The organism is Polyangium spumosum (assembly GCF_009649845.1).
In the GTDB taxonomy this organism is placed as follows: Bacteria; Myxococcota_A; Polyangia; order Polyangiales; family Polyangiaceae; genus Polyangium; species Polyangium spumosum.
Genome location: NZ_WJIE01000001.1, coordinates 846877 through 1308249, shown reverse-complemented (window position 1 = coordinate 1308249; position 461373 = coordinate 846877). Strand labels below are relative to the sequence as shown.

Here is a 461373-nt window from a genome sequence, read left to right as displayed (position 1 = left end):
ATCGTGGCGCACCCGAACTACGACGAGTTCTGGAAGGCGAGGAACATCCTGCCCCACCTGCGCAACATCGAGGCCGCCGTGCTCGTCGTCGGAGGTTTCTTCGATACGGAGGACCTCTACGGCCCGCTCGCGATGTACCAGGCGATCGAGGCGCAAAACCCGAAGGCGAAGAACTCGATCGTCATGGGCCCGTGGAGCCACGGCGGCTGGCACCACGGCAGGGGGGACAGCCTCGGCGACGCGGAGTTCGGGTTCGCCACGAATGACGCGTTCAAGGAGCTCGAGCTCGCGTTCTTCAAGCACCACCTGAAGGACGGGCCGGACCCGGAGCTCGCGGAGGCGCTCGTCTTCGAGACGGGCGCGAACCGCTTCCGGAGGTTCTCCGCCTGGCCCCCGCGCGCGGCGAAAAAAGGGCGGCTCTACCTGCACGAGAGCGGCGCGCTCTCGTTCGAGCCGCCGCAAAACACGGAGGCCGCGAGCGACGAATACCTGAGCGACCCCGACAAACCCGTCCCCTATACCCAGGACATCGGCAACGACTGGTCGTCGAGCTACATGGCGGAGGACCAGCGCTTCGCCTCGCGGAGGCCGGACGTGCTCGAATATCGCTCCGAGCCGCTCGAGCGGGACGTGACGCTCGCGGGCCCGCTCGAGGCCGAGCTCTGGGTGAGCACGACCGGGACCGACGCCGACTGGGTGGTGAAGCTCATCGACGAGAACCCGGGCAAGATGCCGGATTTCAGCAAGAGCGACCTGCGCGCGGGCAAAAGAGACCGCGGCGGCCAGCAGATCCTCGTGCGCGGCGAGCCCTTCCGCGGGCGCTTCCGCGAGAGCTACGAGGCGCCGAAGCCCTTCGTCCCGGGCGAGCCCACGAAGGTGAAATTCGCGGTGAACGACGTCTTCCACACGTGGAAACGAGGGCACCGGATCGTGATCCAGGTGCAATCGAGCTGGTTCCCGTTCATCGATCGAAACCCGCAGAAATTCGTGCCCAGCATCTTCGCGGCCAAGCCGAGCGATTACACGAAAGCCACGCACCGGGTCTATCGGTCGCAGGCGATGCCGAGCGCGCTCGAAGTGACGATCCTCCCGGGTCTCGACGAGTAGGTTTTTCTTCGCGCGGGGGGCGTTTCTCCGGTACGCTCGCGGCCGAGCCGCGATGACGACGATGAACCACGCCCCGCCCGCCGATCCCGCTGTGCCGACGGAGAACGCCCCCGCGAAGGATCCCGAGCAACAATGGCTCGAGACCATCTATCGAAAAGGGGAAAAACAGCTCACGGTGCGCGCCATCATCGCCGGCATGCTCATCGGCGGCGTGATGTGTTTGAGCAACCTCTACGTCTTTTTCAAGACGGGCTGGAGCCTCGGCGTCACGCTGACCGCCTGCATCCTCGCGTTTGCGGTCTTCGAGCTCTTCCGGGCGATGAGGCTGACGAAGAGCGAGTTCACGATCCTCGAGAACAACGCGATGGGCTCGGTCGCCTCGGCGGCGGGCTACATGACGGGCGGCGGCAACATGGCCGCGTTCGGCGCGCTGCTCATGGTCACGACGATGCGCCCCGACCCGCTCTGGATGATGCTCTGGTTCGGCGCGATCGCGGCCCTCGGCGTCTTCGCCGCCATCCCGATCAAGCGCCAGCTCATCAACCGCGAGGCGCTCGCCTTCCCGACGGGCACGGCGACGGCCGAGACGCTGCGCTCGATGCACGACGCGGCACACGCGGGAGCGCCCGGCGCGGAGAAGGCCGTGGGCGGCGGCAAAGACAAGGCGCGGCTGCTCGGGCTCGCGGGGCTCGTCGGCGCGCTGCTCACCTTCCTGCGCGACGCGAAGGCTGCGTGGATGCCCTTCAACATCCCCGGCGCGATCCCGCTGCCGTTCGCGATCGCCGGGCGCGCCGCGAAGGACTGGACGATCACGCTGAAGAGCGAGCTCGTGCTCGTCGGCGCGGGCGCGCTCATGAGCTTCCGGACGGGCTGGTCGCTGCTGCTCTCGGGGCTCGGCTGTTACGTGATCCTCGCGCCGAGGCTCTTCGAGGAGCACGCGATCAAGGAGGTCAGCTACAAGGCGATCGTCGGCTGGACGCTCTGGCCCGGCGCCGCGATCCTCGTCGCCTCGGGCCTGACGAGCTTCGTGCTCGATTACAAGAGCGTCGCGCGTTCGTTCCGCGGTTTGTCGGGGCTATTTTCGCGTGGCGCGTCCGCCGAGAAGAGGGAGCCGATCGCGGAGGTGGAGTGCCCCGAGTGGTGGTTCCCCGCGGGCTTCGCCGTCCTCGCGCCCGTGGTGATCACGCTCATGGCGTTCCTGTTCAAGATCCCGCTCTGGGCGGGGATCGTCGCCGTGCCGCTCGCGGTGATCATGGGCTTCGTCGCGGCGCGCGTGACGGGCGAGACCGACGTGACGCCGACGAAGGCGCTCGGGCCGGTGACGCAGGCGGTGTATGGCGTGATCACGCCGGGCAACCTCACGGGCAACATCATGAGCGCGAACGTGACGGGCGGGATCGGCCTGCACGCGGCGGATCTGCTGACGGACCTGAAGAGCGGCTGGCTCCTCGGCGCGAGCCCACGTCAGCAGCTCAAGGGCCAGCTCTTCGGCGTGATCGCGGGCGCGCTCGTGGTGGTGCCGGCCTTCTGGCTCATCATCCCGGACCCGACGGTGCTCGGCAGCGAGGAGTGGCCTGCGCCCTCGTGCCTCGTGTGGGCCGGCGTGTCGCAAGCCTTCGCGGGTGGTCTCGGCGGCCTTCCGCCCGGCGCGTTACGCGCGATCGGCGTGGGCTTCGCGCTGGGCCTCGTGCTCGCGCTCGCCGAACGTTTCGCGCCGAAGAAGCTCTTGCCGTACATCCCGTCGCCGGCGGGGATCGGGATCGCGCTCGTGATCCCGGCGAGTAACGCGATCGCGATGTTCATCGGCTCGCTCATCGCGCACGTGCTGCGCAAGGTGAAGCCGGCGATGGCCGAGCGTCTCACGGTGCCCGTGTCGTCCGGGTTCATCGCGGGCGAGAGCTTGATGGGAATCGTGATCGCGCTGCTCGTGGTGATGGGGCTGCTCGACAAGTGAGGCGCGTGGGTGGAGGCGTCACGCCTCCGCCGCGCCCGCCTTCTTCTTCGTCCGCCGCGAGAACAGCCGCCGCGTCGAGTTCGGGAGCAGCCGCGGGATCGTCGGCTCGAGATCGTTCGCCGCATCAAAAGCGCGCACGATCTGCCCGAGCAGGAGGATCGCCACGCCGTCTTCGCGATCGAGCCCGGCCTGCGCGGCGGCGCGCGCGGCGTTGCGCTCGCCGGCTTGCGCTGCGGTCGTTCGCACGGCGTTTGCCGTTGCGTGGAGCTCCTCCGCGTACGCTGCGTCGAGGCTCGCGAGCGTGAGCCGCGCGTGGATCGACGAGCCCGCCGGCGACTTTAGCCACGTATCGAGGACATCGGCGAGCCCGCTGAGCCCACGCGCGAGCGTGTCCGTCGTCTCGGCCGTGCCCACGGCCTCGTCGACCTCCGCGCGCAAGGCCGGGTCGAGGCCTGCGGCGTCGCGCAGCGCCGACGCGGCCTGATCACGCATCGCGACCGCATGCGACGCGGTCCGGCTCGCCTCGGTCGTGCGTTTCGCGCGCGACTTCCCTTCGTCCGACGCGTCATCCGCCATCTTCTGCGCTCGCACGTGCAGCGCGAGGAGCTGATGCACGGCCACGCCGAGCAGGGGCAACGAGAAGCCCTTGAGGCGCTTCTTCTGCTCGTCGGAGGCCTCTTGCCAGAAGTTGTACGCCTCCTGATAAAGCCGCACTCCGTCGACGACGAGCCGGCTCGTGGCGATCTCCCGTCCCTTGTCGGTGAGCTGCTCGTTGTCGGTGCCGGCGAGTAACGCGTCGAGCAATCCCGGCGGGGGCGCGCCGACCTTCGCGGCGAGGATTTCGAGGGTGTGCGTCGGATCGTCGCTGGGGAGCACCGGCATGCCGGGAGAATCGGGCGATGCAGCGAGGAGTGTCAAGTGGGGAACGGCTCCAGGGCACCGTCCTCCGGAGAGGGCCCGCCGTCACCCGCCCCCGGCCCGTCGTCACCCGGACCGAGGCCCCCGGCAAATCGCGTCGTCATCACGCTGGAGGCCCTCGTCACGCAAGAAAGCGCCCTCGTCACGCAAGAAAGCGCCCTCGTCACGCGAGATCGCGCCCTCGTCACGCAAGAAAGCGCCCTCGTCACGCAAGAAAGCGCCCTCGTCCTGCCGCCGAGCGCCCTCGTCACCGCGAAGGCACGAGGTCGATCCGGCCGAGCTCTTCGTGCACCGCCGCCACCGTCGCGGTGATCCGATCCCCCACCGCATACCGCACGCCCGCGCCGATGAGCGCTTGCGCCGCGGGGTCGGTGCGTAGCGGCCCGCCGGGCAACGCGTCCGTCGTGATCGAGCCCATCGCGCCCGTGCCGGCGATCTGCACGAGCAAACCGAACGGCTTGATCGCGACGACGTTGCCCGTGACCTCCTCGCCGAGTCGGCCCGCGTAGAGGCGCGCGACGAGCATGCGGTGGCGCTCGGCCTCGGCCTTGCCCGCGTTCGTCGAGGCGCGATCACAGTCGGCCGCGAGCACCACGAGCCCGGCGCGGATGTCGTCGTAGTCGCGGTGGCCCTCGAGGTAACGCTTCAAGATGCGGTGCACGACGAGGTCGGCGTACCTGCGGATCGGCGAGGTGAAGTGCAAGTAGAGCGGCGCGCCGAGGCCGAAGTGCGCGCCAGGCTCGGGCGTGTATCGCGCAGGGCCGAGGGCCTGGCCGAGCACGGTGCGGATCGCAGGCTCGAAGCGCGCGCCCGCGATCTGCGCCTCGAACGCCGCGAGCGAGCGCGAAGAGAGGCGAGGGCCGAAGCCTGCCTCGATGCCGAAGTTGTGCGCGAGCTGGGAGAGCGTGCGGACGCGGTCGGGCGAAGGTTCGTCGTGCACGCGGAAGATGCCAGGCAAGCCACGCGCGACGAGCCACTCCGCGACGGCCTCGTTCGCCGCGACCATGAGGCGCTCGACGAGGCGATGCGCGGGCGTCTCGCGGCGCGCCTCGATCGCGGTGGGCTCACCCGTGATCGCGTCGAGCTCGATACGCGCCTCCTCGCGCGCGAGGTTGACGCCACCACGCGCGGCGCGGACGGCCGAGAGGCGCGCGACCGCGGTGCGCAACCAGCGCAGCGTGCCCTCGACCGCGCGAGGCACGCCGTCGGCCTGGCCCTCGGCGAGGAAGGTGTCCACGGCGTCGTACGTGAGGCGCGCGCGCGAGCGGATGAGGCTCTCGTAGACGTCGGTCGAGGTGATACGTCCCTCGGGATCGATGCGGAGCTCGGCCGTGAGGGCAGGCCGATCTTCGCCCTCGACGAGGCTCGCGGCGCGCGAGGAGATGGCCTCGGGCAGCATCGGCAGGACGCGGCCCGCGAGGTAGACGCTCGTGCCACGAAGGCGCGCCTCGCGATCGAGCAGCGAGCGCTCCGGGACGAAGACGTCGACGTCGGCGATGGAGACGAGCACGCGCAGCGCGCCGCTCGTATCGGCGGGGTACGCCGCGAGCGCGTCGTCGATGTCCCGCGTGGAGGCCGCGTCGATGGTGACGGTCGGGACGTTGCGGAGATCGCGCCGCCGCTCCATGGGCACGGGCCGCGTGGTCGCCTCCTCCGCGGCGCGATCGAGGGACTCGGCGAAGACGGCGCGCAGGCCGTGCCGCGCGATGCAACGCTCGACGCCGAGATCGGCGCCCTCAGGGACGACACGCGCGACGACGAGGCGATCACCCGAGACCTCGGCCACGACGTGTGTGCCTTCGGCGAGCTCGATCGTGGTGTCGAGGGGCCAGTCGGTGTTCGCGACGGAGCGATCGATCCGCAGGTATCGCTTGCCGCCGCGCAGGACGACGCTGCCGAAGACCTCGGCGCGCGGGCGGCTGACGAGCGCGAGCTCGGTCGCGACGAGGCGGCCGCTGCCCTCGGGGGTGATACGCGCGCTGACGATGTCGCCGTCGAGGAAGGGGTTCAGGTCCGGAGGCGCGATGAAGGCGCTCGCCGCATTCGGCGCGTCGACGCCGAGGAAGCCGAACCCACGCGGGTGAACGGAGATGCGCCCGCGCGCCGTGCTGTCGTTCACGTCTCTTCGTCGCCCGTGGTCTGCGCGCGGCGCCAGCGGAGCTGCATCTCGATCTCCTCGGCGTCGCCTTCGGCCTCGTGTTCGACCGAGAGCTCGGCGTCGTACGGGACCGTGACCCGCACGCCGCCGACCTGGACGCGGAACGGCTCACCCCGCTCGACCGCGTCGGCGACGCGGCGAAGCAGCGCGACGAACTCGTCCCTGGTGCGGATGCGCGTGACGTCTCTCGCCATGCGCGGAGGATAATCGGCCCCTCGCCGCCGTGTCCACGGCGCATGTGCTAGTGTCCGGCCCCCTTCAGGAAGACCGGAATGGAAGCGAAATCCGAGGTGATCCAGCGGCTCGAGGCGAAGGCGGACCGCGCCTTCCCCCACGTGCACGCCGCGCGTGACCTCTCCGCGCAGACGCTCGGCCGGCTGCGCGAGCTCTTGCAGGGGCAGGATCCCGAGGACGCGAGCATCGTCGTCTTCGGGTCGTTCGCCCGCGGCGAGTACACGGCCGGCAGCGACATCGACTGGACGCTGCTCGTCGACGGCCGCGCGGATCGGGACCACTTCGAGAAGGCCGTCGCGATCACGCGGATCCTCGACGAGGCGAGGTTCCAGCCGCCGAGCCCGTTCGGCGTCTTCGACAACGTGTCCTTCAGCCACCCGCTGCTGCACCTGATCGGCGGCCACGACGACACGAACCGCAACACCACGCAGCGCATCCTGCTGCTGCTCGAGTCGATCGCGATCGGCGAGAGCGAGGCGCACGAGCGGGTGACGGACCTCGTGCTGCACCGCTACGTCTCCGATGATCGGGGGCTCTTGTTCTCGAAGCGTTCGAAGTTCGTGACGCGTGTTTTGTTGAACGACATCATCCGTTACTGGCGCACGATCACCGTCGACTTCGTGAACAAGCAGGGCTTCAAGGGCGGCTGGGCGCTACGCAACGTCAAGCTCCGCATGAGCCGCAAGCTGCTCTTCGCGAGCGGGATGCTGGTGTGTTTCTCGCTCGAGCTCTTCGGCAAGGGCGAGTTCCGGCGCGGCGAGGGCAGCGTGGATGCGGCGCGCGTGGTGCGGTTCCTCCGCGAGCGGCTGCGCCTCTCGCCGCTCGAGCAGATGTGCGAGGTGCTGCTGCGGCCGTCGATCTCCGCCGAGACCACGCAGAAGGTGATCGGCTCGTACGACGCGTTCATGGCCATCGTCTCGGACGAGGACAAACGCCGGCACCTCTCGAACCTGCCGTTTGACGCCTTCGATCAAGACGCGCTCTGGAAGGAGGCGACGAACCTGACCTACACGTTCCAGGACGGGCTCGATCAGGTCTTCTTCCTGGAGGACCCGGAGATCGCGGGGCTCGTGCGTCAGTTCGGCGTGTTTTGATGGTCGCCGTGTCGGCCCCGCACGAGCGGCACACGCGCCGAGGCCTCACGCTCGCGGGCCTCGTGCTGGCGCTCGCGATGGCCGCGCTCGAGGCGACCGTCGTGGCGACCGCGATGCCCACGGTCACGGGGGATCTCGGCGGGATCCAGTACTACTCGTGGGTCACGAACGCGTACCTGATCACGTCGGCGATCACGGTGCCCATGTTCGGCAAGCTCGCGGATCTGCACGGGCGAAAGCCCGTGCTGCTCGCGGGGATCGCGATCTTCCTCCTGGGATCGGCGGCGAGCGGCGCGGCGACGTCGATGCCGGCGCTGATCGCCTTCCGCGCGATCCAGGGGCTCGGCGCCGGGGCGATGCAGCCGATGCCGCTCACGATCATCGGCGACATCTACGGCATCGAGGAGCGATCGCGGCTGCAGGGGCTGTTCGGCGCGGCGTGGGGGTTCTTCGGGCTCGTCGGGCCGATCATCGGCGGCGTGATCGTCGAGAACGTGTCGTGGCGCTGGGTCTTCTACATGAACCTGCCGTTCGGCGTGGCCGCGGCGGCGCTCGTCATGACGGCGCTACACGAGCGCGTGGAGAAGCAGAAGCGCCGCCTCGATCTCGTCGGGGCCTTCCTGCTCGCGGCCTTCGTGACGGCGCTCTTGCTCGCGAGCTCCGGGGTGCACGACGCCGCGGAGTGGGCGTACGTGCTCGCGACGGTGCTCTTGCTCGGGGCGTTCCTCTTCGTCGAGCGGCGCGCCGAGGAGCCGCTCCTGCCGCTCTCGCTCTTCACGCGCCGGGTGATCGCGCTGTCGTCGGCGATCGGCGCGGTCATCGGCGGCGCGATGATCGCGATCCTCACGTACGTGCCGCTGTACATCCAGGGCGTGCGCGGCGGGACGCCGACGCAGGCGGGCAGCTCGATCACGCCGATGCTCATCACGTGGCCGATCGCGAGCACGCTCAGCGGGAGGATCCTGCCCAGGGTCGGCTTTCGCGCGCTCGTCCGCTTCGGGATGGGTTGCACGGCGGTGGCCGCGGTCGCGCTTCCGTTCGTGGCCGAGCAAGGGCCGCTCGCGCTGCGCGTCGTGACGGGGATCTTCGGGCTCGGGATGGGCGCGGCGAACACGGCGCTCATCATCTCGGTGCAGACCGCGGTGCGCTGGGAGCAGCGCGGGGTGGCGACCGCGAGCACGATGTTCTTCCGCACGATCGGCGGGGCCGTCGCGGTGGGGGTCATGGGCGGCGTGATCGTGTCGGCGCTCGCGAAGGACACGTCGCTGCCGAAGGACGCGGCGAGCCGAGCGCTCTCGCGGGAGGGGATGTCGGCGATCGGGCCGGACGTCGTGCAGCGTATCTCGGGCCTGCTCGCCGAGGGCCTCGGGACGGCGTTCTGGATGATCGCCGGGCTCGGCGTCACGGCGTTCGTGGCGGCGCTGTTTTTCCCCGACGTGCCTCTCGCGAAGCCGGCCGCGAAGGAAGCGCCCGCTTCCTCGGCTGGATCTTCGTGACCCTCGGGTTGGGCGTGAGATCGAGCCCGAACGTGAGGCCGAGGCTCGCCCGCGCGTCGTGCGTCGCGGCGAGCTCGAGCGCGGGGGGGACGAGGCGGTAGCTCGCGTCGAAGAAGGCGGCGATGGGCTCGTCGTTGATGGCGAGGATCGTGCGCTCGACGCGGCCGTAGCCGAGCGCGCCGACCTTCCACGTGCCCTCGCTGGTCCAGTGCGGAGCGACCTCGGCGCGCGTGTCGAGCGCGAGGAGGCCGTCCTCGGTCTCGAAGCGGAAGCGGAGCGAGCCGACGGTGCCAGGCGCGACGCGGTGCACGAGGCGAGGCTGCGTGATCGCGTCCGCAGGGCCGGCGCCGCGGCGCGGGCCGTAGACGTCGAGGTCGTAACGCACGCCGACGCCGATCTCGAGGCTGCGGCCGGGATGGTTGGAGCGCAAAGGATCGAGGTAGGCCGTCGCGCGCGCGACGGAGACACGCAGGAAGGGGACGGCCGCGCCGTCGGCGACGCCCGTGGGCAAGGCCCGGGGGACGATGACGCGGCCGATCTCGCCGTCGAAGCCGACGTCGAAGGGGAAAGGGATGCTGAGGGGAGGCGAGGACGGAAGGACGATCCGCGGCGCGAGGTCGTGGCGATGCGCGGCGGCGCCGTAGAGCGTGGCGTCGAAGGAGGGCATGTCCCCGAACGGACGAGCGAAGGGCGCGACGAAGCCGGAGAGGATTTTCTGGTCGAATTGCCATTCGACCCGCGCGGGGCCCTCGTGGAAGGCATAACGGCGGCGGACGGAGATGCCCGCGTGGACATCGAGCGCAGGGGTGATCCGGCCATTCTCTTTGCGCGCGCCGGAGGCGGCGGCGCCGAGGCGGATGCGGCTCTCGGGGTCGAAGCGGACGCGGAAGGTGCGGCCCTTGGGTGAATGAACAAAGTCCCCCTCGTCCGCCGCGGCGATGGGCGCGGTGGAGACGGCGATCGCGGCGATCGCGGCGGTGAGGGAGCGTCGGATCACGGATCCTCGAAGGCGGGCATCGGCTCGAAGACACGCGGCGGGGCCCCGAAGGACATACGCAGGCCCGCGAAGAAGCGGAGCTCGACCGCCCGCAGGTCACGCACGAAATCGTTCTGCGTGCGGCCCTCGGCCGCGAGGCGGACCGAGATGGGCTGATCGTTGATCGCGACGAGCACACCTTCGTAGGCGAGCGAGCCCGCGAGGCGATTGACCGTCTGGCCGAGGAGCTCGCCGGAGACGATGGTGGGCCTGCGGAACGTGAGGTCGCTGAAGAGATAATGCAGGCCGCCCTTGCCCAGGCTGATACGCGACTCGATGGCGGCGGTGGGGCCGATGAAATAATTGCCCGATTTGCCGGAGACGAGCTTCCGATCCTGCCAGTGTGCGCCGAAATCGCCGCCGATCTCGACGCGGAGGTGGCTGTACATGTCGTCGGATTGCCAGGGGTTGTAGGCGACGTGGAACTCGCCGAACTCCATGTCGAGGGCGTCGCGGAAGGAGGGCTGGCGATCGAGGACGGAGAGGACGCGGAAGCCGAAGCCCATACGCGGCAGGATCGGGTGGACGTCGGGCTCGCCGAAGAAGGTGCTGAGCCAGAAGAGCGGGCGCCTGCGCTCGTGCTGGTAATCGTAGGAGAGGAGCGTGCCGCGCAGCTCGAGGTCGGCGAAGGTGGCGCTGCCCTCGAGGAGCCGGAGGTCGTGCCGGGCGCGCCTGCGCGGCGAGAGGATGCTGAGGTGAATGCCCATCTCGGCGTTCGCCCGGGCAAACGGGAAGCCCGGGGGGACGGCGAAGCCGCGGCTCGATTGCAAGGTGGGGGCCCAGCCGACGCCGATGTAGAAGCGGTTCAAGAGGTCGAATTTGACCTGGAAGGCCCGGCCGCTCTCGCCGCGCGCATAACCGGGCGGCGCCTCGGCGATCGCCGGGACGATGCGGGCGCGGCGCGCGAGTTCTCGATAAGCGCTGTCGCTCGAGGGCGTGCAAGACTGGACCTTGTCGAGCGGATCGCCGATGCCGACCATCTCGCCGGGGGCGGCGAGGCACGTCTCTCCTTTGGCGTCCCGCGTGCACTGGACGCGGAGGACCTTCCCGTCGTTCAAATGGTAACAGGTGACGGGCCGGTCCCAGCGGAGCGTGGGCGTGTCGTCCGCCGCGGCGGGCGCCGCGAAAACGAGCGAGGCGGTGAGCAGCGCGGAGGAGAGGAGGCGTCGGGGAGGTGATCGCACGGTGTTACCTCGTGGCGAAGGCGCCGGCGCGCGAAAAGGAGATCGCGGTATCCAGCAAGCTACCACGATAGAGGCACGGGCCGTGCCGGCAAGGGGGCGCACGTCGGTTCGCGTCCTGTCCGTTTCGAAAGTGCAGAACATCGACACCAGCCGCCCGAATTTCGACAGGTGACCGCGAAGCGACGGACGCGGACGCGCGCAGGCTCCTGGCGAAGCGGCTGCGCACGTGGCGCGCCGCGCCTCGGCCGACGTTGTGCAGCGCAACATCTCCTTGCTAGATTCACTCGATGATCAAGGTCTTCCCATCCTTTGCCCGACGGGCGAATACCATCCAGGCTGCCGTGGTCCTCGCGGCGGTATCCCTCGCGGGGTGCAGCGACGATCCGGCGCAGAACCCGCCGCCTTCCTGCGTGGGCGACGCGTGTAATCCCCCGCCGCCGACGTGCGAGCCGAAGGCGGACCTCGCGGGGCTCGAGGACGGGCTCACGGGAGCCACGCGCGCGACGTATGACGGCGGCGGGGACGGGGGACTCGCGCACATCACCTACTGGGGGCTCAAGGCCGGGATGGCCGAATTCGACGGCCTCGCGCCCGCGGAGCAGGACAAGGTGAAGAAGATGCAGGCGAGCCTCCTGCATTCGCTGAAGCTCGCGCCGAAGGACGACGTCCCGGGAACGGAGATCACGGGCACGCTCGTGGTGTCCGAGGGCGGCGTCACGCGGACGCAGGAGATCGTGCTGAAGGTGCCGAAGGACTGGAACGGCAAGCTCGTGGTGGCAGGGACGCCCGGCACGCGCAGCGAATTCGCGAACGAGGGGACGATCGTGCCCTGGGTGCTGCGGCGCGGGTATGCCTACGTGGCCGGCAACAAGGGTATGACGAACGGCGGCGCGGACGGGAACGCGACGCTGCTCTCGAAGGCGCACCCGACCGAGCACTGGGGCGCGATGATGCTGGATCTCGCGCGCTGGGCGGCCGAGCGGCTCGAGGAGGTGACGTGCGCCGCGCCGAGCGAGGTGTACGCGGTGGGCCTGTCGAACGGCGGATACCAGGTGCGGCGCGCGCTGGAGCTCGATCACGAGAGGCAGAAGGCCGGCGAGGAGCCGCTCTTCGCCGGCGGGCTCGACTGGTCGGGCGCCTACTGGCCCGACGCGCGGGTGCTCGACGAGGACAAGGACGGGACGGTGTCGACGGCCGAGTACGCCGCGGCGAACCACCTCGTGAGCACGAACGAGCGGGCGGCGCTCGCCATGAAATGGGCCTACGATCCGGCGACGCTCTCGACGCCGGCCGCATTCGCGGAGACGCCGCCGTTCTCGGGCGCAGAGGATGCGATGATCGCGGCGGGCTTCGGCGCGCCGTCGGCGACGATCTGGGGCGCGTACAACACGGCCTTCGATTCTCTCAAGGCGGCGCTCCCGCAATTCAAGGGGATCGGGTACTACAACTTCACGGCCTATTACTTCAAGGCAGAGCTGCTCGGCCACGACCTGACGGAGAGCGCGGCGTATAGCTGCTTCCCGCCGAACGACATGGATCCGCCGCCGTTCTACGCGTTCCTGGCCTCGGCGCCGGACGCCGGCTGGACGGACGAGAGCGTGTCGTATGCCCTGAAAAACGCGAACACGGGCGAGTTCTCGGCGCCGCTCGTGAGCGTGCACGGCGACGCGGACGGGCTGCTCGGGGTGATCGCGAACGCGGAGGCTTATCGCGACGCGGTGACCGCGTACGGGGATCCGAGCCTGTACCGGCTCTACGTCGTGGCCGGCGGCGGCCACGTGGATCTGCATTCGGACGGGGTGCTCGATTTCGATTTCGACGGGACGCCGGCCGAGGAGGGCGCGCAGGATGCCTTCACGATCCTGCAGCCCTACGCCGAACGCGCGTTCGACGCCCTCGTGGACTGGGCCGAGAAGGGCACGGCGCCGCCGCCGAGCAAGACCGTGGCGGCGGATCCGAAAAACGACGTGCTCGACGCGTCGAAGATCGAGCTGTGAAGTAACAAGGCCGCCCGGGGGCGCATGCCCCCCGGGGGCTACTTCTCCTCGGGCTCGCCTTCGCCCTCGGAGTACTTCGGCGCGAGCGGAGCGCTCTGACCCTTGGGCTGGAGCAGCTCGAAGGTGTTGACGCAGAGCCCCAAGGGGACGACCCACGCGTCCCACACGTCGAGCGGCGCCATTCCGGTGAGCACGAAGAGGCGGTTGCCGTCCTCGAACATCGTGACGCGCAGCTTCATCTTGCCGAAATCACTCGCGTGCAGCGCGACCGCCTCCGCCGCCCAGCCGAACGGGAACTTGTTGAGCTTCATGCGCAGGAGCGCGAATTGCTGCAGATAACATTGCCGCTCCAGCCACTCGGCCACGTTGCCCTTCTTCGGCGCGGGGCGGACGCCGACCATGAAGAGGATCGGCGGGAGCATCTCCTTCGCCGCGCTGAAGAGCGCGAGCGGCATGAACTCGGACTCCTTCGAGAAGTTGATCTTGTCCACCGGCGCCGGCTGCTGGTACCAGCCGTCGGGCAAGAGAACGCTGAAATCGAGATCCGAGCGAGGCTGCCGGACCGTGACGGTGATGCAATCCTTCAGCTCTTCCGCGTTCGGGAAGACACCAGAGGTCGGGAGATCCGGATCGTCGAGCGCCATGTCGAGCTCTTCCTTGCTGGAATCGAGTCTAGCACCATCGTCAGAGCGGATCGTCGAATACGAAGAGGTGCGCTTGCCCCTCGCCGTCCACGGCGATCGTGTGGTCATCGAACAACCGAGGCGTGCCCGAGACCTCGTCCACCTCGGTCAGCGCCGCGAAGGTCTCGCGCTTGACGTCGAGCAGGACGAGGCGGGTCTCGCCCGGGCGCTCCTCGTGATCCGGCTTCTCCGCACGGAAAAAGGCGATGGAGCGGGCGGAGGGCGTGAACGTGGGCGTCCCCGGCGGATCGAGCAGGCCGCTCTCGTAGAGCACGTGCCCCTCGCCCTCGAGGCGCGGGACGACGATGAGCGCGCTCTTCTCCTGGTCCTCGTGCACGCAGAAGAGGCCAAGCGTCGCGCCCTTCGGGGACCAGAAAGGCCGGATGTGCACGTTCGCCCCCGGGATCTCGGTGAGGATCGACGTCACGACCACGCCCTTGTCGCGCTTGACGAGCCAGACCTCGGAGATCTCCTCGCCGTCGCGACCGGCCGTGTACACGATGTGCGCGCCGTCGGGCGAGACCGCGATCTGCGCGGGAAATGAGGGATCGGCGTCGTCCTCGAAGGGGCCGAGCTCGCGCGGCTCGGCCTCGTCGAGGCCATAACGGAGCAGCGATTTGCGGTAGGGGTCGGCGACGAGGATGGCGCCGCCGCCGGGCGTGAAGCCGTACCCGGTCCCTTCCACGCGCCGGATCTCGCCCGGCGTCTCCGCGCTCGCCCAGCCGACGGTGGCGCGGGCGCCGAGCAGGGGCGCGACGCGATAGGCGATACGCGCGCCGTCGGGGGAAAACGCGAGATCCTCGACGTCGCCCGGCTTCATGGGGACGAGGAGCCGGGCCGTGTGGGCATTTCCGATCTCCGCGATCCAGATCCCGCTCTGGTCCTCGCCTTCGTCCTCGCGGACGAACGCGATGCGGTGGCCGCCGGGCGCGAGCCGGCAGAGCCGAACGGCGGCGTCGCTCGGCACGGGCGCGTGGAGTGTGCGTTGCTGGTAGCGGATTGCGGCGCGTTGGCTGGCCATTCCCTGAAATACTCGTTCAGCTCGTGCAGGAGGCCGCTCGTGGCTCAGAGCAGGCCCGGCGGGACGAAGGGCGGGGTCTGGATGGAGGCGCTGATGAGCTTCGGCAGGCCCTTCTCCACGATGCTCTGCACCGGCTTCTTCAGGTCGATGCCCTGCACCTGGCTCAGGATCTCGCTCGCCTCGGACGGCAAGAAGTCGCGCAGCCCGCCGAGGGCCTGGTCGAATTTCTTGCCGAAGTTCTTCAAGAAATCGAGTGCGACCTTCGCGCGCGCGTGCACCTGCGCGATCGCTTGTCCCGGCAACCCCGCCATGAAGACCTGCTTCGGCGTGGGGGGCCGGTACGTGATGATCTGGCGCTGCATCGCGAGGCGCACGGCCCTCGGCTTCGGCTGGCCGAAGACCTCGCGCACCGCGCCGAGCGTGCGGCCCTCGGGCCTGCGCGCGCCGTCGCTCGCGCTGCCCTCCACCTTGGGCGCCTGGCCGGGCACGCTCTTCGTGTTGATGTAGACGTGTTTGCCCTCGATGATGACTTCTTTGCCCGATTTCAGGACGACATTACGATCGGCGAGCAGGTTGATGTCCGCGTCGTCGATGAGGCTCGTGCCCTTGCCCGTGGTGAGCGAGATCTTCGGGTGGATCGTCTCGATCATCGTCTCCTTGAGCACCATCGTCGGGGGCTTGTTCGGCTCCGTCTCCTTCCACTCGACCATGGCCGCGACGCTGCGCTGGCCGACGAGGACGTTGTCGACGGCGCCGATGAAGGAGCTGCGGTTCGCGCCGACGAAGATCGAGCGGTTCGCGCCCGTGCGCTCGTTCTCGTTCGCCTTGACGAGCTTGGAGAGGTTTCTCTGGGCCTGCACGTAGAGCACCTCCTTGCCCGCGGCGTCGTCGAAGGTGATCTCGTTCCAGCCCTCGGATTTCGGCGAGGACTGCGATTTCCAGGTGCTCACCGTCCGCTGTTCGGGGAGGTTGAAGGGCACGGGCGCGACCTTGTTGTACGCGCGGCCGATGAGGACGGGCTGATCGGGATCCCCTTCGAGGAAGCCGATCAAGACCTCCTGGCTCACGCGCGGCAGCACGATCATGCCAAACGCGCCGCCGGCCCAGGCCTGGCTCACGCGGATCCAGCAGGACGATTGATCGTCGTACTGGCCGTCGCGATCCCAGTGGAACTGCACGCGGACGCGGCCGTGCTCGTCGGTGTGGATCTCCTCGCCCTTCGGGCCCACGACGATCGCGCTCTCGACGCCCTCGACGACGGGCTTCGGCGTGACCTTCACGGGCCGGAACCGCGTCTTCTCCTCGACGAACGCGGCCGCGCCGGAGAGGCTCCACTCGCCGTCGTGCGTGCCCTCGACGCTGATCTCGGTGCAGAGGTAGCGGCCCGCCGTGACGTCGCCGCGCGGGTGGCCGGAGACGGTGAAGAGGACGCCCGGCGCGAGGTCGTAGGCATTCGAATCGAACTCGATCTCGCGCTTGCCGCGGCGCGCGGCCGCGAGATCGATGTCGGCCGCGAGCTTGCCCTCGATGTCGCCGGGGACGCGCGGCTTCTCGCGCCGATCCTTGACGAGCGCGGCCGGCGCGTAGCGATAGAGCTCGTAGAAATCCTCGGGTTTGTCCGACTTCGTCGCGTCGCCGAGCAGGTGGAAATCGGGGCGCACGAAGTCGTAGTCGCGGAAGCTCGCCGCGCCGGGGCGAATGCGGTGCGCGACCTTGAGGTTGCGGACGAACTCCTGGCGCGCGTCCTGGTTCGGCGCATAGACGAACGGCAGCACGGGGCGCTCCTCGCCCGCCTCGGGTTTGTCCGCCAGGATGAGCTCGGTCGTGTACGAGCCGGCCTTGCCGCCGCCGACCTGCTTGAAATGGTAGGAGATGCCCTCCTCCTCGAGCAGGCGGCTCACGAAATCGAAATCGCTCTCCTCGTACTGGACGCGATACTCGTGCTCCTGGTGATCGTCGGTCGTCTTCATCTGGTGGACGATCGAGTATTCACCGAGGATCTTCTGCACGATCTGCGGGATCGTCATGTGCTGGAAGATGCGGTTCCGCTTGCGGAGCCGGAGCAGGAACATCTGCGGGACGATCCGCACGAAATAGGTGGACAGGCCCGTCAGCTCGGCCTGCACCATCTGGATGTGGCTCGCGACGCCGGACCAGGCGCGCGGGGACGCGAGCGGACCGCCCATCATGAGGAACGCCGCCGGGCGACCGACGAAGCTCTCGAGATCGAGCCCGGCGAGGCGGGAGCGCGCGAGCACGCCCACGTCGAACGAGCCCGAGATCACCTCCCGCACGGAGAAATGCCGGACGTCGAGGGAGTCCTCGTTGTTTTCGAAAGCAAGCTCGAGCTCTGCCATGGTCGGCCTCGTCGATTCCGTCAGATCTGTTCGTCGGGATCGTCCCGCTTCACGGGGCGCAGCGGCGGGAGCGCGCGGCCGTGCGTGATGTCCGCGACGCGCGCGAACCAGCGCGTCGTCCACACGGCCGCGAGCTCCCGGAGCTCCTCCATGCCCTCGTCGAGGCCCTCCCGCGTCGTCGTGGCGAGAGGGAAATCCTTCTTCAGGAAATACATGCGTTTGTCCGGGTCGAGGTGGAAATACCCCCCGCCCTGCTCGAAGAGCCCGCCGATCGCCGGATCGTTGAGCGCGCGGCCGACCTTCATGAAATTGTCGATCTGCGCCTCGGGCGCGCCCTGGCGCCACGCCTTCGCCACGAAGACGCGGCCCGTGAGGGCGTCCTTGTCGGCGTCGTGCCGGAAGCCGAACTCGCCGAACGAGACGTCCCCGCCCGCGTCGAGCTCCGCGTCGTAGCGGCCCTCCTTGCGCGCGTAGAACTGCATGAGGGCCTCGGCCCTGTCCCGCCCCGGCGGCCTGTCTCCGTGCGTCGCCATATTCGTCCCTAGCGCCTCTCTCCGAGCGAGATCACTTGTTCTTGCCGCAGCCGCAGGTGTCGCCGGTCTTGTCGGCCTTCTGCTTCTGGTTGTACGCCTTGAAGTACAGGTCGTCGTCGATGCCGTGGTATTCGGTCATGCCCGGCAGCCAGTTCTTGTCGAGCTTCTGCCCATCCATCGCGAAATCGGCCTTCTGGCCGCGCTCGCCCGAGAAGAGGACGACGTCTCCGTTCGCGTACTTGTCATGGTCGCTCTTCTTGTCGCCGAGGCCGAAGACCATCGGCGTCGCGTCGTTCACGTGGACGTAATGCTCGTAGTCCGGGCCCTGCACCCATTGCGGCGCCGCAGAGCCGAAGCTCGTGACCTTCACGTTCCCGTCGAGCCCGGCGTTCGGCGCGGACGAGCCCGCCTTGAGCTCGTTGTTCGCGTCGAAGAGCGCGAGGCTCGTCACGGCGCCGCCCTGGCTGTGGGCGAAGATCTCGACGGGCCTGCCCGCCTCGCGCTCCTGCACGACGAGATCGCTCAGCGTGTTCACCGCGGGGTTGCGGCCGTCCGTGGTGAGGTCCTTCTTGCCCGCCGCGGCCTCGCGGATCAAGCGGCGATCCTTCGACGTCTGCTGCGCGTCACGCGCGAACCCCTCGGTCGCGTTGTACACGCCGATGACCGTCGCGCACGTCATGTCGCCGATCTGCTTCAGCGTCTTGCAATGCGCGTCGCGGTCCGTGTTGATGCCATTGACGTAGAAGATGGTCCGCGGCGGTTTGCCCGCGTTGCATTTCTTGCAGCACTCGGACGTCTCCGCCGAGGTGTTGTAATCCCCCTCGTCGGCCGCGCCTTTCTTGTCCGCGCGGTCGCCCTTGTTCGTGACCGGGTTGTATCCGGCCTGCTTCGCCTTCGCGACGTCGTCGGGCGTGACTGGCTGGCCCTTGTCCGTGAGCGGCTTGCATTGACCGTTCACGTAGCCGAAGAGCGAGCCGTCGTGATCGACGTCCTTCCCGGTGCAAGCAATACAGGGCTGCGCGGGCGGCTGGCCCGTGAAGAACTCTTTGGCCTTGCCGTAGGCGTCGCTGACCTTCTTCGCCCCGGAGTCGAGCGCGTCCTTGCCCGCGCCGAGGGCGTTGTAGCCGGCGTCGGCGACGGCGCGTGTCCCGCTGCGGACGCCCTCCTTGATGCCGTCCTTGATCGCGACCGCGGCATTGCCCACGGCCTTCGCGCCGCTGACGATGCCGTCGCCGATCGCCTTCGCGCCGCCGGTGATCGCGCCGGCCGTCTTCTTGGCGGCGTTCGAGGCCGTGCTCCAAGCTCTCTGCAGAAGATTGCCACCCGGCATGACTCAGGTCTCCTCGAGCGTACGAAGAAGCTTGCGCGTGAACTCCGAGATCCACGCGGCCTTGTCACCGGACGAGAGGTGCTTGGCCGCGAGCGTCTCCGCCACGGCAGGCATCGCCGTGTCGAAATCACCGCCGAGCGCCCAGGCCGTGATGACGTATGTCACGAGCTCGAGCTCGGTCGAGAACCCGTGCATCGAGCGCGCCCTGTCGATCTGGTCCGCGACGAAGAACTTGAGCTGGGGCCTCGGCTCCTCCCGCGCGTCCGGGAACTGCGCCTGGAGGAAATTCACCGTGCGATCGGTGAAGCGCTCCTCGGTCGCCTTCGAGAAGGCGCGCATCTGCGCGGGGCGGAGCTTGTAGAGCACGTCCTCGCGCCGCCGCGGCGCGCCCTCGATGACGCGCTTCCAGAAGAGCGCGCCGAGGCCGTCCTCCGTGGGGATGCCGAACTCGCTCACCGGGCCGTAGAAATCGTCGAGCTCGAGCGCCGTGCAGCAGTCGAGCCACGTGACGAGCACGCGCGGATCGTAGAAGCGGAAGTTCATCTTCGTGCCCGCCGGCGACTGGACCACGAGGTAGCGGCGAAAATGCCGCCGCACGCCCTCGAGGTTCGTGTCGGCGATCACGAAGACGCAGAGGCTCGGATCCTCTGCGAGGCCCTCGCGCAGCCACGTCCACGCCGCAGAATCGACCTGGAAGAGGTACGGCGCCGCGTCAGCCCACTCGGCCGCGTCCCGCGGTTTGTAGAGACAGACGGCGCCGAGGGGGCCGGCTTCGGCGGCCTTCTCCGCGACGTACGGCGCGTCGGCCGCGTCGACCGCGGCGAAGAGGCGACCCGAAGCCGCGAGGCGCTCGATCCCGTCGGCGAAGGCCGCGGTCGTGACGAGGGGAGACTCGCGCTCGTGTATGCCGGTGTCCATCGAGCCTCGTTCCCCCTCAGAAATCACACTTGATCGGCGTGAACGGCGAGGCCGCGCGCTTCGCGGCCTTGAGCGTCATCGCCTGGGATTTGTTGCGGATGCCGATCGCGTCGACGATGACGCCGGGCGCCTTGTCCGGCGCGGGCGCGCCGGGGCGGTACGCGGGCGGGTTGCCGCCGATGAGCACGGTCATGCAGCCGATCGCGATCGTGTCGATGCCGATCACGCCGGGCATGCCGGGGATCTCCTTCGGCTCTTTTTTCTCCTCCTCGGCCCGCTCGATCGTGATGTTGAGCTTGAAGCCGAGGCCCGCGAGCAACGCGCCGACCTTCGCGCCGAACCCCATCTGGAACTTGCCGTCGCGGTAACCCGCGAACGCGCTCGCGCGCGCCTCCGCCGTGAGCAGCGCCCCCGAGCCCTCGCCCTCCGCGCTGATCTTGAGGCCGAAGAGCGTCACGGACTTCTTCCCCGAGACCTTGCCCTCGACGACCGACGCGCCCGCGCCTGCGCCCGCTTCGACGTACGCCGCCTCGACCCTCCCGTCCTTGACCTCGAACTGCCCGCCCGCGTTTGCGTCGGCCTTCGCCGTGAGGACCTTCGCCTCGCCCGAGACCTCGCCCCACCCGTCCGCGTCGCCGGCCTTGCCCGCCGCGCGGAAGAGCGAGCCCTCGATCTCGGCCTTGCCGCCGGCGTTCGCCTTCATGTCGCGAACGCTCTCGAACTCGGCGTTTGCCCCGATGGAACCCTGCGTCGAGCCCGAGAACCAGTCCGTGTAGTTGTCGAGGGGTTTGCCGTCGTGGCCCTTGGGGATGGTCGTCGCGCTCCAGAGCTCGCGGTTGGCGCCGACCGCGACCTTGGGTTGCCACTGGTTGGCCTTCGGATCGGGGCTCATCGCGTTGCCGAGCGCGTCGTCGGCCGCGTTGTCGACCGCCTCTCTGAGCGACTTGCCCGTGCCCTCGCCCTCGACCTTGCTCTCTCGCGTGGCGACGCCGTCCGCGTTGAGCTTCCACGATCCCTGGTCGGGTTTTTCGGCGTTGCCCCCGCCGAGGGCCGTGGAGGGCGCCATGCACGTGCACGCGTCGCCCACGCGCGCGACGCCGACCTTGTTGATGAAGACCGTCTCCGAGGTCTTCGTGACGGGCCCGGGTCCGTGCAGCGGGCAGATGTGTTTGTCGATCAGGCGCGCGGCGGGCATCCCGCCGATCGTGACGTCGGGCGAACCCTCGGCGATCACGCCGCCGTGGACCGTCAGATCGCCTTTGCGTGCGGCTTGCGGCATGGCGGGCTCCTAGCAGTTGATCTTCACGAACGGGCCGCCGTGGATGACGACCTCGCCGCCCGCGTTCAGCTTGATGTTGCCGTCGGCCTTGAGCGTGATCGTGGGTCCGTCGAGCACGATCGTGGCCTTGCCCGTGGTCAGCGTGATCTTGCCGTCGACCATCTCGATCATGGTCTCCTGCTTCTCGACGTCGGGGTTGCCCATGGCCTCGACCTTGAGGTCCTTGGGCTTGGCCATGAGGAGCGTGTACTTCGAGCCGACGAGCGTGGTGTCGACGGCGCCGACGACGCTCGACCGGTTCGCGCCCACGACCATCGTGCGGTTCGCGCCGGTGCGCTCGGTCTCGTTGCGCTTCACGAGCTTCGAGAGATCACGCTGCGCCTGGACGAACAAGAGCTCCTTGCCCGCCTTGTCCTCGAACATGATCTCGTTGAAGCCGCCGTTCGTCGGCGAGCTGTTCGTCTTCCAGGTGCTCTTCGTCCTCTCGTCGGGCAGCTTGTACGGGACGCGGTTCTTGCCGTTGTAGAGGCGGCCGACGATGACGGGTTCGTCCGGGTTCCCCTCCCAGAAGCCGACGAGCACCTCCTGCCCGACGCGCGGGATCGTCATCATGCCGTACGCGGCGCCGGCCCAGCCCTGGCTCACGCGGATCCAGCAGGTCGAGTTCTCGTCGTACTTGCCGTCGCGATCCCAGTGGAACTGCACGCGCACGCGGCCGTACTCGTCGGTGTAGATCTCCTCGCCCTTCGGCCCGACGACGAACGCGCTCTGCAGGCCGTTGATCTTGGGGCGCGGCGTGCGCTGCGCGGGCCTGTGCAACACGTCGGTGAACGTGGCCTCGCCGGAGAGCGTCCACTCGCCGTCGGGCGTGCCCTCGTGCAGCGCCTCGAGCACGAGCAGCTTCTTGCTCGGGTCGAGGTCCTCGCGCGGGTGGTTGTCGATGCTGAAGATCACGCCGGGCGCGAGATCGAACGCGTTCGCCTCGTAGGAGACGACGCGCTTCGTGCGGCGCTCGGCCTCGAGGAGGATGTCCGCGCGGCGCTTGCCCTCCTTGTCGTCGGTGAAGGCGCCGTGCTCGTAGACGTATTGCTCGAAGAAGTCCTCCTTCTTCGTCTTCTCGGCCTCGCCGCGGAGGAGGAACTTGGGTTTTTCGAAGTCGTAGTCGCGGATCATCGCGGCGCCGGGGCGGACCTGGTGGGCGAGGTGGACGCGGCACATCCACTCGTTGTTGCCCGGCTGGTTCGGGTTCTCCGCGTGGCGGATGGGCGGGCGCGCCTCGCCGCGCGTGGGCGCGTCGCAGACGTGCAGCTCGGTGAGCAGCGTGTTGCCGCGGAGCGCCTGGCCGAACCAGTACGAGATGCCCTCTTCCTCGAGCAGGCGGCTCACGAAGGCGAAATCGGTCTCGCCGTACTGGACGCGGTACTCGTGCTCGGGGTGCGGCTCGGAGAGCTTCATCTTCGGCTCGATGCCGTACTCGCCGAGGATCTTCTTCACGATGTCGGGGATCGACATCTTCTGGAAGATGCGGTTGCCCTTGCGCTGCGTGAGCAGCCACATCGTGGGCACGATGCGGATGAGGTAGGTCGAGAGTCCGAGCGAGGTGCCCGTCGGCGGCTCGACGTCGATCTGCTCGGCGTGGCTGACGACGCCGGTCCACGCGCGCGGCACGTTGAGGTTGCCGATCGCGAGCAGGCCTCCGGCCTTGCCGACGAGCGATTCGAGGTCGATGTCCTCCTTCGGCGAGCGCGCCACGACGCTGGCGCTGAAGAGCGTGGAGATGCCCTCGTGCACCGAGAAGTGCCGCACCGAGAGGCTCTGCTCGCCGGACTCGAAGGAGAGATCGAGGATCGCCATTGGCCCAGCCTACGAAAAGGCAGGCGAGGCACGCAAGGGGGCCGAGCCCTGCGATCAAAAAGACGACACCACGCGTCATCGCCGCGGAGGAGCTATTCGTGAAAAATCACGCCGGAGGTGTAGATTGGCGGTGAGGGCGGGGGATCGCGTGGTCGAGCACGCGTCGTGGGGGGGTCGGTGATCTCGCCTGCAGGAGGCGGGATCAGCGGGCGGCTTTGAGGAGCTGCTTCTTGAAGGTGAGGCGGACGATGGGGACGATGGTGGGGTCGTCCTGGATCTCGCGTTCGAATTGGAGGACCTCGTAGTAGCCGCAGCGGCTCTTTCCGGGGTATTCGCGGCAGGCCTGGGGGCGGCCTTCGTAGATGGTGCAGCCGCGGGTCTCGGGGTGCAGGAATTTGCAGGCCTTGCCGAAGAACGGGTCCCTCTTGCGGCGGAGGATGCGGCCGCCGAATCGGTGCACGGTGAAGCGTTTTTCGGCGACCTCGGGGGTGACGCCAAAATGGGCGGCGAGCCGCTTGACGTCCTTGGTCGTCACCTCGACGCGCTCGTAGATGGAGCAGCAAAATGCCACGCACTTGTTGCAATCGTATTGAACGCGCGTTCGTCCGGCGGCCACGGCTGACTCCAGGGAGAGGGGGAAATGGATGGATGGGATGCCGCGTCCCGTGACGAGGCGGCGCGAGTCTAGGCGCATCACGCGCGCGGGTCGAGGGGGTGTTCGGGGAGGTTCGTCCAGGCAGGCGAGGTGCGCTCGGGTACGCGCTTCGGACGAACCCGCCCCGCCGTGGACGGTCTCCTCCGCGTCCCGGACGGCAGGTTTGTATGTTGTCTCGCGTTTTATCGTGACGGTGCCGATGACGGCGCTACCTTTCACGCCACGCGGAGGTGCTGTGATGCGTGTTCTCTTGGGCGCCGCTCCGCTTGTCTTGCTCCTTGCGTGCTCGCGCTCGGCCTCGCCCGGCGACCACGACGCGGGGACGTCGACCGAGGCCCACGCGGGGCCGCCGCGAATGCAGAACCTCGCGGCGGTGGGGCCCGCGAAGGACAGGTCCGTGCCGCCCTCGGGCGGGAGGCGATTCCGGGTTTCCCCGCTCGGCAACGACGTCAACGATTGCTCGGATGCCCACCCTTGCCGGCAAATCCAGCGCGGCGTGAAGCTCGCGACGGCGCCGGGCGACGTGCTGCTCGTGGAAGACGGGGAATACGAGCGCTTCACCGTGGACGGGCTCCGCGGCGAGCCGGGGCGGCCGATCACGATATTCGCCATCGGCAGGCGCGCCATGGTGAACCCGGATCGCGATTGCAAGAACAAGTACCATTGCCGGGACAACATCATCCTCCGGAACGCGCGCCACGTCGTCCTCGACGGGATCGCGTCGCAGGGCGCGCCCCGGGCCGCGGTCGCGGTGTTTTACGGGAAGAACGTCACGATCCGGAACGGGTCGTATTTCGACAACGGGCGCTGGGGGATCTTCTCGTCGTTCGCGGACGACCTGACCATCGAGCACAACGAGACCCGCAGGAGCCGGCGCGAGCACGGGATCTACGTGTCGAACAGCGGCGACAGGCCCGTCATCCGGGCGAACGTGGTACGCGACAACGACGGCTGCGGCATCCAGATCAACGCCGACATGCGGGAGAAGCCCGAGGTCGACAAGTACGGCAAGCCCTTGTACGACGGCGTGGCCGACGGGCTCGTGACCGGGGCGTCGATCGAGCGCAACCTGATCATCGGCAATGGCAGCGGCGCGCTCGCCAACCAGAACAAACGGCGCGGCGCGGCCATCAACCTCGACGGCGTGCACGACTCGATCGTCCAGGGGAACGTGCTCTACGACAACGCCGCGTCGGGGATCGCGGCGTTCGGGGACGAAGACGGGACGGAGGTGGACAAGGACGCGGACGGGGACGGCCGTTTTGGTCCGAAGGGGCTGACGATCGCGCACAACACGGTGGTGATGCCGAGCGGGGCGCGGCACGCGCTGCAGCTCCGGCTGAGCGTGGGGCCGAACGTGGTGCGCAACAACATCCTGCTCCATCAGGACAAGCGGCGCGCGGGGCTCGAGCTCGTGACGGAGAAAGACGCGAAGCTCGTCGAGAGCGACGGGAACGTCCTCGACCGCGTGGCCCTGGGCGACGACGTGCGGCCGCTCGCGCACTGGCGCAAGAAGCTCGGCCAGGACAAGCATTCGCTCTCCCTGTCGATGTCGCAGCTCTTCAGGGATCCGGCGAGGGGCGATTTCACGCTCCTGCCGGCGTCGCCGGCGGCCCGGGGCGCGATGGACGATCCGGTCGACGAGCGCCAGGATTTCTTGGGGAAATCACGCCGGAGGCGGGGGAAGGGTCAGCACAGCATCGGGGCCTGCGAGGTGGCGCCCGCGGAGGATTCGATCTTCAAGGCATCACCAGTCGGACCACGCGCTCGCCAGCGATGAGGACGAGGTCCGTGCCATCCACGCTGATGGCACGGACGCCCCGCGGGGCGACGGCGAGGGCCGGCGCGCCGCTCGTGATGCGGCCCGGCGCGCCGCTGCCGAAGACGTGCGCGAAGCGGCTCGTCGGGCCGATCATGCCGCTCGCGTCGGGCTCGACGGCGATCAGCGTGTTGCCGAAATCGTTGGCGATGACGAGCTCGCCCGTCGGCAGGAACGTGATGTCGCTCGGGCGGTTCAGGCGCAGGTCGGCGGCGACGCCGGGCTTGGCGAGGCCGTAGCGCTGGCTGTCGCCGGCGAGCACGGTCTCCGCGGTGAAGGGGCCCGCGGCGGGGACGCGGCGCACCGCGTTCGAATCGTACGACGCGACGTAGAGATCGCCGTTCGAAGCGAAGGCGATGCCGCTGATGTTCGGCCCGAGGCTGAGCGGGATGTCGTCGATGTGGCCGGGCTCGAGCGTGACGCCGAAGGTGGTGAGGGCCTGGTTCGTGACGTTGACGACGCGCAGCACGCTCGCGTCGGCGAAGTAGAGCGCGCCGCTCGGGCCGACGACGGCCTTGCCGGCGCCCGTGTTGATGGCGACACGCGCGGCGGCGGCGAGGCCCGCCGCCTGCTGCTCGGCGGTCGTGGCGGCGCGGCCGTCGCCCGCGACGACTTCGATCAAGCCCGTCGTGAGGTCGATCTTCGACAGGCGCGGCAGCGTCGCCTCCATGAGGTAGACCGCGCCGCCCGCGAGCTCGAAGCCGCGCAGGGCGGCCAGATCGGAGGACGTGGCGAGGCCATCCGGGCCGATGGTGTTGCCGGTGTAGCCCGTGCCGGCGAGGGTCGTGAGCAGGTTCGTCGTGCGATCCTGCGCCACGACGAGCGCGCCCGAGGTGTAGATGTAGCGGTCGTTCGCTGCGTCGACGCGGATGGCGCTCAGGCTGTTCAGCGCGCGGAGCGAGAGCGCGGGCATGTTGTCGAGCTTCGCCGGGCCCGTGCCGGCGATGGTCTCGACGAGGCCCGGATCCCCCGCGGCGTCGAAGAGGACGCGGCGCAGGCGGCCCTCGCTGAGCACGAGGAGCGAGCCGCTCCGATCGACGAAGGGGCGCGAGAAGAGCGCGAACGTGGCGCTCTTCGCGGGGCCGCCGTCGCCCGCGTAGCCGGCGTTGGGGATGGCCGCGCCCATGTCCCAGCTCCCGGCGACGAAGTCGACGCAGTCGCCCTCGTCGAGCGCCGCGGGCAGGCTCCCGCCGGCCGGGCGGATGCGGCGGATGAGGCCATGGCGGCTGCCGATGAGCAGATCCCCGCGGACCGGATCGACCACGGCGCCGTCGTTGATGCCGAGGGGCATGGAGAGCGCAGGGCAACCCTCCGCGGGCAGGCTCGAGAAGTTGCCCCCGCCCGCGAGGGCCACGCTCTCGACGTACATCGGATCGCCGATCGGCGGTCTGTCCGCGGGGATCTTGCGGACCTGGATCGCGGACGCCGTGTAGAGGTTGCCCTCGGCGTCGAGGGTCACGGTGAGCGGGTTGGAGACGCCGATGTTGGCGATCGGCTGGACCGCGTCGGCCGCGATGTTCACGCCCCACGCGGCGGTGGCCGTGCCCGTCGTGTTGATCGCGCGGATCGTGCCGTTGTTGTTGTCGGCGATGAGCAGGATCGAGCCATCGGCCGTGAAGGCGAGGTCGCTGATGCCGTTGAAGCTCGCGGCGAGGCGATTGCCGCCATCGCCGCCGTTGCCGGACGACTGCGTGCCGGCGTATTGCGTGACGGAGCCGTCGGTGCGCTTCGCGTGGAAGATGCGGAAGTTGCTCGCGAAGTACGCGTCCCCGGTGACGGGGTGGATCACGACCGTGCCGACGCCTTCGGGTCCCGTGGCGATCGTCTGGATCGTCTTCGGCTGGATGGTCTTGCCGAACATCGTGAGGGGCGCGGCGCCGTTGTTGATGACGCGCACGCGCTTGCGGTCGGCGATGTAGTAGTTGTTCGCGGCGTCCGTCGTGACGAACGAGCCCTCGATCGAGGCGAGCAGGGGATCCTGACCGTCGCCGATCTCGTCCTCCTCGGGCCCGCCGCCCGCGAGGATCTCGAAGCCACCCGTGACGCCGAAGACGGCCGCGACCGTGGTTTGTCCGTCCGCTTCGACGAGGACCTCGGCCGGGCCGAAGTCGACGGCGGGGACCTCGACGACGAGGCGATCGGGCTCGGCGGAGAGGACCTCGGCCTCCATGCCGTCGAAGGTGACCTTGTTCATCGCGGGATCGGCGGCGAAGCCCGTGCCGCGCAGGACGAGCGCGCTGCCGGGGGCGCCGCCGGCCGGGGTCGTGTCGAGCACGCTGAGCGCGGGCGTGGTGCCGGTGATCGTGGCCGCGACGTAGCTCCGCGCGGGCAAACGCATGGGCGCCGCGAGGGTGATCGGGCCGGTGACGGCGTCCGCGGGGACGGTGACGACGACCTGGGTGCCGGCGGCGTTGATCGAGGTGACGGGCGCAGGCGCGGCCGAGCCGGCGAAGGTGACGGTGAGCTCCGCGGGCTGTACGCCGAGGAAGCCGGCGCCGAGCAGGGTCATGTTCTCGCCGGGCGCGTGGGGCGCGTCGACGGCCGTGACCGTGAGCTCGGCGGGGATCGAGGCGTCGGTGATCGTGAGCGGGAGCCAGTTCGAACGGAGGCCGTTCACCTCGATGGCCACGGCGCCGGTGGCGAGCGTGGACTCGGAGTTGCCGACGCCGAGCGCGAAGGCGAGATCGCCGGGCATCGCCTGGTTCGTGACGATCTTGCGGCGCGTGCCGCTGCGGCCCGGGATGGCGAGCTGGTTCGCCTCGACGGACGCGGGGTCGAAGCCGAGGCCCTGGACCTTCAACGTGGAGGAGAGTTTTGCTTGCGTGACGTCGGTGGACGCGGCGACGGGCAGGTGGGTGAAGCCCGGCGAGAACGTCGCGAGCGGCTGGCCGTCGATGGTGAGGGTGACGATGCGGGTGCGGGCGATGGCGGCGGGCGTGGTGACGCTGATCGTGGCGTCGTCGAGGACGATGACGTCGGCCGCGGGCGTGTCGCCGAAGAGCACGCCGACGGCGCCGACGAAGCCGTAGCCGCTGATCGTGACGAGCTCGCCGCCCGCGGAGCTGCCGGCCGCCGGGTGGATGCCGAGGATGTTGACGGCGGGCTCGACCTCGATGGTGAAGTCCTGCTTCGCGTTTTGCCCGTCGGGGCCGGTCGCGACGAGGGAGACGGCCTGCGGCCCTTCCTGGCCCGTGACGGGTGTCCACGTGACCTCGCCGGTCGTGGGATCGACTTGCATGCCGTCGGGCTTGGCCTCGAGCGAATAGGTGATCGTGTCGCCGGGCTGCGCGTTCTCCTGCACGGCCTCTGCCGGGTACACGTACGCCTCGCCGACGCGCGCGGTGAGGACGGGCATCGTGGTGAACGAGACCGGGCCACGCATGACCTCCTGTCCGCCGGAGCCGCCGTCGCCGCCCATGCCGCCGGTCGCGCCCGCGCCGCCCGAGCCGCCGGAGCCGCCCATGCCGCCGGAGCCGCCGCTGCCCGACGGGTTCGTCGTGCCGGTGGTGGCTGTCGAGTCGTCCCCGCAGCCCGTCGCAAAGGCGGCGAGCGGGAGGCTCATCATGAACGCGAGCGAGAGTCGACTGAACGAACGGGAACGCATGGCGGGCTCCTCCTGTGACGGAAGGGAAGATCGAGGAGGATAGATGGGCGAGCGGCATGGCAGGAAGAGGAGAGACGCGGCCCTTGGTGCGAGCGACGGTGCCCTCGGCGCGAGCGACGGTGCCCTTGGCGCGAGCGACGGTGCCCTTGGCGCGAGCGATGGTGCCCTTGGCGCGAGCGACGGTGCCCTTGGCGCGAGCGATGGCGCCCTTTGTGCGAGCGACTCCGCCCTTTGTGCGAGCGACTCCGCCCTTGGCGCGAGCGATGGTGCCCTTTGTGCGAGCGACTCCGCCCTTGGCGCGAGCGACTCCGCCCTTGGCGCGAGCGACTCCGCCCTTGGCGCGAGCGACTCCGCCCTTGGCGCGAGCGACTCCGCCCTTGGCGCGAGCGACTCCGCCCTTCGTGCGAGCGACCCGGCCGTTGTGGAACACGACTCGGCCGTCGCGGAACACGACCCGGCCGTCGCGGAACACGACCCGGCCGTCGCGGAACACGACTCGGCCGTCGCGGAACACGACTCGGCCGTCGCGGAACACGACTCGGCCGTCGCGGAACACGACCCGGCCGTCGCGGAACACGACCCGGCCGTCGCGGAACACGACTCGGCCGTCGCGGAACACGACCCGGCCGTCGCGGAACACGACCCGGCCCTTCACGCGATCCGGTGGAGCAGCGCCTCCTCGCCCAAGAGCCTCTGGACGTTGCCCGCCACGATGTCCGCGATCCGCGCGAACGCCTCCTCCGTCGAGCCCGCCACGTGCGGCAGGACGACGACGTCTTCGCGCTGGTAGGGAGGATCCGCCGGATCCCACGGCACCTCCCAGAACACGTCGAGCGCCAATGCCAGCGGCGACGTCGAGCGACGGCACGACGTTCCTTCGACGTCCTTGTATCCTCGCCGAAGAGCGACTACCTGCCGTCATCGATGTCGGGGCTCTTCTTCATTCGTAAAAGTGGCAAGGTCGCCTGCTACTTCGGCCGCTGGATGGGAGAGCGCGCCACGGCCGTCTTCATGCGTGGCCCCGGCTATGCCTTCGATATCGTGACGGACCTCGAGCGCCTCGAGCGCCCGAATGCCGCCACTGCGGGCTTCCTGCTCGATTTCGACACGAAGCGGGCGGTCTTGTTCGACGCCGCGATTCGCTGGTCCGCCGAGGACGCGGAGGACCCGAGCGCTCCGGGGCCGCTGGGCATCGCACTGCGCGTGCCCGAGGTCGAACGACTCGATCTCCGCCCCGAGGAGCAGGCGCTGGTGGACGTCGCCAGGCGAGGCACGACGTGGGCGGCGTTCGTCGATGCGCTCCAAGCGGTCGAGCTACGGGATTCCTATCGCGATTGGTCGATCGAGTGGGTCGGGACCAGCGCAGCGCTCGCCCACCTCGGGGGCACCCTCGCCCCGTGACGCGGTCGACCGGTCTCGCCTTCGTGGACGACAAGCTCGCGCGAAATGACCTCGTCCTCTGCCGCGTGGTCGCGACCTCCAGCGCGCAGACGCTCCGCGCGATCGCCGAGCGCGTTCGCTCGAATGGACACGGCTGCTCCGTGCGTGACGGCGAGCCCTTCGAATTCGTTCATGCACCTGGCAGTTGGGGTGCCGTCCCTCTCGCCGTCGGGGATCGTGCGCTCGTCTTCGTTCGCGTCATCTCGGGGCGGCTCTACGAGGAGGCCTGGAACGGGCATTGGAACGTCGAAACCGTTGCGGGCGATGACGTCGCGATCCTCCCGGTTCCTTCGTTGTGGTGCTCCCCCGAACTCCCGGACGAGCTCCGCTCCGTCGTGCGCCCGGCACCAGGCCGGCCTTCCTCCTCCGCGATCGTGCTCGAACCGCTCCTCGGTTTCCTCGGTTTCCTCGGTCTCGCGTGAGCCGGAGGCGGATCCGAGCTCGTCCTCACGCAATCCGATGGAGTAATGGCTCGCCGCGGACGAGCCGAAACACATTGCCCGCGACGATGTCGGCGATCCGCGCGAACGCCTCCTCCGTCGAGCCCGCCACGTGCGGCAGGACGACGACGTCCTCGCGCCGGTAGAGCGGATCCGCCGGATCCCACGGCTCCTCCCAGAACACGTCGAGCCCCGCGCCGCCGAGCCTGCCCGATTCGAGCGCGTGAACCAGCGCCTCCCGCTCGACGATCGGGCCCCGCGCCACGTTGACCAGCAGCGCGCCGGGCTTCACGCGCGAGAGGAACGCCTCGCCGACGAGGCCACGCGTCGCCGGCGTGAGCGGGCAGTGGACGCTGATCACGTCGGAGCGGGCAGCGAGATCGAGGACATCTTCGCGCGAGGTCGTGCTGCGGGCGGCGAGGACACGCATGCCGACGGCCTCGGCGAAGCGGGCCAGCGCCATGCCGGAGCGGCCGAGGCCGAGGATCCCGAGGGTGCGGCCCGCGAGCTCGACGCCGAGCGGCGCGCCGATGGAGCGCTCGGCGAAGGCGCGCGTGGCGCGAGGCAAGCGGCGCGCGAGGGCGAGGATCAAGAAGAGGGCCGCCTCCGCCACCGCTTGCCCGTTCGTGCCAGGGGCGTTGCACACGGGGACGCCCCGGGCGCGCGCGGCCGAAAGGTCGATGCCCTCGGTGCCCACCGCGGGCTGCTGGATGAGGCGGAGATTACGCGGCGCGGCAATGACGGCGGCGTCGAAGCGCGCGTTGGACGGCAAGAGGACGTCGGCGTCCTCGATCTGCGTCGCGAGCGGAAGCTGCCCGTCCCACGAGCGGATCACGACGCCCGAGGGCAGACGCGCGCGGATGGCGTCGACGATCGGAAACCAGCCCGTGCCACAGAAGACGATCTGCACGGAACGACCGTTACCGCCGTCGCGCCGTGAACGCACGCGCCCCGGCGAGGTCCGGCGTTTGTGGCGAAAGACACACGTTAACCTTTTGCCGTTTCGCCGTCTGTTTCCGTTAGCATGGCCGTTCGTATGGATCTGGCTCCGGGCTCAATCATCGCGGGACGGTACCGTGTCGACGCGCGTGTCGGCGCGGGCGGCATGGGCGAGGTGTGGGCCGGCGAGCACCTCGCGATCGGCATGAAAGTGGCGATCAAGACGCTGCTCGCCGCCGCTGCCTACGACCGCGAGGTGGTCGCGCGTTTCCGGCGCGAGGCGAACCTGCTCGGCCGCATCCGCAGCGATCACGTCGCGCGCGTGGTCGACTTCGTGGAGGACCCGAGCGTCGGGCTCGTGCTCGTCATGGAGTACATCGAGGGCCAGCCGCTCTCGAAGGTGCTGCACCAGCGCAGGCTCTCCGTCGAGGAGGCGATCGACGTCGGCTGCGACGTGGTGGACGCGCTCCGCGATCTGCACCGCGCGCACGTCATCCACCGCGACATGAAGCCCGGCAACATCATCATGGAGCCGCAGCCGAACGGGAAATACCGCGCGATCATCGTCGACTTCGGCATGGGCCGCATCGAGAGCGGCGCGGGCGAGGACCTCGAGCAGACGAACCTCACGCGCGCGGACATGGCGCTCGGGACGCTCGAGTACATGGCGCCCGAGCAGATCCTGAACTCGCGCGACGTGACGGCGGGCTCCGACCTCTACGCCGTCGGCGCGATGCTCTACCGCGCGATCGCGGGCAGGCACATCTTCGGCGACGCGCAGGACGCGGAGCTCGCGCGCGCCAAGCTGATGCAGGACGCGGCGGTGCTGCAGACCGGGCGAAACGATCGGCTCTCGCAGGGGTTCGTCAACGTGGTGATGCGCGCGGTGCAGCGCAGGCCGCAGATGCGTTACCAGAAGGCCGAGGAGATGCTGACCGAGCTCCGCGCGCTGCAGGACGCGGTGCGCGCGGCGGCCTTCGAGCACAGCGCGGCGAAGCAACTGCTCGCGCCCGCGAGCGTGCCGCAGGCGAGGCCGTCGCAGACCTCGTATCCCGGCTACCCCCCGCCCACGCAGACGCCCTTGCCGTACCCGCAGCAGCAGGCCGCGCAGGCGCAGTCCGCGATGATGCAGGCGCAGGATCGGCCGTCCCTCCCGCACGGGCCGACGTCGGGGCCGAGCGCGAGCACGAGCATCGCCGCGCCCGTCTCGCTCCCCGCGTCCTCGCAGCGACGTGGCATGTCGACGGCGACCGTCGTGGGCCTCGTCTTCATCGCGCTCGCGGCGGGCGTGGGCGGCGCGGCCGCGTTTTTCCTGTACGCCAGGCCCGCCGAGCCTGCCGCGACGCCGACGGCGACGCCGGCCGCGCCCCCGCCCACGGCGGCCCCTGCGCCGACGCCGCGACCTGCCGCCGCGCCTGCGCCCACGGCCTCGGCCGCGCCGGCGCAGGGCGAGGAGGACGACGGCCTCGAGGTCGAGACGGCGACGGCGCCGCAACCGACGCCGAGCCAGAAGCCGGCCGGGGCGCTCGGGACGTCGTCGGCCAAGCCGTTCGGCGCCGCGGGCACGGGCGGCGCCAAACCCCCCGCGACGACGACGGCGCCGAACGTCGGCAAGATCAACTTCTAGTTCCCGTCGTTCGAGCAGGCGAAGAACTGCATGCCGCAGCCTTGTGACGAGGTGTCGAGCAAGCAGTTGTCGCAGTCGGCCGCGGGCGCCCCGCTCGACATGCACGCGTCGCCGCAGACGTCGGCGCAGGCGCCGAGGCATTTGCAGTCGGTGAAGGCCTCGTAGAGCGGCACGGACGCGGGGCAGAGCTCGGGCGGGTTGTCCTCGAGCAGGAACTGCTTGCACGAGGCGCACGTCGGTTCGACGCCGCCGACGCCGCCCGCGCCGCCCGCGCCTGCCGAGCCGCCGGCTCCGCCGAAGCCGCCCGTTCCGCCGAAGCCGCCGACGCCGACGGAGGTCCCGGGCGGGAAGGGGCCGGGCTCGGGGACGCAGTTGGCGAAGCTCGAGCTGTCCTCGGTCACGTCGTAGCAGCACGTGTCGCCTTCGAACGAGGGCTCGCTGTCGACGGAGGTGATGCTGCCCGAGCAGAATTCGCCCTGGAAGAAGTCGAGCGCCTCGGATTGCGAGGGGCAAGCGCCTTCGACTTCGGTCCAGTAGAAGCAGGCGCGATCGGTCCCGCAGCCGGAGCTCGACACCGTGAGGAGCAGTCCCGTCGCGAGCGCGAGCGAGAGCAGGGGGAGCGGCAGGGAAGAAGAAGACAAGAAGGGGTGACGTCGCATGGACGAAGCGTGCCGTCACGCGCGTGGAAATTCAATCAGAGGCGGCGCGATACCCCTTCACGTCGTCGAGGACGGCGCGCGTCAGGTCGGCGCCGTCGAGGTTCGCGTCCGTCAGGTTCGCCTCCGTCAGGATGGCGTCGACGAGGATCGCTCCGCTCAGGTTGGCGCCTGCGAGGTATGCGCCTTCGAGATCGGCGCGGGTGAGGTTCGCGCCTCGGAGGTTCGCGCCCTTCAGGTTCGCGCCGAAGAGGTTCGCCATGAGGAGGTTCGCGCCGCTCAGGTTGGCGCGGGCGAGGTTGGCGCGGTGGAGCGCGAGGCCCGAGAGATCGAGCCCCGACAGATCGACGCCCATGAGCCGCGGGTTGTCGCCTGCGGAGATGAGGGCGAGGATCAGCTCTTTGCGGGTGATCTCAGCCATGGGTCGTTTCCTTCTCGGAGCTTCGGCCCTCGGGCGAGGCGAAGAAGCGCAGCAGGCGCTCGGCGAGCGCCTCGGGCGCGGTCCAGTGCATCATGTGGCCGGCGTCGGGCAGGTCGACGTGCAGCGCCCGCGGGATGCAGGCGAGCCGCTCCGCCTCGTCGGGCAGGCGCAGGCCCGTGACGCCGCCGCTCACGTAGAGCGTGGGGGCCGTGATGCGGCGGAGGAAGCACTTGAACGCGTCGAGGTGGAAGGGGATCGGCGCCGTCGTGCGGTGCATCGGGTCGTAGGCCCAGGACAGCCGGCCCGAGTGCATGCGCGTGAGCAGCCGGGCGCGGCTCTCCAGGATCTCGCGCGGCACACGCGGGTGCCTGCGGGCGAGGCGATTCGTGGCCTCCTCGAACGAGCCGACGGGCCGCGGGGTGCGATCGAGCGAGCGCAGGTCGTCGAGCCAGGTGCGCATGCGATCGACGGCGGCGCCGGGATCGGAGCCGGGCAGGCCGAGGCCCTCGAGCACCGCGAGGTGATCGACGCGCTGGGGGCTCGCGCCTGCGAAGAGCGCGGCGATGGCGCCGCCCATCGAGTGGCCCACGAGGGCGAGGCGCTTCGGCGCGAGGATGTCGAGCAGCCCCGAGATATCTCCGACGTAATCGGGAAAGTGGTAGTAGCCGCCTTTGCCCACGGAGTCGCTCTCGCCGAAGCCGCGGAGGTCGGGCGCGAGCACGTCGTGGCCCGCGCGCGCGAGGGGCTCGGCGACGAGGTCCCACGTGGCGCCCGAGTCGAGGAATCCGTGGAGGAGCAGGACCGTCAGGCCGCTCGGGCGGGCGCTGGCTGGCTGGAAGCGGTGGATGTAGAGGCGGATTCCATTGACGAAGACGAGGCCAGACCCGCTCTGCACCCCGTCACCCTTAGCAGGGATGTCCCGGCGCGGGTAGGATCTGGTAGGGTCCGCGGTCTCTCGATTGGGGGCTCGCCCGGACGAGCCGAGCTCTGCCCCCAAACCCCCGGAGGCTCTCCGATGGCTGCAGAAGGCGGCAATGGCAAGGGCGCGGCGGGGCCGAGCGGGGTGCGGACGTACCCCGATTTCTCGGCGCCCACCGTGGACAAGGTGATGGTCGAGGAGCGCGCGGCGGCCCTCGGCAAGCGCAGCATCAAGAAGGAGGCGAAGGTCTTCGGGCTCCGGCTCTCCATCGCGATGATGGACCTCACGACCCTCGAGGGGAAGGACTCGCCGGGCAAGGTGACGCAGCTCTGCCAGAAGGCGATGCGGCCGCACGCCTCGCCCGAGGTGCCGCCTTGCGCTGCGATCTGCGTGTACCCGAAGCTCGTCCCCGTGGCGAAGCGCGCGCTCGCGGGATCCCGCGTGAAGGTCGCGAGCGTGGCGACCGCGTTCCCGAGCGGGCTCTCGGCGCTCGACGTGAAGCTCGAGGACGTGCGGCGCGCCGTCGCGTGGGGCGCGGACGAGATCGACATGGTGATCGATCGTGGCGCCTTGCTCGCGGGCGAGAAGACGCGTGTCTTCGACGAGATCGCGGCGACGAAAGAGGCGTGCGGGCCGGCGCACCTCAAGGTGATCCTCGAGACGGGGGAGCTCGGCACGTACGATCTCGTGCGCGAGGCGAGCCAGATCGCGATGCTCGCGGGCGCGGACTTCATCAAGACGTCGACGGGCAAGGTCACGCCGGCCGCGACGCCCGCGGTCACGCTCGTGATGCTCGAGGCGATCCGCGATTTCTTCTACGCGACGGGCAAGCGGATCGGGATGAAGCCGGCGGGCGGGATCCGCACGGCGAAGCAGGCGCTCCATTACCTCGTGCTCGTCAAGGAGACGCTCGGGGACGCCTGGCTCACGCCGGATCTCTTCCGCCTCGGCGCGTCCACGTTGCTCAACGACGTGCTCATGCAGCTCGAGACGCAGCGCACGGGCGCCTACCAGTCGGGCGATTACTTCAGCAAGGACTGAGGAGACACGATGACCGCCAAGGAAACGATCCTCGCAGGTACGAACGGCGAGCCCCACGCGGCGCCGTCGTCGCCCGGCAAGCGCGCAGCGCTCGACTTCGGCAAGGCGTGGTCGTACGCGCCCGCGCCCGAGGCCGCCGATCACGTCCGCATCGAGCCACGTTACGAGCTCTTCATCGGCGGCAAGTGGACCGCGCCGTCGTCGGGCAAATACTTCGACACGGTGAGCCCCTCGACCGAGCAGAAGCTCGCCGAGGTCGCGGAGGCCAACGAGCGCGACGTGGACCTCGCGGTGAAGGCCGCGAGAGTCGGGTACGAAAAATACTGGTCGAAGCTCTCCGGGATCGAGCGCGGCAAGTACATCTACCGCATCGCGCGGGTGATCCAGGAGAAGGCGCGCGAGCTCGCGATCGTCGAGACGATGGACGGGGGCAAGCCCATCAAGGAGTCGCGCGACGTCGATCTGCCGCTCGTGGCGGCGCATTTCTTTTATTACGCGGGCTGGGCGGACAAGCTCGCGTACGCCTTCCCGGGTCGCTCGCCGCGGCCGCTCGGCGTGGCGGGGCAGGTGATCCCCTGGAACTTCCCGCTGCTCATGGCCGCGTGGAAGCTCGCGCCCGCGCTCGCGGCGGGCAACACGTGCGTGCTCAAGCCCGCGGAGACGACGCCGCTCACGGCGCTCCTGCTCGCGAAGATCATCGAGGAGTGTGATCTGCCGCCGGGCGTGGTGAACGTCGTGACGGGCGCGGGCGCGACGGGCGCGGCGGTCGTCGCGCATCCGGACGTGGACAAGGTCGCGTTCACGGGATCGACGGACGTCGGCAAGCGGATCCAGAAGGCGCTCTCGGGCACGAGGAAGAAGCTGACGCTGGAGCTCGGCGGCAAAGCGGCGAACATCGTCTTCGCGGACGCGCCGCTCGATCAGGCCGTCGAGGGCATCATCTCGGGCATCTTCTTCAACCAGGGCCACGTCTGCTGCGCGGGCTCGCGCCTCCTCGTGGAGGAGGGCGCGTACGAGCCGCTGATGCAGAAGCTCCGCGATCGCATGCAGACGCTGCGCGTGGGTGATCCGCTCGACAAGAACACGGACGTCGGCGCGATCAACTCGAAGATGCAGCTCGACAAGATCCGCGAGCTCGTCCTCGCCGGCGAGCGTGAAGGCGCGACGCGCTTCTCGACGCCGTGCGAGCTGCCCGAGCGCGGCTACTGGTTCGCGCCGACGCTCTTCACGGGTGTGTCGCAGTCGCACAGGATCGCGCGGGAAGAGATCTTCGGGCCGGTGCTGGCGGTGATGACGTTCCGCACGCCCGAGGAGGCGATCGAGAAGGCGAACAACACGATGTACGGCCTCAGCGCGGGCGTCTGGACGGACAAGGGCTCGAAGAGCTTCTGGGTCTCGCAGCGGCTACGCGCGGGCGTCGTCTGGGCGAACACGTACAACAAGTTCGATCCGAGCTCTCCGTTCGGCGGTTACAAGGAGAGCGGCTTCGGCCGCGAGGGCGGCCGGCAGGGGCTCCTGCCGTATCTCGAGGTGGACTGATGGCGCGCGCGAAAGAAAAAGACACGGCCGGGGCGCCCGCCCGCGCGGACGAGCGCGAGAACGGGTTCGTCGCGCCGGCCCGTTTGTCGGTGCGGAAGGCCTACAAGATGCTGGTCGGCGGGCAGTTCGTCCGCTCGGAGTCGGGCAGGTACATCCAGGTGGCGGATCCGATGAGCCTCGGAGGGACGAAGGAGAACGTGCCCTGGGCGTCCCGCAAGGACGTGCGCGACGCGGTCGTCGTGGCGCGCGGCGCGTGGGAGGGCTGGTCGAGCCGAACGGCCTACAACCGTGGGCAGATCCTCTACCGGCTCGCGGAGATGCTCGAGGCGCGGCAAGGCGAGCTCTCGCGCGCGCTCGAGCGTGGCGGGCTCGAGGCGTCACGCGCGGCGAGCGAGACGGCGGCGGCGATCGATCGCGTAGTCTCGTACGCGGGCTGGGCGGACAAGTACCAGAGCCTGTTTTCGAGCCTGAACCCGGTCTCGGGGCCTCATTTCAACTTCACGGTGCCCGAGTCGATGGGCGTGGTCGGCGTCGTCGCGCCCGCGCGTCCTGCGCTGCTCGGCCTGCTCGGCGCGGTGCTGCCGATCATCACGGCGGGCAACACGGCCGTCGTGCTGGCGAGCGAGGCGGATCCGCGCACGGCGCTCGTGCTCGGCGAGGCGCTCGCGACGAGTGATCTGCCGGGCGGCGTGATCAACGTGCTGACGGGCCGCGCGGCGGAGCTCGTCCCGCACCTCGCGAAGCACATGGAGGTGGCGGCGCTCGATCTGCACGACGTGACGCCCGAGCTCGCGCGCAAGGCAGAGGAGGCGGGCATCGTGAACGTGAAGCGCGTGCGGACACGATCGATCGACGAGGCAGCCTGGTTCGACGCGGACGGCGCGACGAGCCCGCGGTGGATCGAGCGGTTCGTCGAGATGAAGACGATCTGGCACCCTTCGGGGGCGTGAGGCGCACGCAGGAGGGCGACGTATGTTCCAGTCGATCGAGATCGAACGGTTTCGCGGGTTTTCCCGGCTCGCGTTGAGCGATCTCGGTCGCGTGAACCTCGTCGTTGGGGAGAACAACACGGGGAAGACGTCGCTGCTGGAGGCGATCACGCTGCTGGCGAACCCCGGCATGATCAAGGGCCTGCCAGGGCTCTTTCGTGCCAACGCAGGCGACGTCGACGAGCGGTTCTATCGCTGGTTGCCGAAGCACGGCGCAGAAGTCGAACAATCCGAGCTCAGGGCGCAGACATCCGATCCATCGGAGAGGCGCGTCCTCTTGGTCAAGGGAGGCTCGACGTCTGCTGCTGGATCCGAGTCCATGGAGCATGCCTGGCAGCAAGGCGACATCCACCTCTTTCACGACAAGGCGTTCACCCGGCTCTTCGTTCACGCGGTATCCGTGCAGCACCGGTCGCCGGACTCGATGGTCGATGCCTTCGCGGCGACCGTCCGCGCATACGACGACGAACAACTTCTGGTCTCGTTGCTCAATCAGGTCGATGGCCGCATCCGGTCCGTGCGTCTCGACGCGATCGAGTCGAAGCCGTTCATCGCCGTCGACGTCGGCCTACGCGAGCGCATCCCGCTCTCGCAGGCGGGCCAGGGCATCTATCGGCTGGTCGCGATCGTCTCGGCGCTGATCGGCCGCAAGCCGGACATCTGCTTCATCGACGAGCTCGAGAACGGGATCCACTACACCGCGCTCGCGACGGTCTGGAAAGGCGTCGCGGAGATCGCTGAGCGGCTCGGCATCCAGGTCTTCGCGACGACCCACTCCCGCGAGTGCCTCGTCGCCGCGCACGAGTGTTTTTCCGAGCGCGAGAGCTACGACTTGCGGGTGATCCAGCTCTACCGCATCGGCGATGCAGCCGAAGGGCGCACGCTGGATCGCAAGCACATCGAAGCGGCCATCGCCGGAGACATCGAGCTTCGTTGAGGGTGTGGATGGGCGACAAGAAGCCGAAGCTCAAGGCGTGCGACCGTGTCTTGATCGTCGAGGGGTACAGCGATCTCTTGTTCTATGCCGAGGCGCTCGAGAAGGGGAGCCGCAACCACGCGGGGGTCTTCATCGAACCCTTCAACGGCAAGGCCGATCTGGTCGCGCAGCTAGAGACATTTCTGAACCCCAAGCTACTCGCCGAGAAGAAGGCCATCGGCGTGATCGTCGACGCGGACGAGAGTTTTTCCGCCACGTGCACATCGCTGGAAACCGAGCTGACGCGGATCACGAAGCAGGCCATCCGTCACGGCCAATGGACGAAGAAGGCAGAAGGAAAGGCCAGCATTGGCCTCTTCGTCGTATCCGGCGACGGCAACACCGGAGAGATCGAGTCCCTCGTCTGGCGAGCGTGGGCGAACGATCCGAAGAACGTCGATCCGAAGTCATGCGTGGAGGGGTTCCTCGCCTGCATGGACGGTCAGGGCCACCGCGCGAAGAGCCCCGACAAGGGACGGATCGGCGCGCTCCTGTCGGTCCTCAGCGACGAGGACCCCCGACTGGGCCCTGGAGCTAGGGATCGCGTCTTCGACTTCTCCCGTCCCGAGTTCAAGCCCCTCATCGACTTCCTTCGTCAGCTCTGAAGCGCTACACCCCGCCCGTGCGCGCCCTCTTCTTCGGCACCCCCGCCATCGCCGTCCCTGCGCTCGAAGCGCTCCACGAGATCGCCGAGATCCCGCTCGTCATCTGCCAGCCCGATCGTCCTGCGGGTCGCGGCCTCGAGGTACGCGCGCCGCCCGTCAAGCAACGCGCGCTCGAGCTCGGGCTGCGCGTCGAGCAGCCGCTCAAGGTGAAGACCCCCGACTTCGCCTCCCTCATCGCGGAGCAGAACGCCGACGTCGCGCTCGTCATCGCGTACGGCCGCATCTTGACGAAGGCCGTGCTCGACGCGCCTCGCCGCGGCTGCATGAACCTCCACGCCTCGATCCTCCCGAAGTATCGCGGCGCCGCTCCGATCACCTGGGCCATCGTGGGCGGCGAGCGCGAGACCGGCGTCTGCCTCATGCAGATGGACGAGGGCATGGACACGGGCCCGGTGTTCTCGACGCACCGGATCCCGATCGGAGAGGACACCACCGCCGACGAGCTCTACGTCGAGCTCGGCAAGCTCGCGGCGCAGGTCGTGCGCGACGATCTGGCCCGCGCGGTCTCGGGAGAGCTCGTCGCCACGCCGCAAGATCACGCGGCGGCGACGATGGCGCCGATGCTGGAGAAGGAGCACGGGCGCATCGATTGGTCGAAGCCCGCTCGCGTGGTGCACGATCACGTCCGCGGCATGACCTCGTGGCCCGGCGCGTTCACGACGTGCGCGGGCAAGGGGCTCAAGGTTCTCGCCACGCGCGTGGCCACCGAGCAAGGCGTGCTCAGCGCGCCCGGTACGATCACCGCCGCGGACAAATGGGGCGTGGAGGTCGCGTGTGGCGCGGGCTCGATCACGCTCGTGCGCGGGCAACTCGAAGGACGGAAGCCTCTGTCCGCGCAGGAGCTCGTCGCTGGTCGCGCCCTCGCGAAGGGGATGATCCTCGGCGGTTAGTCCTCACTCTTTTTCGGATCCGCGCAGCAGCGGAAGCCCGTCTCGTAGAACTCGAACGTCGGCTCGTGCGCGTCGTTCGTCCCGCGGCAGCCCGTCCACGGCTTCGCCCAGAAGCCGCCCATCAGCGCGCCGGGGTATTTGCGTCCTGGCCGCGTCGCCACCCACTCCTCGACGTTGCCCATCATGTCGTAGATGCCGAACGGCGAGACGCAGCCGAGGTACGAGCCGCTCGTCGCGCCTTGCCAGAGCTTCGCGAGCTCCTTCCTCTCCGATTCGCCGCCCGCAGCGAGCGCCCGCGCGTCGAACGGGCGCCACGCTTTGTCACTGTTGCATTGCGTCCGGTTCACCGCCCAGCCGTACGCGAGTGGCCTGCGCTCTCCGCCCTCGCAGGCGAGCTCCCACTCCTGCTCGGTGCAGACACGCTTGCCCCGCTCACCACACCAGCGCTCGGCCATGCGGAACGACTGCATCACGAGCGGACGCGCGCCGCGCCGGTTCGGCGCCTCGAATTGATCCATGCAGACGCGGATGTCCGTCCGCGTCCCTTCCTCCGCCGTCAGGTCCTCGAAGTACGCGAAGCAATGCGTGGTCTTCGCGTCCTTGCGGGGATCGGTGCAGAGGTGCTGGACCTCGTCGAAATGTGCCCCGACGACGAGGCGCATGTCGCTCGGGCACGCGGGGCTCGGGCCGGGATCGAGGGAAGGCGCTGCGGGGACGTGCAGCAGGAGAGCAGCGAGGGACAACGTCGCGACGACCGGATCGAGCAAGCGGAAGGCCTCCAGCAGGGGCGAATGGTACCCGCCCGGGGCGTGGAAGCGAGCCGAGGCGAGCTCTTCGTTGACCTCGGAGAAAGCCCTACGGCACCCCCGTGGCCCCCGAGGGCGGATGAAATCTCGGCGAGAGGCCTGGCATGGGCCGTGCGTCGTGTCTACGTTGACCGCCGCCTCCGAGACCCGGTCCGAGCTTTCCTTGCTCCACCGGCCTCGCGAGGGCATCAAACCGATTGACGCTGTTCGTGAGCTGGCCTCTGTAGGGTCCAGCAAATTGCCGCCGATGCCGGTCGGAGCTGCTCGACGTCCCGGGTAGCTTCGTAGAGGAGATCGTCTCATGTCGGAAAAGAAAAACCCGCCGAGTCAGCCGCGTTCCGAGGAGGAGGTGGTCTTCGGCGACGAGCTCCCGGTCCTCCCCATTCGCAACGCCGTGCTGTTCCCGGGAGCCGTCGCGCCGTTCGACGTGGGCCGTGAGAAGTCCGTCGCGCTCGTCGAAGACGTCGACAACCTGCCCGGGCCGGTGATCGCGATCTTCGCGCAGCGTGATCCGTCGACGGACGATCCCGCGGCCGAGGATCTCTACCCGGTCGGTTGTGCCGCGCGTGTCCTCAAGGCGCTCAAGCACAGCTCGGGCAACTACTCGCTCATCCTGCAGGGGCTGACGCGGATCCGTCTCGAGGGCGTCGTGACGATGTCGCCGTACATGAAGGCGAAGATCCGCCGCATCGACGAGCCCGCGACGGAGGACGTCGAGGCCGAGGCGCTGGCGATGAGCCTGCGCGACATCGCCAAGCAGGTCATCCAGCTCATGCCGGAGCTGCCGCGCGAGGCGGGCTCGCTCATCGACTCGATCCAGGCGCCCGGCGCGCTCGCGGATCTCGTGGCGGCGAACCTCGACGCGCCCGTCGAGGAGAAGGCGCAGCTCATCGAGACCGTGGACGTGAAGGAGCGCATCCGCAAGGTCCTGCGCCTGCTCACGCGCCAGCTCGAGATCCTCAAGATGCGCGAGCGCATCAACTCCCAGATCAAGGAGGAGATGGGCAAGAACCAGCGCGAGTACGTGCTCCGCCAGCAGCTCAAGGCGATCAAGGAGGAGCTCGGCGAGGACGACGGCGATCAGGGCGATCTCGACGGCCTTGAGGACCGCATCGCGAAGGCGAACCTGCCGACCGAGGCGGAGACCGTCGCGAAGAAGCAGCTCAAGCGCCTGCGCACGATGCAGGTCGGCTCGGCCGAGTACACGGTGGTCCGGACGTACCTCGACTGGATCCTCGACATCCCGTGGACGCAGTCGACGACGGACAACCTCGACATCTCCGCGGTGCGCAAGGTCCTCGACGAGGATCACTACGGCCTCGAGAAGGTGAAGAAGCGCATCCTCGAGTACCTCGCGGTGCGCAAGCTGAAGCAGGACAAGAAGGGACCGATCCTCTGCCTGCTCGGGCCTCCCGGCGTCGGCAAGACCTCGCTCGGGCGCAGCATCGCGCGCGCGCTGGGTCGGAAGTTCCACCGCGTCTCGCTCGGCGGCGTGCACGACGAGGCGGCGATCCGCGGCCACCGGCGCACCTACGTCGGCGCGCTGCCGGGGCAAATCATCCAGGGCATGAAGAAGGCGGGGACCGTGAACCCGGTCTTCATGATGGATGAGGTCGACAAGATCGGGCACGACTTCCGCGGCGACCCGTCCGCGGCGCTGCTCGAGGTGCTCGACCCGGAGCAGAACAACACGTTCGCCGATCACTACCTCGAGATCCCGTACGACCTGTCGCACGTGATGTTCGTGGCCACGGCGAACACGGCCGACCCCATCCCGCCGCCTCTGCGTGATCGTATGGAGATCCTCGAGATCCCCGGCTACACGCGCCGTGAAAAACTCGCGATCGCGCGGCAGCACCTCCTGCCGAAGCAGCTCTCGGATCACGGGCTCTCGCAGGAGCAGCTCGAGGTCACCGATCGCGCGCTCGAGGAGATCATCGATCGTTACACGCGCGAGGCGGGCGTCCGCTCCCTCGAGCGCCAGATCGCGAGCGTCATCCGCGGCGTCGCGGTGAAGGTCGCCGAGGGCGAGACGCAGAAGCGCCGCGTCGACAACGAGGACGACCTGCACGAGTTCCTCGGCGCCCCGAAGTACACGAGCGAGGTCGCCGAGCGCACGGCGGACACGGGCGTGGCCACGGGCCTCGCGTGGACGAGCGTGGGCGGCGAGATCCTCTTCATCGAGGCGACGCGCATGTACGGCACGGGCAAGCTCCAGCTCACGGGGCAGCTCGGCGACGTCATGAAGGAGAGCGCGCAGGCGGCGCTGTCGTTCGTCCGGACGAATGCCCTGAAGTACGGCATCCCGAAGGACTTCCTCGACAAGAGCGACCTGCACATCCACATCCCCGCGGGCGCGATGCCGAAGGACGGCCCGAGCGCGGGCGTGACGATGTTCACCGCCCTCGTCTCGCTCCTGACGGGCCTCAAGGTCCGGCACGACGTGGCGATGACGGGCGAGATCACGCTGCGTGGTCGTGTCCTGCCGATCGGCGGCCTCAAGGAGAAGGTGCTCGCGGCGCACCGCGCGGGGATCAAGCGCATCATCGTCCCCGAGCGCAACCGCGCGGACCTCGAGGAGGTGCCGAAGGAGGTCGTCGACGAGCTGCAGTTCTTCTTCGTGAGCCGCATGGAGCAGGTGCTCGAGGCGGCCCTCGAGTCGATGCCGCAGCCGACGCCGGAGGGGACCGAAGAGGCCCGCGACGGCGAGAAGAAGGACGCCGAGAAGCAACCCACGGCCAGCAGCAACTGACCCTGGTTTGTCGGTCCTGAACGTCGGGGGTGGTGCTCCAAGCATCACCCCCGATGTCTTTTGTGGCCGATCGCGCGGCTCTTCCGGTCCCTTCGGAGCGGGCGCTCCCCCGGCGGCCAAAAATGTTAATGTGGCGGGCGGATGAAGCCCTGTCCTAGCTGTCAGTGGATGCTCAAGGACACGGACACGGTCTGCAACATGTGCGGAGCGTCCGTGGGAGGAGGGGCGGGAGCGCCGGCGCCGCCGCCTCCGATGGGTGGATCGGGGGCCTACGCGCCTCCGGGGCCGCCGGGGATGGGCGGCGGCTACCCCGCGCCTCCGCCGAAGATCAACCCCGGCGGGATGGCGGCGCCGCCGCCCGTCACGCCCGGGGCCTATCCGCCGCCGCCCATGGCAGGAGGCGGGATGGGCGCGGCGAGCGCGTTCTCGTCGGGCGACGTCGACGACAGCCCGATGCGCTCGCCCTGGGCGCGTGAGGCCCCGAAGCCCGCGCCGCAGCAGCCGATGGGCGCGCCGCCCGGGATGCCCGCGGCCCCGTCGTTCGGGACGCCGCCGCCCGGCGGCGGGATGCCGTTCGGCAACGCGCCGCTCGCAGCGCCGCCGATGGGTCCGCCGCAGGTGCCCTCGTTCGCCAATCCGCCGATGGCGCAGCCGATGGCGCAGCCGATGGCGCAACCGATGGCGCAGCCGATGGCGCAACCGATGGCGCAGCCCGCGCCGACGTTCAACCAGGGCATGGCCGCGCCGCCGATGGCGCAGATGGCCGCGCCGCAGATGGCCGCGCCGCAGATGGCGGTGCCGCAGATGGGCCCGCCGCCGATGGTCGCGCCGGCGATGATGCCGCAGGCCGTGGGCGGCATGCCGGCCGCGCCGCCGCGCCTGACGGGGCCGGGTCAGCTCGGCGGGGTCGCGCCGCCGCCGATGGTCGCGCCGCCGCCGATGGTGACGCCGGGCGGGCTCGGTGGCGGGGTCGCGCCGCCGCCGGTGGTCGCGCCGCAGATGGTCTCGCCGGGCTCGCTCTCGGGCCCCGCGGCCGCGCCGCCGGTGGTGACGCCGTCGGGGCAACGCGTGCTCGTGGGTTTTCTGGTGACGTTCCAGAACGACCCGAGCGGCAGCTTCTGGCCGATCCACAGCGGCCGCACGCAGCTCGGCCGGAGCGGCGGCGACAGCGGCGTGGACATCGCGGTCTCCGACGGCAGCACGTCGTCGAGGCACGCCACGATCCACGCGGATCCCGCGACGGGCCAGGCGTTCGTCGAGGACGACAACTCGCGCAACGGCACCTTCCTGAACGAGCAGAAGCTCGTGCCCGGCGATCGCCGCCAGCTCCGCGACAACGATCGGCTGCGCCTCGGCAGCACGACGTTTGTCGTCAAACTACTCGTGTCCTGAAGATTGAATCCGAGCGACGCGCGCGTGAGGGTGGGTTCGCCTCACGCGCGTGCTCCGTCGAATCAGCCGCCGTCCGTGCCCGCGTCCGGGGCCGGGGCGGGCGGCGTGCAGATCGGTCCATCGCCGATGCAGCGGCGAATGCCCATGCCGCCGTCGACCGCGGAGCAGACGCCCGATTCGCAGTCGGAGTTGATGTAGCAGGGGTCGCTGTTGCAGCAGCCCTTGCCGCAGAGCACGCCGCAGTCGATCGCGGGCTCGCCTTCGTCCTGCACGCCGTTGGCGCAGGTGTTCGGCGCGCTCGGGATGCGGCAGCGGAAGTACTCGACGACCTCGGGCTGGGCGCCCTCGAGCTCACCCGTCGCCGGCGGGAAGAAGACGCGGAAGAGCACGTACCCCTCGAGGGCGACGCCGCCCGGGTTCGACTCGAACTCCGCGCGCGGGAAGAGCGCGGCGACGTTCGCCTCGTCGGGCGCGTTGTCCTTGGTGCCGTCGCACTTGGCGAGCTGCAGGCGGTTGAAGCGGTGCGACTCCTTGCGCGTGGCCGTGCTGCACGTGACGTCGACGATCTCGCGCTCGGTCACGGGTTTGACCGAGAAGCTGCCGCCGCAGATGGGATCGGTGCTGTCGACGCAGCTCGTTCCGCTGTCCGGCAGTCCGCCGTCGCCGAGGGGCGTGACGATGCCGTTCTCGTCGACGCTCACGGCCTCGACCGAGAGGGCCATGGCGCCGTCCGATCCGAACGCCGCCGCGCCGCAGATGGTGCCGTCGCCGCGGATCATCGCGAAGGACGCGGTCGTGACGGGGAAGTCGGTGGCGATGTCGAGGGGCGGATCGAAGACGACCTGCCCGCCTTCTGCGCCGTCGAGCACGCACGTGTCGAGTTTGTCCCGCTTGAGGAACGAGCCATCCCGCGCGGAGTTGGGACCCTTGGTGCCGCAGGTCGTGGTGATGTCGGCGTAGAACTGGCGGTAGCAGTTGTTCTCGTCGCCGAGCCAGCCGCAGAGATCCTCGATGTTGTCTTCGGAGCTGCAGGCGGCGAGGTACGCGCCGAGGGCGGTCGTGAGGGCGGTGAGGGCGAAGGCGAGCCGAAAGCGCATGCCTGGAGTCTACGTGAACGACACGCGTCCGGACCACATCCGCGCGCGTCGTCCGCGTCGGCTGTCTGCGGCGCTCAGAGCTCGGTGTACGGACCGGGGACCGCGTACACGTCGTCGGTGCCCGTGTACGCGAACATGCCCCAGCAAACGAGCTTGTGCTTCAGCGCGAAGGCGACCGACTCCGAGAGGCTCGTCTTCGGCGCCAGGACCGCGAGGTTCGAGCGGCGCAGCCCCCACCAGCCCGGGCCGTGATCGAGGAGCGACTCCTGCAGGTCGCGGGTGGCCGCGAAGTGGTCGTCGAGGACCGCGAGGCGGAGGCGCAAGAACGGCTGCGGCTCGCCCTCCTTCTTCTCGCCCGTGGGGAAGTCGAACCAGTAGAGGTTGTCGCGCGCCTTCTGGGGCTCGAGCTTGATCCCCTGGGTCTCCAGGTAACGCGCGAAGTCCTCCGGGCCGAGCTTCTGCGTGATCGGGTGGGTGTCGACCCCCTTGCAGACCTCGTCTTTGATGACGAAGCCGTTCAGCGAGACGCTCGGATCGGCCTCGCCCTCGGGGGAGGTGAGGTGCTCGTCCGGCGCCGGCAGGTCGCTCGGATAGTCGATGCCAGCCTCGAGCCCGACACAGCCGAGGCCGCTCAGCGCGAGAGCGAGGGATAGAAGGACACTACGTTCTGCGAGATACGTCACGGTGTACTCCCCAGGCGTCGCGCGGGCGACGTCGGATCCTGGCATCATCTTGTCCACAGCCGGGTCGATCATTCAACGGTCTCGGCGAGATGGCCAAACTCATGAGCGATCATTTGGCCCGGCGACCAGGGTATCCTAAGTTAACCGTGATGAGGCCCGTCGACCTCTCTTGTCCCTCGCTCCGTTCTGTCACCCGCCTGGCCCTCGCGCTGGGCGCGCTGACCCTGCCTATCGTCTCGTTCGGCTGCGGCGGCTCGCCCACCGCGCCGCAACGAGACGACGTGTTCTACCTGCACGGCAGCGGGGTCATCGACAAGAACCAGAGCTACGAAGTCTACTTCCCGAAGCTGAACGCCGACGAAAACGAGCGCCTCCCGCGCCGCGTCGGCGTGGGCGTCCTCGACGGCGACGTGCGCCTCGCGCGCCCGATCGACTGGTACGTGCGCGACGCCGACTACTCGCCAGGTCAGCGCTTCATCTCGTACCAGTCGCCGCGCCAGTTCCTCTTCTCGATCTACGAGCGGATCGATCACCCCGAGGACACGTGGCCCGACGTGATGAAGCGTTACGAGCGCGACTGCGAGGAGCAAGGCGCGCAGATCCTCGCGGGGCGCATGCCCGTGGCGACGGCGAACGCGCAGGCGCGCAGCTACATCGTGAAGACGCGTGTCCCCGCGAAGCCGGCGTACCATTCGTACGCGCACGAAATATTGATCCGCAGCGGCAACCGGCTCTTGCTGGTGCAGGTGGTGCACGGCGAGAACATCGAGTCGGTCGCCGACGAGATGGCGACGGCGCTGCGCAGCATGCTCGTGTACTGAGCGATTCCCTCACCCCCAACCCCCTCTCCCTCGCGGGACCCTCGCGGGAGAGGGGGCAAGAAGCGCGTTCCAGAAGGATCTGCACGAGGCGTCAGGCCGAAGCGCTCGGGGCAGCGGAACGAAGTGAAGCTGAAACGAGCGCGCGGGGGGTTAGGGGGGCAGAGGAAGGCCCGGCGATTTTTCGCATCGCGAAAAATCGCTTTTTGGTCGGGCCGACCGGAGCCCCCCTAGTAGGGAAGCGGCGGCGGGTCGAGGCGTTCTTCCTCTTCGTCGTCGCCCTGGCCGGTCTTCTGCGGTTTGTCGTTCAGCGGTACTTCGATCACGAAGTTTTGACCGACCGGCCCGCCGAGCCACGTCGTGCGCGCGAGCGTGGAGGCGCGGGGAGACGCGAGCTGGAAGCGGGGCGCGTCCTCCGTCGCCACGTGCAGCTCCAGCATCGCGTCGCATGCGCCGCGCGTGAGCGTGTCGACCGTGGCCTTGAGGATCGCTCGGTTCGAGCCGCCGGGCAAAAACGAGATGTACTCGTCGTACTTCAGCGGCCCGAGCTTGATCTTGAAGCGCCCCGTCCCGTCGTAGACCCAGCGGCCGATCGTCAGGCTCTCGCCGAGCTGATGGTTCGCCACGCCCATCTTGTTGCGCAGCGGCTTCTCGAGCAGCGTCCAGTGACCGACGAACTGCTCGATGTCCACGCCCATGCTGCCGAAGATGTCCTTCAGCACCACCTCGAGCCCACGCGCGCTGCGGCTCTTCGTCGCGAGCAGCGGCGCGTAACGAAGGTACAAGAACCGATGCAGCGGGCTCTTGTGCTCGCGGAATCCATCGACGCCCGCCGCGCAGAGCAGGCGCCGCGTGAACGGATCGTCGCCCTTCCTCCGGTAACCGACCGAGTGCCGGTACTTCGTGAACGCTCGATAAAAGAGCGACAGCAGGCGATGGTTGAAGACGTCGAGGAACTCGCGCTTCGGCTGCGGACCACCCTGGTAGTCGTCCTGCGCGAGGTCCTCGACGTAATACGTCGGCAGCGGCGAGACCGAGCCGTAGAGCCCGAGGAAGCCCGCGGTGATACGCGCGCGATCGACCTCGTCGGGGTACTTCGTGCTCTTGAGCTCGCTCACGTCCGTCGACGCGAAGATCAAGCTCGTGTCCGCGCGCAGGCGGATGCGCTCGTTCGCGACGGGCCCGAGCTGGCCCACGGGCGCGCTGCCCGGGAAGAGGCGCTCGAGGATGTAGACCAGCCGGAAGAACGAGTAGCGACGGGCGCTGTGCTCGAGCTCGGCCATCTTGGCCGCGATCGCCGCCTTCGCCTGCCGCTCCGGATCGGGCGACGGCGCGAACGCTGCGTCGGGGGCCGCCCCGCCGCTCAGATCAGGTTCAGGCTGCCGCTCTTCGGGTCCCATCGATAAACCACGCGCGTGTTGGTCCCGGTGACGCTGAGCTGCGTGAAGGAGTTGAGCGAGACGTACGACGCCAGCATCTCGTTGAGGATGCTCGCGAAGAGGTACATCTCGCCTTCACCCGCGAAGCCCCCCTCGTCGAGCTCGATCTCCGTCGCCACGCCGCGCACGGGCGCGCCGCGGTAGAGCCGATCCGTGGGGCGGACGCGGATCGACTTGATCGCCTGCATGCGGAGCTGGTTCGCCCGCGCCGCCTGACGATCGACGAGCGCGGGGAAGTTGTAGATCTCCAGCATCGACCGGAGCACGTCGAGCTCCGTGATCGATCGATAACTCATCGCCATGTGCGAGAGCACGCGCCACTGCAGCTCGCGGCCCATCGGCGGAGGCAAGGGCGCGGTCACGCCCGTGACGTTCGTGAAGCTCGCGACCGCAGGCGACGTCGCCGTCGGCACGCGCAGATCGCCGACCTTGAGCTGCGCGGGCAGGCGCCGGTTCGTGCACGTCGCCTCGATGCTGATGACGTCGAACTCCGGGATCGCCGCGCCGTCCTGCGCCGAGCCGAACGAGACGTAGATGTCGATGCCGTCGCCGACCGACGCAGGCTTGATGTGCGTCTGGTAGAAGACGCCGCGCGCCGAGGCCTCGGGATCGAGCTCGTGCTCGAACGAGAAGAACGGCGGGATCTTCACGCGCTGGCTCGTGCGTCGCGCGATGCCGATCACGCTCTCGATGCTGTAGAGCTCGTAGGCCACCGGCGTCGAGCCCGCGGGCCGAGCGAGGTACTCGTACTTGCTCGGATCCGGCTTGATCGGATCACTCGAGTGCTCGAAAAGGTTCACGACCGGCGAGCAGAAGAGCCGGAAGTTGTCCTTCGAGAGCCGCGTCCCCGCGGGCAGACCGTCCTTGAACTGGATCAGGATCGCGAACCTGTCCGTGAGTTTGTCCGCGGGCATCACCTCGAGGCCCTGGACCTCGAAGAAGGCGAACTTCTGCGGGAGCGTGAAGTACTCCTGCAAGAGGCGGAAGCCCGGGTAAACCGTGGGCGGGTAGGGGATCAGCGCCTCGTCCTCGTCGAACCCGACGAGCTTCACGTTGCGCGCGGGGAGCGTCGCGAGCGTGGTGTCGCGGCCCGCGGCGTCGACCGAGCAGAGCGCGATGGAGTCGACGTGCGCGCCGAGCCAGACGCGGACGTCGTCCTGGAGCCTGCGCTCGCCGTGGATGTAGAAGCGGATCTTCGAGAGCGCGAGCGCCGCCAGGGCCGCGCCGCCCGTCACCTTCACCTCGATGCGCAGCGACTGCGCGAGCTGCGCGCCCGTCTCGACGCGCACGTCCTCCACGGTGAGCGGCAAGAGCTCCACGTCCTGCGTCGTGCGGAATCGACACGAGACCCCGTCGACCGGCACCGACCCGACCTCGGCGTGCCTCGCGACGATGAGCTTCTCGCGCACCACGTTCGGCAGCGGCGTGAACTCCACGATCGACGTCGACGGGATCTGCCGCAGGTAGTGCGGGAAGAGCAGCGACGCGACCGAGTGGATGACCTCGGGCAGCTCGTCATCGAGCTTCTGCCGGATCTTCCCCGTCAGGAACGCGACGCCCTCGAGCAGCCGCTCGACGTCTGGGTCCGCCCCGCGCTCGGCGAGCATCGGCGCGATCGCGGGGTACGCCTGCGCGAACTCGCGCCCGAGCTCGCGCAGGTAGGATAGCTCGTCCTGGTAGTACTTGTTGAACATGGGGCCCGACGCCGAACAGTCGACCGTTCCGCGGAGGTAGTGTCAACGTTCGTGAAGAGTTTCGCGCCTCCGCGAACCGCTCAGCCGATCTTGACGTTGCCGCTCCCATCCACCGAGGTGCTGAACCGAAGCCCCGAACGTCGTCCGTCCGGGTAGTGCAGCTGCCCCGTGATCTCGAACTCGAGGTACATGGTCCCCAAGACCTCGTTCTTGATGTGCCGGACCTGCACGTTCTTCAGGCGCGGCTCGTACTGCTGGATGCTGTTCTTGATGGCGCGCTGCACGATCCCGATGGCGTCCGGGAAGTCGTGCAGCATCTCCGACACCTCGATCAGCCCATAATCCGGGCAGGTGAGGGAGCTGCCCTGCCGCGTGTTCAGCATCCGCGAGAGGTGCGCGATCACGGCCTGCTCGAGATCCTGATCCTTCCACGTATGCCTCTCCAGCGAGTGCGGATTGGCCGCGTGGGCGATGCGCGTGAGCAGCGATGCTGCCATGCGTCCATTCTACCCCTCGCCCCGCTCGACCAGAAGCCCAAACCCCGCGCGACGCGCTCTCTGCCAAAAGGGATCGCCGGCCTTGTATCAAAGGTCACTTCATGTCGGGACCGGGGGCGTTGTCGGCGTTCGGTCGGCTGGATCGTATCGGAGGGGGTCACAGGGAATTTTCGTGGCAGGCGCCTTGCGTGATACGAAATGAGGCGTGAAGCCGTCTCTTCAAGACCGCCGGGACCAAGCGAAAACGGCGCGCCGCGGGAGCCTCGCCGCGCTCTGGATGGGCATCGCGTCCGCCATGTTGGGCTGCGGCGCCGCGCCCGAGCAGCCGCACCTCGAGGCCAGGACGCGCGAGCAGACACCGATCGCCGTCTGCACGCAGAAGCTCTCGCCGCTCCGCGGTGGCCGAGGCAAGGCCGTGGTTCGCACGCTCGAGCCCGACCAATGGGCCGAGGTCGCGATCCCCGGGTTCAACGCAGAGAAGGGGTTGAACCCGACGGACGTCGACTGCACGGGCCACTACGCCTTCGCGAACGAGTCGCTCCGCGGCGGCATCTCCGAGAAGGGCTGGCCGCGCAAGCTCGACGTGGAGGAGGTCGACGTGCGCTCCGGCCCGAACGGCCTGCGCACGCTCTGGTACCGCGTGCTCAAGTTCGAAAACGGTGACGAGGGCGGCCCGATCATCCTCGCCCGCGCGACCGACGATCGCGCCGAGATCTTCGCGATCGGCAGCTTCCGCGGGCCCGCGAAGTCGCAGATCACGCCCGTCCGTCTCGGCGACGACAACCTCGTCGTGGCCGAGGCGAAGCGTTGCCCCGACCCGGATGACTGTCGCAAACAGGCGCACATGTTCCTCGCGCGCCGCGGCCGCTTGATCGAGGCGGCGAAGGTCGACATCGAGCGCGTGCAGGTGCTCCCGTCGGTCACGGAGCGTGGCCTCTACGCGCGTTACCAGCTCCGCACGGACGTCAGCTACAAGCCGAACGGGATCCAGCTCCTCGAGCAGGTGAAGGTCAGCATCATCCACTACGAGGATCCGAACCGGGACAGCGACCGCCAGCTCCGCAAGGTCGAGTTCTCGCGTTTCCTCAAGGTCGAGCGCGACGCCCTCTTCTCCTCGAACGATCCGCTCTGGGAGCGCGTGGTCGGTCAGGACTGATCAAGAGGGTGCGGCCTCGATGGGCCGCACCCTACGTCCCTCACTCCGCTTCGCTTCGTTCGGGACTACCCGGCGTGGGTGCCGCTGGCTCGCTGGGCTGGCGTAGGGGCAGGACAAAAGACGTTGGTGCTCCGAAGGTTGGAGCACCAACGTCTTGACTTCTACCAGCAGAAGATCGCGTTGCCGTACCCGCAGGACGGGCGCTGCAGGAGCGCGTAGGCGCCGCCGACGAGCAGGCCGCTGAAGAAGCCCGCGAAGGTGCCGGCGATGATCTGGTTCGAGGTCTCGTAGGGCAGCGCGGCCGTGCCGAACTCGTCCGTCGCGCCAGACTCGACGCCTCGACCCACCGAGGTGAGGACAGAGGCGATGAGCGGGACGCCGATGTTCCCGATGAACGAGCCGGCGTTGAAGCGGCCCTTCGAGTACTTGATCGTGTCCACGAGGAAGATGCCCGTGCCCACGCCCGTCGCGCCCCACGAGGCGAAGGCGTGCGTCGACGGGCCGCCGAACGTCTCGCAGCCCGAGTCCGTGTTGGCGACGAGCGTCTGATCGACGGTGCAGCCAGGGCGCGGCATCTGGAGCGCGTTGCGGATGGGGCCGTCGACGAGGAAGGTCGCGGCGGCCATCGTCATCGCGGGGGCGAACATCGAGAAGTGCCATCGGCCCTTCCAGCCGACGGTCGACTCCGGGTCGCTGTAGTAGACGCGCGGCATGAGAAAGACCGTGCCGGCGCCGACGCCGAGGCCGATGTGGCTCACCGTGCCCCACGTCTCATCACGCGGGGCGATGGCCGGGACGGTCTGTGCAGAGGCCTCCGTGGAGTAAATCCAGGAGGCTGAGACGAGGCCAAGCGTGGCCAGTACGATCTCCCTGATACGCATCCGGATGAGCCTTCCGTATCCGCGCGCCGCGATGCGGGCGCGGCTCATCGTTTGAGCTGGTTCGCCGAGAGGGTGAAGCGGCTGCGGTTCTTCGCACCCGCGTCGCCGGTGGTTTTCTCGTCATCCCCGGCAGTTGCAGCGTACGCGCGAGAGAACTGTGGGCCAAAAATAATCAGGAAGGTCTCTTTCTGTTCTCCAGCGTAGTCGCCGTGGACGACCTCGTAGAGCTTCCAGAGAGCTTCGAATTTGTTGGAGAATAACCCGCCCTTCTTGCCGCGCCGCTCGAGCTCCTCCTCGATCGACTTCGGGGACAGCTTCGTGAGCAGCGTACGCACGCCCTCCATCACGCCGTTGATGAGGGCCACCTGGTGGCTCATCACGTCGACGAAGATGTCCTGGAGCTGCCTCGGCGCGTCCGGGTTGCCTTGGGGGCCGAGCAGCACGTTGCCGAGCTCCTTCTCGTCCTTCGCCGAGGCCACGCGATCGTTCTCGTCGGGCGTCACCTCGCGGGCCAGCATCTCGGCCTCGAACTCCTGGTAGCCGTTCCGCAGGCTCACGAAGCACTTGAGGAACACCTCCATCGCGTCGCGCAGCTTCCGGCCGAACGTCAGGACACTCTCGACGTCCTCGATCGGCTTGGCGCCGGGCGCGAGCGTCCGCGAGAGCTCGATCATCGCGGCGTGCGCGGCCTGCGCGGGGCTCGGCTCGCCGAGCATCCGCGGGTCCACGCCGTAGTACTGCGAGAGCTTCTGGAAGTCCTGCTCGGCCGCGATGGTCGGCTGCTCCATCGCGACGCGCTTCAGGTAGTTCTGCCGCACCTCGGGCGACAGGCGCGGCAGGTGATCGTAGATCACGCGGTACACACCACCCCAGGCCGCACGGTAGGCCTCGACGTAAGGGTGGAGCTGCCGCACGTAGCCGTCCTCGGCGCCGGGCGTGATCGGCTTCTGCTGCTGCTTCCACGACGCCGCGGCGTTGCCGGACTGCTCGTGGGCGAAGTCGAGCACCGTCCCGTCCTTCGGCGCCTCGCGTTTCTTCGGCGCCGCGTCGATGAGCTGCATGCGCATCACGATCGGGCCGATCGTGAGCTCCGGCGTGCTCGTGACGTCGGTCGGCGTGTCGCGCGTCAGGCGGCGGCCCGCGAACACGGTGCCGTTCGTCGAGCCGAGATCCTTGACGATGATCTGCCGGTTGTCGCGGACGTCGATGGCCAGGTGGAACTGCGAGACGTACGGCCGATCGATGTGCAGATCGTTGAGCTGGTTGCGACCGATGCGGATGGGGAAGCGCTCGAATGTGACGTCGAAGCTTTGATTGGCCTGGGTATCGATGACCCGGGCCACGAGCGCCAGCGGCATGGCTGCGAGACTAGCAGACAGTGTCCCAGGACCAGAAGTAGAGGGCGACGATCCCAGACCGCTCTTCGATCCAGCCGGGGGGCCGGATCGCCAGGGTGCGTCGCCCCGTTCGCGGGCCCCCGGTCAGCCCCACCCGTTTTTTGACACCTTTGCCTACATCATGCGACCCTGGCCGACATGAGCCTCCTGCACAGGATTCCGCCCCTCGTTTCGGCCCTTGCCTTCGGGTACGGCGTGGGGATGAGCGCGCCGGACGCGGCGCTCGCTCCGGTTCAGGCCGCCGTGGTGGCGGTCGCGCCGCAGGCGCCGGGGGCGCCGCGGGCCGAGGGCGCGCCGATGCCGCTCGTCGTGGATCCGTCGCGGGCGCGTCTCGTGGGCGAGCCTGCGCGAGGCGGGATCCGAGCGGCGCAGATGGGCGGGCCCGAGTCGGATCGCCTCGGCAGGTTGCGGGAGGTCGAGGCGCGGGCCGTGATGCGTGGGGAGTCGTCGCCCTACGATCGGCCGACGTACTCGCGTCCGCCGCGGCTCGCCTCGGACGCGCGGGAAGGGGAGGGGGCCGAGGTCGACGATCTCGACACGGCGGGCGCAGAGGCGCTCTCGCGGCTGCAACTGCCGGACCTGAAGGTGTCGATCACGCGGCGCACGTTGAAGTACGTCCGCTTCTTCACGCGCACCGATCGGGGACGCGGGATGTTCGAGACCTGGCTCAAGCGGAGCGGCCGGTACCAGGACCTCATCCAGGCGGAGCTGCGCGAGTGGCGTTTGCCCGAGGATCTGATCTGGGTCTCGATGATCGAGAGCGGGTTCGACGCGCGGGCGAAGTCGCCGGCGGGGGCGATGGGGCTCTGGCAGTTCATGCCGGCGACGGGCGCGGTGTACGGGCTCGAGCAGAACAAGCACGTCGACCAGCGGAAGAACCCGAAGCTCGCGACGCGCGCGGCCGCGCACCACCTGCGCGATCTCTACCTGCGCTTCGGGAGCTGGGACCTCGCGCTCGCGGCGTACAACATGGGCTACGAGCAGCTCCTCGACCGGATCGATCGTTACGGCACGGCCGACTTCAACGAGCTCGCGCGGCAGGAGGCGCTGCCCTCGGAGACGGCGTCGTACGTCCCGAAGATCGCGGCGGCGGCGCTCGTCGCGAACAACCTCGAGCGGTTCGGCTTCGATCAGGTCGAGCTCGTGCGTCCCTTCGACGCCGCCGAGATCGCGGCGCCGCCCGGTTTGTCGCTCAAGACCCTGGCGAAGGCGGCCGGCGTGCCGCTGAAGACCGTGAAGCAGCTCAACCCCGATCTGCTCGGGGACAAACTCCCGCCGGGGCGCGGTGACTTCCTCGTGAACGTCCCGGCCGAGTCGCTCTCGCGCGCGCACACGATGTTGCCCGTGCTCTTGCAGACCGAGCCGATCGTGACGGAGGACGCGGCCGTGCTCGATCCGGTCGATCTGCTCGGCGGTCGCGATTTCGTGCGGCGTCGCGCGGCGAGGCGGGACAACGACAGCCTGCTCTCGCTCTTGCCTGCGTGGAAGAAGCGGCGCGCGCTCCGGGATCCGGTCGAGGAGCTCGCGGCGCAGGCGGGCGTGTCGCCCGCGGACGACGACGAGGGCGACGAGGAGCCGTTCAAGCCGCGCAAGAAGCGCGCGGGGCGCAAGACGGTGCTTTACAAGGTTGGTCAGGGCGACACGCTCATCGGAGTCGCGCGGCAATTCGCGATGGATGTGGAGGACGTGGCGCGGGACAACAAGCTCGGCGAAGAGGACAAACTCCGCGCAGGATCCATTTTGAGGCTCCGCGTCAAGCCCGGCGTGCTCGGCGCGCTCGATCTCAACGCGGCCGAGGGGGGTGAGGCGGGCGCCAAGGCCGAGGAGGCGCAACGTCGGATCATCGAGCCGGGGGCGAGCGCGAGCGCGAGCAAAGACAAAGAAAAGGGCAAGGCCAAGGCCTCCTCCGACGCGGCGCGTTCGAGCGAGAAGACGGGACCGCAAAAGGACCGCGCCGCTGGACGGAAAGGATCGCGGGGCCGATCGCGCGGATGACGGAGCGCCCGGAGTCCTTGTAGGATGCCCGGGCCATGATGCTCGTCGAAGCCAAATCCATCATCAAGCGGCTCACCAAAGTCTGCACTGCTGCGCTCGAGGCGGCGGTCGTCCAATGCGTCAATGCTCGGCATTACGAGGTGACGGTCGAGCACTTGCTGCTCGCGCTCCTCGACGACGCGAACTCCGACATCGCGTTCATCGTGATGCACTACGACCTCGATCCCGCGCGCCTGCGGCAGGCCCTTCAGAGGAGCCTCTCGGATTTGCGCACGGGCAACGCGGGCAAGCCCGTCTTCTCCCCGACGATGCTCGAGTGGATGCAGGACGCGTTCGTCGTCGGGTCGATGGAGTACGGCTGGACGAAGGTGCGCAGCGGCGCGCTCTTCGCCCGCCTCGTCAACCAGCCGACGCGTTACTCGATGAGCGGCATCGGCGCGCTGCTCGAGGGTGTCTCCCGCGAGGACGTCAAGAACAACCTCCCGAAGATCATCTCGGGCTCGAAGGAGGACGGCGAGACGGCCCCTGTCGCGGCAGGCGGGGCGGGCGGCGGAGCGGGCCCGGGCGGGCTGCCGCAGGGCGCGGCGAGCGCCTCGGCGGACTCGGCGCTGGCGAAGTACTGCGTGGACTACACGGGCCGCGCGCGCGCCGGCCAGATCGATCCGATCTTCGGCCGTGAGGGCGAGATCCGGCAGATGATCGACATCCTCGGTCGTCGGCGGAAGAACAACCCGATCATCGTCGGCGACAGCGGCGTCGGCAAGACGGCGCTCGTCGAGGGCATGGCGCTCATGATCGTGAACAACCAGGTCCCGCCGCTCATGCAGGGCGTGGAGATCATGGGCCTCGATCTCGGCCTGCTCCAGGCCGGCGCGGGCGTGAAGGGCGAGTTCGAGAACCGGATGAAGCAGGTCATCTCGGAGATCAAGGGTTCGCCGAAGCCGATCATCCTCTTCATCGACGAGGCGCACACGATCATCGGCGCCGGCAACCAGCAGGGCGCGGGCGACGCGGCGAACTTGCTCAAGCCCGCCCTCGCGCGCGGCGAGCTGCGCACGATCGCGGCCACGACGTGGGCCGAGTACAAGAAGTACTTCGAGAAGGACGCGGCGCTCGCGCGGCGCTTCCAGCCCGTGAAGGTGGACGAGCCGAGCGAGGCCGTCGCCATCACCATGATCCGCGGCCTCCGGCCGAAGTTCGAGGAGGCGCACAACGTCATCGTCTCGGACGAGGCGGTCGTCGCGGCGGTCAAGCTCTCGGCGCGTTACATCTCGGGTCGCCTCCTGCCGGACAAGGCGGTCGATCTGCTCGACACGTGCTCGGCGCGCGTGAAGATCGCGCTCCAGCAGAAGCCCGCGCAGGTCGAGGACATCGAGGTCCGCATCGACACGATGACCCGCGAGCTCGAGGCGCTGCGGCGTGACCGCGACGCGGGCCTCACGATCGAGCAGGAGCGCGTCGAGTACCTCGAGGACCGGATCGCGAAGTCGAAGGTCGAGCTCGAGAACACGCGCGTCGCCTACGACAACGAGTCGGCGGGCGCGAAGAAGATCCTCGAGGCGCGCACGCGCATGAACGAGGCGAAGACGACGGAGGAGAAGGACGCGATCCGTCGTGAGGTCGTGGCGGCGATCGACGAGCTGCACAAGAGCCAGGGCGAGGTGCCGCTGCTCCGGCCCGACGTCGACGAGGCGATGGTCGCGGCCGTCGTCAGCGCCTGGACGGGCATCCCCGTCGGCAAGATGGTCTCGGACAGCGTCAAGGCGCTCGTCGAGATGGAGTCGCGCCTGAACACCCGCATCAAGGGCCAGAAGTACGCCCTCGAGACGGTGGCGAAGGAGCTCCGCGCGGCGCGCGCGGGCCTCAAGCCGCAGAACACGCCGATGGGGGTCTTCCTCTTCGTCGGCCCGTCCGGCGTCGGCAAGACGGAGACGGCGCTCGCGCTCGCCGACATGCTCTTCGGCGGCGAGCGCATGATGGTCACGATCAACATGTCCGAGTTCCAGGAGAAGCACACGACCTCCCGGCTCATCGGCTCGCCGCCCGGCTACGTCGGCTACGGCGAGGGCGGCATGTTGACCGAGGGCGTTCGCCAGCGTCCGTATACGGTCGTCTTGCTCGACGAGTGCGAGAAGGCGGATCCGGACGTGATGAACCTGTTCTACCAGGTGTTCGACAAGGGCATGCTCACGGACGGCACGGGCCTGCTCGTCGACTTCAAGAACACGGTCATCATCATGACCTCGAACCTCGCGACGGATAAGATCACGAACCACGTGGTCTCGGCGTGGGAGGAGAACCGCGAGCCGGTCATCCGCGAGATTTACGAGGAGATCAAGCCGACGCTCTCCGCGCACTTCAAGCCCGCGCTGCTCGCGCGTATGACCGTCGTGCCGTACATCCCGATCTCGCCCGCCGCGCTCGGCGAGATCACGCGGCTCAAGCTGAACGGCCTCGTCGATCGCCTGAAGAAGAGCCAGAAGATCGACGCGACGTACTCGGATCGCATGGTCGATCTCATCGCGAGCCGCTGCACCGAGGTCGACACGGGCGCCCGCAACATCGACCACATCATGCGCGCGTCGCTCTTGCCGATGCTGTCGCAGGAGATCCTCACGAAGATGGCCGAGGGCGTGATGCCGAAGAAGCTCTTCATCGACATCGACGATCAGAAGAACTTCACGGCGACGTTCCCGGAGTGATCGGGTAGGCGCGGTTGATGCGTCGAGAAGCCCCTCTCGCCTTCGGGCGAGGGGGGTTTTTCGTTTTGTGGTTCGAGGAAGGGGAGGGGGAGCCTGGGCGGCGTCCGGGCGCGCTGGGTTCGCGCGCGGGGGCGGTCCCCCCGAACTCGGGGTCGCTGCGCGACCCCTCGAACAGCAGGACCCCCCGCCCCCGCGCGCGAACCCAGCGCGCCCAGACGCCTCGCGCCTCGCTTCAATTTCGTTGGAGGTGCAATGAACGAGTGCCGGATGCGAGGGAGATCGCTAGGATTGCCGGGCGAAGGAGAGGTTATGGCGAGGTATGGATACAGCTCCGTGACGGACAAGGGGTTCTCCGCGTTCGCGAAGGAGCTTCACGCAGGGGCATGGAAGGGGATCGAGATCGAGGCGTACGACGTGCCGGATCGGATGCCGAAGGCGTCCTTGATCGAGGCTTCACGGCCCGTGACCTTGAAGCTCAGGCTGGCGTGGGGGATCCGGGATCTGGATGAGGCGCTCGGCGTGTCAGGTGACGTGATCGGGCAGCTCGATACGGAGTGGGACGCGGCGCAGCGGGCGCTGCATCTGTATCTCGGGTCGGAGGCAGAGCAGAAGGATCCGGAGCGAAAGGCGGCGGCGGAGCGGCTGCGCGGATCGTTGCTCGCAGGCGCGGGGACGGAGCAGACGACGTACGGGTACGAGGAAGAGGTGGACTTCGGCTACCAGCAGATCACGAGGGCCAAGAAGGCGCCGCTCGAAGCAGACGTGCAGAAGGTGGGGCTCGGGCCCTATCTCGCGCGGGTGGAAGAGGCGACGAACGCGCTGGCGAAGGGGATCGGGCGGGAAGGAGGGAAGAAGCGGACGGCGCCGTCGAAGCGGCTGCGCGAGGCGATGGGCGCGAGCTCGACGGCGTTCAACGCGGTGCACGAGGATCTCGATTTTCTGATCGAGCACACGCGTGCAGGGAAGGAGCGGTCGATGCTGGAGGGGCTGCGGGCTCCGTTGATCGCGCTGCTGGAGCGCTACCCAGCCAAGGCAAAGGGGGAGGGCGTGGCTGCCGAGACGGGGGAGGGGGAAGCGACGGGCTGATCAGGAGGTGGCAGGCGCGTGGGCAGGCGCTGCCGGGTAGCGGCAGCGCTTGCGGGGGTGGTTGCCAGATAGTGGCAGCGAGCGTGCGGGGGGCGCGCGGGATGCGTGAGAGGCGCGGAGAGGGGTTCGCAACTAGGGGAAGCGCTGATTGCCGCCGGGGGAGCATCGTGGTTAGTTCGGCCCCACCATGAGCGCAGGCCGTGTAGTGCTGCCCAAAAGCGAAGCTGAGATCGAGGCGCTGGATGATGAAACAGCTTCGGGTCTCGAAGGCTACCCACTCGACACCGTGCTTATCCGGACGGAGCCACGCACGATCCAGGACGTGCTTCGGCGGATCGACAAAGGCTTCATCAAGCTCGACCCTGACTTTCAGCGTGATTTCCTTTGGGACGAAGGACGGCAAAGCCGACTCATCGAGTCCGTTCTCATGCGGATCCCCTTACCCGTCTTCTACGTCGCTGAGGATGCCGAGGGGAAGTTGGTGGTCGTCGATGGGCTACAGCGTCTGACGACATTCAAGCAGTTCAACGAGGGGAAGCTGAAGCTAACGCTCAAGAATCCGGACTTGGATGCGAAAAACGTTGAGGGCCTTCCCCCCAAGCTGCGCAACCGCTTCGAGGACGGACAGCTACTCTTCTACGTCATCGATGCGAAGGCGCCGGAAAAGGTGCGCCTGGATATCTTTGATCGGGTGAACTCGGGCGTCGCACTGACCCGGCAGCAGATGCGCAACGCCCTTTACAGCGGACCTGCCACGAGGCTCCTACGAGAACTCGCGGGGTCCGCTGAGTTCAAAGAGGCATCGGCAGAGGCGCTCGACAAGAGGAAGTATCGAGAGGAACAGCGAGACCGAGAGGTTATCAACCGCTTTCTCGCTTTCCACGTGCTCGGGTGGAAGTCGTACGGAACCAAGGGTGCGGCCGACATGGACGAGTTCCTCGGGCGCGCGCTACGCCTCGTCAACAAGATGTCCACCGTCGAACGTGAGGATGTCCGATCCGCCTTCTTGCGCAGCATGGAGAGGAACCGACGAATCTTCGGGCGACACGCATTTTGCAAGCATGAGAGCGCGGACGATCGGAAGCATCCGTTCAACGTCGCGCTGTTCGAGGTGTTCTCCGTCTTGCTCGCGCTCTATGCCGAGGGGGAGGGCGAGGCAGGCGATACGGCGTTGCGATCGGCGTTCTACAAGCTCATGCGGGACTCCCGGTTCGCACGGTCGATCAGCGCAGCCACCACCGCTGTTGAGACCGTACACACGCGCTTCGAACGCGCCGAGAAGATGGTGCGGGGGGTGCTCGGTGATCCGTGAGCTTCACCTGCGGGCGTTCAAGCGCTTTCAGGACGAGCGGCTGCGCCTCGCGCCACTCACCTTGCTCACGGGGTTCAACAGCGGTGGCAAGTCGAGCGCGATGCAGGCGCTGCTCCTCCTGCGGCACGCGACGATCATGGCCGGCGACGGCGATGCGCCCAAACGCGCGGTGCCTCTCAACGCGCCCGGGTTGACCCTCGGCAATCTGAAGGCCGTGGTCAACGAGATCACGGGGCGAGGCGAGTTCTCCGCGGGCGTCGACACGGGCTCGGTCCGCGTCGAGTGGACGTTCGGTTCCCCGGAGTGCCCAACCGACAGCCTCGCCATCCCTACCACGTCCTCGACCTCGCCGCCGGGCAGCACGGAGGCTGCGACGATCAGGCGCGCGCTTCGAACGCTCCGGTTCGTCCCGGCCGACCGACATGGGCCCGCGGAGACGTATCCTCTCGACGACCCTGCCCGTCACGAGATGCCGGGCGCGCGCGCGGAACTCTCGTTCGGCAACCTGTGGTGGCTCCTGAACCAGGACTCGAGGAATGGAGCGCTTCGGCATCCAGACCCGTCGGTGCCCGCGACGTTTGATCATCAGGTCAAAGCATGGCTGACAGACCTGTTTCCCGGCGTGGAGCTGGAGGCGCGCCCCGTCGACCACGCGAACCTGATGACGCTTGGTGTTCGAACGAACGCCGAGCTTCGGTTCCATCGGCCGAGCAACGTGGGCTTCGGCATCACGTACGTTCTTCCCGTGATCATCTCGCTCCTCATGGCTGAACCGGGAGACATCGTGATGCTCGAGAACCCAGAGGCACATCTGCACCCGCGTGCCCAGTCGCGCGTCGCGCGCCTCTGCGCGAAGGCTGCGGCGGCGGGCGTGCAGGTGATCGTGGAGTCACATAGTGACCACGTGCTCAACGGGGTGCGCGTCGCCGTGCATGGAGGTGAGATCGCTCCGGATGACGTCTCGGTCTTGTTCTTCGCGGCTCCGTCCAAAGAGCCCAAGGCGAGCGTCGAGCACATCCGCGTCGATCGTAGAGGTCGGCTCGACGGCTGGCCGGAAGGGTTCTTCGACGAAGGAGACCGTCTGCTTGACCGTCTGCTCGAGCCGGTGGGATCGGGGGGACCGTGACCGCGTGCGTTGTTCTGAACGATGAGAGTCTACGCGGTAGGTTCACGGGTGTGGACGATGCGAGCCTCGTTGGGCGGCTCGCGCGTGCCCTCCAGGATCTCGTCGGCAACGTGGCTGAGTACCGCAAGAACGACGTTGAGGTCTGCTTGCCCATCGCAGGCTTACCGGCGCGTATGCACGCGGCACTGAGGGCGCTGGAGAAGCGCGACATGGACCTTGCGAAACGCACGCGGCAGGTGCTGACGAAGAGCAGCGCGATGTTCGACGAGCGCGGGCGCGTGGAGGGGCAACGCGTCCCTGCCGACGATGTCGCGATGAAGGGCGGTCAGAAGGTCGCGGCTCTTTCGGCCGCATGGAATTTGCAGGCCATCTGCTGGAGCGCGGAGCACCCTGACTGGCGGGAGCATGTGATCCACGTGGATGTCGTCGCTCCCTCTCATGCGATGGGAGCACCCTCAGTCACGAACCTGTGGAACGAGGTGACGAACGAACACCGAAAGGCGCTCTCTCTGCATGTTCGGGAAGTCTTGCCGCGGTACGAGAACCCCGGTCATCACGATCCCGAATCACCAACGCCGGAGCAGCAAGCCAACTACGGCAAGTTCAGAGGCAAGAAGTCCGAGATTCCGAGGAACGCCGTGAGGCTTCTGCGACACGCGATACGCGATGAGCGCGGCGGTGCGACGTGGTGGGCGCTCTGTGAGCACAAGTTCTTCCACCGGTTCCAAGGGAGCACCAACATCGATGGCTGGCCCCTCGTGCACTGGAACGGCACCACCGACGAGAGGGCGTACGGTAACAAGGTCCCCGAGGAGCGGACGACGGTGCAGGACATTCCGCCGAAGGTACGCGCGGAACTCGAGACGCGCGGGCCCGTGGACGGTTGCGGATGTCGATAGCTGACGTCCCATGCGAAACGCGCGTTGAACGAGGCCCCCTGGCGAGGCCCCACGGGGCGCGGGCGGTGGGTCCTGTGTCTGAGGCCCGGAGGGCCGAGTTCGGGGGGACCGCTCGCGCCCCGTGGGGCCTCACCGGGGGGCCGATCTTTCCACCCAGCACGAGCTCCGCCCCGCCCAGCAGCGCGCTCCAGCACACCCTTTCGGCAAAAAGCTGGGCCACTCGTCGCGCCTTCCGATAAAAAGGAGGGCCATGGCGGCCTCAGCGTCCACCACCTCCTGGAAACGCAAGCGCACGGCCCTGGCCCTCGCCTCACTCTCGTTGGTGGGTCTTGGCCTCGGCACTGCGTTCGGCTCGTTCGCGATCGGCTGCGGCCCCGCGGCACCGCCGCCGGAAGCGGCGAAGCCGTGTGACGTCCAGATCGTCACCCTCCGCATCTACGCCGCGGACAACGTCAACCCCAACGAGAACCAGAACCCGCGCCCCGTCGTCATCCGGCTGTATCAGCTCAAGGACGAGATGCGCATGCAGAACGCGACCTACGACGAGGTCCTCCTCTCCGACAAGGAGGTCCTCGCCGACGACATCGTCAAGGTGGACGAAGTCAGCGTTTTCCCGAACGATCTCGTGGAGGTGAAGTTCGAGCGTGCCAAGGAGGCGAGCACGCTCGGAGGCGTCGCGCTCTTCCACAGCCCGAAGGGGCAGAGCTGGAAGACGTTTTATGCGTTCCCCTTGATGCCGGGCGAGGCCCAGTGCGGCGGGCGCGAGAGCGACGCCGGTGCGCAGGCCGACCCCAAGACTGCCTTCTTCGTCGAGTCCACGAAGATCGACAACGGCAGCGAGTTCGACGAATCGATGTTCCCGAACGCGACATCGATTCGCAGGGTCAACCTCCCGAAGGCGTCGGGCGGCAACGCTCCGCCGAAGGCCGCTGCCCCGGCCCCCTAGGGCCCGGCGGCGAGTTCTGATAAGACTGACCGGGCGATATGATCCACCCGCGCAAGCCCGTCTGGACCGAGGGGCTCTTCATGACCCCTCAGCATCTTCAGCAAGGGGACCAGTACCACGAGGCGCTGCTCCAGGCGCGTACGAACGCGCTCTTGAGTTACCCGTGGGGCGTGATGGGCGTGCAGTTCGACGAGCGCGCCCTCTCCGCGGGTCAGCTCAAGCTCGTCAAGTGCCACGGCTTCTTCCCCGACGGCACGCCGTTCTTCGTTGGTGATCGCGGCGAGGACGTGGTCGAGGCGCGGCCGCTCGAGGGCGTGTTCCCGGCGGCGCTCGAGGCGCTCGACGTGTTCATCGCGATCCCGAACGTGCGTGAGACGCACCCGAACGTCGCGCTCGATCCGGCGAAGGCGAACCCTGCGATCCGGTTCGTCGCGTCGACGACGACCGTGCCGGACTTGACGACGGGGCGCAGCGACACCTCGATCGTCTGGGCTCGTTACAACCTTCGCATCCTCTTCGGCACCGAGCCGCGCGACGCGTACCAGACCGTGCGCATCGGCCAGCTCGTGCGGGATCGGACGGGCGCGATCGTCCTCAAGAAGAGCTTCATCCCGCCGATCCCGCACATCGGCAGCTCCGATCACATCATGTCGGGGATGCGCCGCATCCTCTCGGCGATGGTGGGCAAGCAGAAATCGCTCGCCGAGGGGCGCAGGTTGCGCACGGCGGCGTCGGTGGACTTCCAGTTCTCCGACACGGCGAAGTTCTGGATGCTGCACACGTTGAACGCGTTCATCCCGGCCGTCTCGCACATGGTCGATCATGGCAACGCGCACCCCGAGGATTGTTACGTGCTCATCGGCTCGCTGATCGGCGAGCTCTGCACGTTCGCGGCCGACGGGGATCCGACGACGCTCCCGAAGTTCAACTACCTCGACCTCGAGGGTGTCTTCGAGCCGCTCTTCGATCGTGCGCTCACGCTCGTCTCGAGCGTGCTCGCGGAGAACTACACCGTGGTTCCGCTCGAGAAGCGCGAGGATGGCATGTACCTCGGCAAGTTCGAGGATCCGAAGCTCCCGCGCACGCACGAGCTCTTCCTCGAGGCGAAGGGCGCGGACGAGGCGACCTTGCGCGAGCGCCTGCCGCGGCTGCTCAAGATGGGGTCGTGGACGCAGATTGGTTACATCCTGAACGCCGCCATGCCGGGCGTTCGGGTCGCGGTCGAGTACCGGCCGCCGGGGGCGATCCCGGTCAAGCCGGGCGTCATCTACCTGCGCGTCGACCAGGCTGGCGATTACTGGAACGACATTCTCGGCTCTGGCACGATCGCCATCTACCAGCCGATCGATCCGCAGAAGGTCGATCTCCGGCTGATCGCGGTCCAGGGCGGCAAGTGAATGAAGCGCGCGGCTTCTGAGATCATGGGGAGCGCATGAGCCTGTCGCAGTCGATGTATTGGGTCTGCTCGGATGTCCTGTCCTTGATCCTGCAGCTCAGGAACTCGCGGGATCTGCCTGCGCCGGACATCCTCCAGCGCCGCGTTCTGCAGCTCTTCGACACGATGATGCAGAACGGCCGCGAGGCTCGGATCCCCGAGCAGGACATGATCGACGCGAAGTTCGCGCTCGCCGCGTTCGCCGACGAGGTCATCTACCACTCGAGCTGGCCGGGCAAGACGCAGTGGCTGTCGAACCCCCTGCAGCTTCAGTTCTTCCAGCTCAACACGGCGGGTGATCAGTTCTTCGTGAACCTGGACAACCTGCACGGCCAGCGCAACCGCGCGCACGTCGCGCAAATTTACTTCCTCTGCTTGGCCCTTGGCTTTCAGGGGAAATATCGTCTCCGGCACCAGGAGGGACTCCAGGCGGTGGTGGAGGGGCTCGGCAATTACGTGGCGCTGGCGGAGGGCGGGGGTGATCAGCTCGCGCCGAACGCGGAGCGCAAGGACGGCGGTGGTGGGGCCGTCCGTCGCGAGCTGCCGTATCTCTTCATCGCGATCGGGTTCCTCATCCTGGCGCTGATCGTGATCTTCATCCTTTGGCTCATCATCGGCTCGAACGCCGACTCGACTGCCGAAGCCATCAAGAAGCTGCTGGGCGGCGGCAAGTAGAGCGCCGGGGGGTTTGCCCCGGACCGAGGGAGACGTTCCATGTGGCTGTGGATCTTGAGCGCCTTGTTCCTCGCCCTGGTCTGGGGCGTGTGGTTCATCCTGAGACCCACGGGGCCGGGGCCGAGCGCCGAGGTGTTCCCGACGTGGATCCCGATCGCCATCACGGCCGTCGTGGTCCTCGGGTTGGTTGGTCTCATCGTGTATCGCCGGATCCGCGCGGCGCGTGCGGCGCGCGCGCTGGAGAAGGCGATCGCGCAGCAGGCGCAGGAGCAAGCGCTCAACGCGAAGCCCGAGCGGCGCGCCGAGATCCAGGAGCTGCACCGCCAGCTCCAGGAGGGCATCAACGCGCTGAAGTCCTCGAAGCTCGGGGGCGGAACGAACGCGCTGTATTCGCTGCCCTGGTACGTGATGGTCGGCCCGCCCGGCGCGGGTAAGACCACCGCGCTCCGGCACTCGGGGCTCGTGTTCCCGTACCTCGATCCTGCGGGTGGTGGCGTCCGCGGCGTCGGCGGCACGCGCAACTGCGACTGGTGGTTCACGAACGAGGCGATCCTCCTCGACACCGCTGGCCGTTACACGACCGAGGCCGACGACCACGACGAGTGGATGGCCTTCCTCGAGCAGCTCCTCAAGTACCGCCCGGACAAGCCCGTGAACGGCGTCGTGTGCGCGGTGAGCATCTCGGAGCTCGTCGACGCGACGGAGGAGCAGGTCGAGTCGATCGCCAAGAAGGTCCGCGCGCGTATCGACGAGATGCAGTCGACCTTGAAGATGGTCCTGCCCGTCTACGTGATGTTCACGAAGGTGGACCTCGTCTCCGGGTTCGTCGAGTTCTTCGGCGATCTGAAGAAGAGCGAGCGCGGCCAGGGCTTCGGCGCGACGGTGAAGCTCGACGCCAACAAGAGCGAGCCCGGCAAGATCTTCGACGCCGAGTTCGACGCGCTCGTCGAGCGTGTGCACGACCGCGCGCTGCGCCGCATGGTGACGGAGCGCAACCGCGGGACCAAGGAGAAGGTCTTCCAGTTCCCGCTCGAGTTCGCGGCGATCAAGAGCAACATGTCGCTCTTCCTGAACACCGCGTTCCAGCCTTCGAAGACGGCGGGCCTCGCCACGCCGATCATGCGCGGCTTCTACATGACGAGCGGCGTGCAGGAGGGCAAGCCCCTCGATCGCGTCCTCGGCACGATGATGAGCGCGTTCGGCCTGCGGCCGGCGGTCGCGGACGAGCCCTCGACGGCGGGCTCGACGGAGGCGAAGAGCTACTTCCTCAAAGACGTCTTCATGAACGTCATCTTCCCGGACCAGGACATCGCGGCGCGCACCGCGGCCGAGGTCCGGAGGCAGAGGATCCAGCGCTTCGCGGCGGCGTTCGCGGCGGCGTCGCTCGCGCTCCTCTTGCTCGTGCCGGCGGTGATGTCGTTCGTCAACAACCGCGCGCTCGTCGCCGAGACCTCCCGGATCTCGAACGAGGCGGCGGCCGTGAAGTGGACCGACAGCACCTCGCCCGTCGAGAAGATCGAGAAGCTCGACAATCTGCGCTCGCACGCCCAGCTCCTCGATCAGTACCGCGAGGAAGGCGCGCCCGTCAGCTACCGCTGGGGGATGTACCAGGGCGACAAACTCTTCGAGCCGACGAAGGACCAGTACATCGCGTCCTTGCGTGAGGGCTTCGTCAAGCCCGTGCGCGCGCGGCTCGAGGAGCGCCTCGGCGCGGCGACCGGCGGCAAGTACCTCGAGGAGTACGACGACCTCAAGACGTACCTCCTGCTCGCCGACGAGAACAAGATCCACCTGCTCCCCGAGTCCGAGATGGCGTGGGAGACGGGCAAGCTCCTGCAGCACTGGGTCGACATCTTGCGCCCGACGACGGACATCCCCGAGCCGGATCTCCGGATGAAGCTCGCGCCGCACGTGAAGTACTACGTCGACCTGCTCCGCCGCGGCGCGATCCGGGGCGAGGAGCTCGACAAGCGGACCGTGGAGCGCACGCGCGACATCCTCGCGCGCGTCGGCCCGACGCAGCGCTACTACGACAAGTTCGTCACCAAGCTCGAGTACGAGAAGTACGACGAGAACGGCCCGAACACGCGCGAGAACCTCAAGTATCCGCCGATCTCGCTCGACGAGCTCTTCTCGGATCGCCCCGAGGTCCTGAGCAAGATCCGCAGCTCCCAGAAGGAGCGCACGAGCAAGTGGTTCCCCGTGCGTGGCCCGTACACGGCGAAGGGCCACGCGCAGGTCGTCGCGAGCCTCGAGGAGGGCGTGAAGGTCCTCGAGCGCGAGCGCTGGGTCGTGCCGCCGACGCAAGAAGAGGAGCGCCAGGGCGACAAGATCGCGCAGGCCCTCGCGCGCGTGCGCCAGGACTACGACACGCAGTACATCCGCGAGTGGCTCGAGTTCTTCCGGGACATCCAGGTCGAGATCCCGCCGAACAACAAAGAGGCCATCGAGGAGTTCCGCGTCCTCTCCACGCCGGACTGGCCCTACCAGCGCCTGCTCCGCGCGCTCGAGGACAACACGCAGTTCGACACCGCGGACAACCAGGCCGAGCAGCAGGTCATGCAGGACGGCGGCGTGCTCGATCAGGTCAAGGAGCGCGTGAAGCGCCGCATCGACTCGTCGTTCAGCACGCGCACCGGCACGAGCGGACGCCTGTCGCAGATCGTCAACTTCGGCGGCCCCGGCGGCGCGGTCGCGTACGATCCGATCCCGGACAAGTTCCGCTCGATGGTCCGCTTCGGCGTGCCCGAGCAGCCCCAGAAGACGGCGGAGGGCGTACCTCCGCCGCCTCCGACGCCGGCCGAGCTCTCGAAGTACATCGGCCACCTGGAGCAGCTCGCGGCGGAGATGGGCGGCATCGAAGACGCGCCGCCCGGCGCGACCACGCAGGCCGCGCGGGAGAAGTTCTCCGAGGCCGTGCGCGAGACGGAAAAGCTCCTGCTCAAGATGGACGAGACGGGTCAGGAGCTCATGACGCCGCTGCTCATGAACCCGCTGCGCCAGGCCTACAAGGCCGTCATGCGTAGCGCCGGCGGTTCCGCGAGCGGGCTCTGGGAGGTCGTGGTTTGGCCGCCCTTCCGCGAGAACATCAAGGATCGGTATCCCTTCGATCTCGCGGCCTCGCGTGACGCTTCGTTCGACGACACGATCGCCTTCTTCAAGCCGAAGGAGGGCATCCTCTGGGGCTTCTACGAGCAGTACCTCAACGACTTCCACATCCGCGTGGGCCACGACTTCATCCCGAAGGGTGGCCTCGAGGGTCGTCCGAAGCCGGCGAAGCCGTTCACGCCCTTCAATTCGATGCTCTATCCCTGCCTGCACCGGGCCCACGAGATCACCGAGGCGCTTTTTGCGGCCGGCGACGGGGAAAAACCCAAGGTGACGTTCCACGTCAACCTGAAGACCGTGAGCCCGATCGTCAGCGAGGTGCTCTTCGAGATCGACGGCCAGAAGCGCCTGTATCGCAACGAGAAGGAGTTCTGGCACACGTTCACCTGGCCGGGCGAGAAGCAGACCGGCGCGCGCCTCCGCGTGCGTGGCGCCGGCGGGCTCGACGAGGAGCTCGTGCGTGAAGGGCCCTGGGGCATCTTCCGCCTCTTCGAGGCCGGCACGACGACGGCCGAGAAGGACAAGGACAGCGTCTTCACGGTGACGTGGCAGATGACCGCGCCGCCCGTGACCGTGACGATGGAAGTGCGCCCCACCCGCACCAACCATCCCTTCGTCAATAGCTTCTTCCGCGCGACGAACTGCCCGTCCAGCATTGGCGACAGCTTCGGCGGCGGGAAGAAGGGATCCTGAGACGGTGTTCCACAGGCGCGCCACGTCCGCCTGTGGAATGCCCTCCGAGGGTTCGCCCGAGGCAGCACGCCCCCTTGTAAAAAGAGGGGGTTCGTGTATTTGTGGGCCGGGCCGGTGATGTTCTGGCGAAAGAAGAAGGCTCCCGCGAGCCCCCCGCAGATCGGCTGCTTCGGCAAGCTGCCTGCGACGGGTGATTTCATCCGCTTCAATGCAGGTGGAGACGAGCTCGCGGCGTTCGATCGCTGGCTCGGCGGAGGCCTCGATTTCGCGCGCCGCGCGCTCGGCCCCTCGTTCGAGGCCGCGTACCAGCCCTCCGTCGGCCTCTTCATCTTCCACGGCGAAGGCAAAGGCGACGAGCCACCCACGCGCGGCATGGTCGGCGCCTGGGCCGCGAGCGGCGACAACGCGGGTCGCACGTACCCGATGGTCGTCTTTGCTTCGTACGATTACGGGCAGCTCGTCTCCGCGGGCGCGTCGCTCCCGATCGCGCTCTGGTCGCTGCTCGCTGCGTCGTACGAGCTCGCCACGAGCGGGCGAACACTCCCGGTCGACGCGTTCGTCGATCGCGTGTCGCGCATTGCGGTCCCTTCGCTCGAGGACGCGGACGCCGCGGGAGCGGGGTATCGCTCGTGGCTCACCACGCAGTCGATGAAGGCGCTCTGGGAGACGGGCTTCGGCACCGACGCGAGCCGCTACTGGGTCTTGCAGAACGTCTTCGCCTCCGTCGAGCCCTTCCGCGGCCAGGAGAACCCGAAGACGGGGCTTTGTATTCGTCTCCCGCTCGGCGCGGGCGACGCCTACGCGGCGGCGGTGTGGATGGATATGACGCTCCGCCTCGCGCGCTGGAAGAACACGCTGCTCAATTGCTTCTGGGTTCCGCAGCAGACGATGCTCCTCCACCTCGGACCGCCGCACGTGGCCTCGTTCCGTGAGCTCATCGCGCCGACGGGATACGCCGACCACGTCGTGGAGCTCTGCCGTCCTCCGACGGTCGACGAGCCCACCTCGCGCCGCGCCCTCGGCGTGCAGCTCGACGCCCTCGTGGCCCGCTCGGAGCTGACGATCTCGGGCTTCCTCGAAGGCCTCGGCCAGTAACGATCCCGCCGCCCGCCTGGGCCCCGCGCTTTCGTTCGAGGCGCGCACACGTGGTGCGATCGTGCGCCGCCCGTGGGTATGATGCCGTCCATGGCGGCGAGTGACGCGGTAGAAGCGGCAAAGACCCGAGTGTCGGCGATGATCGAGCTGATCTCGGGAGGTGTTGGTCAGGACGTCTCGTACGACGAGCTCTTCGAAGCGATCAAGGCCGAGGTCGACAAGGCGCAGTCCCTCGAGGGCGGCAAGATCGACTGGTCGAAGATCGCGATGAACGCCGAGGAGCTGCTCACCGAGAAGTCGAAGGACTTCCGCCTCGCGGTGTATTACGGCGCGGCGAAGGCACACACGGACGGGATGCAGGGCGCGGTCGATGGGCTCGTGCTCATCAACGAGCTCTGCACCGCGGTCTGGGACAAGATGTATCCGCCCATCAAGCGCCCGCGGACGCGCGGCAACTTGATGAGCTGGTACGGAGATCAGGTCGCGGCCGCGATCGGGACCTTCAACCCGACCGCGGGGGACGCGGACATCGTCGGCGCGCTCGAGCAACAGACCCGCCAGCTCGACGGAGAGCTCCGGGACAAACTCGGCGACGCGTACCCCGGCATGGGGTCTCTGCGCGAGTCGTCGCGGCGCATGCTCGCGAGTGTCCCGAAGGCACCTCCGCCGCCGCCACCTCCGCCGCCTCCACCTCCGCCGCCACCTCCGCCGCCGCCGCCCGAGGTCGCAGCGCCGCCGCCTGCGCCCGTGGCCGTCGCGCGCCCTGCGGCGCCTGCGCCCGTGGCCACGTATGCGCCTGCGCCCGTGGAGAGCGCGGAGATCCAGGTCTCGCTCCCCGACGCGACGAGCATCACGGACGCGGACTCGGCGAACGTGGTGCTCGATCAGGTGAGCACCTTGCTCATGCGCGCGGGGGAGGCGCTTCGCGCGGCCGATCCGTCGAGCGCGTTTGCGTATCGCATGAGCCGCACCGGGCTCTGGCTCTTCATGCAGCAGGATCCGCCGGCCGAGGGAGGACAAACCTACCTGCCGTCGCCGCCCGATCACGTGCGCGGCGCGTTCGACGGCATGGCCGAGGCGGGCAACTGGGATGGGATCCTCGCGTCGGTCGACGAGGTCGCCTCGGAGTATCGGTTCTGGCTCGATCCGCACCGGCACGTCTCGAACGCGCTCGAGAACCTCGGCTACGCGGACGCGAAGCTCGCACACCTGCGCGAGGTGGCGCTCCTGATCTCGCGCGCGCCGACGCTCCCGGATCTCACGTTCAACGACGGCGTCCCGCTCGCGGATGAACAGACGAAGGCGTGGATCGACGCCGAGGTTCGTCCGGTGCTCGGCTCGGGCGGCGGCGGCGGCGGCGCTGCTGCGGGCGGAGGCGCGCCGGGAGGCAAGGGGTTCCGCGCGCTCGACAAGGCGATCGGCGAGGCGCGAAACCTCATCGAAAATGGGGATCCGCTCGCGGCCATCCAGTGCGTATCGAAGGTCGCGGGTCAGGCCGTGACGCCGGTCGACAAGTTCCGGAGCAAGCTCGCGATCGCGCAGATCTGCTTGCAGATCGGTCAGCTCGCGATCGCGCGGGCGCAGCTCGACGGGCTCGAGCGCATGGCCAAGCAGCACCGGCTCGACGAGTGGGATCCGGAGCTCTGCGCCGAGCTTTATGGGGCGCTGTACACGGCGCTTCGTGGCTTGAACCAGGGATACGAGGTGAGTGAGGAGGCGCGTAAGCGCGAGAACGAGGCGTTCGAGCGCCTCTGCGAGCTGGACGCCGCGGCGGCCTTCCGCATCTCGATCACCTGAGCGCCCGCGTAGTAAAAGAGCGGGCTGGTTCGGAAAGATAACGATGGACGAAGTCGGGGTAGTTTGCGGTATTCTCTGGCCGCCTGTCGAGGTGGGCCCCGACCTGACGGCAATCTCGTTTCAACGTAGGGCGGCTCGGAAAGGCCGCTCGGAGCAAGTAGCTCTCCAAGCGTAGGGGAAAGGAGCCTTCCGCGATGAAAGAAGGATCGGTCGCGCCGAAAGAGCGCGTCAACATCACGTACAAGCCAGCGACGGGGAACGCGAAGGAAGAGGTCGAGCTCCCGCTGAAGCTCCTCATGCTTGGCGACTACACCATGCGCCCCGATCCGACGCCGCTCGAGGATCGGAAGCCCATCAACGTCGACAAGGACAACTTCCAGAAGGTGATGGCGGAGCAGAAGCTGTCGCTCAACCTTGCGGTCAAGGATCGGCTGTCGGAGAACGAGGACAACGAGCTCAACGTCAACCTCAAGTTCCGCCGTTTGTCGGACATGGAGCCGGCGGCGATCGCGAACCAGGTGCCGGAGCTGAAGAAGCTGCTCGAGCTGCGCGCGGCCCTCACGGCGCTGAAGGGCCCGCTCGGCAACGAGAAGGCCTTCCGCAACAAGATCCAGACGATCCTGAACGATCCCGCCCAGCGCAACCGGCTGATCAACGAGCTCGGCCTGAAGCAGGGGGAGGAATAAGCGATGGCTTCCGAGACCCAATCGCAAGGCGGCGCGGGCGCACAGACGCTCGAAGGTGGCAGCCTTCTCGACGACATCCTCTCGGAGACCAAGATGGCTCCGGGCGACGAGGGCTACGAGGTCGCCAAGCGCGGCGTCCAGGCCTTCATCGCGGAGCTCATCGCGCCGAAGCGCGAGGGCGAGAAGGTCGACAAGGCCCTCGTCGACGCGCTGATCGCGGAGATCGACGCGAAGCTCTCGCGCCAGATCGACGAGATCCTCCACCACCCGACGTTCCAGAAGCTGGAGTCGGCGTGGCGCGGCCTGAAGTTCGTCGTGGACCGCACGGACTTCCGCGAGAACGTCAAGGTCGAGCTCCTGAACTGCTCGAAGGAAGACCTGCTCGCCGATTTCGAGGACGCCCCCGAGGTGCCCAAGAGCGGCCTGTACAAGCTGGTCTACTCGGCGGAGTTCGGTCAGTTCGGCGGTCGTCCCTACGGCGCGATCATCGCGAACTACGAGTTCGGCCCCGGCCCGCAGGACATCATGCTCCTGCAGAAGTGCGCCTCCGTCGCGACGATGTCGCACGCGCCCTTCATCGCCGCCGCCGGCCCGCAGTTCTTCGGCCTGAAGGACTACCTCAACCTGCCGAACCTGAAGGACCTCAAGGCGCTCTTCGAAGGCCCGCAGTACACGAAGTACAACGCCTTCCGCGAGACCGAGGACTCCCGCTACGTCGGCCTCGTGATGCCGCGCTTCCTCCTCCGGCTCCCCTACGGCGCGAACACCGTGCCCGTGAAGGAGTTCAACTACGACGAGAACGTCATCGGCCAGCACGATTCGTACTGCTGGGGCAACGCCGTCTTCGCGTTCGCGACGCGCCTGGCGGACAGCTTCGCCAAGTACCGCTGGTGCCCGAACATCATCGGCCCGCAGGCGGGCGGCTCGGTCGAGAACCTGCCGCTCCACCAGTACGAGGCGATGGGCGAGATCCAGACGAAGATCCCCACCGAGATCATGCTCACGGAGCGCCGCGAGTACGAGCTCTCGGAGGAGGGCTTCATCGGCCTCACCTACCGCAAGGACTCGGACAACGCGTGCTTCTTCTCGGCGAACAGCGTGCAGAAGCCGAAGTACTTCGGCCAGAGCGAGGAGGGCCGCGCGGCCGAGCTCAACTATCGCCTCGGCACGCAGCTCCCGTACATGTTCATCATGGCCCGCATCGCGCACTACCTGAAGGTGCTGCAGCGCGAGCAGATCGGTACGTGGAAGGAGCGCGCCGATCTCGAGAAGGAGCTCAACGACTGGATCTCGCAGTTCGTCGCCGATCAGGACGTCGTCTCGGCGAGCATCCGCGGCCGTCGCCCCCTCCGCAAGGCGCGTATCATCGTGACCGAGGTCGAGGGCAACGCCGGCTGGTACAAGGTCGACATGCAGGTGCGCCCGCACTTCAAGTACATGGGCGCATTCTTCACGCTCAGCCTCGTCGGCAAGCTCGACAAGGAATGAGCCGTTTCGGCTGACCGAGACAAACGCAGGAAGGCCGGCTCCGAAAAGAGCCGGCCTTCTTGTTTTTGTGCGGCAACTCAAACCCCTCACCCCCGGCCCCTCTCACGCCTGCGGGAGAGGGGAGGGGAGGGCGCCTTCAGCTAGCCGACGAGGAACTCGAGGGAGAACTCTTCGAGCGTGACGCCGAGGAAGCGGCGCGGGCGGATCGTCACGGCGACGGCCGTGCCATCGGAGGTCGCGTGCGCGTTGACCACGATCTCGACGCTGCCAGGCTTCGCGTCCTCGAAGAGCGCCCAGAGCGAGCGATCCACGAGCGACTTCGCCCCGGAGGGCGCGACGTTCCCGGGCAAACGGCCGGCGATCACGCGCAAGGACTGGACGATCCGGGCCACGAAGAGCTGATCGACCAAGGAGACGCGCTCGAGCCGCGCCTCGGGCTCCGTCGACGCGCTGTCGTAGGTGCGCTTCGGCGGCGGCACGTAGGACGTGGGGGCCGAGAGCACGTAGACCGAGTCGCTGTTCGGCGCCGACGCGAGCAGGAGCACGCCCGCTTTGGAGAGCTCGCGCTGCGAGTCGGTCGAGACAAACGCCTGCGTGGGGATCGCCACGACCTCGGCGTCGTCCACGTGCCCGCGCACCTCGTGGATCGGCAGGTCCCCGAGCGTGCCGCCGTTCCGAGCGCCCACGATGCGGCACGGCCAGCGCGTCTCGCGGAAGCTCGTCGTGATGAGCGCGCCCACGCCGTAGGCCGGCGCGATCCAGACCGTCGCGCCCTCGTCGGCCGGCTCCTCCTTCACGACCATCTCACGCACGCGCGAGGTCGCCTTGTCGTACGCGGCGCGGGCCAGGATCCCGTTCATCGCCATCGTCACCCAGCGCATCGCGGGCTTCTGCGCCGTCGACTGCCAGCGGACCTGATCGGGCGTGGAGAAGAGGGCGATCTTGTTGTCGAGCCTCTCGAGGTCCGCGAGGCGATCGATGCCGAGCAGCGTGTGCGAGGCGTTCACCACGACGGGCACGGTCTGGGCCTCGGCGACGCGGGCGATCTCTTCGAGCTGCGAGAGCGTCGCCGACGTGCCGGTGATGGTGACGTCCACGATCGCGCAGGAGACCGGCGTCTTGCCGCCGCTCTGGCGGGCCGCTCGTTCGAGGGCCGTGGCCGCGAGCTCGGGGCGCGCGCAGACGACGTCGATCTCGAGGCCCTTCGTCCCCTTCGAGCGATCGACGAAGAGCGCAACGCCGCGCCAGGCCTCCTCCAGGCGGCGCACCTCGGGGTGCTGGAGGATCGCGCCGATCTGCGCGCCGATGGCCTTCTCGACGCGCTGGATGGCCTCCTGCGGGCTGAAGCGGGCCGAGCTCGACTTGCCGGCGTTGGCGACGGCCGAGATGAGCGCGCCGAAGCGGCTGTCTCCGGCAGGGGCAGGGCGCGCAGGCACGGCGGGCGCGGGCGCCGACGCGGACGCAGACGGGCTCGCGCCGGTGTCGACCATGTCGAGGATCGAGGCGACCGAGGCGTCGGCCGAGGTGTCGCGCGGCGGTGCCACGAGGCCGCCCGTGCGCGCTCCGACGTTCGCCTCCGCGACGAGGCGCAGGACGTCACGCACGAAGGGCGACGAGCTCCAGATCCGGTCGAGCTCGACGCGGGCCTGGTCGCGATCGATGGTGCCGTCGCGGAGTTTTTCCAGGGTGAGTTTGCCGTCGAGCAGCGAGCGGAGGAGCGGGACCTCCGCGAGCAGCCCATCGGGTCGGAAGCTCTTGAGGCTCGTCGGCGCGAGGTCGATGCGCGTGGTGCGTCCCTCGGCGAGCACGCTCGGCACCTCGATGGCGACGCGTGGGCGCAGCCGCGTGAAGAGGTCGTCGAAGGCGAGCGGATCGACCCGCACGGCGAGCTCGGGCGCGCTGGCGCCGGCGTTGTGCTCGTCGCGCGGCAAGAGATCCGCGACGACGAGCACGCGGAGCGGCAAGAGCGGCCCCTCCGTTTGCTCGAGCTCTGCGGGGCTCTCCTCGCCCACGTTGAAGTTCATCCCACCCTTCATGAAGCCCTTCGTTTCGGAGGCCATGGCAGGGGAGTGTAGGAGCAGCGCGCGCGCGGGAGAAGCGGCAAACGCGGCGGCGGAAATCACGGCTCTGCGGCTTTTTTTGACGTGGGCCGGGCCCTCACTAAGCTCCGCGCCCATGCGTGGCCCTGCGAACGCCCTGGACCCCGACGCGCCGCTCGGCGTCTTCGACTCGGGCCTCGGCGGCCTGACCGTCGTGCGCGCGCTCCGCGAGCGTTGCCCCGCGGAGGACATCGTCTACCTCGGCGACACGGCGCGCGTGCCGTACGGGACGCGCTCCGCGGAGACGGTCGTGCGGTACGCGCTCGGCTGCGCGCGGGTGCTCTTGAGCCGCGGGGTGAAGGCGATCGTCGTCGCGTGCAACACGGTGAGCGCCGTGGCGCTCGACGTCATGCGCGTGGAGCTCGACAGGCCCGTGCTCGGCGTGATCGTGCCCGGCGCGCGCGCGGCGGTCGCGGCGGCGAAGGGCGGGGCGGTGGGCGTGCTCGGCACGACGGGCACGATCACCTCGGGCGCGTATCCGCGCGCCGTCGCGTCGCTCTCCACGCGGACGGAGGTGTTTGGTCAGCCCGCGCCGCTGCTCGTCTCGCTCGCGGAGGAGGGGTGGCTCGAAGGGGAGGTGCCGCGGCTCGTCTCGCGGCGTTACCTCGAGCCGCTGGTGCGCGCCGGGGCGCGCTGCGTGGTGCTCGGATGCACGCACTTCCCCCTGCTCGAGCGGGTGATCGAGGCCGAGGCGGCCTCGATCGCGGGTGAGCCGATCCCGATCGTGGACAGCGCGTCGGCGACGGCGGACGACGTCTCGGCGTTCCTCGGGGAGCGCGGGCAACGGACGACGCGGGTAGAGCGAGGGAAGCTCGAGCTCTTCGTGACGGATCTGCCGAAGAGCTTCTCCACGGTCGCCGAGCGGTTCCTGGGGGAGCCGCTCGGCGACGTGCATCAGATCGATCTGTAGGGAGTTTGTCTCTCAGAACTGGTGCGCCTCGGTCGACTCGTTCAGCGCGAGCGTCGAGGCACAACCACCCGAGACGACCTGCGCGACCTGATCGAAATAACCCGTGCCCACCTCGCGCTGGTGGCGCGTGGCCGTGTAGCCGCTCTTCTCCGCGGAGAACTCGGCCTGCTGCAGCTCCGAGTAGGCGCTCATGCCGCGCACCTTGTACTCGCGGGCGAGCTCGTACATCCCGTGGTTCAGCGCGTGGAAGCCGGCCAGCGTGACGAACTGGAACTTGTAGCCCATGGCCCCGAGCTCGCGCTGGAACTTGGCGATCGTGAGATCGTCGAGGTTCTTCTTCCAGTTGAACGACGGCGAGCAGTTGTACGCGAGCAGCTTGCCCGGGTATTTCGCGTGCACGCCCTCGGCGAACTTGCGCGCGTCGTCGAGGTCCGGCGTGCTCGTCTCGCACCAGAGCATGTCCGCGTACGGCGCGTAGGCGAGCGCGCGCGCGATCGCCGCGTCGAGGCCGCCCTTGAACTGGAAGAAGCCCTCGGGCGTGCGCTGACCCGTGAGGAACGGGCGATCACGCGGGTCGACGTCGCTCGTCAGGAGCTTCGCGCTGTCGGCGTCCGTGCGGGCCACGAGGAGCGTCGGCACGCCCATCACGTCCGAGGCGAGACGCGCCGCCACGAGCGTCCGGATGAACTGGCTCGTCGGCACGAGCACCTTGCCGCCCATGTGGCCACACTTCTTCTCCGACGCGAGCTGGTCCTCGAAGTGCACGCCCGAGGCGCCGGCCTCGATCATCGCCTTCATCAGCTCGAAGGCGTTCAGCGGTCCGCCGAAGCCGGCCTCGGCGTCGGCCATGATCGGCGCGAGCCAGTGCCGCTCCCGTTTGCCCTCGGCGTGCTCGATCTGGTCGGCGCGCAGGAGCGCCTGGTTGATCCGGCGCACCACCATCGGGACGCTGTTCGCCGGGTAGAGGCTCTGATCCGGGTACATCTCGCCCGCGAGGTTCGCGTCGGCCGCGACCTGCCAGCCGCTCAGGTAGATCGCCTTCAGGCCCGCGCGCACCTGCTGCATCGCCTGGTTGCCCGTCAGGGCGCCGAGCGCCGCGACGTAGTCCTCGGTGTGCAAGAGCTCCCAGAGCCGCTGCGCGCCGAGCTTCGCGATCGTGTGCTCGATGTGGAACGAGCCGCGCAGGCGCTCGACGTCGGCCTCCGTGTAGGGGCGGACGATGCCTTGCCAGCGGTTCGGCACGAGGCCGTTTCCTTCGGCGGCAGACGGGCGAATGGGCAGCGGATACGCGACGGACATGGGACTCACTCCTTCAGAGGTTCATGCGGCGGCTTCGGGCGCCTTCTTGGTGTCCCCCGCCGACGTGGATGAAAGGGCGAGGAGACGTTCGTACGCAGGCAACGTGAGGAACTCCTCGAGCTCGTCCGACGTGGCGAGCGTGGTGAAGAGCTCGCGCGCCTCGTCGAAGCGCCCGTGGGCGAACGCCTCGGCGCCGCGCTCTTTCGCGAGCTCTTCCATCGTCTCCTCGATCGTCCGGACGAGCCGCTTGGGATCGAGCGGCGCGCCCTCGACGGACACGCCGTGGTGTTGCCACTGCCAGACCTGCGCGCGGCAGATCTCGGCCGTCGCGGCGTCCTCCATGAGGTCGTAGAGCGGCACGCAGCCGACGCCGCGCAGCCAGGCCTCGATGTAGAGGATGCCGACCTTGATGTTGTGCCGCAGGCCCGCCTCGGTGCGCGGGCCGTCGGGGACACGCAGGAGATCCCCCGCGTGTACGTCCACGTCCTCGCGCTTCACGTGGAGCTGGTTCGGGCCGTCCATGTGTGCGTCGAACATGGCGCGCGCGATCGGCACGAGCCCCGGGTGTGCGACCCACGTGCCATCGTGGCCTGCGTGCACTTCGCGGAGTTTGTCCGCCCGCACCTTGTCCAGGGCGGCGCGGCTCCGCTCCTCGTCGCCCTTGATCGGGATCTGCGCCGCCATTCCGCCCATCGCGTGCGCGCCTCGGCGGTGGCAGGTCTTCACGACGAGGTCCGTGTAGGCCTTCAAGAACGGCCGATCCATCGTGATCAGGCCGCGGTCGGGCAGGATGAACGCGGGGTCGGCGCCGAGCTTCTTGATGAAGCTGAAGATGTAGTCCCAGCGCCCGCAGTTCAGGCCGGCCGAGTGCTCGCGTAGCTCGTAGAGGATCTCGTCCATCTCGAACGCGGCGGGCAGCGTCTCGACGAGCACGGTGGCGCGGATGGTGCCGGGCGGCAGATCCAGCTCGGCCTGCGCGCGCAGGAAGACGTCGTTCCAGAGGCGCGCCTCGAGGTGGCTCTCGAGCTTCGGCAGGTAGAAATAGGGGCGCTTGCCGCGCTCCACGAGGGCGCGGGCGTTGTGGAAGAAGTAGAGGCCGAAATCGAAGAGCGAGCCGGGGACGGGCTCTCCGTCCACGAGCACGTGTCTCTCCGGCAGGTGCAGGCCACGCGGGCGAACGAAGAGCACGGCCGTGCGCTCGCCGAGCGTGTACGACTTGCCCGACGTGGGATCGACGTAGCCGATCGATCCACGCGCCGCGTCCGCGAGATTTTTTTGCCCTTCGACGAGGTTTGCGAACGTCGGCGACGTCGCGTCCTCGAAGTCGGCCATGAACACGTTCGCGCCGGAGTTCAGCGCGTTGATGATCATCTTCCGGTCGACGGGCCCGGTGATCTCCACGCGCCGGTCCTGGATGTCGTCGGGGATGGCCGCGACGGACCAATCGTCATTGCGGAGCTCGGCCGTCTCCTCGAGGAAATCGGGGCGCTCGCCTGCCAGAAAACGAGCGCTCCGCTCCCTGCGCCGGGCGAGCAGCGCGTCGATGCGCCCTCGAAAAGCGCGCGTGAGATCGGCCACGAACTGGAGCGCTTCGGGCGTGAGCACGTCGCTCTGCGAGGGGGTCCTGGAACCGAGGATGGCAACGGGAGACGACATTCCGTGCATGGTCAACGCTCCGCGTCCAACGCTACGCGTCGTGACATCCGAACTATTTGGGGTTTGCCGCCGGTCGTCAATGAACGAAAGAAATTCATGGTGTTACGTATGTGTGGTCGCCACGTTTGACTTGCAGTCACGGTTGTAAAGATTGTAAACTACCGTTGACGGTCACCAAACCAACCGCAAGAGCTCCGCTGCTTTGCGCCATGGCTGAAAATACAATGCTGGGTGGAAAGGTGAGGGCGCTGCGTCGACGCGAAAGCATGACGCAAGGGCAACTCGCCGAGCGGCTGGGGATCTCCCCGAGCTACCTCAACCTGATCGAGAACAACCGGCGCCCGCTCACGGCGCCGATGCTCATCAAGCTGGCGCAGCTCTTCGAGCTGGATCTGTCCACGTTCGGCACCGGCGGAGACGCCTCGATCGTCTCGGATCTGCGCGAGGCCTTCGGCGATCCGCTCTTCGACAACCACGGCGTGACGACGGGTGATCTGAAGGAGCTCGCCGCGAGCTCACCCGTGCTCGCGAAGGCCGTCCTCGCGCTTTATCGCGCCTATCGCGACACCCGAGAGTCGGCCGAGACATTGTCGGAGCGGCTCGAGGGCGGAGGCGGCGTGGAGGCCACGCGCTTGCCGACCGAGGAGGTCAGCGACCTCATCCAGCGGCACATGAACCACTTCCCCACGCTCGAGGACGCGGCCGACGAGGTGCGCGCCGGCGGCAGGCTCGACACGGACGACGTCTACCGATCGCTCGTCCGATACCTCGAAAAGGAGCACGGGGTCGAGGTGCGGCTGCTCCACGTCGCCGACGAACGCAAGGCGATGCGCCGCTACGATCGCGAGGCGCGGCGCCTCAGCCTGTCGGAGCTCTTACCCCCGCGCAGCCGGCGCTTCCAGCTCGCCCACCAGATCGGCCTGCTCTCGGCGAGCGACACGATCGACAGGCTGCTCGAAGGCGAGAGCGGCCTGTCCACGCCGGAGTCGCGCGCGCTCGCCCGCGTGGCGATGGCGAACTATTTCGCCGCCGCGCTGCTCATGCCGTACGGGCCTTTTTTCGAGGCCGCCCGCGCCGAGCGGTACGACATCGAGCTCCTGGCGCACCGCTTCGGCACGAGCTTCGAGCAGGTCTGTCACCGCCTCACGACGCTGCGCCGGCCCGGCGCCGAGGGCGTGCCGTTCCATTTTTTGCGGATCGACATCGCCGGCAACATCTCCAAGCGCTTCAGCGGCTCGGGGATCCGCTTCGCGCGCTTCAACGGCGCCTGCCCGCGCTGGGCCGTGCACACGGCGTTCCTGACGCCGGGGATGATCCGGGTGCAGCTCTCCCGCATGACCGACGGGACCAGGTATTTCTGCGTCGCGCGGACCGTGCGCAACGATCGCGGCGGATACCACGCGCCGCACTCGATGCTCTCGGTGAGCATCGGCTGCGAGGCGAGGTTCGCGAGAGAGCTCGTCTACTCGGACGGCGTGGACGTGGAGAGCAACGAGGCGCTCGTCCCCGTGGGCGTGACGTGCAGGCTCTGCGAGCACCACGACTGCGAGCAGCGCGTCTTCCCGCCGATGCAGCACCCGCTCCGGATCGATGAGAACATGCGCGGCGTGAGCTTCTTCGGGCCCACGCCGAAGCGGTGAGGGGAGCGCTTCGTGAAGCGCTTCCTGAAGTGCGTCAAACCCCGACGACTGCGGAGAGCGCTTCTTCGAGCTCGGCCAAACGCGCCTTCGCCCGCGCCTCGGCCGCCGAGACGGCCTCGCCCGGCGTGATGGGCTCGCGGATGTCGAAGTAGAACTTGATCTTCGGCTCCGTCCCGCTCGGCCGCGCGATGATGCGGCTGCCGCCCTCGAGATCGAGCGCGATCATGTTGCTCTTCGGGAGCGTGAGCGGCTCGGCGCGGCCGTCCGGGTATGTCCGGACCTGCGCCTGGAAATCCGATTGTGCGAGCACGGAGAGCGCGCCGATGCGTGAAGGCCGCGACGCGCGCAGCCGATCCATCGCGGCCTGGATCTGCGCGAGCCCCTCGGTGCCGGGCAAGGTCACCGAGCGCTGGCCGCTCGCGTAGAGGCCATACCGACGCGAGAGGGCCTCGAGCTCGTCGAGCACGCTCTTGCCGCCGGCCGCGAGCACGCTCGCGAGCTCGGCGAAGAGCAGGGCCGCGCCGATGCCGTCCTTGTCGCGCACGAGCGTGCCGACGGTGTACCCGAGCGCCTCCTCGTACCCGAAGACGAACGAGAGGCCCTCGGCGCGCTCGAGATCCATCGCGCGGTTGGCGATCCACTTGAAGCCCGTCAGCGTCTCCTCGTACCGGACCCCGAGAGCGCGCGCGATCGCGCCGAGCATCGGCGACGAGACGATCGACGCGATCACGAGTTTTTTCCCCGCGTCCTCGACGGGGACGTCCTCGGAAAGGCAGGCCGGCGTGCGCGTGAGCAGGTAATGGCCGAGCAGCGTGCCCACCTGGTTGCCCGTGAGCTGCACGTAACCGCCCTCGGGGCGGCGCAACGCGACGGCGAGTCTGTCGACGTCGGGATCGTTGGCGAGGATGAGCGACGCGGCCTCGCGTTCGGCGAGCGCGAAGGAGAGATCCATCGCGCCCTTCTCCTCGGGGTTCGGGAAGGCGACGGTCGGGAACGCGCCGTCCGGCTCGGCTTGCTCGGGCACGCTCGTGACCCGGGAGAACCCCGCGGCCGCGAGCGCCGCCCGCACGTGCCGGTTCCCCACGCCGTGCAGCGGCGTGTACACGATCGAGAGGGAACGATCGCCGTCACCTCGCACGGAGAGCGCGGCGATCGCGGCGAGGTATTTTTCGTCGAGATCGTTCGGGAACGAACGAACGAGGTCCTTTCCGCGCGCCGCGTCGAGGTCCATCCGCGGCACGTCTTTCGCCGCCGGCGAGGCGTCGATCGCGGCCGCGATGCCCTTGTCGTGCGGCGGGATGATCTGCGCGCCGTTGCCCCAGTAGACCTTGTAGCCGTTGTACTCGGGCGGGTTGTGGCTGGCCGTGATCATGACGCCCGCGACCGCGCCGAGCTCCTTCACCGCGTACGCCGTGACGGGCGTGGGGCAGGGGACCGGCGAGAGGATCGCCCGGACGCCGGCCGCGGCGAGCACGCACGCGGTGTCCTCGGCGAAGGCGCGGCTCATCCGTCGGCCGTCGTAGCCGATCACCACGCCCCGCGCGCGCGCGGAAGCCTCGTCGGTCGAGAGGAGGTAACGCGCGAGCCCGATCGTCGTGCGCAAGACGACCGCGCGGTTCATGCGGGTCTCGCCCGCGCCGATGACGCCTCGCAGCCCCGCGGTGCCGAACTCGAGCGGGCCCGCGAAGCGCTCGCCGAGCTCACCCAGCGCCCTCGCCTGCTGCGACGGATCCTCGTCGGACGAGGCGAGATCGAGGAGGCGGCCGAGCTCTTTGCGGGTGTCGGGATCGGGGTCGGCTTCGAGCCAGCGCTTCGCGCGTTCGAGGAGGTCGGTCATCGTGACCGGAGTTGTATCACCGCTTCTCTTTCGCGAGCGCCTCCGCGAAGAGCGTGTCGTACCGTCCACTCTCGAAGGCCTCGGCGGCGAGGACCCGGCGCAGGAAGGGCAGGTTGGTCGCGGCCGGACCGGCGGGCCCCACGAGCTCGAGCTGGGTCAGGGCGAGCGCCTCGTCGAGCCTCGCGATCGCCTCGGCGCGGCTGCGCCCGGACGCGACGACCTTCGCGATCATCGGATCGTAGAAGGGCGTGACCTCCGAGCCCTGCTCGACCCCGGTCTCGATCCGCAGATCCCCGCCCGACGGGGCCCAGACGAGCTTCTCGATGCGGCCGGGCTGCGGGGCGAACTTCTTCGCGGGATCCTCGGCGTAGACGCGGGCCTCGATCGAATGACCACGCGGCTCGGCCGCGAGCACCTCGGGCGCGAGTCGCTCGCCCGCGGCGACGCGGATCTGCTGCTCCACGAGGTCGATCCCCCACACCATCTCGGTCACGCAGTGCTCGACCTGGAGCCGCGCGTTGACCTCGAGGAAGAAGATGTCGCCGTCGCCCGAGGCGACGAACTCGACCGTGCCGGCGCCGACGTAGCCCACGCTCTGCACGATGCGCTTGGCTTGCTCGAAGAGGTCCCTCCGCTTGGCCTCGCCCGCTTCGCCCTGGAAAAACGGGGCCGGCGATGGGCTCTCCTCGACGATCTTCTGGTGGCGGCGCTGCACGCTGCACTCGCGCTCGCCGAGCGCGACCACGTTGCCGTGCGTGTCGGCCAGGACCTGCACCTCGATGTGCTTGGGCGCGCGCAGGTACCGCTCGAGGTAGACGCGCGCGTCGCCGAACGCGCTCTTGCCACGATCCGAGCATGCCTGGAGCGCGCGCGGCAGCTTCGCCAGATCCTCGACGATCTGCATGCCGATGCCGCCGCCGCCGCCCGCGGCCTTCACCAGGATCGGCAGGCCGATCCGCTCGGCCTCGCGCGTGGCGAGCTCGACGTCGTCGGCCGTGATGGGCCCGTCGGTGCCGGGGGGTGGCGAGACAGAGGCGCGCTTGGCCACCTCGCGCGCCTTGATCTTGTCGCCGAAGGCGTCGAGCGCCTCGGGGCGCGGGCCGATGAAGACGATACCGGCGTCGTTCACCGCGCGGCAAAACGCCTCCTTCTCGCTGAGCAGGCCGTATCCCGGGTGGATCGCGCGCGCGCCGGTCTGCCTGGCCGCCGCGATGATCGCGTCCATCACGAGGTAGCTGTCCTTGACGGGCGGCGGCCCGATCCGCACGGCCTCGTCGGCCATGCGGACGTGCGGGGCGTTCGCGTCGGCGTCCGAGTAGACGGCGACGACGGGGATCCCGAGGCGTTTGCAGGTGCGGGCGATGCGGCAGGCGATCTCGCCGCGGTTGGCGATGAGGATCTTGTCGAACACGGTCCCAGCGATGTGCGCGTGTCGTCGCGGGACGTCAAGAGCCGGAAATCACGACGCGGATGTCCTGAATCCTTTGACCTTCGGTTTCGCCCCCAGCAGCACGAGCTGACCACACGCGGCCGAGACGTCGTCGCCGCGCCTTCGCCGGATGAAGCACGAGTAGCCCGAGCCCACGAGCGCCTGCTGGAACGCGAAGACACGCGTCATGTCGGGTGGACCGAGCGTCGAGGCCTCGATGGGGTTCATCGGGATCAGGTTGATCTTCACGGGCATGCCCCGGAGCAGACGGGCGAGCTTCCTGGCCTCGTCGACGTCGTCGTTCTTGCCGGAGACGAGCGTGTACTCGATGGTGATGCGCCGGCGCCGCTGCATCGGGTAGGCCCGGAGCGCCGCGAGCAGCTCCGCGATCGGGTACTTCTTGTTGATGGGCATCAGCGCCGAGCGGCTCTCGTCGTCGGCGGCGTGCAGCGAGATCGCCAGCGCGATCTGCCCGTTGAAATCGCGACCGAGCCGCTCGATCTCCGGGACGAGGCCGGACGTCGAGACGGTCACGCGGCGCGTGGAGAGGGCGATGCCGTCGGGGTGCGTGAGCAGGCGGAGCGCGCGGGCCGTGCCGTCGTAGTTGTGCAGCGGCTCGCCCATGCCCATGAACACGACGTTGCGCAGCGCCTCACCCTCGTCGAGCAGCGCGCGGCCGAGCAGGACCTGCGCGACGATCTCCTCGGGCCCGAGGTGCCGCTTCCACCCGGCCACGCCGCTCGCGCAGAACACACAGCCCATCGCGCAGCCGACCTGCGTGGAGATGCACTGCGTGACGCGGATCTTGCCGCGGAAGGCCTCCTCCGCGGCCGCGTCGTCCTCGTCCTCGTCGTCGTCCGCGGCGGCCGCGTCGGCGTCCATCTCGGGCTCCGGTCGCGCGCCGGGGCCGCTGACCGCAGGGAGAAGGACGGTCTCGATCGTGGCGCCGTCCTTCAAGCGCACGACGAGCTTGCGGGTGCCGTCGGCGGAGCGATGCACGTGCACGATCTCGGCGAGCGAGCCGAGCCCCTCCTCGGCGAGCGAGGCGCGCAGGCGCGCCGAGACGTTGGTCATCGCCGCGGGATCGACGACGCCGTGCCGGTGGATCCAGTTGAAGATTTGCTTGGCCGCGAAGGCCCGCTCGCCGCGCTGGACGAGCGCGTCGCGCCATTCCTCGGGGAGACGCGCGATCGGATGAAGAGGTAGAGCGGGCTTCACGATGCCGACGTGGTTAGTGCGCGCGAGACGTAGCGGCAAGGGAGCGAACAAGAGATGCCGTCAGGACATCGTCGAAGGCCCTGGATCGGCCGCCGAAACGGCCACGACGGACCCACGGGGCCGTTTGCTTTACGGTCGGTGGAAAGTGTCGTAACGTCGATGAATCCCGAATAGAACGGACCTAGGGAGTGCACCATGGGTGTGAGCTTTTCCCAGGCGGCGCGGCGAGTAGCGACGAAGTACGTCGATGGTTCGTCCCTCGATGCCGCGGTGGAGGTACTGGGAGCGCGTGCCGACAAGGACGTCGACGCGCTGGATTCCGAAGGCAAGGCGAGCCTGATCAGCTTCCTCGTGCGTAACCTCCGGGAGCTCAGCGTGGAAGAGGCCACCGAGCTCGAGCGCAAGCTGCTCCGCGAGATGGGCGCGGTGCCCAAGCCGATGAAGACGATCGTCGTGAAGGACGACATCTCGGTGATCACGCTGCGCAACTACGTCCGCTACCTCTGCGTCTACCTCGGGATGGAGTGGAACCGGGGGATGCTCTTGCAGTCGGCCGTCTCGGACCTGGCCCGCTTCGCGCTCACGCGCGGCGCCGGGACGTTCGAGATCTCGGCCGCGCGCGAGAAGGTGAGCTTCCGCGTGCACATCGATGGTCAGGTCGCGATCGGGGGCGCGTGGCTGTCGACGTCGAACGAGCCGCTGCTCGCCGGCGTCCGCAACCTCGCGCGAGGGCTCCGCAGCACTTCGGGGGCGCAGGGATCGCAGCTCGAGTTCGACGTCGAGTGGGCAGCCGTCGCCTGAACGTCGGGCTCGGGTCGCGAACAAGGGGAAGAGAAAAACGTCATGGGGATCGTGCTGGACTTGTTCGCGCTTCCGCGGGCCGAGCGCTCGCGGACGCGCAAGCTTCGTAACGCGTTTTTCAGCGCATATCTCGAGAAGAACCCCGACGCGTCCCGCATCGAGGTCGATCTCGTGCGAGACGCGGAGAAGCTGCCGGCCTGGGACGAGTGGGACGTCCAGACCAAGTTCGAGATGCTCTACGGCGAGGGCAACCTCGACGAGGAGATGGCCGCGCGCTGGAACGCGCTCAGCCGGTGGACCGATCAGCTCCACCAGGCGAACCTCGTCGTGATCTCCACGCCCATGTGGAACCTGTCGATCCCCTGGCAAATGAAGCGGTGGATCGACGCCGTCGTGCAGGCGCGCCTCACGTTCGAGCTCAGCAAGGGCGAGTTCAAGGGCCTGCTCGGCGGGCGCCCGGTCGTCCTGCTCGTCTCGCGTGATGGCGCGTATCCGCCGGGGTCTCCCACGGCGGCCTGGGATTTCCAGGTGCCCTACCTGAAGACGATCCTCGGGCTCATGGGCCTCGGGCCGTTCCACGAGGTCATCGCCGAGCCGATGGGCCTCGCGGGCCCGCAGGTCGCGAAAGAGGCGCTCGACGCGGCCGTGATCAAGGCGGCCGAGCTCGCCAAGACGCTCTGAGCCGATCCCGAGACCGGCGTCACTCCTCGAAAGGCAGCGGCGCCGGAGGGCTCTTCGGCACCTTCCTCAAGCGCGCCTCGTCCCTCGTCTCGAAGTAGACGCTCGTCGCGTCGATCGCGATGCGGCACGGCGTCGACAGCTCACGCGCGAGGACGACGCTCGCGCCCTCCTTGCGCGAGGTCTTCACGATACGGCCGCGCGAGGAGGGCGCCGACCCGGTCCCATGAGGATCGCTCCAGTAGATCGCCTCCTCGTCGAGGGCCATGTCGCAGATGCCGTGTTTCGCTTCGAGCACGTCGAGCCCGGGGCCCCCGGTCACGGGCGCCTTGCGGATCACGGCGCCGTTGCCGATGAAATCGCGCGCGGAGACCCAGTAGACCTCCTGCCCCACGACGATGATCCGCCGGATGTTCCCCTGGCCCGGCGAGAGCACCTCGACGCGGCCCCCGGCGAGCGGCATGCGTACGAGCTCGCCCATGCCCTGGCGCAGGTTTCTCCCCCAGTACACGTGCGTCGCGTCGAGCGTGATCGCCGTGGGCATGCGCTCGCCCGCCGCGAGGAGCGTGGAGGGGCCACCTCCCACGGGCGCCCGCGCGACGAGCCCGTCCGCGTAGTCGCGATCGAGGCTCCCGTGATCGAGCCAGTAGACGTGCGTGTCGGAGGCCGCGAGCGCGCCGGCCCAGACGATCTTCGTCGCGAGGGTGCGCGCCTCCGCGCCCGGCTCCTTCGGGAGCGCGAGGATCGCGCCGAGCCCTTCGCGCATCGAATCCCCTTTGTCGAGGACGAAGAGCGCGTCCTTGCCGAGCGCGAGGTCGAGCGGAAACGAGGCCTCGCCGAGGATCACCTCGGCACCACCCGTGACGGGCACCGAGAGGACGCGCTTGCCGTACGTTTGTCCGAAGTAGACACGTTCGCCGTCGGTCGCGAGGGCCGAGACGTGGTTCTCGCCGCGCCAGAGGACGAGCTCGCCGGGCCGCGACGGCGCGTGATCGCCGCGCGGGGCCGCGTCCTCGATGGGCTGAAGATCGGCGGGTGTCTTCGCCGCGTCGAGCATGGCACGAGCGCGCGCTTCCTCCTTGCTCGATCGGTAGAAGAGAAACGCGGCCTGGCCGGCGACGACGACGGCGAGGACGGCCCAGCGCCACAGGCGCGTCGGCGCAGGCGGGAGTCGTTGCGAGGCGTTCACGCGCGGCATGCTAACCGGCATGCTAGGCATCCGTCATGGCCCGGCCTTTTGATCCCGTCGTCGTCCCGCCGCTCGAGGAGCAGCGCGGTCAGACCTTCCCCCGCCTCGTCGAGCTCATGCAACGTTTGCTCGCGCCGGACGGCTGCCCCTGGGACAGAAAGCAGTCGTTCGAGACGCTGCGCAAGTACGTGCTCGAGGAGGCGTGCGAGGTGATCGACGCGATCGACGCGGGTGATCGCCAGGAGCTCCGCGGCGAGCTCGGGGACCTGCTTTTGCAGGTCGTGTTCCAGGCGGAGCTCGGGCGCGCGGAGGGGGCGTTCGGGCCGGACGACGTGGTCGCGGCGATCTGCGAGAAGCTCGTGCGGCGTCACCCGCACGTCTTCGCGGACATGACCGTGGAGGGCGCGGACGAGGTGCTGCGCAACTGGGAGCTCATCAAGGCGAAGGAGCGCGAAGGCAAGCCGAAGCAGGGCATCCTCTCGGGTGTTCCGCGCAGCCTGCCGGCGCTCGTGCGGGCGCAGCGGATCGGCGAGAAGGTGGCGCGCGTGGGCTTCGACTGGCCGGACGTCGCGGGATCGCGGGCCAAGGTGGCCGAGGAGATCGGCGAGCTCGACGAGGCGATCGCGACAGGCGACACGGCGGCGATCGAGGCGGAGCTCGGCGACGCGCTCTTCGCGCTGGTGAACCTCGCGCGGCACGTGAACGTCGACGCCGAGAGCGCGCTGCGCCGCACGATCGACAAGTTCACGCGCCGCTTCGACCACGTCGAGGCCCGCGTCCGCGAGCGCCACGGCGGCTGGCCCGATCCCGGCGGGGAGGATCACCTCACGCTGGAGGAGCTCGACGTCTACTGGGAGGAATCCAAGAAATCGGGTAGGTAGAGCGGCATGTCCGAACAGGTCCTTTTGGTCGAGCACGAAGGCCCCGTCGCCGTCGTCACGTTGAACAGGCCCCGGGCGAAGAACGCGCTCGACGCCGAGCTCCTCGGCGCGCTGCTCGAGACCTTGCCGCGGCTCGGCGCGGACGCGTCGGTGCGCTCGGTGGTGCTCACGGGCGCGGGCGGCGCGTTTTGCGCGGGCGCGGATCTCAAGAGCGCCATGGGCAGCCTGCAGGCCGCGGGCGGCTTCGAGGCGATCATGGATCGGTACCACGGGATCATCCGCGCGATCGTCGACGCGCCGAAGCCCTTCATCGCGATGGTCGAGGGCCCCGCGGTGGGCTTCGGTTGTGATCTCGCGCTGGCCTGCGATCTGCGGATGCTCGGCCAGGACGCCTACATGGAGGAGCGCTTCGTGAAGATCGGGCTGATGCCCGACGGCGGCGGATCCTTCTGGCTGCCGCGCCTCGTGGGGCTCGGGCGGGCGATGGAGATCATGCTGACGGGGGATCGCATCACGGCCGATCGCGCCCTCTCGCTCGGCCTCGCCAACCACGTGCTCGCTGCGGCCGAGCTCCGCGCCGAGACGATGAAGCTCGCCGGGCGCCTCGCGAAGGGCCCGCCGCTCGCGTACGCCGAGATCAAGCGCGCCGTCCGCAAGAGCCTCGGCAGCACCATCGACGAGGCGCTCGATCGCGAGAAGGCCGGGCAGGTGAAGCTCCTGCAGTCGGCCGACTGCATGGAGGGCGTGATGGCCTGGATGGAGAAGCGCGAGCCTTCGTTTCAGGGCAAATGATCGGAGCCGAGGCCCGCGCGGCGCTCACGAGAGGCGCTTGCCGATCTCGCGGACGTTGATCTCCGCGAAGACGCCGTAGTGATCGGAGGGCGCGACGCCGTCCACGATCTCGGTCAGGACGACGCTGGCGGAGAGCGGCTTGCCGCGGCCCGTGCCGAGCTCGGGCCCGCGCACGAGGATGTAGTCGATGCGGCGCGGGAACTCGTGCGTCAGCGCGGCGTACGGGTTCTCCACCGAGTCGAACGTGTGGCCCGGCGGCTCCCCGAGGTGCTCGAAGCAGTCGGTGAAGTGCACGCTCTTGCCGTCGAGCGACTGGAGGCCGAGGAGGAAACGCATCTCGGCCGAGTGCGCCACCGCGTTGAAGTCGCCGACGAGCACGGCGGGCAGGTCCGCGCCGATCGGGGCCTCGCGCATCACGTGCTCGGCGATGGAGACGACCTGCGCCTCGCGGGCCACGCCGTCGTGGAACTTCCAGTTGAGGTGCGTCACGAAAAACGGCAGCGCCCCTGCGGGCGTGCGGATCCGTGCGTGGAGGAGCGCGCGTCGCTCCTCGTCGCCCGCCGTCGGCAGCGGGAACACCGAGCGCCGCTCGATCGGGAAGCGCGAGAGGACGGCGTTGCCGAAGTGCATGCCCTCGCCGAGCTCGTGGGCCATGCCGAAGGCGGCGTCGTAGCCGAGCCCCTCGCGGATCTCGTCGGCCTGCGTGCGCTCGTTGTCGAGGATGACCTCTTGCAGCCCGATGACGTCCGGCGAGAGGCGCTGGATCGCGTCGCGGATGAGCTCGAGCCGCCGCTCCCAGGGGCCCTTTTTGTTCCAGATGTTGAGGGTGAGGACGCGGAGCCGTTCCATGCGCCTCTCGGGCTACGCCACGATGGCGGCTCAGGCGAGCGGCCGGGGGGCATCGGACGGCGAAATTTTTTCGGACTCGGGGCGCGCGCGCGGGCTCGGGACTCCGTGGCCGACCGAGACGTGCGCGCCGAGCCGTGGTAGCAAGGCGTCGGAACGGAAAGGACGGAGGCGATGAAACGCGTCGTGACCCTGGGAGCCCTGGCCTTCTTGGCCCTGTTCTCGTCGCTCGGGTGCTCGAGCAAGATGGACCCGAAGGAGTGCGACAAGATCCGCGGGGAGGCGTTCGACCTCCTCAACAAGGCGCAGCACTGCAACACGGACGCCGACTGCAAGCAGAGCGAGTGGCCCGGCTGCGCGAAGCCCGTGAACGGTCAGACGCTCGATACGATCAAGCCGATGGCCGACAACTACAAGAAGGGCCAGTGCGAGGAGCCCCAGACCAAGTGTGCCTCGCCGACGCCCGAGAGTTACTGCAAGCAGGGCCTCTGCGTGCACCGCGAGAAGGGCACGACCGAGGGCGCGGGCGCGCCGGCCGGCGACATCATCGTCAAGTGACGGACGTCAGGATCCCGTGATGGATGCGAGCTCGGTTTACGCAGGCAAGCGCGTCGTCGTGACCGGCGCGGGTGGCTTCATCGGCAGCCACCTCGTGGAGGCGCTCGTGCGCGAGGGGGCGAACGTCCGCGCGCTCGTCCGCTACACGTCGAGCTCGCAGCGCGGCCACCTCGATCGCGTCCCGCAGGGCGTGCTCGGGCACGTGGAGATCGTCCTCGGCAACGTCGAGGACGCCGCGTGCGTGCGCAAGCTCGTGCGGGGCGCGGACGTGGTCTTCCACCTCGCCGCGCTGATCGGGATCCCCTACTCGTACGTCGCCCCGCACCAGTACGTCGCGACGAACATCTCGGGGACCTTGAACGTGCTCGAGGCGGCGCGCGAATACGGCGCTCGCGTGGTGCACACGTCCACGAGCGAGACGTACGGATCGGCGCGGTACGCGCCGATCGACGAGGCGCACCCGCTCACGGGGCAGTCGCCCTACTCGGCGACGAAGATCGCCGCGGACAAACTCGCCGAGAGTTATTTCCTCTCGTTCGGCACGCCCGTCGCGACGATCCGCCCCTTCAACACGTACGGCCCGCGCCAGTCGTCGCGCGCGTTCATCCCGAGCGTGATGAAGCAGCTCGCGGCCGGTCGCGAGGTCGTGCGGGTGGGCAGCACGCGGCCGAAGCGCGACCTCAACTTCGTGGACGACACCGTGGCTGGTTTCCTCGCCGTCGGCGCGAGTGATCGGGCCCTCGGCCAGGTGATCAACGTGGGCAGCGGCCGGACGATCTCCATGGGGGAGCTCGCCGAGCTGATCTTCACGATCTCGGGCAAACCTGCGCGCCTCGAGACGGACGACGCGCGCGTGCGGCCCGACGCGAGCGAGGTCGAGCTCCTGCTCGCCGATGGCCGCAAGGCCAAGGAGCTCGTCGGATACGAGCCGCGCGTGACCCTCGAAGAAGGGCTCGCGAGGACGTGGGCGTACGTCCTCGAGCGCATCGCCGACTACCGCCCCGACGAGTACGCGATTTGACGCTTGGGGGCTCGCTCGGCGGAGCCGAGCTCTGCCCCCGAACCCCCGGTCTGCTCATGTGGAAGATCCCCCTCTGCGACCTTCATTTCGGCCCTGAAGAGACCGAAGCCGCGGCGCGCGTCGTCGCCTCCGGCTGGCTCACGATGGGCGAACGCACGCAGGCCTTCGAGCGCGCGCTCGGCGAGGCGTTCGGCACGACGGGCGTGCTCGCCATGACGAACTGCACGGCGGCGCTGCACCTCGCGTACCTCGCCGTGGGCGTGGGCCCCGGCGACGAGGTGATCTGCCCGAGCCTGACCTTCGTGGCGACCGCGAACGCCGCGCTCACGACGGGCGCGGACGTGGTGCTCGCCGACGTCACGGGGCCGGACGATCTCACGATCGATCCGGCGGACGTCGAGCGGAAGATCACGCCACGCACGAAGGCGATCACGGTCGTGCATTACGCCGGCTACCCGTGCGACATGGACGCGATCCTCGCGATCGCCGAGCGGCACGGGATCGCGGTGATCGAGGACGCGGCGCACGCGCCGCTCGCCACGTGGAAGGGCCGCGCGCTCGGCACGATCGGCGACGTCGGCTGCTACAGCTTCTTCTCGAACAAGAACCTCTCGACGGGCGAAGGCGGCGCGATCGCCGCGCGCACGGACGAGCTCCGGCAGCGCCTCAAGCTCATGCGATCACACGGCATGACCACGCTGACGCTCGATCGCCACAAGGGGCACGCGTTCTCCTACGACGTGGTCCTCGCGGGGCAGAACTACCGCATCGACGAGATCCGCAGCGCGATCGGCCTCGTGCAGCTCGGGCGCCTCGCGGAGGGCAACCGCATGCGACGCGTGGTGGTCTCGCGGTATCGCGAGCGGCTCGCCGCGATCGGCCGCGTGGGGATCCCGTTCCGCGACTTCGAGGCTCGTGGGGTGGGGGAGAGCGCGTACCACATCATGCCCGTGCTCCTGCCCGAGGGCGCGCCGCGCGAGGCCGTGATGGCCGCGATGAAGGCGCGCGGGATCCAGACGAGCGTGCATTACCCGCCGATCCACGCCTTCTCGTTCCACGGAGCCACCAACCGCGTGCGCCGGAGCGACCTCGACCGCACGGACGCGCTCGCCCCGCGCGAGCTCACGCTCCCGCTCTACCCGCGCATGACGGAGGCGCAGGTCGACGAGGTGTGCGCGGCGCTCGAGGCGTCGCTCGGGGAAGTTTTTCCGGGGGTGAACGAGGCACGTCCGTAGACGTCACGGGGCTACCCTTCGCCTCGGGTCGAGGTTATAAGGGCGCCCTTCCGAGGGAGCCATGGCGAGCATGAATAAGAAATACCGGTGCCTCGTGTGCGCGCACGTCTACGACCCGGCGATCGGGGATCCAGACACCGGCATCGCGCCCGGCACGGCGTTCGAGGACATCCCCGACGACTGGTATTGCCCCGAATGTGGCGCGTCGAAGGCCGATTTCGAGGCGATGGCTGATTGACCACCGATTTGCGCCTCCATGCCGGCAGGATCCCGGCGAGGTGGCGGCGAGGCGGAGCTTGACGCCCCTTTCGCGCGTCGGCTAGGATGGGCTCGTTTCTTACCATCAAAAAGGTTGTAGAGGATACGCTGACCGACGTGTTTCGTCGGCGCTGCCGGAGAAGGTCCAGCCGAGGCTGGACGTTCGTCGAGCGGGCAGGCGGCCCCTTGAAGCGGGCCGTGAAACGGAAGGGAACGGGCGCATTCGAATGGACGTATCGATCCGGCCTGGTTGCGCGTGTTCTGATCGGAGGTTCGTGGCGCATGCCCGTTCGTCCGGGAAGACGCGGAAGAAGTCGTGGTTTGTCCCCGTACCGGATCGTGCTGCTCGTGGTACCCTCGTGACCGATTGCCGGAAAGGGAGGTTTGCGTGAAAAAGTCCAGCTGGGCTTCGAGCTTCTCGCTCGCGATCTCGGCGCTCCTCGCCGCCACCGCGTACGCCGCGTGCACCGATTCGTACCGGGACCCGGAGGCGTCGGGCGCCGGCACGGGGCCCGGAGGGCCGGGTGGCGGGGGCGACGGCGGCTCCGGCGGCGTCATCATCGACACCGACAGCGGTGTCGGCTGCGACGATACGTGCTCGAACGACCTCACGGCGGTCGTCGATTGTTATGGTCAGATCGTCGACCAATGCGAGCCGACGGAGGGTTGCGCGAATGCGAAGTGCATCAACAACCCGTGCCAGGCCGCCGAGGAGTCGAGGAGCTCGTACGGCTGCGATTACTGGGCGCTGAAGACGGCGCTCCGCCCGCAGGCCGACGGCGCGTGCTTCGCTGCATTCGTGGCGAATACCTGGGCGCTGCCGGTGCACCTCGAGGTCTCGCGGAAGGGCTCGACGCTCAATCCGGCCACGTTCGCGTACATCCCGAGCATCGGCGCGAACGGCGCGATCCAGTACACCCCTTACGACCCGGCGAAGGGCATCGACGTGGGGCAGGTGGCGATCCTGTTCCTGTCGCGCAGGTCGCAAGGAGGGAACGTCGTCGACTGCCCGGAGCCCGCGGCGCTCGACCTCGAGACCGGCGTGGTCGACACGGGCATCGGCGACGCCTTCCACATCACGACCGACTACCCGGTGGTGGCTTACCAGATCGTGCCGTACGGTGGCGGTCAGGCGTCGGTCTCGTCCGCCACGTTGCTCTTGCCGACGAGCGCTTGGGACACCAACTACCTCGCGATCAACGCGTACAAGGCGAGCGACGTCTTCGCCGACGCCTGGCCGTCCTTGGCGATCCTCGCGCACCAGGACAACACGAAGGTCACGCTCTTGCCGAACCAGGCGATCGTGGGCGGCGGCGGCGTCCCGGCCTCCGAGGTGAACAAGCCCGTCGACTACATGCTGAACGCGGGCCAGTTCCTGCAGATCACGCAGGCGGACGAGCTCACGGGCAGCCCGATCGCCTCGGACAAACCCATCGCCGTCTTCGGCGCGTCGAAATGCATGAACGTGCCGTCCATGCAGGACGATTGTGATTCGGGGCAGCAGCAGCTCGCGCCGGTGCGGGCGCTCGGCAACGAATACGTGGCCGTGCGGTACAAGAGCCGGTCTGCGGGGGAGGAGGAGTCGTCGCGGTGGCGCCTCGTCGGCGCCGTGGACGGGACGACCCTCACCTGGAGTCCCACGAAGCCCGCGGGCGCGCCCACGACGATCGGCCAGGGCCAGGTGCTCGAGTTCGAGGATCCGGGGCCCTTCGTGGTGCGCAGCCAGGACGCGCAGCACCCGTTTTACCTCGGCGCCTACATGACGGGCGGCGCGCCCTTCGCCAACGTGGGGGATCCGGACTGGGTGAACGTGGTCCCGCCCCAGCAGTTCCTGAAGCGTTACGTGCTCTTCACGGACCCGACGTACCCCGAGACGAGCCTCGTCGTGGTGCGCGTGAAATCGAAGACGACCGGCGAGTTTGCCCCCGTCACCCTCAAATGCAAGGGCGAGCTCGGCGGCTGGCAGGCCGTCGGCGACTACGAGTTCACCCGCGTGGACCTCGTGAAGGGCGATTTCCAGGGCGTCGACGGCTGCACGAACGGCCCTCAGGAGATGTCGAGCACGCAGCCCTTCGGCGCCACCGTGTGGGGCTGGGGCACGACGCAGCAGACGCTCCGCGTCTCGTACGCCTATCCGGCCGGCGCCGGATTCTTGCCGATCAACGAGATCGTCGTTCCGCCGACGCCGAAGTGAGCGTCCCATGACGGGTGGCCGTGACGCGCAAGGGTGCGCGTCGGCCACCCGGTCTGGCCGGGACAGTGGTACAGAGGACACGCGTGATGGTTCGACGAACTTCGGGACCCGCGAGGTGGGCAAAGCGGGCGGCCAAGACTCTCCTGCCCGGGGCTACGCTCGCTTCGACCTTGCTCCTGCCCGCGTATGCGCGCGCGCAGGACAAGACGTTTTACCTCGACAGGCTGCAGATCGGCGGCGCGCCCGCGGACGGGCTCGGCGTCTGGCGCCCCGAGATCGGCCAGACGCGCCTCTACGGTCAGTTCGGCCTCGGCTTCTCGCTGAACCCGCTGCGCGTCGACAACCACGTCGACAACCTCGACAAGGCCGATCGCCTGCAAGGCCCGCCCGTCGCCAGCCAGCTCACGGGTTACCTCACGGCGGGCGCGGAGATCCTCGAGCGCGGCGCGGTCCAGGTCTCCCTCCCGCTCGCGCTCTACCAGGGCGGCAACCCCACCGGGAACGCGGCCGTCGGGCTCGACCAGAACGTCAACATGCAGGCCTTCGCGCCGATGGATCTCCGGCTCGACGGTCGCTTCCTCGTGTTCCGCACCGAGGATCGATCCTTCAAGCTCGGCGTCCGCGGCTCGGTCTTCCTGCCGACCGGCGACGAGTTCTCGTTCGCGGGTGACAAGGAGACGTGGGCCAACATCGGCATCGCCACCGAGTACGACGCGAAGAAGTTCGTCGTGGCGCTGAACGCGGGCTTCTCCATCCGGCCCACGGCGAAGCTGCACGAGCTCACGGTCGGCCGCGAGCTCACCTACGGCCTCGGCGGCTACGTGCCCCTCATGCAGGATCGCCTCCGGATCGGGGCCGAAATCTTCGGCTCCGTCGGCATGCTCCCCGAGACGCTCGGCGAGCTCGACGCTGCGCCGCTCGAGTGGTCGGTCTCGGGTCGGATGTCGCTCGACGCGAAAAAAGTCTCGTGGGCGGGCCTCTCGGTCGGCTCGCGCCTGACGGGCGGATACGCGCCCGATCTGCGCATCGTGGCCGTCGTCGGCGGCGCCTTCGGGCTCAAGGACACCGAGGTCGGCGCGGGCGCAGCGCGTTACCAGTTCCGCGACGACGTCGACACGGACAAGGACGGCTTCCCCGACCTCGTCGACATGTGCCCCGTCGACAAGGAAGACAAGGCCCCGCCGAACCCGGACGACGGCTGCCCGACGATGGCCGATCGGGACCGCGACGGCATCCCCGACAACGTCGACAAGTGCCCCGACGTCCCCGAGGACAAGGACGGCATCGACGATCGCGACGGCTGCCCCGAGGACGACGCCGATCAGGACACCGTCCCCGACGCCGAGGACAAGTGCCCGAAGGAGCCGGGCATGCGCGGCGACGATCCCGAGAAGGAAGGTTGTCCGCAGTTCGTCCGACGCATCACGGGATCGAGCGAGATTCAGATCACGAAGCAGGTCGAGTTCGAGTTCGACAGCAACGTGATCCTGCCGAAGAGCTACCCGATCCTCGACGAGGTCGTGCGCCTGCTCAGGGCGAACCCCGAGATCAAGCTCGTCAGCGTCGAGGGCCACACCGACGACGTCGGCAAACCCGAGTACAACGACAAGCTCTCGGCGGCCCGCGCCGCGGCCGTGCGTGATTACCTGATCAACAAGGGTGGCATCGCGGCGAATCGCCTCGAGTCGAAGGGCTTCGGCGCGCGCAAGCCGATCGCGCCCAACACGACACCCGAGGGGCAGGCGCGCAACCGCCGCGTCGAGTTCCACATCGTCACGCAGGCGATCGAGGGTCGGTGATCGTCTCCGGGGGCGGGCGCGGAAGGCCCCTGGGGCGCGCGCTCGCCCTCGGGGTCGTCCTCGCCGCCGCGGGGCAGGGGAGCACGCAGGACATCCCCGCCGCAGAGGCCGACGATCGGATCGTGCTCGGCGTCGATCGCGACGACGACGACGTCGATGGTCGGCCCGACGCGGAGCAAGACGTCGTCGCGCCGTCGACGGACCTCTTCGATCTCGTGATCCCCAAAGGCAAGGATCGAACGATCGAGGTCCGCGGCGACGTGGCGCGCCTGCTCGTGGACGGGCGCCCGTTCGCGGGGACGGTCGTGCCCGCGGGCGCGAAGCGCGCCGCGCTGCAGGCGGTGCGGCCGGGGCGAGGTGAGGTGAAGGCGTTCGGACGAACGCGTACGATCACGGCGATCGACGTGCGGCCGGTCGACGGGCAGGGAAGACTCGTGGATCCGGCGCGCTCGCACGCCTCGCTCGAGCGTACGCCGCCGGAGCGTCTGCCCGTCGATCCGTATGCGAACAGCAGCAACCCCGACGCGCTGCGGTTCGTCGTGGTGGCCCTGCCCGACGATCTGCCGCCCGTCGTGCGCGTGACGGGCCGCGCGCCGTCGGGCGCGCTCGTCGATCGGCTGGAGCCCGTGATCCTCGGCTCGGTCCCTTGCCCGGATGGCGTGAGCGCGCCCCTCGCGTGTGGCTCGACCGCGCCGATCCGCGTGGTGCCGGACGAGATCGATCGGAACCACCCCACGGTGCGAGATCGATCGGTGCGCGCGGAGCTCGGCGGCGCCGTGGAGATCGCGCTGCTCAGCGAGGCGCGCAAGCTCGGAGGCTTGCGCGTCGCGGGCCCACGCGCCTCGCCGCTCGGGCCGCTCGTGCGGTATCGAGGCGCCTTGCGGGTCTTTCTGGTGCGCCCGCGGCCGGGCGGGCCGCCGCCCGTGGGCGGGGACGACGCGGGCGCGATCGCGCGGGCGCGCGCGGACGTCGCGCAGGCGAGCGCGCTCTGGGGCGCGTGTGGGGTGAGCTTCGGGCCACCCGCGGAGACGACGATCACGATCGTGGATCCGCCGCGCCCGCACCTCGTGGCGCTCGGCTGTGATCACGGCTTGCCCGCGGCGGGCGGCGGCAAGCTACGCGTGCGCGTGGACGGGCGCGAGATCGTGGTGACGATCGAAAAAGGCACGACCCCCGCGGGCGCGGCGCGGGTGCTCTCGGCGGCGATCACCTCGGCGGGTTTTTCGGCGCGGGTCTCGGACAACGCGTCGATCGCGGCGGGCGCGCGTGGCAGCTCGGACGTGCTCGTGCGGCGCAAGAGCGGCGAGCTCGCGCTCGTGGAGCCGCCCGCGTCGGGGCCGCTGAGCTCCGACGCGCTTCTCACGGCGTGTATCGGGCGCGTCGAGCTCGAGGACGGGCTCTCGCACTTCAACGACATCGACGCGATCGCGGGGACCGTGGAGGAGCGCGCGCTCATCAAGGCCTTCGATGACGGGGATCCATCGACCATCGAGGTGTTCGTGATCCCGAGCTTCGCCGGCAGCGGCCGGATCGGCGAGAGCTTCATCGGCGCCGACGGCGGCGCGGTGCGCAACGTGCTCATCACGGATCGCGCCGCGCTCCGGGCCGACCGCGCGAGCTTCGCCCTCGCGCACGAGCTCGGGCACGTGCTGCTCGACGATCCAGGCCACCCCGACGACTTCGGCCGCGACACGCCCACGCGGCTCATGGACGCCGACGCCGCCAACGGCACGGCGTTCGGGCCGCGGCGCCTGCTCGTCGACGAGTGCGCGCGCGCGCTCCGTCAGAGCGGGCCCGCCGCGGCCGTGCCCCTGCTGCGCCCGTGGCCGCTCGCTCCGCTCGGCAAAGAGCGCTGAGCCTCCCGACCTGCCGGTCGCGCGCACTTCCGCGGGTCAACGCGCGCGGAGCCGTGCTAGACGATGTGCCTCGCATGTCGGTCAGCCAGTCGAGGGCCCTCGCCGGGGGGATCGCGCTTTACCTCGCCGCGTTCGTGGTGCTCTCGATCGCGCTCGTGCGGCTGTTTTCCGCCTCGCTCGGGGCGCACTTCGAGCTCGTGTGGCTCGCGCTCCTGCCGCTCGGGCTCGGCCTCGGTGCGCTGCTCGGCGCGGGGGTGCGGGGCATCGGCAAGGCGCCACGCAGCATCGCGCCGGTCGCGCATCTGGCCGCGCTCTCCGCGGGCGCGGTGGCCGTCTCGGTCGTGGTCGGCGTGCGCGCGCGTTCGGTCGACACCTTCGATCGCGCGGCGCTCGGTCAGCTCGCGATCTACCTCGGCACCTCGCTCCTGCCTTTTTTGCTCGGCGGCGTGACGATCACGGGTGTCCTCGGCGTGGCGCGGCGGCGCGTGGCCGACGTGGGGAAGAGCGGCCTGCTCGGCGCGGCTTGCGGCGTCGTCGTGGCGGCGTTCGTCCTGCGCTTCGGGCCTGCGCGGGTGGGGCTCGGCGCGGCGATCGCGGTGAGCCTCGCGGCGGCGCTCTTCGCGATCGCCGGGCGGCACGAGCTCGGCGAGGCCGGGGGCGCGGGTTCACCTTCGGAGGCCGAGCCTCCGCGGGTGCACCTCGGGATCATCGCGACGTTCGTGCTCGGCTGCTCCGTGCTCCTCGCCGGGGAGATCGGCGCGCCGTACCTCAAGCTCGCGGCCATCCGGTGGATCCAGATCGAGCGGGTCGCCTTCCAGCGCTGGACGAACCGCGGCCTGCTCACCGTGGACAAACCCTCGGCCGGCGCGGCCTGGTTGCGCACGGACGGCACGTTCGGCACGCCGATCTACGAGGCGAAGCAGTTGCCGCCGGCCTCGCCGGGCGAGCTCGGGTACGTCCTCCACAAGGACCAGGGGCCCGCGCTCGTCGTGGGGTCGGCGGGCGGGCGCGAGCTCCGGGTCGCGCTGCGGCAGAACGTGAAGGAGATCCACGCGGTCGAGGCGGAGCCGACCGTCGTGCACGAGGTGATGCGCAGCCAGTCGTACGCCTTCAGCGGCGAGCTCTACGACAAACCCGAGATCCGGCTCGTGGTCGAGGGGCCCCGCAGCTTCATCCGCCGCCCGCCTTCGCCGTATCGCCACGTGGTCGTCGCGTACGTCGACTCCCTCGCGCCTACGCCGACGGGCGCCGTGGCCGCCACGCCGAGCCCGCTCTTCACGACGCAGGCGGTGCGCGAGATGCTCCTCACGGTCGTGCCCGAGGGCACGGTGACGCTCACGCGGCCCGAGGCGGATGCGGATCGGCTCGTCGCGCTCGCGACCCGCGCGCTCCGCGAGACGGGCGCCGAGGCGCCGGCGAAGCACCTCTTCGGCTGCACGAAGGACAAGATCTCGACCCTGCTCGTCAAGCGCACGCCCCTCCGCGCCGAGGAGATCACGAACCTCCGCTCGTACTGCCGAAGGCACAGGTTCGCCGAGCTCCTCATGGCGGAGGCGCCCAAAAACAACGTCCGCCGGTTGCTCGTCGAGGGCGCCGATCCGGCCGAGCTCACGGCCGAGCAGGGCGCGGATCTGACGCCGACGACGGACGATCGTCCCTTCTGGTTCTCCACGGTCGCGCCGGGCCACCTGAAGAAGACGCTGCTCGACGTGCGCGCGCTGAAGGAGAAGCACCGCGGGCTCTTGACGATCGCGGCCGGCCTCGTGGTGACGGCGCTCGCGGCGTTCGTCGCGCTCCTCGGCGCGCTCCTCGTGTCGCGGCGGGCGCTCGAGGGGGCGACGCGCGGGTCGGTCCTGCGCGCCGCGCTCGCGCTTGGCTTCTCGGCGGCGGGCGTCTCGCTCCTCGGCGCCGCGCTCGCGCCGCGGCTCGCCCTGGTCGTCGGCAGGACGGATCTCGTGGCCCTCGTGCTGCCGCTCGTCTTGTTGCTCGCGCTCGGCGTGGGCTTCGGGGTCGGGCATCGCCCGCGCGACGTGGGCGCGCGTGGCGCCGCGCAGCGCTGGTCGCTCGCCCTCGTCTTCGTCCTCGCGCCCCTCGTGATGGGGCTCGAGCCGGCGCTCGGCGCGGCCCTCGGGCTCACGTTGCCTGCGCGGCTCGGCGTCGCCGCGGTGATCCTCGGCGCCGTCGGCGTGGGCCTCGGCGCGCTCCTCGCGCTCGGCGTGCGGATCGCGTCGTCCCTCGCGGATCGCGCGCTCCCGCTGGCGATGGCCGTCGCGGGCTCGTTCGCCGCGTTCGCGCTCTTCGGAGGCGCCCTGCTCGCGCTCCAGATCGGCTACAGCGCCGCCGTGCTCTGCGGAGGAATCTCCGTTCTCCTCGCGGCTGCGTTCGTCCCTGCGGCGAGGCATCCGACCCGGCTCGCGGAGCCTCGCCCGGAGCCCCTGCCGTTCGACCGCGTCACGCCGATCAGCGAACGCCCGACCGTGCCGGAGATCGAGCTGTCGTACGAAGAGCTTCCGGTCTACGCTCAGGGGCTCCGCTCGGACGAGCCGAGCTCCGCCCCCGAACCCCCGCCGGACACATCCGCCCATTCTGGTTGAGCTTTTGTCTGCCCCAAAACCGACATCCCCACAGTCGATTGCTCCTCGGACGTGGGGACTTTCGGCGCGCGCGGGGTAGGATCGGGCAGGAGAGCAGGCGGCGGCTCGGGGGGGACGCTGCTGCTCTCGCGAGCGAGGGGCGCGTCCACACGTGCCTCTCGCTCGTTTTCCGTTTGTCGGGACACCCTCGTCCTGGGACCCCCGAGGAGCCAGCTTTGCCGAAAGCGACACGTCCTGGTTGCAGTTCAACGCGGCAGGATCTTGGCGCAGAGGCGCGCGAAGGCCGTCCGACGCGCATGCCGCGACGCGACAAATAACGCCCCGGATGGCCGAAAGGAATTCCTCCGCTATCCTGGACCTCATCCTCATGTCCAGCGTGATACCCAGAGGCGGGCGAGACACACTCCGGCAGTCGCTCGTCGAGCTTCTCCCCGTCGCCGACGCCCTCGACGCGTGTGATCTCCGGGATGCGGCCGAGGCGTGTATCGTGCTCCTCGATGCCCCGATGCGGGTCGATCAGAAGAGCCTCGCGCCCTTGCTCAAGCTCACCCACGAGCGCGCGGCCGAGGTCTTTCGCCGAGGCGCCCGGGACGCCGACGGCCCCCTGCGCGCACGCCTCGAGGCCTGCCGAGCACGCGCCGAGGCCCAGGCCAAGCAAATGCAGCAGTTCCTGCCGACTTTGTTTTCGTGATTTTCTGCCCGCCGCCTCTCCTCGCTTCGAGGCGCGGCGCGATTTTTTTTGGCGAAATCACTATTTTACGCGAAATAATCAACGACAGCAGTATTTGACGGGTCCCTCGAGCAGGACCGAGCCGCTCGGCGCGCCGCCGCTCGCCTGGCAGGCGCCCGTGACGACGCTGGTCGAAATGGCGCGCACCGAAAAGGTGTTCAGATCGGAGAGCATCGTGAGGTCGAAGCAGGCGTCCCCCGTGATGTCGATCGGCGGGTCCACGACCGACCCGGGCTCCGCGTCCTCCTTGCAGCCCTGCAGATCGAAGGCCCGGTAGACGCCACCCTCGCAAGCGGCGCCCTGGAGCTGGCAGGTGCAAGCCTCGCAGGCCCGCGCGTCCTGCCCGCTCGAATACGCGTCCATCGTATCGGCGGTCCATCCGCTCGGGCAGGCGTCGTCGCCGCTCTTCCGGATGCAGAGCTTCGCTCCGTCTTCGAGCGGCGGCGCGCAGGACGAGCCCTCCTCGCACCCGGCCTCGCGCAGCTCGCAGGCCGAGAGCATCTCCTGGAACGGCTTCGCGTCCGCGAGCCCCCCGCCGCTCGGCGGCGCGCACGTGCCGTTCGATTGCATGTTGCCCGGCGCGATGATCCGGCAGCTCGCGGTCGACGGGCTCCCCAGGAAGCCGAAGGGATTGCCGCATTGCCCCACGTCGTCGATCGTCGCGTTGACGGCTTCGCCGGAGCAGCTCTTGGACGCCCAGCAACGGAGCCTCGGCGTGCCGCAGGCGCCGCCCTCGACGCCGCCGCACGCGCACGGCGTACACGCCGCCGGCGTGGGGGTCATGTAATGGGCGGAGGCCTCGAGGCCGAGGGGGCATGAAGGCCCCGACGCGCCGTCCCAGGCAGAGCGCCACACCCAGAAGGGCCCTTCCCAGCCGGGAGGTGCGCCCGAGACGCAGGTGCTCGTGGCGCAATCGGGGTCGGCGCAATCGGCGAGGCCGTCTTCGTCGTCGTCGAGCCCGTCGCCGCAGACTTCGTCCCCGGACGAAAGGACGAGCTCGGGCTCGAGGCTGCCAATGATCTGGCAGCCGCCCACGAGCGCGACGAGCCCCGCGAATGGGAAGGTCCACTTACGGCCGTTCATGTCTCTCCTCGGTTGAGGGATCACCCTACCCGATCTCGCGACGAGTGCGTTGCCAGAGCGAGTTCCTTCGGCCTACAATCGATCCGGGGCGCCTTTATTCGAAGGGCTCCCTCCGTGGGCGGTGGGCGGCGTGCAGCGCCTCGCCGTGATGCGGGAGATGCACTCCTTGGATGGTTGCTTGGGAGCACGAGCATGAAGAAGGCAAACGAGCTGGATCGTCCGCGTAGACCTCGGCAGATTCCCGCGGCGGCGCCGCTGTCCGCAGCGGCGAGCCCGGCCTCGCTCGCGCTGCGCCGCCGCTCCTTCATGATGGGGCTCCTCGGCGGCATCGGGGCGCTCACGGCGGTCGGGTGCACGCCGGATCTGCCGGAGCAGCCGCCGACGCCGCGGTCTTGCAACGTCGGGATCGACGACATTTGCGAGGGGGAGGACGTCATCACCTACGTCACCCGCGTCAAGGGCCAGTACGACCACGAGTTCTACAAGGCCGTGATCGGCTTCGCGAACGAATACAAGGAGGGCGACGAGGCCCTCGGCGTCGCGGCCAAGGACGAAACGACGCGGCAGAACGCGCGCACGCTGCTCGGCAACACGAAGATCGGCGATCTCGCGGAGCGCCCGATGCTCGAGGACGCCGTCTACGACCTCGTCATGAAGACGACGGACGCGGCCGCGCTCGAGTCCGTGCGCGGCTGGAAGATGTCGGAGCTCAAGGCATTCTTGCTCGAAAAGACCGAGGCCGAGATCAAGGCCGTCATGGTCGGCCTCCCGAGCGACATCATCGGCATGGTCGTGAAGCTCATGAACAACGACGAGCTCACGAAGGTGGGACAGACCGTGTTCAACCCCCTGCCGGGCTCGAACATCGGCGCGAAGGGCTACATGGGCGCGCGTATCCAGCCGAACTCGCCCACGGACGACCCGACCGACATCCTCTGGCAGGTCATGAACGGCTTCGCCTTCGCGGTCGGCGACGTCGTGCTCGGCAACAACCCGGTCTCGAGCGAGGTCGCGAGCGTACACAAGATCGAGGAGGTGCTGAAGGACATCCTCGTGACGTTCAAGCTCGAGGACACGCTGCCGCACTGCTGCCTCGCGCACATCGACGTGCAGGCCGAGGTCGAGAAGCAGTTCCCGGGCTCGACGGCGCTCTGGTTCCAGAGCCTCGGCAGCACCGTGGACGCGAACGCGACGTTCGACGTCACGGTGGAGAAGATGCTGAACCACGCGGCCGCGCGGCCCGGCAAGTATGGCCTCTATTTCGAGACGGGGCAGGGCGCGGACGCGACGAACGGCCACGGCGCGGGCTTCGACATGGTCGTGCACGAGGCGCGCAAGTACGGCTTCGCGCGGGCCCTCACGCACAAGGTCGCCGAGGCGCAGAAGGCCGCGGGCAACACCGAGGCGCCGTGGGTGCACCTGAACGACGTGGCGGGCTTCATCGGCCCCGAGGTCTTCCGCACGAAGGAGCAGCTCGTCCGCTGCTGCCTGGAGGACATCGTGATGGGCAAGCTGCACGGCCTGCCGATCGGCCTCGATATCTGCTCGACGTTGCACATGTCGGTCGGCCTCGACGATCTCGACTGGTGCATCGACCAGATCATGCCGGCCAACCCGGCTTACCTCATGGCCCTGCCCACGAAGAACGACCCGATGCTGTCGTACCTGACGACCGCGTTCCAGGACCACGTCCGGATCCGCGACAAGTTCGGCTACAAGGTCGAGGACAAGATGTGGGCGTTTTTCCAGGAGCTCGGCGTCATCGACGCGCAGGGGCAGCCCACGCAGTACTTCGGCAACGTGAAGTACGTCTACGCCAAGTACATGAAGGCGAAGAACCCGGCGGATCCGCGCACGATCGAGCAGATCATGGCGGCGTCGGAGACGCAGACCGAGCTCGACGCCGTGAAGAAGCGCGGCGTGTTCATCGCCGAGGGCCGCGGGGCGAAGCCGTGGGACCTGAACCCCGACCTCGACCAGTACATCCGCGACCTCGTCGACGACGGCAAGAAGAGCATCATCGCCGAGCTCGATCCGGCGTTCGTCGCGACGATCCCGAGCGCGGTGAAGGTCTGGACGGGATCGAAGGACCGCGACGATTACATCCTGCACCCGCCGACGGGCGAGCAGATCAAGGCCGACGCGATCCCCGAGCTCGAGAAGCTCCGGGACGCGCACGCGGGCCAGTATGACGTGCAGATCATGATCTCGGAGGGCCTGAACGCCTATTCGATCTCGGATGCGGGGCACGTGGACGTGTTCCTCCCGGCGCTCCGCACGGCGCTCGAGAATGCGGGCTACAAGGTCGCGCCCGAGAACATCGTGTGCACCTCGGGCCGCGTGCGCGCGGGGTATCACGTCGGCGAGGTCCTTTACGGAAAGCTCGCCGACGCGCAGAGCCGGCGCGCCATCGTGCACATCATCGGCGAGCGGCCCGGCAGCGAGCACCGCGCGTTCTCGGTGTACATGACGATACCGACGGTCGCGTACTGGGCCCAGGCGGGCAAGGTCGATCACGACGTGACGAGCGTCGTCGCCGGCCTCGCCGACACGACGTACGTCCTCGGGATGGCGAGCGCGTCCGCGAATCAGGTCGTGACGCAGCTCGACAACCTCAAGGCGAAGCCGCTCCCCTGAGCGCTCACTCCGGCAGCGCGATCGCCCGCAGCTCCGTGCCCGCCGCGTACGAATAACTCACGTACGAATCGAACCCGCCCACCGTCACGACGACCGGCACGCCGGCGACGACCCGGTGGACGCCGTCATTCTGTTTGCCCGGAAAGACGTACACGAAATTCCCGAGCGAATCGATGAACGGGAAGCTGAGCTGGCATCGATACGCGATCCACGCCGGCGGGCCCCCGCGCTCCTCGTCCGTGAGGCCGTCGGCCGCGGTGACCTCGCAGAGATCGGGGCCGAGGAGCTGCTCGTCGAGCAGCACACCCTGGCCCGCGGGCGCGACGATCGAGGCGTAATCGAATGCGTATTTGTCGGGCGTGAGGAAGACGTAATCGGGCCGGGCCTGCTCGATCGGCGGGACGATGAGCAGGCTCGGATCCCCGCCCGGCAGGCCGCGCCGCACGCCGGCCGCGTCCTGGCTGCCCATGACCTGGGCCACGATGATGGGCTCCGTGCTCTCGGCCATGAAATCGCGGTACGCCGTGACCTCGGCCGAGTCGCCGAGCCACCCGAGGTGGATCTCGTCGTAGGGCGGCGGCAGCGTCGTGGTGATCGTCGCGCCGGCCTTCGAGGCCGCGACGAACCGCACATAATCGGGCTCGGGGACCTCCTCGATGAGCGCGCCCGCCTGCCTGACCATCCGCGTCCGGCTCGGCGTGTGGGCGACGGCGAACGATTTGCCCGCCGTGCGGACCGGATCGAGCTGGTCCTCCAGGTGATCGGCGCAGCAGCGGCGATACGCGAGGGTCGGGAAATGGGGCGCGTCCGAGGCCTCGCCGCCCGTGAAGACCGCGATGGGCCCGTTCGACTCGATGGTGGTGCCCGTGAAGTCGGCGTTGAAATCGCCCGTCTCCAGGTTCAGCACGTCGAAGGCGTCGAGGCGCGCCTCGATGACGCCGTTCGCGGGCGTCTCGGCCACGGGCCCGCCCCCCACGACCTTCGCCTTCGTCTTGACGCGAACGGTGGTCTCCGGCTGCGTGCCCACGACCGTGAGGAACGAGCGGAGGTGGATCGGGTCATTCGGGTTGAAGTTCGTGTCCGGATCGTCGGTCGTGGCGATCGTCTGCGGCCAGCCGACCACGACGTACGACGTGATGAGGCTGTCCTCGACGCCGAACGAGAGCGCCTCGGTCGGCTTGAGCAGCGACGCGTCGTTCGAGAAGACGTTCACGTTCTCGAGCGGGTTGAACTGATACGCGACGACCGGGAAATCCGAGCGGATGCGGTACGCGTGCCGCGTGAGCGCCGTGTGCGAGCCGGTGTCGTATTCGCCCTCGGGGCTGCCGTCGACCTCACGCGGGCCGAGCTTGAACACCTGGAGGTTCAACGGCGCGATGACCGCGGTCGCGATGTCGTACGGCGCAGGCGCGGAGCCCGGCAGGCCGTCGTCCTGCGCGATTCGCACGGAGACGGGGACGTCCGGGTGCGGGTTCGAAACGACGACGGCGAACTGCTGCGCGGCCGCGTTGCTCGTCGCGTCGATCCTCGCGTTGTCGAGGTCGACGGCCCAGTATTCGCAGCCGACGTTGCTCTTCTCGACGATCGCGCGCCCGCAGAGGTCCACGCAGCTCCCGCGGCGGCAAGCGATGCCCTTCGACATGTCGCACGTGGCGACGAAGTTCTCGACGGTGCCGTCTTCGTTGCAGCTATAGGCGTCCTGTCCCTTGCAGCTCCCGGTCTTCGGGACGCACGGCGTGCAGCGGAGCAAGGTCGGCGCGCAGACGAGGCCCTCGGCCGCGCAGTCCTCGACGAGGGTCCACGCGGGGCCGTCGGCCGTGTCGGTGCAGCGCTCGAGCGCGGTCGTGCATCGCTCGAGGCCGACCTCGCACACGGGCGGCGGCGGAGGCGTGGGCTCGACCTCGACGAGCTCCCAGCGGGTCGATTTGTCGAAGCAACTGGCGAGCAGGGCCGCCGCGAGGAACACGAGGGCGCCGCGGCCGAGGCGCTTCGGGCCCCTTCTTCGCTCGTTCATGCGTGTCTCCGTTCAGAGGAACGCGTTGAAATAATCGAGGGCGTAGGCGCTCATCCCGCTCGGCCGGATGTCCCGGTAGCGGAGCGCGCCGTAATCGAACTTGTCCACCCGCGCGCCGTACACGCCGATCGTGATGGGTCCGCTCGGCAGCCCGCCTTCGGGGAAGGGGAAGACCGAGAGATCGGGCACCTCGACGGCGTGGGAGCCCTTGGGCACGACCACGGTCCAGCGGATGAGGCCGCCGCCGCTCGTGACGTCGTAGACCGAAAGATCGATCGCCGAGCCGCCGGCGCCGAACGTGGTGGCGAGGTGACGGCCGTCCCAGGCCGCGCCGCTCGCCGGCGTGGTCAGCGTCGGTACGCCGACGAAGCCGTCCACGGCGAGGCCCTCGGCGGTGCTCGTGGAGAGCAGCCGGCCGACGACGGACATCGGCGCCGAGGCCTGCGGACCGGTGACCGCGCGGGCCGTGGAGACGTACGTCGCGCCGAGCAGCGAGCCATCGAGCGCGGGCAGGCCAACGAACGGGATGGGCCCGGCGAGCGGCAAGAGCGGCGTCTTCACGCCGGCGGGCAGGAGCGCGTAGCCGTCGTTGCCGAGCATGACGGAGACCGTGGCGCGCACGCGGTCCGGCCCTTTGGGCCCCGGCGCGGGCGGCGTGACGTCCATCGTGAGGGCTTGATCGAGCGTCCGATCCATCACGAGGTAGACCTGCTCGGTGAACTGGCCCGGCAGCACGCTCACGCCTTGCACCATGCCCATCGCGTACGCGGTGAACTTTACCGGCGGCGTGGTGGTCTCGACGCCGGCGAGCGCGTAGAGGGCGCGGTTGCCGGCGCTGCTGCCGAGCTGGAACTGGTAGCCGATCTCCCCGGGCGTGTCGGGCAGGATCGCGGTCGAGGGGTGCGGGAGCTGGAAGGTACCGGTCGGATCCTGCGACGCGTGGAAGACGTACGCGACCTGCCGTTCGCCCGGCGCCGGCGCGGGCACGTTGATCCAGGGGGACTTCTTGAACTCGACGTTGCCCTGCCAGACGAGCTCGCCGCGGATGCCGCCGCCCGCGCCGGGTTTGCCGCCGACGGGCGGAGGATCGCCGTCGGCCGCGCACGCGGGGCTGAGGACGGGGTCGAGGTAGACGGTGGCGGTGTCGACGGGGACGTCGACGAAGGTGATCGGGCTATGGCACTTGGCCGCGATGGTCACGGTGCGCGGGCCGTCGAGCGAAGGATCGTCGAAGAGCGTCACGCCCGTCGCGTCGACCTGCTTCACGAGCGCCGACGGCAGAGCGTTGCCCACGATCACGTGCGCGCCGGCGATCGGATCGCCGGTGAAGTTGTTGTAGACGAGCACCTTGAGCTTGCCTGCGAGCGGCGCGCCGGAGAGGCCTCCCTTGAAGCCGTTCGTGCTGTCCTCGTAGGTGTACGCGTCGAGCACGACGATCGGCTGACCGTCGCCCGCGTCGACCGAGACGGGCTTCGCGCCGGGCGTGCCCTTGGGGACCGTGCACGTGATCGAGGTCGGCCCGTTGATGGTCTGCGTCGTGCAGGGTTTGCCGCCGATCCTGGCGATCGCGGAGGACGTCCAGCTCGTGCCGTCGCCGATGATCTCGATGACCGTGCCTCCGGCGACGGGCCCGCTCGAGGGGGCCGCGTAGAGCGCGTCGTAGGCGTATCCGCCGGGGAGCGAGCGGCGCGTGGATTCATCGTCGCCCTTCTGCACGGTGAGCGTGACCGCGCCGGCCGTGCCCTTCGGCGCGGTGATCTGCAGGCGCGTCGGATCGATCGGCACCATCGTCGACGCGTCGGCCTCGATCTCGCCGAACCAGACGCGCGTCGCGGCGGCGAAGCCGTTGCCGCGGATGAGCACGCGCTGGCCGCCGGTGAAAGGTCCGTGCGTGGGATCGGCGCCGACCACGGCGTAGGGATCCAGGGCCGCGATGTCGGGCGCGGCGTCGATGGGCGGCAAGGTGCCGCCGTCGAAGTTGATGAGCGGCTCTTCCCCGTCGTCGCCGTCGGTTTGTCGGCGGATGCCCTCGGGCGCGCCGGCGATGCAGGCGGAGGCCGTCAGCGCGAACAGCAAAAAGCCGCGCAGGGCGAGCTTCGTCGGGCTGGCTTCTCGATCACGCACACGCCGAGTGTACGCGATGCAGGAGGGTACGGGCGAGCAGGCTCGCGCTCAGGTTTCCTTGGGGGTGAGCCCGAGGTTCGCTTGCTTCTCGGCGAGCGCCTTCACGTCCGGCTCGATGGCCTCGAAGGGCTCGTTGAACCGGATGGCGACGGCGTAAGGCCAGATGTCCGAGACCTCGACGCTGCGCCGCTCGTCCCGAACGACGCGCCCCTTCACCTCCTGAGCCTGGTTCGGATCCCCCGTGAGGTAGAGCGAGAGCGTGACCTCGTCGCCGATCTTCACGCGCGCGCGGGTGAGCAAGAGGGCGCCCGACACGCTGAGGTCGCGGATCACGGCGGTGCGCTTGTTGCCGTTGCCCGTGTCGACGTGGGCGGGGAAGACGGCCGAGTGTCGCAGCGCAGTTCGGCGATCGGACGCGGGGCCCGACAGGGGGCCCTCGGAGAGCGGTCCTTCTTCTTCACGATCTTGGTTGCTCATGGGCGTACCTCGGCGCGCTCCTTGGGCGGTCATCTTCCCGCGGGAGCGCCGCTCGTGACAAGGCCCGACCGCCCGAGGCGAACGCCCGCTAGCTCCGCGCGACCTCTTCGCGATCGCCCCTACCAGCGAGCCGCGCGACCGTGTCGAGCAACGTACCGAGGTCGAACGGCTTCTTGAGGAACGCCGCGCAGCCGAGCTCCTGCGAGAGCCTCCGCCCCTCGGCCGCGCTCATCATGACGACCGGGATCCCGCCGAGCGACGCGTCCTCGCGCATCAGCCGCAGCATCTCGGCCCCGTCCACGACCGGCATCATCCGGTCGAGCAGCACCAGATCCGGCCGCGATTCGGCGAGCCGCGTGAGCCCTTCGCGCCCGTTCGAGGCCGTGATCACGCGGTAGCCCTCCGCGGTCAGGAGGTCGCTCAGCACGTCGACGATATCGAGTTCGTCGTCCACGACGAGGATCGTCTTCACGCGCTCCCCCGGAGGCGACTGCGCACGCCTGGCTGCTCCACCTCGATGCCCTTGCTCGAGATGCGGAGCCTCCGCAGCGAGGGATCGTGCTTGCCCCCCGCGACCTTTCGTGTCGCGACGTACCGGCGCAGCCTTCGACCCCTCTCTTCTTCCTCGAGGACGATCACATTGTCGACGAACGCGGGCTGCGACACCACGCTCGTGGTCCTCGCGTGCTCCCACGTGGAGACGGTCTCCGTGAGGATCGTCGTCGCGCCGCGCCTCGCGAGCGCGGCCCAGAGCGCCGCGTGGAAGCGATCGAGGCGCTCGACGTCCGTCGTCATGTTGCGGAAGCCGCGGAGCTCGTCGATGAACACGCGCTTCTGCCCCTCCTCGCTGACCTCCTCGAGCAGGCGCCACGCGACCGCGTCCGCCGTACCCTCGGTAGGCGGATACCATAGCATCGTCAGCTCCGTGCGATCGAGCGCGCCCTGGGCGTCGAGCCCGATGCCGCTTGCGGCCTGGACGATACGCTCGGGCCCCTCCCCGAAGCCGAGGTAGATCCCGCGCTCGCCTCGCCGCACGCCCTCGAGGAGGAAGCTCATCCCGAGCAGCGTCTTGCCCGTCCCGGGGCCCCCCAGGATCACCGTGGACGATCCTCCGAGCACGCCGCCGCCGAGCATGGCGTCGAGCCCCTGCACGCCGAAGCCGAGCCGCCGCTTCGGGGCCGCCGGGGCCGGCTGCGGGAAGGGCCACGCCTCGAGCCGCGGGTAGACGTGGATGCCCTTCTCGTCGATGTCGATCGCGTGCGCGCCGAGCGCGTACTTGGTGGCCCGCATCTTCTCGACCACGAGCTCGCGCACCGAGCGCGCGCCGACGCGGCGTTTGTCGAGCGTGAGGAGCCCGTCCACCGTCGCCTGCTCGGGCCGAGGCGCGTCCGACGCGCTCCGCGTGGCGAGCAGGAGCATCGTGCAGCCGGTCAAGCTCGCCGAGGTCGAGAGCGTCAGCAAGAACCGCTTGAACACGCTCGTCGTCGGGGCGAACTCCTCCGCCGTGCCGAGCCCGTCGAGCACCAGGAACATCGCGCCGTGCTCGCGGATCGTGCGGCCGAGCAGCTCGAGCAGGCCGTCGAGCCCGCTCTGCTCGAGCACGCCGTAGCCGCTCATGTAGACGATCCGGTGCGGCACGAAGCTCGGGTCGAAGAACTCGAAGCCCCCGAGGTGCGCGAGCATGCGGGCGTGCGCCTCGGCGAGCAGCGTTACGTACACGGCCGTCTGGCCCGTCGCTGCGCGGCGGAAGGTGATCTGGTTGGCGAGGATCGTCTTGCCGCTGCCAGGAGGGCCGACGACGAGGTGGACGCTGCCGGCCAGGAAACCTCCGCCGAGGACGGTGTCGAGACCTGCGATCCCCGTGGGGATCCGGTCGAGGTTGGGTCGCTCGGCGTCATCCTGTTTCATGGCGTGCCCCTCGGATGCCGGAGGTCCGTCCGCCGTCGCGGTTTTCCCGGCGCTGCGAGCGAGTGCGTCGCCTCACTGCGACGGACCGAACGAAAGGCCCGCTCCTTCCGTTGACAAGCCCCGGATCGCGGGGCAGGATGCGCGCCCCGTTTGCCCCTGCTTTTGGCGAGGCAAACGGAATCCACACGCTCCCCCGGCACACGCCCAGAAGGTGGGACCTGCGACCGGTGCCCCCAGGGATCCTCGGATCCCGGGGGGTTGTTCGCGGGATGGGGAGCGGAGGTCCAACCGAACCCGAGAAGGAATACGTGCCATGACCGACGTTTCGATGTCCACCGCCGAGTCCGCCGGCGCCTTCGTGCCCCCGGCGCCCGGTGAGTTCCCGCTGCCCCTTCGCTCGCTGCTCGACGCGGGCGTGCACTTCGGCCACCAGACGAAGCGCTGGAACCCGAAGATGCGCCCGTTCATCTACGGCGCGCGCAACGGCATTCACATCGTCGATCTCGACCAGACGGTGCGCCTCTTCAAGCGCGCGTACGACTTCGTCGTCGACGCGGTCGGCCGCGGCGGCAGCATCCTGTTCGTGGGGACGAAGCGCCAGGCCCAGGACATCGTCCAGGAAGAGGCCCGCCGCTCCGGGATGTACTTCGTCACGAACCGCTGGCTCGGCGGCACGTTGACGAACTTCCGCACGATCAAGCAGGGCCTCGACCGCCTCCGCACGCTCGAGCGCATGAAGGAGGACGGGACGTACGAGCAGTTCGTCAAGAAGGAGGTCGCGCGCATGGAGAAAGAGCGCGATCGCCTGGAGAAGTACCTCGGCGGCCTGAAGGGCATGGGCGGGGTCCCGGCGGCGATCTTCGTTATCGACCCCCACCAGGAGTCGATCGCGGTGAACGAGGCGCGCAAGCTCGGCGTCCAGGTCATCGCGATCACGGACACGAACTGCGATCCGGACCTCATCGACTACGTGATCCCGGGCAACGACGACGCGATCCGGTCGATCCGCCTCATCACGGCGCGTATCGCCGACGCCGCGCTCGAGGGCTCGCAGCGCCGCAAGGACGTGGAGCGCGAGCAGGACCGTCCGCAGCAGGGTGGCCCGCAGCAGGGTGGCGGCCGTCGCGACGAGATCAACGTGTACCAGGGCGGCCGTGGTGGTCGCGGCGGCCGTGGTGGTCGCGGCGGCGGCGATCAGCCCCAGCAGTAAATCACGCGCCCGGCCTGCGGGCTCCGGTCGAGAGGGCGCCGCTGCGCTCGAGGCGTGCTGCCTCGCGCGGGCGCCCTCCTTGCTTCCCCGAAGCCCCGTCCGGGCAAACTCCCGATTTCACACAAGCACAACGATCCCACTTTCTGGAGGAATACGAGCCATGGCCGGCATCAATCCGCAGGCGATCAAGGAGCTCCGCGAGCGTACGCAGGCGGGCATGAGCGACTGCAAGAACGCCCTCGTCGAGGCCGACGGCGACATGGAAAAGGCCGTCGAGATCATCCTGAAGAAGGGCCTCGCGAAGAGCGCCAAGCGGGCCGGCGCGGTCGCCAGCGAGGGCGAGGTCCGCGCCTCCGTCTCGCCGGACAAGCGCGCCGCCACGCTCGTCGAGGTCAACATCCAGACGGACTTCTCCGCCCGCAGCGACGAGTTCAAGAACTTCGTCGGCGACGTGCTCTGCCTCGCCGAGGCCGCGCCCCTCGGCGCCGACCTCAAGAACAGCGAGCTGCGCGGCAAGAAGGTGAGCGACGTGATCGTCGACCTCACCGCGCGTATCGGCGAGAAGGTCGACATTCGCCGCTGGGATCGCGCCGAGGTCCCCGCTGGCAAGTCGGGCCTCGCGCACGCGTACGTGCACCTCGGCGGCAAGATCGGCGTCGTGCTCGCGCTCGAGACCGAGAACGACGCGGTCGCGCAGCACGCCGAGGTCCTGAAGTTCGCCGACGAGACGGCGATGCAGATCGCGGCGATGAACCCCGTCGCGCTCGTCCGCGAGGACATCAGCGACGAGGCGAAGGCCAAGCAGAAGGAGATCTTCGAGGGCCAGCTCCGCGAGGACCCGAAGCCGAAGCCCGAGAGCGCGTGGCCTAAGATCATCGAGGGCAAGTTCAACAAGTGGTTCAGCGAGGTCACGCTGACCGAGCAGGAGTCGGTCGTGGTCCCCGGCAACACGATCGACAAGCTCCGCCAGGCCGCCGAGAAGGCCGCGGGCGGCAGCGTGAAGATCGTGCGCTTCGTGCGCTTCGAGCGCGGCGAGGGCATCGAGAAGCCGCAGGGCCCCGACTTCGCTTCGGAAGTTGCGAAGATGGCCGGTGGCTGAGAGGCCGCTGCTCGCGGCCGTCTCCGTCGACCTCGACGGCATCTCGCACTACCACCACATCCACGGCCTCGCTCCGCTCGCGGACGGGGCCGTGGCCCTCCATGCCGTCTACGACGTCGCCCTCGCCCGCATGGCGGATTTCGCGCGGGCGCACGACCTGCCCCTGACCCTCTTCGCCATCGGCGCGGACCTCGCCCGTCCCGAGAGCGCCGCGACGCTCGCGGGTTTGTCCCGACGAGGCCACGTCGTCGAGAACCACTCGTTCTCGCACCGCTACGACCTCACGCGCGCCTCCGCCGAGGAGATCGAGCGCGACATCGCGGCCGGGCAGGAGGCCATCGAGCGCGCCACGGGCCGCCGCCCCGCGGGCTTTCGCGCGCCGGGGTACACCGTCACCGACGCCGTCTTCGACGCGCTCGAGGCGCTCGGCGTGCGCTTCGACTCGTCGGTCTTCCCGTGCCCCGCGTATTACGGCGCGAAGGCGATCGTGATGGGGGCCATGCGCATGCGCGGCCGCACGAGCGCCTCGGTGCTCGACACGCCGCGCGTGCTCGCCGCGCCGACACGCCCGTATCGCCCGGGCAAACCCTGGTTCCGCCGAGGGAGCCGCGCCCTCGTCGAGCTCCCGGTCCAGGTCACGAAGGGCCTGCGCCTGCCCTTCATCGGCACCTCGATCGCGCTCGGCGGGCCTCGCGTAGCGCGCGCGCTCGCCGAGCAATGCGCGGACGAGCCGCTCGTGAACCTCGAGCTGCACGGCATCGATTTCCTCGACGCGGCGGACGGCCTCGCGCACCTCGTCCCGTACCAGCGCGAGCTCCGCATCCCGCTCGGGCGGAGGCTCGACGCGCTCTCCGTGGCCCTCGAGGTGCTCGCGAGGCGTGGCGCGCGCTTCGTCACGCTCGAGGAAGCGGCGAACGAGTTCGCCTAGCTCGAAGGGTGATATCGCACGGCGGCGCCGCCCTCGGGCGCCTGCTTGAAGTTCTCGACGCGGCCCACGCGATCGGGCGCGACGCCGGAGGCCGCGATGAACTCGCGCGCGATCTCGCTCTCGCCGTACGCGAGCTCGTCGGGCGTGCCCGAGGCGACGACCTGGCCCTGGATCACGAGGAACGCCTGGTGCGCGATGCGGAAGGTGCTCGCCATGTCGTGCGAGATCACCACGCTCGTCACGCCGAACCTGTCGCGCGTCTCCTCGATGAGATCGTCGACCATGCGGCTCGTCTGCGGATCGAGGCCGCTCGTGGGCTCGTCGTAGATCAGGATCTTCGGCTCGAGCATGAGCGCTCGCGCGAGGCCCACGCGCTTGCGTTGGCCACCCGAGAGCTCGCTCGGCATGCGCTTCTCTTTGTTCTCGAGCCCGAGCAGGTTGAGCATGCTCACGACCTTGTCGCGGATGTCCTTCTCGGACATGTGCTTGCGGTGCTCGCGCAAGGGGAACGCGACGTTGTCGAAGATGTTCAGCGAGTCGAGCAGCGCCGCGTACTGGAAGACCATGCCGAACTTCTGGCGAACGCGGTTCATCGGCCGCTCGCCGAGCGGGCCGATGTCCTCGCCGTCGACCCAGATGTGGCCACTCGTGGGTTTCTCCAGGCCGATGAGCAGCCGGAGCAGCGTCGTCTTGCCCGCGCCCGAGCCGCCGATGATCACCGCCGTCTCCTTGCGGCGGAGGTGCATCGTTACGCCCTTCAGGACCTGCGTCGTCCCGAACGATTTTTTCACGTCGTCGACGAAGACGTGATCCTCCGGCGGGATCCGAGGTGCTTGGCGCGCGGCTCCGGCGGACATCGCGCGCCGAGGCTACCACGCGGTCTCGTCCGAGGGGCCTCTCGCGCTTGACGCGTGGGGCTCCCGGCGGGAAATGTGCCGCATGACCGAGGACATGTTCCGCACCGTGCTCGACACCGTTGGCGTCACGACCGACAAGGAGGGCTGGCTCCGCCTGCCGGAGGGCCAGCTCATGACGCTGTACGCCTCGCACGACGGCGTGGCGCTCAACATCGCGAAGGTCGAGTGTTTGCGGATGGTCCACGGCGTCATCCGGGCGCGCTCGAGCAAAGGCGAGACGTTTTTCGTGGCGCGCGAGGATCTCTTCGCCCTGAGCCTCGACGGCGGCACGAGCGTCGCCGCGGGCCGCAAGGCGGGCTTCTTGGGTTGAACGCGCGAGGCCGAGCGGACGACTCGCTCGGCGCTCGCGCGGAGGGCGCGCCCGAGGCGCTCGCAGTGGGGCCGAGAGGTCCGCTGTGGATGTGGCTCGTGGCGCGCCTCGTCGGCCTCTTGCCGTACCACGCGCTCCGCTCGTTCGGCGCGGCGCTGGGCGCGCTCGTCGGCGGGCTCTTGCGGGTGCGTCGTCGCCACGTCGAGGCCGCGATGACACGCGCGGGCGTGGACGCGCCTCGTCGCGCGGCGGCCGGGATGTACCGCTCGCTCGGCGCGGGGTTGTTCGAGCTCTTGTGGACAGCGGGCAGGCCGGCCGAGCCGCTCGACGCGCGGCTCGTGGTGTCTGCGCGGGCAGCCGAGCTCTTCGAGCGGGCGCTCTCGCGGGGGCGCGGCGTGGTGGTCGCGACGGCGCACACGGGCAACTGGGATCTCGCGGCCTGCGCGGCGGCGGCGTGGCTCCGCGGGCGCGTGGGGAGCGAGGGGCGCGCGCCTTCGCTGCACGTGATCACGAAGCGTTTGTCCTGGCGCGCGCTCGATCGTACGTGGCAGCGCTTGCGGGCCGAGCGTGGTGTCCTGCTCGTCGACGCCCGCGGCGCATCGGCGCGGGTTCGTGAGGCGCTCGCGCGTGGCGACGTGGTCGCGATGATGATCGATCAAGCCCCCGAGCGCGCGGCGGGCGTGGCGGAGCTCCCGTTCCTCGGCGCGCCTGCGTGGTGTGACCTCGCGCCCGTCCTGCTCGCGTCGCGCGCGCGTGCGCCGATCGTCGTGGCCTTCGGGCGCCGCCGGGACGATGGGCTGCACGAGCTCGACGCCTTCGATCTGATCGAGCCGGAGGCGCTCGCCTCGCGGGCCGACGTCGTGCGCGTGGCGGCGCGGATCACGGACGCGCTCGCGGAGTTCGTCAAGGAAAACCCAGCGCAGTGGTTGTGGTTGCACCGGCGGTGGAAGGGTCTTTCGAGGGAGAAGCGGCGACGATCCTGATCGGCGTCAGAACGTGCCGATCGCGCCGACGGCCGGGATCGTGTTGCCGCGGAGATCGTACGAGACCGTGGGGCCGAGGCCGTGGAGTTCGAAGCCGCCTGCGGCTCGTTGCTTCTTCGCTTCGAGTTGCTCGCGGTGCGGCGTCGTCGCGAGGTCCACGATGCCGAGGGTGAGCGGCGCGAGGAACGCGAACGTGACGGGGACGAGGTGGCTCTTGTCGTCCCAGTCGATCATCGTGCCCGCGGCGAACGAGCCGCCGCGCAGCGCCGTGAACAGGAGCCCCTTGCCCCAGTCGCCCACGACGAGGCGCGGGACGCTCGGCGTGATCGTCAGGATCGCGCCCATCGCGTAGAGCGCCGATTTCGAGGGCTCGACGTTGCAGGCCTCGGAGGCGTCGCAGGCCGCGCTCGCCCCGAGCGAGATGATGTACGCGGCGCCGGTGGTGGCCGTGCCGAGGCCGAAGATGATGCTCGACGCGATGAGCGCGCCCTTGCGGCCCGGATCGGGCGCGTATTTGGGCTTCTGCTTGCGCAAACCGGGCAGCCCCGGCGCGGCCGGGGGCGGCGGAGGAGGCGGCGGATAGACGTACGTGGGCGGCGGCGCGTAGGGGTACGGGGAAGCGTGGGGGAGGGGGCACGGGCCGCGCTGGGCCGCGGAGGGGGACGGGGGCGTCGCGCGGGGGTCGACGTCGACGCGCCCGCAGCCGTAGGCGTGGACCGCGCCGTCGGGCGTCTGCGCGTGGACGTCGACGCCTTGCTCGGGCGTGCGTGTGACGGTCGTTCGGCCGTCGGGGTGCTGGACGATGTTCGGCGGGAGGGGCGCTCCGGGCGGAAGCGGCTCGAGCGGCGGGGGGGGCACCTGGGCAGAGGCGGCCCCGGCGGCGAGGAAACAAGCGAGCGCCGCGGCCGAGGAGGACATCGTCTTGCGCATGGCGAGGCAGGTAGGGAGCAAGTTCCAAGCCATCCGTGCTTTCCGTGGTTGCATCGTGGGACCTCGGGGGACCGGTCGTGTCCTTCGCGGGCAGTGTATCGCGCCGGGCGAGCGGGGGCGTGGACGTGGGTTCACGCCCGGGTGGGTCGGAAAGGTGAATGTTTGGCCTGGATGGCCGGGCCTTGGTGATAAATTGGCGGCGCGATGGAAGCGGGAAGCCAGTCGACCGGCGACATGCACTACGCGCGCCACGAGGACGGCGCGCGCCGAGGAGGGCATGCGTCGTGGCACGCGTGGTGTGTGCTTCTCGGCGGCGAGATCGGTCTTCTTCTTCCTCTTCACGCCACGCGCGGGGGGCACATCCGTGTCTGGACCTGACTCGGGCGATCGCGCCGTCGACGTCGCGCTGAAGCTCGCCGAGGAGCTCTTCGGCTTCGGCTCCAGCGGCGCCACGCCCGGCTGGGTGCGTGATCGCGTGCGCCGCTACCTGGAGCATCAGTCGTACAAGAGCGGCTTCACGATGAACGAGGTCGCGCGGGAGCTCATCAAGGACAAGGCCGCGGTCGAGCGGATCGTCACCTCGCTGCGCGTCGGCGAGACGCGGTTCTACCGCGACGGCGCGCAGTGGGAGGCGATCGAGCGTCACCTCGAGAAGCTCTTCCCCGCGGACGTGGAGCTCCAGGTCCTCTCGGCCGGCTGCAGCACGGGCGAAGAGGCCTACACGATGGGCATGTTGCTCACGGCGGCGCGGCGGCGCTTCCGCGTGCTCGGCGTCGATCGCTCCGCCGAGGCGATCGCGGTCGCGCGCGAGGCGACGTACGGGCGCGAGGCGGCGCGCGACATCCCGCCCGCGTGGGTCGAGCGGTTCTGCGACGAGCAGAACGGGCGGCTGCGTGTCGGCCTGCTCGTGCGCAACGCGGTCGAGTTCGAGGAGTACGACCTCGTCAAACGCGTGCCGCAGGGGCCGTTTCACCTCATCCTGTTCAAGAACGTGCTGCTCTACCTGACGCCGCAGGCCGGCGAGCAGGTCGCCACGCGGCTCGCGAACGAGCTCGAGGACGGAGGCGTGCTCTTCTCGGCCGCGAGCGAGGTCTTGCGCCTGCGCAGCATGGGCCTCGAGACCGTCCGGCTGACCCCGTCCGTCACCGCGTTCCGCCCCGCGAAGCGTCGCCCATGACCACCGAGGTGAAAGATCCGACGGGCGCGCTCGTGGATCTTCGCCGCGAATGGTCCGCGCGACGCGCCGAGCTCGAGGCGCTCGTGCCCTCGCAGAGCAGGCCCGCGCCGCTCGACGGGTGCGGGCTCGCGCTCGGGAGGCGGCACGCGCGCCTCTGCGACGACCTGCTCGCGCGGCTCTTCGAGCTCCTGCGGAGCGAGGCGCGCGAGGGGCGCCTGCGTTTGCCCGGCGGCGAGCTCTTGCCGAAGGAGGTCGCCGAGGCGTTCGAGGAGGTCGCGCTCGGCGGCGTCGGTGGATACGGGCGCGGCGCGCTCGCGCTCGGCAGCGACCTCGACGTGCGCCTGCTCGCGCGGGACCTCGGCGCGGCCGCGGCCGTGGCCGAGGCGCTGCTCTACCCGCTCTGGGACATGGGCGTCCCGATCGGCCATCAGGTCGGCAAGGTCGAGGCGCTCGTGGAGGCGGCCCGCGCGGACCTGCCGACGGCGACGAGCCTGCTCGACTACCGGCACATCACGGGCAACCGCGCGCTCTCGGACGAGCTGAAGACGCGGTGCGACGCGGGCCTCTTCGCGCACGCGGAGCTGCCTCGGTTCCTCGCGCAGCTCGAGGACGAGGTGCGCGTGCGGCACGCGCGCTTCGGCGGATCGGTCTACCTGCTCGAGCCCGACGTGAAGAACGGCGCGGGCGGCCTGCGCGACCTCGACATCGCAGGCTGGGCGGGCAAGGCGCGCTTCGGCGTGCACGAGCTCGACGATCTCGTGCGCGTGGGCGCGCTCCTGCAGCGCGAGTCGGCGGACATCGCCGCCGCGCGCGAGCTGCTCTTCCGCATCCGGAACCTCCTCCACGCGCACGCGGGGAGGCGCAGCGACAGGCTCACGTTCGACGAGCAGGAGTCGATCGCGTCGCTGCTCGGCTACGGCGAGGGCGGCGAGGCCGTCGAGAAGATGATGAGCGCGTACTACCGCAGCGCGCGCATCATCTCGAGCGCGCGGGAGACCATGCTCTCGCGCGCGGCGCCGCTCCTCGGCAAGAAGAAGCCCCGCGAGGAGGACCTCGGCGGCGGCGTGCGCATGTTCGACGGCTGCGTGACGATGAGCGAGCTCGAGCTCGTCACGAAGGAGCCCGCGCTCGCGCTGCGGATGCTCTCGGCGGCCGTCGAGCGCCGCGCGCCGCTGCTCCCGTGGGCGCGCGACGCCATCGCGCGGGCCGCCGCGGATCCTTCCTGGACCGAGAGCCTGCGCGAGAGCCCCGAGGCCGCGCGCCTCTTCTGCGCGCTCGTCTCGACCACCGAGGAGACCCGGCTCAAGCGCGGATCCACGCTCGCGGAGATGCACGACCTCGGGCTCTTGCTCGCGATGATCCCCGAGTTCTTGCCCGTCGTCGGGCGCGTGCACCACGACGTTTACCACGTGTACACGGTCGACGTTCACTCGGTGGCCGCCGTCGACAGGCTCGCGGCGCTCGTGCGCGGCGAGCTCACGGCCGAGCACCCGCTCGCGTGCCGCCTCGCCGCCGAGGCGACGCGCAAGACGATGCTGTTCTTCGCGACGCTCTTGCACGACGTGGGCAAGGCGATCGGCGGCAAGGATCACAGCGTGCGCGGCGCCGACATGGCCGACGTCATCCTGAAGCGCCTCGGCTTCCCGCCCGAAGACGTCGCGGCCGCGTGCCACCTCGTGCGCCAGCACCTCGTCATGTACCACGTCGCGACGCGAAGGGACCTCGACGATCCCGCGACGATCGAGGAGTTCTTGCGCGTGATCCCCGACCGGGACTCGCTCTCCGAGCTCTACCTGCTCACCGTCGCCGACCTCTCCACGACGAGCCCGACGTCGATGACCTCGTGGAAGGCGCGTATGCTCGACGAGCTCTACCTCGCCGCCGATCGCGCGCTCGCGGGCAACCCCGGCGAGGACGAGCGCCTCGCGCGCGCCCAGTCGGCCGTGCTCGAGGCCGCGCGCGCGCTGCTCGTGTCCTCGGAGGAGGAGCGGGCGGCGCGGGAGGCGTTCGTCCCGACGTACCTCGCGTCGATGCCGGAGCGTTACCTGCTCTCGAACGCACCCGCGGCGATCGCCTCGCACGCCGAGCTCGCGCGCAAGCACGGGGGCCGGACGGTCAGCGTCGCGCTCGTCCCGTCGCGGCACCCGCAGGCCGCGGAGATCTGCGTCATCGCCTCCGATCGTCCGGGCCTGCTCGCGTCGATCACCGCGGCGCTCGCGGCCTCGCGCCTCGAGGTGCACGCCGCGCAGATCCACTCGCGCCACCTGCCGGACGGTACGGTCGAGGCCGTCGACCTCTTCTGGGTGCGTGATCGCGCCGAGGGCGTGGAGGGCGTCGCGCGGGCGCTCCCGGGCCTCGTGCGGGACCTCGACGCCGTGCTCGAAGGCCACACGACCACGGCCGAACTCGCGAGCAAGCGCGGCAAGAGCGCGCTTCCGGGCCGCGCCACGCCGCGCGTGCGCACCCAGGTCTCGATCGACGACCGCGCCTCGCCGCGGCACACCGTCATCGAGGTCATGACCCGGGATCGGCCGGGCCTCTTGCATGCCATCTCCGACGCGCTCTACCGCCTCGGCCTCAGCATCGCCGTGGCCAAGATCAACACCGAAGGCATGCGCGCCGCCGACGTGTTCTACGTCAGCGAGGCGGACGGCGCTAAAGTGGCGCCGGGCAAACGCGCGGCCGAGGTGCGGCAACGAATCGAGTCGGTGCTCGAGTCGCTCGAACAAGAAGGAAACAGCGGGCCATGCTCTTCTTACCCTCCTCCTCGCGCAGAGCGATGAGAGCTCTCCTCCCTTGCATCACGGCGCTCGTGCTCGCCGCGTGTGGCAGCACGCCGCCCCCGAAGGATCCCGACCTCGTCGCCGATCCGCCGCTCGGCGGCACGGAAGGCATGACCGGGGGCGCCGCGCAGACCGACTTCCAGCGCGCCGTCGCGTTCATCGAGAAGGAGCAATACGCGGCCGGAAAGGTCCACCTGAAGCGCGCGCTCGAGGCGTCGCCGGACAACGCCGAGGCGCACGCGTACATGGGCCTCGTGCTGGAGAAGGAGAACGACCTCGCCGGCGCCGAGAAGTCCTACCTCGCCGCGCTCGAGCGCAAGCCGGGCCTCGCCGCCGCCGCGCAGAACCTCGCGGCGATCTACCTCTCGACGAGCCCTCCGCGCACCGACGACGCCATCAAGCACCTGCGCGCGGCGCTCGAGAAGACGCCCGGCGACGTCGGCATGCTGCGGAACCTCGGTTATGCGCTCGGCCTGAAGGGCGACGTCGAGGGCGCGTCGAAGGCCTACGAGACGGCCATCACGAAGGGCGACTCGGTCGAGGTGCGCTTCGAGTACGCCGCGATGCTCGCGGAGGCGAAGCAACACGAGAAGGCCGTGCCGCACCTGAAGAAGGTCCTCGAAGGCACGAAGGACGACCCCGCGATGCTCGTGACGGTCGGCCGCATGCTCGGCTACGGCAAGGCGTTCGGCGACTGCGTGGCCGCGTTCGACCGCGCGCTCGAGCTCGAAGCCAAAGATCCCGAGTGGTTCGTCCGTCGCGGCACCTGCAAGCACGAGCTCGGCGACGAGGCGGGCGCGCTCGCGGACTACCAGGAGTCCACCAAGGTGAAGCCCGACTATGCCGCGGGCTACTACTACATGGGCCTCGCGCAGCTCGCGCTGAAGAAGCCGCAGAGCGCGGAGTTTTCCATGGGCAAGGCCGCGGAGTTCGGCAAGGACACGCCGATCGGCAAGGCCGCGAAGGACAAACTCCGCGAGCTCAAGTCGACGAACAAGCGCTGATCACGCGCGGCGCCGCTGCTGCACGTACGCGGCGAGCGAGACGATCGCGCCGAGCACGATCGCCCCGACGAGCAGCTCCGTCGGGATGTCGAACTCCTTGCCCACCACCGCGATCACGTAGATGCGCGGCGCCCGCCCGAGCCCCACGGCCGCGGCGTACCGCAGCGCCGAGTAGCCCGTGAGCGGCATCAAGATCCGCACGATGATGAAGGGCAGCGGCAGCGCCGCGAAGGCCGCCGTCGTCAGGAACGGGGCGACCTTCGCGTACCCCTCCGCGCGCTGAAAGATCGGCTTTTGCCGGAGCTCCGCGAGCTTCCGGATCTGGAACGTCGTGCGAACGAGCCGGTGATCCAGAAGCGCGGCGAGCGCCGCCGCCGCGGCCGCGACGAGCGCGAGCGACCACGGCGGGGCCGTCTTCGCGGCGAGCAGCGTCGCCGGCGTGAGCGGCTGCGGCACGAAGCCCGCGAGCACCACCAGCCCAAAGAACATCGCGAGCGCGGGCACGACGTTCGGCACAGAGGCATCGTGCGGCGACCGGGCAGGCGCCGCAAGCGGTCGACCTTACGCGTGTGTCACGCGCCGAGCTGCGCGAGGATCCGATCGAGCTCGTCGAGCGAGCCGTAGGCGACCACGATCTCGCCCTTGCCGTCCTTGTCGCGCACCTCGACCTTCGCGCCGAGCTTGCGCATGAGCCGCGCCTCGAGGTCCTTGAGCCCCGGCGACTTCGCCGCGGGCCCCTCGGCCTTCGGACCCTTGCCGCCGCCGTCCTTCGGGCCGCGCGTGCTCCGCACGAGCTCCTCGACCTTGCGCACCGGCAGCCGACCGCGCACCGCCTTGTCGGCGATCTCCTCCATCGCCTTGTCGTCCGGCGCGCCGAGCAACGCGCGCGCGTGGCCCTCGCTGAGATCGCCGCCGATCACCATCGACCGTACACGCGCCGGCAGCTTCAGGAGCCGCAGGCTGTTCGTCACCGTCGTGCGGTTCTTGCCCACGCGCTCCGCGAGCGACTCCTGCGTGTAGCCGTGCTCCCGCAAGAGCCGGTCGAAGGCCTCGGCGAGCTCGATGGGGTTCAGGTCCTCGCGCTGCACGTTCTCCACGAGCGCGAGCTCGAACGCGTCCTTCGGCGAGACGTCCTTCACCACGACGAGCACGTCCTTCAGGCCCGCGCGTTGCGCCGCGCGCCACCTCCGCTCGCCGGCGATGATCTCGTACTTGTCGGCGCCCGCCTGCGCGCGGCGGACCACGATCGGCTCGAGGATCCCGTGCTCGCGGATCGACGCGGCGAGCTCCTCGAGCGCCTCGTCGTCGAAGTGCTGCCGCGGCTGACCCGGCTGCGGGCCGATGCGCTCGATCGGACAGGTGAACACGCTCTTGTCGCCGTACGACGCGCCGGACGGCGACGGGGGCGCGGCGGCGGGCAGGAGCGCGTCGAGCCCGCGGCCGAGGGCGCGGCGCGGCGCGTTCTTCGGGTCCGTGCTCATGGCCTCGGCCTCGCGGCTTTGCCTTTCGGCCGGTTCACCTCGAGGATCTCGCGCGCCAGGCTCAGGTAACCCTGCGCGCCCTTCGAGGAGATGTCGTAGAGCAGCACGGGCTTGCCGTGCGACGGCGCCTCGGAGAGCTTCACGTTGCGCGGGATGATCGAGTCGAAGACCTTGAAGTGACCCTTCACCTCGTCGGCGACCTGGTGCGTCAGCGAGGTCCTCCCGTCGTACATCGTCAGCACGATCCCCTCGACGCCGAGCTCCGGGTTGAAGGCGCCCTTCACGCGGTCGATCGTCGCCATCAGGTACGTCAGCCCCTCCAGCGCGTAGTACTCGCACTGCAGCGGCACGAGCACCCGGTGCGCGGCCACGAGCGCGTTCAGCGTGAGCAGCCCCAGGCTCGGCGGGCAGTCGAGGATCACGTACTCGTAGTCCGATGCGTGTGGCCGGATCGCGTCACGCAGCTTCGTCGCGCGGTCGGGCGCGTCGACGAGCTCGATCTCTGCGGCCACGAGGTCCTGCGTCGCCGGCACCACGTCGAGCCTGGGCACCGACGTCGAGATCACCGTCTCGCGCAGGGTCGAGCGGCCGATGAGCACGTCGTAGAGCGAGCGCTCGATGTTGGGCCGGCGCACGCCGACCCCGCTCGAGGCGTTGCCTTGCGGATCGCAGTCGACGAGCAGCGTCCGCTTCTCCGCGGCGGCGAGGCTCGCGGCCAGGTTCACCGAGGTCGTCGTTTTGCCGACGCCGCCCTTCTGGTTGGCGACGGCATAGATGAGGGGCGAAGGGGCCATGAAATCTGCCGGGAACGCCGCGCCCGGAGGCGCGGTGTGGGTCGTCCGTCCCGGGGGACGATCCCGTGGGTAGCGGCTGCTTACACGACCCTCGCCCCCCCGTCGAGGGCGCGTCGTTCACGTTTTTTTGGCCCTTGACTCACTGGTCGTTACAGTGGCGCACATGTCGCTCGTTGTGGGTGCATGTAGGACAAAAGCGCTCCGGGGGAACCGAAGGAGCGCCCGGGGGCGCGGGCTGTCGCTCGCGAGCGCCCTCGCCACCCACCACGAGCCTTCCGCGTGTGATCGCGTGCTCGCCCGGTCCTTCTGGGCTGCGCCGAGCCCGTCCGCGTCTGCGCGTGTCCTCGTCCTGTTCCCGAACCCCGACCGCCGAACGACCTGAGCCGGATCCGTTTCGCGCGGGTCGCCGATCGACCTGCGCGTGCCGAGTGGAGAGAGCCATGCCGCTGCCGAAGAGCTTCCAGAACTTCGCCGAGTTCGAGCGCGAGATCATCCGCGCGGGCACCCGCGTCAACCTGAGCCTCGAGGACATCGTCGAGGACACCTCCTTCGAGGAGGAGATCGAGCTCGACCAGGACGACGATCCCTTCGCTTCCATGCGCGACTTCTGAGGCCGGGGGCCCGCCGCGAGCGGGCCTCCGTCCCCCGAAACGCCCGAACCGCGCCTCGTGGCATCGGACGTTTCGGGGGGCCGAGCCCTACGTCTCGCCAGGACCTCCTGGGTGCTCGACCTCGACCGAGCCTCGACGGCGCCTCTCCGTCGGGGCTCTTTTTTTGCCTCCAAACCCGCCCTCGCTTGACCCCTCTCGCCGTGCGTGGCATGGCGCCGTTCCTTCCAACGGACGCCCATGCAAGTCACCGTCGAAAAGCTTTCTCCGGTCCTCGTCGAGCTCAAGGTCGAGATCCCTGCCGAGCAGGTCCGCACCGAGGTGGACAAGGCCTACGCCAACCTCCAGCGCTCCGCTCGCGTCAGGGGTTTCCGCCAGGGTAAGGCGCCGCGCCACGTGCTCGCCCATCTTTATTCGGGCAGCATCCACGCGGACGTCGCTCGCCGTCTGGTCGACACCACGCTGAACCGCGCCCTCGCGTCGCAGCAGGTCCAGCCCCTCTCGCAGCCCGACATCGCCCCCGTCGAGCTCCGCCCGGAGGAGTCGTTCTCCTACAAGGCGCGCTTCGAGGTTCGCCCCGACATCGCCGAGGTGAAGTGGGAGGGCTTCGAGGTCACGCGGCCGAAGACCGAGGTCACGGCCGACATGATCGACGCCGAGGTGGCGCGCCTCCGCCGCGAGCACGCGACGCTCTCGGCGCCCGAGCCCGAGCGTCCGGCGAAGGCCGGCGACCTCGCGCGTATCGCCTTCACCCTCGACGTCGACGGCAAGGTCCGTGAGGACAAGCCGCAGGAGATCGAGACCGAGATCGGCAGCGGCCAGGTCTTCAAGGAGATCGAGGACGTCCTCACCGGCATGAACGTCGGCGAGACCAAGGACGCCACGGTCGAGTTCTCCGAGCGCCACACGAACGAGGTGCTGCGCGGCAAGACGGGCACGTTCCACGTCACGCTGAAGGAGGTCCGCGAGCGGAACTTCCCCGAGGTCGACGACGAGTTCGCGAAGGACGTGGGCCACGAGAACCTCGAGGCCATGCGCGCCGCGCTCTCGGCGAAGATCGAGAAGGAGCTCAAGCAGAAGGCGACGGACTCCGTCGCGGAGAAGCTCGTCTTCGAGCTCTGCAAGGCGAACCCGATCCCGGTGCCTCCGTCGCTCGTCGAGCAGCAGGCGCAGCTCACGGAGCGTGAGCTCGTCACGGCTGCGCGCCGCCAGGGCCAGCGCCTCGAGATGACGCCCGAGCTCCGCGCCCGCGTGCACGCCGACGCCGAGACCAAGGTCCGCGCGGGCCTGATCATGGCCGAGATCGCGAAGGCGAAGACCGTGCAGGTCACGCCGCAGGACATCGAGAAGGGTTACGAGGAGCTCGCCGAGCAGACGGGCAAGAACGTCGCCAAGGTCAAGGCCGAGTATCGTGATCCGAAGAAGCAGGAGATGCTGATCGGCATGATCCTGGAGGACAAGATCCTCGACCTCATCGAGGCGGCCTCGAAGATCACGGAAGCCTGACGGCCTCCGCGCGCGATCTGCGGGTTCACGAGCGGGCGTGCTGGTGTCACCAGCGCGCCCGTTTTCGTCTTCACGTCCGGCGGCCTTTCTCCAGGCTCGCCGCGCTCTCGCAACACGAACGAAATTCCCGCTGCGAAGCGCGAAAACGCGTCACGCTCGGCCGGCGCATTTCTTCACACGCGCACCTCGGTTCGGGCTTGCGAACGGCAGGCTTCTGGCTCACGACTAGGGCCTCCCGGCACCCTTTTGCCGAACCACAGCGGAGCCCTGGATGATCCGACGAGTCGAGACACGTAAGCAGGCGATGGAGTTTCTCGAGCGGGACCACGATGCCGTGGAACGCGACCGGGCGTCGGGCCTCACCACGCTTCGGGAGCAGGGCTACGTCCTGCCCACGGTCACGGAGGTGACCCACCGCGGCGAGCGCGAGTGGAACATCTTCAGCCGCTTGCTGAAGGACCGGATCGTCTTCATCGGGACCGAGATCGACGACTTCGTGGCGAACGCCGTCATCGCGCAGTTCCTCTTCCTCGAGAGCGAGGATCCGGACAAGGACATCCAGGTCTACATCAACAGCCCTGGCGGCATCGTGACGAGCGGCCTCGCGATGTACGACACGATGCAGTACGTCCGTTGCCCGGTGTCGACGATGTGCATCGGCCAGGCGGCGTCGATGGGCGCGGTGCTTCTCGCGGCGGGCCACAAGGGCCGTCGTTACGCGCTGCCGCACGCGCGCATGATGATCCATCAGCCCCTCGGCGGCGCGCGTGGCCAGGCGACGGACATCGAGATTCAGGCGCGCGAGATCAAGAAGATGAAAGAGACCTTGATCGACATCCTCGCCGACGCGACGAGCAAGAATCGCGAGGAGCTCGCCAAGGACATCGAGCGCGACTTCTACCTCAGCGCGCCGCAGGCCAAGGAGTACGGCCTGATCGACGAGGTGCTGCCGAAGCGCATCAAGGGCACGCCCCAGGCGCTGTGAAGCAGGGGGAAGGCGCCCGTCGACGTTTGGCGGGCGCCCGGGCTGGGAGCACGCGGCCCGGGCTGTTCTGGGGGCTCGTGGATGTGGACGCGCCTTGGACGAAACCAATCCGTCCCTACGCGTCCCGCGCCGCCGCGGGTAGGACTTGCGGTCAGATGCATGCGCCCCGAGGTGCATGAATTGCACGCCTCGCGCCGACCCGAGCCGTAGGGACGGGCGGCGACCGAGCGCGCGAAGCACGAGCGTTAACTTGCGGGTCACAGGGTAGGGGACTAGAATCCGCTCACGGCGATACGCTGGAAAAACGCGGATTTTCAGCATCGTTTTCGTCGTCGAGCGCGCTCCGGTGGGACACTGGGAGCGCTCGAAGGAAAGGGCCCGGGAGCTACGGCGAAGGGGCCACGGCGAGGCGAGAGAGGCGAGAGGCGAAGTGGAGCGAAGGCGGGACGATCACTCGAACGGCAATCTGAGCTGCTCCTTCTGCGGCAAATCGCAGAAGGAGGTGAAGAAGCTCATCGCTGGGCCGACGGTGTACATCTGCGACGAGTGCATCGGGCTCTGCAACGACATCATTGCCGAGGAGGTCGAGAAGGACGAGCCGTACGCCGGCTCTGCCCCGATCCCCAAGCCGGCCGACATCAAGGCCATCCTCGACGAGTACGTGGTTGGGCAGCACCGAGCGAAGAAGGTCCTCTCGGTCGCGGTGCACAACCACTACAAGCGCATCGACAGCCGCGTCCACTCGGACGACGTCGAGCTGCAGAAGTCGAACATCCTCCTGCTCGGCCCGACGGGCTCGGGCAAGACGCTGCTCGCGCAGACGCTCGCGAAGATCATCAACGTTCCCTTCGCGATCGCCGACGCCACGACGTTGACCGAGGCGGGGTACGTCGGTGAGGACGTCGAGAACATCATCGTCCAGCTCCTCCAGAACGCCGATCACGACGTGGAGCGCGCGCAGCGCGGCATCGTCTACATCGACGAGATCGACAAGATCAGCCGGAAGAGCGACAACCCGAGCATCACGCGTGACGTCTCGGGCGAGGGCGTGCAGCAGGCGCTCCTGAAGATCATCGAGGGCACCATCGCGAACGTGCCTCCGAAGGGCGGCCGCAAGCATCCGCAGCAGGATTTCCTGCAGGTGGACACGACGAACATCCTGTTCATCTGCGGCGGCGCGTTCGTCGGCCTCGATCAGATCATCCAGCGCCGCGTCGGGCAGAACACGCTCGGCTTCGGGGCCGACATCAAGTCGAAGAAGGAGTTCAAGCTCGGCGACGTGCTCTCGCAGGTCCAGCCCGAGGATCTCCTCAAGTTCGGCCTGATCCCGGAGTTCATCGGCCGCTTGCCCGTCATCGCGACGCTGCACGAGCTGAACGAGGACGCGCTCATCGACATCCTCACGAAGCCGAAAAACAGCCTCGTGAAGCAGTACCAGAAGCTGCTCGAGATGGATGGCGTGAAGCTCAAGTTCACGAAGGGCGCGCTCACGGCGGTCGCGCGGCAGGCGCTCGAGCGCAACAGCGGCGCGCGTGGCCTTCGGGCCATCCTCGAGGCGGCGATGCTCGACATCATGTACGACGTGCCCTCGCGCCAGGGCGTGAAAGAGGTCGTCGTCAGCGAGGACGTCATCCTCAAGCACGAGGCCCCGCTGATCGTTTACCAGAAAGAAGCGGAGCTCGCTTAGCGCCGGGGGAGGCGGTCCTCCCCCCACTGCCATTCCTCTTCCTCGCGTCGCCTCCCTCGTCTTCACGAGCGAGCGATCACCCGTAGGCCCGTTTGCCCCGGCCGCGCGCCGGGGCGAGAAAGACGTCGGATGTTCTTCAAGAACGACAGTGATCGCGGCAAGTCCGCCCCGGAGCGCGGGGTCGCACCCCTCCTGCCGCTCAGGGACATCATCGTCTTTCCTTACATGGTCTCCCAGCTCTTCGTCGGCCGCGAGCGCTCGATCGCCGCGCTCGACGAGGCGATGAACCGCGGCAAGGAGATCTTCCTCGCGGCGCAACGTAACGCCAAGACGAACGACCCGACGGCCGAGGACATCTTCGCCGTTGGCTCGGTCGGCGTGATCATGCAGCTCCTCCGCCTGCCCGACGGGACGGTGAAGGTGCTCATCGAGGGCAAGCGCCGCGCGAAGATCAAGAAGTTCGTCCCGTCGGACGCCTTCTTCCTGGTCGAGTACGAGGAGATCCCCGAGAAGGCTGCTTCGAGCGTCGAGGTCGAGGCGCTCATGCGCAGCGTGCAGAGCACCTTCGAGGTCTACGTAAAGCTCAACAAGAAGATCCAGCCCGAGGTCTTGATGGCCGTGCAGGCCATCGACGACGCCTCGCGCCTCGCCGACGCCATCGTCGCGAACCTGCCGACGATCAAGCTCGCCGATCGTCAGAGCCTGCTCGAGACGGACGATCCGAAGCAGCGGCTCGAGCGCCTCATCGAGCTGATGCAGGCCGAAATCGAGATCCTTCAGGTAGAGAAGAAGATCCGCTCCCGCGTCAAGAAGCAGATGGAGAAGACGCAGAAGGAGTACTACCTGAACGAGCAGATGCAGGCCATCCAGAAGGAGCTGGGCGGCGGCGAGCGCGACGAGTTCAAGAACGAGATCCAGGAGATCGAAGAGGCGCTCAAGACCAAGCGGATGAGCAAAGAGGCCACCGCGAAGGTCAAGAAGGAGCTCAAGAAGCTCAAGATGATGCACCCGACGAGCGCGGAAGCGACCGTCGTGCGCAACTACATCGACTGGATCCTCGACCTGCCCTGGTACGAGAAGAGCGAGGAGCGCTTCGACCTCGGCGAGGCCGAGAAGATCCTCGACGAGGACCACTACGGCCTGCGCAAGATCAAGGAGCGCATCCTCGAGTACCTCGCGGTTCAGGCGCTCACGAAGAAGCTCAAGGGCCCGGTGCTCTGCTTCGTTGGTCCGCCCGGCGTCGGCAAGACGAGCCTCGCGAAGAGCATCGCGCGCGCGACGAACCGCAAGTTCGTGCGCCTGTCCCTCGGCGGTGTCCGCGACGAGGCCGAGATCCGCGGCCACCGCCGCACGTACATCGGCGCGCTGCCGGGCAAGCTCATCCAGAGCCTCAAGAAGGCCGGGACGAACAACCCCGTCTTCCTGCTCGACGAGGTCGACAAGATGTCGACCGACTTCCGCGGCGACCCCGCGGCGGCGCTGCTCGAGGTCCTCGATCCCGAGCAGAACCACGCGTTCAACGATCACTACCTCGACCTCGATTACGACCTCTCCGACGTCATGTTCATCACGACGGCGAACACCCTCGGCGGCATCCCGGTGCCGCTGCAGGATCGCATGGAGATCATCCAGCTCTCCGGTTACACCGAGTTCGAGAAGCTCAACATCTCGCTGAAGTACCTCGTCCCGCGCCAGCGCAAGGAGTGCGGGCTCGAGGACGTGAACATGAACTTCAACGAGGGCGCGGTCCGCACGATCATCCACCACTACACGAAGGAGAGCGGCGTGCGCTCCCTCGAGCGCGAGATCGCCAGCGTCTGCCGCAAGGTCGCGCGCAAGGTGGTGAACGAGGGCAAGGACAAACCCATCGAGATCACCGCGAAGAGCATCCCGAAGTTCCTCGGCGTGCCCAAGTACCGGCTCGGCAAGCGCGCCGAGAAGGACGAGGTCGGCCTCGTGAACGGCCTCGCGGTGACCAGCGTCGGCGGCGATCTCCTGCCCGCCGAGGCCGTGGTCCTGCCCGGCAAGGGCAAGCTCGTGGTGACGGGCCTGATCGAGAAGGGCATGGAGGAGAGCGCGCAGGCCGCGATGAGCTACGTGCGCTCGCACCTCGAGCGGCTCGGGCTCTCGAGCGACGCGTACCAGAAGGTGGACGTGCACGTGCACTTCCCCGACTTCGTGCGCAAGGACGGGCCGAGCGCGGGCGTCACCATGGTCACGGCCGTGTGCAGCGCGCTCATGAAGGTCTCCGTCCGTCAGGACCTCGCCATGACCGGCGAGGTCACGCTGCGGGGCCGCGTGCTCGCGATCGGCGGCCTCAAGGAGAAGCTGCTCGCGGCGCACCGGAGCGGCATCTCGACCGTCGTCCTGCCCAAGGAGAACCGCAAGGATCTACGCGACGTCCCGCGCCGCGTGCTCCGCGCGCTCCGGCTCGTGCTCGTCGACCACGTGGACGACGTCTTGCGCGAGGCGCTCATCGTCAAGGACCCGGAGGCGACGTTCGGCCCGCCGCACGCCCGCCTGGAGTACCGCGACGGCGAGCTCGTCACGCCGAACGGATCGCCGGCTCCGTCCTTGCCGTCCCTGCCGCCGGATTCGCCCGCCGAACAGCCTGGCGCTTAGGCGTCTCTCGTATCCCACCTGGCAATCATCGCGGCGGCGCGCTAGTCGCTCGCCGCCATGATCCGACAAGCGCTGATCTCGGTCTACGACAAGACGGGCCTTCTCCCATTCGCGCGTTCGCTCGTGAAGGCGGGGGTGAAAATCCTCTCGACCGGCGGCACGCTCAAAGCGCTCGCAGACGCGGGGATTGCCGTCACCAGCGTGGAGTCCTTCACGGGCTCGCCCGAGGTCATGGGCGGGCGCGTGAAGACGCTGCACCCGCGCGTGCACGGCGGCATCTTGATGCGCGGCGACATCGATCAGGCCGACCTCGAGCGCCTCGGCGGCGCGCCGATCGACCTCGTCGCCGTGAACCTCTATCCCTTCACGCAGACCGTCGCGAAGCCGGGCGTGCTGCTCGCCGAGGTGATCGAGCAGATCGACATCGGCGGGCCCGCGATGGTGCGCAGCGCCGCGAAGAACCACGGGCGCGTCGCCGTCGTGTGTGATCCGGCGGATTACGAGGCCGTGCTCGCCGAGATCGAGGCGAGCTCCGGCGAGGTGTCGGCGGCGACGCGACGCAAGCTCGCGGCGAAGGCGTTCGCGCATACGGCCGCGTACGACGGCGCGGTGTCGGCGTACCTGTCGTCGCTCGGGGATCCGGATCCGGCCGAGGAGAAGGCGCAGCCGATGCGGGAGGCGTATCCGCGGTACCTGACGCTCACGTTCGAGCGGGCGTACGGCCTCCGGTACGGCGAGAACCCGCATCAATCGGGCGCGTTCTACCGCGAGCGCGTGGCGCCCGAGGGCTCGCTGTCGCTCGCCGATTCGCTCGGCGCCGGCGGCAAGGAGCTCTCGTTCAACAACCTCGTCGACGTGGACGCGGCGCTCGAGGCCGTGCGCGAGCACGAGCGGCCCGCGGCCGTCGTGGTGAAACACGCGAACCCCTCGGGCGTGGCCGTCGCGGATTCGCTCGAGCGCGCGTATCGGCTCGCGCGGGACGCCGACGCGCTGAGCGCGTTCGGCGGCATCGTGGCGCTGAACCGTCCCGTGGACAAAGCGACGGCCGCGGCCCTCGCCGAGACGTTCCTCGAGTGCGTCGTGGCGCCCTCGTTCGCGGACGACGCGCTCCCGATCCTGCGCGCGAAGAAGAACCTGCGCCTGCTCGCCACGCGGGTCCTCCTGCCGGCCGAGCAGGGCGAGCTCACGTGGAAACGCGTGGGCGGCGGGCTCGTCGTGCAGGGGCGTGACGCGACCGGGGGCGACGAGGTCGTGAAGGCGCGGATCGTCACGAAACGCGCGCCCACGGAGGCGGAGCTCGCCGCGCTCGATCTCGCGTGGAAGGTCTGCAAGCACGTGAAGTCGAACGCCATCGTGCTCGCCCACGAAGGCCGCACGGTGGGCGTGGGCGCGGGGCAGATGTCGCGCGTCGAGAGCGTGCGTATCGCCTGCCGCAAGGCCGGGGACGAGGCGAAGGGCGCCGTGCTCGCCTCCGACGCGTTTTTCCCGTTCCCCGACGGCGTCGAGCTCGCCCTCGAGCATGGCGTGACCGCCTTCGTGCAGCCGGGCGGGAGCGTGAAGGACGCCGACGTGATCGCGGCCGCCGACAAGGCCGGCGCGGCGATGATCTTCACGGGCGTCCGGCATTTCCGGCACTGATCGCGGCATCTCCGCGCTCACGGCCGCGCCGCCCGCGCCTCGCCAAACGCCCTGCCCTCCGCCCCTCGGGGCGTCCTCCCGCCGCGCCGATGGATCCAGCCTCACGGATCCTGGCAAAAAAACGCGCACAAAAAATTTGGCCACCCCGATCTAGCTGTGCTGTTGGTGGCTGACAGCGTCGCGGCGGGGCGCCGCGGCGAGCTTCAAGGAGCATGGCGGTGGCTGGGATCAGGGAGTCGTGCAGCGTTTGCAGGTCGGAGTTCGACGTCCAGTTCCGCTACCAGATGGAGGAGCGGGACGGTGGGTTCTCGTTTTATTGCTCCCAGAAGTGCCTCGAGAAGAGCCAGCTCGGCGGCGAAGGGCAGGGGGACAAGCTCGCGACGTGTGACGCGTGCGCGAAGCGGTTCCAGCCCGAGCTCGCCTCGCAGGTGATGTACCTCCAGGGCCGTCGCACCTACGCGTGCTCGATGCCTTGCCGGACCCAGCTCCAGCGCGAGGCGAGCGGCGTCCGGCTCGGCGAGATCGCCGCCGAGGTCACGCCGCCCTCCGTCGCGCCCTCGCCGCCGCCGCAGACGGCGCCGCGAACCACGGCGACGCGTGCTTCGGGGCCCGCGAGCAGCGCGGCGCCTTCGAAGCGGAGCTCCTCGGCGACCTCGCCGGCCGTGGCCGTGCCCGTGGTGCCGCAGATCCCGAACAAGCGGGCGGCCGCGACCGCGCAGGCCCCGCAGGCCGCGCCCGAGGCGCCGAAAGAGCAAGCCGCGGACGCGGCCGTGCCGCGTTACCTCGCCGTGTTCAACCACAAGGGCGGCACGGGCAAGACGACGACGGCCGTGAGCGTCGCGGCCGGCCTCGCCTCGCGTGGCAAGAAGGTCCTGCTCGTCGACACGGACGCGCAGGGCAACGTGTCCGTCTCGCTCGGCGCGAACGTCGAGCGCTCGCTCTATCACGTGCTCGTGATGGGCCTGCGGGTCTCGGACGCGACGCGTGTCGTTCGTCCGAACCTGGACCTTTTGGGCTCCAACGAGACGCTCGCCGCTGCGGAGCTCTACCTCGCGGGCCGGCAGAACCGCGACCGCGTGCTCTGCGACCGCCTGAGCGCCGCCGCCGCGGGTTACGACTACGTGGTGCTCGACTGCTCGCCGAGCCTGTCCTTGATGAACCAGAACGCGCTCGTCTTCGCCGACAGCGTGCTCGTGCCCGTCGCTTGCGACTACCTGTCGCTCGTCGGCGTGCGTCAGGTCATCAAGACCGTGAAGAACGTGAACGCGCTGCTGCACCACCCGGTCCAGATCTGGGGCGTGCTCCCCACGTTCTTCGATTCGCGCGCGAAGATCTGCCGCGAGGCCGTCACCACGCTGAAGCAACACTTCGGCGAGAGGTGCCTGCCGCCGGTGCGCGCGGCGATCAAGGTGAAGGAAGCGCCGGCGCAGGGGCAGACGATCTTCGAGTACGCCGCCGGCACGCCCGCCGCGGAGGACTACGGCGTGGTCGTGGACCGCATCATCCAGAGCCGCGAGGGCACGACGAAGGGCGCGAAGGACACGAAGGAAACGAAGCCCGCGCGCACGGCGGCAGCGACCGCTTGAGGAGAGGACGATGAAGCACGAGGGCGAGTTCTCGGATGCCGCGCACGCGCTGCTCGATCGAGACGAGGTCGAAGGGGTCCTCTCCGGGGCGTTCTACACGCCGGCCGGGAGACCGAGCGCGCGAGCGCAGAAGCCCGCCGCCGAGCGCCCCACGCATTACAAGGTCATCTGCATCTCGATGTACACGGATGACCTCGAGCGCCTCGACGAGATGGTCGATGCCCTGAAGGCGCGTGGCCTGACGAAGGCGAACCGCAGCGCGCTCATCCGTCACGCGCTCGAGCAGGTCGATCTGGAAAAGGTGCCGAAAGGGCTCTGATCCGTCCGCGGCGCGGCGCTTGCACCGCGCCGGATCGATGTCGAACGCGCCGATAGAACCTCCTCCGAGGGACCTCCGCGAGGTCCCTGCGACAGCAACGATCGACGAGCAGATGCCGCCTTCGGGCGTGCGGAAGATGCTCGACGCCTTCGAGGAGCGTGACCTCCAGCGCGTCCGGTGGAGCTCCGTGCTCGCGGGGCTCTTCCTCGCGCTGGGCACGCTCGTGCTCCTCGGGCTGCTCGGCTTCGCCACGGGCGTGACCGTCCTCGAGCCGGCCGGCCGCGCGTCGCTCGAGCGCCTCGGGGCGGGCATGGGCCTGTGGATGGCCTTCGCGTCGCTCGTCGCCCTCTTCGTGGGTGGCTACGCGGCGGCCAAGCTCGGCGGGGCGATCCGCCGCGGCGACGGCGCGCTCGCGGGTGTGCTCACCTGGGCCGTCTCGCTTGCGCTGCTCGTGTTCGTCGTGGGCAGCGGGGCGCCTCCGTTCTGGGACACGCAGGAGTTCGGTCGCCCGACGAGCTACGAGCCTGCGTTCACGGTCGCGCAACCAACCGAGCCGTTTGGACAGGTGTTCCGGTTCGATCGTGGTGAGGCCATCCGCGCCGCGTGGTTCAGCTTCGGCGGCGCCGTGATCTCGCTGCTCGCGGCGACGTTCGGCGGCGCGCTCGGCGCCGTCGGGCGTCGTCGAGGCGGCGCGCTGCCTCCTTCACCTCGGTCCTCGGCGGGTGATCAAGTCCCGCTTTACTGAGGCGCTTCTGCAGCAGGGGAAGGCGAGATTTCCTCCAGGTTCGCCCAGAAGTCCTCGAGATCCGGCGGCAGCGGCGCCTCCACGCGGAGCCTGCGCCCTTCGTCCGCCGGATGATCGAGCTCCAGCATCGCCGCGTGCAGCGCGTGCCGATCGAGCTCGAGCACGACGCGGTCCTCCTCCGTGAGCAGGCCGTCCGCGCCGCGGCCGAAGAGCTCGTCGTCCGGCCCGTAGAGTTTGTCCCCGACGACGGGCGTGCCGCGCGACGCGAGGTGCACGCGGATCTGGTGCTGCCGGCCCGTCTCGAGGGTGCATCGTACGAGGGCGTAGAGGTTCCCCGTCGCGGGGTTTCTCCGCCGCCCGATCACGGCGCAACGCGTGGCCGAGGGCAGGCCCTCGCCGGGCCGGGCGACGCGCATCTTCACGCCGTAGCGGCTCGTCGGGTCGAGCTCGAGCGGCGCGTCCACGCGGAACGTGTCCTCCTCGTCTGCGCCCCAGGTGATCGCCAGGTACTCCTTGTGCACGGTGCGCTCTTCTGCGCCGGGCTTCATCGCGCCGCGGGCGAACTGCCATTTCACGTGCCTGTCGGCCTGGCTCGTCCGGGCGAGCAGGAGCACGCCCGAGGTCTCCCGGTCGAGGCGATGCGAGAGCATGAGCCGCTCGCCGTCGCGGGCGTTCTCGAGCAGCTTCACCACCGTGCTCTGGTGATAACGCGCCGTCGGGTGCACCGGGATCCCCGCGGGTTTGTCGACCGCGAGCAGGTGGTCGTCCTCGTGCAGGATGCGCAGCGTGACGTCGGGCGCCTTCTCGTCCCAGGGCGGGCGCCAGAGCAGGATGAGCTGCTCGGCCTGCACGCGGTCGTTGCCGCGCAGGCGGCGCGCATCGGGGGCGTACGCGCCGTGCGCGATGATCTTCTGGGCGCGTGTCCGGCTCGTCCGCTTGAGCTGGGATTGCACGAAGCGGTCGAGCCGCATGCCCTTGGCCTCCGGGGGCACGCGGAGGATGGAGACGACGGACCCTTCGGGCACCTCGGCCGGGCGTACGACCTTCATCCCGCGGCCGAAGGGGCCTTCCGTGGCGCCGAGCTCGCGCGCGCTGATGCGCGTCATGGTCGCCATCCTAGCCTGCCTGCCGCTCGGGGCTACCGCCCGCGCGGCAGCCGGCCGCGAGGTCGCGCAGCGAGCTCGCCTCTAGGGGGTGAATCGGCCGGGCTTTGCCTGGACGACGGGGTTCGGGGCGAAGCATGGCTTGTCCATGCGAAGCCTCGAGCGGAAACCACGGACGCGAGGCGTCCCCCTCGGGACGAGACTCGTGCTACACCCGCCCGCGCATGGACATCCTCTTCGTCGCTTCCGAGATCGCGCCGATGGTGAAGGTCACCGGCCTCGCCGACGTCGTCGCGTCGCTCTCGAAGGCGCTCCGGCTCCTCGGGCACAAGGTCACCCTCGCGCTGCCGCGTTACCCTGGGATCGAAGCTTCCGGCGTCATGATCGCGCGGAGGCTGACCCCGCTCGTCCTGACGATCGGCGGCGAGCGCGTCGAGGTCACGGTCTTCGACGGGCGGCTCGGATCGGGCGTGGAGCTCGTGCTCTTCGATGTCCCGGGGCTCTTCGCCGAAGGCCCGTCACGCCTCGCCGACGAGGACGAGGGGGATCTCGCGGCCGCGCGTCGGTACGGCGTGTTCGCGCTCTCCGTCGTCGAGCTCGTCCGCCAGCGCGCGCTCGCGGGCACGCCGTTCGAGGTCGTGCACGCGCACGACTGGCCCTCGGCGCTGGTCCCGTACCTCCTGCGCGACCGCGAGGGCGACGCGCGCCCCGCCTCGGTGTTGACGATCCACGATCTCGCGCGCCAGGGCCTCTTCCCGCGCGAGGCGCTGCGGCTCATCGGCCTCGGCGACGAGCATTTCCAGCCCTCGCTCCTCGAGTTTTACGGCAAGGTGAGCTTCCTCAAGGCGGGCCTGCTCGCCGCCGACGCCATCACCACGGTGTCGCCGACGTACGCGCGCGAGATCCTCACGCCCGAGCACGGCGAGCGGCTCGACGGCGTCCTGGCCACGCGCGCGAAGGAGCACGAGATCGTCGGCATCGTGAACGGCATCGATTACGCCGTGTACAACCCGATGACCGATCCGGCGCTGCCCGCGCGGTACGACGCCGAGGACACGACGAACAAGGCGCGCTGCAAGAGCGCGTTGCTCGCCGAGCTCGGGCTCCCGATCGACATCGAGCGCCCGCTCGTCGTCTCGGTTGGCCGCATTTCGCCGCAGAAGGGCGGCGATCTGCTCGCCACCGCGTTGCCCAAGATCCTGAAGAGTGACGCCTGCGTGGTCGTGGCAGGCGCGGGAGATCGCGCGATCCTCACGAAGATCGAAGCGGCGGTCGCGAAGGCGCCCGAGCGCGCGCGTCTCCTCGGCGACGCCGCCGAACCCCTGGTGCACCGCCTCTTCGCCGCCGCCGACATCGTCGTCGTCCCCTCGCGGTACGAGCCCTGCGGCCTCGTGCAGCTCTACGCGCAGCGGTACGGCGCCTTGCCCGTCGCCTACCGGACGGGCGGCCTGCTCGACACCATCGTCGACTGCGACGCGGCCCTCGAGACCGGCACGGGGTTCCTGTACGACAAACCCACGTCGACGAGCCTGCTCGGCGCCGTGCAGCGCGCCCTCGCGGCCATGACCTCGCCCCGCTGGCCGGGGCTCCGTCGTCGCGTGATGCGCCTCGACCTCGGCTGGGATCGCCCGGCGCGCCGCTACGTGCACGTCTATCGTTCGGCCATCACGAAGCGGACCGCGTAATGCGTCGAAGGGTTTGGCGCTCAACGAAATCGCGCAGCGATTTCGCCTCGAGGGGGTGAATCGGCCGGGCTCCGCCTGGCCGAGAGGGGGACGCGAGGCGTCCCCCTTGGGACTGATGCGGCGGACGGACGCTTCGTAGTACAGTGCATGCGCCCTTCTGGGCGCCTGTGTCCCCGAACGCCGAATTCTTCGTCTCCGAACAGGGCAACATCCGCGGACCCTTGCGGCTGGAGGCGATCCGCCGCGAGATCGGATCGGGCTCGCTCAAGGACCCGCTCTTCCGCATGGAGGGGTGCAAGCGGTTCCTCCCCGGCGCCGCGTGGGATCCGCTCTCGGATCTCTTCTCCTCCCCGAGCCCGCCCGATCCGCCCGAGGGCGTGGTCGCCGAGGCGCTCCCGCGTGACCTCGCCAAGCTCGAGCCCCAGGCCCGGGACAAACTCCTCTGGTTCGTCGAGGACACCGACGGCGTCATGGGCCCCGTGACGGGCGCGTTCGTGGCGCGTGGCCTGATGACGGGCCGGATCCCCATGTCCTCGGGTGTCTCGCTCGTCAGCGTCCCCGGCTGGATCCGCGGGACGGCCGTGTTCCCGGCCGCGCTCGAAGGCGCGACCGCGATCCGCAAGCGCCCGCTCTCCACGTTCACCTGCCCCTATTGCCTCGAGCCCGTCATGGTCGGCAGCACGAGTTGCCTCATGTGCGGCGAGTTCGTGGGTATCGCGGAGCCGCGGCTCGGCGTGTCGCGCGCCTCGGGCCTCGTGCTCGGCGGGCTCGCGCTCGTGCTCGCGCCGCTGCTCGGAGGTGCGCTCTCCGTGCGGGGCGAGGGGCGCTCCGCGGGAGGCGCGATCCCCACGGCGAACGCCGCGCCCGCGCCGGCCTCGGCGAGCGCATCTGCCAGCACGAGCGCCGAGCGCGCTCCGGACGAGCCTGCGCCGCCTGCGCAGAGGCGGCTCGAAGGCAAGGTCGCGGCGCAGATCGACGTCGCGGTCGACGCCGAGGCCGTGATGCTCCTGCCGCAAGGTCACGTCGCGGTCGCGCGCCGTACGGCCTTCGACGTCGTCGATCCGAAGAGCGGCGTGGTCGTGACGAGCTCGCGCGAGGCGCAGGGCGCGCGCGTGATCGAGCGTGTCGGCGGCGCCCTCTACGCGCTCGGCCAGACGCGTATCGGCGCGCTCGAGCCCGAGAGCCTCCGCGTCTTGCGCTGGATCGAGCCCCGCGCCCCGCTCCTCCCGGGCGCCGCCGCTCCCTCGGCTGGGCTCGCGGTTTTTCCTTCGGCCGTCGATCGCAGCGTCGTCGTCGTCGGCACCGAGCATCACGTCGAGATCGCGCGTTTCCGCTTCGGGGGCGCCATCCCCTCCGCCGTCGCCCTCGACGCGGAGGGCGCCTTTGCCGTCGTTGCCGTCGCCGATCCTCGACCGCGCGCCTATCCCGACGCGATCGAGGTCTTCGCGCCTCGTGTCGCGCCGAGCGCGCAGCTCGTGCGGCGCCTCTCGCTCGTGGATCCTGTCGCGGCCGTCGCCGTCAGGTCGGGGTTTGCGTTCGTCGCGCTTGGCTCCTCGCGGCTCGCGCGTGTCGCGCTCGAAGGCAAGGGGCTGCTCGCCGCGCCCGACGTTTCTCGCGAGACCTGCGCCGATCCCGTGTTCGTCCGGGCCGCGCCTCGTACACTCGTCGTGGGTTGCAGGGCGGGCCGCGCGCTCTCGCTGCATGCGCCGGCCACGCTTGCTCAGGACACGCGCCTCGAGCTCGGCAGCCCCGTGATCGCGCTCGAGGTCTCGCCCTCCGGCGACCAGGCGCTCGTCGTCACCGGCGCGCCGTCGCCTGCGGTGTACGTCGTCGACCTCGCGACCGGCGAGCCCGTGCGTGTGGACGTCACCGACCAGGTCACGAGTGTTCGGTTCGGCAAGGACGCGGGCAGCGCGGCGGCCTTTTCGGCGCGCGCGCGGCGCGTCTGGGTGCTGCGGTGAGCAAGACCAAGTGCCCGAGGTGCGGCGCCCTCTCGATCCGGCAGGGCGCGGCGAAGTGCCCCTCCTGCCGCGCCTGGGTGAGCTCGCCCAAGCTCGCGCGCAGCCGCATGCGGCTCGGACCGCTCGGCGTCGTGCTCCTCGCGGCTGGGCTCGGCGGCTTCGGCATGCTCGCCGGCGGCGCGGCCGTCCTCGTCTCGCAAGGCCGCCTCGGCGCCTCACGCGCGCCTGCGTCGGCGTCGCCTGCGTCGTCCGCGGCCTCGCCCGCCGCGCCGACCTCGGCGAACGCCGCGCCCCCTCCTCGGGCCTCTGCGGCGCCTGGCCCGGACACCGCGCCGCCGCCGTCGTCCGAGGCGCCTCGTGCGTTCGAGGTGGCCAGGATCGTTCGTCTCGATGCACCCCCCGTGGATGTCGCCCTCGCGGACGACGCGTCGAGGCTCTTCGTGCTTTGCGAGGACGGCACGCTCCGGGCGTATGCGCTCGACTCCGGCGTGGAGAAGGCGCGGGCGCGCATTCCGGGCAAGGGCACGGCGCTCCGGCGGCTCTCGTCGGGCCGGCTCGTGGTCCTTGGTATTGCCGCGGGGCTGCCGCTCGTGGACACGGCGTCGTGGCTCTCGGGCGCGGCGCCTTCGGCGTACCTGAAGACGATCGCCGTGAAGGGCGCGCTCGACGTCGCGGCGAGCGGCGATCCACCGGTCCTCGTCGTCGCGACCTCGCAGGGGGGCCGCGTCGTCCGGCTCGCGGGGCCCTCGCTCGTGGCGGACGGCGAGCTCGTCTTCTCGACCCCGATTCGTGGCCTCGCGCCTCTGCCTTCTGCGGGCGGCGATCGGCTCCTCGTGTTGCTCGACGGGCGCGTGCCGACCGAGCCGGGGTCCGTGATCGTGCTCGATCCTGCGGCGCGACCGTTCGGCGGCGCGCGGGCTGCGTGGTCGTCGCTCCTCGAGCCGCGCGCCTCTGTGGCGCCTCGGTCTGCTTCTTCCGAGCGCGCCTTGCTCTTCGATCGGGCGACGGCGCAGGTCGTGGGTTTTTCCGTGGGCGACGAGCCGCGCCTCGCGCCGGCGGGACCGCAGCCGATCGCGGCGTTCCCGTGGTCCGGGGATCGGGCCGTGGTGATCGGGGCGGCGGGGGAGGGGACGCTCGTGTCGCTCGATCGCCGGGAGGTCCTGGCGACCGTGGCGCTCGGCGGGGTGCCCTCGTCGGCGGCGCTCTCACCGGATGGGGCGACGATCCTCGTGGCGCTCGGGGGTGGACCGCGTGGCAAGGGGGCGACGACGGTGGAGCTCGGGGGCGAGCCGCTCCGTATCGTTTCGACGCTGCAAACGGGGGAGGGATCCCACGTGGTATCCGTGGCTTCCAGTGGTCGACTCGTGGTCGTGGCGGCGTCATCGGCGCGTATCGTGACGGTCTTGCGACGTCCCTGAGGGGCGCCGATTTTTTGCGCCCAAGGCGAGCGAGATCGGCGAAACTGGCAGCGGCGTCCCGTCTCGGCGCCTTACCTTGGAGTTTTCCATGATCATGCCCGACACTTCTCTTTGCAGGAGCAAAGCTCGCTCGTACGGCCTGGCGTCGATCCTCGCGCTCGGCTTCGCGATGGTGGCGTCCGTTCCCGCGTGTCTGGACTCGCAGGGGAGCGGCCCGTCGGGGAGGCCGGACGGCGGCGCGGCGTGCACGCCGGGCGACGAGACGGACGGGAGCAGCGGCGATTGCGTGAAGATGGCGTGCGTCGACGGCGTGCTCCAGACGGTCGCCGATGACGACGACATGCCCGACGACGGCAAGGATTGCACCGTGGATAGCTGCGAGGGCACCACGCCGACGCATGTGAACAAGCCGGCGGGCGAGTCGTGCGGGATGGGCTCGAGCTGCGACGGCGTGGGCAATTGCACGTGCGCCAGCGACGCCGATTGTGGTGAGAACACCGAGTGTCGGACGTTCACCTGCGACAAGGTGTGTAAATCGACGAACGCGCCTGCGGGGACGAAGCTCACGGCCGGGCAGACCGACGGGGATTGCAAGGTCCTGCAATGTAATTCGAGCGGCGGCATCGAGGAGGTGCTCGACGCGAAGGATCCGCAGAGCGACGGCAATGATTGCACCGTGGATACCTGCGTCAACGGCGCGCCCGTGTACACGCCGGACCCTGCCGTGAAGGTGTGCGTCACGCAGGACAACCCGACGGGCACGGGCAAGTGTGACGCGGAGGGCAAGTGCCTCGGGTGCACGCAGACGTCCGAGTGTGGGAGCGGGCCCCCGTGGTACACGTGCGACGAGACCGTCAACGTGTGTTTCCGCTGCGATGACGGCGTGAAGAATGGCACCGAGACCGACGTGGATTGCGGCGGCGAGTGCATCGACAGGTGCGGGCTCGGCAAGGCATGCAAGGTCACGGCGGATTGCGCCGAGGCATGTGACAACGGTGTCTGCGTGAGTTGCTTCGACGGTGTGAAGAACGGCGGCGAAGGCGACGTCGATTGTGGTGGAATCTGCGCCGACAAGTGTGGGACGAATCAATCGTGCAACGTGCCAGCCGACTGTACGAGCGGCGTCTGCACGGGGAACAAGTGCATCGCTCCGAGCTGCAGCGATGGCGTGGCGAACGGCACGGAGACCGACGTGGATTGCGGAGGCGGCGGCGGCTGCCCGAAGTGCGGCCCCGGAAAGAAATGCAACGGCGGCGGCGATTGTCTGAATTCGTGCGTCGAAGGTACCTGTAACTGACGTCATCTGGTCGAAGGAAACTCGCCATGCCCCGCCCCCGCCTCTTTTCCACCCTCCTCGCCGCGGCCTTCGTGGCCTCTGCCCTCGTGCAGGCCACCTCCTGCGCGCTCCAGACCGACGGCTCGAAGCCCGTGGTAGACACGGTTCCTTGCGAGACCGCCGCCAATTGCAACGACAACAACGCCTGCACCGTCGACACCTGCGGCGACGCGAAAATCTGCGTCTTCACGCCGACGATGGACGGGCCGAACCCGGCCCAGACCGCGGGTGATTGCAAGCGGCTGGATTGCGCGGGCGGCGAGGAGGTCCTCGTCAACGACGCCGACGACATCCCCGACGACAACGAGCCCTGCACGGTCGACGCCTGCGTGTCCGGCGCGGCGAGTAATATACCCGTGGCCGACGGCGACGCGTGCCAGCGTGGCAACCAGACCGGCAGGTGCGAGGCGGGCGTCTGTCAGATTGCGTGCGACGCGCAGACCCCTTGCGACGACGACAACCCCTGCACGGACGACTTCTGCAACTTCGGCACGAGCACGTGCGTCTTCACGAACCTCGACGGCCTGCCCACCCCGGGCGTCACGCAGAGCCCGGGCGATTGCAAGCAGAAGCTCTGCGTGAACGGCAAGGACACGGACGTCACGGACGACACGGACGTGCCCGTCGACGTGAACCCCTGCACGGACAACGTCTGCACGAGCGGCGTGCCGTCGAACCCGAGCACGGCCTCCGGCACGTATTGCGCGCCGGGCATGCCCGAGGTCTGCGACGGCGGCGGATCGTGCGTCCAGTGCACGTTGCCCGAGCATTGCACCGGCATCGTCGAGACCGATTGCGCGAAGCGAGCCTGCGTGAACAACCAGTGCGTCGTGACGTACCTCGGCAACGAGACGACCGCAGGGCCGGCGTCGCAGATGCCGGGGGATTGCAAGCGGGCCGTCTGCAACGGGGTCGACGGCGGCACCGTGCTGGTCAACGACGACAACGACAAGCCGAACGACAACAACCCCTGCACGATCGATTTCTGCACGAACGGCCAGGCCGACTCCGATCCTGCCGCCCTGAACACGAATTGCGGCGGCTCGAACGTGTGCAACGGGGAGGGGCAATGCGTCGGGTGCACCAGCGCGGGCCAGTGCCCTGGCACCGACGATTTCTGCAAGACGCGCACCTGCAACGGTGGGGTCTGCGGGTTCAACTACAAGGCCGACGGCACGGAGACGCCGGGGCAGACGTCGGGTGATTGCAAGGTCGAGGTCTGCGACGGCGCGGGCCAGTTCGTGATCCGGCCCGATACGATGGACTTCGGCGACGACGGCAACCCGTGCACGAAGAACCAGTGCACGGCGCAGGGCAACAACTCGTATCCGAACGAGAGCTTCGGCTTCACCTGCAACGTGAACGGCGGCGACATCTGCAACGGCAATGGCCAGTGCAAGAAGTCGAGCGGCAAGAACTGCTCGGCGAACGGCGAGTGCGCGAATAGCATCTGCGCCGACGCGGTCTGCTGCAACAGCACGTGCGGCAACTCGTGCCAGGCTTGCAACGTGTCCGGCAGCCTCGGGACGTGCACGAACGTGCCGACGGGGCAGGACGATGCGCCGACATGCACGGGCGATGCGAACTCCTGCAACGGCAGTGGCCAGTGCAGGAAGGAGCAGGGCGTCAGTTGCTCGGCGAACAACGACTGCCTGTCCGGGAGCTGCGTCGACGGCGTCTGCTGCGAGAATGCGTGCACGGGCACGTGCAAGGCGTGCAACGTGGCGGAGAACGTCGGGAAATGCGTGAATGTGCCCGGTGGACAGACGGATAATGTCCCGGCGAACGCGTGCACGGGCGCGAACCAGTGCGACGGAAGCGGCAACTGCAGGAAGGTCACCGGCCAGGGGTGCGGCAACAACAACGAATGCGTGAGCGGGTTCTGCGTCGACGGCGTCTGCTGCGCCGACGGTTGTGCCGGCACGTGTATGGCGTGTAATATCGCGCCGAACCTCGGGATGTGCGTGAACGTCCCGACGGGGCAGGAGGATGGCGCTTGCTCGGGCACGCAGGCGTGTGCTGGTGGGGTTTGCAAGACCAAGAACGGCGAGACCTGCCCGGCGATGGAGTCGGATTGCCTGAGCGGGGTCTGCGCCGACAATGTCTGCTGCGAGAATGCATGCACGGGCACTTGCATGGCCTGCAACGTGTCCGGAGACGAAGGCAAGTGCATCAACGTGCCCGCGGGCCAGGACGACGATAACGGTGCGATGATGTGCACCGGACCCACGCAGTCCTGCGATGGCAATGGCGCATGCAAGCAGGACGACGGCACCGTGTGCTCCGCGGACTCCCAATGCGAGAGCAACCACTGCGTCGACAGCGTCTGCTGCGAGAGCGCGTGCGACACGGCCTGCTACCAGTGCAACAATTCGAGCAGCCTAGGCCAATGCGTGGCGATCGCGCAGATGTCGGATGACACCTTCCCCGCGAACATCTGCACGGGCACCATGACCTGCGACGGGTCGGGGACGTGCAAGCTCGACAATGGTGAGGACTGCGCCACGAACAGCGACTGCGCGAGCAACAAGTGCCCGGGTGGCATGACCTGCCAACCATGACCCGAGGCAGCCGTCGTTCGGGGGAGATGGCTGCCTCGTTCCTCTCCTACGTTTGATTTCGGAACGAAACAGAATACCCGACCGATGCCACACCGCCCCCGCGTCCTCTCCGTCCTCCTCACCACGCTCCTCTCCGCCGCCGCCATCGCCCAGATCGCCTCGTGTGGGCTCGACACCAGCGGGTCCCGACCGCCCGAGGACACGGAGGCGTGTGTCGCCGACGCGAACTGCGAGGACCAGAACCCTTGCACCATCGACGCCTGCGCCGCGGACGGGGTCTGCTCCCACGTGGCGCTCGGAGACGGTCCATTGCCGGGACAAACCGCCGGCGATTGTCAGCGGATCGACTGCGTGGCCGGCGCCGTCGTCACGATGAACGACGACGTCGACGTCGAGGACGACGGCGAGAGCTGCACGAACGACGCGTGTTCGATGGGCGCGCCGGTCCACCCTCCGGAGCCGAACGGGACGAGCTGCCTCGTCGGCGGAGCGCAGGGGACGTGCCAGGGCGGGGCGTGTCAGGTCTCGTGCGACGCGCAAACCCCCTGCGATGACGGCAATGCGTGCACGGAGGACGTCTGCAATGTGGGCATCGGCGCTTGCCTCTTCACGGACCTCGACGGCCTGCCGACGCCCGGGTACGAGTCCGTGCCCGGGGATTGCGTGCAGCGCATCTGCGTCGCGGGCGAGGACACGGCCGTCGTCGACGACACGGACGTGCCCGTCGACGTGAATCCCTGCACGCTCGACGTGTGCACGATGGGCGCCCCGACGAACCCGCCCGTGACCGCCGGCGAGCCCTGCGAGCCCGGGGAGCCCGAGGTCTGCGACGGCGCGTCGAGTTGCGTTCAATGCAACGAGCCCGCCGATTGCGTGCACCTGCCGCCGGACGACGTCTGCCAGCAGCGCACCTGCGTGAACCACGTCTGCGGGCAGACGTTCGCGGACGAGGGCACCCCGTTCTCCACCCAGACGACCGGCGATTGCAAACGTGTCGTCTGCGACGGCCTGGGCCTCACGCAAGAGGTCGCCGACGACGTGGATCTGCCGAACGACAACAACGCCTGCACGAAGAACGTCTGCACGGATGGCGCTCCGTCGTTCCCGCCCGAGGCCATCAACACGGGCTGCGGGCAGGATCTCTACTGCGACGGCGACGGGACGTGCGTCGGCTGCAACGTCGCCTCGCAATGCCAGGGCACGGACGATTTCTGCAAGGTCCGCACGTGCATCAACAACGAGTGCGGCGTGAGCCTCACCGCGGCGGGCACGGACCTGCCGGACGGCCAGACGGCCATGGATTGTAGGGTCGTCGAGTGTGACGCCCAGGGCAACATCGTTACGTCGGTCGACACGAGCGACATCCCCATCGACGGCAATGAATGCACCGACGACGTGTGCAGCGCGGCCGGCGTCCCGTCGAACCCGGACCGGCCTCTCGAGGCCGCCTGCAGCCAGGACGGGGGCACGGTCTGCGACGGCTCGGGGTCGTGCAAGAAGGCCGACGCCGAGGCGTGCGGCGGGGCCGTGGAGTGCCTGAGCGGCCATTGCGTGGACGGCGTCTGCTGCAATGTGGCCTGCGGCGACACGTGCACCGCGTGTGACGTGCCCGGCAGCGTCGGGACGTGCGTGAACGTGCCCGCCGCCGTCGAGGACGATCCCTTCTGCACGGGCGCGAACGCCTGCGACGGCGATGGCGCGTGCAAGAAGGACGACGCCGAGGCGTGCGTGAACGCCGACGAATGCGTGAGCGGCTCCTGCGCGGACGGCGTTTGCTGCGACATTGCCTGCGATACCGCGTGCGAGCATTGCAACCTGCCGGGCACCATCGGCATTTGCACGATGATCACCTCCGTGGAGGACACGAGCCCCGCGGACATCTGCGCGGGGACGCGGTCGTGCGACGCGACGGGCGTTTGCCGATCGAAGGACGGTGACGGTTGCCTCGTCCCTGACGATTGCCTCGGCGGGTTCTGCGTCGATGGGGTCTGCTGCGACACGGCGTGCGTGGGCACGTGCCAGGCGTGCTCGGCGGTGAAGACGGGCGGCCCCAACGGCATCTGCGCCCCGATCCCCCCGGGCGTGGACCCGGACACGGAGTGCCCGGCGAACAATGTGTGCAGCGGCGCGGGTACGTGCGTCGCCAACCCCGGCGAGAGTTGCCTGAGCGACGCCGTATGCGCGAGCGGCCATTGCGTGGACGGCGTCTGCTGCGACAGCGCTTGCATGGGCACGTGCGAGGCGTGCTCGACCGACAAGAAGGGCAGCGGCGACGACGGCGTCTGCGGGCCGATCGCGAAGGGCGCCGATCCGGACATGGAGTGCACGATGCCGGGCGTGTGCGACGGCGCGGGGATGTGCATCGCCGATATCGGCGAGGCGTGCGCGAACGACGCCGCGTGCGGCAACGGCACCTGCGTGGATGGCTTCTGCTGCGCCACGGCCTGCGACGTCGATTGTTACTCCTGCGGCCTCGACGGGACGGAGGGCCAATGTTTGCCGGTCCCGGCGAACGAGAACGACGGCACCTGCGCCGCAGCGGATTTCAAGATTTGCGACGGCGCGGGGACGTGCCTCGGCGCCGCGGGCTTCACGTGCAAAGTCAACGAGAATTGCCTGTCCGGCAAATGCGTGGACGAGGTGTGCGAGCCGTGAGCCAGGTTCTTTAGAGCCCCCCCGCCCGCCTCCCCGTAACCCGACCCACCTCCCCTACATATCCCCTCGTCAAGACGTTGCCCGAGACGCGCGTTCGTCCTAAGCAGCGGCGAACCTCCCTGATGTCCCTCTGCGCGCGTCCCTCTCGAAGGCCTGCGCTCCTCGCCCTGCTGCTCGCTCTCCCGGGCTGCGGCAACGTCGAGGATCCGCCGGGGCGCGTCCTCGATCGGCCCCCCGCCGCCCCGACGCTCGAGCTCCCCGGCGCGCCCGCGCCGATCGTCGAAGAGGACAAACGCGCTGGGGAAGACCTCGAGCCGGGCCGCGGCGCCAAGATCGGCAGCATCGCGATGCGGACCTGGATCTACGTCGCGCCCGACGACCGATCGACCAAGCTCGGCTACCTCCGCGCAGGCGCCGTCGTCGATCGCGCCGAAACATCCGCCGGCACCCGGCGCTGCGAGGGCGGCTGGTACCGCATCGCGCCGCGCGGCTACGTCTGCGTCGGCAAAGGCGCGACGCTCTCGCTCGACCATCAGGTCATCCAGGCCGCCCTGCGTGGACCCGACCGCGACGCCACGTTGCCCTACGCCTATGTGATGTCGCGCTCCCGCGCGCCGCATCTCTACTTCCGCCTGCCCACCGAGAAGGATCAGCGCCGCGTCGAGGGCCCCACCGTGCGCGAGCACGTCCGCCTCGCCATCCCGCCCAAGGTCCCGCTCGACGCCGTGCCCGCGTTCCTCGCCGAGGGCCGCGACTTGCCGAAGCCCTACGGCGCCGTCGAGCCGCTCCGCTACTCCGTTCACGCCGGCCGCGCGAAGCAGGAGTCCGCCTTCGGGCTCGTCACGGCCTTCGAGTGGACCGACCGCAAGTTCGGCCTCACGACCGAGCTCGACCTCATCCCGCTCGATCGCACGAAGCCCGCGAAGATCAGCTCGCTCCACGGCGCGGTCGTGGACAACCCCGGCGGCCTGCCCGCCATCGTGACGAGCCACGGCGCGGCGAAGCTCGTCCCGGACGCGGACGGCCGGATGCACGAGAAGGGCGTCGTGCCGTGGCGATCCGGCGTCGTCCTCACGGGCAACACGAAGGGCGGCGAGCGCGGACTGTGGGAGACGACCGAGGGGTTCTGGTTACCCGCCGCGACGATGTTGATCGCGACGCCGCGCGAGGATCCGATCGGGCACGCGCGCGCGGGCAAGAAGTGGATCGACGTCTCGATCAAGAAGCAGCTCCTCGTGGCGTACGAGGGGACGCAGCCGGTGTTCGCGACGCTCGTGTCCACGGGGCGCGGCGGGATGAGTGATCCCGAGAAGACGACAGCGACGGTGCGGGGCGTGTTTTACGTACACGCGAAGCACGTCTCCGGGACGATGGACGGCGAGGAAGGCTCGGACTCGTTCGACCTGCGCGACGTGCCCTACATCCAGTACTTCCACGAGGGCTACGCGCTGCACGGCGCCTACTGGCACGACGAGTTCGGCAAGCCGCGGAGCCACGGCTGCGTGAACCTCGCCCCGGCCGACGCGAAATGGCTCTTCGACTGGACCGATCCCCCCGTCCCGCCGGAATGGCACGGCGCTGTCAACCTCGAAGGGGGTACGTTGGTCTGGACCCACGCCGGATGAAGCGGCGCCCTAGAACGTGAAGTGGGCCGACGCGCCAAACGGGCCGAGGGAGACCACCGCGCGGCTACGTTCGACCTGTCCGACGATGAACACCGGGATGCCCGCGACGAACATGGCGCCGCCGACGCCCATGAGGACGGTCGGAAAGACCCAGGACGACTTGGCGCAGGGGACACACGCGGCGCGGTCGGCGTTCTCGTTCGCGACGTAGAGGCCCGCGCCGAGGCCACCGACGACCGCGCCGCTCACCATCAAGGCGATCCCGCCCGTGATCTTGGAGCGGCCCGGGTTCGGCGGGGGCTCGAGCGCGCTCGCGTCGCGCGCCCCGAGCCAGGAGACGACGAGCCCGAGCCCCGCCGCGAGCGAGAGGCGACGCGCGCGCCGCCCTCTCATTTACATTGCGCGGGCGCGCCGGCGCCCTTCAGCATGGCGCGGACCGCGCTGAGCGCCTGCCGGCCCTGCGGCGAGTTGACCAGGCCGTCACACACACCGGCGGCGGCCAGGTACGTGCCCTTCTGGTCGAGCGGGGCCGAGTTCGCGTTGCTCCGGAGCGCAGAGCAGCAGGCGCGGATGCCCGTCGGGTCGAAGCTGCCGCCGGTGACCTTCTTGCCCGCGTCCGCGTCCGCGTCGTCCGCGGCGTCCGAGCCCGCGTCCTCTTCGACGACGAGCTTCTCCGGCGTGGGGGCCGGCGTCGGCGTGGGGGCCGGCGTCGCGACGGGCGCGGGCGGGGTTTCTTCTTCCTTGTTGCCGCAGCCGTTGGCCACGAGGGCCAGCGCGATCGGAAGCACGGCAGCGCAGAGGGCGGTGATGTAACGCGATTGGTTCATGATGATCCTGGAAGTATCCCGGTTCGCTCGGACCTGGCGAACTTTTGTTGCGTCCGTCCGCCGAACGATGTTTGGACGAAACCCAAGGGGACCGCAAGAGGCAGGTGAGCCCCGAACGTGCCCGCTACGCCGTCGGCAGGGGCGCGGGGGGGAAGGTCTTCTCCCCGGTCCCCGGCCGATCGGACCTCGGAGGCGTCGCCTTCCCTTGGAAACCCGCGCGATCGGTGATGGTCCAGGGCGCCGACCCCCTCGACGCACGGCGGACCGCTCGTCCGAGGCATGGCCGTCCTCCCCGGACCACGCCCGGACGGACCCGGCCCATGACGAAGACCACCCCCGAGGCGTGATCTCCGGAGCGTCGGGGGGAAGGCGACCACGCCGAGGTGCGATCGTTCGGGCGTGAGGGTGATCGGGATGCCCCCGAGGTCCGATCGGTCGGACCTGGAGGTGAGGGTCAAGGGGTCATCGGCGCGATGGGCGCGGGGGCAGAGGCCTTCTTGGCCGCGAGGGCGTCGGCGCGCATCTGGGCGAGCTCGTCGAAGAGCCCGAAGACCTGCGCGTCGAGGTCCCTCGGTAGGGCCTTGTTCATGGTGATCTCGTCGCCGAGCGCCGCGCGGAAGCGGCCCAGGACTGCCAGGATCCCGGTCCGGAGCTTGCCAGCCTGGCTGCGTGATCCCGTGTCCGCGTCGGCTCGTTGGCCGAGGAGGAAGCCGATCTGCTCGCCCGCGCCGACATACCCCGCCGCCCAATCGAGCAGCGTGAGCCCCTCCGCGATGGGGATGAGCTGGAGGTCGGACTTCAGGGTATCGAGCTGCTTTCGATGATCGATCGCGGCGTGGACCTCTTGCACGTACGTCGCCTGGAGGTCGTCGAGCTGCGGAATGAACGCGGCCCGGATACGCGCGGCCGCGGCGCGCACGGGCGCAGAGACATTCGGGCATCGTACGTATGCCTCGGTGAGGTGCCAGATGGCCGCGCCAAAGCCGTCGTGATCGTCGTCGACCTCCGCAATCGTTTCGGCGAGCGGCTTGCCCCCCGTGAGGGCGGCGGGGAGCGCGTCGAGTTGTTGCTTCTTCTCCAGGAGAATGGGCTCGTACATCTTGCCAGCGCTGGAGAGGACCAGCACCGGATGACGTTCGCCGAAGAGGTTGGCGAGCGCGACCTTGAGGGCCGCGAGGGAGAGGTATTTCATGCGAGCGGACGCTACACCGGACGAAGCGGAAGCGGAAGCGGAAGCGGGAGCGGGAGCGGGAGCGGGAGCGGGGAAAAACGCGAATGCGTCGCCGTCGGCGCTGACGCGCGGGCCGGGGCAGGCTAGGGTCACGGGGCCGTGACCATCGTCCAGATTCGCAAAAGCGCCCACGCGTCGGGTCGTGACCTCCGCCGTTTCCTGCCCACGACCCGCGCCGAGATGGAGGCCCGCGGCTGGGACGAGCTCGACGTCCTGCTCGTGAACGGCGACGCCTACGTCGACCACCCCGCGTTCGGCGCGGCCCTGATCGGCCGCTTCCTCGAGGCGCGGGGCTTCCGCGTGGGGATCGTCTCGCAGCCGGACTGGCGCACGACGGACGACCTCCTGCGGATGGGCGCGCCGCGGCTCTTCGTGGGCATCACGGCGGGCAACATGGACAGCATGTTGAACAAGCTCACGGCGCAGAAGAAGGTCCGGAGCGAGGATCAGTACTCGCCGGGCGGGCGCACGGGGCTCCGGCCGAACCGGGCGACGATCGTCTACGGCAACCTCTGCCGCCGCGCCTTCCCGGGCGTGCCGCTCGTGCTCGGCGGGATCGAGGCCTCGCTCCGGCGGATCGCGCACTACGATTACTGGTCGGACCAGGTGCGCAGGAGCGTGCTGCTCGACGCGAAGGCAGACCTGCTCATCTTCGGGATGGGCGAGCGGCCGGTCTGGGAGGTCGCCGACAGGTTACGCAAGGGCGAGAGCATCCGCGATCTGCGGGACGTGCGGGGGACGGCGTACGTGCTCCGCAAGGGCGAGTGGGAGGACGTCGAGCCGAGCCGGTTCGTCGGCGACGGCAAGGCCGTGATCCTGCCGAGTTACGAGGAGGTCCTGCGGGACAAGGAGGCGTTCGCCGAGATGAGCCGGCGCTTCCAGTACGAGACGAACCCGGGCAACGGGCGGCCGATCGTGCAGCCCCACGGCGAGGAGGCGGTCTACTTCAATCCGCCCGCGATCCCGCTCGAGACGAAGGACATGGACGCGCTCTACGACCTGCCCTTCGCGCGCGCGGCCCATTACACGTATTCGGAGAAGATCCCCGCGTTCGAGACGGTGAAGCATTCGATCGTGACGATGCGCGGCTGCTTCGGGGGCTGCACGTTCTGCTCGATCACGGAGCACGAGGGGCGCGTCATTCAATCACGCTCGGCCGAGAGCGTCCTGAAGGAGATCCGCGCGCTGCGCCGGATGGACGATTTCCGCGGCTCCATCTCCGACCTCGGCGGCCCCACGGCCAACATGTACATGATGAAATGCAAGGACCCGGCGATCGAGAGCAAATGCCGGCGGCTCTCGTGCGTGCACCCCGGGGTCTGCGAGAACCTCGAGACGGATCACGGTCCGCTGCTCGATCTGATGCGCGCCGTGCGCGAGAGCGAGGGCGTGAAGAAGGTCTTCATCGCCTCGGGGATCCGGTACGACCTCGCCGAGCGCTCGCCGGAGTTCATCGAGGAGCTCGCGCAATGGCACACGGGCGGCCAGCTCTCGGTCGCGCCCGAGCACTCGAAGAAGGACGTGCTCGACAGGATGAAGAAGCCGGGCATCGAGAGCTACGAGCGCTTCGCCGAGCAGTTCCAGTGCGCCAGCGAGGAGGCGGGGAAGAACCAGTTCCTCGTGCCCTACTTCATCTCGGGGCACCCGGGCTCGTCGCTCCGGGACATGGTGGACCTCGCGCTCTGGCTGAAGAAGAAGGGGATGCGGCCGCGGCAGGTGCAGGACTTCATCCCGACGCCGATGTCGATGGCGACGTGTATGTACCACGCGGGCGTCGATCCCTTCACGAAGAAGCCCGTGTACACGGCCAAGGACATGCACGAGAAGCGGCTCCAGAAGGCGCTCCTGCTCTACTGGGATCCGGCCCACCACGACGAGGCGCGGGAGGCGTTGATCAAGGCGGGGCGGGCGGATCTCATCGGATCGAAGCCGTTTTGCCTGGTCCCGCCCGCGACGGGGAAGGGCTCGATGCCGATCGCGATGCGGCGCGCGCGGGCCGAGCGCTCCTGCAAGCCAAAGGGACGGAAGGCGCCCGAGGTTCGTCGCTGACTTCGCGGGAGGCTCTTTGCAGATTCGCTCGTTCAAGCTGCGCGCCCGGGACCACCACGTGCGCGTGGTGCCCGCGACGGATCACGAGGGGTGCCCGTTCTCGGGGCCCGGGGTCGATCTGCGCGGGGAGCGGGCCGAACAGGCCCTCGAAGCGGCCGGCCCGCTCTTCGCGGCGCTCGCCGCCTTCGAGCCCGGCGTCGTGATCCGTTCGCTCTCGTTTGATCTCGAGCGAGGCCGGCTCCTCGCGACGCTCGAGCCGACCACGCCCGAGAGAGACGCGCGTCCCCGCGTGGTGCGCATCGACGGCGGCCCCGCGCTGCAAACCCTCTTGCCACTCATCGCGTCGCTCGCGACATCCCTCTCCGCGATCGCGACGCCGGTGCTGGCGGCGCGCCCGAAGGATCACGAGCAGAGGGAGGACCGATGACGGAGGCGCTGGCGACGACGCCCGGGAAGACCGCCGCGGAGGGGAGCGATCTCGGGCGGCTCCTGCATCGCCGCCTGATCCTCATCTACCTCTACGCCTCGCTCGCGGCGACGGGCACGGGCGCGCTCTTCTACCTGTTCGGCCTCGACTTCAGCACCTACCAGAAGCAGCTCGTCCTCGGCTTGCTCGCGCCGCTCGCCGCGCTGCCGCAGCTCATCGCCGACATCTCGCTCATCGGGCGGCACGTCGCGCCGATCCGCGCGTTCTTCGTGGCGCTCGGTGGTCCTCGGGTGAAGGAGCTCGCGGCGCCGGCGCTCGCGCGGGCCTTGAACCTGCCGCTCTACACGGCGGCGCGCGTGCTCTTCGTGCACGCGCCGATCCTCGCCGTGTCCATGACGGTGCTCTGCCTGCTCGCGAACCGCTGGCTCGCGCTCGGCCTCGCGCCCTGGCAGTTCGCCCTCGTCTACGCGACGATCGTGGTCTTCGCCGCGGGCCACGCGATCTACGAGTACTTCGCCGTGAAGACGGCGGTGCGGCCCGTGCTCTCGCACATCCGCGCGCACGTGGACGAGGCGACACGCGACGCGGTCCCGCACGTGCGGCCGCTCGAGATTCGCACGCAGCTCCTCTTCGTGTTCGCGTTCGTCGCGTGTGTGCCGCTCGCCGCGCTCGGGTTCACGGTGATGCTGAAGCTCGATCGCCTGCTCGAGCAGATCGGGATGCTCGATGCCTCGTGGATCGAGACGCCGCTCGGGCTCTGGGTGCTGCTGCTCGTGGTCGGCGGATCGAGCGTGGCGCTTTTCCTCGCGACCATGCTCTCGCGTGACCTCGCGTCCTCGGCCGAGGGGCTCGTCGAGGCCATGCGGCGCGTCGAGCGAGGCGAGGTGTCGGCGGAGCTCGTGGTGGCCTCGACGGACGAGTTCGCCGAGGCGTACCGCGGCTTCAACCGGATGACGCACGGGCTCGTTGAGCGCGAGCGGCTGCGCGACGCGTTCGGGAGGTACGTGGCGCCCGAGCTCGCCGAGCAGGTGATGAAGCACGGCGTCTCCATGGGCGGGAGCCTCGTGCGCGCGACGGTGATCTTCGCCGACATCCGCGGGTTCACCTCGCTCTCGGAGCAGATGCCGCCCGTGGAGGTCGTGAGCCTCCTGAACCGGTACTTCGCCGCGGTGAGCCCGCCGATCCGCGCCGAGGGCGGGTTCATCAACAAGTTCGGCGGCGACAGCCTGCTCGCGGTCTTCGGCGCGCCCGTGCCAGCGCCGGACCACGCCGAACGCGCGGCCCGCGCGGCGCTCGGGGTGCGCGCGGCGCTCGCCCGGTTCAACGAGCAAGAGGTGGCCGAGGGGCGCAAGGCGCTCGGGATCGGGATCGGCGTACACACGGGCGAGATGGTGGCCGGCAGCGTGGGCAGCCCCGATCGGATGGAGTACACGGTGATCGGCGACGTCGTGAACGTGGCGGCGCGGATCCAGGGCCTCACCAAGGAGCTCGGGACGGACATCCTGCTCAGCGAAGCGGCCTACGAGCGCGTGAAGGACATCGTGACGGCGCGGCCGATGCCGCCGGTGTCGGTGCGAGGCAAGGCGGCGCCGATCGTGGTGTACGCGGCCGTCGATCCGAGCTGAGCTCCGAAACGGAGCGCCGCGCTCCGGAATGGAGCACGCGCGCGCGACAGGGCGCGTCACAAAGGGCTAAAAGCGCCGCATGTTGGCGCTGGCGCGGCGGTTGCTCTCACGGGGTGGCATGCGAACGATCCCGAACTTCGGCCGTGTCACCGCAGAGCCGCACGAGTTTCTGATCCTGATCCGCGACGGGAAGGTCAAGCGCTCGGGCCAGGGCGTGAGCGTCTTCAAGTGGCCCTCGGACAGCGTCACGTTGATCCCCACCACCATCCAGAAGCTCCAGTTCCGCGCCGATCAGGTGACGCTGGAGAAGGCGGGCGTGGAGGTGACGGGCCTCGCGGTCTACCGCATCGTCGAGCCGCTGCTCGCGTACCGGATGATCGATCGAGATCGCGACGGGCTCACCGACATCCTGCGCGAGATGTTCGTCGGCGCCACGCGGCGCATCGTCGCGGGCCTCGGCCTCGAGGAGTGCCTCACGCACCGGAAGGAGCGCGTGGCCGCCGCGCTGATGGCCGAGATCGCGCCCGTGCTCGCGGGCGAGGGCAGCCAGGAGGACGGGACGAGCACGGGCTGGGGCGTGGTGATCGACACGATCGAGATCCAGGACGTGAAGGTGCTCTCGCAGGAGGTCTTCACGCGGCTGCAGGCTCCGTACCGGGAAAAACTCGCGCTCGAGGCGCTACGCGCGAAGGAGGAGGTCGCGGTGGAGGAGAACAGGCTCGCGTTCGAGCGCAAGCGCGCGGCGGAGGACGCGCGGCGCGCGATCATGGCCGAGGAGGAGGCGCGTATCGCGGCCGAGCGGAGGCGGGAGATGCAAGCGCTCGAGCACAAGCAGGCGCTCGTGCGGCGGGCCCACGAGGAGGAGCTCCTGCGCGCGCGCGAGCGAGCGGAGGCCGAGCAAGCGGAGGCGCGTATCGCGCTCGAGACGCGTCGCGCCGCGGCCGAGCTCGAGGCCGAGATCGAGGCGAAGAAGCGCAGCGTGCCGGAGCTCGGTGAGGCGCGGCTGCAAGAGATCATGCTGACCGAGACGCTCCCGTCGATCGCGAACGCGTTCCGCGCCTCGTTCGATCGCGTGAACGTGACCACGACGGACGGGAGCTTGTTGTCGTTCCTGTCGGCGGGCCTCGATCAGGTGATGGATGTGGCCCGCGCGCGCGGCGCGCCGCTCCCGGGCCTCGGCAAGAGCGAGGCGCGCGAGGGCCAGAACGATTGACCGCCGTGGTCCTGTTCTGCTCCCTTGAGATCGCGCGCGCGTGCTGCCCGTTCGCCCGCGCGCTCGCCGCTCATGCCGATCTCCCCTGATGACGTACGCCGCGCCCTCCTCGGTTTGCCCGCGAAGGACAGCCCGTGGATCTCGATGTTGCAGGCGGAAGCGCGCTCCGCGGCGGTCGCGATCCCGATCCGCTTCGAGCCCGAGCCCGTGGTGATCGCGATCCTGCGGTCGGCGGTTCTACGCGAGCACCCGAGCCAGGTGGCGTTCCCCGGCGGCAAACGAGAGCCGGACGACGTGGATCTCTACGCGACGGCGCTGCGCGAGATGGACGAGGAGGTGGGGCTCGCAGGCGAGGGGATCACGCGGCTCGGTGAGCTCACGGCGACGCCGACGTACAACGGTCGTTACTTGATCCACCCGTACGTCGTGGCCGTCGACGCGGCGCTCGCGCCGGTGGCGTGTTCGTCGGAGATCGCGCGGATCCTCGAGCTGCCGCTCGGCGCGTACCTGCGCGGCGAGGAGCCCATCCGGGGCGTGATGGTGCCGTGGCGGGGAGGGGAGATCCTGATGCCGCACTTCGCGCTCGGGTCGTGTGTGCTCTACGGCGCGAGCGCGGTGATCTTCCACGAGCTCGTCGCGCAGATCGCGGACGGGATCGGGGCGACGCTGCCGCCGCCGATCCTGCAACGCGAGATGCCCTGGGGGGATCGAGAACCCGTTTGAGGACAAACGGGTCGTTCGTCAGAACGAGCTCGTCAGAACGAACCGTGCACGAAGACGCCGCTCATGCCGGGGCCGACGGTGGGCGTGACGCGAACGCCGCTCGACTTCTGCTCGTCCTGCGGCTTGGGCTTGTTGAAGAGCAGCTCCCACACGAGGCCACCCGCGACCGCCGCGCCGCCGACGCCGAGCGCGATCTTGCCGATGAGCGCCTGCGACTGCCCGCGCGTGGCCTGGTTGTACGCCGTCGCGTTGTCCCCGCACCACCACTGGCCCGAGCCTGTTTTTTCCACGAGGTTCAGCGAGCCGGCCTTGTTGTTCTCGACCTCGTAGCACTTGCCGTCGCCCTTCGCGCCGCTCACGTTGCCGAGGCCGATCGGCAAGAGGATCGCGCCAGCGATGAGGGCCGCGCCGCCGACGCCGACCGTCACCCACGGGGCGATCCCGTAAGGCTTCACGGGCGGAGGCGGCGGGAGCTCGGGGCGCACCGTAGACGTGACCGTCGGGGCCGCAGAGGCCGTCGCGCTCGCCGTCGGCGCCTGGCTCTGCTGAAGGTCCTTCAGGTTCTTGATGCGGGTCTCGATCTTCGCCGCGTCCGACGCGTTCGGCGAGCGCTGGAGGTAGGCCTCGAGCGCGAAGATCGCGTTCTGACGATCGCCGAGTTTTTCGTAGGCGTTGGCGATGTTCTGCAGCGTGCCGACTGCGTTGCAGTCGAGGTTGAAGACATCCCGCCAGTACTGGATCGCTCGAGCGTACTCACCACGCTCGTAGAACTGCCGTGCGGCCTTGTGTGCGCCTTTGGCGCCTTCGATGTCCTCTTCGGTCGCCGTTCGGTTGCACTGGCCGGCGAACGGATTCTGCGGGCCATCGGCCATGGCCATGCCCGTCGCCAGGGTCACCCCGACGACCAGCCCGACCAGAGATACCCCCTGCGCGCGCGTTCCCCACATGCGGTATTCGTCCTTCGTACCGAGCATAATGGCATGTGCCGCCGTCCGCGAAAAAAAGCGCGAACACGGTGAGCAAGATGCCGTCGATCCCGCATCTTCGGGCCCCCCCGGCTCCCGCCCGCCCCCCCGGCGCCGCCGACCCGCCCCCTCCAGCGCCGGCGGCTCCCGGGGCCCGAGCCGCGGCTCCCCTCGCGCCCGGGCTCTGGTAACCTCGCCGCGTGCTACCCGAAAAGAAGCAGATCCTGGTCGTGGACGACGAGGCCAACCTGCGCCGCGTGCTCAGCGCGCAGCTCGGTCGGGACGGCTACGAGGTGCACACCGCCGAGGACGGGGAGGAAGCCCTCGCCTTCCTCAAGGAGCACCACATCGACCTCGTGATCACCGACCTCCGGATGCCCAAGGTGGATGGGATGGATCTGCTCCGCGCCGCCATGCGGGACGATCCGACGCGCCCCGTGGTCATGTTGACGGCGCACGGGACGGTCGACAACGCCGTCGAGGCCCTGAAGACCGGCGCCTTCGACTACATCACGAAGCCCTTCGACCAGCACGAGGTGCGCCTCGTGGTCCGCAAGGCGCTGCGCACGCGTGACCTCGCGAGCGCCGACGCGTCGCGCGACGTCGCCGTGTCGGCCTTGCCGCGCGAGGGCACGGCGCGCTTCGGGATCATCGGCGAGAGCCAGCCGATCCACGAGCTCTACTCGATCATCGAGCGCGTCGCGGACACGCCCACGACGGTGCTCATCACGGGCGAGAGCGGGACGGGCAAGGAGCTCGTGGCGCGGGCGCTGCACGAGAACTCGAGCCGCCGCGACAGGCCGTTCATCAAGGTGAACTGCGCCGCGATCCCGAAGGACCTGATGGAGTCGGAGCTCTTCGGCTACGAGCGAGGCGCGTTCACGGGCGCGGTCGCGTCGAAGCCGGGCCGCTTCGAGCTCGCGTCGGGCGGGACGCTCTTCCTCGACGAGATCGGCGAGATCCCGAACGAGATGCAGGTGAAGCTCCTGCGCGTGCTCCAGGAGAGCGAGTTCGAGCGCGTGGGCGGCATCAAGACGATCCGCGTCGACGTGCGGCTCGTCGCCGCGACGAACCGCGACCTCAAGCGCGAGATCGGCGCAGGATCGTTCCGCGAGGATCTCTTCTACCGGCTCAACGTGGTGTCGATCGCGCTGCCCGCGCTGCGCGAGCGCAGGACCGACATCCCGCCGCTCGTGTCGTACTTCATCGCGAAGTTCAACGCGCGCCTGCGCAAGAACATCGAGGGCGTCGAGCCGGACGCGCTCGAGCGTCTCTCGGCCTACGGCTGGCCGGGGAACATCCGCGAGCTCGAGAACGTGATCGAGCGGGCCGTGCTCTTCGCGGACGGCGCCCGCATCCGGCTCGAGGATCTCTCGGAGGAGGTGCGTTCGAACGCCTCGCAAGCGAGCGCCCTCTCGGCGAGCGCGCCCTCCGCCGCGGAGGGAGCGCGCGCGCCGTCGCCGTCGTCGCCCGATCCGCAACAAGGCGACGCGGCAGCGCTCTCCGACGGCCTGAAGGAGCAGGTCAAGGCGGCGATGAGCCGGCTCGAGCGAGACCTCATCGTGCGCGCGCTCAAGCAGACGCAGGGCAACGTGACGCACGCGGCGCGGCTGCTCAAAATCTCGCGCAAGGGCCTGCAGCTCAAGATGAAGGAGCTGGGGCTCCGGGAGCGCGAGCACGAGCCGACGTGAAGAAGGTCCTCGTCGCCGTCGCCGCGCTCGCGATCGGATGCCAAGGCAAGAGGCTCGCCCCCGAGCCGACCGACGCGGGCGACGAGGCCGAGCCCCCGTGGGTGACGGCGGATCGAGAGCCCGATCCCCGCCCGGGGATGGCCTGGATCCCGCCCGGCTCGCTCATCGCGGGCACGCCGCCCGAGAAGCTGCCGCGTGTCCCCGACGAGGAGATGGCGGGCGAGCAGGTCGTGATGACGGGCTTCTACATCGACCTGTTCCCGTACCCGAACGAGCCCGGCGCGATCCCCACGACGAACGTGACGCAGGCCGAGGCCGAAGGGCTCTGCGCGGCGCAGCAGAAGCGGCTCTGCACGGAGCTCGAGTGGGAGCGCGCCTGCAAGGGGCCGCAGAATACGGCGTACCCGTACGGCGACGCGTACAAGGCCGCGACGTGCACGACGGGCTCGATGCGTACGCTCGTGCCGAACGGCGTGAACGCGGGCTGCAAGAGCGCGTTCGGCGTCCACGATCTGCACGGAGGCGTGTGGCAGTGGACGTCGAGCCAGTGGAAGCGCGATGCGAGCAAGGCGAACCTCGGGACGACCCGCGGCGGGAACGCGCCACAAGGTGAGCTCGTCGGCAGGTGCGCGAATGGCCGCGGCATGAAGGTCGACGTGCGCCGCGCCGACGTGGGCTTCCGCTGCTGCGCGGGCGAGCCCAACAGCTTCGAGGTGGTGCTCAACGTGAGCCGAGGCGCGCCGCTCACGTTCCAGCCCGCGGACGCGAAGGCCGATCTCGCGCAGGCGCTCGAGCCGCTCGTGCCGGAGGAGATCCGCGAGGCGGTGACGCGCAAGGCCGACCATCCCTTCAAGGTCGAACGAATCTGGACGTGGCACCCGCTCGGCAACGAGGAGCTCGTGCTCGGCGGCGGCTGCGCGAAGGCCTCGGGTCGCGCGAGGTGCGGGGTCGTCGTGGCGCGCATGCGCTTCGACGCGCCGGTCTCGATGGCCTTCGTGCCCACGGAGCGCTGGCAGCCGACGGTGGGCGAGACCGAGACGGCGCGCGAGCTCTTCGTCTACGGAGGCGACGACAACGGCGCGTTCCGCAAGCGCGTCTCGTACGAGTGGGGGAAGATCGGGATCGGGAACAAGGAGCGCAAGAAGAAGCGCAAGGGCAAGAAGGAGCCCACCTGGTGACCGTCACTGCGGCGCGGGCGGGACGAGGAAGAGGATCTCGCGCGGCGCGCCGAGCAAGAGCTCCGAGGGCGCGATGCCGTTCTGCGCCTTGACCGTGAGCGTGGCCTTGAAGATCTGCGCGGAGGCGTTCTGCGGGAACGTCGTGTTCGGCTTGGGCACGATCTTGAAGCAGATCTTCTGACCAGGGATGATCCCGAGGGCGGTCTCGTTGACGCCGTCCTGCGCCTTCACGAGGCCCTTCGCGCCCGACCAGACGTCCTTGAGCTGCTGGACGGCGTTCAGCGAGAAGCACGGGACGCCGGGCTCGGCCGCGTCGTCGCCGCCCGGCGCGTTGACGGAGATCTGCGCGATGAACGTGTCCACGGCGTCGATGGGATCGGCGAGGTTCGGCGCGGCGAGGGCGCGGATGTCGAAGCGGATCGCCTTGAGGAGGGCCGTGATCCCCTTGTCGAGCGTGGCGTCGTTGAGCCCGGTGCCGTCGGTGCTGATGTCGAAGATCAGGCGGCACGTCCCGCCGGGGTTGTCGGCGTTGGCGGGGCCGTCCGGCGTGATGAAGCCGCCCGCGATCGCCGTCCCGCATTGAAGCCCGCCGAACGCGGAGGGCGGGACGAGCGAGCCGGTCTGATCGACGAGGTACGCGAGGTCTTCGTAAGGATCGCCGCCGGTGCGGACGCCGTCCGACGCGGAGATGCCGATGATCCTTGCGCCCTTCTCCTTCATCGTGGTGACGAGCGTGTCGACCGTGGGCGTGGGGAAGGGGGCCTGTCCGTTGAAGTCGTAGGGATCGTGGAGGATGCTCGGGTCGAGGGCGCGCCTGCCGTTGTGGAACGGAGCGTCGGTGATCGGCACGAGGATCGGCAGCGCGCCTTCGCGGAAGCGGAGCGTTCCATAACGCCCGCTCGGCGCGCCCGCGGGCGCGAGCTGACCGGTGGGCCAGAGGAGGTAGGCGTCGGTGAGCGCGCGGTACATGGCGGCGACGTGCGACTCGGGTTTGTCGCCGCCGTCGTGCACGTTGAGGGCGAACACGGCGCCGAGGTTGTCGGCGAGGGTGGTGCTCACGTAGCCGGTGGTGCCTGCGACGTAGAAGGGCTGATCGACGCCCACGGTGCCGTACGTGCCCGTCGGGAAGTCGTCGAAGCCGGCGATGCCCACGGCGAGATCGGGGATCGACGCCTTCAGCTTGGTGATGATCGCGGGGAGGTTGTTCTTGAGGTTCTGGATCTCGCCGCCCATCGTCGCGGTCGTGTCGACGAGGAAGGCGACGTCGCCCTGGTTCAAGTTCGTACGAAGCGGAACGATGTTCTCGGCCGGCGAGGGCGCGCCGAGGTAGGGCAACACGAAGTAGAACTTGCCGAGCGTGCCGGGCGTGACGAACGGATCGCGCGGGTCCGAGCCGAGCTCGCGCTCGATCAGATCGGTGGTGCCGTCGCCGTCCGTGTCGGCCTTCGTGCGATCGGTCTCGAGCGGGTCGAGTACGCAGTCGAGGTTCTGGTCCTCGTCCTTGTCCAGGATGCCGTCTGCGTCGGTGTCGAGGTCGAGGAAGTCGTACTTGCCATCGCTGTCGGCGTCGGGCGGCGGCTGCGAGACCATGTGCATGGGCCCGGCCTCGCACAGGTCGGAGAGCCCATCCGCGTCGCTGTCGTCGTCACGGAACGCGGGCACGTTGTCTCCGTCGGGATCCGCGAGCCCTTCGAAGGCGTCGCCGAGCGTGTCGCCGTCGCTGTCGGCGTCGGACAGATCCGGCAGACCGTCGCCGTCCGTGTCGGTGGCGACGCCCATGGTGAGCTCGACGGTGTCCGGCAACGAGTCGTCGTCGTTGTCCGGGTCTGCGTAGTCGGGGATGTTGTCGCCGTCGGTGTCCGCGGGGTTCGGCGCGGGCTTCTGCGGATCGTAGGGCGTCTGGTCGGGGTAGATCTCGAGCGCGTCGGGCAGGCCGTTGTCGTCGCTGTCCGTGTCGCGGAAATCGGGGGGCCCGGTGCCGTCGGAGTTCTGCGGGTTCGCGCAGCCGACGGAGGCCGTCTGTCCTTCGAGGGCGTCGGGCAACGAGTCGTCGTCGCTGTCCGTGTCGAGGTAGTCGGGCGTGCCGTCGCCGTCCGTGTCGATGCCCTGGGCTTTGCCCTCGACGTCGTCGGAGATGCCGTCGAGATCCGCGTCGGGTGGGCAGTTGCTCACCGGGCCGCCGCCTGCGCCGCCTGCGCCACCTTCGCCGCCGGCACCACCTGCGCCCCCCGCGCCGCCGTCGCCGCCCGCGCCGCCGCTCCCGCTGGACGAGGCGGACGACGCGCTGCTCGAGCTGCTCGCCGTGCCCGTGCTGGAAGAGGCGCCGCCGTCGCCGCCCGCGCCGCCCGCGCCGCTACCGGACCCGCTCGTGATCCGATCGATGTCGGAGTCCGGCGTGCAGGCGACGCCGAGCGCACCCCCCGCTAGCAAGAGCCCGAGAACAGAAGCCCATCGCCCCCGGCGGATTTTCAGGTCAAGCACTGGACTGCGCACAGGATATCCTTGCCGCCGCCCGCGCGAAAGGGCAGCGGGCATGATGCCTGCGCGCGAACGTCGCCGCTCCTCGTGTCCACCCTGAAGCCGCCGTGACGATGTCGACTTCTCCGAGCCTCACCGGTGTGTCCTCCGCGCGCCGCACTCCCGGGCCGCCTCGTGGGCGTCGCAGGAGGCGCTTGTTCGCCGCGGTGGCCCTGTCCCGCGCGCGCCTCGGGCGTACGACCCTCTCGCGCGCCGGGCTCGCGTGCGGCGCGCTGCTCGGCGCGGTGTTCGCGACCCTCGCGATCGTGCTCCGCGCGACGGAAGGAACGAGCGCGCCGCTCGAAGGGCTCGTCGGCCTCGGGGCCGCGTCGATCACGCTCCTGGCCGCGGCCCCGACGACGCTCGCCGCTGCGAGCGATCGGACGGCGGAGGATCGCGAGGCCGGGATCGAGGCGCTCGCTGCGACGAGGGGCTTGCGCGCGCGGAGCCTCCACGTGGTGCGGTGGGTCGCGTCGATGCTCCAGATCGGGAGGGCGATCGCGCTGCCGCTCGTCGGGCTCGCGCTCGTCACGGTCGCGCTCTCGAGCTCCGGATCGATGGCGCTGCGCAGGGTCGTGTTCGCGCTCGGCTTGCTCGCGTTCTCGGCCGTCGCCGGCATCACCCTCGGGACGCTCGCCGCGTTCTCGGCGCGCCTGGGCGGTCGTCGAGGCAGGGTCTTGCTCGTGGCGATCGTGGTCGTTCCCTGGATGCTCGCGGAGCTCGCAGGCCGCGGCTCGTACTCGATCCCGGGCGCGCTCTCCGCGCTGCTCTCGATCCTCGTCGCCGCAGGCCGCGGCGGAGCTCCCGCATGACGACGCCGCGTCCGCCCATGGCCGCGCCGCCGCGCCTCTTGCTCGAAGCGGTTCACGCGCGTGACGCCGCGGCGCCGCGTGGCGCATCTCGAGGGAGCCTCTCGGGCGTGAGCCTCGCGCTCGGCGCGGGGGTCTTCGCCTTCGTGGGTGCGCCCGAGGACGGCACGCTCGCGCTCTCCGAGGTGATCACGGGGGCGCGCGCGCCCTTGCAGGGCCGCGTCTCGATCGGAGGGCAGTCGCCTGCACGTGTGTCTCCGCTGCGCGCGAGGATCGGCGCGCTCGCCGCGGAGCCCACGTTACCGGAGGCTCGTACGGTCGAGGCGTCCGTGGCGCTCGCGCGGCGGGCGCGTGGTGAGTCGACGACGCGCGCGAGCGACGTGCTCGATCCGTTCGGCCTCGGCCATCTCGCGCGCCGCGAGCCGGGCTCCCTCTCGTTCGCCGAGGCGCGCGCGGTGGAGCTCGCCCTCGCGCTCTCCACGCCGTCGCCGCTGCTCGTGGCGCTGCACGAGCCGCTCTCCGACGTCGCGCTCAACCTGCTCGGCCTCGTGCGCGAGCGAATCCGGGAGCTCTCGCTCGGCGGCGCGTGCGTCGTCGTGACGACGTCCTCGCCTGCGGACGCGCGCGCGCTCGGGGATCGTGTGCTCGTCCTGCACAAGGGGCTCGTGCTCGGCGAGGCCGACGCCGCGGAGCCGCTCCCCGGGAGCGAGCCCGCGCTCGTCGCGTGGGTTCGGCCCGCGGACGACGCGGGCGAGCGCGGGCCGGTGCGCGCGCTCGCCCGCTTGCTCGCCGATCGAACGGAGGTGCGATCGGTCGCTTGGAGCGAGGCCCCGGGCTCGCTCCCCCGGGCCGCGGAGCTGCGTTTGTCCGGGGACGATCTCGACGCGTGTGCGCTCGCGCTCGTCGACGCAGCGGTGGAGGCAGGCGTCGTGATCGAAGCCGTCGCGCCGGCGTCGCCTGGGCTCGTGCAGGTGCGCGCCGCGGCCGAGGCGCTGCAGACGTTCCGCCGCGCGGCTGGGCTCGCGCAGAGGCCGCTCGTCGCGCTCCCTGCGGCGAGGAGCGCGCGGGTGCCGGGAGCCGTCGCGCCCGTCGCGCCGCCGACGCTGGAGGCCGTACCTGGCGAACCTGCAGCGGCGCCTGCGCCTTCCGCGCCCGCCGACGTCGCCGAGGAGCCGGGCGAGCCACGGGGAGGAGCATGACGTCGCAACATCGATCACACGCCGCGTCACCTCGCGGCGCGGGCGCGTTCGTGGGTCTCTCGCTCGGGGCCGCGATGGGCGCGCGCAGGCTCGCGGGTCGAGGCGTCGTGCTCACCGCCCTGCTCGCGCTCGCGCTCGCGCTCGCAGGTGGGCTCATCGAGCGTCGCGTGACCACCGCGGGCGCGGTCGATCGTTCGCTCGCCGCGACGTTCCGCCTCGTCGTCCCGCTCTTCTGTTTTGCCCTCGCCGCCCGCGCCTGCGATCGCTCGTCGTTGCGCGACGCCGCCTGGCCCGTCGCGCGGTATGGCGCTGCGCGGCGCGACGTCGCGCTCGGGATCGGCGTGGCGCTCGTGCTCGTTTCGGCCGTGAGTGGCGCGCTGCTCGCGCTCGTCGCCGTCGCTTCCGCGCAGTCGCCCTCGGCGCCGCCGTTCGCCCGCGATGCCTTCACGAGCGGCTGGATCGGCGCCCTCGTCGGCGCCGCATACGCAGGCTGGTTCTCGTTTGGCGCGACTTTCTTCGAGCGCGGTCGCGGGCGCGTCGTGCCGCTCGTCCTCGACTTCCTCTTCGGCAGCGGCGCGGGCCTCTTCGCTGCGCTCTTGCCTCGCGCGCACGGGCGCGGGCTGCTCGGCGGAGAGGGCCCGCTCGGCCTCTCGCAGCCACATGGCTCCATCGCTCTGCTGCTCATGGCGACGCTGCTCCCCGTGGCGGCGGCGCTAAGATGTCGCGAGTGAGCGAGGCGCATTCATGAGTGGACAGGTCATGCCCGGCGCCGCGCTGGTCGTCGAGCGCTCGTCATCGAAGCTCTTCGTCCGGACCCGCGCGAGCGGGGTGCTGGCGCGCTTGGCGCACGATCTCGAGCTTGTGGCCACCGAGCTCTCCGGTCGCGCCACGCTCGACGGCGAGAGGTACGTGGGCGAGCTCGTCGTGCCGGTCTCGGCGCTCTCGGTCGTGGGGACCTTGCATGGAGAGCGCGTCGACACGTCCGCGCTCTCGACCTCGGATCGGTCGGACATCGAGCGGAAGATCCGCGAGGAGGTGTTCCCGGGGACGAGGGAGGTTCGCGTGCGCGCGGCGAGCGTGTCGCGTGATCGCGCGGAGGTCACGGTCGAGGTGTCGAGCGGTCGTTCGACCTTGCCGGTCGCGTTGCGCGTGACCGAGGACGCGGGACGTACGCGTGTCTCCGGCCGCGTCGAGCTCTCGATGAAGCGGCTCGGCCTTCGTGAGGTGAAGGGGCCGCTCGGCGCGTTTCGGGTTCGCGACGAGGTCGAGGTGCTGTTCGAGATTACTCTGCGTCCGGAGCCGGCGGCGCCGTGATCTCGGGCGCGGCCTCTCCGCGCTCGCAGGGGCCGTGGATCTGGTACGGCTTGCCCGAGATGCGCTTCATGAGCGCCTTGCCCTGCCAGCCGAGGTAACCCTTGCTGAAGCGCACGGCCTCCGAGGGCGACAGGTAGGGGTTCTTCGTCTTGCCGAGCTCGACGAGCGTGAGCACCTGCTCGGCCACGCTGACGGGGCAGCCCTCGAGGCGCAGCGGCTCGCTCGGATCGCTGGTCGCGAACTTGCGCATCACGTGGACCATCTTCGCGAAGATGTCGTCGTGCTTGGCGTGGTACGGGTCCTTCTGCGCGCGGTCCTTGTAGAGGCTCTCGACGTTCACGAGGCGGCCGTGCAGCTTGCCCGACCACTTCGCGCAGTCGCCGATGAACACGACACGTTCACCCGGCGCCGCGTCGATCGGGCCGTCGTAGGCGCCGAACACGATGTGCATACGCGGCATCTTCTCGTCGCACTGCTCGTCGTAGAGCCGCAGGATCTCGATGGCCTCCTCCATCGCGCCCGGGCAACCGCCCCAGCAGTAGTCGGTCCGCTCGGGCTCCGGCGGCGGGCCGGCGTACGCGGTGATGTGCGAGCCCTCGAAGTATTTCTCGACGCGGACGAGGCCGACCTTGAAGCCCCTGGCCAGCGCCTGCGCCTCCTCGAGCGTCACGTCGCCGCTGATGTCCATCGAGCCGAGATCGAGCGAGCCGAACCCGCGCTCGGAGGCGAGGCGGAGGTGATCGACCGTGTACGGATCGACCCCGATGATGTGGCAGCAGAGGGCGTCGAACGCGGCCTGCGAGTTGCCCATGATGACGAGCCCGAGCTTGCGCGGGATGGGCGTGAGCATCCGGCCCTCGCCGGCCACGATGGCGTCGATCGCGATGAACTGCGGCTGAACGATGTACTGCAGGTCCGCGATCTTCTCGTCGAGCCGGTGGTCGTGATCGATGAGGCGATGCCGATCGTCCTGGATGCCGATGTAGTTCTTCATGGAGAACGTCACGGTGGTCCAGGGGTGGCTCTTGAACTTGGGGCAGTTGACGAAGAAGTCGGCCTTCGCGACGGGCTCCGGCGTGAACACGTAGTCGCGCAGCCGCTTCTCGTGTTTCAGCCGGATCTCGACCTGCGGCTCCTCCTCGAAGTGGTAGTGCTTCACGCCCGTGCGCTTGAGCATCGGGTAGTACTCGGCGCCCTCGAACGTCGTGCGCGTGGGGAGCGTGATGCCGCAGCGCTCGCCCAAGGCGAGCTCCCGGACGCGGCCGTCGTCCCGGTCCTGCAAGGCGCGAAGCACGCCCTCCAGGAACTCCGGCCGCGTATACGCATGCGGAAAGGACGGCCCCGACGCCACGCAGTTCGGCTTGACGAGCGTGCGGCCATGCGGCCGCAAATCCAGCTCCTCGAGCCCCTCACGAACGATGCGTCGGATCTGCTCGACGTCGTAGGTGGGACAGCGGCGGATGATCACCCGGGGGCGCGACGCGATCTTCATGTCCTGGCAGCCTAGGAGGCTGCACCGGATCCGGCAATGCCGCCAGCCGCGTCAGCAGCAGCGCATCCCGCTCCAGAGCTCGGCTCGGTTCGCCTGCGGTCGCCAGAGGGCTTTACATTTGTTCATGGGTCTGGGATACCTACCGCGGTCGACGCACGGCACTCCGGACCAGGAAGAATGGCGACATATTCGGTCAAGGAAGAGGTCGCGAAGCTTCGGTACCTCAGCGTACACCCCGCGGGCATGGAGCCCATGCGCTGGCGACCTCCGCGCGCCCCAGGGCGGAAGAACGCTCGCCTGCCGCCCGCGCCCGAGCTCGGACCGAGCGCCCCGAAAGAGGCTGCGCCGCACGTGGACACCGGCGCCTTCTCGGACGCCGCCTTGCTCGCCGCCGTGCTCGGTTGCACCGAGGATCGTGCGGCGGGGATCTTGGCGCGCGCAGGCTCTCTGGCCCGGCTCGCGCGTTTCGGCGTCAACGACATCGTGGAGCTCACTCGCGTCTCCCGGGAGGAGGCGGAGCGTATCGCCGTCGCCTGCGAGCTCGGGCGACGCAGCCTGGTGCTCGAGTCGCGTCCCGCGGGCCCGATCGTCGGGGTCGCTCCGCTCGCGCGATGGTTCCGCCTGCACATCGGCGGCATGTTCGTCCAGGAGATCTGGGCGGCCGGCCTCGATGACGCAGGCGTGCTTCGTGGCGCGTGGCGCGTGGCGCGAGGCGACGTTCACCGCGGGGAAATCGACACCACCGCGGTCGTGCGCGGGGCCTCCCGGCTCCAGGTGAAACACGTCATCCTCGCGCACAACCATCCGAGCGGCAGCCTCGTCACGACGCCCGACGATCTACGTTTCGTGTTGCGTGTCCACCGCGCCGCCCTCGCGGCGGGGATCAAGCTCGTCGACTGCCTGATCGTCGGCCCAACGGCCGGGTACACCTCGCTCGCGGAGGAAGGTGTGCTGCCGGGGAGCTCATGACGCGGGTTCGTTCGAGCCGTCGTCCCCCGAGGGGGCGAGCAGCGCGGAGAGCTCCTCGCGAAGGCGTCGCGTCGCATCGACGAGGCGGCCTTCGACCAGGAACGCGTCGCCTTGTCGCCGGCAGCGGTGCACCTTCACGCGCACGAGCGAGCTCGTCTCGAGGTTGCCCGCGAGCGGAGCGCCGGGCGCGAACGCCTCGGTGGATCGAAGGCTCACCCGATCGCCGTCGAGGGCCACGAGATCGGCCGAACCACCCTTCTGGAGCCTCATGTGGGGCATGCTCACTCCGCCCTGCGGCCCCGCCCCATCGCGGCGCGGGCTTCTCGCTCGGCCTCGCGTTGCTTGACCGTCTCGCGTTTGTCCGCCTGCTTCTTGCCCTTCGCCAGGGCGAGCTCGACCTTCGCGCGTCCCTTCTTGAAATAGAGCCGCGTGGCGGCGACCGTCATGCCCTCGCGCTCCACGGCCTTGCGGATCTGATCGATCTCCGCGCCGTGCAGGAGGAGCTTGCGCGGCCGCTTCGCGACGTGCCCGAACGCGGCGCCCGGCATCTCCGGGACGAGCATGCCGTGGAGGAAGGCCTCGCCGTTGGTGATCGAGCACCACGCGTCGGAGAGGTCGGCCTTTCCATCACGCAGCATCTTGACCTCGCTGCCGATGAGCACGAGGCCTGCTTCGAAGCGCTCGCCGAGCTCGTACTCGAACCCGGCCCTCCGGTTTCGGACGATGAGCTTCTCGTCGCTCGCTTCTTTCCCGCTCACGTGGTTGACACCCTCGGTCGCTGTCGCTACGGCCTCGCGCCGCCCGAAGATCCGCTCTCCAGGCAGGCGCCCGCGTAGGGCTAGCGCGCCGCGCGTCGTGCGTCCATAGCCCGACGAGCATCCGTTCCGAGACAAACCCGCGCGCCGTGCTAGTACGCCCGCGCCCTTGTCCGAGCTTCATCGCCTCCACCCCTCACCGCCGAGAGCGAAGACATGCAACCGATCCGCATCCGCGGCGCGCGGACCCACAACCTGAAGGGCGTCGACCTCGAGCTCGTGCCCGGGCAGCTCGTCTGCTTCACGGGCGTCTCCGGGGCCGGAAAGTCCTCCCTCGCGCTCGATACGCTCTACTCCGAGGGGCAACGTCGCTTCGTCGAGAGCTTCAGCCCCTACGCTCGGCAGTTCCTGGAGCGGCTCGAGCGGCCGCCCATCGACGAGCTCGATCCGGTCGCCGCGGGCGTGGCCGTCGATCGCCGCGCCCCCGTGAAGAGCTCGCGCTCCACGGTGGCCACGATGGCCGACCTCGAGCCGTATCTGTCGGCCCTGTTCGCCCGCGAGGCCACGCCCGTGTGCCCCACGTGCCAGATCCCGGCGGCCCGCGTCGATGCGGTGACGGCTGCGTCGAAGGCCGTCGAGAGCCACGGCGGGGCGACCGCGCTCGTCACGTACCGCGTCCCCGTGGCCGGCACGGAGGAGCTGCTCGACGTGCGCGAGACGCTGCTCGAAGCGGGCTACCGGCGGCTGCTCGTGCGCGGCGAGGTGCGCGACATCGACGAGGTCGGTCCGGGTGACGCGCTGGGCTCGGGCGGCGGCGTCGAGGTGATCGTCGACCGCGTGAAGATCGGCACGCGCGACGCGCGGCGCCTCGGCTCCGCGATCGAGGAGGCGTGGCAACGGGCCGAGGGAGGCGTCGCCCTTTACGTCGGTGGATCGGGCACGGACGGGGCTGGCCGGCGCGTGCTCGTGCCGCGAGGGCTCGCGTGCCCGTCGTGCGCGCGGAGCTTCGACGCCGCGCGGCCAGGCCTGTTCTCGTACCAGTCGCCCCTCGGCGCGTGCCCGTCGTGCCGCGGGTTTGGCAGGACGATCGGTATCGACTGGGGCAAGGTCGTCCCCGACGAGGACAAGACCCTCGAGGGCGGCGCGATCCGACCGTGGACCGGGTCGAGCACGTCGTGGGAGCGCAAGGTCCTGCGCAAGTTCTGCGAGAAGAAGGGCGTCCCGCTCGACGTGCCGTGGAAGGAGCTCACTGAGGCGCAGCGCGAACAGGTGCTCGACGGCGAGGGGAGCTTCCACGGCGGCAAGTACCCCGGCGTGCGCGCGTGGTTCAAGTGGATGGAGACGCGCACGTACAAGATGCACGTGCGCGTGCTGCTCGCGCGCTACCGGTCCTACGATCCGTGCGGCACCTGCGACGGCAAGCGCCTCTCGCCCGAGTCGCTGCTCTACCGCGTCGGCGGGCTCGATCTCGCGAGCTGGCACGGCCTCGAGCTGCGCGAGGCGCGGGCGCTGCTCTCGCGGCTCGAGGCGACGACGGGGCAGGGCGAGATCGCGCGGAAGGAGCTCGAGCAGCGGCTCTCGTACCTCGAGCGCGTGGGCCTCGGGTACCTGACGCTCGATCGGCAAGCGCGTACGCTCTCGGGCGGCGAAGCGCAACGCGTCACGTTGACGGGCGCGCTCGGGACGTCGCTCACGGGCGCGCTCTTCGTGCTCGACGAGCCGACGGTGGGGCTGCACCCGAGCGACATCCCGCCGCTCATCGAGGCGATGCGCGAGCTCTCGGCGCGCGGCAACGTGGTGGTCGTCATCGAGCACGAGCCGCTCGTGATCCGCGCCGCGGATCGCGTCGTCGAGCTCGGGCCCGGCGCGGGCAAGCAAGGCGGGCGCGTGGTGTTCGACGGCGCGCCGCCGGAGCTCGCGAGGCGGACCGATCTGCCGACGGGGCGCGCCCTCGCGCGAGGCGCGGCGAGCGTCGCCGCGGCGGACGAGCGACCCGCGCCGCGTGGATCGATCTCCATCGTGGGGGCGCGCGCGAACAACCTGCGAGGCGTCAGCGTGCGCCTGCCGCTCGGGCAGGTCGTGTGCGTGACGGGCGCGAGCGGCTCCGGCAAGAGCACGCTCGTGGAGGACGTGCTCTACCGCTCCCTCGCGCGGGCCCGCGGCTACAAGGACATCGAGCCCGCGGGGGTCCACAAGAAGATCGAAGGTACGAGCGGGATCAAGGTCGTCACGCTCGTCGATCAAGCGCCGCTCGGGCGCACCTCGCGTGGCAACCCCGCGACGTACACGGGCGCGTGGAACCGCATCCGCCAGAAGTTCGCCGCGCAGCCCGAGGCGGCCGCGCGACAGCTCACGGCGGGGCATTTCTCGTTCAACGTCGCGCTCGGTCGCTGCGAGTCGTGCGCGGGGGAGGGCGCCGAGACGATCGAGATGCAGTTCCTCGCCGACGTCTCGCTCACCTGCCCGGTTTGTCAAGGCCGACGCTTCCGCGACGAGGTGCTCGAGGTGAAGGTGGACGGCCGCTCCGTGGCTGACGTCCTCGCGCTCTCCATCGACGAGGCGCTCGAGGTCTTCGCGCGGGAGCCCGCGATCGTGCGCGCGCTCGGCCCGCTCGCGCGCCTCGGCCTCGGGTACCTCGCGCTTGGCCAGCCGCTCTCGACGCTCTCCGGCGGCGAGGCGCAGCGGCTCAAGCTCGCGCGCGCGCTCGGCGAACGAACGGCGGGTGGGCTCTTCTTGCTCGACGAGCCGAGCGCGGGCCTGCACGCCGAGGAGGTGCTCCTGCTCAACCAGGCCCTGCGTGACCTCGTGCGCGGCGGCGGGAGCGTCATCGTCGTGGATCACGATCTCGACGTGATCGCAGCCTCCGACTGGGTCGTGGATCTCGGCCCGGGGGCGGGCAGCGAGGGCGGGCAGATCGTCGCCGAGGGCACGCCCGAGGCGGTCGCGCAGACGGACACGCGCACGGGGCGAGCGCTCGCGGCGCACCTCGCCAGAGCATCGTCTCCGCCCTCGTCCTCGCGCAAAAAGAGCAAGGCAAACGGCGATGGGGCGCGTCGATCGTCCTACCCGCCCGCGCCTTCCGCGATCGAGATCGTCCACGCGCGTGAGCACAACCTCGCGGAGGTCTGCACCTCGATCCCGCACGGCCAGATCGTCGTCGTCACGGGCCCGAGCGGATCGGGCAAGAGCACGCTCGCGTTCGACGTCGTCTTCGCCGAGGGACAGCGGCGCTTCCTGGAGACGCTCACCCCGTACGCGCGTCAGTTCCTCCCCTCGATGCCGCGCCCCGACGTCGACCGCGTCACGGGCGTGCCCCCCGCGATCGCGCTCGAGCAGCGCACGACGCGATCGGGGTCGAACTCCACGGTCGCGACCGTCACCGAGATCGCGCACTACCTGCGGCTCCTCTTCGCCAAGGTGGGCGAGCCGCACTGCCCCACCTGCGACGTCCCCATCACCGCGCGCGCGCCCGACGAGGTGTATCGCGCGCTCGTCGCCACGCGCGGCGCGCGCACCTTGCTCGCGCCCGCGGTCGTCGCGCGCAAGGGCACGTACCTCGACGTCTTCACGGCGGCGGCGCGCGCGGGCATCACGGAGGCGATCGTCGACGGCGCGCGCGCGAGCACCGATGATCCGCCGCGCCTCGCCAAGCGGCGCGAGCACTCGATCGATCTCGTGATGTACGAAGGCAAGCTCGACGCCCTCGATCGCGCCACCTTCGACCGCGCGCTCACCTTCGGCAAGGGCTCGGTCAAGCTCCTGAACACGCGTGGCCAGGAGGAGCTCCTCTCCACCACGCGCACCTGTCCTCGTTGCGGCGTCGGCGTCCCCGAGCTCGATCCGCGCTGGTTCTCCTTCAACACGAAGCAAGGCCGCTGCGAGGACTGCGAGGGGACGGGCGTGCTCGGCGGGAGCGAGGGGGCCGACGTCTCCGCGTCCTCGAGCGAGCCGTGCACGGCGTGCGGCGGCTCTCGCCTCGCGCCGGTCCCACGCTCGGTGCGCCTCGCGGGCGATCGGTATCACGAGGCCACGGCGCGCTCCGTGTCGGAGGCCGTGCGGTGGGCGAAGTCGCTCCGCTTCGACGGAGATCGCGCGCTCGTCGCGGAGGCTCCGCATCGGGAGCTCGCGCGGCGCCTCGCGTTCGTCGAGGAGGTCGGACTCGGGTATCTCGCGCTCGATCGCCGCGCGGCCACCCTCTCCGGCGGCGAGATGCAGAGGCTCCGCCTCGCCGCGCAGCTCGGCAGCGGGCTCACCGGCGCGCTCTACGTGCTCGACGAGCCCACGATCGGCCTGCATCCGCGCGACACCCACCGGCTCCTCGACAACCTCCGCAAGCTCGCGAACATGGGCAGCACCGTCCTCATGGTCGAGCACGACGCGGACACCATCCGCGCGGCCGACTACCTCATCGATCTCGGCCCCTCCGGCGGCCGCAACGGCGGCAGGATCGTGGCCCAGGGTGCTCCTTCCGAGGTGCTGCGCAAGCCGAGCTCACCCACCGCGAAGGCCCTCTCCGGCGAGCGCGCGCTCGCCTCGGCCCGCGCGCGGCTCGGCCCTGCTGACGAGCAGCTCGTGATCGAGGGCGCGCGCGCCCACAACCTCCGCGTCGACGCGCTGCGCGTGCCCCTCGGGCGTATGACCGTCGTCGCTGGCGTCTCCGGCTCCGGCAAGAGCACGCTCGTCCGTCACGTCCTCTACCCCGCCGTGCGACGCGCCCTCGGCCTCGCGGGTCCCGATCCCGGTCCGCACGACGCGCTCCACGTGCCGCCCGCGCTCGCGCGCGCCGTCGCCGTGGATCAATCCCCCATCGGCCGCACGCCTCGGTCCATCCCCGCCACCTTCCTCGGCGTCTGGGACGAGGTTCGCAAGCTCTTCGCGGCGACCCCCGACGCGAAGATGCGCGGCTACGACCCCGCGCGTTTCTCCTTCAACACCGCCAAGGGCGGTCGCTGCGAGGTTTGTGAAGGGCAGGGCGTCATCTCGCACGAGATGTCGTTCTTGCCCGACGTCGTCACGACCTGCGAGGCTTGTGGCGGGACGCGCTTCGAGCCTGCCACGCTCGACGTGCGTTACCTCGGTATGTCGATCGGCGATGTCCTGCTCCGTACGGCTGAAGAGGCGGCCGAGCTCTTCGCTGCGCACCCGAAGATCCGGGAGCCCCTCGCGACGATGTGTGATCTCGGCGTCGGGTACCTCCGGCTCGGCCAGGGCTCGCACACGCTCTCGGGCGGCGAGGCGCAGCGCCTCAAGCTGGCCGACGAGCTCTGCAGCGGCACGCGCGCCAAGCCCACGCTCTACGTCCTCGACGAGCCCACCACGGGGCTGCACCTCTCCGACGTCGCGCGCCTCGTGAACGTGCTCGATCGCCTCGTCCAGCGTGGTCACTCGCTCCTGATCATCGAGCACCACCCTGCGGTCATCGCCGCCGCCGATCACGTGATCGAGCTCGGGCCCGAGGGCGGCAAGGGCGGCGGTCGTGTCGTGGCCGAAGGATCTCCCGAGGTCGTGGCGCGTCGCGCGACCGCGACGGGCCGCGTCCTGCGCGCGCTCTTCGAACGCCCCACCTCCGACATCCCTCTCGCGGCGGAGGTTTGACCACGTGGCGGGCACCTTCACCGTCGGAGCCTTGGCCCTCGCGGCCGAGGGAGCGAACGCGGTGGGCGCCGTCCGCCTCACGCTCCTGCCCGACGTCCTCGAGATCGAGCTCGTGCGCGCGGCCGGCTTTCGTAGCGGCTTCGTGCCGGGCAGCGTGGCGGAGTCCGTCGAGATGCGCGTGCCGTACACGGCCGTGCGTGGGCTCGTTCGACGCGGCCGCGCCCTCTGCCTCGCGCTCGATCCCTCGATCGCCTCGCCTTACACGCGCTTCACGCTCGCGCGCTTCACCTACGATCCTCGCGAGGCCCTCGCTCGCGCGTACGAGGCGCGTAGGCGCGCGGCGCTCTCCGTCGTGATCCTGCCCGCGCCGCTTGGCCTCCTCGCGGCGCTCGCTTCGCCGGCTTCGCTCGTGAGTGGCCTCGTCGGTCGGCTCGCGGTGGGCCTCGTCGTCGCGGCCTCGCTCTGGCTCCTCCTTCGTGAGATCCTGCGCTTCGCCACCTGGGGCGGCCCTGGCTCCGATCGCCTCGCCGACGCCTTCGAAGTCGCGCTTTGCCAGCGCCTCGGCTTCGTCCCCGTCGCCACCGCGCCTTTCGCGCCGCCGCCGCCGCCGCCGCCCGTCCCCGAGGCCTCGCTCCCTGCGTGGGCGCGCGCGCCGCTGCTCGTCGCGCTCGTGGCCGCCCTCTCCGTGCTCGGCATCTCGTTCTTCCAGCGTTACGGCAAGCCGCCTGAGCCCTCGGCCCTCGCGCCCCACGTGCCCCTCCTCGTCCCGGGCCTCGGCGCTGCGATCCGCGCTCCTTCGCCCGCGGACGTTTCACCCGGCGAATCTCGCCTCCCGCGTTGCGTGTGCGCGCGCGCGGCCTCGCCGCTCTGGAACGACGGCCTCCCCGTGCTCGAGGTCTTGCTCGCGTCGCGGCCGGAGGATGGCTCGGGCCGCGTGGTCCCCTCGGAGCGGCGCGGGTACGACTTCGACCTCTCGGTCGTGAACAACGGCGCGACGCGTCTGCCCGACGTCAGCGTCCTCGTCACGTTCGCCCGCCGCGACGGACAGAACCGCCGCGTCGGCGTCACCGAGCGTGGGCTCTACTGGGGCAGGCCGCTCTACCCGGGCCGCGCGATCAAGTGGAACGTCAAGGCGCCGGGCACCGAGATGCGCATCGATCCGCCGCGCCTCGGCCTCCTCGAGGCGGGACGCGAGCCTGCGACTCCGGACGCCTTCTTCGAGCTCTCGCGCGCGCGCCAGCGCGTCGTTCGGATCCACGCGGCCAAGATGCTCGCTTATCACCGCGATCCGCGCGCCCTCGACGTCCTCACCTCGCTCGGCCCGTCGACCCCCGACGAGGAGAAGGTCCTCGCGCGGATCACGCGCGCCGCGCGACCGGTCATCGCGTGTGACTTCGCGCCTTCGGGAGGCGCGCTCGAGGTTTGTCTCTTCAACGGCTCGTTGTCGCCGCAGCGCGTCGTCGCTGCGCGCACCCTCGCCGAGGGGGAGACGCCTGCGCAACGCGCGCCCTTGCCGGTCGTCGTCCCGGTGCACGACGGCGTGCGTGTCGCGGTCCCGCTGCCCCAGCGACCCACCCCGAGCGAGCTCGAGCTCGAGCTCGACGCTGCGCCGTGAAGGGCGTCGGAAAGTTGCGCGTCAAGAACCTGCGCGCGCGCGTTTGCCCACGATGAACGCGAAGCTCATCGAGTCCTCGCACTGCGCCACGCTCACCACGCCGCGCGAATGCCAGGCCACGAGATACTCGCCCGGCTCGACGAGCGTCGCGGCGATCCTCGCGCGTGCGCTGTAGGTGTTGCACACGTCGAGCGCGGAGAACGCCCATCGCCCGAGCGACATCACCTGGCGCAGCGTGAAGTAGGCGCCGGGGGATCGGTAGATCGGCACGGGCGTGTTCGCGCCCGGGGCGCGCGCGTAGGACACCGCGTACACGCCCGACCGGAGGAGCCCGTCGAAGTCGAGCCGCGCGCGGCCGGAGAGGTCCGGGTGGAAGACGCCGCCCACGCTGACGATGAGCTCGCACGGGTCGAACGTGAACTTCGCGTCGTAGCCCTGATGCTTGTGCGGCGCCCAGCTCGGCGCCTCCCGCAGAGGCTCGCGCGTGAGGGCGATCAGCGCCTCCGACGTGTGCTGCCGGATCACCTCTTTCAGCCCGTCCATCGACACGAGACCGCTGTCCACGAGGGCCCGGAAGACAGGTATCGAGTCGCGCTTGCAGCGCTTGTAGACGTCCTCGATCCGCTTCGACTCCGGGGGTTCGTCGGCGTAGGCTCGGAGCAGCTCCGCGAGGCGCCGCTCCATGCCGGAGGCCGCGGCCCAGCAGATCCGACCGTTCTCGACGAGCACCGTGCCCTGCGTCGGGGCGCCAAAGACGAGCGCGCCGGTGGCGCTCTCGGGCAGCGCTTCGATCTCCTCCAGCAGAGGGATCACCGCAGCGGGATCGCCGGAGATGCCTGCCGGGTCGGGCATCAAGCGCAAGCTCTTTCCACTCTGCATGGCTCGTTCCTGGGCTCCTCGAGATGGCGGCGTCCGCGAGGCTCCGTGGTCCACCGGTCGCCGCCGCGTCCTAGGATATCCCCGTTCGTCGCACGGCGCGAGCGTCGCGGGTTTGTCCCGTGAACACGCGCGCGGGGGGGCCGACGCGGGAGCCTCTTGCCTGACGTGCATGACAGCGCACGTTCCGGCATGTGCGATGTTTCCATACTCCGGAGCGCGTCGGCCCGTACCGTGGGCCGGTTCAGAGGCGGCAGATCTGGTAGCCGTCCGGGAGGATCGTGCTCGGCTCGCAGTTCGTCTGGACGGGCCCGTTCTGGGTCTGGACCACGGGGCAGTCCGAGTCGGGGGCCTGCGGGTCGCAGACGACGCGCTGGGGGCCGTACGTGCACGTGTCCGCGCAGCGGGTGAGGGAATACCAGTTGCCGCCTTGGGACTGATTGAGGTCGGCGCAGCAGACGGTGCCGGCGGGGCAGTCCTGGGGGAGCTGGCATTCGATGCGCGTCTCGCGACCGGAGGAGCTCGTGTTGCAGCCGTCGTTGTTTTCCGGGCCGTTCACGCATTCGCCCTGGCTCTGCGCGTCGTGCCAGCAGCAGGCGCCCTCGTTCTCCACCGGACAGGTCACGGCTCCACACGCGACCATGACGGGCGGAGGCATCATCCCCGACGACGAGCTCTGCGCGCTGCTGCTCGACGCGCTGCTGCTCGACGCGCTCGAAGAGCTCGGCCCCGCGCCGCCTTGGCCTGCGCCGCCGTTGTTGCCCGCGCCGCCTTGGCCTGCGCCGCCGTTGTTGCCCGCGCCGCCTTGGCCTGCGCCGCCTTGGCCCGCGCCGCCTTGACCGCCGCCGCCCGGCCCTGCTCCGCCCGAGGCGCCGCTCCCTTGCCCGCCGGAGGCAAACAGTCCCGTGGTATCCGTCCCGCAAGCGGCCATCGCGGTGCCCAAGACGAAGAGCGAGGCGAGGCCGAACGATCGCAACGAAGCTCGTTCCATGGATGACTCCTGAGGTGCCCGAAGGTACACGCCCGGGGTAGCCTGCGGGGATCGAAACGCCACCATTTTCTTCCGCGCCGGGGGCGCGTGGGCCGCCTGGCTTCCAGCAGGCAATCAAAATTGGGTCGTCGCTGGACGTGGATGCGGTCGGGTAGGGGTCGCTTTACACGCCGGTCGGCGCTTGGCATGGTGGATCGAAAGGCCGAAGCGGCCCGGATCGAGGAGGCACCTCATGAGCTTCAGAAAGTTATTGGCCGTGCTCGCGGCCATCGTCCTGCTCGGCGTGAGCGCCGCGGCGGACGCGACCACCATGCTCTTCCTCTCGCGCGAAGAGCTCGTAAAACGCTCGGATCTCGTGGTCCGCGTGCGCGTCGGGAAGGCCGTCACGACCGAATCCGAGGACGGACGGGCCCTCGTGACCCGCACCGAGCTCGACGTGGTGCAGCTCCTCAAGGGCAAAGCCGACGGCCGCGTCGTGGTCCAGCAGCGCGGCGGGACGTACCGCGGCAAGACGCAGAAGGTCCTCGGTGACGCGGCGCTCAAGCCCGGCGAGGACGCCGTGGTATTCCTGCGTCGCGACGAGAAAGGAAAAGTGTATTTCACGGCGCTCGCGCTCTCCGTCTACCACGTGGACGACAAAGGAATGGCGAGGCGCATGCTCGATGGGCTCGAGCTCGCCCGTTACAACGGCGGCAAGCTCGAGCCCTCGGGGCACGTCGAGCGGCCCGAGCCGGTCGAGTCCCTCATGACGGACGTCGTCCGCCTCGCTGGAGGGAAGTGAAATGGTCACCCTCCGAAAAACCGCCCTCCTCGCTGCATTCGCGGCGTCCTTTGGGATCCTCTCCGCGCCGACCGAGGCGCGCGCCTGGACGGGCCTCGAAGGCCCGCCTTATCCGGTCTGGGGCCTGCTCCCGGTCAAATACTACGTCAACGAGGCCACGTTCCCGCCCGAGATCGCCTCGACCGCGAAGCAGCGGCTCGTCGACGGGTTCGGCGTCTGGTCGACCCCCGAATGCACCGATTTCTCGACGGAGCTGCTCGGGGACCTCCCCGACGGCACCTGGAACGCGAACGACAACAAAAACGTCCTGATGTGGGTCAACAAGCCCGACCCGTGGCCCTCCGATCTCGGCCCCGTGGACGCGGTCATCGGCGTGACGCTCCCGGTATGGTCCCAGGACGGAGAGGGCAACCAGATCATCTACGACGCCGATATCGTGTTCAACAACGTCGGCTTCTGCTGGTACGACTCCGCCGTCAACCCCGGCGGCAATTGCTCGGGCGGCAGCCCCGTCGATACCCTCTCCATCGCCGCGCACGAGCAGGGCCATTTCCTCGGCCTCGGCCACACGAACGCCCCCGGCTCGACCATGCTGCCGAACTACCCCGGCGGCAATGAAATGGCCACCATCGAGCAGGACGACGTCGACGGCGTCTGCAACCTGTACCCGCCCGGCTCCGGCGTCCCGAGCTGCGGCGCGTGCACCACGAACGCCGCCAAGACCGAATGCAACGCCCTCGCCCAGGGTTGCAATGGCGCCTGCGTCGGCCTCTACAATTGCGAAGCCCAGTGCCCCACCGGCTCCGCAGCCGAATACGACTCCTGCCTCACGGCCTGCAAGGACCAGTACCCGGCCGGCGTCGAGACCTACGAGGCGTACACCAATTGTATCTGCAACCTCTGCGCGAACTCGTGCCCCATCGAGTGCGCCGGGAGCGCCGGCGCCGGCGTGGGCGGCGGAGGCGCGACCGGCGCCTGGAACGAGGAGGATCCCGAAGGCCCGCAGATCGAGGACTCCGGCGGCTGCGGCTGCGCCGTCGAAGGAAAACGAGGCAAGCTCGGCGCCTTCATCGCCCTCGGCCTCGCGCTCGCCGCCCTCGGCCGCAGGCGCCGGCGGCGCTGAGCGGGCTCCCCGAACGTCACCGATTCCAGCACTTTACGCCTCTCCGGATCCCTGGCATGGCTCGCCCGCCATGCCGCTCTGCCCTCGCACGGAGCTCGATGCGGACGTGTCGCGCGCGCTGTCCGCCCTCGGCGCCGCGACGTCGGAGCCCGCCCTCGACGCCCTCGCGGCCCCCGACGCGGTCGCCGCCGCCCTCACGCGACTCCCACCCTCGGCCCCCTTCCTCCTCCGCGCAGCGCCGCCCCTCGACGGCGCGTCGAGCGGCCACGGGCCCGAACCCAAGGCGCCCGTCTGGATCCGCGGCACCCTCGGCGGCGCCGACGTCCGCATCGCCCCCTGCCGCCTCCCCGAAGGACAGCGCCCGAGCACCACGCGTGTGGTCCGGCTGGTCGTCACGTCGGAAAAACGTCCCTGCTGTGACGCCGCCTCGTGCACGAACCAACGCACGCTCGCCGTGGCCTGGGCCGAGCTCGAGCAGGCCGAGCCGGGCGAGGTCCCGAGGCGCCTGCTCGTCGCGGCCGCGGCCGATCTCGACGAAGGCCGCGCCCGCGCCCGCGTCGCTCGCGCCGCGGCGCCCCTCGCTCGCGCCTTCGCCGCGCCGCTCGAGGCCGCCGAGGGCTTGCTCGCCGTGCCCCAGGAGCCCGAGCCGAGCCCCGAGGCGCCCCTGCTGCCCGCGGGCAAACTCGCGCGCTTCGAGCTACGTCCCGAGGGCGAGCGCCTCGTCCTGCGCGACCACGAGAGCCTCGGCCCGCGGCAAACCACCCGCCGCAACACCGTCCTCGGCGCGATCCTGCTTGCCCTCGCGCTCGGCCTGTGGATCCAGGCCGCGCGCGCCCTGCGCGCAGGCGATCGCAACCTCACGATCGGTTTCGGCGCGGCCGCGCTCCTCGTGACGTTGACCGGGTACGCGTTCGTCAGCGTCGCGCGCTTCGGCGCTCGGTACCACGCGCCCTCGGCGCCGCTCTTCTGGGTCGGCCGCGATCGGTTCGTCATCGCCCCGTGGGTGAGCCGCACCGGGGCCGTGGACCTCCTGCCCGAAGGTCGCCTCGGCGCGGCCATCGCGCTCGAGGAGCTCCGCGACGTCTCGACGCCTCGGCGGGATGATCACGTGGCCGTGGAGATCAACAGCGACCACGGGCCGATGGACGTCTTCCTCACGGACGACGAGGAGCTCGCCTCGTTCTGGGCCGCGGCCCTTCGCCGCGCGCTCGGAGACATGGCGCACCCGAAGGCACGCGCCTCCGCCCGCAAGCGCGCCCGGGAGCGCGCGGCGAGCGGCGAAGCCGCGTAGAGCGCGAAGGATTCACTCGAGGAACGGGTTCGCCGAGAGCGTGTTCGACCAATCCGACGCGTCCTCGCCGCGCAGGCAACGCACGCGATACGTGTACGCCTGATCCTCGTTCGCGCCCTCGTCGACGTGATCGGTGTCCGTGCCCTCCGCGGTGAAGGCGAGCGCGAACGTCTCCGCGTCGGTGCGCCGCTCGCCCTCGACCGCCTCGCAGGGCGTGACCAGGCTCCAGCGCACGCGGAGCACCTTCGACGTCGGGATCACGTCTTCGAGCACGGGCGCCTCGAGCGGGCCGCTCGGCGAGGGGCTCCCCCCGCCGGTGGGCGCCGTGTCCACGGAGTCCACCTCGCCCCCGCAGGCGCCGGTGAAGAGGAACAAGACACACGAGATCGAGCAAGCAAAGCGTTTCATCGGTCCCCTCGTGATCCGCGGGCCCGGCCGGCCCGCGGGCGTCAGGCGTCGTCCTTGCCCGCGCCGACGAACCAGTCCTCGCGTTCCGCGAAGAGCGCGTTGAACGTCGTGAGCGAGCCGTAACAAGCCGTGATGTAGGCCTGGAGCTGCACCTTGTCCGCGTCGGGCAGCCCCTCGTGCGCGTTGAGCTTCGCCTCGAGCAGCCGCAGTTTGTCGCGGACCATCACGACCTTGTGAAAGAAGGTGTCGAGCGGGATGCGCTTCTCGGCCGTGCCGGGCTTGCCGGGCTTGAGCACGAGCTCGCCCCCTTGCCAGCGCGCCCCCATCTCCGAGCGGCCGAGGCCGAGCTCCTCCGAAAGCACCTCGCGCAAGACCCGCCTGAACTCGTCGATGTCCATGTCGATGTCGATCTCCCTGGGCAAGCTCGGGCCCGAAATCGTCGGCCGCGTGGCGTCTGCCTCGCGTCGCCGCGGCTCGATCGCCGAAGAGCGCGCCCTCCGTGGCTCACCCGCCGCGCGTGGCGCCGGCGGCGGGGCCGCGGCGCCCTTCGGTCGATACCGCGCGCACGTCGACGTCTGCCGCACCGGCGGCGGGTACACCTCGAGCGCGCAGTCGCCCACGCGCCCGAGCCGCGTATCGTCGCGCGGACGCGTGAACGCCGCACAGCTCCCGCAGCGCCCCTCGAGGTCGCTCATGCCGGTCCACCCTAACGCAAATCTCGTTCGACGCTTGGGGCTTCGGATCGCCTGCGGCGTCCTGCGCCCCAAACCCCGGGCCGACGCGAGCGCGCTCTCGTTCGGGCGAACACGCCTGCTCGGCGGTACACTCGGCGCCATGGCCCGCCCTCGACGCCTGCTCGCCGCGCTCCTCTTCGCCGCCGGATGCGGCGGAGCCCCTCCGCCCGCCCCCAACACGCCAAACACGACCGAAGGTGGCCCCACGAACGGCGCCGCCGCGACGAGCGCCGCCGCGACGTCGAGTGATCTCTCGGGGCCTTCGAGCGCCGCCGGCGGGAAGGACACCTCGGCTCCGCCGCTCGTCTTCATCGAGGATGATCTCGACGGCGCCATGGCGCGCGCGCGCGCCGAGAAGAAGGCCCTCTTCGTCGATGCGTGGGCCCCGTGGTGCCACACGTGCCTCAGCATGAAGAACTACGTGCTCGTCGATCCCGCGCTCCGCCCGCTCGCCGATCGCGTGATCTTCGCGGCGCTCGACACCGATCGCCCGTCGAGCGCCGCGTTCCTCGAGCGCTACAAGATGAGCTTCTGGCCGACGTTTTTCATGATCGATCCCGCGAAGGGTGACGTCGTCGCCTACTGGCCCGGCGCGGCTTCGGTGCGCGAGATGCGCGGCTTCATCGAGGACGCGGTGCGCGTGCTGGATGCCTCCGCGCCTCCCTCGGATCCGCTCTACACGCTCTCGCGAGCGAGCGCCGCGCGCGCGGCGGGTGATCATCACAAGGCGCTCGCGCTCTACGACGAGCTCTTCGCGAAGGTCGATGCGCGCTGGCCTCGCCGCGACGACGCGCTCGCCGGGAAGCTCTCCGCGCTCGCGGGCAGCGGCGACGTGGATGGATGCGCGCGCTTCGGCGCGGCTCACGTCGACGAGATCCGCGGCGCCGCGGCCCCGGCGGATTTCGCGTCCGTGCTCTTGAGCTGCGCGAGCCGGCTCGCGAAGAGCTCCACGCAGGAGCTCGCGCGTCGCAAGGCGATGGCGAGGCTCGAGGCGCTCGTCGCTTCGCCGCCGCCCGAGTCCACGGTCGACGATCGCGCCGACGCGCTCGCGATCCTCGCGGACGTGAAGAGCGAGCTCGGGGACGCCGAGGGCGCGCGCGCGGCGCACGAGAAGCGCCTCGTGCTCATGGAGAAGGCCGCGGCCGAGGCGAAGACGCCCGAGATCGCGGCGACCTACGATTACGGCCGCGCAGTCTCGTACATGGCCCTCGGTCGCAACGAGCAGGCCGTGCGGATGCTCGAGCAACGCGAGCGCGAGATGCCGAAGTCCTACGACGCACCGGCGCGCCTCTCGAGTGTGCTCGCTCGGATGGGGCGCATGGAGGCCGCGCTCGCGGCGAACGGCCGCGCCGTCGCGCTCTCGTACGGGCCGCGGCGGCTCGCGTACCTCAAGCAACGCGCCGGTCTGCAGGCCAAGATGGGCGACAAGCCGGGGCAGATCGCGACGCTCCGCGAGGAGGTCGCGGGGCACGAGGCGCTCGGCCCTGGGCAACGGAACGAAGCGGCGCTCATGGACGCGCGTCGTCGCCTCGCCGAGGCCCTCGGCGCGGCGCCCAAGCGCTGAGAACACACGAAGGCCACCCGCCGCGTTTTGCGCAGCGGGTGGCTCGTGATGGGTTGCTGGAGGGGAGGGAAGGGAGCGGTTACGGCCGGCCCGTGAGCGGGTCGGTCGTGAGCACGCAGTGCAGGAGCTGCGGGTCGCAGGTCGTCTCGAAGTCCGGGTTGATGCCCGAACCGAAGACGCGGCCCTTGGCCGGATCGGCCACCGGCGAGCAGGCGTCGTTGTCCGGCTCGTAGTCGTCCGGCTCGCCGTCGCCGTCCGTATCGACTTCCCGGCCGCAGAACACGGACGGGAAGAGCGCGACGAACTTGTACGAGGCTTCGCAGCCGGCATCCACGTTCCGGAACACCATTTCGCCGACGGCCTGCGTGCCGGGCACGCCCGCCGTCACGTACGTGCGGATGTTCCGCCACTCCTGCTGGTAGTGCATGGCGGGGAGGATGACGGGGTTGCCCATGTCATCCACTTCGCCCGTGTCGAACTCCTCGATGTTCATGTCTGCCATCGAGAGGGCCGTGGCCGTGCCGTTGGCGCCGCCCGTGTAGCAGATGTTGTTCGCGTCCGGGCGCGTCGAGTACTTGCCGAAGCCGTACGGTTTGTCCTCCCCGAACGTGAAGCCGGCGCCTTCGCGGTCGCGCGCCAGTTGACCGAGGGTGGTCGACTGGATCGCGATGCTGCGATCGTCGTAGTCGGCGAGGCTGCGGTCCTCGTTCGGCGCGAGGAACGTCGACATGCCGATGTCCTCGCCGAGCGCGCCGTCGTTGTAGCAGCTGGCGTCGCCGCTGATGAGCTCGTACTTCGCGAAGAACGGGCCGTGGCCGACGACGCACTGGATGGTGGGTTGTTCGCAAGAGGCCCCGGCGAACACGAAGAACGCCGCGCTGGCGAGCCCCATCGCGCCGACCAGGACTTTTTGGATTCGGTGCTTCATGGTGAGCTTCCTTTCCCGTCCATCCATCAGAAGGTCACACGCGCGTTGATGCGGATCTGCCGCGGCGTCTGATAAGCGGTCGGGTTTTGCCAGTTGGGGTTGATGTCTCCCGCCTGGAACTCGGTGCCGTCGGAGTAGAGCAACTTCTTGCTCGTGTCCGTCGGCGCTTCGCCCTTCTTGCCGAAGAGGTTCGCCGTGCTCCCGTCCGCGACAGGCAGGACGTCGGCCAGGGTGTAGTTCTGGTCGAAGCCCGTCGCCTGCTGGAAGTTGAACAGGTTGAAGATGTCGACGCCCACGCTCAGCGTGCTGTCCTTCGAGAAGCGGTAGCCGAACGTGACGTTCGAGTCGATGCTGTGGACCCACGGCGTACGGCCGCCGGCGCCACGGGGCAGGATGAACACCTCGGAGCCGCCGTAGAGCGGGTGGGAGCCGAGGACGTTCAGCGGGGCGCCGCTGCGGCCGAGGTAGCCGAGGCCGACGTTGATCGTGACGTTCGCCGGGAGCTGGAACTCCTTGGCGCCGAACACCTTGATCACGTGGCGACGATCGCCGGGCAGGTCACCCGTCCGGTTCGGCAGGAGCGAGATCAGGTCGAAGTCCGAGTTGATGTTCGGATCGAGCTGGCCCGTCTCCGGCCGGAACAGACCCGCGAGGTTACCGCGGTTCCACGACACGGTGTAGTTGACCTGCGCGAGCCACTGGTTCGAGAAGGCCTTCTGGAAGTACACCATGAAGGAGTCGTAGTCGCGCGTGGCCTTCGGGAAGTCCTTCGCGATGCCGTACCCCGGGTTTCCGATGAAGTACGTCGACGCCTCGTCGCGGCTCATGTCCTCGACGGCGTAGTTCAGCCACTGGCGTGTGTAGGCGCCGCCGATGCGTGCGTCCGTGATGAGCTCGTACTCGCCGGCGAGGACGAACTGGTCCGACGACTGCGGCTTGAGATCGGGGTCGACAGGCACGCGATCCGAGCCCGTCGTGAAGTACTTCATGTTCGGTTCGTACGGCAGGGCGCCCGTCAGCGTGGTCAGGTTGTCCACGCTGTTGCACTCGGGGCCGCGCGCCTGCACGGGGTCGAGCGGGTTGCAGACACCGTTGAGGGCCGGGCTCGAGCCCGGGATGCCCATCGAGCGGTTCTTCTGAACGCCGAGCTCGCCGGGGAACGTGCGATCGGCCATGTTCAGCGTGATCGCCTGGTAGAACCGCGCGAAGTTCGCCGAGATCTTGGCCCGGCCCTCGCGGGTCGGATCCCAGATCGCGCCGATACGCGGCGACCACTGGTTCGGCAGCGCGACGCCGATGTTGCCGTCGTTGCCCGTCACGATCTGCGCGTCGTAACGAACGCCGAGGTTCACCGTGACGCGGTCCATGATGCTCCACGAGTCCTGCAGGAAGCCGCCGATCGTCGTCGAGGTCGAGGTCGCCTGGAAGACGTCGAGGTTGACGACGTCGTCCGGCCCCTGGAGGAACGCGTAGCGGCGGAAGTCCGCCACGAACTGGCCGTTGGTGCTCTCGCGGAAGAACACGCCGCCGCCGAAGCCCTTCGTGTTCGTGTAGTTCAGGATCTCGAAGTCCACGCCGGCCTTGATGACGTGTTGCCCGAGCGCGTTGAGCAGCGCCGTCGCGATCACGCGGCCCTGGTAACGGTTGCTCGTGGCGATGTTCATCAGGCCCGGACCGCCGGTGCGGTACGTGTTGACGGGGCAGTTGATGTTCGCGAACTGCGCGCCACCCGTGTTGCAGTCGGCGAGCGCGTCGGCCGGGAGCGTCTCGAAGTCGGTGAGCGGGTGCGGGTTGCGGCCCATGATCCCCGGGATGCTCGAGCGACGCCAGTTCATGCCCGGCTGGTACGCGAGCTTCGTGGGGTCGTTGATGTCGTTGACGTTCGAACCGTCCGCGGCGCCCGTCGCGATGCTGTTGTAGACCCAGCCGAGGGTCGCATCGACGAGGAACTTCTTGTTCGCGAACGCCGACGAGCTCTTGATGACGATGCTGTTGTTGAACGCGTCGACCGTCTGCGCGAGCGAGTTGTACGTGCCGACCAGGTTGCCGACCGCAATGCCGCCGTCCTGCGCATCCATGCCGTACGTGCCGTTGCCGCCCGACGTCGACGGCGCGCCGAACACGGTGATGCTGACGTTGTGGTCCTGGTTGATGTTCCAGGTCAGCTTGCCGATGTACTGCATCGTCTGCTGATCGGCGTAGTACGTCTGCGGCGCGATGCCCCGGAGCGGCGTCGCCGTCTGGAAGCCCGTCGCCGAGTCGATGACCGGGACCGCCGTGTCCGCCACGCCGTCGCCGTCCGAGTCCTCGTACGTGTGGTTCAGGCGGCTGAGGACGCGCTGAAGGTTGTAGCGCTGCAGCGCCACGCTGAAGCCCGCGAAGAACCAGAGCTTGTCCTTCATGATCGGGCCGCCGATCTCGAAGCCGAAGTCACGAACCGAGCCGAGCGACGGATTCGTGTTGACCGTGCTCCCCGCGCGGGGAATCAGCGTACGCTGACCCTCGAACGCGCCCGGCGTGATCGCGCCGAAGACCGAGCCATGGAACTCGTTCGAACCACTCTTCGTGACGACGTCCATGACGCCGCCGATGCTGCGGCCGTACTCCGGCAGGTAGCCGGCCGTGATGATGTTGACCTCCTTCACGAACTCCGCCGAGAGCGGCACCGCGAGGATGCCGAACGCCGGGTCGTTCGCGGAGACGCCATCGATGATGAAGCCGTTCTCGGGCGACGACGTGCCGTTGACGGACACGCCGTACGCGTCGGCATTCGCGCCAGGGGCGACGGCAGCGAGGCTCTCGAACGAGCGCGTCGCGCCACCCTTGGCGGCAGGGGGGTTCACGGCCACGCGGCGCGTGAACTCGCTGTCGAGCGTCACGGAGACGCGCGAAGAGCCGACGTCGATCACCGGCGGCTTGCCGACGACGACGATCTCTTCACCCGCCTGAATGTTTTCGGGCAAAAGCTCCAGGTTGACGCGGACCGTCGAGCCGCTGGTGAGCTTGATACCGCCGCGCGAGAAGGGCTTGTACTGCTCCTTGTCTGCGCGGACGGTAAAACCCTCACCAGGGGGCAACTGCGGAATGCGGAAGTTACCTCCGCCATCCGTCACGACGATCTGCTCACCCTGCAGCGCGGGGGACGTCACCGTGATGACGACGTCCGCAACGGGTTGCTTCGTGGCCGCGTTACGCACCTGGCCGGTGATCACGCCGTCGGCTGCATACGCCGACCCGGCGACCATGACGACTGACGGCACAATCGTGGCCAACAGGCCTAGTCTGTCTCTGAATATCACGAGCCCTCCATCCCTCCAGAAGTGGGCCAAGTGTCGAAAAGGCGGCCGACTATACTCATGTTCCGTGACCGTCAACAACACTTTCTGCGGCCTTCCCGTAACTCTTTCTGAGGGACGCCCGGACACACCCTCCCGGTAACTCGTCCTGTCGGCGTTCCCCGACGTACCCCCGGAGCGCGCGGAGGCGCCGCTCGTCACGCGCGCCGAGGTGGTCGACGTGGCCAAACCCGTGAGGCGCGCCCCGACAGACCTGCGTCCTCGTCGTGACTCAATCTCACTCACGCACACGCGCCCTCGCGCGCGTGATGCCCCCGCAGCCCGACCTTCGGGTGCGGTACCCCCGCGCGGGGGGTGTTCGGATCCGGGAAGGCCCCGAACCAACCCAACCCTGGACGCGGGCCGGGTGATCTCTCTAGAATTCGTTGGCCCCCCAACCGCAATATCTGCGGGCCCGCGTCGTCTTTGGCTCGCGCCGGCAGACGATTTCGACTATCAGGCTTCGAGGCTCATGTTCGACTCGGTTCTAGGCCGCGACAACATCCCCAAGAGCCGCCTCGGCACGGGCGCCGTGCTGTCGGTGGTAGTCCACGCCCTCATCTTCGCCCTCGTCCTGTACATCACGACGAGACCGGTGGAGAAGAAGACGGATCTTCCGGAGGTGACGTTCATGGCGGCAGCCCCGCCACCGCCGCCGCCTCCTCCTCCTCCCCCACCCCCCGCGGGTGGGAAAAAAGTCAAGCCGATCGAGAAACCGAAGCCGGTGAAAAAACCGGACACGATCGTCGAGACGAAAGAGGAGCCCAAGCCGGAAGAGAAACCGGCGGAGGAGCCCGCGCCCGCCGAAGAGCCCGACGAGGGCGAAGGCGAAGAGGGCGGCGTTCCTGGCGGCGTGCCGGGCGGCGTGCCCGGTGGCGTGGTCGGTGGTGTGGTCGGTGGGGTGCTCGGCAACCCTGCGCCGCCGCCGCCGCCGCCGCAGAACGTGACGATCCCCTTCGGCGCGGGCATGACCCGACCCTCGCAGCCGAATGTGAACTCCTTCTACACGCAGGCGGCCCGCGCCGCTCGCGTCGAGGGGCTGATGATCGTGCGCTGCACGATCACCGAGAGCGGCGCGCTCGAGGGTTGCAGCGTCATCAAGGGTCTGCCGCACCTGAATGAGTCGGTGCTGGCCGGTCTGGCGCGGCATCGCGTGACCCCGGTCATGTTCAACGGCAAGCCCGCGCGGGTGAGCTACACGTACAACTTCCGCTTCAAGATGCAGTAGGGTCCACGCGACCCGCTTGTTGGGACATCTGGCCCAGGAAAGTTCGTTCGGCGTGTAATCGTCTGTTCAAACGGTTATCGCTGGCATTGAGCGCGCGAGGGAGGCGCGACCGAGACCATGGATTTTTCACTGAGTGGACTCTGGCATGAAATGGGCCTTTTCGCCCGGTTGGTCGTGATCGTGATGGGCATCATGAGCGTCACGTCCCTCCTAGTCGTCGGCGAGAGGCTTCTCGTGTCGTTCAAGGGCATGTCCGACTCGAAGGTGTTCGCCTCGAAGCTCGCCTCGCTCCTCGCGGACGGTCCGGGCCGGCTCGATGCCGCGGCCGACACGAAGTTCGGCAAGGACATCGGGTACCTCGGTCGCACGCTCCGCGCGGGCCTCGTCGCGTACAAGGGATCGGTCCACGGTGACAAGGACCTCTGCTTCGAGTCCGTCGCGCGCGCGCTCGAGCGTCAGCAGGCGCGTGAGCTCGCGGTCCTGAAGCGTGGCCACGGCTGGCTGGCGACGGTCGGCTCGACGGCTCCCTTCGTTGGTCTGCTCGGTACGACCATGGGCATCATCACCGCCTTCGAGAAGATGGCGGCGAGCGGCTCCGGCGGTCTCGGCACGGTCTCCGCCGGTATCGCCGAGGCCCTCCTGACGACGGCCTTTGGTCTCCTCACGGCGATCCCGGCCGTCATGGCGTTCAACTACCTCGCGGGGTGGGTCGACGCGCGTGCGGTCGACATCTCGGAGGCCTCGAACGAGTTCCTCGATCTGGTCGCGCGTCGCCTCGCCGATGGGCCGAGCGAGGAGGAGGAAGAGGGCGAGGAGAGCGAGGCCGCGGCCTAAAAAGCCGGCCCTCGCTCGAGGGTGCGCCGCGATCGTGGCGCACCCGGTGGCAGCGGGGGCGACCCTTGAGAGGGAGTAGGTGTTCTCATGGGAATGGCAGTAGGCGGCAAGAAGGGCAGCGTAAAGAACGACATCAACGTCACGCCGCTCGTCGACGTGGTGCTCGTTCTGCTGATCATCTTCATGGTCATCACGCCCATGCTCCAGCGTGGCAAGGACGTGAAGTTGCCCCAGTCCAAATCGATCGACGAGGAGAACAAGGACGCTGATCCGATCATCCTCTCGGTCACGAAAGACCGGCACATCTACATCGAGAGCGACGAGTACGACAAGGAGGGCTTCTCGCCCGCCTTGAAGGCCGTGCTCGATGAGAAGCCGGGCCGAAAGCTCCTGCTGAAGGGCGACGATGCGCTGACCGTCGGCGATGTGCGTGAGGTCATGGAGCTGGCGCGGAAGGCGGGCGCGAAGAGCGTGGCCCTCGGCGTCGAAGAGCAGAAGTAGAGCGAGCGGAGCGGAAGCGAGATGAGCAGAAAGACGAGAAGGGTGGCCATCAAGCCGGCCAATCCTCCGAACTCCGACATCAACGTCACGCCGCTCGTCGACGTCGTGCTCGTGTTGTTGATCATCTTCATGGTCGTCACGCCGTTGCTCGAGAAGAACCTCGACGTGCGCGTGCCCGACACGGAGAAGGTCGAGACGGTCACGGAAGTGCCGCCCGATCAGCTCGTCGTTCGTATCGGGACCGAGGGTGATTTCCGGATCAACTTCGACAAGGTCACGAACGAAGAGTACGTCGACAAGCTGAAGACGAAGCTCGAGCGGCGCAAAGAGGACGACAAGATCGTCTTCTTCATCGCCGACGACAAGGCGAACTACGCGCGGCTGATCACCGCGCTGGACGGGGCCAAGCAGGCCGGCGCGAAGGTCCTCGGCATGATGACCACGCCTCCCGACGAAGAAGAAGAAAAGAAAGAGTAAAACGTCGTCTTCCGGCGGATCGAAGAGCCCCGGCGTGCCCGTGCACGTCGGGGCTTTCGCGTTTTTCCGTCCACGTCAGCCCATTTCCACCGTCGAGAGATGGTCATTGCGGAGACCACCGCCGGCCTCATCAATCATTGAAGGATATTTCCGGGCACGCTGGTCTTTCCCGTGACCAGCGATGACCCGCGAGGAGGGCTGGCAGGACGAACACGCGCGCCTTCGCGGGCGGAAAAGGATTGACACACAGCCGTCACGCGTGGTTGACGCGCGCGTCACGGAAGGCCGAGCAGCGATCTGCAGCTCTCGGTCGCGTTCGTGCAGCCATCGGCCGCGCTGCAGGTCTCGCATTGCGCGACGCAGATGTTCAGGGCCGTGTCGTGCGTGGATTCGCACGTCGAGCAATCCGCGCTCAAGCCCATATCGACCGGCCCCTTCTGGCACTGCGACATGCACATCGTGCGTTGCCCCTCGGCCTGCTTCGCGCAGGTGTCGATGTCGCTCGCGCATTTGGGCGTCGTCACGCACGGGGCCTCGGCGGCCACCTCCTGCTCGACGTAATCGATCGTCGGGAACGTGCACGCGACGAGACCCGGACCGAGCCCGAGGAGCCACAAGCCGAGACAGAACACAGGTGAGCGCTCGCGCCTCGTTTTCCGCATCAAAACCTCCCTTCGATCGACACGAACCCGACGCCCGGAGCGAGCACGGGTTGCAGACGCAAGCCCGCGCTCGGGGTGCTCGTGGCGGGCGCGGTCAGCAAGAGCGCGACGCCCGCGGCCGCCGCCGCGCCCGAGAGCCCGGCGAACACGTTCACGAGCGTCGCGTACGTGGCCCCCTCCTCCGCGAGCGGCGCGACCGAGCGATCGCAGCCGGTGAGCGTGGGGCAGGCGGCCTCGACGTCCGAGAGCCTGTCCGCGCGGAGCCCGATGAACACGCCCATCGTCACGAGCGACGCCGCCGAGAGGCCAAGCGCCGCGAAGCCGAGCGTGCGCTGCGTCGAGGAGGGCCCGGGCCTGGGCTTGCCCACGTCGGCCGTCGTCGCGAGCTCGACCCGCAAGGTCTGGCCCTCCTCGACGGTGACGTGTTGCTCGCGCGTGACCTCGCCGTCGCGCCGCAACACGAGGGTGTACGCCCCTGGGTCCACGCGGTTCGCCGACCCGGCCGTCACCGGCCGACCCTCCAGCGTGATCACGTCTCCTGGGCTGCCGTCCGTGACCACGACCGTCAGCGTCGGCACCCGCTTCTCGAGCGCTTCGATGTGCTCGTTCGCCTCGGTCACGACGGTGGGCGCCGTGGGTTTGGCCTCCCGGGCGGCGAGGCGGAACGTCTCCAGCGCGTCGGCCAGCTTGCCGGTGTGCTCCAGGCAAAGCGCGATGTGGAAGCGCACCTGCGGGGTCATCTTCACCTGACCCACGCGCTGGAACAGCGCGAGCGCTTCGGCGAACTTGCCCTCGTCTTCGAGCTGCCTGCCTCGCGTGAACTGCTCGCGTGCTTCCTTGAGCTCCGCGGCCGTGGGAGGTCCGCTTGCCAGGGCGTGCGCCGGCCCCACCGTACCAGCGAGCACGGCGATCCCCACGCACGCTGCCTGAAAGGAAACCCGACGCAAACCGAACCCTCGTCGTGATGGTAACACGGTTTGCCGCCTGCCGGGGTCGGGTGGGCCTCAGAAACCCGGGTCGTTGACGTTCGTCGTGGGGCGTTTCCCCAGCGGAACCGAGGGCTTGCCCGAGGCCGATCCCGCGGGGGGTCGTGTCACGGCGTTGGCGGTGCGCGGCGTGAGGGGAGCCTGGGTGCTCGTCGGCGGGGGCGAAGCGCTGGGCGGAGCCTCGGCGGGTGGGGTTCGAGGCGGCGTGGGGATCCCTTCGGTCGTCGTGATCGCGCTGGGAGCGGGCGGCGGCGGGGCGGGATCTGCTTCGCGGCCGGAGCGCAGGCCGATCACGGCGAGGCCCGCGAGCAAGCCGATCGCGACGAGCAGGGCCGCGGCGAGCGCGGGGCCACGCCTCGAGGGGGGAGCGTCCGCGGCGCCGGGGCTCCCGGGCGGTCGCAACGAAGGCAGGGCGCGCGAGCGCTCGATGGAAACATCCGCGGGGGGGCCGATCCTGGCGAGCGCGTCCTCGAGCGCGGCGGCGAGGGCGTCGGCGTCCGTGTACCTCTCGCTCGGGTTCTTCTGGAGGCAACGCGACACGATCACGCGCACGACCTCGGGCACCGACGCGTCGAGCGGCGCGGGCGGCGACTCGGCGATCTTGGTCATGAGCGCCTGGTAGTTCGGCGCGACGAACGGGTGTTTCCCCGCGAGCATCTCGTGCAACACGACGCCGAGCGACCACACGTCGGTGCGGTGATCGACGTCGAGCTCGCCGAGCGCCTGCTCGGGGCTCATGTACGCGGGCGTGCCGATGGGCGCGCCGTTCGTCGAGGGGGACGCCTCGTCGGAGCGTTGCTTGCTGATGCCGAAGTCGAGCAACTTCGGCACCAGGCCGCCGCGTGCGCCTCGGGCCAGGAAGATGTTCTCCGGCTTGATGTCGCGGTGGACGATGCCGGCGGCGTGCGCGGCGGAGAGGCCTCGCGCGATCTCGGCGGCGATCGCGGCGGCCTCGGACGGGCGGAGCGCGCCTTGCTCCTCGATACGCGCGGCGAGCGACTGGCCCTCGAGCAGCTCCATCGCGAGGTAGAGCCCGCCTCCGGGCGCGACCTCGCCGAAGTCCGCGACGTCGACCACGTTGGGGTGGCGCAGGCGGCCGATGGCCTGCGCTTCGTGGAGGAAACGCTCGCGCGCCTCGGGGCCGGCGCGGACGGGCAGGGTGGCGAACTTGAGGGCGAAGTCGCGCCCGAGCAGCTCGTGCCGGCCCGCCCAGACCGTGCCCATCGCGCCCCGTCCGATGGGGCGGAGGAGTCGGTAACGTCCGGCGACGAGGTCTCCTTCGTTCACGTGGTGCGCAAGCTTATCACTCGCCCTGGTAACTTCCGAACACAGCCCTGCCCGAGGCGGAGGCCTGGGGGGTGGCCTGGCCGACCTGGACGACGACGGAGAGGAACGCGGCGGGCTTCAGGCCTTCGTCGGGGCCGCTCTCGTTCGTGATGTAGGACAGGCCGAGGCCGGCGAGGAAGCCGAAGGAGGTGGTGTTGCCGCCGTCGCCGAGGACCGGGATGGTCGGGGCGACGCCGAGGTAGCCGAGCAGGCCCACGCGGCCGTCGCCGAGCTGCTGGATGGAGCCGCCGAGCTGGCCTGCGATGGGGAAGGCGCGGCGCCGGACGGGGTCGTAGCTGTCGACGGCGAGGGCGACGCCGACGGCGCTGAGCACGGTGCGCGTGACGAGGGGGCGCTCGAGCCAGGGGGCGCGGGTGATCTGGAGCGTGGCCAGCATGGCCGGGATGGTGAGGTAGGCGCGGAGGCAGCTCCCGGCGGCCTCGAGGGTCTCGAAGTTCGCCTCGCCGCAGAGCGGGACGGAGTGGATGGTGGCCGAGCCGATGAGCCTACGCGCCGCCTCGGGGACGGCCTCGCCGCCCGAGCGCAAGGAGGCCGCGACGCGCGTCGCGTCCGAGACGAGCACGACCTTTCCGTCGGTGTTCAGCGGATCGCTGTAGACCGCGAGCCGCAGGCGCGAGTCGCCGTCGAAGTTCTCGGCGAGGGGCGGGAGCTGGAACTCGGCCGAGTTCGGCGTGACGATCCACTTGTGCTCGTTCAAGAGCTCGATCGGCGCGCCGTTCGAGGTGCGATCGGTGCGCGTGAGCGAGACGTAGAGCGCGAGCGGGGCGACGAGGCGCCCCTTGGTCGAGCCCATCATGCGGACGCGACAAACGCCTTGCCGGAGCGGCTCGGGCGCGATGACGAGCGACACGTGCGCGAGCGGCTGCGGCCCGGGGCCCGCGGGCGCGGTGGCCTTCCTCGGGAGCGAGGGCCGCGGCGGGCCCATCGGCGAGGGTTTGGGGGCGACGGGCGCGGGCCTCGCCGGCGTGGGCGTCTGCGCCGCGGCCTGGACCGCCGGTTTGTCGCCGGGCTTCGGCGTGGTGGGCTTCGGCGCCGCGGCGGGGGCCTTCGGCGTGAAGCCCGGCGGGGGCGTGCGCGAGGGCGGACCCGAGGGGGGACCTCCGGGCTTGCGCATCGCGGGGCCGCAGTCGACCTTGAGGTCCTCGAGCTGCGGATCGGGGAAGAGCATACGCGCCGGGTTCGACTCGACGAGGTTCTCGAGCGGCGGGACCGAGACGCGGTAGGTGGCGTTGACGACGGTCGCGGCGGCGGTGTTCTCCAGGTTGAACGCGGTGACGCGGAGCCAGCCGCCGCTCGGGAAGATACGCAGGACCTTGCCGTCGGCCTTGCCGCAGCCGCCGGAGGCGACCTCGAAGACGGGCACGGTGAAGGTGCGCTGGAAGGGCTGGACGCGGGCGTTGCCGCAGCTATCGACGATGGCGAGGTAGCGGAAGTCGGCCATCTCGGACTGCTTCGGCCACTGCAAGCCGAGCAGCACCTCGCCCGAGTCGGGTTGAGGCGGGACGGGCACGCTGTCGCGGCAGAGCGGGGCCTTTTCGACCTTGCGCCCGCCGCTCTTGTCGTCCGGGGCGACGGGCGGGTAGGCGCAGACGTGGCGGTAGTCGCGGCGGCTGAGCAGGACCGGGTCGAAGTCGAGCGTGCGGCGGCCCTGCTCGTCGAGCCGACCCCAGATGGTGAGCGGCAACGGGAGCGTGGGCGTCTGCAGCTTGATCGAGCGGAGCATGTCGTCGCCGATGCGGCTCTGGCCGGCGTCGCCGAGCGTCGTCGTGCATTGCCCCGTCGAGCAGAGCCACGGGCCGCCGCGGCGCGCCGTCTCGATCGGCACGGGGTCGGTGTCGCGCACGCTCATGAACACGCGGCTCGCCTCGGGGAAGATCTCGGGCGCGGTGCCGGGCGTGGCGCCGCCGTTTGCGGTCGCGGGGCCCCGGACGATCTGGAGGCTGCCGCTGAAATCCGCGGGCATCGGCGCCGAGCCCGAGGGGGTGTTCACGGTCGTCGTCGTCGTCCCGGGCTCGTCGCCGCCGCCGTCGTCGTCCTCCTGCGCGATCACGGGGCCCACGAACGAGAGCGAGGCGGCGATTCCGAAGAGCGCGAGGGCGCGCGACCACGGGGCACGGGCGGGGCGGGGGGCTTGTCGCATGGGGGTTTCGCTCGGGTGGATCCGCGCGCCGTCAGGGCACTTCGGCGACGACGTTGATCGGGTCGGAGACGCAGTCGGGGGCCGAGAGGAGGCGGGGCGTGACGTGGAGGCGGGCCGCGCCTTCGGACTTGGGCAAGGCGGGGATGACCGTGGCGGGATCCGGCTCTTCCTGCAGCGTCACGCTGGCCTGCTCGATGGCGAGGTGCTCGCTGCCTTCGACGCGTAGATCGACCGGCATCTTCATGCGGACGCGGTTCACGTCGAAGGCGCTGACCTCGAAGAGGTCGGCCTCGAAGCCGATGGTGGCGGTGCTCTGGAGCGCGCGCACGCGGAGCAGGCGCGGCTCCGGATCGACGACGACCCTCGGGCCCGGATCGATCTGCTTCTGGCCCGAGGTGACCGCGAAGTTGGCCTCGCCGCCGATGTCGCTGAAGCAGAGGTGGAAGCGCTCGCTCTCGCCGGTCGGGCCGAGCAGGACACGCAGGCGCGTGCGGCGCTCGGCGCAGTCTTCCGTGGTGGAGAGGGCGGCCTCGCTGAAGAGCGACTCGACGATGACGGGCGCGTCCTCGACGACGCCGGGCGCGTTCGAGGGCGGCGTGGCGCGGACGTAGGCCTCGCGGGAGCGGATGGCGCCGGGCCGCCACTTGGAGCCGAGATCATCGGGCAGCGGGCCGACGGTGCACGTGAGCGCGAGGAAGGTCGGCAGGACCCGCGCGCCGTCGAGGGACTCGTCGAGGCCGGCGACGAGCATCGTGAAGTTCGTCGCGGACGCGGGCAGGCCCGCGGGCAGGATCTCGACGGCCTCTTCCTTCGTTTGCTCGGCCCAGCTCACGAGGATCGAGGCCTCGCCGGACCAGTCGCTCTCGGAGGCGACGACAAAACGCGCGTAGCCCTCGCTCGACGCGGTGCACCGGAACGCGCCTTCGATCTCGCGGCACGTGGGGCTCGTGTTCTCCTCGGGGTAGGGCCGGAGGACGAGGGCCTCGGGCGGGTCGACGCGGACCGTGACGAACCCGCCGTACGCGGGCGCGCCGCCCTCGGCGAGGAACAAGGTGACGCCGGTCTCGGAGGGTTTCTGGCGCGGCAGGACGGGTTTGCCTTCGGCGTCGAGCATGTCGGCGGCGAAGAGGGAGCCCGCGACGTGGACGCGGATGTCGACCTGCCCGTTCGGCGCGAGCGGATACCCCGGCTCGATGCAGGCGGTGAAGGCGAGCGCGACGAGGACGGGGAGGCGAAGGCGCGGGCTCACTTCTGGTAGATTTCGGTGTACTCGTTGCCGAGCGGGTGGCGGTGCCAGGCGTAGGCGGACTGCGGAAAGCCGTTCTCGTCCGTGTAGTCGCATTGCCCGAGCTCCCAGTCGGTGTGCCAGATGCTGGCGCCGGTCGTGGGGTCGACCGACATCGAATGAGCGGTCACGTCCTCCTCGGCCTCGGCGGCGCCGTGCGCGAGGCGCGCGCTCGGGTCGACGTATTGCTCGAGCACGTCGATCGGCACCCGCGCGACACGGCCTCCGGGCAGGGGGATCGAGAAGACCAGGTTCTTGTGCGTGTCTCCCATACGGCTCCTGACAACGTCGCGGCGGGGGCGTTCCCATCCCACCGACGACCGAGGAGCATACCGGAAGTCCCTCCCACTTGCGCAGGTCCACCGCGTCGAGGTTCCGGAGGTCCCCCCCACGACCTGGAGGTCAACACGTTGAGGTTCCGGAGGTCCCCCCCACGACCGGAAGGTCAACACGTTGAGGTTCTGGTCCTCCCCCCCACGACCTGGAGGTCAACACGTTGGGGTTCCGGTCGTCCTCCGGAGGTCCCGGCCACTATGCCGTTGACCTCGAAGGGTGAATGGTGGCCCGATACGCAGTGGCGGCACGGAGCCGCGCAGGGACGGGCCTACGTGTGACGGCGGAGAGCAGCGGGACGGACCCCCGGATCGGCACGCTTGCCGCCGGGAAATACAGGGTCCTGCGCCTCATCGGGCGCGGCGGGATGGGGAGCGTCTACGAGGCGCAAAACGTCGCGATCGGCAAGCGCGTCGCCCTCAAGTTCCTCCGCACGCCGGCAGGCGCGGACGCTTCGGTGCGGGCGCGTTTCCACAGGGAGGCGCGCGCGGTGTCGGCGGTCGAGAGCGCGCACATCGTGCAGATCTTCGACACGGGCGAGACAGAGGCCGGCGAGCCGTTCCTCGTGATGGAGCTGTTGCAAGGCGAGGACCTGGCGACGCGCCTCCGGCGCCGCGGTCGGATGAGCGTGTCCGAGGCCGTGGCGATCGCGGCGCAGGCGCTGCGCGGGCTCAGGCGCGCGCACGCGGCGGGCGTGGTGCACCGGGATCTGAAGCCGCAGAACGTCTTCCTCGCCTCGGCCGACGACGGAAAGACGCTCGTCAAGATCGTCGACTTCGGCCTTTCGAAGGTGCTCGGCGGCGAGGCGGAGCTCGTGACGCCGTCGGGCCTGTCGGCGCAGGATCCGCTGACGCGCGTGGGGACGCCGGTCGGGACGCCGTTTTACATGTCGCCCGAGCAGATCGAGGCGCTCGACGACATCGATCCGCGCACGGACATCTGGTCGATGGGCGCGATCCTGTACGAGGCGCTCGCCGGGGCGCCGCCGTTCTCGGAGCCGACGTTCGCGCGGCTGGTGATCGCGATCTGCCACAAGGATCCGCCCGATCTCGGGACCCTCGTGCCCGGGCTGCCCGAGGCGATCGGGCGCGTGGTGCGGCGCGCCATGGCGCGGGAGCGCGACGCGAGGTTCACGACGGCCGAGGCGTTCCTCACGGCCTTGCTGGAGGCCGCGCCGGATCTCGAGCGCTCGCAAGCGTTTGGTCCGGCGGGCGCGGGCGAGGCGCCGCCGCCCCGCGCGCCGCTGCCGACGTCGGAGGCGGACACGCCGATGAACGTGCGGCCAGGGCCGACGGCGCCGGGTGACGTCGAGGCGCCGTCCGCGAAGAGCGACAGCGGCGCGGAGGCGCCGGGCGCGGAGCTGCGGACGTACACCGTGGGAGGCGCGACGTTGTGGCTGAGCGCGTCGCCCGCGTTTTCGCTCTGGCGCGGCGAGGTGAACGCGCCCGATCGGCTACGCGTCGAGACCCGGGACGGCGGCTTGTTCGAGCTCCGGCTCGAGCCCGTGGGCGTGCTGCGGCTCGGGCGCGTGGAGCGGGTGGGCGACGAGCGCAACGAGCTCGTCTACCCCGACGTGGCCTCGCGCCTGGCGGCGACGCTGCGGCACGACGGCGTGCGCTGGTGGCTCAGGCGTCGCACCGAGTGCAGCGTGCCCGTGCAGGTCGGCGCGCACGCGCTCGGGCGAGGGGAGGAGGGCGCGCTCGTGCACGGGACGTTCGTGCAGGTCGGAGGCATGCGCGCGACGATGGTGGATCGGCGCTACGTGACGCCGACGGTGCCCGCGGGGACGGTGGATCCGACGACGGGGCTGCTCGGTCGCGCGGGGCTCGAGCAGGAGATCGCGACGTTCTTGCAGCGCAAGCGCACGGGCGCGTTGCTCTGCGTGAAGACGCAGCCGTCGGGGGCGCGGCCAGGCAGCGGGGGCGCGGAGTATCCGCCGGGCGCGCTCGCCGCGGTGGCGCTGCACCGCGCCTCGCCGAGCCTGGCGGTGGGCCTCGTCGAGGAGACGGCGGTGGTGCTCGTCGCGGGCGAGGCCGCGGAGGTCGCGGAGAAGGGGCGCGCGGCGGCGGCGTCGCTGCTCCGCGTGGCCGATGGGCGCTCGTTCTCGTGCGGGTACTGGACGCTCTCCGGCGACGGGAGCGACGCGGGGCGCGAGCTCGAGCTCGCGCTGCACGCGATGACGGCGTTCTCGGAGACGTCGGGGCAAGCGGTCGCGGCGCTACGCTCGAGCGTGCCGGGCGCGCGGATCTCGAGCGTGCCGGAGGTGCTCGGCGCGTCGATCGACACGAAGCGGACGACGCTGCTCTTCGCGATCGAGGAGCAGAAGGCGCTCTCGGCGGTGGGGCCCCACGTGGTGGCGGCGCTGGAGAAGGAGCTCGCGGCTGTCGCGGCCACGCACGCGGGGCAAGCGGCGGTCGTCGCGCCGCTCGCGCCGGGCGTCGTGGCGGCGTGCGTGACGCGGAAGGTGGACGCGGTCGCGCTGGGCAGCGCGGTGCAGTGTGACTGGCACGCGCGCCCGCCGATCCTCGACGGCAAGGTGGAGCTGCCGCGCACGCTCTCGTGGGAGGTCCTGCACGGCGACGTGCAGACGCGAGCGCAGGAGCTCGCGCGCGAGTGCGCCGATCCACACGGGGTGCTCTCGGCGCTCAGCGGCGGGCTGCCGTATCCGATCTCGGGCCGCGTGCACGCCGCGATCGCCGCGTCGAGCGCGATCGAGCGGGTGAAGATGCTCTTCGACGTACTCGAGGGCACGTGGCGCTTCATCGCGACGGTGCTGCTCTCGGCGTACTTCGCGCGCAGGCCCGCCGAGGGCGCGGCCGAGCCGGCGCCGGGGTTCGACGCGATGGTCGAGCTCTACCGGCGGCACGGCAGCCGCGACGGCTTCGCGCTCGGGACCTGGCGGGAGATCGCGCGGGCGGCGGCGAAGGGCTTCGACGGGCGCGACGATCCGATCGGCGCGCTCGTGCGGGACGTGCTCGGCGTCAGGCTCTCGCAGAACCAGACGTTCGAGACGCTCTCGAACCTGATGCAGGTCGAGCGCAACAGCTTCGCGCACGGGCACTACAACGAGGCGCGCGCGGCCGCCGATCTGCCCGAGTTCGAGCAGATGACGCGCACCTTGCTCCGGGCGCTCCGGCCGCTCTGCGCGTGGACGCTCGTCACGGTCGAGAAGACGGAGCCGGATCTCTACGGCGATCTGCAGACGGTCGAGTTCATCGACCACACGGGCGCGTTCAACACGGGGACACGGAGGCGGCTCGGGCTGAACAGCCCGATGCGCCTGGCGAACGTGACGTACCTCGCGCGGTGGCGCGAGGGGCTCGTGCTGCCGCTCGAGCCGTTCTTGCGGCGCGTGGCGCACGAGGAGAGGTTCGATGTGTTCTGGATGGAGCACTTGCCGCGCGCCGGGACGTGCCTCATGAGCTCGGTGGTCGGAGGCCCTTCCATCAAGGTGCCGTGCGACGTACGAAGGCTCCCGCCCCTCTTGCGGCTCGTGATGGAGCGAGCTTCCTGAGGACGAGGCGCGGGGCCTGCTGAACGAGGTAGGGATGCATCTTCACGCGACGGTTTCGATCTGGCAGCGGGAGCACGACGGGACGTACGTGGCCGAGCTGGACGGCTACAAGCTCAAGCTCACGTGGAAGCCCGAGGCCCCGGGAGAGCGGCGCGGCTTCTGCTGGGAGGCCGAGCGAGACGGCAAGGAGGCCGCGAAGTCGGACGAGCTCTTCGAGGAGGCCGAGGTCGCGATGGCCCACGCCGAGCATTTCGCGAAGCAGAAGGCCGCGTCGTAGTCCCAACATGAGCGCAAGAGCGCCGCGGGAATACGCCTCGGGTGAGCTCCTCGACGGGCGGTTCTTGCTCCTCGAGCGGCTCGGTCGTGGCGGGTTCGGCGACGTGTGGCGGGCCGAGGAGCTCTTGCCCGACGGCGCGCCGCTGCGCACGCTCGCGCTGAAGCTCCTCTTGCGGACGGCGTACGACGCCGCGCACTGGGCCGAGGAGGCGAAGCTGCTCGCCTCGTTCCGGCACCCCGCGCTCGTGACGATCTACGCGGCCGGCGTGCTGCGCGAGCCGGAGCCGCTCCCGTTCGTCGCGATGGAGCTGCTCGAGGGCAAGAACCTCGCGGACGTGCTGCGCGAGCGGAGGCGCGTGCCCTGGCGGCGCGTGCTCGGCTGGGCGCGAAGGGCGGCGGCGGCGCTCGACGTGATCCACGCGCGGGGCGTGGTGCACCTCGATCTCAAGCCGGCGAACCTGTTCCTCTCGAACGACGGCGCGCTCAAGGTGCTCGACTTCGGCATCTCGCGGCGGTCCGGATCGAAGGCGCCCGAGGTCGCGCCGCCGATGCTCGCCGACGGCGAGGGGCTCGAGACGGCGGCGTTCGTCGCAGCGCAGGACGAACGCGCGTCGCTCCCGCACGCGCCGTCGCGCTCTCCTTCCACCCGCGCGCAGAGCTCGGGCCGCGCCGTCGTGGGCACGCCGGGGTACATGGCGCCCGAGATCCTCGAGCTCGCCGAGCCCACGCCCGCGGCCGACGCGTACGCCCTCGCCGCCACGATCGTGAAGCTCGCGACGGGGCGCATGCCGTACGAGGACGTCGCGGACGAGCCGACGGAGCTCTCCGATCCCTCGGCGATGAGCGCGTGGTTCTCCGATCTGCGCGACGCGACGCTCCGCGGCCGGCTGCGGGATCTCGCGGCCGATCCGGCGGGCCTGCCGCGCGGGCTCGTGGCGCTGCTCGTCCGCCTGCTGTCCGTGGATCCGCAGCAACGAGGCGTGACGCCGGGCAAGCTCGCCGCGCTCTTCGACGAGGCGTGGGAGCGACCGTACGGCGTGATGGATCCGCCGTACGCCGGGCTCGTGCCGCTGCCGAAGGAGGCCGAGGGGCAGCTCTTCGGGCGCGACGACGACGTCGCGCGCCTCGGCCGCGAGCTCGCGTTCGAACCGGCGCTGGTGCTGTACGGGCCACGCGGGGCGGGCAAGTCGTCGCTCGCGCGGGCCGGCCTCGTCCCGCACCTCGCGCGCGCCGCGGTGGACGGCAAGGACGACTGGATCACGCTCTGCGTTCGGCCGGGCGAGCACCCCGATCGAGCGCTCGACGCGGCGCTCGGCGCGCTCGATCCGGCCCTCGCCGGCGCTTCGTCGGAGGAGATCACGCGCCACGCCGCGAGCTCGGCCGTGGGTGTCGTCTTGCTCGTCGATCCGCTGGAGGAGGCGCTCGCCGCGCCGGAAGGCACGAACACGCGGCTCGCGCGCCTGCTCGCCGATCTCGCGGAGGGCGGCGAGCGGCCGGGGCTACGCGCGCTCTCGACGCTCGGCGAGAAGGACGTCACGAGCCTCGCGAACCCGGCGTCGCCCTTCGCCGCTCTGCGCGCGGCGCTGCGCTTCGTGGGCCCTCCGCCGGCCGCGGCCGTGCTCGACATCGTGACCGGGCCCGCGCGGCTCGCGGGCGCGCGGGTGATCGGCGCGGACGCGATCGTGGCCGACATGCAGCGTGAGCTCCGCGGCGCGGATGATCGTCTGCCGCTCTGCGCGCTCGCGCTCGCGGCGCTCTGGGGGAAACGCGCGGGCCTCGTGCTCTCCGCGGAGAAGTGGCAGAAGCTCGGCGGGCTCGTCGGCGCGCTCGCCGCGCACGCCGAAGAGCTCTTCCTCTCGCTCGACGACGCGTCACGCGAGATCGCGATCGAGGCGGTCTTGCGGCTCTCGACGACCGATCACGGACCCCTTCGCTGGGACGAGGAGGAGCTCGTCACGGTCCTCGGCGACGACGGCGCGCTCGCGCGGCGCGTGATCTTGCGCCTCGAGCGCGAGGGCCTCGTCCGGCGGCGCGACGGCCGCGTCGAGCTCTCGCACCCTTCGATCGCCGTGCTGCCGCGGGTCGAGCAGGTGCGCAGCCGCGAGGCCGAGCGGCTCGTCTTCCTCGAGCGGCTGCGCGACGCGGCGATCGCCTGGGATCGAGCGGCGTACCACCCGGACTTCCTGCTCACGGGCTGGCTCTTCGAGGAGGTCGAGCGCAGGCCCACCTGGACGCGTGGCTCGCTCACCACGCTCGAACGCCAGCTCGTCACGAGGAGCCGTCGCCTCGCGCGGCGGCGCAAGATCATGAAGGGCGCCTCGCTCGTGCTCTTGCTCGCGCTGCTCGCCTCTGCGGTCGTGGGGAAACGCGCGATCGACGATCGGCAAGCGCGCGCCGAGCGAGCGCGCCTCGAGGCCGAAGAGCGCGCCTACGTGGCCGACGTCCTCTTCCGGTCACGCCGCGTCGACGACCCGTACCAGCGCGCGGCCTGGATCGCCGAGGCCATCGAGTTCGGCGCGGAGGATCCGGCGCTGCCGCTCGACCTGCTCCGCGCGGGATCGGGCCTGCCGCGCGCGCAGTTCCTCACGCTCGAGCCCTCGACGAACCCGGTGTTCCCTTGGGACGATCGGTGGCTCGTCGCGACACAAGGATCCACGCGGCTCGTCGTCGTCGATCTGCACTTCGACCCGTTCTACCAGGCCACGCCCGAGGGCGAAGCGCCGCCCGAGCGAGCGGAGCTGCATCCACGCACGCTCGTCGTGCGCCCTCACGACGCGCCGTTCGTCGAGCGTGTCCCGCTCCCCTTCGACACGGCGCTCGCCACGCGTTCGGTGACGGGCGAGGTGCGTATCTTCCGGCTACGACCCGACGGCGAGGTCGAGCTCGCGGCCATCGCGCCGCGTCGTTGCACGGGCGCGCTCGAGGTCGCGGACGCGGCGCCCGTGCTCGCGTGCCCTTCGGAGAGTGGGCTCTTGCGCTGGGATCTCCGCCGGCCCGGGGAGGTCACCACGCACCCGTTCCAGGGCATCGTGCTCGACGTCTCGCCGGATGGATCCCTCGTCGCGGCCGCGTCCGGATCGAGGCTCGTGATCTGGCGATCGGCCGACGGCACGACGAGCGAGGTGAAGGCGACGAGCGCGCCCATCCTCGCGCGCTTCGGCCCGCGTGAGCCGTTGCTCGCCCTCGCCGAGCTCGGCGCCTTCGAGATCTTCGATCCCGCGCGGCTCGACGCGCCCCTCTTCCGCGGCGAGAGCGTCGAGGCGCCCTCGTCCCTTCGCTGGGACGAAGGTGGCCTCGACGTCGCGATCTGCGGCGCCGACCCCACGAGCCCCGACAAGGCCCTCACCGGCCGGTACCACTACCTCCGCCGCGGCGGACGCGCGCCCGGCGATACGCCTCCGAAGGGCGCTCCTTGCGCGCCTGCGCCTCGCCCCAGGCGCCCGCGGCTCATCACCTCGCGGGACGAGGTCCCCGAGCTCGCGCGTGTCCCCATCGGCCCGCGTGATCTGCTCGGCGGCCATCGCCTCGAGGACGGCAGCGTCGTGACCGCCGACCTCGTGCTGCTCGCCGGCGCCACGAGCGCGATCGAGCCACTCGTGCAGTTCCGCGGCGCGGACGAGCGCGGCCATGAGGGCGAGCCCTCGAAGACGAGCTCGGTCCTCGCCGTGGTGCGCGAGAGCAATGACGTCGTCGCGTTCCAGGTGGACGACGAGGTCCGCTTCTACCGCATCGCCGATGGCAAGCGCGAGCTCGGCCGCAAGGGCAACCTCCTGCGCCGCTGCCAGGACGGCCGCGTCGCCGCGTGGGCGCGCGAGGGCGACACGTGGCACGTGTTCGACGCTCGCAGCGGCGCCACGATCGGGAAGGTCGCTCGCGAGCCGGGCCTCGTCCTCGCCGTGGACGAGGTGTGCCGCGCTCTCTTCACGCAGCGGCTCGACGGCGCGCTCGTGGTGACGTCCCTCGACGGCGCCTCACCCACGCCGCGCGTGATGGCCTCTGCGGACGGCTACGTGTACGACGTGCGCCCGAGCGCCGCGCGTGGCGGGGCTTCGGCGGGCCTGTGGATCGCGGTGAGCTCCGGCGCGGTCGCGCGGATCGACGAGGCGACGGCGGAGGTCCGGGTGCTCGGGTACGCGAGCCCGCGCGCGACGGCGCTCGCCGACGGGCCTCGGCCGGGCGAGCTCGTGTATGCGGACGACACGGGCGTCGTCGTGCTCCACGCGCAGGGCCCCGAGCGTGTGCTCGAGGCCTCGGCGGCCACGGTCTGGGAGGACGTCTCCGTCGCGCCGGACGGCCGCTCCATGCTCCTGCTCTCGGCGGATCGTGTGGCGGCGCTCGACGTCGCGCGGCGCGAGATCGTGGGCAACATGCCGCTGCGCGGGCGCACGCGTTTCGTGCCCTGGGATGCTGCGGGCTCCGTGCTCGTGTGGTCGTTTGATCGTCCCGGGGGCGTGGAAGGGGAGATCATCCCCCGGGGCCGTCCTCTGGCGGACGTGGTCGCGCGGGCGCTCTCGAACCTGCGCGTGGATCACGGCCGGCTCGGCATCCCGCAGTGAACGCGCTCTCTCAGGACACGCCGAGCAGCTCGACCTCGAAGACGAGCGTCGCGTTCGGCGGGATGAGCCCCGGGAAGCCGCGCTCGCCGTAGGCCAGGTGCCCCGGGATCGTGAGCTTGCGGATCTCGCCCACCTTCATCCCGGCCACGCCCTGGTCCCAGCCCTTGATCACCCTCCCGGCGCCGAGCGGGAACTGGAAGGGCTTGCCCCGGTCGCGGGAGCTGTCGAACTTGGTGCCGTCCGTGAGCGTACCCACGTAGTGGACCGAGACCGTGTTTCCAGCCTGGGCCTCTGCGCCCTGTCCTTCGCGGACTTTGACGATTTCGAGTTCGCCGTTCGCCATCTGAATCCTCCTCTTCGGGGCCTGGGGCGTATTCGACCGGCTGGCCGCTCGCTCGTCAAGCGAATCGGGGGCTCGACGTGGGAAAACGTGCCTGTGGGGCGCGCCCGCGTCGGGGGCGCGGTAGGCTCTCCGGCATGAGCGATCAGGAGAGCGGACGTATCGCGCTCGTCACGGGCGGAGCGGTGCGTGTGGGGCGGACGATCGTGGAGGCGCTCGTCGACGACGGATACGACGTCCTCATTCATTATGCGGCGAGCGAGGAGGCCGCGCGCGAGGCGCGCGAGCACCTCCTTTCGCGGGGCGCGCGTGTCGAGCTCCATCGGGCCGACCTTTCGGACCGTACGGGGGTGAGCGGCCTCGCGGCCCGGGCGCGGCGGTTCGGCGCGGGCAGGATCGACCTGCTCGTGCACAACGCTGCCAATTTCGAGCGGGTATCGCCGGACGCGCTCGACGCGGGCGCCTGGGATCGTGCGATGGCGTTGAACGCGACGGCGCCTTATCTGCTCACGCTCGCGCTCGCGCCGGAGCTCCGCGCGGCGAAGGGGGCCGTCGTGGCGATCGGCTGCGTCAGCGCGGAGCGGCCCTTCAAGCATTACATCCCGTATTCGATCTCCAAGGCCGCGCTCGTCTCGGTGATGCAGGGGCTTTCCCTGGCGCTCGCGCCCGACGTGCGCGTCAACGTGGTTTCGCCGGGTACGGTCCTGCCGCCCGAGGACGCCGACGACGAGCGGCGCGAGCGGATGCTGCGGAAGATACCGCTCGGGCGGATCGGCGAGCCTTCCGACGTGGCGCGCGCGGTTTTGTTTTTTGCGAAAAACCACTTCGTGACGGGGCAGGTGCTCGCCGTGGACGGCGGACGCTCCATTGTGTGAGGGTTCGTCGGGGCTGGATCATACGCAGGTTTTCCGAATTCCCTCACCCAGCGGTTTTTCCGTTCCATGATAGGTTTCGCCTTCATGAGAACCGTTTTCCGCCTCGCCATACCGATGATGATTCTGCTGGCCGCGTGCGGGGAGGACCCTCCGGAGGCCGAGGTCCCCGAGCTGGCCGAGGATCTTTCGTTTCCCGAGGGGTTTCTGTTCGGCACCGCGATCGGCGGTTTCCAGGTCGACATGGGCTGCCCGACGCCCGGCCTCGGTGGTTGCGTCGATAACGGATCGGATTGGTATGCGTTCGCGACCTCCCCCGCGACGACGGGCTCCGCCAAGGCATACCTGTCCGGGCAAGATCCCGCCGTCGTCGGCCCCGGGTTCTGGGAGCTCTACGACATGGATCTCGATCGGGCGCGGGGCGAGCTGCACAATGGCGCGTTTCGCTTCAGCATCGAGTGGAGCCGCGTCTTCCCGGCGTCGACCGAGGGGATCACGGGGTACGAGGCGCTGCGGGCCGTGGCGGACGAGGCCACGCTCGCGCATTACCACGCCATGCTCGCCGGCCTCCGGGTGCGCGGCATGTCCCCCATCGTCACCCTGAATCACGGTACGCTGCCCGGGTGGATTCACGACAGCGTCGGGTGCCACCTGAACCTCGCCGCGTGTTCGCCGCGGGGGTGGCTCGATCGCGAGCGCACCGTCGCCGAGATCGCCAAGTACGCGGCCTTCGTCGCGCGGGAGTTCGGCGCGGACGTCGATCGCTGGGCCACCCTGAACGAGCCTTTTGCGGTCCTGCACGCCGGTTACCTCGCTCCGAGCGTCGAGCGCAGCCATCCGCCGGCGGTGTCCCTCGCGCTTGGCGAGGCCAAGGAGGTGTTCGTCGCGCTCGTCGAGGCGCACGCGCGCATGTACGACGCGGTCAAGGCGAACGACGTGGTCGACGCCGACGGCGACGGAGCGCCCTCCGACGTCGGCCTCGTGTACGGCATGACGCCCGCGTCCCCGGCCGAGCCGACGAACACGCTCGACGTGAAGGCCGCCAAAAACCTGTTTTACCTGTACAACCTCGCTTACCTCGACGCCGTCGCGCGGGGGGAGCTCGACGCGGAGCTCGCGGGAAAGAGCGCGCGGCGCGCCGATCTGGAGGGCCGCATGGATTGGCTCGGCGTCACGTATCGAGCGCCCTTGACGGTGAAGGGCACGAGCGTGCCCTTGCTCCACGAGCTCTCGCCGCTCGGCACGTTCGATCCGTTCGACGTGCGCCCGGGCGCGGAGGACCCCGAGGGCCTCTACGAGATGCTCTCGCTCGCCCAGCGCAGCTATGGATTGCCGCTCTTCGTCGCGGGCAATGGGCTCGATCACCCGGAGGACGACGACGACGCGGGGCCGAGTTACCTCGTCCGGCACCTCGCCTGGGCGAGCCGCGCCGTGCGAGAGGGGATCGACCTGCGCGGGTATTTTTTCTGGAGCCTGCTCGACGGTTATGCCTGGAACCAGGGCACGAACCGGCGTCACGGGCTCTATGCGGTCGACCCCGCGGATCCGCAGAAGAACCGCACGCCGCGCAAGACGGCCGAGACCTATGGCCTCATCGCCGAGGAGCGCCGGATCTCGCCCGAGCTCCTCGTGGCGTATCCGGCGCCGCGATGAGGGCCGGGCCACCACGCGCGCCGTTCGCAGCAAACGCGCTTTCCGGGGGAAGGCGCGTTAAGATGAGGCGTGGTGAACGCCTCGCCCCGCCCTGCCCCTCACGAAGGCGCGCCCGCGCGAGGGCCCGGCCGATGAGCCACGTGGCGCAGATGCTCCGCGTCGCCGCGGCCGAGCCGGTCGAGCCTCCGCTCGACGGCCCCGTCGTCCGCGTCCGCGCGCGCTTCGGCAAGACCTGGGCGGCGCCGGGGACGGGCTTCTTCATCGCGGACTGGCTCTCCTCGGTCGTCACGGCCCGGCACGTCGTCGGGCTCGCGGGAGGCGCGGCGCCCTCGGAGGTCTCGGTCAAGGTGCTCTCGGGCGGCCGGTGGATCGAGCTCGAGACCGTCGCCATCGCGTTTCCGTCGGGCGGCGTCGCGGCCGACGACGTGGCGGTCGTCCGCGTGAACGCGCGCTGCACGAGCGCGCTGCGCATGGCCACGCTCGACGCGCCCGTCGCCGCGCAGATATGGGGGTATCCCCTGGGAAACGAGGCGCCGCGGCCGCCCGTGGTCGTGCCGGCGCGGGCGAGGCCGGCCGATGCGCGGGTCCTGCTCGATCGTCAGGGCCGCATCGGCATGAGCGGCGGGCCCGTGGTCGCGCTCGTCGGCGAGGGGCCACCCGTGGCGGTGGTCGGCATCTACCTCGGCCCCGGCCCGAGCGGCGGCGGCCGGGCCCAGGCGCTCGCCGCCCCGTCGGTGCTCGCCAGCATGGAAGCCGCGATGGCTTGCGCTTGATTGCTTGCAAAGAGACGCCATGAGGACGAGGACCAAACATTCGATCGTCGCAATCGGGCTCACGCTCCTCGGCACGGCCGCGGGTGGCGTCGCGAGCGCCGGGCAAGTCACGCTCGTCGACGTCCCTTCGGATCAACCCACGCCTCCCGCGAATGCGGCGCCTGCTCCGCTGCCCGTGATACCGGCCGGGAGCGGGGCCACGCGCCCGGACGACGCGGGGGATCCCGTGCAGGTCCACGTCGATCGTGTCGAATCGCTGGTCTCGTTCGCGCGCGCCTTGCGGGCGTCCTGCGCGGGCGGGGCGGGCGAGGATCCGAAGGCCGCGCTCGAGAAGGCCGCGGCGCGGCTCGTGGCCGAGCGCAAGGGGATCGAGGCCGTCGAGGCGCGGCAAAAGAAGCTCGAGCAAGACCTCGTCGCGAGGCCGTTCGAGGCGCGGACGGTCGCGGCGCTCGGGGCGGTGAAACGCGAGAAGAAGGCCCTCGAAGACGCCGCGCGGCGAGAGGTCGCGGGCAAGGTCGACGAGGCGGCGCGTGGCCTCGTGGGATTACGCGGCGAGCTCTGCGCCGAGCTCTGCGGGGCAGGGGACACGGCCTCGTCGCCGGTCGACATGTGCGAGTTCTCGTCACCCGCGCTGGCGAATGCGGCCGTGATCGCGGACCACCGCTCCGTCGAGGCCGTCGCGCGTCACGTGGCCAGGAAATTCGCCCCGATCCGCGTCGTCCTCGCGGATCGGAGCGTCCTCTCCCTCGCCGAGATGGGCGAGGCCGATCCGCTCCTCGCCCGCCAATGGCCCCTGCTGGGGGTGCCCGCGGCGGCGACCCGGATCTTCACCGTGCAGCACACCGGCCTCGAGGTCGCCGCGTTCACGGCGGCCACGCTCGACGTCGGCGTCCGGGCGCTCGCGAGCTTCGTGGGCGACAGGGCCCGGCGCGAGGCGCTCGCGTGGTTCCTCGAGCGATTGCACGAGGACGCCTGCGGACGGGCGAAGACGCCGGCCGGCGCGCAGGGCGAACCCTATCGGGAGATTCGATCGTACTGGTTGCCCACGACCTGCGCCCTCTCCACCCGTCGCCTCGATTTCGCGCAATATGGCGGCGGCGAGAGCTTGCTCGGCGCGCTACGCGGCGCGGTCGCCTCCGACGTGAAGGGCTGGCCCGGCGTCGCGCTCGGCCTCGGCGTCGGGACCTCGTTGTGGGCCGACATGAACCTCGGCGGGACGCTCTTCTCCTGCGAGGAAGACCCTTCGGCCCCCCTCGTCTGCGAAACCAGCACGCCCGACCGCGTCACCTGCGAGGCCCGCGCGAGGCGGCGGCTCGCTTGTGGCGCGGAGGCGCGCCTGCGCGCGGCGGCCGGCAAGCTCGTCTCCGACCTCTCCACGGGCGCGAATGCGGCCTTGAGCCTCGCCCATTTCGGCGACGAGATCGACGGCGTGAACGGGTATCGTGTCTTTCGTGGCGCGCCCGGCCGGCTCTTCAGCCCGCGCCTCGAAATCGCGGCGTGCGCCGCCTCCCTCCCGCACGTCTTCCAGGAGTATGGCGAGCTCGTCCGGCAGACCCGGCCCGGCCGCGCCGAGGAGACCGAGGCGCTCCTGCTCGCCGCGCTCACCACGTCACCCGCCTGCTTCACCCTCGTCGGCCGGGGTTTTTCCCGGAGCGATTGCCCCGTGTTCTCCGCCGACCTCGACGCGCCCGCCGCCCGCGCGTGTCGCCGCAAGGACCCGAACCTCCCGGGCGACCCGGACGCGGCGCTGCTCACCACGCTCGAAGCCACGGGGCCCCTCGAAAAGCTCTCGACGATCGTGCGGTGGTCGAGCTTCGTGCGTCTCCCCGCGGCCGAGCTCGCGACCCGCTGGAGCGCCGTGCTCATGGCCTTCGAGGCCTATCGAGCCGCCGCGGAGGCGCTCCGCGCGCCGATCGATCCCAGGCTCGTGCCCCCGCCCGCCCTCCAGATCGGCGTGGACGTCGACGGCAAAAAGATCGGTGAAATCGTGCGGGCCCTCGAGGCCTACGCCCGTGACACGTCGCGGTTGGCGAGCCAAACGCGATCCTTCGCCCTCCAGCGCGCCGCCGTGGTCCTCGCCCGCGCGTCGCTCGACCTCGCCGTCGCCTTCGTCGCGGCCGGCGAGCGCCTCTCCGAGGCCGCCCCGCTCCCGGGCCTCTGCAAGGCGGCCACGTGTTCGCCCGGCGAGATCGCGCCGCACTTCGCCGCGGCGCGGGTCGAGCTCGGGCGCCTCGCGGGGAGCGTCGAGACGATCGAGGCGGCGCTCGCCGAGGATTGGGGGCGGGTCGTGGCGCGGGTCGTGGCGGCCGCGCGGGCCGATCTCACGCGGATGTGCCAGGACGAGGCGTGCAGGGAGCTCTGCGCCGCGGGGAAGGGGCCTTGCCGCCCGCTCGACGCGATCGCGCGCCACAGCGGCCTCTTCGCGTCGATCGCCTTCGAGGCCGATCCTTCGCGGATCGCCGAGGCCCTCGACGCGGCCGCCATGCCCATCGGCGGCTGGCGACGGAAAAACACGCCCGGCGCCACCACCCTCTCGATCAACGCGTTCCCCGGCATGTTCGTCGGCGGCGAATTGCGCTTCGGCACGTACGGGACCACCACCGAGCGCGGCGGCGTGCCCCACGTCGTCGCCCCGACCCTGACCATGCCGCTCGGCCTCGATTTCGCGAGCGGGCGCGGCGGTTACAACCTCGGCGCGTTCTTCTCGCTCATCGATCCGGCCGCTTATCTGCAATACGACGTCGAACGGAATGGCCGTCTGCCCGGGGCGCAGCTCCTCACCCTGCTCGCGCCGGGCGTCTACCTGCGCGCGGGCCTCTTCGACAGCCCCTTCAACCTCGGGATTTACGGCGTCTTCCGGCCCGGGCTCCGCGCCTGGGAGTCCGGGCTCAGCATGCCGGGCGCCCACGCCTTGCAGGTCGGCCTGGCGGCGAGCGTCGACGTCACGATCTTCGACCTGTTCACCGGCAAAGCGGCGGAGTGATCACCACGGGAGCGTGTGGCCGCGGAAATGGAAGAAGCCGCCCGTATCGGCGATCGTGAGCCGATCGACGAGCGCGACGATCCCCGCCGCCGACTCCTCCACCGATATCGGCGCATCGGGCCCGCCCATGTCCGTCTTCACCCAGTCCGGGTGGAGGACCACCACGGTGAAGCCCTCGCCGCGCAGATCGAGCGACATCGATTTGTTCGCCATGTTCAGCGCCGCCTTCGACATTCGATAGGCGTAGGCGCCGCCGTCCGTGTTCTCGGCGATGGAGCCCATGCGGCTCGACATGTTCACGATCTTGCGCATCGAGCTCCGCCGCAGGTGTGGCAAGAGCGCCGCCGTGACGCGCAGCGGCCCGACCGCGTTCGTGTCGACGGTGCGCGTCACGTCCGCGAAATCGAGGTCCGCGAGCGAAACCCACTTCCCGAGGATGCCCGCGTTGTTGATGAGCACGTCCACCGCCACGTCACCGAGCGCCGTGGCAAAGGTTCGTACGCTTGTGTCGTCACCTACGTCACATGTCAAGATACGCAGCCTGCCGCCCGCGCCCCGGCCGAGCGCCGCGAGCTCGCGCGCCGCTTCCGGGTTCCGGACGGCGGCGTCCACGTGGTCGCCGCGGTCGAGATACCTGCGCGCGAGCTCCAGGCCGATGCCACGGTTCGCTCCAGTGATGACGATTCGCATGCCGTGAGGTGTAGCACAGCCGATCCGTCATTTCCCGATCGATTTGCAGCAACGGAAGCCGAGGTGGTAATTGCCGTGGCTGTTGGGATCCGTCACCCGGGTCGCGTGCCAGTCGGGCGCGCGCCACCGGCAATCGTCCGGGTGCGCCTCGAACTCCGAGAAGATGAACCAGCTCCCCTTCATCTCGGTCTGACCTGTGCCCCCGCGGCTCGTCAGCTCCCCGGGGCGCAGCGGTAGGTTCATGTGCTCCGCCACGTTCCCGTGTTGATCGTACACGCCGAACGGGCTTCTGCACTCCGGGAAGGATCCGGCCGGGAACGTGTTCGTCCCGCAGCGCTTCCATCCGCTCGACGTGCACCCTTTGCTCTTCCGGCTCTTCGTGGCGCACTTCGAATGGTCCTTCGCGCGGCCGTAGGCCCAGACGAGCTCGCGATCCCGATTGTGCAGGTCCTTCGATTCCTTGCGCGGCCTGTCGAACGAATACTCCTGCTCGGGCGCGTGGACGGCGCCGGCGCACGCGCCCTCCCATTCGTGCGCGTCGCAGAGCCGCTTGCCGATCGCCTCGCAGAGCTCGGCCGCCTCCTTCGCCGTCGGGCCCGTGACCGGGTGCTCGCACGGGATGCCCGGGAACTCGTAGCGGTCGACGCAGACCCGCGCGTCCGCCTCCTTCTCCCCCGCGAGCCCGTCATAAACAGGCGCCATGAACGGCGCGCCGCACATCGGTTCGTCCTGCTCGAACCCCCCGGCCGCGTTGCGCGCCTCGCGGCACGCCTTCCGGGTCATCGGATGTTTCGTGACCTTGGGGTTGCCCTGGCCGAGCACCGGCGAACGCTGGAAAATGGCGCGAACGGTGGCCATTTGCTCGTCCGTGACGTGAAGCATGGAGACCATGCGCCGGAAGAGCGCCTCACGTTGCTCCTCGAGCGTGTCCGGGTAGAGATCCTCGTCGGGGAGCGGCGGCAGGGGCGCGAATGCCTTGGGCGCGGGCGCCTCGGGCTCCTTCGGGGGCGGCGCGGGCGCGGCGACGCTCGGCGCAGCCGACGCCGAGGCCGGCGCGGTCGGAGCGGCTTCCTTCTCGCGGGTCTCGGCAGACGTGCAGCCGGCGAGGGCTGAAGCGAGGACCACGAGGGCGGCGCGGCGGATCGGGGAGGCAAAGAGGGGAGGCATGCGGCTCGAGGGACGCGTGGCGGGCGCGGTCTTCTTCCCCGCGCGTGGACGGAGCTATACCGCGAGCGGAGGGGATCGTCATCCTGGTCCGGTCCCTTCGTGGGAGGACCCGGATCTCGCCGCATCTGCCGGCGTGCGGCTCGAGCGGGCGCCGAGAAGACACGTGATCTGCCGGCGAACAGGCCGTGACCTCGGGAGGATCACGTCTCGCCTCGGCGAGCGCCGGCCGCGCGCGGGGGAGGATCAGGGGCGTCCTCGCCGGGGGATCTCCGCGGAGCGGGCGAGGGACGGGTTCGTCTGGCTCCGCTCCGCCGGAGAGCGGAGGAGGATCACCCCCGCGCGGCGCTCAATCGGCGCAACATCGGAAGCCCGTGTTCGCCTCCGCTGCGTTGCGCGGGCGCGAGCTCGAGATGTCACAATCGACGTTCTCGGCCGTGCTGGAGAACGATCCGCCGCGGCGCCGGCAGATGTCCGCGCCGCCGTCGGACGGGATACAAGCGTCCTCCCATTCCCACACGTTCCCGCTCATGTCGACGATCCCGGGGAAGCCGCCCTCGCAGCTCGCGAGCGTGCCCACGGGCAAGACGGCGCCGTAGGCCGCGTCCTTCACGTTGCAGGCGTTCGCGTCGTACGCCTGGCCATAAGGATACCCTTGCGCGCCGCCGTGGCTGCAAGCGCCGAACCACTGGTTCCGCGTGGGATCGTCGTGCGCATAATACGGCGCCGGGCCGCCGCCGATGCGGCCGCAGAGCCGCTTGCCCACGGCCTTGCAATAGGCGAACGCGTCGCACCAGTCGACGTTGCCGACGGGGTAATCGTCCTTCGGCGGCATCCCTGCGGAGGGCGCGAAGGAGAGGTTCGACGCGCAATAGGGGACCTGGCTCGCGACGTCCGGCGCGCTCTCGAGCCAGGCGACGTAGTGCGCGTTCGTCACCTCGGTGGCGTCGATGCAATACGCGTCTCCGTCCCAGCCCGGCACGGCGACCATGGGCGGCGTGTTCGGGACCGAGGGGCAGGCCTTCGGGCCCGCGTCGTCGATGAACATCCCGCTGCTGCTCGAGCTGGCGGCGCCTCCCATGCCGCCCATGCCGCCCGTGCCCGAGGCGACCGAGCCCGCGCCGCCGCCCCCGTTCCCCCCCGCGCCGCCCGCGCCTCCGGACGCGGTGGTTTGTCCAATGACGTCGGGCGGATCGGAGCCACAACCGGCGGTCGCGTGGCTCGCGACGACGGCGACGGGCAGGGCGGCGAAGCCCAGGAGGAGGGTACGGCGTAGAATGTCTCGGCGCATCGCTCCCCCGAGGAATATCCCATCGGGGGGGCGACGAGAAGGGGCGGGACGTCAGGGGATGACGCTGAGGACCGGGAGCTCGGTGACCTCGAAGGAGAGGCCGCCGTTCGCGCCGGCGCCGTCGAGGTCGCAATAGGTCCAGGTCGACCCGGCGTCGCGGCTGAAGCGATAGACGTACCGGTACGAGCCGGGCGTCGCGGGGGCCGTGAACGTGGCCTGGTACTCGTCGTCGTTGCCGGACTGGGTGTTGAACGTCGCCGGGACGAACGTGTACCCGCTCTGGGTGGTCGGATTGATGGTCGCCTCGCCAAACCCGAGCTCGGCCACGATGTCGGCGCTCGCGCCGGCCGCCTCCGTGAAGCCGGACTCGTAGACGCGGCCGTAGATGATCGGGCTCGCCTGGCCGGCCTGCACGGTGGCGCTCAGCGGGAACTGGACGTTGCAGAAATCCATTTCCAGCGCGTCGTCCGATTCGTTCACTGCTCCGATCGTGGCGCAGCTACACATGAGCGCAGTCGTCGAGGCGTTGCGGGGCGCAGGCGTCGCGACGGTGAAGTCGAGCGAGTTGTTGCCGGTGTCCGTGCAGCCTGCGTCATTGCGGTGCGCCGCGAGGCTGTTCGACAGGACCGGGGTCGGGGCGGTCTCCGAGCAGTTCACGGTCGGACCGAATCCGATGAAGTCCACGACAGCCCCTCCGAGCGGGCACGTCCCCGAAAGCGGGGTCGTATCGCTCACGAGCGCCAGCTTGCCGTTCGTGCCGGACATGTTGATGTTGCCCGTCTGATCCGCGGTGGGCAGCGGCGAGCCCGTGGCTCCGCCAGAGGTCAGCTGAACCAGGAAATAGCCGCCTGCCGGGATCGTCCCGTTCAGCGCCAAGTTGTTGTTGCTCCAGGTGGTGCCGGTCGCGCTCGTGTATTGCAAGCTCCACCCGGTGATGTCCACGGTCGTCGCGCCGCGGTTGTGCAGCTCGACGAAATCGTGGGTGAACGTCGCTCCGCTGTTCCCACCGCCGCCATACACCTGGCTGATCACGACCGAGCCCGTGCACGTGGTCAGGTCCGGCTGCGCCGTCAAGAACCCGTCCACCGACGTGTACTCCGCGGCGAGCGGCGTGCCCGACGCATTCTGCGCCGCCGTCGTCACGCGGATCTTGTACGCCGTGAAATACGACAGGGCCGGCGCCGGCACGAGCGTCGCGACGGTGTCGCCCATGCCCATCGTCGGCGCGGCCGCCGCGAACCCGAGGCACGACGCGAAATCGTCCGTCGAGATCTGGATCGACCCGATGCAGGCCCCGGTCTCCGTCGTCGCGGTGAGCGTGGCCGGGTTCATCGCTTCGCTGAACGTGACGGCGATCGTCGAGCCCACCGCGACGTCGAGCGCGCCGTCGGCGGGCGTCGTGCCCACGACCGTCGGCGCCGCCCCCGCGACACACATCCCCATGCCGTCACATTGCGTGCCACCATTCTGGTTGCACGCCGCGCCCGCAGGCTGGGGCGGGTTCGACGGGGTGCCGTTGTCGCAGAGGTCGAGCGTGCACTCGTTGCCGTCATTCGGCACGTCGGCGTCGTCCGCCGCCGTCGTCGTGCCGCCCATGCCGTCACACACGGACGCCGTGCAATCGCCGGGCATCTGCGTCGCGAGCGGCGTGCCCGAAGGCGTGTACGCCATGCCGCAGACGCCCATGTTGCAGACCGGCGCGCCGCACTCGGTGACCTGGCCGGGGCAATCCATGGCGTCGACGCAGCCGACACACTGGCCCATGCCGTCGCACTGGTTGCCATTGCCGCAATCCGTGCCCGCGGGCAGCGGCGTATTCGAGACGCCGGTCACCGGATCACAGGCGTCGGCCGTGCAAGCGTTGCCGTCGTCGATGGGGATGGGCGTGTTCGAGACACCCATCACCGGATCACACGCGTCCGTCGTGCAAACGTTGTTGTCGTCGATGTTGACGGGCGTGTTCGAGACGCCGCTCATCGGGTCGCACGTATCCGTCGTGCAAACGTTGTTGTCGTCGACGGGGACCGGGACCTGCACGGGCCCGTTCGTCGGATCACACGCCGCCACGGTGCACGCGTTGTTGTCGTCGGCCGGCAGATCCGTGGCGTCCTCCGCCTCCACGATGTTGCCATTGCCGTCGCAGCTATCCCGCTTGCAATCGCCGTCCGTCGGATCCCCCGCGTCGGTGCCCTCGGGCGCAAAATCGAGGCCGCACATGCTGGCCACGCAGGTGCGGGTCCGGCAGACCGTATCCGGACCTGGGCAATCGGTCGGCTGCGCGCAACCAACACACGCGCCCATGCCATCACAGACCAGGGTCATGCCGGCGCCACACGCCGCGCCGGCCACCAGGTTCGTATTCGAGGGGACGCCGTCCGTGCAGGCGTCCGCCGTGCACTCGTTGTTGTCGTCCGGCAGGTCGTTATCGTCGTCGACCGTCGTCACGTTCCCGGCGCCGTCGCATTGCTCGACCTGGCAATCACCGGCTTGCTGATCCGCGAGGGGCGTCCCGGCGCTCACGAACGTCGTTCCGCATACGCCCGCGTCGCAGGTCGCGGTCACGCATTCGTTGCCCGTGGGAGGGCATTCTGCGGGCGTGGTACACTGCGGGCCGCCACCAGCGCCGCCCATTCCGCCCGCGCCGCCCATACCCCCGGCGCCGCCCATACCCCCGGCGCCGCCCATACCCCCGACGCCGCCCATTCCGCCGGCGCCGCCCATACCCCCGGCGCCGCCCATTCCACCATCCCCGCCCATGCCGCCGGTGCCGCCCATGCCGCCGGTGCCGCCCATGCCGCCCGAACCCGGGCCCATGCCACCCATGCCGCCGCTGGCCCCGGTCCCGGTGCCACCCTGGTCGATTTGGCTCCGATCCACCTTGGCCACGAGCTCACAACCCGTGCCGGTGGAAAGGAGGGCGAATGCCATCAAGGTCAGCTTCGTGGTCCTGCGCATCGTTGTCCCTCTGCGCCGCGTCTACCACGGAGGCCGGCCGGGACGAACCCAAAACCACAGGGGGAAAACGATGTGAGGTGATTAACGGACCAGCGTGGGTCGAGGCCGTTTTCGTTCGCCGTCCTCGAACCGCCCGGTCTTTTCGGTGAGGTGGATACGATAGAGGTGTGCGTCCGGATGAACCGCGCCCTGGCGATGCGGGCCGAGCGGGCCGCGGGGCGTCGAGTTCGCTTGCCGCGTGAAGTAACGCTCGAGGAGCACCTGCAGCGCATGCGCGGCGTCCGGCCCGGTGAGCTCCTCGAACGTGCCCCACGCGATCACGCTCCGCCAGTTCGCGGGCCCCTCGATCTTCTCGACCTCCACGCACACCTCGGGGTTCTCGCGCATCATCGCGAGCTTCAGGCCCTCGCTCGTGTGCCCGTAGATGTAGCTGTCTTCGTAGGCGTACGTGATCGGGACGACGTACGTCCGCCCGCCCGCATGGCAGCCGAGGTGGGCGATCATCTCGTTCGCGAGGACCCGTTCGATCTCGTCTGGGCTGAGCTTGCCGACCATGAGCGCGCGCGCCTCCTCTCGCAGGCTGGGGCGCGGGCTCTTTTGGGCTGTGGGGGGAGGACGTCAACGCGCGGGGCCGGCGAGCCCCGCCCGCTCACTCGGCGGCCGGCGCGGCCTCGGCTTCGGCTTTCACGATGCCGCGCGCCCGCAGCCACGCCTTCACGTTCTCGATGGCGAGATACAGCGCGGGGATCACCACCAGCGACAGGAGCGTCGAGCTGATCACGCCCCCGATGACCGCGATGGCCATCGGCGCGCGGAACTCGCTGCCTTCGCCGTTCGAGATGGCCGTCGGCAACATGCCGAGCACCATCGCCGCGCTCGTCATGAGGATCGGACGGAGCCGCTCGGGGCCGGCCTCCAGGATGGCCTCGAGCGGCGTCTCGCCGTTCTCGCGCACCCGCACGATCGCCCGGTCGACGAGCAAGATCGCGTTCTTCGTGACGAGCCCCATGAGCAGGATGATCCCGATCATCGCGCCCATCGCCATCGACGTATCCATGAGGAAGAGCCCCAGGATCGCGCCGACGAGCGCGAGCGGCAGCGTCATCATGATCGTCAGCGGGTGGATGAAGCTCTCGAACTGCGACGCGAGCACGAGATAGATGAAGATCACCGCGAGGAGCAGCGCCGTCCCCATCGACGAGTTCGTGTCGTTCATCTGCTCGATCTGCCCGTCATAAGCGAGCGACGTGCCTTTCGGCTTCTGGATCGCGTCGATCCGCGGCATGAGCTCGCCGACGATCTCGCCGAGCGAGCGGCCTCGCGGCGTCGCCCACACGGAGATCTGCCGCTGCCGATCCTCACGCTCGATCACCTGCGGGCCCTCGCCCATTTCGAGCCGCGCGACGTCCGCGAGCGCGACCGCGCCCCGCGGCGACCACAACGTCAGCCGCGCGAGCTCCGCCGGCGAGGCCCGATCCTCCTCGCGCATCTGCACCCGGATCGGCACCTCGTCCTTGCCTTGCCGGAGCTTGCTCGCCTCCTCGCCCTCGATCGCCGTGCGCAGCGTCATCGCCACCTGCGCCACGCTGATGCCCTGATCGGCCGCGCGTTGCCGGTCCACCTTCACCCGCATCTCGGGCTTGCCCGGCGAGAACTTCACCTGCACGTCGGTCACGCCCGCCGTGGTCCTGAGCACGCCCGCCACCTGATCGGCGAGCTGGCGGATCTCGTCGTACGACTCGCCCCGCACGTTGATCATGATCGGCGCCTGCACGCCCGCGCCTTCGACGAATTCGGGCTCGGTGATGACCACGTTCGCCCCGGGCACGCCCTTCGCGATCGCGCGCACGTCGTCCTTGATCGCCTCGAGCGGGATCGTCCGCTCGTGCTTCTTCGTCGTCAGGATGCGGTAATGCGCCTTGTTCACCTCGCCGCTCGGCCCGAGCGTCACGTAGAGCGTCTTGATCTGCGGGTGCGCGAGCAGCTTCTTCTCGGCCTCGCGTGATTGCGCGCCGAGCTCGTCGAGCGACGTCCCCGCGGGCAGCTCGACCTCGACCATCATCTCGCCGCGATCCTCCGCGTTGACGAAGTCCGAGCCCATGAGCCCCATGAGGAACCCGGAGCCGATCAGCGTGCCGAACGCGAGCAGCCCGACCACGAGCTTGTGCTTCACGACCCAGCCGAGCAGCCCGCGGTACGAATCATCCATCGCGCGGAAGACCCATTCGAAGGGTCGCTTCAGCCAGGCGAACGGATCCTTCGCCCCGTGCTCGAGCGATTTCGAGAACCGCGACGACAGCATCGGATCGAGCGTGAACGCCACGAAGAGCGACACGAGCACCGCGCCCGAGACCGTGAGCCCGAACTGACGGAAGAACTGCCCCACGATCCCGCCCATGAACGCCACGGGCACGAAGACCGCCACGATCGTCAGCGTCGTCGCGAGCACGCTGAGCGCGATCTCCTTCGTCCCGTTCAGCGCGGCCTCCATGGGTGGCTCGCCGCGCTCCAGGTGCTTGAAGATGTTCTCGCGCACCACGACCGCGTCGTCGATGAGCAGGCCGATGGCCAGGGAGAGGCCGAGCAGCGTCATCATGTTCAGCGTGAAGCCGAGCACGTACATCAGGAAGAACGTGGCCACGACGCTCGTCGGGAGCGCGACCGCGCTGATCAACGTCGATCGTAGATCGAGCATGAAGATCAGGATGATCAGGATCGCCATCGCCCCGCCGAACCAGATGGCGATCTGCACCTCGTGCGCGTTCTCCTCGATGAACGTCGATTGATCCATGATCAGCGACGTCTTCAGGTCCTCGGGGAACTGCTTCTCGAGCTCCGAGAGCCGGTCCCGCACGCCCTTGCAGATCTCGACCGTGTTGCGGCCGCTCTGCTTGACGACCTCGAACGCCACGGCCTCCTCGCCGTTCACGCGGATACGCGTCCGCAGGTCCTCGAAGCCGTCCTGCACGTCGGCCACGTCGCGCAGACGCACCGACGAGCCGCCCGGCGACATCGCCACCACGAGGTCGCGCAGCGTGTCCACCGCCTCGAGCTCGCCCATCGCGCGCACGCTGATCTCGCGCGTCCCCTGCTCGTAGCGCCCCGCGGGCACCGTCAGGTTCGCGCCCCGGATCGCCGCCACGATCTGCGCGGGCTGCACGCCGAGCGCGTCGATCCGCGCCCGATCGAGGAACACCTTCACCTCGCGCTCGGCCCCGCCGCGGATGTTCACCGCCGCCACGCCGTCGACCTGCTCGAGCGAGGGCCGGATCACGTCATCGGCGAAATTGCGGATCTGGCTGAGCGAGCGTTGCCCGCGCAGCGTGTAGATCAGGACCGGCACCGCGCCCGTGTCGAGGCGCGAGATCACGGGCTCCTCGATGTCCTTGGGTAACTTGTAGCGCGCCTGCGCCACGCGCTCGCGCACGAGCTGCGCGGCCTCCTGGATGTCCACGTCGAGCTTGAAGATCACGACCGTGGTCGACACGCCCTCGCGCGAGAACGTGCGCACGCGGTCGATGCCGTTCAGCGAGACGACCGCGTCCTCGATGGGCTTCGAGACCTGCGTCTCCATCTCCGCCGGGCTCGCGCCCGGGTAGATGATCGTCACGCTGGCGACGGGGAATGAGACGTCCGGGAAGAGATCGGTGCCGAGCCTCTTGTAGCCCACGACGCCGAGCACGAGCAGCGCCACCGCGACCATCACCGTGAAGACGGGGCGCTTGATGGCGATCGCCGAGAGGTTCATGAAAAGTCCTCTTTTGCCTGTAAATTCAGCCGATCACTTCGTGGGCGCCGCGGGGACGGGGCCGAGGTCGATCGCCTCGCCCTCCTTCACCTCGGGGCTCGGGTTCGCCACCACGGTCGCGCCGGCGTCGAGCCCCTTGCGCACGTAGAGCGAGCCATCCGGCGCGATCGTGAACGAGACCCGCGCGAGGTGCGCCTTGCCGTCCTGCACCACGACGATCTCGTCCTGCGCCCCGGGCCGCAGCGCGGAGGCCGGGAGCCGGAGCACCTCGATCGACTTCGTGGCCACGATCTGCGCACGAACGAACGATCCCGAGAGCAGCCCGACCTCGGCCCCGTTCGGGATCTCGGCGATCACCGGCACCCTGCGCGTCTGCGGATCGAGCGAGCCGAGCACCGCCGTCACCTTGCCCGCGGCGACGGGCGAGCCGTCGATCGACACCGCCGCGCCGACCTCGAAGACGTCCGCGTCGTTCTCGGAGACCGAGGCCGATAGTTTGAGGACCGACGTATCCTCGATGTGGAAGAGCGGCTCGCCCGGCGAGACGATCTTGCCGATGCCGTTCGGCGCGCGCGTCACGAGCCCGCCGAAGGGCGCCGTCAGCATCGCGTTGCCCACCATCACCGACGCGGCCCGCGCTTGCGCCCGCGCCTGCTCGAGCTGCGCCGCCGCGAGCAGCGCCCGCTGCGTCGCCGTCGTCTTCTCCGCCTCGGGCACCGCGCTCTGCTGGAACAACGTATCCGAGCGCTTCTGCGCGTCCTTCGCCATTTCGAGCGAGATCTCGGCCACGCGTACGCCCGTCTGCGCGACGTTCGCCTGCGCGGACGCCTCCGACGCGTCGACCACGCCGAGGACCTGCCCCGCCTTCACGACGTCGCCCATCTTCGTCTTGATCGTGAGCAGACGCCCTCCCGCCTTGAAGCCCACGTCGGCCTGCTGGATCGGCTCCAGCGTGCCCGTCACGGCGACCCTCGGCTGCCATCGCATCGGCTCGGGTTTCGCGATCAGCGTGCCTCCACGCGCCGTCACCTTCGGCGGCGCCGTCGGGCTCTCCGGCGCCGCGGCTTGCTCGGCCATGACGGCCGTCTGCGCCTCGAGCGCCTTCTTCTGGGCCACCTTGCTCTTGACCCGGACCCCGATCAGCCCGGCCGTGCCCAGCACGACCACGAGCGTGATCAGCTTCCCCGCCCCGAATTTCCTCGTCGTACCCGTCGTTGCCACGGTGCTCATCCTGTCTTTGCCTTCGCCCTGGGTTCTCGCGGGCGTTCGTCCCGCTCCCGGTTCTTCGTGACCGTCCGGTCAACAATCGCGCTCGCCGCGCCGGAGAAGAGCCCGCGCGTGAGCATGTCCTGCGCTTGTCGCGCCCAACCTTCGATGTCCGGGCGCCGCGGCTGCTTGATGATCTCGCGCACCAGCCGCTCGTGTGTGCCCGCGATGAGCCGCGCGACGATCGCGGGCTCGATGTCGTCGCGGTAGAGCCCCGCCTCCACGCCGTGCCGGAGCCAGCCTTCGCTTTGCTGCTCGATCCGCTCGGCGAACGCTTCGATCAGGTACGCGTACGGCGTCCCGCCGCCGCCCGTGAGGATCATCTGCAGGATCCCGCGGTTCTGCCAGCAAAACTCGAGCAGGTCGACGACGTGATCGAGCCGGCTCTCGAGCAGCGCCTCGACGCTGTCCGGGGCCACGCACGCGTCGAAGCGCGCCGCCTCCACGCAGGAGGAGAGCCGCGCCACGACGCCCTCCACGATTTGCCGGAAGCAGTCCTGCTTGCTCTTGAAATGCAGGTAGAAGGCGCCCTTCGACACCCCTGCGCGGCTCGTGATGTCTTCCACCTTCGCGGCGGCCAGACCGTTCTCCGCGAAGATGGCCTCCGCGGCACGGAGAAGGTCGATACGCGCGCGTGGATCTGCGACTCGAGGCATTCCTGACCGGTGGGTCACTATGGGGGGATGCCTTCGGCCGGTCAAGAGGGCTCGGGGGTCACTTCGTTCCGCGATACGATGGAGCACCCTTGCTCCTCCGAGGAGGCTCTTCATGCGCTGGATCCCCCGTTTTTCGCTTGGACTCTCGGCGGCCGTCGTGCTCTCGGCCGCTGCCCCGCGACCTGCCCGCGCCTGCCCCCCGCCTTTGCCGGGCCTTTACAACCACATCCCCGAGAACGGGGCAACGTACCCCGCGAACGCCGCGCTGTTTTTCTCGGGCCACTACATCTCGCTCGACGCCGTCACGGTCACGGTGGACGGCGCGCCCGCCGCGTTCGTGCCGGTCGCGGACGAGGCGCTCGCCGGGCTCGCCGGGTTCGTCGTGCGTATCGACCCGACACCCGCGGCGGGCCAGGTCGTGGAGGTGGCCGGCGATTTCTGCCTCGCGGGTGAGATGTGTGAACCCGAGGCGATATCGTTCACGACGAGCGCGCCGGACACGACGGGGCCTCTCGGCGTGAAGAGCGTCCTTTACAACGTTCACGACTACCCCGATTTCAAGGCGAGCGTCGGTGATTGCCAGTCGGACAGCGACCTCGCGTATCACGTGCACGTGGAGGGCGAGCCCGCGGGCCCGGGGGAGGCGCCCGTGGTGTTTCGCGTCGAGGCCTTTCGTGACGCGGCGATGCAAGACCTCGCCTTCGCGCGATCGGTCTTCGCGTCGAGCCCGATCCAGTTCCGCAAGCTCGCCCTCGAGCTCGGCGGCGCCGATCCGGCCGCGGCCTTCACCTTCCGCGTGAAGACGCTCGACGCCGCAGGAAACGCGGGTGATTCGAGCGTGGTTTCGTCGCCTTGTCACGTACGCGTCGACCCGCCGGGCACCTCGTCGTGGGCGCCCGACGAGCCGATGTGGACCGCGGCCGACGCCTACCCGGGCGGAGCCTGCGACGGAAGCGGCGGCGGCGGCGGAAGCGGCGGCGGAAGCGGCGGCGGCGGAAGCGACGGCGGAAGCGGCGGCGGCGGCGGGAGCGGCGACGACGGCTCCTGCGCGATCGGCGTCCCGGGCGGCGCACCCTCCGGCGTGGCGGGACTCGGACTTCTGGTGCTCGCGTGGGCTTCGTCACGCATCCGGCGCCGAAGGCCTGCACCTTCGTGAGAAAAATCCGTTAGCTGCCCAGCCTTTGGCCCGCGTTTGCTGCGAACGGGCGTTGCGCGCATTCAAAAGATGAGCGACGGTTCATCCCGTGAGCGACTCGTCTGCTCGACGAACATCCCTTCCACGTCGCCGTGACGAGGCCAAGGCGCTTTTCCGCAACGCCATCCTCGACGCGGCGGAGCACGTCTTCGCCAAGCAGGGCTTCCACGGCGCGCGTATCCAGGACATCGCCGACCACGCGCGGATCGCGGTCGGCACCGTCTACAACCACTTCGAGCAGAAAGAAGACGTGCTCCACGCGCTGCTCGAGGACCGCATGGAGCAGATGATCGGGGCCCTCCGGCCGCAGCCCACGGACCCCGAGCCCTTCGATCAGAAGCTCACGTGCTGCATCACCCGCGCGCTGCGCTTCGTCGAGTGCCACCGCGACTTCCATCAGATCGCCCTCGACTGCGGCCTCTTCGCGAAGGGCACGGCCGCGACGTCGAGCCTGCTCGGCGACAAGGCCATGGCGCTCTTCGAGCGGCTCAAAGCCACGACGCTCGCCCTCGTGAACGACGGCCTCTCGTGTGGCGCGCTCCGGCCCCTCGATCCCGTGCCGCTCGCGCGCATGCTCGGCGGCCTCATCCGCGCCTTCTCCATCGGCATGCTCATGGAGCAAAGCCAGCCGAACCTCGAAGCCGAGGCGTCGCTGCTCGTCGACCTTTATCTGAACGGCGCAGGCCGGGCCGATCCACCCCGACCTGCGTGATGAAACGATCTTGGAGAACGATGATGCGTCTTGATTCGTCCGCGTCCGCCTTCGCGCTCGCGCTGCTCGTCTCGCTCGCGCCCGCCTGCGCCAAGAAGGACGCCGAGCAGAACGCCAAGCCCGCGGAGACCGCCGCCACCGCCGAGCCCACGCCCGCGGTCCGATTCGCGAAGATCACCGAGCGCAAGCTCTCGCCCACGCTCGAGCTGACCGGCACGCTCGCCGCCGACGAGACCAGCGAGGTCGCCGCGGCGACGGCCGGCATCGTCACGAAGGTCGAGATCGACGTCGGCACGCGCGTGAAGAAGGGCGACGTCCTCGTGCAGCTCGACGGCCGCGATCCGGCCCTGCGCGCGCAGGCCGCCGACGCGTCCGCGGCCCAGGCGATGGCCAAGCTCGGCGTGAAGTCGGGCCAGAAGTTCGACGCGAACAACGTCGCCGAGGTCCGCGCCGCGAAGGAGGCCATGGATCTCGCCGTCAGCGAGGCCGACCGGACGAAGACGCTCTACGAGGGCGGATCGATCTCCGTGTCGCAGTGGGATCAGGCCCGATCGCGCGCCGAGCAGGCGCGCGCGCAGTACGAGGCCGCGCGGAACGGCGCGATGCAAGGGTGGGCGGGGCTCGCGGCCGCGCAGTCCCAGGCGAACCTCGCGCGCAAATCGGTCGCCGACACCAGCATCCGCGCGCCCTTCGACGGCGCCGTCGCCGAGCGCCGCGCCTCGGTCGGCGAGTTCGCGCCGATGGGCAAGGTCGTCGCCGTCGTCGTGCGTGACGACGTCCTGCGCCTGCGCATCGACGTCCCCGAGACCGACGCCTCGAAGGTCACCGTCGGCAAGGAGGTCACGCTCACGGTCTCCGCGCACCCGGGCAAGACCTTCAAGGGCACGGTCAAGCGCGTCGGCGCGAGCCTCAAGGCGCAGTCGCGTACGCTCCCGATCGAGGCCGAGGTCACGAACGCCGACGGCCAGCTCAAGCCCGGCTACTTCGCGCGCGCGTACGTCGAGCTCGGCGAGGCCGACACGAACGCGCTCTTCGTCCCTCGCGCCGCCATCGGATCGAGCGGCAGCGCGAGCCGCGTCTTCGTCCGCTCGGGCAATCGCGTCATCGAGCGCATCGTGACGCTCGGCCGCGAGATCGACGGCGAGATCGAGATCCGCGGCAGCAACATCGGTCCGAACGACGAGGTCGCGATCGACCGCGTCGACCTCTTGCAAGACGGCGCCGACGTCAACGTCGCCCCCGCCGCCGGAGCGAAGTGACCCATGCAATGGCTCGCAGCGATCTGCGTCCGTCGGCCCGTCTTCGCGACGGTGATCGTCCTCCTCCTCACGGTCGTCGGCGCCTTCTCCTACGGGCAGCTCGGCCTCGATCGGTTCCCGAAGGTCGACTTCCCGGCCGTCGTGATCACCACGGTCCTGCCGGGATCGGCGCCTGAGGAGGTCGAGACCGAGATCTCCGACAAGATCGAGAGCGCCGTCAACACGATCAGCGGCATCGACGAGCTCCGCAGCTCCTCCTCGGAGGGCGTGAGCATGGTCATCGTTTCGTTCGTCCTCGAGAAGGACGTCGACGTCGCCGCGCAGGAGGTGCGTGACAAGGTCAACGCCGTCCTCAACGAGCTGCCGCCGGGCATCGACCAGCCCGTGATCGCGAAGATGGATCCGGACGCCGCGCCGGTCCTCACGCTCGCGCTCTCGGGTCCGGGCAACGTGCGTGACGTCACGGAGCTCGCGGACAAGACCGTGCGCCGCCAGATCGAGTCGATCAACGGCGTCGGTCAGGTGACCTTGATCGGCGGTCGCCCGCGGCAGATCAACGTCTGGGTCGATCCGGAGAAGCTCCAGAAGTACGGCATCTCGGGCCCCGAGGTCGAGCGCGCGCTGAAGACCCAGAACATCGAGCTGCCGAGCGGCCGCGTCGAGCAAGGCTCTCGCCAGCTCACGCTGCGCACGCGTGGCCGCGTCGAGTCGGTCGCGGAGATGGGCGAGATCGTGGTCGCCACGCGTGACGGCTACGGCGTGCGCCTGCGCGACATCGGCGAAGTCGAGGACGGCACGGCCGAGCCCGAGTCCGTGGGCTTCAAGGGCAAGAGCGCGACGGTCGTGCTCAACGTCCGCAAGCAGAGCGGCACGAACACCGTCGAGGTCGTGAGCACGGTCAAGGAGCGCCTCGGCGAGCTCGGGCAGCGGCTGCCCGAGGGGTACAAGATCGACATCGCCCGTGATCAGTCCGAGTTCATCGAGAACGCGATCCACTCGGTGAAGGAGCACCTCGTGCTCGGCGCCATCTGCGCGGCGCTCATCGTGCTCGCGTTCCTCGGCAACGTCCGCTCCACGATCATCGCGGCCGTCGCCATCCCGACGAGCGTCATCAGCACCTTCGGCATCATGCGCGCCGCGGGCTTCACGCTGAACGCGATCACGCTGCTCGCGCTCACGCTGGCCGTCGGCATCGTCATCGACGACGCGATCGTCGTCCTCGAGATCATCTACAAGCGCATCGACGAGAACAACGAGCGGCCCATGGAGGCCGCGATCAACGGGACGAAGGAGATCGGCCTCGCCGTGCTCGCGACGACGCTCTCGCTCGTCGCCGTCTTCCTCCCGGTCGCGTTCATGGGCGGCATCGTCGGCCGCTTCATGAGCTCCTTCGGCTTGACCATGTCGTTCGCGATCATGGTCAGCTTGCTCGTCAGCTTCACCCTGACGCCGATGATGTGCGCGCGGTGGCTCCGCAAGCACGTGAAGAAGGACAAGGACGGCAAGCCCCTGCCGGCGGCGGCCGGCCACGGCCATGGCCACGGCGAGGCGAAGGGGATCTACGGGGCGATCGAGCGTGGTTACGTGCGGATCCTGCGCTGGTCGATGGCGCACCGCTGGGTGATCGTGGTCTCGAGTATCCTCGCGCTCTTCTCGATCCCGGTCCTCGCGGGCCGCGCCAACGCGAACTTCCTCCCCGACGAGGACGAGTCGCAGTTCCAGGCCAGCATCCGCGCGGACGAGGGCACGAGCCTCGACGAGATGCGCCTCATCGCGACGCGTATCGTCGGGGATCTCGAGGCGATCGAGGGCGTCGAGTACGCGATCACGACCGTGGGCGACGACGCGCAGAAGACGCCGAACCTCGCGAGCCTCTACGTAAAACTCCTCCCCGCGGACAAGCGCAAGCTCTCGCAGCAGGAGCTCATCGACAAGGCGCGCGCGGAGCTCCTGCCCAAATATGGCAAGGACTACCGGATCTCGATTGGCCCCGTGAACTCGATGGGCGGCGGCGCGGTCTACCCGGTCATGTACCAGATCACCGGCCCGGACATGACGAAGATCGCGTCCTACGCCGAGGTGCTGCTCGCCAAGATGAAGACGCTGCCGGGCGTCGTCGACGCCGACACCTCGCTCATCCTCGGCAAGCCCGAGCTCCGCGCGCACATCGATCGCGAGAAGGCCTCGGATCTCGGCGTGAGCGTCGCCGACATCGCGAGCTCGCTCCGCCTGCTCGTCGGCGGCTACGAGGTGACGAACTACAACGAGAAGGGCGAGCAATACGAGGTGCACGTCCGCGCCGTGCCGAGCTACCGCTCGAACGTCGAGGGGTTGAAGCGGCTCACGGTGCCCTCGATGCGCCTCGGCACGGTCTCGCTCGAGAACCTCGTCTCGTTCACGGAGGGCGCCGGCCCCTCGAAGATCGACCGCTACAACCGCCAGCGGCAGGTCATGATCATGTGCAACATGAAGAAGGGCTTCTCGGAGCGCGCGATCATCGAGTCGCTCGACAAGGCCGCGAAGGAGCTCGGCATGGAGGCTGGCTACAGCGCGAGCGCGACGGGCCGCTCCCGCGAGCTCGGCCGCGCGGCGAAGAACTTCGGCCTCGCGTTCCTGCTCTCGTTCATCTTCATGTACCTCGTGCTCGCGGCGCAGTTCGAGTCGTGGCTGCACCCGATCACGATCCTCCTGAGCCTGCCTCTGACGGTGCCGTTCGCGATCGTGAGCGTGATCATCTTCCGGCAATCGCTGAACATCTTCTCGATGCTCGGCATCCTGGTGCTCTTCGGCGTCGTGAAGAAGAACTCGATCTTGCAGATCGATCACACGCTCAAGCTGCGCGAGGAAGGTCTCCCGCGACTCGAAGCGATCCTGCTCGCGAACAAGGACCGTCTTCGTCCGATCCTGATGACGACGGCCGCGTTCGTGGCGGGCATGATCCCGCTCGTCATGTCGAGCGGCGCGGGCTCCGGCACGAACCGCGCGACGGGCTTCGTCATCATCGGCGGCCAGTCGCTCGCGCTCTTGCTCACGCTGCTCGCGACGCCTGTCGCCTATTCGCTCTTCGACGACCTGTCGGTCTGGGTGCGTAATACGCTCAAGCTCGGCCGCTCGGACGAGGACGAAGGCGCGCCGACGAACGACGCCCACCCGGCCCCCGCGCCGGGGGGGGAGTGATCGAGGGCGTTTCGCTGGGGCTTTGCCCCAGGCCCCACCGGGGCTATCCGCCCCTGGACCTGGACCAGCGCAAGCGCTGGACCTTTTGTCGATGAACTGCGCTCCGCGCAGTTCATCGAACAGGCCGGGGTAAGACCGACGACGCCCACCAGAACAGCAGCGCCTTGCCAGGAGGAGGCAGCCCGGGGTCGTGCCCACGCGCCTCGAAGTCTCGCGCACGCGTCTCGAAGTCTCGCGCGGCCGTCTCGAAGGTGAGCGAACGAACCCCGAAGGTCGTGCCCACGCGTCTCGAAGTCTCGTGCACGCGTCTCGAAGTCCCGCGCGCGCGTCTCGAAGGTGAGCGAACGAACCCCGAAGGTCGTGCGCACGCGTCTCGAAGTCTCGTGCACGCGTCTCGAAGTCTCGCGCGGCCGTCTCGAGGGTGAGCGAACGAACCCCGAAGGTCGCGCCCACGCGCCTCGACGTCGCGCCCACGCGCCTCCCACCTGCGTGACGTCGGTGGGTTAGCTCACTCGTTGCACGACGACCACGGCACCTGGCGGAGATAATACTCCCACGTCTGAAAGTTCGACGTCGCGCTCCGCTGCACCTGCCCGCTCGTGCACCATCGATTCTCGGTCCACGACGTCCCGTGCGCGAGGCATTGGTATTGCACCATTGCCCGCTTCGGCCCGGCGCAGCCGTGGAACTTGTACTGGAGGCAGCTCTCCATGTCCGGCGTGACGTTCACCTTTTGCTCGGAGACCACGCTCGCAGCGTCGCACGCGTCGCCGCTCCCGTCTCCGTCGCAATCGGATTGGCTCGGATTTGCCACGCGCGGGCAGTTGTCCGACATGTCCGAAATGCCGTCGCCGTCCGAGTCGATGGGGCCACGCGCCTCGGCCTGGCCCGCGGAGGCCATGTCGATCGGCACGGACCACGTCCCGAGCGCGGCACACAACACCGCAAAACGAATGGCTCGCCTTGTTCCACGCATCTGATTCCCCTGCCGAGCAGGAACTGCGCCGAGCGTAGACGTGTGGGCACGTCACGGCCAAATTCCAGGCAGCCCCGCTCCCCCCCAGGCCGAGGTCGTCAGGCAGGATCGATGAAGACGTAACGCCGCTGCTTCGCGGCCGCGAGCAGCTCGGCCCGGTGGTCCGGGTGCGCGATGTCGATGAGCGCCTGCGCGCGCTGGCGGATGTTCTTGCCCCAGAGATCCGCAATGCCGTGCTCCGTCACCACGTAATGGACGTCGCCGCGGCTCGTCACGATACCCGCGCCCGCCTCCAGCGTGGCCGCGATGCGGCTGATCGTGCCCTTTTTCGCCGTCGAGCGCATCGCGATGATCGGCTTGCCCCGGCGGCTGCGCGCGGCGCCGCGGATGAAATCCACCTGCCCGCCGATGCCCGAGAAAAACCGCCCGCCGAGCGTGTCCGCCGCGACCTGGCCCGTCAGGTCGATCGCGAGCGCCGCGTTGATCGCGACCATGTCGTCATTTCGCGCGATCACGAACGGGTCGTTCGTGAAGGCCGAGCCACGCATCTCCACGAAGGGGTTCTCGTGCACCCACTCGTACAGCGCGCGGCTGCCCATCACGAACGACGTCACGATCTTCCCGGGCAGGAGCGTCTTCTTGCGGCAGGTGATCACGCCCTTCTGCACGAGGTGCATCACGCCGTCCGAGAACATCTCGGAGTGAATGCCGAGGTCGTGGTGACCTTCGAGCGCCATGAGCGAGGCGTCCGGGATCTTGCCGATGCCGAGCTGGAGCGTCGCGCCGTCCGGGACCAGGCTCGCCACGTGCCGGCCGATCGCCCGGTCCACGTCGTCGAGCGGCTCGACCCCGCGCTCCGGCAGCTCGTCGTCGACGGGCACGAGGTGGGCGATACGATCCACGTGCAAGAACGAGTCGCCGTGCGTGCGCGGCATGCGCGGGTTCACCTCGGCGAGCACGAGATCGGCCGTGTCGATCGCGGCGCGCACGATGTCCACCGAGACGCCGAGGCTCACGTAGCCGTGCTCGTCGGGCGGCGAGACCTGCACGAGCGCCACGTCGATCTTCACGCGGCCCGAGCAGATGAGCGAAGGGATCTCCGAGAGGAAGACCGGCATGAAGTCGGCCCGACCCTCGGCGACCGCGTCGCGCACGTTCGCGCCGATGAAAAACGCCGTGTGACGGAAGCGCTTCTCGAGGCCCGGCTTCACGTAGGGCGCGGGGCCGAGCGTGAGCAGGTGGACGATCTCGTTGCCCTCGAGGTGCGTGCCGTGTTCGGTCATCGCCTCGACGAGCCGCGCAGGCTCGGCCGCGCCCGAGCCGATGAGGATGCGGCGGCCCTTCGGGATCACCCGCACCGCGCCTTCGGCCGTCGTGATCTTGTCCGCGAAACGTTCGCGCCAGTCGTTCGAATGCAGGGTCATGTCGTCACGCGTCATCGCGCATGAGGGCCCGGTACGCCATCTGATCTTCGTACATTCGCAGAAACACCCGGTGTTTCCGGTCGTGGAAGCGCTTCACGTCGCCGCCCGTGGGCAGGACGACCGCGCCCGCCTCGCTCATCGCGCCCATCGCCGCGAGCACCGTCGGCCGATCACCCGACGCCACGGCGCCGAGCATCGCCGCGCCGAGCAGCACGGCCTCGGGCTCGCGCGGCAGGATCACGCGGCAGCCCGTCACGTCCGCGTGCTCGCGCACGAAGACCGGGTTCTTCGTGTCCCCGCCCGTCGCGTGCAGCGCCTCGATCCGGTAACCCGCCGCGTTCATCGCCGCGAGGATGTGCCGCGTCCCGTGCGCGAGCGCCTGGATCGTCGCGAGGTACAGGATCGCGAGCGCGTCGACGTCGTCCGCGAGCCCGAGCCCGCTCACCATGCCCCGCAGCGTCGGATCGGCCCGCGGCGAACGATTGCCGTGGTGGTCCGGCAGCACGTGCACGTCCCGCGCGAGCTCCGCGGGGAAGGCGTGTTTCGTGGCGAGGACGTCGAGCCGCTCGTTGAGCAGCGCGTACACCGTCGTCCCGCGCCGCCGCGCCTCCTCGGCGAGCTCCGCGCCTCGCGCGTGTGTGTGGATCACGTGATCGATGAGCGCGCCCGTCGCGCTTTGCCCGCCCTCCGTGAGCCATAACCCGGGGATCATCGCCGAGCTGTACGGGCCCCAGACGCCCGGCACGAAGCGCGCTTGTCGAGACGAGGCCATGTGGCACGTCGACGTGCCGCCGATGAGCGCGAGCCGCTCCTCCATCGCGGCCTCGTCGGGCAGGACGCCGTTCGTTGGGATCCCAAGCAACCCGAGCCCGCCGGCGTGCGCGTCGATGATCGGCACCGCCACGGCCGTCCCTGCGCAGAGGCCGAGCTCGGCCGCGGCGCGTTCGGTCAAACCACCCGCGCGTTCGCCCATGGGGCGCACGTGCTTGCCGATGCGCGTATACCCCTCGTCGACGAGCTCCCCGAGGCCGATCGCCCGGAAATACGCGTCGTCCCAGCGCCCGATGCTGCCGCCTTCGCCCGGCTCGTGCCCGAGGTACGTCCATTTGCACACGGTGGTGCAGAGAGAGCGCACGTCGCTGCCCGTCGCGCGATAGGCCATGAAATCCGGCAGATCCAGGAAACGCGCGGCGCGGCGGAAGCTTCGGCCCATGTGCCTCTTCAGCCAGGCGAGCTTCGGCGTCTGCATCTCCGGCGAGATCACGCCGCCCACGTACCGCAAGACCTCGTGACCACCCGCGTTGATACGCGTGGCCTCCTCGATCGCGCGGTGATCCATCCACACGATCACGTTCCAGCGATCGTCGCCCGACGGGCTCACGGTCACGGGGCGATCGCCCTCGTCGAGCAGCACGAGCGAGCACGTCGCGTCGAACCCCACGCCCACCACACGCTCGGGCCGATCGCCGGCCTCGCCGAGCGCCGCCCGGGTGGCCTCACACGCGGCCGACCAGATCTCGTCGGACGACTGCTCGACGAAATCCGGCGCGGGGCGATGGAGCGAGATCGGACGCACGCCGATCCCGAGCTTGTGTCCTTGGCCGTCGAAGAGGGCCGCGCGAACGCTGCCCGTGCCCACGTCGATCCCGAGATAGTGACGGTCTTGCATCCCGTCTGATTATACTCGCCGCCCATGTTCGGCCGGACCCTTCGTTTCGCCCTGACGCTCGCCTTCGTGTTGCTCCTGCTCTCGTGCAACAAGAACAAGGAAGGGGGCGCGATGAAGATCGCCGTCATCCCCAAGGGCACGACGCACGAGTTCTGGAAGGCCGTGCACGCGGGCGCGGTGAAGGCGTCGCGCGAGATCGGCGTGGAGATCGTGTGGAAAGGGCCGCTCCAGGAGGACGATCTCAAGGGGCAGATCGACGTCGTGCAGAGCTTCGTCGCCCAGGGCGTACGAGGCATCGTGCTCGCGCCGCTCAACGAAAAGGCGCTGGAGAAGCCGGTCGCGAGCGCCGTGGCGGCGAACATCCCCGTCGTGGTCTTCGACTCGGATCTCGCCGGCAGCGCGCACAAGAGCTTCGTCGCGACCGACAACCTCGCGGCGGGCAGGCTCGCGGGCGAGAAGCTCGGCGCGCTCGTCGGGCAGAAGGGCAAGATCGCGGTGCTCCGCTACCAGGAGGGCTCGGCGAGCACGCAGAAGCGCGAGGAGGGCTTCCTCGAGGCGATCCGCAAGATCCCCGGCATCCAGATCGTGAGCGACAACCAGTACGGCGGCGCCACCACGGAGAGCGCCTTCGAGAAGGCCGAGAGCCTGCTCGCCGCCCAGAACGCCTCGGGCGGCGGCGTGGACGGCGTCTTCTGCCCCAACGAGTCGACCACGTTCGGGATGCTGCTCGCGCTGCGGAAGGCGAACCTCGCGGGCAAGATCAAGTTCGTCGGCTTCGACGCGTCGGAGAAGCTCGTCGGCGCGCTGCGCGACGGGCACGTGCACGCGCTCGTCGTGCAGGATCCCTTCAAGATCGGCTACGAGGCCGTGCGCGCGATGGCCGAGCTCGTCGCGGGCAAGCCCGTGCCGCCGCGTATCGACACGGGCGCCGTGGTCGTCGACAAGTCGAACCTCGACAAGCCCGAGACGAAGGCGATCGTCGCGCCCGACCTCGCGCCGTGGCTCGGGAAGTGAGCGGCGTCGTCGCGCGAGGCGTGACGAAGGCGTACGGCGCGACGATCGCGCTCGCGGGCGTGGATCTCGAGGTCCGCCCCGGCGAGGTGCACGCGCTGCTCGGCGAGAACGGCGCAGGCAAGAGCACGCTCGTGAAGATCCTCGCGGGCGCGGTGCGGCCCGACGGAGGCCACCTGACGCTCGACGGCGCGCCCTACGCGCCGAAGGACCCGGCCGCCGCGCGCGCGGCAGGCGTGCGCCTCGTCAGCCAGGAGCGCGCGCTTTGCCCGCATCTCACGGTCGAGGAGAACGTCCTGCTCGGCGGCGAGCCCACGCGCTTCGGCGTGCTCAGGCGCGAAGAGGCGCGGGAGATCGCGGCGCGCGCGCTCCACGCGATCGATCCTGCGGGCGCGAAGAGAGACCGCTTGCGGCCCGACGCGCTCGTCGCCGACCTCGGCCCGGGGGAGCGGCAGCTCGTGGAGATCGCGCGCGCCATCACCGAGCCGCGTTGCCGCCTGCTCCTGCTCGACGAGCCCACCTCGAGCCTCGGCGCCGACGACGTCGAGGCCCTCTTCGCCGTCGTCGGGCGCCTGCGCGAGGCCGGCCTCGCCGTCGTGTACATCTCGCACCACCTCGACGAGATCCGCCGCATCGCCGACCGCTTCACCGTGATCCGCGACGGCCGCACGGCCGGGACGGGCCGCGTCGACGAGGCCACGCCCGCGGAGATCGTCACGATGATGGCGGGCCGATCCATCGAGGACCTCTATCCACGATCCCCACGCGCGGCCGGCGACGTCGTCCTCTCGACGCGTGATCTCGCGGGCGCGCACTTGCCCGTGCGCGCGAGCTTCGAGCTTCGCCGCGGCGAGGTGCTCGGCATCGCCGGCCTCGTCGGCGCGGGCCGCACCGAGCTGCTCCGCGCGATCTTCGGGCTCGATCGTGTGCGCCGCGGCGAGGTGCGCGTCGGCGCGTACGTCGGCCCCGCCTCGCCCGCGGCCCGGCTCGCGCAGGGCGTCGGCCTGCTCAGCGAGGATCGGGGCGGCGAGGGGCTCGCGTTGAACCTCACGATCGCCGACAACCTCACGCTCTCGCGGCTCTCGGGCCTCGGCCCGCTCGGGCTCGTCGCGCCCTCGCGGATCCGCGCGGCGGCGAGGCGCTTCATCGAGAAGCTCGGCGTCGTCTGCGCCGGGCCCGATCAGCCCGTGGGCGCGCTCTCGGGCGGCAACCAGCAGAAGGTCGCGCTCGCGCGGCTGCTCTACCACGACGTCGACGTCCTCCTGCTCGACGAGCCCACGCGGGGCGTGGACGTGGGCAGCCGCGCCGCGATCTACGCGCTCGTCGACAGGCTCGCGTGCGAGGCGAACAAGGCCGTGCTCGTGGTGTCGAGCTCGGCCGAGGAGCTCGTCGGCGTCGCGGACCGGATCGCGGTCATGCACAAGGGCGAGCTCGGCCCTGCGCGACCCGTGAGCGAGCTCGACGTGCGGGCCGTGATGCTCGAGCAAGCAGGCGCCACATGAAGTACTTGCGGAAGTACCCGTTCCTCGGCCCGCTCGTCGCGGTCGTCGTCGTCTACGTGATCTTCGCGATCATCGCGCCCGGCCCGTTCACGCGGGCGCAGAACCTCACCACGATGGCGGGGCAGACCGTGGTCGTGGGGATCGCGGCGGCCGGGATGACGCTCGTGATCCTGCTCGGCGGGATCGACCTCTCCGTGGGCTCGAACGTCGCGCTCTCCACGGTCGTCTGCGCGCTCTGCTTGCGGTCGGGCGCGCCCGCGATCGTCGCGGCGCTCGCCGCCATGGGCAGCGGAATGCTCGCGGGGCTCGTGAACGGCGCGCTCGTCACGACGCTCCGGATCACGCCGTTCATCGTCACGCTCGGCACGATGCGGGCGCTGCGGGGCCTGGCGAAGGGGCTCGCGGACGAGCAGAAGATCGACGCGCCCGCCTCGGGCCTCGAAGCGCTGCTCGCGCCGCTCCCGCCCGGCTGGGGCTGGGCCCTCTTCCCGCCGGGCGTGTGGATCATGCTCGGCACCTCGGCGCTCGTCGCGGCGATGCTCGTCTACACGCGCGGCGGGCGGCACATCGTGGCGATCGGCTCGAACGAGGCGACGGCGCGGCTCTGCGGCGTGCGCGTCGAGCGCGTGAAATGGCTGGTCTACGGGCTCGCCGGCCTCTTCGCCGGGCTCGCGGGCGTGATGGAGTACGCGACCTTGACCGTTGGAGATCCAACGGACTCGATCGGCCTCGAGCTCGAGGTGATCGCGGCCGTGGTGATCGGCGGCGGCTCGCTCGCGGGCGGGGAGGGCTCGGTCGCGGGCGCGCTCTTCGGGGCCCTCTTGATGACGGTGATCCGCACGGGATCGACCTTCCTCGGGATCGACAACTGGGTGCAGGACATCGTGACGGGTGGGATCGTGGTCACGGCCGTCGCGCTCGATCGCGCCAGGCGCTCGAGCGAGGCGGGGCGCTGAACGATTCCCTCACCCCCATCCCCTCTCCCGCCCGCGGGAGAGGGGAGAAAGACGCCTCTTCGCCCCTCTCCACGGCGTGGAGAGGGGTTGGGGGTGAGGCTAGCTCGCCTTCCGCAGCCCCGCGAGCAACGACACCAGCTCCGACGGCTCGAACGGCTTCGCGAGGTGCGCCCGGTAGCCCGCGGCGAGCGCGCGCTCCCGGTCTTCCGGCCGCGCGAACGCGGTCACGGCGACGGCGACGATGTCCTTCTTGCCGTCACGCGCCCGCAGCTCCCGGAGCAGCGCGTAACCATCCATGCCCGGCATCCCGATGTCGCTCACCACGAGGTCGACCGATCGCGCGTCCGCGACGTCGAGCGCCTCCGCGGCCGACGCCGCCGTGCACACCACCGCCTCGTACTCCTCCAGCACGCGCTTCAGGAGCTCGCGCGAGTCGGGCTCGTCGTCGACCACGAGCACGGCCGCGCCGTGCAGGTTCCGCGGATCGTTCGCGGGCGTGTTCACGAGCACCCGCGAGGGCACGCGGCTGCGCTCGTCGATGTCTCGAGGCAGCTCCACCGTGAACGTCGCGCCCTGCTCGAGGCCCGCGCTCTCCGCGCGCACCACGCCTCCGTGCAGCTCGACCAGGCGCTTGACGATGGAGAGCCCGAGCCCGAGGCCCCCGTGCCGACGCGCCATCGACGCGTCGGCCTGGCGGAACCGTTCGAACAGAAACGGCAGGAACTCCGGCGAGATGCCCTGACCCGTGTCCCGCACCTGGAGCACGGCCGCCTCGCCCTCCTGCACGAGCGAGACGTCCACGCGGCCGCCCGTCGGCGTGAACTTGATGGCGTTCGAGACCAGGTTCCACACGACCTGCTGCAGCCGCGCCGGATCCCCGCGCACGGAGATCCGCGCGGGCTCACGCGGGCCGCGCAGCGTGACGCCCTTGGCCTCGGCCGCGGCGCGGCAGGCCTCGATCGCGGACTCCACCACGCCCGGCAGAGACACCTCCTGCAGGTCGACGTGGATCTTGCCCGCGACGATGCGGCTCACGTCGAGCAGGTCGTTGATGAGCTGCGCCTGCAGGTGCGTGTTCCGCTCGATGACCGAGAGGCCCTTCGCGAGCTGGTCGGGCTGGATGCCGGGCCTCTGCACGAGGTGCGCACAGCCGAGGATGGCGTTCAGCGGCGTGCGCAGCTCGTGCGAGAGCGTGGCGAGGAACTCGTCCTTCATGCGGCTCGCCCGCTCGGCCTCGGCCCGCGCCGCCCGCTCGCTCTCCAGCAGGAACGCGCGCTCGCTCTCGGCCTGCTTCTCCTTGGTCACGTCGCGGCTGATCCCCACGGCCCGGAGCGTCTTGCCCGCCTCGTCGAACGTGATGCGCCCGAGCGAGTGGATCCAGCGCTCCCCGAGCGAAGGGTGCAGGATGCGGAACTCGTACGCGAAGTCCGAGATCCCCTTCCTCATGCGGCAGCACAGGTCCGCGTCCATCGGCGGGAGATCGGCCGGATGCACCCGGCTGCGCCAGTCCTCGAGCCGCACCTCGCGGTTCTTCGGGTCGACCCCGTAGAGCTCGTACTGGGCCTCGGACCACGTGTAGTGGTCCGTCCTGGCGTCGTACTCCCACCACCCGGCCTGCGCCCCGTCGAGCGCCATTTGCAGGCGATCGGCGCTCTCGGCGAGGGCCGCCGCGGCCTCCCTGCGCTCGGTGACCTCCTCGCAGACCACGTTCACCCCGATGATCACGCCGCTCGTGTCGCGGAGCGGGAAGAAGCTCTCCATCCAGATCCGCGTCTTGCCGGGCTGCGCGGGCGTCTCGCCGACGAGCTCCACGTTCCGGAGTGGCTCGCCCGTCTCGAAGATCCGCCGCAGCATGGGCTCGGCCTGGTCGGCGAGGTTCGGCAAGAGCTCGCGCACCGAGCGGCCGATGTGCGCCGCGGCGGGGAAGCCGTTCATCTCGGCGAGGCGCTCGTTGATGCGGATCCAGCGAAAATCCCGGTCGATCACGCAGAGCCCGACGGGCGCGGCCGCGTACGTGGCCTCGAGCTCGGCGAGCTGTCGGCGCGCCAGGGCCTCGCTCTCGCGCCGCGCGTCTTCTGCCCTGGCCAGGACGAACTCTCTCTCGCGCCGCGCTCGCTCGTTGATCGCGCTGAGGAACACGCCCACGACCAGAAAGACGCCGAGGCGCGCCTGATCCGGGAGCGAGGCGACGGTCAGGCTGCCGATCGGGCGCAAAAAGAGCAGCGCGCCCGTGAGCGCGCAGAGGATCGTGGCGAGCAGGCCGGGGAACATGCCGCCATACGCGGCCGCGATGACCACCGGCAAGAGGAGCGCGAGCAAGGGAGCTTTGCCGTCCAGCCACGGCTCCAGGGAGAACCGGACGAGGACGAGCGCGATCAACACTGCAATGGAGAGGCCGTAGGCGTGCCACGCCTTCCCCGGTCCCGCAGGAGCGCTCGGGGGGGCCTCGAGCCGCGCTTCGCGGCCTTCGCCGGCTGTTTGCATCGACCTTCGCTCGGGCTGCGGAGAAGGGGGCTCCCGTCAAACCAAGGCTATCAAACGATGGCACGTTCGCAACGTGGACCACCGCTTCGCCCCGTTCGCCCGATGCTTCGAATCAGCCCGCCCGATCGGCGAGGACGCGGACCTTGAAGCCGAGCTCGCGCGACAGCGCGACCATCTCGTCGAATACGTCGCCATAAGCCACGGCCACGTGGTTCGAGAGGTAATGCGCCATCAGCGTGTCCCTCCCGATCCCCATGTCCGCGGCCATGAACGGCCATTCGCGCGTCGTGCCTTCCCACCACGCGTCGCGCACCTCGGGCGGCAGCTTCACGACTTCACCTTTGCCGATATCCATCCAGAGCGCGCCTTCTTTGATGTACGTGCGCGCCCAGGTCATCGCTCCGGGCAAGCTCTCGCCGGCGAGCGTGCCGCCCGGCGTCGGGAAGTACATCGACGGCTGCCTGTAGCTATGCGCGCCGCGCAGCGTGTCCTTGTCGTGGTTGAACGCGTACGCGCCGCACGAGCCCGAATTGAGCAATACCCACAAGAATCGACCGTCGTGCTCGGCGCCCCAGCGCACGTCGTGGAACATCACGGCCTCGTGCAGGCCTTTCTCGCGGAGCAGCCGCTTCATGAGCTCCATCGGGATCGCGTTGCCCTGGTCCGCCTCGGTCGCGCAGGCGATCGTCGTGCCGTTCGATTCGGGGCGACACGCCGAGTTGAAGAGGCCCTCGGCGAGGTCCGAGGGCGGGCGCAGCGGGATCAGGCCGAGCTGGTATTGCCAGCCGAGGCAGTCGGCCTTGTATTCGTTCACCAGATCGAGCACCACGAGATAATCGCGGAGCTGCTCGCGCGTCGCCCGCTCGTCGAAATCGGCCGCGCCATTCTCGCCCCAGTGGAAGGTGAGGCCCCGATCCTTCACGAACCGTAACGCGTCGTCGATTCGCTTCTCGCTGATGCCGCGGCCCCGATCGATGATCCAGGCCTGATCGATCTTGTGCTCGGTGAAGCCGTGCTTGTTCAGCAGGCGCGGGCCGAAATACCCGTTGATCATGCCCATCGAGGTGTCGCCGAGCATCATGAGGAGCACGCGCCGCCGCCGGATCTCCTCCGCCACCTTCCGCGCGATCACCTGCGCCGCCGGGGCGACCTCGCCGGGCTCGTGGATCGCGTCCTCGGGCCAGGCGAGCCGGCCCGTCTGGCACCACGTGTCGAGCCGCTCCATGAACGCGCGGTCGGCCGTCCAGTCCTCCGCGTCCGTCCAGATCCGCGAGAACGGCCGATCCAGGCTCTCCAGGCAGGCGCCCGTGTTCAAGAGGCCCACGAGCCCGGGCCAGCGGCCCGAGAAATTCGACGCGAGCAGCAAGGGGTTCTCCTTGCCGACCACGCCGTCCGTCGTGTGTGGCCCGTAAAACCAGTGTACACACACGCCGATCATCGGGTCGTCGACAGGCCCGAGCTTCTCGATGGATTCGTGGGGCTTCGACAGGAAACCCTCGATCCGATAGGGCGCGTGGCCGAGCTTCTGGAGCGCTCGTTCCAGCTGCACCGTCGCCGCCGTGATGCTGGGGACGGCGACCTCGTTTGGCTTGGCCCGCGCGTCGCCGGGCCAGAACAGGGCGATCTTCTTCATCGCCCTGGCTTCGGCCACACGCAGGCCGGCGTCAAGCGCGCTCGAAGAGCCGCTCGTGCAGCACGGCGGCCGCGGCGCCCACGTCTTTGTCCGCGACGAGCATGGTCAGGCTGATGCTCTTCATCCCGTAGCTCACCATCTCCACGTTCACGCCTGCGTCCGCGACGGCTTGCAGGATCGCCGCGCCGAGCCCCGGCTGCTCCGCGAGCCGCCGGCCCACGACCACCATCAGCGTCTTTCCGGCCTCGACCCGCACGTCGCCGAGCTTCTCGAGCTCGGGCAGCGCGCGATCGAGCGGCGCTTTGCAGTCCGTCGTGAACGACACGTTGACCTCCGAGGTCGCGATCATGTCGACCACCACCTCGTGCCGCCCGAGCGCCTGGAACGCCTCGCCGAGGAAGCCGGCCGCGCCGAGCATACGCGTCGAGCAGAGCGTCACGGCGAGCTGACCGCCGCGGTAAGCGATGCTCGTCGCGGGCAGCTCGCCCGGGGACGTGGCCTCGCGGATGACCGTGCCGGGGTGCTCGGGGCGGTTCGTGTTGAGCACGCGGACGGGGATCTTTTTTTCGATCGCCGGCACGAGCGTCGAGGGGTGCAGGACGCGGCTGCCGAAGTAGGCGAGCTCGGCGGCCTCGTCGAAGCGCATCTCGGGGATCGAGCGGGCCTGCGGGACGACGCCCGGATCCGCGGTCATCACGCCGTCGGTGTCGGACCAGATCTCGACCTCCTCGGCCTCGAGCGCGGCGCCGACGAGCGTCGCCGTCAGATCACTCCCGTTGCGGCCTACGGTCGTGATCTCGCCGGCCTCGGTGCGGCCCACGAAGCCCGTGACGATGGGGATCACGCCCTCCGGCACGCGCTCCTTCACGGCGCGTTTCATCCGCTCCTCGTAGCCGGGCAGGGGGCGGGCCGCGCCGAACGTCGCGTCGGTGACGAAGCCGAGATCCCAGACGTCGAAGGCCTGTGCGGGCAATCCTTCACGCGTGAAATAATCGGCGATGACCCGCACGGCCAGACGTTCGCCGAAGCTCGCGGCGTAGTCGAGGCTGCGCGGGCTGAGCTCGCGCACGAGCGAGAGGCCCTTGTAGAGGGCGGCGATCTCGTCGAAGAAGGGCGCGAGCAGGGCGTCGTCGCAGCCGAGCTCGCGGGCGATCGCGGCCTGGCGCTCGATCACGCGCTCGGGGGCGTAGACGCCGCGGGTGGCCTCGCGCGCGCCTGCGAGCAGCGCGTCGGTCATGCCTTTATGGGCCGAGCTCACGACGAGCGGCGCCTTGGCTGCGCGCCCGCGGACGATGGCGAGCACCTTCTCGATCTGCTTCTTGTTGGCGACGGAGCTGCCGCCGAACTTCATGACGATCATGGCGGCCGGACGGTAGCGCAGCGCGTCGAGACCGTCAGCCGGTTTCTCTCGTATTGCCCGGGGGGCGGGCGAACAGATGTCCGGGCTTCAGGGGGAATGCCCGAATGCCGCGCGAACGGCGAGCCCGACGAGGGCGCTGCCGACGACGATCCACGTGGCATTGATCTTCGGCTGCATCGCGATGGGCAAGGCGGCGGCGAGGATCAGCCAGGCGGGCAGGTCGACGAGGGCGCCGCGCCCGAGCGCGATCGTGGCGGCGGCGAGCAGGCCGAGCGAGGCGGCGGCGGCGCCGTCGAGCAGGCCCGCGAGGCGCGGGGCGGCGCGCATTTTCGGCAGGATGGGCGCGGTGACGCGGACGAGGAGGAAACTCGGCAGGAAGATGGCGAGCGTGGCCACGGCCGCGCCGGCGGGCCCTTCGATGAGGTAACCGATAAACGTCGCGGTGGAGAGCACGGGGCCCGGCGTGAACTGTCCAATGGCGACCGCGTCGAGCAGCTCCGCCTCGGTGAGCCACCCCCGCTCGCTCACGAGCCCGGCGCGGAGCAATGCGATGAGCACGTATCCGCTGCCGTAGAGGATGCTGCCCACCTTGAGGAAAAACAGCCCGAGCGGGATCAGCTTCGATCCGCCCGTGGTCATCGCGGCCGAGGCGAGGAGGGGAACCGGGAAGAGGGCGGGGGACGCACCTTTCTTTTCGTCGGCGGTTGGTTTCCCCGGCGGCTTTCGAATCCGGAGCGCGCCGATCCCTGCGCCTGCGAAGATCACGGCGACCTCGTTCACCCCGAGCACGCTGGCCGCGGCGGCGGCGGTCCCGAGCGCCAGGAAAAACCAATCCTTTTTTCGAGGTAGGACGAGCCGCGCCATGGCCGCGAGCACGATCGCGAGCATCGCGGGCTTCAGGCCATAAAGCAGCCCTTCCATCGCGGGCACGGCGCGCAGGCGCATGTAGGCGATCGCGAAGGCGGCGGTGACCAGCGCGGCGGGCAGGATGAAGCAGACCCCGGCGACGGCGAGCCCCGGCGTCCCGGCGCGGCGATACCCGAGGTGGATCGCCATTTCGGTGGAGTTCGGGCCCGGGATGAGGTTCGTCGCGGCGAAGAGGTCGAGGAACTCCTCACGCGTGACCCATTTCCTGCGCGTGACGACCTCGGCCTCCATGAGCGCGACGTGGGCGGCGGGCCCGCCGAACGCGGTGAAGCCGAGGCGCAAAAACAGAAGCGCCACCTCGCGCAGCCGGCCCGGCTCGGCTGCGTCGGGTGACGCCGGGGGAGGCGTGGCCTCCGCGTTCATGTCAGGTCGCGATTTCGCCGGCGAGCATGGCGTCGATCTCGCGCTCGGCGACGAGCCAGTCTTCCAGCGGATTGGTCTTGCCGAACCCGATCGTCTCGGCGCGTCGATAGGCGGCGAGCGCGATCAACCGGCGGCGCTCTTCCATCGAGATGGGCCTGCGCTCGGAGGCGGCGGGCGCCCTGGAATCCTCGTCGATCGTGGCGGGCGCTTCCGGCGTGGGCGCGGGCGCGGGCGCGAGCGCGACGGGCGGCGGCGGGAGCGTCTCGGCGACGGCGACGGCGACGGCGGCCGATGCTGCGGCCTTCGCGCCCTTCTTGCCGATCTCGCCCTTCTTCGCGGCCTTCTTGCCTTTCGTCTTCATCGATCCTCTCCTCGGTGGTTTTTTCCCGGGGAGGCGGCTCGTAACGCAGGGGCGGGCGGGGGGGCAAGTTTGTGGACACAGGAAACTTTGCGCGTCGGCAGCCGCCGGATAGAGTGGCGAGGGAATGCGAGCGAAGGAGGTGGGGCATGCGAATGCAAAGGGCGGCGTGCAATGTGATGGCAGTCCTCTCGTTGCTGGTCTCGTTGACCATATTTTCATCAGCGGGACGGGCCACGGCGTACCAGGCTCCGCAAGATGGCACGGCTCCGGTCGTTGCTTCGGATGACAGCGAGTGGGCTTATTGCAGGCGGGCGTGTGATCTCGTGTGGGATCATGACAACCGTCAATGTCGCAAGCTACCAGAGAAGCCGAAGAAAAATCGCGAGCGATGCTGGCGCCGCGCCAATAACGAGCGATCTCGTTGCTATCTCGAATGCGAGAGGGAAGCGTTGCGATGACGGTCATCGCGGAGCGAGAGCTTCGGTTCATCCAGCAGGGTAAGCGGGGATCACGCAAGGTCGTCGTCCGGATCCATGCGCCCAAACCCGAGGAGAATGGGAACTGGTCGGTCGACTTCGAGATCCACGGCCCTGGCGACCACAAGGCGAGTCGGTCCGTGTGGGGCGCCGACTCCGTGCAAGCGCTCGTGTTGGCGCTGGCGAATGTCCCGCTCGACCTCGGCCTGGTCGCCCACGAGATGGGCGGCACGATCAAGTTCCTGGGAAGCAAAGACCTGGGGTTCACGGTAACACCGCCCCGCTCATGAGGAGAGTCAGGGGGGGCGCCGGCCTTGCTCCTGCGTGCGGTTCCGATACACCAAGCGACGGTACGGGCATTGCAGTCCGTCCGGGCATGAAGCACAGCACTTTCGTTCGTAAGGTTCTGGTGGGGATCGGTTTCGCGGCCTTCGGGGTGTCCACGGCGGGGGTCGCGGTGGCGGAGGAGGCCGAGGAGTATGGATTGGGCGAGGCCGTTGGCGAGCTTTCGACGCAGGAGGAGGTGACCGAGGAGGGGGCGTCGGAGCTGGTGGCGGCATCGGGAAAATGTCGGGTGCGTTGTTGCAATAACTGGGTCTCGCCACTCGTGACGACCACCTCCAGGCCCGTGTGCCGTCAGTATGCCCATAGTGTGTGCCAGAATCGCGGGGGGCCGCTACGCGCGAGGTGGAACGGCGAGATCTTCGCGGCATGGATTTGCCAGTAGATCCCTCACCCCAACCCCTCTCGCGCCCGCGTGACGGAGATCCATGCTCGGTCGTCGCCGCCGTCTTCTGCCGTGAGGGGGCGAGGCGACCGAGATCCGTTGAAACGCCTGGCCGTAGTGAGGCACGCATGAAGCACAGCACGTTCATTCGTGAGGTTTTGGTGGGAATGGGGGGGTCGGTCCTCTGTATCTCCGCGGCGTGTGCCGCGGCGCCGGAGGAGGCGGAGGAACATGCGGTCGCTGGGGATGTGTCGGGGCGTGCGGCGGAGCTCTCGACGCAGGAGGAGGTGACTGGTGAAAAGGCTTCGGCGCTCGTGGCGCAGGCGGGACAATGTCGCGGCAGCTGTTGCAATGGTTGGGTCTCGCCAGCCATGACGACCCCGTCCGCGCGCGCATGCATGCAATGGGTTAAGAGCATGTGTGAGAACCGCGAAGGCGTGAAGCGGGTACGATTCAACGGCGTGCTCGTGCCGGGGTTGTGGTGCAACTGAGCCACTGATCCCCTCACCCCCAACCCCTCTCCCGCCCGCGGGAGAGGGGCCTTCGCGACAGCAAGCGTGTTCTCCTCGTGACGCTCTGGTCACGCTCGATGGATCCGCGCGGAACGTGTATCCTCCCGCCCCCATGACCGCTCCCTTCCGCGAACGCCGCCTCTCCTCGGCTGAAGTGCGCAAGATCCTCCGCCGGGCCCTCGATCTCGCCGAGCGGGACGCCGAGACGGAGGCGCTCGCGTCCTCGATGACGGAGGACGAGCTCGCGCGGCATGCGGCCGAGCTCGGGATCCCCGGCACGGCCATTCGGGGCGCGGTGAACGAGCGCGCGCCGCTCGAGGAGAAGACGGAGGCGTCGAACGAGCTGCTCGGCGCGCCCCTCCGGACGCTGCTCGAAGAGGAGATCGACGGCGAGATCGGGGCCGATTCCCATGAGGATCTCGTCGAGGCCATCCAGACGGTGATGGGCGAGGCGGGGCAGGTGCAGATCGTGGGGAAAACCGTGACGTGGACGCCCACGGTCCTGCCACAAGCACAGCCGCGGCAGCTCTCGGTCACGGTGCGATCACGGAATGGCAAGACGCTCGTCCGGGTCGACGAGCGGCATTCGAACCTCGCCGCGGGCCTGTATTTCGGGATCGGGTTCGGCTTCGGGCTCGGCGGCGGCGTGCCCGTCGCCATGAGCATTGCGCTGGCCACGAAGAGCGGCCTGCCCGCCACGCTGGCCGGGCTCGCTTGTCTGGTGATTGGCTTCCTCATTCCGCGCCTCATTTTCCCTTACGTCGTGCGACGGCGGACGCGGAAACACCGCGACCTGCGGGATCGCCTCGCGCGTGTGGTGCGCGCGGCGGCGCGCGCGGGCGCGCCGCGGAAGCGGAAGCGGCAGCGGATCGCGGCTGCGGCGGCGGAGGCGGAGGCGGAGGCGGAATCCGAGGCGGAGGCGGAGGCGGAAGCGGAAGTCGTGGGAGGGCGCGCGCGCCGCTGAAGCACCCCCGTCCCTCCGCCGCTCCACAAGCACAGGCCTCACCCACCCCAACCCTCCCCCTCCCCCTCCACACGGATTGAAAGGGCACACCTCAATGACCACTTTGCCCAAAGGCCCCACCAGCAACGTCCTGATGAACGTGCAGGGGATCATGGATCCGATCGGCTACACGCTGCGCTTACGGGAGCGCTATGGCGATCCGATGTCGGCCCCGAAGATGAACGGCAAACCGGTGCTGGCCACCGGCAGCGTGGAGGGGCTGCGCTCCGTGTTCGCGGTGCCGCCGGAGGCCCTCGACCAGATGCTGGCCGAGAGCTTCGCCGCGGCGGTGGGAGAGTCGTCGCTGTTCGTGCTCTCGGGCGCGCGACACACGGCCATGCGCAAGCTGCTCATGCCGCCATTTCACGGGCAACGCATGCGCCTTTACGGGAAGCAGATCTGCGACCTGGCCCTGCAGCACGCCCGGGACCTCGAGCCGGGCCGCGAGCTCGTGGCGCAGGACCTCATGCACAAGATATCGCTGCAAACGATCATCCACGTCGTATTCGGCGTCACTGCACCGGCGGAAGCGGCGCGCCTCGAGGAGCTGCTCGAGGCGCTACGCAAGAGCTTCTCCTTCGGCCTGAACGTCACCCTCTTGGTTCCCTGGCTGCGCCGGGAGTTCGGGGGCTTTGGCCCGTGGGCGCGCAGGCAGCGCGTGATCCAGGACCTGCGCGGCTTCCTCGATCCGGAGCTCGCCCGCCGCCGCGCCGACTCCGCCGAGCGCACCGATATCCTGAGCCTGCTCCTGGAAGCCCGTCAGGAAGACGGGACGGCGCTCGACGACCAGCAGATCTTCGAGCAACTGCACACCCTGCTCTTCGCGGGGCATACCACGACCGCGGCCGCGCTCACCTGGGTGCTCTATTTTCTCGGACACGCGCCGGACGTGTTGCGCCGGCTGCAGGACGAGCTGACGGCGCTGGGCGCGGATCCGGAGCCCGAGGCGCTGGCCAAGGCGCCGTATCTGGAAGCGGTGTGCAACGAGACGCTGCGCCTGCGCCCGCCCAGCCCGGGGGTGGGGCGCAAGCTGAATACACCCATGCGCATCGCGGGCTACGATTTGCCGGCCGGAGCAGGCGTGTTCGCGCAAATCATCTGGGCCCACCACGATCCCGCGGTATTTCCGGAGCCTTCGGTGTTTCGTCCCGAGCGATTCCTGGAGCGAACCTATTCCCCCTTCGAATTCCTGCCGTTCGGCGGCGGGAATCGGCGCTGCATCGGGGCCGCCTTTGCGTTGTACGAGATGAAGCTGGTCCTGGGCACGCTGCTGCGGCGCTACAGCTTCGAGCTCGTGTCCAAGAAGCCGGTGCGGATGGGGCTGCAGGGTCTGCCCGGCTCTCCGGTGCGCGTGATCGTCTCCTCGGGCGGGACCGGGCGCGAGGCGCGGCGCTGAGCGCGGGGGGTTTTTCAGCCCCGGGAGGCTGTCGAGAGCCGCCCTGGGGGGGTTTTTTAGCCCCGGGAGGCTGTCGAGAGCCGCCCCGGGGGGGTTTCTCAGCCCTCCGGCGCCCGTCGACAGCCTTCGCGGGGGGGTTTCTCAGCCTCCGGCGGCTTCGACCGGGGCTTCGTCGCTCTTCTTCTTGCTCCGGCCGCCTGTGCGGGTGCGGATGACGCTGAACAGGGAGGGGAAGGCCTTCTCCGGGGCGGGCTCGTGGCGCAGCAGCCAGCGGCCCGTCGTGGCGACCTCCTCGTAGGTGTCGAGCAAAAACGTCCAGGCGCGCACGAGCTGATCGGCGGTCACGGACGCCTCCGGGCCGATGCGGGCGCCGAGGTGGGCCAGGATCTCCTCCGCGGTCTTGACGGCGTCGTCGGCGTCGGTCGCGCGGAAGTGTTTCTTGTCGTCCTTCAGGGCGTCGTAATGGTCACGATACACGCTGGCATACCCGAGCAGATCGGCGGCGAGGTCGCGGTGGCCCGTGCCCGAGCGCAACATGGCGAGATAAGGGCCGACGTCGGGTTGATCCTTCAAGTGGTACTCGGCGCAAGCCTGCATGCGCGCCTCGATGCCGAGGGCTCTTTGCACGAGCTCGACCGGGAGCTTGGCCTCGGAGGAGAGGGCGCGGTCTTTTTGAACCTCCATCGCGGCATACCAGCACGCCCAGGCGGCGACGGAGAGCACCTCGACGAGGTTCGCGTCGAACTCGCTCGGCGGCAGGCTCTGAAACCGCGCGAGGAGCGCAGGCTCGCTCGCGCGCGCCGAGAGCCCGAGCGCCGCGACGGCGGCGAGGCCCGCGTCGGCATTGACGACGGCGAGCGAGTCGACGGGCATCGACTTGTACCGATGCTGGAGCGCGTCGAAGGCTTGCTTGCCTTTGATGGGATCGAATTGAGGGCCACTCATGTGCGGGATGACACCATGAGCGGAGGGGCGGACACAAGCACGGAGAACGCCCCGGGCAGAGCTTCCTCACCGCGCCGAAGGTCTGTTCAGTAGTCCCCCCCGACCCGTCGGGAAGCCCCCGCCCCCCTCCTCCCCCCCGCCCCTTTCGGTCTTCGCCGGACAAATCCACCTGATCTCGGACAGCTTATGTCCGTCTCGGCGGCCCCGTCCGTGTCATCTTCCTTGGCCGGTGTTCAGGTACCTGGTAAGGTGTTCAGTATGCACCGCGCCGCCGCCACCGTCCTCGCCCCGGACGCCGACGCTCGCCACAAGGAGCTCTTCCAGAGCGCGCTCGTCAGGCCTGCGATCGAAGGCCTCTCCGGCCGCGCCAAGGCCCTGCCGCTCGGCCTCTGCACCGTCGACGCGTCCTTGCCCGAGGGAGGCTTGCCCCGCGGCGCGGTGGTCGAGCTCGCGGCGCCACAAGGGCTCGCTCGCTCGACGACGCTCGCCTTGTCGCTCTGCGCCTCCGCCCAGGCCGAGGCGCGCCTGCGCGGCGAGAGTGACACGCGCGGCGCCTGGTGCGCGTGGCTGGATCCGACGCAATCCATCTTCGCGCCCGCCGTCGCTCGCGCCGGCGTCGATCTCGATCGGCTGCTCGTCGTCCGGCCGAACCTCGAAGACCTCGCCCGCGTCGCCGTTCGTGTCGCCGCCAGCCACGCCTTCTCCGTCGTCGTCATCGACACGGCCGGCGTGCCGGGTTGTCGCGGCGAGGCGCGGCTCGACCGGTGGGTGACGATCGTGCGTCGCCTCGCCCTCGCCGTCGAGGGCAGCGATACGACGGTCCTGTTGCTCACGGACGCGAGCGCCTCCCGCGCCATGCCGCTGCCGGCCGCGATGCGCATCGAGCTCGAGCGACAAGGCGAGGACAGGCTCGGCCTGCGGGTCGCCAAGGACCGGCGCGGTCGCGTGACGGCGGCGCAGTCGATCGAGCTTGGAAAGAGCGCATGAAAGGCGCATGAGGATCCGGTGATGGGTCGGCGAATCGTGGCGGTGGTCTTGCCGCAGCTCGGCTGCGAGCTCGTGCGGCAACGTGCCCACGAGGATCACGAAGGCCGCCCGCTCGCCGTATTGTTTTCGTCGGGCAAACCCGGGGGGGCAGGGGCAGGGGAGGCGCAGGACCGGGCCACGGCCACGCTCGACCTCGTCGACGAGGCCGCCTGGCGATACGGGATCCGCCCCGGCCAACGCGTGGCCGAGGCGCAAGCGACGCTCGCCGAGCTGTCGATCCAGAACGTCTCGTTCACCGAGGTCGACGCCGCGCTCGGTCGCGTGGCGGAGGTTTGTTTGGGCCTGGGGACGACGGCATCCATCCGCCTCGCGCCCGAGCACCCTGATGAAGACAAACGCCGCGGGCCGGCGGGTGATGCGCCCTTCGACACGGTGTTCCTCGACGTCACGGGCGCCGCGCACCTCGTGGGCGGCGAGGAGGCGCTGCTCGACGAGCTCTGCGAGCGGATCCACGCGCTCGGGCACAAGGTCCAGGCCGCGATCGCCGATGGCCCGCGGATCGCGCGCGCGCTCGCCCGGTTCGCCGCGAGCCCGGTGCTCGCCAGCGGGGTGGCGCTCTCCGTGCGAAAAGCTCCGCATCCGACGGTCGTCGCCAGGCCCGGCGCGCGGGTCCTCGGGCCGCTGCCGCTCACGGCGATGCCGATGGATGCGGACACGGCGGCCTTCTTCGCGCGGCTCGGCGTCTTCACGGTCGAGGCCCTGATGAAGCTGCCGCGCAGCGAGCTCACGCCCAGGCTCGGCCTGCGCGCCGCCGAGGTGCTCGATCTCGCCGCCGGTCACGACGATCTGCCGCTCGTCCCGTACGCGCCCCCGCGCACGATCGTCGAGGAGACGAGCTTCGACGACCCGATCGCGAGCGTCGAGCCGATCCTGTTCGTGCTGCGCGGCATGACCTCACGTTTCGCCGCCCGCCTCGGCGCCCGCGGCGAGGCTTGCCTCACGCTCGACATCACGATCCCGCTCGACAAGTCCATCACGAACCTGCGCCACCCCGGCAAGGAGCCCGTCCTCGCGCTCTCGATCGAGCTGCCCTCGCCGCTCTCCGACGCGGGCGATCTCCACCGCGCGCTGCGGGCCAAGCTCGAGCGCGCCGAGCTCTTCGCGCCGGCCGTCGGCGTCCGCCTGGAGGTCTCGCAGATCGTCGAGGCGCGGCGCATCCAGATCGATCTCTCGCGCGACAAGGCCGCGCGCCCCGACGCGTTACCCGCGCTGCTCGCCGAGCTCTCCGCCGAGATCGGTCAGGATCGCGTGGGCGTGCTCGAAGCGGTACATGCGCACAAACCCGAGGCGCGCTCCAGGCTCGTCCCCGTGCGAGACCTCGATCAGAAACGCGCGCCCGCCGGATCCGCGGAGCTCGAAGCCGCCGAGGACCGTGACGTCCCGCTGCCGACGCGCCTCTTCTCGACGCCCGTGCCCATCGGCCGCATCACGAAGGGCGCGGTGATCGCCGTGGACAATCGCCTCTACGCCGTCGAGTCGCTCCGGTTCGTGATGCGGCTCGACGGGGTCGAGTGGTGGACGAGCTCGGCGGCGTCGCGGGATTACGGGGTCGCCTGGCTCGTGCCCGGCGCGACGAACACGAAGGGCGAGGCGTCGACGCGGGCGGCCGGGCTCGCGTGGGTCTTCGTGGACCGCACGACCGGGGAAGGGTACCTCCAGGGCTGGTGCGAATGAACCGACGAAGGCCGGCCCTCTCCGTCGTCTCCGGGGGCGCCCCCGAGCCCGAGCCCGAAAGAAGCGCGGAGAAACCCGCCTTCGCCGAGCTCTGCGCGCGCTCGGCGTTTTCGTTCCTCGAAGGCGCCTCGCAGCCCGAGGAGATGGTGCGCAGGGCCCACGAGCTCGGTTTGTCCTCGATAGCCATTGCGGACCGCGACGGTCTTTACGGCTCGGCGCGGGCGCACGCGGAGGCGAAGAAGCTCGAGCAGCCGTACATCGTCGGATCTGAACTCACGATCGAGAAGGACGGCGAGAAGCGCGGGAGCGTCGTCCTGCTCTGCCAGGATCACGAGGGTTACTCGAACCTCTGCCGCCTGCTCACGCTCGCCCACGCGACACACGAGAAGGGCACGGCGGGCATCTCCATCGAGGAGATCGGGAACCTGCCGCGCGGCCTCTTCGCCCTCGTCCCGCTCGCGACGCCCGCGCTCGTGAACGACGCCCTCCTCGGGCCGCTCCGCGACGCCTTCGCCGAGCGCGCCTTCCTCGCCGCCTATCGCCACCTCGACCGCGGCGACGCGGCCCGCCTCGAGGCCGCCACGAGGGCCTCCGCGCGGTTCGATCTGCCCGTCGTCGCCACCGCGCGCCCCCTCTTCCACCACGGCGGTCGCAAGCCCCTCGCCGACGTGCTCACCTGCATCCGCCACAAGACCACGCTCGATCAGGCCGGCGCCCTGCTCGCCCCGAACGCCGAGGCCACCCTGCGCAGCGCCGCCTCGATGCGGAACCTGTTCCGCGACGAACCCGCCTGGGTCGCCCGCACCGTCGAGATCGCCGAGTCCTGCCGCTTCTCCCTCGCCGAGATCCGCTACCACTTCCCGAGCGAAGGCCTCTGCTTGCCCGGCGAGACGCCGGACGACGCGTTGCGACGCCTCACCTACGCGGGCTGCAAAGACCGCTACCCCGAGGGCACGCCGCAGAGGGTCGCGGCGCAGATCGAGAAGGAGCTCGATCTCATCAAGCTGCTCGACGTCGCCCCGTACTTCCTGAGCGTCCACCAGATCGTCTCGATCGCCCGGCAAAAACGTATCCTCTGCCAGGGCCGCGGCAGCGCGGCGAACAGCGCGGTTTGTTTCGTCCTCGGCGTCACGGCCGTCGATCCGGCGCGATCGAGCCTGCTCTTCGAGCGTTTCCTCTCGCCCGAGCGGCGCGAGCCCCCGGACATCGACGTCGACTTCGAACACGAGCGGCGCGAGGAGGTCATCCAGGCGATCTACGAGATGTACGGCCGCGACCGCTCGGCCATGGTCTCCGAGGTCATCTGCTACCGCGGCAAGAGCTCGCTGCGCGAGGTCGGCAAGGTCTTCGGCTTGACGACGGATCAGCTCGATCGGCTGAGCGGGCTCGCGGTCTGGCAGGAGGCCGATACGAGCGAGAAGAAGCTCGCCGAGCTCGGCTTCGATCCGAGCGACACGCGCCTGCGGCAGGTGATTTTCCTGGCGAACGCGCTCGAAGGCATGCCGCGGCATCTGTCGATCCACGTGGGCGGCTTCGTGCTCTCGGCCGAGCCGCTGCACCACGTGGCCCCGATCGAGCCGGCGCGGATGCCCGGTCGATCCGTGATCCCGTGGGACAAGGACGACCTCGACGAGCTCGGCTTCTTCAAGGTCGACATCCTCGCGCTCGGCATGTTGACCGCGATCCGCAAGACGCTGGCGATGATCCACGAGCGCGCTCGTCCCAACGAGCCGTTTGATCCGATCGACGCGCTCGCCCGCGTCCCGCCCGAGGATCCGGCCGTGTACCAGGCGATCGGGCGCGCCGACACGGTGGGCGTCTTCCAGATCGAGAGCCGCGCGCAGATGTCGATGCTGCCGCGCCTCAAGCCGAAGACGTTTTACGATCTCGTCATCGAGGTCGCGATCGTGCGGCCGGGCCCGATCCAGGGCGGCATGGTCCACCCGTACCTGCGCCGCCGCACGGGGCAGGAGGCGCCGATCTCGCCGCATCCTTGCCTCGACGGGATCCTCGCGCGCACGCTCGGCGTGCCGCTCTTCCAGGAGCAGGTCATGCAGATCGCGATGGTCGGCGCGGGGTACACGCCCGGCGAGGCCGATCAGCTCCGGCGCGACATGGCCGCGTGGAAAAAACACGGCAGGCTCGCGCGCCACCGCGAGCGGCTGCTTCGAGGCTTCTCCGAGAAGGGGATCTCCGCGCGGTTCGCCGAGCAGCTCTACCAGCAGATCCACGGCTTCGGCGAGTACGGCTTCCCCGAGTCCCACGCGGCGAGTTTTGCCCTGCTCGTCTACGCCTCGGCGTGGTTGAAGGTGCACCACCAGGCCGCGTTCACGTGCGCGCTCCTGAACTCGCAGCCGATGGGGTTTTACTCGCCGTCCTCGCTCGTGCAGGACGCGCAGCGGCACGGCGTGATCGTGCGGCCCGTGTGTGTCGTGGCGAGCGGGTGGGATCATTTCCTCGAAGATCCCGGGGTGATCCGGCTCGGGATGCGCCTCGTAAAAGGGTTCGGCTGGGGCGGGGCCGCGGGCGTGCTCCGGGCGCGCGCGGAGGCGCCCTTCACGGGCGTCGCGGACCTCGTGCGGCGCGCGGGGCTGCAGAAGAACGAGGTCGAGGCCCTCGCGGAGGCGGGCGCGCTCGAGGCGCTCGTCCCGAGCCGGCGCGAGGCGCTCTGGAGGGCGCGAGCGCCGCGCCTGCCGGACGGGCTCTTCGCGAACGTGCCGCTCGAAGAAGAGAAGGACGTGGGCCTGCCGAAGATGCGCCCCGCCGAGCAGCTCGTGCTCGACTACGGGCGGGTGGGTTTGTCTCTGCACGACCACCCCTTGAAGCACCTGCGCCCGCGGCTCGAGGAAGAGGGCACGGTGACGGCGGCCTCGATCAAGGAGCGTCGCGCCGGCGAGACCGTTCGCGTCGCGGGCCTCGTCGTGGGCCGACAGCGCCCGGCCACCGCGAGCGGCGTCACGTTCGTCACGCTCGAAGACGAGACCGGCGTGGTGAACGTCATCGTGCGCAAGGACCTCTTCGAGGCGAGTTACGCGGCCGCGCGGTACGCGAAGATCATGGCCGTGCGTGGTCGCGTCGAGAAGCAGGGCGAGGTGGTTCACGTCCTCGCCGAGGCCCTCGAGCGCCTCGACGCGCCGGGCAAACGCGGCGTTCCCACGCGATCACGCGACTTTCACTGAGCGGCGCGCGCGAGAATCTTGGTGGTCAAACCGAACGGTTCGACGTCTCGCTGGTCGTTTTTTGCTCGCCAGAGCCCGCGAGACGCGGCAAAGATCGCGGCCAGATGCTCGGTCCCGTTCGATGCCTCGCCCTCGCCGCGGCCCTGCTCGCCGCGTGCAGCAGAGAATCGTCGACGACCACCGAGGCGACGCCTCCCGCGAGCGACGCGTCCACCGCTCCGCCGCTCGGCTCGTTCATCGCGTCGAGCCCCGCGCATCCGCCGCAGCCGAGGTCGCCCCAGCCGAACCCGCTCGGCTTGCCTCCGCGCAAGATCAAGCTCGACCCTGGGCGCCGCGTGTTCACCTTCTCCGAGCCGATGCTGACGAACGCGCGGATCGGCTCGACGCTCGTGCTCTACGCGGCCACGGCGGTCGGCTTCGACGGCGACGATCTGGTCATCGAGGGACAATCGGGCGGACCGTCGTACAAGGTCCACGCGGGGTACGTGATCCCGGTTCCGGACAACGTGAGGCCGAGGCTCAACGACGTCGTGCTCACGGAGTGGAACGGCGTGATGAAGCACGCGATCGTGCGCCGGTACGTGAAGGATCGGATCGCGGTCCGCTACACGGACATGGAGGCGCGCGCGCCGGAGGCGCTCCTGAAGGGGGTGCGCTGGGTGAAGCAGAAAGAGGGGCTCGAGCCGGGCAACTACGCGGCGCACCGGCAGGAGGGCGAGTACCGGCACGTGCTGCTCGTGTCCCCGTTCGAGGCCGGCGGGATCAAGCGCTGGTTCTGCCTGGGATTCGGCGGCGCGGCGCTGATCGCGGACGACGCGGATCTGCAGCCCATCCCGATCAAATGGAAAGGCAAGCCGGGCGCGACCGTATGGGCCGAGTGGGCGGGGACCATGCGCCGCGCCGTCGTGCAGAGCGAGAACGAGCCGGGGATCTTCACGGTGAAGTTCGAGCGAGCGGGCAAGCCCGAGGTGGTCGGCCACGGCCTCCTCATGGACCCGCTCTGACCTCTCGCGCCGCGTACCATTCCCCGCACCGCGAAGCATTTTGCGCACGTTGGCGCTCTGGAATCGCCTGCGCCGTGGTGTTAGGAAGGCAGTTCCATGCAGCTCCGAGATGCCATTCGCGTCGCGCGTCAGTGGGTCCCTTTTACCGCTCGCACGGTCGGGTATGGGACCGTCTCGCTCACGCTCGGCCCGCTCACGAAGGATCACCGCGCGAGCCTCTGGGCAATGAAGCGCTGGTGCCAATCGAGCGCGCGGGGGCTGCACATCGAGGTCGAGGCCTCGGGCCTCGAAAACGTGCCCGCGGACGGCGCCTACGTCTATTGCTCGAATCATCAGAGCCTACTCGACGTCCTCGTCCTCGGCGCCGCCCTGCCCGGTGACTACAAGTGGGCCGCGAAGCGCGAGCTGCTCAACATCCCATTCCTCGGCTGGCACCTCAAGCTCTCGGGGCACGTCCCGGTCGAGCGCGGCGGCGGGCCGAGGGTCGCGGCGGAGGTCATCAAGCGCTTCGAGGAGGTCCTGCGGCGCGGCAAGCCGCTGCTCGTCTTCCCCGAGGGCACGCGCAGCGAGGACGGCGTGCTCAAGGAGTTCAAGATGGGCGGGTTCTACGCGGCCGTACGCGCCGGCGTGCCCGTCGTCCCCGTCGCGCTCGAGGGCGCGGGCAAGCTCATGCACAAGGGCGCCATCGACTCGGGCGACGGCAGCACGATGCGCCTCGTGCGCGTCCGCGTGGGCAAGCCCATCCAGCCCCTCGCGACGGGCAAGGAGGCCGCGCGTGTCGTCAACCTGCGCGATCGCACCCACGCCGCCGTCGCCGAGCTGCTCCTCTCCCTCGGCGGCCGCGTCGCGGAGCCTCCGTCCAAGGAGAGCACGAGCCGGGCCGGCGCCTCGCAGCGCGAGACCTGACGAGCTCGCTCGCTCTTGACCCCGCCACGGAGCCCGATACCCTGACGGGATTGCCCGTTACTTCTCAGGGAGGGTCTCATGGCTTCCGAGCTTCTTCGCTTCATGGGTCGGCCTTTGGCGGCGGTGGTGGTCCTCGGCCTGTTCGCAGGTTGTGGAGGGCAGCCCGAAGGGGGTGGGGTGATCCCGTCGAGCTCGGGTGAGCCGCCCCCGGATCCTTTCCTCCCGCCCGATCCCATCGACCCTCCGATCGACGTCCCGCCGACCCTCACGTGCGACCCCGACGTCTCCGTCTCCGCCGCGGGCCGCGCGCTCGTCGTGCGGGATCCGGCCGTGCTCTCGCGCTTCAGCCTCGAGCGGGTGATGACGCAGCTCATCGAGCTCGCCGGCGCGACGGAGTCGCCGGACGTGCTCTTGCGCCGCCTCTTCGACGCGGAGAACCCGGCGGCCCAGGCGGTCTTCCCCGACGTCACGCATTGCGACGACGTCGACAATGCCGCGTTCAAGAACGACCCGGCCGTGTATTGCCCGCGCGCCGAGGGGGCGCTCGCGTCGAGCCCGGGCCTCTTCGAGCCGGGGCACCCCGACTCCTTCGTGCCCGTCGCGATCGTGAACCGCTTCGATCTGACCCCGCAAGTCGGGACGACCTGCGGCGAGTACCGGATCGTGTTCGCGAAGCTGTCGGGCCGCACGGACCCTGCGAACCGAGTCTTCCTGATCTTCGAGGCGGCGCTGCCGAACCCGCAGGGCCACGACACGCTGCTCGGCTGCCGCGGCATGGCCGAGGCGTGGGCGGCGCTCGAGGACGAGCCAACCGTCGAGGCCGTCGCCGATCGGCTCGAACAGATGTTCTTCGCCGGCCTTGCGCCGTATCGCCCCATCGTCCACCCCGACCATTACGGCGCGGTCTCCATGGACGACGACGTTTACAACGTCACGCACGGCCAGGTGCGCGTGAGCCAGCAGATGCAAGCGCCCTGGGAGATGCGCGAGTATCACCTCGAGTGGGCCAGCCCGATGAACCCGCTGCCCCCCGGCAGCACGCCGCAAGAGCTCCGGTTCGTGCCCGTCACCGTCAAGAACAACCCCCTGCCCGAGCTCTTCGACCGCAGCAACGAATCGGAGGCCGCCGTGGCCTTCCGGAGCGAATTCATCTGGAACAACCTCCCGGATCTCTCGCAGAGCGCGTTCCCCAAGGTCCGCATGCGGACGGGCTCGAAGTTCAACATGGGCCAGAGCGTCGTCTCCGGGGACGCCACCGTCGATTACGCGTCCCACGCCATCGGCGTCGCGGGGGCCGATTTCGCGTCCGAGATCCAGAGCACGATCGAGCTCTCGAACTTCGGCCAGGATTGCCCCCCGGACGATCCGCTCACGGCCGCGTCCATCCTGCACCGCGCGACCTCGCTCACCTGCGCCGGTTGCCACGCGCCGCAGCGCTTCCTCGGCCCCGAGAGGTCCCTCGGCTGCGGGCTCACGTTCCCGTCCACGCTCGGCGAGGTGCACATCGACGAGAATGGGACCCTCTCGGAGGCGCTCACGGACGTGTTCTTGCCGCGGCGCGCCGAGGTCATGTCCACGTACCTGCAGGGCTGCGACCTCGAGGCCATCATGGGGTCCCTCGAGCCGCCGACGGGCGCCATCCCGAAGTGAAGCGGGGGCGCCCCCTTCAATTCGAGTCGCACGGCCCGGCGTTGCCGGCGCCGAAATAGTATTCGGTGATCCCGTCGCCGCACGGGCATTTCACCGAGCCCATCTCCGCGACGAGGCAGGCGACCACCTCGTCGTTTGGCTCGTCCATCCCGATCGCCTCGACGCACCCGCCGGGGCCCATCTTCACCTCGAGCCAGCCGTTTGTCGTGCAGCCCGAGGCCTCCTGGCATTTCTTCGCCGTCGCCACCACCCAGTCCTCGAACGCGCACGGAAAGTCGTTCGAGCCGACGCACGCGCCGATGGGACGATCGGGGCAGAGCGGGTGGGCGTCGCTGTCGAGGCCGCTGTCGAGCTTGGGGATGCCGCCGGCGTCGAAGGTGGGGGGCCGGTCGAGGATCGAGCCGTCCGGCTCGTCGCGGATGTCGGCGTGCCGGGTGCAAGCGAGCGGCGCCGCGACGGCGCCGAGCGCGGCGGCGAGGAGCGAGGCGAAGGCGAGCTCGGGCGATTTCACTGGGCGCGCTCCTTCTCCTTCTCCGTCAGCGTCCGGAACCAGACGACCTCGTGCGCGTGCTGGGTGACGACCGTGTCCGGCTCGATCCGGATGAGCTCGCGGATCGGGAGCTCGGGATCCTTCGCGAGCTCGCGCGCCTCGTCGAAGTCCGCGGGGCGCGCGTCGTGGACCGTCATGAAGAGCAGCCGCGCGTCCTCGAATTGCAGGCGATCGAGGATGCGGACGAGCGCGAGCTCGCCCTCGGCCTCGTACCCCTCCATGGCCACGAAGGCGCCGGGTGTATCGATACGGGCCTCGGGTGGGGTCAACGCATCCGACGAGCACGCGGCCGAGAGGAGGGCGCTCGTCATTGCGACGCAGATGCTCCGGAGGTTTGCGTGATCCATCATTGCCTCCCTTCAAAATCCCAGAGAGACCCCCGCGCTCGGGGCGAGCACGAGGGCGCCGAACGGGAAGACGGCGTGCGCGGCGATCTCCACGAAGGCCGCCCGCCGGCTCTGCCACGCGAGCGCGAGGCCCGCGCCGGCGCCCACGAAGCCGTCGCCGGCGCGTTTCCACACGGTGACCACCTGCTCGAGATCATTGCCGCCCTGGTAGGGCGGGGCGAGCGGGTTTTCGCGCACGACCGTGCTCCCGCGGAGGTCGACCATGGCATAACCACCCGTGAGGAAGGTGTAGGGCCGGAGCCCCGAGCGCGCGAAGAGGTCGTCGCCGAAAAAGTGGGTCGCGCGGGCCGCGAGCGAAAAAGGCACGAACGCCGTGCCCTCGCGTGGCGTGGGCCCCTCGCCGAAGAGGGCCCAGCCGAGCCGGAGGCCGAGCGTCGTGTCGTAATGGATGAGCCGCTCGTATCCCACGACGATCCGCGTCGGCCCGAGGCCCCCGGAGAGCGGCGTGTTCGTGAGCACCGGCGTGCCCGTGTATTGAGCGCCGTCCTCGCGGAAGCACGCGTATCCCTCGTTTTCTTGCGAATGGAGGCTACACGCGCCCGCCGTGGCCACGACGCCCACGTCCTGCTCGATGCCCAGGGAGACCCAGCTCTTGCGTCGATCGGACCGCTCGCAGAAGCCCCGCCAGCTACACGTCGCGCCGCCCTCGCAATCGGCGTCCGACTGGCAGGCGATCTCCACGACGCGCTCGCTCGGGCAGCCGAGCAGCCCTGCGGGACAATCGGCCGGATCGGGGCATTTCGCGCCCCTGGCCTCGCCGGGCTCGAGCTCCGTGTCGTGCTTGATGGTCACGAGGTAGGGCCGCGCGCGGGACGCGCCCGTCGCGATCACGCGGCCCTCGGCGTCGTGGACACGGATGTAATAACGAAGGTCGCCGGTGACGGTGCTGATCTCGAGGCACGGGATCGCGCCCTCGTACTTCTTGCCATTGCGCCGGAGCTCGAGCGCCGTCCAGTCCGGATCTCCCCAGAGCCGATAATGCACGAGCACGCGGCGGGCGCGGAGCGCGACGTCGATCGGGAGCGCGATCGAGATGGGCACGGCGCGCAGGATGCCCTGCTCGGCGGTCCGCTCGAGGGTCGGGGCGTGCAGCACCTCGGGGCCCATCGCGCCCGGCTCCTCGGCCCGGCCCGCGCCGGGCGCGAGGGCGCACATCGCCGCGGCGAACGGGAGGCTCCTCCTCATTTCGCCCCTCCTTCGGCCGGCGCCTTTTCGAGGATCCGGAACTCGACGCGCCTGTTCTTGCCGCGCCCCTCCTCGGTCGTGTTGTCCGCGATCGGTCTGTCGGACCCGTAACCCTTCGGCTGGAGCCGCTCGCGGGCGACTCCACGTCGAACGAGCCATTCGACCACGCTCTCCGCCCGATCCTGCCCGAGGGCACGATTCACGTCGGGCGGGCCCGTGTCGTCGGTGTGGCCTTGCACCTCGACGCGCGTGATCTCAGGGTGCTCCGCGAGCACACGCGCGACCTCGCCGAGCACGCCGTCGCTCTCGGGGCGGAGCACGGCCGTGCCCGTCTCGAATTGCACCTGCTGGGAGATCACGATCTCCTGCTCGGCGAGCGAAGCGATGGGCGGCGGCGCGGGCTCCTTCGGCTTCGGCTTCGGCTTCGCTCTGGGACACCCGTGCGTCTCGCGCACGAAGGTCGCCTCCCCCGCGAGGCGCGGGCAAGCGTCGTTCTCGTCGGGGATCGCGTCGCCGTCGTGATCGGGCGGAGGCTCGGGGCAGCCGTGGAGGAGGGGATCTCCCGATTCCACGCCGACGAGATCGATACACGCGTCCTTCTTGTCCGGGATGCCGTCGTTGTCCCGATCCGACGGTGGTTTGGCCTTCTCCGGCGCATACCCGAGCAGCGCGAGCACGCGGACGTCCGCGCTCCCCGCGCCCCGCCCGAGGCCCGGTCCCATCGCGAGCCCGACCTCGAGGGGGCCGCCATTGATTCGATACTGCGAGGTGAGCAGCACCTGCGCGACGGTGGCGCGGGGATCGAAGAGGCGCGCGCCGCCGAGGAAAGGCAAGTCCGCCGAGAGCTCGCCGCCGAGGCGGAGGCTCCGCGCGCCGTCGACGAAAAAGCCACCCGCGAGGCCGAAGGTGAGGGACGTGGCGACGCGGGTGGGCAAGATCCCGGGGAGCGCGAATGCCGGGCGCGTGCGAAGGCCTCCGGAGAAGGAGCCATGAAGGCGTCTCCCCGTGGCCTCGGCGAGCAGGGCGAACCGCGCGCGCACGGCGCCGTCGCCGGCATATCCATCGGAGGCGGTCGGGAGCCAGAGGGACGCCGCGAGGCCGATCGCCGCGCCCCGGCCGGATTCGTCGAGGCCACCTGCGAGCCGGATACGCGCGCCGAGGCGAATGTCACCAAACGAAGCGCCGACGCCCGCGCGAGGAAAAACGTCGCCCGAGGGCGGAGCGCCGCCGGCCTGGGTGAAGGAGAAGGGGACGTCGAGGGAGAGGGTGGCCCGATAAAAAAGCGATATGGAGGCGAGGGCGTGGAAGAAGGTCTGATCGGAGACGACCGGGTCGAGCTCCTCGCGGTCGTTGCGGAGCACGAGCGGGCGGCGCGCGTAATCGAGGAGCAGGCGCGCCGAAGGGAGGAGGTGGCCCCGGACGTCGGCGTGCTCGACGAGGAAGGCGCGATCCCCGGCGGGGGCGGGTTCGAGGGCGAGGGAAGGGGTGTCGTCGGCGAGGGCAGGGCGCGGGGAAAGGAAGGCGAGGGCCGGGAGAAGGACGGCGAGGAGGCGCGGCCCGGGCTTCACGGTGGGGGACGGTAGGCGGGGGAGAGGGAGAGGGTCAAGGGGGTGTTGATGGGGCCGCGGCGACCGCAGCTTCAGCGAATCTCTCGAACCAACGCGCGCAGCGACTCCATCGCGCCCCGCTCCGCACGTTCGTCGTACGCGCGCGCCGCTGCCCGGTGGCTGAACCCGTGCGTCGCGCCCTCGTGCACGACGATTCGTACGTCCGGGCGGCCGGCGAACGCCGTCCGTATTGCATCCACGGCGCTCGGAGGCACGAAGGGATCCACGCTCCCGAAGTGGAGCCGCATCGGACAACGTATCTCGGCCGCGCGATCGAGATGTCTCTCCATCCAGGTGCCGTGCCACGTCACCACGCCGGACGCCGCGCCGTCCGCCGCCGCCCGTAACGCGTACGGCCCGCCAAAACAGATCCCGAGCACCACGACCGCCCGGCCCTCCTCCTGATCCCGTATCCAATCGATGGTCGCGCGGAGATCCCGATAAAGTCGCTCTGCGTCGACGCCTCGGAGCCGCGTCATCACCCGCGCCATGTCCTCGTACGGGGCCGGCCCGGGATCGTCACGGAAGAACGGATCAAACGCGACCACGACGCTCGCGTCGGCCGCGAGCTCCACCATCTGCGCTTCGAGGTCGGGCGCGACGCCGAACGCCGACGGCAGGATCACGACGGCCGCGCCGCGGCCCTCGGCGCGCGTGATCGTCAGGGGGAGATCGCACCCGAAGGCGGGGAGGTGTTGGTGGGTGATCTTCGTGGTTTGCATCGTCTCCGAAGGCGCGTGGCCCCCGCGAGGGGCGGGCTGGCGACGTGATCCGTGCGTATCAAGAGGCAGGGGGCGCGCGCAAGGGCGCGTTCCTCCTTGCGGGAGCGAGGCGCAGCCTCCTTCCCTCCGGCCTCGTCTGCGTGTAGAACTCCGGTGTGTCCGCCCGCTCCCCGCGCCCTGCCGACCGAAGACTGCGGAGCGCCGCGCGCCTCCTCTTCGCGGCGGCCCTCGGCCTCGTCTGCGCGGCGCCCTTCGTGACGGGCGAGCTGCCCGTCGCCGAGGCCAAGGAGGCGAAGGGCAAGGCCAAGCCCAAGCCCAAGGCCAGCAAGAAGCCCGCTGGCAAGGGCACCTTCGAGTACGGCTGCCGCGTCCAGGCCCCGCAGAAGTTCCTCGAGCGCCGCACGTTCGTCTCGGGCCGCGTCCTCGACGGCGCAAAACACGCGAAGGCGGTGCGGTACCTCGCGACCCATTACGGCAACGTCGGCGACGACGTCACGCGCAAGCTGAACCCGAAGGGCGCGCTCCCGCAGGCCGTCACCGTGCGGTTCATGGGCCTTCCCATCTCCGTGCACGCGAAGGTCGCGCCCGCGCTCGCCTGCGTCGAGAAGAAGATCAAAAAATCCTGCACCGGCCGCTCCCGGTACACGCCCCGCGCCCTCGGCGGTTTCCGCGGGGCGAACTCCTACCGCGGCACCGAGATATCGAACCACCTCTTCGGCATCGCGATCGACATCGACCCCGACCGGAACCCCTGCTGCGGCTGCGTCGACCCCTGGCCGAGCCACCCGAAATGCAAGAAGAAGGCGAAATCGCCTTACGAACGGGCGGCGATGCCGAAATGCTGGATCAAGGCATTCGAGCGGTTCGGCTTCGATTGGCTGGGACACGACGCCCTCGAGGACACGATGCATTTCGAGTTCCTCGGGGATCCAGATAGAATCAAGAGATAGGCGGCGGGCGCCGCGGGCGTCGAGCTCGCTCGCCGGGTGGGGGTCGCCCGGGCATGACTTGAAGGCGGTCGCGCGCGACGTCGAGACGCGTGCAGGCGACCTTCGGGGTTCGTTCGCTCACCTTGGAGACGTTCGCGCGTGACCTGGAGGCGCGCGCGCGAGACTTCGAGACGCGTGCACGAGACTTCGAGACGCGTGGGCGGGACCTTCGAGGTTCGAGCACTCACCTTGGAGACGCGCGCACGAGACTTCGAGACGCGTGCACGAGACTTGGAGACCCGTGGGCGGGACCCTCGAGGTTCGCTCACGCACCTCCGAGTCGTTCGCGCGCGACCTGGAGACGCGTCGATCGTGACGGTGCACACGAATTGGGTCGAGCCGAGGGCTCAAAGCCCCTCGCAAGCGCGGTGAAAGCCGCTCGTTCGCTCGCGTGATGGATGGTGTTGAAGCACACGTGTTACGTTGACAATTGTCCAGAGCTCTGGTCGCATCTCGGCCATGGTGTTGTGGCGCGTGCGAACCCTCTTCTCGTGCGGGCTCCTCGGCAGCGCGACGATGGCGCTCGTCCCGCTCGGCTGCTCGTCGGCCCGGATCCGTTACCCCGAGCAGGACGACGACCGCCCGCGCGTCCCCGCCGCCACCGCGGAGCGCCTGCGCGCGTGTGTGGATGAGCTCGGCGGCGAGCTCGAGCGCGGAGAATACACGTTCGACGCGACCGTGAAGGTTGACGAAGAGGGCCGCGTCGTGGATGTGAAGGGCAAAGGCGTGCCCCATCCGGAGCTCGCGATATGCATGCGGATCGCGCTGCGAGGCATGACCGTCCCGGAGGAGCTCCTGCGTCTGCGCACGTTGCGCGTGTCCGAAACGTCCGCGCCTGCGAACGGGCAGACGGCGGCGGAGGGTGGACTCGTCGGGCACCCTGGCGCGCTCGTGGCCGTGGTGATCGTCCTGGCCGAGCTCGTCATCGAGGCGGCCCCCGTCGCCATCGCGATCACCGCGGCGGTGGAGGTCACGGGGGAGATTGCGGAGGCGGTTCAAAAGAAGCCGAGGTGGCAAACATTGTGCGATAGAGCGTTAACAGAATGCCTGAACTCGCCTCGACAAAGCGACTGGGGGGACGTCCCCAATTCATCAAGATGCGTTTGGTGTCGAAAGCTATGCAATGAGAAGGGGTGGCCCGAGCAAGTTCCCGTACACGACGGAAAGTTCGTGCCGTGTCGTTATAAAACCAATTAGCAACGTGGGGCAGGAGCATGACGGAAGAAGAACGCGTCAATCAAATGTTCTCCGAATTTGCGGAAGCGAGCAAGGTCGTCATATTGAAATCCATCGATTGGACCTGGAGCTTTACGTCGATCGTCGACGACTACCGCCGGCTCGAGGCGGAGTTCGTGGCGCGCATGGGCGACAGCGCGTTTGGCGTGCTCGAGACGAAGCGACGCATCGCCGAGAACATTCTCTCGCTAGCGCATAGCCGTCACCCCCCCTTCGAGGTCTGCCGCGAGGCCTGGAACGATCTCGTTCGTCTGGGCTTCGCAGAGAGTTTCATAGAATATCTGATGACCTGGACGTACGCGGATTGTTGCGCGTACGACGAGAAGCCCGCGGAGGGACTCGCCGTGCTGGAGCCCCTCCTCGCGGACCTCGAGCGACAGCGCGAAGAACGCATGGCGGCGCAGCAATCCACGGAGTTTCAAGACCACTACATCGAGTACTTGGGCGACCTCCGGGACGAGCTCCGGGCCCAGCAAAGGGGTGAGCTCAGCCCGGGGCGAACCACGCGGCGTATGGACGATGCGTACCAGCCGACCCCGGAAGAAGAGAAAATCGACGAGCTCTACGACGAGCTCAGCAGAGCGTGCAGCGCCGTCTATAAAACCTTCGCAAGATCGCTGGATCGGAGCTTTGCCGAGGTCGCGGCCGACTACAAACGGATCGAGGCGGACATCGTGGGGCGCGCAGGCGAAGGCGAAGCCTTCCAGGCCTTCGTGCTCGAGGTGCGGCAAACAATTGCCGAATATCTTCTCAAGGCAGCCTACATGCTCGAACAACCTTTCCAGGTCTGCCGGGAGGCCTGGAACGATCTCGTTTGCCTGGGCTTCCGGCGCATCTCGGAACGATGCTGGATGACACAGCACTACGCGGAGTCCTGCGAGTTCAACCAGAAGCCCGAGGAGGGCGTCGCCGTGCTCGAACCTCTGCTCGCCGAGCTCGAGCGGGGGCTCGAAGCGGAGCTCGCGCGACGGAGCGAAGCGCGCGCGAAGCTCGAACCCCCGGGCGGTGCGCCATCCCCGAGTTTCTACCGAGATTGGATCAAGTCCCTCGCCAAGCTCCGCGACAAGCTCGAAGCCGAGCGAAAGGGCGACGCGGCGCCGGGCTGAAGCTCAAAGCCCCTCGCAAGGGTCGTCCCCCGGCGCATGCGGGTTCGACGTCCCCGTCCGGCACGCCTCGGCCTGGTCGAGGCACGCCTCGAAGATCCTCGACCACCCCGTGCGCTTCTCGAACGACGTCGCGCGGTACGTATCCATCAAGGAGACGCCGCTCTCCCGGAGCAAGAGCTCGAAGGGATTGCCCCAGAGCACGCTGAAGCCCCCGGGGCGCGCGCCCGTGCTCGGCTCGACGCGGTGGGCCTCGACCACGAAGGGGCTCAGGGCGTGGAAGCCGGCGAGGCGTCGATACTGGCCCCCATACTGCAATTGTGTCCCCCAGGGCTCGGCCCGCGTCCAGAGGTGCGGACGGCCGATCAACGTCAAGACCTCACGCGCCGCCGCCATCACGTCCGGGCCGACGACGACCGACCCCGCGCCGCCCGGACCACAATGGGCGGGATCCGCGAGCCGCTCGAGCAACGCGACGAGGTCCACCGACGCGTCCGAGGCCGTCGTGCGGGATCGCGTCCGATTTCGGGAGCGCCCGCCGTGTGGCGTCGAGGCCGCGGAGGCGACGATCCCCGCGCTGCCGCAGGCCTCGGCGAAGAGCGCGGTGACGTCCTCGCACGTGAAGCCGCCCGGTCGCTCGCGGCGCACCGCCGTGACCAGGCCGGCGAGGGCCTCCTCGAGCCTGCCGATGCGGCGAAGATCGAGGCCGACGCTGGTGATGGAGGTGCCGACGTACGCGCGCCCCGCGGTCGAGACGCCCTCGACGTAGGCGCGCACGTAATCGGTGACCACCGCCTCCACCAGCGTGCGCGGGCTCGCCGCCGGGCGATCCTGCGCGATGTAGCGGAGCGCGCTGTACGGGTGGCCGGCGTCCGGCACCGCCTCGCGGGAGGCGATCAGGTAATCGGCCACGCCCGATAACGACGACGCCACCTCGGCGGAGCCCATGCGGCACGTGTCGAACGCCACGACGTCGATCCGGTTCGAGGCCCCGATGCCGCCGAGGCCGGGCATCGTGCGGATCTCGGTCTCGATGACCCGGGACGCATCGGCGAGCGCGGAGGAGAGCGCATTCAGGGAGAGCCGCTTTCCTTCGCCCGATGTCGCGTCGTCGGCGAGGCCCGCGAAGCCGTCGCCGTGGCCGGTGAACGTCACCCAGTAATGGCGCGCCGGGTACATCCGGATGCCCTCCACGAGGAAATCACGCAACGTCGCCGGATCGCTGGTGTCGGTCTCGCCGAGCACCATGACGCCCGGCCCCGCGTTCTCCCGGCCCGGAGGCCGGATCTCCTCGCGGTAGATCGAATACCGCTCGGAGGCTCGGCTCTTGCCGTCATCGTCCACCTGGAACGGCGCATAGTCGCGCTGCACCAGGATGCGGAAGAGGGCGCTGCCGCCGAGGCCGTGTTGCCATTCGAGCGCGTCCTGATCGAACGCCGAGACGAGGTTCTGGTCATGGTCGTCGTTCGCTGCGAAGACGAGCCACGTCCACTCCGCGGTCCAGAGCGAGGGCGGCCCACGCCGGAGCTCCGCGCTGCTCTGCTCGACCGCCGGCGCCGTGTCCATGGCGCCCGACGAGGGGCCCTCGGGGGCGCACGCCGCGAGGCTCGCGGCGAGCGCCCCGAGGGCGATTGCACGGTTTCCACCCACGGAGCTTCGTGTCCTACCGGCCATTACGCGAGAGGCGCAGGATCTGCTGGAGCACCACCGAGGAGATGTGCGGGTTGTCGCCGCGACCGTTGCGGTCGTCCCCGCTCTCGTCGCGCGCGTCCGGGAACGCGGACATGTAGATGAAATCGGGGTGCAGCTCCTTGCTGTTCGGACCGACGCCCGTCGGCGAGTTGATCCACTCGCCGCCGAGGATCGTGCCGCGGCCGTCGAGCTCGAGCACGTAATTGAACGTGACCTCGGCCATGGGGCGGCGGCGCTGCAGCGGCGGGACGAGCAATTGATCGTTGCTCGCCGCGTAGTTGACCACCCAGATGCTCGTGCGGACCCGGGCGAAGCGGACGGCGTTCTCGTTCCACCGGTAGCTCCGGCAGCCGGCGCGCGGCCCATTGCCATTGCAGACGAGCTGCGAGGCGCGGCTCTCGTCGATGTCCTCGGTCTCGTGGATGCGATAGCGCGCGACCGGGAAGGTCCAGACCTCGTCGGCGTACGCGTAATCGATGACGAACGGCAGCTTCTCCCGCGGCCCGCCGAGGTTCGCGAGCGCGGGCGCGCCGCGGCCGAGCAGGCCCGTCAAGGCGACGTGTAACGTGCCGGGGTTCATGTCGCGGCAGACGGGGTTCGTCGGCCTGCCGACGTTGTCGCGCGTGATATCGTCCTCGGGCACGTTGCAGCGGCTCCCGGCCATCGTCGAGGAGTCGTGGAAATAGATCTCCGAGAAGAGGCCCTCGATGTCGGCCATGCGGAAGAGCACGCAGGAGCGATCGCGCTCGCGCCCGTTGCACTCCACGATCTTGTTGCCCTCCCGCCGCACGCGCACGTCTCGCATGGGCGCGCCGTCGCGCTCGGACGTGACGTAGGACGACCAGCCATTACAATGCCCCCACCACGACTCGGGGACGGTGTTCTGGTAGGTGCCGTGGTTCAGGAGCTCCCACGCGGTCGCGGGGCCCGCGACGGTGGTCGCGGGGCGGACGACGCCCGGGCCGCGTGACCGCTCGGGCCTGCGCAGCTCCTCGGACGTGAACGAGCGGACCTGCGGGAGGCGCTGCACCTCGCCCGGGTTCATGAGGAGATCGTATTTCTCGACGGGCGAGACGTTGTCCGGATCGGAGCGGAAATCGCTGTAGTCCTTGATCCGCGAATTCCAGCGGGCGGCGATTCCGTTGTCCGACATCGGCCACCAGCTCGAGGGAGAGATGGGCCGAGAGGACTCGCCGGTCGACGGCCCGTTCGCAAGGCGCAGGGCCGCGCCCCGGAGCTCGGGGTGCAGGCGCGCGGGCCGGTTCGCGTCGTTCATGGGCTCACGCCCGGGGATCCGCGGTATCAAGATTTCGTGTGTTCGGAGATACCCGGCCGATACGAATCCCGGCCGGAGCCGCGTTTCTTCCTCCTGCGCGGCGGTGAGACGTTGCGCTCCCACGAGCGCGAGTACGGAGGCGACCAGAATGACGCTTCGGGTTTTGTGCATGGCGTTCTTCGTCCTGCCGATCGTGGCGGCCGTCCGAACACCACTGCAGAGCCCGGGCCAGCGGGCTCGGCCACGAGCGTACCCTTTCCGCCCGCACCTTCGGACGGACTGTGCAGGCGGAGAGCGGTGGGGCGTGGGCGGAGGAAATTCGGAGGAAAAGAGGACAATCCGAGCTTTTCCGCGCGCCGGGCGTCGTGGTAGCAGGAGACCATGAACAAGGACGAAATCACGCAGCAGGCCGCGGCCTTCGACGCCATCGGCGAGAGGTACGACGAGGCGTTCGCGGACAAGCGAGCCCAGGTGGAGGCGACCCGCTGGCTCGCCGAGCGCCTCGGACCCGGGGAGCGCGTGCTCGACGTGGGCTCGGGTACCGGCATCCCCACGGCGAAGATCCTGTCCGAGGCGGGGCTGTCCGTGCTCGGCATCGATATCTCGGCGGAGATGCTCCGGCTCGCGCGCCGCAATGTCCCCGGCGCGAGCTTCGAGCAGGCGGACGTGACGAGCTTCTCGCCCGAGCCCGGCGCGTACGCGGGCGCCGCGGCGTTTTTTTCGCTGCTCATGCTGCGCAAATCGGACATCCCCGGCGCGCTGCGGAAGATCGTCGGGGCGGTGCGACCCGGCGGGTATCTCGTGATCGCGATGGTGGAGGGTGATTTCGACTGGCTCGAGCTGCCCTTCCTCGGGCAACCCCTGCGCGTGACGGCTTATCCGCAGGCGGAGCTCGAGGCCGTCCTCCGGGGCGCGGGGCTCGAGATCCTCGCGATGGAGGCGGTGAGCTTCACGGCGGGGGATCACGCCGAGCGGCAGCTTTATTATCGGTGCCGCGCCTCGGGGTGAGGCGTCAAGGCGAGCGACTTCAGTTCAGCGGGCACTCGCCGGCGTTGTTGGCGGCGTCGAGCAGTTCGGCGAGCTCGATCATGTCATTCCGACTCCCGGCGAGCGCCACGTTCACTGCGGTAATGATTTCGGTGGTGCTGAACTCGTAATCGACGCCGGAGTGGGCCGCGTTCAGGAGCGCCGCGACCGCCGCGCGGAGCAGGATACGCGCGGCCCCCTGGAGCCCCGACCCGCCGCCGAAGTTGAGGGCCTGGATCAGCGTACTGCCGCCGAGCGGGCTGAGAGAGGACGGCACGATGAACACGGTCCCCAGCTTCTGACCGGGCAAGTACACCTCCCACGAGTCGAGGTGATTCTTCCAGTACCCCGGCGTGCAGCCCTGGAACTCCTCCTCCTCCTCGACCGGCTTGTTGCAGAAATCGTTGTTGGTCTCGTTCTTCCCGGACGTGATCGTGAAGGTGTACCCGCCCTTTTCGAACTGGCCCTTGTAGGCGTCGTCGTACTCGGAGCTGCAGACGTCGTTCTTGGGCCAGGCGCCTTCGTATTCGGCCGTCTTCGCCTCGCACACGAGATAGTCCCCAGGCTCGAGGTTCGAGAACAGGTAGCTGCCGTCATTCCCCGTTGCCATCTTGTCGAGCTTGACGTCACCTGCGTCCAGCATGCCGTTCTTGTTGACGTCGCTGAAGAGGTAGATGTCGATGCCACTGACGGCGTCATACGTGCACATCCCGTACGCATCGGCGAGGTACTTCGTGCCGCTCTTGCTCCCGCGCGTCCAGTTACCGAAATCGAGGCCGTAGACCGCCTGCTTCGCAGAAAACGTCTTCATGTAGGAGCCGCTCGCCGGGTGCGAGCAGGTCCATCCCGTTTGCAGATCCTCGAGCACTCCCCAGTACCCCGGCGGGATGTTCTCGATCTTGTATTCGCCATTCGCGTCGGTCACGGCGGAGAGATCGCCCGCGCTGAGAGTGCCGCTCTTGTCTTTATCGACGTAGATCGTCCAGCCCGCCAGACCGGGCTCATTGGCCTCCCTCATCCCGTTCGCGTTGAGGTCGTGGAATTTGACCCCCGCCGCGGTGGCCGTCTGGTCGTAGCAGAACGACACGTACTCGATGTACTTGTCGAGAGGCGCGGAGAGGTAATCGTCCTCCCACGACTCCGGATCATAGACGTACAGGCTGGCGCCATGCCATGGGCTCTTCACGATCGCGGCGCGTACGCCCAGCGTTTGGGACGCCCAGCTCAACGAAACGCCGCCGTAGATGCTGAGCGCGACCTCGAGGGTGCCGTCGCTGTACGTGCCGCTCTTCGCGTCCGGAATCTCGAGCTCGGACCAGGTCGCGCCGACGGCCGGGTTGTACTTGGGATCGTAGATGGTTTGAAGCTCGGCGCAGGTCTTGTAAGCGTCGGACGCAGGGATCTCGATCGCCGCGACGTCCGGCGCTCCGTCAATCGCCTGACGCACCACGTCCGTCGTCTCGACCTCGACGTGACCGCTGCTGCAACCAAGAACAAGGGCCGTGAAGACCAAGGCAAAATGGCTCGAACGTCGCATCGTTGTTCTCCCCCAAGGTAGACGCCCGCCCATGCCTGCGGCGGACATCGCCGAGGCGCACAGGGCGTGGCATCGAAGCCCCATCTTCTCGTAGCGCCATGCCTTCCCGGCAACGGCGACTCGGGGCCCGATCGTAGTATGGAGAGATGCGGGCGCAGATGAGAAAGTGCCAGCTTCGCTCATCAGGGAGGCGCCTAGTCGGGCGAATGACCTCGTACGTGTATTGTGCCGACCGCATTTGTGCGTCGTTGACGGGGGGATGAAAGACAGGCGGAGGGAAAACCGCGGCGTCGCCCGCTCGGTCGGCGTGTCCGCCGGGTCCTCCAGGGTTTTACCGTTCTTCGTCGTTATAGACGACGCCCCACGAAGCACGAGGCCGCTCGTATGTTTCACATCGTGAAACACACACACCACATCCGCGCGTTCCAGGCCGGACTCCAGCCTCTTCGGCGTTGGCCCGCTCCTTGCTGGTAAGGCCTGATATCATGTTCCACGTCGAGCCCTTCTACGATCCCGCCACATTCACCCTGACCTACGTGGTCTTCGACCCCGACTCGAAGGACGCCGTCGTGATCGATTCGGTGCTCGATTACGAGCCCCAGTCGTCCACCGTGAGCACGGCCTCGGTCGAGAAGGTGGCCACGTTCCTCGAAGACAACCGCCTCAGGATCCACTGGATCCTCGAGACCCACGCCCACGCCGACCATTTGACGGCCACGCCCTGGCTGAAGAAGCGCTTCGGGGGGCGGACCGCCATCGGCGAGGGGATCCGGGAGGTCCAGGCCACCTTCAAGACCGTATTCGACATGCCCCCCACGTTCCGCACCGACGGCAGCCAGTTCGACGTGTTGCTCGCCGACGGCCAGGTGATCGAGGCAGGCACGCTCAAAATCAAGACGATCAGCACCCCCGGCCACACGCCCGGCTGCGTCTCGTACCTCATCGGCGACGCGGTCTTCACCGGGGATGCCCTGTTCATCGAGGACTACGGCACGGGGCGCTGCGATTTCCCGAGGGGCTCGGCCGACGCGCTCTACACGTCGATTCACGAGAAGCTCTACGCCTTGCCCGACGAGACGCGGGTCTTCGTGGGCCACGATTACCTGCCCGGGGGCCGACCGCTCCGCGTGTCGACCACGATCGGCCGCTCCAAGAAGGAAAACGTCCAGCTCCGCGCCGCGACCACGCGCGAGGATTTCGTGGCCCTGCGCAACTCCCGCGACGCCACGCTCGCCGCGCCGCGCCTGCTCTGGCAGAGCGTGCAGGTGAACATCGACGCCGGCCACCTGCCCGCCGAGCACGACAATGGCGTCCGCTACCTCCGCATCCCGCTGAACCTGAAGAGGCCCGTGGACGACGACGGGACCCGAAGGGAAACACGAGGAAGCTGAAACACGCGTTGCAACGTGATACGTTGCAGCCGTGCCCCGCAAATCACCCGCAAAACCGGCCGAGGACGTCGTCGCGCGTGCCCTCGAGGTCGCCTCGGGGGCGGCCCTCGTCCTCGACGCGGAGCTCCGCGTCGTGCTCGCCACGCCACAGGCGACCGAGCTGCTCGGGGTCGACATCCCGCCGAACGTCCCGGCCCCCAAGCTGCTCTGCGGCGATAACGAGAAGCGCCCCGTGGCCGAGGCGCTCGCGGAGGGGCGGTCGGTGCAGGCCATCCTCCCGCAGCGCGGGCCCGGCCGGCGCCTCGTGCGCGTGCGGTCGCTCCCCGTGACCCTCGAAACGAGCCACGCGCGGGTCGGCACGCTCCTTTTGCTCGAGGACGCCGGCGAGTCCTTCGAGGAGGGCGAGGTCCTGTTTCAGGGCATGTGGACGCAGGACCCGGCGATGAAGGCCATGTTTCGCGTGCTCGAGCGCGTGGCGGGCGACGACGTCACGGTGCTCGTGCGGGGCGAGACGGGCTCGGGCAAGGAGCTCGTGGCGGCGGCCATTCACGCGCTCTCGGGGCGGCGCAAGGGGCCGTTTCGGGCCATCAATTGCGCGGCGTTGCCCTCCCATTTGCTCGAGAGCGAGCTCTTCGGGCACGCGCGCGGGGCCTTCACCGGCGCGGTCCGCGACACGCCCGGGCACGTCCAGCTCGCCCACCGCGGCACGTTGTTCCTCGACGAGGTCGCGGAGCTCCCGCTCGAGCTCCAGGCCAAGCTCCTGCGCGTGGTCGAGACCCGCACGGTGATCCCCGTGGGCGCGCGCGAGCCTGTCCCCGTCGACGTGCGGTTCGTCTCGGCCACCCACCGCGCGTTGCGAAAAGAGGTCGAGGCGGGCCGCTTCCGCGCCGACCTCATGTATCGATTGCGCGTCATCCCGGTCTTCATTCCATCCTTGCGCGAGAGGCCCGACGACATCCCGCTGCTCGTCGAGAAATTCATGGCCGAGCGCAACGAGACGAGCCGGCGCAAGGTCGAACGTGTCGCGCCCGCGGCGATGACCATTCTCCGACGTTATTCCTGGCCCGGCAACGTGCGCGAATTGAAGAACGTGCTCGCGTATGCGTATGCGATGGGGGACGGGCCCACGCTCGCGCCCGCGGACCTGCCGCCGGAGCTCGTCGACCCGAAGCTCTCCGGCGCCGAGCTGGTTTCGCCCTCCCCCGCGAGCGAGGCGCATTCGGAGAACCCCGAGGCGCGCCGGATCCTGGAGGTGCTCGGCCGCACCGGGGGCAACCGCCAGCGCGCCGCGCAGATCCTCGGCATGAGCCGCGTGACCTTGTGGCGCAGGATGCGCGAGCTCGGCCTCGCAGAGCAGGCCTGAGCGGCGTTGCAACACGACCGGGCGAATGTTTCACGACGTTTCAACGTGCACGTCCGCAGGGTGAAGTTGCGCTGGTTCCTCGCGGGATCTGCGTGAAACGGCGCGTGGCACCCCCCTTGCAGTTCTCTCTGCCCGAGGAGAGAGCCCATGCCCACGCTTTTCGAGAGGTCCACCCCGAATCCCGCCGGTTATCGTGACATCCACCCGAAGCACCTCGCCGAGACGGAGACGGGCGCGCGGCTGGTCGACGTCCGCGAGCCGCACGAGCTCCGCGGCGATCTCGGCCACGTGGCCGGCGTGGAGAACGTCCCGCTCGCGCGAATGGGGGAGGCCGCCGCTCGGTTCCGGAAAGACGAACACATCGTCCTCGTGTGCCGCTCGGGCCGCCGCTCGGGCCAGGCCGCCGAGGCCCTCGCGGCGGCGGGTTTTTCGTATGTGATGAACCTCGAGGGAGGCATGGTCGCCTGGAACGAGGCGGGCCTGCCGGTCCGGCGCTGAGGAGCCTGCGATGCTCGCCCTCGGCGCCACGCTCGCGGTCGTCATTGGTGTCCTGCTCGGCATGCTCGGGGGCGGAGGCGCCATTCTCACGCTGCCGATGCTCGTGTATGTGCTCGACGCCCCGCCGCGCGCGGCCATCGCCACCTCGCTCTTCGTGGTGGGCGTGACCGCGCTCGTGAGCCTGTTCTTTCACGCGCGGGGCGGCCTCGTTCGTTATCGTGTCGGCGCGCTCTTCGGCGCCGCCGCGATGGCGGGGGCCTTCGCGGGCGGGCGGCTCGCGCACTTCGTCCCCGAGGAGATCCTCCTCATCGTGTTTGGCGCGACGATGGTCGTCACGGCCGTCATCATGCTGCGCGGGCGCGGCGAGGCCAAGGCCGAGAATCGTGAGCTCCGCGTGGAGCGCGTGCTCCTCCTGGGCCTCGCCGTGGGGTGTTTTTCCGGGCTCGTCGGCGCGGGCGGCGGGTTTCTCATCGTCCCTGCGCTCGTGCTCTTCGGCGGCCTCGCCATGCGCGAGGCGATCGCGACCTCGCTGTTCGTGATCATGCTGCAATCCTTCGCCGGATTCGCGGGGCACGTGGCGCACGTCGAGCTCGACCCGCTCCTCGTGGGTCTCGTCACCGCGTGTACGGCCCTCGGCAGCGTGATCGGCGCCCTCCTCGGCAAACGCGTGTCCCCGGGCGTCCTGCGCCGCGTGTTTGCCTGGCTCGTGATCGCGATGGGCCTCTTCATGCTCGGCAAGCAGCTCCCGCTGCCGATTCTCGCTGTCGTGGCCCTCGTCGCGCTCCTCGGGATCACGCGGCCCTGGGCCAGCGCATTGCCTGCTCGTCCCGCCGAGAGGTAGAACCCAAAGCGTCCGCGCATCTCCGTCGAGGTGCAGCCTTTGCGCCGACCCGCAGGGCTTGCGCGCAATACGCGCGACCGGGGATGAATCCGCCCGCAATCGAACTGGTACGCTCGTTGCTCACGGGGCCGCCCATGATTCCAGAACCTCGCGACAGTCGATGCCTCCATTGCGGCGGGCCGCTCCCCGCGGCCGCCCAGGAGGGGTTTTGCTGCGCGGGTTGCCGGTTCGTCCACGACCTGCTCCACGAGGAGCAACTCGAGCGGTATTACGCCCTGCGAGGCGACAAAGGCGAGGCCGTCACGGCCGTCGCCGCGGGCCGGGACCAGAAATGGCTGGAGCCGCTCGAAGCGGAGCTCGGGCGCGCCGAGGGCCTGCACCGGCTGGAGCTCGACGTGCAGGGTTTGTCGTGCGCGGCTTGCGTGTGGCTCATCGAGCAGCTCTTCCGCCGCGAGCCGGGGGGCGCGGGCGTCGTCGTGAACCCCGCCCTCGGGCGCATTCGGCTCACGGTCTCGCGCGCGTTTCCCCTGCGGCGCTTCGTCGCGCGGGTCGAGTCGTGTGGTTATCTGCTCGGACCGAAGCTGAAGAGCGAGGAGAGCCCCTCGAATGGGCTGCTCCTGCGCATGGGGATCGCCGTCGCGCTCGCGATGAACGGGATGATCCTGGCGATCTCGGTGTACGCCGGCCTCTCGGAGGGGCCGCTCCACAGGCTCTTCCTCGCGCTCTCGTTCGCGCTGGCGACGGCGAGCGTGCTCGTGGGCGGCTCGTATTTCGGAAAAACCGCCCTCGCCGGCCTGCGCCGAGGCGTCCTGCACCTCGATTTGCCGATCGCCCTCGGCATCCTGCTCGCGTACGCCTCCTCCACGTGGGGATGGCTCGCGCACGGGCTCACGACCTATTTCGACACGCTCACGGTCTTCGTCGCCCTCATGCTCGTCGGCCGTTTCTTGCAGATGCGCCTCATCGAGCGGAACCAGAAGCGCCTGCTCGAGAGCGACGGCGCCGAGGGCATTTATACGCGCAGGCTCGAGGGAGACGCCGTCGTCCTGCGGCGCGCCGTCGAGATCCGCGAAGGGGATACCCTCGTCCTCGCGCCCGGCGACGTCGTCCCGGTCCCGGCCGCGATCCTCGGCGGGGAAGACGCCTCTTTTTCGCTCGACTGGGTGAACGGCGAGAGCGCGCCGCGCGTCTTCCGCGCCGGAGGCACCGTCCCCGCCGGCGCATTTCTTTCGGGCACGCGCGCCCTGACCGTCCGCGCCGACGCCGATTTCGCCGCCGGCAGCCTCGTCGATTTGCTCCGCGCCCCGCCCGGCGAGGGCCGCGACGAGCGCGGGGGCGGCTACTGGCGCACCTTCGCGCGGGTCTACGTGGCGGCCGTCCTCGTGATCGCGGCGATCGCGCTCGGTATCGGGTATCTCGCCACGCACGACGCGCGCGCCGCGCTCGAGCGCGTCACCGCGGTCCTCATCGTCACGTGCCCCTGCGCCTTCGGCATTGCCACGCCGCTCGCGTACGAGCTCGTCTCCGCAAAGCTCCGCAGGGCCGGCCTCTTCGTGCGGTCGGCGAGCTTCCTCGATCGCGCCGCGCTCATTCGAACGGTCGTCTTCGACAAGACGGGCACCTTGACGACCGGCAAGCTGCGCATCGAGGACACGTCGCCGGCCTCTTTGCTCTCGCCCGAGGAAAAACGAATCCTCAAGAACCTCGCGGCGCGCAGCACGCACCCGAAGAGCGCCGCGCTGGCCGCGGCCCTCGGCACGGACGAGTTCGCCCAGGAGCTCGACGCGCGGGAGGTCACGGGCCGCGGCGTCGAGGTCCTCCACGAGGGCCACCTCTATCGCCTCGGCGCGAGCGCCTGGATCGACCCGGCCGCGACGGACGGTGATGCCGACGTGGCATTCGGCAAAGACGGTCGGATCCTCTGCGCCTTCCATACCGTCGAGGATCTCCGCCCCGACGCGGCCGCCGAGGTCCACGCGCTCCGCGCCATGGGATACGACGTCGGCATTCTGAGCGGCGACCTCGAGGAGCGCGCCCTCCGCGTCGCCGCGGTTTGTGGGATCACCCCCGAGAAGACGGTCTCCGGCAAGAGCGCGCAGGAGAAGGCGCAATGGGTGCGCGAGCACGACCGCGGGGATCTGCTCTTCCTGGGCGACGGGATCAACGACGCCCTCGTCGCGACCGAGGCCACGGCGAGCGGCACGCCAGCGATTGATCGACCTTTCCTCGCGGCGCGCGCCGATTTCTACCTCGTCACGCCGGGCCTCTCGCCCGTGCGCAATGCGCTCGCCTCGGCGCAACGTTTGCGCCGCGTCCTCGGAATCACGCTCTCCATCGCGCTCGCTTACAACGTCGTGACGGTGGCCCTCTCCTGCGCGGGTTTCATGACCCCGCTGCTTTGTGCCGTACTGATGCCGCTCTCGTCGCTCAGCACCATCCTCGCGGTCCTGTTTTTGCTTGGTGAAAAGGTGCCGGCCGCGGACGCGGCGGCCTGCCCCTTGCCCCCGCCGGGGGCGCGTCTCCGGACGGCTTGAAATGGATGCGATTTACCTCCAGATCTTCGTGAGCTTTTTGCTCGTCCTGGGCTCGATTCTGCTCTTCGCCTACAGCGCGCGTCAGCGCGACGACGAGCACGCCGATCGGCTCGCCCTCCTGCCGATCGAGGATGAGAAGACCAACCCCCCTAGCGGAGGAAAACAAGATCATGTCGGCTCGGCCCATCCTCGCTGAAACCTCGCACGAGGCAGCGAGTCCTTATCGCGCGGACGTCCAGCGACGGACGATCACCTACGACGACCAGATCGCGCGCTGGTTCGTCTTTGCATCGGTCGCGTGGGGGATCGTGGCCATGCTCGCGGGGGCGCTCGCCGCCCTCCAGCTCGCGTTTTTCAAGGCGAACGTCCTGCCGATCCTGTCGTACGGCAGGCTCCGGCCGCTGCACACGAACGCGGCCATCTTCGCCTTCGTCGGCAACATGATGTTCGCCGGCGTGTATTACTCGACGCAGCGCCTCGTCAAGGCGACGCTCGCCTCCAGGCTCCTCGGGCGTATCCATTTCTGGGGCTGGCAGGGCATCATCGTCGCCGCCGCATTGACGCTGCCGCTCGGCTTCACCCAGGCCAAGGAGTACGCCGAGCTCGAGTGGCCGATCGATCTCGCCATCACCGCCGTGTGGCTCGTCTTCGCGGTGAACTTCTTCTGGACGCTGGCCAGGCGCGCCGAGAAGCAGCTCTACGTCGCGGTCTGGTTCTACATCGCGACGATCGTGACCGTGGCGGTCCTGCACGTGGTCAACGCGCTCTCGATCCCCGTCTCGCTCCTCAAGAGTTATTCGGTCTTCGGCGGGGCGCAGGACGCGCTCGTGCAATGGTGGTACGGGCACAACGCCGTCGCGTTTTTCCTGACCACGCCGATCCTGGGGATCATGTATTACTTCCTCCCCAAGGCGGCCGAGCGGCCGGTCTACAGCTACCGGCTCAGCATCATCCATTTCTGGGCGCTCGTCTTCGTGTACATCTGGGCGGGCCCGCACCATTTGCTCAACACGGCGCTGCCCGACTGGGCGCAGACGCTCGGCATGCTCTTCAGCCTCATGCTCTGGGCGCCGAGCTGGGGCGGGATGCTGAACGGCCTGCTCACGCTGCGCGGCGCGTGGAGCCGTGTGCGCGAGGATCCGGTCCTCAAGTTCTTCGCGGCCGGCGTCACGTTCTACGGAATGGCCACGTTCGAGGGCCCGCTGCTCTCGATCAAGAGCGTCTCGTCGCTCGCCCATTACACCGACTGGATCGTCGGCCACGTCCACGGCGGCGCGCTCGGCTGGAACGGCTTCATGGCCGCCGGCATGTTCTACTGGATGGTCCCGCGCCTCTTCGGCACGAAGCTCCATTCGCGCCGCGCGGCCGAGATCCATTTCTACATCGGCACCGTCGGCATCCTCCTCTACATCATCGCGATGTGGGTGAGCGGTATCACGCAGGGCATGATGTGGCGCGCCGTGGATGCGCAGGGCAACCTGATGTATCCGAGCTTCGTCGAGACGCTCATCGCGATCCGGCCGATGTACTGGATGCGCCTCTTCGGCGGCACGCTTTACCTCGCCGGTATGATCCTGATGGGCTGGAACCTCTACAGGACCGCGAAGAGCGGCGAGGCCGTCGACGGCGAGGCCGAGGTGGTCGTGGAGGTCCGGCAGGAGAAGGAGGTCGACTGGAAGCGTATCGTCTTCGGCCCGCCCGTCGTGATCGCGGCCGTGGCCCTCGTGCTCCTCTTCGCGATTGCATTCACGAACCCCGTGGGCACCGCGGGCCTCTTGCTCCTCGCGGGCATCGTGGGGTTCGCCGGGATCTTCGTCCTCACCCTCGTGAAGCGAAGCGACAAACCCACGTGGCACGCGATCCTGGAGGGGCGCGCGCTGCTCTTCACGGTGCTGACGGTGATCGCGGTGCTCATCGGCGGCGTGGCGGAGATCGTCCCGTCGATCGTCCTCGGGCAAACCGACGCCGAGCTCGCCAGGAAGAAAAACGCGCCATATCGCGCGCTCGAGCTCGAGGGCCGCGACGTGTACATCAAGGAGGGCTGCTATACCTGCCATTCGCAGATGATCCGGCCCTTCCGCTTCGAGACGTCGCGGTATGGAGAGGTCTCGACGCTCGACGATTCTCGCTGGGATCACCCCTTCCAGTGGGGCTCGAAGCGCACGGGGCCCGACCTCGCGCGGCTCGGCGGCAAGTATCCGAACGTCTGGCACTGGCAACACATGATCGATCCGCGCTCAGTCTCGCCCGGCTCGAACATGCCCTCGTACGCGCACCTCGAGTTCACGCGCGTGGATTTCGCGGACGCGGCGAGCAAGCTCCGCGCGATGCGGAGCGTGGGCGTGCCGTACACGCCCGATGAGATCGCGGCCGCGCCCGCGGACGCTGCAAACCAGGCCGCGGAGATCGTCAAGGACCTCGAAGCCCAGGGCATCGCGGCGAACCCGACGAGCGAGCTCGTGGCGATCACCGCTTATCTGCAGCGGATCGGCAAGAACCCGCCGCCGCCGCCGCCGCCGGCCGGGCCCATGCCCGTGACGATGAGCGACGAAAAGGCGCATTGAAGGCAGGAGGACACACGTGAAACAAGCATTCCTCGCTCCCATCGCAGAGAGCCCGCTGCTGCTCTTGCCGCTCTCCGCGCTCTTCCTGTTCCTCGCCGTCTTCGCGGGCTGGGTGATCCGCACCTATTCGAAGCGCCCCGAGGCCTACGCCGACGTCGCCGCGTTGCCCCTCTGCGACGACGCCGGCAGGAACCGCGCCCCGAACACGCACCGGAGGTGACCTCATGTCGACGGAACGACACGTCACGACCCAAGAGACGCCGCCCCCCGACTCGGGCGACGCGATCGTCCACGAATACGATGGTATCCTCGAGGCCGACAATCACCTGCCGCGCTGGTGGCTGATGACGCTCTACGGCGCCATCGCCTTCAGCGCCGTTTACTGGCTGGGGTACGAGGCCTTCAAGACGTTGCCTTCGCCCGGCGACGCGTACGCGATCGAGCAGGCGAAGGCCGCGGAGGCGGAGGCCGCGAAGCTCAAGGCGATGGGCGCCGCGAGCGACGAGAACCTCGTCGCCATGTCGAAGAACCTCGCCGCCGCGGCCGAAGGGAAGGACGTGTTCGCGAAGAACTGCGCGAGCTGCCACGCCGCGAGCGGCGGCGGCGGCATCGGGCCGAACCTCACGGACGTGGCCTGGCTGCACGGGGGCAAACCCATGCAGGTGTACGCGACCATCAAGGATGGTTATGTCAAAGGAGGTATGCCCGCGTGGGGCGCGCTCATCGGTGAGGAGCGCGTCCGCCTCGCGGCGGCTTATGTGCTCTCGATCAAGGGCACGAACGTCCCGGGGGGCAAGGCGCCGCAAGGCGCGTCGGAGCCGTAATCGAGATCCGGGGGGCCATCGACGAGGAGCGCGGGTTTTCCCGCGGGGTCACCATGTCGCGAGTCCATTTGCCGGTGCTGCCGTCCGAGGGCGGGGAGATGCAGAGCTCCCTGCGCGCGGACGGCAGCCGAAACTGGGTGCAACCTGCCGACGTCCGCGGTCGCTTCGCCCGCGCGCGCAAGGTCGTGTTTTTGCTGCTCGTCGCATTCTGGGCCCTCGTGCCCTGGGTGCGTATCGACGGCCGGCCTGCGCTCATGCTCGACGTCGAGCACCGGCAGTTTTTCCTGTTCGGCGCGACGTTCAACGCGCAGGACCTGTGGCTCCTCTTTTTCCTGCTCACGGGCATCGGGTTCTCGCTCGTCTTCCTCACGTCGCTGCTCGGCCGCGTATGGTGCGGATGGGCTTGCCCGCAGACCGTGTTCCTCGAAGGCCTCTTCCGCCCCGTCGAGCGCCTCCTCGAGGGCCCCCGCGAAGCACGCATTCGCCGCGACAAGGGCCCCTGGAACGCCGACAAGATCGCGCGAAAGGTCGGCAAACACCTCGCGTTCGTGGTCCTCGCGGCGTTCGTCGCGCACGTGTTCGTCGGGTATTTCGTGAGCGTGCCGAGGCTCTTCGAGATGATGCGGAGCCACCCCACCGAGCACCCCGAGGCCTTCGCCTGGGCCGCGGCCCTCACGGCCGTGTTTTACGGCAACTTCGCCCGCTTCCGCGAGCAGCTCTGCATCGGCCTCTGCCCGTACGGGCGCATGCAATCGGTGCTGATCGATCAGGACTCGCTCGTCGTCGGTTACGACAAGAAGCGGGGCGAGCCACGCGGCAAGGCCTCGGATCCGGAGGCGGGCGCCTGCGTCGATTGCAAGCGTTGTATCGCGGTTTGCCCCACGGGGATCGACATCCGCAACGGCCTGCAGCTCGATTGTATCGCCTGCACCGCCTGCGCCGACGCCTGCGACGAGGTGATGGACAAGCTCGGGCGGCCCCGCGGCCTCGTGCGGTACGACTCGCTGAATGGCCTCGCGGGCGGAAAGACGCGTTTTTTGCGGCCGCGCGTGTGGCTCTACCTCGCCCTCGGCGTCCTCGGCCTCGTGGTGGCGACCGTCGCGACGCGGACCCGCTCGACGTTCGAGGCGAACCTCCTGCGCGTGCCGGGCATGCCCTTCGTGCTCGACGGCGACGAGGTGCGGAATGCATTCACGATCCACCTCGTGAACAAGCGCCCGGACGCGGCGACGTTCCGCGTCGAGCCCGAGCCCGCGCCGGGCCTCGCCTGGGTCGTGCCGATGGGCGAGCCGACGGTCGCGGGCCTCGGGGGCATTTCGATCCCGGTCGCGGTGACCGCGAAGCGGGCCGAGATGAAGGGCAACCTGCCCATCCGGATCCGCGTGCGTGGCCCCGAGGGCGAAAAGGTCGTGGAGGGGACGTTCGTCGGGCCCACCGCGGGGATCGGGAAATCGGAGGGACGGGCGCCATGAGCCTGTGGATCTCGCTGGGGACGGCGGCCGCGCTCGGCGCGACGAGCGGGGTGCATTGCGCGGCGATGTGCGGGCCTGTCGCCGCCGTCGGGGCGAGCCGGGAAGGGCGCCTCGACGGGAGGCGGGCCCTCGGATATCTCGGCGGTCGGGCGCTTGGTTATGCGGCGCTCGGCGGGGCCGCGGGGGCGCTCGGGGCCCCGCTCGCGGGTGGTTCGGCCGGGGCGGCGGTGCGGCTCGTGCTGGCCGTCGTGGTGGCCGTGGCGCTGCTGTATCGAGCGATCGTGCTCGTGAAGCCCAGGGCCGGGGAAAAACTCCTCACGCTGGGGCGCGGACCGCGGACGTCGACCCTTTTCCAGAAAATCGTCCGGTACGTCCCGCGGCGCGGCATCGGATTGGGGGTCGCGACCGCGCTTTTCCCTTGCGGGGCGCTCTTCGCCGCAGTAATCGCGGCGGCCTCCGCCGGCGCCGCCCCCGTGGGCGCGGCGATGATGCTCGTGTTCGCCGCGGCGAGCGCGCCGCTCCTGATGCTCCCGGCGGCGGCCCTCTCGTCGAACGTGGCCTCGAGGTTCTCCGGGCGTTTTGCGCGAAAGGTCGGGGCGATCGCGCTCGTCGCGACGGCCGCGTGGGTGGTGACGCCGCCGATTCGTGCCATGCTGGCGCCCGCGCGGGAGCACGCATGTTGCGCGTCCGCCGGGGGAGGGGACGCGTTTCCCCTGCGCTGAAACATCGTGAAACGTTCTTGATACAATCCTGGAACGCGCGCGGGGCTCGTCCCGGGGCTTTTCGCGCGCTGGCGCGTACGTCTTGTGGTGGCATCCTGCTTGCTCACGCGCCCTGGGGAACCAAACGCGAAGATTGGGAGAGGAAACGAGATGGCCACGATCACGCCCGCATCGACCTCCACGAAAAATAGCCGACCACGGTCCGAGCCTCCGGCGGAGCTCGGGCGCGCGCGTGTCGTCATCATCGGCGGCGGAACGGCGGGGATCTCCGTGGCCGCGCGCCTGTCGCGCGCCGGCGTCACGGACCTCGCGATCATCGAGCCCTCCGAGAAGCACTATTACCAGCCCCTCTGGACGCTGGTCGGCGCCGGCGTCGTGAGCGCAGAGCAAACCGAGCGCGACGAGGCCGCCTTCATCCCCGACGGCGCTCGCTGGATCAAGGACTTCGCCGAGGAGATCGATCCCGTCGCCCAGACCGTGCGCGTGCGCGGCGGCGGGCGCGTCGGTTACGATTTTTTGGTCGTCGCCCCGGGCATCCAGCTCGACTGGGACGCGGTCCCGGGCCTGCGCGAGGCGCTGCAAACGGAGAGCGTCTCCAGCAACTACGACGTCCGCCTCGCCCCGAAGACGTGGCGCCTCATCGAGTCGTTCCGCGGCGGGACGGCCATCTTCACGCACCCCGCCGGCCCGATCAAATGCGCGGGCGCGCCGCAGAAGATCGCGTACCTCGCCTGTGATCACTGGCGCAAGACGGGGATCCTCGATCGGTCGGACGTGATCTTCGGCTCGGCGCAGAAGTCGATCTTCGGCGTCACGGAGTTCCGCGTGGTGCTCGAGCAGGTCATCGAGCGGTACGGCATCCAGACGAAATTCGAGCGCAACCTCGTCGAGGTGAACCCCGACCGCAAGGAGGCCGTCTTCGCCGTCGTGGGCGACCCGAGCGGCGCCCGCGAGACGATCCGCTACGACATCATGCACGCCGTGCCGCCGCAGAGCGCGCCCGATTTCATCAAGCGGAGCCCGATCGCGCACGCGGACGGCCCGAACAAGGGCTGGGCCAAGGCCGACAAACACACGATGCAGAACCCGGAGTACCCGAACGTCTTCGCGCTCGGCGACGCCTCGGAGCTGCCGACCTCACGCACGGGCGCGGCCATCCGCAAGGAGGCGCCGGTCCTCGTGGAGAACCTGCTCGCCGTGATGAACGGCAAGGAGCCGACCGCGAAATACGACGGTTATGCGTCGTGCCCGCTCGTGACCTCGTACGACACGATGCTGCTCGCCGAGTTCGATTACAGCGGCAAACCCACGCCGTCGATCCCGCTCATCAACACGCAGAAGGAGCGGCACGACATGTACCTGCTCAAGCGGTACGGCCTGCCGTGGATGTACTGGAACCTGATGCTGCGCGGTCTTTCCTGATCAAGCCGCCTTCCTGCCCCGCGCGAGTGTCCCGCGCGCGAGCGCGTCCCGATCCACCTCGTCGAGTGATTGCACCACGAGGTCGGCCCCCGCCGCCCAGAGCAGCTCCTCGTCCCCGAGGCGCGCCACCCCAAGCGCGTGCATCCCTCCGGCCTTCGCCGCCTGGATCCCCGCCGTCGCGTCCTCCACCACGAGCGCCCCCTCGGGCCGCACGCCGAGCTCCGCGGCGGCCGCGAGGAAGATGTCCGGGTGCGGTTTGCCCCGCGGAAACGTCCTGCCGCAGACGTTCGCGTCGAAGAGGTCGACGAGCGTCGTGCCGGGCTCCTTCCCCAGCGGATCCGGCCGGATGCCCGGCATCGGCTCGGGCACCACGATCCGCGCGAGCAGCTCGTTCGCGTTGCGCGACGACGACGCGACCGCCATCGGCAAGCCCATGTCGCGCATGGCGAGCACGAACCGGAGCGCGTCCGGGAAGGCCTCGAACGCGCCCTCCTGGATGAGGCCCACGATCTTCGCCTGCTTGCGCGTCGCGTACTCGGCCGCGAGGCCCGCGGCGTCGGGCACGCCGAAGTACTCGAGCGCCGAGCGCGCCCCGTCCTCGCGTGGCTTGCCCGCGACCTCCGCGAGGTAGACGGCCGTGTCGAAGCCTGTCGGCGTGTACCGCGATCGCCCCGCGATGTCCCGCCAGGGGCCCTGCATGAGCTCCTCCAGCGTCTCCCGCCAGGCTCGCTCGTGGGGTGAATCGACGAGCACGCCATCCACATCGAAGAGGATCCCCTCGAACGCCATGCGGGGTCCGTGGAGCCCCGAGGGGCGCGCCGGAAGCCCCGGCGTTCCAGGCGATCAGCCGAAGAGGAGCATCGTGGCCGTCTGGTTGACGTGCCCCAGGAACTGCTCGCCGTACGTGCTGAACCCGATCGCCGGGATCCCCTCGAAGAGCGCGCCGTACGGCTCGCCGAGGCCCCGGCTCTCGATCTCCAGGCAACGAAGCACGCAGTCGAAATCGATCAGCGCCGACGCGCCGCCGAGCTCCGCGCGGGCCTGCGAGAGCGCGCGGCGCGTGTCCTCCACGATGTCGCTCGCTTCGAGCACCGTGAGGACCGTCCCTTCGGGCACGTTGCAGTAAAAGACCACGCTCTCGCCGCGGATCTGCTGCGGGCTCCGCACGTAGGGCTCGCCCTCGACCATGAGGCCGAGCGGGTGGCGCATGAAGTTTCCCGCGAGCTCGCCCGCCGGGATCCCGAGCACCTCGGCGTACCGGCTCGCCGCGGGTTTGCCGTCGAACGCGTGCACCACGCGCGCGGCCTCATCGCAGCCCGTCACGCGCAGCGTGCGATCGAGCGGGCGGAAGCTCTGCGTCTTGAGCACGCGGAACGGCACGGCAGGCTCGAGCACGAGCAGCACCGCGGCGCTCGGATACGCCCTGCCGCCCTTCGCGACCCACGTGGCCGAGAACCTCAGGTCGTCGCCCGCCGAGCCGCCGAGGATCGGGATGTCGGTGAGGTCGCCGAGCCGATCCATGAGCCGCTCCTCGGCCATGCTGAGCCCGTCGACGAGCAAGAGGCCCACGTGCTTCGACGGATCCAGGCTCGCGAGCGGGCTGCCGAGGTGCGCTTCGAGCGGCGCGAGCGCGTCCTTCACGTCGGCGCGGCCGCGCAGGTCGTCGATCACGGCCGCGGCCGCGTCGCGCACGACGTCTCCGCCGAGCCCCATGGCGACGACCGAGCCCTTGCGCCACGTGTGGCCCTCGAGCTCTCCGGCCGTCGTGCAGCCGACCACGAGCGCGCCGGGGAACGCGCGCTGCATCGCCTCGGCGAGCGCGCGGGGATCCCGGTCGCCGCCGGCGAAATACAGGACCACGACGGGCTCGACCGGCGCGAGCCTCTCGCGCATCAGGCGAGCGACGTCGCTTTCGCGACTCTCGGTCGCATGAGCAGTTCGAACGGGCACGTTGACACTCCTCCTCGCGTGCTCTCGAAGGTGATGGGCTAGCGGTGGTGGTTGCCGGAGGACGGCGGCGGTCGCCACGACACGCCCGCGCCTGGCCCGGACGGCTCGACGCCGAGCTCGCGCGCGAGGGCCTCGAGCTTGCGCACGACCGCGGGATCGTCGGGCGAGGTGTCCGTGTATTGCGCGGGATCGATGCCTTTCAGCATGAGCTTCGCGCGGACGAACCCCGCCATCGTCGGGTTCCCCCGCGATCGGTGGGCGACGATGGCGTCGATGAGCTGCTTGACCTTCCCCGACATGATGTTGCGAGCACGCGCCGCTGAAACCACGACGCGTCACTCGCGCGCCGGGGGCCATCATCGCACGAACGTTACGTCACCCCCAACATCTCTCTTTTCCCCCTCTCCCGCGCGCGGGAGAGGGGGCTAGGGGGTGAGGGCGAGGGGGCTAGGGGGTGAGGGCCGCCGCCGCCGGCGCCGCGCCCGCGAGCTCGGCGAAAAACGGCGCGAGATCGGCCCGGCCTCGGAGCGGCGCGCAGAGCCGCCCCGACGAGCGCAGAAGCTCGAGCTCGAGCTTCTCGGCGCGCCGGCCGACGTCCGCGAGCGCGACGAAGTGCTTCGCTTTGCGATCCTCCATCGCCCGATCCGCGATCACGAGGCTGTGGCGCAGCTCCCGGATCTGCTGGTCCACCTCGGCCACGGCGCGCTCCTTTTCCACCGCGGCCGCCTCGACCTCGAGCTCCGCGTGGCGCGCGTTCGTCCAGAGGTCGACGAGATCGGCGAGCGTGCGGTATGCGGCCGCGAGCTCGCGGTACGGCTCGTGAAACCCGCTCCGGCCCTCCCAGAAGACCACGTCCCGGTGCGCGGCGCGCACGCGTGGCGCGAACGACCTCGCGGCCCCGGCGAGCGGCGCGATGCCGGCGCGGGTCGCGCGTGCCTCCTCGCGTGTCCGCGAGATGTCCGCCGTGAGCCGATCCATCGCCTTGCCCTGGCGGAAGCGCCCCTCCTTCCACTCGCGGTGGATCGTGTCGAGCGCGCGTTGCTCCTCGATGCCGCGGGTCCGCAGCTCCGCGAGCTCCTTGACGTGCGCCTTCATCTGCTCGAGCGTCCGCGTGACCTCGACCGGCAGCGCGCCGCCGTACGTCTTCTGGACCAGCCGATCGACGATCTCGACGCGTAGGCTCCAGCGTTGCGCCGCGGTCGCGGCCGAGGGGCGCGGGGGCGGGATGGGGGACGACTCGAGCTCGGGCGGCAAGGGGATCTGCGCGGCCTCGCTGACCTCTTGCAGCGCCGCGAGGACCCGGTGCGCGTCGACGGGCCGGCCGTCCGGCACCTTCGCCATCAGGTCGTAGACGAGGTGGTCGAGCGCGGGCGGCGCGTCCGGCAGGTGCTCGGCGAGGCGCGGCGGCGGCTCGAGCATGTGCTTGTTCAAGATCTGCGCGGGGCTCGGCGCGTCGAAGGGCAACCTCTGCGTCAGCATCTCGAAGAGCATCACGCCGAGCGCGTAGAGGTCGGCCGGAGGGCCCGCGTCCGACGACGTCGCGCGCTCGGGGGCCATGTACTCGGGCGTGCCGAAGACCTCGCCGGCGTTCGTCAAGCGCACGTCCTGCGCGCAGCGCGCGATGCCGAAGTCGAGCAACTTCACGCGGTCTCCGCGGAGCAGGAACACGTTCTCCGGCTTGAGATCACGGTGGATGACCTCGAAGTCGTGGGCGCGGGCGAGCGCGCGGGTCATCTGGACGACGATGGGCAACGCGCGCGCGAGCGGCACGGGGCCGGCCGCGATGATCTCCGAGAGGCTCTCGCCTTCGAGCAGCTCCATCACGAGGAACGGCGTGCCGTCCTCCGCGTCGCCGTGGTCGAAGATCTCGATGATGTTCGGGTGCGCGAGCCTCTGCGCGAGCCTCGCCTCGCGGTTGAAGCGCTCGCGTGTCGTCGCGTCCGAGGCGAGCTGCGGGTTCAAGAGCTTCACCGCGCACGGCCGGTCCGTGAGCAGGAACCTCGCCCGGTACACGGAAGCCATGCCGCCGATGCCGATGAGCTCGTCGAGCACGTACCTGCCCGCGACCGTGGAGCCGAGCCACGGATCGCGGAGCACGACGAGCGCCGACCCGTCGGCGAAGCAGGTGCTGCTCTCGCTCGGGTAGCGGAGGCTGCAAGTGGGACAAGACTTCATGCGGCGCGAGGAGGCGGGGGAGGCGATGGGCGAGCGCGGCCGCGCCCCTCCATCGCCCCGAGAGCAACCTGATTACAGGATCTCGCCGATACGCCGCAAGAGCCCGCCGCCGGAGAAGAGCGCACGGAGCCCCTTGCGGAACCAGCCGTAGCTCTGGGCCGTGTACGGGTACCAGAGTGGATCCTTGCTGCCCATGCCGACGCGCTCGACGCTCACGTGCTTGATGTTGCACATCTCCCGCAGCCCCTCCTCGCCCATGGCCCGGCCGAAGCCGCTGGCCTTGATGCCGCCGAAGGGCACGTCGGGCGTGCCGCCGTTCGTCAGCACGTCGTTCACGAGCACGCTGCCCGCCTCGACGCGCTCGGCGAGCCGCTGGGCGTGATCCCGGTCGCGGGAGAAGACGTAGGCGTTCAGCCCGAGGTGCGAGTCGTTCGCCAGGCGCAGGGCCTCCTCCTCGGTCGAGACGCGCATGAACGGCACGATCGGCCCGAAGATCTCCTCGGTCATCACGGTCATCTGGTGGTTGCAGCCGTCGATCACGGTCGGCTCGAAGAACTGCCCCGGCCCCTCGCGCCGCTTGCCGCCCGCGCGCACGCTCGCGCCCTTCTGCAGCGCGTCCGCGATGTGCTTCTCGGCCACGTCGATCTGGTGCGGGAAGATGATCGCCCCGACGTCGACGAACTCCGCGCTCGGGTCGCCCTGGCGCAGCTCCCGGGTCAGCTCGACGACGCGATCGACGAGCTTGTCGTGCACCTCGCGGTGCGCGTAGACGCGCTCGACGGAGACGCAGACCTGGCCCGCGTTCGAGAAGCCGCCGAAGACGATGGCGCGCGCGGTGCGCTCGACGTCGGCGTCGGCGCAGGCGATGAGCGGGGCCTTGCCGCCGAGCTCCATCACGCAGGGGATGAGCCGCTCGCCGCAGGCGGCCGCGACGCGGCGCCCGGTGGCCACGCTGCCTGTCAGGATCACGAAGTCCGGCTGCGCCTCGATGAGCGCGGCGCCCGTGGGCCCGAAGCCCGGCACGACCTGGAGGAGGTCCTCGGGCAGGCCCGCGCTGTCCCAGACCTCCTTCGCCTTCTGCGCGATGAGCGGCGTGACCTCGCTCGGCTTGATCACGACGGCGTTGCCCGCGAGCAGGGCGATGATCGCGTCGCGCAAGGGGAGCTGAAACGGGTAGTTCCAGGGCGAGATCACGGCCACGACGCCGCGGGGCTTGTAGTGGATGACGCTCTTCCTGTGCTTGAGCAGGTGGAGCTTGACCTCGTGCGGCGCGAGCACGCGCGGCGCGGCCTTGGCGAAGAAGGTCGCGAGATCGGCGGCGACCATCACCTCGTGGAGCAGCGCCTCGTGCCGCGGCTTGCCGCACTCGCGCACGAGCAGGTCGACGATCTCGTCGGCGCGGTCGACGATGGCGTCGCGGAAGCGCAGCACGCGCTCGCAGCGCTCCTCGACGGGCAACGCGCCCCAGGCCTCCTGCGCGCGGCGGGCGCGCTCGACGGCGCGCTTCACCTCGTCGGCGGAGGTGACCTTCACCTCGCCGATGAGCTCGCCCGTCGCGGGCGCGTAGCTCCGGATCTTCGTCGCGGCGTGCCCATTGGCGCCCGGACCGCTCCCCGCAACGTTGCCCGCCCCTCGGTCCATCACCACCTGGCCCATCTCGTCCTCCCTCGCATGAAAGCCGAGCGGCAGGCCCGGCGCATCGTGCTCGTCCGCGCTGGCGTGGGCCGGCGCGGGCGTCGGCAAACGTAGCCAAAGGGGCGGCGTGCTTCAATCGGAGAACTCGCACCTCGGACGGGCGGGGAGGGCAGCGTCCGGAACGAAGGCGCCTGGGCAGCGAGGGCGTCCCTGCCCCGGGGCCGCTCCGGACAGGAGGGCGCTGCCGAATTTCGTGTAGGCGACTTGCGGTGCTTGGCGTTCATCCGAATACATCGTGCCGGGGGAATCGAATATGAAACAGATGCTTCGCACGATCGGGACGGCTCTTTTGCTCGCGGGGGCGGCGCTGCCCGTGATGCCGGGGACGGCGCATGCGATGGATGACCTCGTGGTGTACATCGGCAGCAAGGGCCAGTTCATCCACGGCGCGTTGATCGGCATCCCGATCGTGTATTCGTGTCCGCAGGGCGCCACGTCCCCGGCCATTTCGATGCAAGCGTCCCAGGCGTCCGGAAAAGATGTGGTGGAGGGCCTCGGCTTCGAGGACGTCCTCGAATGCGACGGGGAGCCGAAGGAGACGATGATGCTCGTCTTGCCGAGCAACAAAGAACATTTCCGCCGGAGCCGGGAGGTCGTCGTCGACGTGAACATCTCGGCCTGCGACGGCGCCACGGCGACCTGCGCGGAGGCCGCCGTCGGGCCGGTGCTCCTCTCGTTCAAGCGCTGAGGGGGCGCGCCTCGAGCTCGCGCCTGCGCTTGTCGATCCAGGCGCGCGCCTCCGCCTCCGAGCTCACGCTCACGAGCGGCGGGGCCTGGGGCTGGAGCAGCGACGTGGCCTTGTCGACGAGGGTCACGGCCATGCGTTGCCGGAAGGTGCCATTGAAGAGCACCATGCCCTTGTTCTCACGCCGCACCGGCGTCTTCGCGGCGCGCGTGCGCGCGCCCGGCGTGATGACGCCGAGCCGCCCGAGATCGACGAGCCAGAACACGTGCCCGCGCTCGCTCGTATCGCAGAGCCCGGCGAACGCATCAAAAAAGGCGGTCACGTCGTCCTCGAAGAGATCCCCGCCGAGCCGGATGAAGACGATGCCCGCGCTCTCGCAACGATACGTGTGACGACCCGCGCGGCAAAAGCCGTCGGCCTCGTGAAGGGGCGTCGAGAGGTCGGGAGGCATCCTCCTGGCAGATAACACGCCCCGCCCGCGCCTGGGAAGGCGTACGTGCCGAGCGGAACTCCGCTACCCCCCGCGCGCCTCCCTCTCAGCCCCCCGCTCAGCCCCCGCTCCCGGGCCCGACGCTCGCGATCGCCGCCACCAGGTGCGCCGGATGGATGGGCTTCGCGATGGACCCGCGAAACCCGGCCGACAGCGCCTGCCACGTCTGATCCACCTCGGCCGCCTCGAGCACCGCGATCGACGGCAGGTGCTGCCCGTCCCGCGATCGCAACCTCTCCAGGAACGCCGCGTCGTCCCCGCCGCGTGTCACGAGGTCACTCACCACCACGTCCGGCGGCGCCGATTCTGCCACGAAGGCCACCGCCTCCTCCGCCGACGACACCGAAAAGACCGCCGCGCCGCGCCGTTGCAGCACGTCCGCGCAGAGCGCCCTCGCCTCCACGTCCGGCGTCACCAAGAGCACCCGCGTTCCCTCCAGGATCCTCCGGTCGTACCTCGCCACGCGTGTCGCCGGCGCTCCCTGCTCCGGCCCCTCCTGCGAGGGGAGCGACACCGTGAACGTCGCGCCCGACCCCTTGCCGGCGCTCGCCGCGCTCACCGTGCCTCCGTGCAGCTCCACCAGCTTTTGCACGATCGACAGGCCCAGCCCGAGCCCGCCGTGCTTGCGCTTCGTCGAGGCGTCTTCCTGGCTGAAAGAACGAAACACCTGCGGGAGCCGGCCGTGCGTGATCCCTTCGCCCGTGTCGGAGACCGTGAGCAAGAATCGCTTGCCGAGGTGCTCGAACCGCACGTCCACGCGGCCGCCCGAGGGCGTGAATTTGATCGCGTTGAAGACGAGCTTCCAGGTGATCTGCCAGAGCCGGTCCGGATCCGCCATCATCGAGGCCCCGCTCGAATCCACCTCGCATTCGAACGTCACGCCCTTCGCGCGCGCGAGCGGGCGCAGGGCGTCGACCGCCTCGTGCACGATCGCCGTCGGATCGAGCGGCGAGAGGTGCACCTGCAGGCGCCCCGTGGCGATACGCGAGGCGTCGAGGATGTCCTCGATCACCCGCTGCTCGGCCCTGGCGCTGCGCGCGATCGTATCGAGCCCTCGCTCGGCGCTCGCCCCGTCGAGCGCGCCCGTGGCGAGCAGGCTCGACCAGCCCACGATCGCCGTGAGCGGCGTGTTCAGCTCGTGCGAGATCGTGGCGAGGAACTCGTCTTTCATGATCTCGAAATTCGCGGACTCGGCCTCCTTGCGCGCCCGGTGCGCCGCCTCCTCGGCGCGTTTTTGCTCGTCGATGTCGGTCGCCGTGAGGATCCACCCCCGCACGTGCCCCTCGTCCCGCTGCGGCACCGCGCGCGCGAGGTGCCAGCGATACACCCCGTCCGCGCGCCGGAGCCGCGCCTGCACCTCCACGCCGATCCTGCGCCGGAGCGCCTTTCGCCACAGGGCGAGCACCTGCTTGCGGTCCTCCGGGTGCAGGGCCGCGAGCAGGGCTCTTCCCACGTCCTTCCGGCCCCGGACGCCCGCGTACCGGGACCAGGCGTCGTTCGCGTCGTGAAACGCGCCATTGCCGTGGGTGGTCCACACGCAGATGGGCATGGCCTCGATGATGCCCTGATAACGGCGCTCGGCCCGGCGCTCCATCGCCTCGCGCTCGCGCTCGCGCAGGAGCGCGGCCTGGCGCTTGACGATCTCCTTCTGCCGGAAGAGCTCGACGAGCACCGTCACCTTCGAACGGAGGATGCTCGGCTGGCAGGGCTTGAGGACGTAATCGACGGCGCCGGTCTCGTACCCTTCGAGGATGAAGGACATGCTGCGATGGACCGCGGTGATGAAGAGGATCGGGATGTAGCGGTGGCGCTTGCTGCGCTTGATGAGCTTGACGGTCTCGATGCCGTTCATGTCCGGCATCTGGACGTCCATGAGGACGAGGGAAAAGTCGTGGCGGAGCAGGTGCCGCAAGGCCGCGCGGCCGGACACGGCCTTCACGATCTCGTAACCGAGCGGCTCGAGCGCGGCCTCGAACGCGAGCAGGTTCGCGGCCGTGTCGTCGACGATCAGGATCTTCGGTGTTGGAATCTGGATCTCCGCGCCGTCCTCCCCCTGCCCAAAAGGGCCCTCCGTGTCTTCTCGTCGCTCGCCCATCGCCGCTCCTTCTCGCTCCGGCTCGATGAAAATGCAGTGTATGGTGGGCGAGCGATGGCCCGGGCGGAATCGGACCGTCCCGGCTTCCGGTGTAGGGGAGCCCGGTACGCGAGCGGGGGAGGCCCCGAGGACTAGGCCTCTTCGACGCGGATCGGGAGCCAGTCGAAGCCGGTGACGCCTGCGTCGCGGAAGATGCGCCAGACCTTCGGGGTGACGAGGAAGAGGGGATACGGGAAGAGGGCTTCGCTCACGTCGCCGTCGAACTTCACCTCGCCAAACCATTCCCATGTCACGTTCACGTCGCTGATATCGGCGAGGTCCGCGGCGCGGTAGGCGAGGCGGAGAGGGATCTCCGCCTTCCAGGAGAAGCTACTTCGCCCGCACGTACATGGCGTGTAGGGGTAGATGCTCGTCGATCGCGGAGACATGGGGGGCAAGGTATGCGTGGCGCACATCTGCCGCCACGGGATCTGGAAACTCCGCTCCTCGAACCCGGCGAAGACGTCCCGGAACGAGAGCCCTGTCGCGCCGCTCTCTGCGAGCGCACGGGCCAGCTTTTCGTCGACGAGAATGTCATCATAACAAGTCGCTGCCGCGCGCCGGCCTTCGAGCTTGGGGAGGTCTTCGCCCTCGATGAACATCGCGGACGTCTGCCGGGCCCCGGCGCCGCACCGATTGCAGGCATCGGACATGTCGTAGGTCGTGCCCATGCGCGGGCCGCCGAAGACCGTGGAGTTGACGTCGTACCACATGAAGAGCAAGCGCGCGGATTCGAGCTCCTCGTCGGTGAAGCTGTCGTAGCGCCGTTCCAACCAGGAAGCACCACGCTCCGTGAGGAGATGCAGGAGGCGCGGCAGGCGCTCGTCCCTTTCGTCGAGGGTGACGATGGTGAAAATCGCACCCTCCTCCAGTTCCGCTACGTCGGGACCGCAGCGCGCCGTATCGAGCAGCGCACGGGATCCCTCTGGGATGCGGTCGCTTCTGAATAGAATTCGGACTTCCGTCTTCATTTCGCACACCAATGGCACGGGTTACTTGCCAAAGTACGGCTTGATGGCATCGAGCCAGTGTTGATGAGGGGCGTATACCTCCTCGTATACCTTCCAGACGTTTTCCTTGCTCGTGGGGGGCAGCCTCTTCCTGGCTTCATTGAGCGCATTCGTTATCCTTTTGTGCTGCGCCTCCGTCAAGATCACGGACGGTAATTTGTCGAGCTGCTTCTTCGTGAGCCCGAACTCCCGTCCCATCGCCTTCTCGAGGATGTGATGCGCCTGATACGAACCTTCTAACCCCCGGGTGAACTCGCGCATCACCTCGTATGCCCCGATCGCGCCGTTCTGCTCCAGCCCGTGCGCGATGTCCTCCCCGTACTGCTTCGCCAGGAGCTCCGCCGTCTCCTTGGACAGCTCCTCGGCCCCCTCGATGATGAGCGGCGCCTTCTTCGCGCAAGCCTCCTCCAGCTTCTTCGCGAACGTCTCCGCCTGCCCGACGAGCACCCCCGAGGCGACCTGCGCAATCGCCGCCGCGGCCTGGACGATGGCGCTGTCGACGCCGTCCTCGCTGCTCCCGCCGATGATGCCGAACCGCTTGCCGTCCTTGCGTGCGAGGTCGTGATTGAACTCGCCGTTCAGCATCGCGGAGGCGATCGACAGCTCGCGGACCATCCGTTCGAGCGGCGTCAGGGGCTTCGCCTTGCCCGTCCCGTCGCCCGCAGCTTCGCCCTTGCACCCCTCCTTCGTCTGCCCGCACGGCACCACACTCACGAGCGGTCGCCCCTGCCGATGCTGGATCTCCGGCAATGCACCGCCGCGATCCACCATCGCGCATTGCTCATCCACGCATCTCGGCGGACGCACCTCGTCGCGCGAGGGCAAAACGCCTTCCTTGCTCAGGATCCCCGACTCCCGCGGCAACTGCGGCTCCTTCGATAGCACCCCCTGCGGCGGCGGTGGCGATCGCCTCGCCTCCTCCGGCGGGTCCTCACTCCGGATCCGCTTCTTCTCGACGCGCTCCTCGATGCTGGCGGCCTTGTCCCCGCTTCCGCCGCTGTCTCCGCCTCCCTCCTCCACCTCTTTCTTCTTCGGCGGCGGCGGCTTCGACTTCGCCACGGGCGGCGGAGCCGGCGCTTTCACCGGCGGCGCCGGTTCGCACGGCTTTCTCGGGTCCAGCTTGCGCAGAAGCTTCTGATTCTCGGGCGACGCACGAGGATCGAAGTAATAAAGCGGCATCTCGGGGACCAGCTCCAGAGCGAGCTTCAAATCCTTCCCCGTCACCAGCGACCCGCCCGGCAGATACGACCACCGGTGATGCTGCGGCCCGTGCGGATGGAAGCAGATCCCGATGGTCCGCCGCGGCTTGGGATCCGCCGCCCGCGCCGTCGACGCGCACAGGACGAAGAGGATCAGCAGCAAACACGCGACGAAGACACGGCGAATCATGGGCAGCCCCCCTTCGGTGAGCGCAGCCACGCCTCGTCCCCCCCGCGGCGGTGAGCGGGCGCCTTTCCGCTTGTGCACCAGGTTCCAGCACCCGGACAACTCCACCGCCCGCTTCTTCAACCCCCGCCGGGAGCCCCGGAAGGGTAAGAAACCACGCACCTGATCGCGTAGAACGCGCCCGAACGACCCTTCGCGGGCGTCTGACACGTGTCGGGCGACGCAGAACCGTCCTTCGCGCGCACCCGACACGCGTCGAGCGCGTCCGAGCGAGCCTTCGCGCCCATCCGACACGCGTCGAGCGCGTCCGAGCGAACCTTCGCGCCCATCCGACACGTGCAAGATCGCGCCGAGCTGCCCTCCGCGCGCGCTCTGCACGCGTCAGGTGATGTCGAAGGCACCTTCACGCGCGCTCTACACGCGTCCGGCGCCTCGCGAGGAGCCTCCGCGCGCGTCCGACCAAGCGAAGCCGCGAGCTCAACCCTCTCCGTGCGCCCGCCTCCCTCCACCTTCACCCGTCCGTGTCCCGCCCCTCTGTCTGCCCCCTCGCCGGGTACACTGGATTTCGTTTTCCCCTTCCGCGCGGCCATCCCTGGGGATAACAACAGCCCACCATGACGCGCTCCTCCCCCGGCCATCGTGGCTCGTCGTCGCCTGGATGTGGTTTGGTCGTCGGGGTCGGCGCTTCCGCGGGAGGGATCCCGGCGTTGCAGGAGTTTCTCCGGGGCATCCCGGAGGGGGCCGGGCTCGCGGTCATCGTCTTGCTCCACGCCGAGCCCTCCGCCGGGAGCCTGCTCTCCGAGCTGCTCGCCAAGTCCACCGTCCTGCCCGTCGTCGAGGCAGAGGAGGGCCTGACGCTCGAGCCGGAGCACGTCTACGTCACGCCGAGCCGCTCCCTCTTGACCGTGCGTGATCACGTCATCCACGTCGCCCCCGTCCGGAGCGCCGCGGAGCGACACGCGCCGATCGATCACCTCCTCCACTCCCTCGCGCGCGAGTTCGGCGAGTCCGCCGTCGCCGTCATCCTCTCCGGCGCCGGCAGCGACGGCGCGCTCGGGCTCCGGGCCGTCGGCGAGGCCGGCGGCTTGACGATGGTCCAGGACCCCGTCACCGCGCGCCACGACAGCATGCCGCAGAGCGCCCTCATGACCGGCGCCGTCGATTGCATCAGGCCACCCGACGAGCTCGCCGCCGAGATCGTCGCCCACGCGCGACATCGGCAGAAGACCGTCGGCGACGAGGACTCGCTCCGCAGGGACATCGCCGATGCGTTGCCCGCGATCTGCGACGTCCTCCTCCAGGTCAGCGGACACAATTTCAAGCACTACAAGACCAGCACCCTCCTCCGGCGCACCCTGCGCCGCCTCCAGGTCCTCCGCATCGACAAGGCGCACGAATACCTGAAGCGCCTGCGCGCCGATCGGGTCGAGGCCAATGAGCTGTTCAAGGACCTCTTGATCGGCGTCACCGCCTTCTTCCGCGACCCCGAGGCCTTCGAGGTCCTCGCGCGTGAGGTCCTCCCCAAGCTCGTCTGCGATCGCTCCGCCGAGCAGGCCGTGCGGATCTGGGTCCCGGGCTGCGCGACCGGCGAAGAGGCGTACACCCTCGCCATGCTCGTGCGCGAGGCGCTCGACGGCGTGGACACCAAGCCCATCGTCCAGATCTTCGCCACGGACATCGACGAGCAGGCCCTCGCGACGGCGCGGCTCGGCGCGTATCCGCTCGGCATCGCCGACGAGGTCTCACCCGAGAGGCTCGCGCGTTTCTTCGTCCGCAACGGGCAGCACTACCACGTGCGCAAGGAGATCCGGGACCTCGTCCTCTTCTCGATCCACAACCTGATCAACGATCCGCCGTTCTCCCGGCTCGACCTGATCTCCTGCCGCAACCTGCTCATCTACCTCGGCTCGCACCTGCAGAAGAAGCTGATCCCGCTCTTCCATTACGCGCTCCGGCCAAACGGGTACGTCTTCCTCGGGCCCTCGGAGAGCCTCTCGGCGCACCGCGAGCTCTTCCGGCCGATCGACCCGCGGCACCGGATCTCCCAGCGCCTGCCGACCGCCGTGAACATGCCCGGCGTGCTCCCCGGACGCGACGGCCCGCCCGTCACGGTCAGGCCGCCGAACGCGCCGTCCGCGGGCGAGACCGATGTCTACCTGGTCATGCAGCGGATCGTGCTCGACGAGTTCGCGCCGAAGGCCGTCGTCGTCGACGAGGAGGGGCAGATCGTCTCGGCCTCGGGCAACCTCGAGAAGTACCTGACCATCTCGGCCGGCGCGTTCCACAACAACCTCGTCCGGCTGGTCCGCGATGGGCTCGCCGTCGGGCTACGCGCCTCGCTCGCGCTCGCGGTCAAGGAGCGGCGCAAGGTCGTCCACGAGGGCCTCTCGGTCCGCGTCGCTTCGGGCATGCAACGCGTGATGCTCACCGTGCAGCCGATGCCCCAGCTCGGCGAGCAGTCGGCCCTGTTCCTCGTCGTCTTCCAGGACGTCGGCCTGCCGGTGGCGCGGGAAGAGTCGAAGACGAGGGCCGCCGAGGACGCCGCGGCCCTGCTCGAGCAGGTCGAGCAGGAGCTCGTCACGACACGCGCGGACCTCGAGAAGACCGTGCAGGAGCTCGAGGTCGCCAACGAGGAGCTGAAGTCGAGCAACGAGGAGCTGCTCTCGATGAACGAGGAGCTCCAGTCGGCCAACGAGGAGCTCGAGACGTCGAAGGAGGAGGTGCAGGCCGCGCACGAGGCGCTCACGCGGGCCCACACCGACCTCGAGAACCTCTTCACGAGCACGCGGATCGCCACGCTTTTCCTCGACGAGGGCGGGCGCGTCCAGCGCGTCACGCCGGCGATCGCCGACATCTACAACGTCACGCCCGCGGACGTGGGTCGGCCGCTCGTCCACTTCACGCACCTGATGAAGTCGATGCCGCCGCTGCCCGGGCTCGACGAGGTCACGCGCGCGTCCGGGCCGATCGAGGCCGAGATCGAGGCGCAGAGCGGCGCGACGTACCTCCGGCGCGTGTTGCCGTACCGCAACCGGGCGGGCGAGGCCGAGGGCGTGGTCGTGACGTTCACCGACGTGACGGCGGGCAAGGAGGCCGAGGCGGCGCTACGCGAGAACGAGGCGCGGGTCCGGGGCATCCTCGACGGGGCCGGCGTGGGGGTCCGGGAGGACGATTTCTCCGCGGTCTCGGCGCTGCTCGAGCGGCTGCGGAGCGAAGGCGTCAAGGACCTGCGCGCGCACCTGACCGAGCACCCCGCCGTGGTGAAGGAGGCGCTCGGCCTCGTGCGCCACGTCAGCGCGAACCCCTTCGCCGTCCGCGTGTACGAGGCGAAGGACGAGCCGGAGCTGCTCCGCTCGCTCCGCCGCGTGCACACGCCCGAGAGCGAGCGCGTCTTCGTCGAGCAGCTCGTCACGCTCTGGGAGGGCCGGAGCTTCCTGCAGGCCGAGACCGTCAAGCGCACGCTCGGGGGCCGGCTCTTGCCGGTGCTCTTCACGGTGGTCTTCGGGGGCGAGCGCGGCGAGCGCACGATCGTGAGCATGCTCGACATCACCGAGCGCAAGCGGGCCGAGGAGGCGCTACGCGAGGCGGATCGGCGCAAGGACGAGTTCCTCGCCACGCTGGCGCACGAGCTCCGGAACCCGCTCGCGCCCATCTCGAACGCGGTGGAGATCCTGAAGCGGCTCGGGCCCGAGGAGCCGAGCCTGACGAACGCGCGCGACATGATCGCGCGGCAGGTGGCGCACATGGTCCGGCTCGTCGACGACCTGCTCGACGTCTCGCGGATCACGCTCGGCAAGGTCCAGCTCCAGAAGGCGCCGATCGAGGTGGGCGCGGTGGTGCGGCAGGCGCTCGAAACGAGCGGGCCGCTGCTCGCGGCCCGGCGGCACGAGCTGCAGAGGATCCTGCCGAGCGAGCCGATCCGGGTGGACGGCGACCTGACGCGGCTCGGCCAGGTGGTGAGCAATTTGCTGAACAACGCCGCCAAGTACACGGACGAGGGGGGCACGGTCCGGCTCGTCGTGGAGCGGGATCCGGGCGATCCGAGGTTCGTGTTGATCCGCGTCCGCGACACGGGGCGAGGGATCGATCCTGCGGCGCTGCCGCACCTCTTCGATCTGTTTTATCAGGTGGATCGGAACCTCGATCGCTCCGAGGGCGGGCTCGGCATTGGGTTGTCCCTGGTCCGCACCCTGATCCAGATGCACGGCGGTACGGTGCATGCGTACAGCCAGGGGCGAGGGACGGGGAGCGAGTTCGTCGTGCGCCTGCCGAGCCTGCGGGAGACGACGAAGGCGGAAGTCGAGGAGAAGGAAGCCATGGCAGAGAGCGCGACCGCGGGGACGCGGGTGCTGGTGGTGGACGACAACGTGGACGCGGCGGAGAGCATGGCGATGGTGCTCGAGTTCGACGGCCACGAGGTGCACACGGCCCACGACGGTCAGGCGGCCGTGGAGATGGCGCTGCGCGAGCGGCCGGAGGTGATCCTGCTCGATATCGGGTTGCCCGGGCTGAACGGGTACGAGGCGTGCCGGGCGATGCGAAAGGCCGGGCTGACGGACGCGCTCATCGTGGCGATGACGGGATACGGGCAGGACGAGGATCGGCGGCTGTCGCACGAGGCAGGCTTCGACGCGCACGAGGTGAAGCCGCTCAACCTGGAGGTCGTGCGGCGGCTGGTGGAGCAGCGGTCGAGGCCGCGATGAGTCGATGAGCGCGGACGCCTTCGATCGAATCGCCGCCGTGGATGCGGCGGACCCGCACGGTGTGCTCGGTCCTCATGTCGAGGAGGGCCGGCTGGTCGTGCGCGTGTTCCGGCCGGAGGCGATGTCGGTCGTATTGCGGCCGGACGATCCGGGGTTGAAGCCACGCGTGATGGCGCGGGTGCATCCGGGCGGGATCTTCCAGGCGTCGTTCGAGGGGGTGGAGCGGGGTTTTCCGTATCGGCTGGAGGTGCGGTCGTCACGCGGGACGACGGTGGGGCGGGACGCGTATGCCTTTCCGGCGTCGCTCGGGGAGGGGGAGCTCGATCCGGCGGCGGACGGGGTAGCGCGTGAATACCCGCGGCGGCTCGGGGCGCACGTGGGCGAGGCGGGGGGCGTCGTGGGGACGGCGTTCGCCGTGTGGGCGCCCGGGGCGCGGCGGGTGAGCGTGGTCGGCGATTTCAATCGCTGGGACGGCCGGCGGCACGCGATGCGCCGGACGAGGCACGGGATCTGGGAGATCTTCGTGCCCGAGGTGCGGGCGGGGGCGACGTACAAGTACGAGATCAAGACGGCGAGCGGGCTCGTCTTGATGAAGAGTGATCCGGTGGCGTTCGCGGCGGAGCTGCGGCCGAGCCACGCGTCGAAGGTGGCGGCGTCGTCGTTCACGTGGAGCGACGCCGAATGGATGGAGGCGCGGCGAGGCGCGGATCCCCACGCGCGGCCGATGAGCATTTACGAGGTGCACCTCGGCTCGTGGCGGCGCAAGCGGGCGGCGGGCAAGGCCGAGGGGGCGGGCGCGTGGCTCACGTATCGCGAGCTGGCGGACGAGCTCGTGGCGTACGTGGTCTCGCTCGGCTTCACGCACGTGGAGCTCTTGCCGGTGATGGAGCACCCGTTCGACGGCTCGTGGGGGTACCAGGTGACGGGGTATTTCGCGCCGACCTCGCGCTTCGGGGCGCCGGACGATTTTCGTTACTTCGTGGACCGCTGCCACGCGGCGGGCCTCGGGGTGTTGCTCGACTGGGCGCCGGCGCATTTCCCGAAGGACGCGTTCGCGCTCGGCCGCTTCGACGGCGGGCCGCTCTACGAGCACGAAGATCCGCGCCGGGGCGAGCACCGGGAGTGGCGGACGTTCGTCTTCGATTACGGCAAAAAAGAGGTGCGCAACTTCCTCGTCGCGAGCGCGCTCCACTGGCTCGAGGCGTTCCACGTCGACGGGTTACGCGTGGACGCGGTGGCTTCGATGCTCTACCTCGATTACGGGGCGAAGCACGCGGACGAATGGGAGCCGAACGAGTTCGGCGGCCGGGAGAACCTCGACGCCGTGCTCTTCTTGCGCGAGCTCTCGGACGTGGTGCACCGGGAGTTGCCGGGGGTTTTGCTCTGCGCGGAGGAGTCGACGACGTGGCCGGGCGTGACGCGACCGACGTACGTGGGCGGGCTCGGCTTCGATTTCAAGTGGAACATGGGGTGGATGCACGACACGCTCGATTACTTCGCGCTCGACCCGATCTTCCGCGCGTTCCACCACACGAAGATCACGTTCGGCTTGATGTACGCGTTCTCGGAGCGGTTCCTGCTTCCGCTGTCGCACGACGAGGTGGTGCACCTGAAGCGGGCGCTGCTCTCGAAGATGCCGGGGGATCGGTGGAAGCAACACGCGAACCTGCGGTCGCTCTACGCGATGATGTGGGCGCACCCGGGGAAGAAGCTGCTGTTCATGGGCGGCGAGCTCGGGCAATGGCGGGAGTGGGACCACGACCGCGCGCTCGACTGGGGGCTCCTGGAGGAGGAAGATCACGCGGGGTTGTCGCGGCTCGTGCGGGATCTGAACGGGCTTTACCGGAGGTACGAGGCGCTGTGGGAGCTCGACGAGAGCCCGGCGGGGTTCACGTGGATCGACGCGAATGACGCGATCCAGAGCGTGGCCTCGTTCGTGCGATTCCCGCGGCAGCCGGACGGATCGGAGGAGCCGTGTCCGAAGAGGATCCCGAAGGGGATCTTCGTGGTCTTCGTCGGGAATTTCACGCCGCTGCTGCGATATGGATACCGCGTGGGTGTGCCGCGGCGGTGTCGGTACCTGGAGGTGCTGAACACGGACGCGCGGAGCTACGGGGGGAGCGGGGTGGGGAACCTGGGGAGCGTGGCGTGCGAGGCGGTGGCTTCGCACGGGTTCGAGCAGTCGATCGTGCTGACGTTGCCGCCGCTCGGAGGGTTGTTCCTGGTGCCGGAGATGGATGAGGATCCGGTGGAGGGGGAGGCGTAGACGGGGGCGCCTCTCAGCCGCCGCCCTGCGCGAATCGCCCGAGCTCGCCGAGGACCCACCGGGCCGTCTCCTCGGTACCCACGCCGTCGAAATGCAAGCCGTCGGGCCGGATGGGTTTTCCGTCACTCTCGACGCGGCACGCCGGCGTCGGGCAGACGTGGCCCATCAAATCGAGCAGGTGCCAGTTGCGCTTCCGCGCGGCGCCTTCGAGCATGCGGTTGTAACAATCGACGCGGGCAGGGACGGTGCCGCGGCGCCACGCGCCCATGGGATAAGGGACACGCGTGAGCACGATCCGGCCGGCGCTCGGGCCCATGGCGTCGGCGAGCTCGAAGAGACGCGCTTCGTAGGAGGCGAGCCAGGCCTCTTCGCAGGCGCTTTCATTGAGGAAGGCGCCGCCGAGCACGAGGAGCGTCATGTCGGGGCGGAGCTCGGCGACGTCCAGGGCCCAGCGCTCCGCGCAGCTCGTGCCTTTCACGGGTTTGCCGTCTTCGATCCACGTCTTCGCCTCGAAGATCGAGCAACTGCCCACGCCACGCACGGAGACGAACGCGCCGGCCTCGTCCTGACGATATCGCAAGGCCAGGCCGAGGAAACTCGCCACCGAATCGCCGAGGACGAGGAGGCGGAGCGTGCCCGGCGGGAGCGCCTCGCGGGGCGGGAGAGATTCGACGGGGACCGAGAAGGGGGTCGGATAGGCAATGGGCGGCGGCGCCGGAGGGGGCGGCGCCGGGGTGGACGCAGGCAGGCGAGGGGAGGGCGGGGGCTGTCGGCGGAGGAGAAACAACGCGGCGGCGAAGGCCCCGAGGAGCACGGCGAGGCCAATCCAGGACGGGCGTGACATCCTCGTGTTCACGGCACGTACGAAAGCGGCCCCTCTCGTTCGAGCAGGAAATAACTCGGCGTGCCCACCCGCGCGAGCCCGAGATCGAGGTACGTCCACCCGAGCAGGCGGTCCACGCGGCCCTCGTCGAGCGAGACCAGGGGATCCCGCCCCAGGCGAATCGGGTCGAGCCGCCCATTCTCACCGGCGAGGTTGTAATCGATCACGAGCCCGTGCCGCGCAGCGACGGGCATGTCGTACGCGCGGCCGTCGCGCACCTCGTAAAAACCGAAGCACCGCGGCTTGCCGCGCGCGTCGCACATGGGCTCGCGTGGGCCGTCGAGCCCGGCCTGCTGCATACGCACGTTCCACCCGCGCAGCGCGCCCGTCGTCGGATCGCGGCGGAAGGTCTTGCGGAAGGTGAGCCACGTCATCGCGACGATCGGCGCGGGCAGCCCGAGCGAGACGCCGCGGTATTCGCTGTCGTCGAGCGCGCCCGGATCGATCGGGTGGCCATTCTCCAGGAGGGAACGGAGCTCGGAGCGCGAGAGCGAGAGGAAGTCTTTCGTGTTCATGCCGTCACCGGTTCGGGGCAAAAAGCGCCGAGATCGATCTCGCCGCAGAGGAGCGCCGGGAGCGCCTCGCGCCAGGTGGCAGGCATTCGCGCGCACCAGCGCAGGTAGCCGCTGAACGAGATGTCGGGATCGTCGGCCTCGCGCGGCGCGAGGCGCACGCCATCCGTGCGCGCGCGCTCCACCGCCGCGAGCAAGCTCTCGTGGTATCCCTCGAACACCACGAGGTCACGTAACCATTCAGCGCGCGGATCCTCGCCCGAGACGACACGCGCCGCCCGCTCGTGGAGCTCTTCGAGCGCGCCGGGGTGGATGCCAAGCAGCTCGAGGTCGTAGGCGAACTGATTGCCGTCGTGATGCGCGCCGAGCAGGTGCCGGAGGACGCGCTCGCGCGAGGACGCGAGGCCGGAGAAATCGAGCGGCGCGATCGCCCGCTCCCGCACGAGGAAGGGGAAGCGGAGCGGGCGGTATGCGAGCAGCCGCGCGCGCAGGGTGGGGCGGACCCGATGCTCGCGGCAGGTGCCGATCGTCTCGGGGCGCGTGACGAGGCGCACCCACATGCGGATCACGCCGAGCGAGAGCTGCACGAGGTTCGGCGCGCGCGGGACGAGGCCGGACGCCTCCACACGCGCGAGGTTCTCGGAGATACGCCGGGGAAAGAGGAGCAACGCGCCAGTCCAGAGGGGGTCGTCTCTCACGAGCGCCCTTGATTGAACGGCGGCGCGCGGGCGTCAAGGCCAGGCGGCCCGGCCGAGCCATTACGACGCCTGGGGACGGCTTGCCGAACCGGCACGGCGGTCCGATGCTCCCGCCGAGGAGGATGCCATGCGACACGCGCTTTTCGCCTTGTTCGACCACGATCACGACGCCGCGAGCTCTTTGCGCGCGGTCCTCGCGCTGCCCGGCCTGCCCAGGCCGTGCTCCGTGCTCGTGCACCACGACAAGGTGAACCGGAACGATTTGCCGCTCGGCGAGACGAGCGCGCGCGAGGGCATCACCACGGGCGCGCTCGTCGGCTCGGTGGCGGGTGGCCTCCTGGGCGGGCTCGTGCTCGGGCCGCTCGGCTACATCGCGGCCGGGCCACTCGCCGCGACGCTGTTCGGGATGCTCGGCGGAGGCGCGGCGGGCGCGCTCGGCGGAGGGCTCACCGGCGCAGGCAAACCCGACCCGGTGATCGACGACGTCGAGCGAGAGGTGAAGGCCGGCAAGGTGCTCCTGACGGTCGAGGTCGAGAACATGGCCCAGGCCGAAGAGGTCGCGGAGATATGCCGCGCCCACAACGGGACCATCGCGCGCAAGCCGGTCTTCGGGTTCTGGAGCCATCGGTTGCACGACAAGGACGCGGCCTGAGGGCGCCCGCCCGCCAAGCCCGCCCGGAGGGCCTGGTGCGTCCGCCTCGGACATGCTAGGTCGCGCCGCCCTCTTTCCCCCCCGAACTGCGCCATGGCCCTCAAAGTCGCGATCGTCGGTCTGCCCAACGTCGGCAAGTCCACCCTCTTCAACGCCCTCACCCAGACGGCGGCCGCGCAGGCGGCCAACTACCCGTTCTGCACCATCGAGCCAAACGTCGGCGACGTGGCCGTGCCCGAGCCGCGGCTCGACAAGCTGGCGACGCTGGCCGGATCGAAGGAGATCATCCCGGCCCGGATCAACTTCGTCGACGTGGCGGGCCTCGTGCGCGGCGCGTCGAAGGGCGAGGGCCTGGGCAACCAGTTCCTCGCGAACATCCGCGACTGCGACGCCGTCGCCTTCGTCGCCCGCTGCTTCCAGAACGACGACGTGACCCACGTCGAGGGGCGCGTCGACCCGCTCGCCGACCTGGACATCATCGAGACCGAGCTGATGCTGGCGGACATCGACAGCCTGGAGAAGCGGATCCCCAACCTGGAGAAGCGGATCCGCGGCGGCGACAAGGAGGGCGCGACCACGCTGCGCCTGCTGAAGCTCGCCCTCGAGCAGCTCCACGCAGGCAGGCCGGCGTTCACGGCCAAGGTCGAGCCGGAGGACCAGAAGGCGTGGCGCATGCTGCAATTGCTCACCGCGAAGCCCGCGCTTTACGTGTGCAACGTCGACGAGGCCGCGGCCGCGACGGGCAACGCGCTCTCGGCGAAGGTGTTCGAGCGCGCGGCGAAGGACGGCGCGAAGTCCGTGGTGATCTCGGCGCAGATCGAGGCTGAAATCGCCCAGCTCGGGCCCGCCGAGCGCGCCGAGTTCCTCGAGACGTTGGGGCTCGTCGAGCCCGGCCTGAATCGACTCATCCGCGAGGCGTATGCGCTCCTCGGGCTGCAGACGTACTTCACGGTCGGCCCGAAGGAGGCGCGCGCCTGGACGATCCCGATCGGCGCGACCGCGCCCGAGGGCGCGGGCGTGATCCACACGGATTTCGAGAAGGGCTTCATCTGCGCCGAGACCATCGCCTACGACGATTTCGTCAAATTCGGCGGCGAGAGCGCCGCGGCGCAGGCCGGCAAATTGCGCAAGGAAGGGAAAGCCTACGTCGTCAAGGACGGCGACGTGATGCATTTCCACTTCAACGTCTGACCTCGCTCGCTCCCCGCGACGTCGCGGGCGTGCGCCTTATGTTCTCCGCCAGGCGGGCTCGTCCGAAGGGGCGCCCGCCGCGAGGGGGAGGTGCGCCATGCGAAGAGGTCTCGCGTCCGTATTCGTCGCCGTATCGATGTTCTTCGTCCTGCCCGCGTACGCGGCCGAGCGCGCGGAGGAAAACGCAGAGGTCGCGGAGGACGTGCAGGGCCTCGACGCGCAAGCGTTCCGGATCTGCCGCCAGCCCATCGTCACCGGACCGTGTCGCGCCGCGTTCCAGAGGTTCGCGTACAACGCGGCCGTCGGGCGGTGCGTGCCCTTCACGTATGGGGGCTGTCAGGGGAACGAGAACAATTTCAGGTCGATGCGTGACTGCGTGAACACGTGTTATCGACGCATGTACCGGATGCCCTGAGTCCGGGGGCGGGAGCGCCGCCGCCCCCGCCCCAAGGCTCACGGGATCGTCATTTCGGGCCGTCGAGCGTGCAGAACCCGTTCAGGCAGATGAGCTCCGGGTCGCAGCAATCGGTCTGCGTCGTGCACTTGTCGCCTTCGTTCGAGCACATGCCGTTCGGAGGCGTGTCGCCGCAGACGAGGACATCCGCGTTCATCGGGTCGGGCGAGCAATAACCATTGCAGCATTGATCGCCGGAGTCGCAGCCCGAGCCGTCGGCGCGGCAGGGCTCCTGCACCCAGAAGCCACGCGTATTGCCGGCGAGCAGCTCCTGCGCGGGCAGGTAAAACGCCGGGTGGCTGCCGTCCACGCCCGCCGGGGAGTTGAGGTCGACGGCCGCGACCCAGAGCTTCTTCGGCGTGATGTTCGTGATGAGGTTGACGCCGCGAGGATCACTGCAATACGGCGGGATCGTCGCGACGCTGCCGTACATGCGGCGGCTCGTGAAGACGACCCAGGCATACCCGCCCGAGGCGATGGGGTTCACCGTCGGCTCGTAGTTCATGTTCACGTCGTCGCCGTGGTCGGCGTCGAGGCCGCCGACCTGCGAGCCGTCGCCCGTGCAGGTCATCGAGACGGGCTGGGCGAGCTTCGGCAGGTACACGTTGCCGCCGTCCTTGCCATTGAGGTTGTCGAGCGGGACGGGCGCGCCGCCGTCGGCGCGGGCCATCGCGAGGTAGGCCTTGGCGCCCTTGCGCGTGCGCATGTCGCCGAGGTTGTTGCCGTCGACGCCGGCCGCGATCTGCTGGTGATACACGACGGCCTTGCCGTCCGGGAAAAACGCCGGCCAGCCGGGCCGCGTCTCGGCGGGCGCGCCCGTGTTGTCCACGAGGACGAGCGGGTTCGCGAAGGTGTTCGTCGCCGGATCGAAGTCCATGAGGACGAGCTTCTGCTGCGGGTTCGTGATCGACGCGCTCGCCATGGGGTTGAAGACGACACGTTTGCCATCCGGCGAGAACGAGGGCGTGCCGACGTTCGTGGCGGTGCCCGTGAGCCCGGAGCTCGGCTGGACCGTGCCGTCGGCGAGCGAGACGAGCGTCGCCCCCGTCGTGAGCGCGAGCGCGCCGTCCGGGGTGATGCCCGGGAACGCGCTGCCATTCGGGAGCGACGTCTGCGTGATAGCATTCGGGCTGATATCGTAGACGAACCGCTGGGCGCCGCCGTTCGTCGTCGCCACGAGGCGCGATCCGTTCGCCGCGACGGAGTGGCAGACGCGGCATTGCGTGGAGTCGCCGCTCTGGCCCGCGGCGAGCTTGGGCCCCGTGTCCCCGACCTTGATCGAGAGCACCGCGCCGCCGAACATGCCGTCGCCGCCCACGGCGCCGCCGAGGTTCTTGGCGAGGTTCGTGCCATACGAGGTGTAATAAATGGCGCCCGAGAGACGGCCCGGCGCGACGGTCCACGTCTCCGTGATCGGGCCATACCCCATTTCGCCCTTCGCCACCGTGAGACGGACGACGAGCTGGTCGGGCGAGCCGTCGAGCGTCTTTCCGCCGGCCGTATTCGTGGCCATGGCCCAGACGTCCTGCGGGATCGGGTGGCGAAGGAAAGGACCACCCGTCTGCGCGAGGATCTGCGGCTTGCCGAACGTGCCCTTCCAGGAGAACGAGCCGCTCGTGGTCGTGAGCTCGATCTTGATGGCGTCGACGTCGCCGAGCGTCGATTCCCACTGGAGCAAGGGCGCCGTCATGCCGCGCGGCCAGACCGTGCGGTCGTAGGGATAGAGGAATTTCAGCCCCTCGCCCTGGCCATTGCTGGCCGGCGTATCGAGGGCCGCGATCACGGCTGGGCTCTCGACCCCGACGCCGAGCCCCTCGCCGCCGACGCCGCCGACGCCGCCGCCCGCCGTGAGCTCGGGGATCGTCGTGGCGATCTGGCCGGCCTGGGCGGGGTTGCTCGGGTCCGCTCCATTCTGCTGGCCCGTGAGCTTCACGAGGAGGTTGCGCTCGACGACCTCTCCGTTGAGGCCGGCGCGGACGCGGACGACGCCGCCCACCGCGCCCTTCGGCGTGAACGTCGCCGTGGTCGCGGGCCCGGGCGTGACGCTGCCGATCTCGCCGCGGTCGACGCTCCAGCCCGCGCCGATGGGGTTTCCATCGAGGAACGAGGAGTACGTGACCGTGGGGGTGTTCTGACCCGCGACGACCGTGATCTCCTGCGGCAAACTCGGCTGGACGTCGAGGCCCTGCACCTGGCCTCCGCCGCCGCCCACGCCCGACGCGGGCCCGACGAAGATGTCGCCGCCGTCCCCGCCGAGGCCGCCGTTTCCGCCGCTGTTCGAGCCCCCCGAGCCGCTCGATGGGTTGCCCCCGGCTCCGGAGGAGGAGCTGCCGCCTCCGCAGGCAGCCGCGAGCACCGCTCCGCCGAGGGCCGTCACGAGAAAGATTCCCAAGCGAGATCGACGATTCAACATAAACGACAAGGCTACAGGGGAGGAGGACTCGGCCGCAAGGGTGAAGGTCGGGCGCGAGCGCGGCACACACCTTGCCAAGCGCGTGCCCATGACCTACCAATCCGCCATTCTTGCCTTCTCGACCATGATCCTCGTGTCAGGCTGCCAGTTCGCGGCGCCCGGGGACCGCGCTTCCCTCAATACGTGCGCGACGCCGCCGTGCGAGGTGGTCTGTCCCGAGGGCGAGACGTGCTCGCCCGATACGCCGAATGGCCTCTTTTTCGGGAGTGATTCGCTCGTCGGCACCCTCTTCGGGGGCGGCGGCCCCCACCCCATCGCCGAGGGCGGCACGCAAACGATCTCCGTCTTCCGCGACGCGAACGGCACGAAACCCTTCTCCCCGTTCACCGCCGACGCCGAGGCGCCGCTCGAGATCGCCGAGGTCGAGGCCCCGAGCGTCAAGGTGCGCGGCGCGGCGGCAGGGTCGGGCTTTTTACGGATCCTCGATCCGGACGACGGCGCGCTGCACGACCGGATCTCGCTCCAGGTCCTGCCGATCAGCTCGGTCCGCGTCACCGACGCGACGATGGCGGTGCTCGACGCCGAGGGCGCGCAGAAGGACGAGCTGGCGTTGTTCGCCGGGACAAACGTGGAGCTCGGCCTCCTCTTGTTCGGCGAAGCTCCGAACGGCCAGGGCCCGGTGCAGCTCGTCGATGACAGCACGACGATCGTGATCACGGGGGACGCGACCGACAGCGGCGAGGTATCGTCGTGGGATCGGCGCCGCGTGACGGTGGGCGCGTCGGGGAGCGTGAACGTGAGCGTGAAGGCGGGGGCGGGCGAGCCGGTCGACGTGACGTTCCCCGTCGTGAGCGAGATCGACGATATCGTCGCGACGAAGAGCCTGTTCAGCACGGATCTGACCCAGCCGCTCACCGTGGGCAAGGCGAACAGCGTGTGCTTTCGAGGCCTCTCGGGGGCGCGCGTGGTGGCCGGCCTCTCCTGGGCTTATTCGGGGGATACGAAGATCGAAGTGGAGCCCGTCGACGCCATGTGCGCGAGCTTCAAGCCCCTCGCCGCCGGGAATGCGTCGATCGTCGTGGAGGCGGGAGGCCTGCAGAAGACCTTCCCCGTGACGATCGTGGCGGCGGTGAAGGGCGAGGCGCCCGCCGAAAAGGCGCCCTCCCCGGGCGAGGTTCGTCCCGAATTCACGCCCGGCGAGCGCGCGGGCCTCTGAGCGATTCGCGCGCGTGCGCCCCGGTCAGGGCCTCAGGGCATGGCCGGGACGACCGCGCAATGGCCGGCGACGCAATCGGCCTTCCACTCCGTCGGATACACGGGCGCGCAGGCCGGACACCCCGTATCGGGCGGGCAGAGGAGCTCGTAGACCGCCGAGGTGGCGCTCGCCGCGATCGCGACGAGACCGGCGCCGTCGCCCGCGCAGGGCTCGCAGCACCCCATTCCAAGCCTGAGCCTGCAATCGGCCGCCGTCGTGCATTCGCTGAATCCGTGCTGCGTGACGTCGGCGGCCGCGCAGCCCCCGGCCTCGCAATAGGCGAAGAGGTCCGGGTTCGGCAGGGGCGCGCACGGAGGGCAGGGCGGCAATTCGGCGGGGCACATGGAGCTCACGTAATCGTCGGCGAGATCCGCGTGCACGGGCTCGACGTCCGCGAGCGTGGGCTCGCCGCACGCGCAGCAGGTATTCGGCGCCAGCGTGCACTGCCCGGGGCCCGTGCAGGCGCCGAATTGCGGGGCGCCGCCCGCGCCGCCGCCTCCGCTGCCGCCGCCCGCGCCGCCGTTTCCGCCGCCCTCGACCTCGCTGCCGCAGGCCGCGGGCAGCGTGGCCACGAGGAAGGCCGATACCAGAAAGATTCCCCAATTCGATCGAGGTCGAAGCATGAGAGCCAGCGTACGAACGTTGAGGCTCGCGGTGCAAGGAAGAACGTAGGGGGCGGCCTCGTTCGGGCACCCGCCTCGGGGTGGGGTCGTGGTAGGATGCTGGATCCCGGCGCGCGGGCTCGACCGGCGGCCGAGGAGAGGGTAGTCCTCGTCAGGCATGAAGCAGGGGCATCAGCAGCAGCGGTACCGCGTCCTCGATCGCCTCGCGGCGGGCGGCATGGCCGAGGTGTTCCTCGCGGAGAGCGCGGGCATCGAGGGATTCAAGAAGCGGGTGGCGATCAAGAAGGTCTTGCCCCACCTGTCCGAGAAGAAGCGCTTCATCGCGATGTTCCTCGACGAGGCGCGCCTGTCGGCGCAGCTCAGCCATTCGAATGTCGCGCAGGTATTCGACATCGGCGTCGGCGATAACGCGTACTTCATCGTGATGGAGTACGTCGATGGCTCGGACCTGAAGGCCATCATCGAATTCATGCGCAAGACGAAGCGGCCCTTCCCGGTGGAGGTCGCCGTCTACATCGCCGAGAAGATCTGCGACGGCCTCGCCTACGCGCACGAGGCGAAAAACGCCGAGGGCCTGCCGCTCCGCATCGTGCACCGCGACGTCTCGCCCGCGAACGTGCTCATCACGAAATACGGCGAGATCAAGATCGTCGATTTCGGCCTCGCCAAAGCCACGAGCCAGCTCGAGAAGAGCGAGCCGGGCATCGTGAAAGGGAAGTTCGGCTACCTCTCGCCCGAGTCGACGCAGGGCAGCGAGGTCGACGCGCGCACCGACGTCTTCGCCGTGGGGATCATCCTGTGGGAGATCCTCGCGCAGAAGCGCCTCTTCCTCGGCGAAAACGATCTGCAGACCGTGATGATGGTCCGCGAGGCCCTCGTGCCGCCGCTCGCGCCCCACAACAAGGACGTGCCGCAGGAGCTCGAGAAGATCATCAACCGCGCGCTCGCCCGCGACCCGGAGAAGCGGTACCAGAGCGCGCGCGAGCTCGGCCGCGCCCTGAACGGCTTCCTGTTCAAGTATGGAAGGCCCGTCGGTACCCACGACGTCGCCGAGCTCGTCAGCGGCACCGTGGCGCTGAGAAAGACCACGTCCCAGGAGAAAGACTCGACGCTGCACAAGCTCATCGAGGCCGCGCTGCTCGAGTTCGATTCGCTGCACGACGAGCCGCGCCCCGGCGCGCCGCGGGAGAAGTCGAAGCCCGAGATTGCCCCGCCGCCACCGCCGCCCGCCGAGGAGCGGCGCGGGCGGGTGTCCCACTTCGAGGACATCGGCAAATGGGCCGAAGAAATGGACCTCGCGCCCCTGAGCAGCGAGGCGCGCTCGGCCCGCTTCGGCCCCGCGTCCGCCAAGCCCGCATCCGTGAAGCCCGCGTCCGTGCGGAGCGCAGCGCCCGCCGAGAGCAAGCCCGCCGAGAACGAGCCCGCCGAGAGCCTGCCCGCCACGACGGTGAAGGAGACGCCGCAAGCGAAGTCGGACGAGAACGCACCCGCCGAGAGCCTGCCGGCCGCGACGGTGAAGGAGACGCCGCTGGCGAAGGCGGACGAGGGCTCCGTCGTGAGCGAGCCGGCCGAGACGGTGAAGGAGACGCCGCTGGCGAAGGCGGACGACGGGCCCATCGAGAGCGCGCCGGTCGCGATGAGGACGCCGATCCCGACGCAGAAGAAGGACGCCGCGGGCAAGACCACGAAGGCGGGGAAGTCGGGCGCGAAGGGGAAGAAGCGCGCCGAGGCGAAGCTCAGCCAGGAGAGCACGGCCGTGGTCGCGAAGAAGACGAACGTCGCGAAGCCCGCCGCGCCGGTGCAGAACCACGTGATGTGGCTCTACGTCGCCGCGGCGCTGCTCCTGCTCGCGGCGAGCGCGTATTACGGCGGGTTGTTCACGCCCTGAGCGCGCTTCCTGGGGTGGCGCGTCTTCGGGCGCGCGCCCTCGGGGAGCGCTTGCCGGCCCATCCGCGGGATCTCGACGGCCACGCTGAGCCGCTGATCGCCGCGCCAGACCTCACCCGTGATCACCTTGGCGTCTTGCCGGAGCGCGCCGGCGACGGCGCCGACGACGACGCCGACCGAGGTCGCGGGCGCGCCGCTGATACGCGTGAGCACGTCGCCGTCGCGGAGCCCGGCCCCGAAGCCGCCCACGCCCTGGAGCGTGATCCCCGCGGGCCTCGGGCCGCTCGCGGGCACGGGCACGCCCGAGGGGACGACGCCGCTCCGCACCGCCCGCGCCACGACGTCGGCGCGCACGTGAATGCCGCCGCGTGGCGCCGGCGTTCGTGCGGCCGAACCCTTCGTCGCAGGGCCACGCGTGTGGGCCTTCGGGCCTTCGTGCGGCTGCAAGACCTCGAGCCCGGGGACGTGTGGCAGGTCGAGGCCGAGATCGAGGGAGGTCGCGCCCGGCGCGGGTGCGTCGAGGTCGCCTGCGTTGCGAAAGGCGAACGCGCGATCGAGCACGTCGGCGAGCGCGGCGCCGAGGGAAGCGGCGCCGCGGTCGACGAGCACACGCGAGGCGAGAGGGAGGGTGACGAGCGGCAGGACGATCAGGAGCGCGGCGAGCAAGCGAGCGGAGGGAGCCGCTCGCCGCTCACCGCGGACGTTCGAAGCAGAGAGCTCTTCAGCCCTCTTCCTCGTCGTCATCCTCGTCGTCATCCTCTTCGTCGAGCTGCTCCTCGAGCTTGCGCAGCGCCTCCTCTTGTTCGGTGGCGGCGGGCGCGGTGCGGCCCTCCTGGAGCGCCTTCTGCCGCGCCTTCTCGGCCGCGGCGCGGGCCTGCGCGACCTTCTGCATCACGGCGGGCTTGGGCGCGATGAGCAACGTCATCGTGCGTTGCTCCATGGCGGGTCGGACCTCGACGTTCGCGAGCTCCTCGCACTGCTGCACGATCCAGTCGAGCTGCTCCTGCGCCTTCTCGGGGTGCGTGATCTCGCGGCCGCGGAAGCGCACGGTGAACTTGACCTTGTGACCGGCCTCGATGAAGCGCAGCGCCGCGCGCGACTTGAAGGCGAGGTCGTGATCGTCCGTCTTCGGGCGGAGCTTGATCTCCTTGATCTCGACCACGCTCTGCTTGCGCTTCGCCTCGCGCGCCTTCTTCTTCTCGTCGTACTTGTACTTGCCGAAGTCGAGGATCTTGCAGACGGGCGGATCGGCCTTGGGGTTGACCTCCACCAGATCGAGGCCTCGCTCCTGGGCGCGCCGCAGGGCCTCGTGGGTCGGCATGATGCCGAGCATCTCGCCCTCTTCCCCGATGACCCGGATCTCCGGAACCCGGATTCGCTGGTTGATTCGGATCTGAGGTCCTCGCTGGGCCTGCCGAGGGTCGAAGCGTCGCATGCTCATGTGTGGTCTCGCTGTCTCCTTCTCTTGATCTACCGACGATTCACGGTCGGCCCCGTTCGCCCGTCGGGATGACGGGTGCCGCAGGGCCTACACAATCTCGCCCGGATGGGCCGCGTTATCAACGGGCGCAAGCTGTCTCCGGGGCCGAAGTTACGCGCGGCGCTCGATCTCCACCATGGGAGGGCGCGCGCGGGGGCACCCCGGCGGCGTGTGCCGCGCTCGGGGCTCTCCGCTTGGCACGGGGAGGCGAAACGTCCTGCGTGCGCGGGCGGCCTTTGCACGCTCCACATCGCGTGCACGACGTGAGCCGCTCGCCCGGCGTGCGCCGCGGTTCCGTTCTGGGTGACCCCAAAGGTCCTCACGAGGACGGGCAGGCGACGTCCGCCAGGAGGCGGGAACCTGCAGAAAGGTCCTCGTAACGAATCTTTGTAGGCGCGGCCGGGTTCGAACCGGCGACCCCTACCGTGTCAAGGTAGTGCTCTACCACTGAGCTACGCGCCTGTACCGCTTCCTCCGGCGCCGCGATGTGCGTCGTCGAAGGGAGGCGCATCGGTACCAGGCGGCTCGGCTCTGGTCAAGAAAAAAAACGAAACGAGGGGGACGGGAAGGTGGGGAAGGGGGGCCGGCCCGGGGTTCGGACCATTTGTTCCAGGCTCTCCGGCGGTTCCTTGCGTGGAACCTCGATCGTGGGTATGGACGGCCGCTTTCCGAGTGTATCGGGGGCTCGCATTCGGGGAGCCGAGCTTCGTCCCCGTGGAGGTTACCGCCTCGTGACCATGCTGTTTTTGTCTCAGCCGACCACCGTCTCCCCTGGCCAAGGCGCTCCGCCTGCGCCCGCCCAGCCTTCCCAGGGTGCCCCCGCGGCGCCCGAAGGTGGTGGCGGCGGCGGGCAGCCCTTCGGCGGGATGACCATCCTCTTCTTCCTGCTGCCGCTGCTCTTCGTGTTCCTGATGACCCGGAGCCAGTCGAAGAAACAGAAGGAGCTCGAAGCGGCCTTGAAGCCGGGCGACAAGGTCGTCACCCAGGCGGGGCTCATCGGCAAGCTCATCGAGGTCGGGGACAGGACGGTCAAGCTGGAGATCGCGCCCGGCGTGAACGTGCAGGTGCTGAAGACGGCCATCCAGGGCGTCGACGGCGAGCCGAAGCCCGCCGCCGAGGCGAAGGACAAGGCGCAGGAAAAGAAAGCATAGCGCGCGCGCTTCGGCTAAGAAGGGCTCGCGACCGCCCCCCCGAGTCGACCCTCCCATGATCTACAACATCCTCCAGTACGCATTCGCCGGCCTCGGCGCGCTGTCCCTCGGGCTCGGCGTGTGGCAGAGGTCGAAGCGCGGCGTCTTCCTCATGTCGGCGATCGCGTCGTTTTGCGCTGCGATCGCCGCGCACTACCACGTGTTCTGGGCGACCGCGTTCTTCGGGCTCTGCGTGCCGTGGGCCCTCGTCTGCGCGCTGAACACGATCGATCTCGCGTGGCGCGCGAAGGCCGGGTTCGTCCTGTTCCTCGCGCTCGGCTCTTGGCTCGCCATCTACCCGACGTACTCGGACGAGCGGTACGGCCGCATCGACCGCTCGGGGCTCGGCCCCGAGGAGAGCGTGAAGATCGAAGAGGACGCGCGCGTGGGCAACCGCGGCGTGCGCGAGTGGCTGCTCTCGAACATCGACTTCCGCCTCGTGCGCGGCCTCGACCTGAAGGGCGGCCTGCGGCTCGTCTACACGGTCGACGTCGACGAGGCGATCAAGGACAAGCGAGACCGTTACTACGACGAGGTGCGGCAGGCGCTCGCGCGGGCCTTCGGGATCGTGGGGGCGGAGCAGCAGGCGTCGGTCGAGGACCTGAAGAAGCTCGTCGGCAAGGTGCGCGTCGAGAAGTCGCGCGACAACGCGAGCACGCTCTACATCAACTTCGAGGACGCGGCGGACGCGGACAAGATCACCGACGAGTTCATGCGTCCGTTCTCGGAGATGCAGCGGCAGTTCTCCGCGGATCGCAAGCGCGTCACGCTGCGCATCAAGAGCGACGTCGAGACGGAGATCCGCTCGAAGGCCGTGACGCAGGCGAAGGAGACGGTGAACCGCCGCGTCGACAGCATGGGCCTCAAGGAGGCCGGCGTCACGACGCGCGACGAGGACATCATCATCGAGGTCCCCGGCGACAACGACCAGACGTTCGCCGAGATCCGCGACATCGTCAGCCAGACGGCGCGCCTCGAGTTCAAGCTGCTCGACGACGACGTGAACTTCTTCGAGGCCGAGGTCCGGAACCCGAAGAACCAGGAAGTGAAGGGCCTGCGTTTCCAGCAGGAGCAGGTCTCGGTCGGCCCGGGCAAGCAGAAGGTCAACTACTACGCGGTGCTCGAGCGCATGGAGGGCGAGGACCTTCGCCAGGCGCTCGCGCGGCTGCAGGAGTGGGCGTCGACGCTGCAGGTGCCGGACGATCACGAGATCGGCTTCGGCAAGTACCAGGCGTACGACGAGGAGACGGAGACGGTCGAGGACGTCGGCTGGCGGACCTACTACCTCTTCAGCAAGGCCGAGATCACCGGCGACATGATCAGCGACGCGCAGGCGATGCCCGATCCGAGTGATCGTGGCCTCGGCGGCTGGCTCGTGCAGATGAAGATGACGAGCGTCGGCGGCGATCGCTTCGAGGACATCACCGAGAAGAACGTGAAGCGCCGCTTCGCGATCATCCTCGACCAGAAGGTCGAGAGCGCGCCCGTCATCCAGACGAAGATCCCGGGCGGCGTCGCGACGATCACGATGGGCTCGGCGAACCCGGATCAGCAGATCGACGACGCGCGCAAGCTCGAGCTCGTGCTGCGTTCGGGCGCGCTGCCCGCGCCGATCTCGCCCTCGAACGAGCAGCGGATCGGCGCCTCGCTCGGTCAGGACGCGATCGTGGAGGGCATGAAGGGCGCCGCGGCGGGCGCGGGCCTCGTGCTCCTGCTCATGGTCGGCTACTACAACCGCGCCGGCATGATCGCGAACATCGCCGTCCTCTTCAACCTGGTGCTCCAGGTGGCGATCCTCGCGATGTTCGGCGCGTCGATGACGCTGCCGGGGATCGCGGGCCTCGCGCTGACGATCGGCATCTCCGTCGACGCGAACGTGCTCATCAACGAGCGCATCCGCGAGGAGCTGCACGCCGGCAAGAGCCCGCGGGCGGCGGTGGACATCGGCTACGACAAGGCCTTCAGCGCCATCCTCGACGGGCACGTGACCACGCTGATCTCGGGCCTCATCCTGGCGCAGTACGGTTCGGGTCCCATCAAGGGCTTCGCGATCACGCTCATCGTGGGCATCGCGGTCAGCCTGTTCACCGGCGTCGTCTGCACCCGCCTGATGTTCGACTGGGCGGTGCGGGCTCGCAAGGTCAAGAAGCTCCACCTCGGCTGAGGCGCTGCACATGGAATTCATCAAGCCTGGGCGACAGTTCGACTTCATGGGCAAGCGCTGGATTGCCCTCGGGATCAGCGCGGCGCTGTTGCTCGTGTCGATCATCGCCTTCTTCAAGCCTGGTCCCCAGCTCGGCACGGACTTCAAGGGCGGCACGGAGCTCGAGGTCGCCTTCCTTCAGCCGACGGACGCCGGCGAGATCCGCAGCGCCGTCGAGTCGCTCGGCTTCAACGCGCCCGACGTCATCCGCGTGAAGGACAGCGGGGCCGAGAACGCGCACCGCTTCCTCATCCGCGTGCAGGAGGTCAGCGCTCTCAGCGACGAGCAGAAGGAGGCGATCCGGCAGAAGGCCTGCGTCCTGCCCGAGGACGGCGCGGTGAGCCCGGACTTCGAGGCGCGTTGCCCCGCGAACGCGCGCGCGAGCGAGATCAAGTTCAGCCCCGGCGGCGACAAGATCTCGATGCGTTACGAGACGGAGCCCGATCTCGCGGCCATCAAGGCGCAGCTCACGGGCATCACGGGCATCGAGCTCCGCGCGGGCGAGAACAACCCCGTCGTGGTGAGCGCGCGTGACCACAAGGTCGAGGCGCAGCTCAAGTCGCGCGGCGATCAGCTCCTCGACGGCCTGCGCCAGAAGCTCGGCGCGGACCGCGTGCCGGAGCGCGCCCTTCGCGTCGAGTGGATCGGCCCGAAGGCAGGCGCCCAGCTCCGCGACGCGGCCATCCGCAGCATCGCGATCTCGATCGTGTTCATCATGGCCTACATCGCGTTCCGGTTCGATCTCCGGTTCGCGCCCGGCGGCATCGTCGCCCTCGTGCACGACGTGGGCATCGCGCTCGGGGCCATGATCCTCACGCACCGCGAGATCACGCTCTCCACGATCGCCGCGTTGCTCACGATCGTCGGCTACTCGATCACGGACACGGTCGTCGTGTACGACCGCGTCCGCGAGAACCTGGCGAGGCACCGGAACCTGTCGTTCCCGGCCATCGTCAACCTCTCGGTCTCCGAGATGCTCGGACGCACCATCATGACGTCGCTGACGACGGGGCTCACGATGGTCTGCTTCCTCATCTGGGGCACGGGCGTGATCAAGGACTTCGCGTTCGCCCTGTTGATAGGCATCCTCGTCGGCACGTACTCGTCGATCTACATCGCGGCGCCGTTCACCGAGTGGATCGACCGCACGTTCTTCGGCGGTCAGACGACGAACCAGAAGAAGGTCACCCGCACGAAGGCCGTCAAGCGCGCCGACGCGGTGGTCTGACCCCTTCTCCGTCTCGCAACGAAAAACGCCCCGTGGTGTGTCCCACCGCGGGGCGTTTCGTTTTTCCAGGAACCAACGTCGGATCGCGGCGGTTTTCCGACCGGCATGGACTCCGGACGGGGGCTGCGCTACGCGTGGACCCCACCGATGCTGAGCGACGCCGCGTGGACACAGGCGCCGGATCCCGAGGCTCGTGGGCTCGTCGTTCCGTCCGTCGCGGCGAACTCCGCTCCTACCCGCGCGGAGGTGATCCGAGATCCCGGGGAGGCGTCCGTCGAGGCGATGGAGCTCTCGCGGGCGCTGGGGCTGTCGATCACGGTCGCCGACGCGCTCTTCCGCGCAGGGCGCGGCGCCGACGCCGAGACGCGCCTCTTCCTCGAGCCGAAGCTCTCGCACCTCACGCCGCCCGACGCGATGGTGGATCGTGATCTCAGCGCGGATCGCCTCGCGCGGGCCATCCGCGCGCGCGAAAAGGTCGCGGTCTTCGGCGACTACGACTGCGATGGCATCACGTCGTGCGCGATCGTCACGGAGGTGCTGCGCACGCTCGGCGGAGACGTGGTGCCGCTGCTCGCGACACGCAAGGACGGGAGCTACGGCTTCAACGCGAAGGCGCTCGAGCGCGTACGAAAGACGGGCGCGACGCTGCTCGTGACGTGCGACTGCGGGTCGAGTGATCACGAGCGGCTCGCGACGGCGCGCACGTACGGCATCGAGACCCTGGTGATCGATCACCACCTCGTGCCCGCCGAGCCCTTGCCCGCGCTCGCGTTCTTGAACCCGCACCGGCCCGAGTGCGGCTTTCCGTTCAAGGGGCTCGCGTCGTGTGGGCTCGCGCTCTCGCTCGGCGCGGCGGTGCGGCGCGCGCTCGGCTCGAACCTCGACATGCGGCAGTGGCTCGATCTCGTGGCGATCGGGACCGTGGCCGACGTGGCACCGCTCGTCGGCGACAACCGCGCCCTCGTGCGGGCCGGGCTCATGGTGCTCGGCCAGGGCGCGCGGCCGGGCCTGCGAGCGCTGGCCGAGCTCGCGCGGCTGGATCTCGGGCACGGCGTGAGCGCGGACGACGTCGCGTACCGCATCGCGCCGCGGCTCAACGCGCCGGGCAGGCTCGAGGATCCGGATCTGTCGCTCGCGCTCCTGCTCGAGCGGGACAGCACGCGCGCGGCCGGGATCGCCGCGACGATCGAGCAACTGACGGCGCAGCGGCGTGCGATCCAGGAGGAGATGATCGGGCAGGCGTTACGCGAGATCGAGGCGAACGGCTGGGCGAAGGAGCCGGGCATCGTGCTCGCGCGCGAGGGGTGGCACCCGGGGATCGTGGGGATCGTGGCGGGCCGCGTGGCCTCGAAGTTCGGCAAGCCCACGATCGTGGTGGCGCTCGAGGGCGGAGCGGGGCGCGGATCGGTGCGTGGGCCGATGGGCTTTCCGCTGCACGACGCGCTCGTGCTCTCGCGCGCGGGGCTCGTCGGGTTCGGCGGGCATCAGGCGGCGGCGGGCGTCGAGGTGCGGGCCGATCGTGTCGATGCGCTGCGCGCGCTCTGGTGCGACGCGGCGATCGCGCTCGGGGCGGGCAAGCTCGGCCCGACGGAGGGCGAAGCGGACGTGCGCCTCGACGATCGGGACGAGCCGGCGGTGGTGGCGCGGGATCTCGAGCGGCTCGAGCCTTGCGGGCAGGGCAACCGCGCGCCGCGTGTGCTCGTGCGGAACGTGCCGGTGCGCGTGTCGCGTGTGATCAAGGGGCACCTCAAGCTGGAGATCGCGCTCAAGCGGCACGTGATCGGCGCGTTCGGCTACGAGCTCGGATCCTTGGCGAACGGCCTCTCGGGTGGGCGCGTGGACATCGTCGGTCGGCTGCGGCGCGACACGTTCCGGGGCGGCAGCGCGGTCGAGATCCGCATCGATCGCGTGGAGCGGACGAGCTAGGAGAGATTCGCGTGAAGGAGCCGATCATCCGCTTCCGCGACGTGCGCAAGGCCTTTGGCCCGAAGGTCATCTATCGCGGCTTGAACCTCGAGGTGTTCGCGGGGGAGACGCTCACGGTGATCGGCGGCTCGGGCGTGGGCAAGAGCGTGATGCTGAAGCTCTTGATCCGCCTGCTCGAGGCCGACGCCGGGGCGATCACGTTCCACGGCGAGGACATCACGAAGATGAAGGAGGCGAAGGCGCGCCTCATCCGCCGGCGGATCGCGATGCTCTTCCAGGGCGCGGCGTTGTTCGACTCGATCTCGGTGGGCGAAAACGTCGCGTATGGCCTGCACGAGCACTACCGGGACGAGATGACCGAGGTGCAGATCGCCGAGCGCGTCGACTGGGCGCTCTCGCTCGTGGGGCTGCCGGGCATCGAGGCGATGCGGCCCTCGGATCTCTCGGGTGGCATGAAGAAGCGCGTGGGGCTCGCGCGGGCGATCGCGGTGCAGCCCGAGGTGCTGCTCTACGACGAGCCGACGACCGGGCTCGACCCGATCAACACCGAGCGCATCAACCACCTGATTCGCGGGCTCAAGAAGGCGCTCGACGTGACCAGCATCGTGGTCACGCACGACATGAAGAGCGCGTTCTCGATTTCCGACCGCATGGCCATGGTACAGGCGGGCGAGATCATCCTGTCCGGGCGGGTCGAGGAGTTTCAGCGGTCGACCGACCCGCGTGTGAAGAACTTCATCGAGGGGATCGCCCCGGTCAACGAGGACGTCGAGACGCTTCTGCGCGCGTGACGAGCCGCTCGTCTTCGACCATCATGGGTGTGCAGATGAACAGGTCGCGCGACGTCAAGGTCGGGCTCTTCGTGCTGGCGGGGCTGCTCTTCTCCGCGCTCGTGATCTTCTTGATCGGCGATGAGCGGCGCTTCTTCAGCTCGTCGGTGAAGTTCACGACGACGTTCGCGGACGTGCAGGGCCTCAAGCCCGGCGCGCCGGTGCGCATGGGCGGCATCGACATCGGCAACGTGAAGAAGGTCGGCTACCGGCCGGGCGCGGCGGAGGCCGTCGTCTACGTCGAGCTCGACGTCGTGAAGGCCGAGGCCGAGCGCATCCGCAAGGACAGCATCGCGCGTGTCGCCGCGAAGGGCCTGCTCGGCGACAAGATGATCGAGATCTCGAAGGGCACGTCGCCGGAGGCCGTGCCCCCGGGCGGCGCGATCCTCAGCGAGGAGCCCACGGATCTGATGGGCATCGCGCAGGGCATGACGGCGAAGGCAGACACGGCGCTCGGCAACATCTCGAAGATGAGCGAGACCCTCGCGGACGAGCGGCTGCACCAGGATCTGCGCGGCAGCGTGTCGTCGATGAACAAGCTGCTCAAGGACGTCGCCGAGGGCGAGGGGTACCCGAGGAAGTTCCTCACGGACAAAGAGGAAGCCGAGCGGATCTCGCGGACGTTGCAGAACCTCGATCGCGCGAGCTCCGAGCTCGCGCTCACGCTGGCCGAGGTGCGCGGCGTGGTGACGCGCGTGAAGTCGGGGCCCGGCTTCGCGCACGACATGATCTACGGCGACGGTCCGCAGAAGGAGATCGCGCAGTTCGGCGCGGCCGCGGGGGAGGTCGCTTCGACGCTGAAGGGCATCCGCGAGAGCGACAGCTTCGCGCATGACGCCCTCTACGGTGGCAAGGGCAACGGCGCCGAGGCGCTCGCCAACGTCACGGCGATGACCGCGGACCTGCGCGCCATCGTGGCCGACGTCCGCAAGGGCAAGGGCACCGTGGGCGCGCTGCTCGTCGATCCCTCGATCTACGAGGACGTCAAGGCGATCGTCGGCAACGTGAGCCGCAACGACATCCTGCGCGCGCTCGTGCGGTACTCGATCAAGCACGACGAGAAGAAGCCGGGCGTCGAGGTGACGCCGGGCAAAGAAGAGCCGGCGGCGCAGAACAAATAAGCGCTTCATGAAGCGGCCCGCGCGGCGCCCTTCATGGGCAGGGCCGCGCGGAGGCGCCGGGCGCCCTCGTGGATCTCGCGCTCGTCGAGCGCGGCGAAGCCGGCCCGGAAGAACGGGCGCGAGCGGCCGTCGAAGGCGTAGCGACGCGCAGGGTGAATGACGACGCCGGCTCGAAGGGCGCGCTCGGCCCAGGCGTCGACGTCGAGGCCCGGCGCGACGCGGATCCACATGGCCATGCCGCCCGAGGGCGGAGAGAAGTCGACGGCGTCGCCGAGGTTCTCGCGCAAGGCCTCCGCGAGGACGTCGCGACGGGCCTGGTAGACGCGGCGCATGCGGCGCGCGTGGCGTTGCACCTCGCCGTCCTCGAGCAGCTCGGCCACGGCGCGCTCGAGCGCGAGGTCGCCTTGCCTGTCGACGAACGTGCGGATCGCGGCGAGGCGCTCCACGAGCGGCGCGGGCGCGACGACGAAGCCGATGCGCAGGCCCGGCGCGAGGATCTTCGAGAGCGTGCCGATGTAGACGACGACGCCTGCGCGATCGGCGCTCGCGAGCGGCAAGACCGGGCGGCCGTCGTAGTGGAACTCGTGATCGTAGTCGTCCTCGAGGATCGCGATGCGGTTCGCGCGCGCGAGATCGAGCAGGCGGATGCGGCGCGCAGGCGAGAGCAGGGCCGTCGACGGATACTGGTGGTGCGGCGTGACGTAGACGGCGCGCACGGGCTCACGCGTGACGAGCGCGGCGAGGGCGTCGACCGAGAGCCCCTCCGCGTCGACGGGCAGAGGAGCGAGGCGCGCGCCCGTCTGCGCGAGCGCCTCCCACGCGGGGCGGTATCCGAGCGCCTCGACCGCGACCACGTCGCCGGGTCCGAGCAGCGCGCGTGCGCAGAGATCGAGCGCCATCTGGCTGCCACGCGTGACGAGCACGTCGCCCTGTGAAGCGCCGAGGCCTCGTACGGCCGCGAGCATGTCGGCGAGCGCCGCGCGGAGCTGCTCGTCCCCGCGCGCGTCGCCGTACTCGAAGAGCCGTCGTCCCGCGCCGCGGAGCACGCGCCGGTACGCTCGCGCGAGGACCTCCGTGGGCAGGAGCCGCAGATCCGGCGTGCCTCCCGAGAACACGATCGCGCCGGGTGGAGCTTCGCTGGACCAGCGCTCCGCGGATCCACGCGCCGGCAGATCGAAGCCCGCGCGCGCCGCGATCGTGCCGAGCATCGGCGGCGAGGCGCGCCGCCGCGGGACGTCGGGCATCGTGGGGGAGACGTAGGTCATCGTGGCGGAGCGGGTCTCGACCCAGCCTTGCGCGGCGAGCTCGCGGTACGCGGCGACGACGGTGTTGCGATGCACGCCGATGGATCGCGCGAGGGCGCGGCTGCCCGGGAGCGCGGCGCCGGGCTCGAGCCTGCCGCGGCGGATGTCCTCGATCACCGCGCGCGTGATCTGCACGAAGAGCGGGACGTCGGGGGAGGGGTCGAGGACGAGCGCGAGGGGATGTTTTCGCACGGAACTGGTCTACCCGATTTCTCCGAACTGGTCCTTCTCGGGGTACCAGATCGGGACCACCTTCCGCGCATGCGTAGGGAGATTTTCCGGATGGATCGTGCGGACGCGATCGCGCTCCTCGCGCGGGCGCCCGTGGTGCACGTCGCGTCGACGACGCCCGAAGGCGAGCCCGTGCTCCGCGTGGTGCATGGCGTGGTGGTGGGGGATCACCTGCTCTTTCACGGCGCGCCGGCCGGCGAGAAGATGGAGCTCGTCGGCAGGCCCGCCGTGGTCTCGGCCGAGGAGATCGTGGCCTCGATCCCGAGCTATTTCGTCGATCCCGAGCGCGCGTGCCCTGCGACCACGCTCTACCGGAGCACGCAGGTGCACGGCACGATCGAGCGTATCGAGGCGCCACGCGTGAAGGCCACGATGCTCGCGGCGCTGATGCAGAAGTACCAGCCCGAGGGAGGGTACGTGCCGATCGACGCCGAGCATCCGCTCTACAAGAAGGCCGTCCGTGGCGTGCTCGTGCTCGGCGTTTCGCTCGAGCGGATCGACGGGAAGGCGAAGCTCGCGCAGAACCGCGCGCCCGCGGAGATCACGCGGATGATGGAGCTCCTCTGGGCGCGCGGCGCGCCGGGCGACGTCGCGGCGGTGGATCTCCTGCGCGCGGCGAACCCGTCCGCCCCGGCGCCGTCGTTCCTCGAAGCACCCGAGGGCGCAGAGCTCGCGTGTGCGCTGGGGGAGGCGGAAGCGGACGAGGCGGCCGCCATGCTCGTCGGCACGTACTGGTGTGAAGGCGCGATGCCTGCGCGTATTCGCGTGGGGTTGCTTGGCTCGTCCGCCTGGGTCGGCGCGCGAGATCGATCAGGCGCGCTCGTGGGGACGGCGCGGGCGCTCGCGGACGGCGCGCGGCGTGCCTGGATGTACGACGTGATCGTCGCGGACGCGTGGCGAGGTCGCGGGCTCGGCCGCGCGCTCGTGCGGCTCTTGCTCGATCACCCGCGGTGCGCGGCGTGGAGACGGTGCTTTTGCGTACGCGTGATGCAACGAGGTTCTACGAGCCGTTCGGCTTCCGGACGCGGCATGTGCAGCGGACGGAGGGGCGCGAGATCCACGAGATGATCCTCGTGCGGAACGGACATGAGCCGTGAGGCCGCCTGCCCGCTTGCGTCGGGCAGGAAAGGCACGTAGTGCAGGTAAAAGAAGGGTCTCAGAGATGCCTCGTAAGCTCGCTGATCGTCTCTCCGCCGTGGCCCCGAGCGCCACCCTCGCGATGGCCGCTCAGGCCGCTCGCCTGCGAAGCCAGGGCCACAAGGTGTACTCCTTCAGCGTCGGCGAGCCGGACTTCGAGCCGCCGCGCCACGTGCTCGACGCTGCGAAGGCCGCGATCGACAAGGGCGTCGTCTCGCACTACACGGCCGTCACCGGCACGGCCGATCTCAAGGCCGCGATCTGCGCGGCGACCGAGCGCGATCGCGGGTATCGCCCCACGCCTGCAGAGATCACGGTCTCGTGCGGCGCGAAGCACGCGCTCTTCAACGTGGCCCTCGGCCTCTACGACCCAGGCGACGAGGTCATCATCCCCGCGCCTTACTGGGTGAGTTACCCCGAGCAGGTCCGCATCGTCGGCGCCACGCCCGTGATCGTCGAGACACGCGAGGAAAACGGCTTCCGCATGGATGCCGCGTCGCTCGAGCGCGCGATCACCGAGCGGACGAAGGCGATCATCCTCTGCACGCCTTCGAACCCCACGGGATCGGCCTATTCGGAGGGCGAGCTTCGCGCCTTGCTCGACGTCGTGCGCCGCCACGACGTCTGGCTCGTCGTCGACGAGATCTACGCCGACCTCACCTACGACGGCTTCCGCCATGTCTCGGTGCCTGCGATCGCGGAGGATCTACGGAGCCGTACGATCGTGATCTCGGGCGTGAGCAAGACGTATGCGATGACGGGCTGGCGTATCGGCTGGAGCGTCACGCCGCCGGAGCTCTCCAAGGTGCTCGACGTCGTGCAGAGCCAGAGCACCACGAACGCGACTGCGGTGGCGCAGGTCGCGGCTGCTGCTGCGCTCTCGGGGTCGCAGGATGCCGTGCGTGAGATGCGTGATGCGTTCGCGAAGCGCCGCACGCGCATGGTCGAGGGCCTGCGCAGCATCCCGGGCGTGCGCTGTCGGATGCCCGAGGGCGCGTTCTACGCGTTCGCCGACGTCCGGGGGCTTTACGGCATCCCCTACAAAAACGGCACGATTCAGAGTGATCTCGACGTCGCGATGTGGTTGCTCGAGTCGGCGCACGTGGCGAGCGTGGCGGGCACGCCCTTCGGCGCGCCGGGTTACGTGCGGTTCTCGTACGCTTGCTCCGAGGGCGACATCGACGGGGGGATCGAGGCCATCTGTGCGGTCGTCACGGCTGCCCGTGGAGCTGGCTGAAAAACTTCCGAGCGTCCCCATCATCAAAACACTTGTCTGGCGACATGGCTTGCGCTAGTCATGTCGCCGTCGTCGAGCCGCGGCGCGAGCCGCCAAACTCGAATGGGCGCATAACTCAGCGGTAGAGTGCATCCTTCACACGGATGAAGTCACAGGTTCAAATCCTGTTGCGCCCACCCCGCACCCGACCTCGTTGACCTTGCTCCACCAGGAGCCCTCGCGAGGCCACGATCGCCGACCCTGCCGCCTTGACTGGCAACACCGCCGCTGGTCTTGCCTTCGGCCCGCTGGATGAACTGCGCGTTGCGCAGTTCATCCACCCTCGGTCCAGGCCGTGCCTGGTCCGGGTCCAGGGGTGGACAACCCCTGGTCGGGGTCCGGGGTGAAACCCCGGGCGGCGCCTCTCTCTGCCTGCGGCGCTGCGCTCAGTCCGCCTGCTTCTGCTCCAGGCGCTTCGTGATGGCGTCGATCGTCGCGCGGAGATCCTTGCGGTCACCGAGGCAAACGAAGCAGTCCGCTTGACGGTGCCAGCTACAGCCCTTCGTCGCGAGCAGGGGTTTCAGGTGTGCGAGTGCGCGCTCGTCGCCGTCTTTTGCTGCGCGGGCGAAGAGCTTCTTGCGGTTGCAGCCGCTCGCTGCGCGGAGATCGTTTGCCACGATGAGCGCGGGTCCGGCGAGCTCGACGACCTTGGGATCCTTGAGGAGCTTCGACGCGCGCTCCTTTGGAAACTTGCCGAGGCCCGATGCGCTCAGGAGCTCGTAGAGCAGCTCGGGGCCACGCGGGCCCATGCCGGTCGCCATGATGTCGAGCGCGGTCGCTGCGACGTTCACCGGCCCGTTTGCCACGAGGAGGAGCGCCTGCTTGATGTCCGGGTCTCGCGCCATCTCCGGCGCGACGGTGAGGAGCTTGCGCACGGCCGTCATGGCCTTGCCGTAGTTCGCCTTGTCGCGCGTGTATGCGACGACGAGCGCCTCGAGCACTGCGGGATCGTCGCCGTACTTCTCTGCGAGCTCCGCGAGTGCCGTCGGGCCCTTCGCGCGTGCCTCGTCGAGCTCCTCCGCCGCCGCGCGTGTCGGCTCTGGCGGCGGATCCTTCGTCGCGACCTCTGCTGACGCTGCGACCCCTGCGGCTGCGTCCTCCGACGAACCTGCGTCGGCGGGCTCCACCACGGACACATTCTGCTCGAGTGCGTCGATGGGACCTGTGCCGCGTAACATGATCGCGAGCGCTACGATTCCCACGACGGAGACGAGCCCGAGGCCTGCGAGGGCGACGATGCGCGCGCCTCGGCTGGTGGTCGGCCGAGGTACCACGCGTGGCGTTTGTCCGGGTAACGCCGGCGCGTACACCGTCGCTGCTTCGGCGAGGCCGCCGCGCGTTGTGTCTTGCCCCGAACTCGAGGACGACCCGGCGCCGCTCATTCAGCCCCGCATGATACGGGTGACGCGGGGCTCGCACCATGCGGGTCGACGTGATGCTGCACGAACACGCGTGTCTGTGTCCGCCCGGGCTGCGAGGCGCGGGCGGACATGAGGGAGCGGGAGGGGGGGTGGGGAGGGACGCGCGAGCGGCCGGAGGGCGGCCGCCCGCGATGGATCACTCGTATTCGTCGCCGCCCGCGGGGGGCTTCGGCGCGGGCGGGGGCGGCTTCGGGGTCTCGACCTTCGGGGCTTCGACCTTCGGGGCTTCGACCTTCGGGGCTTCGACCTTCGGGGCCTCGACCTTCGGGGCTTCGACCTTCGGGGCCTCGACCTTCGGGGCCTCGACCTTCGGGGCCTCGGTCTTCGGGGCCTCGGTCTTCGGGGGCTCCACGGCCGGCGCGGCCGACGCGGGGGGCGCTGCGCTTGCCGAGGACGAGGGATCGGGCGCTGCTGCGCTCGTCGAGGCTGCGGGCACGACCTCCGGGGTCGGGGCGGGCGTCGGGGCGGGCTTGACCTCGGGCTTGACCGACGGCGCGACCTGCGGGGTGGGCGCGGGCGGCGTCTCGTTTTTGCCCTGGCCGAGCGCGAGGAACAGGCCGCCGCCGATCGCCGCTGCGATGAGCAGGATCGTCAGCACGCGACCGCCGCCGCCGCTCTCCTCGGCGGGCTCGGGGGGCGGGGGCGCGGCTTTTGCTGCGGCGGCCTTGGGCTTGGTGCTCTTGCCTTCGCCTTCCTTCGCTTTCGTGCCGCGGACGTCGACGGTCTTGGCCTCGCGACGGTCTTCGCCGTTGCTCTTCTTCGTGGTGGTCGCGGCCTTCTTCGACTCGACCTTCTTCTCGGAGTCGGCCTTCTTCTCTTCGGGCTCGCTCTCCTCGGCCTTTGCTTCGGCCTTGGGCTCCTCGGCCTTTGCTTCCTCGGCCTTGGGCTCCTCGGCTTTTGCCTCCTCGGCCTTGGGCTCTTCGGCCTTGGGCTCCTCGGCCTTTGCTTCGGCCTTGGGCTCTTCGGCCTTCTCCTCGACCTTGGGCTCGGCCTTCTTCTCCTCGGCCTTCTTCTCCTCGGCCTTGGGCTCTTCTTTCGCGAGCTCGATCTTGCCGCCGTTCACGTCGTCGAGCGAGCTGCCCGTGCCCGCGAGGGCTTGCTTCAGGAGCTCCGCGGCCTGGCGCATCACGGTGCGCTCCTCCGGCGGCGGCATGTCCTGCTCGGGCGTCGTGGACGGGAAGAATCCGCCACCACCTGCGTCGGCCTTCTTCTCCTCGGCGGGCGCCGTCGTCGTCGGCTTGCCCGCGGCCTTGGCCGCTGCGCCGACTGCGCCGAGGCCGAGCATCGTCGACGCGCGCGGTCCGGTCTTCGCCGCGGCGGGCGCGGGCGTGGCCGCTCCATCACCTTCGTCGCTCGCGCCGCTGGGGTTGCCCGCGTCGTATGCGTTCGGGCCGCCCTTCTGGTTGTCGACGAGGCGCTGGATCATCGCCTTCGAGTCGTCGTCGATCTTGATGAACTTCACGCCCATGCCGGCAGGCGACTCGTCGCTCGCCTGATCCGTATCGCGCTTCCAGACGACGCGGCCCACGCCGCTGAGCACGGACTTCTCCTCCTGGATGCGGATCTCGAACTTGAGCAGCGTCCCGGGGGGGAAGGGCGACGACGTCTTGATGAAGATGCCGCCCTTGCTCACGTCATGTGAATGGTTCTCGATGAACTCGTCGACGGTGGCGCTCTTGTAGCGCACGGTCATCGAGAGCACCTTCGCCCGCGGGTCCTTACGAGTGTCCTCAGCCATCAGGGTAGAGCTCCCATCTCGATCAACGAAGGGTCGCTCCGGGTTGCCCCGGCGCGAGCAGCGGCGCGGATGTTACCTTGAGGTCGCGCACAAACCCAACTACGTTGTAACCGCCTGCGGCGGGATTCTTTTCGCGTCCTCGTTCGCCCGGAGACGTCGTACGCCCGAGCCCGCTCGTCGATCCCGCCGATCGAGCGCGCCGCGCGCGCGTCGCCTCCAGGATAGAGATATCATTTCCGCATGTCCGCACGGGACCACTTCCGCGCGCACGGACGAAAGCGCATGGAGCTCGAGGCCACCCTCCTCGACCAGGAGGGCCGCGCCCGCGGCGTGACCATCCGCGATCTCGGGCTCGGCGGCGCCGGACTGGAGATCCTCGACCGTGACATTTCCGGCAGTGCTGGGGACGAGCTCACCCCCGATACGTCCGTCACCCTGGAGGTGACGACGCCGTCGCTCTGGGATCCGCTCCGCTTGAACGGGACCGTCGCCTGGATCCGCCGCGGCACGCCCGGCGGACGCCGCACCCGCGCCGGCATCCGCTTCGAACACCACGACGCAGGCACGCTGCTGTCGCTCTTCCAGATCCTCTCGTAGAAGCGCGCGCTTCAGGCGAGCAGCCGCGCGCGGTGCCCTTCCTGGTTGTAACGGACGGCGTAGAGGCCGCCGAAGAGCGCGGAGGCGCCGATCGCGAAGACCCAGAACAAGGGGCCGAAGATCATGCTCGCGCCGAAGAGCTTGCCGAACACCAGCACGATCAGCGACGCCGCGAGCACCACGCGCATCGGCGCGGCGTACGCGAGACCGATCCCGGGGACGAGCGCGCCGAGCAAGACGCCGAGCGTCACGCTCTTCTGCGCGGCCGGCGTCGCGCTTCGTCGCGTAAACGTCACGGGCGTGGAGCGGAGAGCTCGCAGCGGACGTACCTCGCGCAGGCGCACGAGCGGCGCGGGCTTCACCGTGGACAGGCCGCGGACGCGGTAGACCACGACCCCCTCGGCCTCGTCGACCTCGAGCTCGAGCAGGCCCTCGCGGGCCATCCTGTCGAGCCCCCGCTGCACGCGATCGGGCGGCGTCCGCAAGTGCGCGACCACGTTGGCCACGGTGAGCGGCACACCGCGGCTGCCGAGCTCGATCACCTCGACCTGGAAACGCTCGTAGCTCACCCGCGATCTCTAGCGCTCGCGAGACGGAGGCGCAGCGCGTCGAGATCGTTGGTGTACGGACGATTTTCGTGGATGGGACGGGCCGCACGCAGCGCGACCGGGGCGCGCGCCTAAAACGCGAAGACGGGGCCGACGGCCGGCGCGATGACCAGGGCGGTCGTGGTGATCATGTACATGAACTTCAGCTCGCCAGTGACGCCGAAGTTCGGCGTGAAGGCGTAGGTGGCGCCGGCGCCGAACGAGATGAAGTTGAGGCCCGAGATCTGGTAGGCGTCGAGGTCGCGGCTGACCGCCGCCGGGCTGCCGGGGCAGCTGTCGTCGGCGGGATCGATCTCTTCCGTGCCGTTCCTCTGGAGCTTGTCGCAGACCGTGACGGGCACGGACGCCGAGACCTTCCCGAGGCCCACGCCGAGGAAGCCGTACGGCCGGACCTTGCCCTGCTCGAACTGGCTGCCCATGAACGAGTACCAGCCGCGCAGCTCGCCGTGGATCGGCGGGAAGTTGACCATCTGCGGGTGGATCCCGTTCGGCGGCTGCTCCTCGCTCGTGGGGTGCCCGCCGAACGCGATGCCGAAGCGAACGCCCGCGCCGATCGTGCCCGGGCCGATCTTGGCGATCTCGCGATCGTACGACGCGAAGACGCGCCCGCCGGCCGGCGCGAAGCCGCCCTGGATGCCGTTCGTGCCCTGCGCCGCGATGGGATCACCGAAGAAGCGATCGGTGCCGCCGGGGTAGAAGCAGTAGTACGTGTCGCTGTCGCCGGAGCAGACGTTCTCGGCGCTGCTGACGTACATCAGGTCGAGCTGACCGCCGAGGCCGACGATGTTCTTCTTGCCCTTGCCGGCAGGCTGCGGGCCGTCGTCGCCGCCCTCGCGCTTGCCCTCTTCGCACGCGCCGTTCTGGCAGATGAGACCGGCCTGGCACTCCTGATCGGCCTCGCAGGTCGCGCCCCAGCCCTTCTCGCCGCGCTTCTCGCCCTTGCCGCTCGCGCAGCCCGGCAGGCCGGGCGGGCAGTCTTCCTTCGCCGCGCACTGCTTCGGCGGCTTCTTGCCGGGGAGCGAGGGCTCGTCGCCCTCGAGCTCGCGCTTGATCGGGACGCGGTACGGATCCTTCTGCGAGCCCGCCTTGAGCTGCTCGCCCTGGTCGTCCGTGGCGACGATGTAGTACTTGACGTCGCCGGTCGTGGTGACGTCCGCGCACGGGATCTCCGCGCCCCAGCCCTTGCCGACGCGCTGCATCTCGAGCGACGTCCACTTCGATGCGCCGAAGGGCTTGTACCGGAGCATCGCCTTCTCGACGGTGATGTCGTCGCCGATCTCGATGTAGACGGGCACGGGCGTGTTGACCGCCTGCTCCGCGATCGGCGAGTGCTCGAGGTCGCCGCCGGGCCCATCGTCGCCGCCGTCGCCGCCGTCGTCCCCGCCGCCGCTCGGCTTCGGCGGAGCCTTGCTGGGCTTCGCTTGCTTCTTGGCCTCTTCGAAGGCCTTGCTCAGCTCGGGCGTGGTGAACGCCTCGAGCAGCGCGGCGTTCGGATCGGCCTTGAGGGCCTCGATGAACTCTTCCTTCGACTTGTCGAGCTTGTTCGAGCCGCCGTGGACCGTGCCGAGCGCGATGTGCAGCTTGGCCACGACCTTGGGACTACAACCATCGTCGCCGCACTTCTTGAGCGCGTCCTTGAGCTTCTTCTCGGCCTTGTCGAACTCGACGGCGAGGTAGTCCTCGTCCATCGCCTGGTCGTGGAGCTTGAGGGCCTCTTTGTCCTTCTCTCCGGCGGCGTAGGCCGCGCCCGGGTAACCACAAAGGCCACCCACGACGAAAGCAGAGAGCGCAAAGGCAGCGAGCGACCCAAACGGACGAAGATACACGGCGGTCTGTCCTCCGGGAGGAGCGATGAGGGGAGGCTGGTCGGTACCGAGGTTTTACTTCTGACCTTCGGTCCGGACAAATTGCACGCGTCGATTGAGCGCGCGATTCTGATCGGTCGTGTTCGGGACGAGGGGGACTTCCATACCGTAGCCGTGCGACGTGAGCCGGCCCGGCTCGATGCCCTTCGCCACGAGGTACTTCAAGACGGCCGCAGCGCGGCGATCCGAGAGCTTCTTGTTGTACACGGCCGAACCCTTGTTGTCCGTGTGGCCCTGGATCTCGATCTTGATCTTCGGGTTGTCCTGAAGAACTTGCGCGACCGCGTCGAGGATCGGGAAGCTCTCCGGGCGGATCTTGTCCTTGTCGAACTCGAAGTGGATCTGCTGGGTGATCTTGATCTCCTTCTCCGTCACGACGACGAGAGAGGGCTTCTTCGGGCACCCAGGTTTGTCGCCGCCGGCCACGCCCGGCTCGTTCGGGCACTGGTCCTCGAGGTCGACGACCGTGTCCTTGTCGTTGTCCGGCTCGGGGCAGCCGTCGGCGTCCTCGTAGCCGTCCGGATCCTCGGGATCGTTCGCGCAGCTCTTGCCCGTCGAAGGATCCTTGTCCGCGTCGTCGAGGATCGTGTCGAGGTCGTTGTCGAGCTCCGGGCAGCCGTCGTCGTCGAGGTAGCCGTCCTTGTCCTCGGGCAAGAGGACGCAGCTATCCTTCGAGTCCGGCAAGCCGTCGCCGTCCGTGTCCGGATCGTCGGGGCAGCCGTCCTCGTCCTGGACGCCGTTCCACGTCTCGGCCTCGCACGGGCACTTCGTGTCCTGCGGATCGAGGTAGCCGTCGCCGTCGCAATCTCCAGGAGGCGGCGGGGGCGGCGGCGGGGGCGGCGGCGGCGGCGTCTCTTCCTCGATGAAGCCACGCTCGGCGCACTTCTGCGGCGGCGAGAGGTCGTAGGCCGCGTGCGCGTTCGCGCGCGCGATGTCGAGGTGCGCCTTCGCCTTGAACAAGAAGCCCTGATCGAGCTCCGTCTCCGCGAACGTGAGGTGGCTCTTCGCCGTCGCGAGCTCACGCGGCGCGCAGCGGATCGCGCCGTTGCGCTCGGCCTGGCCCGCGATCTTCGTCAGGCCCTCGATGTCGCCGCGCATGCCCGACACCTGCGAGCACGAGGCCTGACCGAGCGCCACGATCACGAGCGCGGGCAGCACAAAACGCCCGCGAGGACGCGCCGCCTTCTGCATCTTGCTCTTCATCGGCCCGATCCCTCGTGCGCTTGTTTCGCGAGGACGATGGCTTTCTCGGCGTACTCTTCAGCCGTGCCCGCGAACTTGATCGCGTCGCCGTAGTCGGCCGTCGAGGCCTCTTCCATGGCCTTGTGAAGGTGCAACTTCGCGTACCAGAACTCGTAAGGCGCGTAGCGCTCGGCGCCGAGCGCCTCCGCCGTCTCGAGCTTCGAGGAAGCGCTGCTCGAGGTGATCGCGTAGATCGAGCCACCACAGCCGGTCGCGCCGGTGAGGAGGAGACCTCCCATCGCCGCAAGCACCCAAGCTCCACGCACGTGCGCCTTCACGATTCGCGTTCTTTCTGGAGCGACGACGGAACCGATCCGTCGCTCCCATCCGTGCCCCGGACGCTACCAAGCGTACGCGCCGCGCGTCAACGGTGTGCGGCAGAGGCCGCTCTCAAAGTCTGCGGAAGACGCCGACCACGACGCCGAGCAGCATCGTCGGCTTGAAGTCCGTGGCCCGCACGAGGATCGGGGCCATCTTCGAGTTCGCCGGCTGGAACCGGACGTAGTCCTTCTCGGGGAAGTAATACTTGACCGTCGCTTCGTCCCCGATGAGCGCCACCACGATCTCGCCGCGCTGCGCCGTGGGCTGGCGCCGGACGAAGATGTAGTCGCCGTTCAAGATGCCAGCCTCGATCATCGAGTCGCCGGTCACCTTCAAGCCGAAGACCTCGCGGTTGCCACGGACCATCATCCGATCGATGCGGACCGTGTCGATCAGGTGCTCCTCGGCGAGCAGCGGCAAACCCGCGGCGATCCGGCCGACGACCGGGACCTCGAGCAAGTCGTCCTCGGGCGCCTCGGCGGGCAGCGAGATCGGCTCGTCCGCTCGTGTGTTCGCGGCGGACATGTCCTTCGGACGCAAGGCCCGGCTCTTCATGTCCTCCCGCGTCAAGTACCCCTTCCGCTCGAGCGCACGCAGGTGATCGTTCACCCCGTTCGTGGAGCGAATGCCCATGTGTGCGCCGATCTCCCGCAACGTGGGCGGATATCCCCGCTCGTTGATGGACTGGCGGATGTAGTGCAGAACCTGCTGTTGGCGCTCGGTGAGGCCTTGCATCGCAGCGCCTACCCTACTGAACGGGCGGGGGGGTGTCAAAACTCCTGCTTTGTTTCTTACGGGAGGATCCGGGGAGGGGACGCGCGAGGCTGGATCCGCGGGCTCGCTAGGTAGCGGGGCCTCGGCGGACGGCGCGCCCTTCGATCATGGCGCGCAGCTCCTCGATGTCACCCGCGTGCGCGAGCGCGTCTTCGAGCGAGATCAAGCGGCGCTGGTAGAGGCCGTAGAGGCACTGGTTCATCGTCTGCATGCCGCTGCCCGCCTGGCCGACCTGCATCTGCGAGTAGATCTGGTGGAGTTTGTCCTCGCGGATGAGGTTCCGGATGGCCGCGTTCGGCACCATGATCTCCACCGCGAGCGCGCGGCCTCCGCCGACCTTCGGGACGAGCTGCTGCGTCATGACCGCCGCGAGCGTGAAGCTGAGCTGCGCGCGGACCTGCGACTGCTGATGCGCGGGGAAGACGTCGATGATGCGGTTGATCGAGGAGACCGCGCTGTTCGTGTGCAGCGTGGCGAAGACGAGGTGGCCCGTCTCGGCGATCGTGAGCGCCGCCTCGATGGTCTCGAGGTCGCGCATCTCGCCGACGAGCACGGCGTCCGGATCCTGGCGGAGGATGTACTTGAGCGCGTCCTTGAACGAGGCCGTGTCGGCGCCGACCTCGCGCTGGTTCACGACCGAGAGCTTGTGGTTGTGGATGTACTCGATCGGGTCCTCGACCGTGATGATGTGCAGGCGCTGCTCGGAGTTGATCTTGTCGATGATGCTCGCGAGCGTGGTGCTCTTGCCGGAGCCGGTCGGGCCGGTGACGAGCACGAGGCCGCGGGGCTTGTTGGCGATCTCGGCGGCGACGGGCGGCAAGCCGAGGTCTTCGAAGGTCAGGATCTTGAAGGGGATCTGGCGGAACGCGCCCGCGACGGCGCCGCGCTGCATGAAGATGTTGGCGCGGAAGCGGGAGACATTCGAAAGGCCGAAGGAGAGGTCGAGCTCGTTCTTCTTCTCGAAGGTGATCCTCTGATCCTCGCTGAGGACCGAGTAGCAGAGCTCCTTCGTGTCCTCGTCGTTGAGCGGCGGGAGCTTGAGCGGGACGACCGAGCCGTCGATGCGCAAGAGCGGAGGCGAGTTCCGCGTGATGTGCATGTCGCTCGCCCCCTTGTCGACCATGACCTTGAGGAGCTGCTGGATCGTGTAACGGAGCGGCTCGCGCCCCGGCGTCTCCGCGGTCATGGCTAGTCTCCCATCGTGACGCGTCCGACCTCCTCGGTCGTCGTCATGCCCTGCATCACCTTCTCGATGCCCGCCATGCGCAGGGTCATCATCCCGTTCTTGATCGCGGCCGTCTTGAGCTCGGCGGTCGAGGCGCCCTGCAGGACGAGCTCCTTCAGGTTGTCCGAGAAGCGCATGACCTCGTAGAGCGCGACGCGGCCCTTGTAGCCCGAGCCGTTACACGTCTTGCAGCCCGCGCCCTTCATGAGCTTCGCGCTCTTGATCTGCTCGGGCGTGAAGCCGAAGTCGGCGAGGAAGCGCGGGTCGGCCTTGTAGGGCTGTCTGCAGTCGGCGCAGTTCTTCCGCGCGAGGCGCTGCGCGAGCACGAGGTTCACGCTGGCGGTGATCAGGAAGGTCTCGATGCCCATGTTGAGCAGGCGCGAGATCGTCGAGGGCGCGTCGTTCGTGTGCAGCGTGGAGAGGACCATGTGGCCCGTGAGCGCAGCCTTGACCGCGATCTCGGCGGTCTCGAAGTCGCGGATCTCGCCGACCATGATGATGTCCGGGTCCTGGCGCAAAAAGGAGCGCAACGAGGCCGCGAAGTTCAGGCCGATGGAGTCCTGCATCTGCACCTGGTTGATGCCGTGGAGGTTGTACTCGACGGGATCCTCCGCGGTGCTGATGTTGGTCTCGACCTGGTTGAGCTCGGAGAGCGCGGAGTAGAGCGTCGTGGTCTTGCCGGAGCCCGTCGGGCCCGTGACGAGGACCATGCCCCAGGGCTGGTTGATCGCCCACTGGAAGTCCTCGAGGGGCTTCTTGTCGAAGCCGAGCTTCGTCATGTCGAGCTGGAGGTTCGACTTGTCGAGCAGGCGCATGACGATCTTCTCGCCCCAGATCGTCGGGCAGACGGAGACGCGGAAGTCCATCTCCTTGCCCTTGCCGAGCTTGAGCTTGATGCGGCCGTCCTGCGGGAGGCGGCGCTCCGCGATGTCGAGCGAGCTCATGATCTTGAGCCGGCTCGCGATCGCGTTCTTGAGCTTCATCGGAGGCTGCATCTCCTCCACGAGCACGCCGTCGATGCGATACCGGACGCGGAGCTTCTTCTCGTAAGGCTCGATGTGGATGTCGCTCGCGCCCTTCTTGATCGCGTTGAGGAGGATCGCGTTGACGAGCCTCACGACCGGCGCGCCCTCGGCCGCCTTCTCGAGCTCGAGGAGGTTGACGTCGTCGGTCTCGACCGTGAAGTCGACCTGCTCGTCGCCGAACTCGGCGAGCATCTCGTCGTACGAGGGGCCGGCCGAGTAGGCGCGCTCGATGGCCTGGGTGATCGCGCCCTCGGAGGCGACACGAGGCTCGACGATGGAGCCCGTGAGGAACTTGATGTCGTCGATGGCGTGGAGGTTCGTGGGATCCGCCATCGCCACGACGAGCGAGGTGCCCGACCGGAACAGCGGGAAGATCTTCTGCTTCTCGCAGACGTCGCGCGGTACGAGCTTCAAGACTTCGGGATCGAACTCGGCGCTCTCGAGGTCGGCGACGGGGACGCCGTACTGGGTGGCGAGGAAGCTCGCGATGTCGTCGTCGGACAGGTAGCCGAGCTTCGTCAGCACCTGGCCCAGGTTGGTTCCGCTCTTCCGTTGCTCTTCCTGCGCCTGGCGGAGCTGCTGCAAGCTGATGAGCTTCTCGCGGACGAGCAGCTCGCCCAGGCGGGTCTGACCGGTCGTGAAGTTGGACATCGAGCCTGCGATGGTCCGCGGAGGGAAGGGGAGAGTCAACAGGTCTCGCCGAGCGCTTCCGAGGCGCGCTACCATGCCGCCCAGTGGGTCTCTTCGATCGCTTCCTGCGCTGGGGCGAGGGCCGACGAGCCAAGGAGGCGCGCGCCCGGGAGCTCGCCGGTGACCTCGCTTCCGCGGCCACGCTGTACGTCGAGGCCGAGCTGCCGGACGACGCTGCGCGCGTGCTCCTGCTCCGCGCCGACGCCGAAGGATCGGCCGAGCAACGTATCGCGTTCTGCGACGTCGCCGCGCGCACCGCAAAGAGCGAGGAGCTCCAGAAGCGAGCGCTCGGTCGGAAGGCGCATCTGACGCTCGACGTGATCCGCACCCGCGGCGGCTCGTCGCTGAAGAGCGAGCTCGCCCGCGTCGCCCGCGAGCTCGAGAGCGCGGGGCAACTCGAACGAGCCGCCGAGGTCTACGCCGAGCTCGGGGACGCCGAGTCGGAGATCCGGGTGCTCACGGAGATGGGCGCGATCGAGAAGCTCGAAGAGCGCCTCAAGGCGTCCCACGCGGAGTCTCGCAAGGTCCGCGAAGTGACGGACGTGCGCAGGCGCGTGGCCGATCTCGATCGGACCGCCGAGCGCCGCGCCGCGCTGGAGGTCGCGCGGGCCGCGCTCGCCGAGCGAGACGACGACGTCGTCGCCGACGCGGCGCGCGCGATCCGAGCTCGCCTCGCGACGGGCCCGCAGGTCGATCTGGAGATCGGCGGAAAGCTGCACCACGTCGCGCTCGGCGAGGAGGTGACGATCGGCCGCGGCGAAGCGACGATCCTCGTGGGCGCGCGGGCCGTGAGCCGCACGCACCTGCGCATCCGCCGCGAAGGGAGCGAGGTCTTCGTGGAGGATCTCGACACGCGGAACGGGACGATGCTGGCCGGGGCGCGGATCGAGGGAGCGATCCCGGTGGGCCAGGGGATCCGCCTCGAGCTCGGCGGCGAGGTGCCGTGCGTGATCGAGCGGCCGACGTCGTCGCCCGAAGGAGAGCTCGCGCCGGAGGGCGTGATCGTGACCGTGGCCGGAACACGTCTCCTCGCGCCGCTCGGCGCGCTCGTGGTGGGCGCGCTCCGTGTCGATCACGTCGCGCACGGCGAGAGCGGGTTCGTGGTGCTGCGGACGCCGAGCGGGGCGCCGCGGCCGATCCTGGGCGAGTTCGAGCTCGCCGCCGAGGTGGAGCTCTGCCAGGGCGACGAGATCCGCGCGCGCCGCGGCGGGCCCGTGGTGTTACGCGTGGCCGGAGGGGGCCGCGAAGGGAGCGGGAGCTTCGCGTGAGTTTGTGGCGGAAGATCAAGGGGAGGCTCTTCGGCGAGGGCGACCTCGCCGCGGCCGAGCAGGCCCCGAGCGACGCGGACGAACGCGCGAGCGCGAAGGTGGGAGAGCCACGCGACGCGCCCGCGCCTGCCGCCGTCGATGAAGCCTCCGCCGAGCTCGCGCAGCTCGCGCGGGTGGGCGCGCCGGACGGGCCGAGCGAAGAAGCCGCGATCCTGCTCCTGCGCAAGGCGCGCGGGACGGTGCGGGAGGCCGAGGCCGCGGCGCGGGTGCGGGAAGCCGCGGAAGCGCGCCCCGTGCCCGAGGCCGTGCGGCTCGCGTGCGCGGACATCCTCGCGGCGCGTGGAGACGAGCGGGGCGCGCTCGAAGCCCTGGCGAACGCGTCGAGCACGCCGGCGCTGCTGCTCGCGGCGGATCTGCACGCCTCGCTCGGCCAGCTCCCGCGGGCGCTCGGCACGATCGAGCGCGTGCTCGCGCGGAGCATCGACACGCCGGGCGCGCGGGAGCGGCACACGCGGTGGCGCGCGGCGCTCGGCGCGGCGCCCGGCCCCGCGCGGCGGCTCGACGAGGCCACGGTGGTGACGGACGCAGGCGCGCGCGCGCCGTTCCGCCTGCTACGCGAGGTGGCGCGTGGAGGCGCAGGGACGGTCTACGAGGCGGAGGACGAGCTGCTCGGCCGGCGCCTCGCGTTCAAGGTTTACCATCGGCGCGGGCGCGATCGAGAGCACCTCGAGCGCGAGGCGCGGCTCGCCGATCGGATGCGCGGTCCCGGCGTGATCCGCGTGCTCGACGCCGATCCGGAGGAGGGCTGGCTCGCGCTCGAGTGGTTGCCGCGTGGCTCGGTGCGCGACGTGCTCGCGCGGGGTGATCTCGAGGCGCTGCTCCCGATGGAGCGCTGGGCGCTCCCGCTCGCCCGGGCGCTCGCGCGGCTCCACGCGGCGGGGTTCGTCCACGCGGACGTCAAGCCGGCGAACGTGCTCCTCCGGGACACCGGCGAGCCCTTGCTCGGCGACTTCGGCATCGCGCGTCCGCTCGGCGCCCGCGGCGAGGGGGGCAGCGCCGGGTACGTCTCCCCCGAGCGTATCGCCGGCCGGCCTTGTGACCCGCGGGACGACGTGTACGGCTACGGCCGCGTGCTCGAAGACGTGCTCCACCGGCTCGGGGAGCGAGGGCTCGCCTCGGACGAGGCTTTGCGCTTCCGGGCGTTCGCCGACGTGTGCATCGGCCCGGACGATCGGCGCCCGGCGAACGGCGCCGAGCTGGTAGGGCGGCTGCCCACGGCGCGAACGAAGGGCCCGTGAGCGCCGGCGCGCGGATTGCGGCCCAGGATACCGGGAGCGCGGGGGGCTTGTCGTTCGCCGCGCTCTCCGCGCCCGAGGCCTGGTAGATTGCCCTCTTCGATGAAGGCCCGCGGCCCGGGAGCAGCCTGATGCGCTTGGCGATCGTCGCGACGCCCTCGCCCCTCTCCGACATGCGCGCGCCGCCTGGCGCGCTCGACGGCGACATCCTCCGATCACGTCTCCCCTCGGACGACACGGCGTTCGAGGTGGTGGACATCGATCCGCTCGTGGATCTCGCCGAGCAGCTCGACACGCTCTTCGAGGCGCGCAAGCCGGGCCCGGAGGACGAGATCCTCTTCTACGTCTCGAGCCCCGTCGCGGTCTCGGTCGACGGCGAGTTTTTTCTCTGCCTCGATCCCGAGAACCCGCAGACGGGCGACGCGCTCGCCGACGTGGTCGCGGTCTTTCAGGATCACGTCTCGGGGCCGGTGCTCTTCGTGCTCGAGTGTCGTCACGCGCCTGCGCCGGCCGATCCGTTCCGCAGCGCGACCGTGGTCGCCGCCGCGAAGGACGCGGTGAACCCGTCGCGCAGCGGGATCGAGCTGCTCATCGCCGCGCGCCCTCTGTCGCACGGCGTGGAGGAGAGGCCGTCGCCGTTCACGCGCGCGCTCATCGGCGCGCTCGACGACGCGGACATCGAGCGCGGGCTGCTCGCGCGGATGCTCTACGAGCGCATCAAGGAAGGGATCGTCGGCGCGGTGCCGTGCTTCGCCCACGCGCGCGGCTGGACGCCGTTCGCGTTGATCCCCGTGCCCGTCGGATCGCCGATCTGGAAGGACGCGGGCGTGCTCGCGCTCGCCGACGCGCCCTCGACGCTCGACGCGGAGGCGCTCGGCCTGGGCGAGCGGCTCGAAGAGGTGACGCTCGAATCGGAGGCGGCCGAGGCGCTGCTCGGGGGCCTCGGCAAGCCGCTCACGCGTGTCGAGGCCGTCGATGCGCCGCCGCTCGGCGCCCACGCGTCGGAGATGTCGCCGCCGAGCGTGGATGTCGTGCTCGACGACGCCGCGTTCGGCGAGGGCGGGCCCGCCACGACGTTACGCTCGCGTATCATGCCGAGCTCGGCTTCGCCCGAGCCCACGACGCCCGAGCCCACGAGGCCCGAACCTCTGCCGGAGGTCTCGCCCGAGGCCGCGCCGATCGAGCTGCGGAGCGATCCACCCGCGGCCTACGCAGAGGCGACGTTGCCCGAGGATCGATCGTTCACGCGGCAAGAAGAGTCCGTGCCGCGGGTGATCATCCACGAGCCCGCGCCTCCGTCCGTCGCGCCGGCGACGACCCCGAGCCCGCAAGTCGAAGGTATCGTCTCCGCGCCCGCGCCGCGGATCAGCGTGGTGCCGGCCGAGCCCTCGGCGCCCTCCGCGTCGCCTCGCGCGTCCTCGCCGCCTCCCGAGCCCGTCGCGTCGCCCGAGACGCCGCCGGCGGTGGAGACATCGCCGGCCGTGCGCCACCGCGACGTGGGCGACGCGATGCTCGCCTCCAAGGATCACGAGGGCGCGCTCGGCGAGTACCGCAAGGCGCTCGGCCACCTCGCGCCCGGGGATACGGAGGAGCGCGCCGAGCTCTACGTTCGCCTCGCGACCGCGAAGTGGGGACAGGAGAAACGCAAGGAGGCGATCAGCAACCTCGACAAGGCGCTGACCCTGCGCCCCGAGTACCGCCCCGCGCTCGAAGCGCTGGTCGTGCTGAACGTGGCCGAGCGCGATTTCCGCGCCGTCCACGCCGCCGAGGAGCGCCTGCTCGCGACCCTCACGAGCGAGACCGAGCGCTTCGAGCACCTGATGGAGTTCGGCGAGCGCTGGGAGAGCATCGGCTCGGATCCCGGCCGCGCGCGGACCTCGTTCGAGCGCGCCCGCGACATCCGCCCCGAGGATCTCCTGGTGCTCGGCAAGCTCCGCCGCCTCTACGAGCACGCGAGCGAGATCGACAAGGCCATCGAGACCCGCCGCCGCATCGCCGAGCTCACGCCGGTCCCGCGTGATCGCGCCGCGACCTACCTCGAGCTCGCGACGTATTGCCAGGACATCGACCGCGAGGAGCTGGCGATCGAGATGCTCGAGCTCGCGATCGACAGCGACTCCAGCATGCTCGAGCCGCTCGACACGCTCGCGCGGATCCTCTCGGAGCGGCAGGAGTGGAGCCAGCTCGAGGCGATCTACCGGCGCGCGCTCTCGCGCCTCGACAGGCTCCCGCAGGGCGAAGCGCGGCGCCGCGCGGCCTGGGAGATCGGGCGGCGGCTCGGCCTGCTCTTCCGTGATCACCTCGAGGATCCGACCGTGGCGCTCGCCTACTTCGAGCGCTCCGTCGACGAGCGGCCCGAGGATCTCGGCGGCCACCTCGTCGTCGCGGATCTCGCCCGCACGCTCGGCCGCCACGAGCGCGCGCTCGTGCACCTGCGTGACGCGGCGAAGCTCGATCCGCAGCGCGCCCAGTCGTTCCACGATCTCTTCGACGTGGCGCAGAAGCTCCGCCAGCCGGACGCCGCGTACGCGGCCGCCGTCGTGACCACGCACCTCGGCGTGGCCGAGTCCCGCGAGCGGTTCCTCCACGACGAGCACAAGCCGAACGGCGTCCCGCGTTTCCTGAGCGCGATGCCCGCCGAGGGCTGGGACCTCTTGCGCGACGAGCGGAGGGACACGCTCACCGAGGGCGTGCTCGAGGCGATCGCGAGCGCGGCGATCGCAGCCCGGCTCGAGCAGCTCGCCAGCGAAGGGAGGTTGCCGGCGCTGGATCCATCCCAGAAGCAGGACCTTCAACGCAGCACGATCTCGATCGTGCGTTCGTTCGCGTGGGGCAGCCATTTCCTCGGCGTGATGCCGCCCGCCGTGTACGTGCGCGAGGACGCGGCCGTGAGCCTCGTGGCGATCCCCGCCGAGGAGGCGACCGTGCTCGCGGGTCAGCACGCGCTGCGTGGTCGTACGCTCGCGGAGCTCGCGTTCCTCGTGGGTCGGCACCTCACGTATCACGTGGGCCATCACCGCCTGCTGCTCTTCTACCCGTCGCTGGAGGAGCTCAGCGCGTGTTTCGTCAGCGCGATCGCGATCGCCCTGCCGGACGAGCCGATCCCGGCGAAGGTGCGCGACGTGGTGCTCGCGTACAAGCCGCTCTTCGAAGCGCACCTCGACGAGGAGCGACGCGCGGCGCTGGAGCAAGCCGTCTCGGCGTTCGCCGGGGCAAACGTTCGTCCGGACCTACCCCGCTGGGCCGCGGCCGTGGAGCGCTGCGCGACGCGCGCGGGTTACATGCTCTGCGGGAGCCTGGAGGTCGCCTCGACGCTGCTCCGCGCGGAGCCGCGAGGCACGCTCGACGCGGAGACGAAGATCGTCGATCTGATCGGGTTCACCGTCTCCGAGGCACACGGGACGTTGCGCGAGGCGATGGGAATCTCCGTGCAGCCTTGAGGAAGGCGGGGGCGCGAGCCGCGCCCCCTGCCGAGATCACTCTTTGCCCTTGAGGTAGGCGAAGTACGCGTCGTGGCTCGGCGCGCGGCCGAGGAAGCGCGTGATCATCGTCCGCTCGTCCTCGCCGCCGCCCTTCGAGAGCACCTCGGTCCTCCAGGCGGCGGCCGTCGCCGTGTTGAGCAGGCCTTCCTTGCGGAAGCGCGTGAGCACGTCGCGCGAGAGGCTCAGGGCCCACTGGTAGCCGTAGTAGCCCGCGTCGTAGCCGATGAGGTGCCCGAAGCTCGACTGGAAGTGCGTCCCCTTCACGTACGGGAACACGTCCACCTTGCTCTGCACCTCCTCCACCACCTTCGTCGTGTCGAACGGCGCCTTGCGCGCGTGCATCTCCTGATCGAGCGACGCCAGGAAGAGCTGCCGCTGCGTCGCGAGCGCGAGCCCGAACGTGCGCGCCTTCGTCATCGACGTGAAGATCGCGTCCGGGATCTTCTCGCCCGTCTTGTAGTGCTTCGCGAACGTGTCGAGCACCTCGCGCGACCACGCCCACTCCTCGAACATCTGCGACGGCGCCTCCACGAAGTCGCGCACCGCGTTCGAGCCCGAGTACGTCGCGAGCTCCGAGCGCGTGAGGAGCTGGTGCAACACGTGGCCGAACTCGTGGAAGAACGTCGTCACCTCGTCGTGCGACATCAGCCCCGGCTGATCACCCGTCGTCTTCGGGAAGTTGCACACGAGCGCCGCCATCGGCTGCTGCCACGTCCCGTCGGACAGGCGCTTCGCCGTGCGCACGCCGAACATCGCCGCGTGCTTGTACTTGTCGGCCCGCGCATACAGATCGAGGTAGAACTTCCCGATCTTCTCGCCCTTCGACCACACCTCGTACGCGGTCACGTCCGGGTGCCACGCGTTCGCCGGTACCTCGCGGTACTCGAGCCCGTACATGCGCGCGGTGATGTCCATCAGGCCCTTCTTCACCGCGCCGATCTCGAAGTACTCGCTGAGCGCTTGCGAGTCGAAGTTGTACTTGGCCTTCCGGACCTTGTCCTCGAGGTAGTACCGATCGCCCGGGTAGAGGACGTCCGTCTTCTTCCCGCCGAGCCGCACGTGCTCCTTCTTGAGCTCCTCGAGCTCCGACTTCACCGGGTCCTTCAGCGCGGCCGAGAGGTTGTCGAGGAACTCGCGCACGTTCTTCCGGCTCTTCGCCATGCGCGGCTCGATCGCGTAGTCCGCCCAGGTCTCGTAGCCGAGCAGCTTCGCCTTCTCGGTCCGCAGCGCGAGCAGCTCCTCGAGCAGGCGCACGTTCTGCTTGCCGCCGCGGTTCGTGAACTTCACGTAGAGCTCGAGCGCGAGCTTGCGGTTCTTCGCGTACGTGATGAACGGGAAGTAGTCCGGGTAGTCCGTCGAGATGCGGACCTTCTTCTTGTCGTTCGCCTTGTGGCTCGCGACGTACTCCTTCGGCAGGCCCTCGAGCTCCTTCGGATCGACCTCGATCCACTCGGTCGAAGCGCCGATGTTCGACATGAACTCCTGGCCCTTCTTGGTGATCTGCGCGTTGAGCTCGCGCAGCCGCGCCTGCTTGTCCGCCGCGAGCTCCAGCCCGTTGCGCCGGAAATCACGCAGCACGTCCGCGAGCAGCCGCGCGCGCTCGCCTTCGAGCTTCTCGCCCTTCTTCGCGTAGGCCTGGATCACCGAGGCCACGTCCGCGTCGAGCCAGAGCGACGTCTGGAACGCGTCCGTCTTCGGCTCGCACGCCTTCGCCGCCTCGCGCACCGCCGCGTCCGGGTGCGCCACGCCCATCAGATACGGGAACTCGCCCGCGCTCATGAGCTCGAGGATCACGTCGTCGAAGCGGCCCACCGTCGACGCGAACGTGAGTTTTTCCGCTGGCGCGCCCTTCTGCGCCTTGATCTCTTCCGCGAGTGACTTCGCCTTCGCGAGGTGCTCGTCGCAGAGCTTGCGTGCGCCGTCCGGCGTCATCCCGACGGCGACCGGATCGAACTCCGGCTTCGGCGCGGGGGCGGGCGGCGTATCCGCGGTTTTTGCCGGCGTTTCGACGGCCTTGTCAGCCGCGACGACGTCCGCGTTCGGGGGCGTCACGGCTTCCGGCGTCGAGCCACCGCAGGCGAGGAGGACGAGTGCCAGCGAGACCAGGGGAAAGCTCGGGGTGCGCATCGAGCGCCCGTATACCACTGCCGCGGCCCGCCTGCGTTATCCTCGACGCATGCGCCTTTCGACTCTCTTCGTGCTTCTCTCGACCTTCGCGCTCTCCGCCTGCGGCGATCGTTCGCCCGAGGATAGCTGCGCCGTCATCTGCGAAAAAAGCGCCCTCTGCCAGCCCGGCTCGAGCGAGGCGGTCTGCACGTCCACCTGCATCGACCTCGCGAAAGACGACGCGTCCTACGCCACGTCCATCTCCCGCCAGGCCGACTGTTACGAGGAACAAGCCGACTACTACGAGGACGAGAAGGGCGTCTGTCTCGCCCTCGAAGGCGGCGCCTGCCAGGCCACGCCGGAGTGATTCGGCGCGCTCGTCACGGCTCGGACTGGAACGGATACGGCACGGCGCGCGGCGGCTCGAAGTTCTCTTTGATCACGCGCGGCGACGTCCAGCGCAGCAGGTTCAGCACGCTGCCCGCCTTGTCGTTCGTCCCCGATGCGCGCCCGCCGCCGAACGGCTGCTGCCCGACCACTGCGCCCGTGGGTTTGTCGTTCACGTAGAAGTTGCCGGCTGCGCGGCGGAGCGCGTTGCTCGCCTTCTCGACGAACACTCGATCCCGCGCGAAGACCGCGCCCGTCAGCCCGTACGGGCTCGTCTCGTCGCAGAGCGCGAGCGCCTCGTCTTCCTTGCCGTCCTCGTAGGGCCACACCGTGAGCACCGGGCCGAAGAGCTCCGTCTCCATGAGCGTGTGCTTCGGATCGTCCGTCTCCATCACCGTCGGCTCGATGAAGAAGCCCTCCGCGTCGCTCCACTCGCCGCCGCAGATCAGCCGCGCGTGGCCGCCTCGGCGCGCGTCTTCCACCGCGCTCGTGATCCGCGTGTAGGCCTTGCCGTCGATCACGGCGCCCATGAAGTTCCGGAAGTCCGCGACGTCGCCGACGCGGATCATCCGCGTGAGCTCGACGATCCGCTCCTTCAGCGCCGGCCACATCGACTTCGGCACGTACGCGCGTGACGCCGCCGAACACTTCTGCCCCTGGTACTCGAACGCGCCTCGCACGAGCGCGACGGCGAGCGCCGTCGGATCCGCGCTCGCGTGCGCGAAGACGAAATCCTTGCCGCCCGTCTCGCCCACGAGGCGCGGGTACGTCCGGTACCGATCGATGTTCTCGCCGACCTTCCGCCACATCCACCGGAACACCGGCGTCGAGCCCGTGAAGTGCACGCCCGCGAGGCTCGGGTGCTCGAAACACTGCGTCGTCACCTCGGCCGGATCGCCCATCACGAGGTTTATCACGCCGTCGGGCAGGCCCGCCTCGCGGAGCAGCGTCATGATCCAGTGCGCCGAGAGCAGCGCGTTCGCCGACGGCTTCCACACCACGGTGTTGCCCATGATCGCCGGCGCCGTGGGCAGGTTCGCCGCGATGGCCGTGAAGTTGAACGGCGTCGCCGCGAAGACGAACCCTTCGAGCGGCCGCGGCTCCATCACGTTCCACGTCCCGGGCGAGCTCTGGGGTTGCTCCGTCGCGATCTGACGCGCGTAGGCCACGTTGAAGCGCAGGAAGTCGATGAGCTCGCAGGCCGCGTCGATCTCCGCCTGATACGCGGTCTTGCTCTGTCCGAGCATCGTCGCCGCGTTGAGCAGCGGCCGGTAGCGCGTCGCGAGCAGCTCCGCCGCGCGCAGGAACACCGCCGCGCGCGCCGTCCACGGCATCTCGCCCCAGACCTTCTGCGTGGCGAGCGCGGCGTCGATCGCCTGCGCCACGTGCTCGCGCCCTCCCTCGTGCGCCCGCGCGAGCAGGAGGCTCCGCTTGTGCGGCGCGCGCACGTCGACCAAGTTGCCCGTGCGGACCTCGCGACCGCCGATCACCATCGGGATCTCGATCGTCTCGCCGGACATGCGCGCGAGTGCGGCCTTGAGATCCGCGCGCTCGGGCGTACCTGGAGCGTACGAACGCACCGGCTCGTTGACGGGAAGGGGCGTGTTCACGATCGCGGCCTGCATGGCGCGCGAGTCTACCACTCGGATCCGCGATGGCGCTTCCGCGCCGTGCGTCGGTTCGTGCCGTCTTCCCGGAGCTCGCTATTCTCCAGGGAATGCAGATCCACCGTGCTCCGCCCGAAGCGATCCTCGACCCGACCACCCAGAGGCCCCGGTTCGGCACGTACGCCGGGGGCCTGCCGCCCGTCGCCTTCGGGGCCGCCGCGAAGAACCCGTTCACCCGCCTGCGCCGCGAAAAGCGCTGGTTTTACGTGACCCTCGCCTCGGACGAGCTCATCTGCGCCGTCGCCATCATCCGCCTCGGCTACGCCTCCAACGCCTTCGCCTTCGTCGTCGATCGTCGCGAGGGCCGCGCCGTCTGCGACGAGACCACCATGGGCCCGCCTTTTACGGCCTTCATCGGCGACAGCGGCGGCGAGGGCTGCCTCGCCTCCTACCACCTCGGCAGCAGCCACCTCTCCGTCTCGCGGCCGATCGGACAGAGCGATTACGTTGTCGATGTACGAATGCAAAATTTCGAGCTCCAGGCGCGGCTCGGCACCACGAACGCTCCGCCTGCGCTCGGCGTCGTCGCGGCGCTTCGCGAGGACCTGTTCTCGACCACGGAGAAACGCGCGCTCCTCTCGGTCGACGGAACCCTCGTCGCCGGAGGCCGCAGGTACACGCTCGAGCACGCGCTCGCCGGCTACGACTTCACGGCGGGGCTGCTCGAGCGGCACACCGCGTGGCGCTGGGGCTTCGGCCTCGGCCGCACGTCGGACGGCAAGCCCATCGCCTTGAACCTCACCGAAGGGTTCGTCGGTGATCGCGAGTGTGTCGCGTGGATCGACGGCGAGATCGTGCCGCTCTCCGCCGTCCGTTTTTCCTTCGACCGCGAACGACCTCTGTCCGACTGGCAGGTCCGCGCGCCCGACGAGGGCGTCGATCTGCGCTTCTCACCGAGCGGCCTCCACGCCGAGCGCCACGACCTCGGCATCGTCCGCTCGCGTTTCCTCCAGCTCGCGGGCGAGTTCTCGGGGCGGATCCTGGTCCCGGGCCGCGAGCCGATCACGATCGAGCGGCTCGCGGGCGTCACCGAGGATCAGGACACGTACTGGTGAGAGGTCAGGAGACCTTCACGCCCTTGTCTTGCAGGAGCTTCACGAAGCCGGCCTCGTCGAGGAGCACCGTCCCGTATTTCTTCGCCTTCTGCGCCTTGCTCGATCCCGAGTCGGCCTCGGCGCTGACGAGGTACTGAAGCTCCTTCGTCACGCCCGAGAGCACGCGCCCGCCGTTCGACTCGACGAGGTTCGTCATCTCGCCGCGCGGACGGCTGAGCGCGCCCGTGAAGCAGAACGACATCCCCGCGAGCGGCCCCTCCTGCTCCTGCGTCACGGGCACGATGCCCTGCGCGATCAGCCGCTCGATCTCGGCTTTGCGGCCCTGCAGCCCGCGCACGATCATGCCCGCCTTGATCGGACCGAGCCCCGAGATCCCCGCGAGGTCCGCCTCCGTCGCCGCGAGCAACTTCTCGATCGTCGTGTACCCCGCCGACACGAGCAGGCGCGCCGTCTGGATGGCGAACCCCTCGATGCCGAGCGCGGCCAGGAACACGGGCAGCGTCAGCGGCAGGCGGCTCGTGAGCTCGTCGAGCACCTTCTTCGCGATCTTGTCGCCGCGCCGCTCGAGGTCCGCGATCTGCTTCGGCTTCAGCTTGTACAGATCCCCCGGCTCCTTCACGAGCTTCGCCTCGACGAGCTGCTCGATCAGCTTGTCGCCCCACTCGAGCGCGCCGATCGCGTCGATCCAGTTGTGGATCCGGCCCTCGACGAGGGCGGGGCACTCCTGGTTCCTGCAGAGCAGGTACTCGCCGCTCGTCACGAGCTCCGCCGCGCAGCGACGGCATTTCGTCGGAGGTTGCTCCGTCTTGCCGCCCTTCTCGACCACCTCTTCGACGTACGGGATCACGTCGTTCCGGCGCGACACCAGCACCTCGTCGCCCACGCCGATCCCGAGCGCGCGCACGTTGCTCATGTTGTGCAGGCTCGCGCGCTGCACGACCGCGCCCGCGAGCTCCACCGGCTCCACGATCGCGACGGGCGTCACGCGCCCGCTCGGCCCCGTGTCCCAGAGGATCTCCACCACCTTCGACACCTTCGCCTGCGACGCGAACTTGAACGCGATCGCCCCGCGCGGCCGCCGGTTCACCTCGCCGAGCAACGTCTGCGAGGCCGTCGAGTTCGCCCGCACCACGAGCCCGTCGATCTCGTAGTCGAGCCCCGCGCGGATCTCCGACGAGTACTTCCGGTAGAACCCGAGCACGTCCTTCAGCGTGCCCTTCGCGGTCCACGGCGTGCCGAAGCCCTGCTTGCGCAGGAACGTGATCTTCTGCTCTTCGGTCGTGACGTCGAGGTGATCGGCCACGTCGTAGAACAGCACCGTGAGGTGCTCGCAGCCCTGGCCGTCGAAGCGCTTCGACGTCCCTGCGGCGGCGTTGCGCGGGTTCGCCACGCCCGGGAACGACTTCTTCATGTCCGACAGCTTGAGGATGATCTCGCCGCGCACGCTCAGCGTGAGCTTCTCCTTCAGCCTCTGCGGCACGCCGCGCATGCGGGCCACGTTCGGCGAGATGCGCTCGCCCATGATCCCGTCGCCGCGCGTGATCGCGTCGGCGTACTTGCCGTCGCGGTAGATCACCTCGATCGAGATCCCGTCGAGCTTCTCCGCGACGAAGAGGTCGTCCGAGATCGCCTCGCCGCCTTCCTTCACCACGAGCTCGTCGCAGCGCGCGGCCCAGGCCTCGAGCTCGGCCTCGTTCACGACCTTGTTCAGCGAGCCCATGGGGATCTCGTGCCGAGCTTTTTCCCACTCGGTCACGGTCACGGGGGCGCCGACGCGGGCCAGCGCCGGGTGCGTCGGGTCGAGGTCGCGCAGCTCGTCCTCGAGCGCGTCGTAGGCGGCGTCCGAGATGTCGGGTTTGCCGGCGTAATAACTCGCGCGGTAACGCTCGATGCGCTCGGCGAGCTCGTCGATCCGCGCTCGCACGGCCGGATCCGGCTGTTTGTCCCAGCCGTGGTGCAGGTGCGTCATCCTCGTGTCCTCCCTCGAATCGTCACTCGAACACCACCTCGCCGCGGCGCGCGGCGGCGAGTATGTCGTCCATCCCCATCGCGAGCGGCGCGGGCAGCTCGTCGTCCACGAACAGCCGCGCCTCGCGGATCTCCAGCCGGTTCTTCGGCGGCTTCTTCGGCTCGCCCACACGCGCCGAGACCACGATCGTCACGGCGTGGAACCGAAGGTCGCGATCCGGCCGCGAGAACACGCCGACGATCTCGCCGATCGTGACGTCGTCGACGCCCGCTTCCTCGTCGAGCTCGCGCACGACCGTCGTTCGCAGTGTCTCGCCCCACTCGACCGTGCCTCCGGGCAGCGCCCAGGTCCCCGTGTCGGCGCGCCGGATGAGCAGCCACCTGCCGTCCTCCGTCCGGGCGGCCACGGCCACGCCGACCACGGGCCGCTTGAGGAGGTGCCGCACGATCTCTTGCGCCACGCCGAGAACCGACCGCGGCAGGTACGAGAGGGGCCCCATGCGGCGCGCAGAATAGCGACCCGTCCGAGGTCGGGAAGGGGCATGCTCCACGCCCCCGTCGATTTCTGTGGACGATCCGCGAGGTCGACACGCACGCGGACCACGCGGGAAGGGTAGGCTAGCCTTCCCCGCATGCGTGAGCCTGTCGTCGTCGCTGCCGTGCAGATGAACAGCCAGGCGGACCTCGCCGAGAACCTCGGCCGCGCCGAGCGCCTCGTGGCCGAGGCCGCCGCCCGCGGCGCGCAGATCGTGGTCCTGCCCGAGAACTTCGCCTTCATGGGCGGGGACGACGACGAGCGGCTCCGCGTCGCCGAGGATCTCGACGCCCACGAGGGAGGCCGGATCCGCAGCTTCCTCGCGGAGAACGCCACGAAGCACGGCCTCTGGATCCTCGCAGGTGGCCTGCCCGAGCGCTCGCCCGATCCGAAGCGCGTCCACAACACCTGCGCCGTCGTCGCGCCGTCAGGCGAGATCGTCGCGCGCTACCGCAAGATCCACATGTTCGACGTCGAGGTCGGCGACGGCCAGCGCTACCGCGAGTCGGCGTCGTGTATGCCCGGCGAGCAGCCCGTCGTCGTCGAGGCACGAGGGGCGCGGATCGGCCTGTCGATCTGCTACGACCTGCGCTTCCCGGAGCTCTACCGCGAGCTCGTCTCGCGCGGCGCCGAGGCGCTCATCGTGCCGGCAGCGTTCACGCTCGCGACAGGCAAGGATCACTGGCACGTGCTGCTTCGAGCGAGGGCGATCGAATCGCAGTGTTACGTGATCGCAGCGGCGCAGTGGGGCATCCACCCGAAGGGGCGCAGGACCTACGGGAAGTCGTGCATCGTGGACCCGTGGGGCGAGGTCGTGGCGCAAGCATCGGAGGGGGAAGGGGTCGTCGTGGCCACGCTCGATCCGCGCTACCTCGAGCAAGTCCGCGCGAGCTTGCCGTCGCTCCAGCACCAGAGGATCGGCGCGGCGTCGCGCAAAGCTTGAGGTGACTCCCGGAGTCGGCGTACCTTCCCGGATCGTGGGACGTTCTCGCCTCGGGGTCGTGTTCGCGGCGCTGCTCGCAGGTTGCGCCGGTGGCAGTGGTCCGCCCGTCGCAGAGGGGCCAGAGAAGCCGTCCCTCGACGCAAACAACCCCGCCGAGCCCGAGCTCACGGGCGCAAAGAAGAAGCTCCAGGGGACGTGGGAGATCGTCCGCTACACGTCGGACCACCCGATCCCGAACGAGGCGATGCCCTTGATGGCGGACCTCTTCGAGTCACTCCGCATCCGGTTCGAGCAGGACGCGCAGAGCGTACGAACCTCGAAGACCCCCGACGAGAGCGCGCCCTACCGCATCGAAGGCGAGTCCGGCGACAGCTTCACCCTGCGCACGAGCGGAGGCATGTTCGACGGCGCAAAGTGCCGCTTCCTCGGCCTCGACGAGTGGGAAGTGACCGATCACGGAAAGGCCTGGCCCGGCGTGAGTGTGCTCCGCAGGGAGCGCTGAGCTGGGGCTTCGCCCCAGACCCGACCAGGGGTTGTCCACCCCTGGACCCGGACCAGGCACGGCCTGGACCGAGGGTGCGAAAACCGCGCGATGCGCGGCTTTCGCAACGGGCCCGCGTCAAGACCGGCGACGACTTTGCCAGTCGAGACGGCAGGGCTGACGTCTCGGCTGCGGGGGGAGGGATGGCAACGCGGGCGTGGTCTTGTTACGGGCCTGTTGGATGAACTGCGCGTTGCGCAGTTCATCCACCCTCGGTCCAGGCCGTGCCTGGTCCGGGGTGCAGGGGGTGGACAACCCCCTGCTGGGGTGCGGGGCAACGCCCCGCGCTCTCACCGCTTCGACAGCAGAGCGCGCAGCTCGGCGGGCCTGCGGAATCCGATACGGCGGGCGACGTCGCCTTCGCTCATGCCTTCGGTGAGCAGCTCGCGGGCCTTCTGGGCGCGCACCTCATCGTAGAAGACGTGAGGGGAGCGGCCGAAGGCGGCGCGGAACTGGCGTGCGAAGTGGAACTCGGACAGGTCGAGGTCCAGGGCGACTTCGTACGAGCGGATGCGTTGGCCGGCTTCTGCGGCGGCTTTGATGCGCTCGCGGGCCACGCGCATGCGCTCGGGCGTGCTCTTCGGGATGATTTGCGACGGCTGCGGCGCGGGGATGCGGGGCAGCGTCTGGGTGATGGGGGCCTGGCGGACCGCAAATGGCGGCATGGGCGAGGCCGAGGTGTGAAGGGCGGCGGAGGGTGCGTTCAGCATCGTCAAAGGAAGCGCATCGCTCACGGGAACCTCTCCTTGCCACGGGGAATCTCGCCGCTGATGCGGCGCCGTGACGGCATCTCGCTTCCTGCCTTTGCAACCCTTGGGCCGAAGGGTGGGTGCGGCCGTGACTGGTATCAATATTTACCATGTAGGCGTACCAATCTCTCGTGCACATACGATGGGCCGTGGGTTCAGCATCTGTCAGCGGGATGGCGGAAATGGCCTTGGTGCCGGGATTTTGCGCGGTTCTCGTGGATCCTTGGGTTTTTGGAAGCTGCGGGCGAGCATCCTTCTGACCCTTGCGCCGTCTATCTGGGGCCCTAAGGCTGCGTATGAGCGGCTCGATCTCGTGTTGCGCCGAGTCTGCTCAACTCGCGCAGGTTCGGCGCCGGATGATCGGGTTGCGCTGATGCGGGGTGCGGGGCGGGGGCGCGCGTGTGCCCGGACGCACGACGATGGCGCGGGGACGAACGCGGGATGTGTGGGGACGGGGAAGGGGTGGGGGGCGGATCAGACGTCGATTTCGGCCGTCTGGGCTCGGTCCATGATGAACCGGAAGCGTGCCGATGCGTCTTTGCCCATCAGCTCGTTCAGGATGCGGTCGGTCTCGAGCTCGCCTTCGATGACGACGCGCAGGGCGCGGCGGCGGCGGGGGTCGAGGGTCGTGGCCTTGAGGTCTTCGGCGGGCATCTCGCCGAGGCCCTTGAAGCGGGAGATTTCGGGCTTCTGGCCCTTGGGCAGCTTGACGAGGATGCGGTCGCGCTCTTTTTCGTCGAGGGCCCAGTGGGTCTCTTTGCCGGCGTCGATCCGGTAGAGCGGGGGTTGGGCGAGGTAGACGTGGCCGCCGCGGATGAGGCCGGGCAGGTGGCGGTAGAAGAACGTGAGCAGCAGCGTGGCGATGTGCTGGCCGTCGCTGTCGGCGTCCATCAGGAGGAAGATGCGGCCGTAACGTAGCTTCGAGGCGTCGAAGTCCTTGCCGAAGCCGCAGCCGAGGGCGCTGACGATGTCCTGGAGCTCCTTGTTCGAGAGCACCTTCGACGTCGAGGCTTGCTCGGCGTTCAGCACCTTGCCGCGGAGGGGCAGGATCGCTTGCGTGCGCCGGTCGCGGCCTTGTTTCGCGGAGCCGCCGGCGCTGTCGCCCTCGACGATGAAGAGCTCGCTCTCGTTCGGGTCGGTCGAGCTGCAGTCGGCGAGCTTGCCGGGCAGGTTCAGGCGGTGCGAGATCGCGGTCTTGCGGACGACCTGCTGCGTCGCTTCGCGGCGGGCTTCGCGGGCGCGGGCGGCGAGGATCGCGCGCATCACGATCGCCTCGCCGGCCGTGCCGTTCTCGAGCAGCCATTGCTCGAGCGCGGGGCGCACGATGCCTTCGACGGCGGGGCCGGCCTCGGGGTTGTTCAGCCGGTCCTTGGTTTGTCCCTGGAACTGCGGCTCTTGGATGTAGATCGACAGGAGGCCGACGATGCCCTCGCGGATGTCCTCGGCCGTGAGGGTCACGCCCTTCGGCTGGATCTTCTTGGCCTCGATGAAGGCGCGTACGGCCTTGACGATCGCGGTGTTGAAGCCGCTCTCGTGCGAGCCGCCGGAGTGCGTCGGGATGCCGTTCACGTAGGAGCGCAACGACTCGTCGGGCGACTCGGTCCAGAGCAGCGCCGCTTCGAGGCGGATGTTGTCGGCGTCCTTCGCGATGTGGAACATCGACGTGTGCACGGCGGGCTTGCCCCGCTGCGTGACGAGCTTCGGCAGGTAGTCGGCGATGCCGTTCGGGTGGACGAGCTCGATCGCCTCGCCCGTCGCCTGGTCCTTGAAGACGATGAGCAGGCCGCCGTGCAGGTAGGCCTTCGCTTCGAGGCGCTCCTTGACCGTGTCCGCGTCGAACGACGCTTTGTCGCCGAAGATCTCCGGGTCGGGGCGGAAGTGCAGGATCGTGCCGTGCTTGCGGGTCGCGGCGCCGCGCTTGAGTTTGCCCGTGGGGATGCCTCGGCTGAAGGCCTGCACGTGCTCGTGACCGTCGCGCAGGACCTTCACCTCGAGCTCGACGGAGAGCGCGTTCACCACGCTCGAACCCACGCCGTGCAGGCCGCCGGAGACCTTGTAGTTCGAGCTCGCGAACTTGCCGCCCGCGTGCAGCGTGCAGAGGATGAGCTCCAGCGCGGGGCGGTTGTACTTCGGGTGCACGTCGACCGGGATGCCGCGGCCGTCGTCGGTGATCGTCGCGCCGCGATGATCGGCGTCGAGCGTCACCTCGATGCGCTTGGCGTGGCCGTTGATCGCCTCGTCGACCGCGTTGTCGACGATCTCCCAGAGCAGGTGGTGGTAGCCGCGCGTGTCGGTCCCGCCGATGTACATCGCGGGGCGCTTGCGCACGGGCTCGAGGCCCTCGAGGACCTCGATGTCCTTCGCGGTGTAGCGGGATCCGGAGGTAGGCTGCGGGGTAGCGGTTGCCATGGCTCAGCTCTCCTCTTCGGTCGACTTGCCGAGGACCGGCGTGGCGACGGGGGGCGGGACGACGCGGACGATGCGGTCCTTCTTCGCGGGGAAACACTGGCGGCCGAACTCGCCGCGCGCGCCGCGCATCTTCTCCACGCTGTCACGGAGGATCTTCCCCTTCTCGCTCTCGACCTCGACGTGCTCGTCGAGCGACGCGCCCACCACGCGCTCGCCCTCGTCGAGCTTCATCACGGTCGAGCCCTTGCCCGCGCCGGAGAGGACGCCGATCTCGTCGACGGGCACGCCGAGCGCGAAGCCGTTCGTCGCGACGAGCGCGACGAAACCGTGCGAGGGCGGCAAGAGGACCGCGAGCACCTCGTCGTTCTCGCCGAGCTTCGCGAACTTGCGGCCCGCGCGTGTGCTCGGCTCGCGGTGCTGCCGGAGCGAGAAGCGGAAGCCGAGGCCGCCGCGGGTGAGCGCGAGCGCGAAGGGCGGCTCGGGCTCGACGGCCCCCTCCGTCGGGGCGCGGAGCTCCTCGCCGAGGGCGCGCGGATCGAGCGACATCATCGCCACCATCCGCTCGCCGTCCGCCATCTTGAAGAGCTTCTGGACCGGATCGCCGTAACCCGTCGAGGGCGGGATGTCGTGGATGCGGCAGACGTAGCAGGCGCCGAGGTTCGAGAAGAACGCGACGGACGAGCGCGTCGAGCCGGCCACGGCCGCGAGCACGCCGTCGCCCTCGCGCAGGCGCGTCGCCGACGGATCCTTGAGCTCCCGGACGCGCTTCACCCAGCCCTGGGAGCTCAGGACGACGTTCGCGTCCTCCGCGACGATGAAGTCTTCGGCCTGGAACTCCGGCTCGTCGACCGCGCCCATGACCTTCGTGCGGCGGCGATCGCCGTACTTTTCCTTCATCTGCGCGAGCTCGTCGCGCACGATGTCCCAGCGCTTCGTGTCGCTCTTCAGCACGCCTTCGAGGCGCCCCGCCTCCTTGCGTTTGTCCCCGAGCTCCTTGCGCACGACCTGGATCTCCAGCCGCGCCAGCCGGTAGAGGCGCAGCTCCAGGATCGCGTCCGTCTGCTCGTCCGAGAGGTTGAAGCGCTTGATCAGCTTCGCCGCGGCGTCCGCCTTGCCTTCGCTCTTGCGGATGATCGCGATCACCTCGTCGAGCGCGTCGAAGACGATCTCCAGGCCCTCGAGGACGTGGATGCGCGCCTTGAGCTCGCCGAGGTCGAACTCGAGCCGCCGCGTCACGGTCGAGTACCGGAACGTCAGGAACTGGTTCAGGATCTCGTCGAGCCCGAGGCGCTTCGGCGCGGCGACGTCGGGGTTGTCCGTGGGCACGAGGCAGGTGAGGTTCACCGGCACGTGCACCGCGAGCGGCGTGTGCTTGTAGAGGTACGCCATCACGAGCTGCGGATCCGTCCCGCGCTTCGTCTCCAGCACGATGCGCACGATGTCCGTCGACTCGTCACGCACGTCGAGCAGCGGCGGCAACTTCTTCGAGATGATCACCTCGGCGATCTTCTCGACGATCGCCTTGCGCTCGACGCCGTACGGGATCGACGTGATCACGATGAACGAGGGGCCGCGCTTCGAGTCGTCCTCCTCCTGCTTCCACTCGCCGCGCAGCTTCAGCGAGCCCTGGCCCGTCGTGTAGACGGCCTCGAGCTCCTCCTTCGTCGCGTGGAGCTGCCCGCCGGTCGGGAAGTCCGGGCCCTTGATCTTCTTCAAGAGCCGGCTCACCGGCAGGTCCCGCTGGTTCGAGAGCTCGATGCAGGCGTCGAGCACCTCCATGAGGTTGTGCGGCGGGATGCTCGTGGCCATGCCGACCGCGATGCCCTGCGAGCCGTTCACGAGCAGGTTCGGGAAACGCGCCGGCAAGATGACGGGCTCGCTGCGCGTGCCGTCGTAGTTCGGCCGCCACTCCACCGTGCGCTTGCCGAGCTCGCCGAGCAGCTCCATCGCGAGCGGCCGGAGCTTCGCCTCGGTGTAACGCATCGCCGCGGGCGCATCGCCGTCGATCGAGCCGAAGTTGCCGTGACCCGCGACGAGCGGCGCGCGCATCACGAAGTCCTGCGCGAGCCGGACCATCGCGTCGTAGATCGCGACGTCACCGTGCGGGTGGTACTTACCCATCACGTCACCGACCACGGCCGCGCTCTTGCGGAAGCGCCCGTCGGGGGCGAGGTGCAGGTCGTGCTGCATCGCATAGAGGATGCGGCGCTGCACCGGCTTCAGGCCGTCGCGCACGTCGGGCAGGGCGCGGGACGTGATGACGCTCAGCGCGTAGTTGAGGTACTTGCGTTGCGCCTCTTCCGCGAGCGACGTGTCGGGCACCGGCGGCGGCGGCGGCGGCTCACTGCCGCCCGGTGTCTTGGGGGCGCGCCGAGGCCTCTTCTGACCACCCTCACCATCGAGGGGAAACGGGACCTGCTGGGCAGGGGGCACGGGCGTTATCTCCAGGGGTGGGGAGGCCACGCGCCGCCGCCACGGCGAGCGCGCGTCCCCCCAGGGATCGACGGTGTACCCGCGTTCAGTGGCCGCAGGCAGGGATGCCATTACCCACGGAGCGCCGATCGGTCAAGCCACGGCGCGCAGGGACGGCTCCGGGCCCGCCGGCCGTGAAAAGCGTTCTTCCGAGGGGATTCTACCGGCGAATCCGCGCCTCTGCCCCGTCGGTCGGGCGGCCCTCCGACGGACGATCGCGTCCCGGGCGCCTTGCCGTCCGGACATGGAACTGGAAAACCAACGGCTCCCACCTTGAGACCTCTGGCCCGCTGGGGTACGGGGAGCCGCCACTTGTACACGACGCCCGTTCCTCCCCGCCGCCTGCCGAGCCGACTCCGGATCCTCTGGATGCGCGCCCTCTTGGTCGTCTTCACGATCCTCGGGCTCTCGCCTCGGGTGGCCTTCGCGCAAGGGGGCCCGCCCGCGGGGACGCCAAAAGAGCCCGCGGCGGCGCAAGCTCCCGCAGCGGCGCAAGCGCCCGCGGCAGCGCAAGGCGACGAAGGCGACGAAGGCGAAGACGGGGACGCGGACGCGCCCGCGGCGCCGAACGGAAAGGGCGCAGCCGCGGCCGGCGCGAGCCCTGAAGAGGCCGCGCAGCCGGTGCCCACGCTCGCGCCCACCGAGGCCGAGCTCGCTCGCGGGCAGCCTGTCGCGCGCGTGGTCATCGCGGGCAACCGTCGCATCTCCGCGGACGACATCCGCGCCTACCTCGGCACGGCGCGCGTGGGCAAACCCTTCACGCCCGAAGGTTTGTCCCGCGACGTGCGCGAGCTCTGGGACTCGGGCTTCTTCGAGGACGTCGAGGTCGACCTCACCCGCCGCGACGACGGGGTCCACCTGCGGATCCTCGTGCGCGAACGTCCGAACATCAAGACGATCGAGTTCGACGGGAACCAGAACATCAGCGCCGAGGACTTGACGGAGGCGCTCAGCGTCGAGGTCAAGACCGGCACGATCCTCAGCTACAACGCGATCCGCCGCGGCATCCAGAAGCTGCGCGACAAGTACGCGGAGGAGGGTTACTTCCTCGCCGAGGTCTCGTACGAGACGGTGCCGCAGCGCGACAACGAGGTGCTGCTCCGCTTCAAGATCAAGGAGCACGAGCGAGTCACCGTCCGGCGCGTCACGTTCATCGGCAACAACAACATCCCGGATGCCGAGCTGCGCGAGGTGATGATCACCGGGCAGGGCAGCTTCTTCGACTTCGGCACCGGCGGCGCGTTCCGGCAGGACGCGTTCGAGCGCGACGTCCTCGTGCTCTCGGCGCTCTACTACGATCGCGGCTTCCTCTCGGTGCAGATCGCGACGCCGCGCGTGATGCTCACGCCGGATCGCACGGGCATCGAGGTGACGCTCACGATCAACGAGGGTCCGCGCTACCGCATCCGGCAGATGCGCGTCTACGAGCGTGACGCCGAGGGCAAGGAGATCGAGCCCATCGGCGGGCGCAGGCGCCTGCGCGAGATGGTCCGCGCGAAGAGCGGCGACTGGTTCAACCGCGCCGAGCTCGCCGCGGATCTCGGCCGGATCCAGACGATGTACCGCGACGAGGGTTACGCGAACGTGGAGGCCCCGCCCGCGACCGACCTCGATCCGGAGCGGCAAGAGGTCGACATCATCGTCGCGATCCGGCGCAACCAGCCGATCAAGATCGGGCGCATCGAGATCCGCGGCAACACGAAGACCCGCGACAAGGTCATCCGCCGCGAGATGGAGGTGCTCGAGGAGCAGCTCTTCAGCGAGTCGAAGCTCGAGCGCAGCAAGCGTCGCATCACGATGCTCGGCTACTTCGAGCGCGTCGACATCTCGACCGAGCAGGGCGACGACGCCGAGCACATCAACGTCAACGTCGAGATCGTCGAGAAGCCGACGGGCACGTTCCAGGTCGGCGCGGGCTTCTCCAGCATCGAGAACTTCATCGCGACGGCGCAGGTCCAGCAGCAGAACCTCTTCGGCCGCGGTCAGTCGCTCTCGCTGCAGGCGCAGATCTCGGGCCTCAGGCAGCTCATCGACGTCCGGTTCTTCGAGCCGTACCTCTTCGACACGCAGTTCTCCGCGGCGATCAGCGCGTACGACCAGCTCCGCGTCTACAACGACTTCTCGCAGACCTCGCTCGGCGGCGCGCTCACGCTCGGCTACCCGATCATCCAGCCCGAGCTCCGCGTCGCGCTCACGTACACCCTCGAGTCGAACCAGATCTCCACGCAGACGACGTCGACGCTCTTCGGCACCGCGGCCGCGGTGAACTTCTTCCAGAGCGTGCCGCTCGCGAACGTCTACAACGACGGCATCACGTCGAGCATCCGGCCGACGATCACCTACGACACCCGCAACAACCAGCTCTTCCCGTCGGCGGGTATCTTCATCCAGGGCTCGGTCGAGCTCGCCTCGAAGTACCTCGGCAGCGAGCAGCAGTTCGTCCGCTTCCGCAACACGGCGCGCTTCTACTACCCGATCCGCGACTGGCTCGTCTTCAAGGTGAACAGCGAGGCCGGCGTGGTGACGAGCCCCTCGCCCGAGGGCGTGCCCATCTTCGCGCGCTTCTTCCTCGGCGGCATCCTCGACCTGCGCGGCTTCCTCCTGCGCAGCGTCGGCCCGCGCCTGACGTTGAACCAGACGCTCGATCCGAACGCGCGTCCCTTCAACAACGGGACGAACATCGGCGGCAACCTGATGTACTACCAGAACGCCGAGCTCGAGTTCACGATCCTGGAGCAGGTCGGCATCCGCGGCGTCATCTTCACCGACCTCGGCAACGCCTGGAACCTCGAGCGGAACTACTGCGAGGCGAACCCGGCCTCGCCGTTCTCCGCGACGAACCCCTGCTTCACGCCGTCGTCGCTGCTCAACGTCCGCACCTCCTGGGGCGTCGGCCTGCGCTGGTTCTCGCCGCTCGGCCCGCTGCGCTTCGAGTACGGCTTCCCCTTCAGCCCGCTGCCCTACGAGCAGCCCAGCCGCTTCGAATTCACGATCGGCAACTTCTTCTGATCGGACGCGGCGCTCCGCCGCGAGCGGACCTTCCCCCCGCTCCGGACGGCCGCAACGCGCCTTTCCCGCGCCCTTCGGTTGCTCGTCCGCGTTCCTGTTGGTAGCTCCATGGACGATGCGCCCTAGCCCCCTCCCGTTCGTCCTGCCTCGGCCTGGCAAGGCCATCAGCGGGATGATGATCGCGATCACCGTCCTGTGGGTCGGCCTCGCGCTGAGCATCAACTGGGTGGAGGTCGGCGCGAGCGTCGCCCAGTTCATGGCTGGCACGACCTCGGGCGTGCTCCGTGGCCAGATCTGGCGCCTCTTCACGGCGCCGCTCTTCCACGACACGTCGAGGCCCGGGCACTTCCTGATGACGTTGCTCGGCCTCTACTTCCTCGCGCCCACGCTCGAGTCGCGCTGGGGCGCGCGGCGGATGCTGATCTTCCTGTTCGGCGCGGGTGCCTTTGCTTTCGCCACGCAGGTCGCCGTGGGCGCGCTCATCCCGAAGCTGAACGCGGCCGTGTGGTTCGGCGGGCTCGGCATGATCGAGGCCGTCGCCGTCGCGTGGGCGCTGCAGAACCGCGACTCGCAGGTGCGGATGTTCTTCGTGCTGCCGGTGTCGGCATACACGATGGTCGCGATCATCTTCGTGCTCTCCGTGCTGAACGTGATCGCGCTGAACCAGCACACGCCCGAGGGGCTCGTGACGCCGTTCGGCGGCATGCTGGCCGGCTGGCTCTTCGGGGATCGTTCGCCGCTCCGGCGCCTGTACCTGAAGCTTCGCCTGCGGCAGATCCAGGCGCAGACGGCCTCGCTGCGCGCCGAGGCTGCGGCGTCGGCTGCGGCGGCGCGCGCGCGCCGCGCGTCGGGGCCTCCGCTGCGCGTGATCGAGGGTGGCTCGAAGACGCCGCCGAAGGACAAGCGTTACTTGAACTAGTGCGCCGGGATCGTCGCGCAGGTGCGCACGTCCGCGAGCGTCTTTGCGTGTCTGAGGCACGAGAACTCGCCTGACGCGCGTGGCTTGCCGACGAGGTCACGCTTGCAGTCGGCGAGGAACGACTCCTCGAGCTTCTGCCCCTCGCTCTTCACGACGGCGACGGCCTTCTCCGCCGACGGGCTCGCCGCCTCGGGGAACTTGGCTTCTGCGGTCCAGAGCTCGTGCAGGTGCGCGCCCACGGCCTTGCAGTCGTCCTCGGTCACGTCACGCGCGCAGCCCGCCGCGAGGCCAACAAGGCCCGCCAGCACAAAGAGAACGAGGGGCGCTCCCCCTGCGAACGATCGCTTCGGAGCACCCCTCGTGTTCATGCTGGCAGTCTACGCGCTGCGGCGCGGACCGGACAAGCTCAGCTATCGATGAAGCTCTTGAGCTGCTTCGAGCGGCTCGGGTGGCGGAGCTTGCGCAGCGCCTTGGCCTCGATCTGCCGGATGCGCTCGCGCGTGACCTCGAAGTCCTGGCCGACCTCTTCGAGGGTGTGGTCGCTCTTCTCGCCGATGCCGAAGCGCATGCGGAGGACCTTTTCCTCGCGAGGCGTGAGCGTCTTCAGCACCTTCCGGGTCTGCTCGGCGAGGTTCATGTTGATCACCGCCTCGGCCGGCGAGATCACGCTCTTGTCCTCGATGAAGTCGCCGAGATGCGAGTCTTCCTCCTCGCCGATCGGGGTCTCGAGCGAGATGGGCTCCTTCGCGATCTTCAGGACCTTGCGGACCTTGTCGAGCGGCAGCTCCATCTTCTCGGCGATCTCCTCGGGCGTCGGCTCGCGGCCGTACTCCTGGACGAGGTAACGCGAGGTGCGGATGAGCTTGTTGATCGTCTCGATCATGTGGACCGGGATGCGGATGGTCCGGGCCTGATCGGCGATCGCGCGCGTGATGGCCTGCCGGATCCACCACGTCGCGTACGTCGAGAACTTGTAGCCGCGCTTGTACTCGAACTTGTCGACGGCCTTCATGAGGCCGATGTTCCCCTCCTGGATCAGGTCGAGGAACTGCAGGCCGCGGTTCGTGTACTTCTTCGCGATGGAGACGACGAGCCTCAGGTTCGCCTCGACGAGCTCGGCCTTCGCGCGCTCGGCCATGCGCTCGCCCTCGCGGATGCTCTCGTAGGTGCGGCGGATGGCCTCGACGTCGATGTTGAGCTCCTCCTCGACCTTCTTGAGCCCCTTCTGCGCGTTCTTCAGGGTGGACTCGAGGTCGAGCAGGTCCTCGCGCGAGACGTTCAGCTTCTTGGCGAGCCGCGCCTCGGCGAGCTTGTTGCCCTTCACCTTCACGAGCTCGCGCCGGAGCTCGGCCTTGCTCATGCCCGTGCGCTTCTCGATCTCGGTCGCGCCGGCCTCGGCCTTCTCCACCTTCGAGATGAGGCCCTTCAACTTCTGCACGATCTTGTCGATCGTCTTCTTGTTGAGGCGCATCTCCTCGAGCGTCGTCACGAGCTCGCCCGTGGTCAGCACGACCTCGGCGTCGAGCTGCTTGCGACGGCCGTCGGTCTTGACCTCCTTGCGCTCCTCGAGCAGGTCGGCCTTCTTCTTGTCGAGGCGCTTGACCTTGTCGATGAGGCGGATGATGCGGCGATCGGCCTCCTCCTCGTCGAACTCCTGGTCGTCGCTCTCGGCGTCCTTGATGAGCTCCTTGACGCGGATCTTGTGCTTCCGGAGCTTCTCGCCGAGGTCGATGATCTCGCGCACCGCGATCGGCGAGTCGAGGATGGCGGCGTTGACCGACAGCTCGCCGTTCTCGATGCGCTTGGCGATCTCGACCTCGCCCTCGCGCGTGAGGAGCGAGACGCTCCCCATCTTGCGCAGGTACATCCGGACGGGATCGTTCGACTTCGAGTAGTAGTCGACGTCCTCTTCCTCGCGGTCCTGCGTGACGACGAGCTTCTTGTCGCTCGCCTCCTCGTCCGCGATGCGCTTCGGCGCGATCTTCACCTGCGTCGCGCCGTCGACGATCTCGATGTCCTCGTCGCCGAGCGCGCCGACGACGTCGTCGAGCTGATCGGGCGAGACGTCCGCGGGCAGCGCGTCGTTCACCTCGTCATACGTGAGGAAGCCCTTCGTCTTGCCCGCATCGACGAGCTTCTCGAGCGCCTTGCGCGGATCCGACTTCCCCGCCCCATCCGGTGCCTGCGACCTCGTCCCGCGGTCCCCCCGAGCGCCGTGTGCGGCTCCGCCGCCACTCTTCCCCGCGCCCGATCCGCTTGCCCGACCCGCAGACTGCTTGGCCTTGCTCGCCATCCCATTCGCTCCACCGGGCCCACGTCGGGCCACGTGCTTCAAGGAACCAACCGAGAACAAATCCGTGATTCACGCCCGCGCAGCCATGCTCGATGGCGCACGGTTCGACAAACCGCGTCAGCCGAGCCCCAACTTGGCCTTCGCCTTGCGCTCCGCCTCGCGAAGCAGCGCCACTTCGCGCTCCACATCCCCCAGCGGCGCGACTCGTTGGAGCTCGTCCACCGTCGCGGCTTTCTCGCGTGACAAGCTCAAGCTTCTCAACTTCCCTGCGTTCTTTAAGAGCGTTGCCCTCGCCACATCGGCCGTCTCGAAGACGGGCGATGCGAGCCGTCCAGCCGCGAATGCTTGGATCGACGCCGGGATCTGCGCAAGAAATTCGTCGGGAATAAGTTGCGTTTCCGTCCCGAAGTACTGACGCACCGCGCCAGCGGCGAGCGCGAGATCACCATCGAGCACGTCAAGCGCTTCCATCACCTCTGGATCCTCAAGAAGACCGGGGTGGTCGAGCAGCGCGCCCAGGATGTGCCCTTGCATCTCGTGCGCCTGGGACCGTGAGCGTGCTCTGTAATGAGGCTCCGTGCTCTCGGCCAAGCTCTGAGCTTCGGGCTGCGACGAGCTGTCGTAACGTGTTGGCGCTGCGAGGCGCCGCTCGAGCTGCTGCGGATCGGCGAGCGCCACGCCATGGACGATGAGCTTCGCGTGGATGCGGCGCATCGCGTGGCTCTTCAAAATGCCGCGCTTGAGCGGATCTTTGAGCTCGGCGATGAGCGTCGCGACGCGACCGACGAGGGCGTTCGTGCCGTCCGGGGTGGCGTCGTTGAACCGGTCGATGTCGTCGTCGATGAGGTGCTGGTAGAGGTCCTTCGACGCCTTCACGAGGTTCTTCAGCGCGTCGGGCCCCTTCGTCCTCACGAAGTCATCGGGATCGACCTTCACCGGCAGCGTCGCCGCGAGCGCGTCGAGCTCGCCTTCGTTGCAGGGCACGCGACCCGCGAACGTCGCCTTGCGGCCGGCCGCGTCGCCGTCGAACAAGAAGACGACCTTCGGCGCGAAGCGCTTGAGGAGCCGCGCCTGGTTCGTCGTGAACGCGGTGCCGAGCGGCGCGACGACGTTGCAGACGCCCCGCGCGTGCAAGCTGAGGACATCAAAATTGCCTTCGACGAGGATCGCCTGGCCCTCTTGCCGGATCGCGTGCCGCGCCTGGTGCAGCCCGAAGAGGTGCTCGCCCTTCGTGTAGATCGGCGACTCGGGGCTGTTCATGTACTTCGCCGGCGACTCGCCCGACGTCGAGGGTTGGAGGGACAAGCGCCGCAGCTCGTCGGGCGTGGGCTCGGGCAGGCTCCGGCCGCTGAAGGCGATGACGCGGCCCTGCACGTCGGTCACGGCGAACATGAGCCGGTGCCGGAACCGATCGTAAAACCCCGTCCCCGTGCCACGCGCGACGAGCAAGCCGACCTTCTCGGCGACGACCGGCGAGACGCCCTGCCGCTTGAGGAAGTTCACGAGGCCGTCCCAGCCAGGCGGGGCGTATCCCACGCGAAACGCTTGCAGCGCGTCGGCCATGGGGCCCGTCGCCTCGCCCGTGTCGAGGCCGCGCCGCGCGAGCTCGGCGAGGGCGTGGTGCGCGAGCGGATGGGCGCTCGGGCCGCGCATGCTCTGCTCGAAGAACGTCGCCGCGAGGTGGCTGACGGCGTAGAGATCGTCCCGCGCGCGACGCGCTGCGTTCGCCTCGCGCCGCTCGGCCTCCGTCGCGGTCTCGACGATCTCCACGCCGCTCCGCTCGGCGAGGGCGCGCACCGCCTCGGCGAAGTTCATGCCCTCGACCTTCATGATGAAGTCGATGGCCGTGCCGCTCTCCTTGCAGCCGAAGCAGTGGAAGATGCCGCGCTCCGGGTTGACGTGGAAGCTCGGCGATTTTTCCTTGTGGAAGGGGCAAAGCCCGACGAACGACCGTCCGCGTCGCGTGAGACGGACGGTCTCGCCGACGAGCGACACGAGATCCGTGCGCTCCTTGACCCGCGCGATCGTGTCGGCGTGAATCATCGTCTACGGCATCAGGATACGACGAACGCGCCGATCGTCCCGAGCCTATGTCTCGGAGAACGAACCGGCGCGTCCGTACACGTGATGCAAACGTGATGCGTCGCGATGGGACGCTTCTTCAGGCCTCGGGGAAGGCCGAACCGGGCTTCTTGTGATCCGTCAGGCTCTCGTCGGGGGTCTGCCCCTCGACCATCTCCTCGACGGGCGGCGCTTCGGCGTGCTCCGCGATGAAGCGCGTGTCCTCACGCACGAGCGGCAGCGGCGGATCACCGATGAGCTCGAGCTGCGTGGCGAGCCACTGCTCCTCTTCGATGAGCGTACGACGCAACGGATCCGTGAGGTCGCCTTGCCAGTGGTCGAGCTCCGCGTCGACCTCCTTCAGGCGCAGGCGAACCCGGACGACGTCGACGTCGTCCTTGTTGACGTACTTCTCCGTGAGGAGAAGGGCCTTGTCGCCCACGACCTCGACGAACCCGTGGGCGACGGCGAGGCGATGCTCCTTGCCACCCTCGTGGTACGTGACGAGGCCGGTGCGCAGCGCCGCGAGCAGCGGCAGGTGGCCCGGCATCACGCCGAACTCACCCGCCACGCTCGGCGCGGTCACGTCCGTGACCTCCTTGCGCAGCGCGACGCCCGTGGGCGTCACGATCTCCAGCATGATGGTGTCGGCCATGATCAGGCTCGCTTGCCGCCCTCGGCTCGGGCCTTCACCTCGTCGATGCCGCCCGCCATGTAGAAGTCCTGCTCGGAGATATGATCGAGCTTGCCGTCGATGATCTCCTCGAAGCCCGCGATCGTGTCCTTGAGGCTCACGAGCTTGCCCTGACGGCCGGTGAACTGCGCGGCGACGAAGAAGGGCTGCGAGAGGAACTGCTGGATCTTGCGGGCGCGCTGCACGACGAGTTTGTCGTCCTCGCTGAGCTCGTCCATGCCGAGGATGGCGATGATGTCCTGCAGGTCCTTGTAACGCTGCAGGGTCTGCTGCACGCGGCGCGCGACCGAGTAGTGCTTCTGGCCGACGATCTGCGGGTCGAGCATCGTCGAGTTCGAGTCGAGCGGATCGACGGCCGGGTAGATGCCGAGCTCGCTGATCGCGCGCGAGAGGACGGTCGTCGCGTCGAGGTGGGCGAAGGCCGTCGCGGGCGCCGGGTCCGTGAGGTCGTCGGCAGGGACGTAGATCGCCTGCACGCTCGTGACCGAGCCCTTCGTGGTCGACGTGATGCGCTCCTGGAGCGCGCCCATCTCCGTCGCGAGGGTGGGCTGGTAACCGACGGCGCTCGGGATGCGGCCGAGGAGCGCGGACACCTCGGAGCCGGCCTGCGTGAAGCGGAAGATGTTGTCGACGAAGAGGAGCACGTCCTGGCCCTCCTCGTCGCGGAAGTACTCCGCGACCGTGAGCGCCGAGAGCGCGACGCGGGCGCGCGCGCCGGGCGGCTCGTTCATCTGGCCGTAGATCAGCGCGGCCTTCGAGATGACGGGCGCGCCGGACTCGAGCTTCGACTCGCTCATCTCGAGGAGGAGGTCGTTGCCCTCGCGCGTGCGCTCACCGACGCCCGCGAACACGGACACGCCGCCGTGCGCCTTCGCGACGTTGTTGATGAGCTCCATGATGAGCACGGTCTTGCCGACACCAGCGCCGCCGAAGAGGCCGATCTTGCCGCCTTTGCGGTACGGAGCGAGCAGGTCGATGACCTTGATGCCCGTCTCGAAGATCTCGACCTTCGTCGACTGATCGACGAACTTCGGCGGATCCTTGTGGATGGGCGCGAACTTGTCCGCGTTCACGGGGCCAGCCTCGTCCACGGGCGCGCCGACGACGTTCAGGATGCGCCCGAGACAAGCCGGGCCGACCGGCATCATGATCGGCTTGCCCGTGTCACGGACATCCATGCCCCGCACGAGGCCGTCCGTCGTGTCCATCGCGATGGCGCGCACGGTCGACTCGCCGAGGTGCTGCGCGACCTCGAGCGTGAGGTTGTCCGCCTCGCCCGAGATGCTCGGGTTCGACACCTTGAGCGCGTTCAAAATCCTCGGAAGCTGGCCCGCCGGAAAGTCGACGTCGACGACGGGGCCGATGACCTGGGTAATCTTTCCAACCGACATTGGGCGGGGCTCCTCCAGCGAAACGCCGTTACGACGAACGCGCGCCGCCACTACCACGGCGACCGAGGACTGTCGAGGGGTCCGGAGCGGATGAGCAGGGGTTTCTAGCGCTTCTTCGCCGCAATTCGGGCGAAATCCTCGACCGCCAGCGTCTCGCCACGCGCGTCGAGCGAGATCCCAGCCTCCGCGGCGTGCGCCTCGAGTTCGTCCTTGGACCAACCGTAGAGCGAGCGCCAGGCGTTGCGCAGCGTCTTGCGCCGCGCGCCAAACGCCGCGCGGACGGCCTCACGGAAGCTCTCCGTCTCCTTGGCCCGCGGCGGCCGATGCGGCGAGAGCACGACGACCGCCGAGTCGACGTCGGGGCGCGGATAAAACGCGCCGCCGCGCACCGTGAGCAAGCGCTTCACGTCGAAGGCGGCCTGCACGAAGACGGAGAGCGCGCCGTACGTCTTCGATCCAGGAGGCGCGAGGAGCCGATCGGCGACCTCGGCCTGCACCATGAACACCGCACGATCGATGCGATCGGCGAGCCCGGTCGCCCGCTCGAGCAGCGCGCCGGTGATCTGATACGGGAGGTTGCCCGCGAGCACGTGCGGGCGCGGGCCGACGAGCTCGGCCGCCCAGTCGACGGTGAGCGCGTCGGCCTCGAGGATCGAGAGGCGTCCCTCCGCGATCGGCGCCTCGAGCTCGGCCGCGAGCAGCGGGACGAGATCACGATCACGCTCGACCGCCACGATCTTCGCCGCGCGTTCGAGCAAGGGGCGCGTGAGCGCGCCGAGCCCCGGCCCGATCTCGAGCACGGTGCCGCCCGGCGGCGTCGTCGCGGCTTCGGCGATGGCGCGTGACGCGGAGACGTCGACGAGGAAGTTCTGGCCGAACCGCTTCTTGGGCGAGAGGCCGCGCGAGCGGAGGCGTTCGGCGATCGACATGGCAGGCTCGTGATCTCGGTAGACGTTCGTTGGTGTTCCAACCGTCGCGCGGACGGGCGACGTGCGGGCTCAGGTCGCGTTGGGGTCCGCGACGTCGGGGCGCTTCGTCGTGGTGGCGCGGATCTTGGTGACGCGCACGCCGAGACGGCGAAGGACGGTCTCGCTGCGGCGGACGGCCACGCGCGTTCGAACGAGCACGGCCTCGGCGGCGACCCCCGCGGCCTCCTCCCAGGCGGCCCGGCGCGACCCGTCGGCGACCTCCTCCGAGGGCGAACCATCCGCGCGTGTCGGCGGATCCCACGGCGGAAGCAGGGCCGGATCGAACTGCGGCATGGACCAGGTGACGGACGCCGAGTGGCGCGAGAGGCGGCGCAGGGCGTCCATGACGGGTTTTTCCTGCGCGATCTCGGAGGGCGCGGGCGCGACGACGTGCACGACGCTCGGCTTGGGTTTGCTCTTGACGATCTGCGCGAGGACCTCGGCGAGCGTGAAGCCGGACTCGTGGCGCTCGGCCTCCGCGCGTGCAGGCGACTCGATGCCGTAGGCCGCGAGGTAACGGCGGAGCGTTCGCTCGCGCGGGCTCCGGCCCTCGGGCGCGGGCGGCGCGAAGGGCGCGCGAGGGCGAACCGCGTCGGCGCGCGAGGCGAGGCGATCGAGGTCGCCGCGGCGCAGATCCGAGAGACCTCGCGCGTCGAGAGGACGCAGGTGCTCGAGGACGCGGACGGCCACGTCGGCCTCGTCGAGATCGCTGCGCGAGGCGTCGTGCGTGCCCGTCGCCGTGACGAGCAGGTGCGCGAGCTTCTGCCCATGCGCGGGGCCCTGGTCGGGCAGGACAAACGCGCGCACGGTCGACGCGTAGACCGCGAGCCCGACACGATCCCCACGCGAGAGGTACCGCGCGCAGATCGACGCGGCCTCGTCGATCGCGAGATCGAGGGGCGCGCGGCCGAGCGGGCCGGCCCAGAGCTCGACCGACGCGTCGAGCACGACCCACACGACGTCACGCTCCTCGCGCTCGAAGTCACGCACGAGCAAGTTCCCGCGCCGCGCGCTCGCCTTCCACGCGATGCGGCGGAACGGATCTCCCGGCCGATGCTCGCGCAGCTCGCGCAGATCGCTGCCCTCGCCGCGGGCGCGTCCGGGGCGCCCGCTCGACGCGAGCAGCTTGCTCCGTCCGCCGCGCGGGGAGGGGAGCCACGCCGCGAAGGGGCGCGGGAGGACCTCCACGCCGAAGGGGTTGGCGAAGGTGAGAGGTACCTCGAAGAGCCCGGGCGCGCCGTGGACCTCGAGCGCGAGCCCGTGCACGCCGTGTTGCCCCACGCGAGGCGCGTGCACGCAGACCTTCACCTTGAGGCGCCCGGAGGCCATCACCTCGCCCGCGGAGGGCTCGATCGTGATCTGGAGCTGCGACGAGGCGATGGGTCGGAGGCGCACGTAACGCGCGGCGAGGGTGTCGCGGTTGCGCACCTCGGCTTCGATCTCGATCGTGCTGCCGCGGCCGGTGCGCACGACGCGGCGCGGCCCGCTCCAGAGCATCTCGAAGCCGGCGGCGCGGATACGCGAGACCGAGACGAGCGTGACGGCGCGGGCGAGCGCCATCGCGAGCAGCATCGCCCCTCCCCACCCGACGATGGCAGGCTCGCGCGCGATGAGGCCGACGCCTGCGACCGAGATCGCGGCGATGCTGAGGTGCGCCGCCGTGCGCGTGGGGAAGAGCTGCATCGCTAGACCGGGCGCACCGCGCGCCGGTAGGCCACGCGCTGCACGGCGTCCTCGATGACCGCGTCCCGCGCGCGCGTGTCCCCCTCGGCCTCGGGCACGAGCACGAGTCGGTGCGAGAGCACCGACGTCGCCACGCCGCGCACGTCGTCCGGCGTGACGAACGGGCGCCCCGCGATCACGGCCGCGCTCTTCGCGGCCTGCACGAGGCCGAGCGTCGCGCGCGGCGAGGCGCCGAGCAGCACGCGCGCGTGCGTGCGTGTGAACGTGGTCAGGCCGACGCAGTACTCGTAGAGATCGTCCTCCACGTGGATCCGCCGCGCCATGCTCTGCAGTGAGAGCAGCTCGTCCACGCTGAGCACCGAGCGGGCGCGCGGAGGCTCGGCGTTGTGCGCGCGGAGCATCGCGACCTCGTCCTTCGCGCTCGGGTAGCCGATGGCGACGCGCACGAGGAAGCGATCGATCTGCGCCTCGGGCAGCGGGTACGTCCCTTCGAGATCGATCGGGTTCTGCGTCGCGAGCACCATGAACGGCGCGGGCAGCTCGAACCTGTCGCCCTCGATCGTCACCTGCCGCTCCTGCATCGCCTCGAGCAGCGCCGACTGCGTCTTCGCGGGCGCGCGGTTGATCTCGTCGGCGAGCACGACGTTCGCGAAGATGGGCCCCGGCCTGAGCGAGAAGGTGCCCTCCTTCGGCGAGAGCACGTACGTGCCGGTGATGTCGGCGGGCAGGAGATCCGGCGTGAACTGGATGCGCCGCACGGAGGCGCCGAGCGCCGACGCGTACGCCTTCACGAGCGTCGTCTTCGCGACGCCGGGCACGCCCTCGAGGAGCACGTGGCCCTGCGCGAGCAGCGCGGTGAGCATGAGATCCACGGTGCGCGAGGGACCGATGTAGACGCGCGTGATCTCCCGGCGGAGCGCGTCCAGCCGCTCTTTGGCGGCGGCGATCTCCTCGATGGCGACGGCCTGGGTCAAGTGGCGCTCTCCTCTGCGGGTGCGGGCGGGCTCGGGGTTCGTGAGGGGTCGCTCGTCGGGCTCGTTCCCGTCGGGCGATCGGAGGTCGTGCCTCTGGCAGCGTCGGCGTGGCCGAGCGGCTCGGACGTGATCGCGCCCGCCCGTGCGAGCACGTCTCGCACGACGGCGGCCGCGTTCCGGAGCGCCGCGCGGGGCACACGGACGGGCCTGCCCGCGACGACGGAGGCTTCGGCTTTTTGCATCACGGCGAGGACCTCTTTCAAGGCCGAGCGGCCACGCTCGTCAAGGCCTCCCGCGCGTTCGGCTGCAGAAACCACGGCGTCCGTCGACGGATCGAGGGGCGCGCCGAGCTTGTGCGAGAGCGCCTCGACGAGCGCGCTCTTCAGCTCGAGCAGGAGCAGGCCCGGCGGCGAGGACGGGGCCGAGAGCAGCGCGAAGCGACCAGCCACGCCTCCTTGCGCGACGAGCGGCACGGGCCGCGCGAAGCGTGGTTGCGGGCTCTTGTACGGGCGCCCTGCTGCTCGCGTCACCCACGCGGCCACGCCGAGCACCGCGGCGAGCGCGAGGACCCAGTGGGCCCAGCTCGGGAGCCCGTCTCGACGCGCCTCCGCGAGGGCGTCGCTGATCGATCGGATCTGGCCCTCGATGTCCTTGCGCAGCGTCGACTTGCCGCCGAACGAGCCCTCCTCGGAGAAGCGGTTGGCGACGATGTAGAGCCGGCCGCCTTGCCGCTCGCCGCCGTCTTCGTCGACGAGGTAGTGGGCGAGCCCCACGGCGAACGCTCGGTTGCCGGGGTAGCGCAGCATCTGGTTCATCAGGCCCGACGGGTCGCTCAGCGCGAAGAGCCGGCCCTTGCCGACCTGGCCTGCGACCGCGACGATCGCCGGCGGCTCGCCGACGGCGCGCACCTCGAGCACGGGCGAGAGGTTCGGGTGGCGGAGCCCCGTCGCATGGTTGGTGACGAACTGCTGCACGCTCGCCACGACGGGGTGCGGGCCCGTGAGTTGCCCCTTGTCACCGGTGAGCACGGGCTCGGCGATCGCGAGCTGGGGGTTGTTGCGCAGCGCCGCGACGGGGCGCGAGGGCAAGACCGTGCGCTCGATGTGGAAGCGCCGCAGCGTCTCCTCGCCGCGGCCGTAGTCGTCCACGATCGCGAGGCGCCCGCCGGCCTTCATGAAGGCCGCGGTTTCTTCCGGATCCATGCTCTGGAGCGGGTGCAGGACGAGCACACCGTCGTTCGGCGTGACCTCGTTCCAGTCGAGCACGGCGACGGCCTTGACGCGCCCGTCGCCGAGCTCGTTCACCGCGAGGCCGTAGAGCTCCGAGCAGCCCTCCCACGTCGTGTCCGCGACGTCGAACGCGGCGGCGCGTGTGTCCACGGAGGCGAGGCCGATGCCGAGCGCCACGCAGAGCGCAAGGGAACGGCGCGCCTGCTTCGCCGCGCCCCGCGCTCGTGCTCGGGGCGTCGGCGACGAGGACGAAGCACGAGAGGCGCGCGCTACATGGCGCTCTTGCTCCGGCGATCCCACGCCATCCTGCGTCATAGAGGCGGCGAGCATAACACCGTCGTCCCGGGCGATAAGCTTGACCCCGTTACTCTCATTGCTAGATTCGACTCATGAACGGGCCCATTCTTGCTAGGCACGTTCATCCGAGCGACGCCACAGCACGCGGTGCGGAGGAGTCCGGATGCTACCTCCTTTCATCATCGAGCAAATCCGACAACGGGAAGAGAGGGAGCGCCTGCAGCGTGAGGAGAACCGGCCTCGCCTGGAGCTCCCGCTCGAGCGATACCCGGCTCCGCGTCGCCCTGGAGGCGGGGCGAAGGAGCCTCACGACGACGAGGACGACCCGAATCGCGGCGTGATCATCCTCGAGATCGGCTGACGTCTCGCCTGTCCAGGTCGCTGCGCGGGGGGCTCCCGCGTGTCCCTTCTTCCCTCGTTTCCAGCTACAAACCCTGTTGTACGACGTGCGCGTGCGTCCGGGCCGCCCGCGTGTGCCCGAGCGAAGACCCCTCGACGAAATTGCGTCTTGTTCGGCCTTGACCGGGGGAGGGGTTCTGCCTACCCTTCGCACCCCCGTTCCCCTGGCGTGATGCGTCGGGGGATCGCGAAAGCGAGCGGGTCATGCCCGCGCCCGGCAAGCGCCGGATCTCCAAGAAGACCGAGGTTCACCGATGGCCGTTCATATCCGCCTCGCCCGGGCGGGCACGAAGAAGACCCCGTTCTACCGTATCGTCGTCGCCGATCAGCGCGCTGCGCGTGGTGGCCGCTTCATCGAACGTTTGGGCACGTACGACCCGCGCCGCAACGAGATCCGCCTGGATCCGGCCCGCGTGAAGCACTGGCGCGACGTCGGGGCGCAGCCCTCGCACACGGTCGAGCTCCTGCTGAAGCGCCCGGACGTCGTCTCGGCGACGGTCGCGAAGTAACGAGGCATGGCGCCCTCTCCTGCGTCCTCCACCATGCTGCTGGATCTCGTCGCGCTGATCGCGCGCTCGCTCGTGGATCAGCCCGAGAAGGTGACCGTCCGCGAGGTCACGGGGGATCGCTTCCCTCGCATCGAGCTCAGCGTGGCGCGCGAGGACATCGGCAAGGTGATCGGCAAGGATGGCCGCACCGCGCAGTCGATCCGCGCGCTCCTCAACGCGGCCGCCAGCAAGGCGGGCCTCCGGGCCCACCTCGACATCCTGGATTGATCCCGCGTAGACGCGCCACGACCGAGAGCGAGGCCCCGCGACGGTTCGTCGCCGTCGCGGAGATCGCGCGCGCCCACGGGATCCAGGGCGAGCTGCGCCTCAAGCTCTACCACGAGGGCTCCGACCTGCTCGCCGAGCGGCCGACGCTGAAGTTGCGCCTGCCGGATGGCACGGAGCGCGGAGCGGAGATCACCTCGGTCCGGAGCGCGAACAAGGCGGTGCTCGCGCGGCTCGCGGGCGTCACAGATCGCGACGCGGCCGAGGCGCTGCGTGGCGCGGTCCTGCTCGTGCCGCGCGACGAGTTCCCGCCGCTCGAAGAGGGCGAGTTCTACGCGTGCGACATCGAAGGCGCGCGCGCCGAGCTCGCGTCCGGCGAGGTCGTGGGTCGTGTCCTCGCGCTTGCTTCGTACCCGACCTGCGAGGTGCTCGTCGTCGAGCGCGCGGACGGCGGCAAGCTCGAGGTGCCGCTGCTCGACGACTACGTCGCCTCCGTCGACACGCAGGCAGGCCTCGTCCGGCTCGTCACGATCGACGGCCTGACCTGACGAGGCGCGCGCATGCGTGTCGACATCGTCACCCTGTTCCCCGAGATGTTCGAGCCATTCCTGACGACGGGGATGGTCGGCCGCGCTGTACGCGCAGGCGCGCTCGACGCGCGTTGCGCGAACCTGCGCGAGCACGGGCTCGGCAAACACCGGAGCGTGGACGACACGCCGTACGGCGGAGGCTCGGGGATGGTGATGCGCGTCGACGTCGTGGTCGGGTGCATCGAGGCGGTCGAGGAGCGAGCGCGTGAAGGCCACGAGGGCGCGGAGGCGGCGCGCTCGCACCGCGTGCTTCTCTCGCCGCAGGGGAGCGTGCTCGACCAGCGCAAGGTCGAGGCGCTCGCGGAGCGTCCGTGGATCACGCTCGTGTGTGGCCGTTACGAAGGCTTCGACGATCGGGTGCACGCGTTCGTCGACGAGGAGATCTCGCTCGGTGACTTCGTGCTCGCGGGCGGCGAGGTGGCGGCGATGGCGATCGTCGACGCATGCTCACGGCTCTTGCCCGGCGTGCTCGGCAGCGCGGACTCGGCGATGCTCGAGTCGCACAGCGTCGTGATGGACGGGCTGCTCGAGCACCCTCACTACACGCGACCCGAGGAGTTTCGAGGGATGAAGGTGCCCGAGGTGTTGAAAGGCGGCAACCACGCCGTCATCGCGGCCTGGCGGCGCGAGCAGGCGGAGAAGCGCACGGCGGAGCGGAGGCCCGACCTCATGGAGCGAGCCAAGCGCCTGCGCGCCGAGCGAGGTTCGTCGTGACGAAGGTCGCGCTCGCCCTGGTCCACCACCCCGTGCTCGATCGCGCCGGGGAGACGGTGACGACTGCGATCACGAACCTCGACCTGCACGACATGGCCCGGAGCGCGCGCACGTTCGGCGTGATGGAGCTTCACATCGTGCACCCGGTCGCGGCGCAGCGTCTGCTCGCCGAGCGCATCCGCGATCACTGGATCCACGGCTCGGGCAAGAAGCGCATCCCGGATCGCGCCGACGCGCTCGACGTGCTCCGGATCGTGCCGAGCTTGGAAGACGTCTACGAGTCCCTCGCGCCGGGCGCGGGGCGCGCGGGGATCGAGCTCTGGACGACGGCGGCCTCGGCGAAGCGGGGGCCCGTCACGGGGTACGCCGATGCTCGCGCGCGGCTCGAGCGAACGGACAAACCCGTGCTCATCACGTTCGGGACAGGCTGGGGCCTCGCGGGTGAGCTCGTCGCGTCGGCCGACGTCCGCCTCGCGCCGATCCACGCGGACCGAGACACGGGCTACAATCACCTGAGCGTGCGCGCGGCGTGCGCGATCGTGCTCGATCGGCTGTTCGGATAGCTCGATCGTCGAGCAAGCTCGCGCGTGCGAGGAGGCGGAGATGTCCTCGAGCGACGTCGATCGGCAGATCCGGGAGAGGGCGTTCGAGCTCGGCTTCGACGTGGTCGGCGTGGCGCGCGCCGACGAGCCGCTCGACGTCGAGCACGACCGCTACCGCGCGTTCATCGAGGCCGGGATGCACGGCACGATGCGGTACCTCGAGGAGTACGTCGAGGAGCGGCGGCGGCTCGATACACCCGCGATCCTCCCGGGCGCGCGGAGCGTCGTGTGTGTCGGTCGTCGTTACGCGCGCTCGGCCGAGGCCGAGGCGCACGATCCCGAGGTCGCGCGTGGGATCGCCCGCTACGCGCGCGGGCAGGACTATCACCTCTTCGTACGCAAGAAGCTGCGCCGCCTGGCCGAGTTCATCCGCGGCCTCGGGCCCGGCATCGACGCGCGCCCGCTCTGCGACATCGAGCCGGTGATGGAGCGCGCGTGGGCCTCGCGCGCGGGGCTCGGCTTCGTCGGGAAAAACGGGCTCGTGATCGTCCCGGGGCAGGGCAGCTACGTCATGCTCGGCGAGGTCGTCACCACGCTTGTGCTCACGCCGGGGGTGCCGATGCACGAGCGTTGCGGAGCGTGCACGCGTTGCCTCGACGCCTGCCCGACGGGCGCGTTCCCGACGCCCTTCGTGCTCGACGCGCGGCGATGCATCTCGTACCTCACGATCGAGCAACACGACGCGCCGCCGGAGGAGCTACGCGAGGCGATCGGCGAGCACCTCTTCGGTTGTGACGTCTGCCAGGAGGTTTGTCCGTACAACCGGACGGCGCCGCCGCCCGAGGCGAGGACGCAGCAGTTCCATCCGCTCTCGCGCTGGTCCGAGACGCGGCTCTCGGATCTCGCTTCGATCGAGGAGGAGGCGTTCCCCGAGACGATCCAGGGCACGCCGCTCCGTCGCGCGCGCCGCGGAGGGCTCGCGCGGAACGCGGCGATCGTGGCGGCGAACAAGCTCGCGCGAGATCCCGAGGGGCCGGACGCAGAAGACAACCTGCGGACGCTCGAGCGGGCCGCGGCGCATGAAGATCCGGCGGCGCGGGAGGTCGGTGAGTGGGGGCTTTTGCGTATCGGGAGGATCGAGCGAGAGCCTGGATCCAGCGCTGGAGACGAGGGGGCCGTCGAGCCCGACGCGCCGCCCTTTGCGCCGCGCCGTTGAGCCGCTAGGGGAGGCCCGTGGGGATCGGAGACGACCTCGGCAAGCTGCTCGACGATCTGCGCCGGCACGACTCCGTGTTCTGGCGCCGCGCGCTCGACGCAGGCGTGACGCACGGCCCGCGCCCCTTCGTGCGTTATGCGCCTCCGCTCATCGGGCTCGCCTTCGGGGCCGCGCTCGGGCGGCAGCGGCGCGCCGTGCGCAAGAACCTGAGGCGCGCGCTCGGACCCCGGAGCGTCCTCGTCGAGACCATGGACGTCGCGCGTGTCTTCGCGAGCTTCGCGAGCTGCTTGACGGAGGCGTTCCTCGTGGGGCGTGATCGGCCCGAGCGCCTCGTCGGCCTCTGCGCGTCGGACGAGAACTACGTCGGCGCGGCGGGGCAAGGGCGCGGCGTGATCATCGCGACGGCGCACACGGGGGGCTGGCAAGCCGCCGGTCCGATCCTGCGCAGCGTGCACGCGGCCGACGTCGTCGTCGTGATGGCGCACGAGCGCGACGAGCGCGCGGAGGCGCTCACGGACGAGGCGAGGGACAAGGCGGGTGTGCGGATCGTACACGTGGGGACGAGCCCGCTCGACGCGTTGCCCCTGCTCTCGCACCTCCGCCGCGGCGGCGTGGTGGCGGTCCAGATCGACAGGCTCCCGCAGGGCATGCGCGGGCGCGAAGTCACGCTTTTCGGCGAGCCCTTCGTCGTGCCCGAGGGCCCGCTCTCGCTCGCTGCCTTGAGCGGCGCGCCGATCGTGCCCGTCTTCACGCGGCGGCAGGGTTACATGCGCTACGAGGTGCGGAGCTGTCCGCCGATCTCGCTGCCGCGCCGGCCCAGCGAGGCGGAGCTCTCCCTCGCCGCAGAGCGCATCGCCGCTGCCATGGAAAGCTTTTTGCGCGAGAACCCCACGCAGTGGTTCCACTTCGAGTAAAGAGACCCCGCCATGGCAAGACTCCACGTGGGCCTGCACGCCCTCCAGGGCGACATCAAGAAGTACAAGGATCAGCTCGATCTGGTGGAGATCCGCCCGGTCGACATGTCGTTGCCCGGCGCGCCCGGCTTGCGGAAGTGGCGCAAAGCGGCCCCGCCCGCCTTCGTGTTCAGCGTGGTCTTGCCGCGCGTCGTCGCCGAGCTCGCCCCCGGCAAGGCGCTCGATGACGCGCTCGCCACCTCGCTCGAGGTCGCGACGACGCTCGAGGCGCGGTGCATCGTGCTCTCGACCTCGACCGAGATCCGACCCACCGCGGCGAACCGCAAGCGCATCGCCGCGCTCTTCGCGCGTATCCCGGCCGAAGGCGCGCTCCGCTTCTGGGAGCCGCGCGGCATGTGGGAGCGCGAGGACGTGATCGACACGGCGCGCGCCGCGGGCGTGCTCCCCATCTTCGATGCCGCGCGTGACGAGCTGCCGCGCGGCCCGGTGGTCTACACGCGCCTGCGATCCCTCGGCGCGCAGACCATGCTGTCGGCCGCCGCGCTCGATCGTGTGGCGAAGCGTCTCGGCGAACGTCGCGATATTTTCCTGGTGGTCGAAGGGACGCGCGGCGCCGCGATCCGCGCGAAGAGCACGCTCGTCGCCACGCTCGCGCGCACGGGCCGCGCGCCGGAGGCCGGATCGATCGCGGCGCCGGTCGCGCCCATCGTGCGACCGCTCGTCGCAGAGGACGAGGAGCAGTGATCCGCGGCGCACTCGCCCTCGCGCGCTCCTCGACCACGCAGGGCCCGGCGCAGGCCGCGCTCGACGCCGGAGGCAGCGCAGCCGACGCAGTCATCGCAGGGTTCTTCGCAGCCGCCGGGCAAGACGCCTCCGTCCTGCTCTCGCCCGTCGTGGTGATCGTCGCGGGCGGCGGCGCCGGGGCGCGCGTGATCGACGGACGCTCCCTGCAGCCGGGAAAAGGCGCCACTCGTCCGCGTGGCTGGAAGTCCGAGAAAGAGATCCCGTCCGGCGCGTACGTCGCCGTGCCGCGATCCCTCGGCCTGCTCGCGATCCTGCACGCGGCGCGTGGTCGATCGGGGCTCGGCAGCCTCGCGCGGGCCGGCGTCGCGGCAGCCGAGGCCGCGGGCGCGACAAAACGCGCGGCGCTGCTCAAGCGTGTCGGATCGGCCGGACCTCTCGCCCTCGCCTCGGAGGAGGCCGTGAGCGCCTTGCTGGCGGCAGGAGGCCCCGTGGCGGGCGGCATCCTGACCGCCGAGGACCTGGAGGGCGCCATGCCCGAGGACGTGCCCGCCCGCTCGACGCCGCTCGGGCAGGACGTGACGGCGATCAGCGTGCCCTGGGACGCGCCGCTCGGCCGGCTCCCGGTGCCCGACGCGATCCTCGCCTGTGACGGGCGCGGCCTGCTCGCAGCGCTCTGCTTCATGCCGACGCGACGCGAGCAGGGCGTGCTCGTCCCGGAGCTCGAGCTCGTGCTCGGCAAGCACGCACAGCCAGTTCGTCGAGGCGTGCCACGCACGACGCCCGGCGCGCCGCTCGACATGCCGGCGCCGCTCGCGATCGTGAGCAAGAGCGGGTTTTACGCGGCAATCGCGCTGCTCGGGAAGGCCGGCGTCGACGTCACGGCGCTCCGCCCGCTCGCCGAGGGCTGGCCCGCCGAGACAGCCGTCGCAGACCTACGCGAGCAGGCTGGCGCGCTCACGGCGATGGCCTTGCTGCGGGACGCGCGGGACGCGCGGTTTTTGATCTCGACCGGCGAAGCGTAGCGCCCGGCCGGGGTTTCACCCCGCACCCCAGCAGGGGGCTGTCCGCCCCCTGCACCCCGGACCAGGCACGGCCTGGACCGGGGGTTTGGGGCGTAGCTCGGCTTGCCGAGCGCAGCCCCATCGTCAAGCAACGCATCGACCGCGATGCGGTCGATGCCAAGGCGGATGGAGCACGGGCTCCCCAGTTCGCCGAGACAAAAAGCAGACGCGCCCCCGAATGGAGGCGCGTTCCCGTGCCAGCTTTGCCTCGTTTTACGGCGCGGCGACGAGCCCCAGGACAAGCCTAGAGCGTGATGCCGTACCGCTTCGCGTACGCGACGACGCCGAGCTTGTCGATGTTGCGGATGTCGCGCGTCGTGAGGCTCAGCGTGACGTAGCGCTTGAGCTCCGGAACCCAGAGCTTGCGCGTCTGGATGTTCACGTTCTGCCAGCGCTTGGTCTTGATGTTCGAGTGGGAGACGTTCTGCGCCAGAAGCTTCCGTTTCCCAGTGATGTCGCTCTTCGCCATGACGTCCTCAGCAGGCATTTCGCGCGTCGCGCGCGGGACCCGTCGCTCGGGGCAGCGGAAAGTGGCGGAAGAGGCCGGGCATGTCAAGCACGAGTGGAGGGTTTCCATCGCGAACGTGCACGCGGACGTTTCACGAAGGGCGCATACCCCTGGGAGGAGGCGGCGCCGCATGCCGAGGATCGTCCGGCCAGGCATGTTTCGGGTACCGCCGCCGGAGCTCCCGCGCGATGGCCGGGTAGTGCCGCTCCCAGAAGCCCGCGAGATCCGTGGTCACCTGGACCGGACGCTGGTTCGGCGCGCAGAGGTGGAGCACGACCGCCACCCGGCCCCGCGCCACGCGGGGGCCCTCAGCCAACCCGAAAAAATCCTGCAGGCGCGAGGCCGCCGAGACCGTGCCGTCAGGGCCATACTCGAGCCGCAGCCGCCGCCCGCCCTGTAACTGCATCGTCTCGGGCGCCCACTCGGCCACACGACGCGCCTGCTCGGGCGTGAGGCGTGAGGCGAGGGCCGCGCCGAGATCAGCCTCCCGGAGCTCGGAAAAATTCTGCCGGCCCACGCAGAGCGCGCGCAGCGTCTCCACGATCGCCGCCTCGTCGAGCTCGGGCAGGCCCACCTCGGGGCAATGCGTCCGGACGAACGCGACCCGCGCGAGCCACGTGTCGAGGCCGTCGCCGCGGACGAACGCGCGGTAGCCTCGAGCGCAGGCCGCGTCCGCGAGGGTTTGTCCGATGCGATCGAGCGAAGCGGGATCCGTGGCTGCGACGCGCGACTCCTCCAGCACGAGGCCCTCGTACGCGAGCCTGCGCGTGACCTCCACGCGCTCCTGCGCCGCGTTCCACCGCACGTCGGTGGTGTCGGTGATCGCGTCGGTGAAGAGATCGAGCAGCCAGTCGGCCTCCACCGCGCTCGCGGCGCGCACGACGACGCGGCCCCTCGTGCCCTCCGTCCGTTCCTCCACGTCGACCGCGACCACGTACTCCTCCGCGCCGAGCACGCTCGACTCGGCGAGCACCGCGGAGCCTCCCGTGGCGAACACGATCTCGCGGCCGCTCCGCCCCGTCGCCGTCTCGGGCCTGCGCACGCGGCCCACGCGATCGGGGTAACCCGCGAGCGTGGCGATGAGGAGCGCTCGTTCGCGATCGAGCGCGCTCTCGGGCCGCCTCGCCTTCCGCGCGTCGATGAACCGGGAGAGCTGCTTGAACGCGCGATCCACCGCGTCGCAGCGCGCCGGATCGAGGCCCATCCTGCGCGCCTGCTCGGTCGTGTGTGGTTCGAGCAGGACCTCCTCGAGGCGGTCGAGCATGTGCAGCAGATCCGATCGATGCGTCTCTCGCGCGCCTTGCCGCCCCGACGCGCCGCCGCTCGTCACGTCGCGCTCCCCGACGAGCGCCGCGAGCATGGCGCCCTCCTCGGCGACGCCACGCGCCTCCGCCTCCACGAGCAAGCGCGCCTGCCGCGGGTGCAAGGGGAAGTGCTGCATGCGCCGACCGAGGGGCGTGATCCGTCGCGCGTCGTCGATCGCGCCGAGCCTCCGGAGCAGCTCCTCGGCCGCCGTGACGGCGGCGCGCGGCGGCGGATCGAGGAACGAGAGCTCGTCGATCGATCGGACGCCCGACGCGTGGAGCTCGAGGATCGTCTCGGCGAGATCGACGCGCTGGATCTCGGGCGCGTCGTGCTCGGGACGCGCGAGCAGATCGCCCCGCGTGAAGAGCCGTAGGCACCGGCCGGGCCGCGTCCTTCCCGCGCGCCCCGCGCGTTGCGCCGCCGAAGCCCGCGCGATCTTGGCGACCTTGAGCGTCGGCAACCCCGACCACGGCGCGTACGACGCCACGCGCGCGAGGCCGCTGTCGATCACCGCGACCACGCCGTCGATCGTCACGCTCGACTCGGCCACGTTCGTCGAGAGGATGATCTTGCGCCGATCGGCCGGACGAACCGCGAGGTCCTGCTCCTTCGGCGAAAGCATGCCGTGCAGCGGCAGCACGAGGAGCTTCTCCGCCTCCGCGATCGGGCGCACCGCCTCCATCGCCCTGCGGATCTCCGCGGCGCCCGGCAAGAACACGAGCACGTCGCCGTCGAGGCCCTCGCGCACGAGGCGCCGCACCGCGGAGGCGACCTGCGCTTCGAGGGGCCTGTCGTCCGCGCGCTCGAGGTGCTCGATCTCGACGTCGAACATCCGCCCCATCGATCGCACGATCGGCGCGTCGAGGAAGGTCGCCACGGGATCCGCCTCCAGCGTCGCCGACATGACGACGATCCCGAGATCCGGGCGCGCGCCCCGCGCGAGGCGGGCGAGGAGCGCGAGCGAGACGTCGGCGGTGAGGTGCCGCTCGTGGAACTCGTCGATCACGACGACCGACACGCCCTCGAGCTTCGGATCCCGCACGAGCCTGCGCGTGAGCACGCCCTCGGTCACGAAGCGGATGCGCGTCGCGGGGCTCGCGACGTTCTCGAAGCGCATCGTGCAGCCCACGGTCTCGCCGAGCCTCTGGCCCATCTCCTCGGCGACGCGCCGGGCCGCCATCCGCGCGGCGAGGCGCCTCGGCTCGAGCACCAGGATCTCCCCCGAACCCCCGAGCCCCGCCTCGAAGAGCGCGCGCGGCACGCGTGTCGTCTTGCCCGCGCCCGGCGGCGCCTCCAGCACGAGCCGGCGTCGCTCGGCGACGCGCGCGCAGATCTCGGAGAGCGACGGCTCGATCGGTAACGTCATCACGCGTCCCGCGATCGACCCGCGCGCTCCCGCAAGAGGGCGAGCACGGACTCGTGATCGTCCGGCGTGAGCGCGATCTTCATGAATCCGCCCCGGTCGATCAGGATGCATCGATCCTTGCCTGGCCGATCCATGTCGAGGTGGAACCAGATGGGCGCGGGGCCCATGCCCCAGATGCGCAGCTTGCCCGTGAGCATGCCCATCGGCGTGTCGTCCACGCGCCGGATGTCGGCGTACGGGATCCGCTTGCTGCCGAGGGGGAAGTGGTATCGCTTGATGGTGAGCGCATCGTCGTCGCACACGACGTGCTTGTCTTCGTACAGGATGGGCATGGACGTAGGCTTGGGGGCAGGTGACCCTTCCGACAATACCCCGGGCCCGCGTTCGGGCGAGGCCGAGCGGCGATCGAAGCGCCTCGATCTGGCCCGCACCCGGGTCTCGATGTAGAAGGGACGAACGGACCCTTCGGGGCCGGAGCGAGTGAAAACATGCGAGTGCTCGTCTGCGAAGATCAGGACGCCATCCGCCGGATGATCGAAACGCTGGTCGGTTCGAGCGGTCACGAGGTGGTGGGCGTCGCCACGGGCGCCAAGGCCGTGGAGCTCGCCTCGACCGAGCGGTTCGACATCCTGCTGCTCGACCTCATGCTCCCCGGCGCGCTCGACGGCTTCGAGGTCTGCGCGCGCCTCCGGGCGCACGAGGCGACGAAGGAGCTGCCCATCTTCGTGATCAGCGCGATGGACGACCCCGAGTCGCGCCAGCGCGTGAAGGACGCCGGCGCGACCGCGTTTTACGCCAAGCCCTTCCGCCCGCTCGAGCTCCTGAAGGACATCCAGGCCATCGCGGCCAGCCGCAAGTGACACGAATCGGCCGCTAGTCGCCGGTCTTTTCGTACGTGCCCACGAGCTCCGCGTGTTCGAGCACGTGCCCTTCCATGGCCCGCTCGAGCTCGGCCTTCGTCGGCGCCCCGAGATCCGGCAACATCACGTCGAGCGCGTAGAGCTTGTGGAAGTAGCGGTGTCGCCCGATCGGCGGGCACGGGCCGCCGTACGCGTCGCGCCCCCAGTCGTTGTTCCCCACGCGCGCGCCCGGAGGCAGCGCCGCGCCCGCGGGCAGGCCCGGCGTCGTCGGCGGCAGGTTGTAGACGACCCAGTGCACCCACGTCCGCTTCGGCGCGCGTGGATCCGGCGCGTCCGGATCATCCACGATCAGCGCCAAGCTCTGCGTGCCCGGCGGCACCGACGCGAAGGCGAGCGGCGGCGGTCGATCGTCGCCCTCGCAGGTGTGCTCCTTCGGGATCTCGCCGTGCGGCGTGAACGCGGTGGACGTGATCGTCAGCATGCTCCCTCCTCCGGCGCCGGCTCGCGTGACACCGGCGCGCGACAGGACATGCGGCCCGCGGCGCCTCGTCGCATCCCCGTGTGCGGTTCGGCCCGGTCGGACCTGACACCCTCGCGAAAACGAGATACATCGTGCGCCATGGCTCTACGTGTGAACGAAGCCCGAGGCGCGAGCTTGATCGCGCTCGGCCTCGTGCTCTCCCTCTCCACGATCGGGTGTCAGGAAGAGAAGAAGCCCGCGGCGCCCGTCACGGACGCGGGGGCGGACGCCCAGACCGGGCCGGTCGTCGGCGGCAAGCTCGGCGAGGCACTCGCCCAGGCCGCCCAGGCGCCGCCCGTGCAGGACGCTGGCCCGAAGGACGGAGGCGCCGGCGGCCCGCCCGAGACCGGCATCTTCGAGCCCGCCGCGGCCGACGCCGCCCACGCGCCGAACGCCGCGCCCAAGCTCGAGCTCTTCGGCGAGGGTGCTGATCCGAAGGTCCCGCTCTCGTACGCGTTCGCCGGCGGCGACGAGCGCAAGACGACGCTCCTGCTCCAGGTGCGCGCGGCGCAAACGGGTCTGCCGCCGGTCATCGTCGACCTCGCCTTCAAGGCCGAGAAGTCGAAGGACGACAAGAAAAAATCCGACCCGGCGGCCGGAGCGGCCCCGGCAGGACAACCCGTGGTGGTGAAGCTCGCGGCCGTGAAGCCCATCCGCGGCGACCTGCCGGCGGAGCTCAAGAACATCAAGGACAGCGTGATCCGGTATCGGCTCGGGCCCTCGGGGACCGCGACGGATCTCGTGGTCGAGTACCCCAAGGAGTCGAACGCGATGATCGAGCTCATGGTGAGCTCGCTGGCTGACGCGGTGCTCGCGGCGACGGTGCCTTTGCCCGAGAAGCCGATCGGGGTCGGCGCGTACTGGATGGTGACGGACCGGGCGCGCTCGTCGGGCGTGGATGTGCTGCGGTATCGCGTGGCGAAGGTGGAGAAGCTCGACGGCAAGCGGGCCACCTTGTCCCTCGAGGTCAGGCAATACGCGACGAACACGACGCTTGGCCTGCCGGGTTTGCCGAAGGACGTGTCGGTCTCGCTCGATCGCTTCGAGTCGCGGGGCAAGGGCGAGATCGAGGTGGGGGACACCAAGTTCATGCCCGATCGGGGGCAGATCGCCCTCGTGATGCAGTCGCTCTTGAAATCACCGGGGCAGCCGGCGGGTCAGCAGCTCGTGATCCAAACGGAGACGAAAGCGGCGCTCGGGGCCGCACCCTGACGCGCAGGACGGGAGCAGGCAGGGCGGACGAACGCGACCGCTCTGCCCCGTTCCCGCCCGGCACATTCCTTCTTGGCGGAAAACGGGCGTTGGCGACGCTCGTGCATGGAAGCCCCTGCAAGGAGGCGCGGCGGGCCCGTCCCACGGCGGAGTCCTCGCGGTATCGCATCATGGGGGACGCCAAGAACAAGGACACCGCGCAATCGGAGATCCCGGCGAGCCTTTCGAACTTCCTCGCCGAAGCCTCGCTGACGGAGGGCCAGCGCCGGCGGATCGCGCTGTTTAGGAGCGTGGAAAACGCGGTCTGCGCGCGGATCGAGCAGATCTGCGTGACGAGCGGGGTCGACGTGGTGGACGTGGCCGTCCTCGTCGTCGACGTCTCCGCGCACGAGCTGTTTTTCCAGGACGAGGAGCCCGTGGGCACGTGCGTGCTCATCGGGCACCGCGACAAAGTCCACGCCTTCCTGCGATCGGCGCTTCCTCCCGCGGAGGACGCGCCGTTCGACCCGTACGAGGATCTCCGCTCCGCCGCGCCCGCGCGCTCCGTGCGCGTGATGATCGTGGATCACGAGTCGCTGACCGTGATGAGCTACGGGACGTTCGTCACGGTGCGGCTGGACGCCTCGGAGATGCCCGAGGCGTAACGCTCACGAATTGCCAGGCTGGATCCAGGGCGGGGGGAAGGTGAAGGTGCTCCCGCCCGGCGGCCGGATGCCGGCCTTGTGCTCCACCACGATCTTCACGCGTGGCCCCACGCGCATCTCGAGCGGCCCACGATGCTCGTGCAGGTCGCCGTCGAGCACGTACCGCACCACGCCCGAGCGTGCCTCCAGGATCGCGTGCTCTGCGAGGTGGTCGTACGTGTGCTCCTCGCCCATCGAGCGCGCTTGCCAGACGTCGGGCAGCTTCTTGACGAACCCGAGCGCGGTCGTGTGGATGCCCAGGATGTGGAACCGCCCGGGGACGTGCCCCGAGCGGTAGAAGGGCCGGAAGCCGAGGCCGATCTGGTCGACCGTGCCCGCCGCGATGCAGAGGTAATCCCGCATGGGCAAACGCACGCCGCCGGAGAGCAAGGCGGTGCCCTCCCAGCGCTCGGCGACCGGCGTCTTGCGCCCGAGCAGGACGTCCTTGCTGGCCTCGTAGAGCACACGCGCGGCGTGGACGGGGTTCGGCTCGGGGTGCCGGTAGTACTCGGCCATGTATCCGTGGATCGCGCCCGTGCCGAAGATGAAGCCGTAATGGTCGTCGATACGCATCGTGTTGCGCTCGACCACCCGGAGCGGCGCTTTTCCGCGCTCGTTGTAGCGGGCGATCAGCGCCGCGAGCAGGCCGTCGGGCTTGCCGCGGGGCACGCCCACGGCGTTCGCGACCGTGTTCATCGTCCCGCCGCGCAGGAACGCGATCGGCGGGAGCGGCTCGTCGCTGTAGACCTCGAGGAACCCGGTCAGCGTGATGTGATTCGTGCCGTCTCCGCCGGAGATCCCGAGGACGTCGATCTTGAGTTTCCGGAAATCCTCCGCGATCCGCGCGAGGTCCTCCCGCGTCCGCGCGGTGCGAACGACGCCTCGATCGCCGAGCGTCCGTGCCAGCCGCGAGGCCGCGGCCGGGTCACGACGGTTCTGTCGGGAGCGAGGGTTCAGAACGACGCCAATGCCACCCATGTGATCATCCGTTACGGGATTGCGTCGAAACGTCAAGAACTTCGCGACAGCCGAAACGCATGAAAATGCCTGCGAAATGGCCTTCGCGGAGGTGGCGATTCGATTACGCGGGGCGCTCGAAGCGCGAGATCACTTCTTCCCGCGCGGAGTCTTCCAGCGGGGCTCGAGGTGGACACGCACGATATCGGCCATCAGGCCGATGTGCGCGCAGTGATCGGGCTTGTCGTCGCCGGTGTAACCGCGGACGTGAAAATGACCCCTGTCGTAACGGCGGATGAGGTCGAGCCCGAGCACGTCCGCGCGCTTGGCCTTCCGGGGCTTGCCCTTGAGCGCGCCGATGACGTAACTCGCGACCTCCGTCGTCGACGCGTAGCCGGGCGGGACGATCGACGAGTGGCTCATGAACATGAACTTCTGCTTCTTCGCGGCCCGCCTGGCGAAATCCACGAAGACGTCGATCTGATTGGTCTTGAGCGCCTTCGAACGCTCGTCGACATACCCGGTGTGCAGCGAGTCGAGCAGGACGACCGCGTCGACGCGTTTGCCCGCCGGCTGGCGGAGGATCTGCTCGATCGCGCCGTACCCCGCGCTCCAGGCCGAGAGCGCGAGCTTGCGGACGTGCGCCTTCTTCTTGCCCGTCTTCTTCGCCATCGCCGCCTCGACGCTGGCGATGAGGTTCGTGAAGGTGTTCGGCGCGGCGAAGCCTTGCGCGTACGCGCCCGAGCCGATGCCGAGGTCGATGCCGACGAGCACCGCGCCCTTGGCGCTCTTGACGAACTCCTTGCGGATCGGCTCGTGGCCGTGGAAGTGGACGACGAGGTCGAAGGCGCCGCTCTTCGTGATGCCGCCCTTGTGTGGCGCGATCATCTGGCCGACCGAGGGCTCGTTCGACCAGCGGTCGTAGATGCCGAAGCCCGGGTCGGGCGTCATGCAGGGGTGGATGCCGCCGCGGCGCTTCTTGGAAGGCGCGCTCGACTTCTTCTCCGTGACCTTGGCCGCCTCGGCGCCGGCACGCTCGGCCTTGGGCGCGACGTGGACCGCGGGCTTGTTGTCCTTGGCCTCGTCCTCGGCCGCCGCGGGCACGGACCCGACGAGGAGGCTCGCCCCGACGAGCGAGACGAGCGCGCCGATGCGGTAGAGGCTCTTCGAGGAAAGGGAAAAGAAGCGCATCCGGGTCGTTGCCTCCTCCCATGGATACGGGGAAAAGGCTACTTTATTGCCGCGGACGGGCGAGCTCGTGAAAAAAGTCAGCGGCCGGGGTAGCCGCCGCCCGGGGGAAAACCACCACCGGGGGGAAACCCACCCCCACCACCCGGAGGCATCCCGCCCGGGGGATATCCGCCGCCAGGGGGCATGCCGCCGCCGGGGTAACCCTGGACCATCGCCTGCTGCGGGTAGGGTTGGGCCGCGCCGGCGTCGGCGGCGGCGAGGATCTGCTCCTCGGCCTGGGAGGCGAGCTGGGCGACCGTCGCGGCCTGCTCCTGCGCGGAGAGCCTGCTGAAGAAGGCCCAGAACTCGGGCTCGCGGCCGAGGTGCACCGTGGAGAGGACGAGCACGATGGGCACGGCGGGCTTCTCGATGTCGGCGAGCTCGGTGGCGCGCTTGCGCCAGTTCGAGAGGCCCTCGAACATACGCACGGCCCACTGCAGGCCGAGGCCGAGCAGGAGGCCGACCATCACGCCCGCGACGAAGATGTCGGCGTCGGTCGGGAACACGATCGCCGCGATGAGGCCGCCGAGCCCAGCGCCGATGACGAGCCCGGGCTCGCCGCCGTTGTGCTGCGAGGCGAGCGTGAGCAGCGCCGCGGCTTGCATGCCGGAGTTGCCCGTCTTCGCGGCCTCGCGCAGCGGGAGCAACGTCGCGAGGCGCCGCTGGGCCGCCGCGCGTACGCTGAGGAAGCTCGCGAGCAGCGTGAGCACGCCGATGAGCACGCCGAGGCCGACGGCGAGCTCGCGCGAGAGCAGGCCCTTCGGGAGCGGCTCGCGCACCTGCGCGGTCCTGGCCTTCGCCTCCTCGGCCTCGGCGGCCTTCTGGAGCGCTGCCTCGGCGGCCTTCGCCGACGCGAGCACCTTGTCGGTCGGCGCCTCGGCGAGCGCGGCGAGCAGCTTGCGCGCGGCCTCGACCTGCGACTTGTAGTCCTCGCCGACGGTCACGGCGGCCGCGGTCGCGACGGCGTCCCAGCCCTTCGCCGCGTCGGGGTTCTGCGCGACGCTCTCGACGAGCGGGCGACACGGCGCGAGCAGCTTGACCTGCTTGTAGGCCGGGAGCGCCGCGGGCCACGCGAGCTCGACGTCGGGCTCCTTCTCCTTCGGCGGCGGCGGTTTTTTGCCTTTCACCGGCGCGGCGCTCGGCGTGGCCGTGGCGGCGAGGCGCGCGGCCTTCGCGGAGGCCTTGAACACCGGGATCTCCGTGTTCAGGCGATCGGCGGCGGTCTCGCAGGCCTTCGCTTGCTGCGCCTTCGTGTCCGCGGCCTTCGCGGCGGCGATCGCGGCCGGGTCCGGGATGAGCCTCCCTTCGGCCGTCACGAGCCGCACGACCGCGCCTCCGAACGAGAGCACGAGCACGGTCAGCGCGACGATGGTCCAGCGCATCTCCTCGCGTCGGGTGTAGACGTTCACCGCGCTTCCCTCATCACGGAATCCGTGGCCCCAGAGCGGCGCCGGCAGAGCCTCGACATGTCGTCTCCACGTTTAAACGAGATGGCCGAGGACCGCTACCTTCTGAACGAGGCCCCCGGTATTTCCGCGGCGCGTCGGCCAGAAGTGGGCCCGCCGTGGTTTTCTGGTGTAGGGGACTCTGCAACGTGTCACGCGTCGAACGAGCGACGGCCCGCGCGGTGGCCTCGAAAGAGCCTTCCCTCGAAGAGGTCTATGCGCCTCCGAAGAACGCGGCGCCGGACGAACCACGTGGCGAGGCGAGCGAGGACAAGCCCGCGGTGAGCCCGGTCCGCGAGGCGCCGTGGGTCGCCACGACGTACTTCGGCGAGGGGCTGCCTTATTCGATCGTCCATCAGGTGAGCGCGGAGCTCTTCACGCACTTCGGCGCGAGCCTCGCGGCGGTCGGGTACACGTCGCTCTACGGCCTCGCGTGGAACACGAAGTTCCTCTGGAGCCCGTTCGTCGACATGTACGGCAAGCGGCGGGGCTGGGTCGTCGCGACGCAGATCGCGCTCGGGCTCGTGGTGCTCGCGCTCGCGGCGCCGGCCGATCGCGGGGACCTCGGCGTGGTGGCGTGGGGGCTCATCGCCGTGTCGATCTTCGCCGCGACGCAGGACATCGCGGTGGACGGCTTCTACCTCGACGCGCTGCCGAAGGAGCGGCAAGCGGCGTACTCGGGGCTACGCGTGGCGGCGTTCCGGGGCGCGATGCTGGTCGGCAAGGGCGGGCTCGTCATGCTCGCGGGCCTCGCGGGCGGCTGGCGCTGGGCGTTCCTCACGGCGGCCGCGATGATGCTCCTGCTCGGCGTCGGGCACGCGCTCTTCTTGCCGCGGCCGGGGCAACCTCCACGCGCTGGCTCCTCGTACGGCCAGGCGTTCGCCACGTACCTGCGCCAGCCGAAGGTCGGGCTCGTGCTCGCGTTCATCCTCACGTTCCGCGCGGGCGACGCGCTCATGTTCGCGATGTCCGCGCCGTTCCTGAAGGACCTCGGCCTCGACCTCACGCAGCGCGGGTTCTTGAGCACGTGGGGGACGGCGGTGTCGATCGCGGGCTCGGTGCTGGGCGGCGTCGTGGTCTCGCGGCTCGGGCTCGAGCGGACGCTCCTGCCGATCACGATCCTCCAGAGCGCGGCGATCCCGCTCTACGCGTGGCTCGCGTGGGCGCGGCCGGGGTTCTGGGTGATCTTCGGCGTGGTGCTCGTGGAGCAGTTCGTGGCCTACACGGGATCGGCCGCGTTCATGATCTTCCTCATGCGGCGCTGCGGGGCGGCGTACCGGGCGTCGCACTTCGCGATCGGCAGCGCGCTCATGTCCCTGATCACGACGGGCGCGGGCACGGTGAGCGGCCTCGTCGCCCAGCGCGTCGGGTTCATGACGTTCTTCCTGCTCGCGTTCGCGGCCTCGATCCCGGGCGTGATCCTGTCGATGTTCGTCCCGACGAGCCGCATCGACGACGAGCGGGCGCAGGCCTAGACCGCGCGCGCGTCGTCGCCGGCGGAGGTCTCGCTGCGCGGCACGGCCTCGCTGTGCGGCGGCGCTTCGATCCGCGGCTCGCGCACGACGCGTGGCTCGATCACGCCGCGCTTCCAGGCGTAGAGGCCGCCCGAGAGCTCGCCCTGCTCGTCGCTCGTGAGCCAGACGAAGGGGTGCTCGCCGAAGCACGGGGCGCCGTCGGGGCCGGAGGTGGCCGCGGACCAGGAGCCGCTGTTGCCGATGAAGACGTCGTCCGCCTCCCACGCGCCCTCGGGGTTGTGCGTGTGGCCGAAGACGACGGCGCGCGCGCCGTGGATCTTGGCGACGTTGCGCATCACGCGGCCGACGCGGAGCCACGTCTCGGCGAGCGGAGGCTTGGGGACGACGCGATCGTAGAGGCCGAAGACGAGCAGCGGCACGAGCGCGCCGGCGAGGCCGAGGGGCAGGCGCACGGACGCGAGGATCGCGGCGCCGATCGCCGCGCCGACGAGGACCACGAGCACGTGATCGACCCAGAGCTCGCGCACGACGCGCACGAAGCGCGACTCGGCGGGCGGCTCGAAGAGGCGGGCGTGGCGCGCGACGGCGGCGACGCGCTCGCCCGTCTCGCGGGCGCAGGCGAGCACGTTGCCGCGGTAACGCGCGCGGCAGAAGGGCCTTCGCTGGCGCCAGAGGCGGCCGAGGATCCGCGCGGTCCCGAGCGCCCAGATCATCGCGAGCCAGCGGCGCGAGAGGAGGTAGTAACGCGCCCAGTGCAGGAGATAGCCGAGCTTCGACAGCATGACGGAGCTGTCGTCGTGCGGGTTGAAGTAGCCGAGGCGCGAGACGAGCAGCCGCGTCCCCATCGATCCCATCGTGGCCACGATCTCGCGCCCGTCGTCGTCGTAGGGCGCCATCGGGTAGCGGTAGCTGCAGTAGGGATCGTAGAGGTGGCCGTGCTCGATCAGGATCCGATCGGGCGTGACGTGTATCCAGGCGCGGAAGTGGATCCGCGCCGCGATGGACGCGCGCCCGCTCGTGCTCGGCTCGCCTCTCTGCACGGCGAGCGCGGCGTCGCAGAGGCGGGCCGCGAGGTGCGCGCGGACCTCGGGCAGCGTGAGCAGGACGTCGTGGTTGCCCGACACGACCACGATCTCGTGCCCCTCGTCGAGCACGCGCCCGAGCGCCTCGACGACGATCGGGTGATCGTCGAGGATCGCCGCGATCGCGGGCACGCCGTGCTCGGCGTCGCGTGGCAGATCGTGACAGACGCTGCGGCCGTCGATCACGCGTGGCGCGTCGAAGTCGAAGACGTCCCCGTTCAAAACGAGCGTCATCCGCTGACCTCGGACCGCCTCGAGGACCGCGCCGAGCATGCTCGCGATCTCGCCGTCCGGCAGGAAAGCTCGCTGCCGATGACGCATCCACGGACCGGTCCCCGGCTCCACTTCGCAGAGGTGGATGTCGGAAATCACGAGCGTGTGATGCATTACGTTAATGGTGACACGGCGGCGAGGTGCACGCCTGCCGGGGGATCTCCTAATGCCTCGAAATCATTGAGAACGGACGGGGAACGTCGGCGGCGGGTGGAGAAGATGGCAAGGGCTTGCGGAGGGGTGGCGCGGACGCCCAGGTTCTACCGAAGGGGAGGGGCGTGATGCGGGCAACCGAGGCGTTGGGGCGGGCGATCGGCGGCATTTTGGCTCCGCTCACGGGGGAGGGCAGCCTCCTCCGGCGTGCGCGGGTCTTTCATCCGGACGGCGTCCTGTTCCGGGCGGACGTGAGGCCGCTCGTGCGCGAGGGCGCCGTGGGTGAGCTCGCGCAGAGGCTCGCGGGGCCCGCGCTCGTCCGGCTGTCGAGCGCGTGGTGGCGTCACGAAAAGGAGCTGCCGGACGCGCTGGGGATCGCGGTGCGGTTCTGCGGGCGCGCGCCGACGGCGACGAGCGTGGAGGCGTCCGCGCGGGATCAAGACCTGCTTTTCGCGACGTTCCAGCACATCTTGTCGCTCCCGCTCGCGCCGCTGACCACGAACGTGCGCGACTTCCTGGCGAACGCGTACCACGCGATCCTGCCGTTTTACGTGCTCGGGCTCGGGCGCGTGAAGTTCAGGCTCGTGCCGACGCGGCAGAAGGATTCACACGGCAGCCGGCGCGCGCGGCTGGAGCGAGCCGTCGCCGCGGGCAACGCCGTGTTCACGCTCGAGGTGATGCAGGCGGGGGGCCTCGCGGCGCGGCTCCGCGCGCCGGAGGGGATCGTGCGCGTGTCGCGCTGGCAAGCCGTTGCGGTGATCGATCTGGAGGAGCGATCGCTCGTGGATCAGGAGTCGCTGTCGTTCACGCCGTTCCACGCAGGTCGCGGGATCATGCCGATCGGGCCGTTCCAGATGCTCCGCGCGGCGACGTACGCGGCGAGCCGAACAGGCCGGAGGGTCGCGGCGATCGAGGGCTAGCGCCGGGACGGCCCGGGGAGCGACGGTGCCCTCGTCGCGAGCGACGGTGCCCTCGTCGCGAGCGACGGTGCCCTCGGCGCGAGCGACGGTGCCCTTGTCGCGAGCGACGGTGCCCATGGCGCGAGCGACGGTGCCCATGGCGCGAGCGACGGTGCCCTTGTCGCGAGCGACGGTGCCCATGACGCGAGCGACGGTGCCCATGGCGCGAGCGACGGTGCCCATGGCGCGAGCGATGGTGCCCTCGTCGCGAGCGATGGTGCCCTCGTCGCGAGCGACGGTGCCCTTGTCGCGAGCGACGGTGCCCTTGCGGCGCGCGTCACTCGACCGGAGGCGGGATCGTCCAGGTGGTGTTCTCGGCGTGGCGAGGCGCGTCGTCCTCGTCCGCGCTGCCGAAGAAGTCCGCGATGTCGTGCCTGCGCGCCTCGGCGTCGGCGCGGCCGAGATCGATGAGCCTGCGCGCGAAGGCGCCGTCGAAGAGCAGGTAACTCGCGAGGTCCGCTTCGGTCGCCTCGCCGACGTCGACGAGCGTGAGCATGCGCCGCGCGAAGGCCGGTCCGCCGTGGATGTTGCCGCGACGCACGTACTCGGCCGCGAGACGGCCGATGTCCTCGCTCGGGCGCACGACGAGCGAGTGGATGCGGTTGTACGGCATGCTGCCGCGACGATCGGCGCTGGCGTTCACCTTCGGCAGGAAGTCCGGACCGTAGGTGTTCTCCGCGTCCTCGATGATGTGGTTCAAGCGCGTCATCACCTCGAGGTCCGTCTGGATGTGATCGAGGAGGAACGCGTTCAGGATCTTGCCGAGCAAGAAGGCCGCGCCCGGCGGCTTCTCGTCCTCGGGCGTGGGGCTCGGGCCGAGCTCGCGCGAGAGGCCGATCGCGAAGACGTGTGTCGCGCCGAGCCGGAGCGCCGGCGCGATCGGCGTGTTCTGCCGGACGCCGCCATCCATGAAGAGCTCGCGGCCGATACGCACCGGCGGGAACAAGATGGGGATCGCCGCCGAGGCGAGCGCGTGCAGCGGGCCGATGTGAGCGCCGCGGATGAGCGTGCGCGGCGGCGCGGTCGTGGGCAACGCGCCGTCGGGGCCGGTCTGCATGAAGATGACCGTGCGGCCCGAACCGACCTCGGTGGCCGAGACGCTGAGCGCTCCGAGGTGGCCGCGGCGGAGCGTGCGCGCGATGGCGCGCCACGGGATCTCGCGCTCGACGAGCTTGGCCATCGGCGTGACGTCGAAGACGCCGGCCGCCGCCTTGCCGCCGCCGAAGAGGACACGCGGCAAGCTCACGGCCTGGCGGAGGCCGAAGCCGAGCACGTCCGGCAGATCGAGCTCGGTCCAGAGGTTCGCGAGGCGGCGAATGCCGGTCGTCGCGTCGCCGAGGTGCGCCGCGAGGAAACACGCGTTGATCGCGCCGACCGAGGTGCCGCAGAGGATGTCGATGCGCGGCACCGCGCCGCGTACGCGCGCGAAGTTGTCGAGCACGTACGACATGACGCCGACCTCGTACGCGCCGCGCGCGCCGCCGCCCGACAGGATCAACGCGACCTTTCGCCTGCGCTTCGTGGACTTCGAACTCATGCCATTCCGCCGCGACTGAGCGGATCGGAGCGCGAAGATACGTCCGATCCTTCTGCCTCGGACAGAATGCGCTCGACGACCGGTCTTCGCAAGAAGAGCGCGCGGAGACGAGCATCTCGGATGTACCCGGCGACCTTGCGTACGTGCGCCGCGGCGCGGAGCAACGCGTCACGAGCGCCGCTCGAGCTGCCTTTGCGCAAGGCTTCGATGCAGAGCGCGCGGACCTCGATGCCGTACTCGGAGAAGCTCGTGGCCTCGATCGCGCCGAGCGCCGTGCGAGCGAGCAGGACGCCGGTGTGGTGCTCGCCGGCGTCGACGCGCGCGGCGGCCTCGATGGCGGTCGCGTGAATGTGGTAGCTCAAAAGACCTTGCGGCTCGGCGAGCTTGCGCGCGGCCTGCGCGTGGACGACGGCCTCGTGCGGGCGGCCCTCGGCGCGGGCGAGCAGGGCGCGGACGATCCGCTCGTGCACGGTGTCGTACGCGCTTCCCGTGACGGCCACGAGCGCGCCGGCGTCACCACACATCACCCCGGCCTCGGCGACGATGTCGAGCTCGAGGAGGATCTCCGCGGAGCAGAGGAGCGTGTCGGCGCGCGAGTCCTGATCGGCGTAACGCTCGTGCGCCTCGCGCGCGCGCTTGAGGTAGCTCAGGCCTCGCTCGGTGTCGCCGAGGCGCGCGTAGGCCTGCCCCACGTTGCTCAGGGTCTTGGCGATCTGGAAGCGGCCGCCGATCGCGAGGTCGATGCCGATGGAGGAGAGGCCGAGCGCGATCGCGTCCTCGAAGCGCTCCATGACGAACATGGCGTAGGCGAGGGCGTTCTTGGCGCGCGCCTCGCTGCGCCGCGCGCCGACGGCGCGGAAGACCGCGATGGCCTCGGCGTGGGCCATCGCCGCCTCCTCGACGCGGCCGATGCGGCGCAGGAGGACGCCCTTCGAGCGGAGGACCTCGGCGCGCAGGCGCGGCGGTAGTTTCCCCGCTTGCGTGACCTCGAGCGCGCGCTCGCAAGCGTCGATGGCGCCCTGCACGTCGCCGAGATCGCCGAGGACCTCGGCGAGGATCGTGTACGCCTCGACCTCGAGCGCGGGCTGACGCGCGATGCGCGCGATCTCGGTGGCGCGCTGCGCGACGGGTAAGCCTCGCGCGAGGTGGCCGTCGTCGCAGTCGAGGCGCGCGGTGCGGACGAGGGCGAGCGCGACCGAGCGCGCCTTGCCGCTCTGGCGCGCGAGCTTGCGTAACGCCTCGAGGTGCTTGCGTCGCTCGCTGCGGCGGCCGAGGTGCCGGTAGATCGCCTCGAGCGCTGCGTGCGCCGTCATGCGACGCGGATCCTCGGGCGGGAGCAGCGAGAGCGCGCGGAGGTAGTAACGGAGCGCGAGCTGCTCCTGGTGTGTCGCGCGCGCGGCCGCGGCGGCCTCGAGGTACATCTCCGCGGCGGGCACGGCCGCCTCGCCGCGCGCGAGGTGGCGCGCGACGATCGCGGCGGAGAGGCCGCGGGCGAGGGGCGTACGCGAGAGGTGCTCGCCGAGCGAGAGGTGCATCCGCGAGCGCTTCGCCGCGTCGAGCGCGAGGTAGGCGACGTCGCGCGCGAGCGGGTGGCGGACATCGACCGAGCCCGCGCGCCTGTCGCAGAGCCCGCGCGCGCAGAGGCGGGTGATCGCCTCGTCGTCGGGCAGGCGCGCGAGCGCGAGGATGTCGGTCTCCGTCAGCGGTCCTCCCGCGACGGCGAGCCAGTCGACCACGTCGTGCTCGGCGAGCGGCAGCTCGCGCAGGCGATCGCCGATGAGCTGCTCGAGCGTGGAGGGCAGGGCCTCGCGGTGCTCGCCGGGCCGCTCGTGCCGCACGAGCTCGTGCCTGCCCTCGCTGCGCTCGACGATCTCCAGCGTGCCGCGCTCGAGCAGGGCGTCGACCATCTCGAGCAAGAAAAACGGGTTGCCCGCGACGCGCGAAACGAGCTCGCTGCAGACGGCCGCGACGCCCTCGCGCACGCCGAGCCGCGCCTCGACGAGGCGCACCTGCTCCTCCGGCTCGAGCCCGCGGAGTTCGATGCGCACGAGGCCCTCGACGAACGACAGCACGCGCTCGTCGGCGCGCGTCACGAGCACGACGAGGATCGGGAGCGGCTCGGGCCTGCGCAAGAGCTCCTTCAAGAGCTCGAGGCTCGCGCGGTCCGCCCACTGCAAGCCGTCGACGACGACGACGATCGGCTGCTGCCGCCCGAGCCCGGCGAGCAGGTGGCGCATGCCCTGGACGACGAGGTCGTGGCGGTAGTTGCTCGCGTCCTCTTCCTGGTGATCGCCGTGCTTGCCCGTCACGAGCTCGGCGAGCCGCAGGATCTCGCGCGTGGCGCTCGCCATGCGCGCGAAGGGGCCGAAGACGTCGCGCAGCGCGCCTTGCGCCTCTTCGAGCGAGTTGTCGAGGCCCATGCCCGTCACGTCGCGCACGACGTCGGCGACGGTGGCGAGGGGCAGCTCCATCTTCACGGGCGAGCACTCGACCTGCACCACACGCGCGCCGCCCGGCAGCTCCGAGAGGAACGTCGAGACGAGCGCGGTCTTGCCGATGCCCATCTCCCCGACGACCACGCGCGCGACGAGCTCGCCGAACGTCCGGCGCGAGAGCGGCGCCATGTCGAACGCCTGCGTCCTCGGGCCGCTCGGGGACTCCTGCGCTCCGAACGCCTCCGACGAAGGGGGCGAGCCCGGCACGCCGCCGAGCGGCGGCGAGACCGCGCGGTGATACGCGGCGTAGAGGTCTGCCTTCTCGGCGTCGCGCCCGACGAGATCACTCTGGCCGAGCGCGAGCTCCGCCATGCGCTCCTCGCGCGTGAGCAGGCGCTCGAGCGCGTAGAGGCGCATCTGCGCGGGGACGCGGTGACCGCCCGTATCGCCGAGCGTCAGGCTCGGCGCTTCACCCCAGCGGAAATCGCGCCGCACGAGGCGGTAGACGCCGCCCGCGACCCACGTCTTGCCGAAGGGCGTCGCGGCGCCCACGCGATCGGCGAGCAGATCCGCGGGCTCCTGCAGCGAGTGGTTCTCGAGGTGCCCCTTCGGATCCCGCTCGCCCGACGCGATGCCGCGGACGATGCCGATCGAGGCGCGCAGCGGCGTCGGCAGATCCTCGCTCGCGCCGGCGAGGGCCTCGTGGACGTCGATCGCCAGCGTCGCGGCGTCGGCGGCCGCGCGGGAAGGGTTCGCCATGAGGCCAACGACGGCCCGCGCGGACCACTCCGTTGGCCCCCACGACCACTTGGCGCCGCGCTTGAACGCGATGTCGTTCAGCGTGTCCCGGATACCCTTGCCGTGCGTGGACCCGAGCTCCGCGGCGCCGTCGATGCGCAGCGTGACCACGGCGACGTGCCGCACCTCGCGCGCCAGGCGCGTGGGGTGCTCGCCGTTCGTGCCTTCGGACGGCGTCCGCGCGAGCGGCACGGCGGCGAGCGTCGCGGCCTCGGGCGCCTCGCGTGGGTTCGCGAGCGGCAGCTCGAGCTCGCGGCCGAAGAGCTCGAGCAGCATCGCCTCGATCGACGCGGAGTCGACGAGCTCTTGCTTGGCGAGCAGCGTGCGCATGATCGCGGCGCTCATGTCGCGCGCGGTCTGGTAGCGCAGCTCGCGCGGGCCGCGCATCGCCCGCGTGACGATCAGCTCGAGCTCGGGCGGCACGTCGGCCACGTGCGCGGACGGAGGCAAAAACGCGCCCGTCTTCACGGCCTCGAGCAGCGCGTCGTCGTCGAGCTTCCCGTACGGCGACCGCAGCGCGAGCATCTCGTACAGCACGACGCCGAGCGCGTAGATGTCGCCGCGCCGATCGACCCGCTCGCCGCGCGCCTGCTCGGGCGACATGTACCCGAACTTGCCCTTCAGCACGCCTTGCTCCTCGCGGAAGAGGTTCGCGCTGGCGATGCCGAAGTCGGCGATCTTCACCGCGCCTTCGTACGAGATCAGGATGTTCTGCGGCGAGATGTCGCGGTGGACGATGCAGAGCGGCACGCCGCCCTCGTCCTTGCGCTCGTGCGCGTAGTGCAGGCCCTTGGCCGCCTCGGAGACGATGTACGCCGCGACGTACGGCGGGATGCGCGCGCCGATGCGCCGCGCCGTCGACATGATCTTGCCGAGGTCGAAGCCCTCGACGTACTCCATCGACAGGAGCAACCCGTCGTCGCCGTGGTCGCTGAACTCGTAGACCTGGACGATGTTCGGGTGGTTGAGGCGCGTCGCGAGGTGGGCCTCCTCGACGAACATCGAGCGGAACCTCCGCGACGAGCCGTGCGCGGGCAACACGCGCTTGACGACGAGCAGCTTGTACGTGCCCTCCGCGCCGCGCTTCTTCGCGAGGAAGACCTCGGCCATGCCGCCCGCGCCGAGGCGGCGCAGGATCTCGAAGTCGGCGAGCTGGTCGGGGTGCATGGCCATCGCGCGCGGGGAAGGAGGCGGGGAGAGGAGGAAGACGGACGCCTCGGCCGCATGGTAGCGTCGCGACCCACTCCCGTGACATCGAGCATGCTACGCCCCACGCCCTGTTCCTGCAGCCGCAGTGTTCGCACGAAGCTCGCCTTCGGCCTCTCGGCCCTCGCGCTCGTCGCCGTCCCCACGCTCGCCTTCGCTCAGGCGCCGCCCGGAAAGGGGACCGACATGGAGCTCGATCCGGACGCCGCGCCCGCCGAGCCCCCGCCGCTCCCGCCCGCGCAAGAGGGTGATTGGGGCGTCGGCGGCGCCGAAGAAGAAGGGAAGTTCGCGCCCTCCGGCAAGACGGGCGCGAAGAAGCGAGAAGAGGCAGAAAAAGCCGAAGAGGCGAAGGCCGAGGACTACCGCGTGCTGCCGCCGCGCGAGTTCGGCGTCGACACGGTGATCGGCTTCGGCGAGATCCGCGATGTCCTCAGCGACACGAACCCCACCGACGTCACCGTCGCGTCGTTCGTCCCCTACTTCTTCTGGCGCTTGAACGACACGTGGGCGATCGGCGCGCGCGTGCCCTTCGCGACGGGCACCATCGACGGTCCGATCGAGGACCCCGTCGACTCGTTCGCGCTCGGCAACATCGAGGCGAGCGTGCACGCGCGCTTCAAGCTGAAGCGACGCATGACGCTCCCCGTGAGCTTCGCGCTCGCCGTGCCCACCGCGAGCGGCGACATGTTCCCCGAGCAAAACGACGCAGGCGCGAGGCCGCAGGCCGTCCTGAACCAGGCCGTCGCCGGCGCGCGTGGCTGGGAGGAGCAAGCGCCCTACACGCCGAACCGACTCGGCGCGGTGCCGAGCGTCGGCTTCGCCTACGACACGCGCCTCCTGCACTTCGCGGCGAGCACCAAGTTCGAGCTCATGATCAAGACGGGCGGCGGCACGCCCGAGAGCGCGAACGTCGGCACGATCCACGCGCCCGCATACAACTGGGTCACGAGCGCGTCGTTCTCCTACGACTTCCTCGACGGCATGGTCTCGCCGGGCCTGCGCGCATGGCTCGCCGTCTCGCAGCAGGCGGTCACCAAGGGCACGAGCGACTACTCGGGCGCGCAGTTCGTGATCGAGCCCGGCGCAAACAGCACGATCCCCCTCGGCAAGTCGCTCGCCTTGCGCGCGGGCCTCGGTTTCCTCATCCCCCTCGGCGGCCCGCTCGGCGGCTCGAACAGCGCGACCATCAACGGATTCCGCGTTCGCGCCGGCCTCGCATTCTGAGTTCCTGAAGAGCCCGGAAAGAGCCCTGCACCAGGCCGCCCGCCGAGCCTGTAAGTGCTGGAAACCAGAACATAAAACGTGATCGTCCGTGCTGGCGGACAACCTCCTCGCCGCTATCGTGCTTCGCCCCGGCCGCAAACCGCGGAGCGCTGCGACCACATCGGTCGACTGCGCGCCGGGTGTGCCGGGTGACGAGGTGCAGCACGATGGGATGGCTCTCGAAATTCGAAAAGCGGCTTGGGCGGGTGGTCGGTCCGGTGGTCGTCCTGATCATCGCGGTAGCGATCGGCGCCCTCGTCTACTCGCTGCGAGGACCACGCGAGGGGACGATCTCGTACACCGAGCTCACGCAGATCACGGGATCACAGGCGATCTCCGAGGTGCGGGTGGAAGGTGAGCGCTTCTCGATTCGAGGGGTCGACGGATCGCTCCGCGTGGGCATCGTCGGCGACGAGAAGGCGCGCCACGCGCTCGTCGACAAGTTCGCAGCAGCAGGCATCGCCGTCGAGTACGGCGCGCGCGAGGGCTCGACGGGCGCGCGCGCGGCGACGGCCATCGCGCCGATCGCGGTGATGCTCGCGCTCGGCGCCGTCGGCATCGGCATGCACCGCAAGAAGAGCCGCGCGCACTTCTCCGAGGGCCAGTCCGCGAGCGTCGGCAAGGTCCGCTTCTCGGACGTCGCAGGCATGGACGAGGTGAAGGAGGCGCTCGCCGAGACGGTGGAGTTCCTCAAGAACCCCGATCGCTTCGGTCGCCTCGGCGGTCGCGCGCCACGCGGCGTGCTGCTCACGGGTGAGCCGGGCACAGGCAAGACGCTGCTCGCGCGCGCCGTCGCGACCGAAGCAGGCGTGCCCTTCCTCTCCGCCTCGGGCTCGAGCTTCCAGGAGATGTTCGTCGGCGTCGGCGCCTCCCGCGTACGCAACCTCTTCGCCGAGGCGCGCCGCGTCTCACCCTGCATCGTGTTCATCGACGAGATCGACGCCGTGGGCCGCTCCCGCGGTCGTGGAGGCGACTCGGCCTCCGCCGATCACGACCAGACCCTGAACCAGCTCCTCGTCGAGATGGACGGCTTCGATCACACGACGGGCATCGTCGTGATGGCCTCGACGAACCGCGTCGACGTGCTCGATCCAGCGCTGCTCCGCCCCGGCCGCTTCGATCGCCAGATCGTGGTGCCACTGCCGGACCTGCGCGGCCGCCGAGAGATCCTCGAGGTGCACGCGCGCCCCATCGCGCTGAAGGAGGACATCGACCTCGCGCACGTGGCGAAGGTGACCCCCGGCTTCTCCGGCGCAGAGCTCGCGAACCTGCTCAACGAGGCCGCAATCCTCGCGGCGCGCAGCGGCGCAGACAAGGTGGACCTCGAGCACATCGACAAGGCGCGTGACCGCGTGCTCATGGGCGAGGAGCGAAAGAGCCTCGTGATGGACGCAGAGGAGCGCCGCGCGACCGCAATCCACGAAGCCGGGCACGTGACAGTCGCCCTCGCCGCGAAGCACGCAGACCCCGTACACAAGGTGTCAATCCTCCCCCGCGGCCGCGCCCTCGGCGTGACCCAAGCACTGCCCGAGCGAGACCGGCTGCTCTACACGAAGGAGTACCTCGAAGATCAGATCTGCATGCTCATGGGCGGCCGCGCAGCCGAGATGGTCGTGCTCGGCACGATGACCGCAGGCGCCGCCGACGACATCCAGCGCGCCGCATCACTCGCACGAAAGATGGTCGCCGAGCTCGGCATGAGCGAGCTAGGCCCCATCAACGTGACGGATCACCCGGGCCACGTGACACACAGCGAGCACCTGCACGCCCGCGTCGACGAGACGGCACGCAAGCTCGTCGAGTACCAACTCGAGCGCGCCTGTCGCATCGTCCGCGAGACGCGCGCCGGCGTCCTGCTCCTCGCCGAGCGTCTACTCGAAGAGGACACGCTGGTCGGCGAGGCCATCGTCGCGTGTTTCGAGAAGTGCACCGAGGAGGTCGAGGTCGCGCCCGTGGAGTTCGTCGCGCAGGCGTGAGGGGAGAGGGGGGGGGCGCCCCCCCCCCCCCCGGGGGGGGCGCCCCCCCCCCACCCCCCCCCCCGCCCCCCCCCGGCCCCCGGGGACAGCGCGCAAGCGCGCTGTCGAGGGAGAAAACGTCGACTCGGGAAGGTGAGTCGGCGATCGCGACGCGGAAGACGGCGAGTGGGGGAGCCCAGTCGCCGTTTTCGCTGGCTCAGACGGGTGTTCGGATGGCCGAGTGCCCGTTTCCGCTGGCTGGAACGGGTACGGGGGCGTCCGAGGTGGCGATCAGGACCACGAAAAGCCCAGCTCAGGCGTCCGAGATGTCGATTTTCGCAACAAGATCGGCAGATCGGCACGGAGCTTGCCCAGGCAATGGGGGCTACGAGGCGGAGGGCGGCGCGGCAGGGGGAGGCGCCGAGAGCGGGCCCCGCGAAGTGAGCGCGCGTCTCCAAGCCGCGATCGTATCGCTCGCAGGCGCAGGCCAGCCCATGCGGCTGAACCTGCGCAAGAGCTCCGGCGTGTGATCCCCGGTGCGGCTCGGATCCTGGTACGTGTCGCGCGCTCGCTCGAGCTGGTGCGCGGCGTCCTGGAAGCGCCCCTCGTGGTACGCGAGCCACGCGCGCGTGAGCGCGAGGTGCTGCTGCGGCTCGGCCTCGGCGAGCCCCGTGGCATCACACTCGGAGAGCGCCGCACGCGCCACATCCGCTCGACCACGCTCGAGCGCGATCTGCGCGACGATGATCTTGATCTCGACCTGCCCCCAAGGATCGCTGAGCCGATCGAAGAGCGCAGTGGCAGCGCGCGCATGCGCGTCCGCCATGTCGAGCTGGCCCGCGTCGAACGCAGTCATCGCGAGCAGGCGCTCGCAGGCACCCTCGCCGCGCGGGTTGCCGAGGTCGCGGAAGCTCCGACGCGAGAGGAGCGCCACGCGCCGCGCTTCTTCGAGCCGACCTTCACGGTGGTCCGAGTGCGCGAGCGCGACGTCACACTGGGCCATCCCGAGCCGGTAGCCGATCGCGTCGAACTCGGCGCGCGCCGTGCGCAAGAGCGCGCGCGCCTTCTCGGGCGAGCCGCCGGCCTGCTCGACGAAGCTGTGCAGCACGAGGCACTGCGCGTGGCCGAGGCGATCCCCCACGGCCTGGAACTTCGGGCCCGCGCTCTCGAGGATACGAGCCGCGTCGAGGTGCGCGCCGAGCAGGAAGTCGATCTCCCCGAGGATCACCTCGCAGAGCGCTTGCCCATGCGTGTCGCCGAGCGACTGGAACATCTCGAGCGCCTTCGCCACGAGCTTGCGCCCCTCGGCGGGCGCGGCGAGGTCACTCGCGACATGACCGAGGAGCCTGAGGCACGCAGCCTCGCTCTCGGGATCTCCCGCCTGGTGGAAGAGCTTGCGCGCCTCTTCGGCCTCGCGCCGGCAGTCCTCGAGCCTGCCCGCGTGCCGGAGCGCCTCCGCGCGCCACCGCCTGTGCCGCGCGAGCAGGAGGCCCTCGAGCCTGCCGTCGAGCAGCGACAGATCACGCAACGTCGCCTGCACGTCACGCGTGCGCCCCCACGAGTCGGCGATCGAGTGATGCAAGAGCTCCGCGGCCGGGTTCACGTCTCCGGCGCGGACGAGGTTCGTCACGCGGTGGCGCACGATGCGGCGGCTCGTCGCGTCGGGGTGATGCGCGAGCGCGTTCGCCGCAGCGCGCAGGACCGCGGCGGCGTCGGGCTGCGCGAAGAGCTGCCCGAGCAAGTGCTCTTGCAGGAGCGCGTGAGGCCAGCGCAGGCGCTCTTCACCCGACGCGAGGAGGATCTGCGCGCGCTTCATCGCCGCGACCGCGCGCTCCGCGTCCACGCCGAGCGCCCCGAGCTCGAGCCGCAGCACGTCCTCGCGGATGTCGCCGCCGAGCGCCGCCGCCGCGCGCGCGCCGCGCCGGAGGTCCTCGGGGATCGCGCGCAGTCGCTCCTCCCAGAGCTCGGCCGTCGTGCCGGCGCGCATCGCGAGCTTCGCCTCGGGCACCACGTACCTGCCGTCGCGCAGCTCGATGTGCCCGCCCGTCGCCCACGCGTGCACGATCTGCAGCGCGAACAGCGGGTTGCCCTTGCTCCGCTGCGCGGCCTCGACCACGGCCGCCTCGTCGAGCGGCAACGTCTCGCGCAGGAGCGCGTGCGTCTGCGTCGGATCGAGCGGCTCGAGCTGCATGCGATCGCCGCCGAGCTCACGCAGGAGCCACTCCACCCACTCCCGCGCGACCGGATCCGTCATGATCGCCTCGTCGCGCACGGTGCCCACGATGAAGAGCGGCAGGCCCGGCGTCTCGCGGTGCAGGCGCGCCATGCCCTCGAACGTGGTCGGCGAGCCGTGGTGCAGATCGTCGAGCATCAGGAGCAGCGGCCGGTTCTTGGCGACCTTCTGCAGCGCGTACTGCATCACGCGAAAGCGCGTCTCCGACGAGAGCGCGAAGCGCTTGCCCGTCGGCCCGATCGCGTCACCCGGCGACGAGGGGCGGATCCACTCGGCCGTCGCCGCGACCCACATCTTGCCTTCGTCGTCCTCGGGGGCGACCTCCCACTGGTTCAGGAGGACCTTCTCGACGACCTCGCGGCCTTCACGCTCCAGCCGGTAGTGCTGCACGATCGCGCCGACCACGCCGTCGAGCGGCGCGGCGATCTTCCGGTAACGCGCGCGCAGCGGCGCCAAGAGGCCACGCTCGTGCACCTCCTCGCAGAGCCACTCGGCGAGGCGCGTCTTGCCCACGCCCGCTTCGCCCGACAGCAGCACGAAGCGGTGCTCGGGCGCCTCTGCGCGACCCGAAGCCCCATGCGAAGAACTGGCGATCACGCTCGCCATGTCGAGCAGCCGCGAGCGCTCGGACGCGCGCGCGACGAAGGGGCTCGGCCGGAGCCCGAGCAGGCCCGTCGTGGTCACCTGCGAGTCGAGGTAGTTGCTCTCGATGACGAGCGGCGAGTCGCGCAGCGGCATCGACATCGGCGGCGCGGCCGAGGGCCTCGGCGTCGCGCTCGGGTCTCCGCCGCGCGGCCGCATCCGCCAGAGCAACGCGCGCGCGTCGGCGGCGTAGTCGAAGCGTTGCCACGGGCGCTTGTTCATCAGGCGCCGCACGACCGGCGCGATGTCCGGCGGGATCCCGGGCCGGATCGGCACGTCGGGCAAGGGCGCGCTCTTGTGCTTCGCGAGCAGCTCCTCGTCCGTCCCCTCGTACGGCTCGTGGTTCGCGAGCATCGTGAACAGGATGCAGCCGAGCGAGTAGAGGTCCGTCGACGGGCCCACGTGCGGCGCGGCGTAACGGATCTGCTCCGGCGCCATCCACCCCGGCGTGCCCGCGCCCCAGCGGATCGTCGGCTTCGAGGCGGGCGAGCCGTCGAGCCTGTGATCGACACGATCCTGCATGAGCCACGCGAGCCCGAGGTCGAGCACGTGCACCGTCGGCGGCTCCGTGTCGTCGTGCGGGATGTCGACGAGGATGTTCGAAGGCTTGAGATCCCCGTGGATGACGCCGCGCGCGTGCGCGTGCGCGAGCGCCGCGAGCACGTCGTCGGTGATCTTCCAGATGAGGGGCCACGGCAGGCCGCCTTCTTCTTGCGCGAGGTAGAGCCACTCGTGCAGCGAGCGACCCGGCACGGCGTCCATGACGAGGAACGGCGTCCCGTCGGCGAGCGCGCCGAAGTCCCTCGCGCGCACGATGCACGGGTGCGACAGCGCGGCGAGCGCGCGCGCCTCCTCGTGGAACCACCACGCCTCCTCGGCGCGTGGACGCGCCCCGGGTCGGCTCAGGACCTTCACGGCCACGCGGTCGTCGGCCACGAGGTCGCGGCAGAGGTAGACCACCCCCATCCCGCCCCGCCCGAGCTCCCGCCGTACCTGGTATCGTCCGGCCAGAATCTTGCCGATCGTGCCGGCTTGTTCGCTCATCGGACGGGCCAATATATCCGGCCCCCGGCCGCCCGGCACAGCGACCGAGTCGGCTCTTTGGCGCCCCCGAACTGTCAACGGCAATTCAACAATGCTACGTTACGGAACATGTCGAACACGGTGAGGCTGCTCGCGTTCGCGGGGGCGCGCGACGTGCTCGGAGCCGCCGAGCTCTCCTTTCCCCTCGACGGGCCGTGCACCGCGGAGGAGCTTCTTCACCACGTTTGCAGCCGATATCCCGCGCTCGTGCCGTATCGGCGCTCGATCCGCGTCGCGGTCAACGGCGCGTATGCGCAGCCCGGCGAAGAGGTCCGGTCGGGGGACGAGGTTGCGTTGATCCCGCCCGTCGCGGGAGGGTGAGGCGATGGCGGTGACGAACGATCCGGCCGCCGAGAAGCGGCGCTCTCTGCCGGTGCTCGGCGCTCGCGCGCTCGTGCCGACGCGCGTCGCGTCCGGGCCGCCGCCGCGCAGCGTGCGCGTCTCCGTGACCGATCGGTGCGACTTCGCCTGCACGTATTGCCGGCCCTCGCGGAACGACGGCTACGCGGACGGGCGCCTCATGACGTCGGCGTGGAAGACCATGTTCGAGGCGCTTCGCCGCGCGGGCGTGCGCCGCGTGCGGCTGACGGGCGGCGAGCCCCTCGTGCACCCCGAGATCGTCTCGATCGTCGCGCACCTCGCCTCGCTCGGCTTCGAGGATCTCGCGCTCACCACGAACGCCTCGCAGCTCGCGAAGCTCGCGCGGCCGCTGCGCGACGCGGGCCTGCACCGCATCAACGTCTCGATCGACACGCTCGACCCCGATCGCTTCCGCGCCGTCACGCGTGGCGGGGATCTCGGCGCCGTCCTCGCGGGCATCGAGGCCGCGAGCGAGGCGGGGTTTCCGCCCATCAAGCTGAACACGGTCGTGCTGCGCGGCGTGAACGACGAGGAGCTCGAGCGTATCCTGCTCTGGGCCTGGGAGAGGCGCATGCTCCCGCGGTTCCTCGAGGTCATGCCCATCGCCGAGGGGGCGAAGCTCGTGGCCGATCACCTCGTCACCGCCGCAGAGATGCGCCGCGCGCTCGCCGCGCACCTCACGGCCGAGGAGGCCGTCACCGATCCGGGCCTCGGTCCTGCGAAGTACGTGCGCGCCCGCCACGATCCGTCGCTCCGCGTCGGGTTCATCACGGGCACGAGCGACACGTTCTGCGAGACCTGTGATCGCCTGCGCGTCTCGTCGACGGGCGTCTTGCGACCTTGCCTCGCCACGGACGACGGCGTCGACGCAGGGGCACCTGCGCGCGCGGGGGACGCCGCGGCGATCGTCGAGGACATCGGGCGCGCCTGGGCCATGAAGCCCGACGGCACGATCTGGAAGGGCTGCACCGAAGAGACCGCGGCGGGCGTATCCATGCGCGCGATCGGCGGGTAGGATCCGGCCGCCGTGAAGGAACTGTTTTCATTCGAAGCCGAAGAGATCGGGCCCGCGCTGGATCTCGTCCCTCTCGCCGCGCGCCGCGCGCTCGATCACGCGGGCCTCCGGTTGCCCCTCGAAGGGTGGCGCTCCCTCTCGCTCGAGGATCGAAGGCGCATCACCCGCGCAGGCGCCGAGGAGATCGTCGACGTGCCGTCCGTCGCCGCGATCGTGCAGCAGGCCTACCCGCCCGCGCTCCCCATGCCTCTCGGCGGGGATCCGAGCCCCGATCACCTGCCCGAAGGCCTGCTCCTGGCCTTGCCCGCGGGCCGCGCGTTCGACCTGCGGACGTGGGCCTCCCTCTCCGGCCTCGCGCGTTTTTCTCTCGTGCACTGCCTCCGCCGCGCGTCGAAGCGTGGGGATCCGTCGATCCTCGCGGCCGCGCTCGACGTGCTCGCGCCCGAGGCCGCTCCGCAGAAGGCCGACGCGACGAGCCTCTCCTCGCACCTCGGCCCGCGCGGCGACGTGCGGATGGTCGACGTCGCCGAGAAGGCGCCCTCCCAGCGTCGCGCGGTCGCCGTCGCGCGCGTGCGCATGCGCCCCGAGACCGCATCTCGCCTCGCGCGTGGCGATACACCCAAGGGCGAGGTGCTCGCGACCGCGCGTATCGCCGGCATCATGGCCGCCAAGCGCACGCCGGAGCTCATCCCGATGTGCCACGCGATCGCCCTGACGCACGTGGCGATCGCGCTCGACGTCGACGAGGCGGGCGCGCGCGTCACGATCACCGCGAGCGCGGAGGCCACGGACAGGACCGGCGTGGAGATGGAAGCGATGGTGGCGGCGTCGATGGCCGCGCTGACGCTCTACGACATGCTCAAGGGCATCGATCGCGAGATGGTCGTGGAGGACGTGATGCTGGTGGAGAAGAGCGGCGGCCGATCGGGCCATTTCCGGAGGAAGCCGTGAGCGCGCCGCGTATTCGCCGCGAGGCCCTCTCGCTCGACGAGGTCGTCCAGATCGTGGCGCGCCCCGAGGCCGGCGCGATCGCCACCTTCCTCGGCGTCGTTCGCAACACGAACGACGGCCGCAGCGTGAGCCTGCTCGAGTACGAAGCCTACGGCACGATGGCCGAGGCCGAGTTCGCGCGGATCCTCGAGGAGCTCGAGCGCGAGATCCCAGAGGTCCGTGTCGCGGCCACGCACCGCATCGGCGCGCTCCACGTGGGCGACGCCGCCGTCGTCTGCGCCGCGAGCGCACCGCATCGCGGCGAGGCGTTTCGCGCGTGCCGCGAGCTCATCGATCGCATCAAGGCGAGGCTGCCGATCTGGAAACGCGAGCACGGGCCCGACGGGCCTTACTGGGTCGGCTGGGAAGACGCGCGCTGCGCCCCCGACCACGGCGAACACGCGTTTCACGGCCACGCGCATCACGGCCACGCGCGTGATGACGAGGAGCGCTGACCTCAGAACGCGTCGATCCGGATCGCCTCGAGCTCGCTCCCGTCCTCGACCCTGCCCTGACTCGCGGGCACCACCACGAGCACCTCCGCCTCGGCGAAGCTCGTCACCGCGCCCGACGCCTGGTTCGGCAGGAGCCGCGCGCGCTTCGCGCCTGCGTCGGTGTCGAGACGCGCGCGGACGAACTCCTCGCGGCCCGGCGCGCGCTCGTACGAGCCCGCCACCACCACGCGCTCTCGCCTCGGCAGCGGCGACGCATCCCCTTGCAACGCGCGCACGAGCGGCGCGCCGAAGAGCAGCCACGTGAGCGACGCGCTCGCGGGGTTGCCAGGCAACCCGAGCACCAGCGCGTCTCCCGCGTGGCCCACGACGATCGGCTTGCCCGGCTTGATCGCCACCTTCCAGAAATCCAGCGTCACGCCCGCCGCCTCGAACGCCGGCCGCATCACGTCCCGATCGCCGACGCTCACGCCGCCGATCGTCACCACCAGATCACTGCCGCGTAGCGCCTCCACGACCGCCGCGCGCGCGACGTCGAGGTCGTCGGGTACGTACGCGGAGGCGCGCGTGATCGCCCCGATCTGCCGCGCCGCCGCCGCGACGAACACGCCGTTCGACTCGGCGATCGATCCGGGTTTGCCCAGCTCGCCCGGCGACCGGAGCTCGTCACCCGAGCAGAGGATCGTCACCACGGGCCTTCGCGCGACGAGCACGAAGGGACGATCGAGCGCGGCGGCGAGCGCGGCGTGCCCCGGCGTCATCCGCGTGCCTCGGGCGATCGCCACCGCGCCCTCGGCGAGGTCCGATCCACGCCGTCGGATCCACGCGCCCGCCTTCGGCGCCTCGCGGATCACGATCACGTCTCCGCGCCGCTCGACGTGCTCCTGCATGATCACGGCATCCGCGCCCTCGGGCAGCCGCGCGCCGGTGAAGATGCGGCACGCGCTCCTCGGCGCGAGCGCGGGCGTCTCGCCGCCCGCCGAGCTCTCCCCGACCACGGGCAACTCGAAGGGGCCGTCTCCCTCGAGATCCGCGGCGCGCACCGCGTAGCCGTCCATCGAGCTGTGATCGAACGCCGGCATCGGCGCGCGCGCCACGAGGTCCTCCGCGAGCACGCGCCCGGCGGCCTGATCCACGCTCACGCGCTCCTGCGCCACGGGCCGCGCTGCGGCGAGCAGGCGCGCGAGCGCGTCGCGGTAGGCGAGCATCAGTGTTTCCTCCCGTGCTTGCCGTGATGGCCGTGCGCGGCGTGCTTGCCGCCTCGACCCGACGCGAGCGCGATCGCGTGCGAGAGCGTCGGCGCGAGCAGCGCGTCCACCGCGAGCTCGACGGCGCTCGGGCTGCCCGGCAGCGCTGCGATCACCTTGCCCCGCACCACGCCGGCGATCGCGCGCGACAGGATCGCGCGGGGCCCGATCTGCTCCCACGAGAGCCTGCGGAACGCCTCGCCGAAGCCGTCGATCGTCTTGTCGAGCATGCCCTCGACGACCTCGATCGTCCGGTCGCGCGGAGCGATCCCCGTGCCGCCCGTCAGCACGATCGCGTCGGCGAGGTCCGCGTCGCATACGTGGGTGATCGACGCGCGGAGCTCGTCCGGCTCCTCGCGCAGGATCACGTGGCTCGTGATCGAGAAGCCCGCGGCGCGCAGGCGATCGACGAGGACACGCCCCCCCACGTCGTCGCTCGGCGTGCGCGTGTCGCTCAGGGTGAACGTGGCGACGCGGAAAACCTCGAACTCTTCTTTGGTGCTCATACGGATCCGGTGCAGCGGTTACGGGGCTCCACGATGACCGATCGGTGCGGCATCGTGAGCGCCTCTTCCATGGGGCCAGGATCGAAGTCGAAGTGCCGCTGTCGCAGCGGGCGCTCGGGGAAGAGCAGGCGGAGGCGCACGTGTGGCGGCGCTGTCGGGGGCGCCTCGGGCGAGAAGAGCGTGCGGGCGATCTTTCCTCCCGCGAACGGCGAGATCACCGTGATGTCCGTCGCTCCGCGCGCCACGAGCGCGTCGATGAGGGTGTTGTCCGCGGCGCCGCCGTCCATGTGCACCTCCCCGTCGAGCCGCGGCACGCGCGCGTAAATCACGGGGATGAAGCACGACGCCACGAGCACGTCGTGCATGTCGCGCCGCTCGTGGTTCGAGTGCACCACGAGCGCGTCCTTCCTCCCCGCGAAGAAGCGCCGCGCGTGTGTCGTCGCCACGAGCAGCTCGGCCTCCGTCCCGTGGAGCTTTTCCTCGGGCAAGAAGCGCTCGAGCGCGCCGCGCAGGACTGCGCTCATCCCGAACGGGCTCCGCTCGCTCGCGAGGTACCGCCGCGACACGACCGGCGTCTTCGCCATCGAGCGCCAGAGGTCCGGCCCCACGTCGGCGAGGCCTGCGACGAGCGCGGCTCCGGAGACCGAGCCCGACGAGGCGCCCGCCACGACATCGAAGCGCTCGCCCGCGGCGACGAGGCGCGAGAGCACGCCGAACTGGAACGCCGCCCGGCAGGCGCAGCCGGGCAAGGACAGCGCTCGCACGCGCTCGTCTTATCAGAGCCCGTCTTCGCCGTCACCCTCGGGGCGTGGTGCACGCTCGCCGCGCGCGTCCATGGCGTCGGCGCGCGCGCTGCGCTACGCACGTCCGCGTGGCAGAGCCGCTGATCCCCTACATCACGCTCCCCGAGATCCCGCTCGGATTCCTGCTCGACATCCCCGGCCTGAACAAGCTCTTCGACGCGGCCAGGCCGCCGTCGATCAAGCCCTTCGGCACGCTCGTCGCGCTCGGCGTCTACATCGGCTCGGTCATCACGATGCACCGCGCGAAGGAGCGCAACCTCGACACGAAGAAGATGAACGAGTTCATCTTCTGGGTCGTCGCCGCGGGGTTCGTCGGCGGGCACATGCTCGACGCGATCTTCTATCACCCCGAGCGTGTCGCTCGAGATCCGCTCTACCTGCTCATGCTGTGGGACGGGCTCTCGAGCTACGGCGGCTTCATCGGCGCGATGGTCGGCTGCTTCGCGTACAAGTACATCAAGCGCGAGAAGGTCCTCCCGTACGCAGACGTCGTCGTCGCGACCTTCCCGATCGCCTGGATCTTCGGCCGCGCCGGCTGCTCCGTCGTGCACGATCATCCGGGCCGCCTCTCCGACGCGTGGTTCGCGGTTCGTTACCCGATGGGCAGCGGCTGGGTCGGCCGCTACGACCTCGGCCTCTACGAGTTCGTCCTGACGATCCCTCTCGCGCTCTTCGTCACGTGGCTCTGGCGTCGCGGCCCGCGACCGCCTGGTTACTTCACCGGCATCATCTGCATGGCGTACGCGCCCGTGCGCTTCGTGCTCGACTTCTTCCGCGAGGTCGAGGGCGCGAGCATGATCGGCGGAGATCCTCGGTATGGCGGCCTCACGCCCGCGCAGTGGGCGTGCTTCGGCCTCTTCGCCCTGGGCGCTTGGTTCACGTTCGTGCTCGCCAAGAAGGACCCGGAGGCGACGGGCGGCGCGCCGCCTGCGGCAGGCAAGAAGAAGCGCAAGAAGAAGGCTCGCCCTGCGGAGAGCACGCCCGCCGCGGAGAGCGGCGAGAGCGGGGCGACGGGTCAGGAGAGCTGAAGGGTCTTGCGGGCGTCGCTCGACGCGATCCACGTCGTTCGTGGGCCGCGTCGAGCGTACCGGGCGGGCGTCACTCCGCGTCGTACATCGACGCGGGCTCGGCGGCCTCGATCTTCGGGGCCCTGGTGCGGAAGTTCCGCGGGAACCAGGCGTCGGGCGCCTCCCGGATATCGTGGCGCTCGCAGAACTTCGTGAACAAGTCGAACCACTCGAGCCCGGGCAGCTCGCGGATCTTCTGCTCGACGCGCGCGATCGACTTGCTGCCCACGCCGTCGAGCAGGAAGCGGATCGCGTGCACGACCTCTTCCTTGGGGCACATACCATCGCCGACGGGCGTCCAGGCGAGCTTGATCGCCGTGGAGACGATCTTGCGGGTCATCGGATCACGCGCGAGGCGGCGCTTCGCGTGCTCGCGGTAAAACGCGTAGTGCCGCAGCTCCTGCTTCATGATCCGCTGGCAGATCTTGTTCAGGATCGGATGATCGATCCGCTCGATGAGCGCCTGGTAGGCGCTGTAGGTCGTGAACTCCTGGATCGTGCCCCAGGTCATGTGCACGGCGGGCCAGTGGTCCGGGAAGATCTTCCCGAGCATGTTCTGGCCGAACTCGTCGAGCCGCTCGCCGGGGCTACGCGACAGGAACATGTCGCGCCGGTAGGTCGGGGAGAGGGGCTCGCCCAGCGCTTCCATGAACCTGCGGAATGCACGTCCGTGGAACTCTTCCTCGTACATCCAGACGCAGAGGAAAGGCGCGATCTCCGGCTCCTCGTACACGGCGTCCGTGGACATGAGGGCCTTGACGTAGAAGAAGGTCGAGTTCTCCGTCAGCAGGAAATACCGCAGGCAACGGATCGCCTCGGGCGTCATCGGGTGCTTCGGGACCTCGGACCAGTCGATGTCCGAAAGGTCCACCCTGCCGGACGAATCCATCAAGCGCTCGATGTTGAAGTGCTCCGCCATCGCGTTTTGAACCTCGGGGAACGGGTCGTAACACGATTTACGTCTGGCGACGCAAGCGGATCCTCCGTCCCGGTCGCTCGGGCGCCGAGCGTGTCCTCCTCCTGCTTTTTTGCTGCGTAGCGCGCTTCGCCACGCGCGGATTCAGCGAACGAACGGCGAGACGGGGAGGGGAGCGGCGGTGGGTCGGGCGGGGGCTCGAGGCGCCTTCGCGGACGAATGGACGGCGCTCGGGGACGAACAGGCCGAGAGGGGCTCCCTTGACGCGGGAAGGGGGCCATATATCGTGGGCTGTAGCTCGTCCCAGAAGGCTCGGTCCTCGCCATCGTGAAGCGAGGCGCGCCTCTCGGGGAGAGTGTTCGAGGCGAGCAAGAGGGCGCGAGCCTCGGAGGCGAGGCGCTAGGATCGATGGTGCGCAGGTTTTTCGATGGCTGAAGATTCTCGTAAGTTGTTCGTAGCAGGACTGCCCGACTCCATTACCGAAGATGTTCTCCGCGGGCTCTTCGAGGCGACTGGTGGCAGCGTCGTCGAGGTGAGCCTGCCGAAGGATCGCGCGACGGGTCGGCCGCGCGGTTTCGGGTTCGTGACGCTCGCGACGAGCGAAGAGGCGAACGCCGCTCGTGAGTCGCTGGACGGCTCGTTCCAGGGCGGCAAGTCGATCTCCGTGCGGCCCTTCCAGGCCGAGCCTCCGCGCCGTGAAGGCGGCATGGGTGGCCCGCGGCCGATGGGTGGTGCAGGAGGTGCTGGCATGGGCGGCGGTGGGCCTGCTGGGGCAGCGCCTGACCGCACTCTCTACGTCGGCAACCTCCCGTACGACGCGAGCATCGAGGAAGTCGAGTCGATGATCACCTCGGCGGGCGGAGGTCCCGTCGTGCGTGTGCACTTGCCGATGGACGCAGACGGACGCAAGCGCGGCTTCGGGTTCGTCACGATGGCGAGCGCCGAGGCTGCGAAGGGCGCGATCGAAGCGCTGCGCGGCGTGGACGTGCGTGGCCGTCGGCTCGTCGTCAACCTCGCGCATCCGAAGGGCGAACGTCCGGCAGGCGCGGAGCGTCCCGGCGGCGGTTACGGCGGCGGCGGCGGCTACGGCGGCGGCGGCGGCGGTTACGGCGGCGGCGGCGGCGGCGGCGGCGGCGGGTATGGCGGCGGTGGTGGTGGTGGTGGGCCGAGCGGCTACGCCCCTGCGCCTCCTCCGCCTCCGCAGCGCAAGACGTTCGACGATCGTCGTCGTCGTGGCGGCGGCGGCGGTCACGACGGGGACGGCCCTGGAGGTGGCGGCGGACGTCGCAACAACAAGAACTGGGGCCGCGACGACGACTGGAGGGACACCGGAAAAGACGACGAGTGATCGGGCTGGGCGAGCGCTCGAGCGTCGGCTCGAGCTCGCCCGTCACGGCTCGTTTGGGATCTTTGCCGAAGGTCGTGCTCGCCGACGTTGACAGCGGCGGGAAATTCCGTAGGTTACCGCCCTCCTTCGGGCCCCCCCGCCGCGGCGGGGCTGTGGAGGGCGGGTTTCGCAGCGCGCGCTCGGACGTGAGCGTGCCCGTGACCGAGCCGGCGCGGAACCGGTGAGTTTCAGGAGATAGCCATGCGCGACATCATCAAGCTGACGTGCGCCAATTGCAGCCGGGCGAACTACCACACGACCAAGAACAAGCGGACGATGTCGGACAAGTTCGTCATCAAGAAGTTCTGTCCGGTCTGCCGCAAGCACTACGAGCACAAGGAAGGCAAGATCTCGAAGGGCTGATCGGCCTTTTCGGGATCTGCCGCTGAATCGTTCGTGATGGACGGGTGGATCCATGGCGAGGCCATGGGTCCGCCCGTGCTTGCTGCTGAACGGGTGTGCTCGACCTGAGCAGGTGCTCTCGTTGCGACCACCCCCCAAGGATGATAGGACCGGCCCCTGCCCGTGCGGCATTCATGCGCGTCTCGGGCGGACCGGACCCACAGCTTCCATAAGGCGATGCGATGATCTTCGACTGGCTCTACGGCCTGTTCTCGAACGATCTCGCGATCGATCTCGGCACCGCCACGACGCTCATCTACGTGAAGGGCAAGGGCATCGTCTCTTGTGAGCCTTCCGTGGTGGCCGTGCAACGCGACAACCGCGGCGGCAAGAAGGTGCTCGCGGTCGGCCGTGAGGCGAAGGAGATGCTCGGACGCACGCCGGGCAACATCCAAGCCGTGAGGCCGCTGCGCGACGGCGTCATCGCCGACTTCGAGATCACCGAGGCGATGTTGCGTTACTTCATCGCTCGCGCGCACAACCGCCGCACGCTGGTGAAGCCGCGGATCATCATCTGCGTGCCCTTCGGCATCACCGAGGTCGAGAAGCGCGCGGTGAAGGAGAGCGCGGAGGGCGCGGGCGCGCGCGAGGTGTACCTCATCGAGGAGCCGATGGCGGCGGCGATCGGCGCCGGCCTGCCCATCACCGAGCCCTCGGGCAACATGGTGGTCGACATCGGCGGCGGCACGACCGAGGTCGCGGTCATCTCGCTCGCCGGCATCGTCTACTCGCAGAGCGTGCGCGTCGGCGGCGACAAGATGGACGAGTCCATCATGGCGTACATGAAGCGCAAGTACAACATGGCCATCGGCGAGCAGACGGCGGAGCGGATCAAGATCACGATCGGCAACGCGTACCCGCTCGAGCAGCAGCTCACGATGGAGGTCAAGGGGCGCGACATGGTCGCGGGCATCCCGAAGACCGTGGTCGTCAACTCGGACGAGATCCGCGAGTCGCTTGCAGAACCAACAAACGCGATCGTCGACGCCGTGCTCGTCGCGCTGGAGCGCACGCCCCCCGAGCTCGCGGCCGACATCGTCGACAAGGGGATCGTGCTCACCGGCGGCGGCTCCCTCCTGAAAAACCTCGATGTGCTCCTCCGCGAGGAGACGGGATTGCCGGTGATGGTCTGTGACGATCCGATCAGCGCCGTGGTGCTCGGCAGCGGAAAAGCGCTCGATCACCTCGAGCTCCTGAAGGAAGTCACGATCAGCTAACCGGCGCGCGTGAGCAGGTAGCGTCCGCGCGCGTCTCGTGGCATCGAGGGAGGAGCGGGGAGCCCTTCGCCCCGACGGACAGCGCGTTTCACGGCGCCAGAGCCGCCCGAAGCATGAACTTCAAGCGTTACCGCGATCTGGCCATCGTCCTGCTCGCCCTGGCGGTGCCGTTCTGGTTCCTCCGGGCCAGCATGCGTGATCCGGGGAAGGTCACGGGCGCCGACAAGGTGATCGTCCGGATCGCCACGCCCCTCCAGTACGCCGCGGCGACGCTTGCGCGGGGGCTCTCGAACATCTGGGGCGACTACATCTACCTGGTCGACGTCAAGGAGGACAACGCGCGTATCGCCTCGCAGAACGCGCGTCTTCGCGAGCGCGTGCGCAAGCTCGAGGCGCTCGAGGAGGAGAACCGCAGGCTCCGGCGCCTGCTCGATCTCCGTACGAGCGTCCGCACGGACGTCGTGAGCGCCGTCGTCACGGGCAAGAACACGAACGAGTTCTTCCGCATCGCGCGTGTCACGCTCGATCGCGAGTCGCGCGACATCCAGCCGAACCTGCCCGTGATCTCGCCCGACGGCGTCGTGGGCACGACGCTCAAGATCTCGGGCGACACCATCGACGTGCGCCTCGTCGTCGACGCGGGCAGCGGCGTCGACGTCGTCGTGCAGCGGACGGGCGCGCGTGGGTTCGTCCGCGGGACGGGCGACGAGTCGAAGTACCTCTGCAGCGTGGAGTACGTGCAGCGCACCGACGAGGTGGAGGTCGGCGATCTGCTCGTCACGAGCGGCGTCGGGAAGCGGTATCCGAAGGGCATCCCGGTCGGCAAGGTCACGCAGGTCGTGAAGCGGGACTTCGGCATCTACCAGCAGGTCTACGCGACGCCTGCCGTGGATTTTTCGCGGCTCGAGGAGGTGCTCATCGTCACCTCCGCGCCCCCGGAGGAGGCCTCGGCGGGCGCGTCTGGCTCTTCCACGCCGAGGCGGTAAGGTCGGAGAGGAGGAGAGAGGACGATGCGAAACACCGCATTTCTCGCTGTCGGCATCGCCCTTCTCATCATCCAGTCGAACCTCTATCGGCTGATCGGTCGGCTGCAGATCGCGGGGATCACGCCGAGCTTGCTCCTGCCGCTCGTGGTCTTCATGGGCGTGCACGAGTACTCGATCGCGCGCGGCGCGGCGCTCGCGTTCTTGCTCGGTTACCTGCTCGATCTCTTCTCGGCCGCGCCGATCGGCCTGTTCACGTTCATCACGGTCGCCACGTTCGTCGTCGCGCGCGCCGCGGGCGTGCGCCTCGCCGCGCAGACGCTCCTCACGAAGGTCGCGCTCGCCTTCGCGTTCGCGCTCCTCGAGGGCGTGCTCATCATCGTGCTCACGGCGATCTTCGGCACGGACACGGCGCGGCCGCGGGCGCTGGCGACGCTCGTCGCGCCGCACGCGATCGGCACGGCGCTCTTCGCGCCGCTCGTCTTCAGCCTCGCCGAGCGCGTGCACCAGGCGACCATCAACGTGCCGAGGCCTGGAGAGGGAGGGCAACGATGAGCCTCGTCGTCCAGCGCTCCGACGTCAGCGAGTTCCGGCGCCGGTTCCGGTGGATCGCGCTCGCGATGGTGGTGCTGCTCTTCGTCCTCATCGGGCGCCTGTTCCAGCTCCAGATCCTCGAGGGCGAGGACAACAAGGCGATCGCCCGCGAGAACATCGTCCGTCGCATCACGCTCGCGACGACGCGCGGGATCATCCGCGATCGCAACGGCAAGGTCCTCGCGGCGAGCCGGCCCTCGTACAACCTCTACGTCGTCCCCGAGAAGATCGACATGCAGGTGGTCTGGCCGAGGCTCGTCGAGTACCTCGGCGTCGGCGTGGACGAGCGAGCGCGGCTCGAGGCGCTCTTGACCAACATCCGCGCGAGCGACGGACCTCGGAAGAGCCAGCAGATCCTGCTCAAGGAGGACATCTCGCGTGACGCCGTGGCCACGCTGCGCACGCACGACGCGGAGCTGCCCTTCGTGGACGTCGTGCCCGTGCCGGTCCGCTACTACCCGTACGAAGAGGTCGGCGCGCACGCGCTCGGGTACATGGTCGAGGTCGACGCGGAGAAGCTGAGCAAGCTCCGCAGCGCGGGCTACGTCGAGGGCGATCGCGTCGGCGCCACGGGCATCGAGCGCGCGTGGGAGAGCTACCTGCGCGGCACGCGTGGCTGGGAGAAGGTGCTCGTCGACGCGAAGGGGCGGCGTCGGTCCGGCGGGGAGGGGATCATCGAGGAGCCGCGGCGCGTGGATCCGATCCCGGGCCGCGATCTGCGGCTCACGCTCGACGCCGACATCCAGCGCGCGATCGACAAGGCCATGCGCGGCGAGCTCGCGGGCGGCGTCGCGCTGATCGACGTGCGCACGGGCCGCATCATCGGCCTCTACTCGAAGCCGAGTTACGATCCGAACGCGCTCTCGGGCGGCTCGGGCAAGCAGGTCATCCGCGACGCGTTCCGGAGGCTCTACTCGGATCCGCTCAAGCCCGCGCTCGACAAGACGATCTCGGGCGCGTACCCGCCGGGCTCGACGTTCAAGCCCTTCACGGCGCTCGCGGCGCTCGAGAAGGGGCTCATCGATCATCGGCAGGCGTCCAACTGCCGGGGCGCGCTCACCTTCGGCAAGCGCACCTTCCGATGCACGCACGTGCATGGACCGGTGGATCTGCACCAGGGGATCGCCGAGTCGTGCAACGTCTACTTCTACCGCCTCGCGGCCGAGCTCGGCGTGGGCATGGACGTCATCGCCGAGATGGGCCAGCGCTTCGGCCTCGGCACGAAGACGGGCCTCGGCGTGAACGCGGAGGCCGCGGGCCGCATGCCGACGCGCGCGTGGATGACCCTGCGCAACAAGGGCCAGTTCCGCCTCGGCTTCGGCCTCAACGCGGCGATCGGCCAGGGCGCGACGACCGTGACGGTCCTCCAGCTCGCGCTCGCGTACGCGGCGCTCGCGAACGGCGGCACGCTGTATCAGCCGCAGATCGTGCGCGCGGTCGAGACGAGCGCGGGCACGGTGGTGCAGGAGTTCGCGCCGCGCGTGCGCAGGCAGATCGAGGTGAGCCCCGAGAACATCTCGCTCGTGCAGAAGGCGCTCTACGCGGGCGTCAACTCCGAGGCGGGCACCGCCTTCAAGGCGCGCGTGCTCGGCGTCGACATGGCCGGCAAGACGGGCACCGCGCAGGTCTCGCACAAGCTCGCGCGTGGCGCCGAGGCCGAGCGCGTCTGGTACTTCAACCGCGAGCACGCGTGGTTCGCGGGTTACTCGCCTTCACGCGCGCCCGAGGTCGCGGTCGTGGTCCTCGTCGAGCACGGCGGCGCGGGCGGCAAGCACGCCGCGCCCGTCGCCTTCGAGGTGGTCCGCGCGTACAACGAGCTCGCGCGTGAGCGCGCCCCGCGCGCCGGCGTGAACAACGCGGGCCACAAGCCGAAGCCCGATCGGGGAGGTGCGCCGTGATCCGAGGGGACGTCTCGCCGCGCGCGAAAGATCACTTCGACTGGCCGCTCTTCATCACGGCGGCGCTCATCGCCGTGCTCGGTGTGGTCAACCTCTACAGCGCGACGAGCGTCTACCAGGGCGTGCGCGCCGAGCTCTACATCAGCCAGATCTACTGGCTCGTGCTCGGCGGGATCCTCGGCGGGATCCTCGTCGCCATCGACTATCGCCACCTCGAGCGCCTCGGCTACGCCATCTACACCTTCGGCGTCTTCTCGCTCATCCTGGTCTTCATCTTCGCGAAGGACCTGCGAGGCAGTAAGCGCTGGATCGAGTTCGGAGCGTTCCGCTTCCAGCCGAGCGAGTTCATGAAGATCTTCCTCGTGATCGCGCTCGCGAAGTTCCTCCACGACGATCCACGCAGCGAAGGGCGCACGTTGAAGGATCTCCTCGTGCCCGCCCTGCTCACGGGCGTGCCCGCGCTGCTCATCCTGAAGCAGCCCGATCTCGGCACGGCGTCGATCCACGTCCTCGTCTTCCTCATGATCGCCGCGCTCACGCGGGTGAAGTGGAAGAGCGTGCTCACGTTCGTCGTGACGGTCATCTGCGCGCTCCCCCTCATCTGGAACTACGTCCTGCTCGACTACCAGAAGGCGCGCGTGACCGTCTTCTTGCGGCCCGAGGACGACATCCTCAAGACCGGCTGGCACGCGCATCACTCGCGCGTGGCCATCGGCAACGGCGGCCTCTTCGGCAACGGGTACATGAAGGGCACGCAGAACCAGTTCAATTTCCTGCCCGATCAGTTCTCGGACTTCCCGTTCCCCGTCTTCGCGGAGGAGTGGGGGTTCGCCGGCAGCGTGCTGCTCATGCTGCTCTACGGCTTCCTCTGCTTGTGGTCGATCCGCATCGCCTCGCTCGCCAAGGATCGCTTCGGCGCCGTGCTCGGCGTCGGCTGCAGCGCGATCCTCTTCTGGCACGCGTTCATCAACGCAGGCATGGTCTGCGGCATCCTGCCCGTCGTCGGCGTGACCTTGCCGCTCTTCTCGTACGGCGGATCCAGCGTGACGACGATGATCATGTGCGTCGCGCTGCTCATGAACGTGTCGATGCGCCGCTACTCGGTCGTGCCCGCGCCCGACCGGCTCTGAACCGAGCTCGCTAGCGAATCGAGCTTCGCGCGAGCCGCGCGTCGATGGCGAACGCGTAGGCCGCGAGCGCGTCGCGCGCCGTCATCTTCCCGCCCCCGCGCGCCGCGCGCACGGCCCCGCGGAAGGACAGGTAACGGCGTCCATCGAGCCCGAGGAGCAGCGTCACCGCCGCGGGATCACGCGGCGCGTCCGAGGCGCCGAACAAGCTCGCGGCGCTCGCGAGCTGTCGCGACACGAGGCCATCACACTGCTCGATCGCCTCGGCATATCGACCCCCCGCGATGGCCGACTCGACGTTGTGCACGAGCGCGTGATCGCCGTCGGGCCAGAGCTCCACGAACGACATCCCGGAGCCACGCGGCGCCTCGAAGGGCCCGCCTGCGTCGGCCTTCGCCGCGATGTTCACGGGCGAGCCAGGCGTCGACGGCGCGGACGTCGGCGCTTGCGGGACGAGCGGCGCGAAGGGCTTCGGCGGCGGGAAGACGGAGCCACGCGTCCGGCTACGCACGGACTCGGGAGCGCGAGGCCTGCCCACCGTGGGCGGAGACTGCACCGACGCAGGCGGCGGAGGCCGCACGGACTCGGTCTTCGGGAGGATCGGCGCCTCTGCGGGCGGCGCGATCGCGAGCTGCGCGCTCGACGGAGCGGGCTCTTCGTGCGCCTCGGGGAAGCTCGTGACGGGCAGGGGAGGCGGGCGCATCGCGGCGCTCTTCAGCTCATCGGGCTCCTCGAGGCCCGTATCGGGAGGCACGCTGCCCCAGGCGCGGCTCGGCTCGACGCGGTTGACCATCGCGGCGCTCACGGGCGGACGGTCGCTGCGCGAGGCGTCGCGGAGCGCGGCGGCGAGCCCTTCTTCGGCCGGATCGTAGGCCTCTGCGGCCGCGGCGCGCACCGACTCGGGGATCTGCGACTCGAACGACGCGAGCACGACCTGCGTGATGCGCTCGAGCGTCTCGTACACGCCGAGGCCCGTCTTCGCCGACGCGGGGAGGGATGGCGCGCCGTAACGGTTCAGCATCCTGTCGATCTCCTCCATGGGGAGGACATCGGGCAGGTCGCGCTTGTTGTGCTGGAAGACGAGCGGCATGTCCGCGACGTTCCGGCCCTGATCGGCGAGGTTGTCGCGGAGGTTGTCGAAGCTCTCGAGGTTGGCGTCCGCGCGCGCGATCTGCGAGTCGCTCACGAAGACGATGCCGTCGGCGCCGGTGAGGACGAGCTTGCGTGTCGCGTTGAAGTAGACCTGCCCGGGGACGGTGAAGAGCTGCAGGCGGACGTTCATGCCGCGGATGGGCGGCAAGCGCATCGGCAGGAAGTCGAAGTAGAGCGTGCGGTCGACGGGCGTCGCGAGCGAGACGAGCTTGCCGCGATGCTCGGGCTTGGCCGTCGCGTGGATGTACTCGAGCGTGGTCGTCTTCCCGCCGAGCCCAGGGCCGTAATAGACGATTTTGAAGACGAGCTCCCGCGAGAGCGGGTTCACCGACGCCATACGCGAGGCGACGATAGCACCATGGACACCCGGCGCGGCGAATAAGCCGCAGGCGTGCAGCGCTGTCGTGGTCCGGGGCGAACGGTGGGGTGGAGAGAGTCGGGATCGTGCGGAGAGGGGCGCGCGCGCGAGCTAGCGAACGCCGACGAGGGGACGCGGCGGTGCGTCACCTTCGCCCATGGAGAGCGCGAGGGCGACCGTACCCTTCCGGCCCTGGAAATAGTCGAGGCGGAGCTGGTGGCGGCCGGGCTTGAGCAGCTTCGTCCCGGTGGCCTCCTGGGGCATGTGCAGGCCGTCGTTGTCGATGACCTTCGCGCCGTCGATGTACAGGATGGCGCCGTCGTCGGAGGTGAGCTTGAAGGTGTAGCCGGACTCGCGCGGGACGTCGAAAGCGCCCTCGTAGCGGATCGCGAACCACTCTTCCTGGGCGAGCACGCCGGGGAAGCCGCCCGAGAACTCCTGGCGCTGGACGATGAAGCTGTCGGTGAGCAGCGTCGCGAAGGGGACCATCTTGGAGAGGTCCGGCATGCGCGTCGTCGTGTCGGGGATCACGTACGCGTAGCCCTTGAACGCGCCGAGCGTGCCGTTCCCGAAGGCGATCCTGCCGTTGATGCGCGGCGGTTCGACAGCGGGCTTGGTGGTGTTCGGTTGCGTGGGCGTCGTCTGCGTGGGGCGCTGGGCGTTCGTCGGGCGGGGGATGGTTCCGCGGGTCGGCTGCCGCGTCGCCTGCGCCTGCGCTGGCTGGCGCTGGTTCGACGGGTTGCGGTTGTTGACGTAGACGGTGCAGCCGCCAAGGGCGACCGCGGAGGCAAGAAGGGCGAGCCGGAGCGAGCTGTGCGACATGACGTCTCCTCGGGAAGAAATCGACACGAGGCGGTAGACGGTCGGAGACGAATTTGCAATCACCGCTTCGTCGGGAAATCGACAACCCGGGTCTCGACCGGTCGCCGAGACGAACGCTCCTCACCCTGCGCGAGCTCGCGCCACGTCGGCGAGAGCTGCGCCAGGACGAGCGAAGCCACGCACGTGAGGAGCCCCAGCGCCGCGGCGACGTTCAGCCCGAGGTCCGACTTGCCGCTGCGGCTGGAAGCGGACACCCGTTTGGCAAAATACAGGCCGAACAGGACGCCGACGCCGAGGCCGCCGAGGTGGGCGATGTTGTTGATGAGCACGCCGACCCGGGCCTGGTTGATGGCGAAGCCGAGGACGACGTTGAGGAGCACGGCCTGCAGGGCGAACCGCTTCCACTGCGGGTTTCGCTGCCGGTAGAGCATCGCCACCACGAGGCCCATGATCCCGAAGACGGCGCCGCTCGCGCCCGCCGTCAGCCCACCACCCGAGGGGTCGAACAGGAACGTGTAGGCCATCGATGCGACGAACCCCGCGACGCCGGACACGACGTACGTGAGGACGAGGCGCGCCGGGCCCACGGCGGGCTCGGCGATCCGGCCGAGCCACGAGAAGACGAACATGTTGCCGAGCAGGTGCAGGGCGCCGAAATGCACGAACACCGCGGAGACGAGCCGCCACGGCTCCGCGAAGACGAGCAAGGCGTGAAGCGCTCCGAACCGGAGGGTGTCGATCGGCGCCGGGCGAAGCAGCGCCGAGAGCACGTCCCCGGTGCCCCGGGTGCGCAGCGCGACGTAGATCTGCGCCGCAAAGACCAGGATCGTGAGTCCCATCACGAACTTCGAGGCGAGCAAGGCCTCCGGATCGAGGCGCGCGCCGAGGCGATCGACCGAACGAGCGACCGTGGAGAGCGCGTGTCCGCAGCGCACGCAGCGATCGAAGCCCGCCCCGTTGAGCGCGCCGCAGCGCTCGCAAGGCATGGTCTTCGACCGCGTGGGTTGTCCTTCTTCAGCCAAGTCGACGCTCCCTTGTCTGAAAATCCGGGGTTTCCATCGGAGAAAATCCGTTCGAGGCCGGAAGAGGGCGCGCCCCGCGCGCGCCGGGGCTCAATGTGGTGGCGATCGCCCGTAAGGTCGAGCGGCAAGGGCCGTTCTCCGGGCGTGCAAGCAGAAGCCCTCGCGTTCCGTCCGCTCGCGCCGCCCGCCCTCGATCCGATGGCGGCGCTTTTGCTCGCGGTCGGGCTCGGTCGCCGCGCACCTCGCGCGCCGCGTCCGAAGCCCGCGCCGGTCGAGGCTGTGCGGCAGAGGCCGAGTCCGGGTATCGTGGCGTCCGTGGCCGTTGCGCGTACGGATCTCGAAGCGGAGCGCGAGCTCTGCGAGCGCGCGAGGGCCGGTGATCGCGCGGCGCTCGGGCAGATCCTGCGCCGTTACGGGCCCATCCTCTACCGCTCGGTGCTCCTGCCGCGGCTCGGTCGCGAGGCGCTCGCGCAGGACGCGCTCGCCGAGACGTACGCGCGTGTGGTCGAGCGGTTCCACCAGTTCCAGTGGCAAGACGCGGGCGTGTACCCGTGGCTGCGCGTGGTGGGGATGCGGATCGCGTACGACATCCTGCGCTCGCGCAAGCGCGAGACGCTGTACGAGCCCGACGATCTGCAGCGCGAGATCGACGCGGCCGAGGCCGATCCGCAGGCGAACGGGGAGGCGGAGCTCTGCGAGAAGCGGGACCTCGCCGAGGCGCGCGCGCGTGTCGAGGCGGCGCTGCGATCGATCCACCCGCGTTACGCCGAGGCGATCCGGCTGCGCGTGCTCGAGGAGCGATCACGCGAAGAGGTGGCGAGCGCGCTCGGCGTGACGGTGTCGACGTTCGACGTGGTGCTGCACCGCGCGCTCGCGGCGCTGAAGAAGGCGATCGACGTGCCCCGCGCAGGCGAGGGTAAGCTCGCGTCGAGGGAGGCTCCGCGATGAAAAGGGAGCACAAACTCAGGCTGGTTCGTCCGGACGAGCGCGTGACGTTCGAGGACGAGCCGCCGCCGTCCCCCGAGGAGCTCGCGGAGGCCGATGCGCTGCGCGCGGCGCTGGAGAAGGGCGAGCACCCGCTCGCCGTGGTGCTGCGCTCCGCGAGCGCGCCGGCAGGGATCGACGACGCGCTGAACGACGCGCTGATCGAGCGCGCGCTCGGCAACCACGAGGCGCGCGCCGAGGGCGAGGACGAACCGCCGACGGCCTCCGAGCGCGCGGGGGCCACGCGGCTGCGTGATGCGCTGGAAAGCGCGCGCGGCGAGGAGCACGGCGCGCCGCTCGTGGAGCTCGCAGCGGCGCTCGTGGCGGCGCACAGGCCACGCGCGATCGAGCCGCTCCGGAACGAGGCGCTCATCGCGCGCGCGCTCCGCCGCGCGTCGGCAGAGCCGCGCAAGGGGCGCGTGCTCTCGGTCGTCACGGCGGCGGTCGTCATGGCAGCCGCGGCGGCCGCGGGCTTCGTGCTCACGCTGCAGCCTTCGTCGGACAGCGCGGTCGCGGAGGCGCCGGAGCTCTCGCGATCCCGCTCGGCAGGCGAGCTCTTCGACACGCCGTTCCCGCGCGTGGGCGGCGCTTCGGCGCGCGTCGACAGGATCGCGAGCACGCGCGCCACGGAGCTCCGGCAGAACCGCTTCGCCTTGTGGGGTGTGCGATGACGCGCCGCTCGGCGAGGATGACGATCGCGGCGCTCGGCCTCGTGGTGCTCGGGGCGATCGGCGTGAACTGCGCGCGGTCGGAGCGCGCTGCGATGCAACCTTCGGCGTGCGAGCCCGGCGCCGCGCCGGTCGTCGATTCGGTGCTGCTCGCGTTCCTGTCGAAGGCGCGCGCGGCGCACCACAAGGCCGATCTCGCGGAGGACTCGGGCGACGTGGCGGCGGCGATCGTGTCGCTCGAGTCGCTCACGAGCGGCGCGCGTCCCGGAGGCGAGACGCCGCTGCCCGAGGCAGGTGAGGTCCTTTCGGACACGTACGCGCGCCTCGCCGATCTGCGCAGCGCGCGTGGCGAGTTCGATGCGGCGCTGCGCGACGTCGACGCGGGGCTCTTGCTGGCGAAGGAGACGACGTACTTCCGCGGTCATCTCTTCGAGGTGCGCGGGCTCGTCGAGGAGCGGCGCGCGAAGTCCCTGCCGGAAGGCGAAGGGCGCGAGCGCGCGCGCAAGGCCGCGATGGATGCGTTCGACGAGGCCGTGCGGATCCAGGATCAGGTGATCAACTCGGCGCTCGGCGACGCCGGTCCGCGCTGAGCCGCGCGTGGCGAGCGAGGAGCCCGTCGCCGATGTCCGCGAGGGCGGGACGTGGACCCCGCGGCAACGGCGGAAGAACGACGTCGTGTACGCGCTCGTGCGCGCCTCGCTCGCCGTCGCGTTGCTCCTGCCGCGGCGAGCCCTCCGCTTGGTTTGTCGCGCGCTCGCTTTCGTCGCGTACCTCGTCCTGCCGCGCGCGCGGCGCGTCGTCGCCGCGCGGCTCGAGGCCGGTCTCGGTGCCAGAAGGCCGCGCGTGAGAGATGTCTTCGTGACGGTCGCGGAGATGCTCGCCGACACGCTCGATCTCTTGCGACCCGGCGAGCGCGCGGGCGCGCGGCTCTCGCTCGATCCCGCGTCGCGGCGTGTGTTCGAGGAGGCGCTCGCGGAGGGGCGGGGCGTGGTGTTCGTCGCGGCGCACCTCGGACCCTGGGAGCGCATGGCCGCGCTGCTCGTCGAGGAGGGTTTTCCCGTCGCGACCGTCGCGCGCGAGAGTTACGACCCGCGCTTCACCGAGCTCTACGAGCGGCTGCGTCGCCCGCGTGGTGTTCGTTCGCTTTATCGAGGCCGGCGCGGCGTCGCCCTCTCCATCGCGCGCGAGCTCGCGGAAGGACGCGCCGTGGGATTTCTCGTCGACATCCCCGCGCGCGTGCCCTCGATCACCCGACGCCTCTGCGGCGCGGACGTCCTCGTCCCCGTCGGGCCGGCGCGTATCGCGCTCGCGCGACGGGCAGCGGTGGTCGTCGGCACGTGTGCGCCTCCCGCGCCAGCGTCTTCGAACCCTCGTTCGTCATACCCGGTGGTCGAGATCTCCCGGATTCCTCTGGACGATCTCGGTCCGGATCCTTGCGCCGAGGACGTTCTCGTGACGCGAATCACGGAGGAGCTCGAACGACGCATCGCGGCATGGCCGGAGGCGTGGCTCGGGGGCTTCGTGCCGCCTCGGCCTCCGGCCGCGTTGCGGGGGGCGCTCGATCCTCACTAGACTGAATGCTCGGTTTCGAGTCCGCTACGTCCGGTTTCCCCATGGTGCGTGTTCCCAGGCCGGTGCCCGGGTGCGACATCAAGTCGCTGCCGATGAGGCCCGACGAGGCTTACCTGCTCTCGCGCATCGACGGCGTGGTGAGCGAGCGTGAGCTCTCGCTGATCACCGGCCTCTCGCAGGCCGAGGTGACGACGGCGCTGGATCGGCTCTTCGTGCTCGGCGCCGTCGACTTCAACGAACCCAAGGCCCCGGTGTCCCGCCGCGCCTACCCGAGCGTGGCGCCGACCTCGAGCTCCGTCTCGAGCCGCGGAGGCGAGGGCCCTTCGAGTCGAAGCTTCGACGCAGGCTTCGGCGCGGGGCCGTCGTCGCGCAGGTTCGAGGCGACGGTGGAGACGCCGCCCGCGAGCCGTCGCAGCTTCGAGCCGCTCGCGGAGCTGCCGCCGCCGACCCGACGCAGCATCGAGCTCTCCGCCGAGCGCCGCAGCGGCACCGACACGGGCGTCGAGGCGCCGCCCGTGACGCGCCGCGGGATCGAGCTCACCGTCGAGCAGCCGCCGCGGATCGTCGATCCGGAGCTCGAGGAGCCCGTCGAGCTCGATCACGCGAAGAAGAAGCGGGTCCTCGAGATCCACGACGCGCTCGACGAGCGCAACCACTACGAGCTGCTCGGGGTCCCGACCGACGCGGACAAGAAGGCGATCAAGAGCGCGTACTGGGTGCTCGCGCCGGAGTTCCATCCGGACAAGTATTTCCGCAAGAAGCTCGGCTCGTACAAGCAGCGGATCGAGGCGATCTTCGACCGGCTCACGCTCGCGCACGACGTGCTCACGTCGAAGCAGCGCCGCGCGGAGTACGACGCGTACCTCGAGCAGACGCGGCGGAACCGGACGATGGCGGCGCTGCTCGAGCACGATCCGACCGACATCCCCGCGGTCGTCGCGGCGGCCGAGGATCCGCCGGCGAGCGTGCCGCCGACGTCGGCGGGGCGCCTCGTCGGCGAGGACACGAGCCCGGAGAGCGTGCGGCTCCGTCGGACCTTCAGCGCGAAGCTCGGGAGCAACCCCCTGCGGCGCGCGGCGGGCGACGTGGGCGGCGCGCCCGCCGTGCCCGTGACGCAGGCTCCGCCGGCGGGTGATCACACGCGCCGCTACGACGCGACGCGAAACGAGGCGCGGCGTCTGCAGCTCGAGCGGTACGTGCTGGCGGCGAAGGTGGCGCTCGAGCGCAAGGATCTCGCGGCCGCGGCGAACGCCTACAGGCTCGCGGTGGCGCTCGCGCCCGAGGACGAGGGCCTCGCGCGGAAGGCGGCCGAGATCCAGCAGCAAGCGGCGGCGGAGCTCGCGGACGGGTTCTTGCGGCAGGCCGAGTACGAGGCCAGCCAGGGGCGCTGGTCGGAGGCGGCCATGAGCTTCGCGAACGTCTGCAAAGCGAGGGGAGACGACCCGCGGCCGCACGAGCGTGTCGCCTTTTGCACGCTCAAGACGGGCCAGAACAACCGCCGCGCCATCGATTTCGCGAGGCGCGCGGTGAAGCTCGCCCCTGGTGTCGGCGAGTACCGGCTCACCCTGGCGCGGGCCTACATGGCAGCCGGGCTCGAGACGAGCGCGCGGGTCGAGATGGAGCGCGCCGCCGAGCTTTCGCCGAACGATGCTAGGATGCGCGAGGCGATCGCGCAGCTTCGCGCGCAGATGAAGAAACAAGACGGCGGCGACCCGGAGAAATGATCCCCGGCCCGAGCGGCCTCACCGTACGTTGGCACGTCCGTCTCCCCTCTACGGCACCCCCCTCCACGGAGCACCTGAATCGATGGAGCGCGTCATCGGAATCGATCTCGGCACCACGAACTCGTGCGTGGCCATCGTCGAGGACGGCGTACCGACCGTCATCCCCAACCGCGGCGGCTACAAGACGACCCCTTCGATGGTGGCGATCACCGAGGCCGGCAAGCGCCTCGTCGGTCACATCGCGAAGCGGCAGGCGATCACGAACGCGGAGAACACGGTCTACGCCGCCAAGCGCTTGATCGGGCGCAAGTACTCGTCCTCGCAGGTCAAGCACGCGACGCTCTCGGCGTCGTACCGGATCGTCGAGGGGCCGCACGGCGACGTGCGGATCCAGCTCCGCGACAAGACCTACTCGGTCCCCGAGATCAGCGCGATGGTGCTGCAGGAGATGAAGCTCTTCGCGGAGGACTACCTCTCGGAGCCCGTCACCAAGGCGGTCATCACGGTGCCCGCGTACTTCAACGACGGCCAGCGCCAGGCCACGAAGGACGCGGGGCAGATCGCGGGGCTCGACGTCATCCGCATCGTCAACGAGCCCACGGCCGCCGCGCTCGCGTACGGCTTCGAGCGCAACGTCGAGAAGACGATCGCGGTCTTCGATCTCGGCGGCGGCACGTTCGACATCTCCATCCTGGAGATCGGCGCGGGCGGCGTGTTCAAGGTCATCGCCACGGCGGGCGACACGTTCCTCGGCGGCGAGGATTTCGACGCGCGTATCATCGACTGGCTCGTCTCGGGCTTCCGGGATCAGACGGGCGTCGATCTCCGTCAGGATCGTATGGCCCTGCAGCGCCTCAAGGACGCCGCCGAGAAGGCCAAGTGCGAGCTCTCGGGCGTGCGCGAGACCGAGATCAACCTGCCGTTCATCATCTCGAGCGGGCGCAACGAGGCCCTGCACCTGCAGCGCACGCTCACGCGCGACGCGATGGAGTCGCTCTCGGGCGACCTCGTCGAGCGCTGCATCGAGATCTGCCGGCAGACGCTGGAGGACGCGCGCATCGAGCGCGAGGAGATCGAGGACGTGATCCTCGTCGGCGGCATGACGCGTATGCCGCGCGTGCAAGAGGCGGTGCGCCAGTTCTTCGGCCGCGAGCCGTGCAAGGGCGTGCACCCCGACGAGGTCGTCGCGCTCGGCGCCGCCGTGCAGGGCGCCGCGCTCGTGGACGAGTCGAAGCAGATGGTGCTGCTCGACGTCACGCCGCACGCGCTCGGCATCATGACCTACGGGTCGAACTTCGAGGAGCTCATCCCGATGAACACGACCGTGCCCACGAGCCGGTCGAAGATCTTCACGACGAGCCGCGACAACCAGACGGCCGTGAAGATCCTGGTCATGCAGGGCGAGAGCGCGCAGGCCGAGGGCAACGAGCTGCTCGGCGAGTTCGTCCTCACCGGGCTGCGGCGCGCGCCGAAGGGTCAGGTCGAGATCGAGGTGACGTTCGCCATCGACAGCGACGGCATCGTCTCCGTCGGCGCGAAGGATCTCGAGACCGGCCAGCAGCAGTCGATCCAGGTCACGGCTTCGAGCGGCCTCACGAAGGAAGAGGTCGGCGCGATGATGGAGGCCGCGAAGGAGTACCTCGTCGAGCGTCGCAGCAACGACGAGTTCGAAGGCGTCAAGCAGGAGGCCGAGAAGGTCATCGCGGACATCGAGAAGATGTTCCCGAAAGTACAGGCCATCGTTCAATCCAGCGATTTCGGGCGCGACGCCATCGAGAAGGCGCGTGCCATCCTCGAGCGTTGCCGCGACGCGATCACGCGCAAGGATCTGACCGCGCTTCGTGCTCAAATGGACTCGCTCGCCCGCACGCACCGCATGTTCAAGGGCGTCATCGCCAGGCCGCAGGGGTGAGCTCGGCGCGGCGCTTTGCCGGGGTGTGATGTCGCAGAAGCCTCCCGAACGAACCGACGAAGAGACCGGAGACGAGGCCACGGACCCGGAAGGCAAGGGCGCCGCGGATCGCGGCGGCGCGCGCAAGCCTGTCGTGCCGCGTGGCCTCGGCCTCGCCGGTGACACCGTGCGTCCGCCGCAGCCCGTGGTCTCGTTCGGCGAGGCCGAGCCGCTGCCGGAGTTCATGCAGGACCGCGAGACGTTGCCGCCGCCCATCCCGATGGAGCAGCTCGTCGAGCAGATGATGAAGCCCGAGGAGCCCGAGGAGCGGGCCTCCTCCGCGGCCGAGACGGTCCCGCCGCCGGCGAGCGACGTCGATACGGTGCGGCCGCGCGGCGACGACGCGAAGACGATCCCGCCGCGCGGTGACGACACGATCCCGCCGCGGATGCACGACGCGAAGACGGTCCCGCCGCGCGGCGACGACTCCGAGCCGCCGCGTGGGGACGACACCACGGTCGATCTGCGGCAGGACGATCTCGCCACGCTGCCGCCGCCGCTGCTCGACGCGGACACGATGCCGGGCGTCGCCGCTGGGCTGATGGAGGAGCACGAGCCGCTCTACCGAGGCATCACCGCGCGTGACTCGTCGTCGTCGCTCACGGCGCGCGCGATCGACACGGCGGAGGCCGTGTTCGAAGAGCTCGGCGTGGAGCTCTTCCGCGCGCGAGACACCCTCGAGACCGAGCCGCCGCGCGCACGGGAGACCGAGCCTCCGCGCTCGCGTCCGGTGGAAGAGCCTCCGCGCTCGCGCCCGGTGGAAGAGCCTCCGCGCTCGCGTCCGGTGGAAGAGCCTCCGCGCTCGCGTCCGGTGGAAGAGCCCGTGCGCTCGCGTCCGCACGCGCCCGAGGAGCTGCCGCGCCCTCGCTCGATCGAGGAGCGCCCGCGCTTCGCTCCACGCGTGACGCCTCCGTGGACCGCGAAGCCCACGACCGACGCTCCACCTCCGCCGCCGGCGCCGAGCAGCACGGCGGGTCGACCGGGCTCGCACCGCCGGCGGGGCTCGGAGACGGGCTCGCGCAGCAGCGAGTCGCTCATGTCGGGCGATCGCGTCTCCCCTGCGCCGAGCGTGCCCGTGAGCGAGCGGCTCAACGAGGTGCGCTCGCGCTACGAGGCCGGCGATCATCGCGCCGCGCTCGCGCTCGCGGAGGCGATCCTCGCCGACATGCCCGACAACATCGGCGCGCTGAGCTACGCCGAGAGCTCGAGGCAGATGCTGAAGCAGAGGTACATGGCGCGTATCGGCGACACGGGTCTCGTGCCGCGCCTCCGCGTCTCCGTCGAGGAGCTCGTGCGGAGCGGCCTCGACGAGCGCGGGCGCGTCGTGGTCGCGTCGATCGACGGCGTGCTCTCCGTCGACGACATCATCGGCGCCGCGGGCCTGCCGACGATCGAGGTGCTGCGGGTCATCCACGATCTGCTCGTGGCGCAGAGGCTCGATCTCGCCGCGTTCCCGAGGGTGCGACGATGAGCCGCGCGCACGCGGCGGCTCTCGCGTGGGGCAAGACGCTCCTCGCGATCGTGGCGGGCCTCGGCGCGACGTACGGAGCGGCGCTCGCGGCGACCACCGGCGTCCCGGCCGAGCCCGCCCCGGCGCAGGGGGTCGAGCTCGCAGACGTGATCGTCCCGCCGAGCGGCGGCGCGCGGCCGGCGTTCGCCGCCGAGCCCATGGCCGCGCACGCCGATCCCGTCGCCAGCTACACGCTGCGCGCCTCGCTCGATCCGAAGCTCCACCAGGTGCGCGGCGAGGGCACGATCGTCTGGCGCAACGCCTCGCGTGTCCCGCAACGCGAGGTCTGGCTGCACCTCTACCTGAACGCCTTCAAGAACGAGAAGACGAACTACATGCGGCAGCGCGCGCGGGGCTTCCGCGGCGGAGGCGCGCTCGTCGACTACGGTTGGATCCGCGTCTCCAAGCTCTACGCGCGTGAGCTCGAGACGGAGCTCTGGGACAAGGCCGACAAACACACGCCGGGCGATCCCGACGACGAGACCGACATCCGCGTGCCCTTGCCGCGCGCCGTCGAGCCCGGCGAGACGATCACCTTCGACGTCGCGTTCGTCTCGGATCTGCCGAGCGTCACGTTGCGCACCGGCTTCGACGACAGCTTCCACATGGTGGCGCAGTGGTTCCCCAAGCTCGCGAAGATCGAGCCCGACGGGCGCTGGGCGCACTTCCCGTTTTATCGGTTCTCGGAGTTCTACGCGGACTACGGCAACTACGACGTCACGATCGACGCGCCCGAGGACTTCGTCGTCGGCGCGACCGGCAGGCTCGACAAGGAGACGCTGAAGGACGGCCGCGTCGAGCGGCGCTTCGTGCAGGAGGACGTGCACGACTTCGCCTTCACCGCGTGGGATCATTTCCGCGAGGTCACGGCGACGACGGCGGACGGCGTCGCGCTTCGTTGCCTCTATCCGCCGGGCTTCGACAGGGTCGCGACGATCGAGCTCGACGCGGTCCGCTTCGGGCTCGAGCACTTCGGCGCGGCGTACGGCAAGTACCCGTATGGCACGGTCACGATCGTGCACCCGCCCCGCGGCGCGGGCGAGGCCGGCGGCATGGAGTACCCCACGTTGATCACCACGGGCGGCGCGTGGTGGACGCCCGAGACCGGCGCGCGCGCCATCGAGGGCGTGACGATCCACGAGCTCGGGCATCAGTGGTTCTACGGGCTCGTCGCCACGAACGAGCACGCGTATCCGTTCCTCGACGAGGGCCTCAACACGTACGCCGAGGGCGAGTCCATGGAGGCGCGCTGGCCCGGACACTCCGCGGTGCGCTTGCCTGGTGGCTTCGGCGTCGCGCTCCCCGCGGGTTACCGCGTCGCCGCCGCGGAGGTCGAGCACAACGACGCCGTCGCGCAGTCTGCCGCGGGCTTCGCGAGCGGCGGCGACTACGGCTCGCTCGTCTATTCGCGCACCGCGACGATCTTGAACACGCTCGCCGGTGTCTACGGGCCCGACAAGGTCCGCGAGGCGATCGGCCGCTACACGCGCCGTTACCGCTTCCGCCACCCCGGGCCCGAGGAGCTGCTCGGCGTCGTGCGTGACACGATCGGCCCCGACGCCGAGCTCGCCATGCGTGTCGCGGTCTTCGAGCGCGGCTGGGTCGATTACACGGTCGCCGAGGTGAGCTCGAGCCGCATGGCGACGCTCGGCGGCGTCTTCGGCGATCCCGACAAACCCTCGGCTGCGCCCGTGCTCGACACCTATGGCTACAAGGGTCGTGTCCTCGTGCGGCGCCGCGGCACGCTGGTGTTCCCCGTCGACATCGACCTCGTGATGGAGGACGGCTCGACGAAGCGCGTGCGCTGGGACGGCAAGGGCGTCACGCACGAGATCGACTACGAGGGCGAGCGTCGCCTCGTCGCGGCCGTCATCGATCCGGAGCACCACGTGCTTCTCGACGACGACCTGCTGAACAACGCGCAGAGCGAGCGAGGCGGCGGGCCTGGCTCGCGTGTGCTCGAGCGCGGCATCTTCGGCGCCGAGCTCCTCCTCTGGCTCCTCGCACCGTGAGCACGATGAACCAAGCGCCGGGCACGATCGAAGAACGGCCTCTCGCGCGCAAGCGCCCAGGGGTCATCCTGCTCGTCTACGCCTTCCGCCTCGTCGCGGCGCTCTTGCTCGCTTGGCCCTTCGCCGTCGCGCTCGGCGGCGCCGTCTCGGGCTATCCGCGCGGCGACGCCGTGCTCTTCGACCAAGGCGGCTTCCTCCTCCTCGAGGCGCTACGTCGCTCCGCCGGGGCCCTCCGGCCCGCGACGTCGAGCTCCTTGCTCCTCTTCGTCCTCGTCTGCTTCCTGAGCCTCTTGCCGCTCGCCGCGCTCATCGGCGCGCTCGGCGCGAAGGGCCGCGTCACGGCCCGTGATCTCGGCGCCTGGGCCCTCCGCCCCCTCGGCACCTTCTCGCTTTTGCTCGGCGCTGCGGCGCTCGTCGAGGTCCTCCTCGGCGGAGCGGTGATCGCGATCGGCAACGCGATCGCCAAGCGGAACACGATCGATCTACGCGCCGCCGATCAGGTGCGGATCGGCTTCGTCGCGGGCGCGCTCGTCCTCGTCCTGCTCGTCTCCGTGCTGCACGACCTCGCGCGTGTCGCGGCCGTGCGTGGCGAGCTCGGCGCGCGCGCCTCCATCAAGAGCGCCTTTGCAGCCGCGCGCCGCGCTCCGCTCTCGCTCCTCGTCGGCTGGTCCTGGCGCGCTGCGCTCGGCGCTGCTTGCCTCGGCCTCGCGCTCGTCCTCGGGTCGCGTATCGGCGTCGAGCGCAAGGCGCAGGTCTTCGCCGGATTCTTGGTGCACCAAGCATCCGTGGTCGCGGTCCTCTTCCTCCGCGCCTCCTGGCTCGCGGCGGCCATCCGCCACGTCGACCAGGTCCTGCCTCGAACGACGACGACGACCGCGCCCGTCGTCGCGGCGTCGCTCCCCGAGGTCCCCGAAGAGCCTGAAGCCCCCGTCGAAGACGACGCCGAACCCCCGCAGGTGGCCTCGCTCCCCGAAGCGCCTCCGGCCGAGGCCCCCGCGCCGCTCGGGCTCCTCGCGGAAAACACCGCGGAAAACCCGCCGCTCGTCCCCGCCGAAGAAAAAGTTGTGACGGGCTCCCAACTCGACGCTTGACTTGGGATACGTTCCGCGTAACGTACGCGGTCCGCGGCGCTCGAAAGGGCGAACGCGGAAGACGCCCAGGTAGCTCAGTTGGTAGAGCAGCGGATTGAAAATCCGCGTGTGGTTGGTTCGATTCCGACCCTGGGCACTACGTTCCTCCCGACGCTGCCTCCCCTTCGAGGCGGCGTCTCGCGAGACACGACGTCAGCCGCTTGACGGCGATGCCGCGTTCCGTTGGCCCAGGCATCATGCACAATGATGACGGCCGGGCGGGCGGCGATCGGCGCGCCCTGCTCGGCGCTGGCTCGGGTTCTTTGCTTGGCGCCGCGGGCGCCGGGAGAGGCAGCGACATGAGAAGCAAACACGCGGTTTGCGTGGGGATCGGCGCGACTTTTTTGATCCTCGCCGGGCTCTCGGCGAGCGCTTGTGGTGGCGGCAGCGGGACGCCGGGCTCGGGAGGCTCTGGCACGGCCCAGGGCGGCATGGGCGGCATGGGCCAGGGCGGCACCGGCAACGACGGCGTCGGCGGCAACATCTTCACGGGCGGCGGGCCGCCCTGCGAGAACCTCGAGTGCCAGCAGGTGAGCTGCGCCGGCGGCGCCAAGACCACCGTGTCCGGCAAGGTCTACGATCCCGCCGGCAAGACCCCGCTCTACAACGTCACCGTCTACATCCCGAACAAGCCCCTCTCGCCGCTCCCCGAGGGCGCGAGTTGTGATCAATGCGGCTCCGTCCTCTCGGGTGACCCGGTGGTCAGTGCGCTCACGGACACCGAGGGCAAGTTCGTCCTGGAAGACGTCCCCGTCGGCAAGGACATCCCGCTCGTGATCCAGGTCGGCAAGTGGCGCCGGCAGATCGTGTTGCCGGCCGTCACCGAGTGCGTCGACAACCCGCTCGCCGATCCCCAGGTCACGCGCCTGCCGCGCAACCAGTCCGAGGGTGATTTGCCGCATATCGCGCTCACCACGGGCGGCGCGGATCCGCTCGAGTGCCTCCTGCGCAAGATCGGCATCGACGACGCCGAGTTCACGCCTGCGGACGGCGGCGGCCGCGTCCAGCTCTTCGCCGGCCCCGGCGGCTCGAACAAATATGCCTCCTCGCTCAACAACGGCGCGAGCTTCGCGGCCGCGACGACCCTCTGGAGCAGCGTCGACAGCCTCAAGAAATACGACATCGTCCTCATGGCCTGCGAGGCCGCGCAGAACACGAGCCAGAAGCCCCAGGCCGCGCGTCAGGCCATGTTCGAGTATGCCTCGCAGGGCGGCCGCATCTTCGCCTCGCACTGGCACAACTACTGGCTCGAGGAGGGCCCCGAGCCCTTCCCGCAGACGGCGGTCTTCAACCACCAGGCCGACCTCGCGAACCCCTTCACCGCGAAGATCGACGACACCTTCCCCAAGGGCGCCGCGCTCCGCGACTGGCTCGTCAACGTCAGCGCCTCGACCACCCCCGGAGAGCTCGTCATCAAGGAGGGGCAACACACGGTCGACGACGTCAACCCGGCCATCTCGCGCCGCTGGATTTATGGCGAATCGCCGGCCTCGGTCCAGTACCTCACCTTCAACACGCCGATCGCCGTGCCCGAGGAGAACCAGTGCGGGCGCGTGGTCTTCAGCGACATCCACGTCTCGTCGGGCGACGACGTCGGCGATCCGTTCCCGACCGGCTGCGAGACGACGGAGCTCTCGCCGCAGGAGAAGGCGCTGCTCTTCATGCTCTTCGACCTCTCGGCCTGCATCCAGCCCGACGACGAGCCGCCCGTGCCGCCGAAATGAGGCTGGCGCGTGATCCGCGCTCGACTATGGGAGGGCGTGTATGCGGATCGTCACGTCTCTCCCTTCGATCGTCGCGGCCGTCGTGTTTTTCGCAGCCTGCGGTGCCGCCACCCCCGAGCCCGTGACGGGCGGCCCGCCGCCGCCGCCCCCGCCTCCGCCGCCTCCCGCCGCCGCCGTCCCCACCGCCGCGCCCGCTGACACGGCCCCGGCCGACGCGCCGCCTGCCGCGAGCGTCATGGCCACGCCTGCGCCCGTGCCCGTGCCCGACGCCGAGCCTTCGGCGTGCCCCCCGGACATGAAGCTCGTCGAGGGCGAGTACTGCACCGAGGTCGAGCACAAGTGCAAGAAGCAGTGGTTCGACAAATCGAACAAGAAAGAGGTCTGCGAGGAGTTCGAGCCCTGGAGCAAGTGCGTCGGCAAGAAGGTGAAGAAGCGTTACTGCGTCGACACCTACGAATGGCCGAACCAGAAGGGCGTGCGGCCGGAGGTGATGAACCGCTTCCACCAGGCGCAGATCAAATGCGCCTCCGTCGGCAAGCGCATGTGCACCGAGTCCGAGTGGAACTTCGCGTGCGAGGGCCCCGAGATGAAGCCCTTCCCGCACGGCTACGTCCGCGACGCGGCCAAGTGCAACGGGGACCATCTCTGGGACGGCCCCAACATGAAGAAGGTCGCCGCGCGTGATCCCGGCGAGCTCGCGCGCCTCTGGAAGGGCGTGCCGAGCGGCTCGCAGCCGAGCTGCATCAGCGATTTCGGCGTCGCCGACATGCCGGCCAACACCGACGAGGTCGTCGCCAGCGAGCAACCCAAGGGCTCGCGGCGCGCGCACTTCGACAGCGTCCACACCGGCGGCCCCTGGTACAAGGGCGTGCGCAACCAGTGCCGCCCCAAGGTCTACACGCACGACGAGGACTTTTATTATTACTTCTTGAGCTTCCGCTGCTGCGCCGAGGCCGACGGCAAACCCACCGATCCTCGCACGCCGTGGCAGGTCCGCGACAAGTGGACCATCGAGAAGGTCGAGAAGCGGGCCGGGTTCACCATCGCCGAGATGCAGAAGAAGCTCGAGCTGAAGAAGCAGGGCCAGTGCACCTGCGCGGAGAAAGACATCCTCTGCAAGACCATGTGCGGCACGTTGCTCGGCCCCGGCGCCGTCGACGCGAAACACTGACCGGCGGGTCAGCCCCGGAAACTCCAGTTACCGGGGAGGCGAGGTGCAGGCTCGTCCGGCGCGCGGCGAACGCCGGGTGTTTGTGGCGCGCGCGTCAAAGGTGTACCTTGGGCGTCCCATGTCGGAGTCCCAGGACGTCCCCGAGCGCCTCGGTCGCTACGAGATCGTAGAGCGGCTCGCGTCCGGCGGCATGGGCGAGGTCTTCATCGCGCGCTTCGTCGCGCCCGGCGGCTTCGTGAAGCCCGTCGCCGTGAAGCGGATCCACCCGTTTCTGGCCGAGGACGAGACCTTCATCCACATGCTGCACGACGAGGCCAACGTCGCCGCGGCCATCCGTCACCCGAACATCATCTCGACGATCGACGTCGGCCACGAGGCGGGCAACCACTTCGTCGTCCTCGACTACGCGAACGGCGATCCGCTGCAGCGCATGCTGCGCGACCTCAAGAAGCACCACGGCGCCGCGTTCCCGGACTGGATGGTCGCGTGGATCGGCGCCGAGGTCGCGTCCGCGCTGCACGCCGCGCACGAGGCGAAGACCCTCGAAGGCGAGTCGCTCGAGATCATCCACCGCGACGTCTCGACCTCCAACGTGATCCTCTCCGACGCGGGTCACCCGATGCTCTTCGACTTCGGCGTCGCCAAGGCGAAGCAGCGCCTGGTGCAGACGTCGCACGGCGAGCTGAAGGGCAAGCTCCCGTATATGGCCCCCGAGACGTTCCGCGGCGAGGTCGTGGATCGCACGGTCGACGTCTTCAGCCTCGGCGTGATGCTCTACGAGCTCTGCACGGGCCAGTCGCCCTTCGCGCGGGACTCCGATCTCGAGACGATCATGGCGCTGCAGAGCGCCGTGGTGGAGGCGCCGAGCCGCCTGCGCGACGTGATCCACGCCTCGCTCGATCCCATCGTGATGCGCACGATGGCGCGGGATCGCGCCGAGCGATATCCGACGGCCCTCGCCGTGGAGAACGAGCTCCGCGCCTGGGCGCGCGCTCGCGGCGCTCCGCACGACGCCGCCGCGGCCGCCGCGTGGATCGTCGAGACGTTCCCCGACCGATGCGCGTGGCGCAGAGGCCTGCTCGCGCGTGTGGCGAGCGGCGCGCCGCGTGAGCGCAGCGCGATCGGCTCCTCGCCGCGCCTCGGCACGTCGGGCTCGGGCTCGTTCCTCCCGGCCTCCCAGCGCGTGGGCCTCCCGGCGGCGCCGATCGAGCCCACGCAAATCCTGACGCCGACCCCGGGCTCGGCGCAGTCGACGCCCGGCCTCCAGGTCATGACGCCCGCGCCGAGCAGCTACGTGCCTTTTGCTCCGCCGTCCACCAACCCCGGCGTCACGTCGAGCGCGTCGATCCCGGGCTTCGCGCACGGCGATCCGCAGGCGTTCGGGCCTCCGCGCAGCTCGGTGTCGATGGGGTACGTCTTCATCGGCGTGTTCGTCACGCTGCTGATCGGCGGCGGCGCGCTCGTCTTCTTGAGCACGCGAGGCGGCGACGCGGACACCGAAACCGCGGCCGCGTCGCCGACGCCTTCCGCCGTGTCGCCCGTCCCCACGCCGACGCCCTCGCCCTCTCCCTCGATCGTGCCGGCGGCGCTCACCGCGCCCTCGGCCTCGGCCTCGGCTTCTGCTGCGCCGGCCGCGTCTGCCCGGCCCGCCTTCAAGGCCCCCACGACGGCCCCCAAGACTGGCTCGACTTCGTACTCCACGAAGAAGGGCGGACCTCTCGTTCGGAGCTACGACTGATGCGTCGTTCGCCGCTGCGATGGCTCGCCATCGCCCCCGTCGTCGCTTGCCTCTTCGTCACGCCCGTCGCGCTCGGCGCGGGCCCGGCCAAACCCACGCCCGAGCAGCGCCAGGCGCGCGCCCTCTTCGACCAGGGCCTCGCGCTCAGCGACGAGGGCAAGTGGGCCGAGGCGCTCGAGGTCTTCCGCAAGTCCGACGATCTCGTCCCCTCGATCAGCGTGCGCTTCAACATCGCCGCCTCGCTCCGCGCGCTCGGCCGCTACGTCGAGGCGCGCGACAGCCTCGACGGCGCGATCGCCGACGCCGAGTCGAACAAGACGCCCATCAAGCCCGCGCTCAAGACGGAGATCGACAAGCTGCGTGAAGACGTCGCGGCGAAGATCGTGCGCATCGAGCTCCGGAAGAGCCCCGCGGACGCCGACGTGAACCTCGACGGCAGCCCCGTGAAGCTCGCGGGCGACGGCCGCGTCGAGCTCGACCCGGGCAAGCACGTCTTCGTGATCAGCGCCAAGGGCCACGACACGACCACCCTCACGAAGACGCTCTCGCAGGAGGACAGCGTCCTCGTGCTCACGGCGCCGCGCTCCGCGGTCGTGGAGGCGCCCAAGGAGAAGCCCTTCTACAAGCGCGGCTGGTTCTGGGGCACCGTCGGCGCCGTCGTCGCGGGTGGCGTCGCGGTCACCGTCATCGTGGTGGCCACGCGCCCCGACGCGACGCCCGCGGCTGCGCCTCCGACGAGCACCGTCGATCGTGTCTTCCCTGCGGTCGTGAGGTTTTGATGCGCCCGCGTCCTGCGCCTCGTCCCCGTCGCAGGGCGGCGGCCCTGCTCGCCGCGGGCTCCGTCGTCTCGGTCTGTGGTGCCTTCGCGGCGAGCGGCCTCGTCACCGCGTGTGGCCCCGAGACAGCGGCGAACCCGAGTTACCTCCTCGTCGAGCTCGTCCCCGCCGAGAGCGCCTCCGCGGAGCCTGCCGCGGCGCGTGTCGTGGTCTCGGGCGCGGCGGGCGACATCGCCACGTTTTGCGTCCGCCTCGGCGGCGACACCCCTGCGAGCTTCGTCCTCGAGCGTGGCGCGGGCAAATCTGCCTCCGATCGGATCACCGTCGAGGTCCTCGCGTTCGCGGCCCTGAGCGGCCAGGAGACCGCTGCGCTCGGCAAGGAGTTCGCTTGCCCGGCCACGCTCCCGCCGGCCCTCACCGGCGCGCAGGTCATCGAGACCGACTTCTGCGAGGCGCAGACACGCCGGCTCGTCTTTCACGTCGGCGCGGTCTGCGCGTGCGCCGAAGAGGACGCGGGCGCGGGTGACGCGGGCGCGGGTGACGCGGGCGCGGGTGACGCGGGCGCGGGTGACGCGGGCGCGGGTGACGCGGGCGCGGGTGACGCGGGCGTCCCCGACGCGGGCGAGGTCCCTTGTGGATGTGCGGGTGGCTTCACCTGCGGCGCAGGCCTCACGAGCGCTGGCCAGAGCTGCGGCCCGGCCATGTGTTGTGTGACGACGCTATCGGCCGCCTGCGCGCTCGAGACTTGACGAGGACGCCCGTTCGGATTGCGCCCGCGCCGCGATCGGCGCGACGATGATTCCATGTCCCGGCGGCCTGCACCTCTCGCGCTCCGCGGCGTCGCTTTCGTGGCGCTCGCTTTTTTCCTCGTCGTCTGCGGCTTGCATTGCGGGAGCGACGTCGTGACGCTCGCGTCCACCGACGTTACGCTCGTCATGGGCGTCGGGCCGGAGTGCGCCGCGGACCTCCGCGCGATCGCGCTCGACGTCGAGACGGGGGATCACCTCGACGTCTCCGAGACCATCCCCATCGAGGGCGTCGCGGCGCTGCCTGTCCCGCGGCGGATCCTGCTCGCGGCGCCCGCGGGCGCGAGCCACAACGCGCTCGCCACGTTCGAGTTCGCCGTCGAGGGAGGCGGGAGCGTCGCCTCGACGCGCGACATCACCTTCGCCGCGGGCACCACGGGCCGCATCCCGCTCATCTTGCCGTGTGTGTGCATCGGCCAGGATTGCCAGAAGGGATACCTCTGCACCGAGGATCCTCCGGGCAGCGGCGAGACCACCTGCGTTCCGCAGTTGAACTGCGGTGACGGCGCGTGTGTCCCTGGCGAGTCGTGTGGCCCTTGCCCGCAGGACTGCGGCTGCGACTGCGGCGACGGCGTCTGCGAAGGCACCGAGACGTGCTCGAGCTGCTCGCTCGACTGCGGCAAGTGTTGCGGCAACGGCGCGTGTGACTTCGGCGAGACGTGCGCGAGCTGCTCGAAGGACTGCGGCGTGTGCTGCGGCAACGACAAGTGCGACTTCGGCGAGACGTGCGCGAGCTGCGTCGAGGACTGCGGCGAGTGCTGCGGCAACGGCAAGTGCGACTCCGGCGAGACCTGCTCCACCTGCGAGGAAGACTGCGGCAAGTGCTGCGGCGACGGCACCTGCGCGGACGACGAGACGTGCGCGACTTGCCCGGGCGATTGTGGCGACTGCTGCGGCAACGGCGCGTGTGACTTCGGCGAGACGTGCGCGAGCTGCGTCGAGGACTGCGGCCCCACGTGCGGCGACGGTGCCTGTCACTGCAGCGAGATCCTGACGTGCCCGAGCGACTGCCCCGTGAGCTTCTGCGGCGACGGCGTGTGCGCGCCCTACGAGACCGGATGCGACTGCCCCGACGATTGTGGCCTCTGCGCCAGCATCTGCGGCGACGGCGCATGTGTACCCGGCAGCGAGAACGCTTGCTCCTGCCCGCAGGACTGCGGCGTCTGTCCGCCTTGATGGGATGAAGGTCCTCCACGTCGCGGCCGAGCTCGCGCCGCTCGTTCGTTTTGGCGGCATCGCAGACGGCGTCGCCGGGCTCGCCCGCGCCCTCGCGCGCCTCGGCCACGACGTCACCGTGGTGATCCCCGCGCCTCCGGGCGTAGCGCTCGAGCACGAGCTCTCCCTCGCGCCGGGCCTCCGCGCCCGCGTCGTCGTGATCCCCGACGTCCCCGCGCACCTCGGCGTCTACGGCCGCGAGGGCGACGGCGAGCACGAAAACGCGCGGCGCTTCGCCCTCTTCGCGCGCGCCGCCGCCGCCATGGCCGCGGGCTTCGACGTGGTGCACGTGCACGACTGGCCCGGCGCGGCCGTCCCGTACCTGCTCCGCGAGGCCGGCGCCTCGCGCCCTCGCAGCGTGCTCACGATCCACAACCTCGCCTTTCAGGGCGTCTTCCCGCCGGAGACGGTGGAGCTCCTCGGCCTCGGCCCCTCGCACTTCCGCCCGGGCGCCCTCGAGTTCCATGGCCGCGTGAACCTGCTCAAGGCCGGCCTCCTCGCCGCCGACGCCGTCACCACGGTCTCGCCCACGTACGCCCGCGAGATCCTCGACCCCGCCTGCGGCGAGCTGCTCGACGGCGTGTTGCGCGCGCGGGCAGGGCAGGGCCGCGGCGTGCTCGGCATCCTCAACGGCATCGACCTCGACGCCTGGGATCCTGCGCGAGATCCCGCGCTCGCCGCGCCCTTTGGCCCCGACGATCTCGAAGGCAAGCGGGTCTGCAAGCGCGCCTTCCTCGCGGAAGAGGGGCTCGACGTCGACGACGCGCGCCCGCTCGTCGCCTCACTCGGCCGGATCGTCCCGCAAAAAGGCGCGGACCTCATCGCCGCGTCGATCGCGCCTCTCTGCCGCGCCGGCGCGACCGTCGTCGTGGCCGGGGCCGGCGACGCGCCGCTCGAACGCGCCCTCGCCGCCGCCGCCGCCGCGCACCCGGCCCACGCGTGTTACCTCGGCCGCGTCTCCGATCCACGCGCCCGCCGCTTGCTCGCCGCGGCCGACCTCCTGATCATGCCCTCCCGCTTCGAGCCTTGTGGCGTCGTGCAGCTCGAAGCGCAGCGTTACGGCGCCGTGCCCGTCGCTCGGCGCACCGGCGGCCTCGCCGACACCCTCGTCGACGAAACGGCCCATCCGGGCCGCGGCACCGCCTTCCTCTTCGACGCGCCTGCTGCCGACGCCCTCGTCCTCGCGGTCCGCCGCGCCATGGCGCACCTCGGCGGCCCGGACGGCGCCTCCTTGCGCCGCCGCGTCCTTCGCCTCTCACCTGGCTGGGAGCGCCCGGCGGGCCTCTACGCGCACCTCTACGGCCGGCTCAGTGTGTCGGGAACGGCGCCGTGTACCGCATGAAGCGCCGCAGGTAGGGCGTGTCGAACTGCACCTTCGTGATCCGCTGCACGGGGATCATCGTCGGCGCCTCGTCCCAGCGCCCGAGCGCGTCCACGTAGTGCAAGAGCACCGTGTCCTCGCCGATCTCGAGCAGCCGGCCGAGGTAGAAGTCGCCGTCGCTGTCGCCTTCGTCCTCGCACTCGATGATGACGTCGGCGTAGTGCATCTGGATCGAGCGCAGCGCGGCGGGGAAGCCGCGCAGGTCGACCTCGAAGGGCAGGCGCAGCCCTCCGAGCAGGCCCTCGCCGGTGAGCATGCGGTCCCAGTGCTCCTCGTGGGGGCCGCGCTCGTACGCCAGCACGTCTTCCACGCGGAAGAGCGTGTAGCCGTCGGGCTCGAAGTCATCGAAGCAGTGGATGAGCCCGAGCTCGGAGCCGAGGCCCAGGAGGTACCCATGCAGCGACGGCTCGCCCGACAGGCGCCGCTCGAGGCGAATCATGTTCCCCGTCCCAACGTGCTCGACCAGCGTCGCGTACATGGCTCTCCGCGCAAAAATCCAGCAGAACAGCGGCAGCATAGAAGCAGGGGCGGAAGGTCGGCAAGATTCCGCGCGCGAGACAATCGCCGCTCGCCTGGGCCAGCGCTCGGACCGCGGACGGTTCCCGTTGACCCACCTGGGAGACTCCTGCTACGCCAGCCTGGACGAACGTTCCTTCAGAAAATCCCGTCATGAGCGCACTCAGGGCCTCACGTCTGCGGGCTGGAAAGGCGACCCTCCCGCCGTCCTCCGTGCCCGAGGGCACGCGGCGACGGATCCTGGAGGTGGCCCTGCAGCTCTTCGCGAACAGAGGTTTTCACGGCACCTCGGTCCGCGACATGGCCAAGGCGCTGAACCTGCAGCCGAGCGCGCTCTACGCGCACTTTCCCTCCAAGGATCACGTCCTCGCGGAGCTCGTCCGCGTGGGCCACGAGGTGCATGCATCCGCCTTGCGGGCGGCGCTCCTGGACGCGGGCGCCGATCCGGTCGATCAACTGTGCGCGCTCATTCGTGTCCACACCGTCTTGCACGCGACGTATCCGCACCTGGCGGTGGTGGTCAATGAAGAGATTTATTCGTTGAGCGCCGAGCTCGCCGCTCCAGCGCTCGCGATTCGTGAAGAGGCCAGGGCGCTCGTCCTCCAGGTCGTCGAGCGAGGGGTGGCATTGGGGCATTTTTCCCTCCCCGACAAGGGGGCGACCTTGGCGGCGCTCTCTGCGATGGGCGTGCGCATTCCATACTGGTACGAGCCGTCCGAGCAGCTCCCCGTCGACGCGCTGGCCGACGTGCATGTCGAGCTCTCGCTGCGTTTGCTTCGAGGCCCACGCGAGGGGCCGATCGCCGGTCCTGCCGAGGGCGCTTGACGCGACCTGCGCCCTGCCGTTATATCGTCCTTCGACGATGAAAGGTGACGCACCCCCCGGGCCCTCCTGCTGTCCTGCGCCGAACACCGCGCAGGACCTGCGCCCGGTGGAAGGGCGGGAGGCCGATGAGGAGCTGGCGGCGCTGGCCAAGGCCATTGCTCACCCTGCCCGGGTGCAGATCCTCCGCATCCTCGCCCGGAAGACCTCGTGTATCTGCGGGGACATCGTGGACGAGCTGC

General features: G+C 69.7%; 362 protein-coding genes, 3 tRNA genes and 1 pseudogene (2 of these 366 cut by a window edge). 210 read left to right on the top strand and 156 right to left on the bottom strand.

Translation table 11 applies throughout. The annotated features are described in order from the left end of the window. Positions 1–1107, top strand: partial view of a CocE/NonD family hydrolase gene (locus GF068_RS05465; protein WP_338046238.1) — the 3' portion only. The gene continues 894 nt to the left of window position 1, outside the view; the window shows 1107 of its 2001 coding nt (coding positions 895–2001); the start codon falls outside the window, past its left edge; it ends in the stop codon at positions 1105–1107. 52 nt (positions 1108–1159) lie between these two features. After that, positions 1160–3061: an OPT family oligopeptide transporter gene (locus GF068_RS05460; RefSeq protein ID WP_153818172.1), complete on the top strand. Its 1902-nt coding sequence runs from the start codon at positions 1160–1162 to the stop codon at positions 3059–3061. Between the two features lie 18 nt (positions 3062–3079). On the opposite strand, the gene GF068_RS05455 is transcribed toward GF068_RS05460, so the two are convergent. The 3 genes from GF068_RS05455 to GF068_RS05445 all read right to left on the bottom strand — a co-directional run bounded on the left by GF068_RS05455 (position 3080) and on the right by GF068_RS05445 (position 6331). Further along, positions 3080–3943 (bottom strand): hypothetical protein, encoded by an 864-nt coding sequence (locus tag GF068_RS05455; RefSeq protein ID WP_153818171.1) that lies wholly within the window; start codon positions 3941–3943, stop codon positions 3080–3082. Between the two features lie 283 nt (positions 3944–4226). Further along, the gene (locus tag GF068_RS05450; protein ID WP_338046237.1) at positions 4227–6098 is read right to left on the bottom strand and encodes a ribonuclease R family protein; all 1872 of its coding nucleotides are present in this window, start codon (positions 6096–6098) and stop codon (positions 4227–4229) included. After that, positions 6095–6331, bottom strand: coding sequence for an amphi-Trp domain-containing protein (locus tag GF068_RS05445; RefSeq protein WP_153818169.1), 237 nt, complete (start codon positions 6329–6331; stop codon positions 6095–6097). Before GF068_RS05445 ends, GF068_RS05450 begins: the two co-directional genes overlap by 4 nt. Before the next feature lie 78 nt (positions 6332–6409). Here GF068_RS05445 and GF068_RS05440 point away from each other — a divergent pair, with 78 nt between their 5' ends. Both GF068_RS05440 and GF068_RS05435 read left to right on the top strand, forming a co-directional pair. Beyond that, a complete protein-coding gene (locus tag GF068_RS05440; RefSeq protein WP_153818168.1) occupies positions 6410–7465 on the top strand; it encodes a nucleotidyltransferase domain-containing protein in 1056 nt (351 codons plus the stop codon). Between the two features lie 8 nt (positions 7466–7473). Then, the gene (locus tag GF068_RS05435; RefSeq protein WP_338046236.1) at positions 7474–8961 is read left to right on the top strand and encodes an MDR family MFS transporter; all 1488 of its coding nucleotides are present in this window, start codon (positions 7474–7476) and stop codon (positions 8959–8961) included. On the opposite strand, the gene GF068_RS05430 is transcribed toward GF068_RS05435, so the two are convergent. Continuing rightward, positions 8867–9958: a hypothetical protein gene (locus GF068_RS05430; protein WP_153818166.1), complete on the bottom strand. Its 1092-nt coding sequence runs from the start codon at positions 9956–9958 to the stop codon at positions 8867–8869. The genes GF068_RS05435 and GF068_RS05430 overlap by 95 nt on opposite strands. Then, a complete protein-coding gene (locus GF068_RS05425; RefSeq protein ID WP_153818165.1) occupies positions 9955–11181 on the bottom strand; it encodes a hypothetical protein in 1227 nt (408 codons plus the stop codon). Before GF068_RS05425 ends, GF068_RS05430 begins: the two co-directional genes overlap by 4 nt. A 287-nt stretch (positions 11182–11468) precedes the next feature. On the opposite strand from GF068_RS05425, the gene GF068_RS05420 reads away from it, so the two are divergent. After that, the gene (locus GF068_RS05420) at positions 11469–13178 is read left to right on the top strand and encodes an alpha/beta hydrolase domain-containing protein (RefSeq protein ID WP_153818164.1); all 1710 of its coding nucleotides are present in this window, start codon (positions 11469–11471) and stop codon (positions 13176–13178) included. A gap of 38 nt (positions 13179–13216) precedes the next feature. On the opposite strand, the gene GF068_RS05415 is transcribed toward GF068_RS05420, so the two are convergent. The 9 genes from GF068_RS05415 to GF068_RS05375 all read right to left on the bottom strand — a co-directional run bounded on the left by GF068_RS05415 (position 13217) and on the right by GF068_RS05375 (position 23769). After that, complete coding sequence (locus GF068_RS05415) at positions 13217–13822, bottom strand: hypothetical protein (protein ID WP_153818163.1); 606 nt, start codon at positions 13820–13822, stop codon at positions 13217–13219. A gap of 40 nt (positions 13823–13862) precedes the next feature. Continuing rightward, positions 13863–14882 carry a TolB family protein gene (locus GF068_RS05410; RefSeq protein WP_153818162.1) on the bottom strand — a complete coding sequence of 340 codons (1020 nt, stop codon included), beginning with the start codon at positions 14880–14882 and terminating at the stop codon, positions 13863–13865. A gap of 44 nt (positions 14883–14926) precedes the next feature. After that, a complete protein-coding gene (locus GF068_RS05405) occupies positions 14927–17239 on the bottom strand; it encodes a type VI secretion system Vgr family protein (RefSeq protein ID WP_153818161.1) in 2313 nt (770 codons plus the stop codon). 20 nt (positions 17240–17259) lie between these two features. Next, positions 17260–17772, bottom strand: a complete 513-nt coding sequence (locus tag GF068_RS05400) for a hypothetical protein (RefSeq protein WP_153818160.1) — start codon at positions 17770–17772, stop codon at positions 17260–17262. 31 nt (positions 17773–17803) lie between these two features. Next, a complete protein-coding gene (locus GF068_RS05395; RefSeq protein ID WP_153818159.1) occupies positions 17804–19102 on the bottom strand; it encodes a hypothetical protein in 1299 nt (432 codons plus the stop codon). Between the two features lie 3 nt (positions 19103–19105). Then, positions 19106–20020 (bottom strand): DUF4123 domain-containing protein, encoded by a 915-nt coding sequence (locus GF068_RS05390; protein ID WP_153818158.1) that lies wholly within the window; start codon positions 20018–20020, stop codon positions 19106–19108. Between the two features lie 16 nt (positions 20021–20036). Further along, positions 20037–21299: a PAAR domain-containing protein gene (locus GF068_RS44130; protein WP_206079397.1), complete on the bottom strand. Its 1263-nt coding sequence runs from the start codon at positions 21297–21299 to the stop codon at positions 20037–20039. 9 nt (positions 21300–21308) lie between these two features. Continuing rightward, complete coding sequence (locus tag GF068_RS05380; RefSeq protein ID WP_153818157.1) at positions 21309–23153, bottom strand: type VI secretion system Vgr family protein; 1845 nt, start codon at positions 23151–23153, stop codon at positions 21309–21311. 202 nt (positions 23154–23355) lie between these two features. Next, positions 23356–23769, bottom strand: coding sequence for a YkgJ family cysteine cluster protein (locus GF068_RS05375; RefSeq protein WP_338046235.1), 414 nt, complete (start codon positions 23767–23769; stop codon positions 23356–23358). 277 nt (positions 23770–24046) lie between these two features. Here GF068_RS05375 and GF068_RS05370 point away from each other — a divergent pair, with 277 nt between their 5' ends. Next, complete coding sequence (locus tag GF068_RS05370) at positions 24047–25588, top strand: right-handed parallel beta-helix repeat-containing protein (RefSeq protein WP_170319312.1); 1542 nt, start codon at positions 24047–24049, stop codon at positions 25586–25588. Here GF068_RS05370 and GF068_RS05365 read toward each other — a convergent pair. Further along, entirely contained in the window at positions 25548–29231 is a 3684-nt protein-coding gene (locus GF068_RS05365; RefSeq protein ID WP_153818155.1) for an IPT/TIG domain-containing protein, read from the bottom strand. The genes GF068_RS05370 and GF068_RS05365 overlap by 41 nt on opposite strands. A gap of 651 nt (positions 29232–29882) precedes the next feature. After that, positions 29883–30071: a hypothetical protein gene (locus GF068_RS05360; RefSeq protein ID WP_153818154.1), complete on the bottom strand. Its 189-nt coding sequence runs from the start codon at positions 30069–30071 to the stop codon at positions 29883–29885. A gap of 84 nt (positions 30072–30155) precedes the next feature. Here GF068_RS05360 and GF068_RS05355 point away from each other — a divergent pair, with 84 nt between their 5' ends. Together GF068_RS05355 and GF068_RS05350 are read left to right on the top strand one after the other, a co-directional pair. Further along, the gene (locus GF068_RS05355) at positions 30156–30632 is read left to right on the top strand and encodes a hypothetical protein (protein WP_153818153.1); all 477 of its coding nucleotides are present in this window, start codon (positions 30156–30158) and stop codon (positions 30630–30632) included. Further along, positions 30629–31093 carry a hypothetical protein gene (locus tag GF068_RS05350; protein ID WP_153818152.1) on the top strand — a complete coding sequence of 155 codons (465 nt, stop codon included), beginning with the start codon at positions 30629–30631 and terminating at the stop codon, positions 31091–31093. Before GF068_RS05355 ends, GF068_RS05350 begins: the two co-directional genes overlap by 4 nt. A 25-nt stretch (positions 31094–31118) precedes the next feature. Here GF068_RS05350 and GF068_RS05345 read toward each other — a convergent pair whose 3' ends face one another. Continuing rightward, a complete protein-coding gene (locus tag GF068_RS05345) occupies positions 31119–32021 on the bottom strand; it encodes an NAD(P)-dependent oxidoreductase (RefSeq protein ID WP_153818151.1) in 903 nt (300 codons plus the stop codon). A gap of 126 nt (positions 32022–32147) precedes the next feature. Here GF068_RS05345 and GF068_RS05340 point away from each other — a divergent pair, with 126 nt between their 5' ends. Beyond that, complete coding sequence (locus GF068_RS05340) at positions 32148–33677, top strand: serine/threonine-protein kinase (RefSeq protein WP_170319310.1); 1530 nt, start codon at positions 32148–32150, stop codon at positions 33675–33677. Here GF068_RS05340 and GF068_RS44125 read toward each other — a convergent pair. Genes GF068_RS44125 through GF068_RS05325 form a run of 3 tightly spaced genes read right to left on the bottom strand, consistent with a single transcriptional unit; the run spans position 33674 to position 35649 of the window. Next, complete coding sequence (locus tag GF068_RS44125) at positions 33674–34336, bottom strand: hypothetical protein (RefSeq protein ID WP_206079396.1); 663 nt, start codon at positions 34334–34336, stop codon at positions 33674–33676. The two genes, GF068_RS05340 and GF068_RS44125, sit on opposite strands and share 4 nt — an antisense overlap. 31 nt (positions 34337–34367) lie before the next feature. Further along, entirely contained in the window at positions 34368–34754 is a 387-nt protein-coding gene (locus tag GF068_RS05330) for a pentapeptide repeat-containing protein (RefSeq protein WP_153818149.1), read from the bottom strand. Beyond that, positions 34747–35649: an alpha/beta fold hydrolase gene (locus GF068_RS05325; protein WP_338046234.1), complete on the bottom strand. Its 903-nt coding sequence runs from the start codon at positions 35647–35649 to the stop codon at positions 34747–34749. The genes GF068_RS05330 and GF068_RS05325 overlap by 8 nt, the downstream gene beginning before the upstream one ends. 120 nt (positions 35650–35769) lie before the next feature. On the opposite strand from GF068_RS05325, the gene deoC reads away from it, so the two are divergent. From deoC to fmt, 6 genes are all read left to right on the top strand, one after another. Continuing rightward, a complete protein-coding gene (deoC, locus tag GF068_RS05320) occupies positions 35770–36714 on the top strand; it encodes a deoxyribose-phosphate aldolase (protein WP_153818147.1) in 945 nt (314 codons plus the stop codon). 9 nt (positions 36715–36723) lie between these two features. Further along, complete coding sequence (locus GF068_RS05315; RefSeq protein WP_153818146.1) at positions 36724–38253, top strand: aldehyde dehydrogenase family protein; 1530 nt, start codon at positions 36724–36726, stop codon at positions 38251–38253. 107 nt (positions 38254–38360) lie between these two features. Next, positions 38361–39203, top strand: a complete 843-nt coding sequence (locus tag GF068_RS05310) for an aldehyde dehydrogenase family protein (protein ID WP_153818392.1) — start codon at positions 38361–38363, stop codon at positions 39201–39203. Between the two features lie 22 nt (positions 39204–39225). Continuing rightward, positions 39226–40179: an AAA family ATPase gene (locus tag GF068_RS05305; protein ID WP_153818145.1), complete on the top strand. Its 954-nt coding sequence runs from the start codon at positions 39226–39228 to the stop codon at positions 40177–40179. Positions 40180–40187: 8 nt separating this feature from the next. Then, positions 40188–40823: a DUF3226 domain-containing protein gene (locus GF068_RS05300; RefSeq protein WP_153818144.1), complete on the top strand. Its 636-nt coding sequence runs from the start codon at positions 40188–40190 to the stop codon at positions 40821–40823. Positions 40824–40840: 17 nt separating this feature from the next. Next, positions 40841–41773 carry a methionyl-tRNA formyltransferase gene (gene fmt / locus GF068_RS05295; protein WP_338046233.1) on the top strand — a complete coding sequence of 311 codons (933 nt, stop codon included), beginning with the start codon at positions 40841–40843 and terminating at the stop codon, positions 41771–41773. Here the strand turns inward: fmt and GF068_RS05290 are convergent. Next, on the bottom strand, positions 41770–42540 hold the full coding sequence (locus GF068_RS05290) for a formylglycine-generating enzyme family protein (RefSeq protein WP_153818142.1): 771 nt from the start codon (positions 42538–42540) through the stop codon (positions 41770–41772). The genes fmt and GF068_RS05290 overlap by 4 nt on opposite strands. Positions 42541–42880: 340 nt before the next feature. Here GF068_RS05290 and lon (GF068_RS05285) point away from each other — a divergent pair, with 340 nt between their 5' ends. Both lon (GF068_RS05285) and GF068_RS05280 read left to right on the top strand, forming a co-directional pair. Beyond that, on the top strand, positions 42881–45331 hold the full coding sequence (lon, locus tag GF068_RS05285; RefSeq protein WP_153818141.1) for an endopeptidase La: 2451 nt from the start codon (positions 42881–42883) through the stop codon (positions 45329–45331). A 141-nt stretch (positions 45332–45472) separates the two neighbouring features. Continuing rightward, on the top strand, positions 45473–46723 hold the full coding sequence (locus tag GF068_RS05280) for an FHA domain-containing protein (protein WP_153818140.1): 1251 nt from the start codon (positions 45473–45475) through the stop codon (positions 46721–46723). 62 nt (positions 46724–46785) lie between these two features. Here GF068_RS05280 and GF068_RS05275 read toward each other — a convergent pair whose 3' ends face one another. Both GF068_RS05275 and GF068_RS05270 read right to left on the bottom strand, forming a co-directional pair. Next, positions 46786–47820: a hypothetical protein gene (locus GF068_RS05275; protein WP_153818139.1), complete on the bottom strand. Its 1035-nt coding sequence runs from the start codon at positions 47818–47820 to the stop codon at positions 46786–46788. A 74-nt stretch (positions 47821–47894) separates the two neighbouring features. Then, entirely contained in the window at positions 47895–48575 is a 681-nt protein-coding gene (locus GF068_RS05270; RefSeq protein WP_240806602.1) for a hypothetical protein, read from the bottom strand. 77 nt (positions 48576–48652) lie between these two features. Between GF068_RS05270 and GF068_RS05265 the strand changes: the two genes are divergently transcribed. Beyond that, on the top strand, positions 48653–49324 hold the full coding sequence (locus tag GF068_RS05265; protein ID WP_153818138.1) for a hypothetical protein: 672 nt from the start codon (positions 48653–48655) through the stop codon (positions 49322–49324). Between the two features lie 227 nt (positions 49325–49551). Here GF068_RS05265 and tssG read toward each other — a convergent pair whose 3' ends face one another. The 3 genes from tssG to tssE form a co-directional block, all read right to left on the bottom strand. Then, complete coding sequence (gene tssG, locus GF068_RS05260) at positions 49552–50721, bottom strand: type VI secretion system baseplate subunit TssG (RefSeq protein ID WP_153818137.1); 1170 nt, start codon at positions 50719–50721, stop codon at positions 49552–49554. Next, complete coding sequence (gene tssF / locus GF068_RS05255; RefSeq protein WP_153818136.1) at positions 50685–52454, bottom strand: type VI secretion system baseplate subunit TssF; 1770 nt, start codon at positions 52452–52454, stop codon at positions 50685–50687. The genes tssG and tssF overlap by 37 nt, the downstream gene beginning before the upstream one ends. An 80-nt stretch (positions 52455–52534) precedes the next feature. Beyond that, on the bottom strand, positions 52535–52951 hold the full coding sequence (gene tssE / locus GF068_RS05250; protein WP_153818135.1) for a type VI secretion system baseplate subunit TssE: 417 nt from the start codon (positions 52949–52951) through the stop codon (positions 52535–52537). Positions 52952–53156: 205 nt separating this feature from the next. Here tssE and GF068_RS05245 point away from each other — a divergent pair, with 205 nt between their 5' ends. Further along, entirely contained in the window at positions 53157–54107 is a 951-nt protein-coding gene (locus tag GF068_RS05245) for a hypothetical protein (protein ID WP_338046232.1), read from the top strand. 161 nt (positions 54108–54268) lie between these two features. Here GF068_RS05245 and GF068_RS05240 read toward each other — a convergent pair whose 3' ends face one another. Together GF068_RS05240 and GF068_RS05235 are read right to left on the bottom strand one after the other, a co-directional pair. After that, positions 54269–54988: a hypothetical protein gene (locus GF068_RS05240; protein WP_153818134.1), complete on the bottom strand. Its 720-nt coding sequence runs from the start codon at positions 54986–54988 to the stop codon at positions 54269–54271. A 44-nt stretch (positions 54989–55032) separates the two neighbouring features. Further along, positions 55033–56346, bottom strand: a complete 1314-nt coding sequence (locus GF068_RS05235) for a type VI secretion system-associated FHA domain protein (protein ID WP_153818133.1) — start codon at positions 56344–56346, stop codon at positions 55033–55035. Between the two features lie 177 nt (positions 56347–56523). Here GF068_RS05235 and GF068_RS05230 point away from each other — a divergent pair, with 177 nt between their 5' ends. The 14 genes from GF068_RS05230 to tssC all read left to right on the top strand — a co-directional run bounded on the left by GF068_RS05230 (position 56524) and on the right by tssC (position 77428). Next, positions 56524–58380 (top strand): lytic transglycosylase domain-containing protein, encoded by a 1857-nt coding sequence (locus tag GF068_RS05230; RefSeq protein WP_153818132.1) that lies wholly within the window; start codon positions 56524–56526, stop codon positions 58378–58380. A 35-nt stretch (positions 58381–58415) separates the two neighbouring features. Beyond that, positions 58416–61082: a type VI secretion system ATPase TssH gene (tssH, locus tag GF068_RS05225; RefSeq protein ID WP_153818131.1), complete on the top strand. Its 2667-nt coding sequence runs from the start codon at positions 58416–58418 to the stop codon at positions 61080–61082. A gap of 309 nt (positions 61083–61391) precedes the next feature. Next, positions 61392–62168 (top strand): DUF6261 family protein, encoded by a 777-nt coding sequence (locus GF068_RS05220; protein ID WP_153818130.1) that lies wholly within the window; start codon positions 61392–61394, stop codon positions 62166–62168. Between the two features lie 187 nt (positions 62169–62355). Next, positions 62356–63480 (top strand): DUF262 domain-containing protein, encoded by a 1125-nt coding sequence (locus tag GF068_RS05215; RefSeq protein ID WP_153818129.1) that lies wholly within the window; start codon positions 62356–62358, stop codon positions 63478–63480. Next, positions 63470–64606 (top strand): DUF3696 domain-containing protein, encoded by a 1137-nt coding sequence (locus GF068_RS46880; protein WP_153818128.1) that lies wholly within the window; start codon positions 63470–63472, stop codon positions 64604–64606. Before GF068_RS05215 ends, GF068_RS46880 begins: the two co-directional genes overlap by 11 nt. Before the next feature lie 50 nt (positions 64607–64656). After that, on the top strand, positions 64657–65505 hold the full coding sequence (locus GF068_RS05205; protein ID WP_153818127.1) for a hypothetical protein: 849 nt from the start codon (positions 64657–64659) through the stop codon (positions 65503–65505). Between the two features lie 250 nt (positions 65506–65755). Further along, the gene (tssJ, locus tag GF068_RS05200) at positions 65756–66451 is read left to right on the top strand and encodes a type VI secretion system lipoprotein TssJ (RefSeq protein WP_153818126.1); all 696 of its coding nucleotides are present in this window, start codon (positions 65756–65758) and stop codon (positions 66449–66451) included. A gap of 38 nt (positions 66452–66489) precedes the next feature. Beyond that, positions 66490–67848 carry a type VI secretion system baseplate subunit TssK gene (tssK, locus tag GF068_RS05195; protein WP_153818125.1) on the top strand — a complete coding sequence of 453 codons (1359 nt, stop codon included), beginning with the start codon at positions 66490–66492 and terminating at the stop codon, positions 67846–67848. A 35-nt stretch (positions 67849–67883) separates the two neighbouring features. Further along, positions 67884–68561, top strand: a complete 678-nt coding sequence (locus GF068_RS05190) for a DotU family type IV/VI secretion system protein (protein WP_153818124.1) — start codon at positions 67884–67886, stop codon at positions 68559–68561. A 39-nt stretch (positions 68562–68600) separates the two neighbouring features. Beyond that, entirely contained in the window at positions 68601–72362 is a 3762-nt protein-coding gene (tssM, locus tag GF068_RS05185) for a type VI secretion system membrane subunit TssM (RefSeq protein ID WP_153818123.1), read from the top strand. 117 nt (positions 72363–72479) lie between these two features. Continuing rightward, positions 72480–73457 (top strand): type VI secretion system-associated protein TagF, encoded by a 978-nt coding sequence (tagF, locus tag GF068_RS05180; RefSeq protein WP_153818122.1) that lies wholly within the window; start codon positions 72480–72482, stop codon positions 73455–73457. A 138-nt stretch (positions 73458–73595) separates the two neighbouring features. Then, positions 73596–75254, top strand: coding sequence for a type VI secretion system protein TssA (tssA, locus tag GF068_RS05175; protein WP_153818389.1), 1659 nt, complete (start codon positions 73596–73598; stop codon positions 75252–75254). A 194-nt stretch (positions 75255–75448) separates the two neighbouring features. Continuing rightward, on the top strand, positions 75449–75940 hold the full coding sequence (tssB, locus tag GF068_RS05170) for a type VI secretion system contractile sheath small subunit (protein WP_153818121.1): 492 nt from the start codon (positions 75449–75451) through the stop codon (positions 75938–75940). A 3-nt stretch (positions 75941–75943) separates the two neighbouring features. Further along, positions 75944–77428 carry a type VI secretion system contractile sheath large subunit gene (tssC, locus tag GF068_RS05165; protein ID WP_153818120.1) on the top strand — a complete coding sequence of 495 codons (1485 nt, stop codon included), beginning with the start codon at positions 75944–75946 and terminating at the stop codon, positions 77426–77428. Between the two features lie 140 nt (positions 77429–77568). Here tssC and GF068_RS05160 read toward each other — a convergent pair whose 3' ends face one another. Continuing rightward, positions 77569–79488 (bottom strand): type VI secretion system contractile sheath domain-containing protein, encoded by a 1920-nt coding sequence (locus GF068_RS05160; RefSeq protein ID WP_240806601.1) that lies wholly within the window; start codon positions 79486–79488, stop codon positions 77569–77571. Between the two features lie 115 nt (positions 79489–79603). Here GF068_RS05160 and murI point away from each other — a divergent pair, with 115 nt between their 5' ends. Further along, positions 79604–80437, top strand: a complete 834-nt coding sequence (murI, locus tag GF068_RS05155) for a glutamate racemase (protein ID WP_153818119.1) — start codon at positions 79604–79606, stop codon at positions 80435–80437. Positions 80438–80449: 12 nt separating this feature from the next. Here murI and aceA read toward each other — a convergent pair whose 3' ends face one another. Then, entirely contained in the window at positions 80450–81736 is a 1287-nt protein-coding gene (aceA, locus tag GF068_RS05150; RefSeq protein WP_153818118.1) for an isocitrate lyase, read from the bottom strand. 21 nt (positions 81737–81757) lie between these two features. Further along, on the bottom strand, positions 81758–83401 hold the full coding sequence (gene aceB, locus GF068_RS05145; RefSeq protein WP_153818117.1) for a malate synthase A: 1644 nt from the start codon (positions 83399–83401) through the stop codon (positions 81758–81760). 200 nt (positions 83402–83601) lie between these two features. On the opposite strand from aceB, the gene GF068_RS05140 reads away from it, so the two are divergent. Then, on the top strand, positions 83602–85032 hold the full coding sequence (locus GF068_RS05140; RefSeq protein ID WP_153818116.1) for a helix-turn-helix domain-containing protein: 1431 nt from the start codon (positions 83602–83604) through the stop codon (positions 85030–85032). A gap of 34 nt (positions 85033–85066) precedes the next feature. Here GF068_RS05140 and GF068_RS05135 read toward each other — a convergent pair whose 3' ends face one another. Genes GF068_RS05135 through rlmN form a run of 3 tightly spaced genes read right to left on the bottom strand, consistent with a single transcriptional unit; the run spans position 85067 to position 89516 of the window. Further along, the gene (locus GF068_RS05135; RefSeq protein ID WP_153818115.1) at positions 85067–86869 is read right to left on the bottom strand and encodes a phospho-sugar mutase; all 1803 of its coding nucleotides are present in this window, start codon (positions 86867–86869) and stop codon (positions 85067–85069) included. Positions 86870–86885: 16 nt separating this feature from the next. After that, entirely contained in the window at positions 86886–88280 is a 1395-nt protein-coding gene (locus GF068_RS46105) for an acetyl-CoA carboxylase biotin carboxylase subunit (RefSeq protein ID WP_338046231.1), read from the bottom strand. Between the two features lie 48 nt (positions 88281–88328). Next, positions 88329–89516: a dual-specificity RNA methyltransferase RlmN gene (rlmN, locus tag GF068_RS05125; protein WP_338046230.1), complete on the bottom strand. Its 1188-nt coding sequence runs from the start codon at positions 89514–89516 to the stop codon at positions 88329–88331. 195 nt (positions 89517–89711) lie between these two features. On the opposite strand from rlmN, the gene GF068_RS05120 reads away from it, so the two are divergent. Both GF068_RS05120 and GF068_RS05115 read left to right on the top strand, forming a co-directional pair. Further along, entirely contained in the window at positions 89712–90317 is a 606-nt protein-coding gene (locus GF068_RS05120; protein ID WP_153818113.1) for a hypothetical protein, read from the top strand. A gap of 42 nt (positions 90318–90359) precedes the next feature. Continuing rightward, the gene (locus tag GF068_RS05115; protein WP_153818112.1) at positions 90360–90998 is read left to right on the top strand and encodes an FMN-dependent NADH-azoreductase; all 639 of its coding nucleotides are present in this window, start codon (positions 90360–90362) and stop codon (positions 90996–90998) included. A gap of 19 nt (positions 90999–91017) precedes the next feature. Here the strand turns inward: GF068_RS05115 and GF068_RS05110 are convergent, their stop codons facing one another. After that, positions 91018–92193 carry a hypothetical protein gene (locus tag GF068_RS05110; protein WP_170319309.1) on the bottom strand — a complete coding sequence of 392 codons (1176 nt, stop codon included), beginning with the start codon at positions 92191–92193 and terminating at the stop codon, positions 91018–91020. Positions 92194–92219: 26 nt separating this feature from the next. On the opposite strand from GF068_RS05110, the gene mazG reads away from it, so the two are divergent. Then, entirely contained in the window at positions 92220–93065 is an 846-nt protein-coding gene (mazG, locus tag GF068_RS05105) for a nucleoside triphosphate pyrophosphohydrolase (protein WP_153818110.1), read from the top strand. Between the two features lie 6 nt (positions 93066–93071). Beyond that, on the top strand, positions 93072–93857 hold the full coding sequence (locus tag GF068_RS05100; protein ID WP_153818109.1) for an enoyl-CoA hydratase: 786 nt from the start codon (positions 93072–93074) through the stop codon (positions 93855–93857). A 24-nt stretch (positions 93858–93881) separates the two neighbouring features. Here the strand turns inward: GF068_RS05100 and GF068_RS05095 are convergent, their stop codons facing one another. Beyond that, a complete protein-coding gene (locus GF068_RS05095; protein ID WP_153818108.1) occupies positions 93882–94706 on the bottom strand; it encodes an endonuclease/exonuclease/phosphatase family protein in 825 nt (274 codons plus the stop codon). Between the two features lie 183 nt (positions 94707–94889). On the opposite strand from GF068_RS05095, the gene GF068_RS05090 reads away from it, so the two are divergent. The 9 genes from GF068_RS05090 to GF068_RS05050 all read left to right on the top strand — a co-directional run bounded on the left by GF068_RS05090 (position 94890) and on the right by GF068_RS05050 (position 106909). After that, the gene (locus GF068_RS05090; protein WP_170319308.1) at positions 94890–95261 is read left to right on the top strand and encodes a hypothetical protein; all 372 of its coding nucleotides are present in this window, start codon (positions 94890–94892) and stop codon (positions 95259–95261) included. A 19-nt stretch (positions 95262–95280) separates the two neighbouring features. Further along, on the top strand, positions 95281–96282 hold the full coding sequence (locus GF068_RS05085; RefSeq protein WP_153818106.1) for a GDP-mannose 4,6-dehydratase: 1002 nt from the start codon (positions 95281–95283) through the stop codon (positions 96280–96282). Positions 96283–96338: 56 nt separating this feature from the next. Next, positions 96339–97517, top strand: a complete 1179-nt coding sequence (locus GF068_RS05080) for a DegT/DnrJ/EryC1/StrS family aminotransferase (protein WP_153818105.1) — start codon at positions 96339–96341, stop codon at positions 97515–97517. 70 nt (positions 97518–97587) lie between these two features. Next, positions 97588–97755 (top strand): rubredoxin, encoded by a 168-nt coding sequence (gene rd / locus GF068_RS05075; protein ID WP_153818387.1) that lies wholly within the window; start codon positions 97588–97590, stop codon positions 97753–97755. A gap of 408 nt (positions 97756–98163) precedes the next feature. After that, on the top strand, positions 98164–99969 hold the full coding sequence (locus tag GF068_RS46875) for an IgGFc-binding protein (protein ID WP_153818104.1): 1806 nt from the start codon (positions 98164–98166) through the stop codon (positions 99967–99969). 170 nt (positions 99970–100139) lie between these two features. Further along, positions 100140–101768, top strand: a complete 1629-nt coding sequence (locus tag GF068_RS05065; protein ID WP_240806599.1) for an OmpA family protein — start codon at positions 100140–100142, stop codon at positions 101766–101768. After that, positions 101765–103624 (top strand): ImmA/IrrE family metallo-endopeptidase, encoded by a 1860-nt coding sequence (locus tag GF068_RS05060; protein WP_153818102.1) that lies wholly within the window; start codon positions 101765–101767, stop codon positions 103622–103624. Before GF068_RS05065 ends, GF068_RS05060 begins: the two co-directional genes overlap by 4 nt. A gap of 74 nt (positions 103625–103698) precedes the next feature. Next, complete coding sequence (locus GF068_RS05055) at positions 103699–106218, top strand: hypothetical protein (protein WP_153818101.1); 2520 nt, start codon at positions 103699–103701, stop codon at positions 106216–106218. A gap of 367 nt (positions 106219–106585) precedes the next feature. After that, positions 106586–106909, top strand: coding sequence for a hypothetical protein (locus GF068_RS05050; protein ID WP_153818100.1), 324 nt, complete (start codon positions 106586–106588; stop codon positions 106907–106909). 78 nt (positions 106910–106987) lie between these two features. Here GF068_RS05050 and GF068_RS05045 read toward each other — a convergent pair whose 3' ends face one another. Further along, complete coding sequence (locus GF068_RS05045; RefSeq protein WP_153818099.1) at positions 106988–108031, bottom strand: hypothetical protein; 1044 nt, start codon at positions 108029–108031, stop codon at positions 106988–106990. A 192-nt stretch (positions 108032–108223) separates the two neighbouring features. On the opposite strand from GF068_RS05045, the gene eutB reads away from it, so the two are divergent. Beyond that, positions 108224–110668 (top strand): ethanolamine ammonia-lyase subunit EutB, encoded by a 2445-nt coding sequence (gene eutB / locus GF068_RS05040; protein WP_240806598.1) that lies wholly within the window; start codon positions 108224–108226, stop codon positions 110666–110668. 4 nt (positions 110669–110672) lie between these two features. Here eutB and GF068_RS05035 read toward each other — a convergent pair whose 3' ends face one another. The 5 genes from GF068_RS05035 to GF068_RS05015 all read right to left on the bottom strand — a co-directional run bounded on the left by GF068_RS05035 (position 110673) and on the right by GF068_RS05015 (position 117191). Further along, a complete protein-coding gene (locus GF068_RS05035; protein WP_153818098.1) occupies positions 110673–112682 on the bottom strand; it encodes an IgGFc-binding protein in 2010 nt (669 codons plus the stop codon). 12 nt (positions 112683–112694) lie between these two features. After that, entirely contained in the window at positions 112695–114806 is a 2112-nt protein-coding gene (locus tag GF068_RS05030) for an IPT/TIG domain-containing protein (protein ID WP_338046229.1), read from the bottom strand. A 48-nt stretch (positions 114807–114854) separates the two neighbouring features. Continuing rightward, positions 114855–115283 carry a PilZ domain-containing protein gene (locus GF068_RS05025; RefSeq protein WP_170319307.1) on the bottom strand — a complete coding sequence of 143 codons (429 nt, stop codon included), beginning with the start codon at positions 115281–115283 and terminating at the stop codon, positions 114855–114857. Between the two features lie 88 nt (positions 115284–115371). Continuing rightward, positions 115372–115755: a response regulator gene (locus GF068_RS05020; protein WP_338046228.1), complete on the bottom strand. Its 384-nt coding sequence runs from the start codon at positions 115753–115755 to the stop codon at positions 115372–115374. Further along, on the bottom strand, positions 115752–117191 hold the full coding sequence (locus GF068_RS05015) for an RAD55 family ATPase (protein ID WP_153818096.1): 1440 nt from the start codon (positions 117189–117191) through the stop codon (positions 115752–115754). The genes GF068_RS05020 and GF068_RS05015 overlap by 4 nt, the downstream gene beginning before the upstream one ends. A gap of 313 nt (positions 117192–117504) precedes the next feature. On the opposite strand from GF068_RS05015, the gene rpsB reads away from it, so the two are divergent. From rpsB to GF068_RS05000, 3 genes are all read left to right on the top strand, one after another. Beyond that, positions 117505–118401, top strand: a complete 897-nt coding sequence (gene rpsB, locus GF068_RS05010; protein ID WP_153818095.1) for a 30S ribosomal protein S2 — start codon at positions 117505–117507, stop codon at positions 118399–118401. A 160-nt stretch (positions 118402–118561) separates the two neighbouring features. After that, positions 118562–119500, top strand: coding sequence for a translation elongation factor Ts (gene tsf / locus GF068_RS05005; protein WP_153818094.1), 939 nt, complete (start codon positions 118562–118564; stop codon positions 119498–119500). Continuing rightward, complete coding sequence (locus GF068_RS05000; RefSeq protein ID WP_338046227.1) at positions 119493–120428, top strand: polysaccharide deacetylase family protein; 936 nt, start codon at positions 119493–119495, stop codon at positions 120426–120428. Before tsf ends, GF068_RS05000 begins: the two co-directional genes overlap by 8 nt. Here GF068_RS05000 and GF068_RS04995 read toward each other — a convergent pair. After that, positions 120425–121285, bottom strand: coding sequence for an ABC transporter ATP-binding protein (locus GF068_RS04995; protein WP_153818093.1), 861 nt, complete (start codon positions 121283–121285; stop codon positions 120425–120427). The two genes, GF068_RS05000 and GF068_RS04995, sit on opposite strands and share 4 nt — an antisense overlap. 82 nt (positions 121286–121367) lie before the next feature. On the opposite strand from GF068_RS04995, the gene GF068_RS04990 reads away from it, so the two are divergent. Together GF068_RS04990 and GF068_RS04985 are read left to right on the top strand one after the other, a co-directional pair. Further along, a complete protein-coding gene (locus GF068_RS04990; RefSeq protein WP_153818092.1) occupies positions 121368–121655 on the top strand; it encodes a hypothetical protein in 288 nt (95 codons plus the stop codon). Beyond that, positions 121652–122638 (top strand): lysophospholipid acyltransferase family protein, encoded by a 987-nt coding sequence (locus tag GF068_RS04985; RefSeq protein WP_153818091.1) that lies wholly within the window; start codon positions 121652–121654, stop codon positions 122636–122638. Before GF068_RS04990 ends, GF068_RS04985 begins: the two co-directional genes overlap by 4 nt. 6 nt (positions 122639–122644) lie before the next feature. Here GF068_RS04985 and GF068_RS04980 read toward each other — a convergent pair whose 3' ends face one another. Next, positions 122645–123568, bottom strand: a complete 924-nt coding sequence (locus GF068_RS04980; protein ID WP_153818090.1) for a hypothetical protein — start codon at positions 123566–123568, stop codon at positions 122645–122647. 277 nt (positions 123569–123845) lie between these two features. On the opposite strand from GF068_RS04980, the gene GF068_RS04975 reads away from it, so the two are divergent. Genes GF068_RS04975 through GF068_RS04965 form a run of 3 tightly spaced genes read left to right on the top strand, consistent with a single transcriptional unit; the run spans position 123846 to position 128532 of the window. Then, entirely contained in the window at positions 123846–124745 is a 900-nt protein-coding gene (locus GF068_RS04975; protein WP_153818089.1) for a CheR family methyltransferase, read from the top strand. Continuing rightward, complete coding sequence (gene glnD, locus GF068_RS04970; RefSeq protein WP_153818088.1) at positions 124742–127528, top strand: [protein-PII] uridylyltransferase; 2787 nt, start codon at positions 124742–124744, stop codon at positions 127526–127528. Before GF068_RS04975 ends, glnD begins: the two co-directional genes overlap by 4 nt. Continuing rightward, positions 127525–128532 carry a tetratricopeptide repeat protein gene (locus GF068_RS04965; protein WP_170319306.1) on the top strand — a complete coding sequence of 336 codons (1008 nt, stop codon included), beginning with the start codon at positions 127525–127527 and terminating at the stop codon, positions 128530–128532. The genes glnD and GF068_RS04965 overlap by 4 nt, the downstream gene beginning before the upstream one ends. Here the strand turns inward: GF068_RS04965 and GF068_RS04960 are convergent, their stop codons facing one another. From GF068_RS04960 to GF068_RS04950, 3 genes are read right to left on the bottom strand one after another with little or no spacing between them, the layout of a single operon-like run. After that, positions 128533–129048, bottom strand: coding sequence for a hypothetical protein (locus GF068_RS04960; RefSeq protein ID WP_153818086.1), 516 nt, complete (start codon positions 129046–129048; stop codon positions 128533–128535). Between the two features lie 56 nt (positions 129049–129104). Then, positions 129105–130013, bottom strand: a complete 909-nt coding sequence (locus GF068_RS04955) for a ParB/RepB/Spo0J family partition protein (protein WP_153818085.1) — start codon at positions 130011–130013, stop codon at positions 129105–129107. Further along, positions 130010–130807: a ParA family protein gene (locus GF068_RS04950; protein ID WP_153818084.1), complete on the bottom strand. Its 798-nt coding sequence runs from the start codon at positions 130805–130807 to the stop codon at positions 130010–130012. The genes GF068_RS04955 and GF068_RS04950 overlap by 4 nt, the downstream gene beginning before the upstream one ends. A gap of 440 nt (positions 130808–131247) precedes the next feature. On the opposite strand from GF068_RS04950, the gene GF068_RS04945 reads away from it, so the two are divergent. The 9 genes from GF068_RS04945 (at position 131248) to GF068_RS04905 (ending at position 142503) form a co-directional block, all read left to right on the top strand. After that, a complete protein-coding gene (locus GF068_RS04945; protein WP_136928010.1) occupies positions 131248–131418 on the top strand; it encodes a transcriptional regulator in 171 nt (56 codons plus the stop codon). Between the two features lie 237 nt (positions 131419–131655). After that, positions 131656–132921 (top strand): trigger factor, encoded by a 1266-nt coding sequence (tig, locus tag GF068_RS04940; RefSeq protein ID WP_153818083.1) that lies wholly within the window; start codon positions 131656–131658, stop codon positions 132919–132921. Between the two features lie 271 nt (positions 132922–133192). Beyond that, the gene (locus GF068_RS04935; RefSeq protein WP_136927878.1) at positions 133193–133906 is read left to right on the top strand and encodes an ATP-dependent Clp protease proteolytic subunit; all 714 of its coding nucleotides are present in this window, start codon (positions 133193–133195) and stop codon (positions 133904–133906) included. Between the two features lie 430 nt (positions 133907–134336). Then, complete coding sequence (clpX, locus tag GF068_RS04930) at positions 134337–135593, top strand: ATP-dependent Clp protease ATP-binding subunit ClpX (RefSeq protein WP_338046226.1); 1257 nt, start codon at positions 134337–134339, stop codon at positions 135591–135593. Between the two features lie 129 nt (positions 135594–135722). Continuing rightward, positions 135723–138215, top strand: a complete 2493-nt coding sequence (lon, locus tag GF068_RS04925; RefSeq protein WP_153818082.1) for an endopeptidase La — start codon at positions 135723–135725, stop codon at positions 138213–138215. Positions 138216–138272: 57 nt separating this feature from the next. Further along, positions 138273–139853, top strand: a complete 1581-nt coding sequence (gene purH / locus GF068_RS04920) for a bifunctional phosphoribosylaminoimidazolecarboxamide formyltransferase/IMP cyclohydrolase (RefSeq protein ID WP_153818081.1) — start codon at positions 138273–138275, stop codon at positions 139851–139853. Between the two features lie 218 nt (positions 139854–140071). Further along, positions 140072–141439, top strand: coding sequence for a ParA family protein (locus GF068_RS04915; protein ID WP_338046225.1), 1368 nt, complete (start codon positions 140072–140074; stop codon positions 141437–141439). A gap of 10 nt (positions 141440–141449) precedes the next feature. Then, positions 141450–141758 (top strand): ribbon-helix-helix domain-containing protein, encoded by a 309-nt coding sequence (locus GF068_RS04910; RefSeq protein WP_153818080.1) that lies wholly within the window; start codon positions 141450–141452, stop codon positions 141756–141758. Between the two features lie 37 nt (positions 141759–141795). Continuing rightward, complete coding sequence (locus GF068_RS04905) at positions 141796–142503, top strand: hypothetical protein (RefSeq protein ID WP_153818079.1); 708 nt, start codon at positions 141796–141798, stop codon at positions 142501–142503. Here the strand turns inward: GF068_RS04905 and GF068_RS04900 are convergent. Beyond that, positions 142497–143609 carry an RluA family pseudouridine synthase gene (locus GF068_RS04900; RefSeq protein WP_153818078.1) on the bottom strand — a complete coding sequence of 371 codons (1113 nt, stop codon included), beginning with the start codon at positions 143607–143609 and terminating at the stop codon, positions 142497–142499. The genes GF068_RS04905 and GF068_RS04900 overlap by 7 nt on opposite strands. 221 nt (positions 143610–143830) lie before the next feature. On the opposite strand from GF068_RS04900, the gene GF068_RS04895 reads away from it, so the two are divergent. From GF068_RS04895 to GF068_RS04865, 7 genes are all read left to right on the top strand, one after another. Continuing rightward, positions 143831–145291: a glycogen synthase gene (locus GF068_RS04895; protein WP_153818077.1), complete on the top strand. Its 1461-nt coding sequence runs from the start codon at positions 143831–143833 to the stop codon at positions 145289–145291. A gap of 167 nt (positions 145292–145458) precedes the next feature. After that, complete coding sequence (locus GF068_RS04890) at positions 145459–147252, top strand: WD40 repeat domain-containing protein (protein WP_153818076.1); 1794 nt, start codon at positions 145459–145461, stop codon at positions 147250–147252. Further along, positions 147249–148670 carry a hypothetical protein gene (locus GF068_RS04885; protein WP_153818075.1) on the top strand — a complete coding sequence of 474 codons (1422 nt, stop codon included), beginning with the start codon at positions 147249–147251 and terminating at the stop codon, positions 148668–148670. The genes GF068_RS04890 and GF068_RS04885 overlap by 4 nt, the downstream gene beginning before the upstream one ends. Positions 148671–148764: 94 nt before the next feature. Beyond that, positions 148765–149967 carry a hypothetical protein gene (locus GF068_RS04880; protein WP_153818074.1) on the top strand — a complete coding sequence of 401 codons (1203 nt, stop codon included), beginning with the start codon at positions 148765–148767 and terminating at the stop codon, positions 149965–149967. A gap of 26 nt (positions 149968–149993) precedes the next feature. Next, a complete protein-coding gene (locus GF068_RS04875) occupies positions 149994–152567 on the top strand; it encodes a hypothetical protein (protein ID WP_153818073.1) in 2574 nt (857 codons plus the stop codon). Between the two features lie 84 nt (positions 152568–152651). Next, a complete protein-coding gene (locus GF068_RS04870; RefSeq protein WP_153818072.1) occupies positions 152652–155222 on the top strand; it encodes a hypothetical protein in 2571 nt (856 codons plus the stop codon). A gap of 122 nt (positions 155223–155344) precedes the next feature. Then, entirely contained in the window at positions 155345–156847 is a 1503-nt protein-coding gene (locus GF068_RS04865; RefSeq protein WP_240806597.1) for a L,D-transpeptidase, read from the top strand. 9 nt (positions 156848–156856) lie between these two features. Here the strand turns inward: GF068_RS04865 and GF068_RS04860 are convergent, their stop codons facing one another. From GF068_RS04860 to GF068_RS04850, 3 genes are all read right to left on the bottom strand, one after another. Then, positions 156857–157240 carry a hypothetical protein gene (locus tag GF068_RS04860; protein WP_153818071.1) on the bottom strand — a complete coding sequence of 128 codons (384 nt, stop codon included), beginning with the start codon at positions 157238–157240 and terminating at the stop codon, positions 156857–156859. Next, entirely contained in the window at positions 157237–157674 is a 438-nt protein-coding gene (locus tag GF068_RS04855) for an acyltransferase (RefSeq protein ID WP_240806596.1), read from the bottom strand. Before GF068_RS04855 ends, GF068_RS04860 begins: the two co-directional genes overlap by 4 nt. Positions 157675–158128: 454 nt before the next feature. After that, entirely contained in the window at positions 158129–158866 is a 738-nt protein-coding gene (locus GF068_RS04850; RefSeq protein WP_153818070.1) for a hypothetical protein, read from the bottom strand. Between the two features lie 138 nt (positions 158867–159004). On the opposite strand from GF068_RS04850, the gene GF068_RS04845 reads away from it, so the two are divergent. The 5 genes from GF068_RS04845 (at position 159005) to GF068_RS04825 (ending at position 164942) form a co-directional block, all read left to right on the top strand. After that, entirely contained in the window at positions 159005–160954 is a 1950-nt protein-coding gene (locus GF068_RS04845) for a YgiQ family radical SAM protein (RefSeq protein ID WP_338046224.1), read from the top strand. Positions 160955–160970: 16 nt separating this feature from the next. After that, the gene (locus GF068_RS04840; RefSeq protein ID WP_153818069.1) at positions 160971–161381 is read left to right on the top strand and encodes a hypothetical protein; all 411 of its coding nucleotides are present in this window, start codon (positions 160971–160973) and stop codon (positions 161379–161381) included. Then, complete coding sequence (locus tag GF068_RS04835) at positions 161378–163006, top strand: adenylate/guanylate cyclase domain-containing protein (RefSeq protein WP_153818068.1); 1629 nt, start codon at positions 161378–161380, stop codon at positions 163004–163006. Before GF068_RS04840 ends, GF068_RS04835 begins: the two co-directional genes overlap by 4 nt. A gap of 118 nt (positions 163007–163124) precedes the next feature. Next, a complete protein-coding gene (locus GF068_RS04830) occupies positions 163125–164219 on the top strand; it encodes an SPFH domain-containing protein (protein ID WP_240806595.1) in 1095 nt (364 codons plus the stop codon). A 72-nt stretch (positions 164220–164291) separates the two neighbouring features. After that, the gene (locus tag GF068_RS04825) at positions 164292–164942 is read left to right on the top strand and encodes an NUDIX hydrolase (RefSeq protein WP_153818066.1); all 651 of its coding nucleotides are present in this window, start codon (positions 164292–164294) and stop codon (positions 164940–164942) included. A gap of 32 nt (positions 164943–164974) precedes the next feature. On the opposite strand, the gene GF068_RS04820 is transcribed toward GF068_RS04825, so the two are convergent. After that, on the bottom strand, positions 164975–165889 hold the full coding sequence (locus GF068_RS04820) for a tetratricopeptide repeat protein (RefSeq protein WP_153818065.1): 915 nt from the start codon (positions 165887–165889) through the stop codon (positions 164975–164977). Positions 165890–166107: 218 nt separating this feature from the next. Here GF068_RS04820 and GF068_RS04815 point away from each other — a divergent pair, with 218 nt between their 5' ends. Together GF068_RS04815 and GF068_RS04810 are read left to right on the top strand one after the other, a co-directional pair. Further along, the gene (locus tag GF068_RS04815; protein ID WP_338046223.1) at positions 166108–167598 is read left to right on the top strand and encodes a sigma-54-dependent transcriptional regulator; all 1491 of its coding nucleotides are present in this window, start codon (positions 166108–166110) and stop codon (positions 167596–167598) included. Beyond that, positions 167595–168776 carry a formylglycine-generating enzyme family protein gene (locus tag GF068_RS04810; RefSeq protein ID WP_338046222.1) on the top strand — a complete coding sequence of 394 codons (1182 nt, stop codon included), beginning with the start codon at positions 167595–167597 and terminating at the stop codon, positions 168774–168776. The genes GF068_RS04815 and GF068_RS04810 overlap by 4 nt, the downstream gene beginning before the upstream one ends. Positions 168777–168779: 3 nt before the next feature. Here GF068_RS04810 and GF068_RS04805 read toward each other — a convergent pair whose 3' ends face one another. Beyond that, a complete protein-coding gene (locus GF068_RS04805) occupies positions 168780–171206 on the bottom strand; it encodes a hypothetical protein (protein ID WP_153818064.1) in 2427 nt (808 codons plus the stop codon). Between the two features lie 254 nt (positions 171207–171460). Between GF068_RS04805 and GF068_RS04800 the strand changes: the two genes are divergently transcribed. From GF068_RS04800 to GF068_RS04785, 4 genes are read left to right on the top strand one after another with little or no spacing between them, the layout of a single operon-like run. Beyond that, the gene (locus GF068_RS04800) at positions 171461–172105 is read left to right on the top strand and encodes a hypothetical protein (RefSeq protein ID WP_153818063.1); all 645 of its coding nucleotides are present in this window, start codon (positions 171461–171463) and stop codon (positions 172103–172105) included. Beyond that, positions 172102–173301, top strand: coding sequence for an ATP-binding cassette domain-containing protein (locus GF068_RS04795; RefSeq protein WP_153818062.1), 1200 nt, complete (start codon positions 172102–172104; stop codon positions 173299–173301). The genes GF068_RS04800 and GF068_RS04795 overlap by 4 nt, the downstream gene beginning before the upstream one ends. Next, entirely contained in the window at positions 173298–174032 is a 735-nt protein-coding gene (locus tag GF068_RS04790) for a hypothetical protein (RefSeq protein WP_153818061.1), read from the top strand. The genes GF068_RS04795 and GF068_RS04790 overlap by 4 nt, the downstream gene beginning before the upstream one ends. 13 nt (positions 174033–174045) lie before the next feature. After that, a complete protein-coding gene (locus GF068_RS04785) occupies positions 174046–174615 on the top strand; it encodes a hypothetical protein (protein ID WP_240806594.1) in 570 nt (189 codons plus the stop codon). Here GF068_RS04785 and GF068_RS04780 read toward each other — a convergent pair. Then, positions 174584–176107: a DUF362 domain-containing protein gene (locus GF068_RS04780; protein WP_153818060.1), complete on the bottom strand. Its 1524-nt coding sequence runs from the start codon at positions 176105–176107 to the stop codon at positions 174584–174586. The genes GF068_RS04785 and GF068_RS04780 overlap by 32 nt on opposite strands. Positions 176108–176284: 177 nt before the next feature. Here GF068_RS04780 and GF068_RS04775 point away from each other — a divergent pair, with 177 nt between their 5' ends. Further along, positions 176285–177076, top strand: coding sequence for a JAB domain-containing protein (locus GF068_RS04775; RefSeq protein ID WP_170319305.1), 792 nt, complete (start codon positions 176285–176287; stop codon positions 177074–177076). Here the strand turns inward: GF068_RS04775 and GF068_RS04770 are convergent. Both GF068_RS04770 and smpB read right to left on the bottom strand, forming a co-directional pair. Then, positions 177071–177346, bottom strand: a complete 276-nt coding sequence (locus GF068_RS04770; RefSeq protein ID WP_240806593.1) for a hypothetical protein — start codon at positions 177344–177346, stop codon at positions 177071–177073. The two genes, GF068_RS04775 and GF068_RS04770, sit on opposite strands and share 6 nt — an antisense overlap. 11 nt (positions 177347–177357) lie before the next feature. Next, positions 177358–177834: an SsrA-binding protein SmpB gene (gene smpB, locus GF068_RS04765; RefSeq protein ID WP_338046221.1), complete on the bottom strand. Its 477-nt coding sequence runs from the start codon at positions 177832–177834 to the stop codon at positions 177358–177360. A 213-nt stretch (positions 177835–178047) separates the two neighbouring features. Between smpB and uvrA the strand changes: the two genes are divergently transcribed. Both uvrA and GF068_RS04755 read left to right on the top strand, forming a co-directional pair. After that, complete coding sequence (gene uvrA, locus GF068_RS04760; RefSeq protein ID WP_153818057.1) at positions 178048–183426, top strand: excinuclease ABC subunit UvrA; 5379 nt, start codon at positions 178048–178050, stop codon at positions 183424–183426. Positions 183427–183430: 4 nt separating this feature from the next. Continuing rightward, entirely contained in the window at positions 183431–185041 is a 1611-nt protein-coding gene (locus GF068_RS04755) for a hypothetical protein (protein WP_153818056.1), read from the top strand. Positions 185042–185062: 21 nt separating this feature from the next. Here GF068_RS04755 and GF068_RS04750 read toward each other — a convergent pair whose 3' ends face one another. Next, entirely contained in the window at positions 185063–185920 is an 858-nt protein-coding gene (locus tag GF068_RS04750) for a hypothetical protein (RefSeq protein WP_153818055.1), read from the bottom strand. Between the two features lie 241 nt (positions 185921–186161). Then, a complete protein-coding gene (locus tag GF068_RS04745; RefSeq protein ID WP_153818054.1) occupies positions 186162–186908 on the bottom strand; it encodes a hypothetical protein in 747 nt (248 codons plus the stop codon). 232 nt (positions 186909–187140) lie between these two features. Here GF068_RS04745 and GF068_RS04740 point away from each other — a divergent pair, with 232 nt between their 5' ends. The 3 genes from GF068_RS04740 to GF068_RS04730 all read left to right on the top strand — a co-directional run bounded on the left by GF068_RS04740 (position 187141) and on the right by GF068_RS04730 (position 190103). After that, complete coding sequence (locus GF068_RS04740; protein WP_153818053.1) at positions 187141–187689, top strand: hypothetical protein; 549 nt, start codon at positions 187141–187143, stop codon at positions 187687–187689. A gap of 1 nt (position 187690) precedes the next feature. Beyond that, positions 187691–188812 (top strand): matrixin family metalloprotease, encoded by a 1122-nt coding sequence (locus tag GF068_RS44815; protein ID WP_153818052.1) that lies wholly within the window; start codon positions 187691–187693, stop codon positions 188810–188812. A gap of 70 nt (positions 188813–188882) precedes the next feature. Beyond that, the gene (locus tag GF068_RS04730) at positions 188883–190103 is read left to right on the top strand and encodes a hypothetical protein (RefSeq protein ID WP_153818051.1); all 1221 of its coding nucleotides are present in this window, start codon (positions 188883–188885) and stop codon (positions 190101–190103) included. Between the two features lie 12 nt (positions 190104–190115). On the opposite strand, the gene GF068_RS04725 is transcribed toward GF068_RS04730, so the two are convergent. After that, entirely contained in the window at positions 190116–190511 is a 396-nt protein-coding gene (locus GF068_RS04725) for a hypothetical protein (RefSeq protein ID WP_153818050.1), read from the bottom strand. Positions 190512–190552: 41 nt separating this feature from the next. Then, complete coding sequence (locus GF068_RS04720; RefSeq protein WP_153818049.1) at positions 190553–191206, bottom strand: hypothetical protein; 654 nt, start codon at positions 191204–191206, stop codon at positions 190553–190555. A 139-nt stretch (positions 191207–191345) separates the two neighbouring features. Between GF068_RS04720 and GF068_RS04715 the strand changes: the two genes are divergently transcribed. Further along, entirely contained in the window at positions 191346–192809 is a 1464-nt protein-coding gene (locus GF068_RS04715; RefSeq protein ID WP_170319304.1) for a thioredoxin family protein, read from the top strand. A 79-nt stretch (positions 192810–192888) separates the two neighbouring features. Here GF068_RS04715 and GF068_RS04710 read toward each other — a convergent pair whose 3' ends face one another. Both GF068_RS04710 and GF068_RS04705 read right to left on the bottom strand, forming a co-directional pair. Beyond that, positions 192889–193737: a hypothetical protein gene (locus GF068_RS04710; protein WP_153818047.1), complete on the bottom strand. Its 849-nt coding sequence runs from the start codon at positions 193735–193737 to the stop codon at positions 192889–192891. Positions 193738–193763: 26 nt separating this feature from the next. Continuing rightward, a complete protein-coding gene (locus GF068_RS04705; protein ID WP_153818046.1) occupies positions 193764–196982 on the bottom strand; it encodes a TonB-dependent receptor in 3219 nt (1072 codons plus the stop codon). Positions 196983–197544: 562 nt separating this feature from the next. Between GF068_RS04705 and GF068_RS04700 the strand changes: the two genes are divergently transcribed. The 4 genes from GF068_RS04700 (at position 197545) to GF068_RS04685 (ending at position 200112) form a co-directional block, all read left to right on the top strand. After that, positions 197545–198300 (top strand): energy transducer TonB, encoded by a 756-nt coding sequence (locus GF068_RS04700; RefSeq protein WP_153818045.1) that lies wholly within the window; start codon positions 197545–197547, stop codon positions 198298–198300. Between the two features lie 117 nt (positions 198301–198417). Beyond that, positions 198418–199134, top strand: a complete 717-nt coding sequence (locus GF068_RS04695) for a MotA/TolQ/ExbB proton channel family protein (protein ID WP_153818044.1) — start codon at positions 198418–198420, stop codon at positions 199132–199134. A gap of 87 nt (positions 199135–199221) precedes the next feature. Further along, complete coding sequence (locus tag GF068_RS04690; protein WP_153818043.1) at positions 199222–199635, top strand: ExbD/TolR family protein; 414 nt, start codon at positions 199222–199224, stop codon at positions 199633–199635. A 21-nt stretch (positions 199636–199656) separates the two neighbouring features. Then, the gene (locus tag GF068_RS04685; protein WP_153818042.1) at positions 199657–200112 is read left to right on the top strand and encodes an ExbD/TolR family protein; all 456 of its coding nucleotides are present in this window, start codon (positions 199657–199659) and stop codon (positions 200110–200112) included. A gap of 275 nt (positions 200113–200387) precedes the next feature. Here GF068_RS04685 and GF068_RS04680 read toward each other — a convergent pair whose 3' ends face one another. From GF068_RS04680 to GF068_RS04655, 6 genes are all read right to left on the bottom strand, one after another. After that, positions 200388–200774 (bottom strand): hypothetical protein, encoded by a 387-nt coding sequence (locus GF068_RS04680; RefSeq protein WP_153818041.1) that lies wholly within the window; start codon positions 200772–200774, stop codon positions 200388–200390. Further along, positions 200774–201679, bottom strand: a complete 906-nt coding sequence (locus GF068_RS04675) for a hypothetical protein (protein WP_153818040.1) — start codon at positions 201677–201679, stop codon at positions 200774–200776. Before GF068_RS04675 ends, GF068_RS04680 begins: the two co-directional genes overlap by 1 nt. Before the next feature lie 99 nt (positions 201680–201778). Then, positions 201779–203047 carry a protein kinase domain-containing protein gene (locus GF068_RS04670; RefSeq protein ID WP_153818039.1) on the bottom strand — a complete coding sequence of 423 codons (1269 nt, stop codon included), beginning with the start codon at positions 203045–203047 and terminating at the stop codon, positions 201779–201781. A gap of 16 nt (positions 203048–203063) precedes the next feature. Beyond that, entirely contained in the window at positions 203064–205247 is a 2184-nt protein-coding gene (locus GF068_RS04665; RefSeq protein ID WP_153818038.1) for a hypothetical protein, read from the bottom strand. Positions 205248–205278: 31 nt separating this feature from the next. After that, a complete protein-coding gene (locus GF068_RS04660; protein ID WP_153818037.1) occupies positions 205279–206496 on the bottom strand; it encodes a hypothetical protein in 1218 nt (405 codons plus the stop codon). Further along, on the bottom strand, positions 206493–206804 hold the full coding sequence (locus tag GF068_RS04655) for a hypothetical protein (protein ID WP_153818036.1): 312 nt from the start codon (positions 206802–206804) through the stop codon (positions 206493–206495). The genes GF068_RS04660 and GF068_RS04655 overlap by 4 nt, the downstream gene beginning before the upstream one ends. A 338-nt stretch (positions 206805–207142) precedes the next feature. Here GF068_RS04655 and GF068_RS04650 point away from each other — a divergent pair, with 338 nt between their 5' ends. The 3 genes from GF068_RS04650 to GF068_RS04640 are packed head-to-tail and all read left to right on the top strand — an operon-like array spanning position 207143 to position 215211. Beyond that, positions 207143–210379 (top strand): protein kinase domain-containing protein, encoded by a 3237-nt coding sequence (locus tag GF068_RS04650; RefSeq protein ID WP_170319303.1) that lies wholly within the window; start codon positions 207143–207145, stop codon positions 210377–210379. A 34-nt stretch (positions 210380–210413) separates the two neighbouring features. Next, complete coding sequence (locus GF068_RS04645) at positions 210414–210656, top strand: hypothetical protein (RefSeq protein WP_153818034.1); 243 nt, start codon at positions 210414–210416, stop codon at positions 210654–210656. Between the two features lie 7 nt (positions 210657–210663). Continuing rightward, the gene (locus GF068_RS04640) at positions 210664–215211 is read left to right on the top strand and encodes a serine/threonine-protein kinase (protein ID WP_153818033.1); all 4548 of its coding nucleotides are present in this window, start codon (positions 210664–210666) and stop codon (positions 215209–215211) included. A gap of 10 nt (positions 215212–215221) precedes the next feature. Here the strand turns inward: GF068_RS04640 and GF068_RS04635 are convergent, their stop codons facing one another. Further along, the gene (locus GF068_RS04635) at positions 215222–215554 is read right to left on the bottom strand and encodes an FKBP-type peptidyl-prolyl cis-trans isomerase (RefSeq protein ID WP_153818032.1); all 333 of its coding nucleotides are present in this window, start codon (positions 215552–215554) and stop codon (positions 215222–215224) included. A gap of 134 nt (positions 215555–215688) precedes the next feature. On the opposite strand from GF068_RS04635, the gene GF068_RS04630 reads away from it, so the two are divergent. The 4 genes from GF068_RS04630 to GF068_RS04615 all read left to right on the top strand — a co-directional run bounded on the left by GF068_RS04630 (position 215689) and on the right by GF068_RS04615 (position 221832). Beyond that, positions 215689–216426, top strand: coding sequence for an SDR family oxidoreductase (locus GF068_RS04630; protein WP_153818031.1), 738 nt, complete (start codon positions 215689–215691; stop codon positions 216424–216426). 84 nt (positions 216427–216510) lie between these two features. Beyond that, the gene (locus tag GF068_RS04625) at positions 216511–218076 is read left to right on the top strand and encodes a glycoside hydrolase family 1 protein (protein ID WP_170319302.1); all 1566 of its coding nucleotides are present in this window, start codon (positions 216511–216513) and stop codon (positions 218074–218076) included. A gap of 131 nt (positions 218077–218207) precedes the next feature. Further along, on the top strand, positions 218208–218849 hold the full coding sequence (locus tag GF068_RS04620; protein ID WP_170319301.1) for a S1 family peptidase: 642 nt from the start codon (positions 218208–218210) through the stop codon (positions 218847–218849). Between the two features lie 19 nt (positions 218850–218868). Then, complete coding sequence (locus GF068_RS04615) at positions 218869–221832, top strand: hypothetical protein (protein WP_153818028.1); 2964 nt, start codon at positions 218869–218871, stop codon at positions 221830–221832. Here the strand turns inward: GF068_RS04615 and GF068_RS04610 are convergent, their stop codons facing one another. The 8 genes from GF068_RS04610 to GF068_RS04575 all read right to left on the bottom strand — a co-directional run bounded on the left by GF068_RS04610 (position 221833) and on the right by GF068_RS04575 (position 233602). Continuing rightward, entirely contained in the window at positions 221833–222522 is a 690-nt protein-coding gene (locus GF068_RS04610; protein WP_153818027.1) for an SDR family oxidoreductase, read from the bottom strand. It abuts the gene before it with no gap. A 27-nt stretch (positions 222523–222549) separates the two neighbouring features. Further along, positions 222550–223689: an SUMF1/EgtB/PvdO family nonheme iron enzyme gene (locus GF068_RS04605; RefSeq protein WP_153818026.1), complete on the bottom strand. Its 1140-nt coding sequence runs from the start codon at positions 223687–223689 to the stop codon at positions 222550–222552. Positions 223690–224035: 346 nt separating this feature from the next. Next, entirely contained in the window at positions 224036–224977 is a 942-nt protein-coding gene (locus GF068_RS04600) for a formylglycine-generating enzyme family protein (protein WP_153818025.1), read from the bottom strand. A gap of 51 nt (positions 224978–225028) precedes the next feature. Continuing rightward, positions 225029–227932, bottom strand: coding sequence for an Ig-like domain-containing protein (locus GF068_RS04595; RefSeq protein ID WP_153818024.1), 2904 nt, complete (start codon positions 227930–227932; stop codon positions 225029–225031). An 81-nt stretch (positions 227933–228013) separates the two neighbouring features. Beyond that, positions 228014–228487: a pyridoxamine 5'-phosphate oxidase family protein gene (locus GF068_RS04590; RefSeq protein WP_153818023.1), complete on the bottom strand. Its 474-nt coding sequence runs from the start codon at positions 228485–228487 to the stop codon at positions 228014–228016. A 94-nt stretch (positions 228488–228581) separates the two neighbouring features. Next, a complete protein-coding gene (locus GF068_RS04585) occupies positions 228582–231680 on the bottom strand; it encodes an efflux RND transporter permease subunit (protein ID WP_153818022.1) in 3099 nt (1032 codons plus the stop codon). A 33-nt stretch (positions 231681–231713) separates the two neighbouring features. Continuing rightward, positions 231714–232910, bottom strand: a complete 1197-nt coding sequence (locus GF068_RS04580) for an efflux RND transporter periplasmic adaptor subunit (RefSeq protein WP_153818021.1) — start codon at positions 232908–232910, stop codon at positions 231714–231716. Then, positions 232907–233602, bottom strand: a complete 696-nt coding sequence (locus GF068_RS04575; protein ID WP_170319300.1) for a TetR/AcrR family transcriptional regulator — start codon at positions 233600–233602, stop codon at positions 232907–232909. The genes GF068_RS04580 and GF068_RS04575 overlap by 4 nt, the downstream gene beginning before the upstream one ends. Before the next feature lie 112 nt (positions 233603–233714). Between GF068_RS04575 and GF068_RS43345 the strand changes: the two genes are divergently transcribed. From GF068_RS43345 to GF068_RS04550, 4 genes are all read left to right on the top strand, one after another. Beyond that, positions 233715–234758 carry a hypothetical protein gene (locus tag GF068_RS43345; protein ID WP_170319219.1) on the top strand — a complete coding sequence of 348 codons (1044 nt, stop codon included), beginning with the start codon at positions 233715–233717 and terminating at the stop codon, positions 234756–234758. A gap of 88 nt (positions 234759–234846) precedes the next feature. Then, positions 234847–235509 (top strand): TetR family transcriptional regulator, encoded by a 663-nt coding sequence (locus GF068_RS04560; RefSeq protein ID WP_153818017.1) that lies wholly within the window; start codon positions 234847–234849, stop codon positions 235507–235509. 20 nt (positions 235510–235529) lie between these two features. Further along, entirely contained in the window at positions 235530–236768 is a 1239-nt protein-coding gene (locus GF068_RS04555; RefSeq protein WP_240806591.1) for an efflux RND transporter periplasmic adaptor subunit, read from the top strand. A gap of 3 nt (positions 236769–236771) precedes the next feature. Continuing rightward, entirely contained in the window at positions 236772–239945 is a 3174-nt protein-coding gene (locus GF068_RS04550; protein ID WP_153818016.1) for an efflux RND transporter permease subunit, read from the top strand. Between the two features lie 508 nt (positions 239946–240453). Here GF068_RS04550 and GF068_RS04545 read toward each other — a convergent pair. The 3 genes from GF068_RS04545 to GF068_RS04535 all read right to left on the bottom strand — a co-directional run bounded on the left by GF068_RS04545 (position 240454) and on the right by GF068_RS04535 (position 244014). Further along, complete coding sequence (locus tag GF068_RS04545; protein WP_338046219.1) at positions 240454–240888, bottom strand: thrombospondin type 3 repeat-containing protein; 435 nt, start codon at positions 240886–240888, stop codon at positions 240454–240456. Between the two features lie 131 nt (positions 240889–241019). Next, positions 241020–242345 (bottom strand): acetyl-CoA hydrolase/transferase family protein, encoded by a 1326-nt coding sequence (locus tag GF068_RS04540; RefSeq protein WP_153818373.1) that lies wholly within the window; start codon positions 242343–242345, stop codon positions 241020–241022. A gap of 4 nt (positions 242346–242349) precedes the next feature. Beyond that, positions 242350–244014 (bottom strand): FGGY-family carbohydrate kinase, encoded by a 1665-nt coding sequence (locus GF068_RS04535; protein WP_153818014.1) that lies wholly within the window; start codon positions 244012–244014, stop codon positions 242350–242352. A 24-nt stretch (positions 244015–244038) separates the two neighbouring features. On the opposite strand from GF068_RS04535, the gene GF068_RS04530 reads away from it, so the two are divergent. From GF068_RS04530 to GF068_RS04520, 3 genes are read left to right on the top strand one after another with little or no spacing between them, the layout of a single operon-like run. Further along, a complete protein-coding gene (locus GF068_RS04530; RefSeq protein ID WP_153818013.1) occupies positions 244039–245028 on the top strand; it encodes an ABC transporter substrate-binding protein in 990 nt (329 codons plus the stop codon). Continuing rightward, on the top strand, positions 245013–246527 hold the full coding sequence (locus tag GF068_RS46870) for a sugar ABC transporter ATP-binding protein (protein WP_338046218.1): 1515 nt from the start codon (positions 245013–245015) through the stop codon (positions 246525–246527). The genes GF068_RS04530 and GF068_RS46870 overlap by 16 nt, the downstream gene beginning before the upstream one ends. Beyond that, positions 246524–247483: an ABC transporter permease gene (locus tag GF068_RS04520; protein WP_153818012.1), complete on the top strand. Its 960-nt coding sequence runs from the start codon at positions 246524–246526 to the stop codon at positions 247481–247483. The genes GF068_RS46870 and GF068_RS04520 overlap by 4 nt, the downstream gene beginning before the upstream one ends. A 99-nt stretch (positions 247484–247582) precedes the next feature. Here the strand turns inward: GF068_RS04520 and GF068_RS04515 are convergent, their stop codons facing one another. The 5 genes from GF068_RS04515 to GF068_RS43340 form a co-directional block, all read right to left on the bottom strand. Continuing rightward, entirely contained in the window at positions 247583–249967 is a 2385-nt protein-coding gene (locus GF068_RS04515; RefSeq protein WP_153818011.1) for a hybrid sensor histidine kinase/response regulator, read from the bottom strand. 112 nt (positions 249968–250079) lie between these two features. Then, positions 250080–251600: a fucose isomerase gene (locus GF068_RS04510; RefSeq protein ID WP_153818010.1), complete on the bottom strand. Its 1521-nt coding sequence runs from the start codon at positions 251598–251600 to the stop codon at positions 250080–250082. A 31-nt stretch (positions 251601–251631) separates the two neighbouring features. Continuing rightward, positions 251632–252960 carry an aspartate kinase gene (locus GF068_RS04505; protein ID WP_153818009.1) on the bottom strand — a complete coding sequence of 443 codons (1329 nt, stop codon included), beginning with the start codon at positions 252958–252960 and terminating at the stop codon, positions 251632–251634. A gap of 87 nt (positions 252961–253047) precedes the next feature. Next, positions 253048–254250, bottom strand: coding sequence for a chromate efflux transporter (chrA, locus tag GF068_RS04500; RefSeq protein ID WP_153818008.1), 1203 nt, complete (start codon positions 254248–254250; stop codon positions 253048–253050). Position 254251: 1 nt separating this feature from the next. After that, positions 254252–254611 (bottom strand): DUF2934 domain-containing protein, encoded by a 360-nt coding sequence (locus GF068_RS43340; RefSeq protein ID WP_170319299.1) that lies wholly within the window; start codon positions 254609–254611, stop codon positions 254252–254254. A gap of 454 nt (positions 254612–255065) precedes the next feature. Here GF068_RS43340 and GF068_RS04490 point away from each other — a divergent pair, with 454 nt between their 5' ends. From GF068_RS04490 to GF068_RS04475, 4 genes are all read left to right on the top strand, one after another. Beyond that, the gene (locus GF068_RS04490; protein ID WP_153818006.1) at positions 255066–255377 is read left to right on the top strand and encodes a DUF6968 family protein; all 312 of its coding nucleotides are present in this window, start codon (positions 255066–255068) and stop codon (positions 255375–255377) included. Positions 255378–255942: 565 nt separating this feature from the next. Continuing rightward, positions 255943–256305: a hypothetical protein gene (locus tag GF068_RS04485; RefSeq protein ID WP_153818005.1), complete on the top strand. Its 363-nt coding sequence runs from the start codon at positions 255943–255945 to the stop codon at positions 256303–256305. A 133-nt stretch (positions 256306–256438) separates the two neighbouring features. Beyond that, positions 256439–257290, top strand: coding sequence for a hypothetical protein (locus GF068_RS04480; RefSeq protein WP_153818004.1), 852 nt, complete (start codon positions 256439–256441; stop codon positions 257288–257290). A gap of 94 nt (positions 257291–257384) precedes the next feature. Next, positions 257385–258725 carry a cytochrome P450 gene (locus tag GF068_RS04475; protein WP_153818003.1) on the top strand — a complete coding sequence of 447 codons (1341 nt, stop codon included), beginning with the start codon at positions 257385–257387 and terminating at the stop codon, positions 258723–258725. Between the two features lie 141 nt (positions 258726–258866). On the opposite strand, the gene GF068_RS04470 is transcribed toward GF068_RS04475, so the two are convergent. Next, the gene (locus GF068_RS04470) at positions 258867–259670 is read right to left on the bottom strand and encodes a hypothetical protein (protein WP_153818002.1); all 804 of its coding nucleotides are present in this window, start codon (positions 259668–259670) and stop codon (positions 258867–258869) included. Between the two features lie 258 nt (positions 259671–259928). On the opposite strand from GF068_RS04470, the gene GF068_RS04465 reads away from it, so the two are divergent. From GF068_RS04465 to GF068_RS04440, 6 genes are all read left to right on the top strand, one after another. After that, the gene (locus GF068_RS04465; RefSeq protein WP_153818001.1) at positions 259929–260657 is read left to right on the top strand and encodes an ImuA family protein; all 729 of its coding nucleotides are present in this window, start codon (positions 259929–259931) and stop codon (positions 260655–260657) included. 21 nt (positions 260658–260678) lie between these two features. Further along, positions 260679–262391: a DNA polymerase Y family protein gene (locus GF068_RS04460; RefSeq protein WP_153818000.1), complete on the top strand. Its 1713-nt coding sequence runs from the start codon at positions 260679–260681 to the stop codon at positions 262389–262391. Further along, positions 262388–265570, top strand: a complete 3183-nt coding sequence (locus GF068_RS04455; RefSeq protein ID WP_153817999.1) for an error-prone DNA polymerase — start codon at positions 262388–262390, stop codon at positions 265568–265570. The genes GF068_RS04460 and GF068_RS04455 overlap by 4 nt, the downstream gene beginning before the upstream one ends. 104 nt (positions 265571–265674) lie before the next feature. Further along, the gene (locus GF068_RS04450) at positions 265675–266574 is read left to right on the top strand and encodes a hypothetical protein (protein ID WP_153817998.1); all 900 of its coding nucleotides are present in this window, start codon (positions 265675–265677) and stop codon (positions 266572–266574) included. Between the two features lie 96 nt (positions 266575–266670). Further along, entirely contained in the window at positions 266671–267480 is an 810-nt protein-coding gene (locus tag GF068_RS04445) for a lysophospholipid acyltransferase family protein (RefSeq protein ID WP_153817997.1), read from the top strand. Between the two features lie 102 nt (positions 267481–267582). Continuing rightward, positions 267583–269130, top strand: a complete 1548-nt coding sequence (locus GF068_RS04440) for a hypothetical protein (protein WP_153817996.1) — start codon at positions 267583–267585, stop codon at positions 269128–269130. 16 nt (positions 269131–269146) lie between these two features. On the opposite strand, the gene GF068_RS04435 is transcribed toward GF068_RS04440, so the two are convergent. The 5 genes from GF068_RS04435 to GF068_RS04415 form a co-directional block, all read right to left on the bottom strand. Further along, complete coding sequence (locus GF068_RS04435; protein ID WP_153817995.1) at positions 269147–269641, bottom strand: hypothetical protein; 495 nt, start codon at positions 269639–269641, stop codon at positions 269147–269149. Next, positions 269638–269991: a hypothetical protein gene (locus GF068_RS04430; protein WP_153817994.1), complete on the bottom strand. Its 354-nt coding sequence runs from the start codon at positions 269989–269991 to the stop codon at positions 269638–269640. Before GF068_RS04430 ends, GF068_RS04435 begins: the two co-directional genes overlap by 4 nt. Before the next feature lie 48 nt (positions 269992–270039). Then, positions 270040–271272 carry a hypothetical protein gene (locus GF068_RS04425; RefSeq protein WP_153817993.1) on the bottom strand — a complete coding sequence of 411 codons (1233 nt, stop codon included), beginning with the start codon at positions 271270–271272 and terminating at the stop codon, positions 270040–270042. Continuing rightward, positions 271269–272840, bottom strand: coding sequence for an OmpA family protein (locus tag GF068_RS46865; protein ID WP_153817992.1), 1572 nt, complete (start codon positions 272838–272840; stop codon positions 271269–271271). Before GF068_RS46865 ends, GF068_RS04425 begins: the two co-directional genes overlap by 4 nt. A gap of 71 nt (positions 272841–272911) precedes the next feature. Continuing rightward, entirely contained in the window at positions 272912–273601 is a 690-nt protein-coding gene (locus tag GF068_RS04415) for a dienelactone hydrolase family protein (protein ID WP_153817991.1), read from the bottom strand. A 155-nt stretch (positions 273602–273756) separates the two neighbouring features. Here GF068_RS04415 and GF068_RS04410 point away from each other — a divergent pair, with 155 nt between their 5' ends. The 3 genes from GF068_RS04410 to GF068_RS04400 all read left to right on the top strand — a co-directional run bounded on the left by GF068_RS04410 (position 273757) and on the right by GF068_RS04400 (position 276932). Beyond that, a complete protein-coding gene (locus GF068_RS04410; protein ID WP_338046217.1) occupies positions 273757–274551 on the top strand; it encodes a M15 family metallopeptidase in 795 nt (264 codons plus the stop codon). A gap of 513 nt (positions 274552–275064) precedes the next feature. Next, positions 275065–275787, top strand: a complete 723-nt coding sequence (locus tag GF068_RS04405; protein ID WP_153817990.1) for a hypothetical protein — start codon at positions 275065–275067, stop codon at positions 275785–275787. A 44-nt stretch (positions 275788–275831) separates the two neighbouring features. Continuing rightward, complete coding sequence (locus tag GF068_RS04400; RefSeq protein ID WP_153817989.1) at positions 275832–276932, top strand: hypothetical protein; 1101 nt, start codon at positions 275832–275834, stop codon at positions 276930–276932. Positions 276933–276935: 3 nt separating this feature from the next. On the opposite strand, the gene GF068_RS04395 is transcribed toward GF068_RS04400, so the two are convergent. After that, positions 276936–278579, bottom strand: a complete 1644-nt coding sequence (locus GF068_RS04395) for a clostripain-related cysteine peptidase (protein WP_170319298.1) — start codon at positions 278577–278579, stop codon at positions 276936–276938. A 13-nt stretch (positions 278580–278592) separates the two neighbouring features. Next, a complete protein-coding gene (locus GF068_RS04390; RefSeq protein ID WP_170319297.1) occupies positions 278593–279897 on the bottom strand; it encodes a hypothetical protein in 1305 nt (434 codons plus the stop codon). Between the two features lie 381 nt (positions 279898–280278). Here GF068_RS04390 and GF068_RS04385 point away from each other — a divergent pair, with 381 nt between their 5' ends. Further along, entirely contained in the window at positions 280279–280905 is a 627-nt protein-coding gene (locus GF068_RS04385; RefSeq protein ID WP_153817986.1) for a class I SAM-dependent DNA methyltransferase, read from the top strand. Between the two features lie 19 nt (positions 280906–280924). Here the strand turns inward: GF068_RS04385 and GF068_RS04380 are convergent, their stop codons facing one another. After that, the gene (locus tag GF068_RS04380; RefSeq protein ID WP_170319296.1) at positions 280925–282460 is read right to left on the bottom strand and encodes an MSCRAMM family protein; all 1536 of its coding nucleotides are present in this window, start codon (positions 282458–282460) and stop codon (positions 280925–280927) included. Between the two features lie 485 nt (positions 282461–282945). Between GF068_RS04380 and GF068_RS04375 the strand changes: the two genes are divergently transcribed. From GF068_RS04375 to GF068_RS04320, 12 genes are all read left to right on the top strand, one after another. Beyond that, positions 282946–283851, top strand: coding sequence for an MBL fold metallo-hydrolase (locus GF068_RS04375; RefSeq protein ID WP_206079394.1), 906 nt, complete (start codon positions 282946–282948; stop codon positions 283849–283851). A gap of 31 nt (positions 283852–283882) precedes the next feature. Beyond that, positions 283883–285214 carry a sigma-54 interaction domain-containing protein gene (locus GF068_RS04370; protein WP_338046216.1) on the top strand — a complete coding sequence of 444 codons (1332 nt, stop codon included), beginning with the start codon at positions 283883–283885 and terminating at the stop codon, positions 285212–285214. Positions 285215–285361: 147 nt separating this feature from the next. After that, positions 285362–285712, top strand: a complete 351-nt coding sequence (locus GF068_RS04365) for a rhodanese-like domain-containing protein (protein ID WP_153817983.1) — start codon at positions 285362–285364, stop codon at positions 285710–285712. Between the two features lie 10 nt (positions 285713–285722). Continuing rightward, the gene (locus GF068_RS04360; protein WP_153817982.1) at positions 285723–286553 is read left to right on the top strand and encodes a sulfite exporter TauE/SafE family protein; all 831 of its coding nucleotides are present in this window, start codon (positions 285723–285725) and stop codon (positions 286551–286553) included. 134 nt (positions 286554–286687) lie between these two features. Further along, the gene (locus GF068_RS04355; protein WP_170319295.1) at positions 286688–289087 is read left to right on the top strand and encodes a heavy metal translocating P-type ATPase; all 2400 of its coding nucleotides are present in this window, start codon (positions 286688–286690) and stop codon (positions 289085–289087) included. A 1-nt stretch (position 289088) separates the two neighbouring features. Then, a complete protein-coding gene (locus GF068_RS04350) occupies positions 289089–289283 on the top strand; it encodes a cytochrome oxidase (RefSeq protein WP_153817980.1) in 195 nt (64 codons plus the stop codon). Next, the gene (gene ccoN / locus GF068_RS04345) at positions 289258–291651 is read left to right on the top strand and encodes a cytochrome-c oxidase, cbb3-type subunit I (protein WP_153817979.1); all 2394 of its coding nucleotides are present in this window, start codon (positions 289258–289260) and stop codon (positions 291649–291651) included. The genes GF068_RS04350 and ccoN overlap by 26 nt, the downstream gene beginning before the upstream one ends. Before the next feature lie 16 nt (positions 291652–291667). Further along, positions 291668–291871 carry a hypothetical protein gene (locus tag GF068_RS04340; RefSeq protein WP_153817978.1) on the top strand — a complete coding sequence of 68 codons (204 nt, stop codon included), beginning with the start codon at positions 291668–291670 and terminating at the stop codon, positions 291869–291871. Between the two features lie 4 nt (positions 291872–291875). Next, positions 291876–292475, top strand: coding sequence for a c-type cytochrome (locus GF068_RS04335; protein WP_153817977.1), 600 nt, complete (start codon positions 291876–291878; stop codon positions 292473–292475). Positions 292476–292528: 53 nt separating this feature from the next. Further along, positions 292529–293947 (top strand): cytochrome c oxidase accessory protein CcoG, encoded by a 1419-nt coding sequence (gene ccoG / locus GF068_RS04330; protein WP_240806590.1) that lies wholly within the window; start codon positions 292529–292531, stop codon positions 293945–293947. Then, a complete protein-coding gene (locus tag GF068_RS04325; protein WP_153817976.1) occupies positions 293944–294669 on the top strand; it encodes an urease accessory protein UreH domain-containing protein in 726 nt (241 codons plus the stop codon). The genes ccoG and GF068_RS04325 overlap by 4 nt, the downstream gene beginning before the upstream one ends. 150 nt (positions 294670–294819) lie before the next feature. Then, entirely contained in the window at positions 294820–296091 is a 1272-nt protein-coding gene (locus tag GF068_RS04320) for an NAD(P)/FAD-dependent oxidoreductase (RefSeq protein ID WP_153817975.1), read from the top strand. On the opposite strand, the gene GF068_RS04315 is transcribed toward GF068_RS04320, so the two are convergent. The 5 genes from GF068_RS04315 to GF068_RS04295 all read right to left on the bottom strand — a co-directional run bounded on the left by GF068_RS04315 (position 296092) and on the right by GF068_RS04295 (position 301959). Continuing rightward, on the bottom strand, positions 296092–296880 hold the full coding sequence (locus tag GF068_RS04315; protein WP_153817974.1) for an HAD family hydrolase: 789 nt from the start codon (positions 296878–296880) through the stop codon (positions 296092–296094). It abuts the gene before it with no gap. 54 nt (positions 296881–296934) lie between these two features. Then, on the bottom strand, positions 296935–297984 hold the full coding sequence (locus GF068_RS04310) for an FIST signal transduction protein (protein WP_153817973.1): 1050 nt from the start codon (positions 297982–297984) through the stop codon (positions 296935–296937). 95 nt (positions 297985–298079) lie between these two features. Beyond that, entirely contained in the window at positions 298080–298340 is a 261-nt protein-coding gene (locus GF068_RS04305) for a hypothetical protein (RefSeq protein ID WP_206079393.1), read from the bottom strand. Between the two features lie 148 nt (positions 298341–298488). After that, positions 298489–300216 carry a serine/threonine-protein kinase gene (locus GF068_RS04300; protein WP_153817972.1) on the bottom strand — a complete coding sequence of 576 codons (1728 nt, stop codon included), beginning with the start codon at positions 300214–300216 and terminating at the stop codon, positions 298489–298491. A gap of 72 nt (positions 300217–300288) precedes the next feature. Then, a complete protein-coding gene (locus tag GF068_RS04295; RefSeq protein ID WP_240806589.1) occupies positions 300289–301959 on the bottom strand; it encodes an aldehyde dehydrogenase family protein in 1671 nt (556 codons plus the stop codon). 214 nt (positions 301960–302173) lie between these two features. Between GF068_RS04295 and GF068_RS04290 the strand changes: the two genes are divergently transcribed. After that, positions 302174–302599 carry a hypothetical protein gene (locus GF068_RS04290; protein ID WP_153817971.1) on the top strand — a complete coding sequence of 142 codons (426 nt, stop codon included), beginning with the start codon at positions 302174–302176 and terminating at the stop codon, positions 302597–302599. Here GF068_RS04290 and GF068_RS04285 read toward each other — a convergent pair. The 4 genes from GF068_RS04285 to GF068_RS04275 all read right to left on the bottom strand — a co-directional run bounded on the left by GF068_RS04285 (position 302589) and on the right by GF068_RS04275 (position 307619). After that, positions 302589–303047, bottom strand: coding sequence for a SpoIIAA family protein (locus GF068_RS04285; protein WP_153817970.1), 459 nt, complete (start codon positions 303045–303047; stop codon positions 302589–302591). The two genes, GF068_RS04290 and GF068_RS04285, sit on opposite strands and share 11 nt — an antisense overlap. Positions 303048–303144: 97 nt before the next feature. Next, positions 303145–305181, bottom strand: coding sequence for a hybrid sensor histidine kinase/response regulator (locus GF068_RS04280; RefSeq protein WP_170319294.1), 2037 nt, complete (start codon positions 305179–305181; stop codon positions 303145–303147). Between the two features lie 131 nt (positions 305182–305312). After that, positions 305313–305993: a hypothetical protein gene (locus tag GF068_RS43335; protein ID WP_170319293.1), complete on the bottom strand. Its 681-nt coding sequence runs from the start codon at positions 305991–305993 to the stop codon at positions 305313–305315. Between the two features lie 219 nt (positions 305994–306212). Then, a complete protein-coding gene (locus GF068_RS04275; RefSeq protein ID WP_153817968.1) occupies positions 306213–307619 on the bottom strand; it encodes a hypothetical protein in 1407 nt (468 codons plus the stop codon). A 611-nt stretch (positions 307620–308230) separates the two neighbouring features. Here GF068_RS04275 and GF068_RS04270 point away from each other — a divergent pair. Further along, positions 308231–312319, top strand: coding sequence for a CheR family methyltransferase (locus GF068_RS04270; RefSeq protein WP_153817967.1), 4089 nt, complete (start codon positions 308231–308233; stop codon positions 312317–312319). A gap of 4 nt (positions 312320–312323) precedes the next feature. After that, positions 312324–314585, top strand: a complete 2262-nt coding sequence (glgB, locus tag GF068_RS04265) for a 1,4-alpha-glucan branching protein GlgB (protein WP_153817966.1) — start codon at positions 312324–312326, stop codon at positions 314583–314585. A gap of 13 nt (positions 314586–314598) precedes the next feature. Here glgB and GF068_RS04260 read toward each other — a convergent pair whose 3' ends face one another. The 3 genes from GF068_RS04260 to GF068_RS04250 are packed head-to-tail and all read right to left on the bottom strand — an operon-like array spanning position 314599 to position 316678. Beyond that, on the bottom strand, positions 314599–315429 hold the full coding sequence (locus GF068_RS04260) for an SGNH/GDSL hydrolase family protein (protein WP_153817965.1): 831 nt from the start codon (positions 315427–315429) through the stop codon (positions 314599–314601). Positions 315430–315437: 8 nt separating this feature from the next. After that, positions 315438–315983: a hypothetical protein gene (locus tag GF068_RS04255; protein WP_153817964.1), complete on the bottom strand. Its 546-nt coding sequence runs from the start codon at positions 315981–315983 to the stop codon at positions 315438–315440. After that, a complete protein-coding gene (locus GF068_RS04250; protein ID WP_153817963.1) occupies positions 315980–316678 on the bottom strand; it encodes a hypothetical protein in 699 nt (232 codons plus the stop codon). The genes GF068_RS04255 and GF068_RS04250 overlap by 4 nt, the downstream gene beginning before the upstream one ends. 127 nt (positions 316679–316805) lie before the next feature. On the opposite strand from GF068_RS04250, the gene GF068_RS04245 reads away from it, so the two are divergent. The 3 genes from GF068_RS04245 (at position 316806) to GF068_RS04235 (ending at position 318936) form a co-directional block, all read left to right on the top strand. Further along, on the top strand, positions 316806–317330 hold the full coding sequence (locus GF068_RS04245; RefSeq protein WP_153817962.1) for a DUF1269 domain-containing protein: 525 nt from the start codon (positions 316806–316808) through the stop codon (positions 317328–317330). 93 nt (positions 317331–317423) lie between these two features. After that, complete coding sequence (gene ychF / locus GF068_RS04240; RefSeq protein ID WP_153817961.1) at positions 317424–318521, top strand: redox-regulated ATPase YchF; 1098 nt, start codon at positions 317424–317426, stop codon at positions 318519–318521. A gap of 97 nt (positions 318522–318618) precedes the next feature. Then, the gene (locus GF068_RS04235; RefSeq protein WP_153817960.1) at positions 318619–318936 is read left to right on the top strand and encodes a BPTI/Kunitz domain-containing protein; all 318 of its coding nucleotides are present in this window, start codon (positions 318619–318621) and stop codon (positions 318934–318936) included. A gap of 49 nt (positions 318937–318985) precedes the next feature. Here GF068_RS04235 and GF068_RS04230 read toward each other — a convergent pair whose 3' ends face one another. Next, entirely contained in the window at positions 318986–321367 is a 2382-nt protein-coding gene (locus GF068_RS04230) for a TolB family protein (protein ID WP_153817959.1), read from the bottom strand. Between the two features lie 109 nt (positions 321368–321476). On the opposite strand from GF068_RS04230, the gene GF068_RS04225 reads away from it, so the two are divergent. Further along, a complete protein-coding gene (locus GF068_RS04225) occupies positions 321477–322604 on the top strand; it encodes a hypothetical protein (RefSeq protein ID WP_153817958.1) in 1128 nt (375 codons plus the stop codon). 32 nt (positions 322605–322636) lie between these two features. Here GF068_RS04225 and GF068_RS04220 read toward each other — a convergent pair whose 3' ends face one another. After that, positions 322637–323266: a hypothetical protein gene (locus GF068_RS04220; protein WP_153817957.1), complete on the bottom strand. Its 630-nt coding sequence runs from the start codon at positions 323264–323266 to the stop codon at positions 322637–322639. Between the two features lie 157 nt (positions 323267–323423). Here GF068_RS04220 and GF068_RS04215 point away from each other — a divergent pair, with 157 nt between their 5' ends. Next, positions 323424–325154, top strand: coding sequence for a serine/threonine protein kinase (locus GF068_RS04215; protein ID WP_153817956.1), 1731 nt, complete (start codon positions 323424–323426; stop codon positions 325152–325154). Here GF068_RS04215 and GF068_RS04210 read toward each other — a convergent pair. From GF068_RS04210 to GF068_RS04200, 3 genes are all read right to left on the bottom strand, one after another. Beyond that, complete coding sequence (locus tag GF068_RS04210) at positions 325130–325897, bottom strand: hypothetical protein (RefSeq protein ID WP_153817955.1); 768 nt, start codon at positions 325895–325897, stop codon at positions 325130–325132. The genes GF068_RS04215 and GF068_RS04210 overlap by 25 nt on opposite strands. After that, entirely contained in the window at positions 325875–326594 is a 720-nt protein-coding gene (gene infC, locus GF068_RS04205; RefSeq protein ID WP_153817954.1) for a translation initiation factor IF-3, read from the bottom strand. The genes GF068_RS04210 and infC overlap by 23 nt, the downstream gene beginning before the upstream one ends. A 429-nt stretch (positions 326595–327023) precedes the next feature. Beyond that, positions 327024–327095: transfer RNA gene (locus tag GF068_RS04200), tRNA-Val, on the bottom strand. A 275-nt stretch (positions 327096–327370) separates the two neighbouring features. On the opposite strand from GF068_RS04200, the gene yajC reads away from it, so the two are divergent. The 6 genes from yajC (at position 327371) to GF068_RS04170 (ending at position 335131) form a co-directional block, all read left to right on the top strand. Then, positions 327371–327784 (top strand): preprotein translocase subunit YajC, encoded by a 414-nt coding sequence (gene yajC, locus GF068_RS04195; RefSeq protein ID WP_153817953.1) that lies wholly within the window; start codon positions 327371–327373, stop codon positions 327782–327784. Positions 327785–327839: 55 nt separating this feature from the next. Further along, the gene (gene secD, locus GF068_RS04190) at positions 327840–329987 is read left to right on the top strand and encodes a protein translocase subunit SecD (protein WP_153817952.1); all 2148 of its coding nucleotides are present in this window, start codon (positions 327840–327842) and stop codon (positions 329985–329987) included. Between the two features lie 10 nt (positions 329988–329997). Continuing rightward, entirely contained in the window at positions 329998–331254 is a 1257-nt protein-coding gene (gene secF / locus GF068_RS04185) for a protein translocase subunit SecF (RefSeq protein WP_153817951.1), read from the top strand. Between the two features lie 147 nt (positions 331255–331401). Further along, positions 331402–333180, top strand: a complete 1779-nt coding sequence (gene recJ / locus GF068_RS04180; protein WP_153817950.1) for a single-stranded-DNA-specific exonuclease RecJ — start codon at positions 331402–331404, stop codon at positions 333178–333180. An 11-nt stretch (positions 333181–333191) separates the two neighbouring features. Then, entirely contained in the window at positions 333192–333971 is a 780-nt protein-coding gene (locus GF068_RS04175) for an ABC transporter ATP-binding protein (protein WP_338046215.1), read from the top strand. 35 nt (positions 333972–334006) lie between these two features. Further along, positions 334007–335131: an MlaD family protein gene (locus GF068_RS04170; RefSeq protein ID WP_240806588.1), complete on the top strand. Its 1125-nt coding sequence runs from the start codon at positions 334007–334009 to the stop codon at positions 335129–335131. 5 nt (positions 335132–335136) lie between these two features. Here the strand turns inward: GF068_RS04170 and pdxR are convergent, their stop codons facing one another. Further along, positions 335137–336627, bottom strand: coding sequence for a MocR-like pyridoxine biosynthesis transcription factor PdxR (pdxR, locus tag GF068_RS04165; RefSeq protein ID WP_338046214.1), 1491 nt, complete (start codon positions 336625–336627; stop codon positions 335137–335139). Positions 336628–336717: 90 nt separating this feature from the next. Here pdxR and GF068_RS04160 point away from each other — a divergent pair, with 90 nt between their 5' ends. The 3 genes from GF068_RS04160 (at position 336718) to GF068_RS04150 (ending at position 339216) form a co-directional block, all read left to right on the top strand. Then, the gene (locus GF068_RS04160) at positions 336718–337734 is read left to right on the top strand and encodes a GNAT family N-acetyltransferase (RefSeq protein ID WP_240806587.1); all 1017 of its coding nucleotides are present in this window, start codon (positions 336718–336720) and stop codon (positions 337732–337734) included. 94 nt (positions 337735–337828) lie between these two features. After that, positions 337829–339040, top strand: a complete 1212-nt coding sequence (locus tag GF068_RS04155) for a pyridoxal phosphate-dependent aminotransferase (protein ID WP_153817948.1) — start codon at positions 337829–337831, stop codon at positions 339038–339040. A gap of 104 nt (positions 339041–339144) precedes the next feature. Next, positions 339145–339216: transfer RNA gene (locus GF068_RS04150), tRNA-Val, on the top strand. A 249-nt stretch (positions 339217–339465) separates the two neighbouring features. Here GF068_RS04150 and GF068_RS04145 read toward each other — a convergent pair. Next, positions 339466–340353 carry a hypothetical protein gene (locus GF068_RS04145; RefSeq protein WP_153817947.1) on the bottom strand — a complete coding sequence of 296 codons (888 nt, stop codon included), beginning with the start codon at positions 340351–340353 and terminating at the stop codon, positions 339466–339468. A 1564-nt stretch (positions 340354–341917) separates the two neighbouring features. Continuing rightward, positions 341918–342238 (bottom strand): annotated as a pseudogene (locus GF068_RS47315) (TIGR02266 family protein); the annotation flags it as partial. Between the two features lie 240 nt (positions 342239–342478). Here GF068_RS47315 and GF068_RS04135 point away from each other — a divergent pair. Beyond that, complete coding sequence (locus tag GF068_RS04135) at positions 342479–342835, top strand: PilZ domain-containing protein (RefSeq protein ID WP_153817945.1); 357 nt, start codon at positions 342479–342481, stop codon at positions 342833–342835. Between the two features lie 11 nt (positions 342836–342846). Here the strand turns inward: GF068_RS04135 and GF068_RS04130 are convergent, their stop codons facing one another. The 7 genes from GF068_RS04130 to pilB form a co-directional block, all read right to left on the bottom strand. Beyond that, complete coding sequence (locus tag GF068_RS04130; RefSeq protein WP_153817944.1) at positions 342847–343404, bottom strand: hypothetical protein; 558 nt, start codon at positions 343402–343404, stop codon at positions 342847–342849. A gap of 110 nt (positions 343405–343514) precedes the next feature. Continuing rightward, entirely contained in the window at positions 343515–345215 is a 1701-nt protein-coding gene (locus GF068_RS04125) for a hypothetical protein (protein ID WP_206079392.1), read from the bottom strand. 108 nt (positions 345216–345323) lie between these two features. Beyond that, positions 345324–346511, bottom strand: a complete 1188-nt coding sequence (locus GF068_RS04120) for an OmpA family protein (RefSeq protein ID WP_153817943.1) — start codon at positions 346509–346511, stop codon at positions 345324–345326. Continuing rightward, positions 346508–346789 carry a DUF4398 domain-containing protein gene (locus GF068_RS04115; RefSeq protein ID WP_153817942.1) on the bottom strand — a complete coding sequence of 94 codons (282 nt, stop codon included), beginning with the start codon at positions 346787–346789 and terminating at the stop codon, positions 346508–346510. Before GF068_RS04115 ends, GF068_RS04120 begins: the two co-directional genes overlap by 4 nt. Before the next feature lie 151 nt (positions 346790–346940). Continuing rightward, entirely contained in the window at positions 346941–347606 is a 666-nt protein-coding gene (lexA, locus tag GF068_RS04110; protein ID WP_153817941.1) for a transcriptional repressor LexA, read from the bottom strand. Between the two features lie 106 nt (positions 347607–347712). Next, positions 347713–348831 carry a type IV pilus twitching motility protein PilT gene (locus tag GF068_RS04105; RefSeq protein ID WP_153817940.1) on the bottom strand — a complete coding sequence of 373 codons (1119 nt, stop codon included), beginning with the start codon at positions 348829–348831 and terminating at the stop codon, positions 347713–347715. Between the two features lie 2 nt (positions 348832–348833). Then, positions 348834–350546, bottom strand: coding sequence for a type IV-A pilus assembly ATPase PilB (pilB, locus tag GF068_RS04100; protein ID WP_153817939.1), 1713 nt, complete (start codon positions 350544–350546; stop codon positions 348834–348836). 83 nt (positions 350547–350629) lie between these two features. Between pilB and GF068_RS43330 the strand changes: the two genes are divergently transcribed. The 3 genes from GF068_RS43330 to GF068_RS04085 all read left to right on the top strand — a co-directional run bounded on the left by GF068_RS43330 (position 350630) and on the right by GF068_RS04085 (position 356588). Beyond that, the gene (locus GF068_RS43330; RefSeq protein WP_338046213.1) at positions 350630–351853 is read left to right on the top strand and encodes an FHA domain-containing protein; all 1224 of its coding nucleotides are present in this window, start codon (positions 350630–350632) and stop codon (positions 351851–351853) included. Further along, positions 351850–353151, top strand: coding sequence for a protein kinase domain-containing protein (locus GF068_RS04090; RefSeq protein ID WP_170319291.1), 1302 nt, complete (start codon positions 351850–351852; stop codon positions 353149–353151). The genes GF068_RS43330 and GF068_RS04090 overlap by 4 nt, the downstream gene beginning before the upstream one ends. Positions 353152–353279: 128 nt before the next feature. Continuing rightward, positions 353280–356588 (top strand): tetratricopeptide repeat protein, encoded by a 3309-nt coding sequence (locus GF068_RS04085; RefSeq protein WP_153817937.1) that lies wholly within the window; start codon positions 353280–353282, stop codon positions 356586–356588. A gap of 36 nt (positions 356589–356624) precedes the next feature. On the opposite strand, the gene GF068_RS04080 is transcribed toward GF068_RS04085, so the two are convergent. Beyond that, positions 356625–358757: a M3 family metallopeptidase gene (locus GF068_RS04080; protein ID WP_153817936.1), complete on the bottom strand. Its 2133-nt coding sequence runs from the start codon at positions 358755–358757 to the stop codon at positions 356625–356627. A gap of 49 nt (positions 358758–358806) precedes the next feature. Between GF068_RS04080 and GF068_RS04075 the strand changes: the two genes are divergently transcribed. After that, the gene (locus GF068_RS04075; protein ID WP_153817935.1) at positions 358807–359103 is read left to right on the top strand and encodes a hypothetical protein; all 297 of its coding nucleotides are present in this window, start codon (positions 358807–358809) and stop codon (positions 359101–359103) included. 13 nt (positions 359104–359116) lie between these two features. Here GF068_RS04075 and pruA read toward each other — a convergent pair whose 3' ends face one another. Next, positions 359117–360748 (bottom strand): L-glutamate gamma-semialdehyde dehydrogenase, encoded by a 1632-nt coding sequence (gene pruA / locus GF068_RS04070; RefSeq protein ID WP_153817934.1) that lies wholly within the window; start codon positions 360746–360748, stop codon positions 359117–359119. 92 nt (positions 360749–360840) lie between these two features. On the opposite strand from pruA, the gene GF068_RS04065 reads away from it, so the two are divergent. Next, positions 360841–361845 (top strand): DUF2804 domain-containing protein, encoded by a 1005-nt coding sequence (locus GF068_RS04065; protein ID WP_170319290.1) that lies wholly within the window; start codon positions 360841–360843, stop codon positions 361843–361845. Between the two features lie 4 nt (positions 361846–361849). On the opposite strand, the gene ligA is transcribed toward GF068_RS04065, so the two are convergent. Together ligA and GF068_RS04055 are read right to left on the bottom strand one after the other, a co-directional pair. Continuing rightward, positions 361850–363814, bottom strand: a complete 1965-nt coding sequence (ligA, locus tag GF068_RS04060) for an NAD-dependent DNA ligase LigA (RefSeq protein ID WP_153817932.1) — start codon at positions 363812–363814, stop codon at positions 361850–361852. Positions 363815–363836: 22 nt separating this feature from the next. Beyond that, on the bottom strand, positions 363837–364313 hold the full coding sequence (locus tag GF068_RS04055; RefSeq protein WP_170319289.1) for an NUDIX hydrolase: 477 nt from the start codon (positions 364311–364313) through the stop codon (positions 363837–363839). Between the two features lie 132 nt (positions 364314–364445). On the opposite strand from GF068_RS04055, the gene GF068_RS04050 reads away from it, so the two are divergent. Beyond that, on the top strand, positions 364446–365291 hold the full coding sequence (locus GF068_RS04050; protein ID WP_153817931.1) for a carbon-nitrogen hydrolase family protein: 846 nt from the start codon (positions 364446–364448) through the stop codon (positions 365289–365291). Positions 365292–365325: 34 nt separating this feature from the next. After that, positions 365326–365793, top strand: coding sequence for a hypothetical protein (locus GF068_RS04045; RefSeq protein ID WP_153817930.1), 468 nt, complete (start codon positions 365326–365328; stop codon positions 365791–365793). Between the two features lie 329 nt (positions 365794–366122). Here the strand turns inward: GF068_RS04045 and GF068_RS46860 are convergent, their stop codons facing one another. The 3 genes from GF068_RS46860 to GF068_RS04030 form a co-directional block, all read right to left on the bottom strand. Then, positions 366123–366566, bottom strand: coding sequence for a helix-turn-helix domain-containing protein (locus GF068_RS46860; protein WP_153817929.1), 444 nt, complete (start codon positions 366564–366566; stop codon positions 366123–366125). A 489-nt stretch (positions 366567–367055) separates the two neighbouring features. After that, the gene (locus tag GF068_RS04035; RefSeq protein WP_153817928.1) at positions 367056–368990 is read right to left on the bottom strand and encodes a DNA gyrase/topoisomerase IV subunit B; all 1935 of its coding nucleotides are present in this window, start codon (positions 368988–368990) and stop codon (positions 367056–367058) included. A gap of 3 nt (positions 368991–368993) precedes the next feature. Then, positions 368994–371423: a DNA gyrase/topoisomerase IV subunit A gene (locus tag GF068_RS04030; RefSeq protein WP_338046212.1), complete on the bottom strand. Its 2430-nt coding sequence runs from the start codon at positions 371421–371423 to the stop codon at positions 368994–368996. A 408-nt stretch (positions 371424–371831) separates the two neighbouring features. Between GF068_RS04030 and bamA the strand changes: the two genes are divergently transcribed. Continuing rightward, on the top strand, positions 371832–374471 hold the full coding sequence (gene bamA, locus GF068_RS04025; RefSeq protein WP_153817926.1) for an outer membrane protein assembly factor BamA: 2640 nt from the start codon (positions 371832–371834) through the stop codon (positions 374469–374471). Positions 374472–374586: 115 nt separating this feature from the next. Continuing rightward, a complete protein-coding gene (locus GF068_RS04020; RefSeq protein ID WP_153817925.1) occupies positions 374587–375390 on the top strand; it encodes a rhomboid family intramembrane serine protease in 804 nt (267 codons plus the stop codon). Here GF068_RS04020 and GF068_RS04015 read toward each other — a convergent pair. The 9 genes from GF068_RS04015 to GF068_RS03975 all read right to left on the bottom strand — a co-directional run bounded on the left by GF068_RS04015 (position 375387) and on the right by GF068_RS03975 (position 386860). Continuing rightward, positions 375387–375758 (bottom strand): hypothetical protein, encoded by a 372-nt coding sequence (locus GF068_RS04015; protein WP_153817924.1) that lies wholly within the window; start codon positions 375756–375758, stop codon positions 375387–375389. The genes GF068_RS04020 and GF068_RS04015 overlap by 4 nt on opposite strands. Positions 375759–375796: 38 nt before the next feature. Further along, on the bottom strand, positions 375797–377683 hold the full coding sequence (gene rpoD, locus GF068_RS04010) for an RNA polymerase sigma factor RpoD (protein WP_153817923.1): 1887 nt from the start codon (positions 377681–377683) through the stop codon (positions 375797–375799). A gap of 117 nt (positions 377684–377800) precedes the next feature. Next, positions 377801–379726 carry a DNA primase gene (dnaG, locus tag GF068_RS04005; RefSeq protein ID WP_153817922.1) on the bottom strand — a complete coding sequence of 642 codons (1926 nt, stop codon included), beginning with the start codon at positions 379724–379726 and terminating at the stop codon, positions 377801–377803. Positions 379727–379844: 118 nt separating this feature from the next. Continuing rightward, on the bottom strand, positions 379845–380399 hold the full coding sequence (atpC, locus tag GF068_RS04000; protein ID WP_153817921.1) for an ATP synthase F1 subunit epsilon: 555 nt from the start codon (positions 380397–380399) through the stop codon (positions 379845–379847). 2 nt (positions 380400–380401) lie between these two features. Beyond that, positions 380402–381829 (bottom strand): F0F1 ATP synthase subunit beta, encoded by a 1428-nt coding sequence (gene atpD, locus GF068_RS03995; protein WP_153817920.1) that lies wholly within the window; start codon positions 381827–381829, stop codon positions 380402–380404. Positions 381830–381933: 104 nt separating this feature from the next. After that, positions 381934–382758 carry a 16S rRNA (adenine(1518)-N(6)/adenine(1519)-N(6))-dimethyltransferase RsmA gene (gene rsmA, locus GF068_RS03990; RefSeq protein ID WP_153817919.1) on the bottom strand — a complete coding sequence of 275 codons (825 nt, stop codon included), beginning with the start codon at positions 382756–382758 and terminating at the stop codon, positions 381934–381936. 69 nt (positions 382759–382827) lie between these two features. Next, positions 382828–384480 (bottom strand): DUF58 domain-containing protein, encoded by a 1653-nt coding sequence (locus GF068_RS03985; RefSeq protein WP_153817918.1) that lies wholly within the window; start codon positions 384478–384480, stop codon positions 382828–382830. Between the two features lie 2 nt (positions 384481–384482). Beyond that, entirely contained in the window at positions 384483–385454 is a 972-nt protein-coding gene (locus tag GF068_RS03980) for an AAA family ATPase (RefSeq protein WP_153817917.1), read from the bottom strand. Further along, entirely contained in the window at positions 385451–386860 is a 1410-nt protein-coding gene (locus GF068_RS03975; protein WP_206079391.1) for a DUF4350 domain-containing protein, read from the bottom strand. The genes GF068_RS03980 and GF068_RS03975 overlap by 4 nt, the downstream gene beginning before the upstream one ends. 283 nt (positions 386861–387143) lie before the next feature. Between GF068_RS03975 and GF068_RS03970 the strand changes: the two genes are divergently transcribed. From GF068_RS03970 to GF068_RS03925, 10 genes are all read left to right on the top strand, one after another. Further along, a complete protein-coding gene (locus GF068_RS03970; RefSeq protein WP_153817916.1) occupies positions 387144–387341 on the top strand; it encodes a hypothetical protein in 198 nt (65 codons plus the stop codon). Between the two features lie 292 nt (positions 387342–387633). Next, positions 387634–387888: a 30S ribosomal protein S16 gene (rpsP, locus tag GF068_RS03965; protein ID WP_153817915.1), complete on the top strand. Its 255-nt coding sequence runs from the start codon at positions 387634–387636 to the stop codon at positions 387886–387888. 33 nt (positions 387889–387921) lie between these two features. Continuing rightward, positions 387922–388155: a KH domain-containing protein gene (locus GF068_RS03960; protein WP_170319324.1), complete on the top strand. Its 234-nt coding sequence runs from the start codon at positions 387922–387924 to the stop codon at positions 388153–388155. Next, entirely contained in the window at positions 388152–388700 is a 549-nt protein-coding gene (gene rimM, locus GF068_RS03955; protein WP_153817913.1) for a ribosome maturation factor RimM, read from the top strand. Before GF068_RS03960 ends, rimM begins: the two co-directional genes overlap by 4 nt. A 12-nt stretch (positions 388701–388712) precedes the next feature. After that, positions 388713–389456: a tRNA (guanosine(37)-N1)-methyltransferase TrmD gene (gene trmD, locus GF068_RS03950; RefSeq protein WP_153817912.1), complete on the top strand. Its 744-nt coding sequence runs from the start codon at positions 388713–388715 to the stop codon at positions 389454–389456. Continuing rightward, positions 389453–390019, top strand: a complete 567-nt coding sequence (locus tag GF068_RS03945) for an RNA methyltransferase (protein ID WP_338046210.1) — start codon at positions 389453–389455, stop codon at positions 390017–390019. The genes trmD and GF068_RS03945 overlap by 4 nt, the downstream gene beginning before the upstream one ends. Before the next feature lie 40 nt (positions 390020–390059). Further along, positions 390060–391214, top strand: a complete 1155-nt coding sequence (queG, locus tag GF068_RS03940) for a tRNA epoxyqueuosine(34) reductase QueG (protein ID WP_153817911.1) — start codon at positions 390060–390062, stop codon at positions 391212–391214. A gap of 17 nt (positions 391215–391231) precedes the next feature. Continuing rightward, the gene (locus GF068_RS03935) at positions 391232–392128 is read left to right on the top strand and encodes a lysophospholipid acyltransferase family protein (protein WP_338046209.1); all 897 of its coding nucleotides are present in this window, start codon (positions 391232–391234) and stop codon (positions 392126–392128) included. A 12-nt stretch (positions 392129–392140) separates the two neighbouring features. After that, on the top strand, positions 392141–392872 hold the full coding sequence (locus GF068_RS03930) for a DUF72 domain-containing protein (protein WP_153817910.1): 732 nt from the start codon (positions 392141–392143) through the stop codon (positions 392870–392872). Continuing rightward, the gene (locus GF068_RS03925; RefSeq protein WP_153817909.1) at positions 392869–393894 is read left to right on the top strand and encodes a hypothetical protein; all 1026 of its coding nucleotides are present in this window, start codon (positions 392869–392871) and stop codon (positions 393892–393894) included. Before GF068_RS03930 ends, GF068_RS03925 begins: the two co-directional genes overlap by 4 nt. A gap of 283 nt (positions 393895–394177) precedes the next feature. Here the strand turns inward: GF068_RS03925 and rpmB are convergent, their stop codons facing one another. The 3 genes from rpmB to GF068_RS03910 form a co-directional block, all read right to left on the bottom strand. Beyond that, positions 394178–394402 (bottom strand): 50S ribosomal protein L28, encoded by a 225-nt coding sequence (gene rpmB / locus GF068_RS03920; protein ID WP_153817908.1) that lies wholly within the window; start codon positions 394400–394402, stop codon positions 394178–394180. 130 nt (positions 394403–394532) lie between these two features. Continuing rightward, positions 394533–397112, bottom strand: coding sequence for an ATP-dependent helicase HrpB (gene hrpB / locus GF068_RS03915; RefSeq protein ID WP_153817907.1), 2580 nt, complete (start codon positions 397110–397112; stop codon positions 394533–394535). Continuing rightward, the gene (locus tag GF068_RS03910; protein WP_153817906.1) at positions 397112–397444 is read right to left on the bottom strand and encodes a PH domain-containing protein; all 333 of its coding nucleotides are present in this window, start codon (positions 397442–397444) and stop codon (positions 397112–397114) included. Before GF068_RS03910 ends, hrpB begins: the two co-directional genes overlap by 1 nt. Before the next feature lie 156 nt (positions 397445–397600). On the opposite strand from GF068_RS03910, the gene GF068_RS03905 reads away from it, so the two are divergent. Beyond that, entirely contained in the window at positions 397601–397972 is a 372-nt protein-coding gene (locus GF068_RS03905) for a response regulator (protein WP_153817905.1), read from the top strand. 13 nt (positions 397973–397985) lie between these two features. On the opposite strand, the gene GF068_RS03900 is transcribed toward GF068_RS03905, so the two are convergent. Next, positions 397986–398453, bottom strand: a complete 468-nt coding sequence (locus GF068_RS03900; protein WP_153817904.1) for a YbhB/YbcL family Raf kinase inhibitor-like protein — start codon at positions 398451–398453, stop codon at positions 397986–397988. A 150-nt stretch (positions 398454–398603) separates the two neighbouring features. On the opposite strand from GF068_RS03900, the gene GF068_RS03895 reads away from it, so the two are divergent. Continuing rightward, positions 398604–399704, top strand: a complete 1101-nt coding sequence (locus tag GF068_RS03895) for a hypothetical protein (RefSeq protein ID WP_153817903.1) — start codon at positions 398604–398606, stop codon at positions 399702–399704. 89 nt (positions 399705–399793) lie between these two features. Next, the gene (locus tag GF068_RS03890; protein ID WP_240806586.1) at positions 399794–400348 is read left to right on the top strand and encodes a hypothetical protein; all 555 of its coding nucleotides are present in this window, start codon (positions 399794–399796) and stop codon (positions 400346–400348) included. 3 nt (positions 400349–400351) lie between these two features. Here the strand turns inward: GF068_RS03890 and GF068_RS03885 are convergent, their stop codons facing one another. The 3 genes from GF068_RS03885 to GF068_RS03875 all read right to left on the bottom strand — a co-directional run bounded on the left by GF068_RS03885 (position 400352) and on the right by GF068_RS03875 (position 403983). Then, on the bottom strand, positions 400352–401365 hold the full coding sequence (locus GF068_RS03885) for a diacylglycerol/lipid kinase family protein (RefSeq protein WP_153817902.1): 1014 nt from the start codon (positions 401363–401365) through the stop codon (positions 400352–400354). Between the two features lie 129 nt (positions 401366–401494). Next, positions 401495–402535 (bottom strand): hypothetical protein, encoded by a 1041-nt coding sequence (locus GF068_RS03880; RefSeq protein WP_153817901.1) that lies wholly within the window; start codon positions 402533–402535, stop codon positions 401495–401497. Between the two features lie 77 nt (positions 402536–402612). Further along, entirely contained in the window at positions 402613–403983 is a 1371-nt protein-coding gene (locus GF068_RS03875; RefSeq protein WP_206079390.1) for a hypothetical protein, read from the bottom strand. A gap of 185 nt (positions 403984–404168) precedes the next feature. Between GF068_RS03875 and GF068_RS03870 the strand changes: the two genes are divergently transcribed. Beyond that, positions 404169–405494: an MFS transporter gene (locus GF068_RS03870; RefSeq protein ID WP_206079389.1), complete on the top strand. Its 1326-nt coding sequence runs from the start codon at positions 404169–404171 to the stop codon at positions 405492–405494. Here GF068_RS03870 and GF068_RS03865 read toward each other — a convergent pair. After that, the gene (locus tag GF068_RS03865; protein ID WP_153817900.1) at positions 405491–406948 is read right to left on the bottom strand and encodes a metallophosphoesterase family protein; all 1458 of its coding nucleotides are present in this window, start codon (positions 406946–406948) and stop codon (positions 405491–405493) included. The genes GF068_RS03870 and GF068_RS03865 overlap by 4 nt on opposite strands. Positions 406949–407130: 182 nt before the next feature. Between GF068_RS03865 and GF068_RS03860 the strand changes: the two genes are divergently transcribed. Continuing rightward, entirely contained in the window at positions 407131–407922 is a 792-nt protein-coding gene (locus tag GF068_RS03860) for a hypothetical protein (RefSeq protein WP_153817899.1), read from the top strand. A 316-nt stretch (positions 407923–408238) separates the two neighbouring features. On the opposite strand, the gene GF068_RS03855 is transcribed toward GF068_RS03860, so the two are convergent. After that, entirely contained in the window at positions 408239–409498 is a 1260-nt protein-coding gene (locus GF068_RS03855; RefSeq protein ID WP_153817898.1) for a patatin-like phospholipase family protein, read from the bottom strand. Continuing rightward, positions 409495–413904: a serine/threonine-protein kinase gene (locus GF068_RS03850; protein ID WP_153817897.1), complete on the bottom strand. Its 4410-nt coding sequence runs from the start codon at positions 413902–413904 to the stop codon at positions 409495–409497. The genes GF068_RS03855 and GF068_RS03850 overlap by 4 nt, the downstream gene beginning before the upstream one ends. 87 nt (positions 413905–413991) lie before the next feature. Between GF068_RS03850 and GF068_RS03845 the strand changes: the two genes are divergently transcribed. Both GF068_RS03845 and ftsH read left to right on the top strand, forming a co-directional pair. Next, positions 413992–415161 (top strand): hypothetical protein, encoded by a 1170-nt coding sequence (locus GF068_RS03845; protein WP_153817896.1) that lies wholly within the window; start codon positions 413992–413994, stop codon positions 415159–415161. A gap of 206 nt (positions 415162–415367) precedes the next feature. Further along, complete coding sequence (gene ftsH / locus GF068_RS03840; protein WP_153817895.1) at positions 415368–417176, top strand: ATP-dependent zinc metalloprotease FtsH; 1809 nt, start codon at positions 415368–415370, stop codon at positions 417174–417176. A gap of 364 nt (positions 417177–417540) precedes the next feature. Here the strand turns inward: ftsH and GF068_RS03835 are convergent, their stop codons facing one another. Beyond that, the gene (locus GF068_RS03835; protein WP_153817894.1) at positions 417541–421074 is read right to left on the bottom strand and encodes a serine/threonine-protein kinase; all 3534 of its coding nucleotides are present in this window, start codon (positions 421072–421074) and stop codon (positions 417541–417543) included. 108 nt (positions 421075–421182) lie between these two features. Here GF068_RS03835 and GF068_RS03830 point away from each other — a divergent pair, with 108 nt between their 5' ends. Genes GF068_RS03830 through GF068_RS03815 form a run of 4 tightly spaced genes read left to right on the top strand, consistent with a single transcriptional unit; the run spans position 421183 to position 423933 of the window. Next, positions 421183–421434 (top strand): MoaD/ThiS family protein, encoded by a 252-nt coding sequence (locus tag GF068_RS03830; RefSeq protein ID WP_153817893.1) that lies wholly within the window; start codon positions 421183–421185, stop codon positions 421432–421434. A 4-nt stretch (positions 421435–421438) separates the two neighbouring features. Beyond that, entirely contained in the window at positions 421439–422488 is a 1050-nt protein-coding gene (moaA, locus tag GF068_RS03825) for a GTP 3',8-cyclase MoaA (RefSeq protein ID WP_153817892.1), read from the top strand. A gap of 12 nt (positions 422489–422500) precedes the next feature. After that, on the top strand, positions 422501–423439 hold the full coding sequence (moaC, locus tag GF068_RS46085) for a cyclic pyranopterin monophosphate synthase MoaC (RefSeq protein ID WP_153817891.1): 939 nt from the start codon (positions 422501–422503) through the stop codon (positions 423437–423439). Further along, complete coding sequence (locus tag GF068_RS03815; protein ID WP_338046208.1) at positions 423436–423933, top strand: molybdenum cofactor biosynthesis protein MoaE; 498 nt, start codon at positions 423436–423438, stop codon at positions 423931–423933. Before moaC ends, GF068_RS03815 begins: the two co-directional genes overlap by 4 nt. 2 nt (positions 423934–423935) lie before the next feature. Here the strand turns inward: GF068_RS03815 and GF068_RS03810 are convergent, their stop codons facing one another. From GF068_RS03810 to GF068_RS03800, 3 genes are read right to left on the bottom strand one after another with little or no spacing between them, the layout of a single operon-like run. Beyond that, positions 423936–425138, bottom strand: coding sequence for a molybdopterin molybdotransferase MoeA (locus GF068_RS03810; RefSeq protein ID WP_153817890.1), 1203 nt, complete (start codon positions 425136–425138; stop codon positions 423936–423938). Continuing rightward, the gene (locus GF068_RS03805; protein WP_153817889.1) at positions 425138–425683 is read right to left on the bottom strand and encodes a MogA/MoaB family molybdenum cofactor biosynthesis protein; all 546 of its coding nucleotides are present in this window, start codon (positions 425681–425683) and stop codon (positions 425138–425140) included. The genes GF068_RS03810 and GF068_RS03805 overlap by 1 nt, the downstream gene beginning before the upstream one ends. Beyond that, on the bottom strand, positions 425680–426447 hold the full coding sequence (locus GF068_RS03800) for a patatin-like phospholipase family protein (RefSeq protein WP_153817888.1): 768 nt from the start codon (positions 426445–426447) through the stop codon (positions 425680–425682). Before GF068_RS03800 ends, GF068_RS03805 begins: the two co-directional genes overlap by 4 nt. 107 nt (positions 426448–426554) lie before the next feature. Here GF068_RS03800 and GF068_RS03795 point away from each other — a divergent pair, with 107 nt between their 5' ends. Beyond that, entirely contained in the window at positions 426555–427514 is a 960-nt protein-coding gene (locus tag GF068_RS03795) for a prolipoprotein diacylglyceryl transferase (protein WP_338046207.1), read from the top strand. Positions 427515–427584: 70 nt separating this feature from the next. Here GF068_RS03795 and GF068_RS03790 read toward each other — a convergent pair whose 3' ends face one another. After that, a complete protein-coding gene (locus GF068_RS03790) occupies positions 427585–428472 on the bottom strand; it encodes an acyl-ACP desaturase (protein ID WP_153817887.1) in 888 nt (295 codons plus the stop codon). A 424-nt stretch (positions 428473–428896) separates the two neighbouring features. Between GF068_RS03790 and GF068_RS46080 the strand changes: the two genes are divergently transcribed. From GF068_RS46080 to rodA, 7 genes are all read left to right on the top strand, one after another. Then, on the top strand, positions 428897–429817 hold the full coding sequence (locus GF068_RS46080) for an RNA recognition motif domain-containing protein (protein WP_153817886.1): 921 nt from the start codon (positions 428897–428899) through the stop codon (positions 429815–429817). 240 nt (positions 429818–430057) lie between these two features. After that, entirely contained in the window at positions 430058–430219 is a 162-nt protein-coding gene (rpmG, locus tag GF068_RS03780; RefSeq protein WP_153817885.1) for a 50S ribosomal protein L33, read from the top strand. Positions 430220–430440: 221 nt separating this feature from the next. Beyond that, positions 430441–431475: a rod shape-determining protein gene (locus GF068_RS03775; RefSeq protein WP_136930736.1), complete on the top strand. Its 1035-nt coding sequence runs from the start codon at positions 430441–430443 to the stop codon at positions 431473–431475. Between the two features lie 113 nt (positions 431476–431588). Further along, positions 431589–432461 carry a rod shape-determining protein MreC gene (gene mreC / locus GF068_RS03770; protein WP_153817884.1) on the top strand — a complete coding sequence of 291 codons (873 nt, stop codon included), beginning with the start codon at positions 431589–431591 and terminating at the stop codon, positions 432459–432461. 24 nt (positions 432462–432485) lie between these two features. Then, on the top strand, positions 432486–433013 hold the full coding sequence (locus tag GF068_RS03765) for a hypothetical protein (protein WP_153817883.1): 528 nt from the start codon (positions 432486–432488) through the stop codon (positions 433011–433013). Beyond that, positions 433010–434950, top strand: a complete 1941-nt coding sequence (mrdA, locus tag GF068_RS03760; RefSeq protein ID WP_153817882.1) for a penicillin-binding protein 2 — start codon at positions 433010–433012, stop codon at positions 434948–434950. Before GF068_RS03765 ends, mrdA begins: the two co-directional genes overlap by 4 nt. Further along, a complete protein-coding gene (gene rodA / locus GF068_RS03755) occupies positions 434947–436080 on the top strand; it encodes a rod shape-determining protein RodA (RefSeq protein ID WP_338046206.1) in 1134 nt (377 codons plus the stop codon). Before mrdA ends, rodA begins: the two co-directional genes overlap by 4 nt. 10 nt (positions 436081–436090) lie before the next feature. Here the strand turns inward: rodA and GF068_RS03750 are convergent, their stop codons facing one another. From GF068_RS03750 to GF068_RS03740, 3 genes are all read right to left on the bottom strand, one after another. Beyond that, complete coding sequence (locus tag GF068_RS03750) at positions 436091–437566, bottom strand: GTP-binding protein (RefSeq protein ID WP_153817881.1); 1476 nt, start codon at positions 437564–437566, stop codon at positions 436091–436093. A gap of 132 nt (positions 437567–437698) precedes the next feature. Beyond that, positions 437699–438409 carry a PA14 domain-containing protein gene (locus GF068_RS03745; protein ID WP_153817880.1) on the bottom strand — a complete coding sequence of 237 codons (711 nt, stop codon included), beginning with the start codon at positions 438407–438409 and terminating at the stop codon, positions 437699–437701. A gap of 59 nt (positions 438410–438468) precedes the next feature. Then, on the bottom strand, positions 438469–439431 hold the full coding sequence (locus tag GF068_RS03740) for a rhomboid family intramembrane serine protease (protein ID WP_153817879.1): 963 nt from the start codon (positions 439429–439431) through the stop codon (positions 438469–438471). A 144-nt stretch (positions 439432–439575) separates the two neighbouring features. Between GF068_RS03740 and GF068_RS03735 the strand changes: the two genes are divergently transcribed. The 17 genes from GF068_RS03735 to GF068_RS03650 all read left to right on the top strand — a co-directional run bounded on the left by GF068_RS03735 (position 439576) and on the right by GF068_RS03650 (position 459754). Next, positions 439576–440379, top strand: coding sequence for an RNA polymerase sigma factor (locus GF068_RS03735; RefSeq protein ID WP_338046205.1), 804 nt, complete (start codon positions 439576–439578; stop codon positions 440377–440379). After that, entirely contained in the window at positions 440376–441086 is a 711-nt protein-coding gene (locus GF068_RS03730) for a hypothetical protein (protein ID WP_153817878.1), read from the top strand. The genes GF068_RS03735 and GF068_RS03730 overlap by 4 nt, the downstream gene beginning before the upstream one ends. After that, complete coding sequence (locus tag GF068_RS03725; protein WP_153817877.1) at positions 441083–441673, top strand: hypothetical protein; 591 nt, start codon at positions 441083–441085, stop codon at positions 441671–441673. Before GF068_RS03730 ends, GF068_RS03725 begins: the two co-directional genes overlap by 4 nt. Positions 441674–441680: 7 nt before the next feature. Then, on the top strand, positions 441681–442655 hold the full coding sequence (locus tag GF068_RS03720; RefSeq protein ID WP_153817876.1) for an LpxL/LpxP family acyltransferase: 975 nt from the start codon (positions 441681–441683) through the stop codon (positions 442653–442655). Positions 442656–442696: 41 nt separating this feature from the next. Continuing rightward, positions 442697–444379 carry a DnaJ domain-containing protein gene (locus tag GF068_RS03715; protein WP_170319288.1) on the top strand — a complete coding sequence of 561 codons (1683 nt, stop codon included), beginning with the start codon at positions 442697–442699 and terminating at the stop codon, positions 444377–444379. Between the two features lie 82 nt (positions 444380–444461). Next, the gene (dnaK, locus tag GF068_RS03710) at positions 444462–446291 is read left to right on the top strand and encodes a molecular chaperone DnaK (protein WP_153817874.1); all 1830 of its coding nucleotides are present in this window, start codon (positions 444462–444464) and stop codon (positions 446289–446291) included. Between the two features lie 28 nt (positions 446292–446319). Beyond that, on the top strand, positions 446320–447801 hold the full coding sequence (locus tag GF068_RS03705; protein WP_153817873.1) for a hypothetical protein: 1482 nt from the start codon (positions 446320–446322) through the stop codon (positions 447799–447801). Continuing rightward, positions 447798–449852, top strand: coding sequence for a M1 family metallopeptidase (locus GF068_RS03700; protein WP_153817872.1), 2055 nt, complete (start codon positions 447798–447800; stop codon positions 449850–449852). Before GF068_RS03705 ends, GF068_RS03700 begins: the two co-directional genes overlap by 4 nt. Further along, positions 449849–450943 carry a hypothetical protein gene (locus GF068_RS03695; protein ID WP_153817871.1) on the top strand — a complete coding sequence of 365 codons (1095 nt, stop codon included), beginning with the start codon at positions 449849–449851 and terminating at the stop codon, positions 450941–450943. Before GF068_RS03700 ends, GF068_RS03695 begins: the two co-directional genes overlap by 4 nt. Positions 450944–451006: 63 nt before the next feature. Then, positions 451007–451079, top strand: a tRNA-Phe gene (locus GF068_RS03690). 202 nt (positions 451080–451281) lie between these two features. Continuing rightward, entirely contained in the window at positions 451282–452706 is a 1425-nt protein-coding gene (locus tag GF068_RS03685) for a peptidase associated/transthyretin-like domain-containing protein (RefSeq protein WP_153817870.1), read from the top strand. Between the two features lie 40 nt (positions 452707–452746). Beyond that, a complete protein-coding gene (locus tag GF068_RS03675) occupies positions 452747–453877 on the top strand; it encodes an SUMF1/EgtB/PvdO family nonheme iron enzyme (protein ID WP_206079388.1) in 1131 nt (376 codons plus the stop codon). Positions 453878–453995: 118 nt separating this feature from the next. Then, positions 453996–455615, top strand: coding sequence for a serine/threonine protein kinase (locus tag GF068_RS03670; RefSeq protein ID WP_153817868.1), 1620 nt, complete (start codon positions 453996–453998; stop codon positions 455613–455615). Next, positions 455615–456394 carry a tetratricopeptide repeat protein gene (locus tag GF068_RS03665; RefSeq protein WP_153817867.1) on the top strand — a complete coding sequence of 260 codons (780 nt, stop codon included), beginning with the start codon at positions 455615–455617 and terminating at the stop codon, positions 456392–456394. Before GF068_RS03670 ends, GF068_RS03665 begins: the two co-directional genes overlap by 1 nt. Further along, a complete protein-coding gene (locus GF068_RS03660) occupies positions 456394–457140 on the top strand; it encodes a hypothetical protein (protein ID WP_153817866.1) in 747 nt (248 codons plus the stop codon). Before GF068_RS03665 ends, GF068_RS03660 begins: the two co-directional genes overlap by 1 nt. A gap of 54 nt (positions 457141–457194) precedes the next feature. Beyond that, positions 457195–458373 carry a VESA1 domain-containing protein gene (locus GF068_RS03655; protein ID WP_153817865.1) on the top strand — a complete coding sequence of 393 codons (1179 nt, stop codon included), beginning with the start codon at positions 457195–457197 and terminating at the stop codon, positions 458371–458373. A gap of 4 nt (positions 458374–458377) precedes the next feature. Beyond that, positions 458378–459754: a glycogen synthase gene (locus GF068_RS03650; RefSeq protein WP_153817864.1), complete on the top strand. Its 1377-nt coding sequence runs from the start codon at positions 458378–458380 to the stop codon at positions 459752–459754. On the opposite strand, the gene GF068_RS03645 is transcribed toward GF068_RS03650, so the two are convergent. Continuing rightward, positions 459720–460232, bottom strand: coding sequence for a hypothetical protein (locus GF068_RS03645; protein ID WP_153817863.1), 513 nt, complete (start codon positions 460230–460232; stop codon positions 459720–459722). The two genes, GF068_RS03650 and GF068_RS03645, sit on opposite strands and share 35 nt — an antisense overlap. A gap of 230 nt (positions 460233–460462) precedes the next feature. Here GF068_RS03645 and GF068_RS03640 point away from each other — a divergent pair, with 230 nt between their 5' ends. Together GF068_RS03640 and GF068_RS03635 are read left to right on the top strand one after the other, a co-directional pair. Further along, positions 460463–461134, top strand: a complete 672-nt coding sequence (locus GF068_RS03640) for a TetR/AcrR family transcriptional regulator (RefSeq protein ID WP_153817862.1) — start codon at positions 460463–460465, stop codon at positions 461132–461134. A gap of 37 nt (positions 461135–461171) precedes the next feature. After that, positions 461172–461373, top strand: the 5' portion of a protein-coding gene (locus GF068_RS03635; protein WP_153817861.1) for an ArsR/SmtB family transcription factor. Its footprint extends 146 nt past the window's final position; the window shows 202 of its 348 coding nt (coding positions 1–202); the start codon lies at positions 461172–461174; its stop codon lies beyond the right edge, outside the window.

What these genes read in the sequence shown, in the direction of transcription:
- GF068_RS04055 (WP_170319289.1), bottom strand. Translation starts at nt 364,313, where the DNA reads ATGGGGCCCCTCTCGTACCTGCCGCGGTCGGTTCTCGGCGTGGCGCAA.
- tssJ (WP_153818126.1), top strand. Translation starts at nt 65,756, where the DNA reads ATGGCGGCCTCAGCGTCCACCACCTCCTGGAAACGCAAGCGCACGGCC.
- GF068_RS04630 (WP_153818031.1), top strand. Translation starts at nt 215,689, where the DNA reads ATGAGCGATCAGGAGAGCGGACGTATCGCGCTCGTCACGGGCGGAGCG.
- GF068_RS04170 (WP_240806588.1), top strand. Translation starts at nt 334,007, where the DNA reads ATGAACAGGTCGCGCGACGTCAAGGTCGGGCTCTTCGTGCTGGCGGGG.
- GF068_RS04400 (WP_153817989.1), top strand. Translation starts at nt 275,832, where the DNA reads ATGTTCTCCGAATTTGCGGAAGCGAGCAAGGTCGTCATATTGAAATCC.
- GF068_RS04325 (WP_153817976.1), top strand. Translation starts at nt 293,944, where the DNA reads ATGAGCCTGTGGATCTCGCTGGGGACGGCGGCCGCGCTCGGCGCGACG.
- GF068_RS05135 (WP_153818115.1), bottom strand. Translation starts at nt 86,869, where the DNA reads ATGACCGACCTCCTCGAACGCGCGAAGCGCTGGCTCGAAGCCGACCCC.
- GF068_RS03885 (WP_153817902.1), bottom strand. Translation starts at nt 401,365, where the DNA reads ATGGGTGGCATTGGCGTCGTTCTGAACCCTCGCTCCCGACAGAACCGT.
- GF068_RS05110 (WP_170319309.1), bottom strand. Translation starts at nt 92,193, where the DNA reads ATGCCGCGCGTGAACGCCTCGCAACGACTCCCGCCTGCGCCGACGCGC.
- GF068_RS04380 (WP_170319296.1), bottom strand. Translation starts at nt 282,460, where the DNA reads ATGCGACGTTCGAGCCATTTTGCCTTGGTCTTCACGGCCCTTGTTCTT.
- GF068_RS04690 (WP_153818043.1), top strand. Translation starts at nt 199,222, where the DNA reads ATGGGAATGGCAGTAGGCGGCAAGAAGGGCAGCGTAAAGAACGACATC.
- GF068_RS04310 (WP_153817973.1), bottom strand. Translation starts at nt 297,984, where the DNA reads ATGCGCGAGAGGCTCGCGCCGGTCGAGCCCGTCGTGGTCCTGTATTTC.
- GF068_RS04820 (WP_153818065.1), bottom strand. Translation starts at nt 165,889, where the DNA reads ATGTGGGGAACGCGCGCGCAGGGGGTATCTCTGGTCGGGCTGGTCGTC.
- GF068_RS04480 (WP_153818004.1), top strand. Translation starts at nt 256,439, where the DNA reads ATGACCGCTCCCTTCCGCGAACGCCGCCTCTCCTCGGCTGAAGTGCGC.
- GF068_RS05460 (WP_153818172.1), top strand. Translation starts at nt 1,160, where the DNA reads ATGACGACGATGAACCACGCCCCGCCCGCCGATCCCGCTGTGCCGACG.
- GF068_RS04995 (WP_153818093.1), bottom strand. Translation starts at nt 121,285, where the DNA reads ATGTCCGCCGGAGCCGCGCGCCAAGCACCTCGGATCCCGCCGGAGGAT.
- GF068_RS04860 (WP_153818071.1), bottom strand. Translation starts at nt 157,240, where the DNA reads ATGAGAGGGCGGCGCGCGCGTCGCCTCTCGCTCGCGGCGGGGCTCGGG.
- GF068_RS03860 (WP_153817899.1), top strand. Translation starts at nt 407,131, where the DNA reads ATGCGGGCAACCGAGGCGTTGGGGCGGGCGATCGGCGGCATTTTGGCT.
- pilB (WP_153817939.1), bottom strand. Translation starts at nt 350,546, where the DNA reads ATGTCCAACTTCACGACCGGTCAGACCCGCCTGGGCGAGCTGCTCGTC.
- rpmB (WP_153817908.1), bottom strand. Translation starts at nt 394,402, where the DNA reads ATGGCGAAGAGCGACATCACTGGGAAACGGAAGCTTCTGGCGCAGAAC.
- GF068_RS04730 (WP_153818051.1), top strand. Translation starts at nt 188,883, where the DNA reads ATGCCGCTCTGCCCTCGCACGGAGCTCGATGCGGACGTGTCGCGCGCG.
- recJ (WP_153817950.1), top strand. Translation starts at nt 331,402, where the DNA reads ATGCTGAGCGACGCCGCGTGGACACAGGCGCCGGATCCCGAGGCTCGT.
- GF068_RS04455 (WP_153817999.1), top strand. Translation starts at nt 262,388, where the DNA reads ATGAACCGACGAAGGCCGGCCCTCTCCGTCGTCTCCGGGGGCGCCCCC.
- GF068_RS03835 (WP_153817894.1), bottom strand. Translation starts at nt 421,074, where the DNA reads ATGAGCGAACAAGCCGGCACGATCGGCAAGATTCTGGCCGGACGATAC.
- GF068_RS05445 (WP_153818169.1), bottom strand. Translation starts at nt 6,331, where the DNA reads ATGGCGAGAGACGTCACGCGCATCCGCACCAGGGACGAGTTCGTCGCG.
- GF068_RS46080 (WP_153817886.1), top strand. Translation starts at nt 428,897, where the DNA reads ATGGCTGAAGATTCTCGTAAGTTGTTCGTAGCAGGACTGCCCGACTCC.
- GF068_RS04590 (WP_153818023.1), bottom strand. Translation starts at nt 228,487, where the DNA reads ATGGTCGGCAAGCTCAGCCCAGACGAGATCGAACGGGTCCTCGCGAAC.
- GF068_RS05405 (WP_153818161.1), bottom strand. Translation starts at nt 17,239, where the DNA reads ATGGCAGAGCTCGAGCTTGCTTTCGAAAACAACGAGGACTCCCTCGAC.
- GF068_RS05440 (WP_153818168.1), top strand. Translation starts at nt 6,410, where the DNA reads ATGGAAGCGAAATCCGAGGTGATCCAGCGGCTCGAGGCGAAGGCGGAC.
- rpoD (WP_153817923.1), bottom strand. Translation starts at nt 377,683, where the DNA reads ATGGCGAGCAAGGCCAAGCAGTCTGCGGGTCGGGCAAGCGGATCGGGC.
- GF068_RS04135 (WP_153817945.1), top strand. Translation starts at nt 342,479, where the DNA reads ATGTCCGCACGGGACCACTTCCGCGCGCACGGACGAAAGCGCATGGAG.
- GF068_RS05365 (WP_153818155.1), bottom strand. Translation starts at nt 29,231, where the DNA reads ATGCGTTCCCGTTCGTTCAGTCGACTCTCGCTCGCGTTCATGATGAGC.
- GF068_RS04275 (WP_153817968.1), bottom strand. Translation starts at nt 307,619, where the DNA reads ATGATTCGCCGTGTCTTCGTCGCGTGTTTGCTGCTGATCCTCTTCGTC.
- GF068_RS04475 (WP_153818003.1), top strand. Translation starts at nt 257,385, where the DNA reads ATGACCACTTTGCCCAAAGGCCCCACCAGCAACGTCCTGATGAACGTG.
- GF068_RS04515 (WP_153818011.1), bottom strand. Translation starts at nt 249,967, where the DNA reads ATGCAAACAGCCGGCGAAGGCCGCGAAGCGCGGCTCGAGGCCCCCCCG.
- GF068_RS04450 (WP_153817998.1), top strand. Translation starts at nt 265,675, where the DNA reads ATGCTCGGTCCCGTTCGATGCCTCGCCCTCGCCGCGGCCCTGCTCGCC.
- GF068_RS04355 (WP_170319295.1), top strand. Translation starts at nt 286,688, where the DNA reads ATGATTCCAGAACCTCGCGACAGTCGATGCCTCCATTGCGGCGGGCCG.
- GF068_RS04640 (WP_153818033.1), top strand. Translation starts at nt 210,664, where the DNA reads ATGAGCGCAAGAGCGCCGCGGGAATACGCCTCGGGTGAGCTCCTCGAC.
- GF068_RS04725 (WP_153818050.1), bottom strand. Translation starts at nt 190,511, where the DNA reads ATGAAACGCTTTGCTTGCTCGATCTCGTGTGTCTTGTTCCTCTTCACC.
- GF068_RS04950 (WP_153818084.1), bottom strand. Translation starts at nt 130,807, where the DNA reads ATGGCCCCTTCGCCCCTCATCTATGCCGTCGCCAACCAGAAGGGCGGC.
- GF068_RS04440 (WP_153817996.1), top strand. Translation starts at nt 267,583, where the DNA reads ATGGGTCGGCCTTTGGCGGCGGTGGTGGTCCTCGGCCTGTTCGCAGGT.
- GF068_RS04390 (WP_170319297.1), bottom strand. Translation starts at nt 279,897, where the DNA reads ATGAACGACGCGAACCGGCCCGCGCGCCTGCACCCCGAGCTCCGGGGC.
- murI (WP_153818119.1), top strand. Translation starts at nt 79,604, where the DNA reads ATGCGTGGCCCTGCGAACGCCCTGGACCCCGACGCGCCGCTCGGCGTC.
- GF068_RS04795 (WP_153818062.1), top strand. Translation starts at nt 172,102, where the DNA reads ATGACGACGCCGCGTCCGCCCATGGCCGCGCCGCCGCGCCTCTTGCTC.
- ftsH (WP_153817895.1), top strand. Translation starts at nt 415,368, where the DNA reads ATGGGATGGCTCTCGAAATTCGAAAAGCGGCTTGGGCGGGTGGTCGGT.
- GF068_RS04700 (WP_153818045.1), top strand. Translation starts at nt 197,545, where the DNA reads ATGTTCGACTCGGTTCTAGGCCGCGACAACATCCCCAAGAGCCGCCTC.
- GF068_RS04540 (WP_153818373.1), bottom strand. Translation starts at nt 242,345, where the DNA reads ATGACCCTGCATTCGAACGACTGGCGCGAACGTTTCGCGGACAAGATC.
- GF068_RS04750 (WP_153818055.1), bottom strand. Translation starts at nt 185,920, where the DNA reads ATGCAGAGTGGAAAGAGCTTGCGCTTGATGCCCGACCCGGCAGGCATC.
- GF068_RS05355 (WP_153818153.1), top strand. Translation starts at nt 30,156, where the DNA reads ATGTCGGGGCTCTTCTTCATTCGTAAAAGTGGCAAGGTCGCCTGCTAC.
- GF068_RS04270 (WP_153817967.1), top strand. Translation starts at nt 308,231, where the DNA reads ATGACGCGCTCCTCCCCCGGCCATCGTGGCTCGTCGTCGCCTGGATGT.
- GF068_RS05035 (WP_153818098.1), bottom strand. Translation starts at nt 112,682, where the DNA reads ATGAACGAGCGAAGAAGGGGCCCGAAGCGCCTCGGCCGCGGCGCCCTC.
- GF068_RS43345 (WP_170319219.1), top strand. Translation starts at nt 233,715, where the DNA reads ATGCGCTGGATCCCCCGTTTTTCGCTTGGACTCTCGGCGGCCGTCGTG.
- GF068_RS04905 (WP_153818079.1), top strand. Translation starts at nt 141,796, where the DNA reads ATGTCGAACGCGCCGATAGAACCTCCTCCGAGGGACCTCCGCGAGGTC.
- GF068_RS43340 (WP_170319299.1), bottom strand. Translation starts at nt 254,611, where the DNA reads ATGAAGACGAAAGGCAAGAAGGCCGCGAAGAAGGGCGAGATCGGCAAG.
- tssH (WP_153818131.1), top strand. Translation starts at nt 58,416, where the DNA reads ATGATGCTCGTCGAAGCCAAATCCATCATCAAGCGGCTCACCAAAGTC.
- GF068_RS04935 (WP_136927878.1), top strand. Translation starts at nt 133,193, where the DNA reads ATGATCCGACGAGTCGAGACACGTAAGCAGGCGATGGAGTTTCTCGAG.
- GF068_RS04910 (WP_153818080.1), top strand. Translation starts at nt 141,450, where the DNA reads ATGAAGCACGAGGGCGAGTTCTCGGATGCCGCGCACGCGCTGCTCGAT.
- GF068_RS04115 (WP_153817942.1), bottom strand. Translation starts at nt 346,789, where the DNA reads ATGGGAGGTCTCCTCCTCACCGGCGCGACCGGCTGTGGTGGCTCGATC.
- GF068_RS03810 (WP_153817890.1), bottom strand. Translation starts at nt 425,138, where the DNA reads ATGCTCGCCTACCGCGACGCGCTCGCGCGCCTGCTCGCCGCAGCGCGG.
- GF068_RS04870 (WP_153818072.1), top strand. Translation starts at nt 152,652, where the DNA reads ATGCCACACCGCCCCCGCGTCCTCTCCGTCCTCCTCACCACGCTCCTC.
- GF068_RS04510 (WP_153818010.1), bottom strand. Translation starts at nt 251,600, where the DNA reads ATGAAGAAGATCGCCCTGTTCTGGCCCGGCGACGCGCGGGCCAAGCCA.
- tssE (WP_153818135.1), bottom strand. Translation starts at nt 52,951, where the DNA reads ATGGCAGCATCGCTGCTCACGCGCATCGCCCACGCGGCCAATCCGCAC.
- GF068_RS05230 (WP_153818132.1), top strand. Translation starts at nt 56,524, where the DNA reads ATGAGCCTCCTGCACAGGATTCCGCCCCTCGTTTCGGCCCTTGCCTTC.
- GF068_RS05310 (WP_153818392.1), top strand. Translation starts at nt 38,361, where the DNA reads ATGCTGGTCGGCGGGCAGTTCGTCCGCTCGGAGTCGGGCAGGTACATC.
- GF068_RS04965 (WP_170319306.1), top strand. Translation starts at nt 127,525, where the DNA reads ATGAGAGCTCTCCTCCCTTGCATCACGGCGCTCGTGCTCGCCGCGTGT.
- GF068_RS04600 (WP_153818025.1), bottom strand. Translation starts at nt 224,977, where the DNA reads ATGCGCCGAGACATTCTACGCCGTACCCTCCTCCTGGGCTTCGCCGCC.
- GF068_RS05410 (WP_153818162.1), bottom strand. Translation starts at nt 14,882, where the DNA reads ATGGCCAGCCAACGCGCCGCAATCCGCTACCAGCAACGCACACTCCAC.
- GF068_RS03985 (WP_153817918.1), bottom strand. Translation starts at nt 384,480, where the DNA reads ATGCAGCTCTTCCCCACGCGCACGGCGGCGCACCTCAGCATCGCCGCG.
- GF068_RS04350 (WP_153817980.1), top strand. Translation starts at nt 289,089, where the DNA reads ATGGATGCGATTTACCTCCAGATCTTCGTGAGCTTTTTGCTCGTCCTG.
- GF068_RS05025 (WP_170319307.1), bottom strand. Translation starts at nt 115,283, where the DNA reads ATGAGCAACCAAGATCGTGAAGAAGAAGGACCGCTCTCCGAGGGCCCC.
- GF068_RS04615 (WP_153818028.1), top strand. Translation starts at nt 218,869, where the DNA reads ATGAGGACGAGGACCAAACATTCGATCGTCGCAATCGGGCTCACGCTC.
- GF068_RS04050 (WP_153817931.1), top strand. Translation starts at nt 364,446, where the DNA reads ATGCGTGAGCCTGTCGTCGTCGCTGCCGTGCAGATGAACAGCCAGGCG.
- glnD (WP_153818088.1), top strand. Translation starts at nt 124,742, where the DNA reads ATGACCACCGAGGTGAAAGATCCGACGGGCGCGCTCGTGGATCTTCGC.
- GF068_RS04575 (WP_170319300.1), bottom strand. Translation starts at nt 233,602, where the DNA reads ATGCCTCGAGTCGCAGATCCACGCGCGCGTATCGACCTTCTCCGTGCC.
- GF068_RS05220 (WP_153818130.1), top strand. Translation starts at nt 61,392, where the DNA reads ATGGCGAGGTATGGATACAGCTCCGTGACGGACAAGGGGTTCTCCGCG.
- GF068_RS04335 (WP_153817977.1), top strand. Translation starts at nt 291,876, where the DNA reads ATGTCGACGGAACGACACGTCACGACCCAAGAGACGCCGCCCCCCGAC.
- GF068_RS03705 (WP_153817873.1), top strand. Translation starts at nt 446,320, where the DNA reads ATGTCGCAGAAGCCTCCCGAACGAACCGACGAAGAGACCGGAGACGAG.
- GF068_RS03805 (WP_153817889.1), bottom strand. Translation starts at nt 425,683, where the DNA reads ATGAGCACCAAAGAAGAGTTCGAGGTTTTCCGCGTCGCCACGTTCACC.
- moaA (WP_153817892.1), top strand. Translation starts at nt 421,439, where the DNA reads ATGGCGGTGACGAACGATCCGGCCGCCGAGAAGCGGCGCTCTCTGCCG.
- glgB (WP_153817966.1), top strand. Translation starts at nt 312,324, where the DNA reads ATGAGCGCGGACGCCTTCGATCGAATCGCCGCCGTGGATGCGGCGGAC.
- GF068_RS04530 (WP_153818013.1), top strand. Translation starts at nt 244,039, where the DNA reads ATGTTCGGCCGGACCCTTCGTTTCGCCCTGACGCTCGCCTTCGTGTTG.
- GF068_RS03830 (WP_153817893.1), top strand. Translation starts at nt 421,183, where the DNA reads ATGTCGAACACGGTGAGGCTGCTCGCGTTCGCGGGGGCGCGCGACGTG.
- infC (WP_153817954.1), bottom strand. Translation starts at nt 326,594, where the DNA reads ATGAGCATGCGACGCTTCGACCCTCGGCAGGCCCAGCGAGGACCTCAG.
- tssA (WP_153818389.1), top strand. Translation starts at nt 73,596, where the DNA reads ATGATCGAGCTGATCTCGGGAGGTGTTGGTCAGGACGTCTCGTACGAC.
- GF068_RS04855 (WP_240806596.1), bottom strand. Translation starts at nt 157,674, where the DNA reads ATGAACCAATCGCGTTACATCACCGCCCTCTGCGCTGCCGTGCTTCCG.
- tsf (WP_153818094.1), top strand. Translation starts at nt 118,562, where the DNA reads ATGGCCGGCATCAATCCGCAGGCGATCAAGGAGCTCCGCGAGCGTACG.
- GF068_RS03650 (WP_153817864.1), top strand. Translation starts at nt 458,378, where the DNA reads ATGAAGGTCCTCCACGTCGCGGCCGAGCTCGCGCCGCTCGTTCGTTTT.
- GF068_RS04425 (WP_153817993.1), bottom strand. Translation starts at nt 271,272, where the DNA reads ATGAGGAGGAGCCTCCCGTTCGCCGCGGCGATGTGCGCCCTCGCGCCC.
- GF068_RS04315 (WP_153817974.1), bottom strand. Translation starts at nt 296,880, where the DNA reads ATGGCGTTCGAGGGGATCCTCTTCGATGTGGATGGCGTGCTCGTCGAT.
- queG (WP_153817911.1), top strand. Translation starts at nt 390,060, where the DNA reads ATGTCCTCGAGCGACGTCGATCGGCAGATCCGGGAGAGGGCGTTCGAG.
- GF068_RS04065 (WP_170319290.1), top strand. Translation starts at nt 360,841, where the DNA reads ATGCAGATCCACCGTGCTCCGCCCGAAGCGATCCTCGACCCGACCACC.
- GF068_RS04990 (WP_153818092.1), top strand. Translation starts at nt 121,368, where the DNA reads ATGACCGAGGACATGTTCCGCACCGTGCTCGACACCGTTGGCGTCACG.
- ccoG (WP_240806590.1), top strand. Translation starts at nt 292,529, where the DNA reads ATGTCGCGAGTCCATTTGCCGGTGCTGCCGTCCGAGGGCGGGGAGATG.
- GF068_RS05085 (WP_153818106.1), top strand. Translation starts at nt 95,281, where the DNA reads ATGGATGCGAGCTCGGTTTACGCAGGCAAGCGCGTCGTCGTGACCGGC.
- lon (WP_153818141.1), top strand. Translation starts at nt 42,881, where the DNA reads ATGTCGGAAAAGAAAAACCCGCCGAGTCAGCCGCGTTCCGAGGAGGAG.
- GF068_RS04775 (WP_170319305.1), top strand. Translation starts at nt 176,285, where the DNA reads ATGGCGACATATTCGGTCAAGGAAGAGGTCGCGAAGCTTCGGTACCTC.
- GF068_RS05100 (WP_153818109.1), top strand. Translation starts at nt 93,072, where the DNA reads ATGTCCGAACAGGTCCTTTTGGTCGAGCACGAAGGCCCCGTCGCCGTC.
- GF068_RS04955 (WP_153818085.1), bottom strand. Translation starts at nt 130,013, where the DNA reads ATGAGCACGGACCCGAAGAACGCGCCGCGCCGCGCCCTCGGCCGCGGG.
- GF068_RS04320 (WP_153817975.1), top strand. Translation starts at nt 294,820, where the DNA reads ATGGCCACGATCACGCCCGCATCGACCTCCACGAAAAATAGCCGACCA.
- GF068_RS05415 (WP_153818163.1), bottom strand. Translation starts at nt 13,822, where the DNA reads ATGGCGCTCGACGATCCGGATCTCCCGACCTCTGGTGTCTTCCCGAAC.
- GF068_RS04155 (WP_153817948.1), top strand. Translation starts at nt 337,829, where the DNA reads ATGCCTCGTAAGCTCGCTGATCGTCTCTCCGCCGTGGCCCCGAGCGCC.
- GF068_RS04120 (WP_153817943.1), bottom strand. Translation starts at nt 346,511, where the DNA reads ATGAAGAGCAAGATGCAGAAGGCGGCGCGTCCTCGCGGGCGTTTTGTG.
- GF068_RS04245 (WP_153817962.1), top strand. Translation starts at nt 316,806, where the DNA reads ATGCGACACGCGCTTTTCGCCTTGTTCGACCACGATCACGACGCCGCG.
- GF068_RS03655 (WP_153817865.1), top strand. Translation starts at nt 457,195, where the DNA reads ATGTCCCGGCGGCCTGCACCTCTCGCGCTCCGCGGCGTCGCTTTCGTG.
- GF068_RS05160 (WP_240806601.1), bottom strand. Translation starts at nt 79,488, where the DNA reads ATGGCCTCCGAAACGAAGGGCTTCATGAAGGGTGGGATGAACTTCAAC.
- aceB (WP_153818117.1), bottom strand. Translation starts at nt 83,401, where the DNA reads ATGCACGGAATGTCGTCTCCCGTTGCCATCCTCGGTTCCAGGACCCCC.
- GF068_RS03750 (WP_153817881.1), bottom strand. Translation starts at nt 437,566, where the DNA reads ATGGCGTCGGTGAACCCGCTCTCGCGGGAGCTCGTCTTCAAAATCGTC.
- yajC (WP_153817953.1), top strand. Translation starts at nt 327,371, where the DNA reads ATGCTGTTTTTGTCTCAGCCGACCACCGTCTCCCCTGGCCAAGGCGCT.
- GF068_RS04825 (WP_153818066.1), top strand. Translation starts at nt 164,292, where the DNA reads ATGCCGATCTCCCCTGATGACGTACGCCGCGCCCTCCTCGGTTTGCCC.
- GF068_RS04740 (WP_153818053.1), top strand. Translation starts at nt 187,141, where the DNA reads ATGAGCTTCAGAAAGTTATTGGCCGTGCTCGCGGCCATCGTCCTGCTC.
- GF068_RS05315 (WP_153818146.1), top strand. Translation starts at nt 36,724, where the DNA reads ATGACCGCCAAGGAAACGATCCTCGCAGGTACGAACGGCGAGCCCCAC.
- GF068_RS04430 (WP_153817994.1), bottom strand. Translation starts at nt 269,991, where the DNA reads ATGACGAGCGCCCTCCTCTCGGCCGCGTGCTCGTCGGATGCGTTGACC.
- deoC (WP_153818147.1), top strand. Translation starts at nt 35,770, where the DNA reads ATGGCTGCAGAAGGCGGCAATGGCAAGGGCGCGGCGGGGCCGAGCGGG.
- GF068_RS03745 (WP_153817880.1), bottom strand. Translation starts at nt 438,409, where the DNA reads ATGTCGCACAGCTCGCTCCGGCTCGCCCTTCTTGCCTCCGCGGTCGCC.
- GF068_RS03675 (WP_206079388.1), top strand. Translation starts at nt 452,747, where the DNA reads ATGCGGATCGTCACGTCTCTCCCTTCGATCGTCGCGGCCGTCGTGTTT.
- GF068_RS04710 (WP_153818047.1), bottom strand. Translation starts at nt 193,737, where the DNA reads ATGAAGCACCGAATCCAAAAAGTCCTGGTCGGCGCGATGGGGCTCGCC.
- GF068_RS03775 (WP_136930736.1), top strand. Translation starts at nt 430,441, where the DNA reads ATGATCTTCGACTGGCTCTACGGCCTGTTCTCGAACGATCTCGCGATC.
- tssB (WP_153818121.1), top strand. Translation starts at nt 75,449, where the DNA reads ATGAAAGAAGGATCGGTCGCGCCGAAAGAGCGCGTCAACATCACGTAC.
- GF068_RS04780 (WP_153818060.1), bottom strand. Translation starts at nt 176,107, where the DNA reads ATGAAGATCGCGTCGCGCCCCCGGGTGATCATCCGCCGCTGTCCCACC.
- GF068_RS04790 (WP_153818061.1), top strand. Translation starts at nt 173,298, where the DNA reads ATGACGTCGCAACATCGATCACACGCCGCGTCACCTCGCGGCGCGGGC.
- GF068_RS04875 (WP_153818073.1), top strand. Translation starts at nt 149,994, where the DNA reads ATGCCCCGCCCCCGCCTCTTTTCCACCCTCCTCGCCGCGGCCTTCGTG.
- GF068_RS04085 (WP_153817937.1), top strand. Translation starts at nt 353,280, where the DNA reads ATGCGCTTGGCGATCGTCGCGACGCCCTCGCCCCTCTCCGACATGCGC.
- GF068_RS05390 (WP_153818158.1), bottom strand. Translation starts at nt 20,020, where the DNA reads ATGGACACCGGCATACACGAGCGCGAGTCTCCCCTCGTCACGACCGCG.
- GF068_RS04895 (WP_153818077.1), top strand. Translation starts at nt 143,831, where the DNA reads ATGGACATCCTCTTCGTCGCTTCCGAGATCGCGCCGATGGTGAAGGTC.
- GF068_RS04720 (WP_153818049.1), bottom strand. Translation starts at nt 191,206, where the DNA reads ATGAGCGACCTCGAGGGGCGCTGCGGGAGCTGTGCGGCGTTCACGCGT.
- GF068_RS03645 (WP_153817863.1), bottom strand. Translation starts at nt 460,232, where the DNA reads ATGATTCGCCTCGAGCGGCGCCTGTCGGGCGAGCCGTCGCTGCATGGG.
- rpsP (WP_153817915.1), top strand. Translation starts at nt 387,634, where the DNA reads ATGGCCGTTCATATCCGCCTCGCCCGGGCGGGCACGAAGAAGACCCCG.
- GF068_RS04490 (WP_153818006.1), top strand. Translation starts at nt 255,066, where the DNA reads ATGACGGTCATCGCGGAGCGAGAGCTTCGGTTCATCCAGCAGGGTAAG.
- GF068_RS03910 (WP_153817906.1), bottom strand. Translation starts at nt 397,444, where the DNA reads ATGCCCATCCTGTACGAAGACAAGCACGTCGTGTGCGACGACGATGCG.
- atpD (WP_153817920.1), bottom strand. Translation starts at nt 381,829, where the DNA reads ATGTCGGTTGGAAAGATTACCCAGGTCATCGGCCCCGTCGTCGACGTC.
- GF068_RS05395 (WP_153818159.1), bottom strand. Translation starts at nt 19,102, where the DNA reads ATGCCGGGTGGCAATCTTCTGCAGAGAGCTTGGAGCACGGCCTCGAAC.
- GF068_RS04610 (WP_153818027.1), bottom strand. Translation starts at nt 222,522, where the DNA reads ATGCGAATCGTCATCACTGGAGCGAACCGTGGCATCGGCCTGGAGCTC.
- GF068_RS05300 (WP_153818144.1), top strand. Translation starts at nt 40,188, where the DNA reads ATGGGCGACAAGAAGCCGAAGCTCAAGGCGTGCGACCGTGTCTTGATC.
- GF068_RS03845 (WP_153817896.1), top strand. Translation starts at nt 413,992, where the DNA reads ATGCTACGCCCCACGCCCTGTTCCTGCAGCCGCAGTGTTCGCACGAAG.
- GF068_RS04235 (WP_153817960.1), top strand. Translation starts at nt 318,619, where the DNA reads ATGCGAAGAGGTCTCGCGTCCGTATTCGTCGCCGTATCGATGTTCTTC.
- GF068_RS04705 (WP_153818046.1), bottom strand. Translation starts at nt 196,982, where the DNA reads ATGGTCGCCGGGTCGGCGTATGCAGCCGACGGCGTGATCACCGGCCAG.
- tssK (WP_153818125.1), top strand. Translation starts at nt 66,490, where the DNA reads ATGATCCACCCGCGCAAGCCCGTCTGGACCGAGGGGCTCTTCATGACC.
- GF068_RS04830 (WP_240806595.1), top strand. Translation starts at nt 163,125, where the DNA reads ATGCGAACGATCCCGAACTTCGGCCGTGTCACCGCAGAGCCGCACGAG.
- ychF (WP_153817961.1), top strand. Translation starts at nt 317,424, where the DNA reads ATGGCCCTCAAAGTCGCGATCGTCGGTCTGCCCAACGTCGGCAAGTCC.
- tssF (WP_153818136.1), bottom strand. Translation starts at nt 52,454, where the DNA reads ATGTTCAACAAGTACTACCAGGACGAGCTATCCTACCTGCGCGAGCTC.
- GF068_RS04745 (WP_153818054.1), bottom strand. Translation starts at nt 186,908, where the DNA reads ATGGAACGAGCTTCGTTGCGATCGTTCGGCCTCGCCTCGCTCTTCGTC.
- GF068_RS04160 (WP_240806587.1), top strand. Translation starts at nt 336,718, where the DNA reads ATGGATCGTGCGGACGCGATCGCGCTCCTCGCGCGGGCGCCCGTGGTG.
- GF068_RS05055 (WP_153818101.1), top strand. Translation starts at nt 103,699, where the DNA reads ATGTCGGTCAGCCAGTCGAGGGCCCTCGCCGGGGGGATCGCGCTTTAC.
- GF068_RS04220 (WP_153817957.1), bottom strand. Translation starts at nt 323,266, where the DNA reads ATGCTTCGACCTCGATCGAATTGGGGAATCTTTCTGGTATCGGCCTTC.
- dnaG (WP_153817922.1), bottom strand. Translation starts at nt 379,726, where the DNA reads ATGATTCACGCCGACACGATCGCGCGGGTCAAGGAGCGCACGGATCTC.
- GF068_RS04280 (WP_170319294.1), bottom strand. Translation starts at nt 305,181, where the DNA reads ATGGGCGAGCGACGAGAAGACACGGAGGGCCCTTTTGGGCAGGGGGAG.
- GF068_RS04385 (WP_153817986.1), top strand. Translation starts at nt 280,279, where the DNA reads ATGAACAAGGACGAAATCACGCAGCAGGCCGCGGCCTTCGACGCCATC.
- GF068_RS05140 (WP_153818116.1), top strand. Translation starts at nt 83,602, where the DNA reads ATGGCTGAAAATACAATGCTGGGTGGAAAGGTGAGGGCGCTGCGTCGA.
- GF068_RS04900 (WP_153818078.1), bottom strand. Translation starts at nt 143,609, where the DNA reads ATGACGCGCATCAGCGCGCGCGAGCTCGGCGCCACGGAAGGCCCCTTC.
- GF068_RS05190 (WP_153818124.1), top strand. Translation starts at nt 67,884, where the DNA reads ATGAGCCTGTCGCAGTCGATGTATTGGGTCTGCTCGGATGTCCTGTCC.
- GF068_RS04290 (WP_153817971.1), top strand. Translation starts at nt 302,174, where the DNA reads ATGCTTCGCACGATCGGGACGGCTCTTTTGCTCGCGGGGGCGGCGCTG.
- uvrA (WP_153818057.1), top strand. Translation starts at nt 178,048, where the DNA reads ATGCAACCGATCCGCATCCGCGGCGCGCGGACCCACAACCTGAAGGGC.
- GF068_RS04975 (WP_153818089.1), top strand. Translation starts at nt 123,846, where the DNA reads ATGCGTCGTGGCACGCGTGGTGTGTGCTTCTCGGCGGCGAGATCGGTC.
- GF068_RS04585 (WP_153818022.1), bottom strand. Translation starts at nt 231,680, where the DNA reads ATGAACCTCTCGGCGATCGCCATCAAGCGCCCCGTCTTCACGGTGATG.
- GF068_RS05370 (WP_170319312.1), top strand. Translation starts at nt 24,047, where the DNA reads ATGCGTGTTCTCTTGGGCGCCGCTCCGCTTGTCTTGCTCCTTGCGTGC.
- GF068_RS04215 (WP_153817956.1), top strand. Translation starts at nt 323,424, where the DNA reads ATGAAGCAGGGGCATCAGCAGCAGCGGTACCGCGTCCTCGATCGCCTC.
- GF068_RS04445 (WP_153817997.1), top strand. Translation starts at nt 266,671, where the DNA reads ATGCAGCTCCGAGATGCCATTCGCGTCGCGCGTCAGTGGGTCCCTTTT.
- GF068_RS03730 (WP_153817878.1), top strand. Translation starts at nt 440,376, where the DNA reads ATGAAAAGGGAGCACAAACTCAGGCTGGTTCGTCCGGACGAGCGCGTG.
- GF068_RS04520 (WP_153818012.1), top strand. Translation starts at nt 246,524, where the DNA reads ATGAAGTACTTGCGGAAGTACCCGTTCCTCGGCCCGCTCGTCGCGGTC.
- GF068_RS04680 (WP_153818041.1), bottom strand. Translation starts at nt 200,774, where the DNA reads ATGCGGAAAACGAGGCGCGAGCGCTCACCTGTGTTCTGTCTCGGCTTG.
- GF068_RS05330 (WP_153818149.1), bottom strand. Translation starts at nt 34,754, where the DNA reads ATGGCTGAGATCACCCGCAAAGAGCTGATCCTCGCCCTCATCTCCGCA.
- GF068_RS05265 (WP_153818138.1), top strand. Translation starts at nt 48,653, where the DNA reads ATGAGGCCCGTCGACCTCTCTTGTCCCTCGCTCCGTTCTGTCACCCGC.
- mazG (WP_153818110.1), top strand. Translation starts at nt 92,220, where the DNA reads ATGGCCCGGCCTTTTGATCCCGTCGTCGTCCCGCCGCTCGAGGAGCAG.
- lon (WP_153818082.1), top strand. Translation starts at nt 135,723, where the DNA reads ATGTTCTTCAAGAACGACAGTGATCGCGGCAAGTCCGCCCCGGAGCGC.
- GF068_RS03640 (WP_153817862.1), top strand. Translation starts at nt 460,463, where the DNA reads ATGAGCGCACTCAGGGCCTCACGTCTGCGGGCTGGAAAGGCGACCCTC.
- GF068_RS03715 (WP_170319288.1), top strand. Translation starts at nt 442,697, where the DNA reads ATGGTGCGTGTTCCCAGGCCGGTGCCCGGGTGCGACATCAAGTCGCTG.
- GF068_RS04980 (WP_153818090.1), bottom strand. Translation starts at nt 123,568, where the DNA reads ATGCGCAAGACGATGTCCTCCTCGGCCGCGGCGCTCGCTTGTTTCCTC.
- GF068_RS05045 (WP_153818099.1), bottom strand. Translation starts at nt 108,031, where the DNA reads ATGAACGGCCGTAAGTGGACCTTCCCATTCGCGGGGCTCGTCGCGCTC.
- GF068_RS04605 (WP_153818026.1), bottom strand. Translation starts at nt 223,689, where the DNA reads ATGCCTCCCCTCTTTGCCTCCCCGATCCGCCGCGCCGCCCTCGTGGTC.
- mreC (WP_153817884.1), top strand. Translation starts at nt 431,589, where the DNA reads ATGAACTTCAAGCGTTACCGCGATCTGGCCATCGTCCTGCTCGCCCTG.
- GF068_RS05095 (WP_153818108.1), bottom strand. Translation starts at nt 94,706, where the DNA reads ATGGAACGGCTCCGCGTCCTCACCCTCAACATCTGGAACAAAAAGGGC.
- GF068_RS05115 (WP_153818112.1), top strand. Translation starts at nt 90,360, where the DNA reads ATGGGGATCGTGCTGGACTTGTTCGCGCTTCCGCGGGCCGAGCGCTCG.
- GF068_RS04635 (WP_153818032.1), bottom strand. Translation starts at nt 215,554, where the DNA reads ATGGCGAACGGCGAACTCGAAATCGTCAAAGTCCGCGAAGGACAGGGC.
- GF068_RS44125 (WP_206079396.1), bottom strand. Translation starts at nt 34,336, where the DNA reads ATGCGACGTCACCCCTTCTTGTCTTCTTCTTCCCTGCCGCTCCCCCTG.
- GF068_RS04655 (WP_153818036.1), bottom strand. Translation starts at nt 206,804, where the DNA reads ATGGGAGACACGCACAAGAACCTGGTCTTCTCGATCCCCCTGCCCGGA.
- GF068_RS05305 (WP_153818145.1), top strand. Translation starts at nt 39,226, where the DNA reads ATGTTCCAGTCGATCGAGATCGAACGGTTTCGCGGGTTTTCCCGGCTC.
- purH (WP_153818081.1), top strand. Translation starts at nt 138,273, where the DNA reads ATGATCCGACAAGCGCTGATCTCGGTCTACGACAAGACGGGCCTTCTC.
- tssM (WP_153818123.1), top strand. Translation starts at nt 68,601, where the DNA reads ATGTGGCTGTGGATCTTGAGCGCCTTGTTCCTCGCCCTGGTCTGGGGC.
- GF068_RS05270 (WP_240806602.1), bottom strand. Translation starts at nt 48,575, where the DNA reads ATGATCGACCCGGCTGTGGACAAGATGATGCCAGGATCCGACGTCGCC.
- eutB (WP_240806598.1), top strand. Translation starts at nt 108,224, where the DNA reads ATGAAGAAGGCAAACGAGCTGGATCGTCCGCGTAGACCTCGGCAGATT.
- GF068_RS04305 (WP_206079393.1), bottom strand. Translation starts at nt 298,340, where the DNA reads ATGTCGGGGAAGGTCAAGCAGCTCATCGACGCCATCGTCGCCCACCGA.
- secD (WP_153817952.1), top strand. Translation starts at nt 327,840, where the DNA reads ATGATCTACAACATCCTCCAGTACGCATTCGCCGGCCTCGGCGCGCTG.
- GF068_RS05340 (WP_170319310.1), top strand. Translation starts at nt 32,148, where the DNA reads ATGGATCTGGCTCCGGGCTCAATCATCGCGGGACGGTACCGTGTCGAC.
- bamA (WP_153817926.1), top strand. Translation starts at nt 371,832, where the DNA reads ATGCGCGCCCTCTTGGTCGTCTTCACGATCCTCGGGCTCTCGCCTCGG.
- GF068_RS04485 (WP_153818005.1), top strand. Translation starts at nt 255,943, where the DNA reads ATGAAGCACAGCACGTTCATTCGTGAGGTTTTGGTGGGAATGGGGGGG.
- GF068_RS04360 (WP_153817982.1), top strand. Translation starts at nt 285,723, where the DNA reads ATGCTCGCCCTCGGCGCCACGCTCGCGGTCGTCATTGGTGTCCTGCTC.
- aceA (WP_153818118.1), bottom strand. Translation starts at nt 81,736, where the DNA reads ATGTCCGTCGCGTATCCGCTGCCCATTCGCCCGTCTGCCGCCGAAGGA.
- GF068_RS04535 (WP_153818014.1), bottom strand. Translation starts at nt 244,014, where the DNA reads ATGCAAGACCGTCACTATCTCGGGATCGACGTGGGCACGGGCAGCGTT.
- GF068_RS03900 (WP_153817904.1), bottom strand. Translation starts at nt 398,453, where the DNA reads ATGCTGACGATCACGTCCACCGCGTTCACGCCGCACGGCGAGATCCCG.
- GF068_RS04835 (WP_153818068.1), top strand. Translation starts at nt 161,378, where the DNA reads ATGACGGAGGCGCTGGCGACGACGCCCGGGAAGACCGCCGCGGAGGGG.
- tssG (WP_153818137.1), bottom strand. Translation starts at nt 50,721, where the DNA reads ATGGGACCCGAAGAGCGGCAGCCTGAACCTGATCTGAGCGGCGGGGCG.
- GF068_RS05235 (WP_153818133.1), bottom strand. Translation starts at nt 56,346, where the DNA reads ATGCCGCTGGCGCTCGTGGCCCGGGTCATCGATACCCAGGCCAATCAA.
- GF068_RS04945 (WP_136928010.1), top strand. Translation starts at nt 131,248, where the DNA reads ATGCCGCTGCCGAAGAGCTTCCAGAACTTCGCCGAGTTCGAGCGCGAG.
- GF068_RS04375 (WP_206079394.1), top strand. Translation starts at nt 282,946, where the DNA reads ATGTTCCACGTCGAGCCCTTCTACGATCCCGCCACATTCACCCTGACC.
- ligA (WP_153817932.1), bottom strand. Translation starts at nt 363,814, where the DNA reads ATGACGCACCTGCACCACGGCTGGGACAAACAGCCGGATCCGGCCGTG.
- GF068_RS04460 (WP_153818000.1), top strand. Translation starts at nt 260,679, where the DNA reads ATGGGTCGGCGAATCGTGGCGGTGGTCTTGCCGCAGCTCGGCTGCGAG.
- GF068_RS05080 (WP_153818105.1), top strand. Translation starts at nt 96,339, where the DNA reads ATGTGGAAGATCCCCCTCTGCGACCTTCATTTCGGCCCTGAAGAGACC.
- GF068_RS04465 (WP_153818001.1), top strand. Translation starts at nt 259,929, where the DNA reads ATGCACCGCGCCGCCGCCACCGTCCTCGCCCCGGACGCCGACGCTCGC.
- trmD (WP_153817912.1), top strand. Translation starts at nt 388,713, where the DNA reads ATGCGTGTCGACATCGTCACCCTGTTCCCCGAGATGTTCGAGCCATTC.
- GF068_RS03665 (WP_153817867.1), top strand. Translation starts at nt 455,615, where the DNA reads ATGCGTCGTTCGCCGCTGCGATGGCTCGCCATCGCCCCCGTCGTCGCT.
- GF068_RS04035 (WP_153817928.1), bottom strand. Translation starts at nt 368,990, where the DNA reads ATGGCAACCGCTACCCCGCAGCCTACCTCCGGATCCCGCTACACCGCG.
- GF068_RS04080 (WP_153817936.1), bottom strand. Translation starts at nt 358,757, where the DNA reads ATGCGCACCCCGAGCTTTCCCCTGGTCTCGCTGGCACTCGTCCTCCTC.
- GF068_RS03930 (WP_153817910.1), top strand. Translation starts at nt 392,141, where the DNA reads ATGGCAAGACTCCACGTGGGCCTGCACGCCCTCCAGGGCGACATCAAG.
- mrdA (WP_153817882.1), top strand. Translation starts at nt 433,010, where the DNA reads ATGAGCCTCGTCGTCCAGCGCTCCGACGTCAGCGAGTTCCGGCGCCGG.
- GF068_RS03725 (WP_153817877.1), top strand. Translation starts at nt 441,083, where the DNA reads ATGACGCGCCGCTCGGCGAGGATGACGATCGCGGCGCTCGGCCTCGTG.
- GF068_RS03660 (WP_153817866.1), top strand. Translation starts at nt 456,394, where the DNA reads ATGCGCCCGCGTCCTGCGCCTCGTCCCCGTCGCAGGGCGGCGGCCCTG.
- GF068_RS04365 (WP_153817983.1), top strand. Translation starts at nt 285,362, where the DNA reads ATGCCCACGCTTTTCGAGAGGTCCACCCCGAATCCCGCCGGTTATCGT.
- GF068_RS04715 (WP_170319304.1), top strand. Translation starts at nt 191,346, where the DNA reads ATGGCCCGCCCTCGACGCCTGCTCGCCGCGCTCCTCTTCGCCGCCGGA.
- GF068_RS04300 (WP_153817972.1), bottom strand. Translation starts at nt 300,216, where the DNA reads ATGAAGTCTTGTCCCACTTGCAGCCTCCGCTACCCGAGCGAGAGCAGC.
- GF068_RS03790 (WP_153817887.1), bottom strand. Translation starts at nt 428,472, where the DNA reads ATGGCGGAGCACTTCAACATCGAGCGCTTGATGGATTCGTCCGGCAGG.
- GF068_RS03970 (WP_153817916.1), top strand. Translation starts at nt 387,144, where the DNA reads ATGCTACCTCCTTTCATCATCGAGCAAATCCGACAACGGGAAGAGAGG.
- tig (WP_153818083.1), top strand. Translation starts at nt 131,656, where the DNA reads ATGCAAGTCACCGTCGAAAAGCTTTCTCCGGTCCTCGTCGAGCTCAAG.
- GF068_RS04625 (WP_170319302.1), top strand. Translation starts at nt 216,511, where the DNA reads ATGAGAACCGTTTTCCGCCTCGCCATACCGATGATGATTCTGCTGGCC.
- GF068_RS04850 (WP_153818070.1), bottom strand. Translation starts at nt 158,866, where the DNA reads ATGAAATACCTCTCCCTCGCGGCCCTCAAGGTCGCGCTCGCCAACCTC.
- GF068_RS03850 (WP_153817897.1), bottom strand. Translation starts at nt 413,904, where the DNA reads ATGGCCATGCACCCCGACCAGCTCGCCGACTTCGAGATCCTGCGCCGC.
- hrpB (WP_153817907.1), bottom strand. Translation starts at nt 397,112, where the DNA reads ATGACGTTACCGATCGAGCCGTCGCTCTCCGAGATCTGCGCGCGCGTC.
- rsmA (WP_153817919.1), bottom strand. Translation starts at nt 382,758, where the DNA reads ATGTCGATCGCCGAACGCCTCCGCTCGCGCGGCCTCTCGCCCAAGAAG.
- GF068_RS05275 (WP_153818139.1), bottom strand. Translation starts at nt 47,820, where the DNA reads ATGCGCTTTCGGCTCGCCTTCGCCCTCACCGCCCTCACGACCGCCCTC.
- pruA (WP_153817934.1), bottom strand. Translation starts at nt 360,748, where the DNA reads ATGCAGGCCGCGATCGTGAACACGCCCCTTCCCGTCAACGAGCCGGTG.
- lexA (WP_153817941.1), bottom strand. Translation starts at nt 347,606, where the DNA reads ATGCAAGGCCTCACCGAGCGCCAACAGCAGGTTCTGCACTACATCCGC.
- GF068_RS04770 (WP_240806593.1), bottom strand. Translation starts at nt 177,346, where the DNA reads ATGAGGCTCCAGAAGGGTGGTTCGGCCGATCTCGTGGCCCTCGACGGC.
- GF068_RS04210 (WP_153817955.1), bottom strand. Translation starts at nt 325,897, where the DNA reads ATGACGACGAGGAAGAGGGCTGAAGAGCTCTCTGCTTCGAACGTCCGC.
- GF068_RS04685 (WP_153818042.1), top strand. Translation starts at nt 199,657, where the DNA reads ATGAGCAGAAAGACGAGAAGGGTGGCCATCAAGCCGGCCAATCCTCCG.
- GF068_RS05015 (WP_153818096.1), bottom strand. Translation starts at nt 117,191, where the DNA reads ATGAAACAGGATGACGCCGAGCGACCCAACCTCGACCGGATCCCCACG.
- GF068_RS04880 (WP_153818074.1), top strand. Translation starts at nt 148,765, where the DNA reads ATGCCCGACACTTCTCTTTGCAGGAGCAAAGCTCGCTCGTACGGCCTG.
- GF068_RS05240 (WP_153818134.1), bottom strand. Translation starts at nt 54,988, where the DNA reads ATGCGTATCAGGGAGATCGTACTGGCCACGCTTGGCCTCGTCTCAGCC.
- GF068_RS04865 (WP_240806597.1), top strand. Translation starts at nt 155,345, where the DNA reads ATGTCCCTCTGCGCGCGTCCCTCTCGAAGGCCTGCGCTCCTCGCCCTG.
- GF068_RS05420 (WP_153818164.1), top strand. Translation starts at nt 11,469, where the DNA reads ATGATCAAGGTCTTCCCATCCTTTGCCCGACGGGCGAATACCATCCAG.
- GF068_RS05215 (WP_153818129.1), top strand. Translation starts at nt 62,356, where the DNA reads ATGAGCGCAGGCCGTGTAGTGCTGCCCAAAAGCGAAGCTGAGATCGAG.
- GF068_RS04075 (WP_153817935.1), top strand. Translation starts at nt 358,807, where the DNA reads ATGCGCCTTTCGACTCTCTTCGTGCTTCTCTCGACCTTCGCGCTCTCC.
- tssC (WP_153818120.1), top strand. Translation starts at nt 75,944, where the DNA reads ATGGCTTCCGAGACCCAATCGCAAGGCGGCGCGGGCGCACAGACGCTC.
- GF068_RS04695 (WP_153818044.1), top strand. Translation starts at nt 198,418, where the DNA reads ATGGATTTTTCACTGAGTGGACTCTGGCATGAAATGGGCCTTTTCGCC.
- GF068_RS04595 (WP_153818024.1), bottom strand. Translation starts at nt 227,932, where the DNA reads ATGCGCAGGACCACGAAGCTGACCTTGATGGCATTCGCCCTCCTTTCC.
- GF068_RS04015 (WP_153817924.1), bottom strand. Translation starts at nt 375,758, where the DNA reads ATGAACACGAGGGGTGCTCCGAAGCGATCGTTCGCAGGGGGAGCGCCC.
- GF068_RS03670 (WP_153817868.1), top strand. Translation starts at nt 453,996, where the DNA reads ATGTCGGAGTCCCAGGACGTCCCCGAGCGCCTCGGTCGCTACGAGATC.
- GF068_RS04255 (WP_153817964.1), bottom strand. Translation starts at nt 315,983, where the DNA reads ATGAACACGAAAGACTTCCTCTCGCTCTCGCGCTCCGAGCTCCGTTCC.
- rpsB (WP_153818095.1), top strand. Translation starts at nt 117,505, where the DNA reads ATGACCGACGTTTCGATGTCCACCGCCGAGTCCGCCGGCGCCTTCGTG.
- atpC (WP_153817921.1), bottom strand. Translation starts at nt 380,399, where the DNA reads ATGGCCGACACCATCATGCTGGAGATCGTGACGCCCACGGGCGTCGCG.
- GF068_RS04505 (WP_153818009.1), bottom strand. Translation starts at nt 252,960, where the DNA reads ATGATCGTCATGAAGTTCGGCGGCAGCTCCGTCGCCAACAAGAAGCAG.
- GF068_RS04105 (WP_153817940.1), bottom strand. Translation starts at nt 348,831, where the DNA reads ATGACCGCGGAGACGCCGGGGCGCGAGCCGCTCCGTTACACGATCCAG.
- GF068_RS04470 (WP_153818002.1), bottom strand. Translation starts at nt 259,670, where the DNA reads ATGAGTGGCCCTCAATTCGATCCCATCAAAGGCAAGCAAGCCTTCGAC.
- GF068_RS03880 (WP_153817901.1), bottom strand. Translation starts at nt 402,535, where the DNA reads ATGCGCTTCTTTTCCCTTTCCTCGAAGAGCCTCTACCGCATCGGCGCG.
- dnaK (WP_153817874.1), top strand. Translation starts at nt 444,462, where the DNA reads ATGGAGCGCGTCATCGGAATCGATCTCGGCACCACGAACTCGTGCGTG.
- rpmG (WP_153817885.1), top strand. Translation starts at nt 430,058, where the DNA reads ATGCGCGACATCATCAAGCTGACGTGCGCCAATTGCAGCCGGGCGAAC.
- GF068_RS04550 (WP_153818016.1), top strand. Translation starts at nt 236,772, where the DNA reads ATGCAATGGCTCGCAGCGATCTGCGTCCGTCGGCCCGTCTTCGCGACG.
- GF068_RS05280 (WP_153818140.1), top strand. Translation starts at nt 45,473, where the DNA reads ATGAAGCCCTGTCCTAGCTGTCAGTGGATGCTCAAGGACACGGACACG.
- GF068_RS04555 (WP_240806591.1), top strand. Translation starts at nt 235,530, where the DNA reads ATGATGCGTCTTGATTCGTCCGCGTCCGCCTTCGCGCTCGCGCTGCTC.
- rd (WP_153818387.1), top strand. Translation starts at nt 97,588, where the DNA reads ATGAATAAGAAATACCGGTGCCTCGTGTGCGCGCACGTCTACGACCCG.
- GF068_RS04645 (WP_153818034.1), top strand. Translation starts at nt 210,414, where the DNA reads ATGCATCTTCACGCGACGGTTTCGATCTGGCAGCGGGAGCACGACGGG.
- GF068_RS04415 (WP_153817991.1), bottom strand. Translation starts at nt 273,601, where the DNA reads ATGCAAACCACGAAGATCACCCACCAACACCTCCCCGCCTTCGGGTGC.
- GF068_RS03960 (WP_170319324.1), top strand. Translation starts at nt 387,922, where the DNA reads ATGCTGCTGGATCTCGTCGCGCTGATCGCGCGCTCGCTCGTGGATCAG.
- GF068_RS04785 (WP_240806594.1), top strand. Translation starts at nt 174,046, where the DNA reads ATGAGTGGACAGGTCATGCCCGGCGCCGCGCTGGTCGTCGAGCGCTCG.
- GF068_RS04020 (WP_153817925.1), top strand. Translation starts at nt 374,587, where the DNA reads ATGCGCCCTAGCCCCCTCCCGTTCGTCCTGCCTCGGCCTGGCAAGGCC.
- GF068_RS03685 (WP_153817870.1), top strand. Translation starts at nt 451,282, where the DNA reads ATGAGAAGCAAACACGCGGTTTGCGTGGGGATCGGCGCGACTTTTTTG.
- GF068_RS04580 (WP_153818021.1), bottom strand. Translation starts at nt 232,910, where the DNA reads ATGAGCACCGTGGCAACGACGGGTACGACGAGGAAATTCGGGGCGGGG.
- tagF (WP_153818122.1), top strand. Translation starts at nt 72,480, where the DNA reads ATGTTCTGGCGAAAGAAGAAGGCTCCCGCGAGCCCCCCGCAGATCGGC.
- secF (WP_153817951.1), top strand. Translation starts at nt 329,998, where the DNA reads ATGGAATTCATCAAGCCTGGGCGACAGTTCGACTTCATGGGCAAGCGC.
- GF068_RS05050 (WP_153818100.1), top strand. Translation starts at nt 106,586, where the DNA reads ATGTCCAGCGTGATACCCAGAGGCGGGCGAGACACACTCCGGCAGTCG.
- GF068_RS05455 (WP_153818171.1), bottom strand. Translation starts at nt 3,943, where the DNA reads ATGCCGGTGCTCCCCAGCGACGATCCGACGCACACCCTCGAAATCCTC.
- ccoN (WP_153817979.1), top strand. Translation starts at nt 289,258, where the DNA reads ATGTCGGCTCGGCCCATCCTCGCTGAAACCTCGCACGAGGCAGCGAGT.
- GF068_RS03765 (WP_153817883.1), top strand. Translation starts at nt 432,486, where the DNA reads ATGCGAAACACCGCATTTCTCGCTGTCGGCATCGCCCTTCTCATCATC.
- GF068_RS04225 (WP_153817958.1), top strand. Translation starts at nt 321,477, where the DNA reads ATGACCTACCAATCCGCCATTCTTGCCTTCTCGACCATGATCCTCGTG.
- GF068_RS04260 (WP_153817965.1), bottom strand. Translation starts at nt 315,429, where the DNA reads ATGTCACGCCCGTCCTGGATTGGCCTCGCCGTGCTCCTCGGGGCCTTC.
- chrA (WP_153818008.1), bottom strand. Translation starts at nt 254,250, where the DNA reads ATGAACGCGGAGGCCACGCCTCCCCCGGCGTCACCCGACGCAGCCGAG.
- GF068_RS44815 (WP_153818052.1), top strand. Translation starts at nt 187,691, where the DNA reads ATGGTCACCCTCCGAAAAACCGCCCTCCTCGCTGCATTCGCGGCGTCC.
- GF068_RS05400 (WP_153818160.1), bottom strand. Translation starts at nt 17,772, where the DNA reads ATGGCGACGCACGGAGACAGGCCGCCGGGGCGGGACAGGGCCGAGGCC.
- GF068_RS04285 (WP_153817970.1), bottom strand. Translation starts at nt 303,047, where the DNA reads ATGCCTCCCGACCTCTCGACGCCCCTTCACGAGGCCGACGGCTTTTGC.
- GF068_RS05120 (WP_153818113.1), top strand. Translation starts at nt 89,712, where the DNA reads ATGGGTGTGAGCTTTTCCCAGGCGGCGCGGCGAGTAGCGACGAAGTAC.
- GF068_RS03855 (WP_153817898.1), bottom strand. Translation starts at nt 409,498, where the DNA reads ATGAGTTCGAAGTCCACGAAGCGCAGGCGAAAGGTCGCGTTGATCCTG.
- GF068_RS04665 (WP_153818038.1), bottom strand. Translation starts at nt 205,247, where the DNA reads ATGCGACAAGCCCCCCGCCCCGCCCGTGCCCCGTGGTCGCGCGCCCTC.
- GF068_RS04620 (WP_170319301.1), top strand. Translation starts at nt 218,208, where the DNA reads ATGAGCCACGTGGCGCAGATGCTCCGCGTCGCCGCGGCCGAGCCGGTC.
- GF068_RS44130 (WP_206079397.1), bottom strand. Translation starts at nt 21,299, where the DNA reads ATGCCGCAAGCCGCACGCAAAGGCGATCTGACGGTCCACGGCGGCGTG.
- GF068_RS03700 (WP_153817872.1), top strand. Translation starts at nt 447,798, where the DNA reads ATGAGCCGCGCGCACGCGGCGGCTCTCGCGTGGGGCAAGACGCTCCTC.
- GF068_RS05380 (WP_153818157.1), bottom strand. Translation starts at nt 23,153, where the DNA reads ATGGCGATCCTCGATCTCTCCTTCGAGTCCGGCGAGCAGAGCCTCTCG.
- GF068_RS03905 (WP_153817905.1), top strand. Translation starts at nt 397,601, where the DNA reads ATGCGAGTGCTCGTCTGCGAAGATCAGGACGCCATCCGCCGGATGATC.